The sequence below is a fragment of the Streptomyces sp. S.PNR 29 genome, assembly GCF_030386795.1.
GTDB lineage: Bacteria > Actinomycetota > Actinomycetes > Streptomycetales > Streptomycetaceae > Streptomyces.
In genome coordinates this window covers 60,272-521,644 of record NZ_JANUQM010000006.1, presented here as the reverse complement: position 1 = coordinate 521,644, position 461,373 = coordinate 60,272, and the positions used below count along the sequence as shown (strand labels likewise).

Here is a 461,373-nt window from a genome sequence, read left to right as displayed (position 1 = left end):
TGCTGCAAGGCGCTCGCCTGACGGCGTACGAGGCGGCCCGCAGCGGTATGGCGTACACCTTGCTCACGGACAACGCGTCGGGTTCGTTGTTCGCGGCGGGGGAGGTGGACGCGGTGCTGATCGGGGCGGACCGCATCGCGGCCGATGGTTCGGTGGCGAACAAGGTGGGGAGCTATCCGCTCGCGGTGCTGGCGCGGTACCACCATGTGCCGTTCATCGTGGTGGCGCCGGTGACGACGGTGGACCTGGACACGCCCGACGCGGCGTCCATCGAGGTCGAACAGCGCCCCGGGCACGAAGTGACCGAGGTCACAGCGCCCCAGGTGCAGGTGACGGGAGCGGGAGGCGGGATTCCGGTGGCACCGCTGGGAACCCAGGCGTACAACCCGGCGTTCGACGTGACACCGCCCGAGCTGGTGACGGCGATCGTCACCGAGGAAGGCGTCGTCTCGCCCGTCAGGGCCGATGCTCTTGCCGAGATGTGTGCCAGGTCACGCCGGGTGGCGACGAGCTGAGACGTGGCCGTCCCGCCGCCCGTCACGGCCTCAAGACCTTCGGGCGAGGGCAGACAGTAGCGACCCCGTACGACTATCGTCACTGGTCAGTGAGCTTCCCCACCAGCGCGCCTATCACTGTTATGAGAATGGGATGATGTCGTTTATGAAGGGACGAGTCCTTGTCGTCGACGACGACAGCGCACTGGCCGAGATGCTCGGCATCGTGCTGCGTGGTGAGGGTTTTGAGCCGTCTTTCGTAGCCGACGGCGACAAGGCGCTGGCCGCTTTCCGGGAGACCAAGCCTGATCTGGTGCTGCTCGATCTGATGCTGCCCGGGCGGGACGGTATCGAGGTGTGCCGCCTGATCAGGGCGGAGTCCGGGGTGCCGATCGTGATGCTCACGGCCAAGAGCGACACCGTGGATGTGGTGGTCGGCCTGGAGTCCGGGGCTGATGACTACATCGTGAAGCCGTTCAAGCCGAAGGAGCTCGTGGCCCGGATCCGGGCGCGGCTCAGGAGGTCGGAGGAGCCGGCGCCGGAGCAGTTGGCCATCGGTGACCTCGTCATCGATGTGGCCGGTCACTCCGTGAAGCGGGACGGGCAGTCGATCGCGCTGACACCGCTGGAGTTCGATCTGCTGGTCGCGCTCGCGCGCAAGCCGTGGCAGGTGTTCACGCGTGAGGTTCTGCTGGAGCAGGTGTGGGGTTACCGGCACGCGGCGGACACCCGTCTGGTCAACGTGCATGTGCAGCGGCTGCGGTCCAAGGTCGAGAAGGACCCGGAGAAGCCGGAGATCGTGGTGACCGTCCGTGGTGTCGGATACAAGGCAGGGCCCAGCTGACATGTCCGGTGACAGTGCCGCTTCGGCGCCCGGCCGGTCCCGGGCCCGCGCGGAGCGGCCTGTCGGCCGGAAGAACGCGGGCTCCCGCTGGGGGCGTCTTCTGGAGAGCGGGTTGCTGCAGGGGGGCGTCCAGGGCAGCCCGGTGATCCGCCTGACCATGCGCTGGGTGCGTCGCCCGCTGCTGCCGGTGATGCGGCTGTGGCGGCGCAACATCCAGCTCAAGGTCGTCGTCACGACCCTGCTGATGTCGCTCGGCGTCGTCCTGCTGCTGGGCTTCGTCGTCATCGGGCAGGTGCGCAACGGCCTGCTGGACGCCAAGGTGAAGGCGTCGCAGAGCCAGGCCACCGGCGGGTTCGCCGTGGCCAAGCAGAAGGCCGACGAGGCGGCCAGCGTGACCGGCGACGACGACGCCTCCGTAGACGGTCGCTCCTCGCAGAACGTCATCCAGTGGATGAGCGACCTGGTGGAATCGCTCTCCAGCGGTGGCCAGGGCGCCTTCGAGGTGGTCACGCTTCCCGCGGGCGACGACAGCGGCGTCGGACGCGGTCCGCGCGCCTCCCCCTACGTCGGCCCGACGGCGAGCGTGCCCGAGGCCCTGCGTGAGCGGGTCGGCGACAGCACGGCGGCGGCCCAGAGTTACACCCGGATCATCTACACCGACGGCAGGGAGTCCCAGCCGGCCCTGGTCATCGGCAAGCAGATCAACGACCCGAACGGCGACCCGTACCAGCTGTACTACCTCTTCCCGCTGACGCAGGAGGAGAAGTCGCTGAGCCTGGTCAAGGGCACGCTCGCGACGGCCGGCCTCTTCGTCGTCGTCCTCCTCGGGGCGATCGCCTGGCTCGTGGTGCGGCAGGTCGTCACCCCGGTGCGGATGGCGGCGAGCATCGCCGAGCGGCTGTCCGCCGGGCGGCTGCAGGAACGTATGAAGGTCACCGGCGAGGACGACATCGCGCGGCTCGGCGAAGCCTTCAACAAGATGGCGCAGAACCTGCAGGTGAAGATCAACCAGCTGGAGGACCTGTCGCGGATGCAGCGGCGGTTCGTGTCCGACGTGTCGCACGAGCTGCGTACGCCGCTGACGACCGTGCGGATGGCCGCCGACGTCATCCACGAGGCGCGGGAGGACTTCGACCCGGTGACCGCGCGGTCCGCGGAGCTGCTCGCCGACCAGCTGGACCGGTTCGAGTCGCTGCTCGCCGACCTGCTGGAGATCAGCCGCTTCGACGCCGGCGCGGCGGCGCTGGAGGCGGAACCGATAGACCTCAGGGATGTCGTACGGCGGGTCGTCGAGGGGGCCGAGCCGCTCGCCGAGCGCAAGGGCACGCAGGTGAAGATCGTCGGTGATCAGCAGCCCGTCGTCGCCGAGGCCGACGCCCGTCGGGTGGAGCGCATCCTGCGCAACCTCGTGGTCAACGCCGTGGAGCACGGTGAGGGCCGGGACGTCGTCGTCAAGCTCGCCGCGGCCGGCGGCGCGGTGGCGGTCGCGGTGCGCGACTACGGTGTCGGGCTGAAGCCCGGCGAGGCGACCCGCGTCTTCAGCCGCTTCTGGCGGGCCGACCCGGCACGCGCGCGTACCACCGGTGGTACGGGCCTGGGGCTGTCGATCGCCCTGGAGGACGCGCGGCTGCACGGCGGCTGGCTGCAGGCGTGGGGGGAGCCGGGGGGCGGCTCGCAGTTCCGGCTGACGTTGCCGCGTACCGCGGACGAGCCGCTGCGGGGCTCCCCGATACCGCTGGAGCCCAAGGACTCGCGGCGCAATCGTGGACTGGACGACGCCGGTCTGCCGAGCGGAGGGGACAAGGCCGTCACCGTGCCGGCGCAGCAGTCGGCCGCTCAGGCGGTGCTGCGGCCGGCCCGGGACCCGATCACGCCACGGATGGCCGCCGTGCCCCCGACGGCCGATCCGACGGCACTGCCCGGCAACGGCGCACGCGTGGTGCCCCGGCCCGCCTCGCCCGCGCGGCGGCAGGAGGACACGGAGGCGGCGAGCCGCACGGAAACGGGGTCGCAGGACTCGGACAGGCAAGGGGAGGCATTTCGTGGGCGCTGACCGCGAGGGGGGCGGCCGGCGGAAGGCGCTGCGCGCGGCGGTGTATGCCGCCTGTGGTGTCGTGGTGCTGGCCGGGTGCGCTTCCATGCCCGACAGCGGGGATCTGCGGGGCGTGGAGTCCACGCCCCGGCAGGACACGCAGGTGCGGGTGTTCGCGATGCCGCCGCCTGAGAACGCCTCGGCGCCGGACATCGTGCAGGGCTTCCTGGAGGCGCTGACCAGCGACGATCCGAACTATGAGACGGCGCGGAAGTATCTGACTCCGGAGGCCGCCAAGACGTGGCGGCCGGAGTCGTCCACCACGGTGCTCGCAGGCGGCCCCGGGACCACGTCCGAGCACTCGGGAAACCGGGAGGACGCCAATGACTACTCGGTCACCCTGACCGGCGCCAAGGTCGCCACGGTGAACGCGCAGCAGTCGTACACGCCCGCCGACGGGCCGTACAGCCAGCCAGTGCACCTCACTCGGGACGGGAAGAGCGGGCAGTGGCGCATCGACGTGCCGCCGCCGGGCGTCGTCATGGGCAAGTCGGACTTCCAGCGCAACTACATGTCGGTCAACAAGTACTACTTCGCGTCGAACGTCGCATCGAACGACGAGGCCGATCCGAACGCGCAGCCGGCGGTCGTCGCCGATCCCATCTACCTGCGCGAGCGCGTGGACTCCATGACCCAGGTCGTGCGCTCCGTCCTCAGCGGGCCCACGAGCCTGCTCCGGCACGTCGTCAGGTCGAGCTTCCCCACCGGTACGGCGCTGGAGAAGGGCGCCGCCCCGCTGACACCCGACGATCGCAACAAGCTGACGGTGCCGCTGAACGACAGGGCCGCCCGGGTGGGCCAGGACACGTGCGACGAGATGGCGGCCCAGCTGCTGTTCACGCTGCAGAACCTCACCCCCGCGGTGGACGAGGTGGAGTTGCGGGCGGGGAATGCGCCGCTGTGCTCGCTCTCCGAGGACCGGCTCCAGACCGTCGCGACGCACGGTTCGGCGCAGAGCCCCACCTACCTGTACTTCATCGACGGCAAGCACCGGCTGGTACGGATACCGGCGGGCAGAAGCGACACCACGCCGGAACCGGCGCCGGGGGCGCTGGGCGAGGGTGACACGGCGATGCGGTCGGTGGCGGTCTCGCGCGACGAGCACACCGCGGCGGGCGTGAGCCTCGACGGCAAGGCGCTGTACGTCGGGTCGCTGGTGTCGGGCGGCTCGCTCGGGGATCCCGTGCTGGTCAGCCACGGGCGGACGGAGGACGACCGGCTCACGCCGCCCAGCTGGGACGCGCGGGGTGATCTGTGGGTCGCCGACCGGGATGCCGCCGACCCCCGGCTGCTCCTGCTGCAGAAGGGCGCCGGTGACCCGGTCGAAGTGAAGGTTCCGGGGCTGGACGGGCGTATCCGGGCCGTACGGGTGGCTGCCGACGGGGTGCGGATCGCGCTCGTGGTGGAGAAGGACGGCAAGGGGTCCCTGCTCATCGGGCGGATCGAACGGGACGAGCGGTCGGGCGAGCGGCCCGCCGTCACCGTGCTGGAACTGCGGTCGGCGACTCCGGAGCTGGAGGAGGTCACGGCCATGTCCTGGGCCGGTGACAGCCGGCTCGTGGTGGTCGGGCGCGAGCACGGGGGCGTCCAGCAGATGCGGTACGTCCAGGTCGACGGCTCCACTCCGGAGGCACCGGCGCCGGCTGCCCTGACGGGTGTGAAGGAGATCGCCGCGTCCGAGGACGAACGGCTGCCGCTGGTGGCCTACTCGGAGGACGGGATCGTGCGGCTGCCGTCCGGGGCGCAGTGGCAGAAGGTGACGGAGGGGACGGCGCCGGTCTATCCGGGGTGAGGTGCTGACGCACCAGCGGTGAGGCGCTGAAAGGAGGCGGCCGCTTCGGCCGGGAGATTCCTGTCCGGGACCCCTGGAGGGAGCGGCCGCTTCTGTTGTGTGAAGGCCTGGTGAGTTGCCCACAGGGAGTTATCCACAGGGGTGGTGGGGCGGCTCGGGCGTTGGCACAGTGGTGGGCATGCGGGGGTGGTGGCAGGACCTCACCGACCTGGTGCTGCCGGCCGAGTGCGGAGGCTGTGGACGGCCTCGCACGGTGCTCTGCCAGGAGTGCCGTGCCGCCCTGAGCGGGGCCGCACCGCGCCGGGTGCGACCGGTGCCGGAGCCACCCGGACTGCCGGTGGTGCACGCGGCGGCCCGGTACGCGGACGAGGTGCGGGCCGTGCTGCTGGCCCACAAGGAGCGCGGCGCGCTGGCGCTCGCGGGGCCGCTCGGTGCGGCTTTGGCGGGGGCGGTGCGGGCCGGGCTCGACGAGATTCGGGTACGGGCCGGGCTCGACGAGGGTCGGGTTCGGGCCGAGGGTGGATGGTTCGGGGGTGGAGCCGCCCCTGTGCTGCTGGTGCCGGTTCCGTCCGCTCGTGGGGCGGTGCGGGCGCGGGGGCATGATCCGGCGCGGCGGATCGCGCTCGCGGCGGCGGGTGAACTGCGGCGGACCGGTACGGCCGCTCGCGTGGTGTCCGTGCTGCGGCAGCGGCGTTTCGTGGCCGACCAGTCGGGGCTCGACTTCCGGCAGCGGCTGGAGAACCTCGCGGACGCGCTGGCCGTAACCCCGGGTGGGGCACGGCTGCTGGTCGATGGCCCGGTGGTGCTCGTCGACGACCTGATGACGACGGGGGCCTCCCTGGCGGAGGCGGCACGTGCCGTGCGGGCGGCGGTGCAGAAGAGGCGGGCCGCGGGTGAGCAGACCGCGTGGCCGGTCTCGTACAGGACGGCAAGAGCGGCCGTGTACACGGGAGCAGGGTGGGAATGCAGAGGGGAACAGAGAGCTGGAACGACCGAAGAACAGCCAGGCCGGGGGCCTGCCGGGCCGGGAATGGCGGGCACCGGCTGCGTCGGTGAAGTGATCGGCGCAGCTGTGGTCGCAGCTTCACCGGATTCTTTTGAAAACAACTGGAACTGACTGAGATCTTGCGTCGTTGCAGGTAACGAGAGGGTCAATTCACCTGAACGGAGGTACGCCGGAGTAGAGGGTGACGACATCCGTCCGGGCGAGATATGTTCGGTTGTGAGGGAAAGCCGCAGGCCACACCTCTCAAACCCGAATGCCGTGCCGCGGGTTTTCCGCAATCACCTGCGCTGGTGGAGTGGAGATCCTTTCCGCGGGGGAGGAGGTGGACGTCACCGAGTCCGAGGTTCCGGGGATGACCGGAACCTGGTGCAAAAGGGAGATGCTCCGCCACCGATGCGGAGCGATCCGGGAACGGAGTTCTGCGTGGACATCGTCGTCAAGGGCCGCAAGACCGAGGTGCCCGAGCGGTTCCGGAAGCACGTGGCCGAGAAGCTGAAGCTGGAGAAGATCCAGAAGCTCGATACCAAGGTGATCAGCCTCGACGTCGAGGTGTCCAAGGAGCCCAACCCCCGGCAGGCCGACCGCAGTGACCGAGTGGAGATCACGCTTCACTCCCGCGGCCCGGTGATCAGGGCGGAGGCAGCGGCGAGCGATCCGTACGCGGCGCTCGACCTGGCGGCGGAAAAGCTGGAGGCCAGGCTGCGCAGGCAGCACGACAAGCGTTTCTCGCGTCGAGGCTCCCGCCGGATCTCGGCCGCCGAGGTCCCCGACCACGTCCCGGGCGCGGCGACGCTCAACGGCAACGGCCACAGCGTCCGCGAGGAAGAGCCGGACGTGGTGCCGACCAGGAAGATCGGCTCGCTGGAAGTGCAGGGTGAGGGACCCCTCGTCGTCCGCGAGAAGACCCACGTCGCAGCCCCGATGACCCTCGACCAGGCGCTCTACGAGATGGAGCTGGTCGGGCATGACTTCTATCTGTTCGTCGACTCCGAGACCAAGGAACCGGCCGTCGTCTACCGGCGGCACGCATACGACTACGGCGTGATTCACCTCAGGACGGACACGATGGTCACCCAGACGCACTCTCCCGAGGCGGGCGGCGCGCTCGGCGGTTGACCGTGCGGGGTGACAGCTGATCAGGTGCCCCTGGAGCGCGTGTGCGCCCCCAGGGGCACCGGTGTGCGCCCACTGAGCGCCCCGCGCGGTCACCCCGGTGCCGTCCGGGCATGAAATCATGGCCGCAACGGCTCAACCGGTGGGTCGTTGCCTTGGTTTGGCGATGGCTCAGGACCACAGCCACAGCCTTCAGGGGGAGGAACGATGGCGGACAGCTTCGGACCGCTACAGGGCGAGGATGCCGATGGCGGCGTCGCCGGCACGGGCCCGGATGCGGGCTCTCCACGCAAGGAGCCGATCAGAGTCCTTGTGGTGGACGATCACGCGCTGTTCCGCCGTGGCCTGGAGATCGTCCTCGCGGCCGAGGAGGACATCCAGGTCGTCGGTGAGGCGGGCGACGGTGCCGAGGCCGTGGAGAAGGCCGCCGACCTGCTGCCGGACATCGTGCTGATGGACGTGCGCATGCCCAAGCGGGGCGGGATCGAAGCGTGCACCTCCATCAAGGAGGTGGCCCCCAGCGCCAAGATCATCATGCTGACGATCAGCGACGAGGAAGCCGACCTCTACGAGGCGATCAAGGCGGGCGCGACCGGTTATCTCCTCAAGGAGATCTCCACGGACGAGGTGGCCACCGCCATTCGAGCGGTGGCCGACGGACAGTCGCAGATCAGCCCGTCCATGGCGTCGAAGCTGCTCACCGAGTTCAAGTCGATGATCCAGCGGACCGACGAACGCCGTCTCGTGCCGGCGCCGCGGCTCACGGATCGCGAGCTTGAGGTGCTCAAGCTCGTCGCCACGGGGATGAACAACCGGGACATCGCCAAGGAGTTGTTCATTTCCGAGAACACCGTGAAGAACCATGTGCGCAACATCCTGGAGAAGCTGCAGCTGCACTCCAGGATGGAGGCGGTGGTGTACGCGATGCGGGAGAAGATCCTGGAGATCCGCTGAGGCGGTCCAGGGGCGTCGGCTGACGCTCAGGCGGATATGCGGGTGAGCTCCTTTGTGAGGGGCTCGCGCAGGTCCGGGGCGTCGACGCGTTCCACGCGCACGTCCGTGCAGTCGACCCAGCTCGCGGCCTCGACCAGGGCCTGGGCGACCGCCGGGACCGCCTTCGGGCCGTCCAGCGTGACCTGCTTGGCGACCAGGGTGCGGCCCTCGCGGGCCGGGTCCACGCGGCCGACGAGGTGGCCGCCCGCCAGGACCGGCATCGCGAAGTAGCCGTGCACCCGCTTGGGCTTGGGGACGTAGGCCTCCAGGCGGTGGGTGAAGCCGAAGATGCGCTCGGTGCGGGCCCGTTCCCAGATGAGGGAGTCGAAGGGGGACAGCAGGGTGGTGCGGTGGCGGCCGCGCGGGGGTGTCTCCAGGGCCGCGGGGTCGGCCCAGGCCGGCTTGCCCCAGCCCTCCACCGTGACCGGGACCAGGCCCGAGTCCGCGATCACCGCGTCGACCTGCTCGCCCTTGAGGCGGTGGTAGTCGGCGATGTCCGCGCGGGTGCCGACGCCCAGTGCCTGGCCGGCCAGGCGGACCAGGCGGCGCAGGCATTCGGTGTCGTCCAGCTCGTCGTGCAGCAGGGTGTCCGGGATGGCGCGTTCCGCCAGGTCGTACACCCGCTTCCAGCCGCGGCGTTCGACGCACACGACCTCGCCGTACATCAGGGCGCGTTCGACGGCGACCTTCGTGCCCGACCAGTCCCACCACTCGCTGGTCTTCTTGGCGCCGCCCAGTTCGGTTGCCGTCAGGGGGCCTTCGGTGCGGAGCTGCTTGATGACCTGGTCGTAGGTGCCGTCCGGGAGTTCGTGGTTCCAGTGGGGGCGGTTGCGGTAGGCGCGGCGGCGGAAGGCGAAGTGGGGCCACTCCTCCACGGGGAGGATGCAGGCGGCGTGGGACCAGTACTCGAAGGCGTGCGTGTCCCTCCAGTAGGCCTGTTCGACTGTTGTGCGGCCTACGGCGCCGAGGCGGGCGTACGGGACGAGTTCGTGGGAGCGGGCGAGGACCGAGATGGTGTCGAGTTGCACCGCGCCGAGGTGGCGGAGTATGCCGCGGACGCCCGCCTTGCGGTTGGGGGTGCCGAGGAGGCCCTGGGCGCGGAGGGTGATCCGGCGGGCTTCGTCTGCGGAGAGGTCGGTGGTGGGGCGCGGGGTCGTCATGCCTCCGCACGATAGGGGGTGGGACTGACAGTGGGGGTGGGTGTCGGGTCGCTGGTGAGGGGTCGGCGCTGGGTTGCCGTCGAAGGGGTTCGCCCCCGCCGCCCTTACCCGTTCCCATCCCCAGGGGCTCCGCCCCTTCGGCCCCGCCGGGGGCTGCGCCCCCTGGGGCCCAGGGGCTTTGCCTATTCGGTCTCGCAGGGTGGTTGCTCGTGGGGTGCCCGCCGCCGACCCCAAAGGGTCTTCGGTCCCGTCGGGCGGTTGCGCCCTCCTGGGCTCCCGGGGGGGGGTGCCCGTTCGGCCCCGCCGGTGGGCTGTGTCCCCCGGGCCCACCGGGGGCACGCCCCCTGGTCCCCAGGGTGCGTGCCCCCTAGCCCCCGCCGGGGACTGCGCCCCCTGGACCCCAAGGGCTACGCGCCCGCCCCCCTGCGTGTCTGTTCCGCCCAGCCGGAGGCTGTGTCGTGTGGGCTCGTCCCGCAGGGGCTGCGTCCAGGCCAGGAGTCGCGCCTCTGTGCACCTACCGGAGCCGGCGCCTTCCAGCGTGTCGCCTCTTGAGGTCCCCCGAGGTGTACCGCTACGCGGTGTCCCCGGGCGTGCTGGAGCGGCTTGGGGCGGGGAGGTAGGGGGTCGTTGACGGTAGGCCCAGGTCTGAGGGGAGGAGGGAGCCCAGCCAGCAGTCTCGGCGTACGCCCTTGTTGTCGAGGGCGGCGCGGAGGGTGCCCTCGATGGTGAAGCCCGCGCGTTCGGCTACCGCGCGGGAGGCGGTGTTGCCCACCTCGGCGCGCCATTCGACGCGGTCGACGGACAGGTGGGTGAACGCCCAGCGGGAGGCGGTGACGGTGGCCTTGGTGACGTAGCCGTTGCCGCGGTGCTCCTTGGTCGCCCAGAAACCGATCTCGGCGGCGCCGAGGGAGCGCATGGTGAGGCCGAGCATGCCGGTCAGGTCCCCGGAGGGGAGGAAGAGGCCGAAGGTGTACACGGTGTCGTTGGCCCAGCCGTCCGGGGCCGCCTGTTCCGTGAAGGCGCGCGCGTGCTCGTGCAGGTAGGGCGAAGGGAACTGGGGGATCCAGCGCTGGATGTCGGGGTCCTGGGCGGCGGCGTACACGGCGTCGGTGTCCTGCGGGCCGACCGCGCGGAGGAGGAGGCGGTCGGTGGTGAGCGTGACGGGGTCCATCGGCTGATTCTGCTCGCGGGCCCGGCAAGGTGCCATGCTTTTTCGCTGTGCGTGAGCGGGTGGGCACGAATCGCGTAATCGTCGGTGCTGCGCGGCACCATCCGCGGGCCCCGGACGTTGACCCCTTGGAAGCAAGACGTGAAACACCGGACAGTCGCCGCCACGGCAGGCCTCCCGGCGTGGTGGGGTCCTCGCATACGATGGCCGTTGCTCAGTCAAGTCACATGGAAACCGACCGTCCCAGGCCCGACCGGCAAGGAGACCAACCCCCGTGTCCGTCCTCTCCAAGATCATGCGTGCAGGCGAAGGCAAGATCCTGCGCAAGCTGCACCGCATCGCGGACCAGGTCAACTCCATCGAAGAGGACTTCGTCGACCTCTCCGACGCCGAGCTGCGGGCCCTCACCGATGAGTACAAACAGCGCTACGCCGACGGTGAGAGCCTGGACGACCTGCTGCCCGAGGCGTTCGCCACCGTGCGGGAAGCCGCCAAGCGCGTGCTGGGCCAGCGGCACTACGACGTGCAGATGATGGGCGGCGCCGCCCTGCACATGGGCTACGTGGCCGAGATGAAGACCGGTGAGGGCAAGACCCTCGTCGGCACGCTGCCCGCGTATCTGAACGCCCTCTCCGGCGAAGGCGTGCACATCATCACGGTCAACGACTACCTGGCCGAGCGCGACTCCGAGATGATGGGCCGCGTCCACCGGTTCCTCGGCCTGAGCGTCGGCTGCATCCTCGCCAACATGACGCCGGCCCAGCGCCGTGAGCAGTACGCCTGCGACATCACCTACGGCACCAACAACGAGTTCGGCTTCGACTACCTGCGCGACAACATGGCGTGGTCCAAGGACGAGCTCGTCCAGCGCGGCCACAACTACGCCATCGTCGACGAGGTCGACTCCATCCTCATCGACGAGGCCCGTACGCCGCTGATCATCTCCGGCCCGGCCGACCAGGCCACCAAGTGGTACGGCGACTTCGCCAAGCTGGTCAAGCGGCTGAAGAGGGGCGAGCCCGGCAACCCCCTGAAGGGCGTCGAGGAGACCGGCGACTATGACGTCGACGAGAAGAAGCGCACCGTCGCCATCCACGAGTCCGGCGTCAGCAAGGTCGAGGACTGGCTCGGCATCGACAACCTCTACGAGTCGGTGAACACCCCGCTGGTGGGCTACCTGAACAACGCCATCAAGGCCAAGGAGCTCTTCAAGCGGGACAAGGACTACGTGATCATCGACGACGAGGTCATGATCGTCGACGAGCACACCGGCCGTATCCTCGCCGGCCGCCGTTACAACGAAGGCATGCACCAGGCGATCGAGGCGAAGGAAGGGGTGCCGATCAAGGACGAGAACCAGACGCTCGCCACGATCACCCTCCAGAACTTCTTCCGCCTCTACAAGCGCCACGACCACAACGGCAAGGAGATGCCGGGCCTGGCCGGCATGACCGGTACGGCGATGACCGAGGCCGCCGAGTTCCACCAGATCTACAAGCTCGGCGTGGTCCCGATCCCGACCAACCGGCCGATGGTCCGCAAGGACCAGTCCGACCTGATCTACCGCACCGAGGTGGCGAAGTTCGAGGCGGTCGTCGACGACATCGCCGAGAAGCACGAGAAGGGCCAGCCGATCCTCGTCGGTACGACGTCGGTCGAGAAGTCCGAGTACCTGTCCCAGCAGCTCAGCAAGCGCGGCATCCAGCACGAGGTGCTGAACGCCAAGCAGCACGACCGTGAGGCCCAGATCGTCGCCCAGGCCGGCCGCAAGGGCGCCGTGACGGTGGCCACGAACATGGCCGGCCGTGGTACGGACATCAAGCTCGGCGGCAACCCCGAGGACCTCGCCGAGGCGGAGCTGCGCCAGCGTGGCCTCGACCCCGAGGAGCACATCGAGGAGTGGGCCCACGCCCTGCCGGAGGCGCTCAAGCGCGCCGAGGAGGCGGTCAAGGCCGAGAAGGAAGAGGTCGAGAAGCTCGGCGGCCTCTACGTGCTGGGCACCGAGCGGCACGAGTCGCGTCGTATCGACAACCAGCTGCGCGGTCGTTCCGGCCGTCAGGGCGACCCGGGCGAGTCCCGCTTCTACCTGTCGCTGGGCGACGACCTGATGCGCCTGTTCAAGGCCCAGATGGTCGAGCGCGTGATGTCGATGGCGAACGTCCCGGACGACGTGCCGATCGAGAACAAGATGGTCACGCGCGCGATCGCGTCCGCCCAGTCGCAGGTCGAGCAGCAGAACTTCGAGACCCGTAAGAACGTCCTGAAGTACGACGAGGTCCTGAACCGGCAGCGCGAGGTCATCTACGGCGAGCGGCGCCGCGTCCTGGAGGGCGAGGACCTGCACGAGCAGGTCCAGCACTTCATGGACGACACGATCGACGCGTACGTCCAGGCCGAGACCGCCGAGGGCTTCCCCGAGGACTGGGACCTCGACCGGCTGTGGGGCGCCTTCAAGCAGCTCTACCCGGTGAAGGTCACCATCGAGGAGCTGGAGGAAGCGGCCGGCGACCGTGCCGGGCTGACCGCCGAGTTCATCGCCGAGTCCATCAAGGACGACATCCGCGAGCAGTACGAGGCCCGTGAGGCGCAGCTCGGCTCCGAGATCATGCGTGAGCTGGAGCGCAGGGTCGTGCTGTCGGTCCTGGACCGCAAGTGGCGCGAGCACCTCTACGAGATGGACTACCTCCAGGAGGGCATCGGCCTGCGCGCGATGGCCCAGAAGGACCCGCTGGTCGAGTACCAGCGCGAGGGCTTCGACATGTTCCAGGCCATGATGGAGGGCATCAAGGAGGAGTCCGTCGGCTACCTCTTCAACCTGGAGGTCCAGGTCGAGCAGCAGGTCGAGGAGGTCCCGGTCGAGGACGCCAAGCCGGAGCTGCAGAAGCAGGACGCGGTACCGGCGCAGGCGAACGGGCGTCCGGAGATCCGCGCCAAGGGCCTCGACGCCCCGCAGCGGCGGAACCTGCACTTCTCCGCGCCCACGGTGGACGGTGAGGGCGGCACCATCGAGGGCGACTTCACCGAGGACGGAGAGCCGGTGCGCTCCGAGGCCGACGGCCTCACGCGCGCCGAGCGCCGCAAGCAGGCCAAGGCCGGGCGGCGCCGCAAGAAGTAAGAAGTGACGGTGCCTGCGGCGCCGTAGCGGCTTGGAGGGCCGGGTCACCCGAGGGGTGCCCGGCCCTTCGGCATCCGGGCCGGAGGCCTCAGTCGTCGTCCGGGCGAGGCCTGCGGGGGCCGCCCAGTTCCACCGCCGTGCAGCGCCAGCGGAGGTCCCGGCCGCGCTCCAGGCGGAAGGCCATGGCGCGGAGCTGGTCACCGGCGCCGATGCGGGCGAAGGCCTCCACCGCGCCGGCGCGCGGGACGTAGTAGCCGATGTCGCGGACCACGGGGTGGACGCCGCGGGTGCGCAGGGGGCCGCGTTCGGCCAGCCAGGCCAGTTCGTCGTACGCGCGGCCCGCGGTGTGCCGGAGCATCGAGTGGACGGGGCGCCGGCCGCTGAGCACGGCGAGGAGGAGTTCGGCGAAGACGTCGGTGGGGCGGGGCGGTGGGGCGGCCGGCCTGCGCGGGGCGGCCGGAGGGCGGGTGTCCGTGGGACTCGTACGGGACCGGACGAGGGGGCCCGGGGAGCCGGGTGGGCGGCCGTCGGGCGTCGTCGTGCGGGGCCTGCCGCCGCTGGGGGTGCGGGGCGGGGTGCCGCCGGGGCGGCGGGGGTCGCGGCGGCTCGGCGGGCGGGTGCCGGGGTGGAGCTGGGCCCTGGTCATGACCTTGTTCATGGAGTCCCCGTTCAGTGGGCCCGGGGGATACCGGGCAGTAACTTCGTGGTTGGGGATCTTGTACGGGGCCGTGCAGGGCGGCGGCAAGGAAGCGGGCCCGGGGCCGAGAGCGCCCAAATGTTCACCTATCCGGGTGGTTCGGGAGGCGTGGAGCCCAGAACCGCGGGGGTTCGCCGGGTGACGTTCGGGGCACGGGGTGGACGCCTCCGGCGTCACGGGCAGGAACCCGAAAGGGGACCCCGCACGTATCCTGAAGAGCCTCCGGAGCCTCCGGCCACTAGATAAACGACCACGAAAGCGGCCAGCCATGCGTGTCTACGTCCCCCTGACCCTCTCCGGTCTCGCCGAGGCCTACAAGATGGGTGAGCTGGGGGCCGGTCCGCTCGTCGCGTACGCCGTCACGCCCGCGTTGCGCGAGTGGTACCTGTCCGACGACATCGAGGAACTGGAGTACGCGGCGCTGAGCAGGGCCGCGCTGGCCTCGCTGCGGCTGCTGGCGGCGGAACCGGGGGCGGCCAGGCGCCGGGTCGTGGTCGCCGTCGACGTGCCGGACCGTGCGGCGACCGCGGACCCCGACCGGGGGCTCGATCCGGCCGCGCTCGGCGAGGTGCGGGTCGCCGGGGCCGTGCCGCTGGCCAAGGCGGCCTCGGTGCATGTCGACTCCGGCGACGCGGAGGCGGACGTGGCGGCTGCCGCGGAGGCGCTTGCGGCCGCGGACGGTGGGGACGACGACGCGCAGTTCGTCGTGGACGGGGCCGAGGACCACGAACTGCTGTGGTACGCGACGCAGGAGATCCCGAATCTGGTGGGGCTCGGGGACTGAGGCCGGGCGTTCACCCTCGGTGCCGCGTCGACCTGCCGTTCTCTTGATTGTCAGTGGTGGCGGGTACGTTCTTGGGCATGGGGACGGGCATGAGGAAGCGGGCAGGGGTGCACATCGTCTGGGACTGGAACGGCACGCTGTTCCACGACAATGACGCGATCATCGGGGCGACGAACGCGGCGTTCGCCGAGCTGGGGCTCGAACCGATCACGCTGGAGCAGTACCGGGAGCTGTACTGCGTGCCGGTGCCGAAGTTCTACGAGCGGCTGTTGGGCCGTCTGCCGACGGATGCCGAGTGGGAGGTCATGGACGTGACCTTCCATCGGTACTACGCCGAGCACCGGGTGCGGTGCGGGCTGACCGAGGGTGTGGCGGAGCTGTTGGTGCAGTGGGGGGCGGCGGGGCGTAGTCAGTCGCTGCTGAGTATGTACGGCCATGAGGAACTCGTCCCGTTGGTGCGGGGGTTCGGGATCGAGACGCACTTCCTACGGGTCGACGGGCGGACCGGGCCGTCCGGTGGCAGCAAGGCCGAGCACATGGTGCGTCACCTCTCGGCGCTCGCCGGGGTGGACCCCGCTCGTACGGTGGTGATCGGGGACGCCGCCGATGACGCGGTGGCGGCGCGGTATGTGGGGGCGCGGGCTGTGCTGTACACCGGGGGGTCGCACAGTCGGGCGAGTTTGGAGGCGGCTGGGGTTCCGGTGGTGGATACGTTGGGGGAGGCGGTGGCTGAGGCGGAGCGGTTGGCTGTGTAGGGCTGGGCTGGGGGTTGGTTCGAGTGGGGTTGGCTGTGAGGGGCCCGGCGTCGGGGGCGGCCCACCGCGGCTGCCCCCACCCCGCGCCGCCCCGACTGCCCGCGCCCCCGACGCCCCGACTGCCACACCCCCCCGCCGCCCGCCTCCCCCCCCGCCTGCGTCGCCTGCCCCCAGCTGCGCAGCTCAGCCGCAGCCTCAGCTCACCGGCGCCTTGGCACGCAGTACCCGCAAGAACTCCCGCATCCAGCCCGGGTGGTCCGGCCATGCGCGCGACGAGACCAGGGTGCCGTCGACCACCGTTTCGGTGTCCTTGAAGACGGCGCCGGCGGACTGCATGTCGGGTTCCAGGGCGGGGTACGCGGTGACGCGGCGGCCACGGAGGCCGTCGACCGCCGCGGTGAGGAGCGGGCCGTGGCAGATCTGGGCGACCGGTTTGTCCGCGTCGAAGAAGGACTTGAGGATCTTGCGTAGTTCGGGATCGTTGCGGAGGTACTCGGGGGCCCGGCCGCCGGGGATGACGAGGGCGGCGTACTGGCCGGGATCGACCTCGGAGAAGGCCAGGTCGGCGGGCCAGGTGTAGCCGGGCTTCTCGGTGTAGGTGTCGAAGCCCGGCTCGAAGTCATGGACCACGAACTGGAGCTTCTTGCGGGTGGGGGCCGCGATATGCACGTCGTAGCCCTCTTCACGGAGGCGCTGGTAGGGGTACAGGACTTCCAGGGACTCCGCTGCGTCGCCGGTGACGATGAGGATTTTTGCGGTCATGTCGGCAACGTGCCTCTCCGCGGGCCGATTGCCAAGAGGGCCCGCCGGTTTCCGGGCACTCCGCACGCGCCTGCGCCCACTACGACGGCTTCCTCCCCTTCGTCCCTGTGCAGAACGTCAAACTTCCACCCCCGGATTTGTACACATACGGCTCATGACGGGCCCCCTGTAAGGAGCGATAGCCTTAGTGGCGTGATCAGCGCGATAGCTCGCGGGGGCATCGGCGCCCCTGCCCCGCGCCCGGAGAGCACGGACGACATCCGTGACCGGGTGACGGCCGCTGGTCTTCGTGGGCGGGACGGGGCATCGAGACTCCCGGGGACGCCGGGCACTCCTGGGGACAAGGCGCGGCGGAGAGCAGCGTCACACCCGCGGGACAGCTCAAAAGTGGCTCATATTTCCCCGCTCATCTCACCTTGCGGCATAGCGTCGAAACAGACCGGACACCCCGCGTCACGACGGTACGTCGGAAGGCCGGAGACCGTACTTCCTTCAACGTCACGCAACGGCGCGCGACAGGAGCCAGAGGACAATGCAGACCAAGCTGGACGAAGCCAAGGCCGAGCTGCTCGAACGGGCCGCCCGGGTAGCTGAGAACAGCCCGGTCGGGGGGCACCTACCGACTGGGACGACGAGCGAGGGCACCCCGGACACCCCGGACAGCGAATCCGTGCTCGCGTTCCTCCAGCGCTACTACCTGCACACCGCCCCGGAGGACCTCGCCGGCCGTGACCCGGTCGATGTCTTCGGCGCCGCGGTCTCGCACTACCGGCTGGCCGAGAACCGCCCCCAGGGCACGGCCAGCGTGCGGGTCCACACCCCGACCGTGGAGGAGAACGGCTGGACCTGCAGCCACACGGTCGTCGAGGTGGTCACCGACGACATGCCCTTCCTCGTCGACTCCGTGACCAACGAGCTGACCCGGCAGGGGCGCGGTATCCACGTCGTGATCCACCCGCAGTTCCTGGTGCGGCGCGACGTCACCGGCAAGCTCGTCGAACTGCTCACCACCCGGCCCGACGGAGCCCTCCCGCACGACGCGCACGTGGAGTCCTGGATCCACGTCGAGATCGACCGCGAGACCGACCGTGCCGACCTGAAGCAGATCACCGCCGACCTGATGCGCGTCCTGTCCGACGTCCGCGAGGCCGTCGAGGACTGGACCAAGATGCGGGAGGCGGCCGTACGCCTCGCCGACGTGCTCCCTGAGGAGCCCGCCCCCGCCGACCTGCGGCCACCGGAGGTCGAGGAGGCCCGTGAGCTGCTGCGCTGGCTGGCCGACGACCACTTCACCTTCCTCGGCTACCGGGAGTACCAGCTGCACGGCGACGACTCCCTCGCCGCCGTCCCCGGCACCGGCCTCGGCATCCTGCGTTCCGACCCGCACCACGCGGACGAGGAGAGTCACCCCGTCAGCCCGTCCTTCGAGCGGCTGCCCGCCGACGCCCGTGCCAAGGCCCGTGAGCACAAGCTGCTCGTCCTGACCAAGGCCAACAGCCGCGCGACCGTGCACCGGCCGTCGTACCTGGACTACATCGGCGTCAAGAAGTTCGACGCGGACGGCAATGTCGTCGGTGAGCGGCGCTTCCTCGGTCTGTTCTCCTCCGCCGCGTACACCGAGTCCGTGCGCCGGGTCCCCGTCATCCGGCGCAAGGTGGAGGAGGTCCTGGAGAGCGCCGGGTTCTCGCCCAACAGCCACGACGGGCGGGACCTGCTGCAGATCCTGGAGACGTACCCGCGCGACGAGCTGTTCCAGACCCCCGCCGACGAGCTGCGGTCCATCGTCACCTCCGTCCTCTACCTCCAGGAACGGCGCAGGCTCCGCCTCTACCTGCGCCAGGACGAGTACGGGCGCTACTACTCCGCCCTCGTCTACCTGCCCCGCGACCGCTACACCACCGGCGTCCGTCTGCGGATCATCGACATCCTGAAGGAAGAACTCGGCGGCATCAGCGTCGACTTCACCGCCTGGAACACCGAGTCGATCCTCTCCCGGCTGCACTTCGTGGTCCGCGTCCCGCCGGGCACCGAGCTGCCGCAGCTGTCCGACGCCGACAAGGAGCGCATCGAGGCCCGTCTCGTCGAGGCCGCCCGCTCCTGGGCCGACGGATTCGCCGAGGCGCTGAACGCCGAGTTCGGCGAGGAGCGCTCCGCCGAACTGCTGCGCCGGTACGGCAACGCCTTCCCCGAGGGGTACAAGGCGGACCACAGCCCGCGCTCCGCGGTCGCCGACCTCGTCCACCTCGAAGAGCTCAGCGATGAGGACGGCAAGGACTTCGCGCTCAGCCTCTACGAACCGGTGGGCGCCGCGCCGGAGGAGCGCCGCTTCAAGATCTACCGCAAGGGCGACTCCGTCTCCCTGTCCGCCGTGCTGCCGGTCCTCAACCGGCTCGGCGTCGAGGTCGTGGACGAGCGGCCGTACGAGCTGCGCTGCTCGGACCGCCGTATCGCCTGGATCTACGACTTCGGGCTGCGCATGCCCAGGTCGCAGAACGGCAGCGGGGACTACTTCGGCGACGACGCCCGCGAGCGCTTCCAGGACGCCTTCGCCGCCACCTGGACCGGCAAGGCGGAGAACGACGGCTTCAACGCCCTGGTGCTGAGCGCCGGGCTGCACTGGCGGCAGGCGATGGTGCTGCGCGCGTACGCCAAGTACCTGCGCCAGGCCGGGTCCACCTTCAGCCAGGACTACATGGAGGACACCCTCCGCAACAACGTCCACACCACCCGGCTGCTCATCTCCCTGTTCGAGGCGCGGATGTCGCCGGACCGGCAGCGCGCCGGCCTGGAGATCGTCGACGCCCTGCTGGAGGAGCTCGACGCGGCCCTCGACCAGGTGGCGAGCCTCGACGAGGACCGGATCCTGCGGTCCTTCCTCACCGTCATCAAGGCGACCCTGCGCACCAACTTCTTCCAGGAAGCGGCCGGCGGCAAGCGGCACGACTACGTCGCCATGAAGTTCGACCCGCAGGCCATCCCCGATCTGCCGGCACCGCGTCCGGCGTTCGAGATCTGGGTGTACTCGCCGCGCGTCGAGGGCGTGCACCTCAGGTTCGGCAAGGTCGCGCGCGGTGGTCTGCGCTGGTCCGACCGGCGTGAGGACTTCCGGACCGAGATCCTCGGCCTGGTCAAGGCGCAGATGGTGAAGAACACCGTCATCGTGCCGGTCGGCGCGAAGGGCGGCTTCGTCGCCAAGCAGCTGCCGGACCCGAGCGTCGACCGCGACGCGTGGATGGCCGAGGGCATCGCCAGCTACCGGACCTTCATCTCGGCGCTGCTCGACATCACCGACAACATGGTGGCCGGCGAGGTCGTGCCCCCGCCGGACGTCGTCCGGCACGACGAGGACGACACCTACCTCGTCGTCGCCGCCGACAAGGGCACCGCGACCTTCTCGGACATCGCCAACGAGGTCGCCGAGAAGTACAACTTCTGGCTCGGTGACGCCTTCGCCTCCGGTGGCTCGGCCGGTTACGACCACAAGGGCATGGGCATCACCGCCCGCGGCGCCTGGGAGTCCGTCAAGCGGCACTTCCGGGAGCTGGGCGTGAACACGCAGGCCGAGGACTTCACGGTCGTCGGCATCGGCGACATGTCCGGTGACGTGTTCGGCAACGGCATGCTGCTGAGCGAGCACATCCGCCTGGTCGCCGCCTTCGACCACCGGCACATCTTCATCGACCCGCACCCCGACGCGGCCACGTCCTACGCGGAGCGCCGCCGCCTGTTCGAGCTCCCGCGCTCCAGCTGGGCCGACTACAACACCGAGCTGCTGTCGGCCGGCGGCGGGGTGTTCCCCCGTACGGCCAAGGCGATCCCCGTCAACGCGCACATCCGCGAGGCCCTGGGCATCGAGGGCAAGGTCACCAAGATGACCCCGGCGGACCTGATGAAGGCGATCCTGAAGGCACCGGTGGACCTGCTGTGGAACGGCGGCATCGGTACGTACGTCAAGTCCTCCGTCGAGTCCAACGCGGACGTCGGCGACAAGGCCAACGACGCCATCCGCGTCGACGGCAAGGACCTGCGCGTCAAGGTCGTCGGTGAGGGCGGCAACCTGGGCCTGACCCAGCTCGGCCGGATCGAGTTCGCGCGGCACGGCGGCAAGATCAACACGGACGCCATCGACAACAGCGCGGGTGTGGACACCTCCGACCACGAGGTGAACATCAAGATCCTGCTCAACGGCCTGGTCCAGGACGGCGACATGACCGTCAAGCAGCGCAACAAGCTGCTCGCCGAGATGACCGACGAGGTCGGCAGCCTGGTCCTGCGCAACAACTACGCGCAGAACACCGCGATCGCCAACGCGCTCGCCCAGTCCAAGGACATGCTCCACGCCCAGCAGCGCTTCATGCGCCACCTGGTCCGCGAGGGGCACCTGGACCGGGCCCTGGAGTTCCTGCCCACCGACCGCCAGATCCGCGAGCGCCTCAGCCAGGGGCAGGGCCTGACCGGTCCGGAGACGGCCGTGCTGCTGGCGTACACGAAGATCACGGTCGCCGAGGAGCTGCTGCACACCTCGCTGCCCGACGACCCGTACCTGCGCGGCCTGCTGCACTGCTACTTCCCGACCGCGCTGCGCGAGCAGTTCCCCGAGCGTATCGACGGCCACCCGCTGCGCCGCGAGATCACCACGACCGTCCTGGTGAACGACACGGTCAACACGGGCGGTACGACGTACCTGCACCGTCTGCGCGAGGAGACCGGCGCGTCGCTGGAGGAGATCGTCCGGGCGCAGACCGCGGCCCGCGCGATCTTCCGCTCCGCCGAGGTGTGGGACGGGGTCGAGGCGCTCGACAACAAGGTCGAGGCCGCCGTGCAGACCCGTATCCGGCTGCACTCGCGCCGCCTGGTCGAGCGCGGCACGCGCTGGCTGCTCAACAACCGGCCGCAGCCGCTCCGGCTCGCCGAGACCGTCGACTTCTTCGCCGAACGTGTCGAGCAGGTCTGGTCGCAGCTGCCGAAACTGCTGCGCGGCGCGGACCTGGAGTGGTACCAGAAGATCCACGACGAGCTGACCGGCGCCGGCGTCCCCGACGAGCTCGCCACCCGTGTCGCCGGGTTCTCCTCGGCCTTCCCGACGCTCGACATCGTCTCGGTGGCCGACCGCATGGGCAAGGAGCCGCTGGACGTCGCCGAGGTCTACTACGACCTCGCCGACCGGCTGCGCATCACCCAGCTCATGGACCGCATCATCGAACTGCCCCGCGCCGACCGCTGGCAGTCCATGGCCCGCGCGGCGATCCGCGAGGACCTGTACGCGGCGCACGCGGCGCTCACGGCCGATGTCCTGGCGGTGGGCAACGGATCGTCGACGCCCGAGCAGCGCTTCACGCTGTGGCAGCAGAAGAACGCGGCGATCCTGGGCCGGGCCCGCACCACCCTGGAGGAGATCCAGAGCTCGGAAACCTTCGACCTCGCCAACCTGTCGGTGGCGATGCGGACGATGCGGACGCTGCTGCGGACGCATTCGTAGCCGTACGCCGGCGCGTACGACACGCCGTACGACACCTGAGGGCGCCCCGGGCCGCAAGGCTCGGGGCGTTTCTTCATGGCGTGCCCTAGGGGGAATCGAGGGAAGGACTTACTGTCTGCGGATATGGCTTGAGATGTGACAGTGAACCTCTCCGAGGAGCGAGTGGCCGCTCCCGCCCCGCCGGTGAAGCGACCGCTGAAGCGCGTGGTCCTCGAACTGGTGACGTTCGCGATCGTCGGCGGAAGCGGCGTCGCGGTGAACTTCCTGGTCTTCAACGTGCTTCTGCACAGCCTGCACCGGTCGGCCATGGTCGCGACGGTGCCGGCCAGCCTCGTCGCCATGGGCACCAACTACCTCGGCTTCCGGTATGTCACCTACCGGGACAGGGCGTCCCGCACACGGCGCCAGGTGGCGCTCTTCTTCGTCTTCAGCGGAATCGGCGTCGCCATGGAAAGCGGCCTGTTCTACCTCGGGTACCACGGCCTGGGACTGCACGGGCCGATCGAGTCGAACGCCGTGAAGGCGTCGTCGATCGTCCTCGCCTCCGCCTTCCGGTTCCTGGTCTACCGCACCTGGGTCTTCCAGCACGCCGAGCCCTGAGCCGCGCCCCCTGCCTGAGCGGCCCCTACCTGAGGACGCTCGCCACCAGTCGCGCCGCTCTCTTCACCCTCGGCCGCGCCACCCTCCGGGCCACCGGCCGTATCACCCTCGCCGTCACGCCCACGGGCTGCCACCGCACCTGGAGGCGGCCCGGACCGTGGCCCTCCGGTTCGACGGTGACCTGGTGGGGGGCCGCGCCGGCGTGGTACTCGACGCGGGCCGTGAGCGAGGGGAAGACCAGGGGGGCCAGGAGGAGGCCCGTGTGGGCCAGGCCCTGGTGTTCGAGGCGGAGGACGGGGTGGCGTACGCCGTCGAAGCCGTGGAGGGGGAGGAGTGCCGCCGCCAGGTCCAGGCGGACGTGGCCCTCGAAGACGCCGGGGCGGACGGGGCAGAGACGGAAGGGGACCCTCAGGCGGCGTCGGCCGGGGGTCAGGAGGAGGGTCGCCCGGTGCGGGCCGACCGGGAGGCGCAGGGCCGGGTCGTACGTCCGGACGGTCAGGTCAACGGAGGCTCCCGGGCCCCGCGCGATCCGCGTGATCTCATGGCGGAACCGGGCGTCGGGGAAGGGGCGGGTGTCCAGGTCGAGGTCGGTGATGTCCAGTTCGCGGCGCGCCTCGTCCGAGGACGGGACTCGGTCCCCCCAGTACGTCCGCCCCTGAGCGTCCGTCGTCACCGCCCTCGGCGCCACGCCGTGGCCCAGGCCCCGGGCCGCCAGACGCGCGTCGGAGAAGCGGCGGTCGCGGATCAGCCGCAGGACGACGCGTTCCGCGCGCGGGAGGCGGGCGTACGCGCCGGGGGCGAGCGTCGCGAGGTACGGGTTCACGAGGTCCGCGAAGGACGCCAGCCACTCGTCGTCCCGGTACGGCAGGTCCCCGGCGTACATCCGGAAGTCGTGCTTGAGGAACTTGTGGTCCTTGTCCTCGCGCAGCCACTCGTGCCCGCTCTCGACGAGGAAGGCGTCGATGAGGTGCTGGACGCGTATCCGGTCGCGGACGTTGGTGAGTTTGTGCCGCTGGTTGGATATCGAGGCGGTGTCCAGGGCCGCGTACGGCGCCACGTACCAGCGGTAGACCGGCTCCGGGACGATCGTGAACGCCTTCGCCAGGCAGTACGCCTGCGCCGAGAACAGCTGGTCCTCGTAGTGGATGCCCTCCGGAAAGCGCAGACCGTGGCGGTCGAGGAACGCGCGGGCGTACATCTTGCTGGTCGCCAGGTGTTCGAAGAGCAGTCGCGGGTCGGCCGCGATGCCCTCGACGGTGCGGCGCTCGGCCACCAGGTGCGGCATCCAGACGGAGCGGCGGCCGTTGTCCTCCCGTACCCGCTGCACCGCGCCCATCGCGAAGTCGATCTCGCGTTCGCGGTGCGCGGCGAGCAGCGACTCGACGGCCCGTTCGGGAAGTTCGTCGTCGCTGTCGAGGAACATCAGGTACGGCGCCCGGGCGATCTCCACGGCCCGGTTGCGCGGGACACCGCAGCCGCCGCTGTTCTCCGCCAGGCGGAGGTGCACGATGCGGGGGTCCTCGGCCGCCAGCGCCCGTGCCACCGCCGGTGTCCCGTCCGTCGAGTGGTCGTCGCTGATGATGATCTCTATGTTCTCGTGGGTCTGGCGCCGGACGGACGCGACGGCCCGGGGAAGGCGTTCGGCGTCGTTGTAGACGATGACCGTCACGGTGACGTCCGGGCGCGGGTCGGGGGTCATACGGCCTCCTGGGGGCTCGGGGCCGGCGTGCGCGCATCGAGCGGGAGCACCGGCGGCAGCGACTCCTCGTCCTGGCCGAGGAAGACCCGGCGTACGACACGTTCGGCGGCGCGTCCGTCGTCGTACTCGCAGAACCGGCGGCGGAAGGCGGCCCGCGCCTTTGCCGCGCCTTCGTCACGCCAGGCGTCCGTGGTGAGGATCTCCGCCAGTTCCTCCTGGGCCCGGGCCACCGGGCCCGGCGCCTCGGCCATGAGGTCGAAGTAGACGCCGCGGGTGGTGCGGTACGTCTCCCAGTCGTCGGCGTGGATCACGATCGGGCGGTCGAGATTGGCGTAGTCGAACATGATGGACGAGTAGTCGGTGACCAGGACGTCCGCCGCCAGGCACAGCTCCTCGACCGGGTCGTAGGACGAGACGTCGAGGATGCGGCCCGTGCGGCGCAGGCCGGTCAGGGGGGAGGCGGCGCCGGCGTAGAAGTAGTGGCCGCGGACGAGCAGGACGGTGTCCTCGCCCAGGCGGTCGGCCAGGGCGGCGAGGTCGAGGCGCGGGGTCCAGCCGGCCTCGTAGTCGCGGTGCGTGGGGGCGTAGAGGACGGCCCTGCGGCCGGGCGCGATGCCGAGCCGTTCGCGGATCGCGCGGATGTCCTGGGCGCCGGCCGTGTAGTAGACGTCGTTGCGCGGATAGCCGTAGTCCAGGGAGACGTAGCGCGCGGGGTAGGCGCGCTCCCACATGCGGGTGGTGTGGCTGTTGGCGGAGACGCTGTAGTCCCACTTGTCGACGCGTTCCAGCAGGGCCCGGAAGTCCATGCCCTGGGCGGCGGCCGGGAACTGCATCTGGTCCAGGCCCATGCGCTTGAGCGGGGTGCCGTGGTGGGTCTGGACGTGGACGGCGTCCGGGCGTTTGACCACCGCGCCCGGGAAGTTGACGTTGTTGACGAGGTACTTCGCCCTGGCCAGCACCTCCCAGTAGCGGCGGGTGCCGGGGACGACGTGATCCGTGCCGGGCGGGAGCAGTACCGCGTTCTTCGCGGTCACCACCCACACCGGGTGGATCCGCGGGGCCAGTTCGGCGAGTTTGGCGGCGATGGCTGCCGGGTTGCAGGCCACTCCGCGGTCCCAGTAGGCGGAGAAGACGGCCAGGTCCGGGTCGACCGGGCGGCTCAGCGCCTGGCGGTACTGGTGGTCGCGGACCTTGACGCCGGCCTGGCGTCTTCGGGTCCGCACGGCCGATCTGACGGCGCGGCGCGTGCGGTTGGCGACCTGGAAGGCGCGGTACCTGGTGTAGGCGCCCTCTTCGAGGAGTGAGCGGCGGATGCCTTCGAGGCCGGCGGGGCGCTGGTAGCCGTCGGGGCGCCGGCGCAGTGCCGCCAGTGACGCCCGGCGGAAGAACTCCCGCGCCACCGGGTCCGGCATGCCGCCGCGGGCGAAGGTGCGCAGGCAGTCGCGGACCATGACGGTGTACAGGACGGCGTGGGTGGCCGGGCGGCCCCTGGCGAGGTCGAGGAGGGTCTCGTAGCGGTCGACGAGGGCGTAGTACTCCCGCGCGGTGAGCGGCGGGAGGCTCTCGGGCCGCAGCCGGCGGTCCTCGTAGGCGGGGTGGGGCAGGCAGGCGACGCGGTCGGCGAGGAGGAGGGCCGCGTACGCGGCGAACGGCTCGTCGTCCGTGGTGAGCAGCCGCTCGTGTGTCCGCCAGAACCCCGCACGGACGACCCGGGTGCCGAGCAGCGGGGTCAGGCGCAGCAGGGACGCGCGCTCGTCGAGGGTGAGGTCGGCGCGGCCGGCGCGGGCGAGGAGGGGGCCGTCCCGGGAGGGCAGGGCGGACGCCTGCCAGGTGCTGCGGACGTGGTCCAGGAGCAGGACGTCCACCGCCTCGGGGAGTTCGGCGAGGCGCTCGGTGACCGTGTGCGGGGCGCCGGCGGGCAGTCCGTCCTTGGCGTGCACGAAGTGCAGCCAGCGGCCGGAAGCCCGCGCCGCCCCCGCCGCCCGGGCCTCGGCGTCGCTCGTCCCGTCCGGCAGGGGCACCACCTGGAACGCGGGCGTGTGCCGCTCGGCCGTCTCCCGGGCCCAGGCGCCGACCGCGGCCACGATCACCTCGGTGTCGGGCAGGGGGTGGGCGTCCAGGGAGTCGAGAAGTCCGGTCAGGTGGTCCTGGGTGTTGGGGCCGTGGACGATGACGCTGAGGACGGGGGTCTCGGGCATCGCGGGGGCTCCTTCACCTTCGTCGCGCCTTCGGCACTGCGGGCACGCTTATTCGGTCATAGTGGCACCAATGCGATGAAAGGGTTAAGTGCGGCTGCGCCTCACGAGGGAAGGGCGACCTTGGCCTTCGGCTTGGGCTTCGGCTTGGCCGCAGCCGCCTTGTCCGCTCCGCCGGTGAACGCCTCGTAGGCCTCCAGGACCTCCTCCGTCGGCCCGTCCATGCGCAGCTCCCCGCGCTCCAGCCACAGCACGCGGTCGCAGGTGTCGCGGATCGACTTGTTGTTGTGGCTGACCAGGAACACCGTGCCCGCGCTCTTGCGCAGTTCGCGGATGCGCTCCTCCGACCGCTTCTGGAAGGAACGGTCGCCGGTGGCGAGGGCCTCGTCGATGAGGAGGACGTCGTGGTCCTTGGCGGCGGCGATGGAGAAGCGCAGGCGGGCGGCCATGCCGGAGGAGTAGGTGCGCATCGGCAGGGTGATGAAGTCGCCCTTGTCGTTGATCCCGGAGAAGTCGACGATCTCCTGGTAGCGCTCCCTGATCTGCTCGCGGGACATGCCCATGGCCAGGCCGCCGAGGTGGACGTTGCGCTCGCCGGTGAGGTCGTTCATCAGGGCGGCGTTCACGCCGAGCAGGGAGGGCTGGCCGTTGGTGTGGATGCGGCCGTTCTCGACGGGCAGGAGCCCGGCCACGGCCTTCAGCAGGGTGGACTTGCCGGAGCCGTTGGTGCCGATCAGGCCGATCGCCTCGCCCTTGTACGCGACGAAGGACACGTTCTTCACCGCGTGCACCCGGCGGACGCCCGCCGCCTTCTCGGCCTGCTTGCGGCGCAGGATGCGGTTGAGGGCGGCGGTCGCGGAGCCGCGTCCGGCGCCGGTGCCGTTGACGCGGTAGACGATGTCGACGCCGTCGGCGATGACGGTGGGGATCTTCTCGGTGGTGTGCTCAGCCACGGCCGTACGTCTCCTCAGCCTTCCAGAAGTAGATGAAGCCGCCGACGCCGGCGAGGACCGCCCAGCCGACCGCCGCCGCCCACACGTGCGGGGGGAGCTGGCTGGAGCGGAAGCTGTCGATCAGCGCGAAGCGCATGAGGTCGATGTAGACGGCGGCCGGGTTGGTCTCCAGCAGGACCGTCACCACGCGCGGCAGGTGGTCGCGCTGGGTCAGCCTGTCGATGCTCCACATGACGCCCGAGACGTACATCCAGGTGCGCAGCACGAACGGCATCAGCTGGGCGATGTCCGGCGTCTTCGCGCCCATCCGGGCCATGATCATCGAGACGCCCGCGTTGAACGTGAACTGCAGCACCAGCGCCGGGAGCGCCAGCACCCAGGACGCGGCGACCGGCACGCCGAAGCAGAGCAGGATCACGATCAGGGCGGCCATCGAGAACAGCAGCTGCTGCAACTGCTGCAGGCAGAAGGAGAGCGGCAGCGCGGCGCGCGGGAAGTGCAGGGCCCGCACGAGGCCGAGGTTGCCGGAGATCGCCCGGGTGCCCGCCATGATCGAGCTCTGCGTGAACGTCCAGATGAACACGCCCGTGACCAGGAACGGGACGTAGTCCGGAACGCCGTGCTTGGTGCCCAGCAGCACGCCGAAGATGAAGTAGTACACGGCCGCGTTCAGCAGGGGCGTCATCACCTGCCAGACCTGGCCCAGCTTCGCCTGGCTGTACTGGGCGGTGAGCTTGGCCGTCGCGAAGGCGGTGATGAAGTGGCGGCGCGCCCACAGCTGGCGGACGTACTCCGGCAGGGAGGGGCGGGCGCCGCTGACCGAGAGGCCGTGGCGGGCGGCGAGCGCCGCGAGGTCGTGGTCGGCCGGGACCGGGGTCACCGGTACCGGGGGCGGTGTGTGGAGGGCCTGGCTCACATCCGCTGCTTTCGCTCGGGGGGTGTCGGGGGTGTTGGAGTGTGCCGCCGACGTCTTCTTACGTGACTCTTCACGTTCTCTTACGTCGGGACGGGACCGTATCGTCGCAACGCGAGCGTAGGACGATGGAGCGTCGGAACGCAACCGTTTCGTCGTAACGCTCTATGCTGGTCCGCATGACGACGAACGCCGACGAGCCCCAGCCGCGTCCGCGCCGCCGGGCACCCGCGGGGGCGGCCGTACTGCGGGAGGACGTGACGGAAGCCATCCGGGCGGCCGTCTTCGAGGAACTCGCGGCCGTCGGCTACGCGCGGATGTCCATCGAGGGGATCGCGCGCCGGGCGGGCGTCGGCAAGACGGCGGTGTACCGGCGCTGGCGCTCCAAGCTGCACCTGGTGCTCGACCTGGTCTCGGCGATCGCGGTGCAGGGGCTGCCCGCGCCGGACACCGGGACCCTGGAGGGCGACCTGCGCCTGCTGTACGAGGTCACGTCCCGCGCCCTGCGCCACCCCGTCGCCTCGCAGATCATCCCCGACCTCCAGGCCGAGGCGGCCCGCAACCCGGACATCGCGGAGGCCCTGCAGAAGGCCCTCCGCGAGGGGCAGGAGGGTGTGGCCAGCGGCATCGTGGCGGCGGCGGAGCGACGCGGGGAGGTCCGCCCGGGCATCGACGAGGAACTGGCCCTCGACCTGATCTCCGGCCCGCTCTACTGGCGCTCGGTCGTGATCCGCAGCCCCAAGCTGCCGAAGGGATACCTGGCAGCACTGGCCAGGGCGACCACGGAGGCGCTGAAGGCGTTGTGAGCCCGGCCGCCGGGGTGTCGGGGGCGGGGTGCTGTGAGCCGGGTGCCGGGGCGCCAGGGGACGGGCGCTCAGGCGCTCAGCCGCCCGGTCAGCCGGGCGAGGTCCGCCGTGCGCGGCACCCGTCCGCCGAACCCCGGAAGCGGGACGCGCAGGGGCTCGGTCCAGCGCTCGGGCACGGCGCCGATGCCGTGCACCGCCCCCGCGAGCCCGCCGGTCACCGCCGCGACGGTGTCGGTGTCGCCGCCGAGGTCGATCGCGGCGCGCACGGCTCCCTCATGGGAGGAGGTCGTCCGCGGTGCCCAGACGGCGGAGCCGAGGGCACGCCGCATGCGGGGGGAATCGGTGGCACGGGCCACTTGCGTGACCGGCGCGGTCAGTCCCGTGCCGCCTCCGGATGCAGTCGTACCCAGCCCTGCCACGCCGATGTGATCATGTCCTGGACGTCGTGTTTCGCCTTCCAGGCCAGTTCGGTGGCGGCGCGGTCGGCGGAGGCGACCACGCGGGCGGGATCGCCGGGGCGGCGGGGAGCGACGGTCGGGGGGCGGTCGTAGCCGGTGAGGGCGTTGATGCGGTCGATCATTTCGCGGACGGAGACGCCCTCACCGCGGCCGATGTTCAGGGTGAGGTCACGGCCGGGGGAGGACACCAGCGCGCGGGCCGCCGCCACGTGGGCCTCCGCCAGGTCCACGACGTGGATGTAGTCGCGGACGCAGGTGCCGTCGGGGGTCGGGTAGTCGTCGCCGAAGATGCGTGGGGGTGCGTTCTCCGTGAGCTTCTCGAAGACCATCGGGATGAGGTTGTGGACGCCGACGTCCGCCAGCTCGGGGCGCGCCGCGCCCGCCACGTTGAAGTAGCGCAGCGATGCCGTGGACAGGCCCGTGGCCCGGTTCGTCGCCCGTACCAGCCACTCGCCGGCCAGCTTCGTCTCGCCGTACGGGCTCATCGGCGCGCAGGGCGTCTCCTCCGTGACCAGGTGGACGTCCGGCATGCCGTACACCGCCGCGGAGGACGAGAACACGAAGGACGCGACCCCGGCCGCCGTCACCGCCTCCAGCAGGACGCGCAGGCCCTCGACGTTCTCCCGGTAGTAGTGCAGGGGCAGGTGCACCGACTCACCCACCTGCTTCTTGGCCGCGAGGTGGACGACACCGGTGACGCCGTGCTCCGCGAGGGTGCGCGCGAGGCGGTCGCCGTCGAGGGTGGAGCCCGTCACCAGGGGCACCCCGTCCGGCACGCGCTCGGCGATCCCGGTGGAGAGGTCGTCGTACACCACCGCCTTCTCGCCCGCCTCGGTCATCGCCCGTACCACGTGCGCGCCGATGTAGCCGGCGCCGCCGGTGATCAGCCAGGTCATGTGCGGTCGTCCCCTCGTCGGTTGCCCGTCGGGTATCAGTGAAGCAGGCCGCGGAGCCTGGATGGCCCTACGGGCGTCCCGACGCCTCCGACAGCGCGGCCGCGTCCAGCGCGGTGGTGAGTTCGTCGAGGCGGGTGCGCAGATCGCGGATCTCGTCGATGTCGAAGCCGGTCGCGGCGGTGATCCGGCGCGGCACCTCAAGCGCCCGTTCGCGCAGCGCGGCGCCCTCCCCGGTCAGGCGGACCTCGACCGACCGTTCGTCGCGGGTGCTGCGTTCACGGCGCACCAGCCCGGCCGCCTCCAGCCGCTTGAGCAGCGGAGAGAGCGTGCCGGAGTCGAGGCGCAGGTGTTCGCCGAGCTTCTTCACGGGCAGGTCGCCGTGCTCCCACAGCACGAGCATCACCAGGTACTGCGGGTAGGTCAGCCCGAGGTCCTTCAGGAGCACGCGGTAGACGCCGTTGAAGGCGCGCGAGGCCGCGTGCAGGGAGAAGCAGATCTGCTGGTCGAGGCTGAGCCAGTCCCCGGCCGGCGGGACGGTGGCGGTGGTGGGTGTCCGGGGCTCGTTCATGGCTCCAGGATAGCCCGTGTCCGCAATTCGATTGCGTGCAATTGAATTGTGTGCTCTACTCTCTGGTGTCAGGCGGCCGGAACGGGCCGCCGGAACGTGACGTGAGAGGGAAGGGTTTTCCATGGACGCGCTCTACACCGCTGTCGCCACCGCCACCCACGGCCGCGAGGGACGCGCCGTCAGCTCCGACGGCACGCTGGACCTCGCGCTCGGCATGCCCGTGGAGCTGGGCGGCAACGGCCAGGGCACCAACCCGGAGCAGCTGTTCGCCGCCGGTTACGCCGCCTGCTTCGGCAGCGCCCTCGGTCTCGTCGGCCGCCAGGCGAAGGTCGACGTCAGCGACGCCGCGGTGACCGCCGAGGTCGGCATAGGCAAGCAGGGCGAGGGCTTCGCGCTCGCCGTCACCCTCCGCGTCGAGCTGCCCGACACCGTGGACGAGGCGACCGGCCGCAAGCTGGTCGAGCAGGCCCACCAGGTCTGCCCCTACTCCAACGCCACCCGCGGCAACATCCCCGTCGAACTCGTCATCGAGTAGACACGAGCAGATCGAGCAATCCCCACGGGTCACCCCCCGACCCGCGCCAGCACCTCCCCCGTCCGCGTGCTGAACGCCACCACCACGGCCTCCTCGGGCACCGGGTGCCGGCGCGTCAGCAGCAGCCAGCGCACGTGGTAGCGGCGGACGACGGCGGCACGCTCGGCGCGGGTCGAGCCGGGGGCGAGAAAGGCGCGGACGTCGGCGGCCCGCCGCTTCCGCTCCCGCTCGTCCAGCGCGGGGTCGGGCCAGAGGGGCGCGGCGAGGTTCGGCCCGTACCCGGCGAGGGCGTGGCCGGCGAAGTACCCGTCGGTGATCACCACCTCGCCCCGCCCGATGTACCGCGCCGCCCACTCGTAGGTCGGCCAGCGCGCCGGCCGCGTGAACCCGACCGGGTCCACCGAGCGCGGCACGACCACCCCGGCGTGCACGGTGAGGAACCCGACGCAGGCCCCGACGGCCACCGCCCCGCCCAGTACCCTCCTCGCCCGCCCCCACGGCCGCGGCGCGGCCAGTTCCACGGCCAGGGCGAACTGCAGGGGTACCAGCGCCGCCCACAGGGCCCTGCCGTACGTGTAGTGCCCGCTGACCCAGCCGTAGGCCACCACCAGGCCTTCCAGTACGAACATCAGCACCAGCGGGTCACGCGCCGAGCGGCGGCCGCGTACCCACAGCGCGGGCGCGCCGAGCAGCGCCAGCCAGCTGTTCAGCGCCATCTCCTCGTACAGCCGGCGGTGCATCGCGTCCACGGCGGTGTCGCCCACCAGCGTCAGGACGTCGTAGTACGGCCACAGGAGGGCGACCGCCCCGCAGGCCGCCGCCGCGAGGGCCCAGCGGGCCACGACCGGCCGGCGCCAGGCACGCTGTCGCGCCGCCACGATCGCCACCGCGCCGGTCCCCGCCGAGACGGCCGTGACCGGGTGGGTGAGCAGGATCAGGCCGTACAGGGCGCCGATCCCGGCGTACCCCCACCACCCGCCGAACCCGCTGGGACCGACGAACCTGACGGCCGACCCGCGCTCACCGGCACGCCGGTACGTCAGTGCCCACGCCCAGAAGGTCAGCCCGATGGCGAACGTCGACGGATAGCCGAGGTTCGCCGCCATCGACAGCAGCCCCAGGTAACCGCTCCACCGGAGCCGCGAGGTGCCCCACAGCAGCGTCGTGAACAGCAGGGCGAGGACCGGCGCCCACGGGCGGGAGGTGAGGCCCCGCACGAAACGGCCGATCCCCGTCAGCAGGACGACCAGATGCACCGGCCCCGCGAGCCGTACGACCTCCCAGCCGGACAGCCCCGTCAGCCGCGCGAGGACACCCTGGGTGACCGCGTACGGCCCGTAGTACGGACTGCCCGCGCCCGGCAGGTCCGCCATCGGGTGGGCCGGGTGGAGCAGGTCGTCCTTGAGGCGCTCGACGACCGCCGCGTGCTGCCCGGCGTCGCAGCACAGCGGGAACCGCCAGTAGGCCAGCGTCATCACCAGCCAGAACAGGCCGCCGAAGACCAGGTAGGGGCTGGGGTGCCACACACGGCCGCCACGCAGCGCCGTCGCGCCGCCCGTCGCCCGCCGGATCACGGGTCCGGCGCTCATCGGGCTGTCGGTTGAGAGGGTGGCTGGGGCATTTGCCCTATCTTCCCGCTGTGGTCAACGGAATGACCTCGGCTCACCTCATCGAGTGATGCCCTGCGTGCTCTCGACGTGCCTGTGGAGGAGGGCCCTGCGGTCTTACAAGATCAATTCATGCGTTGGTACCTCTGTGTCGCCCGTTCCCGGACTGCGGTGGTTCTGGTGCCGGGTGCCGTCATGCTGACGCTCGGCCTGTGGGGACTTGAGCGGGGCAGCGTATGGCGTGACGAGGCGGCCACCTTGCAGGTGGCCACCCGCACACTGCCGGAGATCTGGCGCCTTGTGCACACCGTCGACGCGGTGCACGGCCTCTACTACCTGCTGATGCACTTCGTCCTCGCCGTGGACGCGGGTGAGTTCGCGCTGCGTCTGCCGTCTGTGCTGGCCGCCACCGTCACGGCGTGCCTGGTCGCCCTGCTGGGCGGCTGTCTCGCCGGGCCGCGGGTCGGATTGCTGGCCGGGTCGCTGTACGGGGTTTCCCCCTTCGCGGCGTACTACGCGCAGGAAGGCCGCTCCTACGCACTCGTCGCGGCCGCCGCCACCGCCGCGACACTGGCGTTGGTCCGAGCGGTGGAACGCCCGTCCGCGGGAGCCTGGGCGGCGTACGGCGCGCTGGTGACCGGCGCGGCCTGGCTGCACGAGCTGGCGGTACTGCTGCTGCTCGCGCATGCGGTGACGCTGTCCGCCGCACGGGTCGGCCGGGCCGTGTGGCGGGGGTGGGCCGGCGCGGCGGGTGCTGCCGTGCTGCTCGTCCTGCCGCTCGTGGCGGTGGCGGCGGCGCAGAGTGCGCAGGTCGCCTGGCTGCGACGGCCCGGCCTTGCCGAAGCCGAGTGGTTGCTGCGTACGGCCACCGGCCGCCACGGGCCGTTGTCCGTTCTGACGCTCCTGCTCATCGGACTCGCCGTGGTGCGCCCGCCGGCCCGTCGGGGACCGGGCACCTGCGGCCTGGTCGCCGTCGCACTGCCGCTCGCCGTGGTGCCCACCGTGGTGCTGTTCGCCGTGTCGCAGGCGCACCCGCTGTACCTGCCGCGCTATGTGTTCTTCGCGTTCGCCGGAGTGCCGCTGCTCACCGCCGCCGGCGTCGACACCGTGCTCGGCAGGATGCGCGTCGGCAGGTGGCGGGACGGCCGGGTCCCGGCCCTGGCCGGTGCCTGCCTGATCGTCGCGAGCTTCTGTGTGCAGCTCCCCCTCCACGAGGAACAGCGCACTCCCCTGGCCCGGAGGGACGACTTCGCGGCGGTCGCCCGCGTGATGGCCCATGAACTGAGACCGGGGGACGCGTTGCTGTACGTGCCCATGGTCGGGCGCCGTCTCGCGGAGGTGTATCCCGAGTCCGTCAGGGGGGTCCGGGACGTGTCGCTCCGGGCGACCGGCCGCAGCTCCGGAACCCTGTTCGGGCAGGACGTCGACAAGCGGCGCCTCGGGGCCCGGATGGCGTGCTTGCGTCAGGTGTGGGTCCTGTTCTACACGGATGCGGCACGCCCCGGCTGGTCACCCCGGAACACCACCGAGCAGGCCAAACTCGCCCTGCTGCGACGCGACTTCACGCCGGTGGCAGAGAGGCGTCTGCGCAGCGGGGTGCTGCGCCGGTACACCCGGAAGGCGCAGCTCCCCGCGGCCTGTGGATCACAGGACGCTCCTTGACCGGGGAATCCGGTCCTCGCGGGTCACGGGTTCCGCGGGCCGGCTGTGCCGGCCGCCCTCATCCCGGGACGCAGGGGACCGCTGCAGCCGGTGAGTTTCCGCTCGTAGGCCCTGGGCACCGCGCGGGCCGCCCAGGCCCGCAGTTCCTTGAGGCGCTCGGGGTGCTTCACGGCATCGGCGCGTACCCAGTCGCCGCCCCCTTCGGAGGTGCGGTACAGGGGCACGTATCCCTCCGCGGTCAGCCGTGGTGCGAGCATCCCGGTCTTGCGGGCCCAGACGGCGACCGCGTGGACGAAGGTGGGACGCAGTTCGTCGAACACGTACCGCTGCAGCCCCGGGATGTCGTCGGCGGCGAGCGCGTCGGCGATACGGGGCTCCGTCAGGCCGGCCAGGTCGTACACCTTGAGGTCGCTGGTGAGCAGGGTTCCGCCGAGGCTGGGCAGCAGGACCGAGCCGTGTGCCAGGTCGAGCCGGTCCGCGTACTCGTTGAAGATGACACCGTCGCGCTGGACGATCAGGCACATCGGAAGCGTGGGCTTGGCGCGGAACTCCGCTTCGGGCTCGCGTTGGCCGGCCCCGGACAAGATCAACGCGCAGCCCACGGTCAGGCCCAGGACCGCGCGCCGGTGTCCGCGCAGCCGCTCGGCGACCGCGACGAGGGTCAGGCTCATCGCCATGATGCCCAGAGCCCACACCGGAGTCGCGAAGCGGTACAGGCCCATCCAGTCCCGTTTGAGAGCACCGAACGCACACAGCGTCAGACCGAGGGGAACCAGCACGGCGGGAAGCGACCTCTGCAGGGCCCCGCCCCGGGTGAGGGCCACGGCGAACAGGGCGGTGGCCGCGAGTACGGCGGGCCAGCCCGCGTACGTGAGCAGTTCTCCCGTGGTGGTGGCGAACTCCCCGGCCGACGGAACCCCCTGCGCCTTCGCCACAGCCGTGTTGGGCACCAGCCTGCCGAACACGCTGTGGCGCCAGGCCAGGAAGAGACCGTACGGCAGGAGGAAGACGGCGACACTCAGCCCGGCCGCCCGCAGCCGCCGCCCGAGGTCCGCGCCCCGCCAGGTCACCGCGAGGAGCAGTGGACAGGCGGCGGCGAGCACCGCGCCGTCCGGTCGGGTGAGCGCCGCGGCCAGTGCCAGCAGACCCGAGCCCACGACCGGGAGCCGGCCGAGGAGCGTGCCCCTCGCGGCCGCGCAGGCCAGAACGGAGGCGAGGACGGTGGACAGCAGGGCGTACAGCGGATTCTCCAGACCCGCGAACATCCATGCCACGAACGAGAGATTGCTTGCCAGCAGCACCCCGGCGAGACCGGTCACCGCCCACGACAGGCGAACGATCCGCCGGGCCGTGCAGGCCACGGCCAGCAGGATGCCGAACGCGCACGCCAGGCCGAGCATCTTGGGATAGAGCACCAGGTCGGGAACGCCGAGGACGGCACGGTGATCGAAAAGCCCCAGTGCGCGGCCGACGACGAGGAGGGCGAGCCAGGTGGGGTTGGAGTAGCCCTCCACCGCGGGCGACCCGGCCTGCTGGACGAACCCGAGGCCTTCGTCGACGCTGCGCGCGTAGGCGAACGTGATGGCCGCGTCGTCCACCACCCAGGCTCCGAGCCGCGCCCCCTGCCACCCGATGAGGGCGGTGCCCGCCGTCATCGCGAGGCCGTCGGCCCACGGGCGTGAGCCCGTGGTGGAGCCACGGTCCGGGGCGGAGCGCGGCACCGCGCGACCGGGACCGCTCTGATCGGGCAGTCGCGCCGCGCCCCTCTGGCCGACCCCGGTCATCGCTCGTACCTGCCGGGCAGCGAGACCTCGTCCAGGCGACTGCCGTGCTGCTCCGGAATGCTGGGCGGGAACGACTCCTGCCCGAGCATGACCAGGCTGACCACACGGGCTGCCGAGTGGCCGTCGTCGTACGTGCAGTACCGTGCGCGGAATTCCCGGCGCAGTGCCGCCGAGCGCTCGTCCCGCCAGGACCCGTCCGTGAAGACCTGGATCAGTTGGGCGGTGCTGGTGGTGACGTGCCCGGGTGGTTCGGCGAGCAGGTCGAAGTAGGTGCCCCGGGCCGCCTCGTACACCTTCCAGTCGTCGGCGTGGACGACGATGGGACGGTCGAGGTGGGTGTAGTCGAACATGAGGGACGAGTAGTCGGTCACCAGGGCGTCGGAGGCCAGCATCAGGTCCTCCACCGAGGGTTCGTCGGTGACATCGAGCAGGAGGCCGCGCTGCTGCAGGTCGCGCAGTTCCAGGTCCCTGAAGGCGGCGTTCGCCTGGTGCCAGTGCAGCCGGACGAGCAGGGTGACGCCGGGGCCGAGGCGGCGCGTCAGAGCCGCGAAGTCGAGCCGCGGCACGTACCACTTCTGGTGGTCGCGGGGAGTCGGCGCGTAGAGGATCACCGTGTGGTCGCGGGGGATGCCCAACCGGGCGCGCACCGCCGTCCCGCGCAGTGCGTCACCGCGCACCAGCACGTCGTTGCGGGGCGCGCCGGTCGGCAGCGAGGTGAAGCGGCACGGATAGGCGCGGTCCCACACGCGCTCGGCATGGGGGCTGGAGACCAGGCTGTAGTCCCAGAGGTCCGCGCGCCGCAACTGGGCACGCACATTGACGTGGTAGGTCGCGGCCCGGCGATCGAGCAGGTCCACCCCCATGCGCTTGAGCGGGGTGCCGACATGGGTGTGGACATGGACCTGCCCCGGACGTTTCACCACGTCGGCACCCCAGGTGACGTTGTTGACGAAGTACGTGGCGCGGCTCATCACCTGGTGGTAGCGCGGCGTGCCGGGCGTGACGTGGTCGATGCCCTCCGGCAGCTGCCGGACGGCTTCCGGCCGCACCACCCACACCGAGCGGATGTGGGGCGCCAGCACGCCGGCCGCTTGGTGGATGGCCGCCGGATCGCCGAGTGCACCGCGGTGGCCGAAGGCCGAGTAGACGGCGAGGTTCCGGTCCAGCGGGCGTCGGCGCTGCGTCCCGGCGATGGCCTGCTTGACCTTCTGGCCGGTCGCCCTGTGGAGCTCGCGCTTCTTGCGGAGCGACGCGTCCCGCAGAGCCTTCGCCAGGACGCAGGCCCGGAACACGAGGTAGGGGCTGGCCGGGAGCAGCCGCCACTGGGTGCGGTAGGCGTCGTCCGGCGGGACGAAACCGTCCGGCTTGTAACGGCGGTAGAACTCCACCGTCCTGCGGTAGAAGGCACCGCGGTCGTCGGGCAGCACCCGCTCGGAGCGCCAGATCGTCACCAGGAAGTGGTTGATCATCCGCTCGAAGAGGAGCGGTCTGGCCTCGTCCAGCTCCGGGTGCTGGTCGAGGAAGGCGAACAGCCCGGCGTACTGCGTGAAGATGTCGAAGTGCCTGCGTCCCGGGGTCCTGGTGATGGCGCCCTGTCTGCGCTGGCGGTATTCGACGCATACGCGGTCCAGGCAGGCGATGTGCCGGGCCGAGACCAGAACCTGGTACGTCACGGGCGCGTCCTCGTAGAGCCCCCGCTGGTACGCGAAGCCGTGTTCGGTGAAGAAGTCCCGGCGGTACGCCTTGTTCCAGGCGACGAGGAACAGATGCAGATACTGCGGGCTGCTCAGGATGTCGAAGGTGTCCGTGCCCGCCGAGGCCAGCAGATCGGCGGTCATGCTTCGGCCGCCCCGGCCCCACCAGTGGCTGCGCACGTGGTCGAAGACGAGCACCTCGGGGTCGCCCGTGGCCCGGAGCCGGTCGTCGATCGCCCCCAGGGCGCCCGGCGTGTAACTGTCGTCGCTGTCGAGGAACAGCAGGTAGTCGCCGGTGGCATGGCCGACTCCGGCATTGCGGGCGCGGCCGAGCCCGACGTTCTCCGGCAGGTGCAGGACCCGCACGCGCGCGTCGCGCTCCGCGTACTCGTCGAGGATGGCACCGCTGTTGTCGGGAGAGCGGTCGTCGACGGCGATGACCTCGATGTCCGTGAACGACTGCGTGAGGACCGAGTCGAGGCACTCGCGCAGATAGCCCTGCACCTTGAAGACGGGGACGATGACGCTGAAGCGGGGCACGGCTGGGTCAGCTCCTTACGAGGGGCGCTGCGGCGGGGGCCGGGGTGCGCTCGGCGAGCGGGATCACGGGCGGGAGCGCCTGAGGTGGTTCGCCGAGCAGGACCCGGCGTACGACGCGTTCGGCGGCGTGGCCGTCGTCGAACTGGCAGAAGCGCTCGCGGAAGCGGGCGCGCAGCGCCGCCGACTCGGTGCCCGCGTACGAGCCGTCGCGGAAGACGCGCACCAGGTCCTCCTGGGTACGGGTCACCGGGCCCGGTGGTGTCGCCGGCAGGTCGAAGTAGACGCCCCGCGTCTCCTTGTAGATCTCCCAGTCGTCGGCGTGGATGACGATCGGACGGTCGAGGTTGGCGTAGTCGAACATGATCGAGGAGTAGTCCGTGATCAGGGCGTCCGCGGCGAGACACACCTCTTCGGGGAGGCGGTGCTCCGTCAGGTTGATCAGCTTTCCGGCGCGCAGCGTCTTTTCCAGCGAGGCGGCTTCCGCGTCGTGGAAGTGGTGCGCCCGCAACAGCACCACGAACTCGTCGCCGAGCGAGTCGCACAACGCGGCCAGGTCGAGTTGCGGGGTGAAGCCGGTGCGGTAGTCGCGATGCGTGGGGGCGTAGAGGACGGCGACGCGGTCCTCCGGGATGCCGAACCGCGCCCGGATCGCCGCCACGTCCTGGGCCGTGGAGCGGTAGAAGGCGTCGTTGCGCGGATACCCCACGTCGAGACTCTCGTACGTGCCCGGGTAGGCGCGCTCCCACACTTCGGTGGAGTGCGTGTTCGAGGAGATGTTGAAGTCCCAGCGGTCGACCCGCTGCAGCAACTTGCCGAAGCTTCCGGCGGCGGACGCGGCGGCCGGGAAGGCGATCTGGTCGATGCCCATCCGTTTGAGCGGGGTCCCGTGCTGGGTCTGCACGTGAAGGGTGCCGGGGCGCTTCCTGACGGACATCTCGAAGTTGACGTTGTTGAAGGTGTACTTGGCCGTGGCCATCACCTCCCAGTAGCGCCGACTGCCGATCACGACGCATTCCACGTCGTCGGGCATCTGCGGGGTGCCGGGCTCGGACACCAGGAACACGGACCTGATGTGCGGGGCCAGGCGGCGTGCCGCGGCGTGGATGGCAGCGGGGTTGCAGGTGTAGCCGCGCCCCCAGTAGGACGAGTAGACGGCGAGGTTCTCGTCGATCGGTCGCTTCAGGTAGCGCCGATACGGGTGGTTCACCCGCCGGTACGTCCGGCCGGCGAGCGCGCGCGCACGGACTGCGATGTGCGACAGGCGGCGCTTGGCCCCCCGCAGCACACAGAACCCGGTGTAGGCCCCGTGCGCCAGGAGCCTGTGCTGGAGGCCCAGACTGCCGCCCGGAGGACGGAATCCGGCGGGCCGGTGCAGACGATAGAGGCGGGAGGCGCGGCGGAAGAAGCGTCTGCGGGCCCGGGCGCTCGGCAGCCGCCACGGAGACGATGCCGTCTTCAGCAGGGCGTGCGACAGCCTCAGGAACGTCCGTGAGACCAGCTCGTGGGGGAGTCCGAGCGCCGCGGTCCGCCGCATCGTCACGTCGAACTGGTCCAGCAGGTCCAGGTGATGGACGCCCGCGACCCGGTTCCTGGCACCCTGGCGACGCTGCAGGTGGCGGACGCAGACCCGGTCGAGCAGTGCGATCCGGTCGGCGTGCAGGACCGTCAGGACGCTCCACGGAACATCCGTGAACATGCCGGCCGTGAAGGTCAGTCCGTGGTCCCGCAGGAATGCGCGGCGGTACGCGCCGGAGAAGGCCGGCACCAGGGGGTCGGGCAACGCGGCGTGATCGTGCGCGGAGAAGGACCGTGAGGGGGCGTTCTCCGTCAGACGCCGCAGCACAGGCCCCTGGCTGCCGTGGAACCAGTGAACCCGTTCGTGGTCGAAGAGCAGCAGATCGGGATCGCCGTTCCGCGCCAGGCACGCGTCCACGGCGCTCAGCGTGCCCGGCACGAGGGTGTCGTCGCCGTCGAGGAACATCAGATAGTCACCGTTCGCCCTGGCCATTCCCGCGTTCCGGGCGCCCGGCAGGCCGCTGTCCCGTGGTGACGACGCGATGCGCACCCGGGAGTCGCGGCGCGCGTGGTCGGTCACCATGGCGGTGCACAACTCCTCGGACTCGTCGATGACGGCGATCAGTTCGAAGTCCGTGAAGGGCTCCCCGAGCACAGAGGACAGGCAGTCGGACAGGCGCCCTGGCACGTCGTGCGTGGGAACGATGATGCTGAAGCGGGGCATTCTGCTCTCTCCGTGGGTCTTGTGCTGGTGCGCTCAGAGGGAGAGCGCCGCGGCCGCCGACGGCGCCGGGTGCCGTTCGTCCAGCGGCACGACCGGCGGGGCGTGGGCCTCCCCGAGGACGACATGGCGTACGACCCGCTCGGCGGCGTGTCCGTCGTCGTACGGGCAGAACCGCTCGCGGAACGCCCTGCGCAGCTGGGCGGAGCGTGCGCCGTGCCAGTGGCCGGTGACGAAGATGTCGATCAGCTCGTCCTCGCTGCGCGCGACCGCGCCCGGCGGGAAGGACCGCACGTCGAAGTAGGTGCCGCGGGCCGCCTCGTACGCCTCCCAGTCGTCGGCGTGGAGCACGATCGGCCGGTCCAGGTTGGCGTAGTCGAACATGATCGACGAGTAGTCGGTGACCAGGGCGTCCGAGGCCAGGCACAACTGCTCGACACCCGGGTGGTCGGTGACATCGATGACCCGGCCCGACGTGCGGGCGAGCGGGCCGCCGCACCGGAAGTGGGCGCGGGCCAGCACGGCGAAGCGGGGGCCGAGGCGGCGCAGGACCTGCTCCAGGTCGAGGCCGGGGCGCTGGGTGCGGCGGTAGTCGCGGTAGGTGGGCGCGTACAGGATCGCGACCGTGCCCTCGGGGATGCCGAGGGACTCGCGCAGCCGGGTCACGTCCTCGGCCGTGGCCCGCTGGAGGACGTCGTTGCGGGGACAGCCGTACTCCAGGGTGGTGTACGTGCCCGGATAGGCGCGCTCCCAGGTCAGGGTGGTGTGGCGGTTGGCGGACAGGACGTAGTCCCATCGGTCGACGTCCCGCAGGAGCTCCGCGAAGTCGGTGTCGCGGGCGGCCGCCGGGTACTCCTGCAGATCCAGGCCCATGTGCTTGAGCGGGGTGCCGTGCTGGGTCTGGACGAGGACCTGGCCGCGGCGCTTGACCAGGCGGCGGTCGAAGCCGACGTTGCTGATCACGTACTTGGAGCGGGCCAGCGCCGTCCAGTACGCGGCCGTCCCGGGGCGCACCCGGCGAGGACCGGGGGGGACCGTGTGGTGGTGCTCGGGGTGGGCGATCCATGCCGTGCGGATGTGCGGGGCGACGGTGCGGAACGCCTCCTCCAGCGCGCCCGGGCTGCAGCCGTGACCGCGGCCGTCGTAGGCGGAGAAGACGGCACGGTCGGCGTGCAGGGGGAGGCAGAGCTGGATCTTGTAGTGCAGCCGGAGGGCGGCGCGGTGCAGGGCGCGCGCGAGTTTCCTCGCGCACGTGTCGGTCCTGCGGTGCAGGGCCGTCGCCAGCCGCAGCGCCCGGTAGGTGCGGTGCAGGCCGAGGCGGATCAGGGTGTGGCGCAGGCGGGCGCGGAGGGTGGCGGGGGTGCCGGGGACGCGGTAGCGGCGGTAGTGGGCGCGGGCCCGGCGCAGGAACTCGGCGTGCGTGCCGCGCGGCAGCCGGTCGTCCCGGGCGAACACCGCCGCCAGGTGGTCGACCATGCGGCGGAACAGCATCGGCCGCCACCGGGCCAGCTCGGGGCGCTCGTCCAGGTACGCGAAGACCCGGTCGTACTGGTCGAAGACGTCGAAGTGCCGCTCGCCGGCCGTGCCGAGGATGTTGCCCCGCCGGCGCTGCCGGTAGTGCACGCAGACCCGGTCGAGGGTGGCGATCGACCCCGCCGTCATCAGCACCGGGTACGTCCACGGCGTGTCCTCGTAGTAGCCGGGCGGGAAGGCGAAGCCCTCGCGGACGAGGAACTCCCGCCGGTAGGCCTTGTTCCAGGCGACCGCCAGCAGGCGCAGCAGCCCCGGGCGGTCCTTCAGGCGGAACGGGGCCGGGCCCCGCTCGGTGAGCCGGGCGGCGCCCTGGTTGCGGACGGCCTCCCCCGTCCAGTAGGTGCGCGCGTAGTCGTAGACCAGGACGTCCGGCTCGCCGGTCTCCTTCAGCCGGTCGGCGATCGCCCGCAGCGCGCCGGGGGTGAGGGTGTCGTCGCTGTCCAGGAAGATCAGGTAGTCGCCGGTGGCCCGTTCCATCCCGGCGTTGCGGGCGGGGCCGAGGCCGCTGTTCTCAGGCAGGTGGACGGGCCGTACGCGCGGGTCACGCGCCGCGAACTCCTCGATGATCGCGCCGCAGGCGTCCGGCGAGCAGTCGTCGACCGCGATCAGCTCCAGGTCGGGACAGGACTGGGAGAGCACCGATTCCAGGCACTCGTGGAGGTAGGCCTGAACCTTGTACACGGGGACGACGACACTGAACCTGGGCACGGCACATCCATGGGTCGGCACGGGCTTCGGCCCGGGAACGCCCGGTGGGGTGACTTGGTTACGAACGTCTACGGCATACGGGTGAGCACACGGTGAGGGGGCGGACCGGTGCCGGTCCGCCCCCTCAACCGGGCTTTCTCCCGGGTTACTTGACCGCGCCCGCCATGACGCCGGACACGAACTGCCGCTGGAACGCGAAGAACACGACCAGCGGGATCACCATGGAGATGAAGGCTCCCGGTGCCAGGACGTCGATGTTGTTGCCGAACTGCCGTACCTGCGTCTGCAGCGCGACCGTGATCGGCTGGCTGCCCGAGTCGGTGAACACCAGCGCGATCAGCATGTCGTTCCACACCCACAGGAACTGGAAGATGCCCAGGCTCGCGATCGCCGGGCCACCCAGCGGCATCACGACCCGGGCGAACAGGCGCAGTTCGCCCGCCCCGTCGAGCCGGGCCGCCTCCAGCAGCTCCCTGGGGATCTCCGCGAAGAAGTTCCTGAGCAGGAACACCGCGAAGGGCAGGCCGAAGCCGGTGTGGAAGAGGACCACGCCGAGCACCGAGCCGAACAGGCCGATCGAGCCGAACAGTTCGGCGATCGGGATCAGCGCGACCTGCACGGGGACGACCAGCAGGCCGACCACTGCCAGGAACCACCAGTCACGGCCCGGGAACTCCATCCACGCGAACGCGTAGCCGGCGAGGGCGCCGATGACGACGACCAGGACCGTCGCCGGGACGGTGATCAGAACCGTGTTGACGAGGGAATCGGTGATGTCGCCGTTCTGCAGGAGCTTGTCGTAGCTCTCGAAGGTGAGTTGCGAGGGCTTGCCGAAGACCTTCCACCAGCCGCTGCCCGCCATGTCCTGCGGGGCGCGCAGCGAGGAGATGAGCAGGCCGATCGTCGGGACCAGCCAGAACAGTCCGACGACGATCAGGAACACGCGCATCAGACCGCCGCTGACGCCTTCGGCGAGGCGGGCCCCCAAGGACGGCCTGACCTTGACCGGCTCGGCGGGGGCCACCTTCGGCAGAGTCCCGGCCTGGGTCGTCATCGCCGCACCTCCCGCCTGAGCCTACGGATGTTGAACCACATCACCGGAATGACGAGCAGCAGCAGGAACACCGAGATGGCGCTGGCGATGCCCGGCTGGTCCTCGGAGAAGCCCTTGCGGTACAGCTCCAGGGCGAGGACGTTCGCGTCGTCCTGGGAGGAGCCGGGGGCGATGATGAAGACCAGGTCGAACACCTTCAGCACGTTGATCATCAGCGTGACGGTGACGACCGCGAGGACCGGCGCCAGCAGCGGGACGGTGACCCTTCTGAACACCTGCCACTCGTTCGCGCCGTCCACCCGGGCCGCTTCGAGGAGCTCCCGCGGGACCCCGGCGAGCCCGGCCGCGATCAGCACCATCGCGAAACCGGCCCACATCCACACGTACGCCCCGATGATCGCCGGCGTGACGAGCGACGGGCCGAGCCAGTCCAGGCCGTTGTACGGCTCCTCGAAGTTGCCGGCCGGGAGCCGGAGCCGGGCGCCGTCGGCCTTCGACGACAGGGTGAAGGTGCCGTCGGCGGCGGCCTTCGTCGACTCGACCACCCTGCCGTCCTTGACGGCCTCGATCTTCATGCCGGCGTAGCCCAGCTCGGACGCGTCGACGCCGCCGAGCTTGCCGACGCCCTTGCCACGGGTGAAGTCCTGCCAGGTCGTGCCGGTGATCTTCCCCGGCTCGGCCTTCGGCGCCACGGCGTTCTTCGCGTCGTCGGGCATCTGGTCGGGGGCGACACCGAGCAGGGGGAGCGTGACGGCCTGGCCGGTCCGGACCGGGTCCTTGGTGACGAAGCCGCCGTCCTGTGCCGTGAGGGGCGACTCACGGCCCGGGTGCGCCTTCGGGAACGCCGACGACTGAGCGAAGGTGTCGTGGACGCCCACCCACACCGCGTTCGCCACGCCCTTGTCCGGGTCCTGGTCGTACACCAGGCGGAAGATGATGCCCGCCGCCAGCATCGAGATCGCCATCGGCATGAAGACGACCAGCTTGAACGCCGTCCCCCAGCGCACCCGTTCGGTCAGCACCGCGAAGATCAGACCGAGCGCGGTGGAGACCGTCGGCGCGAACACCACCCAGATGACGTTGTTCTTCAGGGCGGTGCGGATGCCCTCGTCACTGAACAGGGCCTGGTAGTTGTCGAATCCGGCGAAACCGTCGCCGGACTGGTCGTAGAAACTGCGGACGACCGAGTACCCGATCGGGTAGACCACGAGCGCGCCGAGCAGCACCAGGGCGGGCAGCAGGAACAGCGCTGCCACGGTCCTGCGCGTGCCGGTCACGTTCTTGCGCGACTTGGGTGCGGCAGGGGCCGGCGGGACCCCTGCCGCGGTGGCCGACGTCATGGCGTCAGCCCCCGTAGGCGGCGGCCGCGTCGGCCTCCAGCTTCCGCTGCGTGCCCGCGATGTCCTTCGGGTTCTTCAGGAAGTCCTGCAGCGCCTTCCACTCGCCCTTGCCGGGCGTGCCGCCGAAGGCCTGCGGGGCCTGGTCGGACATGTCGAAGCGGAAGTCGTCGCCCGAGTCGATCAGGGCTTTGGCGATCTTCTGCTGCACCGCGTTCGGGTACGCCGAGTTCGGCACGCTCTTGTTCGGCGAGAGGTAGCCGCCCAGCTTCGCCTGGATCGTCGCCGCGTCCGGGGAGGCCAGGAAGGTGGCCAGGGCCTGCGCCGCCTTGGAGTCCTTCAGGATCACGGCCGCGTCGCCGCCGGAGACCACGGGCGCCGTGTCACCGACCGCCGGGAACGGGAACACCTTCGCGTCCGTGCCGACCTTCGACTTCGTCTGGGTGATGTTGACCTGGGCGAAGTCGCCCTCGTAGACCATGCCCGCCTTGGGCTGGTCGCCCCCGGTGAAGGTCTGCGTCACCGACTCCGGGAAGTCCGTCTGCAGCGCTCCCTTCGCGCCGCCCGCGACATAGTCCTTCTTGCCCCAGACCTGGGCGAGGGTGGTGAGGGCCTCCTTCACGGAGGGGTCCGTCCACTTGATCTTGTGCTGGGCGAGCTGGTCGTACTTCTCCGGGCCCGCCTGGGAGAGGTAGATGTTCTCGAACCAGTCGGTCAGGGTCCAGCCCTCGGCGCCGCCGACGGAGAACGGGGTGACACCGGAGTCGTACACCGCCTGGGCGGTGGTGAGGAGTTCGTCCCAGGTCTTGGGCTCCGAGGCGCCCGCGTTCTCGAAGACCTTGGTGTTGTACCAGATCAGCGACTTGTTGGCGGCCTTGTAGTAGACGCCGTACTGCTTGCCGTCGACCTTCCCGATGTCCTGCCAGCCCTGCGAGTAGTTCTCGCCCAGCTCCTTCTGCGCCTCGGCGCCCAGCGGCTTGGCCCAGCCCTTGTCGACGGCCTGCTTGATGGCGCCCGGCTGCGGGAGCAGCGCCACGTCCGGGGGCTTGCCACCCGCGATCTTGGAGCCGAGGAAGTTGATGATGGGGTCCTGGGCGGGTACGAAGTTGACCTTCGCGCCCGTGCGCTTCTCGAACTCGGCCAGCACTTTCTTGAAGTTGGCCTGCTCCGCGCCGGTCCACACGGCGGCGACCTCCAGGGTCTCGCCGTTCAGCTTGGGGAGGGTGACGGTGGCGGCGGTCTCGTCGTCGCCGCCTCCCGTCTTGTCCTTGTCATCGTCGTCGCCTCCGCAGGCGGTCAGCGAGAACGCGAGCGCTCCCGCGAGAACGGCGGCTGCGGCTCTGGCGGTCCTGCGTGGGGTGTGGGGTGCCGTTGGGTGACTGGGAGACCTGCGTGTCCGGATGGTGCTGCTGATGCGCATCACTGCCCCGTTCTTCGTTCCTCGTCGAACGTTCGGCGCTGTCCCGTGCGGTCTGGTGTACGCCGTGGGGGTTGCGGGCGGCAAGAGCGCGTCCGCTGTCAACGGGGGTTTCGTGACCGCGTCGTGACTAGTCGGGCACTCGGCGTTGCCGCCGACGTCCTGGGGGTGCCGCCCCAGATCCCCAATTCGGCCTGGACGGCCTCGTCCTCAAGCGCCGGACGGGCCGAGAGCCACTCCCCGCTACAGAAGTGACGGCACCTCAGCCGCCGAAACCTCCCGCGCCGCCCGCTCCAACGCGCTGGCCAGCAGCGCCAGATCCGTCGGCCCGTTCCCCAACTCCTTCACGGGGCGCCGGGTCGGCGGGTCGCCCATGCGGGGCCACTCCAGGGGGACGACCGTCGGGCGCAGGGTCGCCGTCCGGGGGATGCGGCCCGTGACCCGGCCGGCCTGGAAGGGGGTCGTCCTTCCGTCGGCCGACGCCAGGCGGCCACGCCCCGGCGCCGGTTCGTCCGGCCCCGGCACCGGCGCTTCGAGGGTGACGCGCAGGGTGGCCCGGCGGGCCGGTTCCGTCTCCGCCGTACGCCCTCCGGGACCGGCGGCCGCCACGAGGTGCACGCCGAGCCGCTCACCCTCCCGCGCCACGGCCTCCAGTGCCCGCATCACCGACCCGGCGGCGGGCCGTCCGGGCGAACCGAGCGCGGGGGAGACCAGGGCGTCCAGGTCGTCCACGACCACGACGAGCCGGGGCAACGGCGGCGCCGACTCCGTGCGCTGCCGGCCCGCCCCCGGGCGCAGCCGCAGGGTCGAGCTGGGCGGCGAGTCGAGGTCCCCGGCCCCCGCTGCCGACGTGGCGCGCGTCGCCGGTGTGCGCTGGGCGACCATGCGGCCGGAGACCTGGCGCCCGGTGTGCCACTCGGCGAAGCCGGACCGCCCGAGCAGCTCGGCACGCCGTTTCAGCTCGGCACTCAGGGACTGGGCGAACTCCCGCATGCGGACGGGGTCGTTGGCGGTGAGGTGGGTGGTGACATGCGGCACGTCCGTACAGACCCGCAGGCCCTCGCCGTGCCCGCCGGCCGCGCCCACGCTGTCCCGGCCGTCCATCAGCACGATGCCCAGTCGGTCCGGCCGCTCGGCCGAGGCCAGCGACGCGACGACCGCCCGCAGCAGCTCCGTACGGCCGCTGCCCGCCGGTCCCTCGATCAGCAGGTGCGGGCCCTCGGCCGCGAGGTCCACGCAGACCGGCCCGCGCGGGCCCGCTCCCAGCACCGCCTGTGCCCGGCCGCCGAGCGCCTCCGCGTCGTCGGCCGCGTCCGCCCACCGGGCCATCAGCGATGCCGGGGTGGCCCGGGCCAGGCCCAGTTCGTCCAGGAGCCTCGCCGCCTGGGGCAGCGGGGCGGACACGCGCGGGTGCCGCCCGGCGACGGCACCGTCCGTGCGCAGCGGTGCCAGCGCCCGCGCGAACCGCTCGGCCCACGGGAGGGAGACGGCGTCCACGGTGGCCACGGCGCCGTGACCGACGGGGCCGGTCCGGTCCGCTCCGGCCGGGGACGCCGCGGTCCCGGCCCGGGCGACCCGCAGCAGGCGCAGGGCTGTCGCCACGTCACCGCTGAGCAGCGCGACGGCACCGCACTCGCGGAACGCCGGCGACACCGCACAGGCCGCCTCGTACGTCTCCGTCACCGGGGACGCCGGGGAGGCGGGGGCCGTCTCGGCCAGGCACACGACATGAATCCCGGCCCGCGGCCCCTCCAGCGCCAGCCGGGCCACGGCCTCGCGGACGTCGGCACCACCGGGGTCCCCGTCCACGACGACCACGGTGTACGGCCCCGCGAAGTAATCCGTCTCGTCGGTCCCGTCGTCCCTCGCCCAGGAGGGGCGCCGGGCGGCGGGCGCCTTGGCCCTCTCCTCCTGCACCGGCCCCGAGGGCGTCGCCTGCCCCGGCGCGGCGGACGGTGGTCGGCCCGGCCCCGGGGACACCGGTCGGCCCGGCTCCGAGGAGGTCGGCCGGCCCGCCCCGGAAACGGTGAGCCGCCCCTGCCCGGACGAGGTGGGCTGTCCTGGCGCGGTGGCGACGGGCTGCCTCGGCATCGACGCGACGGGCTGCCCCGCGCCCGACGTGGTCGATGGGTCCGGCCGGCCCGGCCCGGACGCGGTCGGCTGTGATGCCCCGGGCACGGTCGGCTGACCCGGGACGGAGGCGAACGGCGTCGCCGTCGCCCCGGGGCCGGTGGGCCGTCCCGTATCCGCCAGGTGGTCCTCCAGGCGCCGCAGGAGCTCCTGTGTGCGGGCCGTCGCCTGTTCGCGGTCGTAGGCGAGCAGGAGGCGGCAGTCCTGGCCGTGTCCCGGGCGCAGATGGGGCAGCCAGCCCAGCCAGGACCACTCGGCGGTGCGCTCCTCCAGGGAGCGGGAGCGGTCCGCGCTGAGCAGGACGATCTCCAGGGTGTCGGGGGAGTGCAGCGCCGCCAGCTGGGCCAGCACCGCGCGGGTCAGCCCGGCGAGCCGCGCGCGCGGGCCCGCCAGCCCGAGCGCCCCGGCCTCGCGCAGACCGGCGGTCACCGGCACCGCGGGCAGCAGCCCCGAACCGTCGGGCGCCGCCCGGTCGGCCGTACCGAGCCGCACGGTGAGCGCCTCCGGATGGCCCGGACCGCGTTCCCACAGCCGCGGCCCCGGACCCAGCGCCGTCAGCAGCAGCGCGGCCGGGTCCGGCCAGGTCTCCCGCACCGGGGACCGCGGGGCCGGCGTCTCCGGCTCGGCACCGGCCGTCTGCTCGTCGTACCCCCCGTGCTCGCTCGCCCCCTGCTCACCGCGCCCGCCGGCCAGCCGCCGCGCCCACGCCGCTATGCCCCCGCGTTTGCGCACGCCCTGGGGAGCGTCGGTTCCCCGGAGCGGGGTGCCCTTGCGTCCGCTGCCGAGGGGAGGAGTGTCCTGAGCGGGAGCGGCGTGGCCGGCGTGGGCTCCGTCGAGCGGGCCCAGGACGGACCCTGCGCCATGCGTGTCCCCGTCGCGGGGGCCCTTCGCCGGTGTGCCCGCGCGGGAAGCCGTACGCGGGACCGCCGGCGTCGAGCCCGTGCCCTGGCTCTCGATCCGGGGCGCCGTGCCCTGCTCCGGCACGGGAGGCGGCTCGACGGCACCCCCGGCCGCGCCCCAGCCCGGGGTGCCGTAGGCGTGATACGTCCGCTCGGCCGTGCCGGCCGTGTCGCCGGAAGCCGGCTCACCTCCGGGGGACAGCCGCACATGCCCCTCCCCGTCCGGAGCCGTCTCCAGCCGCGCACCCGGCCCGCCGCCCGGAGCCAGCCGCAGGGCCGACTCGCCTATCCGCAGCAGGGCCCCCGGCGCGAGGGGGACCGGGCGGGCGCCCACACGGGTGCCGTCCAGCACGGTGCCGTTGGTGGAGCCGAGATCGGCGACCGAGACCCGGCCGTCGGGGGCGACGGTCACCGCGCAGTGCAGCCGGGAGACGTCCGGGTCGTCGAGGGGGACGTCGGCGTCGGCGGAGCGGCCGATGCGGATCTCGCCGCCGTGCAGCAGATGGACGCCGCCCGCGTCGGGGCCGGCGACGACATGGAGCTGGGTGGGGGCGTCGTCGAGCTCCGGGTGCGGCTCCGGCACGCCCGGGGCGCCCAGGGACAGCACGGCGCCGTCGATCAGCGGGGGCTCGCCGAGGGTGCAGCGCTGGGGGTCGAGCCGCTGTTCACCGGCGTAGAGCACCACCGTGCCCGTGCCGTCGCCGCCGAGGACCGCGGAGGCCAGCGCCGAGGCGACCGCGGCCAGGGCCGTGCCGGCCGGCGCCGTGACCAGCACGTCGCAGCTCGCGGCCCGGCTCCGCGCCGGAGCGGGCCCGGACGGGCCCAGCGGGTCTACGACGGTCAGCCGGATCTGCATCGCCGTCAGCGGTCCCTTCTGGAGCACGTCGCCAGTACTGCAGGGCATCCTCGCACCTGCCACTGACAGCGCGCCCGCCACTCGGTGACATGTGATCTTGAATGGTCGGCTCTGCCCGCAAAAGTGCCTGCCAGATGCCGCTCGGGCGACCGCTTGAGATCGGTCACGTTCACCATGAGCAACCAGGAGACCGAGGTGAGCGTCTTTCCTTCGAACGTGTGCGACGACACGGACGTAAGACCTACAGAAAGCCGACACCCGGTGCTTTTGCGCCGCGGCACTACAGTGGGTCGGAAACGCAGGCAAGCAGCAGGGAGCGCATGACGTGCGGCCGGTAGGCAGCAAGTACTTCCTCGAGGAGCCGCTCGGTCGCGGCGCCACGGGGACCGTCTGGCGAGCCCGCCAGCGAGAGACCGCGGGCGCCGAGGCGGCCGTGCCCGGACAGCCCGGCGAGACCGTCGCGATCAAGGTCCTCAAGGAGGAGCTCGCGAGCGACCCGGACATCGTGATGCGGTTCCTCAGGGAGCGCTCCGTCCTGCTCCGGCTGACCCACCCGAACATCGTCCGCGTCCGCGACCTGGTCGTCGAGGGCGATCTGCTCGCGCTGGTCATGGACCTCGTCGACGGCCCCGACCTGCACCGCTACCTGCGCGAGAACGGCCCCCTCAGCCCCGTGGGCGCCGCCCTGCTCACCGCGCAGATCGCCGACGCGCTCGCCGCCAGCCACGCCGACGGCGTGGTCCACCGCGACCTGAAGCCGGCGAACGTCCTGCTCGCGCAGAACGGCGGCGAGATGCACCCGATGCTGACCGACTTCGGCATCGCGCGCCTCGCCGACTCGCCCGGCCTCACCCGCACCCAGGAGTTCGTCGGCACGCCCGCGTACGTCGCGCCCGAGTCGGCGGAAGGGCAGCCGCAGACCTCGGCGGTCGACATCTACGGCGCCGGCATCCTGCTGTACGAGCTGGTCACCGGCCGTCCGCCGTTCTCCGGCGGCTCGGCCCTGGAGGTCCTGCACCAGCATCTGAGCGCCGAACCGCGCCGTCCCTCCACCGTCCCCGACCCGCTGTGGACGATCATCGAGCGCTGCCTGCGCAAGAACCCGAACGAGCGCCCCAGCGCCGAGAACCTCGCGCGCGGCCTGCGCGTCGTCGCCGAGGGCATCGGCGTGCACGCGAACTCCGCGCAGATCGCCGCCGCCGAGAACGTCGGCGCACTCCTCGCCCCCGACCCGGCACCCGCGCCCGTGCCGGGCACGCCGGGCGCGCCCGGTTCCGCCGACCCGACGCAGGTGCTGCCGCACGGCGCGGGCGCCTACGACCCGAACGCCGCGACCAGCGTCCTTCCGCACACCGGCGGACCGGTCGGCGCCGCCGACCCCACCGCCGTCCTGCCGAACCGTGGCGCGGCCGACCCGACGGCCGTCATGCCGCCGGTGCCGCCGGGGCAGCAGCCCGGGCAGCCGGGGCAGCCCGGTCAGCCCCAGGACCCGCACCCCTGGCAGAACCAGCTGCGTGCCGCCCGCGACCGCAACGAGCAGACGCAGGTCCAGTACCTGGACCCCAACGAGGACCCGCTGCGCCGCCGCCCCCAGCGGCAGGTCGCCCGGCCGCAGCAGCAGCCGCGCCCCCAGCAGCAGCCGCGCCCTCAGCAGCGGCGCCCCCAGCAGCCGCAGCAGTACGCGCCGCCGCCCCAGCAGCAGCCGCAGCGGTACGCCCCGCCCGCGCCCCCGCCGCCCCAGCAGCCCGCGCGTGAGCCCCGGCAGCCGCGGCAGCGCAGCGCCAACCCGATGCGGATCCCCGGGCTCGGCTGCCTGAAGGGGTGCCTGTTCACGATCGTCATCCTGTTCGTCGCCGGGTGGCTGATCTGGGAGCTGAGCCCGCTGCAGGACTGGATCGGCACGGGCAAGAGCTACTGGTCACAGCTCAGCAGCTGGTTCAACGACGTGACCGGGTGGATCGAGAACCTGGGCGGAAGCGGGAGTGGCGGCTCGGGCGGCAACTGAGTTTGGAGATTTGTCGACATCTGCCGGGTGATTTCCGCCTCCGCGGTGAAGGTTGGCTCTTCGGACGCGTACTTTTGACGGCAACACGCGTCTGTAGGAGCAGCCTTGGCACGGAAGATCGGCAGCCGGTACACCGCCCACCAGATCCTGGGGCGGGGCAGCGCCGGCACGGTGTGGCTGGGTGAGGGGCCGGACGGACCCGTCGCCATCAAGCTGCTGCGCGAGGACCTCGCGTCCGACGAGGAACTCGTGGGCCGCTTCGTGCAGGAGCGCACGGCGCTGCTGGGGCTCGAACACCCGAACGTCGTGTCCGTGCGCGACCTGGTCGTCGACGGCAACGACCTCGCGCTCGTCATGGACCTGGTCCGCGGTACGGACCTGCGCACCCGGCTCGACCGGGAACGGCGGCTCGCGCCCGAGGCCGCGGTGGCGATCGTGGCCGACGTCGCGGACGGGCTGGCGGCCGCGCATGCCGCGGGGGTCGTGCACCGGGACGTGAAGCCGGAGAACGTCCTGCTGGACATGCAGGGCCCGCTGGGGCCCGGCGGCTCGCACCGCGCGCTGTTGACGGACTTCGGTGTGGCGAAGCTCATCGACACTCCGCGCCGCACCCGCGCGACGAAGATCATCGGTACGCCGGACTACCTGGCGCCGGAGATCGTCGAGGGCCTGCCGCCACGGGCGTCCGTGGACATCTACGCCCTCGCCACCGTCCTGTACGAGCTGCTCGCGGGCTTCACGCCGTTCGGCGGCGGCCACCCGGGCGCGGTGCTCCGGCGCCACGTGACGGAGACGGTCGTCCCCCTGCCGGGCATCCCCGAGGAACTGTGGCAGCTTCTCGTCCAGTGCCTGGCCAAGGCGCCGGCCTCGCGGCTGCGGGCCTCGGAGCTCGGCGCCCGGCTGCGAGAGCTGCTGCCCCTGCTGGCCGGGATGCCGCCGCTGGACGTGGACGAGCCGGACGCCGAGTCGGCCGACGGGGCCGAGGAGGAGGCCCCCGCCCGGCCGGCGCCGGCCGTGGAGCGGGTACGGCGGCGGGGCGCGGTTCCGCTGGTGCCGGGGGCGAAGCCGGCCGACTCCAACCGGGACACGCATACGTCGATGCGGGTGCCGGGACCTGACGAACTGGCCGGCGGCGCCCGGGGCACCGCCCGCGCCCCCCGCGCGACGGGCGCCCCCCGCCCCGGCTCCGCCCGCAACCGCGCGGCGGCCCGGCGCCGCAGAGCCGCCCTCGGCGCGGCCGCGCTGGCGCTGCTGGCGGCGATCGGCGTCGGCACCTGGCTGGCCACGAGCGACGACGACGCGGGGGCGACCCCCCAGGACACCCGGACCTCAGCCCCGGCGTCCCCCTGATACCCGGCACCAGTGCGGGACCGGCCGGTCCGCCGCCCTCACCTGCCGGGCTGCTCCCAGGCCGCGCTGGCATGCCTGCCTTTGTGGGGGCTGGGCCGAAAGCGGGGGCCCGGTGGCGCAGCCCCCGGTCGGCGGGAGCGGGATCGCACGGCCGAGGTCGGTTGCCACAGCCGTTACGCTGGAGGGCGTGGCAGTCGTCGATGTATCCGAAGAGCTCAAGTCCCTCTCCTCGACCATGGAGTCGATCGAGGCCGTTCTGGACCTCGACAGGATGAGGGCAGACATCGCCGTGCTCGAGGAGCAGGCGGCCGCGCCGTCCCTGTGGGACAACCCGGACGAGGCGCAGAAGATCACCAGCAGGCTCTCCCACCTCCAGGCCGAGGTCAGGAAGGCGGAGGCCCTGCGCGGCCGGATCGACGATCTCGCCGTGCTGTTCGAGATGGCCGAGGAGGAGGACGACCCGGACACCCGCGCCGAGGCCGAGTCCGAGCTCGCCGCCGTCCGCAAGGCACTGGACGAGATGGAGGTCCGCACGCTGCTCAGCGGTGAGTACGACGCCCGTGAGGCGCTCGTCAACATCCGCGCCGAGGCCGGTGGCGTCGACGCCGCCGACTTCGCCGAGCGGCTGCAGCGCATGTACCTGCGCTGGGCCGAGCAGAAGGGCTACAAGACCGAGGTCTACGAGACGTCGTACGCGGAAGAGGCCGGCATCAAGTCGACCACCTTCGCCGTGCAGGCGCCGTACGCCTACGGCACCCTCTCCGTCGAACAGGGCACCCACCGCCTGGTGCGTATCTCGCCCTTCGACAACCAGGGGCGCCGGCAGACCTCCTTCGCGGGCGTCGAGGTCCTGCCCGTCGTCGAGCAGTCCGACCACGTCGACATCGACGAGTCCGACCTGCGGATCGACGTCTACCGGTCCTCCGGCCCGGGTGGTCAGGGCGTGAACACCACCGACTCCGCGGTCCGTATCACGCACATCCCCACCGGCATCGTGGTCTCCTGCCAGAACGAGCGGTCGCAGATCCAGAACAAGGCCACCGCGATGAACGTCCTCCAGGCCAAGCTGCTGGAGCGCCGCCGCCAGGAGGAGCAGGCCAAGATGGACGCCCTCAAGGGCGACGGCGGCAACTCCTGGGGCAACCAGATGCGTTCCTATGTGCTGCACCCGTACCAGATGGTCAAGGACCTGCGGACCGAGCACGAAGTCGGCAACCCCGAAGCCGTGTTCAACGGCGAGATCGACGGATTCCTTGAAGCCGGTATTCGCTGGCGCAAGCAGCAAGAGAAGTAACTTTGTCGACATGACAACTGCCGCCCCTCGGGCGGCAGTTGTGTTTTGTCTGGGTTTTACATCACACTCACACGCTGCAACTCCTGGCAATCGGCCCACCCATGGACAATGCACACGCAACGGCCTTGACGTTGCTTTGAAAAATGGGAAGGGTGAAGCGCGGCATGCGTATCTCAGGGGCGCATGTGAACCGGGGGGCTTCACCGCAGCTACCTCCGTCGATCACGGCCCCGAGCGCCGCCTCACTGACGATTCAGCTACTGGGGGTAGCAACCAGATGACCAAGAAGACGCGGATCCGCGTCGCGCGCATCGCGGCCGGTGCCGTGATCGCGGCCGGCGCCTCGCTGACCGCCGCGGGCGCCGCCTCGGCCCTCGACATAGGCGTGAATGTCGGCGTCGGCGACAGCAACGTCGGTGTCGGTGTGAGTGTCGACGGCGACGACCCGACCGCCCCGCCCACGGACATCCCCACCGACCCGCCCACGGACATCCCCACCGACCCGCCCACGACGGAAGAGCCCACCGACGAGCCGACCGAGCCCACGGAGGAGCCCACCGAGCCCACCGAGGAGCCGTCGGACAACCCGACCACCCAGCCGACCGACCCGGGCGACGGCAACAACGGCGGCGGCAACAACGGTGGCGGCAACAACAGCGGCGGCAACGACAACGGCGGCGGCAACAACACCGACCCCGACGGCGGCTCCGGCACCTCCGCCCAGGAGGAGGGCTCCTCGGCCCTCACCGACACCGGCACGGACACCTCCGGCTCCGACACCTCGGCCCAGGGCAACGGTCAGGAGCTCGCCGAGACCGGTGCCGCGCAGACCACGTTCCTGCTGGTCGGCGCCGCCACGATGATCGCCGGTGGCATCGGCTTCCGCATCCTGCCGCGCCTCGTGGGCGGCCGCGGCGGCGCTGCCGCCTGACGGTAGCCGCGCGCGTACGCACCGTACGCATGCCCTGACGGCAAGGGGCCCGGAGCGCACATCGCTCCGGGCCCCTTGTACGTTGTCGCAGGCCGCGTCCTTACGCGGTCTGGTGGGCCAGCAGCGCCAGCGCCGCGATCAGCACCACCAGCAGCGCGATCAGCGCCATGGGGTTCAGCCCCGCGAAGAAGTTCTCCTGCTGCAGCCGCTCGCGGTTCGCACGGCACACGGGGCACCGGCCCTCGCTCACGGGCGCCGCGCAGTTAGCGCACACCAGCCGGTCGTACGTCATGCGCTCGCCCTCCTTGCACCGGTTCCACGTATGTAACGCTCGCCGTGGCGCGAACGTTCCCCCTCCCACTGTGCCAGGTTCCTCCGGAGGGTGCGCGGGTCGCTCCCAGAGCGGCGGGGGAGGGGGTGTCAGCGGCATGCCCTCACCGGCACAAATATGCACAAGCCTCACACAACCCCAACCGGTGACTGCGGTCTCCTACCCGCTTCGCGTATGGTCACGCTCATCTACCCCCGGCGACCCGTGGTGCATCCGTGATCCGATTCGACAATGTCTCCAAGGTCTACCCCAAGCAGACCCGCCCCGCCCTCAGGGATGTGTCCCTGGAAGTGGAGAAGGGCGAGTTCGTGTTCCTCGTGGGGTCCTCCGGCTCCGGAAAGTCCACCTTCCTGCGGCTGATCCTCCGCGAGGAGCGGTGCAGCCACGGACAGGTGCACGTCCTGGGCAAGGATCTCGCGCGTCTGTCCAACTGGAAGGTTCCGCAGATGCGGCGCCAGTTGGGGACGGTTTTCCAGGACTTCCGTCTCCTGCCGAACAAGACGGTGGCGGAGAACGTCGCCTTCGCGCAGGAGGTCATCGGCAAGTCGCGCGGTGAGATCCGCAAGTCCGTGCCGCAGGTGCTCGACCTCGTCGGGCTCGCCGGCAAGGAGGACCGGATGCCGGGCGAGCTGTCCGGCGGTGAGCAGCAGCGCGTGGCCATTGCGCGCGCCTTCGTCAACCGGCCCAAGCTGCTCATCGCCGACGAGCCCACCGGCAACCTCGACCCGCAGACCTCCGTCGGCATCATGAAGCTGCTCGACCGGATCAACAGAACCGGCACGACCGTCGTGATGGCGACGCACGACCAGAACATCGTGGACCAGATGCGCAAGCGCGTCATCGAGCTGGAGAAGGGCCGCCTCGTCCGCGACCAGGCACGCGGCGTCTACGGCTACCAGCACTGACGGTCCACGGAAAGGCTTAACCAGACGCCATGCGCGCCCAGTTCGTACTCTCCGAGATCGGTGTCGGTCTCCGCCGCAACCTGACGATGACCTTCGCGGTCATCGTCTCCGTCGCCCTGTCCCTGGCCCTGTTCGGCGGTTCGCTGTTGATGAGCGACCAGGTCAGCACCATGAAGGGCTACTGGTACGACAAGGTCAACGTCTCGATCTTCCTGTGCAACAAGAGCGACGCGGAGTCGGACCCCCACTGCGCCAAGGGCGCGGTGACCGAGGACCAGAAGAACCAGATCCTCGCCGACCTGAAGAAGATGGACGTCGTCGAGAAGGTCTCCTACGAGTCGCAGGACCAGGCGTACAAGCACTACAAGGAGCAGTTCGGCGACTCCCCGCTGGCCAGCTCCCTCACGCCGGACCAGATGCAGGAGTCGTACCGGATCAAGCTGAAGGACCCGGAGAAGTACCAGGTCATCGCGACCGCCTTCGACGGGCGGGACGGCGTGCAGTCCGTGCAGGACCAGAAGGGCATTCTCGACAACCTCTTCGGGCTGCTCAACGGAATGAACTGGGCGGCCCGGGCGGTGATGGCGCTGATGCTGGTCGTGGCGCTGATGCTGATCGTCAACACCGTGCGCGTCTCGGCGTTCAGCCGGCGGCGTGAGACCGGGATCATGCGCCTGGTCGGCGCCTCGGGCTTCTACATCCAGGCGCCGTTCATCATGGAGGCCGCCGTCGCCGGGCTCATCGGAGGCACGCTCGCGTGCGCCTTCCTGCTGATCGCCCGGTACTTCATCATCGACCACGGACTGGCCCTGTCCGAGAAGCTCAACCTGATCAACTTCATCGGCTGGGAGGCCGTTCTCACCAAGCTCCCGCTGATCCTCGCGACCAGCCTGCTGATGCCCGCTCTGGCCGCGTTCTTCGCGCTGCGCAAGTATCTGAAGGTGTGACGCACGCCAAGAGGGCCGTGCGGTCAACCGGCCGTACGGCCCTTTCGCGTTGTCCTAGACTCACCGGCATGTCAGGTCGTGACCCGTTCTGTCAGCCCCGCCGCATCGGCCGCGGGGTCGCCCTGACCTTGGTGTTCGCGAGCGTCCTCGTCACCGGCGCGGCCACGGGCTCCCTCCCCGGCCCGGACCGGAAGACCGCACAGGACACGGCCGGTTCGGCCATGCCCGCCGGTCACCATGAGGACGTCACCAGGGCCGCCGCCGAGGCGATGGCCGACGGCAAGTCCCCCGTGGAGGCGGCCGAACGCGCGGTCAGCCGCAGCGGGGACCGCTGGGGAGCCGTCTACTCCCAGGGCGAGTACGAGGAGTTCGAGGAGGCCCTCGACGGCCGGTACACCGGCGTCGGCCTGTGGGCGCGGCGCGAGCGCGACGGCCGTATCGAGGTGACGAAGGTGCGGTCCGGGTCGCCCGCGGCCGCCGCCGGGATCCGCGAGGGCGACCGGCTGCGCAGCGTCGACGGGCGCAGGGTCGACGGACGGCCGGTCACCGAGGTCGTCTCGGCACTGCGCGGGGACGCCGGCAAGGAGCCCGCCGGCACCCCGGTCACCCTCGGCCTGGAGCGCGGCACGCGCGCGTGGAGCCTCACACTGCGCCGCGCCCGTCTGTCCACCGAGTCGGTCACGGTCCGAGAACTCGCCGACGGCGCCACCGTCATCAAGATCGACGCCTTCACCAAGGGGTCCGGTGACGAGGTCCGCACCGCCGTACGGCAGGCCCCGCCCGGTGCCGGGATCGTCCTCGACCTGCGCGGCAACTCCGGCGGCCTGGTCACCGAGGCCGTCACCGCCGCCTCCGCCTTCCTCGACGGCGGCCTCGTCGCCACGTACGACGTGGACGGCGAGCAGCGGGCTCTGCACGCCGAACCGGGCGGCGACACCACCAGACCCCTGGTCGCGCTCGTCGACGGCGGCACGATGAGCGCGGCCGAGCTGCTCACCGGCGCATTGCAGGACCGCGGCCGCGCGGTCGTGGTGGGCTCCCGCACCTTCGGCAAGGGCTCGGTCCAGATGCCGAGCCGGCTACCCGACGGCTCCGTCGCCGAGCTGACCGTCGGGCACTACCGCACCCCCTCCGGCCGGGGCGTCGACGGCCACGGCATCACGCCCGACCTGGAGGCCGACGAGGGTGCCCTGGAGCGGGCGGAGACGGTCCTGAGCGGCCTCGGGGACCCCTCCTGATCACCCTCGTAATCGACTTTCCGCCCACCCCCTCCGTAGTGCGAAAATGGCCAGCACTATGGCTAAGGAAAAAGGGCGCAAGCTGATCGCGCAGAACAAGAAGGCGCGGCACGACTACCTCATCCTCGACACCTACGAGGCCGGTCTGGTGCTCATGGGGACCGAGGTGAAGTCGCTGCGCCAGGGACGGGCGTCGCTGGTGGACGGCTTCGTGCAGCTGGACGGGCACGAGGCGTGGCTGCACAACGTGCACGTGCCGGAGTACAGCCAGGGCACCTGGACCAACCACAGCGCCCGCCGCAAGCGGAAGCTGCTGCTGCACCGCGAGGAGATCGACAAGCTGGAGGCCAAGTCCCAGGAGACGGGTCACACGATCGTGCCCCTCGCCCTGTACTTCAAGGACGGCCGCGCCAAGATCGAGATCGCGCTGGCGAAGGGCAAGAAGGAGTATGACAAGCGGCAGACGCTCCGCGAGAAGCAGGACCGGCGCGAGGCCGAGCGGGCGATGTCGGCGGTGCGCAGGAAGGCGCGCGCCTAGCGCCGGGAATACGGTGGCATCGTCCGGCGTTGGTCACGTACGATGGCACCTGCACCTCACAGCGGGTGCGAGCCCCTCTCAGCGGGGGCGAGGATTGAACTGTTGTTAATTAAATACAGCAACATGGGGATGATCGGTTTCGACAGCGGCTGTCGAAGCAGGGGAAGCGTGTCGAGGAAGCGGCCATGATCTCGTAAACCACAGGCCGAAAAAAATAATCGCCAACACCAAGCGCGATTCCTCCCAGCAGGCCTTCGCCCTCGCTGCCTGATCTCAGGTAGCAGAGCGAGCCTCCTACTAAGGGAGTGTCAGCCCGGGGCTGTTCCCGACCCGGATCCTGGCATCAGCTAGGGAACTAAACCTCTAGGCCCGGTCACGGGGTGTAGAGGGAAACCAAACAGTGACTGAGCCCGTCGGAGACTTGTCCGCGTGATCTCCGGGGCCGAGAAAAGCGAAGCGGACTGCACACGGAGAAGCCCTGGTTCCGCACCGTTGGACGCGGGTTCGATTCCCGCCATCTCCACGAGTGGAGTACCTCTCCGCACCCCATGTGGGCAAAGGCCCCGTCGCTTTCAGCGGCGGGGCCTTTGTCGTGCCGGTCACAGCGGCTGCCCCTCCCTGAGGTAGACGACCGTTCCCGACACGGCGGCGGCGTACAGCGCGGTGAGCGTGGGCAGAGGGGCGGCCAGGGGCGTGGTCCGCAGGTCGTCCAGGCCGAGCAGGGCGTGCCGGTCGTGTTCGGGGCTCAGCCGGACGGGGGCGCCTTCGGGGAGGGTTCCGCCGTCGAAGAAGCAGTCGAGCACCGGGCCCGTGCCCAGGACGTCCGCGCGGTGGTCGACGCCGATCAGCCTGGGCACCGGGGCGAGCTCGATGCCGGTCTCCTCCCGCATCTCCCGCCGCGCCGCCGCCCACGGGTCCTCCCCGTGGTCGACCATCCCGCCCGGCACCCACCACGTCCCGGCGCTCGGCTGGCCGGGGCCGTAGCGCAGCATCAGCAGGCGGCCCTCGGCGTCCCGCATCAGGACGCAGGCGGCGATGAGGGCCTGGGGCTGGGTCTTCACCCACTCCTCGCGGGGCAGCCAGGCGGTGGACGTCTCGGGTGGGGTGGGCAGGGTCATACGGCTCCTTCGGCTCCTCGGCGGGCAGGCCTGTCTCTTTCTGCAACCCTGGCCGATCCTTGGCCCGGTCGCATTCGAAACGGAATCCACCGTCCGGGTGAACCGGACGTGCCAAAAGGGGCGTTGGGGAGCGATAGCCTTGAGCCGTGACGCCCCCCAGATGGGCTGTCACGAGGAGCAGAAACCGACTGTCGTCATGCGGCTGATCCGACTCCTTCCGGAGCGGGCGGCGAGGCATGCGAGGAGGTGGCTGCTCTGGTGGCTCAGCAGGTAACCGGATATCCCCAAAGGGTCTGGGGACATCCGGCGGGCTCCTGTTGAGCCGGGGCCCCGTTCGGAGTTACCGCTCCGGGCGGGGCCCACCTTCTCTGGTGGCTCAGCAGGTAACCGGATGTCCCCACAGGGCCTGGGGACATCCGACAGGCTGCTGCTGAGCTGGGCCACCGTCCGGTTACACGGTCCGAGCGGGGCCCTCCCGCGTCCAAGTACAGCACACCAGCCCCCCACCCGGCATGACAGTCAACGACAGTTCACGCCACCGCCCGCCGCGCCGTACTGGCCCTCTCCGTCATCCTCGGCGCCAGCAACGTCGCCTCCGGTACGGCCTGACCGCCCAGCTTCTCCATCAGCAGTTCCACCGCCCGCGCCCCGACCTCCGCGGACGGTACGGCGACCGAGGTGACGGGGACGCGGACCGACTCGGCCACCTCGTCAGGGCAGATGGCGGTGACGGACAAGTCCCCGGGCACGCGCAGCCCCAGCTGCTCGAAGGCGTCGATCAGCGGCTCCAGTAACGGCTCGTTGTGGACGACGACCCCCGTCAGCGCGGGCTGTTCGCGCAGCAGCCGCTCGGCGACCTCCCGGGCGGCGCCCGCCCCGCAGGGGTGCACGGACGAGGAGAGCCCGGCCCGGTCGGCGGCGGCCGTGAAGCCCTGCACCACCCGCTGGGCGAACCCGGTCTGCCGTACGTACACCTCCGGCGGCGAACCCACCAGCGCCACGACCCGGTGCCCGAGCCCCGCCAGATGCTCCACACACGCCTCGCCGGCCGCCCCGAAGTCCAGGTCGATACAGGTCAGTCCGGCCGGATCGGCAGGGAAACCGATCATCACCGACGGCCGGTCCAGAGTCCGCAGCAACGGCAGCCGCGGATCGTCCAGCTGAACGTCCATCACGATCAGCGCGTCCACCAGCCCGGTGTCCGCGACCCGCCGCAGCCCCTCCTCGCCCTCCTCCTGCGTCAGCAGCAGCACATCATGGTCGTACTCCCGGGCCGCCGTCACCACCGACACCGCGAACTGCATCACCACCGGCACATGGATCCCGGCGCGCAGCGGCATCACGAGTGCCAGCACGTTCGACTTGCTGCCGGCCAGTGCCCGTGCCCCGGCGTGCGGCCGGTAGCCCAGTTCGCGGACGGCCGCCTCGACGCGCCGCCGGGTCTCCTCGGAGATCGGGCGCTTGCCGCTGAGGGCGTAACTGACGGTGCTGGGGGAGACCCCGGCGCGCCGCGCCACATCGGTGATCTTGACCATCAGCCGAGCTCCAGCGTCAGGAACCCGGTGCCCGCCTGCGCCCGCACCGCACGCTCACCGGCGGCCAGCCCCCAGGGCGCGGCCGGGGCGCTGCAGGACGCCCGCAGCGTGTCCCCCTCGCGTACGACGGTGAAGGTGACGTCCCCGACCGGCACCGTCACCTGCTCGCCCCGCCGCAGCCCGTACGCCCGCAGGGTCACCCCGTCGGCGTGGTCGTAGTCGGGCCGGGTGTCCACCGCGCCGACCGGGATCACCGCGCCCGGCCGGACCAGCAGCGGCACGCTCAGGAAGCCGTGCCGCTCCCGCACCCAGCGCGGCCCGGTCACCGTCTCCCCGGTCAGGAAGTGGGTCCACGTGCCCTCGGGGACGTAGTACGTCACGTCCCCCTCGTCGGAGAAGACCGGAGCCACCAGCAGATCCGGCCCGAGCATGTACTGCCGCTCCAGATGCGCGCAGCCGGGATCGTCCGGGAACTCCAGCACCATGGCCCGCATCATCGGCACGCCCTCGGCGTGGGCGGTGCGCGCGGCGCCGTAGAGGTAGGGCATCAACCGCAGCTTGAGCCCGGTGAAGTGCCGCAGCACGTCCACCGACTCCTCGTCGAACAGCCACGGGACCCGGTAGGAGGAGCTGCCGTGCAGGCGGCTGTGCGAGGAGAGCAGCCCGAAGGCGATCCACCGCTTGAACAGCGCGGGCGTCGGTGTCCCCTCGAAGCCGCCGATGTCGTGGCTCCAGTACCCGAAGCCGGACAGCCCGAGGGACAGCCCGCCCCGCAGCGACTCGGCCATCGACTCGTACGTCGCCTCGCAGTCGCCGCCCCAGTGCACCGGGAACTGCTGACTCCCGGTCGTCGCCGACCGCGCGAAGACCATGGCCTCCGCCTCACCGCGGTGCTTGCGCAGCACGTCGAAGACGGTCCGGTTGTACAGGTACGTGTAGTAGTTGTGCATCCGCTCCGGGTCGGAGCCGTCGGCCCACGCCACGTCGACCGGCACCCGCTCGCCGAAGTCGGTCTTGAAGCAGTCCACGCCCTGGGCGAGCAGCGCCTCCAGCTTGGCGGCGTACCAGTCGCGGGCGGCGGCGGAGGTGAAGTCGACGAGCGCCATGCCCGGTTGCCACAGGTCCCACTGCCAGACACTGCCGTCGGGCCGTTTCAGCAGGTGCCCGAGTGCCTTGCCCTCCGCGAACAGGGGCGAGCGCTGGGCGATGTACGGGTTGATCCACACGCAGACGCGCAGCCCCCGCGCCTTCAGCCGGGACAACATGCCCTCCGGGTCCGGGAAGACCCGCGGGTCCCACTGGAAGTCGCACCAGTTGAACTCCCGCATCCAGAAGCAGTCGAAGTGGAAGACCGACAGCGGCAGTCGCCGCTCCCTCATGCCCTCGATGAAGGACGTGACCGTCTCCTCGTCGTACGACGTCGTGAAGGACGTGGACAGCCACAGGCCGAAGGACCAGGCGGGCGGGAGGGCCGGGCGGCCGGTGAGGGCGGTGTACTTGCGCAGGATGTCCTTCGGAGTCGGTCCGTAGATGACGTAGTACGTCAACCGCTGTGTCTCCGCGCTGAACTGCACCCGGGACACCACCTCCGAGGCGACCTCGAAGGAGACCTTCCCGGGGTGGTCGACGAAGACGCCGTAGCCCGCGTCCGTCAGACAGAAGGGGACGTTCTTGTAGGCCTGCTCGCTGCACGTGCCGCCGTCGGCCTGCCAGATGTCGACGACCTGCCCGTTCTTCACCAGCGGGCCGAACCGCTCGCCGAGGCCGTAGACGGACGTCCCCACCCCGAGGTTCAGCTGCTCGCGGAGGTAGTGCGCCCCCGCCGCGTCCCGCATGATGCCCATGCTCTTGTGGCCGCTGTGGGTGAGGGTGCGGCCGTGCGCGAGGAACTCCACGTGCCAGGGGCCGGTGCGGGCGATCCTCAGGGACAGGGCGCCGGAGGTCAGGGTCGTGTGCTCGTCGTCGTACTCGATCTGCGGGGCGGGCTCGGCCTCGGTGAGGCCGAACTCGGGCCCGCGGGGCTGCTCGCCCGCGAAGTGGGTCAGCGTGAGGCCGATGACGTCGGGCATCGGGGTGTGCGCGTTGATCGTCATGACCGGTCCCGTCATCAGGTCGCCGCGTGAGCGGATGGGCCGGGTCGGCGCGTGGATCTCCAGCGCGCCGTCCGACTCGGTGACGTCGAGGACCTCGGCCGGATAGGCCGCGGTGACGCCCTCGCGCAGCAACCAGTAGCCGTCGGTGAACTTCATGTGGGGGTCCTTACTTCACGGCGCCCACGGCGATGCCGCGGGTCAGCGTCCGCTGGAAGACGAGGAAGAAGACGAGGGCCGGCAGGACGCCGAGCAGGGCGGCCGCGTTGGTCATGGTGGCGTCCATCAGGCGCTGGCCCTGGAGGACACCGAGGGCGACCGACACGGTCTGGTTGTCGTTGGAGATCAGCATGACCAGCGGCAGCAGGAACTCGTTCCAGGTCCAGACGAAGAAGAAGACCAGGAGCACGCCGAGCGTCGGCCGGCTGACCGGGACGACGATCCGCCACAGCACCTGCCACTTGGTCGCGCCGTCGATCCGGGCGGCCTCGATGATCTCGCGGGGGAACCGGCCGAGGACGGAGGAGAGGAGATACGTGCCGAAGGCCGCCTGGATCACCGTGAACACGATGATCACGCTGAGCCGGGTGTCGTACAGACCCGCCTCCTTGCTCAGGTAGTACACCGGATAGACCAGCGCCTCCTGCGGCAGCATGGTGGCGAGGACGAAGAACGCCAGCACCCAGGTGCGGCCCTTGATCCGGCCGATGCCGATCGCGTACGCGTTGAGGATCGACAGGCCCGTGGCGAGCACGGCCACCGCGCCGCTGATCAGCACCGAGTTGACGAGCTTCCGGCCGTAGTCGACGCGCTCCCAGAAGTCCTTCAGGCCGTCCAGGTAGAGGCCGTCGGGCACGCTGAGCGGGCCGCTCCGGGAGTACTCGGCCGGGGACTTGACCGCGTTCACGGCGACGATCAGGAACGGCACGACCATGAACAGGGCCGCGACGCACAGGGCGACGAGCACGGGGTAGCGGCGCAGGGCGTTCCTCGTGGCCGTCATGCGCGGGCCCCTTCCTCCGCGTCCTCCGCCCGGGTCTGCAGCTTCAGCCCGATCAGCGAGAGGACGAGGATGATCACGGTGAGGATCGTGGAGATGGCGGCGCCGTAGCCGACCTGGGTCTTCTCGAAGAACGTGGTGAAGGAGAAGTAGGACGGCACGTCGGTGGCGCCGCCCGGGCCGCCCTTCGTCAGCACGTACACCGCGCCGAACACCTTGAGCGCGGCGATGGTGCACCAGGTCAGGACGACGTACGTCTCGGGCCGGATCTGCGGCAGCGTGATGTGCCGGAAGCGGCGCCACCAGCCGGCGCCGTCCAGCTCGGCCGCCTCGTACAGCTGCGGGTCGACGCGTTGCAGCCCCGCCATGAACACCACCAGCGGGAAGCCGATCTGCACCCACACCATCACGCCCATCACGCTGTACAGCGCGAGGTCGGGGTCGCCCAGCCAGTCCTGCTGCCAGGAGCCGAGGCCGACGGCTTTCAGCAGCTCGTTCAGGGAGCCGTTGTCAGGGGCGAGGATCCAGCTCCAGACGATGCCGGCGACCGCGATGGGCAGTACCTGCGGGAGGTAGAAGCAGGCGCGGAGTACGGCGGCCGTGCGGAACCCGAAGTGCTTGCCGACGTAGTCGAACAGCGCGGCGGCCAGGACCAGCCCGATCGCCGTCGGTACGACCGCCATGGCGACGACCATGAACAGGCTGTGCCGGAAGGACGCCCAGAAGTCGGAGTCGTCCATCAGCTCGCGGTAGTTGGCGAGCCCGGACCACGTCGGGCTGCCCACGCCCTGCCAGTCGGTGAAGCTCACGCCCGTGTTCATCAGGAACGGCACGACGATGACGGCGAGGAAGGCGAGTACGCCGGGGAGGAGGAACAGGGCGTAGGAGTCGCGGGAGCGGCGGGGAGCCTGCTGGCCGGTCACCGTCATTGCTTCGGGGCGCCCTTGTCGTAGGCCTCCTGCAGGGCGGTGAGGTAGTCGTCCGGTGGCGTGCTGCCCGTGATCAGCTTCTGGGTCTCGGAGACGAGGACGTCGTAGAAGCCGGGGACCGGCCAGTCGGGGTAGAAGGCCAGGCCGTCCCGCCGGGAGAGGGTGTTGAAGTTCGCGATCAGGTCCTTGGCCTGCGGGTCGGTGATGGCGCTCGGGTCGGCCGCGACCGGGACGCCGCCCTTGTTGCCGAGCAGGTTCTGGATCTTCTTCGACAGGGTGATGTCGATGAAGTCGTAGGCGAGGTCCTTGTTCTTCGCGCCCTTGGGGACCACCCAGAGGTTTCCGCCGGAGCCGAGGGTGAGGTTCGTGTCCGGCCAGAGGAAGGTCCCCCAGTCGAACGTGTTCTCCGCCTTGAAACGGCCGTACCACCAGCTGCCGGAGAACAGGATCGGTGCCTTGCCCCGGATGAAGGAGACGCCCGCGTCCTCGGCCTTCATACTGCTGGACTGCTTGCCGATGTAGCCCTTCTTCACCCAGTCGGCGAAGGTCTCGGCGCCGTACGTCCACGCCGCGTCGTGGAAGTCGGTCTTGCCCCGGTACAGCTCGTACGCGTCCACCCAGGAGCGGTCCGCCTCGGTGAGGGCCAGCTGATACAGGTACTGCTGGGCCATGTACTCGGCGCCGGCGTTGGCGAGCGGGGTGACGCCCGCCTCGACGAACTCGTCCATGGCGGCGGTCAGGTCGTCGAACGTCTTCGGCTCGGCGACCCCGTACTTCTTGAACAGGTCCTTGTTGTAGAAGACCATCGTGTACTCGGCGTAGTTGGGCACGCCGTACCACTTGCCGGAGCCCATGACGCCGTCGGCGTCGTACCTGCTGGTCGTGCGCACACCGGCACTGATCTTCTGGTCCCAGCCGCGCTGGGTGGCCTCGGCGGTCAGGTCGGTGAGCAGGCCCTGCTTGGAGAGCAGACCCGCCGTCGCGTTGCCCTTGTTGTACTCCATGACGTCCGGCGCGTCGGAGGAGTTGAGCACCATCGGGGCGGTCTTCTGGATCTGCTCGAAGCCCTTCTCCTCGAACGTCACCCGCACGCCCGGATGGGTCCGCTCGAACTCCTTGACGGCCTCGTTCCAGGCCACGCCCATCGCGCTGTCGGGGCCTTCGTAGTGCCAGAGCCTGAGGGTCTTGCCGTCGGCGGATCCGCCGTCCGAGCCACCGCAGGAGGTCAGCAGCAGCGATCCGCCGAGGATCACCGCTGTCGCCACCACACGCCTTCGTGCCGTCAACATCCACTGCCTCCAGAGGAGTCGGATGGGCAGGTCGTGACGTCACGCAGAGTCGATCGAACTGATGCGAGCATGACGTCGAAGCGCTTCGACGAAGGAACGTATGTGGGGCATGTGAGACCGTCAATGGGGCGTGCGGGAATTGGCGAAGCGATTCGACGGATCGAACAGGGCGAGAGAGATCACCAGGGCCGAGGCCGCCGCGATGAGGGGCACCCCGTAACCCGCCGTGACCGACGCGTGCTCCACCACCCAACCGCCTGCCGCGCTGCCGCCCGCGATGCCGCCCAGGAGGCCGGTCACCGCGAGGGTCATGCCCTCGTTCAGGCGGCCCTCGGGGGTGCGCCGCTGGACCAGCGTCATGGTGGTGATCATCGTCGGGGCGGTCGCCATGCCGGCGATCAGCAGCGCGCCCGCGAGGAGCGGGAGTGAGCCGGTGCCGGCCAGCAGGAGGGGCAGGGTGAGCAGGGCGGTCATCGCCGCGACGCACCACGGGAGGCGGGACTCGGCGGGACCGCTCGGTTCGAGGGCCCCGTACAGCAGGCCCGCCGCGCAGGAACCGGCCGCCTGGAGCGCGAGCACCACACCCGCCGCCGAGCGGTGCCCCTGCGCGTCCGCCAACGCGATCGTCACGACCTCCGTCGCCCCGAATACCCCGCCCATCGCGAGACAGACGGCGAGCAGCGAGCCGAGGCGGGCCCTGCCCGGTGCGGAGGACCGCTCCCGCACCGGTGGCTCCGTCGAGCGCTGGGCGGAGAAGAGCAGGACGCCCGTCAGCAGCAGCGCCGTGGCGACGAGGGTGCCCGCCTCCGGGAAGAGGGCGGTGCACAGGAAGGCCGCCAGGATCGGGCCGAGCATGAAGCACAGCTCGTCCGCGGCCTGTTCGAAACAGTTGGCGGTGTGGAGGGCGGCCGGGTCGTCCCTGAGCAGATGAGCCCAGCGGGCGCGGGACATGCCGCCCGTGTTGGGGGTGGTGGCGGTGGCGGCGTACGCGGCGAACAGCGCCCAGCCGGGGGCGTGGTGCCGCACGCACAGCAGCAGCGCGAGGGAGCCGAGGGCGGCGATCGCCGTGGCGGGGACGGCCACGCGGGCCTGCCCGTACCGGTCGACGAGCCGCGCGGTCCACGGGGCGACCAGCGCGGTCGCCGCCAGCCCGGTCGCGGTGACGGCACCGGCGAGAGCGTACGAGTCACGGGTGCCGGCGATCATCACGATCGCGCTCACGCTGAACATGCCCATGGGGAGACGGGCCAGGAGGTTCCCGACGGTGAAGGCTCGGGTGCCGGGGAGGGCGAAGAGACGGCGGTACGGGCCGGGCGGGCGGCTCCGGGTACGGGAGCCGGAGGTGCGGGGCGTGAAGTCGACGGCGACGAGGGTGTCGGCGGTGACGGTGAGCAACAGGGCGTTGCGGGAGGGCTGTTGCGGCATGGGTCCACCGTCGCCCGGGGCCGGTCACGGGGTCCAACACCTTCTTCCCGCCCATTCACACACTCCCGTTGTGAATGCGCCGGCCTGCTGTAGGTTCACCGGATGCCCGCACCGAGCCACCTCGACCCCCGCCTCCTGCGCGCCTTCGCCACCGTCGCCGAGGAGCTGCACTTCACGCGGGCCGCGGCCCGCCTGTACGTCGCCCAGCAGGCGCTCAGCCGGGACGTACGGAGGCTGGAGCGGGAACTGGGCGCCGAGCTGTTCGTCCGGACGACCCGGCAGGTGGTGCTGACCGCCGACGGCGAGCGGCTGCTGCCGTACGCGCGCCGCGTCCTTGAGGCGCAGGACGACCTCCTCGCCGCCTTCGGTCAGGCGCGGCCCCTGCTGGTGGACCTCAACTCCCCGGGCCTGGTCACGGGGCGCCGGGTCCTGCACCGGGCCCGGGAACTCGCCCCCGAGCAGGAGTTGATGGCCCGCTACGAGAGCGGGCTGACCGGAGCCGCGGGCGAGCTGCTCGCGGGGCGCCTCGACGCGTCGTTCGGGCGGTTCGCGGGCCTGCCCCCGGCGCTGCGGGCGGGCCTCGAACACCAGCCCGTACGGTACGAGCCGATGGCGGTCGTGCTGCCCGAGGACCACCCGCTGGCCTCGCTGGAGGCGGTGCCGCTCGCCGCGCTGGCGGGCGAGTCGGTGTACGCCGGTGCCGGAAATCCGCGGACGCCGGAGTGGACGGACCTCGCCCGTCTGCTGTTCGAGGGGCGTGGCATCGCGGTCGCGCCCGCCCTTCCCCTGGCGGTCGGCGACGAGGAGTTCGAACGGATCATGGCCAAGACGCGTCACCCGGTTCTCGCCGTGGTGGACTTTCCGGCCATGCCGGACACGGTGCTGCGGCCCCTGGTCGACCCCGTCCCGCTGTCGCCCGTGTCACTCGTGTGGAGAAGGGGTCTGGCGCATCCCGCACTGGACGCGCTGCGGCGGGCCGCAATCGAGGTCGCGGCCGGGGAGGGGTGGCTTGAGCGGCCTGTCGGGGGGTGGATTCCGGCCATCGATGCGGATGTGATGGCACTGTGATGCGGCTCTTACGGAGCTCTGACGGAGCTCTGACGCGCCGTGATGTCGCGCTGATCCCGTTCTGCTCCTGTCTCACAACTGACACGTGGACACCACAGAACCTCCGCATGCGCTACATTCATGACCCGAGCACGGTGTGGTAAGGGGGCGCTCGAACCAGGTGGGGGCCTGGTTCGACCGACGTGTGCTCGGCGTCGTACGCGCACCCGGAACTGTCCCGTGGGGGGAAGTGCGTGCGCGTGGAAAACTGGCGGGAAGACGCCCAACCTGAGTGGCCCGATCCGGCATCGGCGACCCGGGAGTCCCCGGTGACGAGGGGAGGGGGCAGAACCACCCAGGCGTTCCCGGAGACCGGCAGAACCGACGTCCGCAGGGCCCGCTCCGGCGCTGCCGAGACGGAGCTCCTGCGGGGCCGCGCGCGGTGGTTTTCCGACGCGGCCGAAACGCAGGTCCTGCCGTCGACGGGCGGGCCCCAGGGCTTGCCGCAGGCGGGGCGCGGTGCTGCCGAGACGGAGATGCTGCCGGGGGCCCATGGGGCCCGCAGAACCCGGGGTGCCGCGCGGTCCGCGGCCGAGACGGAGATCCTTTCCGCGACCCGCAGCGCCCGGCGTTCCGCACAGGCCGCCGCCGACACGGAGGTCCTTCCCGCGGTCGACGCGACCCGGGCCCTCCCGGAGTCCGGTGCCGGTGGGGCCGCCGCCCCGCGCGATCCCTGGCAGGACGGTGACGAGTCGGCCGGGCACACCCACGACCCGCACGAGGTGACCGTCCAGCTCGACGCCGTACAGCTCGGAGAGGGAATCCTGCGGCGCGCCGCGGGAGGGGCGGACACCGGGCGGGAGAGTTCCGACGGGCCGGTGTTCGTCGACGAGTCGGGCCGCCGCAGCCGTACGTTCCGCCGGATCGGCATAGCCGTCGGGGCCGCCTGCGCGATCTACGCCGTCGTCATCGTCGCCACGCTGCTGTCCGGCAACTCCAAGGCGCCCTGGCTGCCCGTACCGGGCCCGGAGGGCCGCCAGGCAGGCCAGGTCGACAGCCCGCCGCTCCCCGCGGAGTCGGCACCGCCCTCCGGCACCGGCGGTACGGCCCCGGGCAGCACCCCGTCGCCCACCGGCGGCACGTCACCGACGCCCGGCGTCAGCGCCCCCGCGTCCGGTGCCTCCACCGCCCCCGACGCCCCGGGCACGGTCGCCGACCCGCGGCCGCCGACCCCGGCCCGGTCCCCTCGGACCTCGGGCACCGGCGTCACCGTCCCCGACCCGACGGAGCCCACCGACTCGCCGGCCCCCGACGAGCCGACGGCGACCCCGACCTCCGACGAGCCGGCCGTCGGCCCCACCGAGACCACGGGCACCGCCGACAGCGCGGGCACCGACCCGGCCGTCGCGGCGGGCCCCGCCTAGAAGCCGGCCCCGTCCCTCGCGGCGGGCCCCGCCAGGAGCTCGCCCACCCGGGAGCCGGCCTCTCCGGAAGCCGGGCACCGCTCGCCCCTCCATGAGCCGGGCACCGCTCGCCCGTCCGGGAGCCGGGCACCGCTCGCCCGTCCGGGAGCCGGACTCCCTTCAGCACCACCACCCTCACCCTGTTCGGAGCACGTCCCCTGATGGCATCCCATAGCCGCCGTCCCGGCCCGCCCCCGACGCGAGCCCGCGACGGCTCCCGCCGCCGCCTGCCCCTGCGCCTGCTGCTGCCGGTGCTCGTCCTCGTCGCACTGATGGCGATGCTCATGCTGCGCGGGTACGTGCACAGCGAGATCCTCGCCGACCACCGCGTCCGGCCGCCCGCCGCCACCGACCAGGTGCCGGAGAAGATCCTTGACGGCGGCCCGGTCATCGACACCCGCAGCGGCCGCACCGAGAGCCTCAGCCTGCCCGACCACCGCCTGGTCCTCACCTTCGACGACGGCCCGGACCCGACCTGGACCCCGAAGGTCCTGGACGTGCTGAAGAAGCACAACGCCCACGCGGTCTTCTTCGTCACCGGCACCATGACCTCCCGCCACCCGGACCTGGTCCGGCGCATGGTCGAGGAGGGCCACGAGGTCGGCCTGCACACCTTCAACCACCCCGATCTGTCCTACCAGTCGAAGAAGCGCATCGACTGGGAGCTGTCCCAGAACCAGCTCGCGATATCGGGCGCGGCCGGCATCCGCACCTCCCTCTTCCGCCCGCCGTACTCCTCCTTCGCCGACGCCATGGACAACCGGTCCTGGCCGGTCACCGAGTACATCGGCGCCAACGGCTACATCACCGTCGTCAACAACACCGACAGCGAGGACTGGCAGAAGCCCGGCGTCGACGAGATCATCCGCCGTGCCACGCCCAAGGGCGGCAAGGGCGCGATCGTGCTGATGCACGACTCCGGCGGCGACCGTCACCAGACGGTGCAGGCGCTGGACAGGATGCTGCCTGACCTGCAGAAGCAGGGCTACGAGTTCGACAACCTCACCGAGGCCCTCGACGCGCCCAGCGCCCACACCCGGGTGACCGGGATCGACGCGTGGAAGGGCAAGGCGTGGGTCTTCCTGGTCCAGGCCTCGGACAGCATCACCGGCGGTCTGGTGGTCGGCCTCGCCGTCATCGGCTTCCTGGTCATCGCCCGCTTCGTCCTGATGCTCCTGCTGTCCGGCCTGCACGCCCGCCGCGTCCGCCGCCGCGACTTCCGCTGGGGGCCGCCGGTCACCGAACCGGTGTCGGTGCTGGTCCCGGCGTACAACGAGGCCAAGTGCATCGAGAACACCGTCCGTTCCCTGATGGCCAGTGACCACCCGATCGAGGTCATCGTCATAGACGACGGCTCCAGCGACGGCACGGCGCGGATCGTGGAGGGGATGGGACTGCCCAACGTCCGGGTGGTCCGTCAGCTCAACGCGGGCAAACCGGCCGCGCTGAACCGGGGCGTGGCCAACGCTCGTCACGACCTGATCGTGATGATGGACGGCGACACGGTCTTCGAACCGTCCACGGTCCGCGAACTCGTACAGCCCTTCGGCGACCGGCGCGTGGGCGCGGTCGCGGGCAACGCGAAGGTCGGCAACCGGGACTCGCTGATCGGTGCCTGGCAGCACATCGAGTACGTGATGGGCTTCAACCTCGACCGCCGCATGTACGACATCCTGCGCTGCATGCCGACCATCCCGGGCGCGGTGGGCGCCTTCCGGCGCTCGGCACTGCAAAGGGTCGGCGGCATGAGCGAGGACACGCTCGCCGAGGACACCGACATCACCATGGCACTGCACCGCGACGGCTGGCGCGTGGTGTACGCGGAGAACGCCCGCGCGTGGACCGAGGCCCCGGAGACCGTCCAGCAGCTGTGGTCCCAGCGCTACCGCTGGTCCTACGGCACCATGCAGGCGATCTGGAAGCACCGCCGCGCCCTCGTCGAGAAGGGTCCCTCGGGCCGCTTCGGCCGGGTGGGCCTTCCCCTCGTCTCCCTGTTCATGGTCGTGGCGCCGCTGCTGGCCCCGCTGATCGACATCTTCCTTCTGTACGGGATCATCTTCGGCCCGACCCAGAAGACGATCGTGGCATGGCTGGGCGTCCTGGCGATCCAGGCGGTCTGCGCGGCGTACGCCTTCCGGCTGGACCGCGAGCGCATGACGCACCTCATCTCGCTGCCCCTGCAGCAGATCCTCTACCGCCAGCTCATGTACGTCGTGCTGCTCCAGTCCTGGATCACCGCGCTCACCGGCGGCCGGCTGCGCTGGCAGAAGCTGCGGCGCACCGGCGTCGTGGAGGCGCCCGGCGGCCCGGTGCCGCGCCAGCGCACGGGCAGCAGCAGTGAACGGAGGCCTGTGGCATGACCAGCGGAAACACGACGTCGTACGGCATTCCGCAGCAGCGCACGACGGAGCCGGCACCCGCCGCTCCCACCGCCCCCACCCCTGAGGTGGGCCGGAAACCGGGACGCGACCGCTACCTGGACCTGCTGCGCTCGATCGCCCTGGTCCGCGTCGTCGTCTACCACCTGTTCGGCTGGGCGTGGCTGACGGTGCTGTTCCCGTCGATGGGCGTGATGTTCGCGCTGGCGGGTTCACTGATGGCGCGGTCGCTGAACCGCCCGGCGCTGGGCGTGATCAGAAGCAGGGTCAGGAGGTTGCTGCCTCCCCTCTGGGCGTTCAGCGCGGTGGCGCTGGCGCTGATGTTCGCGGGCGGCTGGAACCCGGTGAAGGACCCCGACCACGGCGGCACGTGGGGCCTGGTCGACCTGGTCAACTACGTCATCCCGATCGGCGCCCCGCCCTTCCCCTGGCACATCGGCTCCAAGTCGGGCCTGCTGGAGGACACATGGGCGGTGCAGGCGGCGGGCCCGCTGTGGTACCTGCGCGCGTACCTGTGGTTCGTGGTCGCGTCGCCCCTGCTGCTGTGGGCGTTCCGCCGGGCACCCTGGCCGACGTTGCTGGCCCCCCTGGGCCTGACCGCGATCGTCGGCACCGGCCTGGTCACGATCCCCGGCGAGACGGGCAACGCCGTCACCGACTTCGCGGTCTACGGCGGCTGCTGGGTCCTGGGCTTCGCCCACCACGAGGGCCTGCTGACAAAGATCCCTCGTTACGCCGCCGTCTCCGGCTGCTTCCTGCTGATGGCCTTCGGCCTGTGGTGGGCGTCGGGCCACCTCGGCCCCGACGGCTGGGACCTCAACGACATCCCGCTGGCCCAGGCGACATGGTCGTTCGGCTTCGTGGTGATCCTGCTGCTGTACTCGCCGTCCTGGCAGGAACTCCCGGGCCGCCTGGCGAAGTGGGACAAGCTGGTGACCCTCTCCAACAACCGGGCGGTCACCATCTACCTGTGGCACAACTTCCTGATCATGGCCACGGTCCCGATCCTCGACCTGCTCTACGAGCTCCCGTTCATGCAGGGCGACAGCGCGGTGGCCGCCCTCGACGCCACGTACACGATCTGGATGTTCTGCCTCGTCTGGCCGCTGATCGGCCTGGTGATCCTGGCGGTCGGCTGGATCGAGGACCTGGCGGCGAAGCGCGGGCCGCGGCTGTGGCCGAACGGGGCGCGGAAGCGGGGGACGCGGGCGCGGTGAGCGGGAACGCGGACTGCCCCAGGCGCGCACGCCTGGGGCACCAGCGGCCCGTTGCTCACTGGATCGGCGAGTCCGGCGGGGGGAGCCGGTAGGTGGTCTCCCGGTCGACGGAGTCGACGCCGTCGACCGCCTCCAGGGCCGGGATCCGGTCCTCGGCGATGGTGCCGGAGAGCGTGCCGAGTTCCGGTTGCTCGCCGGTGACCGTCAGTCCGGCCTGCCGCAGGGCTTCGACGACTTCCGTGAACCGGTCGGGGTCGACCGCGAGGATGACCCCGACCGGTGCGGAGTTGGACGACTCGCTCACGGGGCCTGGAGCAGGCCCGCGCCGACGTCCCTGACGGGCTGCTGGAGCGGGAAGGCACCGGATTTCAGCATGGCCACGAGCTTGTCCGCGGTGGCGCTGGGGTTGGCCTGGGCGAGCAGGGCGATCACACCCGCGACGTGCGGGGTGGCCATGCTGGTACCGCTCATGTTCTGGTACCCGCCGCCGGGCATGGCCGAGCGCACCTGCCAGCCGGGCGCGGCGACGTCGATCTCGCCGCCCTGGCCGTTGATGCCGCCGTTGGAGAAGAACGTCGGCGCGATCGCCTTGTCCAGCGCGGCCACGGCGAGGATGGAGGGGCAGTTGGCGGGCCGGGCGACGGGGTTGATGATCGGGGGCCGGCGGCTCTCGTTGCCCGCGGCGGCGACGATCACGCAGCCGCGCTCCATGATGCGCTTGGCCAGGATCTCGTAGGTCTGCGGGAACATCTCACCGGGCCGGACCGGAGCGCCGAGTGACATGGAGATCACCTTCGCGCCCTGGGAGACGGCCCAGGCCATGCCGGCCAGGATCTGGCCGTCGGTGCCGCTGCCGCGGTTGCTGAGCACCTTCACCGCGAGGATCCGGGCCTCGGGAGCCACGCCGTAGCGGGGGCCCTGCCGGGGGGTGGCCGGACCGGCGGCGGTGCCGATGCAGTGGGTGCCGTGGCCGTGGCCGTCCTTGACGCTCTCGCCGGGCACGAAGGAGACCATCCCGTCGATGCGTCCGGCGAAGTCCGGGTGCTCGGGGTCCACACCGGTGTCGAGGACGGCGATCTTGATGCCGCGTCCGGTGAGGTGGGTCAGGTTGGCCCGGATCGCCTGCTGACCCCAGGTGTACTTGTCCTCGATCCAGGCCGGTCCCTGGCCTGCGGCCATCTCGGCGAGAGTGTGCCGGGTGACGACCTCCTCATCGCTGCGGAAGGCCGGGAAGAACTCGGTCGGTGCCTGCTGCGGGGCGGTGATGGGCAGGGCGTAGACCATGCGCTCGGGCTCGGCCGCGATGATCGAGGACTCCGACTCGGCTGTGGTCACCAGGGCGTGGCGCTGCTCGGGCCGGACCTCGACGACGGCGGCGCTGAGGTCCTCGAAGAGCACGGAGACGTCGGGGCGTTCGAGGAGTTCGGCGACGTTCTCGGCCTCGGCTCCTCGGACGCGTTCCACGGTTGCGATGTCGGCGGAGGAACGCAGTGCGTTGATCGCGTTCTCCTGGTTGCTCGGGTCGAGCAGGACCACGTATCGACCGGTGTACTCCGTGCCCTGGGCCCCGAAGCCGTTGGGCTGGTGGGGCTGTTCGCCGAAGGTGCGCCTGTCCATGGGTCCGTTCGCCATTGAATTTCCCGCTTTCTGTGCGTTCCCCCGGTTTGGTGGACACGCGCCGGTGCACGGACTGCCGGACGCCGAGGATGGGGGCGTGGTTCAACCGTGTACGACGCGTACTGCCGTGACCTGCAGGACTGTCCCTTCTCAGGCCGTCGGCACCGCCCCCTCGAACACGGTCGCACCGGCCGGGGAGGCTCGCAACACAAGGCCGCCACCCGGTGATTCCAGGAGGTCAGAGGCGGGGGAGAGGAGCGCGGCACACGACCGCCCCGACGGTCGGCGCACCGAGCCGTACCCGGTGCGCCGTACCACCCGCAACGGCTCCCCGACGAACTGCTCCAGCACTACCGGCAGATGGCTGCGCGTGAAGGAGCCCACCACGAGCTGACGTTCACGGCCGACCGCACCAGCCGGCCAGGCGTACCTTCACGGCCACCACCGCCGACGACAACTTGCCGCCGCCCCGTCAGGCCGGGGCGGCGGCACCGTCTCGTCTCACTGGATCGGGGAGTCCGGCGGGGGGAGCCGGTAGGTGGTCTCCCGGTCGAGGGAGTCGACGCCGTCGACCGCCTCCAGGGCCGGGATCCGGTTCTCGGCGATGGTGCCGGAGAGCGTGCCGAGTTCCGGTTGCTCGCCGGTGACCGTCAGTCCGGCCTGCCGCAGGGCTTCGACGACTTCCGTGAACCGGTCGGGGTCGACCGCGAGGATGACCCCGACCGGTGCGGAGTTGGACGACTCGCTCACGGGGCCTGGAGCAGGCCCGCGCCGACGTCCCTGACGGGCTGCTGGAGCGGGAAGGCACCGGATTTCAGCATGGCCACGAGCTTGTCCGCGGTGGCGCTGGGGTTGGCCTGGGCGAGCAGGGCGATCACACCCGCGACGTGCGGGGTGGCCATGCTGGTGCCGCTCATGTTCTGGTACCCGCCGCCGGGCATGGCCGAGCGCACCTGCCAGCCGGGCGCGGCGATGTCGATCTCGCCGCCCTGGCCGTTGATGCCGCCGTTGGAGGAGAACGTCGGCGCGATCGCCTTGTGGAGTGAGGCCACGGCGAGGATGGAGGGGCAGTTGGCGGGCCGGGCGACGGGCTGGATGATGGGAGGCCGGCGGCTCTCGTTGCCCGCGGCGGCGACGATCACGCAGCCGCGCTCCATTGCCCGCTTGGCCAGGATCTCGTAGGTCTGCGGGAAGAGCTCACCGGGCCGGACCGCTGCCCCGAGTGACATGGAGATCACCTTCGCGCCCTGGGAGACGGCCCAGGCCATGCCGGCCAGGATCTGGCCGTCGGTGCCGTTGCCTCTGTTGCTGAGCACCTTCACCGCGAGGATCCGGGCCTCGGGAGCCACGCCGTAGCGGGGGCCCTGCCGGGGGGTGGCCGGGCCGGCGGCGGTGCCGATGCAGTGGGTGCCGTGGCCGTGGCCGTCGTTCACGGACTCGCCGGGCACGAAGGAGACCGCCCCGTCGATACGGCCGGCGAAGTCCGGGTGCTCGGGGTCCACACCGGTGTCGAGGACGGCGATCTTGATGCCGCGTCCGGTCAGATGGGTCAGGTTGGCCCGGATCGCCTGCAGGCCCCACGTCCATTTCTCCTCGATCCAGGCCGGTCCCTGGCCTGCGGCCATCTCGGCGAGAGTGTGCCGGGTGACGACCTCCTCATCGCTGCGGAAGGCCGGGAAGAACTCGGTCGGTGCCTGCTGCGGGGCGGTGATGGGCAGGGCGTAGACCATGCGCTCGGGCTCGGCCGCGATGATCGAGGACTCCGACTCGCACGTGGTCACCAGCGCGTGGCGCTGCTCGGGCCGGACCTCGACGACGGCGGCGCTGAGGTCCTCGAAGAGCACGGAGACGTCGGGGCGCTCCAGGAGTTCGGCGACGTTCTCGGCCTCGGCTCCTCGGACGCGTTCCACGGTCGCGATGTCGGCGGAGGAACGCAGTGCGTTGATCGCGTTCTCCTGGTTGCTCGGGTCGAGCAGGACCACGTATCGACCGGTGTACTCCGTGCCCTCGCCCCCGAAGCCGTCGGGCTGGTGGGGCTGTTCGCCGAAGGTGCGCCTGTCCATGGGTCCGTTCGCCATTGAATTTCCCGCTTTCTGCGTGTTTCCTCCGGTTTGGTGGACGCACGCCGATGCACGGCCGGACGCCGAGGATGGGGGCGTGGTTCAACCGTGCACCAGCACGCCTGCCGCGACCTGCAGCGTTGCCCCGCTTCCAGGCCGTCGGCACCGCCCCCTCGAACACGGTCGCACCGGCCGGGGAGGCTCGCAACACCATGCCGCCGCCCGGTGATTCCGGGAGGTCAGAGGCGGGGCGAGGCACACTCCGGTGTGCTGATGGCGTGGTCGATCGCGGCGGCGACGTCGGCGGCGACATGGGTGGGCCGGCAGGAGTCCCGCGTCCAGGGCCGACCGTCCGTCACCCATACGCTGCGCAGGCCGAGTGCGTGGGCGCCCGCGATGTCGGCGTGCGGCGAATCGCCGATGACCCAGGCGCCGGCGAGGGAGGCTCCGACCATGGCCGCTGCCGCCTGGAACACCTCCGGTTCCGGCTTCTTGTGGCCGATGTCCTGCGAGACGACCCAGCCGTCCACGAGCCGGTCGAGGCCGGTGTTACGGATCTTCGCCTCCTGCTGGGCCGTGCGGCCATTGGTGACGATCACGCTCGTCCAGCCGTGCGCCCGCGCCCTGCCCAGTGCCTCACGGGCCGGGGGTGCCAGGACGACGCGGTCGGCGGCGCCGCGGTCGAGCAGTGCGCGGACGGCGGGGGCCGCCGGTACGAGGCTCCCGTAACGGTCGGTCAGAGCGGCGGCGACCTCATGACGGGGGGTGTAGCCACTGGCGTCGACGGACATCACCCACGCGAGGTCGGTGTCGGGCAGGCCGTGCTCGGCCAGGAAGGCGGCGACAGCGTGCCGGAAGGCCGCATCGCGGTCGACCAGGGTGTTGTCGAGGTCCAGCAGCAGCAGCGGCATGGCAGGAGTACATCACGGTCCCGGACGTACGGCCCTGTCCGAGCGTCAAGGCCCGGTCAAGCAGGGACGGCTGCGGTACCGCGCTGTCACACCGGCGTGCGAGACTGCCCCGCGGTTGCGGAAGTGAACAGGGTGCCCGTGGGGAGAGCAGGCGACGATGAGCAAGCGGCAAGTGCGGAAGATGCTGCAGTTGATGGCGAGCGGGGAGCCTGTCCAGCTCACCAGTCCCATGGCGTCCGTGAAGAAGCTCGCCCGGCTCGCCTTCATAGCCCAGCAGTTCGGGTACGAGTACGCCGACGTACGGCAGAGCAGTGGCCGTAACGGCGCGCTCACCATGCTGATCGTGCCCGACCCCAGCCCGCAGGCCCGCGCCCGTGCCGCGCAGAACTGGGCGCAGTACCCGAACGCCGCGGACGGGGTCTCCGTGCCGCCCCTCGTGCCGGACGCGTTCGAATTGCTCAAGGCGCGGATCCAGTTCGACCTCACCGGCAAGAACGCCGAGAAGCGGATGGGGTACGCGGCCCTGGGACTCACCGTCGGGTGCGTGGTGCTCGCCTTCCGGCTGGGCGGCGATTCCGCGGCCTACATCGCCGCGTTCATCACCTGGCTGGTGTTCATGGGCGTCTTCGGCATCGGGTTCGTCGTCACGCGCAAACGCAACGCCAAGTTCGCGGTCCGGCTGCAGGCCGCCGGGTTCACGCCGGTGACGGACGAGACCGGGCGGGTGCGGTATCTGCCGGCCGGTGCGCAGCCTCCGGGGCACGGGAATCCGTTCGCAGCCGCCCCCGGCCCGTACGGCGCACCCGGTCACCAGCAGATGCCCGGCCACCAGCCCTACCCGCCCCAGCAGGCCCCGGCCGCGTACCCCGCCCAGCCCGCCACAGGCCCGTACGCCGCCCAGCCGGCCCCCGGCCCGTACGCCCCGCCGGCCCCCGGCCCGTACGCCCAGCCGGCCCCCGGCCCGTACGCCTCCCAGCCCTACCCCCAGCAGCCCCCACAGCCCCAGCAGCCCCAGCCATACGCGCAGCCGCACCCGCCCCAGCCCCACCTCCAGCAGAACCCCCACTGGCAGCCCCCGCAGCACTGACGCCTCCCTCACCTCCACCCAAAGGGCGAGAACCTCTCATCCCGCCCCGACCGGAGGTGAGAGCAAAGTTCCCTTCCGGTCACTCGATGCCACAGGCAGGAAACGCGGCCTCCCTACCGTCGGGACTCAGCCACTCGTAGTACGACCTGAGCCCGGAGCACCGTGGAGGCGTCATGACAGCCCCTAGCACATCCCCCGCGTCCAGCAGGGGAGGCCGCTGGATCAAGCACTGGGATCCCGAGGACGAGACGTTCTGGCAGGAGACCGGCGAGAAGGTCGCCCGCCGGAACCTGTTCTTCTCCGTCCTGTCCGAGCACATCGGGTTCTCGATCTGGACCCTGTGGTCCGTGCTGGTGCTCTTCATGGGCCCGGAGTACGGCCTCACCCCGGCCGACAAGTTCCTGCTGACCTCGATGGTGACGCTGGTCGGAGCCGTCGTCCGAGTCCCCTACACCTTCGCTGTCGCGATCTTCGGCGGGCGGAACTGGACGATCATCTCCGCCGGCCTCCTGCTCGTCCCGTCCGTCGCCGCCTTCATGGTGATGGAGCCCGGCACCTCCTTCTCCACCTTCCTGCTGGTCGGCCTGCTGGCCGGCGTCGGCGGCGGAAACTTCGCCTCCTCCATGACCAACATCAACGCCTTCTTCCCGCTCAGGAAGAAGGGGTGGGCGCTCGGCCTCAACGCCGGCGGCGGCAACATCGGTGTGCCCGTCATCCAGCTGGCCGCGCTCGCCATCATCGGCGCCAGCGGCGGACCGCGCGTGCTGCTCGGCATCTACATCCCGCTGATCGTCGTGGCCGCCGTCCTCGCCGCGCTCTTCATGGACAACCTGGAGAACGTGAAGAACGACACCGGTGCCGCCAAGGACGCCGCGAAGGACGCGCACACCTGGATCATGTCCTTCCTCTACATCGGCACCTTCGGCTCGTTCATCGGCTACAGCTTCGCCTTCGGGCAGGTGCTGACCAACCAGTTCGGCCGTACGCCGCTGCAGGCCGCGTACGTCACCTTCCTCGGTCCGCTGCTCGGCTCCCTGATCCGCCCGCTCGGCGGCTGGCTCGCCGACCGGTACGGCGGCGCGAAGATCAGCCTGTGGAACTACGTCGGCATGGGCCTCGCCACCGCGGTCCTGATCGGCGCCTCCATGGAGAAGTCGCTGGCCCTGTTCACCGTCGCCTTCGTGGTGCTGTTCGTGCTCAGCGGTCTCGGCAACGGCTCGACGTTCAAGATGATCCCCGGCATCTTCCAGACCAAGGCCCTCGCCAAGGGGCTTCGGGGCGAGGAGGCGGCCGCGTACGGACGGCGCCTGTCCGGGGCCTCCATGGGGCTCATCGGTGCCGTCGGAGCCCTCGGCGGTGTCGGGATCAACCTGGCCTTCCGGCAGTCCTTCCTCTCCTACGGATCCGGCACCGGCGCCTTCGTCGCCTTCCTCGCCTTCTACGCCGTCTGCTTCGCGGTGACGTGGGCCGTATACCTTCGCCGCCCGCTCGGCGGATCGAAGATCACCGCCGCCTCGGAGGCGAAGCCGCAGCTCAGCTACGCCGAGGTGTGACGTAACACCAGCGACATCTACCCGAACCGAGCCTGTCACGAGCCGTTGACAGGCTCGGTCGGCATGCAGGTGTAAGCCGCCCCTCATGTGTAACGCACCTCTGAGAGGTGCCAGGACTGGAGTGCGGGACAAGAGTGATGTACGACGAACAGCAGCGAACGGAACACGGCCCCCTCGCGGGCTTCACCGTGGGTGTGACAGCCGCGCGCCGGGCCGACGAACTGGGGGCCCTCCTCCAGCGGCGCGGCGCCGCCGTCCTGCACGCCCCCGCTCTGCGGATCGTGCCCCTCTCCGACGACAGCGAACTGCTCGCCGCGACCAAGGAGATCATCCATCAGGTGCCGGACGTCGTGGTCGCCACGACCGCGATCGGCTTCCGGGGATGGATCGAGGCCGCCGAGGGCTGGGGGCTCGGCGCGGACCTGCTCGACCGGCTGCGCGGGGTGGAACTGCTCGCGCGCGGGCCCAAGGTCAAGGGAGCCGTACGGGCGGCCGGGTTGACCGAGGAATGGTCGCCGTCGTCCGAGTCCATGGCCGAGGTACTGGACCGGCTCCTGGAAGAGGGCGTCGACGGCCGCCGTATCGCCGTACAGCTGCACGGCGAGCCGCTGCCCGGGTTCGTGGAGGCGCTGCGGGCCGGGGGAGCGGAGGTCCTGGGCGTTCCCGTCTACCGGTGGATGCCGCCGGAGGACATCGGGCCGATGGACCGGCTGCTCGACGCCACCGTCTCCCGCGGCCTGGACGCGCTCACCTTCACCAGCGCGCCCGCCGCCGCCTCACTCCTCTCCCGTGCCGAGGAGCGTGGGCTGCTGCCCGAGTTCCTCGCCGCACTCAACCACGACGTGCTGCCGGCCTGTGTCGGCCCGGTCACCGCGCTGCCGTTGCAGGCCAAGGGCATCGACACCGTCCAGCCCGAGCGCTTCCGGCTCGGCCCCCTCGTACAACTGCTGTGCCAGGAACTGCCCGCCCGGGCGCGGTCGCTGCCCATCGCCGGGCACCGGGTGGAGATCCGCGGGCACGCGGTGCTGGTCGACGGGGAGCTCAAGCCCGTGCCGCCCGCCGGAATGTCCCTGCTGCGGGCCCTGTCCCGGCAGCCCGGCTGGGTGGTCGCCCGCGCCGAACTGCTGCGCGCGCTGCCGGGTGCGGGACGTGACGAGCACGCGGTGGAGACGGCGATGGCCCGGCTGCGTACGGCCCTCGGCACGCCGAAGCTGATCCAGACGGTCGTCAAGCGGGGCTACCGGCTCGCCCTGGACCCGGCGGCCGACGCCAAGTACGCCGACGCCTGAGGGGCGCCTCCCGCCGGCACGAGGGGTTCCGGGCCGGGGAGCGGGCAGGCACTGTAGGAGGGAACGGTTCCCCCTGCCCCCTTTCTCCTTCCCGACCGGGAAGCCCCTAGGCGGTGACAGGCACATGGCACTGGGTACGGCCACGGCCCCGCACGAGCTGCGGTTCGACGCCGGGCGGATCTGCCTCGACCTCCTCGCCACCACCCATCCCGTGGAACGGCTCGACTCCCTTGAGGTGCTGCGCGCCTGGATCACCGGCTCCGGGCTCGTACCCCGCGGCACCCCGCTGGTGCGGGCCGACGCCTCCTGGCTGGTGGCGTTCCGGGAACTGCGCGGCCACACCGCCCGGTTGGTGCACGGCAGGCAGGCGCCGGACGGGCGGCCGTACGACCTGGCGCTCGCCCGCGTCAACGAGCTGGCCCGCGCCGCGCCCCCGGCACCGCGCGCGGTCCCCGGCGAGGACGGGGCGCTGGTGCGGGAGTTGTCCGCTCCGCCCGGGTGCGCGGAACTGCTCGGCGCGGTCGCCCGGGACGCCGTGGACCTGCTCACCGATCCCGTGGCCCGGGCGAGCCTGCGTCAGTGCGAGGGCGACAACTGCCCGATCGTGTACCTCGACACCTCCCGCGGGCACCGGAGGCGTTGGTGTTCCAGCGAGGTCTGCGGAAACCGCGAGCGGGTCGCCCGGCACCGCCGCCGCGCCGCTCTCACCCGCCCATAAAGGACTTGTCAGTTGATTCTGAATGGCCTTCAAAAACGCCTTTCTCTGACGGCCCCCCACCTGAGGGCCCGTTATGTTCCTTCTGTGACACGACTGTCGAAGTGATTTCGATTACACCCCGTTTACCTACGCCCCCGTAGGGAAAACCCCAGTGACCTTGCCTGGCGTGTCGGAAATGTAAAGATCGCGCGGGGAGAATGTGTCTCCTTGTCCGTCACGTCATGTCAGCCCACAGAAAACTGTCACCTCGCGTTGAACGCCCAACACGCCTTCTGCGTACCTGTGGTGGAGCGACCGACTGGGGGAACCCCCGGACATCGGAGGTGGGCGTGCGCAAGGATTCCGTCGTGGCCAATGAACGTGGAACGAGGGCCCGACATCGCATGTCCCAGCCCTCGGAACCTGACGAGGAGCTGATGCGTGCTCTGTACAGAGAGCATGCCGGACCCCTGCTTGCGTATGTCTTGAGGCTGGTCGCCGGAGATCGGCAGCGTGCCGAGGACGTCGTGCAGGAGACGCTCATCCGTGCCTGGAAGAATGCCGGTCAGCTCAATCGGGCGACCGGCTCGGTACGCCCCTGGCTGGTGACGGTCGCTCGCCGCATCGTCATCGACGGCCACCGCAGCCGGCAGGCCCGGCCGCAGGAGGTCGACCCGTCGCCGCTGGAGGTCATCCCCGCGGAGGACGAGATCGACAAGGCGCTGTGGCTCATGACGCTGTCGGACGCGCTCGACGACCTGACCCCGGCCCACCGGGAGGTCCTCGTCGAGACGTATTTCAAGGGGCGTACCGTCAATGAGGCGGCCGAGACCCTGGGCATACCCAGCGGCACCGTCCGCTCGCGGGTCTTCTATGCCCTGCGGTCGATGAAGCTGGCCCTGGAGGAGCGGGGTGTGACGGCGTGATGAGCGTTTACGGGGGTAATCAGGGATTCGGTACAGGTGGCGCGGGTATGTCTGGTCCCATGCAGGGATCACCGGTGCCGAACGAACACGAGACCGTCGGCGCCTACGCCCTCGGCATCCTCGACGATGCCGAAGCGACCGCCTTCGAGGCCCATCTCGCCACCTGTGAATGGTGCGCCCAGCAGCTCGACGAGCTCGCCGGGATGGAACCGATGCTGGCCGCGCTCGCGGACCTGCCCGGCTCCGGCACACCCGCGATCGGCGAGTCGCTCTCCGCGAAGCCCAGCCCGCGGGTGGTCGAGAAGCTCGTCGACGAGGTCGCCGAGCGCCGCGCCCAGAAGCGGCGCCGCAGCTTCTACATGGTGGCGGCCGCGGCCGCGCTGATCGTCGGCGGCCCGTTCGTGGCCGTGGCGACGAGCGGCGGTGGCGGCGACGGCGGCAGCGGCGGCAACCAGACACTCCAGGCCAGCCCCGCCAAGCAGGCCTTCCAGCAGATGTCCGACAAGCTCACCGCCACCGACCCGAGCACCAAGGTCACCGCGACCGTGGCCATGGAGGAGAAGCTCTGGGGCGCGGAAGTCGGCGTGGAGCTCAAGAACGTCAAGGGCCCGGAGAAGTGCTCGCTCATCGCCGTCGGCAAGAACGGCGAGCGGGAGACGATCAGCTCCTGGTCCGTGGGCAAGTGGGGCTACGGCCTCCCGGACGCCAAGACCGAGCAGGCCAAGCAGCCCCTGTACGTGCTCGGTGGCGCCGCCTTCCAGCCGAACGAGATCGATCACTTCGAGGTCATGACCTTCGACGGGAAGAAGCTGGTCCAGATCGACGCGTAGCTTCTTCCCGCACGGGGCCCCCTTCGCGTACGGTTGACGGCTGCCCAGCACGTCAGAAGGGGGCCCGGTGGCCGCTCAGGCTCAACAGGAAACCGCGGTCGACTCGGTTCGCGACCGGGAGATCAGCGTCGAACAGGAACACCTGGACCGGGTGTACCGGCGCCTTGAGGAGAAGATCCACGAGGCCGAGTTCCTCATGAACGACGCTGCCCAGCGCGGTCAGATCGGCACGCCCGGGGCGCTCGCCGAGCGGGACGCCCAGGTCTTCCGCGCGGGCATCCACCTCAGCCGCCTCAACAACGAGTTCGAGGACTTCCTCTTCGGCCGGATCGACCTGCTGCGGGGCAAGGACGGCAAGAAGGGTCCCGACGGCGCCTACACGGCGGTCGAGCCCGCCGAGGGAGCCGTGCGCTCCGACAACACCGCCGACATCGCCGAGACCCTGCACATCGGCCGCATCGGCGTCCTCGACGAGGACTACGCCCCGCTGGTCATCGACTGGCGGGCCCCCGCCGCCGCCCCCTTCTACCGCTCCACCCCCGTCGACCCCGGCCGGGTCGTGCGCCGGCGCGTCATCCGCTCCAAGGGGCGCAGAGTGCTGGGCGTCGAGGACGACCTGATGCGTCCCGAGCTGAAGGCCTTCCTCGACGGTGACGAGCTGCCCGTCATCGGCGACGGCGCCCTGATGGCCGCGCTCGGGCAGGCGCGCAGCCACACCATGCGGGACATCGTCGCCTCCATCCAGGCAGAGCAGGATCTTGTGATCCGCGCCCCCGCCGCCTCCGTGACGTATGTCGAGGGCGGCCCCGGCACCGGCAAGACCGCCGTCGCCCTGCACCGGGCGGCCTACCTCCTCTACCAGGACCGGCGCCGGTACGCGGGCGGCATCCTGATCGTCTCGCCCACCCCGCTGCTGGTGGCGTACACCGAGGGCGTGCTGCCCTCCCTCGGCGAAGAGGGCCAGGTCGCCATCCGCGCGATCGGCTCCCTGGTCGACGGCGCCGAGGCCACGCTGTACGACTCCCCGTCCGCGGCCCGCGCCAAGGGCTCCTCCCGCATGCTCAAGGTGCTGCGCAAGGCCGCGCGCGGAGCCCTGGAGCTGAACGATTCACCGGACCGGCTGCGGGTGGTCGCCTTCGGCCGCCGGCTGGAGCTGGAGGCCGGCGAACTGGAGGGCATCCGCCGAGCCGCCCTCGGCGGCACCGCGCCCGTGAACCTGCTGCGCCCCCGCGCCCGCAAGCTGCTGCTGGACGCCCTGTGGGAGAAGTCCGGCGCCGCCGCCCGGCACACCGACCCCGAGCTGGCGGCCGAGCTGCGCTCCTCCTTCGACGAGGACGTGTCCGCCGAGGACGGCTTCATCGCGTTCCTCGACGCCTGGTGGCCCGAGCTGACCCCGGGAGCCGTGCTGACGGCCATGTCCGACGAGCGGCGGCTGGGCCGCTGGGCGCGACGGATCCTCAACCCGGGCGAGGTCCGCAGGGTCGCCCGCTCCCTGAAGCGGGACGGCCACTCCGTGCACGACGTGGCGATGCTCGACGAGCTCCAGGCCATCCTCGGCAGTCCGGCCCGCCCCCGGAGGAAGCGCGAGCTGGACCCGCTGGAGCAGCTCACCGGGCTGGAGGAGCTGATGCCGGTCCGCGAGGAGACCCAGCGCGAGCGCGCCGAGCGGCTGGCGCAGGAGCGCACCGAGTACGCGCACGTCATCGTCGACGAGGCCCAGGACCTCACGCCGATGCAGTGGCGGATGGTCGGCCGGCGCGGCCGGCACGCCACCTGGACGGTCGTCGGCGACCCGGCCCAGTCCTCCTGGTCCGACCCCGACGAGGCGGCGGCCGCCCGCGACGAGGCCCTCGGCACCCGCCCGCGCCGCCGCTTCGAGCTCACCGTGAACTACCGCAACCCCGCGGAGATCGCCGAGCTGGCGTCCAAGGTGCTGGCCCTCGCCATGCCGGGCTCGCGGTCGCCGAGGGCCGTGCGCTCCACCGGCGTGCAACCGCGCTTCGAGGTCGTACGGGAATCGCCGGCCCAGACGGTCCGCGAGGAGGCCGCGCGGCTGCTGGACCGGGTCGACGGCACGGTCGGCGTCGTCGTCGCGATGAACCGCCGCGAGGAGGCCAGGCGCTGGCTCGCCGGGCTCGGCGACCGGGTCGTGGCGCTCGGCAGCCTGGAGGCCAAGGGCCTGGAGTACGACGCGACGGTCGTCTTCTCCCCGGCGGAGATCGCGGACGAGTCCCCGGCGGGCCTTCGTGTCCTGTACGTCGCCCTGACCCGCGCCACCCAGCAGCTGACGGTCGTCTCGGGCGACCGGGACGAGCCGGACGCGGCCGGGGTGCCGGACCTGCTGCGCGATTAGCGGTCTTCGGGCCCGGCCGCCCGGTGGCGTCTGCGAGCATGGCGTCATGGACGAGGAAGTCATCCCGATCCTGCGCGTGGCCGACGCCGCCGCGGCCGTCCGCTGGTACGGCCGACTGGGCTTCGCCCAGCAGTGGGAACACCGCTTCGAGCCGGGCCTGCCGGCCTTCGTGGAGGTCGCGCGCGGCCGGGTACGGCTGTTCCTGTCGGAGCACCCCGGGGACGCGCGGCCGGACACCCTGGTCTACCTGCGGGTGGCCGATGTCGACGAGGTCGCCGCCGAGTTCGGGCTACGAGTCGAGGCGGCTCCCTGGGCGCGGGAGATCGAGCTGCGCGACCCCGACGGCAACCGCCTGCGCATCGGCACGCCCGCCGGGTGACCGGAACCGCTCGAAGACGAACTCCGGTGCGGGAATGGCCGTACGGGATCTGTTTGTTAGCCTTGATGTGGCACCGGCCCGATCCAAGCCCCCGGGCCCAACCTTAGTCGCTTCGAGCGACCACTTGCCGCGAGGCGAGCATGGCGGGTCGGTGTCACTGAACGTCGAAGAGGTCCACGTCACGATGTGACGTGGACCTCTTTTGCTTGGCATGTGCTTGAGAACAAAACGTTCGCAACCTCACGCGGCTACCAGCTACCCGACGGTAGGTGCGACGATCGGACGGCACATCTTCGCGACATCGTGAAAGCAGAGGAAGTCGGCCATGGCAACGGCGCCCAGCGTCTCCTACTCGATGACGGTCCGGCTGGAGGTGCCCGCGAGCGGAACCGCCGTCTCGCAGCTCACCACCGCCGTGGAGTCCTCCGGAGGCTCGGTGACCGGCCTCGACGTCACCGCGTCCGGTCACGAGAAGCTCCGCATCGACGTCACGATCGCGGCCACCTCGACCGCACACGCCGACGAGATCGTGGAGAAGCTCCGCGGCATCGAGGGCGTCACGCTGGGCAAGGTCTCGGACCGTACGTTCCTCATGCACCTCGGCGGCAAGATCGAGATGGCGTCGAAGCACCCCATCCGCAACCGTGACGACCTGTCCATGGTCTACACGCCGGGTGTGGCCCGCGTCTGCATGGCGATCGCCGAGAACCCCGAGGACGCCCGCCGCCTCACCATCAAGCGCAACTCCGTTGCGGTCGTGACGGACGGCTCGGCGGTGCTGGGCCTCGGCAACATCGGCCCCAAGGCCGCGCTGCCCGTCATGGAGGGCAAGGCGGCCCTCTTCAAGCGGTTCGCCGGCATCGACGCCTGGCCGATCTGCCTCGACACCCAGGACACCGACGCGATCGTCGAGATCGTCAAGGCGATCGCCCCGGGCTTCGCCGGCATCAACCTCGAGGACATCTCCGCGCCCCGCTGCTTCGAGATCGAGGCGCGGCTGCGCGAGGCCCTCGACATCCCCGTCTTCCACGACGACCAGCACGGCACGGCGATCGTCGTCCTCGCCGCCCTCACCAACGCACTGCGCGTGGTGGGCAAGGCCATCGAGAACGTGCGCGTGGTCATGTCCGGCGCCGGCGCGGCCGGTACGGCCATCCTGAAACTGCTGCTCGCCGCGGGCGTGAAGAACGCCGTCGTCGCCGACATCCACGGCGTCGTGCACGCCGGCCGCGAGGACCTGGTCGACGCCGCGCCCGGCTCGGCGCTGCGCTGGATCGCCGACAACACCAACCCCGAGAACCTGACGGGCACGCTGAAGGAGGCCGTGCGCGACGCGGACGTCTTCATCGGCGTCTCCGCTCCGAACGTCCTCGACGGCGACGACGTGGCCGCCATGGCCGACGGCGCCATCGTGTTCGCGCTCGCGAACCCGGACCCCGAGGTGGATCCGGCAATCGCCCGCCAGACGGCCGCAGTTGTGGCCACGGGCCGCTCGGACTTCCCGAACCAGATCAACAACGTGCTGGTCTTCCCGGGCGTCTTCCGCGGCCTGCTGGACGCCCAGTCCCGCACGGTCAACACCGAGATGATGCTGGCCGCCGCCACCGCCCTCGCGGACGTGGTGACCGAGGACGAGCTGAACCCTAACTACATCATCCCGAGCGTCTTCAACGACAAGGTCGCGGGCGCCGTGGCCGGGGCCGTGCGGGAGGCCGCCAAGGCGGTCGGGGCGGCGGCAGCGGTGGCCCCCGCACTGTGAGGATCCCCACGGGCCGACCTTGAAACCGGCGCGTCGCAGGACCCGTCCTCGGCGGCGGAGCCTATGGTGTCGGCCGTGCTCAGCCTCTTTTCGTGTGACTCCCAAGAGTGTTCTCACGACTCCTGCGGGTGCCGGATTGGCTTTCCCGCCGCAGGTAGAGGCAGGATGCGTCACTGGGCGCGAGGGTCTGACGGTCGGACCCGGGCCCGGGGACTCACCGGGGACCCTGGCAGCATCGGCTTCGCAGCGCCTGACATGCGGCTCCGCCGCGTGGCACGCCTCAACGGCAAGAAGAACACGGGAGTAACAACATGAACCGCAGTGAGCTGGTGGCCGCGCTGGCCGAGCGCGCCGAGGTGACCCGCAAGGACGCCGACGCCGTGCTGGCCGCGTTCGCCGACGTCGTCGGCGATGTCGTCTCCAAGGGGGACGAGAAGGTCACCATCCCGGGCTTCCTCACCTTCGAGCGCACCAAGCGTGCCGCTCGCACCGCGCGGAACCCGCAGACCGGCGAGCCGATCCAGATCCCGGAGGGCTTCAGCGTCAAGGTCTCCGCGGGCAGCAAGCTGAAGGAAGCCGCCAAGGGCAAGTGACCTTGCCGTCCGTACGCCACGGGACGGCGTACGAGAGCCCCTGAGGCTCAGCAACGCCACATGGGGCGGCCCCCTCACCGGGGGCCGCCCCATCGTCGTACCCGGGCAGGGGCGGTGCTGTCATCGGCCGGGGGTGCGGGCGAAGAGCCCGGCTCGGCGGCTGCACTTTGGCCGTGAGCGGGGTACGCGGGTGGCTTCTGCTGTGCCGGCCGGAGGGGCCCCAGGACCCCGGGGGGGGGGCGGTGCTCACCGGCCGGGGGTGGACGAAGAGTCCCGGGCAGGGGCGGTGCTCACTGGCCGGGGGTGGACGAAGAGCGCTGCTCGGCGGCTGCACTCTGGCCGTGAGCGGGGTACGCGGGTTGCTCCTGCTGTGCCGGCCCGAGGGGCATCCTCGGGGCCCCGGGCAGGGCTGGTGCCGCGTTGGGCCGGGGTGGTGGAGGTGGGGCGGCCGAAGACTCCTCTCCGGCGGCCGTGCCTGCGCCGCGAGCGGCCTTGCTCCCTGCTGTGGAGCGGGCGGCGGCAGCCGAAGAGCCCTGTCCGGCGGCTGTGCCTTCGCCGTGCGCGGTCTGCGCGGGTCGCGCGGGTCGCTCTGTTGTGCCGGCCCGGCGGGCAGCCCAGGACCCCGGCCAGGGGTGGTGCTGTCGCCGGCCGGGGTGGTGGAGGTGGGTCAGCCGAGGGCCTTGCCCGGCAGTTCCACCTTCGCGCCGAGTTCCACGAGCTTCTCCATGAAGTTCTCGTAGCCGCGGTTGATGAGGTCGATGCCGTGGACGCGGGACGTGCCCTGGGCGGCCAGGGCGGCGATGAGGTAGGAGAAGCCGCCGCGGAGGTCGGGGATGACCAGGTCGGCGCCCTGGAGCTTGGTCGGGCCCGACACGACGGCCGAGTGGAGGAAGTTGCGCTGGCCGAAGCGGCAGTCGGAGCTGCCGAGGCACTCGCGGTAGAGCTGGATGTGGGCGCCCATCTGGTTCAGCGCCGAGGTGAAGCCCAGGCGGGACTCGTAGACCGTCTCGTGGATGATGGACAGGCCGGTGGCCTGGGTGAGGGCCACGACCAGCGGCTGCTGCCAGTCCGTCTGGAAGCCGGGGTGCACGTCCGTCTCCAGGGCGATGGACTTCAACTGCCCGCCGGGGTGCCAGAAGCGGATGCCCTCGTCGTCGATCTCGAAGGCCCCGCCCACCTTCCGATACGTGTTCAGGAACGTCATCATCGACCGCTGCTGGGCACCGCGGACGTAGATGTTGCCCTCGGTCGCCAGCGCCGCCGACGCCCAGGAGGCCGCCTCCAGGCGGTCCGGAAGGGCGCGGTGGGTGTAGCCGCCGAGCCTGTCCACACCGGTGATGCGGATCGTACGGTCGGTGTCCATCGCGATGATCGCGCCCATTTTCTGCAGGACGCAGATCAGGTCCTCGATCTCCGGCTCGACGGCCGCGTTGGACAACTCCGTGACACCCTCGGCGAGGACGGCCGTCAGCAGCACCTGCTCGGTCGCGCCCACCGACGGGTACGGCAGCCGGATCTTCGTGCCCCGCAGCCGCTGCGGAGCCTCCAGGTACTGCCCGTCCGCACGCTTCTCGATCCGCGCACCGAACTGCCGCAGCACGTCGAAGTGGAAGTCGATGGGCCGGCCGCCGATGTCACAGCCGCCGAGCCCCGGGATGAAGGCGTGGCCGAGACGGTGCAGCAGCGGTCCGCAGAAGAGGATCGGGATACGGCTGGAACCCGCGTGGGCGTCGATGTCGGCGACGTTCGCGCTCTCCACATGGGTCGGGTCCATCACCAGTTCGCCCGGCTCGTCACCCGGACGGACGGACACCCCGTGCAGTTGCAGCAGGCCCCGTACGACCCGCACGTCGCGGATGTCCGGAACATTGCGCAGTCTGCTCGGGGCACTGCCCAGCAGGGCTGCGACCATGGCCTTAGGCACGAGGTTCTTCGCACCGCGGACCCGGATCTCGCCCTCCAGCGGGGTTCCGCCGTGGACAAGCAGGACATCGTCGTTGACGGTCATGTATCTCGCGTTCCGTGGAGTGGGGCAGGGGCCAGAGGGGAAAGGGTAATCGCCCCTCACCCCCCTTCCGTAAGCCCGAGGACGATCCAGCCACGTCATAGCTGTGTCACAACACGAACCGTTCCCCGGCGGGTACGTCGCGTCACGGCGCCCCCCGTGCGCGCGGCGCGCACCGGTGCGCCCTGACCTGCCTTCACTCCCGTCCCCGGATTGCCTCCCCACAGTGAGGGAAGATGCGGGATCATGTCTGGCATGACCGAGGTGTCCTCGCTCACAGGGCGGTTGCTCGTGGCAACGCCCGCCCTGGCGGACCCGAACTTCGACCGTGCGGTGGTGCTCCTTCTCGACCACGACGAGGAGGGCTCCCTCGGTGTCGTCCTCAACCGTCCGACACCGGTCGGCGTGGGCGACATCCTGGAGGGCTGGGCGGACCTCGCCGGCGAGCCCGGCGTCGTCTTCCAGGGCGGCCCGGTCTCCCTCGACTCGGCCCTCGGGGTGGCCGTCGTCCCCGGTGGCACCTCCGGTGAGAGCGCCCCGCTGGGCTGGCGCCGGGTGCACGGTGCGATCGGTCTGGTCGACCTGGAGGCCCCGCCGGAGCTGCTGGCCTCCGCCGTGGGCTCCCTGCGGATCTTCGCCGGATACGCCGGCTGGGGCCCGGGCCAGCTGGAGGACGAGCTGGTGGAGGGCGCCTGGTATGTCGTCGAGTCCGAGCCCGGCGACGTCTCCTCCCCGTCGCCGGAGAGACTCTGGCGCGAGGTGCTGCGCCGCCAGCGCAACGAGCTGGCGATGGTGGCCACGTATCCGGACGACCCGTCGCTCAACTGATGCGTGTGAGCTTCAGTACCCTTGGCGCTATGAGCACTCTTGAGCCCGAGCGCGGGACTGGTACGGGGACCCTCGTAGAGCCGACGCCACAGGTGTCCCACGGCGACGGCGACCACGAGCGCTTCGCCCACTACGTCCAGAAGGACAAGATCATGGCGAGCGCCCTCGACGGTACCCCCGTCGTGGCGCTGTGCGGCAAGGTCTGGGTGCCGGGCCGCGACCCCAAGAAGTACCCGGTGTGCCCCATGTGCAAGGAGATCTACGAGTCCATGGGCGCCGGCGGTGACGAGGGCAAGGGCGGCGACAAGTAACGGCTTCTCCCGCCTGAGGCCGTAAGGCCCCCAGGGCGCGCGTTCCTGTGCGTCCTGGGGGCTTTTGCGCCTTTTGCTGCTTTTATCGTTGCGTGGAGTGTGTCTGCCGGTCACAGAGTGGTTGAGACCTCTTGTGGGCGTGTTCGGGGAGTCCCTAGCCTCCGGAGTGTCGGAACTGTGAATCCCGTCGCTTTCCCGCTGCACTCGATGGCGACAGCAGGAATTCGGCCGTTACTTCTCAACAGCCGTGCCGTCGCGGGCAGTGAAACGTGTTCACCCCGGCGCTGATCGCGTTTCTCGCGGCGACCGCCGTCACACGGTTCCGCTTCCGCTTCCGGACCACCCACGACGACTCGTCTCCCGCCTCGGCGGAGCGGTGAAGGACTGACGTGACCTCTCGGACGGATCTGATCCCCGCGCCCCGCACCGTCGAGGGGCACATGAGCCGCGCTGTCCTGCTGGGCGCGGACACCACCCTGTGGGCCGCGCCCGGCACCGGCACCACGGAACGCTGGCTGCGCTGCACACTCGGCCCGGCCCTGGGCCTGCCGCTGCCGCCCGGGCCCGAGGACGCCCGCGACGGCGTGCGGCTGCGCCTCGACGACACCCTGGAGCCCGAGGCGTACCGCCTCCGCGTGGTGACCGACCGGGGCGTCGACATCACGGGCGGCAGCGCGGCCGGCGTGTTCTGGGGTGCCCAGACGCTGCGTCAGCTTCTCGGGCCGGACGCCTTCCGTAAGGCCCCCGTCCGTCCGGGCTTCACCCTCGCGATCCAGCCTCAGATCATCGAGGACGCCCCCCGCTTCGGCTGGCGCGGGCTGATGCTGGACGTCGCCCGGCACTTCATGCCCAAGGAAGGCGTCCTGCGCTACCTGGATCTGATGGCCGCGCACAAACTGAACGTGTTCCACTTCCATCTGACGGACGACCAGGGCTGGCGCGTCGAGATCAAGCGGTACCCCAGGCTGACGGAGATCGGCTCCTGGCGGTCCCGTACCAAATTCGGCCACCGGGCCTCACCCTTGTGGGAGGAGAAGCCGCACGGCGGCTACTACACCCAGGACGACATCAGGGAGATCGTCGCCTACGCCGCCGAGCGGCATATCACCGTCGTCCCCGAAATCGACGTACCCGGACACTCGCAGGCCGCCATCGCCGCGTACCCGGAACTCGGCAACACCGATGCCATCGACACAACCTCCCTTACCGTCTGGGACAACTGGGGGATCTCTCCGAACGTACTCGCCCCCACTGACAACACCCTGCGCTTCTACGAGGGGGTGTTCGAGGAAGTCCTGGAGCTGTTCCCCTCGGAGTTCGTGCATGTCGGGGGTGACGAATGCCGCAAGGACCAGTGGAGGCAGTCGGCCGCCGCGCAGCGGCGCATCGAGCGACTCGGGCTGAAGGACGAGGACGGACTCCAGGCGTGGTTCATCGCCCACTTCGACGCGTGGCTCTCCGCGCGCGGGCGCAGGCTCATCGGGTGGGACGAGATCCTGGAGGGCGGACTCGCGGCCGGTGCGGCCGTGTCCTCGTGGCGCGGCTACGCGGGCGGGATCGCCGCCGCGCGGGCCGGGCACGACGTCGTCATGTGCCCCGAGCAGCAGGTGTACCTGGACCACCGCCAGGACGCCGGCCCGGACGAGCCGGTGCCCATCGGGTACGTGCGCACCCTGGAGGACGTCTACCGGTTCGAGCCGGTTCCACCGGAGTTGACGGCCGAGGAGGCCCGGCACGTGCTCGGCACGCAGGCCAATGTGTGGACCGAGGTGATGGAGGACCACGCGCGCGTGGACTACCAGGCCTTCCCGAGGCTCGCGGCCTTCGCCGAGGTGGCCTGGAGCGCCCTGCCCGCCCCCGCGGAGCGGGACTTCGCCGACTTCGAACGGCGGATGGCCGTCCACTACCGGCGACTTGACGCCCTGGGCGTCGCCTACCGGCCGCCCACCGGGCCGCGGCCCTGGCAGAAGCGCCCCGGAGTGCTCGGCCGCCCGATCGACGGCCCGCCGCCGAATCGCTGACGGCCAGGCCCCGCAGGTCTCGGGAAAAACGCGCAAGGGTCACCGAAGAGTGACAATTCGAGCGCACCGGTGATGCCGTGCGAAAACGGACCATCTCCCTGGTGAGGTGGGCGAATGCCTCCTAGTGAACCCCTGTCCTCGGGTCCTGCGAAGATGTGCCAGAGTTGCCACGTCCGCCCTGTCAGCACGTACGGTACGGCAACACAGGCGGGACCAGTGGGGCAGCGGGAAGGGGCAGCCGGTTTGACCATGCACGCACCGCAGGCGGCGCAGGCCGTGACGCTGCCCGCGACGCTGGACGAGGCCGTGGCGGCGCTCACCGCCATGCCCGCCGCCGTGCCCGTGGCGGGCGGCACCGACCTGATGACCGCCGTCAACTCCGGACAGCTCAGGCCCGCCGCGCTGGTCGGCCTCGGCCGGATCAGCGAGATCCGCGGCTGGCAGTACCAGGACGGTCACGCGCTGCTCGGCGCGGGCCTCACGCACGCGCGTATGGGCCGCCCCGACTTCGCCGCCCTGATCCCGGCGCTCGCGGCCGCCGCGCGCGCCGCCGGCCCGCCGCACATCCGCAACGCGGGCACCCTCGGCGGCAACATCGCCTCGGCCCAGCCCACCGGGGACGCGCTGCCCGTGCTGGCCGCCCTGGAGGCGACGCTGATCATCGCGGGCCCGGGCGGAGCCCGCCGGGAGATCCCGGTGTCGCACCTGCTGGCCGGCATGGAGATGCTGCGGGCCGGCGAACTCATCGGCTACGTGCGCGTGCCGCTGCTGCACGCGCCGCAGGTCTTCCTGAAGGCGACCGGCCGCACCGGACCGGGGCGTGCCGTCGCCTCCGTGGCGCTCGTCCTCGACCCCGCCCGGCGCGGGGTCAGGTGCGCCGTCGGGGCCATAGCGCCGATGGCGCTCAGGCCGCTGGAGGCCGAGCAGTGGGTCGCCCAGCTCATCGACTGGGACAACAACCGCGCGATCGTGCCGGAGGCGCTGACCGCCTTCGGTGAGTACGTCGCCGCGGCCTGCATCCCCGACGCGCCTCCGGCCGAGGACGGCTCCGTGCAGCCGCTTCCGCCCGCCGTACTGCATCTGCGGCGCACCGTCGCCGCGCTGGCCCGACGAGCACTGGGGAGGGCGCTGTCGTGACCGACGACCAGCACGGAGAGGGCATGCCTCAGGGCGGCGGACGCTGGGATCCGCTGCCCCAGGGCGACTACGACGACGGCGCCACCGCCTTCGTCAAGCTCCCCGAGGGGGGCATCGACGCCCTGCTGGCCTCCGCCGACAGTCCGCTCGCCGCGCCCGGCCACGGCTATGTGCCGCCGCCGATAACGGCCGACCCCGCCACGGCCGACGGGACCGGCCCCGCGGCCGCCGGCGGCTGGGCGGCGCCGGCCGCGCCGGTCGACGGCGCCCAGTGGCACGACCCCAACGCCGGGCACCAGCAGCACGACCCGCACGGTGGGGCCGGGCAGCACGGGCAGCACGGGCAGCAGGCCGGGCAACACGCCGGGGACGACCGGTTCACGTACAACCCCGCCGCCACGGGGCAGTGGCACTTCGACCAGGCCACGGCTGCCGAGGCCGCTCCCGCGTCGGGCCAGGACGTAACCGGGCAGTGGTCGATCCCCGTCGCCGGAGGCGACCTTCCGGACGAATCGGGCGAGTTCACCACGTCGTCCCTGGTCGAGCAGTGGGGCAGCACCCCACCGGCCACCCTGCCGGGCGGCGCGCCCGCTCCCTGGGCGCCCCAGGCGGTGGGACAGCCCTGGGGGCAGGAGACGGCGGAGACCACCGGGGCCGGACACGGCCACGACCAGCCGGCCGGGACCGGGTACGACCAGCCGGCCGGGACCGGGTACGAGCAGCCCGCGCCGCACACCGGTGAGCGGTCCGCCGGACACGGGCCCGAGCAGCCGATGCCGGCCGGACAGGACCCGGAGCAGCACCCGCCTGCCGAGCCCGGGCCGGACACGCGCGCTCCGGAGCCGGAAACGGCCGGGCACGCGGGGGAGCAGCCCGACGCGCCCGCACCGGAGCACGCCCCCTCCCACGCGGAGGAGTCCGGGGACCCCCACGTCGAAACCTCACAGCACACTCCTGGTGCCGGTGAGGCGGCCGAGGACACCCAGGCTCCCGACGCGGCCGCTGAGAGCCCCGCTGAGTCCCCTGCGGACCCCGCACCGGCCCCGGACGCGGAACCGGCGCCGGAGGCCGCCGAGGAGCCCGTGACGGCCACCGGCCCCGAGACCCCGGCCGAGTCCGGGCCGGCCGCCCCGCAGGAGCCGGCGCCCACCGGATCGCACGACGAACACCCCCTCGCCTCGTACGTCCTGAGCGTCAACGGCACCGAGCGGCCCGTCACCGACGCGTGGATCGGCGAGTCGCTGCTGTACGTCCTGCGGGAGCGGCTCGGGCTCGCGGGCGCCAAGGACGGCTGCTCGCAGGGCGAGTGCGGGGCCTGCAACGTCCAGGTCGACGGGCGGCTCGTCGCCTCCTGCCTGGTCCCGGCCGTGACCGCCGCCGGCAGCGAGGTCCGTACGGTCGAGGGCCTGGCCGCCGACGGGCAGCCGTCGGACGTGCAGCGGGCGCTCGCCCGGTGCGGCGCGGTGCAGTGCGGTTTCTGCGTGCCGGGCATGGCGATGACCCTGCACGACCTCCTGGAGGGCAACCCGGCGCCGACCGAACTGGAGGCCCGCCAGGCGCTGTGCGGCAACCTGTGCCGCTGCTCCGGCTACCGGGGCGTCCTGGAGGCCGTCAAGGAGGTCGTCGCCGAACGTGAGGCGCACTCCGCGCCCGACGAACCTGAGTCCGACGCCGACGAGCCCCGTATTCCTCACCAGGCGGGCCCGGGAGCCGGTGGCGTCCATCCCTCGGCTTTCGAGTCCCCCGGACCGCATGACCAGCCCTACGGCCAGGACGGAGGCCACGCGTGAGCAACGAAGCAGCCACCGCGCAGGCCGCGCAGCCCGCGGAGGCCGCCCCCGCCCCCGAACCGATTCCGCACGGCATCGGCGCCTCCCTGCCGCCCGCCGACGCCCGCGCGAAGACGGAGGGCACCTTCCCGTACGCCGCCGACCTGTGGGCCGAGGGCCTGCTGTGGGCGGCCGTGCTGCGCTCACCGCACCCGCACGCGCGCATCCTGTCCATCGACACCTCCCACGCGCGCGAGATGCCCGGCGTACGCGCCGTCGTCACCCACGAGGACGTGCCCGGCAGCCCGTTGTACGGCCGTGGCACGGCCGACCGCCCGGTCTTCGCCTCGGAGGTCGTACGCCACCACGGCGAGCCCATCGCCGCCGTCGCCGCCGACCACCCGGACACGGCCCGTATGGCCGCGGCCGCCATCATCGTCGAGTACGAAACGCTCGACCCGGTGACCGACCCGGAGCAGGCCTTCGAGGCCGAGCCCCTGCACCCCGACGGCAACCTGATCCGGCACATCCCGCTGCGGCACGGTGACCCGGCGGCGGTCGGCGAGGTCGTCGTGGAGGGCCTGTACCGCATCGGCCGCCAGGACCCGGCCCCCATCGGCGCCGAGGCGGGACTCGCGGTGCCCCGCCCCGACGGCGGGGTCGAGCTCTACCTGGCCTCCACCGACCCGCACACCGACCGCGACACGGCCGCCGCCTGCTACGGCCTGGAACCCGAACGGGTGAAGATCGTCGTCACCGGCGTCCCCGGGGCGACCGCGGACCGCGAGGACCAGGGCTTCCAGCTCCCGCTCGGCCTGCTGGCGCTGAAGACCGGCTGCCCGGTGAAACTGACCGCCACGCGCGAGGAGTCCTTCCTCGGCCACACGCACCGGCACCCCACCCTCCTGAGATACCGCCACCACGCGGACGCCGAGGGCAAGCTGGTGAAGGTCGAGGCGCAGATCCTGCTGGACGCGGGCCCGTACGCCGACACCTCATCGGACGCCCTGGCCGCCGCCGTCGCCTTCGCCTGCGGTCCGTACGTCGTCCCGAACGCCTTCATCGAGGGCTGGGTCGTACGCACCAACAACCCGCCCTCCGGTCATGTGCGCGGCGAGGGCGCCCTGCAGGTGTGCGCCGCGTACGAGGCGCAGATGGACAAGCTGGCGAAGAAGCTCGGCGTCGACCCGGCGGAGCTGCGTCTGCGGAACGTGTTGGCCACGGGCGACGTCCTCCCGACGGGCCAGACGGTGACCTGCCCGGCACCGGTCGCGGAACTCCTGCAGGCCGTACGGGACTTCCCCCTCCCAGCCCTTCCCAAGGACACCCCCGAGGAGGACTGGCTGCTGCCCGGCGGCCCCGAGGGCGCGGGCGACCCGAGTGCGGTCCGCCGCGGCGTGGGCTACGGCCTGGGCATGGTGCACATGCTCGGCGCGGAGGGCGCCGACGAGGTCTCGACGGCCACGGTGAAGGTCCACGACGGCGTGGCCACGGTCCTGTGCGCGGCCGTGGAGACGGGCCAGGGCTTCACCACGCTGGCCCGGCAGATCGTCCAGGAGACCCTCGGCATCGAAGAGGTCCACGTGGCGCCGGTCGACACCGACCAGCCCCCGGCGGGCGCGGGCTGCCGCGGCCGCCACACCTGGGTGTCGGGCGGCGCGGTGGAGCGCGCGGCGAAGATGGTCCGCACCCAGCTGCTCCAGCCCCTCGCACACAAGTTCGGCATGTCCACGGAGCTTCTCCAGATCACCGACGGCAAGATCACGTCGTACGACGGAGTCCTGTCGACCACGGTGACGGAGGCGATGGACGGCAAGGAGCTGTGGGCCACGGCGCAGTGCCGCCCGCACCCCACCGAACCGCTGGACGAGTCCGGCCAGGGCGACGCCTTCGTGGGCATGGCCTTCTGCGCGATCCGCGCGGTGGTGGACGTCGACATCGAGATCGGGTCGGTACGGGTCGTGGAGCTGGCCGTCGCCCAGGACGTGGGCCGGGTGCTGAACCCGGCCCAGCTGGCCTCCCGTATCGAGGGCGGCGTCACCCAGGGCCTGGGCATCGCGCTGACGGAGAACCTCCGCACGCCACGCGGCCTGATCCGCCACCCGGACCTCACCGGCTACGCCCTTCCGACGGCCCTGGACGCGCCCGACATCCGCATCGTCAAGCTCGTCGAGGAGCGGGACGTGGTCGCCCCCTTCGGCGCGAAGGCGGTCAGCGCGGTACCGGTGGTGACCTCCCCGGCGGCCATCGCCTCCGCGGTACGCGCCGCCACGGGCCGCCCGGTGAACCGCCTGCCGATCCGCCCGCAGGCGGCGGTGGTGACGGACCGGTCCTGATGGACGGGGTCGTCCTCGTCACGGGGCTGATGGCGGCCGGGAAGTCGACGGTGGCGCAGGCGCTGGCCGAGAGGTTGCCGCGAGCGGCGCACATCCGCGGTGATGTCTTCCGGCGGATGATCGTGTCCGGGCGTGAGGAGTACGTCCCCGGCGCCGACGACGAGGCCGAGGCCCAACTCCGCCTGCGGTACCGGCTGTCGGCGGCGACGGCGGACGCGTACGCGGAGGCGGGGTTCACGGCGGTGGTGCAGGACGTGGTGCTGGGGGAGGACCTCGCGGCGTACGTACGGCTGGTCCGCCACCGTCCGCTGCACGTGGTCGTCCTGGCGCCGACCCCGGAGGCGGTGGCGGCGCGGGAGGCGGGGCGGGCGAAGACGGGCTACGGGGCGTGGACGGTCGAGGCTCTGGACGCTGCTCTGCGGGAGTCGACCCCGCGGCTCGGTCTGTGGCTGGACACCTCGACGATGGCGGTGGGCGAAACGGTGGACGCGATCTTGGCGGGGAGGGAACGCGCGAGGGTTGCCTGAGCGTCTTCTCATGCGGGGGCGTTGTCAGTGGTGGCGCGTAGGGTTCTGACCAGTGGGGGACGGCTGCCGGGCCCGGAGGACGGGCGGGCGTGGCCTGTCCGGACGACGAACAGGCGCGCAGGCACGGGGGAGCACCATGTACGGGGGAACGACGACCATGGCACCGATGACGGCGGCACCGATGACGGCGGCACCGATGACGGCGGCACCGATGACGCCGGCACTGACGGATGCGGCCCTGTTCGTGTCGCCGCCGCCTTCGCCGTTGCCGTCGCTGCTGACGCTGGCGCGGTTCGCGACGGCGGCGGGCGAACCGCCCGGCGGAGGGGACCGGTGTGGTGACGTGCCGTCGTTCCGCACCACGACGGAACTGGTCCGCTTCCTGGCGCTCGTGGCGGGGAGGCGTACGACGTCGGGGCTGGCGCTGGACCTTCCGCCCCGCCTGCTGGACCACGAGTTCGGCCGGGGCAGGGTGGCCCGCTTCGAGGACGTCGACTTCCCCCCGGCCCTCACGCACGAGCCGACCCGCCGCTTCCTGCGCGAAACGGGCCTGCCCGAGGCCGACTCCCCCTTCCACCTGGACATGGACGCGCCCCTGCGGACGCTGGGGGAGTACTACACGGACGAATGGCCGGGTGGCCGCCTGGAGGACCCGGAGGACCGACTCCCCGAAGGGGCCACCCCCTTGATACGCCTGGGGGAGCTGGCGGAGGGCGAGACCCTGGTCGCCGAAGGGACGACGGGCGCCATTCTGACCTGGGACGAGGCCGAGGCCGCCCTGACCCCGCTGACCACGGACGTCTCCACCCTCGCCTTCACCCTCTGGCTGCTCCACCGCGGGCACGCAGCCGACCGCCGAGCCCTCCTGGAAGCCGTGGCGGGGATCGACCGTTCCTGCGGACGGTGACCAGCGCCCGCGGGCGATCGCCCGGACCACTACAACCTCCGGGGCCTCTCAGGTGTCCAGGACATGACCTGGCGGCAAACGGCCTGGTCGCTGTCCTGTCTGTCCCCCCACGAGGAGACCAACCGTGCGTGAGCGCATCCGCCCCGCCGCAGCCGTAGTGGCCGCTGCCGCGATCGCCGCCGCGCTTCCGGCCGTCGCCGCTCCCGCGGCGTATGCCGAGGAGGCCGGACCCGACCTGGTGATCTCGACTCTCCCGAGCGCCGCTCCCAAGCCCGGCGATGTGTACGACAAGTCGGTCACCATCACCAACCGGGGCACGCAGGCCGCGGACGGCGTCACCTTCCGGATGCGGCTGACCCGTGGGCTCGACTTCCCGGAGCCCGTCGAAGGCTGCACCTATTCGACCATCGCCGGCCAGGTCAGGCAGGCGCTGTGCGAACTCGACACGGTCATCGAACCCGGCGCCTCCGTCACCACGCCCGTACGGTTCAAGGCGCTGCCCAAGGCACTGATGGAGGCCGTCGAGTACGGCACCGGGCGCACCGGCGAGGCCCCGGACGAGGGGTTCACCGACAGCTACAAGCGGCTGACCCTGACCGCGGACAGCTCGGCCGACCTCGTCGCGATGGGCGAGGAACCCGAGGGGCTCCCCGGCAGCGGGCAGTCGTTCACGGCAAGGCTGCGCAACGACGGCCCGGGCTGGATCCAGAACCAGGAGAGCGACGACCACCCGGCACTCCTGGTGCGCATCCCGACCGGCACGACCGCCGCCCAAGTACCCGAGGACTGTGCGCCCTTCGGGATCGACGGACCGAGCGGGCCGAAGGGGACACCGGGCAAGCCTCAGTACGTCTGCTGGCCCGCCGACCACACCATCGAGGTCGGCCAGACGCTCGAGTACACCTTCTTCGTGAAGATCGACAAGACCACGGAGGACCCCGTGGGCGAGGTGAAGGCGACCTCCGTCTACGGCATTCACCCGGTATACGACAAGAACCCCGACAACGACACGGCCCGGATCAGGATCGACCTGCCGAGCGACAACGAACCCGTCCCGAGCCCGAGCCCCTCGGAAGGCTCCGCCACCGGCGGCGGTTCGGCAGACGGCGGCTCCGGCTCGGGCGACGACGGCAACGACCCGCAGGGCCAGGCCGCCGGCGGCTCGGGCACGACGGGCTCCACGACGGCGGGTACCTCGACCGGCGGCTCCTCCAGCAGCTCCACCGGCGGCAGCCTGGCCGGCACGGGCTCCGACGGCACCCCGCTCCTCGCCGGCGCGGCAGCCGCCGCGGCAGCACTCGGCGGCCTGCTCGTCTTCGCCGTACGCCGTCGGTCAGCAGCAGGGTGAGCGTGGGGATGAAGGCGCCGTCTACAACGCCCTCGCCGCCGGAGCCGACGGGTTTCTTCTGACCCTGCTGGCCCGAGGCGACAGCAACGCGGACATCGCCACCCGCCTCACCATGCGCGAAAGCACCGTCAAAACCCACGTCAGCCGCATCCTGGCCGCCCTGGAGGTAACCAACCGAGTCCAGGCCGCCCTCCTGGCCCGCGACGCGGGCCTCACCACGTGACGGCAACGGTCGCCCGCTCGGGGCGTCAGGGGCCGTGGCGGGAATCGACCCCGAACGACTCGGGCGCACGGTCGGCTTGGCAGCCGACCGGCGCCCTTTTTGAGGCCGTGGCGGGAATCGAACCCACGTAACTCGCTTTGCAGGCGAGTCCCTAAACCACTCGGGCACACGGCCATCACCGAAGTTCGTCCGCTCGAACTCGGTGAAACGACCGTAGGCCGCCGGCCGACCAGGGCTCAAGGAAACCGCCGGCGCCGCAACGCGACTGCCATACCCCGTTCATGAACGGGGGTCGTAGGACCAAGGTCCCGGCCCGGAGGCATCTCTCGACAGGGGTCAAAGTGGTCCGTGGCCCTTACCCTGACGACCATGACCACCCCCGAGACCTCCGACCTGCCCTCGGCCGATGAGCGCGACGACGAGTACGCCGAGCGCGCCGGCACCGTACTCAGCCGCCCCTACCGCTCCCTGAGCATCGGCATCGTCTCCGTCGTCCTGCTCATCGCCTTCGAGGCGACAGCCGTCGGTACGGCGATGCCGGTGGCGGCGCGGGAGTTGGACGGGGTGTCGCTGTACGCGTTCGCGTTCTCGGGGTTCTTCACCACCAGCCTGTTCGGGATGGTGCTGGCGGGGCAGTGGTCGGACCGGCGTGGGCCGCTCGGTGCGCTCACCACGGGGATCGCCGCCTTCGCGGCCGGGCTGCTGCTGGCGGGGACGGCGACGGCGATGTGGCTGTTCATCGCGGGGCGGGCCGTGCAGGGGCTCGGCGGCGGACTGGTGATCGTCGCGCTGTACGTCCTCGTCGGCCGCGCCTACCCGGAGCGGCTGCGCCCGGCCATCATGGCGGCGTTCGCGGCGAGCTGGGTCGTCCCGTCGATCGTCGGCCCGCTGGCCTCGGGCGCGGTGACCGAACACCTCGGGTGGAGGTGGGTGTTCGTCGGGATCCCGGTCCTGGTCGTCTTCCCGCTGGCGCTCGCCCTGCCGCAGATACGGCGCCGTGCCTCCGGCCCGGTGGAGAAGGCACCGGCCGCGGACGGGACCGGACCCGCCGCCTCCTTCGACCGCCGCCGTATCCGCCTCGCCCTCGGCATCTCCCTCGGCGCCGGACTGCTGCAGTACGCCGCCCAGGACCTGCGGTGGGTCTCGCTCGTCCCCGGCGTGGCAGGGGCGTTACTGCTCGTCCCGGCCGTCCTCGGGCTGCTCCCGCGCGGCACCTACCGGGCGGCCCGGGGCCTGCCCTCCGTCGTGCTGCTGCGCGGTATCGCCGCCGGTTCGTTCGTCTCCGCCGAGTCCTTCGTCCCGCTGATGCTGGTCACCCAGCGGGGGCTGTCCCCGACGCTCGCCGGCTTCTCGCTCGCCGCGGGCGGTGCGACGTGGGCGCTCGGCTCGTGGATGCAGTCCCGGCAGCGGGCGGAACCGTACCGGGAACGGCTGATGACGCTGGGGATGGTGCTGGTGGCGGCGGCCATCGCCACGGCACCGAGCGTGCTGATCGACGCCGTGCCCGTCTGGATCGTGGCCGTCGCCTCGGCCTTCGGCTGCTTCGGCATGGGCCTGGTCATCTCCTCCACCAGCGTGCTCCTGCTCCACCTCTCCGCCCCCGAGGAGGCCGGCACCAACTCCGCCGCCCTCCAGATCTCCGACGGCCTCACCAACGTCGTCCTCCTCGCCGCGACCGGCGCCGCCTTCGCCGCCCTCGGCGGCGGCACCGTCAGCCACACGGCCACCCACGCCTCGGCCGGCCACCCCGCCGCGTTCGCCGCGGTGTTCCTGCCGATGGCGGTCGTGGCGCTGGTGGGGGCTTGGGTGACGACGCGACTGCGTGCCGCGCCCTGAGTGGTACCTCCGTCGACGACCAGAGGGTTGTCGTGCGCGACGTGGGCTTGCTGGAACGAGCGCACGGCGTGGGTGTCCTGCGTCGTCTTCCTCGCCATGAAAGGCGTGCAGCTGAGGCCGGACATCGACGGTGCCGAGCGTCTCGTCATCGCAGTCGCCACGGGCAGCATGGACGAAGCCAAGGCGATCGCCGAGGTGTTGCGGGAGCTGGCCGAGCAGGGGGTGTGACGTCGGTCCCACCCTCGGGCGAGGCGGCCTGGTCCGCGCGTTGACAGCGCCGGGCCGCCGGTAGGGTGGCCCGGTTGTCATACCCAGCCGAGTCGCTCGACCCATCTCGACCCATACGGAGACCGTGACTACCACCGCCAGCTCCAGCTCCTCGCACCACCTGTCCCCGGCCTTCCCCGGCCGCGCCCCCTGGGGCACCGCCAGCAAGCTGCGTGCCTGGCAGCAGGGGGCGATGGAGAAGTACATCCAGGAGCAGCCGCGTGACTTCCTGGCGGTCGCCACCCCCGGCGCCGGCAAGACCACCTTCGCGCTCACGCTGGCCTCCTGGCTGCTGCACCACCACGTCGTGCAGCAGGTGACCGTGGTCGCGCCCACCGAGCACCTCAAGAAGCAGTGGGCGGAGGCGGCCGCGCGCATAGGCATCAAGCTGGACCCCGAGTACAGCGCCGGGCCGCTCGGCAAGGAGTACCACGGGGTCGCCGTCACCTACGCCGGCGTCGGCGTGCGGCCCATGCTGCACCGCAACCGCGTCGAGCAGCGCAAGACCCTCGTCATCCTGGACGAGATCCACCACGCCGGTGACAGCAAGTCCTGGGGCGAGGCCTGTCTGGAGGCCTTCGAGCCCGCCACCCGCCGCCTCGCCCTGACCGGTACGCCGTTCCGGTCCGACACCAACCCCATCCCCTTCGTCACGTACGAGGAAGGCAACGACGGGATCCGGCGGTCCGCCGCCGACTACACGTACGGGTACGGATCGGCCCTCGCCGACGGGGTCGTCCGCCCGGTCATCTTCCTCTCCTACAGCGGCAACATGCGCTGGCGCACCAAGGCCGGCGACGAGGTCGCGGCACGGCTCGGCGAGCCCATGACCAAGGACGCCATCAGCCAGGCGTGGCGTACGGCGCTGGATCCGCGCGGCGAGTGGATGCCGGCCGTGCTGCGCGCCGCCGACCAGCGGCTGACCGAGGTCAGGAAGGCCATCCCCGACGCGGGCGCGCTCGTCATCGCCTCCGACCAGGACTCCGCGCGCGCGTACGCCAAGCTGATCCGTGAGATCACCGGCAGCAAGGCGACCCTCGTGCTGTCCGACGACGCCGGCGCGTCCTCGCGGATCGACGAGTTCAGCGGCAACACCGACCGCTGGATGGTCGCCGTCCGCATGGTGTCCGAGGGCGTCGACGTGCCCCGGCTCGCGGTCGGGGTGTATGCGACGACCATCTCGACGCCGCTGTTCTTCGCGCAGGCCGTCGGCCGTTTCGTACGGTCCCGGCGGCGCGGCGAGACCGCCTCCGTGTTCCTGCCGACCGTGCCGGACCTGCTCTCCTTCGCCCATGAGATGGAGCGCGAGCGCGACCACGTCCTCGACAAGCCCAAGAAGGGCGGCGAGGAGGAGGACCCGTACGCCGAGTCCGAGAAGGAGATGGAGGAGGCGAACAAGCAGCAGGACGAGGACACCGGCGAGCAGGACATGCTGCCCTTCGAGGCGCTGGAGTCCGACGCCGTCTTCGACCGGGTCATGTACAACGGCGCCGAGTTCGGCATGCAGGCCCACCCGGGGAGCGAGGAGGAGCAGGACTACCTCGGCATCCCGGGCCTGCTGGAGCCCGACCAGGTGCAGCTGCTGCTGCAGAAGCGGCAGGCCCGGCAGATCGCGCACAGCCGCAAGAAGCCGGACGAGGAGGCCGACCTGCTCGAACTGCCCGCCGAGCGGCGGCCGGTGGTCTCGCACAAGGAGATGATGGAGCTGCGCCGCCAGCTCAACACGATGGTCGGGGCGTACGTCCACCAGAGCGGCAAGCCGCACGGCGTCATCCACACCGAGCTGCGCCGGGTGTGCGGCGGCCCGCCGGCCGCCGAGGCCACGGCGGGGCAGCTGCGGCAGCGGATCGCCAAGGTGCAGGAGTGGGCGACCCGGATGCGGTGACGACGCCGGCCTGATCCACACAACAGGGCTCAGCCCTGACGGGCGTATGACGTGCGGGTTTGTGGGGCGCGGGTCCTGGTGACGGGGCGCGCGCCCCTCGTCGTGCGCGCTCGGTGGTGCGCGCCGTATGCAGGGATTGCGTATGGCACAAGCTGGGCCCTGTACGTATCCGGACAAAGGCAGGTACTTCATCCCGGCCAATGCCCGGATTCTGGACGGAGCCTTCCGCTCAGCGAACCCGCTTCGCTACTGTCCCGCTACGCACACGCCCCGTGGCAGCGCCGCCGCGGAGCGCAGCCGTGAAGCGACGCGGTCCGGACAGGCCGGGCCGCCGGCCGATCGGCGGCCTCTGACGCGCGTCGCCGACGGGACTCGGTGACGCATCGCCGCGAGGGGGCCGCCGACCTCACCACTAAGGAGTGGGCGTCGTGACCGCGGAGACCTCCCAGACGCTCGACAGAGGACTGCGCGTCCTCAAGCTGCTGGCCGACACGGATCACGGGCTGACCGTGACCGAGCTTTCCCACAGACTCGGAGTGAACCGGACTGTCGTGTACCGGTTGCTCGCCACGCTGGAACAGCACGCGCTGGTACGCCGTGATCTGGGCGGGCGGGCCCGGGTGGGGCTCGGGGTGCTGCGGCTGGGCCGCCAGGTGCATCCGCTGGTGCGGGAGGCGGCGATGCCGGCGCTCAGGTCGCTGGCGGAGGACATCGGGGCGACGGCTCATCTGACGTTGGTGGACGGGACGGACGCGCTGGCCGTGGCGGTGGTCGAGCCGACGTGGACGGACTACCACGTGGCGTACAGGGCGGGGTTCCGGCATCCGCTGGACCGGGGCGCGGCCGGCAGGGCGATCCTCGCGGCCCGGCAGCAGCCGATGGCCGAGCCCGGGTACACGCTGACGCACGGGGAGCTGGAGACGGGGGCGTGCGGGGCGGCCGCGCCGCTGGTCGGGGTGACGGGCGTCGAGGGCAGTGTGGGAGTGGTGATGCTGGCGGACGTGGTGCCGGAGAGGGTGGGGCCGCGTGTCGTGGACGCGGCGAAGGAGGTTGCCGAGGCCCTGCGCTGATCCGTCGCCCACCGGCCGATGGCCGGAAATCGTCGTCCCGTAGATTGATGACGTGCTCTCTCGTTTCACCCGACCCCGGGCCGTCGCCGTCTGCGCCCTCCCCGTCGTGGCTCTGCTCGCCACGGCGGCGTTCGCGCCGCTGCCGTTCTCCGTGGCGCAGCCCGGTCTGACGGCGAATGTCCTCGGCGCGAACAAGGGCGTCCCGGTGATCACGATCTCGGGTGCGAAGACCCGGGACACGAGCGGGCAGCTGCGGATGACGGCCATCGTGGCGACCGGCCCGGACGCGCACATCTCGCTGACCGACCTGATCGACGGCTGGTTCCGCACCGACCGCGCGGTCATGCCCCGCGACGCGGTCTACCCGAGCGGCGACAACGTCGAGGAGATCGAACAGCACAACGCGGAGCAGATGAAGGAGTCCCAGGACGACGCCACCCGGGCCGCGCTGAACTACCTCGACCTCAGCGACAAGAACGTCAAGGTCACGCTGAAGCTCGCCGACGTCGGCGGCCCCAGCGCCGGCCTGCTCTTCTCCCTCGGGATCATCGACAAGCTGAAGGGCGACGGCAGCGGCGGCGACCTCACGGGCGGTCGCACCATCGCCGGTACGGGCACGATCAGCGCCGACGGCACGGTCGGCGCCGTCGGCGGCGTGTCCCTCAAGACGCAGGCCGCCCGGCGGGACGGGGCGACCGTCTTCCTGGTGCCGAAGGCGGAGTGCGGTGAGGCGGAGGCGGAACTGCCGAAGGGGCTGCGGCTGATTCCGGTGACCACGCTGAAGAGCGCGGTGAACTCTCTGGTGGCGCTGGAGAGCGGGAAGGGTTCCGTGCCTAGCTGCTAGGGGCGAGGGCCGGCTTCGGGGTGGCGAGGCGGAGCCCTAATTCCACGAGGGTCCAGCCGAGGCGGATCCGGAGGTCATGGGGACGCCTGGCTTCAGCGGCGAGGCGGTGGGCCTCGGCCTGGGCGTGGAGTTCGGCGGCGCGGGTGTGGTGCAGGGCGAGGTGGATGTCGGGCTGCATCGGGTTGTCGCCTTTCACAGAGTGCGGGAGCTGGGGAACACGTGCGTGTGGATGCGTACCGTCCGCGCGCCGGGGGTGTCCTCGGGGAGAGGGCGGTAGCTCTCGATGAGCTCGTGCATCTTCTGGATGAGTTCACGGGCCATCTCGGGCGTGAGCCGCCCGCTGAAGTCGCTCAGATCGCTCGCGCTGTCCCATTCCTCGGGCAACTCGTGCTGGGTGCCGAGCCACGTGGCGATCTCCTGCGTGTGGACGTTGGCGACTTCGTAGCGGAACACGGCGGCGGCTCCGCGCACCTCAGGGTCGGGATCCCTGAGCAGGGTCTCGTCGAACATCAGGCCCTGATCGACCGCCTGCCACCACCGCTCCCGCCCCTTGCCGTGCTCCGGCGCGTCCTCGATGAAGCCGTGCGCGGCGAGCTGGCGCAGGTGGTAGCTGGTCGCACCGCTCGACTCGCCCAGCTTCTGCGCGAGTTGGGACGCGGTGGCGGGTCCTTCGCGCCGTAGGGCGACGAGCAGCTGCATACGCAGGGGGTGGGCGAGGCCGCGCAGTGAGCGGGCGTCGAGCAGTCGGGGGCGCAGCTCTTCGGGCATGCGGACAAAGTAATGTTGCAAAGACTCCTTTGCAACAGGTTTTTTGCATCGCCTTCTTCGCATCGCCCTCTTCGCGTCGATGTCTTCGCGTCGATGTCTTCGCGTCGACGTCTTCGCGTCCTGCCCCCGAAGCCCCTACTCCACGAACCCCTCCTCCCTCATCCACTCCAACGCCACCCGATGCGGGTCCTCCCCCTCCACATCCACCTTCGCGTTCAGCCTCCGCGCCACCGAGTTGTTCAGCCTCTCGGTGATCGGGGCCAGGACGTCGGCGATCGCCGGCCACTTCTTCAGGGTGCCGGAGTTGATCTCGGGTGCCGCGTTGTAGTTGGGGAAGAACTTCCGGTCGTCCTCCATCACCACCAGGTCCATCGACCGGATGCGCCCGTCGGTGGTGAACACCTCCCCGTAGGTGCAACTCCCCTTGGCCACCTGCGTGTAGACGATCCCGGTGTCCATCTGCGTGATGTTTCCCGCCGGCACACGCATCCCGTACGCCTTCCGCATCCCCGGCAGCCCGTCCGCGCGGTTGGCGAACTCGCCCTCCACGCACAGGGTCACGGCGCCGGGGTCGGACTGCGCGAGCCTGGCCACGTCCGACAGGGTCCTGGTGCCGTACTTCTCGAAGGCGGCCCGGTTCATGGCCAGCGCGTAGGTGTTGTTCAGCGACGCCGGCGGCAGCCAGGTCAGCCCGTTGCGCAGGTCGGCGTCGCGCACCGCCCGCCACTGCTGCTGCGGGTCGGTGAGGGGCTCGCCGTTGCCCAGGTAGGTGATCCAGGCGGTGCCCGTGTAGTCGTACAGGGCGTCGACGTCACCGCTCGCGACCGCCTCGCGGACACCGATGGAGCCCTGGATGCCGGTGCGGTCCAGGACGTCGGCGCCGGCCGCCTGGAAGGCGATGCCCATGATGGCGCCGAGGACGAGGTTCTCGGTGAACGCCTTCGCCGTCACCGTCAGTTCCGCGCCCTTGAGCGGCTCCCCCCGCCCGACCGAGCCCGGCCGGACCGCGTCGACCATGGGGGAGCCGCTGCTCAGACCGCAGCCGGACGCCGCCACCAGCACCCCGGCGAGCAGCAGACACGTACGCCGTCTCATGTCGCCGCCTCCAACCCCCTTGGTCTGAGGAGCAGTTCGGCCAGCGAGGCCAGCCAGTCGACCAGCAGGGCGAGGACGACCGTGAGGACCGAGCCCAGCACCAGCACCGGCATCCGCTGGTTGGTGATGCCGGTGGTGATCAGCACGCCCAGGCCACCGCCCCCGCCGAAGGCCGCCAGGGTGGCCGTACCGACGTTCAGGACGAGGGCGGTGCGGACGCCCGCGAGGACCAGCGGGACGGCCAGCGGGAGTTCGACGCGCGTCAGTACTCCGAGCGGGCTCATGCCGATGCCCCGGGCCGCCTCCAGCAGGGTGGGGTCGTTGGACTTCAGGCCCGCGACGGTGTTCGACAGCACCGGCAGGACGGCGTAGGCGACGATGCCGATCAGGGCCGCCTTCCGGCCGATGCCGAGCCAGATCACCAGCAGCGCGAGCAGGCCGATCGCCGGCGTCGCCTGGCCGACGTCGGCGAGTGCCGTCGCGAACGGCGCCGCCTTCCGCAGCGCCCGCCGCGTCAGCAGGACGCCCAGCGGGATCGCGATGACCAGCACCAAGAAGGTGGACACGGCGGTGAGCTGGATGTGCTGCCACAGGGCCTGGGAGACCTGGCCCTTGGACAGCGCGTTGGCGGAGACCGCGTCCAGGCCGGCCCGCCGGAACCAGAGCCAGGTCGCCAGCAGCACCGCCACCAGGAACGCCGGCAGGAAGGTCAGCTTCTGCCAGGTGACCCGCCCGGCCGCGTGAGCCGGCGACGGGACCCCGGTCGCCGTACCCACCCCCGTTGCCGCATCCACCTCGGCAGCCGTCCCCACCTCGGCGGCGGTCACGCTCTCACCTCCGCGTCCGCCAGGTCCTGCTGTTGATCCAGCGCGTCGAGGCGGTCGGCCTCCAGCAGCGCGCGTACGGAGTTCATCAGCGTCTCCATGTCGACGACGCCCGTGTACTCGCCGTGCCGCCCGGTGACGGCGACCCGTCCCGCGTGGTCGGTGAGGACCGCCTCCAGCGCGTCCCGAAGCGTCGCGTCCCGGGTGACCGTGTCGTGCACGAGCGTGCCCGCCCGCGCCAGCGAGCCCCTGGCCCGCATCAGGTCACCGCGCCTGAGCCACTTGTAGGGGCGGCCTCGCCTGTCCAGCAGCAGCACCTCGTTGGTGCCGCTGGAACGGAGCCGGCCCAGGACGGTCTGCAGCGGGTCGTCCACGGTCACCGTCGGACAGTCGGTGATCCTCATGTCCCGCACGCGCGTCAGGTTGAGCCTCTTCAGCGCCCCGCCCGCGCCCACGAACCCGGACACGAAGGCGTCCGCCGGGGCGGCCAGGATCGCCTCCGGGGTGTCGAACTGGGCGATCCCCGACCGCTCCCGCAGCACCGCGATCCGGTCGCCGAGCTTGATCGCCTCGTCGAAGTCGTGCGTGACGAACACGATCGTCTTGCGCAGTTCGTGCTGCAGCCGGATCAGCTCGTCCTGGAGGTGCGCCCGGGTGATCGGATCGACGGCACCGAACGGCTCGTCCATCAGCAGCACCGGCGGATCGGCGGCCAGGGCCCTCGCCACACCGACCCGCTGCTGCTGTCCGCCGGAGAGCCGGCGCGGATAGCGGTCGCGGAACTCGCCGGGGTCGAGTCCGACGAGGTCGAGCAGCTCCTCCACCCGGGCCCGGACCCGCGCCTTCGGCCAGCCGATCATCCTGGGCACCAGCGCGATGTTCTGCGCGACCGTCATGTGCGGGAAGAGACCGGAGGACTGGATCGCGTACCCCACCTGCCGGCGCAGCCTGACCGGATCCATGCCGCTGACGTCCTCGCCGTTGATCCGGATGCGGCCGCTGGACGGCTCGATCAACCTGTTGATCATCTTGAGCGTCGTCGACTTCCCGCACCCCGACGGGCCGACCAGGACGACCGTCTCGCCCGCCTTGATCTCCATGCTCACGCCGTCCACGGAGGGGTGCGGGCTGCCGGGATACCGCTTGGACAGGTTCTCCAGCTCGATCGTCGCGCCCATGGTGCCGAAGTCAGACACGGATCCCCCTCGGAATGGTCAGCCGCCCGACCAGCACGTACGCGGCGTCGAACAGCAGCGCCAGGACGATGATCCCGAGCGTGCCCGCGAGTACCTGGTTGAGCGCGTTCTCGCTGCCCAGCGAGCCGATGCCGCGGAAGATCTCGTTGCCGAGGCCGGGGCCGGAGGCGTACGCCGCGATCGCCGCGATGCCCATCAGCATCTGCGTCGAGACCCGCACCCCGGCCAGGATCGGCGGCCAGGCCAGCGGCAGCTCCACCCGCAGCAGCCGGGCCGCGCGGGACATCCCGATACCGCGGGCCGCGTCCACCAGCGCCGGGTCGACACCGCGCAGCCCGACGACCGCGTTGCGCACGACCGGCAGCAGCCCGTACAGCGTCAGCGCGGTCACCGTCGGCGGCACGCCCAGGCCCAGGAGCGGGATCAGCAGGCCGATCATGGCGAGCGACGGGATGGTCAGCAGGGCCGAGGCCGCCGCGGTCGCCAGGGTGCCGGCCCACTCGCTGCGGTAGGTGACGACGCCGATCAGCACCCCGAGCACGGTCGCCACGGCCATGCACTGGAAGACGGCGCTCGCGTGCTGGCAGGCGTCCACGAGCAACTGCTGGTGGCGACTGCTCAGGTACTCCCAGAAGTTCACATCCGCTCACCCCGGGTCGGTAGGGCCTGTGAAAGGCCCCTGGGTCTTCCTCCGGTCCTCGGCCGCCTGCTCCACCAGCGGGATGATCCGCAGCGGAACGGGGTTCTCCATGACGATCGCCGTGGAGGCCCGGACGATGCCATCAAAACCGACAACCCGGTCGATCACCCGCTGGAGATCGGCGTTCGAGCGAGCCACCAGCCGGCACAGCATGTCCCCGGTGCCGGTGGTCGTGTGCAGCTCCAGCACCTCCGGCACCGTCGCCAAGTGCGCCCGTACGTCCGCCCCTTGCCCCTGCCGGATCTGCAGCGTCGCGAACGCGGTGACCGGGTAGCCGAGCGCCGCGGGATCCACCTGGGGCCCGAACCCGCGGATGACTCCGTTCGACTGAAGCCGGTCCAGGCGCGCCTGCACGGTCCCCCGGGCCACCCCCAGCCGCCGGGACATCTCCAGCACGCCGATGCGCGGTTCACGTGCCAGCAGCACGATGATCCGCCCGTCCAGATGATCGATCGCCACTAGGGCCCTCCCTGGCTGGTCATCATGTACAGAACGTCCGCAGAAACGGACCAGGCACTGGTCAGATTGCCCACTGAACGGGCGAACTATTGCGCACCTTGCCGATGGGGGAGACCCTGCGGCTATGACGCAGACCACACACCACACTCCCGACACCGTCCGGCAGGCCGACCCCTTCCCGGTCAAGGGAATGGACGCGGTCGTGTTCGCCGTGGGCAACGCCAAGCAGGCGGCGCACTACTACTCCACCGCTTTCGGCATGCGGCTGGTGGCCTACTCCGGACCGGAGAACGGCAGCCGCGAGACCGCCAGTTACGTTCTGGAGAACGGCTCCGCCCGCTTCGTGTTCACCTCGGTCATCAAGCCCGACACCGACTGGGGCCACTTCCTCACCCGGCATGTGGCCGAGCACGGCGACGGCGTCGTCGACCTCGCCATCGAGGTCCCGGACGCCCGCCGCGCCTACGCCTACGCGCTGGAGCACGGCGCCCGCTCGGTGGCCGAACCCTACGAGCTGAAGGACGAGCACGGCACGGTCGTCCTCGCCGCGATCGCCACCTACGGCGAGACCCGCCACACCCTGGTCGACCGCTCCGGCTACGACGGCCCGTACCTCCCCGGCTACGTCGCCGCGGCGCCCCTCGTGGAGCCCCCCGCCCACCGCACCTTCCAGGCCATCGACCACTGCGTCGGCAATGTCGAGCTCGGCCGGATGAACGAGTGGGTCGGCTTCTACAACCGGGTCATGGGCTTCACCAACATGAAGGAGTTCGTGGGCGACGACATCGCCACCGAGTACAGCGCGCTGATGTCGAAGGTCGTCGCCGACGGCACCCTGAAGGTGAAGTTCCCGATCAACGAGCCCGCCGTGGCGAAGAAGAAGTCGCAGATCGACGAGTACCTGGAGTTCTACGGCGGCGCGGGCGTCCAGCACATCGCGCTCAACACCAACGACATCGTGCAGACGGTACGGACGATGCGCGCGGCCGGGGTCCAGTTCCTCGACACCCCCGACTCCTACTACGACACCCTCGGCGAGTGGGTCGGCGACACCCGCGTCCCCGTGGAGACCCTGCGCGAGCTGAAGATCCTCGCCGACCGCGACGAGGACGGCTACCTGCTGCAGATCTTCACCAAGCCCGTCCAGGACCGCCCGACCGTTTTCTTCGAACTCATCGAGCGGCACGGTTCGATGGGCTTCGGCAAGGGCAATTTCAAAGCGCTGTTCGAAGCGATCGAGCGGGAGCAGGCGAGGCGGGGCAACCTGTAACAGGACCGACCTGGGACAGGACAGGTTCCCCGCGGGACATCGGGGGGACCGTGGACGAGCGCATCGACCTGACGGCGCCGGCCGTCCGCCGGCTGTGGAAGAAGGCACTGCGGGAGCCCACGGTCCTGCAGTCCTTCGCCTTCGACGAGGCGCACCAGCACCTGTACGTCGTCCAGGTCCGCCGGGGCGGCGCCGCCGCCGGGAACCTGTGCCTGAACAAGCTCGACCTGGAAGGCAACCGGCTCGGCCACATGTACCTGCACGGCTTCGGGCACGGCGTCAGCACGGGCGTGCAGAACGCCGCCGACGGCACCGTCTGGATCTGGACCGAGGCCGACGCCGAGGGCGGCTACGGCCAGGGCGTCACCCGCTTCCGCTTCTTCCACGGCGCCGTCCGCACCGGCGCGGACGTCAAGATCCGTCACTCGATACCGGGATCCACCAACAACCAGCCGTCGGTGTGCATGGCCTCGGGCCGCATCGCCGTCCGCTACCGCACCGGCGGCACACCCCGCTACCGCGTCTGGGACCTCGACGCGTTCGTCGCCCGCGACTACGGCCGGCCCCTCGCCGACCTCCCGCAGACCGGCGCCCACCCCGACCCGGCCGTCCCCTTCCAGGGCTACGCCCTGCACGGCGACCACATCTACCAGCTGGCCGGAACGGCCTACGACGACGCCACCAACCCGCCCGCCGAGCACGGCAACACGTACCTCTCCTGCCTCGACATCCGCACCGGCGACCTGGTGCAACGCCAGCGCACCGAGGCCGGCCACTCGCTCGACTTCCGCGAACCGGAGGGCCTCGCCGTCCGCCACAAGCCCCACCCCCGGCTGTACATCGGCCTCGCCTCCGGCGCGCTGGGAGCCCGCCGCTTCTCCCTCTACTCCAAGCCGTGAGCTACTCCGGCACGTCCCCGGCCGGCGGCTCGCCCAGCTCCTCCAGCGCCGCCCGCGCCTCGGACACATGGACCGGCGAGAAGTACGGGTTGATCCGCAGCGCCTCCTGAAGATGCCGCCGGGCGGGCCCGAACAGCCCCAGCTCCCGCTCGATCATCCCCCGGTGATAGGCGTACGGCGCACTGCGCACCCCACCCCCGTGCGCCTTGTCCGTCGCGATGCGCGCGAACCGCAGCGCCTCGTCGCTCTGCCCGGCGCGGTGCAGCGCCCAGCCCAGCGCGTCGGCCACCGCGATCCCCGGCTGCCGCCGCCACTCGTCCCGCAGCCGCCGCACCGCGGCCGGCGCCTCCCCGTGGTCCGCCTCGAACTGCCCGAGCACCAGCTCCTCGTCGGCCCCGCCCTCGGCGGCCTTGTACACCAGCGACCGCAGCAGGTCGTACTGCACCCGGGCCGCCTGCTCCAGCCCCAGCGACTCGTACAACTCGCCCAGCTCCAGGGCGTACTGCGGACACGGCTGCTTGGACAGCGCCACCTGGTACGCGGTCAGCGCCTCCGAGGTCCGCCCCAGCGCCGCCAGCGCACGAGCCTGCCCGGCCTGCGCGGCCCGCTGGTCGGGGTCGATCCGCACCGCCTCCTGGAAGTGCCGCAGCGCGGCCTCCCGGTCCCCGCGCTCCCAGGCCAGCTGCCCGGCCCGCTCCAGATACGCCGCCCGCTCCGCCGGAGCCCGGGCCCCCGCCGCCGCGTCGGCGAGCTGGGCCGCCGCGTCCTCCCGCCAGCCCCGGTCCCGGTACACGGCCGCGGCCCGCGCCATGACGGCCGGGCCGGAGTGCAGCTCCATGAGCCGGTCCAGCGTCCGCCGCGCGGCCTTGTAGTCGCCGAGCCCGGTGTACGCCTCGATCAGCAGCGCCCGCGTCGTCCACCGCTTCGGCGCTACCTTCCGCGCGGCCTCCCCCCACTTCCTGGCCGCGGGGAAGTCCCGCCGCACGACCGCCAGCGCCGCCAGCCCGTCCAGCGCCTCCACGTTCCGCCGCCCCCGCACCTTCAGCGACTCACGCAGCGCCTCCTCGGCCTTCGGGTAGTACGCGGGGTCCGCCGTCCGCCGCCCCTGCTCCACATAGGCCGCCCCGAGCACGGCCCAGGACCGCGCGCTCTCCGGATGCCGCCGCACCCGCACCCGCTGCTCGCCGATCAGCGCCGCGAGGTCGGGCAGCGCGGCCGGCACCCCGGTGGTGACCGCGCTGCGCGTCTGCGCCGCCGTCCCCTTCGCGGCCGACGGCGCCTGCGTCCGCTCCCAGGGCAGCAGCACCAGCACCCCACCGAGCGCGACACATCCGGCGACCGAGGCGGCCACGGCGATCAGCACCCGCCGGGCACGGCGTGGCGGCGGCTCCTGTTCCTTCTCCATGGCGCTTACTGTGCGTCAGTACGACGAGCACATCCCGGCATACGGCGGTCGGCGCAGACGGGGTTCACACCGATGGCCCCGGGTGCGACGCTGTGATCATGAGCCGCATCGAAGCGCCCCGCCCCGAAGGCACGGCCATGACCGGCACCCTCCTCGACCGTCTGCTGAGCGGCCTGCCGGCCGAGGCGGTCCTCACCGACCCCGACGTCACCGCCTCCTACGCAAACGACATGGCGAGCTTCTGCCCGGCCGGCACCCCCGCCGTGGTGGTCCTGCCGCGCACCGCCGAACAGGTGCAGCACGTCATGCGCACCGCCACCGAGCTGCGCGTCCCGGTCGTCCCGCAGGGCGCCCGCACCGGTCTGTCCGGCGCGGCCAACGCCACCGACGGCTGCATCGTGCTGTCCCTGACCCGGATGGACCGGATCCTTGAGATCGACCCGGTCGACCGCATCGCCGTCGTCGAGCCCGGCGTCATCAACGCCACCCTCTCCCGCGCGGTGAACGAACACGGTCTGTACTACCCGCCGGACCCCTCCAGCTGGGAGATGTGCACCATCGGCGGCAACATCGGCACCGCCTCCGGCGGCCTGTGCTGCGTCAAGTACGGGGTGACGGCCGAGTACGTCCTCGGTCTGGACGTCGTCCTCGCCGACGGACGCCTGATGTCCACCGGCCGCCGCACCGCGAAGGGCGTCGCCGGGTACGACCTGACCCGCCTGTTCGTCGGCTCCGAGGGCTCGCTCGGCATCGTCGTCCGGGCCGTCCTGGCGCTGAAACCGCAGCCGCCCCAGCAGCTGGTGCTCGCCGCGGAGTTCCCCTCGGCGTCCGCCGCCTGCGACGCCGTCTGCGGGATCATGGCGGGAGGGCACGTCCCCTCACTCCTCGAACTCATGGACCGTACGACGGTCAAGGCGGTCAACGACCTGACCCACATGGGCCTGCCCGAGACCACCGAGGCCCTGCTCCTCGCCGCCTTCGACACCCCTGACCCGGCCGCCGACCTCGCCGCCGTCGGTGCGCTGTGCGAGGCCGCCGGCGCGAGCCAGGTCGTGCCCGCCGACGACGCCGCCGAGTCCGAACTCCTCCTCCAGGCACGGCGGTCCTCGCTCGTCGCGCTGGAAGCCGTCCGGGGCACGACGATGATCGACGACGTGTGCGTGCCCCGTTCCCGGCTCGGCGACCTGATCGACGGCGTCGAGGCGATCGCCGAGAAGCACCGGCTCACCATCGGTGTCGTCGCCCACGCGGGTGACGGCAACACCCACCCGACGGTCTGCTTCGACGCCCAGGACCCCGACGAGTGCCGGCGCGCCCGCGAGTCCTTCGACGAGATCATGGCCCTCGGCCTGGAACTCGGCGGCACCATCACCGGCGAGCACGGCGTGGGCGTGCTGAAGAAGGAGTGGCTGGCGCGGGAGATCGGCCCGGTCGGCGTGGAGATGCAGCGGGCGATCAAGCAGGTCTTCGACCCGCTCGGCCTCCTCAACCCGGGCAAGCTGTTCTGAGGCACGGGTAGGCGGAAGTTTTTTCGGGCCTTGTCCTCCAAGAGTGAAGGACCTGTACGAGGTTGCCCGGAAAAGAGCGGGTCCGGCGGGACTGGCGGTGGGGGTTGCGCTCGTCTGATAGATGTGGAGCCCCCCATCCCACCTTCGAGCAGATACCGGACGACGGACATGAGCGCCCCAACCCCGGCCCCCGGTGACGACAGGCCCCGCGAAGGGTATTACCCGGACCCGTCCATCCCTGGATACGTCCGGTACTGGAACGGTGCCGCCTGGGTGCCGGGCACCAGCCGTCCGGCGCCCAAGGACGGCGAACCGCTCGCCCCACCGCCCGGCGTGCGCCCGGCGCAGCCCGCCGTCGAGGAGACCGGGCCGCACTTCTTCGACGAGGACCCGGTCGACGGGGCCTCTCCGCCCGAGTCCCAGCACGGCAGCCGTCCCGAACCGGCGTCCGCCTGGGGCGCCGACCGCTCCCGCCAGTCCGGCTTCGGCGGCGACCAGGACCGCCGCGTCTCCTGGGGCTCCCCGCAGAGCGCCGACCCGAGGGTGCCGCACCCGTCCCGCCCCGCCGACGACGGGCCCGACGAGGCCCGGCCGGCCGACGCCCCCGCCCAGCAGCCGGACGGCCTGTCCGCCCGCACGGACGGCACGGCGACGATCCCGCCGGCCGCGTCGGACCGGGACGCGGGCAGCACGTTCGTGTTCCGCCGGCCGACGGCCACACCCGGGGGAGCGGGGGCCTCCGGCGGCGGGGCTTCCGGACCCGGTGCCGGTACTCCCGGCGTCCCTGGTCCCGGCGGCCCCGCCTCCGACGAGGGCACGATGACCTTCCGCGCCGTCTCACCGCGCACGGGACAGCCCGGCGGCGGAGCGGCCGGGAGCACGGGCGCGCCACACCACGGTTCCGGCGCCCCCGGCTTCGGTGCCGGCAAGGCCGCCGCCGCTCGCGCGGCCGCCGCGCAGGCAGCCGCCGGGGCCCAGGCCCCCACGGCCGACCCGGCGGCTCCGTCCGGTCCGCAGTCCGTCCCCGCCACCCCGCAGCACCCAGCCCCCGCTCCCGGACCCACCCCGCTGACGTCCGGACCCGGCGGCGGTCAGTCCTCCTGGGCCCAGCAGGTGCACCGCCTCGCGGGGACCCCCGGCGACGAGCAGCCCGTCGCGCCCTGGAAGCCGCCGGTCGAGGACGTCTTCCAGGCGGCCGCCCGGCGGCAGGCGGCGGCCCGGCCCGCGCCGATCGGCAAGCGCCTGGCCGCGCGGCTGCTGGACACCGTCGTCCTCGCGGGCGTCACCGCCGTGGCCGCCGTCCCGCTGGGCACCAGAGCGATCGACCACGTCAACGACAAGATCGACGCGGCCAGGCTCTCCGGCGAGACCGTCACCGTCTGGCTGCTCGACGGCACGACGTCCCTGTACCTCGGCATCGTCCTCGCCGTCCTGCTGCTCTTCGGCGTCGTCTACGAGGCGCTGCCCACCGCCAAGTGGGGCCGCACCCTCGGCAAGAAGCTGCTGGGTCTTGAGGTGCGGGACATCGAGGGCCACGAGGCCCCGGACTTCGGCGCCGCCCTGCGCCGCTGGCTGGTCTACAGCGTCCCCGGCCTCCTCGTCGTCGGGATCGTCGGTGTCGTGTGGTGCCTGTTCGACCGGCCGTGGCACCAGTGCTGGCACGACAAGGCCGCGCACACGTTCGTCGCGGGCTAGGGGGCCTCTGACGCCCCCTCGGCCCCCTCCCCCGAGGGAGACCTGAGGCGGTACCCCGGACGGCCGCCCGCCGGATGCGGAGCCGGAGGGTTCGCGGTCGACTCGGGCCATGAGCAGCGAACCGCCCCCCGGCTCCGGCATGCCGCCAGAAGACGACCCGTTCAGGAAGCAGCCCCCTCCCGGGGAACCCGGTGGCCCCGAGGGCCCCGCAGGGCCGGGCGGTCCCGGAGCTCCCGGGGCGGGCGCGGGCTCGCCGTACGACACCCCGCCCGGCGGCCAGCCCCCGCCCTACGGAGGCGGCCCCTACGGCGGCGGTGACCAGCCCACCGATCCGCTCGCCGGCATGCCCCCGCTCGCCGACAGCGGCAGGCGCACGCTCGCCCGGCTCATCGACATGGTGCTCGTGGGGATCGTCGTCTGGCTGCTCAGCTGGGGCTTCGGTGTCACCGAGTACACCGTGGACGGCGACGAGATCGAGGTCGGCAAGTCGTTCGGGCAGTCGATCATCGCCGCCGTGCTCTACATCGCCTACGACACCGTCCTGATCTCCAGGACCGGACAGACCCTCGGCAAGAGGTGGCTGGGCATGCGCGTGGCCGACCTCGACAACGGGGCCACGCCCTCCGTGCAGACCTCGCTGACGCGCGCGGCGGTGCTGTGGCTGCCCTTCGCCTTCTGCTGCGCCTGCGTCTGGACCATCATCGCGGGCGGCTGGAGCTTCTTCGACAGGCCCTACAAGCAGGGACTGCACGACAAGGCGGCCAGGACGGTGGTGGTCAGCACCCGTTGACGCGGCCCTGAAGGCCGGTCGGTCAGGAGGCCGCCCGCTCGCGCACCGGCTCGGACCTGACCGGGGTGAGGGAGACGGGGGCGGCCGCCCGCACGGTGTCCTTGGTGGCGGGACGTTCCTGCGCGGCCGTACGGGACCTGGGCTGCCGTACCGTCAGGGCGACCAGCAGTCCGAGGGCGAGCGCCGCGACCGCGATCACGGCGATCCCCGCACCCGAACTCGTCTGCGACAGCAGCAGCATGGCGAGTGTCGAGAAGATCACGGTGCACGAGCCGTAGGCGAGTTGGGCGGCAGACGGACGGGGCATGGCAATCGTGTCCTCGGAAGTGGGGGCGGGGGTCGCGGACAGGCCTCTAATCGCCTGCATGCCCGAGTGGAGCGAACGGTAAGCGTGACCTAACCAACAGTGCCGGTGCACGGGGGGCGCACGGAGTCATGCCGTCCGGTACGTGGACGGTCCTGCGCGCCTACTGGACGGCGCATCCGGTGTCCGTAAAGCGAACGCCGGCTCCGCATAGTGCAATTGACTTGTTCAAGTCAAGGTCTGTCTTTTCTCGTTAACCTCTAGTCAAATGTCGTCACTTGACTACACGCGTTGACCACGCGCGCGCGGACACCTCCACCACAGGACTCCTTCCTCCGCGCGCACGAACGCGGGGGAGGAACTCAAGTGACCAGCAGACCCTGGACCTTCAGAACGGCCGCGATAGGCGTCACGCTCGCCACGGCCGCGGCGACGCTCTCCACCTTCGCGGTGGCGCGGGCCGACGAAGGCCCCTCGGCGGCGTCCGTACAGCGGACCGACCCGGCCGACCGCGCCCACTCCGACCAGGAGCACGATCTGGAAGGCCCGCTGAGCAAGACTCAGGCCGCCCAGCGAGAAGAAGCCCTGAAGCAGGTCATATCGGGCGATGCCACGGTCAAGAACCGTGACGGCTCGAAGGTCGTGCAGCTGAAGAGCAAGAAGGGCAAGAGCAAGTACGTCGAGCTCGGCCGCGAGAAGACCGACAAGATCTTCACGATCCTGGTCGAGTTCGGCGACCAGGTCGACAGCCGCTACGGTGGCACCCCCGGCCCGCTGCACAACCAGATCGCCGAGCCGGACCGCAAGCAGGACAACTCCACGGCCTGGCAGGCGGACTACGACCGCGAGCACTTCCAGGACCTGTACTTCGGCGACGGCACCGCCTCGATGAAGACGTACTACGAGAAGCAGTCCTCGGGCCGCTACTCGATCGAGGGCGAGGTCTCGGACTGGGTCAAGGTCCCCTACAACGAGGCTCGTTACGGCTCCAACAAGTGCGACCCCGACAACTGCGCCTGGTACGCGGTCGCCGACGGCGTGAGCGCCTGGGTCTCCCAGCAGAAGGCGGCCGGGAAGACCGACGCCGAGATCAAGGCCAAGCTCGCCCAGTACGACCAGTGGGACCGCTACGACTTCGACGGCGACGGCAACTTCAACGAGCGCGACGGCTACATCGACCACTTCCAGGTCGTCCACGCCGGCGAGGACGAGTCCGCGGGCGGCGGCGCGCAGGGCGACGACGCCATCTGGGCCCACCGCTGGTACGCGTTCGGCACCGACGCCGGCGCCACCGGCCCCGAGTTCAACAAGCTCGGCGGCACCCAGATCGGCGACACCGGCCTCTGGGTCGGCGACTACACCATCCAGCCGGAGAACGGCGGACTCGGCGTCTTCGCCCACGAGTACGGCCACGACCTCGGTCTGCCGGACCACTACGACACCACCAACACGGGCGACAACTCCACCGGCTTCTGGACCCTGATGTCCTCCGGCTCCTGGCTCGGCACCGGCAAGGACACCATCGGCGACCTGCCCGGCGACATGACCGCCTGGGACAAGCTGCAGCTCGGCTGGCTCAATTACGACACCGCCAAGGCCGCGACGAAGTCCAAGCACAAGCTGGGCGTCGCCGAGTACAACACGAAGAACAAGCAGGCCCTCGTGGTCGAGCTGCCCAAGAAGCAGGTGACCACCGAGATCGTGGCGCCCGCACAGGGCGCGAACCAGTGGTGGAGCGGCAACGGCAACAACCTCGCCAACACCCTGACCCGCTCCGTCGACCTCACCGGCAAGTCCTCGGCCACCCTCACGCTCGACGGCTGGTACGACATCGAGGCCGACTTCGACTACCTCTACACCGAGGTCTCCACCGACGGCGGCGCCACCTGGACGGCGGTCGACGGCACGGTCGACGGCACGGCGATCCCGCGCGACGCCAGCGGCAAGCCGGCGCTGACCGGCTCCTCCGCCGAGCACCGGAAGCTGGCGTACCCGCTGGACGCGTACGCGGGCAAGAAGATCGACCTGCGCTTCCGCTACCAGACCGACGGCGGCGTGGCCCCGAAGGGCTTCACGGCCGACGAGATCACCGTCACCGCCGACGGCAGCGCCCTCTTCTCCGACAACGCGGAGAGCGCGGACGCGGCCTGGACGGCGAAGGGCTTCTCCCGCATCGGCGCGTCCATCTCGGACGACTACGACCAGTACTACATCGCCGAGAACCGCCAGTACGTGTCGTACGACAAGACCCTCAAGGTCGGCCCGTACAACTTCGGCTTCCAGAACACGCGTCCGTCCTGGGTGGAGCACTACCCGTACCAGAACGGCCTGCTGATCTGGAAGTGGGACACCTCCCAGAAGGACAACAACACCACTCAGCACCCGGGCAAGGGTCTGATCCTGCCCATCGACTCGCACCCGGCCGCGCTGAAGTTCTCCGACGGCACGCTGATGCGCAACCGCGTCCAGTCCTACGACTCGCCGTTCAGCCTCTACCGGACGGACGGCATCACGCTGCACAACGCGGGCGTCGCGACCCGGATCCCCTCCTCCAAGGGTGTTCCGCTCTTCAACGACCACACCGGCACGTACTACGACAAGTCCAACCCCACCGGTGGCGTCGAGATCACTGACACCAACACCACGATCAAGATCGTCAAGGAGGCCAAGGACGGCTCCACGATCTCGCTCCAGGTCGGACGCGCAGTGAAGTAGGCGACGTTTTCGCAGGTCAGAAGGTGATCGGCGGTGACCCCCTGGCGGGTTGCCGCCGATCCGTGTTTAGGTGCGTGCTGTGGTTCCCTTATTGACACCGGCTGACACGGGGGTGTGACCGCATGGCCGCAGGAGGATTCTGCAAGCTGCCGAACGGCACGGTGGTGGTGGCGCTCAACCTGCCCACCCCCGCCGCCGCCGGACCTGGTGGGGGTCCCCCCTCCGGGGGCGTGCGCGTGCTCGTGCACGCCGTGAACCGGGCGCGCGCCCTGACCAGGCTGCGCAACCTGGGCATGGGCGCGGTCTACCTGCGGGGCAACGCCGCCCCGCCGACCCCGGACGAGATCACGGCGGTCCTGCACCACCCGGACGGCCTGATATGGCGCACGTCCCCCACGGGCGGCGTCACGACCGGCCCGGAACTCGTCCAGGAGCTGTGGCACCCGATCCGGTCCCTGCTGAGACGCCCGACGCCGCAGGCGTAGGCCGCCGCCCTGTCCAGGCCGTGCACGTCCTACACGACGGGCTTGCCCGACAGCTCGACCCCCGCCTCGCGCAGCTCCTCCAGCGCCCGCTGCGTGGTCTCCTCGGACACCCCGGCGGTCAGGTCGAGCAGGACCTGGGTGCGAAAGCCCTCCCGTACGGCGTCCAGCGCGGTGGCCTTCACGCAGTGGTCCGTCGCTATGCCCACGACGTCCACCTCGTCGATCTCCCGCGCGCGCAGCCAGTCGGCCAGCGTCACGCCGTTCTCGTCGGTGCCCTCGAAGCCGCTGTAGGCCGCCGCGTACGCCCCCTTGTCGAAGACGGCGTCGATCGAGCCGGAGGCGACGGCCGGGGCGAAGTTCGGGTGGAAGCCGACCCCTTCCGTGCCGGCGACGCAGTGCGCGGGCCAGGAGCGGACGTAGTCGGGGTTGTCGGCGAAGTGGCCACCGGGTGCGATGTGGTGGTCGCGGGTGGCCACGACATGGCGGTAGCCGGCCGGTGCCTGCCCGATCAGCTCGGTGATGGCGGCGGCCACGTCGGCGCCCCCGGCCACCGCAAGGCTGCCCCCCTCGCAGAAGTCGTTCTGCACGTCTACGACGATCAAGGCGCGGCGCATGGTCGGTGTCCTTCGACTATGGAGACTGTGGGGTCGGGGGGAATCTGCGGAGCAAGCGATGCGGCCCGGCCGGTGAACTTCCGAGCCTATTGAGTTCGGTGGCGGATCGGGAGGGGCTCTGCGGGGCGTACGCGGGGCACCCGCTTTAGCTACCCGAGAGCCCCTGGACGTACTCCGTCGGAATGACGGGTTCCCCGCGCGAGAGCTGCGTGGCGGAGAGCGGCAGGTTCGCGCGTGCGCCTGCGTGCCGCTCACGTGCGACGTCCAGCGGCTCGCGTGCGACCACTTCGCCCCCCTTGACCAGCTCGACCAGCAGCTGCCGGTCGGCGAGTTCGTCCGGCACGGGTCCGGTGCCGATCACCTCGGCTTCGGCGACCCCGTACGCGTCGAACCGTCGCGCGGCCCACTTGCGGCCGCCGAGGGACGTCTTGCCGCCGGTGGACTTCTTGGCCACCGGCATCAGCGGCGCGTCCGCGCCGGTGGACTCGGCGCGGGCGACCAGCTTGTAGACCATCGAGCTCGTCGGGTGGCCGGAGCCGGTCACCAGCTGGGTGCCGACGCCGTACGCGTCCACGGGCGCCGCCGCCAGCGAGGCGATCGCGTACTCGTCCAGGTCGGAGGTCACGATGATCTTCGTGTCCTTCGCGCCCAGCGCGTCCAGCTGTTGCCGCACCCGGTGCGCGACCAGCAGCAGGTCGCCGGAGTCGATGCGCACCGCGCCCAGTTCGGGCCCGGCGATCTCGACGGCCGTACGGACGGCCTCGGCGACGTCGTAGGTGTCCACCAGCAGCGTCGTGCCCCGGCCGAGCGTGTTCACCTGGGCCTGGAAGGCGTCCCGCTCGGTGTCGTGCAGCAGGGTGAAGGCGTGGGCGGAGGTGCCGACGGTGGGGATGTTGTAGCGGAAGCCCGCGGCCAGGTCGGAGGTGGAGGCGAAGCCGCCGACGTACGCGGCCCGGGACGCGGCCACCGCGGCCAGCTCGTGGGTGCGCCGGGCGCCCATCTCGATCAGCGGGCGGTCACCGGCGGCCGACGACATGCGGGAGGCGGCCGCGGCGATCGCGGAGTCGTGGTTGAGGATCGACAGGATCACCGTCTCCAGCAGCACGCACTCGGCGAAGGTGCCCTCGACCCGCAGGATCGGCGAGCCCGGGAAGTACACCTCCCCCTCGGGATAGCCCCAGATGTCGCCGCTGAAGCGGTAGTCGGCGAGCCACGTCAGGGTCTCCTCGTCGACGATGCCCTGCCTGCGCAGGAAGCCGAGGACGCCCGCGTCGAAGCGGAAGTTCTCGACCGCGTCCAGTACCCGGCCGGTGCCCGCCACGACGCCGTAGCGGCGCCCGTTCGGCAGCCGCCGGGTGAAGACCTCGAACACGCTCCGCCGCCCGGCCGTGCCCGCCTTCAGCGCGGCCTGCAGCATGGTCAGCTCGTACTGGTCCGTGAAGAGCGCCGTCGAGGGAACGTCCACCGGCAGCCCAAGGTCCGCTGTGTTCATGGCAGTGGATCGTACTCCAGATTTCGTCAGTTTGACGATTTCGGTTCGGATGCTGGTCGGAGGGGGCACGCGGGGGCCCGTTTGTGCGACTACCCCCCTCCAGTGGCAGCATGGGTGATGTGACGTCACCCGCTCCCCTAGAGATCGAACGTACCGAGTCGGCGGAGGAGGTCTTCGCCGTCCCCGAGCCCGACGTCCCCTGGGTCACGATCGTCCACAACGACCCGGTCAACCTCATGAGCTATGTGACGTACGTCTTCCAGACGTACTTCGGCTACTCCAAGGACAAGGCCACCAAGCTCATGCTCGACGTCCACCACAAGGGCCGGGCGGTCGTCTCCAGCGGCACTCGCGAGGAGATGGAACGCGACGTGCAGGCGATGCACGGCTACGGTCTGTGGGCCACCCTCCAGCAGGACCGGAAGTAGCGATAACCCCTGATGCCAGGAACCTTCGAACCGCTCCCCGGCGGCGGCGCGGCCGTCGCCCTCGACGACGTCGAGATCTCCATCATCCGGTCGCTGGCCGTGCAGCTGTTGGAGCTCATCGGTCCCGGCCCCGCCGAGGACGCCCCCGACGACCCGCTCGCCGACCTGTTCGCCGAGGGGCCGAGCGAGCCGCCCGCCGATCCGGTGCTCAGGCGCCTCTTCCCGGACGCCTACAGCGACCCTGAGGAGGTGCCGGCGTCCCCGCAGGAGGCGGAGGAGCGACGGGCGTACTCCGCGGAGTTCCGCCGCTTCACCGAGAACGACCTCAGGGCCGGCAAGCGCGACAACGCCCTCGCGGTGATCCGCTCGCTGGACGAGCTGGCGTCGGCGGGCGAGGGCGGGGCGGTGCTCAAGCTGTCGGCCGAGGAGTCCCAGCGGTGGCTCGGCGCCCTCAACGACCTGCGCCTGGCGATCGGCTCCCGGCTGGAGATCACCGACGAGGACGAGACCGACCTCCTCTACCGCCTGCCGGACGAGGACCCGCGCAAGCCGATGGTGATGGCGTACCTGTGGCTCGGTGGGCTCCAGGAGACTCTTGTCTCGACACTTATGCGCGATCTGTGACGTTCTGGTGTTCGCTCAGCGGACGCTCAAATCCGGATAACGATCACGTCACCGCACCCGTGTCGTGTGTCCTGTTTACGCCCGCTTTGTCCTCTTCTTCTTGTGTCGTGCGCCACATGTCGCGCGGGTGATCACTGTTGCGGCCGTGATAAATCTTCACGACCGCCCGGCGAACACCACCCGAATGTTCGGCCGGGTGCGCCACCGAGCCGACGACCGTCGGCCAGGCACGAGCGGGCTCCCAGAGTCGCTCAACTCCATCAATCCGGGGGGATCGAGACCCGATCCGAGGCCGACGAGAGGCCCGGGTCGGCAAATGGAGAAAGGCGCACGACACATGACCTCAGAGCAGGTCGCCGGTGAGCACACCCCTGAAGAGGGGTACGAGCGCGGGCTCGGCAGCCGTCAGGTCCAGATGATCGCGATCGGCGGCGCCATCGGCGTCGGCCTCTTCCTGGGAGCCGGCGCCAACATCGCCAAGGCCGGCCCCAGCCTCATCCTCATGTACGCCCTCGCCGGCGTGATCATCTTCTTCATCATGCGGGCCCTCGGCGAGCTCCTGCTCTACCGCCCGGTCTCGGGCTCCTTCGCCGAGTACTCGCGCGAGTTCCTCGGCCCCTTCTTCGGCTACTTCACCGGCTGGACGTACTGGCTGATGTGGGTCGTCACCGGCATGGCCGAGCTCACGGCCGCCGCGATCTACGTCAACTACTGGTTCCCGTCGATCCCGCAATGGGTCACGGCCCTGGTCTTCCTGGTCGTCCTGTTCGCGGCCAACCTCATCTCGGTGAAGCTGTTCGGCGAGATCGAGTTCTGGTTCTCGATGGTCAAGGTCACCGCCCTCATCGGCATGATCGTGATCGGCCTCGGTGTCCTCACCTTCGGCTTCAGCGCGGCCGGCGACACCGCCGCCGTCTCCAACCTGTGGGCCTTCGACGGCTTCTTCCCCAAGGGCATCGGCTCGTCCCTGATGACCCTGCAGGGCGTCATGTTCGCCTACCTCGCCGTCGAACTCGTCGGCGTCACCGCGGGCGAGTCCGAGAACCCCGAGAAGACCCTCCCCAAGGCGATCAACACCCTGCCCTGGCGCATCGCCCTGTTCTACGTCGGCGCCCTCACCGTCATCCTCTGCGTGGTGAAGTGGACCGAGTTCGCGGAGGGCGTCAGCCCCTTCGTGAAGGCCTTCGCGATGATCGGCATCCCGGCCGGCGCCGGCATCGTCAACTTCGTCGTGCTGACCGCGGCCCTGTCGTCCTGCAACTCCGGCATGTACTCCACGGGCCGCATGCTGCGCACCCTCGCGGACAACGGCGAGGCCCCGAAGGTCTTCACCCGGCTGTCGGCCACCAAGACCCCGGCGTTCGGCATCACCGTCTCGGTGCTGTTCATGGGCATCGGCGTGGTCCTGAACTACGTCGTCCCGGAGAAGGCCTTCGCCTACGTCACCTCCGTCGCCACCGCGGCCGGCATCTGGACCTGGCTGATGATCCTGGTCAGCCACGTCCTCTACCGCCGTGCGGTGGTCGCGGGCCGGCTGCCCGCCTCCTCCTTCCCGGCGCCGGGCGGCGCGGTGTGCTCCTACATCGCCATCGCGTTCCTGCTCTTCGTCACCGGCCTGATCGCCTACGACGCCGACTCGCGTATCTGCCTGTACGTCATGGCCGGCTGGGCCGCCGCCCTGGCCCTCGGCTGGGCGATCCTCAAGAGCCGCAACCCGGCGGTCGCCGAGCGCCGCGACCCGGAGTTCGAGAAGGTCGGCTGACCAGCGCGTTCCGGCGCACCACGGACGTCCGTCCGCCGGGGATGCTCGTGGCACCCCCGGGCGGCAGCCGCTCAGGATGTCCGGCATGCGGGCACCTCCGTACCACCCATCGGTACGGAGGTGCCCCTCTGCTTATCCTGACCGTCATGCTGACCATCACCCAGGCCCTGTACGACCAGATCGTCGCCCACGCGCGCGAGGACCACCCCGACGAGGCGTGCGGCGTCGTCGCGGGCCCCGTGGGGGAGGGCCGCCCCGAGCGCTTCATCCCGATGCTGAACGCCGCCCGCTCGCCCACCTTCTACGAGTTCGACTCGCAGGACCTCCTCAAGCTCTACCGCGAGATGGACGACCGCGACGAGGAGCCGGTGATCATCTACCACTCCCACACGGCGACCGAGGCATACCCGTCCCGCACCGACATCTCCTACGCGAACGAGCCGGGCGCCCACTACGTCCTGGTCTCCACCGCCGACACCGACGGGGTCGGCGAGTTCCAGTTCCGCTCGTACCGGATCGTGGAAGGCGAGGTCACGGAGGAGGAGGTCAAGGTCGTGGAGTCCTACTGATCTCGCAGTGCGGATGAATTCCGTCCGAACAGTGAGATCACACTCCGGGGCCCCGGCCGGGAATCGATACGATGAGCCCATGGTTTTCCACGACGTGAGCGACAAGACGCCGGGCATGCTGCTCGTGGCGCGGCTGCACGTCGACCTGTGCAGGCTCGCCAGCGCCATCTGTTGACGCCGGACCCTGCCGCCGTACGGCCGTGAGCCGCGGCGATCCGTCTCACCTGCGTACGACCACGCAAGCCCGCGCCGCCGCGCGCCACCGACCCGACGAAACCTTCCGACAGGAGCCCGCAACCATGGCCATCGAGGTCCGCATCCCGACCATCCTCCGCCAGTACACCAACGGTCAGAAGGCGGTGGAGGGCACCGGGGACACCCTCGCCGAACTCTTCGCCGACCTCGAGACCAGGCACGCGGGCATCCAGGCCCGCATCGTCGACGGCGACCAGCTGCGCCGCTTCGTCAACGTGTACCTGAACGACGAGGACGTGCGCTTCCTCGACGGCATCAACACCAAGCTGTCCGACGGCGACAACGTCACGATCCTGCCGGCCGTGGCCGGCGGCATGGCCTGATCGAGATGCGTTACGACTCCCCGCTGGCCGCGGTGGGCAACACCCCTCTGGTGCACCTGCCGCGGCTGTCGCCGTCCGCCGACGTCCGCGTCTGGGCGAAGCTGGAGGACCGCAACCCGACCGGCTCGGTCAAGGACCGCCCGGCCCTGCACATGATCGAGCAGGCGGAGAAGGACGGCCGCCTGACCCCCGGCTGCACGATCCTGGAGCCGACCAGCGGCAACACCGGCATCTCGCTGGCCATGGCGGCCAAGCTCAAGGGCTACCGCATGGTGTGCGTGATGCCCGAGAACACCTCCCAGGAACGCCGGGACCTGCTCGGCATGTGGGGCGCGGAGATCATCTCGTCGCCCGCCGCGGGCGGCTCCAACACCGCCGTGCGCGTCGCCAAGGAACTGGCCGCCGAGCACCCGGACTGGGTGATGCTCTACCAGTACGGCAACCCGGACAACGCGGGCGCCCACTACGCCACCACCGGCCCGGAGATCCTCACCGACCTGCCGTCCATCACCCACTTCGTGGCCGGCCTCGGGACGACGGGGACGCTCATGGGCGTCGGCCGCTACCTGCGCGAGCACAAGCCCGACGTCAGGATCGTCGCCGCCGAACCGCGCTACGACGACCTGGTGTACGGCCTGCGCAACCTCGACGAGGGCTTCGTCCCCGAGCTCTACGACGCCTCCGTCCTCACCACCCGCTTCTCCGTCGGCTCCGCCGACGCGGTCACCCGCACCCGCGAACTCCTCCAGCAGGAGGGCATCTTCGCGGGCGTCTCCACCGGCGCCGCCCTGCACGCCGCCATCGGCGTCGGCAAGAAGGCGCTGAAGGCCGGCGAGAGCGCGGACATCGTGTTCATCGTGGCCGACGGCGGCTGGAAGTACCTCTCGACGGGCGTCTACACCGCCGCCACGACCGAGGAAGCCATCGACAGGCTCCAGGGCCAGCTCTGGGCGTAGGTCCTCACCCGGCGAGATGACGGACCTGGTCCCACAGGACCGGGTCCACCACTCCCACCCGCCGCCGGAAGTCGCCCACCGGTACGTCCCGCAGCTCGTCCGTCTCCAGGAAGCTCGTCCGCCCCTCGGCGTCCCCGACCGAGCCCGGCGGCAGCGGGATCACCCCGGACCGCTCGTCGCGGAACCGACTGGTGATCTTCGCGACCCTCGCCCGCCTGCGCCGCACGGCCAGCACCAGACAGGGCCGGTCCTTGGCTCCCGGCCCGTCCTCGTACGGCACGCTCGCCCACCAGATCTCCGCCGGCCGCGGCCGCTCCCCGTGCCCCGGCCCTCTCCGGCCCTCCGGCCGCCGCCCCGGGCCCCAGCCGTCGACCAGCGTGGCAACAAGCGCGAGCAGTATCACCGCCGCGAGCACAAGCCACCACCAGGACGTGTCCATACGGACGACGTTACCGGCGTACGCCACCACCGCGCGCCCCTGTCCGCTTTCGCGAGGGAGGGTCCTTTGCTGGTGCCACTGAGGTGTGAGAGGCATGTGCGGTGACGGTGCCGGTAGGTTGAGCCCCAACGGGAGCGTGTTCACCACGTAAGCAAACGGGGAGGTGTTCATGGGGGAGCACGACCGCCTGATAGTCGACTACACACTTCTGGAGTCCTCGAAGACAAATCTGAAGGACATCAAGAAAGCCCTCAAAGGCATCGACAAGCACCGTGCCGACATTCATGACATCTGGGGCCATGGCAGCATCGCCGGCAAGATGGACGAATTCGTCAGCAACTGGGACAACTATCGGCGCGAACTCCTCGAGAACGTCGAGGACTTGGGCAAGCAAGTAGAGACCGCGCTCAAGAGCTTCGAGAAGCTGGACCTCGATCTCAAGAACGCGAACGAGAAGAAGCACGGCAAAAACGGGGGAAATTAACCGATGGGTACGGGTAAGGGCAGGCGCCGGCCGGTCGACTGGCACCCGCTGGCGGAGAAGGACCCGATCCCCGGCGATCCGGAGGACATCCGCGACGAGGTCACCAGAATGAAGAACCTCGCCTCGACCCTCCGCGACCAGGCTGCCATCCTGCGCAAGGCCGCCGGCGGCGACGCGCTGCAGGGCAAGTACGCCGACAAGATCCGCGAGAAGTCCGGCGACCTCGAGAAGCACTTCCGCGAGACGGCGGCCCGCTACGAACGTGTGGTCGGTGACCTCGGCAAATGGGCCAACGAACTGGAGGGCTTCCAGGAACGGGCCGACGGCGTACTCCGAGCCGCGAAGCAGGCCGACGAGGAACACGCTGCCGAGGTGAAGAAGAAGGAAGCCGAGGCCAAGAAGGACGGCAAGGACGGCGACAAGAAGGCGTCCGAGGAGTCCGACCCCGACAGCCACCTGGCGCCGTACCACAAGCAGCTCAACCAGGTCATCTCCGAACGCGACTCCCGCGCCCAGTATTACGCCGAGAACATCGGCCGCGACATCTCCGACATCATCAAGGACAGCAGATGGGAGAACTTCAAGGACTGGGTGCACGAGCATGCCGATACGATCAAAAAAGTCGTCGAAGTCCTGAGTTGGGCAGCGACCATCATCGGGGTGATCGCCCTCCTCTTCACACCGGTCGGCTGGCTGGCGACCCTCATCACAGTGACCACCCTCAGCCTCACGGCGCTCGTCGGCGTCGGCCACACGCTGCTGGCCCTCTCCGGTGACGGAAACTGGGCGGACGTCGCTATGGACGTCTTCGCGCTGGCGACGCTGGGATTCGGCAGCGTCGCGATGAAGGGCGTGAAGGCCGCAGCGACAACACTCAAGGCCGCCAGCAGGGCGGGACGGTTCCAGCGGTACGCGAATCTGCGCAAACTGCTCGACAAGAACATCATGCGATACGGCACCGACTCGGCCCGCGGTGCGAAAGCAGTGCGGGCGAAGGATGCGCTGCGCCAGATCGGGGCGAGGGAAACACGGCCCGGGACGACCCGACTGGACCGCCTGCTGAGCGGCGAAGCGGAGGTCGCCAGCGCATCCAAGTTCGCCAAGGCGATGCGGGCCGAATTCGGGGGAAATCCCGAGGTGGTGAGGGCGGCTGACGCAATGGAAAAGGCTGCTCTGAAGTTTAAGTTGAACTACGGCGCTGCCACCACGGTGGACGTGGGCGACAAACTCGGAGAAAAGGGACCCTACGCGAACCAGTACGGTGACGTCAAGGATGTCTTGACGCGCGAAGTAGGGAGCCGCTGGTGACCACTCCGGAGTAGAAATTGACCGGCATCAACCGGTCTGAGGAAGTTCAAAGCAGAAATTTGAGGGAGTGGAGACAGTGGCGACAATCCCAGCGAAAAGCCCACGGGAATCGCGGGCCATGAAGTTCCTTGCCGCGTACACGCTGGTGCCGATTCTCTGTTTCGCCGTCCAGGACCTTGGCAGCAAGTACGGCGGAATGGACTGGCTCACTTACGATTATGTGGCATGGCCGTTGATGATTGCGCCTGTACTGATGCTGGTCCTGTTTCTCAGGAACCGAGAACTCATCCGTAACCCGCGGATGGGTTCCAACTTCTCCCAGACGATCAAGATCGTTGCCGTCATGTACCTGTTCTGGAACATCATCGGAGCCATCGGCTACAGCTGGCTGGCCGTAATTTCGGTGCTCTGTTCCCTGACGATCCTGGTGGCCGACCGCCAGCTCAAGAAGCAGGCCCGCGCGTGAGCACGTCCGACCTGGAGCAACAGTCCCCCTCCGTCGAGGTGACCGCTCCCCGCCGCTATGAGCTCATCCTGCCACCCGGCTGGGTCCGCATCCCCCTGCGCGAGGGCACGAAGGAAGCACTCGAGAAGATCCTCTTCTCGCACATGGGGCAAGTACCGGAGGGCATCCCCCGGGACGACGCGATGCGCTTCCGACTGGACATGCGTCGCCAGTTGGAGAAGCACGCCCGTGCGGCCAGAAGAAACGGTGGCCTTGACCTCTACCTTCCCGTGCTCCCGCGCGGGGGAATCTTCCTCATGGCCTCTTTCATCGTCGCCGAGATGCCGATCGGCCAAGACCATGCGGTTCCTCCACAGGCAGTGATCGCTCAACTCGCCAACGAGGACGTCCCCGGCGGAACGGCGACAACGGTTGACGTGGCAGGGGCACCCGCACTCCGCCGCGCCTACCGCTCCACCCCTGACGAGCAGAAGCTGAGTTCCGCCCCCGAAGCCGTAGCGCAGGCCTCCCTGCCGACGCGGCGGGTCGACTATGTGATCCCCGTGCCGGATGATCCCGGTCGCTGGATCAGCATCAACTTCTCCACACCGGGTGACGGCGATATCGACGGTGAATTCACCGACGTGCTGGTCGAGTTGTTCGACGCGGTGGTCGGAACGTTCAGATGGAGTTATGAGTGAGCTGGCTCAACGTCAAGCACGCCATGGACCTGTCCCCATGGATCCGCATCCCACTCATGTGGCCGGAACCGGGACTTGAGGACGTCGAGGAGGCACAAACACCTGAGGCGTGGGCTCGCTACTTCGCCGAGGGTCTCTGGGAGGACTTCGCGTCGGAGAAATCAGAACCGGGTGAAGTCGACCTGCTGACCAACATCCTGTTGATGTATGCCATCAGGGCCCCCGCAGCCTTTCCGGACTTCGAGGTCTTCCTCCATCTCCCGCACCCTCGGGAGATCCCGCTCCCCGCGTACGTCGACCTGGTGGAGATCGAGGAGGACGAGGACCGGAAAACGGCACTGCGTGAGCTGACCCACGCCGACGCGAGCTACGCCGTCGAGCCACCCATCGTCGAGGACTTCGACTCCCCGCATCTGGGAACCGGCTTGCGGGTGCTGCGCTACTACCAGGACGAGGACAGCAACGAGGTGCACGTCGGCCTCCGCTATGCCTGGCGCTACGAGAAGGGCACGGAAGCGGCGGACGTCCTGATCATCCTGGCCGATCCTGACGCCGGCCGAATCCTCCGAGCTCTCGACGATATCGACGAATTCGCCCGTACCATCCGGATCAGCCCGGATGAGGAAGCAGATACCTGGAAGACTTCATGATCCTGGTCGCTGCAAGCAGTGTCCTGCGACGGTGAGGCGCGTCGGTGACTCTTCGACCTTGCCCTTGGCGTAGGACTCGCCGATCTGCCCGTCGTGGATCGCGCACTCGCCGGCAGCGGGGTGGGTGACCGCGTCGTCCGTGCCCGGCGCGATCTTCAGCGAGGCCGGCTCGGCGGGGATCGGCGCGCTGAGACCGGGCAGCGGGACGGAAGCCGTGACGAAAGAAGGCCGTAGCCGGGGCCGACCACGGCCGGGGCAAGCGGTGGCAACGCCGACCGTCGCGCGGCCGAGACAGGCGCCGACCTGCCCGGCGGGCGGTACGAACCGACCCCCTGGTGAGCTGTTCGGTCTCCAGGTCCGCCACGTCGACTTCCTGCGGCGCACGGTGGAGGTCGCGCACCCGTCTCCACGATCTTCGCCATATCCACGCCGGCCTTCTGATCAGGCACGGGAAAGGGCCCAGGACAGTGGCCGCGCGTCTCGGTGACACGGTTACGGTGGCTATAGAGACATATGGCCACCCGTTCCCTGAGGAGGACGAGGACACCGAGAGGCGGTCGAGGAGTTCCTGTCCGAGGCGGCGCGGTGCCCCGGCTGTGTGCTCGGATCATGACCGAACAGCTGAACACCAGGTAGCTCGGATGGCGGCGCCGCTCAGGTGAGTTCGCCCACAACAGCCCTTGCCGGAGGAGCGACCGGACGTTTTGCGCCTTACGCTCGACGCACCGCACGACCCCCGTCTTCACATCCCGCCAGCGGAGGTTTCTGCTTCATGAAGCTCACCGTCGTCGGCTGCTCGGGGTCGTTCCCGTCCGCGGAATCGGCCTGTTCGAGCTACCTCGTCGAGGCCGACGGCTTCCGGCTGCTCCTCGACATGGGCAACGGCGCCCTGGGCGAGCTGCAGCGCCACTGCGGTCTCTACGACCTGGACGCGATCTTCCTCAGCCATCTGCACGCCGACCACTGCATCGACATGTGCGCGTACTTCGTCGCGCGCTACTACCGCTACGACGGCGGCCGCTGCGACCCGCTCCCCGTCTACGGACCCGAGGGCACGGAACACCGGCTGACCACCGCCTACGCGGACACCCCCACCGCCTCGTCCATGAGCGAGGTCTTCGACTTCCACACGGTCAAGCCGTCCACCTTCGAGATCGGCCCGTTCACGGTGCACACCGAGCGCGTGGCCCACCCCGTGGAGGCCTACGGCATCCGCGTCGAGCACGGCGGGAAGTCGCTGACGTACTCCGGTGACTCGGGCGTCAGCGCGGCGCTCGACGAACTCGCCCAGGACGCCGACCTGTTCCTGTGCGAGGCCGCCTTCACGCACGGCAAGGAGAACATCCCCGACCTGCACCTCAACGGCCGCGAGGCCGGCGAGACGGCCGCCCGCGCGGGCGCCCGGCGCCTGGTGCTGACCCATATCCCCCCGTGGACCGACCCCCAGGTCAACCTGGCCGACGCACGCGCGGTCTTCGACGGTCCGGTGGAGCTGGCGGCGCCGGGGGCCACGTACGAGATCTGACGCGCACCCGCATGACCGAGGCCCCCGGAGCCGATCGGCTCCGGGGGCCTCGTCGCGTCGCGGCGGCACTCACGCCTTGGTGAGGTCCTCGACCTCCTCCTCGGGCTCCCGGCCCGGGGTCGGCAGATCGAACTTCGTGATGGCGAAGCGGAACAGCGTGTAGTAGATCGCCCCGAAGACCAGGCCTATCGGGATGATCAGCCAGGGCTTGGTGGCGAGGTTCCAGTTCAGGGCGTAGTCGATGAAGCCCGCGGAGAAGTTGAAGCCCGCGTGCACGCCCAGGCCCCAGGTGACGGCCATGGACACGGCGGTCAGGACCGCGTGGATCACGTAGAGCACAGGGGCGATGAACATGAACGAGAACTCGATCGGCTCGGTCACACCGGTGACGAACGAGGTCAGCGCGAGCGAGATCATCATCCCCGTCACGGCCTTGCGGCGCTCGGGACGGGCGCAGTGCGCGATGGCCAGGGCCGCCGCCGGGAGGCCGAACATCATGATCGGGAAGAAGCCGGACATGAACATTCCGGCGGTCGGGTCGCCGTGCAGGAAGCGGTTGTAGTCACCGGTGAAGACCTGGCCCGCGGCGTCCTTGAACTCACCGAGCTGGAACCACGCCACGGTGTTCACGAACTGGTGCATGCCGATGGGGATCAGCGCGCGGTTGACGAGGCCGAACAGGGCCGAGCCGGTCGCGCCGAGGCCGGTCATCCATTCGCCGAAGTCGGTGATGCCCTCGCCGATCGGCTTCCAGACCAGGACGAAGAAGACGCCCACGAGGGTGCCGACGAAGGCCATCAGGATCGGCACCAGACGGCGGCCGTTGAAGAAGCCGAGCCAGTCCACCAGCTTGGTGCGATGGAACCGCTGCCACATCACGGCCGAGAGCAGACCCATCACGATGCCGCCGAGGACACCGGGGTCGTTGTACGTCGCCTCGACGATCCTGCCCTTTTCGATGTGCTCTTCCACCAGCGGGAACGCCTGGAGCACCTTGCTGTAGACGAGGAAGCCGACCAGCGCGGCGAGGGCGGTGGAGCCGTCCGACTTCTTGGCGAAGCCGATGGCGACGCCGATGCAGAACAGGATCGGCAGGCTGCCGGTGATCGCACCCCCGGCGGCGTTGAAGACGGCCGCGACCTTGTCCCAGCCCAGGCCGTCCTTTCCGAAGATGTCGTCCTGGCCGAGCCGTACCATGATGCCCGCCGCCGGTAGCACGGCAATGGGAAGCTGCAGGCTTCGGCCGACCTTCTGCAGGCCCTGGAACAGGCCGGATCCCCGCTTCTTCGCGGGGGCCGCCGTTGCGGTGGCGGTGCTCATACGCCCTCCATCGGGTGGTGGTCTACACCACTCAGTGGTGTAGACCTGTTGTAGCACGATGAAGGCGGCATAAGGAACCCTCGATTCCGGGCACTGTCCGGACGAGGTTTGGCGACCGCCCGCAGGGTGGTGTAGACCAGTTGGTCACCGCGGCGCAGGCGTCGCATCGGGTCGGATCAGGGAGAGCGAACATGGCCAGCAAAGCTGAGAAGATCGTTGCCGGACTCGGCGGCATCGACAACATCGAAGAGGTCGAGGGCTGCATCACCCGCCTGCGGACCGAGGTCGTGGACCCCGGCAAGGTCGACGACGCCGCACTGAAGGCCGCCGGCGCACACGGAGTCGTCAAGATGGGCACGGCGATCCAGGTCGTCATCGGCACCGACGCCGACCCGATCGCGGCGGAGATCGAAGACATGATGTGAACCTCCCCGTTCACCACCCACCACCGTCGTAACAGGCCCCAGGGGTCCCTTCCCACCGCAGGAGGGGCCCCTTCCCCAGGTACGGCTAGGCTCAGCCGCATGTCACGAATCGACGGCCGCACCCCCCAGCAACTCCGCCCCGTCACCATCGAACGCGGCTGGAGCAAGCACGCCGAAGGCTCCGTCCTCGTCTCCTTCGGCGACACCAAGGTCCTCTGCACCGCCTCCGTCACCGAGGGCGTCCCCCGCTGGCGCAAGGGCAGCGGAGAGGGCTGGGTCACCGCGGAGTACGCCATGCTGCCCCGCGCCACCAACACCCGCGGCGACCGGGAGTCCGTCAAGGGCAAGATCGGCGGCCGCACACACGAGATCAGCCGCCTCATCGGCCGCTCCCTGAGGGCCGTCATCGACTACAAGGCGCTCGGCGAGAACACCGTCGTCCTCGACTGCGACGTCCTCCAGGCCGACGGCGGCACCCGCACCGCCGCCATCACCGGCGCGTACGTGGCCCTGGCCGACGCGGTCGGCTGGGCCCAGCGCAAGAAGCTGATCCGGGCGGGCCGCCAGCCGATCACGGGCACCGTGTCGGCGGTCTCGGTCGGCATCGTCGGCGGCGTCCCTCTCCTCGACCTCTGCTACGAGGAGGACGTGCGCGCCGAGACCGACATGAACGTCGTCTGCACCGGCGACGGCCGCTTCGTCGAGGTCCAGGGCACCGCGGAGGCCGAACCCTTCGCCCGCGACGAGCTCAACGCGCTCCTCGACCTGGCCGTCGCCGGCTGCACCGAGCTGGCGGCGCTGCAGCGCAAGGCGCTCGACACGGCCCTCGAACGGTAACGGCACAGCGGACGGCAGAGTAAAGGGCGCACCAAATCGGGCGGTCGGCGCGGGCAACCGCGCCGCTCCCCGGCGCGTCCCTAAAGATACGGGCGCACGGCTCAACCCTGTACGCCCGGCCAGCTGACAGGGCCGCCTGGCCCGCGCGCAAGGGAGGGACCGTTCCATGGCCGCGAGCCGCCGACGCCGCACCGCAGCCGTCGCCGCCACCGTGGTGGCCGCCGTGCTCACCGCCGGGCTGACCACCGGCTGCGACGCCGTCGACAAGGCGCTGGACTGCGTCCAGACCGCCGACGCCATAGCCGACAGCGTCACCGAACTCCAGCAGGCCGTGGAGAACGCGTCGAACGACCCGACCCAGCTCGACGAGTCCCTCGACTCCATCGACAAGAACCTCGACAAGATCGGCGACAAGACGGACAACACCGACGTCAACAAGGCCGTGGACGACCTGGCCAAGGCCGTCGACAACGTCCGTACGGCCGTCAAGAACGGCGACGAGACCCCCGACATCAGCCCGGTCACCGACGCGGCGGGCGAACTGACCAAGGTCTGCACGCCGTAATCAGCCGGTGCCGGCCCCCGCGATACTGGGGGCATGACCCGCCTGATCCTCGCCACCCGCAACGCCGGAAAGATCACCGAACTGAAGGCCATCCTCGCCGACGCCGGTCTGCCCCACGACCTCGTCGGCGTGGACGCCTACCCCGACATCCCCGACGTCAGGGAAACCGGCGTCACCTTCGCCGAGAACGCGTTGCTGAAGGCCCACGCCCTGGCCCGGGCGACGGGCCTGCCCGCCGTGGCCGACGACTCCGGCCTCTGCGTCGACGTCCTGAACGGCGCCCCCGGCATCTTCTCCGCCCGCTGGGCAGGCCGCCACGGCGACGACCGGGCCAACCTTGAGCTGCTGCTGGCCCAGCTCGCCGACATCGCCGACGAGCACCGGGGCGCCCACTTCGCCTGCGCGGCGGCGTTGGCGCTGCCCGACGGCACGGAACGGGTGGTCGAGGGCCGCTTGCGGGGCGTCCTGCGCCACGAGCCCGCCGGCACGGGCGGTTTCGGCTACGACCCGATCCTCCAGCCGGAGGGCGAGACACGGACGTGCGCGGAGCTGACGCCGGAGGAGAAGAACGCGATCAGCCATCGGGGGGAGGCGTTCCGGGGGTTGGTGCCGGTGGTGCGGGAGCTGCTCGGCTGAAGACTGGTGCGGCCGGAGGGACTCGAACCCTCACGGGAGTTACCCCACTGGGACCTAAACCCAGCGTGACTGCCAATTCCACCACGGCCGCCTGATGCTGCCCGGCCATGCTACTGGTCGGGCAGCGTCCTCAGATCCCCAGATCCTTGATGATCTTGGCCACGTGACCCGTCGCCTTCACGTTGTACAGGGCCCGCTCGACCTTCCCGTCCTCGTCGACGATCACCGTCGACCGGATGACGCCGACGACCGTCTTGCCGTACAGCTTCTTCTCGCCGAAGGCGCCGTAGGACTCCAGGACCTTCTTGTCCGGGTCGGCCAGCAGTGTGACCTTCAGGTCTTCCTTCTCGCGGAACTTGGCCAGCTTCTCGGGCTTGTCGGGGGAGATGCCGATGACGTCGTAGCCCGCGCCGGCCAGCAGTTCCAGGTTGTCGGTGAAGTCGCAGGCCTGCTTGGTGCAGCCGGGGGTGAGGGCGGCCGGGTAGAAGTAGACGATGACCTTGCGGCCCTTGTGGTCGGCCAGGGACACCTCGGTGCCGTCGGCGTCGGGCAGGGTGAAGGCGGGGGCCACGTCCCCCGGCTGGAGTCGCTCGCTCATCGGACCAGCGTAACCGGGGGTCCTGCCCGTACGGTGAGCCATGGAGCTGACAGACTGTGCGGCACAGGCTTCAACCGATTTCGGAGGCGACACGGTGGCGGACACGTCGGACACCAGAACCCCGGCGCAGATCGAGGCGGACATCAGGCGCCGTCGCGAGGTGCTGGCCGAGACGCTCGACGAGATCGGGGTGCGGGTGCACCCCAAGACGATCGTGGGGGATGCCAAGGCCAAGGTCGTGTCCCATATCGACCACACGCTCGGGCGGGCCTACGTCGGAGTCAATCGTGCGGTGAGTGATGTGAGGGCTCAGTTCGTGGACGAGGAGGGGGCGCCCCGGCTGGAGCGGGTCGTGCCCGTCGCGCTCGTCGTCGTCGGGGTCGTCGGGCTGCTCACCCTGGGCACGCGGCGCCGTAAGGGCTGACCCACCCGCGCACGGATGTGGAGAAGGCAGGTAGGTTCAAAGGCGTGAGCGCCAACAGAAACGAGCAGAGCACCCACCACGACAAGCTGCCCATCCGGATGCTGCACGACCGGGTACTCGTGCGGCAGGAGACCGGCGAGGGCGAGCGGCGTTCCGGCGGCGGCATCCTGATCCCCGCGACGGCGGCGGTCGGCCGTCGGCTGGCCTGGGCCGAGGTCGTCGCGGTGGGGCAGAACGTACGGACCGTGGAGCCGGGCGACCGGGTCCTGTTCGACCCGGAGGACCGTGCCGAGGTCGAGGTGCGGGGCATCGCGTACGTACTGATGCGCGAGCGCGACCTGCACGCCGTGGCCGCCGACCGCTTCGAGGGCGCAGAGGACTCGACCGGCCTCTACCTGTGAACCGACGGCCGCAACGGTGGAAGGGGCTGGTGACCATGGTCACCAGCCCCTTCTGACATCACCGGGCGGTCACTGTCTGCGGTTGGTGCTCAGCGTGCCCGCGGTGCCGCCGTTCGTCGTTCCCGTCGTGCCGCCCCCCGGGCCGCCCGTGGTGCCGTCCGTCGTCGTGCCGCCGGTGTCCGTGTCTCCGGTCGTGCCGCCGTCGGTGGTGCCGCCGTCGGTCGTGCCGCCGGTGGTGGGGGTCCCGCCGGTCGTCGTGTCGCCGGTGGTGCCGTCGGTCGTGGTCCCGCCGCCGGTGGCCGTGCCGTCGGTCTCGCTCGGCGTCTCGTCGGGCGTCTCGCCCGGCGTCTCCTCGCCGCCCGTCGCGGTGCCGTCGTCCGTCGGGTCGTCCGTGCCCGGGGTGGTGACGTCCGGCTGGGCGGGGGGAGCCTGGATGATGTCGGCGCCGGGCTGGAGCTGGAGGTCGAAGTCGGTGACCGGCTTGCCCTTCAGGGCGTCCTTGGTGAACTGCGCCCAGATGTCGGTCGGGGCGCCGCCGCCGTTGATGCGGTCCAGGCCCATCACGCCGTAGAGCGACTTGTGGGCGGCCGTGACCGGGTCCTGGCCCATGACGGAGACGACCGTGGCCAGGTCGGGCGTGTAGCCGGCGAACCAGGCCGCCGTGTCCTCCTCCGCCGTGCCGGTCTTGCCCGCCGCCGGGCGGCCGGCGGCCTGGGCGCCGGTGGCGGTGCCGGTCTCGACGACGCTCCGCAGGACGGAGGTGGTGGTGTCGGCGGCCTCACGGCTGACGGCCTGCCGGGTCCGCCGCTTGGGCAGCTGGATCTCCTGGTCCCCGTCCTTGGTGACGCTCTGGATCATCGTGTACGTGCCGTGCTTGCCGTGGTTGGCGAGCGTCGCGTACGCCTCCGCCATGTCCAGGACGCTGGCGGTGGCCACGCCGAGCGCGATGGACGGGGACGGGTTCAGCTCCGGGGTGGCTTCGGGCAGCCCCAGGTCGACCGCGGTCTGCATGACCTTGTCCGAGCCGACGTCGACGGCCATCTGCGCGTACACCGAGTTCACGGACTTGTCCGTGGCCTCGCGGACGGTGATGTCGCCGTACGAGCGCTGGTCCTCGTTCTCCGGGTCGTAGGTGCCGCCGCTCCAGCCCTGCACGGGGCGCTTGTTGGTGCCGTCGTAGATCGTGTTCGGGGTGATGGTGCGGCCGTCCTGCGTCCGGGAGCCGTTCTCGACGGCCGAGGTGAACACGAACGGCTTGAAGGTGGAGCCGACCTGGAAGTCCCGGCGGGTGGCGTTGGGGGTGTACTGCTTGACGTAGTCGATGCCGTTGTACATCGCCACGACCTTGCCGGTCCTGGGGTCGATGGAGGCGCCGCCCGCGCGGACGTAGCTGTCGACCTTGCGGTCCTTGTCCAGCTTCTTCATCAGCTGGTCGTCGACCGCCTTCACGAAGGCGTCCTGCTTGCTCTTCTGCAGGGTGGTGGTGATGCGGTAGCCGCCCGCGTCGAGCGAGGACTCGTCGACGATCTTGTTCTGGACCAGGTAGTCCTTGACGGTGCGGACGATGTAGCCGCGCTGCCCGGACATGCCGGTGGAGAGGGTGGTCTCCTTCGGCATCGGGAACTTCATGCCGGCCCGCTCCGACTCGCTGAGCCAGCCCTTGGTGACCATGCCGTCCAGCACGTAGTTCCAGCGGGCCTGGGCGGCCTTGCGGTTCTCCGGGTGGGCGACGACGTCGTACTGGCTGGGCGCGTTGACCAGCGCGGCGAGGTAGGCGGCGCGGCCCGCGTCGAGGTCCTTGGCGTCCATGCCGTAGTAGGCCTGGGCGGCGGCCTGGATGCCGTAGGCGTTGCGGCCGAAGAAGCTGGTGTTGAGGTAGCCCTCCAGGATCTTGTCCTTGCTCTGCTCGCGGTCCAGCTTGATCGCGATGAAGAACTCCTTCACCTTGCGGGTGACCGTCTGGTCCTGGCGCAGGTAGTAGTTCTTCACGTACTGCTGGGTGATCGTGGAGCCGGACTGCTTGCCCTTGCCGGTGGCGGTGTTCCAGGCGGCGCGGACCATGGCTCCCGGGTCGACGGCGGACTCGGTGTAGAAGTCGCGGTCCTCGGCGGCCAGGATCGCGTGCTGGGCGTCCTTGGACATCTGGGCGAGGGTGACGTTCTCCCGGTTGACCTCGCCGTCACGGGCGATCACGCTGCCGTCGGCGTACAGATAGACGTTGGCCTGCTGGGTGGCGAGCGCGTTGGCCGGCGGGATCTTCACCATCGAGTAGCCGAGGAAGAACCCGCCGATCAGCAGCAGCACGGCGACGACGAAGCCGCCGAGCACCATCCGCCAGGTCGGGATCAGCCGGCGCCAGCCGGTGCGCTGGGGCCGCTCCGGTTTCCCCGCACCCTGTTCCGCCCGTTCCGCCCGTTCCCCCTGTGCCGGCTGTTCCGGCTGTTCCGCCTGTTCCCCCGGTTCCTGAGCCGCCTCTGGCTCTCTCTGTGCCCAGCCCGGCTTCGGCTGTTGCGGCTGCGGCTCGTCGCTCATGTCGTGCACGGACTCCTGTATCGCGTCGTAACTGTGCGTCGTAACTGTCGCGTCGTAACTGTCGCCTCGTACGTTGCCGTACGTCGGCCTACGCCTGGTGCGCCCCCTGATGAAGACTCTCGCACCGGGCGTTCCGTTCCCGACGACCGGCACACCCGAAAATCCGTGGCACACCGGGTCATTGGCGCACTAGGCTCCTGCGCTTCGGTGCCGGGCGGGCGAGGAGGGCTGTGGTTGTGGGCTCGGGGCGGTTGTACGCGGCCGTCGCGGCGGGCGGCTTCAGACGGTACGCGACCTATCGGGCGGCCACGTTGGCCGGGGTGTTCACCAACACCGCCTTCGGCCTGATCCTGGTGTACACGTACCTGGCGCTGTGGGACGAGAAGCCGCACCTCGGAGGGTACGACCAGGCGCAGGCCGTCACCTATGTGTGGGTCGGGCAGGCGCTGTTCAAGACGCTGGGCATCGGCGGGGGCGGTTTCGAGGACGAGTTGATGGAGCGCATCCGTACGGGTGACGTCGCGGTCGACCTGTACCGGCCCGCCGACCTTCAGCTGTGGTGGATGGCGGCGGACGGGGGCCGGGCGCTGTTCGAGCTGTTCGGGCGCGGTGTGGTGCCGTTCGTGTTCGGCATGCTGTTCTTCCCGATGGCGCTGCCGGGGGACGTGACGACCTGGCTGGCGTTCCTGGTCGCGGTGCTGCTGGCCTGGGTGGTCGGCTTCGCCATCCGGTTCTTGGTGGCGCTGTCGGCGTTCTGGCTGATCGACGGGACCGGCGTGGTGCAGATGTCGTGGCTGCTGGGGTGGTTCTGCTCGGGGATGGTGCTGCCGCTGAACGTCTTCCCGGGCGCCTTCGGGGAGGTCGTACGGATGCTGCCCTGGTCGTCGGTCCTGCAGGCGCCCGCGGACGTCCTGCTGGGCGAGGCCGACCCGCTTGGCACGTACGTCTTCCAGGCCGCGTGGGCGGTGGCGCTGCTGGCGGCCGGGCGGCTGCTGCAGTCGGTGGCGACGCGGCGGGTGGTGGTCCAGGGTGGGTGAGACCAGCAGGCCGGCGGAGGGGTTGCGCGCGTACCGGCTGATCGCGGCGATGTGGCTGCGTTCCACGATGACCTACCGTGCCTCCTTCGCCATGACCACGTTCGGGAACTTCGCGACGACCGCGCTCGACTTCGTCGCGATCATGCTGATGTTCTCGCGGGTCGACGCGCTCGGCGGCTACTCCCTGCCCGAAGTCGCGTTCCTGTACGGCCTGTCCAGCGTCGCCTTCGGGGTGGCGGATCTGGCGATCGGTTCGATGGACCGGCTGGGGCGCCGGGTGCGCGACGGCACGCTGGACACGCTGCTGGTGCGTCCGGCGCCGGTGCTCGCCCAGGTCGCCGCCGACCGTTTCGCGCTGCGCCGCCTGGGCCGGGTGACGCAGGGGTCGCTGGTGCTGGGCTACGCGCTGGTCACGGTCGACATCGACTGGACGGCGGCGAAGCTGGTGCTGATGCCGGTGATGCTGCTCAGCGGGGCGTTGATCTTCTGCGCGGTGTTCGTGGCGGGTGCGGCCTTCCAGTTCGTGGCGCAGGACGCGTCCGAGGTGCAGAACGCGTTCACGTACGGCGGGACGACGCTGCTGCAGTATCCGCCGACGGTGTTCGGGCGGGAACTGGTGCGGGGAGTGACCTTCGTGCTGCCGCTGGCGTTCGTCAACTGGCTGCCGGCTTCGTATGTGCTCGGGCGGCCGTATCCGCTGGATCTGCCGGAGTGGGTGGCGTTCACGCCGCCGGTGGTGGCGGCCGTGTGCTGTGTGCTGGCGGGGGTGGCGTGGCGGGCGGGGCTTCGTTCCTATCGGAGTACAGGGAGTTAGCGCGAGGTGGATACCGTGGACACCGGATTCATCGAACTCGACGGGGTCGAGAAGGTCTTCGACGTCCGTAAGCGGACCGGCTTCCTGAAGCGGGAGCGGCATCAGGTGCGGGCGGTCGACTCGATCTCGTTCACCGTGGCGCGCGGTGAGATGGTCGGCTACATCGGGCCGAACGGCGCGGGCAAGTCGACGACGATCAAGATGCTCACCGGCATCCTGACGCCGAGCGGCGGCCGGCTGCGGGTGGCGGGCATCGACCCGTCCCGGGAGCGGACGCGTCTGGCGCACCGGATAGGGGTGGTGTTCGGGCAGCGTACGACGCTGTGGTGGGACCTGCCGCTGATCGACTCCTACCGGCTGATGCACCGTATGTACCGGATCCCTGACGGCCGTTACCGCGAGAACCTCGACCGCTGTGTGGAACTGCTGGAGCTGGGCGCGCTGTTGGACGTGCCGGTGCGGCAGCTGTCGCTGGGGCAGCGGATGCGCGGTGACATCGCGGCGGCCCTGCTGCACGACCCGGACGTGCTGTACCTCGACGAGCCGACGATCGGGCTGGACGTCATCTCCAAGGCCAAGGTGCGGGAGTTCCTGCGGGAGTTGAACACCGAGCGCGGCACGACGGTGCTGCTCACCACGCACGACCTGCAGGACATCGAGCAGTTGTGCTCCCGGGTGATGGTCATCGACCACGGGCGGCTGATGTACGACGGGCCGCTCACCGGGCTGCACGAGGCGGGGGAGAGCGAGCGGACGCTGGTGGTGGACCTGGAGCGGGAGCTGCCGCCGATCGAGGCGCCGGCGCCTGCGCGGGTGGTGCGGGTGGAGGGGCCGCGGCAGTGGCTGGCGTTCCCGGCGTCGGCGTCGGCGGCGGAGCTGGTGGCGCGGGTCGCGGCGGAGTATCCGCTGGTGGATCTGTCGGTGCGGGAGCCGGACATCGAGGCGGTGATCGCGAAGATGTACGCGGAGCGAGCGACCGCATAGTGCGGTGGGCCCGGAGCTCGTAGGCTGCTGCTATGACCGACGAGTCTGGCGAACTCCGCGCATCGGACGCCGATCGTGAACGTGTCGCCGAGGTTCTGCGGGACGCCCTCGCGGAGGGGCGGCTCGACATGGCGGAGTTCGAGGAGCGGCTGGACGCGACGTACAGGGCGCGGACGTACGGGGAGCTGGTGCCGATCACCAGGGACCTGCCGGCCGCGGCGTCGTCCGTGTCGCTGACGAAGGAGTCCGCCGAGAGCGGGCGGTGGGCGGGGCGGATCGTCGGCGGCGAGGGGTCGTCGACGTGGGCGGTCGCCGTGATGTCGGGCTTCCAGCGGCTGGGACGCTGGACGGTGCCCAGGCGGTTCAACTGCGTCGCCTTCTGCGGCGGCGGGGAGATCGATCTGCGGGACGCGAACTTCGCCGACCGTGAGGTCGTGATCAACTGCGTCGCGATCATGGGCGGGGTGACCGTCATCGTGCCGCCCGGCGTCGAGGTCGTCGTCCGCGGTATCGGGGTCATGGGCGGCTTCGACCACCGCGAGGAGGGCGTGCCGGGGGACCCGGGCGGCCCGCGCGTCGTGGTTACGGGCTTCGCCTTCTGGGGCGGCGTGGGTGTGGTGCGCAAGCTGCCACGCGCAGAGCGGCAACGCCTCAAGGCGGAGCGCAGGGCAGCGCGGGGCGATCTGCATTCCTCCCCGCACGACGCGCACCGGGAGCTGGGGCACGGGGGGCGGGAGCGGCGCGGGGACGCCGACTGACGCCGACCGGCACCTGGACCGGGCGTCCGCCGGGCCGACGAGGTGGCCGGCGGGGGGCTCGGGCGCACGACGCCCGCACCGGCGCTGCACGGTCGCCGTCGGGCGGTTCCGGCCCCGTACCGGCGAACCGGCTGCTGAGTGACCTCTGCGCAGGGCGCCCGTCCCGGACCGCTGCGCCGGCTTCAGCTCGACTCCGGCTGTCACCGCGGTCCGCCGCCGCGCCGGGGCGTCCGGCGAGCCGTCCATGGGACGCGACCGAGGCCGGACGGCGCCGCCGCCGGGCCGCCCGCCCTCGGCGTCGCCTCCCGGCAGGGCCGCTTGCACCGCCGCCCGAGTCGCCGCCGCCTCGTCCGTAACGCAGTGGCGTCGTGCCGCCGGTGCCGCCGTGGCGTCGTGCCGCCGCCCGTGCCGCCGCACCCCGCCCGTACCGCCGTGCCGTCGTACCGCGTACCGCCGCCCGTGCCGTCGTACCGCCCGCGGTGCCGTGCCGCCGGTCAGCTCACAGTTCCGCCGGTGCCGCACCCTTCAGGTCGGTCAGGTCGAAGACCTCCGCCATCCGCGCGTAGCCCTTGTCGCTGGGGTGGAGGTGGTCGCCGGAGTCGTAGTCGGCGCGCAGCTTGCGGGGGTCGTACGGGTCGCGTACGGCCTTGTCGAAGTCGACGACCGCGTCGAAGACCGACCCGGCCCGGATCGCGGCGTTGATCATCTGCCGTACGTTCTCGCGCTCCGGCGTGTAGCCGCGGTGGCCGCCGAACGGCATCAGGGTCGCGCCGACGACCTTCAGGCCGCGGGAGTGGGCCTGGCGGACCATGGTGCGCAGGCCGTCGAGGATGGCGTTCGGGTCGGCGAGCCGCGGGTTGCGCAGGATGTCGTTGACGCCGAGGTCGATGACGACGACCTTGACGTTCGTACGGTCGAGCACGTCCCGGGGGAAGCGGTTCAGGCCGCTGGGGTTGTCGGCCGGACGGCCGAGGCCGTCGGTGAGCACCCGGTTGCCGCTGATGCCCTGGTTGACGACGCTGTAGCGGGGCACGTCCTGCCCGGCCTCGACCGCCGCGCGCAGCCGCTCGGACAGCACGTCGGTCCAGCGGTGGTTGGCGCCCAGGGTGGAGGTGATGCCGTCGGTGAGCGAGTCACCGAGGACGACGACCGTGCCGTCGGACTCGTTGCTCAGCACATCCAGCGCGGTCAGGTAGCGCCAGTACGGCGTCTCCTCGGTGTACGCGGTGGAGACCACGTCCTCGGTGCGGTCGCCCTCGGCGATGTAGGAGATCTGGCGCGCGTGCGGGTGGTAGGTCACGGGGCCGGACGCGGTGGGGGAGTAGGTGGTGACCAGGATGTCGCTGCCGTAGGGGATGGTGACGCGGACGGCGTCGCTCATCACCTGCCCGCCCGCCGGGATGACGACCGTGGCGTTGCCCGCGAAGGTGAGCCGCCGCATGGTCTCCGCGACCGCGGCCGCGGTGTCGGCACCGGCGGCGACCGCGATGGACGCGTGCGTGATGGTCAGCGGGGACTGGCCGTAGAGATTGGAGAGCGTGATGCGGGCACTCGTACCCCCGACGCTCGCGTGGACCACGTTGCGGACCGAGCGGCCGGCCATCCCGGTCGTCTCGGTGCCCGGCTCGGCCCCGGCCGGGGAGGTGGACCAGGCGCCGACCCAGGTGCCGGTGGAGGCGGGGGCGGCGGGGTTGTGCGGGGCGCTGCCCTTCGCGAGAGCGTTGGTGGTGGTGCTCTCGTCGGAGGCGACTCCGACGTAGATAGCGGCTGACATGACCACGATCAGGGTGACGATCGCGGCGAGCAGGGCATAACCGTGACGCTTGGTCATGCGGTGCGCGACTCCTCAAGAAATGGAGCCCGAAGCTCCGAAGTTGATCACCTCATGATGCGTCATGAGGCGTGAGGAAGGTGAACGGGCCCCCCATTGGGCCGCGGGGATACCCCCCGGGTGTTCTCAGTGTGCTCCCCCCGCAAGACAGACGCCGGGAACCTTCGTTTCGTTCCAGGAGTCGGTCAGGAAGGGACAATGTGTACGGGAATCCTGAACGGGTGGAGCGTATGGATCGCACGAAACCGGACAAAAAGGGAGTGGGCGTAGGGCAGCATGCCCAGGCGGACGCCGCCGGTAACGCCGCCGCGCGTACCGTGCCCGCTTCGGCCGTACGCGCGATGACGACCTTCAGCCCGGCCGACGAGGAGAAGCGGCGCGGCGTGCGCCGGATGAAGCTCACCGCCACCGGCCTGCTGCTGTTCGTCGCCCTGGTGTACGTCCTCGCCAAGTGGGGGCAGAACTCCGGCGCCGGCCCCTGGGCGGGCTATGTCGCCGCGGCCGCCGAGGCCGGCATGGTCGGCGCGCTCGCCGACTGGTTCGCGGTCACCGCCCTCTTCCGCCACCCCCTCGGCCTGCCCATCCCGCACACCGCGATCATCCCCACCAAGAAGGACCAGCTCGGCGTCTCCCTGGGCGAGTTCGTCGGCGAGAACTTCCTCTCCGAGGACGTCGTACGCGTGCGGCTGCGCGCCGTCGGCATAGGCAGCCGGCTCGGCGCCTGGCTCGCCCGGCCGGAGCACGCCGACCGGGTGACGGCGGAACTGTCGGCCGCCCTCCGGGGCGCGTTGACCGTGCTGCGCGACTCCGACGTCCAGGCGGTGGTCGGCGAGGCCGTCACACGCCGCGCCGGCGCCCAGGAGATCGCGCCCGGCATCGGCAAGATGCTGGAGAAGGTCGTCGCCGACGGCGGCCACAAACGGGCCGTCGACCTGATCGTCGGCCGCGCCCACGACTGGCTGGTGCTGCACGGCGAGGAAGTGATGGACGCCGTGCAGGGCGGGGCGCCCGGCTGGACACCGAAGTTCGTCGACCGGAAGGTCGGCGAGCGGGTCTACAAGGAGCTGCTGCGCTTCACCACCGAGGTGCGGGACATGCCCGCCCACCCCGCGCGCGGCGCCCTGGACCGCTTCCTCACCGACTTCGCCTCCGATCTGCAGTCCGACACCGACACCCGCGCGCGGGTGGAGCGGCTGAAGACCGAGGTGCTGGGCCGCGGCGAGGTCCAGGACCTGATCGCCTCCGCCTGGACCGCCGTACGCTCCATGATCGTCTCCGCGGCGGAGGACGAGCGCAGCGAGCTGCGGCTGCGCGTGCGGGCCTCGCTGCTGTCGCTGGGCGCCCGTATGGCGGGCGAGGCGAAGATCCAGGGCAAGGTCGACAAGTGGGTGGAGGACGCGGCGGTCTACGTCGTGACCACCTACCGCCGGGAGATCACCTCCCTGATCACCGACACGGTGGCGAGCTGGGACGCCGAGCACACCACGCGGAAGATCGAGGCGAACATCGGCCGCGACCTGCAGTTCATCCGGATCAACGGCACCGTGGTGGGCTCGCTGGCGGGCCTGCTCATCTACACGGTGTCGCGGACGCTGGGGGCGTAGCGGCCCTGCCTCCCGGGCGTGAACCCGCCGACTCGGGGGACCCGGCTCGGGTTCGCTCGATGAGGAGGGAGCCCATGACAACCGCGCAGGCCGGGACCGGCCGTACCGTGACCACGAACATCCCCGCCCGCCTGGACCGCCTCCCGTGGTCGCGCTGGCACTGGACGATCGTCATCGGCCTCGGCACCGTGTGGATCCTCGACGGCCTCGAAGTCACGGTCGTCGGCAACATCGCCAGCCGCCTGTCGGAGCCCGGCAGCGGGCTTCCGATCTCCTCGGGCGAGGTCACCGGTCTCGCGGCCGCGCTGTACGTGGCCGGCGCCTGCTCGGGCGCCCTGTTCTGGGGCCGCCTGACCGACACATGGGGGCGCAAAAAACTCTTCATGATCACCCTCGCGGTCTACCTCGGGGCCACCGCCCTGACCGCGGTCTCCTTCGAGACCTGGTGGTTCTTCGCCTTCCGCTTCCTCACCGGCTTCGGCATCGGCGGCGAGTACGCGGCCATCAACTCCGCCATCGACGAGCTGATCCCGGCCCAGTACCGAGGCCGCGTCGACCTGATGATCAACGGCAGTTTCTGGCTGGGCGCGGTGGGCGGCTCGCTGCTGTCGATCGTCGCGCTGAACACCGAGCTCTTCGCGATGAACGTGGGCTGGCGGCTGACGTTCGCGCTCGGCGCGGTCCTCGCCCTGGTGATCCTGCTGGTGCGGCGGCATGTGCCGGAAAGCCCCCGCTGGCTGCTGATCCACGGCCGCGACGACGAGGCGGAACGGATCGTGTCCTCGATCGAGCAGCGGGTGCGGGCCGACAGGAGCGAGCCGCTGCCGCGCCCCGAGGGCGAGATCACCATCCACCAGCGCCGCAGCGTCACCTTCCTGGAGATCGGCCGCACGGTCTTCTCGAAGTACCGCCGCCGCGCGTTCCTCGGCTTCGCCCTCTTCATCGGCCAGGCGTTCCTCTACAACGCGATCACCTTCGGCTACGGCGCCATCCTGACCTCGTTCTTCAACGTCCCGAGCGGCAGCACCGGCTACTACTTCGCCGTCATCGCGGTCGGCAACTTCCTCGGCCCGCTGGTGCTCGGCAAGCTGTTCGACACGGTGGGCCGCCGGGTGATGATCTCCACGACGTACCTGCTCTCCGGCCTCCTGCTCTTCGGCACGGCCTGGCTCTTCGACCGGGGCGCGCTGGGCGCGGGCACGCTCACGGCGTGCTGGTGCGCGGTGCTGTTCTTCGCCTCGGCGGGCGCCTCCAGCGCGTACCTCACCGTCTCGGAGGTCTTCCCGATGGAGACCCGGGCGATGTCCATCGCCTTCTTCTACGCCCTCGGCACCGCCGCCGGCGGTATCAGCGGCCCTCTGCTGTTCGCCGACCTCACCGGCACCGGCAAGGTCGGCGACACGGTCCTCGCCTTCCAGATCGGCGCGACCCTCATGTGCCTGGCCGGCCTGGTGGCGGCGGCCCTCGCCGTACGGGCGGAACGCCGCTCGCTGGAGGACGTCGCCGAGCCGCTCACGGCGGCGGAGCCGACGGCGACGGAGCGGGCCGGGTCGCGGCGGCAGGGGTCGGGGTCGCGGACGGCCACCGCTTAGCCGGCCTGGGGCCTGCCCGGCACGCCGGACAGGCCCAGGTGTCAGTCGCCGCCCCCGCCGCCCCCGCAGGACGAGCCGCCCCCGCAGGACCAGCCGCCCCCACAGCCGCTTCCGGAGTCGCCGTCTCCCCAGGACCGTCGTCGCGACGGCTTCTCCTTCCCGGCTCGAATCAGCAGGAGCACCACGATGACAGCGATGGCCGCGATCACCAGGAATTCCATTTCTCCACCCCCGTTGTGCCGCGCACTGGTCCGTGCGCTCCGGTCTGTGCGGAGGGGATGCCCCGCGTGATCACCGCGCCAAGCGCGTTTTGAGGAAGTCCAGAGCTTGGGGTTCTGCGCGGCAGGCGAGGCGCATGCGGGCGGACGTGGCCGGAGGGGGCTTTGGGCGCGGGCCGGGCCCTGTGGCGTGGGATGGGTGGGGCCCGGCCCGCAGTCCGGGCCCGGGTCAGCGTGGGGGGAGCGGATCAGGCGAGGGGGGAAGCCCGGATCCGCGGCCCGGACCCGGGCCCGGAGCTCTACTGCGGCTCGCGGCGCGCCCGGTCGCGGCGCCGCAGCAGGAGCAGACCGCCGGCGACGGCGCTCACGCCGGCGGCGGCCGCCCAGCCGACGACGTCCTGCGAGCCGGTGGCGGCGAGGTCCCGCCCGGCGGCCGGTGAGGCGGAGGCCTGCGCCGTTCCCGCGCCCTGCGGCCGGGGACCCGAACCGGCGGCGCCGGACGCCGGGGCGGCCGTGTCCGTCGCCTTGTCCCGGGTGTACGCGAGCGTGCCGAAGCCGAGCTGGTCGTACCCGCCGCTGTTGGGCCCGTAGTCCCCGCCGCCGCCCTCGGGAGCGGACTGCGCGGCGATCCGGGTGAGGTACGTGGCCGGCAGCCCCCGGCGCTTGGTGTAGTGGTTGGCGATCATGGCCCAGATCGGCCGCTTCATCGCCGGGTCCGCGGAGGCGGCCTCGCTCACGGTCTCCGTACCCGACCAGCCGCCGATCGCCCCCTTCCTACGGGTGCTGGCCGTGAACGGCACGTCACCGCCCATGCTCCACCTGGCCACGTACTGGGCGCCCTTGAGGAAGCGGCTGTCGTCGTAGCCGTACAGGTCGATCCCCTGGTTCCAGGCCATCTCGCAGACGGTGCCCATCAGCCCGACCCCGAGCAGCGCGTGCCCCTGGTCACGCCCGGCCTCCAGCCACTCACCGAGCCCGTCGTCGTGCACCACCGGGATGGCGTGCTTGACGGACCCCAGTCCCTCCCCGCCCTTGAAGTACTCGACGACCTGCTCCACCTTCGCCCGGTCGTCGCAGAAGATGCCGGTGGCCAGGACGCACGCCATGGCCGTCAGGTCCCAGTTGGTCCAGTAGTTGGTGACGACGGCGTTGTTGTGGTCCGTCAGGAAGCTCTCGCTGAGCGGGCAGAAGACGTCGGTCAGCATCTTCTGGAACCGCTCGACCTCGAAGTCGTCGCGGTCCCGGACGAGTTCGGCGGCGTTGGCGATCTGGTAGCCGTACAGCCCCGCCGCGAGGAACCGGTCCGCGCTGCCGTCGATCGCCGTCAGCTTCCCGGACCAGGCGTTGAGGATCGCGACGGCGGTGTCGGCGTGGGCGCTGTCGCCGGAGACGTGCCAGCGCAGGGCGTTCTGGTAGGCGGCGTGGACGTCGTTGTAGAGGACCGCGTAGTTCTGCGGGGAGCCCGCTCCTCTGTACACGGTGGCCTGCGGATTGGCCGCCCAGCCGCTCTGCGCGTGCCGGTTGGCGGTCAGCTTGGCGAACCCGGCCGTGTAGGGCGCGGCGCCCGCCTTCACCTTGGCGGCCATACGGTCCAGGTCGGCGCGAGTGTGCAGCAGGCCGGGGTGCGCGAAGGAGGCGCCCGCCGCCGCTGCCGGGGGCGCGACCACGGCCGTACCGATACCGACTGCTCCGGCAGCCGCGCCGGCGGCCTTGAGCATGGTGCGGCGGCTGATGTGTGGTGTCACTGCGTCGTTCCTCTGCGTTCCGCGGTGGGGGACGGAGAGGAGACGGGACGATGGGGTGGCCGATAACAAAAACTGGATGACCAGGAGAGGCAGCCGATGACCATCCGCAGGAACGTCCCGAACATCCAGGTCGAGTCCGAGGAGGCCATGAGGACGAGCCGGGACTTCTACGGCCTGCTCGGCTTCGAGGAGGTCATGCACCTGGGCTGGGTGACGACACTGGCCTCACCCTCGAACCCCACCGCCCAGATCAGCTTCCTCACCGAGGACCGCGGCGCGCCCGTGGTCCCCGACCTGAGCGTGGAGGTCGAGGACGTCGACGCGGTGTACGCGCAGGTGGTGGCGTCGGGCGCCGAGGTCGTCCGGGAACTGCGGGACGAGGAGTGGGGCGTACGGCGCTTCTTCGTCCGGGACCCGAACGGGCGGGTGGTGAACGTGCTCGGTCACCGGGCCTAGGGGCCGTGGCGGTCCTGGCGGCCGTGAGGGTGGTGCGGTTCAGCGAGGGCGGTGCGTTCAGCCGAGCCGAGCGGGGTCCGGTGCGTGCGGCTGCGAGGCGGCGCGTGCCGGGCCCCGCGACACCGGGATGGTCCAGATGCCAGGGCCTGGTGGCCCTGGTGACCCTGGTGACCCTGGTGGCCCTGGCGGTCCTGGTGGCCCTGGCCGCCGTACGGGCGCTGCGTCAGCCCCGCCGGTCCGCGACCGCCCAGGACGCCAGGGCGACGGCGCCCGCGACGCCGAACACGGCGGGCCAGGCGCCCACCTTCTTGGCCAGCGGATGCGACCCGGCGAAGGCGGCGACATACGCGGCCGTGAGCGCCCCCGCGGCCTTCCCGCCGGCCTGCCGCCGCCACTGCTGCGCGGCCGCGGCCCCCGCGACGGCCAGCACGGCACCGCCCAGCTGCCGCTTCCCGCTCCAGCGGGCCACGCCGTACCCGCCGACGAGCCCGCTCGCCGCGACCACCGCGCCGGGAACCTTCGCCATGCCTGCCTCCTGCCGGTGCTGCCGACTGCTCGTGTGCCACTGAGGCTAACTCCCGCATCCGGACACGCCATGAACCTGAGCCGAGGCTTGTCAACTTTCCTCCCCCGCGCTATATAAGAAGGAGCTGGAGGGCATCGCACAGAGACGCGCCTGACGAGAGGAGTGAACTGTGATGCTCATGCGCACGGACCCCTTCCGTGAATTCGACCGCCTCGCCCAGCAGGTCTTCGGGGCCACCCGTCCGGCAGCGATGCCGATGGACGCCTACCGGTCCGGGGACGACTTCATCGTCCACTTCGACCTCCCCGGCATCGACCCCGAGACGATCGAGCTGGACGTCGAGCGCAACGTCCTGAACGTCCGCGCCGAGCGCAGGAGCCCCGCCCCCGAGGGAGCGGAGATGATCGTCGCCGAGCGCCCGACGGGCACCTTCACCCGCCAGCTCTTCCTCGGCGAGACCCTCGACACGGACCGCATCGACGCCTCGTACGAGGCCGGTGTCCTGACGCTGCGCATCCCCGTCGCCGAGCAGGCCAAGCCCCGCCGCATCCAGATCACCGGCGGCGAGGGCCGCAAGCAGCTGAGCAGCTGAGCAGCTGACGGTTCGGCGCCGGAGAACGCACCCGGACATCGCACCCCGAGTAGCGTCCCGCAGGCATGGATGACCGCACCCGGCCTGCGGGACGCGGTCACCATGCCTGGAGGAGCCCTTAGATGAGCATGACGGCGACCCCGACCACGACGGTGATGGCGCCCGAAGACAGACCGCGCTGGATGGACCTGGTCGAGAAGGTACGGGAGGCCGGCCAGTACCCGACCAGGACGGAAGCGGAACGCGTCACCCGCATCGTCCTGTCGGCCCTCGGCGGCCACGTCGTCGGCGACGAACGCGTCGACCTGGCCCGCGCCCTGCCCGAGGAGGCCGCCAGGGTGGTCGCCTCCCAGATCCCGGCCACCCGCCGGCTGACCGCCGCGGAGTTCGTCGACTCGATCGCGCCCCGTATAGAGGGAGCGACGCCCGCCACGGCCCGCTGGGACGTCAGCTCGGTTCTCGGCGTCCTGCCGGACCTCGTCGGCGACGACCTGGTCACCCGCATCCTGGCCCAGCTCCCCCCGGGCTACGCCCTGCTCTTCGGCCGCGCGGACCTGAGCCCGGCGCCGTAACCCTCGTACGTCTTTTCGCCCTTGCGTGTGCCGACGGCCGGCCACCGCCTGCCTGGAAACGGCCGGCGGTGGCCGTCGGCGTGGAGAGAATCCGAGAGGACAGGACACCGAACGTCAGAAGCCGAGGCCCAGTTGCACACCCCCGCACACCACCTGACCACATCGGACGGCACCCGCATCGCCCACCGCGACCACACCCCCGAGGCGGGCACGTCCGCCGACCCGGTCCTGCTCCTGCACGGCCTGGCAGGCCACCAGGGCGAATGGAACGACCTGGTGCCCCGCCTCCTGGCGGACGGCCACCGCGTGGTGACGTACGACGCCCGAGGCCACGGCGACAGCACCCGCCACCCCCGTACGACGACCAGAGCGGCCCACGTCCAGGACGCCGTAACCCTGATCGAGGACCTCTCCCTCGCCCCCGCGATCCTGATAGGCCAGTCCCTGGGCGGCCACACCGCCCTGCTCCTGGCGTCGGCCCACCCGGACCTGGTGAAGTCCCTGATCCTGATAGAGGCGGGCCCCGGCGGCCCGAACCCGAAACTCCCCGCCGAGATAGCGGGCTGGCTGGACAGCTGGCCGACCCCCTTCCCCTCCCGGGAGGCGGCCCAGCACTTCCTCGGCGGCCAGAAGGCATGGGCCGACGGCCTGGAAGAACGGGAGGACGGCTGGTACCCACGCTTCGACCGCGACACGATGATCGACTCGATCTCGGAACTGGCCACGACCGCCTACTGGACCGACTGGTCGCGGATCACCGCCCCCACACTCCTCGTCCGGGGCCAGAACGGCACGGTCCCGCCCCAGGAAGCCACCGACATGCTGACCCGCCGCCCGCAAACCCAGGACAGGCTCATCCCGGACGCGGGCCACGACGTACACCTGGACCAGCCGGACGCCCTCTACGAGGCGATCAGGTCCTTCCTCCTCGACCTCGGCCCAACCTGAGGATCTGCGTGCGGCCGATCACCACTCGCCGTCAAGAGCCGCGGTCAACCGGGAGACGGCGCTCAGATCCGGCAAGCTCGCCAGAGAAGCGACGACCTGATTGCTCGCGAACTCGCGCTGAGCGGCGGTCACGCCCGGATCGACGGCACACTCGGCCTGTACGTAGACGTAGTTCAGGTCCGTCGCGAAGAGCACCGAGAAGGAATCCAGTCCCTCGACGACACCACGGCCCCCGGCATCCCGGTACGCACGCACCAACCGCCGGGCGGAATCGGCCCGGAACCGGTTCCCGCCCGACCATACGTACACGGCACGTGCGAGTTCACGCCCCGCCGATATGGCCCCGGCGTTGTCCCAGTCGAGGAGAACCGGCCCGGCCGGACCGACCAGAACATTCTGTGGTCGCATGTCGAGATGAGACGTCACCACATCGCCGGGATCGGACGGACCGACGTACCGCGCGAGTTCCGCCGCGGTGGTGTCGACGAACCGCCCCAACGCGTCCGCCCACGGCACGCCGGCCCGGCGAACCCCCTTGTACAGCTCCGCCCAGTCGGCCTCCTGGGGGCACCGTTCGTACCAGGAGCTCGGTGTCTCGCTCGTTCCCTCCCCGGCCGTGTGCAGGATGGCCAGCGTCCGGCCGCACCAGCTCAGGATCTCCGGATCCGAGGCGTCCGCCCCGGTCCCGTCGACCCAGTCGTACAGCTTCACGTACGACCCGCCCAGCGAGGCGGGCAGCTGTGACACGTACGCACCGGTGCTGTTCGGCATGAACCGAGGCGCGGAGATGCCCAGCTTCTCCGCCGCGTCCCGCAGCGCGGCTTCCCTCGCCACCTGCCGCTCGTCACACCCGAAGAGCAGCTCTTTCACCGCCCACGACGACCCGTCCCCCGAGAGTTTCCAGATCTGGCCCAGGGCGCCACGGGTGACGGGCGTCATCGTCCACGCTCCGGTGCCGAGCGCATAGGTGTCGGCGATGAAGTCGCCCGTGTTCTGCATGCAGATGCCTCTCTGGCTGCTCACCAGCCGCTTCGCCCCGCTCCAAGATCTGCTGGGACAACCGTAGTTCACGCTCGACCGACGCCGGCAGAGTCCGCTTGGGAACCGGGTCAAACATCCAGCGCACAAGGGGACTGAACCGACTTCCTTCTCCACCCTGACCGTGCAGCAGCAACCCTGCTGTCGGACGGCCCGCGGCACCTACCGCCGGAACAGGTCCTCGACGGCCCGCTCGGCGACGGACGCCTTCTGCGCCGGAGAGCTCCTCTTGACCAGGCCGCTCAGCCGCTGAGCCTCCTCGACGGTCGGCAAGCACCCCACCAAAAGGAAAGGCAGCAACAGACGCCGTACGAGAAGCTCGTTCCCGGAGGTCATCCGAGGCCGACGCACCACGGAGACGTTGACCCGGACGGCATGTTCGTTACCGGCCGGGACACCGGGCCGGTCCGTCTCGATCGCCGCATAGCGAAACCCATGGGCCAGGTCGCACGCGGCACAGCCGACGGGACCGCGGCTCATCCGCTCACCGCAGTCGGAACAGCGGATCCTGTCGAGCGCCGCGTCCACCACCCGCCAGTCGTGACGGTCGGGTTCCTCCGCCACCATCTCGGCCAGGGCGACCTCCTGTTCCCGCCCGACGCCCCAGTGACGCGCAAAGGACCGCCACTCGTCCTCCACGATCCCGTCCACGAGATCACGGCAGGCAGCACAGGCGGGAGCCCCGCCGTACTCGTACCCCCGGCACTCCGCACAGCGGCTCACCACCGCCCCCACCGCAGGCCGCGACCGACTCTTCCCACCCCTGACCACTACCTGCGCTCCCGCCCGCGCCCCGAAAGGCCCCACAGGCGGCGCAGTCCCCGCCCCCGACGCCGGGGATACGGCCCGAGCGGTCGTCGCCGCCCCTCCACCGCATACGAACCGGCGGCCTCCCGACCCGGCCTCCACCCATCACCGGCCGAGGACAGCGGACTTCTGGCCTCTGCCTGCGCCTGAATCTCATAGTGCGAGTCATGAGCCGTCACACGGAACGCCTCCTCGTAGGACGCCATGGCGGCCCGCACCCCCGCACCCGCCCCACCCCGGCGCCGCACAACGGCCGCCAGCCAGGTGAAGAAGCCCATGACGGCGGCCAGGACACCGGCAACGATCAGGTACGGCAATAAGACGTCAGCGTCCATGGCACAACCCTACGACGCACCTCCGTCCCGCCGTCCAGGCCTTATCCGCACCACCCCGGCCTCAAGATCCACCTGAAACGGCGGCTCCTCCGCCGGTTTCACGTTCTTCCGCACGCGCTCCTGCTCCATGGCCCGCTTGACGGCCTGCGCACCCGGGTCGCCCCCCTGCACGAACTCCATTCCGATGGACGACAGGCCCTTCCGCTTACGCCAGTAGATCCAGCCCCGGCTCTCCAGCCACAACAGCAGACGGTCGGCGAGAAAGAGAACGAGCCCCAGCCCCAGCACGCCGACCGCGATCCGTAATGCCGCATGTTCCATGCCGGGCCAACGTGTCCGGGCCCCTCCACCGTTCCCACACACGTTCGGATTGCGACACCGGTTCCGGCTTGACGTGCGTGCACCGGCCACGGCCCCCAGTCAGGACGGGGCAACGCCCGCCAGCTCCGGACGCACCGCGCGACGCCGGCGGTGGTACGAGACGGTAACGGCGCCGAGCAGCGGCCCCCAGGCGACCAGCGGCAGGTAGAGGAATCCGACGAGGGTCTGGCCGAGCACGGTCATGTGAGGGTGGGGGAGGGCCCACCAGGCGAGGAACGGCGTCCAGAGGACGGTCAGTGCGAGGGCGGCGAGACCGGCCGGAACGACGGCGGCCATGGGGCGGACCCGGCGACCACCGAGCAGGGGGATCCAGCGGGGGAGCACCTCACCCCAGGGCCGGACGAGGCCGAGCGTGAGCAGGGCGAGTGCCTCGCCGGCCACACTGAGGCCGACCACATACACCGCGCCCCAGCCGGTGAAGCCCATGGCCCCGTAGCCCGCGTCGGTGTAACCGGCCGTGTGGCCGGTCGCCAGCAGGAGGCGCCAGATGCCGGTCGGCAGGGTGACAAGCGCGGCGGCATGGGCGGCCCGGACGGCCCAGCGGGGTGGGCCTGAAACGGCGGGATCGAGCGCAACGGCGGTCATGCGCACCATCGTGTCGGCGTGCCGCCCATCCGACGTCGGTTCCGGGGATGAGCTTCCGGACCGGCCCAGGACGGAGGTCCGAGCGGCCGCCTCACCCGGGAGGGGGAGGGCACTCGCCTGGGCGGATGAGCGGCAGCACCGACCGCATCAGGGCGATGAGTTCCGGGCGCGGGAGCGGTCCAAGCGGTGATCAGAAGTCGGCAAGGTTCATCCTGGAGTGCACCAGCCAGGAACGAGCCGAACATCGCCACCGCCTGCCGGACGCGCCCTTCGGCTTCGTCGAGGTAGCCGCTTCACTGAAGCACCTCGACTCAACCGACATCCGGCAGACGGCCGAGGAACGCTTCCTCGTCAGCTTGACGCTGCGCTCGCCGCGCGTTCTCCCATCGCACGGCGTCCAGCCACCGCCACAGCCCGACTTCTTCCAGAGTCAATCCCGGACATGCCAGCCGGTGCGGCACCCGGCATTCCGCTCCCGGCGTGGGCTCGTCTCGGCCGCTGTTCCAAGCTGTTCCGTCTGCGTCGACGTACCAGCGGTGCCAGGCCGGGACCATGTGCGCGGGAGCCGTCAGCCCGGGCTCTAGGAGGACATACGCCCCGTAGTAGGTAGGGTGCCGGTCGCTGACCAGTCTGCACTGTGGACAGATCGGTGGCGCGGGAGGATTGGGTGCATCGGCGCAGTCCATGGCAGCCTGGGCACGGTCGACCTTCTCCCATGGCTGGGGAGTACCGGGTGGTGACTGACGCTGCCCGTCTGGGCTGGAGAACGGGATGACGTGCTGTCCGTCCCCCTTCGGCTTGGACAACGCACGGGTGCTCGCCTCGTCTGCTTCCCCCATGCTTTGAGCGTCTGCGTACGGCATAGGCGTGGGTAGGGTGCGATCCGGGCGCAATGGTGGGGGAACGCGGGGCGTGCGGGTGCGTCGAGTGGCTCACGGGGCGCCTGACGGCCCGACGACCGCGAGAGGCACGGCTGGGACGAAGCGCCTGCTCAGCTCAAAGTATCTATGAAGACCCGCCAGGCCCAGCCTCTGACGACCACGACGGGACCGCCCACGTTCTTTGAGTCGCGCACCAAGATCCCGTCGTTCACGCGCGCGCACTCGACACACTCAGTGCCGCTACCGCCGCTGTAGGAGGACTTGAACCACTGGCGTGTAGAGGACGCTGTCATCAAAGCTCCTTGCTTGTGCGGTGGATGGTGTCCGCCGAGGACTCAAAGTCGAGTGCCTGTGCGCTGAGGTACTCGAACGCCAACCTATAGCGATCCAGTTCCTTCGGCTTCTCCATGAAGAGCCCACCGCCGAGCAGGTCGACGTACACCACGTCCAATTCGCGGGATGGACCGCGAAGCACAGCAAAGCTGCCAACGGCTGCCGCGTGCGCACCCTTTGAGAACGGCAGAATCTGCACAGTGACGTGCGGCCGCTCAGACATGGCAAGGAGGTGCCGGAGCTGCTCCCGCATGACGTCCTGGCCTCCCACCCGTCGGCGAAGCGCTGCCTCGTCGATGACACACCAGATGTGCGGTGGCTCCTCACGATCCAGCAGTTCTTGCCTCTTCATACGGATGTCGACCATGTGCCGCACTTCCCGCTCCGGGCACTGCACCTCAGAAGCCCGGTGGACAGCTTCCGCGTAGGCGCGGGTCTGAAGCAGTCCAGGAATGTACATGCAGGCGTAGTGGTCTTCGCGTACGACCTCGTCCTCCAGCGTGAGCATGAGGTTCATGGACTCAGGGATGGGGTCTGCGAGCGAACGCCACCATCCCTGGATCCTGGCGCCCTTTGCGAGTTCGACAAGCGCCAGGCGCTCCTCGTCTGAGGCGTCATACTCGCGACAAAGGGCGTCCACAGCCGGCCACTTGACGGTGCCTTCCTTGGTCTCGTACCGACTGAGCGTCGCCTTGGAGATACCGACCCGTGCACCCGCCTCTTCGAGGGTGAGCCCCTTGCGCTCCCGAAGACGCCGGAGGTCAGCACCGAGCTGACGCCTGCGGGTGGTTGGCCCAACTGCCATGTTCCTAGTCCTCCGTGTCGGTCCTTCAGATCGTCCTGGCTGCCCGAACAGGACGGCAAGGTGGTGTGCGCCGGGGCGTGCGGAGTCAGACCGCGCTTCCACCGAGGCCAGATGAGAGTTCCATTTTGAGAGTTTCAATGCAACTCTCGGTGTGGCAGCAGTCACGTACTGCAACTACACCTAGTGCTTGAGGAGTTGAACGATGGGGTGCATCGCGGGTCTGATGAGGAAGCCTTGGGAACTCTCTTTCGTCGCTCAGCCTGAAGAGGTAGCTGCGCTCCGTCGCGCCATGCGCGTGCACATGGGGCTCTGGGGCTTGCATGACGTCGTCGACGACGCCCAACTCTGTGTGAGTGAGCTCGTAGCCAACGTCATCACGCATGTTGGCGCAGGTACTCCGGCGAAGCTTGCCGTCTCTATGAGCGGCACCCGATTGAGGATCGAGGTCCATGATCCCGATACTCGTGCGTTGCCTACGCTCGTTGCCGCAGATGCGGGTTCTGAAGCCGGCCGTGGGATGGCCCTCATTGACGCGATCGCTATCCAATGGGGCGTCCAGCTCACCCCAGGTATGAAGGTCACCTGGTGTGAGCTGGCGACAGGGTTGCCTTCCGATCAGGGGCATTGCGGAGGGGCTCGCGTCAATCGGGTTGAGGCCGTGCTGAGCGAGTACCCAGCGGGTAGGTCGCGGCTGGTGCAGTCAGCGAGTGGCGGAGTGCTAGGCGTGGTTGCAGCTGAGCACGCAGTCGTCGACCTGATTGCGGATCTGCTCCATTGGCTCAGAGCTCATGGATGCGATGCTGACACGGCACTTGATCGCGCACAGACTCACTTCGAGGCGGAAATCTCGGAGGCTGAAGGCAGCGCGAAGTAGGGTTCGGGCCAGTCAACGGAGCCGTCTGCATCGGCTTGAGCCACGTGCTGCAACAGGAGAGCTGTGGGGTTCTGTATGTCTACCTCGGCGTCCTTGCCTATTAGGCGGGTCGTGATCGGTATCGAGGAGTAGTCGATGCCCAGAACTCTGCATATGTGCTCGAACTCATCGTTCTGGTTGCCGTTGCCGAGATTTGCCCGGAGATAGTCCCGGAGGCGTGAGGCGATATCGAGCATGGCGTTTCCGCTGTCCGTTACGTGATATATTCCGCCTTGTAGGCTCTCGCTGTCTAGGAAGCCGAGGATAAAGAGCCTTTCGATCTCGTATCGGAGGGGGTCTAGGCCTACGCTCAGCGCCTTGGATGCAGTTCTGTTGCTTCGGTAACCGTGTTCCTTGACATACGACAAGATGGCGATGGGGAGGCCTGGGCGCTTTGAAGAAGCGAAGCGAGTTACATCCTGAGGGGTGAGTCCTCCAAGAGCTACCTGAAGGAGGAGGTCCTTTGTTATCTCCTCCTTCAGGGAGTTATAGATCGACTCACAGGATTTCTCGTCGCGTGCGTCAAAGTCCGCTGGAACCCAGAAGACGCGTAGGCGCGACAGTCGGTTCCGCATCGGACCTTTTAGGTAAGACTGCGTCACTTCGGCGAACCGCGCGCGATGTCGACTTTCGTGGCGTGCGATGTACACGGCGGCATGTATGTCCTCCTCGTTGAGGAACGTTCTAATGTCCTTGTCTATGCCGTCCCCGCCGTGCTGCCACAAAGTCTGTCCCGCAACCACCTTTGACCAGTCTCTTTTGAGATCGCACGAGAAGTCAAAGAGCTTGCGCTGTCCTTCCGTGTAGCCGAATAGCCTGGATTTTGATGCGCTCTCCATGATGCGTAAAGCGGCGGATGACAGGAAGTCGTGTTCCCGTGATGATGCCATGACGACTCCAATGGGTGTGAAGGATTTTACTTTGCTGCGCACCTCGTGTACCCACTGCCGTCTTGGAAGACGACATCAATATGTTCCGTGTGGAGGAGATCTAGCAAGTCATCGTGCGGTCTCTCGGGGAGCAGTACCACCAATTTGGGGTTGTGTCGCTCTATGTGCCGCACGTAGTCCTTGAGTTGCCCGATTGCCGTGCGCACTTCCTCGCGGCTGCTATCGCCCCTTACTGAGTAGAGCTCGTGCGCGGTGGCGTCATAGAGGTCGGTCTTGAGTATGGTTGTCGTGTCCGCAATCGTGATTTGGTACGCGAAGACGTCGTGCTGTTTCTTTTTAAGCTCTTCAAGGTACTTTTCCCGCAGCTTTGACTGTCGGTGCTCGGCTATGAGGCTCGGTTGGGCGGCGCGCCTGCTCTCTGAGGCGTGCTTTCTCTTAGGCTCGCTCGTCCTCGGTTCGGGCATCCTGCTTACGGCTACATCCGCGGACACCTGATGAGCATTGGTTGTTTCCGCGCGCGTGATGACGTCCTCGGGGAGGCGTTCGTACTCGCCCTTGGGGCGGAGGCGGAAGACAATGATGCGACGCCGTTCCCCTGCCTCGTCGTTCGCCTCGCGCACGGTGTACGGCTGCTGCGCGTCCAATTCAAACTCGCCGATGTATCGCTGCCGCTTGGCAGCGGACTTTGAGCCGGGCACCCTGCCCGCTGCCTTGAAGACACGGAGAGACCGTCCCGCATCTGCGTGGTACAGGACGGCTGCGTTGCGGGAGCCATTCAACCCCAGAAACGTTTGCTCTCCGTGAGTACCTTGACCGGTGTACTCGAACACCGGTCCTCGGTCGTCCTCCTCCTCCAGCCAGCCGTCCTCGTAGCCGTACTTCTTGCCGCTGTCGTGATCCACATAGATGAGGATGTTTGGGGTGGTATCGGAGGGGATGATCCCTCCTTGCGTGCCTCCGCCGAACAGCTCCTTCATCTCTGCGCGAGTGGTCATCAGCCCGGGCTTGATCGAAGCTAAGTCCATACCCTGACGCTAGCTGATCACTCTGACACCGAACATGGGTAACTAGCTTGCGTTGATGGCTGCGTACGACCACACATCGGCTGGCAGCTCATGCTCCAAACGCCACGTGATCGCCATCGGCTTGCTGCCCGTGTGTCCTTCGTAGGTGGCGGGCCCGAGCAGCATCCACGGCTGGGACTTGCCGATGTCGGTGTTCTTGTAACGGCGCATGAAGAGCAGGACGTGGCTGCCCCGTTGCACGTGCTGGCGGTAGCGCAGGCCTGTAGGAGAGTTCTCGGCGGTCGAGTTCTGGGACTCCCAGTGGAAGAGCGTCGGGCTCAGTGCGTAGTCCCTGTACCGGACGGTGGGGGAGAAGTCCTTCTCGTTCTTCTCCAGGGTGACCAGGAGAGCATCCGTCTGGATGTCCTCCACCCACTGGACGCCCTGGGCGAAGGACCTGGGCATCTGGCCACCAAAGCGTGCCACTCCGAGTGCCGCCAGTATCTCCGAGCGGTTATACGAGCTGTGGATCTTGAGGGGGATGTGACTGTGGCTGCCCGTCAATGGGATCGGGAAGTGGTCCGCCTGCTCCATGACGTACGACAGGACCTGACGGAGCTCATCGCGGAAGACGGGTTGGTCGCGCAGTGAGTCGAGGCCCTGCTGGAAGCTCGTGAAACCGCCCGCGTTGTCCCAGAGGTTGAAGAAGAGCATGCGGGCGTAGGCCTGGTCGGTGGGATCTAGCTCTTCGTAGGACGGTGCATCGTCGGCGAGCAGGCTGAGGTAGGCGTGGGCACGGTCGGGGTCGTCGACGTGCAGGAAGGCGTGGACTCGCTTGAGGAGAGCCGATTCGCCGGAAGGGGCAGGGGTTTTCACCAGGGCTGCCCTACGCAGGACAGTCGTCCAGGAGTTGTCGCTCTTGTAGAGTTCCTTGATCTCTCTGCGGCTCTCACGCAGGTAGTCCGCTAGCTGCGGAGTCTCATACGCCTTGACCTCGCTGACCAAGGTCTTGACGTTAGCGCTGAGTTGCGTGCGGATGTTGTCGAGCACGAGGTCCTTGGCCTTGCCCTCCAAAATGATCTGGCATCCGGAGGGAAGGAGCGGGAAGTCGTGCTCGATGTGATCGACGAGTCGGTTTCTGGAGAGGTTCGTTAGGGCTCGGAACTGCTCCTCGAAGCGGAACTCCGCCCGATGCTGCCCGATGAAGTCGAGGACGGTGAGTACGGGCTTCGTCTCAGTACGCCGTAGCCCACGGCCCAGCTGCTGCAGGAACACCGTGGCGCTGTTGGTGGGACGCAGGAGGAGGAGTGTGTCGACGTCGGGGATGTCGAGACCTTCGTTGAACAGGTCTACGGAGAAGATGACTTGCAGCTTCCCGTCACGTAGGTCAGAGAGTGCCTGAGCCCGCACCGCGGCGGACGAATCGCTGTCGAGGGCGGTGGCTTGGAAGCCGGCCTGTCGGAAGAAGTCCGCCATGAAGTGGGCGTGAGCCTTGGTTACGCAGAAGCCCAGCGCACGCATGGCTCCGGGCTGGGAGATCTTGTCTCGGATCTGCTTGACCACGATACGGGCTCGCGCGTGGTTGCCCGTGTAGAGGTTGCCGAGCTCCTGGTCCGCGTATGTGCCCTTCTGCCAGCCGAGGTTCGTCAGGTCTGTGCCGTCCGGGATGCCGAAGTAATGGAAGGGGCACAGCAGGTCGTTTTCGAGGGCTTCCCAGAGACGCATCTCAGCTGCAATGCGCCCGTCGAAGAACTCGTCCTGCACGTTGAGCCCGTCCATCCGCTCAGGCGTTGCGGTCAGACCGAGTAGTTCCTTGGGCTTGAAGTGGTCGATGACTCGGCGGTAGGTGGTGGCCGTGGCGTGATGGAACTCGTCGATGACGATGATGTCGAAGTGCTCGGGTGCCAGTTGTTCGAGCCTCGGCAAGTTGAGTGACTGGACGCTGGCGAAGACGTGGTCCCAAGCCTGTGGGTCTTGACCGCCATACAGCAGCTCACCGAATGAGGCGTCGTCCAGTACCTCCTGGTACTTACGCAGAGATTGCTTGAGGATCTCTTTGCGGTGGGCGACGAAGAGCAACGTCGGCCGTCCGTTTCCGAGCTTCTTGCTCAGATTTCGGTAGTCCAGGGCTGCCATCACGGTCTTACCGGTACCGGTGGCCGCGACCAGGAGGTTGCGACTTCGTCCACGGATCTCACGCTCGACCCGGAGGCGCTCCAGCATGTCCTGCTGATACGGGAACGGGCGTACCTCTAGGCCGGAGAGGCTGATCTTCAGGTCGGTGGTGGAGGTAGTGCCGCTCGCTTGGGCAAGGGCCTGGTCGAGGCGCTCACTGTGCTGGTCGGGGTCGTACGTCTCGAAGGCCGAGTCGTTCCAGTACGCGTCGAAGGTCGCCTCGAACTTGTCCAGTACCGCCGGTGTGGCGACGGAGGACAGACGCACATTCCACTCCAGGCCGTCGAGGAGCGCAGCCTTCGAGAGGTTTGAGCTACCGACGTACGCAGTGTCAAAGCCCGTGTGGCGCCGGAAGAGCCAGGCCTTGGCGTGCAGTCGGGTGGATCGGATTTCGTAGTTGATCTTGACGGTGGCGCCGAAGTCGCGGACGAGGCGGTCAAGCGCGTGGCGGTCCGTGGCGCCGATGTACGTAGTCGTGATGACGCGGATCGGCACACCTCGTTCTTTCGCGGCGCGCAAGGAGTCTTCCAGGACGCGGATGCCGTACCACTTCACGAACGCGCAGAGCAGGTCGATGCGGTCCGCGGTGGCGAGCTCCGCCCTGATTTCGGCACCGAGACTGAGGTCATCCGGGGAATTTGTAATGAGTGACGTCTCGGATAGCGGCGTGAGGGGGCGCAGGGCGTAGACGCCCGGAGCCTCCTGCTGCGCGAGAGCCAGCAGTTGTCGAGGGCCTTCGATGATCGTGCTGGCGGCTTCGGCTTCGCTCGGATCGGGGGCACTGGTGGCCAGGGACTCAAGGATGCGGTTCGCGACCGTGACCCGGTCTTTGGGCGGAAGCTGGCTTAGCCTTTGGTTGACAGCTTCGCCGATATAGCGCGCCAGCACGTGAGGGGTGGATTCGGGAGAGACCTCGGCGTCGATGGCCTTCCAGCCCGCCGCCTCGAATCGCTCCAACTCGTCATGGAGGTCGCGAGTGATCAGCTTCTCGTAGACCCCGGCGATCGGCTCCGACTGGCCCCCTGGTTCTGCCACGATTGCTCCCCCTGATCCCTCGTAGTGCTCGGGCGTGATCCCCCGTGAAGGATCTGTTCTAACAGCAGTCACTGACATTCGAAGGGCCTGCACCCAAAAGTGATCGTTTTTGGGATGGCGTCCGGAGACGGCGCGCGGCAGGTTCTCGGCGCACGCCGGGTTGGTTCGGCGGCGAGCGGTTGGTGGGCGGCCGACGGGGCGGGAGTATGTGGGGCCGGTCAGGTCGTCAGAAGAACGTCGACACCCCCATCCCCACCCCAAGCAGCACAAACGAAACCCCCCAAACCACATGCGCCGCAGCCGAGTACGACACACGCCCCGGCCTCCCGTCCTCCTGCCGTACGACCACCACCCGCCTCGGATCCCCCGGGTCGTAGCGGAGGACGACAGGAACGCCGGCGTGCAGTGGATGCTGGTCGTGGTTGAGGGGGGCTCGGCGATAGGTCTGGGTGGGTGGGGCGTCGGGGTGGTCCACGGGTGGGGCCTTGTAGCGGACCTCGGGTGGGTGGACCGTAGGTCCTTCCCGGCGGGCGCCCCGGGCCACCTCGCCCCGTGTGCGGATGCCGTGGACGCCGAGGCGGGCCATGGCCCTGCGTTGGCGTTGGGCGATGCGGAGGTTCCAGATGCCGAAGGCTGTCATGCAGGATGCCGTCATGAGCGCGAGCGTGAGCCAGGACTGGTTCACGTGGCCTCCCCCCAGGAGCCGACGTCAGCTGCTCATGGAGACGGGAGCCGTCCTGTGGCAGTTCCGTGCAGGGCCGTGTTCGGTTATTCGGCGACCTCCGTCCGTTCCCACCACCGGTACACGGTCACCGAACCTTCCGCGGTCTCCTCATGGGTCGTCGTGACCTTGTAGTGCTCGTAGCCGCCGCGGTGCGGGATCTTGAGTTCTTGGCCGGGAGGGACGATGGGGACGATCTTGCCCGCCAGGTCGTCCGGTCCGCCGTCCAGGAGTGCTTTGGTGGTCATACGTCCAGTTTTGTCACGAGGGGGGCTCGCGCATCTCGGGGGCATGCCGAGCCCCGGTTCCCCGGCCCCGTCAGCCCGCGTCCCCGTGGCACTCCCCGTACGTCCGCCCCGACACGCACCAGCAGGCCGCGCCCCTCTGCGGTGGCCATGCCACGGCCCGGCCCCGCGCTGCCAAGATCGTCGCGTACTGGGGCAGCAGCGTCGGGTCCGACGGGGACGAACCCTCCGAGGCCGCGAACGCCTCGTACGACGGGACCGTCCCCGACACGATCCCCAGGTTCTGCGTGCCGGAAGCCGCCAGCTCCCGCAGGGATGTCTCTATCGTCGCCAGGTGCGCCTCATGGGAGGGGTACTCGGCGGCGAGGTCCGGATACGCGCCGACCAGCTCGGAGAGCTCGGACGCCGGCCAGTGCAGGACCGCGACGGGGAAAGGGCGCGACAGCGCCTCCCGGTACGCGCCCAGCTCGGCCCGCAGGCGCGAGATCTCCGCCTCCAGCTCCGCCGGGTTGTCCGAACCCAGGGACCAGATCCTCTTCGGGTCGTGGAGCTCGTCCAGGGACACCGGCAGTGAGTGGAGCGTGTCCGCCAGGGTGTCCCACTCGTCGTGCGCCACGCCCAGCATCCTCCGCACCCGGTGGCGGCCGAAGAGGAGGGGATGCGTCGAGTACGGCGGCTCCGGGGCGTCCGTCAGGAGCAGGTGGACGGCCTCCGTGAACGTCTCCTGTGCCGCCTCGAGCTCGTCGTGGGCTTCCAGTGCCTCCGCGACGATCACCCAGGGGGCCGGGTCCTTCGGGGACGCCGTGCGCACACCCTCGATGATCGCTCGGGCCTCCGCCTCGTGGCCGTACTCCCAGAGGTTGGACGCCTTGAGGGCGCGTACCAGGGCGGGGTTCTCCAGCGAGTCGCCGGAGGCGAGCAGGCGGTCGTAGAGGGCCGTGGCGGCGGGGCGGTCGCCGGACAGTTCCCGGTGGGCCGCGGCCCGTAGCAGCAGGGTCTCGGCGTCCTCGGGGTACAGGTCGGCGGTCCGCTCCAGGCGGGCCGCCTCCGTGGTGTGGTCGACGTTTTCGGCAGGCGTGTCGGGGCGCATGGACGACACCGTACTGCCGAGCGCGGACAAAGGTGAGAGGGGCACAGGCCGACGTCGGCCCATGCCCGCTCAGAGGTCGCTTCGAGGTCGCTTCGAGGTCGGTCCGAGGTCAACCGTCAAAGGGCGCGGGCGCCCTCGCCCTCCTCGCCGCCGGAGGTGTCGCCGGAGGGACGCCGGTCTCCCTCGCCGTCGGAGGTACGCCCCGCTCCCTCGCCGCCGGAGGCACGCCCGTCTCCCTCGCCGCCGGGGGCGCCCCGGCCGCCCGAGGTGTCCCCGCCGTCACGGTCGCCGGACGTGCGGCACCAGCGGTCCACCGAGCCGGCCGTACCGCCGAGCCCTGTGCTGCCGCGGGCCACCAGAGGCAGCAGAACCGGTTGCGGGCCGGCGCCCAGCGGCGTGCCCGCGGGGCAGTGGGTCCGCCCGCCCTCGGACCTGGTCACCTTCACGTGCTGCTCGTCGGTGCTCTGGGCCGCGGTGGTGCTCGCGCCGAAGGCCAGGAGGCCGCTGACGGCAGTCGCCAGGACACCGATCTTCATCATCAGGCTCATGCTGACGTTGTAGCCGCGCGGCCGCCGTCAGGACGGTGTGCCACAGCGCGGAGTCACCCGCCCGCAGGCTCACACCGCCCCGACGGTCCACCGGCCGCGCGCCCGAGCCGCCGTCCGGGGGATCGGGCGCGCGAGAAACACGATCGTCCGGCGGCGCCGCCCACGTCCGGCGCCGTCGTCTACGTCGTCACGCCATCGCCTACGTCATCCACGTCGTCTATATCGTCACGCCGTCGATCTGCAGCGTCTGCACCGCCTTCGCCGCGAACGGCACGCTCACCGACTTGCCGTTCAGGAACGTGTCCGAGCGTGCCGTGTACAGGTCGCCGCCGCCGGTCGTCACCGTGTTCCAGCGGGGGACCAGGCCGCCCGAGCCGCCGGTGACGGAGGAGAAGCGGGAGAGGTCGAAGGTCAGGGTCTGGGCCGACGTCGAGGTGTTCGCGGCGACGATCACCAGGCGCTTCGCCGAGGCGCTGTAGGCCGCCGCCGCGTAGCTGACGCCGGTGTCGAGGATCGTCATGCCGGGGCGGATGTGGCGGCTGAACTGGGCCATGACGTAGTACTTCGTCTGGATGGCGCCCGGCTGGAGCGTGTTCGGGTCGTACGCGATCATCGCCCAGCCCGCCGACGGGTCCATGACCTGCCAGTACACCCACGCCGTGGGGTGCAGCCAGCGGAAGTCGTAGAGCAGGTTGCTCGCCATCGTCATGCCCGAGCCGTCGCTGTCGCCCGTCTCCGAGTTCCACAGGGCCTTCTTCGCCGTGCTCACGACGTCCGTGTACAGCAGGTCCCTGCGGCCGCCCGAGCCCTGGTAGCCGTGCACGTTGACCCGGTTCACGTACCCCTTCGTCGTCGAGCTGAAGGAGTTCCAGGTGGTGCGGGCCAGGTCGTAGCTCGTCTCGTCGGATGCGGCGATCCTGGTGCCGGTGAGGCCTCGCTTGTCCAGCTCGCTGCGCATGTAGGGGAGTACGGCGGACTGGACCGACGCGTCCATGTGGCAGCCCTCCTGGGTGCCCGTGGCCGTCCACCAGCTGGAGCTCGGCTCGTTGAAGGGCTCGACCGTCGCGAAGTTCACGCCCCAGTTGTTCTTGGCGTACAGGGCCACGGCGGCCAGGTGCGAGGCGTGCTGGCGGTAATTCCAGGTCTGGAGGTTGTTGCCGCCGTCGGATGCGCCCGAGGGGTTGTGGTTGTTGCACATCCACCACATGGGAGAGTTCGCGAAGAGTTCGCTGATCGCTCCTCGCTGGGTGGCCTTCACCAGCATCGCGCGCTGGGTCGCGTCCGCCGACCACTTCCAGGCCGAGGACGTCGGGTCCTCGTTGTTCCAGTCCTGCCAGTAGCCTTCGATCTGCTTGAAGGCGGGGATGTTGGGCGACTCCACCATGGTCGCGCTGCCCACGCTGTTCCAGCTGCACGCGCCGAGGTTGTAGCGGGCGATGTTCAGGCCGAGGCCGGGGAGGGTGCGGCCGCCGTACGCGACCGACTTGGTGGTGAAGAAGAGGTCGGCGAAGTCGTCCCGGGCGCCGAAGACGTTCGCCCACCAGGCCAGCGAGGTGCCCCAGCCCTCCCATGTGCCGTACGCCGTGCCGGGGTTCACGGCGATCGTGGCGTCCGCGTGTGCGGTGCCGGTCGCCAGGGCGCTGCCGAGGAACGTTCCGCCTGCTGCGGCCAGCAGGGTTCTGCGTCGGATCATGGCGTCTCCGCTTCGCTCCATCACCGGTCCCTGAAACCGGCGTGTGGCCTGTGTGTGGCCTGTGTGTGGCTGTCGCGGCGGTCGCGGCAGTCGTGGCAGGAGGAAGCATCGGGGGTGGTGTGCGAGGTTGTCGAGGGTTGCGACAGCCCTTTCTCAAACCGCTGTACGAAGTCCGGGTCCTGGGCGGGCAGGCGATCCGATCCTGTATAACCGACAGCAGGCGAGTGCCCGTACGACGAACGGAAGGAGGAGCGGCCGATGATCATCCGCAGCTGGGCGAACCCGCGTCCCGCCGCCGTACTGCTGCTCCTGCTGCTCGACGTCGTGCTGCTCGACGCGGGCAGCGTCTCCGCCACCGTCGCGGTCGCCGCGACCGCCGCGGTCGGCTCCGCGTTCGCCGCCTGCTCCGTCATCGCCTCGCGCTGCGCGCCCGCCGTACCGCCCACCCGGGTCCGGACGGCCATCCGCGACCGGGCCCGGCGTACGGCCTTCCTGCCGCAATGCGATCCCGACGCCAAGGGGCGCACCCGTCCCCGGGCACCCGGACACGCCCTCCTGGCGACCGCCGCGTAGGGCACACCTCCCAGCTCCCAGCTGCAGGCCCCGCGCGGGTCGTCATGCCGCCATCTCTCCACGCCGGCACATCCGGCATCCCGGCACGACGAGACCCCCGGAGGGCTCACTCCCATGTCCGTTTTCGCCACGCTGGTCGAGCGCCTCGCCGACCTGCTCCAGCCGCTGTTCGGCGCCTCCGCAGCCGCCGCCGCGATCGTGCTGTTCACCGCGCTCGTACGACTCCTCGTCCACCCCCTGTCCCGGGCCGCCGCACGGGGGCAGAAGGCACAGGCCGAACTGCGGCCGAAGATCGCCGAGCTGCGGAAGAAACACGCGAAGGATCCGCAGCGGCTCCAGAAGGCCGTGCTGGAGCTGCACGCCGAGGAGAAGGTGTCGCCGCTGTCCGGCTGCCTGCCCAGTCTGTTCCAGCTGCCTGCCTTCTTCCTCCTCTACCACCTGTTCTCCAACACCACGATCGGCGGCCGTGCCAACGAGCTGCTCACCCACCAGCTGTTCGCCGCGCCCCTCGGCGGCCGGTTCGCGGACGCGCTGGGCGAGGGCGGGCTCTTCCAGGGCGCGGGGCTCGTCTACGTCGGGCTGTTCGCCCTCGTCGCCGCCGTCGCCGCGTTCAACTTCCGGCGCACCAAGCGGATGATGGCCGCCAACCCGGCGGTGCCGGTCACCGGTGACGGGGAGCGGGTGCCGGGGATGGGCGCGGTGAGCAAGGTCATGCCCTTCATGTCCTTCTTCACGCTCTTCACCGTGGCCGTGGTGCCGCTGGCCGCCGCCCTGTACCTGGTGACGAGTACGACGTGGACGGCCGTCGAGCGGGCGGCCCTCTACCGCTGAGGTCCAGTCCGTGAGCGGGGTATTGCGCGCTGAACGCCGAGCTTGGAGGATCGACCAGACCTCCGATGGCTGATCCGGCAGATGCGCCCACCGCACCGGGTCGCACGCATCGGACGGGCTGCCCGCGATCTAGGGAGATTGTGATCATGAAGCTGCTGCGAGTCGGTACGGCGGGGGCGGAGCGGCCCGCGCTGCTCGACGCCGGGGGGACCCTGCGGGACCTGTCCGGCATCGTGCCGGACATCGACGGGGCGCTGCTGACCGACGACGCGGCGCTCGGCCGGATCCGTGCCGCCGCCGACGCCGGGGAGCTGCCCGCCCTGGACGAGGTGGGCCTGCGGATCGGGCCGCCGCTGGCCCGGATCGGCAAGATCGTCTGCATCGGGCTCAACTATCACGACCACGCCCGCGAGACCGGGGCCGAACCGCCCGCCGAGCCCGTGATCTTCTTCAAGGCGGCGGACACCGTCGTCGGGCCGAACGACACGGTGCTCGTTCCGCGCGGGTCCACGAAGACCGACTGGGAGGTCGAGCTCGCGGTCGTCATCGGACGTACGGCCCGTTACGCGGAGTCCCGGGAGGAGGCGCTCGCGTGTGTCGCCGGGTACGCGGTGGCGCACGACGTGTCCGAGCGGGAGTTCCAGATCGAGCGCGGCGGGACCTGGGACAAGGGCAAGAACTGCGAGACGTTCAACCCGCTCGGGCCGTGGCTGGTGACGGCGGACGAGGTACCGGATCCGCAGAACCTCGCGCTCAGGCTGTGGGTGAACGGTGAGCTGAAGCAGAACGGGACGACGGCCGAGCAGATCTTCCCGGTGGCCGAGGTCGTGCGGTACGTCAGCCAGTTCATGACGCTGTACCCCGGGGACGTCATCAACACCGGTACGCCGGCGGGGGTGGCTCTCGGGGAGCCGGAGCCCAAGCCGTTCCTGCGGGCCGGGGACGTGGTGGAGCTGGAGATCGAGGGGCTGGGGCGGCAGCGGCAGGAGTTCAAGGACGCCTGAGAGCAGGAGTGTGCGCCTCCGTCCCCACCCGGGTTGGCCCGTCGTGCCCAGGGGCATCTATCGAGCACGCCGCGCGGTTCCGCTGCCGGATGCCGAAGGGGGACGGCCATGGTGTGGTTCGTGGCGCTCGCCGTGCTCTACCTGCTGACCGGGGTCGCCGCCGTGCGTTTCCGCCGGGCGTACCGGCGCTTCGCCGACGCACCGGTCACCCGGCGCCCGCAGCACGAGGAGCTGAGCCTCTACGAGGTGGCGTTCCTCCACGGTCAGGGACTGCGCGTCGCCTGGACGGCCCTGGCCGCGATGATGCTCGGCGGGCGGCTGACCGCGAACCGCGAGGTGGTGACCCTCACCGACCCCGTCCCACGCGACGCGGTCGAGGCCGATGTCATCGAGGTCATCGGCCTGGCACCGCGGCGCCAGGCGTGGGAATGCCTGCATCCGCTCAGTACGAGTCCGAGTGTCGACGCCATCGGCGACCGTCTGGCCGATCAGGGACTCGTCGGCAGCCCCACCCGCTGCCGCGCCGCCGCGTCAGCCCTCGGCTTCCTGCAGGGCATGCTCTTGTGCACCGTCACCTTCGCGCTGGTCGCCGGGGTACTGGCCGCCGTGGGGGATCGCGAGGCCCTGATCGCCCTCGCCGCCACCGTGCCCATGGCGACCGGCGGCTTTCTCGCCCACCGCCACCCCGAGAAGTGGGACCCGGGCGTGACCGAGGCAGGACGTCGGGCCAGTGTCCCGCGCCGGGACCGCTATGGGGAGCCCTTGGTGCCGCCCACGAACGACGACCTGTCCTCGTACGAGCTCTCACTGCTCAGAGAGGTCGTGTTCAAGGGCGTGTTGACCGGGCGTCTGAGCCCTCTCGCCGACGCCACGAGGCCGCCTCCCAGCGAGACGCTCGACGACCCGCCGGGTCTCGGCGGCCTGTAGAGACGCGGGCCCGGCGGTTCGGGCGCGGTCGGTCGCCTCACGCCAGCAGGGAAGCCAGCCGGCGCCATTCCTCCCGCGGCAGGGCATCGCGCGAGCCGCCGTTCACCACCTGGAGCGCCAAGTGGTCCGCGCCCGCCGCCTGGAAGGCGCGGATCCGTTCCCGTATCCGGTCCTCGTCGCCCCACGCGAACACCGCGTCGACCAGGCGGTCGCTGCCGCCGTCCGTGAAGTCGTCCTCGGTGAAGCCGTGCCGGAGGAAGTTGTTGGTGTAGTTCGGCAGGCCGAGATAGAGGGAGAGGAACTCGCGGGCCAGCTCGCGGGCGCGGACCGGGTCCGTTTCCAGGACGACCGTCACCTCGGGGGCGAGGAGCGGGGCGTCGCCGAGGAGTTCGCGGGCGTGTGCGGTGTGCTCAGGGGTGACCAGGTAGGGGATCGACCCGGCGGCCCGCTCGCGCGTCAGCTGCAGCGACTTCGGGCCGAGGGCGGCCAGGACCCGGCGGTGGGCGGGCGTGCCGGCGGCGTCCAGGCCGTCGAGGTACGCGACCAGGGCCGAGTAGGGGCGGCGGTACTGTTCCGCGAGCCGGGCGTGGCTGACGCCGAGGCCGAGCAGGAAGCGGCCGGGGTGGGCCGCCTCCAGCTCGGCGAACGCCGCCGCGCTGTCGGCGGGCTCGTGCTCCCAGATGCTCTGGATGCTGGTGCCGACGGTGAGCCGTGAGGTCGCCTCGATGAGCGGTGCGGCATGACGGGCGGAGCTGTTGCCGCCCAGCCAGACGGCGCCGTAACCGAGTTCCTCCAGTTCGGCGGCGGCCTCGGCGCGTTCGCCGCGCCGGGCGGGGTCCTCCGAGCGCAGGCCGACGCTCCAGATGCCGTACCGGCCAAGGGATTCCTTCACACTGCCCGTCGCGTCACTCATCGGTCTCCGGTCCCTCCGGTCACTCGCGCTACGTGTACGACCCGTGCAACCGGAGGCACTCCAGAGATCATTCCCGGCCGGCTACAGACCCAGGAACTGCTCCAGCGCCTCCACCACGAACCGGTGGTCCTGCAACTGCGGCAGCCCGGACACCGTCACCGCGCCGATCACGCCGACGCCTTCGACGTTGATGGGGAAGGAGCCGCCGTGCGCCGCGTACACGTCCGGGTCGAGGCGGGAGGACTCCTCGAACGTCGTGCCCTTGGCGCGGAAGCGGGCGCCGACCAGGTAGGAGGCGGAACCGTAGCGCTCGACCACCCGGCGCTTGCGGTCGATCCAGGCGTCGTTGTCGGGGGTGGAGCCGGGCAGTGCCGCGTGGAAGAGCTGCTGGCCGGCACGGTGGATGTCGATGGCGACGGGGGCCTGACGCTCCCGGGCCAGCTCGACGAGCAGCGAGCCCAGCGCCCACGCGTCGTCGTATGTGAACTGGCGGAAGACCAGGCGCCGTTCCTGGGCCTGAAGCTCCTCCAGGCTCGGCGTGAGCTCGGGGTGGAACTTGGGGGTCAGTTCCTGGTTGTGCGTCACAGCGTCACCGCCACTCCGTCTCGGGCCGAACGGCGGGCCGCCTCCAGTACGTCCAGGGCGGCGGCCGCCTCTCGGGCGCTCACCGGGTTCGGGCCGCCCTCCAGCAGGGCCTTCGCCACGGCCGCATAGTAGGCCGGGTAGTCACCCGGGAGGGTCGGTTCCGGGCGGCCGCCGCCGGTCAGGGGCGACTCCCCGGCCCCCACCCGGCCCCACATCGACTCCGGCTCGACGCCCCAGCCGGTGCCCGTGCCGGGCCGCTCGCCCTCGCGCAGGGCCGCCTCCTGCGGGTCGAGGCCGTACTTGACGTAGCCCGCCTGCGAGCCGAGCACCCGGAAGCGGGGGCCGAGCTGGGCCGCGGTCGCGGACACGTACAGGTGGGAGCGGACCCCGCCGGCGTGCGTGAGCGCGAGGAACGTGTCGTCGTCGGTCTCGGCGCCCGCCCGGCGGATGACCGACTCGGCGTACACGGACGTCACGGGGCCGAAGAGGACGAGGGCCTGGTCGACGACGTGGCTGCCGAGGTCGTACAGCAGACCTCCGATCTCTGCCGGGTCGCCCGACTCCCGCCAGCCGCCCTTCGGCTGCGGCCGCCAGCGCTCGAAGCGGGACTCGAACCGCCATACGTCGCCCAGGGCGCCCTCGGCCAGCAGCTTGCGCAGCGTCAGGAAGTCGTTGTCCCAGCGGCGGTTCTGGAAGACGGAGAGCAGGACCCCGCGCTCCTCGGCCAGGGCCGCCAGCTCACGCGCCTCGGCGGCCGTGCCCGCGACCGGCTTGTCGACCACGACCGGGAGCCCGGCCTTCAGGGCGGTACGGGTGAGCGGTACGTGCGTCTTGTTCGGGGACGCGATGACGACCAGATCGAGGTCGGCGGCGCGGTCGAACAGCTCGTCCGGGGTGGCGGCGACACGGACGTCCGGGAACTCGGCGCGGGCCTGCTGCTGCCGGTCGGGGCGGGAGGTGACCACGGTGTCGAGGGCGAGACCCCCGGTGGCGGCGATCAGCGGGGCGTGGAAGACGGAGCCCGCGAGGCCGTAGCCGACGAGGCCGACGCGGAGGGGAGTACCAGTCATGGGTCCACTTTGGCAACGCTGTTGCCAAAGTGCAAGGCGTGGCGACAATGGGGGCGTGAACAGGACGAACACCGGCGTCAATCTGCTTGCCCTGCGCAGTCACAACACCGCGCTGGTGCTCGATCTGCTGCGCGCGGCCGGGGCGGAGGGCATCAGCCGGCTGGAGCTCGCCGAGCGGACCGGGCTCACACCGCAGGCGGTCAGCAAGATCACGGCCCGGCTGCGGGAGGACGGCCTCGCGGCGGAGGCGGGGCGCCGGGCGTCGACCGGGGGCAAGCCGCGCACGGTGCTGCGGCTGGTGCCGGAGGCGGGGCACGCGGTCGGGGCGCACCTGGACCGGGACGAGCTGCGGGCGGTGCTGGTCGATCTCGACGGGACCGTGGTGGGGGAGCGGCTCAGGCCACTGGACCTGGGGGCGGGGGCGGAGGATGTGGTCGCGGTGGTGGCGCGGGAGGCGGAGGAGCTGGTGGCGGACGTGCTGTCGGCTGCGCCCCTGTCCGGTGCCGCCTCACTGCTCGGCCTCGGGGTGGCACTGCCCGGCCCGCTGGATCACGACCGGGGTGTACTGCACCGGGTCACCGGGTTTCCCGAGTGGGACGGGTTTCCGCTGCGGGACGCGCTGGCGCGGCGGCTGGGGGTGCCGGTCGTGGTCGACAAGGACACCAACGCGGCGGCGCTGAGGCTCGCGGTGGGTGGCGAAGGCGGGTCCTTCGCCTATCTCCACCTCGGTACGGGGCTCGGTGCCGGGCTCGTGATCGGAGGGCGCGTGCACCGGGGGGCGCGGACCGGGGCCGGGGAGTTCGGACACCAGGTCGTCCAGCTGGACGGGGTGCTGTGCGGTTGCGGTGACCGGGGGTGTGTCGAGGCGCTGTGTCTGAGGGCCGTGGCGCGGGGGGAGCTCGATGAGGCGGCGCGGGTGCTGGGGGTGGGCGCCGCGAATCTGGTCGGGCTGCTCGACATCGACCTGGTGCTGCTCGGGGGCCGGACGGTGGCAGCGGCGCCGGAGACCTTCGTACGGGGGGTTGCCGCGGTGCTGGACGCGCGGGCTCGGCGCGAGGGAGGGCGTGGGGGCGCGGTGCCGGTACGGGTCGCCTCCGGCGGGGGGTGGGGGGTGGCTGAGGGGGCGGCGCAGTTGGTGTTGGGGCCGGTGTTCGGGTGGGAGGGGTGACGGGGGCTTGCCTGTGCGGTGGGTGTGCTGTGTGGGGGGTGGGTGCTGCGTGCTCGGGGTTTGCTGCGTGGCCGGCGTTGCGGTGACCGGGGGTGGGGTGCGCGGCCCGGCGCGACGGAGCCGCTGTGTCGGCGCGGTGCCCGCTGCCCGCGTCGGAGTCGGCCCGTTGGGTCTGGGCGTGCCGCCGATCGGGCGGTGTTTCGCGGCCGTTGGAGGTCCTCGGGCGGAATGGCGCCGTCGGTGGGATCAGGGGTCCGGCATGGTCATGTGTTCATGCGACTGTGCACGGCGGTGTCCCTCAGCCTGGCGGCGGCAGCCGCCCTTCTCGTCGGCCCCGGTCCCGCGCACGCGGGGCCACCGGCTCGGGCTGCCTGCGCAGGATCCGACAGCCGTGCCTTTCCCGTCAGCACCCGCATCCACGGCGGGCCCGGCACCTATGAGGCCGGCGGCGGCTACGGCGTCTGGTACCTGGAACTGACCAACACCACCGACCGCGCCTGCACCGGTATCCACCCGGTCGTCGTGCTCGTCGACGACCAGCGCGCCCTGGAACCCTCCCAGCCCCGTCTGGAGTTCTACGACGGAGCCCGCCCGCACCCGGTCCGCTTCGAGGAGACCGATCAGGACGAGCTGATCGGAGTGTTCGCCGGCGGGACCGATGACGACCGGACCGACGGCTTCCCCGGCTTCAGCGTCGGCCCCGGCCGGACCCTCACCGTGAAGGTGCGGCTCGCCGTCACCTCGGACGCCGTGGCCAACGAGGTCACGGCCGTCGCCGCCGTCGTCCAGCGCCATGACGACGACGGCGACTGGGTCGGCCAGTCGAACGACTACCGCTTCCGCATCGAGTCCGACCGCGAACCGGCCCCCGAGCCCCAGCCGGACGTCTCCACTCCGGCCTCCGCCCCGCCCCCCGCCTCCGCCTGGGCGTCCGCATCCGCGTCCCCGCGCCCGTATGCCTCCACGAGCACCCGGACACCGACAGCCAGAACCACACCCGCACCCACCCCCACCCCCGCACCCACATCCCCGTCCTCCACCGCCCCGGAGGCTCCGCTGCCCCTCGCCGACGAACTCGCCGGCACCGGACGCGGCGCCGTGGGCATCCTCCTCCTGGCCGCCGCCCTGGTGCTCGCCGGAACCAGTGCGCTGCGCCTGGCGCGCAGACGTCGCTGAGAGCACCGGAACCCAGCCATTCCCTCAAGATCCGGCCAGTGTTTAGGCTAGGGGCTGCCCGAGCCCTTCCCGCCTGCCGCGCGCCGGGCGGACGACGGGAACCCCTCGGGCAGCCCCAGGGCCCACGCAGCACCGCGTACGGCAGGAGACCGAGGCACATGGCAGACCGCAAGCCCATAGAGTCGTGGCTCACCGACATGGACGGTGTGCTCATCCACGAGGGCGTCCCCATCCCCGGCGCCGACGCCTTCCTCAAGAAGCTGCGGGAGTCCGGCAAGCCGTTCCTGGTCCTCACCAACAACTCGATGTACACCCCGCGCGACCTGCACGCCCGCCTGCGCCGCATGGGCCTCGACGTGCCGATCGAGAACATCTGGACGTCGGCGCTGGCCACCGCCAAGTTCCTGGACGACCAGCGGCCCTGCGGCTCGGCGTACGTGATCGGCGAGGCGGGCCTGACCACCGCGCTGCACGACATCGGCTACATCCTCACCGACCACGAGCCGGACTACGTCGTCCTCGGCGAGACCCGCACGTACTCCTTCGAGGCCATGACGAAGGCGGTACGGCTCATCCTCGGCGGCGCCCGCTTCATCTGCACCAACCCCGACGAGACCGGCCCGTCGACGGAGGGCCCGCTGCCCGCGACCGGCGCCGTGGCCGCGCTGATCACCCAGGCGACCGGGAAGAAGCCGTACTTCGCGGGCAAGCCGAACCCGCTGATGATGCGCACCGGCCTCAACGCGATCGGCGCCCACTCCGAGAGCAGCGCGATGATCGGCGACCGCATGGACACCGACGTACTGGCCGGCATGGAGGCCGGTATGCAGACGTTCCTGGTGCTCACCGGCCTGACCCGGCCCGAGCAGGTCGAGGACTTCCCGTACCGGCCGTCGAAGGTCGTCGACTCCATCGCGGACCTCGTCGACCGGATCTGAAACCCGCCGTCACCCGTTCGGAGCAACCCCGCCCCTCGCGCGGATGCGGGGCGGGCTCCGGCGGGGGAGTCTCCAGATGTCTGGAGGTTTCACGATGGGTTTGCGAAGAGTCGCTCTCTGTACCGGCGTCCTGGCCGGCGTCGCCCTCGTCCCGGCGGCCCACGCGGCGCCCGTGGAGGAGCAGGCCGGCGTCTCGGTGGCCCCTTCGGCCCCCGCCCCCGGCACCGACGTCACGCTCAGAGTGGCCGACTGCACGGAGAAGACCGCCCTCGCCGCCTCGGACGCGTTCGTCGCGGACGCGCGGCTCGCGGCCGCGGACGGCGCCCTCGTCGGCTCGACCCGGGTCCGCTCCACGGCCAAGGCCGGGGCGTACCGGGTGAGGGTCACCTGCGGAGTCGTCGAGCGGACGGGCACGATCACCGTCGCCGGGCAGGCGGCCGGGCCGGAGCAGCCCCGCACCGCCGCCTCTCCCCTCGCTCCGCCCGTTTCCCCCGCACCGGCCACTCCACTCGCCCACGCGTCTGCCCCCGCCTCCCCCATCGCCCCCGTCGAGGCGGGCGGTGGCGGCGGCGCACACCTCGCCACCGTGCCCGCCGGTCAGGCCCGCGCGGCCGGCCCGGGTACGGCGCACACGGTGACCGGCCTGGTGCTCGCCGGGATCGCCGCGGTGGCCGTCGCCCTGCGCGGTGTTCGCCGGAGCCGCGGGACGGGACACGGAACGGGCTGACCATGTCCGACCACGAACGTTTCCCCGGCACCGGCCGCCTCGTGGCCGGCGTCGCCTGGACGGTGCTGCTGCTCGGGCTGTGGCTGTGGGGCCGCGAGGTGACGGACGTACAGCACGGCATAGCCGCGCCGGCCACCGGCGACATGGCGGCGGCCGGGCGGCCGCCCGACGTGGCGCTGCCGCCCGCGCACCGGCCGCTGGACGACGCGCTGCCGCGGCGCCTCGACATCCCCGGCCTCGGTGTGCGGGCACCGGTGGTGCCCCGCGGCCTGGACGGGCGGGGCGCGCTCGACCCGCCGCCCTTCGACCAGCCCGGAGCCGTCGGCTGGTACGCGGCCGGGGTGAAACCCGGGGCGGCCGGGACCGCGCTGATGGTGGGGCACGCCGACACCGAGACCCGGCCCGCCGTCTTCTTCCGGATCAGCGCCCTCAAGCCCGGCGAGAAGATCCGGGTGATCCGCGACGACGCCGAGGTCGCCGAGTTCACCGTCGACAAGGTCCAGGTCCTCAGCCGCGACCGCTTCGACGCCCACCAGGCCTACGGGCCGCGCACCTCGGGGCGGGCCGAGCTGCGGCTGATCACCTGCGGCGGCAGCTACGACCGGGCCAGCCGCAGCTACACGGCCAACGTGGTCGTCTCGGCGTACCTCACGGGCACCGGCGTCTGATGTAGTCACGACCTCCTGGGCCCGCGGGGCGTATGTCAGGATTGAGGCTCGGAACAGTGCACCCAAGGGGGAGTTGGATGTACGGCAAGTGGGGGGCCGGGGCACGCGTGTCCGCGGTGGTGCTGGGGGCGGCACTGCTGGCAGCGGGGTGTTCCTCCTCCGGGGGCGGAGGCGGGGGCGAGAAGGGCGAGGACGCGAGCGCCCGCATCACTCAACAGCCCAAGGAGAGCAACCCGTTCTGGGTCAACCCGAACGGCACGGCGGCGCGGCAGCTGGCCGCTGCGGCGAAGGCCGGCAGGACGGCGGAGGCCCAGCAGATCCGCAAGATCGCCCAGCAGCCGACCGGTGAGTGGATCGGCCCGGAGAACCCGGAGCAGGAGGCCCGCGGCTTCACCGAGGCCGCCGACAAGGCGGACCGCACCGCGCTGCTGGTCCTCTACAACATCCCGCACCGCGACTGCGGCCAGTACTCGCAGGGCGGCGCCGCCGACGGCAACGCCTACCGCGCCTGGATCGACGGCGTGGCCAAGGGCATCGGCGACCGGTCCGCGACCGTCATCCTGGAGCCGGACGCCGTACTGCACCTGGTGGACGGCTGCACGCCCGACGAGTACCACGAGGAGCGCTACGACCTCCTCAAGGGCGCCATCGCCAAGCTCACGGCCCTGAAGAACACAAAGGTCTACCTGGACGCGGGCAACGCCGGCTGGGGTCACCCCGACCAGATCTTCGAGCCCCTGAAGTGGGCGGGAATCGACCAGGCCGACGGCTTCTCGGTCAACGTCTCCAACTACTACTCCACCGAGGACTCCCTCGCCTACGGCAAGCAGCTGTCGGCCAAGGTGGACGGCAAGCACTTCGTCATCGACACCAGCCGCAACGGCAACGGCCCCTACACCGGGGGCAACCCCGACGAGCGCTGGTGCAACCCGCCGGGCCGGGCCCTGGGCGAGACCCCGACGACGAAGACGGCGGACCCGCTGGTCGACGCGTACCTGTGGGTGAAGCGCCCGGGCGAGTCGGACGGCGAGTGCAAGGGCGGCCCGAAGGCGGGCCAGTGGTGGGCGGACTACGCACTGAAGCTGGCCAAAGCGTCCCACTAGGCGCTGATACGCCGAAGGGGGCGCCCTCCGACGAGGAGGGCGCCCCCAGGTGCGCGGAGACTACGGCACCTTCACCCACTGCGCCTTGCTGGGCGTCCCGTCGGCGTCGGTCACGAACATCATGTACCAGCCCGACTGAACCAGGTTCCGGTTCTTCGGCACGGTCACCGCGATCCGGTCGCCGGACACCTGGAAGTCCAGCGCGATCGACCGCTGGTCCACGTCGGTGACATGCGTCGACGCGCTCGGCCGGATCAGCCGCACCTTCTTGATGGACGCGGCCTGCTTCGAGGTGAACGTCCCCGACTCACCCCGCGCGATGGTCTTCGGGCCGCCCGCCAGCGACGGCTGCCGGGTCCCGAACAGATAGGGCGGTGTGTAGATCTCGATGCGCTGCTCGAACTCGCCCGGCTTGGTGTTGGCCTCGTCGGCGAAGAGCGAGTCGGAGCCGAAGAACATCACCCGCCCGTCGGGCAGCAGGATCGACCCGGAGTGGTAGTTACGGCCCACCAGCGGATCGGCGACCCGCCTGAACTCGTTCTTCTCCGTGTCGTAGATCCGCGCCTGGAGGATGTTGGAGCCGCCGCGGCCCCGGTAGTCCTCCGAGCCACCGGAGACCAGCACGCTGTCGTCGGGCAGGATCGACGCCTGCGGGTAGCGCGTGCCCTTCTCCAGCGAAGGGCCGTCCACGAAGCGCGGGTTGTCCGCCTTCATGTCCACGATCCTGGTCTTCTTGCTGGACAGCTTGGACTCGCCGACCCCGCCGCCGCCGATCACCATGTACTTCTCGTCCTGCGCCGGCGGCAGCAGCACCGTGTTGGACGTCTCCATCAGCTTGGCGTCGCCCAGCCCGGGCACCTTCGTGAACTTGTTGGTGTCCACGTCCCAGACGCCCGGGTCACGGCCCACGTCGTCCGGGCCGTAGCCCGCGTTGGAACCCGAGTAGAAGACCTTGCCGTTCTGCATCGTGAACAGCGCCGGGTACGTCGGGAACTGGCGGAGCTTCTCCGTGTACGTCCACTTCTTGGTCTTCGGGTCGTAGATCTCGTTCTTGCCCGGGACCAGCTGGCCGATGTCGTCGAGGCCGGAGACGCTGAGGATCTTCCCGTCGCTCAGCGTGGTGAGCGTCGGGTACCAGCGGGCCTCGTTCATCGGGTCGACCTTGATGTACTTCTCGGCGACCGGGTCGAACTCGTAGGTGTCCCGGATCCCCTGGAAGTCCTTCTTGTCGAGGGCGAGCTTCTGCGCGATGCCGTAGGTGTTGCGCGCGTCGGCGCCGGAGAGGCCGTGGACGCGGTAGTTGTCCTGCGTACCGGTCTCGTACTTGGCGCCTTCCTTCTGCGCCTCGACGTAGATACGGCCGAGTCCGGGGGAGTTGCCCAGGAACGCGCCGGTGTTCTTGTCGAAGTTCTTCTTCGCGCGCGGCACGAGGACCGGGTCCTTCGACACGAAGGTCTTGCCGTTCTCCTTGCCGGTGAACTTGGTGCCCGCCGGCAGGGTGATCGGCTTGTCCGGGTTCTCGTTGTGGACGATCATCAGGCCGCCGGCCTTCTTCACGTCACCCTTGAGCTTCTCGTACCGCTTGGTGCCACCGGCGATCAGCAGGTTGCCGTTGGCCAGCTGGGTGTGGCCGGTGCAGAACAGGTCGTTCGGGGTCGGGACCTTCTTGATGGTGCCCTTGACCGGGTCCCAGATACGGGTGTCGTACTTCTTGGCGTCGAAGTTGTCCTGGTTGTTGCCCGACCCCGCGATCAGCAGCACCTTGCCGGTGTGCAGCAGTGCCGCGTGGATGGTGTTCTGGCGGTACTCCTCCGGGAACTCGACGATCTCCCACTTGCCGTTCGCGGCTTTGTACTCGGGCTTGTCGATTTGGTACTGGTGGTACTTCTCGGTTCCGAAGCGGTAGAGCCACGGCCCGTTCATCCCGGCCAGCGCGAGTACCACCGCCGTGCCGATCGCGAGCCGACGGGCGCGACGGCGGCCTGCACGGTCGTTCATTCCTTACGTCCCCCAAGTCCACCAAGGGCGATCTGCATGGTCTGGTCGGAGCCCCCGTGCGCTCCGGTGTTCGCGGCGGCCCAGCTCGGCTTCTGCTGGGGCGCGTGGGCCGCGTGCTGCTGCGGCAGGGGCAGCGGCCGCGTCTGGTGCGCCGGCGCCGCGTCCTCCGGCTGGGCCTGAGCGGCGGCGGCCGGCTTCTTCCGGGCCTGCCGCAGCTCGTGCCGCCAGGCGAAGATCGGGAACGCGGTGATGAGCATGGCGAACATGGCCCAGATGACCATCGCCGGGTGGGAGTGCCCGTAGACGAAGCCGGCGGCGATCGAGCCGCCGAAGATCAGGATGAAGTACCAGTGGTACCGGAAGGTCCCGAACCACCTGTCCGGGCTGGCCGAGTCGCCCTTGGGGGTGACCACGAACTTGCTCTTGCGGCGCAGCACGGAGTCGATCAGCGCCTTCGCGTAGAGCGGCGCCGACAGCGCGGACATGACCATGCCGGCCACGCCGCCGGAGCCCTCCGGCTCGTGCGGTGAGACGTTGTGGCGGCGGTTCCAGACGTAGAGGCCGATCTGCAGGGCGGAGGCGTTGCCGTAGAGCATCAGCCAGACGGCCGGGTCGATGTTCACACCCGAGGCGCCCAGACCCAGGAACAGCGCACAGCTCAGCGCCGCGAGGATCCAGTTGAGGGCCGACATCGGGTAGAAGATGATCATCATCGTGTAGTTGAAGAGCTTGCTCGGCGGCAGCGAGAACCAGCCCTTCCAGTACTGCTTGAGGATCGTCTCGTAGGTACCCCGCGACCAGCGCATCTGCTGGGTGAAGAAGTCCGTCCAGGCGCTGGGGCCCTCACCGACCGCCAGCACGTCCGGGGTGTACACCGAGCGCCACTTGTTGCCGGTGGCCGGGTTCTTGGCGCGGTGCATCTCGAAGCCGGTCGCCATGTCCTCGGTGATCGAGTCGTACAGGCCGCCGATCTGCTTGATGGCCTTGATGCGCACGGCGTTGGAGGTGCCCACGAACATCGGCGCGCCGTAGCGGTTGCCCGCGCGCTGGATCAGGGCGTGGAAGAGGAACTGCTGCGACTCGGCGGCCTTGGTGACGAAGTTGTCGTAGTTGCCGTAGACCTGCGGGCCGATGACGAAGCCGACGTCCGGGTCGCGGAAGAAGCCCAGCATCCGCTCCAGGTAGTTGGGCAGCGGCACGTGGTCGGTGTCGACGGAGGCGAAGAAGTCGTAGTCGTCGCCGTGGGCTTCGAGCCAGGCGTTGTAGTTGCCGTGCTTGGTCTTGGCGCGGTGCGGGCCCTTGGGCTGGTTCCACTTCGCGACGCCCTTGCGGGAGAAGTGGTGCACCCCGAGGCGCTCGCAGACCGCCTTCACCTCGGGGTCGTCGCCCTCGTCCAGCAGCCAGACGTGCAGGACGCCCCGGTGCCGGATCTTCACCGCGGCCTCCAGGGTCTTCGTCACCATCTCCAGCGGCTCCTTGCCGGGCACGAAGGAGGTGAGGAAGGCGACTCTGGTACCGCTCTCGGGCACCACCGGGATCGGATCGCGGGCGACCAGCGTGGCGTGCGCGTTCGACAGCACGTTCATGCAGCGGAAGAACTCGATCAGGCCGATCGAGACCAGCATCACGACGTCGAGCGCGGGCAGCCAGTCGAAGGCCGGGTAGTCACGCTCGGTCCAGTGCTCGGGCTGCAGCAGCCAGACCAGCAGCACCAGCGACAGCACCGGGGCCGCCGCCAGCATCAGGGCCACTCGTATGCGGTGCGGCTCCTGGGAGATCAGCGAGCGGTATCTGACCTTGTACGGCTTGTTCGGATCCGGCTGGGTGAGGGGGCCGGCCAGCCGGCTGTAGTGCTCGTAGTCGTATCTCGGCAGCGTCTTCTTTATCCGGCGGAACATCCCCGTGTTCCCGGTCCGGTGAGCAGGCACCCTGAGCTGGGTGGTCTGGGACGGGTCGAAGTTCTGCCGGGCGCCCGTCGGCGTCGACGTCATGAGTCATCCCCCCACACGCGTGAGCATCGCGTGTTCCGTCGCTTCCTTCGCCTGCTCGGGTCCCCCTCGACCTTCACAGGCGTATCAGTGGTGGGTCGCTGTCACCACGTCATCCACACTTTATAGACATGGAACGGCGACCTTCCGGTTGCATGATGCCCCCCTCGGCACCCGGTCAGGAAACGGGGCCCCACACCCCGATGACTCGAGCAACCGGCTCGTTGCCCCCCAACTGCCGCTTATCCGCAGCATCTTGAAAAAACCCGGAAACCAGGGTCTACGCCACCCATCATGATCGCAAGACGGGAAACATGGTGTTTACCGGTCAAACGCGTTCATTGTGGTATAGGTGAGCCCTCCTCCGTCCGCAGTGAGTCGCCGGGCCCCTGCGGCCCGCTGTTCCCTACGGGGCACGAGTGCGTCCAGTTCAACGAGGCCGACCCCACCAAGATCACGACGGGGCTGGCCGGGCCTACGAGGGAGGGGTGTGGGTGGCGCGCGCCCCCACCGCGCGCGGCGCGGCCGCGCGGATACGACGATGGCGAGGCCGGTTCGCGCTCTTTCGCGAACATGCCTCGCCATCGGCATCGTGCGCCGCCAGGGACTCGAACCCCGGACCCGCTGATTAAGAGTCAGCTGCTCTAACCAACTGAGCTAGCGGCGCCTGGTGACGTCGTCACTCTACCGGACGCCGGAGGGTGCTCCCGACCACCGGTGCCGGGGCGGCCACGGGGCCGGAGGGCCGCGTACATCATTCGGACCGTCAACATGCGCGCCCTCAAGACAGTTGCGAAACTGGCGCCTGAGCGTCGCCGCGGCCATTTTTCAGCTGGAATGTGAGGGGAATCGCATGCAGTCTCCGGTATTCGAGGAAATCGACCCTGCGAGAGACTGCGACTGCCCCGGATGCCGTCACTGGCGGCGCATCCTGCCGCATTCCCGTGCCGTTCGGGCCCTCGGTCACCCGGCAGCCCGCCGGGTGCTGATCGTGGCGGCCGCCGCGGCCTCCGCCGTCCTCGGCACCGGCTGTCCTGCAGCGCCTGCGGCCGCCGCCCACGCCCCCCACCGTCCGGGCGTTCCCGCAGGTGACGAGCGTGATACCCCTCAGGGGCACAAGGGTCCGCTGCGTGGCCCCAGTGGGTCGGCGGCGAGGCCCGGGGCCTCGACCAAGGTGCGCGAGACCACGCGCACGGAGATCATCAGCCGGGCGAAGAAATGGCTCGCCGCAGGGGTGCCCTACAGCATGTACGACTACTGGTCGGACGGATACCGGCAGGACTGCTCGGGCTATGTCTCCATGGCCTGGAACCTGCCCGGGAACGAATGGACCGGCAGCCTCGGGCAGTACGCCGTGCGGATTTCCAAGGAGGAACTCCAGCCCGGCGACATTCTGCTGTTCCACAATACGGCGAACCCCCACAAGGGGTCGCACGTGGTGATTTTCGGCGGCTGGGCGGACTCCGCGCACACCCGCTACATCGCCTATGAGCAGGCCCGCCCGCGCACCCGCCGCAAGTACACCCCGTACGCCTACTGGAGCAATTCGTCCCGGTACCTCCCCTACCGCTACACGGGGATCGTGGAGGAGACGGCGGGCGCCGAGCCGGACACCGCCACGCCGAGCACGCCGGCCTCCACGCCCTACCCGGGACGGGCGTACTTCGGCCCCGGCGCGGACAACCAGTACGTCGCCGAGCTTGCCCGCATGCTCATCGCCCGCGGCGCCGGGCGCTTCTACTCCTCCGATCCCGACTCGCGCTGGACGGAGGAGGACCGGCGGGCCACCCGGGCCTTCCAGCTGGCCCAGGGCTGGTCGGGCGCGGACGCGGACGGGTTGCCCGGACCGCGGACCTGGGACCTGCTGGTGACGGGGGCGGGCAAGGACATCGTGACCGGAGCGGCTGGAGCGGCCAGAGCGGCCGGGGGCCAGGTGCCCTCGTCGCATGGCGTGCCCGGCTATCCGGGGCGGGCGCTGTTCCGGCCCGGCGCGCACAACGAGTACGTCACCCGGCTGGGGAGGCAGCTGGTGCGGAAGGGGTTCGGCGCGTACTACACGGGTGAACCGGGGCCGGCCTGGGACGAGGAGGACCGGCGGGCCGTCCAGGCCTTCCAGCGTGCCCAGGGCTGGCGCGGCGGCGCGGCGGACGGTTATCCGGGGCCGGAGACCTGGCGGCGGCTCTTCTCGTGAGACCCCTGTCGTGACACCTGTTGGGACGCATCTGGCGCGGAGGCTGGAGGCACGCATGAGTTCGACCACGTCACAGACGCCCGAGTCCGAGGGCCGGGCCGGGGGCGGTGCCCGTCCCGCCCGGCTCATCCAGAACGAGGCGACCACCGAGATCCCCGTTCACCTGCTGTTCCGTGACGAGCCCCACCCGGCGCCGGTTCCACTGGAGCCGGCGGCCGCGGGCCGCCGGCAGGGCACGGGGGAGCAGCCGCGCTTCAGGCGTCCGGCGGTCGCGCACCGGCGGCCCGCGCCGCAGGCCGACCCGGATCTGGCGGAGCGTCCGGCCAGGGTGCTGCCCGGTGCGGCGGGCGTGCTCGCCGGGGCCTGCGGAGCGGCCGGATGCCTGGCCACGTCCTGGTGGTCGGGTGTCCTGCCGCCGCTCGCCACTCAGGCGCTGGGGCTGCCGGCGTACGTGGGGGCCGGGCTGGGGCCCGCGCAGTGGGCGGCGTACGTGGGGGCGGGCGCCCTCGGCCTCTTCGGGCTCGGTGGGCTGGCGCGGGGGCGGACCGGGCGGGCGTGGGTGCTCGGCCTGTTCGGCCGCTACCGGGGGACCGTGCGGCGCACCGGTCTGCTGTGGGTCAATCCGCTGCTGCTGCGCCGCCGGGTCGACGTACGGCTGCGGCACTGGCGCAGCGAGCCGATGACGGCGGCCGACGGCAGTGGGGTCGCGCTCAAGGTGGTGGTCCTGGTGGTGTGGCGGGTGCGGGACACCGCGCGGGCCACGCTGGGCGTCGAGGACCACGAGACGTACCTGCGTGAGTGCGTCGAGGCGGCGCTCGCCCGGGTGCCGGTAGGGCTGCCGGGCGGCACGCGGGGCTCCGCGGACGCGGCAGGCGAGGCGCTGACCCGGCTGGTCGCGGCGGACACGGCGCCGGTCGGCCTGGAGGTGTTCTCGGTCCAGCCGGTGCAGGCCGAGTACGCCCCCGAGATCGCCGCCGCGATGCACCGTCGCCGGATCGCGGCGCTGGACGCCCAGCACCGGGCGAGCGTGCTCACGTCGGTGGTCGACGCCCTGACGCAGGGCGGTCAGTCAGGGCCGTGAGTCAGGGCCGTGAGTCAGGGCCGGGAAACAGGTCCGCGATTGGTATGGACATGTTCAACTCGCGCCCATAACCTCAGACTTGGTCTAGACCTACTCTGCACAGCTCGCTGAACACCCCCACGTTCTCCAGGAGCGGCAGCATGCGCAAAAAGACCAAGTGGTACGCCGCCACGCTCGGGCTCGCCACGGCAGGAGCCTTGGTGCTCTCCGCCCAAGGCGCGAGCGGCCACGGCTACACCGACCTCCCCGTGAGCCGGCAGAAGCTCTGCCAGAACGGCACGGTCACGGGCTGCGGCGACATCCAGTGGGAGCCGCAGAGCGTCGAGGGCCCCAAGGGCTTCCCCGCCGCCGGGCCGGCCGACGGGCGGATCTGTTCCGGGAACAACACGCGGTTCGCCCAGCTCGACAGCCCGCGCACCCCCTCGGGCGGCGCCTGGCCCACCACGAGGGTGACGGGCGGCCAGAACTACACGTTCCGCTGGCAGTTCACCGCCATGCACGCGACGACCGACTTCAAGTACTACGTCACCAGGCAGGGCTGGAACCAGAACCACAACCTGGCCCGGTCCGACCTCAACCTCACCCCCTTCTTCACGGTGCCGTACAACGGGCAGCGTCCGCCGTCCACGCTCTCCCACAGCGGCAGGCTGCCGTCCGGGCTGAGCGGGCACCACGTCATCGTCGCGGTGTGGACGATCGCCGACACGGGCAACGCGTTCTACGCCTGCTCCGACGTCACCTTCTGACGATCTCTGAGGCTCCCTTGAGCCAACGGCCCGGCCGGCGTGGGTAGGTTCCCTCCACGCCGGCCGATCGTGGCCGCGGGGGATTCGGGGGATCTCATGGAACTGTTCGCGGCGTTCTTCTTCATCGTGCCGGCGCTCATCATCGCCGGCGCGGTCTTCGGCGTGGTCAAGGTCGTCGGCCGTGACCAGGAGGTGCGCCGGGCCTGGAACAGCGGTTTCACGGCCGAGGCCCGCTGTCTGAGGGCGTACACGACCACCAGCGGCGGCGGTGACAGCGGTGTGCGGACCACGCTGCACCACGTGTACGAGTTCGTCACGTACGACGGCCGGGTCGTCCGGTTCGACGAGCCGAACGGTCCGGGGACGACCGTCGAGGGCGACATCGTGACCGTGCACTACGCGCCGGACCGTCCCGAGCGGGCCACGGCCCATGCGCCGGCGCCCGGCAAGCTGGCGGCGGGCACGGGGTGTGTGCTGGTGTTCCTGGGGGTGGTCATCGCCTTCTGCCTCGGTTTCATGCTGCTCGCCTCCCTCTTCTTCGTGGCGGCGGACGACTTCTGGCCGTGACGGCCCTCCACATCTGACGGAACGTCAATTAACGTGCCCGCTCATGGAGTCCAGCAGGCGTACGGTCGCGGAACTCGTCGCCGGACGGTGGGGTGACCACCGGCCCGGGCTGTGGTGCGAGGATCTGGTGCTGACCCACCACGAGGTGGCGGCGGGGGCCGCCGCCCGGGCGGCGCTCCTCGCCGACCTGCTGCCACCCGGCGCCGAGCCGCACCTCGGCGTGCTGCTCGACAACACGCCCGAGTTCCCGCTGTGGCTGGCCGCTGCCGCCCTGGCCGGCGCGGCGGTCGCCGGGATCAACCCGACCCGGCGGGGTCCCGAACTGGCCCGCGACATCCTGCACACCGAGTGCCGGATCCTGGTCACCGAGCGCACCCACCTGCCCCTCCTCGCCGGCCTTGACCTCCCCGGCGTCCCCGTTCTGGTGACCGACACGGAGGAGTACGGCCACCTGCTCGCGCCCTACGCGGACGCGCGACCGGACGCCTCCCGCGCCACCGCGGACGACCGCCTCCTGCTGTACTTCACGTCCGGCTCGACCGGCGCCCCCAAGGCCGCGATCTGCACCCAGGGCCGTCTGGCCGCCGCCGGGCACTCCCTGGGCCGGCAGTTCGGGGTGCGGCCGGACGACGTGCACTACATCTGCATGCCGATGTTCCACGGCAACGCGGTGATCGCCGACTGGGCGCCCGCGCTGGCGGCCGGGGCGGGCGTGGCGCTGCGCCGGCGGTTCTCGGCGTCGCGGTTCCTGGCGGACGTGCGCGGCTACGGGGCGACGTACTTCACCTATGTCGGGCGGGCCGTCCAGTACATCCTCGCCACCGAGCCGCGTCCCGACGACCGGGACAATCCCCTCCGCCTGGGCTTCGGCACCGAGGCGGGCGCGGTGGACGCGGCGGCGTTCGAGCGGCGGTTCGGGGTGCGGCTGGTGGAGGGCTACGGCTCCTCGGAGGGCGGGGCGGCGATCCACTGGACGCCGGGCACACCGCCGGGTGCGGTGGGCAAGGCGGGGCGCGGCCTGGTCGTTCTCGACCAGGAGACGGGCGAGGAGTGCCCGCCGGCCGTCTTCGATGCCGCCGGGCGGCTGCTCAACGGCGACGAGGCGATCGGGGAACTGGTCAATCGCGGGCCCAACCCCTTCGAGGGCTACTGGCGCAACCCGGAGGCGGAGTCCGAGCGGCGCCGGAAGGGCTGGTACTGGACCGGCGACCTCTTCTACCGGGACACCGGCGGCCACCTCTACTTCGCCGGCCGCACCGACGACCGCCTGCGCGTCGACGGCGAGAACCTGGCCGCCGCGATGATCGAGAACATCCTCGCCCGGTACGAGGGTGCCGTGGCCGTCGCCGTGTACGCGGTGCCGGACCCGGTGACCGGGGACCAGGTGATGGCGACGATCGCCGGGACCTTCGACCCGGCCGGCTTCGCCGAGTTCCTGAGCGCCCAGCCGGACCTGGGGACGAAGATGCCGCCCCGGTTCGTACGGGTGGTGGAGCGGATGCCGGTGACCGCCACGAACAAGATCGACCGCGCGGGTCTCAGACGTGAGGGCCTCCGGTGCGGTGATCCGGTGTGGTGGAGGCCGGCCGGGGAGGACGCCTATCGGAGGCTGACCGAAACAGACGCGAAGGGCCTCTCGCATCCACGAGAGGCCCTTCACCGGTGCGCCGCCAGGGACTCGAACCCCGGACCCGCTGATTAAGAGTCAGCTGCTCTAACCAACTGAGCTAGCGGCGCATGACTCCCGCCGACCGCGTTCTTTCGTTCCGCGGGCGGCGACGAAGTAAATACTACCTGGTCCGCGGGGGTGCTTCCGACCACCCGTGCTCGATCTAGATCGCCAGCGACAGCAGCACCGGCGCCGCGTTCCGGTTGAGGGCGTCCGCGGCCCGGCGCAGCCGGTGCGCGTGCTCCACGGGGAGGGACAGCGCGAGGCAGCCCACGGTGGAGCCGGCCGTGATCGGGACGGCCGCACAGACCGTGCCGACGGCGTATTCCTGCAGGTCGAGGACGGGAACGGTGGGTGGCTGGGTCTCCAGGCGGGTGAGCAGCACCTTGTCGCTGGTGATGGTGCGCGAGGTGAGGCGGGCCATCTTGTGGCGGGCGAGGTGGTCGCGGCGGCCGGCGTGGTCGAGCTGGGTCAGCAGACTCTTGCCGATCGCCGTGGCGTGGGCCGAGGAGCGGAAGTCGACCCACTCGTTGACCTTGGGCGTGGCCGCGCTGTCGGCGTACTGGGTGATGCTGACCTCGCCGTCGACGTACCGGCTCATGTAGACGGCGGCGCCGACCGAGTCGCGCAGCCGGTCGAGGGTGCGCTGGATCTTGTCCCGCAGGGCCTCCTCACGGTGCTGGGCGGAGGTCAGACGGGTGAGGGCGACACCGGTCACGTAGCTGCCGTCGGCGGCCTGCTCGACGTAGCCCTCGCGGCGCAGCATCCTCAGGAGCGTGGTCAGTCGCTCCGGGCTGAGGCCGGTGTGGCGGGCGAGCTCGGTGTCGGTGACTCCGGCGGTGTACCGCGCCACTGTCTCCAGGACGCGGAGCGCTTCCTGGGCCGAGTGGTACGGGGCGGTCGGCTCGTGCTTCAGCGCCACGGTTTCCCCCTGCGCTCTCGCTTCTAGGGCCGCAATCCGGACAGCGAATCTCCTCCACGATAGCCGTCAAGGAGGCCATGGGGAGCGGGGCTTGACAAGATTTCGGCCCTCTCAGCAGGGGCACTGCCCGCAGGAACATGCCAGCGGCAAAGGTCGGCCCGGCCCTCCCATGCCGGGGTGATTCCCGGAGGGGAGGCCGGGCCGAGGGTCGTCGTCCGTCCCGGCTCGGGCCGTGTCACAGCACCGCGCTCAGGAACTCCCGCGTGCGTTCGTGGTCGGGGTCGCCGAAGAGCTTCTCCGGCGGGCCGGACTCGATGACACGGCCCGAGTCGAACATCAGCACCTGGTCCGAGATGTCCCGGGCGAAGTTCATCTCGTGGGTCACGCAGAGCATCGTGATGTCGGTGCTGCGGGCGATGTCCCGCAGCACGTCGAGGACCCCCGCGACGAGCTCCGGGTCGAGCGCCGACGTCACCTCGTCCAGCAGCAGCACCTGCGGCCGCATCGCCAGCGCCCGGGCGATCGCCACCCGCTGCTGCTGGCCGCCGGACAGCTGCGTCGGGTACTTGTCGATGTGCTCGGTCAGCCCCACCAGCTCCAGCAGCTCCCGGGCCCGCGCCTCGGCCTCGTCCTTGGACAGGCCGAGCACGGTGACCGGCGCTTCGGTGATGTTGCGCAGCACCTTCATGTTCGGGAACAGGTTGAACTGCTGGAAGACCATCCCGATCTTCTTGCGGACCTCCCGGACCTGCTTCTCCGGCGCCGGGAAGAGCCGCTCCCCGTCGACGGTGATCGTGCCCTCGTCGGGCTTGGTCAGGGTCATCAGCAGGCGCAGGATCGTCGTCTTGCCGGAGCCGGACGGGCCGATCAGCGTGACGTGCTTGCCGGTGTCGACGGAGAAGTCGAGGTGGTCGAGGACGGTGTTGTCGCCGAAGCGCTTGGTGACCTGCTCCAGGCGGATCAGCTCACGGCTGTCCACGGCGGTGGATGGGGTGGACGGTGTCGAGGGTTCGGTCTCAGCGGGCAAGGCGACGCTCCAGGGATCGCAGGAGGAGGGAGGCGGGGTAGGCGATGAGGATGAAGGCGATGCCGACGGCCACGATCGGTTCGTTCATGTGGAAGGTCTGCGAACCGTACTGACGGGCCTGGCCGAGCATCTCCAGCACGCCGATGGTCATCAGCATCGGCGAGTCCTTCAGCATCGCGATGACGTAGTTGCCCAGCGCGGGCACGACGCGGCGCAGCGCCTGGGGCAGGATCACCGCGGTCCAGGTGCGCGAGCGGGGCAGACTGAGCGCCGTCGCGGCCTCCCACTGGCCGGTGGGCACGCCCTCGATGCCGGCCCGGTACACCTCCGCGGTGTACGTCGAGTAGTGCAGGCCCAGGCCGATCACGCCGGTGGTCAGCGCGGACATGGTGATGCCCCACTCGGGCATGACGTAGAAGATGAAGAACAGCTGCACCAGCAGCGGGGTGTTGCGGATGAACTCCGTGACCGCCGTGACCGGCCAGCACACCACCTTCAGCTTCGAGCGCTGGGCGAGGGCCCAGACCAGCCCCAGGGCGAACGCGATCAGCGAGCCCAGCACCAGCGCCTGGAGCGTGACGAGTACGCCGTCCCAGAAGACCGGCATGAAGTCGCCGAGCGTGGACCAGTCCCAGTTCACGAGGCACCTCCGGCGACGAGATCCTTGCGCGCGGCGGAGCCGGCCTTCCCCGGCGCCGGTCCGGCCTTGGACGGCGCCCGCCCGACACTCGCCTTGGCCCTGCGCTCCACCAGGCGCATCACACGGGTGAGCAGGAAGGCGAGGACGAAGTACATGACGAGGATGACGGTGTAGACCGGGGCGCTCTGGCCGGTGGCGTTGCGCACCAGCTGGGCCGCGAAGGTGATGTCGCCCACGCCGAGGACGGACACCAGGGCGGTGCCCTTCAGCAGCTCGATCAGCAGGTTGTTGAAGGGCGGGACCATCTCGGGCCAGGCCTGCGGCACGACGATCTTCCGCAGCCGCTGCCCGGGGGTGAAGCCCAGCGCCACGCCGGCCTCGCGCTGGGCCGGCGGCACCGCGGCCACCGCGCCCCGCACGATCTCCGAGCCGTAGGCCCCGTAGGTGCAGCCCAGGGTGAGCACGGCGGCCCACATCGGGATGAGCTGCCAGCCGAGCGTCAGCGGCACCACGAAGAACACCCAGATCATCAGGACCAGGGCGGAGGTGCCGCGGAAGATCTCGAAGTACGCCCCCGACAGGAACCGCACGATCCACAGCCGGTGGGTACGGGCGAGACCCACGACGAAGGCGACGACGGCGCCCAGGGCGGCGCTGTACACGGTCAGCTGCACGGTGACCCAGACACCGTGCAGCAGGATGTCCCACAGACCTGCGCTGATGTCACTCATGAGCGGCACTTCTCCTTGGCCGTGAGCGTCGTCATCTGGTCCTTCGTGAAGCCGAAGGGCCGCATGATCTCCAGCAGTTCGCCGCTCCGCTTCATCTTGTGCAGCTCGCGGTTGAAGGCGTCGCGCAGGTTGCGCTCCGGCAGGCGGAACGCGAAGGCACCGGCGTCGATGACCGGTTTGCCGTCCATGATCGGCGTGACCTCGTCGGTGGCCTCCACCTTCGTGCTCCTGGTCTGCTCGACCACGTTGCGCACCGTGACGGCGGTGCCCGCGAAGACGTCGACCCGGCCCTGTTCGACGGCGAGGAGACCGGCCAGCTGGTCGGGCAGGGTGTCGATCTTCTTGACCCCCGCCTCCTTGGCGTAGTCGATCTCCGCGTAGCCGATGCCGGTCGCCATGCGGGCGCCGGTCCGGGCGATGTCCTCGTAGGTGCGCAGCTTCTTCGGGTTGCCCTTGGGAACGATGAAGGCGTCCTTCATCTGGTACTCGGGATCGGCGAAGAGCACCTGCTCACAGCGTTCCGGAGTGATGTACATACCGGCCGCCACCACGTCGAACTGGAGCGAGTTCAGCCCGAAGATCAGCGAGCCGAACTCGGTCGGGAACGGTTCGACCCGGTCGACGCCGAGCCGGCGGAAGATACGGGTCGCGATGGCCGGGGCCGAACCGGTGATCTTGCCGTCCTTGCCTATGTAGCCGTAGGGCTGCTCGCCGGCGATGCCGAGGCGCACGGTGCCCTTGGCCCGCAGCTGCTGCAGCAGGTGCCCGCCGTCCTCGGTGTCGGCGGTGGCCACCCGGCTGCATCCGCTGCTCGCGCCGACCGCACCCGCGGTGACCAGGGCGGCCGTACCCGTGAGCAGGGCGCGGCGGCGGATGCCGGGGCGTCTGCTGCGTCCTGAGTCGTTGTCGTCTGCCTGCACTGGAACCATGGGCGCGCCGCTACCCGGTTCGGCATCGGGTATGCCAGTTCCTTTCCGGACCTTCACGTATGTGTCCGGTGCCCGGCCGCGGCCAAGAGGCCGCCCTTGAAACGCGCGTGACGGGGCAGGCTGGCCCAGAACAGCTCCGAGGAAGCTCCGAGGGGGCGGAATGACAGAGCGTTACGTCGACGTCGTGCTCGACCGGCGAGGGGTCCACTGCACGGCACGGTTGCTCGACGACCGGGCACCGATCACGTGCGCGGCGGTGTGGGACGCACTGCCCCTGAGCGGCGACGTCTACCACGCGAAGTACGCCCGCAACGAGATCTACGCCCTCTTCCCTCCCTTCGCGCCCTCGGAACCACCACTGGAGAACCCGACCGTCACCCCCATCCCGGGAGACCTCTGCTACTTCTCCTTCGCCGGCGCGGAACTGGGCACCCAGGCCTACGGATACGACCGCGAGGTCCGTCCGGGCACCACGCTGGTGGACCTGGCCCTGTTCTACGAGCGCAACAACCTCCTCCTCAACGGCGACGTCGGCTGGGTGCCCGGCATCGTCTGGGGCCAGGTCGTGGAGGGCCTGGAGGAGATGGCCGCGGCGTGCAACGACCTGTGGCGGTCGGGGGCGCTGGGGGAGACCCTCAGCTTCCGCCGGAAGTGACCCCGGCCTCGTCCAGCGCGTGCGCCGCGCGCAGCACGAGGTCGTCCCGGTGGCGGGCGGCCACCAGTTGCAGTCCGATCGGCAGGCCGTCCGCGTCCGTCCCCACCGGCACGGAAGCAGCCGGCTGCTGGGTGAGGTTGAAGGGGTACGTGAACGGTGTCCAGCCCGTCCAGCGCCGGTGCCCCGAGCCCCTCGGGACCTCGGCGCCCGCTTCGAACGCGGTGATCGGCAGGGTCGGCGTGACCAGGAGGTCGTAGGACTCGTGGAAGCGGCCCATGCGGCGGCCGAGTTCCATGCGGACGTCCACCGCGGCCAGGTAGTCCAGCGCCGAGTAGCGGGCGCCGAGGTCGCAGATCTCGCGCAGGCCGGGGTCGAGCAGTTCCCGCTGGTGGGGGCCGAGGTGCTGGACGACGCGGGCCGCCCCGCTGAACCACAGGGTGTGGAAGGCCTCCACCGGCTCGGCGAAGTCGGGGTCGGCCTCCGTGACGTACGCGCCGAGGTCCGCGAGCCGCTCCACCGCGTGCCGCACCGCCGTCGCGACCGCCGGGCGCACCGCCACCTGCCCGCCGAGCGACGGTGAGTACGCCACCCGCAGCCCGCGCACGCCACCCCTCAGGCCCGCCACGAACGACTCCGGCGCCGGGCCGAGCGCCGACCAGTCGCGGGCGTCCGGGACGCCGATGACGTCCAGCAGCAGCGCCGCGTCCGCCGCGTCCCGGGTCATCGGACCCACGTGGGCGAGGGTGCCGAAGGCGCTCGCCGGGTAGAGCGGGACCCGGCCGTACGTCGGTTTCAGCGCGAAGATGCCGCAGAAGGCCGCCGGGATGCGCACGCTGCCGCCGCCGTCCGTGCCGAGGGCGAGCGGTCCCGCGCCGAGGGCGACGGCCGCCGCCGCGCCCCCGCTGGAGCCCCCTGCCGTACGCGTCGGGTCGTACGGGTTGCGGGTCACCCCGCTGAGCGGGGAGTCCGTGACGCCCTTCCAGCCGTACTCCGGTGTCGTGGTCTTGCCGAGGAAGACGGCGCCGTGTTCCCGCATACGGGCGACCGAGGGGGCGTCCTCGTCCCAGCGGCCCTGCTCGGAGATCGTCTTCGAGCCGCGCAGGGTCGGTGCGCCGCGCATCAGCAGGATGTCCTTGACCGTGGCCGGGACGCCGTCCAGCAGGCCGCGCGGCTCACCGCGCCGCCAGCGCTCCGCCGACTCGCGGGCCTGGCCGAGGGCCTGCTCCGGGGTGAGGCGGACGAACGCGTTCACCTCCGGCTGGATCCGCTCGGCCCGCTCCAGGGCCGCCCGGGTCGCCTCCACGGGGCTGAATTCGCCCTTGCGGTAACCATCGAGGAGTCGTACGGCGGTCAGCTCGGTGAGCTCGGTCATCCACCCTCCCAGGGACGTCAGTGTCCGGGTACGTACCCGCGCTTCTTGTCGACCACGTTCGGCAGGGGCCTGCCCGCCTCCCAGTGCTCGAACAACTCCACGAACTGCGCGGCCAGTTCGTCCCGCCAGCCGATCGTGTCGCCGCTCATGTGCGGGGAGACGATCAGGCCGGGGGCCTGCCACAGCGGGCTGTCGGGGGTGAGGGGTTCGTGCTCGAAGACGTCCAGGGCGGCGCCCGCGATCCAGTGCTTGGTCAGCGCCTCGGCGAGCGCCTCCTCGACGACCAGCTGACCCCGGCCGACGTTCACGAACCGGGCCGAGGGCTGCATCACGCCGAAGCGGCGGGCGTCGAACATGCCCCGCGTCTGCTCCGTGAGCGGCGCCGCCGCGATCACCCAGTCGGCGCGGGAGAGCAGGCGGTCCAGATCGTCGGGGCCGTGGACGCCGGGGCGCGGGGCCCGGCCGACCAGTGCCGGGACGACGCCGAGCGCCTCCAGGGTGCCGGCGATCGCCCGCCCGATCGGCCCGGAGCCGACCACGCACGCGCGCGTGCCCGCCACCCGCTGCGACTCGCGGTGCCGCCAGGTCCGCTCCCGCTGCAGCTCCAGGGTCCGGGGCAGGTCCTTCGCCATCGCCAGGACGAGGGCGGCCACGTACTCGGCGATGGGCTCGTCGAAGACGCCACGCGCGTTGGTGACCACCGTGTCCGACTCGGCGAGTTCCGGACACATCAGATGGTCCACGCCCGCACTCGCCGTGTGCACCCAGCGCGGCCGTGGGCCCCCGCCCGGCCAGGCCTGACGCACCGCGCGGGAGGTGAAGTCCCACACCAGCAGCACATCGGCGTGCGGCAGCCGCTCGGCGAGGGTCGCCTCGTCCGCGTGCTCGACGCGGACGCGACCGGTGAGGCGGCCGAGACGGGGGAGGGGATCGGCGTCCAGGACGAGGAGTGTGGGGGGTGTGGGTGGCGGCGTGGGAGGAGTCGATGCGGAGGAGGTCATTCAGGAGCCGTTTCTGAGGGTGGCGGCCGTCTGACATGCGAGGTTTGACCACGCTCGCACCCGAACCTACCTTCGTCAACACGGGCGTGCGTACGGTCCGTTGCTCACCCTTCTCCGAGTGTGAGGCCGGTGCCTGCCATGGACACCATGAACGTCTCCTTTCTCGGCGGGCCGAGTCCGCAGCGCGGTGTCGGTGTCGTCGCCCCCTTCGACTTCGCGCTGGACCGCGAACTGTGGCGCTGGGTGCCGGACGAGGTCTCACTGCACATGACACGGACGCCGTACGTGCCGGTCGAGGTCAGCCTGGACCTGGCCCGCCTGGTCAGCGAGCACGAGACGCTGAGCGAGGCGGTACGCACCCTCACCGCCATCGCGCCCGAGGTCGTCGCCTACGCCTGCACCTCGGGCAGCTTCGTCGGCGGCATCGCCGGTGAGCGCGCGATGTGCGAGGCGATGACCCGGGCGGGCGCGGTGCCGTCGGTGACGACGTCCGGTGCGCTGCTGGAGGCACTGGCCGAGCTGGGCGCGCGGCGGGTGGCGTTGGTGACTCCGTACACGGTGTCGGTGACGCGCTCCCTGGAGGAGTACGTGGCCGAGGCGGGCGTCCTGGTCACCGGGTGCGCGTTCATGGGCCTGACGCGGCACATCTGGAAGGTCAAGTACCGCGAGGTGGCGGACATGGCGCGCAGCGCCGTACGTCCCGGCACCGACGCGCTGTTCATCAGCTGCACCAACCTCCCCACGTACGACGTGATCCCCCAGCTGGAGGCCGAACTGCGCATACCGGTGATCTCGGCCAACCAGGTGACCATGTGGGCGGCGTTGCGCCGACTGGGTACCCGGGCGGTAGGGCCGTATCAGGCGCTGACCGATCCGGCGGCGCGCTGCGGTCCCGTACTGCCGGAAGTGCCAGACGAAGAGCAGCAGGAAGGCTGGACATGACAGCACTGGGATTCCTCTACCCGGGCCATTCCGCCGAGGACGACTATCCGCGCATCGAGCAGCTGCTGGGAAGCGACATCCGGGTGGACCTGGTGCACACCGACATCGGCGAGGACGCGCACCGGGTGGACGCGCTGCGTGAGATGGGCTCGCCCGAGCGGCTCGCGGCGGGCGTGGCGGAGCTGCGGCACGCGGGCGCCGAGGCGGTGGTGTGGGCCTGCACCAGCGGCAGCTTCGTGCACGGCTGGGAGGGCGCGCAGGAGCAGGTCCGCACCCTCGCGCAGACGGCCGGCATGCCGGCCTCGTCGACGTCCTTCGCCTTCGTGCACGCGGTACGGGAGCTGAGGGCGCGGCGGGTGGCGATCGGCGCGACCTATCCGGAGGACGTGGCCTCGCTGTTCGCCGACTTCCTGCGGGCCGGCGGCATCGAGGTGACCGGCGTCCACAGCTCGGGGATCATCACGGCGGCGGAGGTCGGCACGTGGGACGAGTCCGAGGTGCTGGCACTGGCCCGCGCCGCCGACCGCCCCGACGCGGAGGCGCTGCTGCTCCCCGACACGGCGCTGCACACGGCGGCCCACATCCCGACCCTGGAGAAGGAACTGGGCAAGCCGGTCCTCACCGCCAACCAGGTCACGGTCTGGGAGGCCCTCCGCCTGGCGGACCGCCGCGTGAACGCGCCGGAACTGGGGGCACTGTTCACCAAGGAGCCGATCGTGCAGGTGTGAGGGGCGCGGGGGGCCGGGGGCCCGCCCCCAAGCTCCACCAACCCGCCCGCAGGGCACAACCGGTCGGCACGGACCTGCCCCCTCCTGCCCACGCCCACCGGGAACGGCGCAATCGCGCCGATCTGCTCGCTGGGGGACTGCTGTCCAGCCCACCCGCCTGCAGCGGCATAAACCGGCAGGGGGAAGGGGGTGGGGTCTCCGGTCGGGATCCAGGGGTGAAGCGGCCCCGTGAGGGGTGCAGGGGACGGGGGGAGTGGGCCGTGAGGGGTGCGAGGGACGCAGTCCCCGGCCGGGATTCAGGGCCGGGGCGACCCCGCCAGAGGGACAGGGGGCGGAGCCCCGCGGGGACCCGGGGCCGGAGCAACCCCGCCAGGGGTGCAGGGGACTCAGTCCCCGCCGGGGTTTCAGGGGCGGAGCCCCTGGTGGGGTCGAAGGGGCGGAGCCCCTGGGGATGGGAACGGGTAGGGGCGGCGGGGGCGAAGACCTGGGTCGACGGAATAAGCGGGGACAGCCTCCTGTTAACGCCGGACGGACCGTGCACGGCGTACAACAGGAGGCAGCCACCGTGACCGCAGACGACGAGATCCGAGGCACAGCCCAGGGCACCGCCCCCGTCCCCCTCTCCGTCCTGGACCTCGTCACCGTCGGCGCCGGCCGCACCGCCACCGACGCGCTCCGCACCAGCGTCGGCCTGTCCCGCCTCGCAGAGCACCGCGGCTTCCACCGCTACTGGGTCGCCGAACACCACTCCATGCCCGGCGTCGCCTCGTCCTCCCCCGCGGTGATCCTCGCCCACCTCGCCGCCCACACCACCCGCATCCGCCTCGGCTCCGGCGGTGTGATGCTCCCCAACCACGCCCCCCTGGTCATCGCGGAGCAGTTCGGCACGCTCGAAGCCATGGCCCCCGGCCGCATCGACCTCGGCCTCGGCCGTGCCCCCGGCACCGACGGCGCCACCGCCGCCGCTCTCCGCCGCACCGACCGCCTGGGCGAAGGCGCCGACGACTTCCCCCAGCAGCTCGCGGAACTCACCCGCTTCCTGGACGACGACTTCCCCGACGGCCACCCCTACCGCCGCATCCACGCCGTCCCCGGCCCCGTCCAGGCCACCTCCCCGGGCGGCGTCCAGTCCCCGCACCGCCCGCCCATCTGGCTGCTGGGCTCCTCCGGCTTCAGCGCCCGCCTCGCCGGCGTCCTCGGACTGCCCTTCGCCTTCGCCCACCACTTCTCGGCGCAGAACACCATCCCGGCCCTGGACCTGTACCGGGAGTCCTTCCAGCCGTCCGCCGTCCTCGACGAGCCGTACGCCCTCATCGGCGTCTCCGCCCTCGCCACCGACGACGAGAAGGAGGCCCGCCGCCAGGTGAGGGCCGCCGCCCTGAACATGCTCCGGCTGCGCACCGGCCGCCCCGGCCTCGTCCCCACCCCGGAGGAGGCGGAGGCCTACGAGTTCAACACGCTGGAGCGCGAGTTCGTCGACTCCTGGAACGCCAACGTCATCCACGGCACGCCCGACGAGGTCCGCTCCGGCCTCGACGACCTCCACAAGCGCACCGGCGCCGACGAGTTGATGATCACCGGCAACGCCCACAGCGGCGACATACGCCTGCGCTCGTACGAACTCATCGCGGACGCCTACGGCTTCCCCAAGCCCTGACGCCCCTGGCTAGGACTGCCCGCAGGTCCGCGTCACCAGAAGCGTGGAGATACGATCCGGCGGCACCGGACGGGAGTAGAGCCACCCCTGCCCGGTGTCACAGCCGATGCGACGCAGCCGGGACGCCTGCGCCGAGGTCTCGACGCACTCCGCGGTGACGGTCAGCCCCAGGCGGTGCGCGAGCTGGATCATCGCCTCGACGATGACCTCGTCGGCCGGACTCGGCCGGACGGCGTCCCGGACGGCGTCCCGGTCGGCATCCCGGTCGTCGTACTGGAAGCCCCGCACGAAGGACCCGTCCAGTTTCAGCACCGACACCGGCAGCCGGCTCAGGTACGCGAGGTTCGAGTAGCCGGTGCCGAAGTCGTCGATGGCGATGCGCACGCCCATGTCGCTGAGCGCCCTGAGCGCCTGCAGCGGACGCCCCGCAGAGCCCATCACCGCCGACTCGGTGAGCTCCAGCTGGAGCAGGTGCGGCGCCAGCCCCGTCTCGGCCAGCGTCTCCGCGACGTCCGCCACCAGGTCCGAGTCCCAGACCTGACGTACCGCCACATTGACGCTCACGAAGATCGGCGGCTCGTCGGGGTGGTCCACCTGCCAGCGCCGGGCCTGACGACAGGCCGTACGCAACACCCAGCGGCCCAGCTGAACGATCGAACCGTCCTCCTCTGCCAATGTGATGAACCGATTCGGCGTCAGCACGCCGAACTGCGGATGATTCCAGCGCACCAACGCCTCGACCCCCCGCACCCGCCCGTCCTCCATACCCACGAGCGGCTGGTACTCAAGGGCGAACTCCCCGCGCTCGATGGCCGGGCGGAGCGTGGAGGCGAGGGCCTGACGGGTCATCCGGTGCGCGTTGCGCTCGGGGTCGAAGAGCGTCCAGCGCGCCTTGCCGTCGGCCTTGGCCCAGTACAGGGTCGTGTCGGCCGCCTGCATCAGGGCCGTGGGTGTGGTCCCGGCCGCGCGACGCTCCACGACACCGATCGACGCCGACACCGACAGCCGCTGCCCGGAGAGGTCGAACGGCTCCTGAAGGGCCGTCAGCACCGACTCGGCGAGGTCGGCGACCTGCTCGGTGCCCGTCGAGTCCTCGACGAGCAGCGCGAACTCGTCGCCGCCGAGCCGTGCCACCAGCGGCGTGCTCGTCCGGGCGTGGCCCGCCTCCTCGGCGCAGCGCGTGAGCCGCCCGGCCACGGCGGCCAGCAGCCGGTCTCCGACGCGGTGGCCGAGGGTGTCGTTGACGGCCTTGAAGCCGTCCAGGTCCAGATAGCACAGGCCGATCCGGCCGGTACCGCCGTGCTCGTACGACTCCGCCTCCAGCGCGGCCGACAGGCGTTCGAAGAACAGCGTGCGGTTGGGCAGCCGGGTCACGGGGTCGTGCATCTGCAAGTGCCGCAGTCGCGCCTGCAGTTCGCGGCGCTCGCTGATGTCGGCGACGGACAGCAGGACGCCGTGCTCCTCGACGGGCAGGGGAGCGACCGAGACCTGCACCCACAGGGAACGGCCGTCGGAGCACTTCAGCCGGCGGGTGCAGCGCAGCCTGGCCTGCCTACCGCGCAGCACCTCGCGATAGGCGTGCCAGGTACGGGCGTCGGAGGCCAGGTCCACCAGATCGGCGGCCAGGCGCCCGGCCAGCTCTTCCGGGGCGCTGCCGAGCAGTGCCCCGAGCGTGTCGTTGGCGCGGACGACCAGACCCTCGCGGTCGACGACGGCCATGGCGAGCGGGGCGGCCGTGAAGACCGAGCGGTAGTCCGGCGGCTCGGCCGGAGGGGACAGGGTTCCGGCACGAGGAGGCGTGCTGATGTCACTCTCTGTGACGGCGGACCGGTCGAGGTCTGCCGCGGGCGTCGACCCTTCGGACGTTCCGCTCACCGCTCGCTCCCGCAGTGCACTCGATCTCGGTCCGCGCAGGAAAGTGTGCCGATCATAGGCCCTGACCCGAAGGCCTTCCAGCCGCTGTGCAGTGTCCTGGAGCGCCCGGCCCTCCCAGCAGATCGTTTCTGCTCATACCTGGCGGGGTTCTTCAGGCCCCCGACCAGTTGTGACGTTCCGTGAGTGGTTCGGGGTGCCGGTCCCGGCGGAATTGTGGGGCCGCTCACCCGTCTGGTGCATGCGAACAGGGCGTAGTACTACAAACCGACACAAGCTGAGTGCGGTGTCCCGCCAACCCGCACTCGGAGGTTCCTGTGCCGCGTCGGCTCCGCCTGAGGCGACTGACCCGTGAGGCCCTGGACGGGCTCGCCCGGGCAGGGGTGCGGCCCCGACTGCGCAGCACGGCCGCCGTGTTCACCACCATGTCGGCTCTCGTCGCGACCTCCCTGGTGACCGCACCCTCGGCCGCCGACTCCTTCTCGCCGGCGCCGTGTGCCCTGGAACGCACCGACGCCCACCACTCGGAGGGGGTGGACACCTGGAACGCCGCCTATCCGCAGCCGACCCGCGCTCTGGACGCGGTGATGGTCTTCCTGTCCTTCCCGGACGCACAGCCCCTGACGACCCCCCAGGACCTGGCCGCCGACCACTTCCCCGCCACCGGCGACTTCTTCCAGCGGGCCTCCTACGGCCGGTTCACGCTCCGCCCGCACTCGCTGCGGCGCTGGCTCGCCATGCCGCAGCCGTCCACCGCGTACGCCATACAGCGCGACTGGAGTGCCGCGCACCGGGCCGCGTACCTGCGCGACGCGCTCGCCGTGGCCGACGCGCACGTCGACTTCTCCCGCTACGACGTCGTCTACTTCGTCGCCGACCCGGACGCACCCGGCGTCGACTCGGACGCGACGAAGGTCGTCAATCTGGACACGCCGCTGCGGGCCGACGGCACGGACATCCGGCGGGTCGTCACGATCTTCGAGAACCATCCGCCGGACCGGCTGGTCCTGGCCCATGAGACCGGGCACGTGTTCGACCTGCCGGACCTGTACCACCGGCCCGTGGACGGCAAGGGCGACTGGGACACGTTCGTCGGCGACTGGGACCTGATGGGCAGCCAGTTCGGACTCGCGCCCGATTTCTTCGGCTGGCACAAGTGGAAGCTGGGCTGGCTGGACCCGCGGCAGGTGGCGTGCGTCCGGGGCGCCGGTCCCGCGCGCCTGACCCTGGAGCCGCTGGGTGCGGGGCCGGGGGTGCAGGTGACGGGCGCCGCCGGGGCGCCGGCCTTCGGGCTCGGGCGGGGCACCAAGCTCGCGGTGGTGCGCACCGGGGACGACAGCGTCCTCGCCTTCGAGGCGCGCGGGCCGGTGGGCAATGACGCGTCCGCCTGCCGGGCGGGCGTGCTCGTGTACCGGGTGCACAGCCGGGCGGAGTCCGGGGGCGGACCGATCCAGGTGATCGACGCCCACCCGCACACCGACGCCTGCTGGGGGGACTCGGTCTACCCACCACTCGCGGACGCGCCCGTCGCGCTGGGCGAGAGCTTCACGGTGCCGGGGGAGGACGTACGGGTGGAGGTGGAGGGGCGTACGGGGTCGGGGGCGTGGACGGTGAAGATCACCACGGGGTGACCTCCGGCCGACGGTCACCGTGGCCCCCGGTAAGGGGGTGGGTGGCGGGGCTCCCACAGCGCGCGGTGCAGCCGCGCAGACACGACGATGGCGAGGCCGGTTCGCGCTCTTTCGCGAACATGCCTCGCCATCGACATCGTGCGCCGCCAGGGACTCGAACCCCGGACCCGCTGATTAAGAGTCAGCTGCTCTAACCAACTGAGCTAGCGGCGCCTGCTGACGTCGTAGACCTTAGCACCCTGGTCGGCGGGACGAGAAATCGATATGCGTACGGTCGCCCGGGCCGCCCGCACGGCCGCCCAGAGCAGGACCTCCGGGCCCGGCAACCAGGGATGACGGGTGTCCGGCGCGACGAGCCAGCGGGAGGCGGAGCGGACCGGGGAGCCGGCGCGGGTCAGGGCCGGGACGGTCACCGCGTCGCCGGTGCCGTGGCACAGCAGCGGCGGGATCGCGGCCGTACGGCCGTCCTGCCGGCCCCGCGCGCTCCACTCCTCCCACTCCAGCAGCGAAGGCAGCCGCTGGGCCGTGCCCGGCGTCGTGAACAGCAGCATCCGGCCGCGGAACTCCGCCACCGGCCCCGAGCCGGGGCCCTCGTCCCACAGCCGGTCCAGCATCCGCCGTCCGAAGATCGCGGGCGCGCTCACCACGTCGAAGGCGGAGCCGCAGGGCAGCACGACCGGGGCGTCCGGCCGCTCCTCCCAGAGCGCGAGGGTGCTACGGGGATACGTTCCTGCCGAGGCGAGCCAGACGGCACCGTCCGAGGTGACGTTCGAGGCGTGGCGTGTGCTGCTCATGACGTCCAGGTCTACCCGTCGTGAGCGCCTCGTTCCCCAGGGTTGCCGGAAAGCGGGACAGGGAGGGCTGGGAGGGGGTAACCTACCCGCCCGGCATATGCCAGGGCGGGGTTTACCGGCCGGCCGGCTCACACCGGGTCGACGTACTCCCGGCCGTTTTCGCCGCCCCGCATCAGATCCCGCCCGAACTCCACCATCTTCTTGGCGTAGTCCTCGGTCCACTCGGCCCGCTCGGCGATGTCCGCCGGCGTCAGCCGGTCGAAGCGCCGGGGGTCGGCGAGCTGTGCCGCCGCGATCGCCTGGAACTCCACCGCCCGGTCCGCCGCCGCACGGAACGCCTGTGTCAGCTCGGTCGCCCGGGCCAGCAGCGCCCGCGGGTCGTCGATCGACTCCAGGTCGAAGAAGTGCTCCGGATCGGAGGCCGCCTCCGCGGGCTCGAAGAGCAGGGGCGCGGGGCGTAGCCGCGGTTCGTTCCGGCGCGGCGTGGGCTCCGCCATGTCTTCTCCTCCTCGTACGTCGCGGACGGCCCTCCCCCGCAAGCGGGGGCACCCCCAGTGGAGTGGGCCACCGTCCATTGTCCCGCGCCCGCGCAAGGGGGCGTGCCGTCCATCCATCGGACGCCTCCGGCGGCGGGGTGTGTCAGCAGATGTGGGTCATGGTCGCCAGGTCACCCGGTGTTCCGCCAGGTGCGCCAGTACCGCGTGATTCGCCTCCCACCCGTCAGGGAACTTCACGACCGTCCCCAGCTGCACCGGCTCCGTCGACGGGTATGCGTCCAGCAGGTCGGTCACCCCCGCCCGGCACACCACGACGCAGGCGTGCCGGTGTCTGGAGGCGAGGACGCACAGGCGTCCGGTCTCCAGGTGGAACGCGGTGGCGTCGGGGCGGCCGGAGAGGGGATGGAGGACGACCGTCACGTCGTACTCCCGGCCCTGGAGCCGATTCGCCGTGTCGACGGTGACGTCCGCCACGTCCAGTTCCGCCAGCGCGGCACGCACGGCCGCCGCCTGGTCCCGGTGCGCGGTGCCGACGGCGATCCGGTCGGCGGTCAGCGGCGCCGGATCAGGTGACCGCTCCGACGTCGCCGCCCCGCCCCGGTCCAGCAGCCGCCGGACGACCGTCGCCACCGCCCGTACCGCCTCGGGGTCGGTGCGTGGCGTGTGCCGCGCGGGCAGCTCCAGGAGCCCCCAGCCCGACTCCGCCGCCTCGTCGATCACCCGGTCCGGACCGGAGCCGTCCGACGGGACGGAGAAGGCGAGGCTCCTGTCGCCGTGTCCCGTGCCGCTGCGGAACGGCGTGTACGGGTAGAAGGCGTCGGACACCAGGGGCGCCGCCGATGCCGGGAGGCGCCACGACACCGGCAGGCGATGCTGCGGCAGGTCGGGATTGTGGGCGAGGAGGGTGGTCACGGCGGAGGCCGACGGGTCGTACGACAGGCCCGCCCACTGCTCACTGCCCACGATCGCGAACGGGTCCAGCTGCCCCGGATCACCCACGAACAGCGCCCGCTCGAACAACCCGGCCACGGCGAGCAGGGAGTCCGAGCGCATCTGGTAGGCCTCGTCGACGATCGCGTGCCGCCACGGCTCGTCCACCTTGACGTGCGCCCACTTGGCGCCGGTGGAGATCACCACCGGCAGCCCCGTCAGGTCGCCCGCCTTCGCCGACTTCCGGACGTTCGGCAGGTCGTCGAGCGCCTTGTCGTACGGGTCCGCGTCACTGCTGTGCAGGCGGCCGACCGGCAGGTCGGGGTTCTTCTCGGCGAGCCTCAGCACCAGGTCGTCGACCTGCGCGTTGGTCTGCGCGACGACCATCAACGACCGTCCGGTGCCGGCGAGTTCCAGCGCCGCCCGCACCACGAGCGTGGACTTGCCGGCGCCGGGCGGGGAGTCGACGACGACTCCGCGCCGCGTGCCGTGCAGGGTGTCGTGGAGGATCGCGTCGGTGGCCTGCGCGGCGGCGGCCGAGGGGTCGAACACCGTCGTCACAGGAGATCCTCCTCGGTCACGGGGTCGGCGGCTTCCGGCACGGCGTCCTCACCGGGCGGCCCGCCGTGCGTCCAGGGCGTGTCCTCCGGGTCGGGCAGCTTCGCGCCGCCCCGCTGCTCGTGCTCGAACAGCGTGAAGCAGACCAGGTCGCCCTTCTCGGGCACGGACCCGGCCTCCGGCTCCTTGCCGCGGCCCATCTTGTCGACGATCCGCAGGACGAGCAGATCGTCACCGTCCCGCCCGACGAACTCGGCAGCCTGCGGCTTCCCGCCCAGCGAGCGGTAGACCTTGACCCGCTCCCCGAGATGCGGCCGGTCGTCCGTGCGGACCGTGACCAGCGGGCGCGGGCTCGGCCGCTTGCCCTCGCTGTACGCCATGACGACGTCCGTGACCTCACCCGCGAACGCCTCCCCGGCCAGCCGCCGCCCGGCCATCACCAGCGGATCGTCGAGGGCCTCCTGGGCGTCCAGCCGGGCCTGTTCCCGCTCGCGCGTGGCGAGCTTGTTCGCCGCGGTGACCGCGTCGTCGCGGCGCGGCTGCGGGGGCTCGCCCGCCAGGACCCGGTCGCGGTGGCCGGTGAACGACCAGCGGTCGCGGGTCCACCGCTCCTCGACGTGCGCCCCCTCCGGCAGCGCCCGCAGCAGGTCGAGGCCACGCCACACCGCGTCCCAGGTGGGCCGCGTCCGGCTCAGGACGAGGGCGCGGATCTCCCGCTCGGCGGCGGTGAGCGCACCGAGCCGCTCGTCGGCCTCCAGCCCGTCCTCGGCCGCGGCGAGCGCGGTGCGCGCGCGGTCGTAGCGCTCGATGGCGGGGGCGAGCAGCTTGTTGTCGAACGCCGGGTCGGTGGCGGGCCCGGCGGGCGGGCACCGCAGCTGGCCGTCGGCGTCCCGTCCGAGCTCGGCGTCGAGCGCGGCCTCGGCGCCGGACACGCCCTCCGGCGGGTCGATCCAGGCGAGCAGCGCCCCCAGATGCTGGTCCTCCAGCGTGGACTGCCCGGTCGCCCAGTGCCGGGACAGGACGTCCGTCATGGCCAGCAGCAGCGAGGAGCCGGGCACCCGGGCCCGCTCCCCGAAGTGGGTCAGCCACCGTCCGAGCAACGGCACCCGGGGCGGCGCCGGATGCGGTGCCTCCGGGTCCTGTTCCGCCGTGCGCCTGAAGCGCATGGAGCGCCCGAGCAGCCGTACGAAGTCGATGCCGGGGCGGCTCGGCACGATCAGCTGCGGGGCGTCCGCGCACAGGTCGACCTCGACCTTGACCCGCTTGCCGGTCTCCGGGTCGGTCTCGGTGCGCTCGGCGGCCTCGACGACGTCGGCGTACGCGTCGACGTAGGGCAGGACGACGTCGGCCAGTTCGGCGAGGAACGCGAACCTCAGGTCGCGGTCGCGGGGCTGCGGTACGACCAGCAGGTGCGGGGCGTCCCGGTCCGTGCCGACCAGCGCGCCGAGCGGGGCGCCCGCCTCACCGGCGGTGGTGAGCGGCACGAACACCAGCGGCCGCTCGGACAGATGCCGGTGCCGGACGGTGGCGGCGGGCTGGGCGCGGCCGGTGCTGACGGCTTCCAGGCGGGCGAGGGTGGAGATCAGCGACATGCCGCCTCCAGTGCCTCCGCACGCAGGGCAGCCGCCCTCCGCAGTGCCGCCACCGCCGGGTCTTCCGGGTCCCCGGCCTCCCCGCGCGCCGCGGCGAGCACGTCCTCGACGCTCGCCAGACCGCCGAGTTCGGCGCGCACCGGCCTGCCCAGGGTGGTCACCGCGCCGGCCTCCCGGGACCGGGCGCGGCAGTGGAAAGCCAGCTCACAGGCGGACAGGCACTCGGGTGCGTACGTCGCCGGGACCGACTCCACCGCGTCCGTGAGCTGCTCGGCGGGCAGGTCGGGGGAGAAGCAGGTGCCCTCCGGGAGGGTGTCGGCGATGTCCTGGATACGGGTGAGGCGGGCGAGCTGGCGGCTGGTCACCGCGCGCTGTTTGCGTACGTCGACGGCGGACGCGGTGGGCAGGTTGGAGAAGTCCTTCGGGCAGACCAGGAGGATTTGGTGCCGCACCTTCGGCGCGGGGTCCAGGCGGGCGGCCACCTCCTCAAGCGCCAGCACGTACACCGCCGCCTGCCGCGCGGCGGCACCCACCTTCGCCGGGTCCGCGGAACCGTCCAGCATCGGGAAGGACTTGATCTCCACGACCGTCCAGCTGCCGTCCGGGTGCACCACCACCGCGTCCGGCTCCAGGAAGGCGGGGGAGCCGGCGACGTCGAGGGCGAGCATCGGGTGGTCCAGCAGGGTCCAGCCGCCGGACCCGGTGGCCTCGCGCAGCGCCAGTGCCGTACGGGCCGCGCGGCCTTCGGGGCCGGTCGCCGACAGCTCGGGCACGCGCGCCTGGGCGGGTGGTTCGGCGCTCCGGTCCAGCTTCTCGTGCACCAGCCGCAGCAGCTCCGTGCCGCCGTCCGCCTTGACCCGGGCCTCGAAGGCGTTGCCCCGCATGAACGCGAACTGCGACTGCCCGTAGGCCGACGGCGAGCCCAGCGCGCTCGCCAGCGCCGCCTTGTTCACCCCGGCGCTGTCCAGGATCGCGCGCCGTCTGCACCCGGGGTTGGCGGCGAGGGCGGCCAGGGCGCGTGCGTCGAGCGCCTTGGCCGGTACGTCGGGACCGCGCAGCTCAGCGAGCCGGTGCCGGAGCGCCGTCCCCCGCGTCCGTGGGGGAGGCACTCGGCTCGGCTGCTGCTTCGAACCGCGCCTCGCGCTGCCGTGGAATTCGCTCACCCGCGGAAGTCTGGCATCCGTCACTGACAATCGAGGAAAGTGCGCCGGAAGAGTCCGCCGCGACCGGCGTGACCCGCGGCACGAGCCGTGCCTTCCCCCGGTCCGCGTACCGCATCACGGCCGGCGCCAGCAGCAGCCCCACGCCCATCACGGCCGCGCCCGCGACCGCGTCGAGGAAGTAGTGGTTCGCGGTGGCCATCACGACGATCGTGGTCACCAGCGGGTAGCCGACGGCCGCCACCTTCGCCGTGCGCGTCCTGCCGTGCCGCCACAGCATCACCCCGCACCACAGCGCCCAGCCCACGTGCAGGCTCGGCATGGCCGCGTACTGGTTCGTCATGCCGCCGAGGCCCCGCGGCGCGCTCGCCTCCCCGCCCCACCAGCCGTACGAGCTGTAGTGGGCCATGGTGTCCACGAAGCCGTAGCCGGCGTCCAGCAGGCGGGGTGGGCAGGTCGGCAGCAGGGTGAAGCCGATCAGGCCTATGAAGGTCGACGTCATCAGCCAGGTGCGGGCGGCCCGGTAGTGCACGGTGCGCGATCTGAACAGCCAGACCAGGATCGCCGGGGTGACCACGTAGTGCAGCGACGCGTACCAGAAGTCGGCCGGCACACCGAGCCAGGGCTCGCGAGTGAAGAGGCGGTTGAGCGGGTGCTCCGCGTTGAGGTAGAGCGCCTTCTCGATGCGCAGGATCGCCAGGCCGTTGTCGACGGCGCCGGAGACGTCCCCCCGGGCGAGGAGCCGGCCCGCCGTGTAGCACCCGTACACCAGCAGGATCAGCGGCAGCTCGGTCCACCAGCGCAGCCGAGTCTGCGGGGCCGCCTCGGTGCCCGGTGTCTCGGTGTGCGGCATCCGATCGCCCTCCCCCTTCGTTCTCGCGCGGCGCCCCCGTGGGCCAGGCGTGCCACTTTACGGCGTAGATCCCTCGGCGGGGCGCCCTCGGCCCTGATAGACGCGGAGATCGCCCGCCGGGTTGCCCGTACCCAGCGTGCGCGATGATGGAGGAGCACCGCCTGTGATTTCTCTCGAAAGGCCTCCCTCCCATGGCACCGCGCATCCTGCTGGCCCGGCACGGACAGACGGCGTGGTCGCTGTCCGGCAAGCACACCGGCAGGACCGACGTGCCCCTCCTGGAGGAGGGCCGACGCGGCGCCAAGCTGCTGGGCGAACGCCTGCACCGGGCGCCGTTCGGGGGCCTCCAGGGCGTCGAGGTCCGCACCAGCCCGCTCTCCCGCGCGCGTGAGACCTGCGAACTCGCCGGTTTCGGCGAGCGGGCGCGTCCCTGGGACACGCTGATGGAGTGGGACTACGGCGCGTACGAGGGCATGACACCGGAGGAGATCCAGGCCTTCCGCCCGGGCTGGCTGATCTGGCGGGACGGGGTGCCGGACGGGGAGACCCTGGCCGAGGTGACGGCCCGCGCGGACGAGGTGGTGTCCTGGGCACGCGCGGAGGACCGCGATGTGCTGGTGTTCGCGCACGGGCACATACTGCGGTCGATCGGGGCGCGGTGGCTGGGGCTGCCGCTGGACTTCGCGGCGCGGATCAGGCTGAATCCGACGTCGCTGTCGGTGCTGGGCTGGGCGTACGGGGAACCGGCCATCGAGAGCTGGAACGACTTGGGGCACCTGGCCGCGTGACGACCGTGCCCGCTGCCGCTCAGGCGGTACGCGGCACCGACGCATGCCGTTCCAGGAACGCCGACACCCCCGAGGCCCGCCGGTGCGGCAACAGCACCCGCGCCGTGCCCGCCAGCATCGTCTGCACGCGCGACGACTGGACCTCGCCCAGCAGATCCAGCACCCGCATCCCCGCGTCCGCGGCCTCGTCGGGTCGTCCGCCCCGGGCCAGGTCGTCCGCCAGTTCCGCCGTGTACAGCGCGATGTTCCGTGCGAAGTGGGGATCCTGAAGCTCCGCCGCCCGGCGCGCGTGCCGTGCCGCCCGCGGCCAGTCGCCCAGGGCCGACCAGCACTGGGCCTCCAGCCCCTCCAGCTCCGCCTCCCCGTAGAAGCTCATCCACTCGGGGTCGGCCTCCGCGCGGCCCCGCTCGTAGAGGGCGTGCGCCCGGGCCAGAGCCTGTTCGCAGCCGACGCGGTCGGCGAGCCCGGCCCAGCCGCCCGCCTCGCGCAGCGCCAGCAGTGACATCAGGCGGGGGGAGCCCAGGGGCCGGGCGGCGCGCTGCGCTGCCTGCGCCGCCCGTACCGCCTCCCGCGGCCGCCCCGCATCGCGCGCGAGGAACGCCGTGTTGCAGAAGGCGTGTGCCTCAAGTGCCGCGTCCCCGGCCATCCGGGCGGTGGCGAGCGCCTCGGCGTAGTGGGAGCGCGCGTCGTCGAACCGCCCCGAGTCGTGTGCCAGCCACCCCACGGAGATGGCCAGTTCCCCGGCGCCCGAGTACAGCCGGTCCGCCGTCGCCTGCCGGGTCGCCGCCGCGTCCAGCAGCGCGTACGCGGCGCGCAGCGGGGCGGCCGCACGCCGGTAGAGGCCGTCGGCACCGTGCCGGTCGTCGAGCAGCCGGATCCGGCGGACGGCTTCTTCGAGGGCGCCCGCGTCACTCGCCCCGGCCCGGCGCACGGGGCACTGTGCCGCCGCGGCGTCGAGGGCGAACCCCAGGGGGCCCAGCGAGGCGGCGGCCACCGTGGCGCCCCCGCCGGTCATGAATGCGCGACGCAGCACGTCGCTCTCCTCGTAGTTGTCGTGCGTCTCGTACGGGTCCTGCGTGTCATACGGCTCGCCGGCCCCGCGGGTCTCATTCCCGGCACCCGCCGGGCTCGTGATGCGCGAGGGCGGCGCGTCCCCGGCGGCGCGCGCCCGGCGTCCGCGTACGGACGAGCGGGGCGCGAACCCCAGGTCGGTGAGCGTGCGGCCGGGGAACATGTGCAGAAACACCCGTTCGTACGCGTAGTTGGGGCAGCGGATCTCGCCCGCCTCGACCCTGTGGACGTAGCGCGCGTCACAGCTGACCCGCTCGCCGATCTCGCGGGCGGCCCGGCGGACCGCAGCGGCGAACTCGGCCGGCGAGCGCTGTCCGCGTAACCGCCGGAAGGCGAGGTTCGGCTGCGGTGGCCGGTCGGGCTGGGGTGGGGTCACCGTTGACGACGCCATGGCCGGGTCCTCTCATGCGAACCGTCGAACCATGCCGGATTCAGGGCGGATTGTCCATGTGATGCCTTGTGCCCGGCGGGCAAGAACGTACCTTCTGTGACGGACTCGACACGCAGGGTTTGGCTACAAACCGGATATCTCATCCGTGATCTGCCATGAAGTGCCATCCTTTGCGGCGACCTTGCGCCGTAGCCGTTGACGATGCGGCGCGTTGAACCCCGTGGACCGGGAGGCCCCCGACTCCCGACCGCTCGTCCAAGCAGGGGTTCCGTGGTGGAGGCCGGATGGTGACGACCAGCCAGAGCAACGATCCGCGTACACCGCCGACGACGGCGGGACACGCACCGGTCCCGGAGTACGGCACACCACCCCCCGCGGTATCCGCCTGTGACGTCGTCACCGTGCCCGCGCGGCAGGGACTGGAGGCGGTCGACATTCTCCGACGGGGGACCGGTGAGGCGGTCGGGCCGGTGCTGCACCACGACGGCGGCGACACGCTGGGCTTCCTGGTGCCGCCGGGCACCGCCGCGGCATGGGACGTACCGGGCAGCACCTGTACGCGGACCGACGGCCGGGGGCTGACGCTGCTCCCCGAACCCCCGCTGGAGGGCTCGGACTGGCTGCTGCCGCCCGGGGACGCCGACCTGGCGACGGACCCGGCCGTGCTGCGGGCCGCGCTGGGCGAGGCGGCCCGGACGATCGAGGCGGCGGACAACTGCCGCTGACCCCGGCCCTCGCGCGGTCTCCTGGCGCCCCCCGATAATGACCCGGTGGGAAAGTCCAGGAACTCCCGGCGCAGGCCGGCCGCCGTCGAAGCCGTCGTCGAGAAGGTCGACGGCGGAATCGCCGAGCTGGTCCCCGACCGGGACCGGGGGCGGGCCTGGACGCTGCTGATCGACGGGGCTCCGCAGTCCCACGTCGACCTGGACGACCCGGCGTATCTGTCGTTCGAGTACCAGCGCCGCCTGGGGCACGTCATCGACCTCGTCGCCCCGCCGGGCAGGCCCATCCACGCCGTACACCTCGGCGGTGGCGCCCTCACCCTGGCGCGTTACGTCGCCGCCACCCGCCCCCGCTCCACCCAGCAGGTCGTGGAGCGGGACACGGCCCTGGTGCAACTGGTCCGGCGTGAACTGCCGTTGGACCCGAACGCCCGGATCAGGGTGCGGTCGGTGGACGCCCGTGCGGGGCTCGCCAAGGTGCCGGACGGCTGGGCCGACCTCGTCATAGCCGATGTGTTCAGCGGGGCCCGCACCCCCGCCCACCTGACCTCCACCGAGTTCCTCGACGAGGTCCGCAGGGCGCTCGCCCCCGGCGGTGTCCTGGCCGCCAACCACGCCGACGGGCCGCCGCTCGCCCACCTGCGCGGCCAGATCGCCACCGCCGCCGACCGCTTCACCGAACTCGCCCTGGTCGCCGACCCGGCCGTGCTGCGCGGCAAGCGCTTCGGCAACGCGGTCCTGGTCGCCTCCGACCACCGGCTGCCGGTCGCCGAACTGACCCGCCGCGCCGCCTCCGACCCGCACCCGGCCCGCGTCGAACACGGCAAGGCGCTCACCGACTTCACCGGAGGGGCCGTACCCGTACGGGACGCCTCGGCGGTCGCCTCACCGGCACCGCCGCCGTCCGTCTTCTCATGACGCCGCCGTCGGTGCCGTGGCTCCTGACCTGACCCGGCCGGAGGTACTGGGGGACGGGCTGGGGCTGCTCGCCCGCCTCCGCTTCGACGTGGTGATCCGCCCAGCCGTCCGCCGCCCTGCGCGTCGGCGGCCTGACGCACCCGCCGCGAGTTCGACCTCCTGGCCTTCCTGGCCCGCCGGCCCGGAGCCGTCGTCTCCTGCAAGGGACTGCTCGCCGAGGTGTGGCATCAGTCGTACGGGGACGACCAGACCATCGACTTCTCCGCCACCGAGGCGGGTGGGCACGTGTCGATTACGTTTCGACAAATGGACGCATCTGCTCTTGACGCATGAACGGACATACGGCTGTTATTGCGCCACCGTGTTCGGTCAAGTTGATTTCTGGTCGATTGAGATCAGTTTCAAGCCAGCCCTCCGTGGCCGAACCTTGCCTCCAGGAGCCGTTCATGCACGACCTCACCCCTGCCGGCCTCTCCACCGGTCCTTCCCGCCCCACTCCCAGCCGCCGCTCCCTGCTGCGCGGCATCGGCGGCGGTGCCGTCGCCCTCGGCGCCGGCATACCCCTGCTGAGCGCCTGCGGCGGCAGCGGCGCGGCGAGCGACCCCAAAACCGTCACGGTCGGGTCCAACGCCTCGGACGCGGTGCCGAAGAAGGCGTTCGCCGACATCTACGCGGCCTTCACCAAGGAGTCCGGGCTCAAGGTCGACATCAACACCAAGGACCACAACACGTTCCAGGAGCAGATCAACTCCTATCTGCAGGGCACGCCGGACGACGTGTTCCACTGGTTCGCCGGCTACCGCATGCAGTTCTTCGCGGCCAAGGGCCTCGCAACGCCGATCGACGACGTGTGGCAGAAGATCGGCGGCAACTTCCCCGACGCGATGAAGAAGCTCAGCAAGGGTGAGGACGGCAAGTACTACTTCGTGCCGCTGTACACGTATCCCTGGGCGCTCTTCTACCGCAAGAGCGTCTTCCAGGAGAAGGGCTACGAGGTCCCCACCACGTGGGACGCCTTCCTCGCCCTGTGCAAGCAGATGAAGAAGGACGGCCTGGTCCCGATCGCCTTCGGCGACAAGGACGCCTGGCCGGCGATGGGCACCTTCGACCAGATCAACTTCCGTGCGAACGGCTACGACTTCCACGTCGAGCTGATGGCGGGCAAGGCCTCCTGGACCGACGCCAAGGTGCGCAAGGTCTTCGACCTGTGGACCGAGATCCTCCCCTACCACCAGGAGGGCGCGGTCGGCCGCACCTGGCAGGACGCCGCCCAGACGCTGGTGTCGAAGAAGGCCGGCATGTACCTGCTGGGCACCTTCGTGGGGCAGCAGTTCACCAACGAGGCCGACCGCGAGGACCTCGACTTCTTCGCCTTCCCGGAGATCGACCCGGCGTACGGCCAGGACACGGTCGAGGCGCCCACCGACGGCTTCATGCTCTCCAAGGCGAAGAAGAACCACGACGGCGCGGTGAAGCTGCTGGAGTACCTGGGCACCCCGGCGGCCGAGGAGATCTACCTCAAGTCCGACCCGAACGTCGTGGCCGCCTCCACCAAGGCCGACACCTCCTCGTACAGCGCCCTGCAGAAGAAGGCGTACGAGATGATCAGCGGCGCCAAGAGCCTCACCCAGTTCATGGACCGCGACAGCCGCCCGGACTTCACCTCCACGGTGATGCAGCCCGCGCTGCAGAAGTACATCCGTGACCCCAAGCAGATCGACAGCATCCTCTCGTCGATCGAGCGCCAGAAGAAGACGATCTTCGCGTCCAGCTGATCGATGACTACCGACACCCCGACGCAGACCCCGGAGGCGGCCGACGTGCCGCCTTCGGGCGCGGCATCCGACACCAAGCGGGTGGCCACCGGCCACAAGCGCCTGCTCACCCGCCGCGACCGGCTCACGCTCGGCCTCATGGCCGGGCTGCCGACGATCCTGCACGTGACCCTCGTCTGGGTCACGGCGCTCGCCTCGATCCTGCTCGCCTTCACCACCTGGGACGGCATCGGCTTCGACGCCATCCGGTGGGTCGGGCTGGAGAACTTCAAGGAGCTGTTCACCAACAACCCGCAGTTCTGGCCGGCCGTCGAGCACAACGTCGTCTGGTTCGTCGTCCTGATCCTGATCCCGACGCCGCTCGGCCTCTTCCTCGCCGTACAGCTGGACAAGAAGATCCGGTTCAGCCGGGTCTACCAGACGGCGTTCTTCCTGCCGGTCGTGCTGTCGATGGCGGTCATCGGCTTCGTCTGGCAGCTCGTCTACAACCCCGACACAGGGCTGATCAACAGCCTCATCGGGGCGAACGAGCCCGGCAAGTACATCGACTGGATCGGCGACCCGGACCTCAACCTCTGGGCGATCCTGATCGCCGCGTCCTGGCGCCACACCGGCTACATGATGATCCTCTACCTGGCCGGCCTGAAGGGCGTCGATCCCGCCCTGCGGGAGGCGTCCGCCCTGGACGGCGCGAATGAGTGGCAGACGTTCAAGAACGTCATCTTCCCCACCCTGCGGCCCACCAACACCATCGTCCTGGTCGTCACCATCATCGAGGCCCTGCGCGCCTTCGACCTGGTGTTCGTCTTCAACAAGGGCGCCGAGGGCACCGAGCTGCTGTCGATCCTGGTCACCAACAACATCATCGGTGAGTCCAGCCGCATCGGATACGGCTCCGCGATCGCCGTCGTCCTGCTGCTGATCTCCCTCGCCGTGATCATCCCGTACCTGGTGGCCACCTTCCGGAAGGAGCGGCGCGCATGAGCACCGTGAGCGCGCTCGGCAAGCAGCGCACCCCCGTCCGCCCGGCCCGGGTCCTGCTGCACGTCTTCCTCGCCGGAACGGCGCTCGCCTGGCTGGGGCCGCTGCTCTGGGCGATCTACGCGGCACTGCGGCCGTACTCGGAAACCAGTGAGAAGGGCTATGTGTCCCTCCCGGACACCCTGAACCTCGACAACTTCATCAACGCGTTCACGCAGTCGGACATGTCCCACTACTTCATGAACACGCTGGTGATCGCGGTTCCGGCCGTGCTGCTGACGCTGTTCCTGTCGTCGATGGTCGCCTTCTACGTCGCCCGCTTCGACTTCCGCCTCAACCTGGCGTTGCTGCTGGTCTTCACGGCCGGCAACCTGCTACCGCAGCAGGTCATCATCACCCCGCTGTACCGGCTGTACCTGCTCGTCGACCTGCCCGGCATCACCATGAGCGGCAAGCTGTACGACTCCGCGCTCGGCCTGGTGCTGATCCACGTGGCGTTCCAGTCCGGCTTCTGCGCGTTCGTGCTGAGCAACTACATGAGGATGCTGCCGCACGAGCTGACCGAGGCGGCGCTGGTCGACGGCGCGTCCGTGTGGCGGCTGTACTGGCAGATCACCCTGCCGCTGTGCAAGCCGGCGATGGCGGCCCTCGCGACGTTGCTGTCCATCTGGATCTACAACGACTTCTTCTGGGCCCTCGTCCTCATCTCGACCGGCGAGAACATGCCCATCACATCCGCGCTCAACAACCTCTCCGGGCAGTACTTCACGGACCCCAACCTGATCGCCGCCGGCGCCCTGATCACCGCGGTCCCGGTACTGATCGTGTACTTCCTGCTCCAGCGCCAGTTCGTCAGCGGCCTCACGCTGGGCGCCAACAAGGGCTGAGACCGGCCCCCTCAGAAAGAGAACCTCCGTTGCACCACCCCTTCACCCCCGTCGCCTCCGCGCCCGTGGACCCGCGCAGGGCCCGCGTCCACGAGGAGGGCTGGCAGTCCTGGAGCCCCAGCGGCGCCTACGCCCTCGACGCGACGCCCCACCGCCCGGCGACCGACAACTGGGCGACCGTCTGCTACCGCCCCGGCGTCACCGTCCCCGCCGGCACCTTCCAGGGCGAGGGCCTGCTCGCCCTCGACCCCGGTGACGGCTCGCCGGTGCGGCTGTGGGCGGCGGCTGAACCGACCCGCGAGGTGCCGTCGATCCGGCTCGTCGTACGCGACGGCGTGGCCGTGGTCACTGCGGACGGGACCGTGAAGGAGTGGACGGGCACGGACATCCAGTCGGTGCTGGGGGAGTGGGCGGAGAGCCTCGCGCTGCCCGCCCCTCGCCCCGCCCCGACCGTCTGGTGCTCCTGGTACGAGTACTTCACCGCCGTCACCGAGGACGACATCCACGAGAACCTCAGGGCGATGGACACCCTCGACCTGCCCGTCGACGTCGTCCAGATCGACGACGGCTACCAGAAGGCCCTCGGCGACTGGCTCACCCTCTCCGGGCGTTTCCGCTCCCGCGCCGGCATCGCGAACGCCATCCGCGCCCGGGGCCGCCGGGCGGGCATCTGGACGGCCCCCTTCCTGGTGGACCCGGCGAGCGACCTGGCCGCCGAGCACCCGGACTGGCTGGTCCGCACCACCGACGGCGGCTTCGCGCACGCCGGCCGCAACTGGGGCCACGACCTGCGTGTCCTGGACACCACGCACCCGGACGCGGCGGCCTACCTCACCGAGGTCTTCACGACCCTGCGTGCCGAGGGCTACGACTACTTCAAGGTCGACTTCCTCTACGCGGGCGCCCTGGAGGGCGTACGGCACGCGTCCACCGACCCCGTCCAGGCGTACCGCGCCGGCATCGAGCTGATCCGCGAGGCGATCGGTCCCGAGTCCTACCTGCTGGGCTGCGGCGCCCCGATCCTGCCCTCCATCGGCCTGTTCGACGCCATGCGGGTCAGCCCGGACACCGCCCCGCACCGCCGCCCCGAGGCCGAGGACTACAGCCAGCCCGGCCAGGCCCCGGCCGAGTTCACCGGCGCCGCACGCCAGTGGCAGCACGGCCGCCTCTGGATCAACGACCCCGACTGCCTGATGGCCCGCCCGGCCGTGGAGACCCGCGAGCAGTGGGCGGCGCACGTCGAGGCCACCGGAGGCCTGATGGCGTCCAGCGACCGCCTGCTGTCCCTGGACGAGTGGGGTGTGGCGACGACCCGCCGCCTGCTGGAGGGGACCGCCCGATGAAGCGCTCCCTGTCCGTCCCCGGCATCGCCTACGGCGGCGACTACAACCCCGAGCAGTGGCCCGAGGACGTGTGGGCCGAGGACATGCGCCTGATGCGCGAGGCCGGGGTGACCATGGTCAGCGTCGGCATCTTCTCCTGGGCGCTCATGGAGCCCTCCGAGGGCGTGTACGACTTCTCGCGCATGGACCGGATCCTCGGCCTGCTCCACGACAACGGCATCGCCGCCGACCTGGCGACCCCGACGGCCGCCCCGCCGGCGTGGTTCTTCACGGCCCACCCGGAGGCGCTGCCGGTGGACGGCGACGGCCGCACCCTGTCGTACGGCAGCCGCCAGACCTTCTGCCCGAGCAGCCCGGCCTACCGCACGGCCGCCCTGCGCATCACCCGCGCGCTGGCCGAACGCTACGCCGACCACCCGGCGGTCGTGATGTGGCACGTCCACAACGAGTACGGCTGCCACAACGCCGCCTGCTACTGCGACACCAGCGCGGCCGCCTTCCGGAACTGGCTGAAGGGGAAGTACGGCAACGACCTCGACGCGCTCAACCACGCCTGGGGCACCACCTTCTGGAGCCAGTGGTACTACGACTGGGACGAGATCCTGCCCCCGCGCGCGACGGGCGCCGTCCCCAACCCCACGCACCAGCTGGACTGGCGCCGCTTCTGCAGCGACGAACTGCTGTCGCTGTACACGGCCGAACGGGACGTCCTCAGGGAGGCGGCACCGGCCACTCCCGCCACCACCAACTTCATGGTGATGCACAACTTCGACGCCCTCGACTACTGGCGCTGGGCCCCGGAGCTGGACCTCGTCTCCAACGACCACTACCTGCGGTCCACCGACCCCGAGTCGGAGATCGACCTCGCGCTGAGCGGTGACCTGGTGCGCTCGCTGGCGGGCGGGCCGTGGCTGCTGATGGAGCACTCGACGGGCGCGGTGAACTGGCAGCCCGTCAACCGGGCGAAGAACCCGGGTGAATTGCGGCGCAACGCCCTGGCCCACGTGGCGCGCGGCGCGGACGGCATCGCCTACTTCCAGTGGCGGGCGGCGAAGGCGGGCGCCGAGCAGTGGCACTCGGCGATGCTGCCGCACACGGGTACGGACAGCCGGATCTGGCGGGACGTCGTCCGCCTGGGCGCCGACCTCAGGGCGCTGGCGGAGGTACGCGGCAGCACCGGCACGGCCGAGGTGGCCATCGTCTGGGACTGGGACGCCCGCTGGGCGCTCGAACTGCCCTCCCAGCCGAGCGAGGAGGTCCGCTACGCCGACCTGGTCCGCTCCTGGTACGAGCCGCTGTGGCGGGCCGGCGTCGCGGTGGACTTCGTCCGCCCGGACCAGGACCTCTCGCCGTACCGCCTGGTCCTGGCCCCCACCCTGTACCTGGTCGACGAGGCGGGCGCGGCCAACCTCACCGGCTTCGCGGCACGCGGCGGCACGCTGGCGGTCGGCTTCCACAGCGGGATGGTCGACGAGAACTGCCACGTCCGGCTGGGCGGTTACCCGGGCGCCTTCCGGGAGGCCCTCGGCGTGCGGACGGACGAACTCTTCCCGCTGCTGCCGGGCGAGTCGGCCGGCCTGAGCGGGGGCGGCACGGCAGTGCTGTGGTCGGAGCGGCTGCGCCTGAGCGGCGCCGAGCCGATCGCCTCGTACACGACCGGCCCGCTGACCGGTGTCCCGGCGGTGACGCGCCACACCCACGGCGAGGGCACCGCCTGGTACCTGGCGACCTGCCCGGACCCGGACACGCTCGCGGCCCTGCTGGACCGCATCCGCACGGAGGCGGGCGTGCAGCCGGTCCGTGCGACTCCCGAGCGCGTGGAGGCCGCACTGCGGCGAGGCCCGGACGCCGACTACCTGTTCCTCATCAACCACGGCGACGAGGACGCCCAGGTGCCCGTGGCGACCGGGGCCACCGAGCTGCTGACGGGCAGGCCGGCCGAGGGCGGCACGGTCACCGTTGCCCGGGGGGACGTCGCGGTCGTACGAGAACCGCGCTGAACCCTTCGTACACACGCGCCCGAGTGCTGTCGTGGGCCCTTGTTGCGCTGACATGCCGGGGCGCGGCACCCCCCGTCGGGTACCGCGCCCCGTCCCCCATCCCCCCCGGGGTGGCGGCAGTGGTTACAAGATCGCCTCTGCCGGGGGCAGCGTCCCCGTCCGGGCCGCCTTGCTGTACCAGTGGGCGCTCGACTTGGGGGTGCGGGCCAGGGTGGCGTAGTCGACGTAGACCGCGCCGAAGCGCTTGCCGTAGCCGTAGGCCCACTCGAAGTTGTCCAGCAGGGACCACAGGAAGTAGCCGCGGACGTCCGCGCCGTCGGCGATGGCGCGGCGGACCTCCGACAGATGGCCGTGGAGGTAGGCGATGCGCTCCGGGTCGTGCACCCGGCCGTCGGAGTCGGGCTTGTCGTCGTAGGCCGCGCCGTTCTCGGTGATGTAGAGCGGCAGACCCGGTGCCTCCCGCGTGTAGCGCATGATCAGCTCGTGCAGGCCCGTCGGGTCGATCGACCAGCCCATCTCCGTGCGCTCACCGGGCTTCTGGTGGAAGGCGATGTCGTCCGCGCCCGGCCAGGGGGAGTGCGAGCTCGCGCCGTGGCCGTCGGCGCGCGGCCCCGTGGCCTGCGCGTCCGCCGCCGACACCAGCGTCGGCGTGTAGTAGTTCAGGCCCAGCGCGTCCAGCGGCTGGTTGATCGTCGTGAGGTCGCCGTCGAGGACGTACGACCAGTCCGTCACCGACTCCGTCGCCACGTACAGCGACTCCGGGTACGTGCCGTGCAGGATCGGGCCGTGGAAGACGCCGTTGGCCAGGTCGTCGATCTTGCGGACCGCCGCCTGGTCCGCCGGGTCCTGCGGGGACAGCGCCCTGACCACCGCGGAGTTGAGGCTGATCGCCACCGCGTTGCGGGCCGGCATCACCGAGCGCAGGGCCGACGTACCCAATCCGTGCGCCAGGTTCAGGTGGTGCGCCGCCCGCAGCGAGGCCGCCGCGTCGGTACGGCCCGGCGCGTGCACCCCGGAGGCGTAGCCCAGGAACGCGCTGCACCACGGCTCGTTGAGCGTGATCCAGTGCTCCACCCGGTCGCCGAGCGCCTCGCCGACGATCTGCGCGTACTCGGCGAACCGGTAGGCCGTGTCCCGCTCCGGCCAGCCGCCCGCGTCCTCCAGCTCCTGCGGCAGGTCCCAGTGGTACAGGGTGATCGCCGGCTTGATGCCCTTCGACAGCAGCTCGTCCACCAGACGGCGGTAGAAGTCCAGGCCCTTCTGAACGGCCGGGCCCCGGCCCGTCGGCTGCACCCGCGACCACGAGACGGAGAAGCGGTAGGCGCCCAGGCCCAGCTCCGCCATCAGCGCCACGTCGTCGCGGTAGCGGTGGTAGTGGTCGACAGCGATGTCACCGTGCTCGCCGCCGGCCGTCTTGCCCGGCGTATGGCTGAAGGTGTCCCAGATCGACGGGGTACGGCCGTCCTCCCGCACCGCCCCCTCGATCTGGTACGCGGACGTCGCGGCGCCCCAGAGGAAGGCGGGAGGAAAGGTCACCGGGGTCGCCGGAGTTTCGGACTCAGTCATGGAAGCGCTCCCATAGGAGGTCGAGGAGACCGACAGGTAGGAGGGGGTGGGGAGGAGAGGGAAGGGGCCGAGGCGGCGGTGACCCGGCCCCCGTGAGCGGGCGTCAGCCCTTGACGGCGCCCTGCATGATGCCGCCCACGATCTGCTTGCCGAAGATCGCGAAGACCAGCAGCAGCGGCAGCGTACCGAGCAGCGCGCCCGCCATGATCAGTGACTGGTCGGGGGTGTAGCCGCGGCCGAGGCCGGCGACGGCGACCTGCACGGTCGGGTTGCCGGTCTGGGTCAGGACGAGGAACGGCCACAGGAAGTCGTTCCAGGTCTGCACGAACATCAGCATGCCGAGCACGGCCATCGCGGGCCGGGCGGCGGGGAACACCACGTGCCACACCACGCGCCAGCTGCTCGCACCGTCGACCCGGGCGGCCTCGATGATCTCGTCGGGCAGCGCCTGGATCAGGTACTGCCGCATGAAGAACACGCCGAACGCGCTCACCAGCGACGGGAAGATGACCGCCTGCAACTGGTCGGTCCAGTCGAGCTTGGCGACCATCATGTACAGCGGGATCACGCTGAGCTGCGGCGGCACCATCATCGTGCCGATCACGATCAGCATCAGGGCGCCCCGGCCCCGGAACCTCAGCTTGGCGAAGGCGAATCCGGCGATCGTCGACAGGAAGACGATGGTCAGCGCCGAAATGCCCGCCACGATCGTGGTGTTGACGAAGGCCTCGCCCAGATTGGCGTCCGTCCAGGCCATCTCCAGCTTGTCGAACAGACCGGAGCCGAACCAGAACGGCGGCGGGGTCTGCGCGAGTCGCTGGTTGTCGCGAGAGGCGGCGATCGCCGTCCACACCAGCGGGAACAGCGAAACGATCGTGAACAGGATGAGGATCGCGTAGGCGATCGGGCCGCCGTGCAGCGTCCCGCCGGCCCGGGCGGCCTTCGGCAGGTGCGGGCGCTTGGACTTGGGGGCGGCGGGCTTCGCGTCGGGGGGCGTCACAGTCGTCGTCACGGCCGGAACTCCTTAACTACTGGCGCGCAGCCGGCGCGAGATGACGTAGTTGACGATGCCGATGACGATCAGGATCAGGAACATCGTCCAGGCGATCGCCGAGGCACGGCCCAGGTGCTGGGCGACCCAGCCCTGCTCGTACAGATACAGGCCGAGCGTCTGGAACTGGTGCTCGGCGCCGCCGGAGGCGCCCTTGTTGACGTCGAACAGCAGCGGCTCACCGAAGACCTGGCTCGCCCCGATCGTCGAGACGACACAGGTGAACAGGATCGTCGGGCGCAGCGCCGGCAGCGTCACATGGATGAACTGCTTCCAGCGGCTGGCCCCGTCCAGGGCCGCCGACTCGTACAGGTCCTGCGGGATCGCCTGCATCGCGGCCAGGTAGATCAGCGCGTTGTAGCCGGTCCAGCGCCAGATGATGATCGTCGAGACGGCGATCTGCGAGGGCCACTTGTCGTTCTGCCAGTCCACCGGGTTGATGCCGACCAGGTCGAGCGCCCAGTTGATCATGCCGTAGTCACGGCCGAAGAGCAGCACGAACACCAGCGAGGCGGCGGCGATCGACGTCGCGTACGGCGCGAGCATCGCGACCCGGAAGAAGGTCGAGGCGCGCAGCTTGTAGTTGAGGATGTGGGCGATGCCCATCGCCATCAGCAGCTGCGGGACGGTGGAGATGATGCCGATGGTGAGGGTGTTCCGCGCCGCGTTCCAGAAGAACTCGTCGTCGAAGATCCGGGTGTAGTTGCGCAGCCCCACCCAGTTCATGTCGGTCGGCGCCGTCAGCTCCACCTGGTGCAGCGAGGCCCAGCCCGTGTAGATCAGCGGGAACAGGCCGAACGCGACGAACAGCAGGAAGAACGGGGAGACGAACGCGTACGGGCTCCAGCGGATGTCCCGCTGCCAGCGGCGGGACAGCCGGGCCCGGCGTCGCTGCTCCTTCTCCACGGATACGGGGTCCGCCGGCGGGCGGCCCGGGGCCGCGCCCCCCTCGGCGGGGGGCGCGGCGGTGTCGTGACGGGTGGCCATACGGGTCACTGGTCCAGCTTGTTGTCGATGGTCTTCTGTGCCGACTCCCAGGCGTCTTCGCCCGACTTGCCCTTCGTCACCAGGAACACGCCGTTGTCCGTCAGGCCCTGCATGATGATCTGGTCCTTCGGGCCGATCACCTGCACCGGGGCGTCCTTGGCGGCCTCCGCGAAGACCGGGCCGATCGGCTGCTCACCGGTCATCTCGTTCTTCGCGCCGGTCACCTCGGGCATGGTGTAGGCGGCCGGGGTGCTCGGGAAGTTGCCCTGCACCTTGAACAGCTTGGCCTGCTGCTCCGGGGCGGTCAGCCAGGCCACGAGCTTCTGGGCCTCCTTCACGTGCTTGCCGCTCTTCGGCACGGTCAGGAAGGTGCCGCCCCAGTTGCCGCCCTTGGGCGCGGTGGCCACGGCCCACTTGCCGGCCGCGTCGGGCTGCGACTTGCCCTTGATCGTGCCGAGCATCCACGGCGGGCAGGAGATCGTGGCGAACAGGCCCTTGGAGATCGTGGTCTCCCAGGCCGGCTGGAACTGTGTCTGCGACTGGACCAGGCCCTTCTCGGCGGCCTCGGCGGTCAGGTCGAAGGCGGCCTTGACGGCCGGGTTCGTCTTGTAGATGACCTCGCCGGAGGCGTCGTAGAACTTCTCCTTCTCGCTGCCCAGGATCGCCTGGAGCAGACCGCCGGGGGAGTCCATGAAGTAGGTGCCCTTGGGCGCCTTCGCCTTGTACCGCTCGCCGACGGAGACCAGCTTGGCCCAGTCACCGGCCCACAGCTTGCCGACCTCCGCGGGGTCCGTGGGCAGCCCGGCCTTCTCGTACAGGTCCTTGCGGTAGCAGATCGCCATCGGGCCGACGTCCGTGCCGAGGCCGATCGTCCGGCCGTCCTTGGTCGTGGCCTGCTTCCACTTCCAGTCCAGCCAGTTGCCCGGCTTCACGCCCGAAACCTTGGACATGTCCTCCAGCTTGTCCGACTGGGTGGCCGTGACCTCGGCGATGTTGGCGACTTCGACGGCCTGGACGTCCAGCAGGCCGCTGTTGGTGGTGAGGTGGTTCAGCAGCGCCGGGTAGTAGTTCTCGTTCCGCTCGACGACGTTCTCGGAGATCTTGATGTTCGGGTTGAGCTTCTCGTACTCGGTGTAGAGGCCGGCCTCCTTGAAGCCCATGGTGCCGAAAAGGCCCAGCGTGATCGTGGTCTTGCCGCCACTGTCGCCGTCCGACGAGCCGGAGCTGCCGTCCTTGCCGTCGTCGGCACAGCCGGCCAGCAGCCCGGCGCCGAGCGTCGCCGCGGCTGCGAGGACCACCGCCTTGCGGGCGGTACGGGTACGTGCTCGCATTACGTCCTCCTGTTGCACTGATGTGCCGACCCCCCGGCCAACTGCTGTGCTGGGCCCGTTGGTTCTCGTTGCGGCTCGGGCGGGGAACGTGCGGGATGTGTATGTGTCAGGTACTGTGGGAGCGCTCCCACAAGTGATGTGTTGAAGGTTCGCCGGTCCGGCCGGGGGTGTCAAGGGAGTGGGAGCGGAGAGATGTGTTCAGTTATCGGGCTGTTAATCAATCGCACGGGCGGTGCGGATCCGGCCGGGGAACGGAGCCCCGGGGACGGTCAGCCCACCACAGGGGACTGTTAGATTCCAGGCCAGCGTGACAGTGACGCGTGACAACGACGGCGGGAAGGCGGAGCTCATGGCAAGCCACGCAGCGCGGGGCCGGAGCGGTGGCCGGCCCACCCTCGAAGAGGTGGCGGCGCGTGCCGGTGTCGGCCGCGGCACCGTCTCCCGGGTGATCAACGGCTCGCCCCGGGTCAGTGACGCGACGCGCGCCGCGGTCGAGGCGGCGGTCGCGGAGCTCGGTTATGTGCCCAACACGGCCGCCCGTGCCCTGGCCGCCAACCGCACGGACGCGATCGCGCTGGTGGTCCCCGAGCCGGAGACGCGGTTCTTCGCGGAGCCGTACTTCTCGGACATGCTGCGGGGCGTGGGAGCCGAGCTGTCGGACACGGAGATGCAGCTGCTGCTGATCTTCGCGGGCAGCGACCGGGAGCGGCAGCGCCTCGCCCAGTACCTGGCCGCCCACCGGGTGGACGGTGTCCTGCTGGTCTCGGTCCACGCCAACGACCCGCTGCCCGACCTGCTCGCCCAGCTGGAGATCCCCGCCGTGATCAGCGGCCCGAGGTCGGCCGGGGAGACGCTGCCCTCGGTGGACTCGGACAACTACGGCGGCGCCCGCTCGGCCGTGGAACACCTGCTGTCCCGCGGCCGTACCCGCATCGCCCACATCACCGGCCGCCTCGACGTGTACGGCGCCCAGCGGCGCATCGACGGTTACCGAGACGCGCTGCGCGACGCGGACCACCCGGTGGACGAGGACCTGATCGAGGCCGGCGACTTCTCCGAGGACGGCGGCCGCCGCGCGATGGCGGCACTGCTGCAGCGCTGCCCCGACCTCGACGCGGTCTTCGCCGCCTCCGACGTCACCGCGGCCGGCGCCCGCCAGGCCCTGCGCGAGGCCGGCCGCCGCATCCCCGAGGACGTCGCCCTGGTCGGCTACGACGACTCCGCCATCGCCCGCCACATGGAGCCGCCCCTCACCTCGGTCCGCCAGCCCATCGATGAGATGGGCCGCAGAATGATCGACCTCCTCCTCACGGAGATCGCCGACCGCCGCCCGGCCGTGTCCCGGGGGCTGGAGCGGCGGCAGGTGGTCCTGGCCACGGAGCTGGTGGAACGGGCGTCGTCGTAAGGCCACCCCGTGCCGCACCCCCTCCTGGAACGGGCGCCGACCGCCACCTGACCTCCCCGTCCTGCTCCTCCTCCGTCGGCGTCAGCCCCGCCGCCGCCGCGACCGCCGCCGAGGCCGTGTGCGCCGGGTGGATGTGGGCGACGACCGTGCGCACGGACTGCCGTCCCAGCCACGCGACGAGCCCCCGGGCCGCCTCCTTGGCGAGGCCGTGGCCCTGCCAGGGGGTGCCGACCACCCAGGCGATCTCCGCGGCATGCCGGCCGGTGACCGTTGCCTGGACGGTGCCCACGAGGCAGGACCCGGCGCGCAGCCGCAGCACCCAGTTGCACCAGGAGACGGACGGGTCGGGGGAGCCGGCGACGAGCCGCTCGTAGCGGGTGCGCAGGACGCCGGGGGAGTCGGGAGCGCCGCCGATGAAGGTGTGCAGGGCCGGGTCGGAGAGGGCGGCGGCCATCTCCTCGGCGTGTTCCACGCGCAGGGGGAGCAGGTCGAGGCGGGCGGTGGGGATGGGCTCGGCGGATACGCGGGACTCGGTCACCGCCGGAAGCCTACGGGTCCGGGCCGGCTCAACGCGCCGGATCGGCCACGGCCTTGCGCGGACGGTGCGGGACGGGGGAGGAACGGCGGGCCAGGGCGAACGGGCCGCCACACACCGGGTGCGGCATGATGCCCTTTCAGACCGACGTTCCAGGGGGGAACATGCAACTCCGGCACACCGCCGCAGCCGTCGCCATCACCGCACTGGCACTCGCACTCGCCGCCTGCTCCGGCAGCGACAGCGACGAGCAGTCCCACGCCCAGCCGAAGACCTCGGCGTCCGAGCGAGAGGCCCCGCAGCAGCAGAAGGACGATGCCGCCAAGAGCCCGGGCATCCCTCCCGAGCCGACCGGGGCCGACCGCGTCATGCTGCTCCGGGCCCTCGCCGCGGCCAACCCGGACGTCGTGAAGTACGAGGACAAGGCCATCGACGCCGCCCGCAACCAGTGCTCGGCGATCAACGGCGGTGCTCAGCGTCTCGACTGGTCGGCCTCGCAGCGCTTCACCTACGAGGACGTCACGACCACGGAGGCACAGGGCAAGCAGATCAACCAGGCCCTGAAGGGCCTCGGCTTCTGCGCGGCCTGAGCAACGCGGCCGGTACGGCACACGACTGAGGGCTGACCCGCTTTCACAGGTCAGCCCTCAGTCGTCAAGGGTGAGTGACGGGACTCGAACCCGCGGCATCCTGGACCACAACCAGGTGCTCTACCAGCTGAGCTACACCCACCATGACCGGAAGTCCGAGGAGTGTTCTCCCCGACCGGCCGAGAAAAAGTGTACAGGGTCCGAAGGGGTGCTCGCGCACGGCTTTCGCGGCGCCCCTTCGACGGGCCCCGTCACGCCTGCTGAGCAGGCAGGACGTGCTTCGCGGCGATGGTCTTCGCGGTGTCGGAGTCCGGGCCGGGCTGGGGCACGAAGATGGCCTCCCGGTAGTAGCGCAGCTCCGCGATGGACTCGCGGATGTCGGCGAGCGCGCGGTGGTTGCCGTTCTTCTCGGGGCTGTTGAAGTACGCCCTCGGGTACCAGCGGCGGGCCAGCTCCTTGATCGACGAGACATCGACGATCCGGTAGTGGAGGTAGTCCTCCAGCGTCGGCATGTCCCGCAGGAGGAAGCCGCGGTCCGTGCCGACCGAGTTGCCGCACAGCGGGGCCTTGCCGGGCTCCTTGACGTGCTCCTTCACGTACGCCAGGACCTGCGCCTCGGCGTCCGCGAGCGTCGTGCCGTTCGGGAGCTCGGCGAGCAGCCCGGACGCGGTGTGCATCTGACGCACCACTTCCGGCATCGTCTCCAGCGCCCGGTCCGGCGGACGGATGACGATGTCGACGCCCTCGCCGAGTACGTTCAGCTCGGAGTCGGTGACGAGGGCGGCCACCTCGATGAGCGCGTCGTCGGACAGCGAGAGGCCGGTCATCTCGCAGTCGATCCACACCATGCGATCGTTCATGCGACCACCCTACGGCTCCCCTCTCGGGGGCGAGCCGGGACCGCCTCGAACGATCTCGCCACGCGCCCGGGCGTCCCGGCGCCGCCCACCGGTGCCGGCGTCCGGGCATTCGGCTCCTCGAACACCGGTCGGGCCTGATCGCGCCCGACCGGTGTTCGAGGCCGCCGTTTCCCCGCTCACATACCGCTGCGCTGCCCCGGCAGGCTCGCCCGGCTCGCCAGGTAGGCCTCGCGACCGTTGTCCGACGGCGCTGACGCCGAGGGCGACAGCTGTGCCGACGAACCGACGGCGCTCGCGGCGGCCGTGCGGCGGGTCTGGAACGGGACCTCCGGGTGGAGCGCCGGGGACTGCTGCCCCGACGGGCCGGTGGGCCCGGTCACCCCGGACGTTCCCGGGGCGCCGTCGCTGTCCACCGGCTTCTCACCCTGCGGGCGGCGCGCACGGTACGCCGCCCGGTAGGCGGCCGGCGACGAGCCCAGCTGCCGGCGGAAGTGCCCGCGCAGCGCCACCGGTGAGCGGAAGCCGCAGCGGCCCGCGACCTCGTCCACGGAGTAGTCCGACGTCTCCAGCAGGCGCTGGGCCTGCAGGACGCGCTGCGTGATCAGCCACTGCAGCGGCGCGCTTCCCGTCAGGGAGCGGAACCGGCGGTCGAACGTACGACGGCTCATGTACGCGCGTGCCGCCAGTGTCTCCACGTCGAACTGTTCGTGGAGGTGTTCCAGCGCCCAGGCGACGACCTCCGCGAGCGGGTCGGCGCCGATCTCCTCTGGTAAAGAACGGTCGAGATAGCGCTCCTGGCCTCCGCTCCGGCGTGGCGGGACCACCAGACGGCGGGCCAGCGCACCGGCCGCCTCGTTGCCGTGGTCCGACCGCACGATGTGGAGGCACAGGTCGATCCCGGCCGCCGTCCCCGCCGACGTCAGCACGTCGCCGTCGTCGACGAACAGCTCCCGCGGATCCACATGCACCGACGGATAGCGCTTGGCCAGCGTCGGCGCGTACATCCAGTGCGTGGTCGCGGGGCGGCCGTCCAGCAGGCCCGCCGCCGCCAGCACGAAAGCGCCCGTGCACAGTCCGACGATGCGGGCACCCTCCTCGTGCGCCCGGCGCAGTGCGTCGAGCGCATCCTCCGGTGGCGGTGAGGTGATCGAGCGCCAGGCCGGTACGACGACCGTGCCGGCGCGTGAGATCGCCTCCAGGCCATGCGGTGCGGTGAGTTCCAGGCCCCCTGTGGTCCGCAGCGGGCCGTCCTCGCCGGCGCACACCAACAGGCGGTAGCGCGGCACTCCGGCGTCCTGGCGGTCAATCCCGAACACCGAAAGCGGTATGGAACTCTCGAAGATGGGGCCGCCGCTGAACAGCAGCACCGCGACGATCTCCTTGCGGCGTCGCCCGGACAGTTTCCGGGCCGCGGCTTCCGGCGCGGCAGTGGAGTCGTGGCTCATACTGCTAAGCCCCCCTCGGTGGTCGCGGCTCCTCGGTTGTGTCGCTCCTGCACGTTTCCCCTCGGTCCTGCACGAGTCCCCCGCCGTAGACAGTCAAGATCGAATCTACTGCGTCACGCCGTGCCGCCGTGGCCGGTTCGGTACCCGGCCCAATGTCGACATGGCAACTTGGCGTGAAGCATTCGATCACGAAGCGTTGCACTCGTGGGCCGTGCAGGGAAGTGCGCCTTGTCGCAGTGGCCAATCCACGTAGGGTGCGCAGGGCCCCGGAGGCCCTTTCCGTGCAGGTGGAACGGGGGTTGGGGGGCGGTTACGGCGGGGGATACGCGAGAACCAGAAGTTGGCTGAAAACCAACGTCTGTGTGCGCGGAAACCGGTCAGCCGACCGGTGTATTTCCTCCGCTGTGGCGCCTGCCCCGGTGTCCCCCCGTGCCGTTCCTGTGGTGGCGGCCGCGGTGCGGTGCGCGCTCCTCGGCACGCAGGCGGGCCGCGCCGCGCTCGGACTGGCGCAGCAGCAGCCGGCAGACGCCGGTGACGGCGGCGAGGCCGAGGGCGGTGCCGGTGGCGCCGGCGAGGGAGGTCCCGTACCAGAGGAGCACGACCGGGACGAGGACACAGCTGAACGCCGCCCAGCGGATCAGGTCGGTGACGGTGTCCTGGCGCTGCGAGGCCGCGGAGGGCGCCTCGGAGGCGCGGCGGGGTCCGGACAATGCGTGCTCCCTGGGGCGTGGCTCACGGGGTTCAACGCCCGTTCGAGCGGTCGGTCACTGCGCGATCTCGCCCCCGGGCAAGTGAATCCTGTGCAAACCACCTGTACAACGCAGCAACCATTGCGTTACGGGCGTCGCCTCGTGCATGCTCCCTGGAACCCCCACGCACCGTGGGCGGGATCTGGGCGAAGGAGGCGTGCCGCCGTACCCTTGGGGGTATGGGGTTGGGAAGATGATTCCCGGACACAGCTCCGCCGCACACTGTCGTCCCACCCATAAAGGATCACAACGCCGAGACAGTCATGGCCGGTCACGAATTCTTCGAACCCGCGGACCGCAAGCGGCCGGTCGCCGATCCGACGGCGGCCGATCCCCTGGCGGCGGAAGAGCCACGCACGTCGTGCGACCCCGCTTTCAAGCACGGCGTCGTCGTCGGCTTCGACGGCTCCACGTCCAGTGAGCGCGCCCTCGCGTACGCCATCGGCATGGCGCAGCGTTCCAGCTCGGGCCTGATCATCGTCCACGTCGCCAACCGGCTGCCCACCACCGTGTGGGCGGGCTGCGAGCCGCCGGTCTTCGTCGACGTCCCCGACCACCGGACCGAGGTCCTCGGGCTGGAGCTGGCCTGCGCGGACTACCTCGCCGAGGTGCCCTGGATCCTGGTCGAGCGCGGGGGCGACATCTGCCACGAACTCGAAGAGGTGGGCCGGGAGTACGAGGCGGACGCCATCGTCGTCGGCTCCACACAGGGCATCGTCGGGCGGATCTTCGGCTCTGTCGCCGGCCGGCTCGCCAAGCGGGCGCGGCGGCCGGTCGTGGTCATCCCGTAAGCGGAAACCCGGACCCCCCCTTGCGCGCAGCGTGAAGCTACTCACGCGTAGAGGTGTTTGTGCCTTTGTGAAGGGCATACACCGGTCACACGCGGCGCGCTGCGGGCCGGGGAGTGACGGCCACCGGTCGGCTGCGCGGGCCGGGGGTTGGGCGGCTCCCCGGCGATGAGAACGGCCCCCCGTGTCCGGTGACACATGTGGGGGGCCGTTCGGTTTGCTACTCCACCGTCACCGACTTCGCGAGGTTGCGCGGCTTGTCGATGTCCCTGCCCAGGGCCAGTGCCGTGTGGTACGCGAGGAGTTGCAGCGGGATGCCCATGAGGATGGGGTCCAGTTCGTCCTCGTTCTTGGGGACGACGATGGTCTGGTCGGCCTTCTCCTGCTCCTGGTGGGCGACGGCGAGGATCTTGCCGCTGCGGGCCTTGATCTCCTCCATGGCCGCGCGGTTCTTCTCCAGCAGGTCGTCGTCCGGGACGATCGCGACCGTCGGCAGGGCGGGCTCGATCAGGGCCAGCGGGCCGTGCTTGAGCTCGGAGGCCGGGTAGGCCTCGGCGTGGATGTAGGAGACCTCCTTGAGCTTCAGGGAGGCCTCGCGGGCCACCGGGTAGCCCCGGACGCGGCCGATGAAGAGCATCGAGCGGGCCTCGGCGAACTGCTGGGCCAGCTTCTCGATCTCCTCCTCCTGCTTCATGATCTCGGAGATCTGCTCCGGAAGCTTCCGCAGGCCCTCGATGATCCGCTTGCCGTCCCGGACGGACAGGTCGCGGGTGCGGCCCAGGTGCAGGGCGAGCAGTGCGAAGGCGACGGTGGTGTTGGTGAAGCACTTGGTCGAGACGACGCAGACCTCCGGGCCCGCGTGGACATAGATGCCGCCGTCGGCCTCGCGGGCGATCGCGGAGCCCACGACGTTCACCACGCCCAGCACCCGGGCGCCCTTGCGCTTCAGCTCCTGCACGGCCGCCAGCACGTCGTACGTCTCACCGGACTGCGAGACCGCGATGTACAGGGTGTCGGGGTCCACCACCGCGTTGCGGTACCGGAACTCCGAGGCCGGCTCGGCGTCGGCGGGGATACGGGCCAGCTCCTCGATCATCTGGGCGCCGATCATGCCCGCGTGGTACGAGGTGCCGCAGCCGAGGATCTTCACGCGGCGGATCTTGCGCGCCTCGCGGGCGTCCAGGTTCAGGCCGCCGAGGTGCACGGTGGAGAAACGGTCGTCGATGCGGCCGCGCAGCACGCGGTCCACGGCGTCGGCCTGCTCGTGGATCTCCTTGTGCATGTAGGTGTCGTGGCCGCCCATGTCGTAGGAGGCCGCCTCCCACTCCACGGTGGTCGGCTCGGCGGTCGTGCGCGTGCCCTCGGTGGTGTACGTACGGAAGTCGTCGGCCTTGAGGGTGGCCATCTCACCGTCGTCCAGCGTCACTATCTGCCGCGTGTGGGCGACCAGGGCGGCGATGTCCGAGGCGACGAACATCTCCTTCTCGCCGATGCCGAGGACGACCGGGGAGCCGTTGCGGGCGACGACGATGCGGTCCGGGAAGTCGGCGTGCAGGACGGCGATGCCGTACGTGCCCTCGATCAGCCGCAGCGTCTCGCGGACCTTGTCCTCCAGCTTCTCGGCCTGCGAGCGGGCGATCAGGTGGGTGAGGACCTCGGTGTCGGTCTCGGAGAGGAACTCGACGCCGTCCGCCTCCAGCTTGCGGCGCAGGTCGGCGGCGTTGTCGATGATGCCGTTGTGGACGACGGCGACCTTGCCCTCGGCGTCCAGGTGCGGGTGGGCGTTGACGTCGGAGGGGGCGCCGTGGGTGGCCCAGCGGGTGTGGGCGATGCCGGTGGTGCCCTTGAAGCGCGCCGGGACCTTGGCCTCCAGGTCACGCACCCGGCCCTTGGCCTTGACCATCTTCAGCCCGGCCGTCTTCGGGGACGTGACGACGATGCCCGCCGAGTCGTACCCGCGGTACTCCAGCCGCTGGAGGCCCTCCAGCAGCAGGGGCGCCACGTCGCGCTTCCCGATGTAACCGACAATTCCACACATACAGATGTGTCCCTCAGCCGTAGACGATGCGGCGCAGCTGGCGGAGCGTGAGCTCCGGAGGTGCCACGGCGCGGTATTTCAGGTCCGCCTCGATCCGCTCGAAGATCGTCGCGTTCACCAGGCCCTGGGCCTGCAGCTCGCGGTGGCGGCGACGGACGTAGTCCTCGGTCGTCTCGTCGAAAAAGGCGAGCACGTCCTGGATCACGCGCAGTGCCTCGCCCCGGCTCAGGGGCGTGGACCGCGTCAGATGATCAACGAGTTCGTCGTGCACCCGGTAGATCCTGAGGTACGGGAACGGGTTTCGCAAGGATCCTGCCCGATTTCGGGCAGCCTTCTGTGGAAAATTCTTAGGACAACATTGAAGCTCTTATGAGCCCCTGTTCGTGAGCCGTCCATCCGGCGTCCTGCGATTCGTTGCCCAGGGGGACGAGTTTCGGACGCCATGGACATTCCTCGCATGGGAGTACCCGAGAAGCTCGCCGAGCGCATGAGCATGGCCGAGCAACACGAGTACCTGCGCGCCAGATTCTCCCGGCGCACGATGATCAGGGGCGGCGCCGTCACACTGGGCGCCGTCGCGGGTGGCGCGTTCGTGCCGGGTGCCACCGCCCGGGCCGCCGTGCCGACCCGGTCGACCGCCCCGGCGACCGGGGCTGTCGACGGTGCCTTCGTCGCGCCCTTCGGGCGTCACCTCGCCTACGGCAACGACCCGCGCACGGAGATGACGATCTCCTGGCAGGTCCCGGTCGCCGTGCACAAGCCCTTCGTCCGCATCGGCGCCCACCCCTGGGACCTGTCCCGGAGGATCGACGCCGAGGTCCGCACCCTCTACACCCCGGCCGGCGTCGGCGCGAGCGGCGACCACACGCAGTACTACCTCCACGCCAGGCTCTCCGACCTGCGCCCGGGCCGGACCTACTACTACGGCGTCGGCCACGCCGGATTCGACCCCGCCGAGCCCCACCTGCTCGGCACCCTCGGCACCTTCACCACCGCCCCCGCCCACAAGGCGCCGTTCACCTTCACCGCCTTCGGCGACCAGGGCGTCAGCTACCACGGCCTCGCCAACGACGCCCTGATCCTCGGCCAGGAACCGGCCTTCCACCTGCACGCCGGCGACATCGCCTACGGCGACCCCACCGGCCAGGGCAAGACCTCCGACACCGGCTTCGACTCGCGCGTCTGGGACCAGTTCCTGGCGCAGACCGAAACCGTCGCCAAGTCGGTCCCGTGGATGGTCAGCTACGGCAACCACGACATGGAGGCCTGGTACTCGCCCAACGGCTACGGCGGCGAGGAGGCCCGCTTCACGCTCCCCGACAACGGGCCCGACAAAGCGAACCTGCCGGGCGTCTACTCCTTCGTCCACGGCAACACGGCGATCATCTCGCTGGACCCCAACGACGTGTCCTTCGAGATCCCGGCCAACCTCGGCATCTCCGGCGGCACCCAGACCAAGTGGTTCGAGGCGCAGCTGAAGAAGTACCGCGCCTCGAAGGACATCGACTTCATCGTCGTCTTCTTCCACCACTGCGCCTACTGCACCTCCACCGCCCACGCCTCCGAGGGCGGGGTGCGCCAGGAGTGGGTGCCGCTGTTCGAGAAGTACACCGTCGACCTGGTGATCAACGGCCACAACCACCAGTACGAGCGCACCGACGTCATCAAGGGCGACGCCGTGGCCAAGAAGCTGCCGATCGGCGGCACGGCGTACCCCGAGACCGAGGGCGTGGTGTACGTGACGGCGGGTGCGGCGGGCCGCAGCCTGTACGCGTTCAGCGCTCCCGACTCGTACGAGGGCCACGAGCACGAGGTGGACTCCGTGGCCTCGTTCGTCAACCTCAAGGACGGCAAGCAGAACGAGACGGTCGCCTGGTCCCGGGTGCGCTACCTCAACTACTCCTTCCTGCGCGTGGACGTCACCCCCGCGCCGAGGGGCCGCTACGCCACGCTGAAGGTCCAGGGCATCGCCGAGACGGGTGACCGGATCGACCACTTCACGGTGGCGCGCAGGGCGAAGTAGCTCCTCACGGGCGCTGCATCCGCTTGAGCGGTCGGTCTCAACACGACGGGCACCCCGGTGGACCGTACACCGGGGTGCCCGCCCGTCCGTGGGGCGTCTACAGCCCCGCGATGGGGTTCTGCAGGTTGCCGACCAGCTGCAGGGCGCCGGACGGGTCCGCGAGGTCCACCATCTGCTTGTTGTTGCGCAGCTGCAGCCGGTTGAGGCAGGACAGGGCGAACTCGGGGGCGAACATGTCGTACTGCTCGAACTTGTCGGCGAGTTCGGGCACCGACTCCTGGTACTCGCGGGTGACGTCCGCGACCGTACGCCAGAAGTCGTCCTCCTCCAGGACTCCCTCTCCGGCGAGGTTCGCGGCGAGGAAGCGGAAGAAGCAGTCGAAGACGTCCGTGAAGATCGACAGGAGCTTCTTGTCCTCCGGGACCTCGACGCGCAGCCGCTCGACCGTCGGCGGCAGTACCGCGTCCTGGTCCATGACGGCGATCTCCTCGGCGATGTCCTTGAAGATCGCGCGCTGCACGACGCCGTCCTTCAGTACGAGGATGACGTTCTCGCCGTGCGGCATGAAGACCAGGTCGTAGGCGTAGAAGCTGTGCAGCAGCGGGGTGAAGTACGCCCGCAGGTAGTGCCGCAGCCACTCCTTCGGCGTGAGGCCGGACTGCTCGATCAGCGCGCCCGCGAAGGAGGCGCCCTCGTGGTCCACGTGGACGAGGGAGGCCATGGTGGCCAGCGACTCGCCCTCCCGCAGCGACGGCACCGGGCTCTCCCGCCACAGCGCGGCGAGCATCTTGCGGTACGGCGAGTAGCGGTCGGTCGCCTGCTCGTACTCCAGATGCCGGTAGCCGACGGCGGCGCGCTCGCGGATGATCGTCAGGCCCGTCGACTTCAGCACCGGGTCGCCCTCGATCAGCTGGGCCAGCCAGTCGTTGATCGCCGGGGTGGCCTCCATGTAGGCGGCCGACAGCCCGCGCATGAAGCCCATGTTGAGGACGGACAGCGCCGTCTTCACATAGTGCTTCTCGGGGTGCGAGGTGTTGAAGAAGGTCCGGATGGACTGCTGGGCCAGGTACTCGTCGTCGCCCTCGCCCAGGCAGACCAGGTGCCCGCGGGCGACCTCGGCGGCGAAGGTGACGGTGAGCTTGTTCCACCACTGCCAGGGGTGGACGGGGATGAGGAGGTAGTCGGCCGGGTCGAGACCCTGGTCGGTCAGCTGCTTCTCGAACCGCTCGACCGTTTCCGCGCCCAGCTCCTGCCGTACGAAGGACTCGTACTCGATGCCGGCCCCGGCCGTGAACGCCGCCCGCGAGCGGTGCGCGGCCAGCCACACCAGCCGGACCGGACTCGCGGTCTCGGGGGCGTACGACAGGTACTCGTGGATGCCGAAGCCCAGCCGGCCGTTGTTCGCGACGAAGCAGGGGTGGCCCTCGGTCATGCCGGTCTCGATGGCCTGGAAGCCGCTCCTGGCGAGCTCGGCGACCGGGATCTGCGGCTTGGTGAGCTTGTAGCAGGTGCCGGAGAGGGTGGAGGAGATCTCCTCCAGATAGACGGGGAGGATCTCGTCGCTCAGGCCCAGGGACTGCTTCAGCTCGATGAAGAAGTCCAGCGCGGCGAGCGGGAGTTCCGCGCCGTCGCGGTGGCGGGTGATCGAGTCGGCGTCCACCTGCCAGTGGTCCAGGGCGCGGCGGGTGGCGGTGAAGCGGTAGCGGGTCAGGCCGTCGTCGCTGCGGACGACGTACCCGTCGTCGCCGTCCTTCTCCGGCGTGATCAGCCGCTCGTGCGCGAACTCGGCGAGGGCCTTGCGGATCAGCAGGCGGTTGGCCTTCTCCCAGCGCTCGGGGGAGAGGTGGGCCACGGCGTCGGACAGGGTCATATCGCCACTCCTCGAGCTGCCCGGCTGCGCTTTGCCAAGAATTGTTCACGCGTGCAGAAGCTCAGCAGCGCGCGCTTCTCCGGCTTGTCGATCTCACGCGCCGGCACGAAGCCGACGGCCTCGTTCAGCGCGTGCACGGCCTTGTTGTCCACGTCCGGCTCGACCACGACCCGCCGGGTGCGGGGGTCGGCGAACAGCTCGTCCATCACGGCGGTAATCACGGCCTTGGTGAAGCCGTGGACCGGCCGGTCGGTGGGAGCGACGAGGAAGTGCATGCCGACGTCACCGGGCTCCGGGTCGTACAGGCCGACCAGCTCGCGGTGGGCGGGGTCGTACTTCTCCATCAGGAAGGCGGGTTCGCCGTCGTGCAGGCCGAGGTAGGCGTGGTGGTGCTCGTCGGCCGCGATCTCCAGGTAGGCGCGCTCGACGTCCTCCAGTCTCGCGTCCTGCATCATCCAGAACGCGGCCTTGGGGTGGGTGACCCAGCCGTGCAGCAGCTCGGCGTCCTTCATCGGGTCGAGCGGGCGGACGGTGAAGGTGCCGATGGTCATACGGCGAACTCCTGGAAGGCGATGCTCTTCTCGACCGGGTAGTACTCGCTGCCGAGCAGCTCACGGATGATGTAGCTGTTGCGGTACGCGCCCATGCCCAGGTCGGGGCTGGTGATGCTGTGCGTGTGGACGCCGGCGTTCTGCAGGAACACGCCCCGGCCGGTGACGTCGATGGCGTAGTTGCGGGCGACGTCGAAGCGGCCCCGGCCGTCGAGGCGGAGGCGGTCGCGGATCGGGGCGAGGAAGGCCGGGGGCTCGTAGTGGTAGCCGGTGGCCAGCACCAGGCCCTCGGTGCGGATCCCGAAGTCCTTGTCCTGCTCGTCCTGGTGGAAGTCCAGCTCGTAGCTCCCGTTCTCGTAGCGCGCGCCGGTCAGCGTGGAGTTGGTGAGCAGGCGGGTGGGGACAGGGCGGCCGCCGCTGGTGACGTTCTTCTGGTACAGCAGGTCGAAGATGTCGTTGATGAGGTCCGAGTTGATGCCCTTGAACAGGCCCTTCTGCTGCTTCTCCAGCCGGTAGCGGGTCTCCTCGGGCAGCGCGCGGAAGTAGTCGATGTAGTCCGGGGACGTCATCTCCAGCGTCAGCTTGGTGTACTCAAGGGGGAAGAACCGCGGGGAGCGGGTGACCCAGTTGAGCTGGTAGCCGTGGACGTCGATCTCGGAGAGCAGCTCGTGGTAGATCTCCGCGGCGCTCTGCCCGCTGCCGACGATCGTGATCGACTTCTTGGCCTGCAGCTCCGCCTTGCGGTGCATGTACTGCGCGTTGTGGAAGAAGTCACCGCCCAGGCCCCGGCACGCTTCGGGGACGAAGGGGACCGTGCCGGTGCCGAGGACCAGGTGACGGGCGTGGTACGTCTCACCGGCCTCGGTCCGTACGACGTACAGCTCGTCCTCGTACGTCACCTCGGTCACCGTCGTGCCGAAGCGGATGCTGCTCAGCTTCCCGGCGGCCCAGCGGCAGTAGTCGTCGTACTCGACCCGCAGCGGGTAGAAGTTCTCCCTGATGTAGAACGAGTACAGGCGGCCCCGCTCCTTCAGGTAGTTGAGGAAGGAGTACGGGGACGTCGGGTCGGCGAGGGTGACCAGGTCCGACATGAACGGCGTCTGGAGGTGGGCGCCGTCGAGGAACATGCCCGCGTGCCACTCGAAGTCGGGCTTCGACTCCAGGAAGACGCCGTCGAGCTCGGCGATGGGCTCGGTCAGGCAGGCGAGGCCGAGGTTGAAGGGGCCCAGGCCGATCCCCACGAAGTCATGGACGTGGCTGGCTTCAGGAAGCGCGGTCAAGGGTCTCTCCCAGGTACTGCTCGGCGTGGCCGGCGATCAGGTCGAGGACGGCGGCGATGTCGGTCGCCTGCGTCTCGGGGTTGAGCAGGGTGAACTTCAGGTAGTGGCGGCCGGCGACCTTGGTGCCCGCGACGATCGCGTCGCCGGAGGCGAACAGGGCCTTGCGGGCGTACAGGTTGGCGCGGTCGATCTCGGCCGGGTCGGTGACGGTCGCCGGGATGTAGCGGAAGACCAGGGTGGAGAGCGTCGGCTGCACGACGACGTCGAAGCGCGGGTCGGCGGCGAGCAGTTTCCAGCCCTCCTGCGCCAGGTCGCACACCTCGTCGAAGAGCTGCCCGATGCCGTCGGCGCCCATGGTCCTGAGGGTCATCCACAGCTTGAGGGCGTCGAAGCGGCGGGTGGTCTGCAGGGACTTGTCGACCTGGTTGGGGATGCGTTCCTGCACCATGCGGCGCGGGTTGAGGTACTCGGCGTGGTAGGTGGCGTGGCGCAGGGTCGAGGCGTCCTTCACGAGCACGGCCGAGGAACTCACCGGCTGGAAGAAGGACTTGTGGTAGTCGACGGTCACCGAGTCGGCGCGCTCGATGCCGTTCAGACGGTCCCGGTACTTCAGCGAGGCGAGCAGGCCGCAGCCGTAGGCGGCGTCGACGTGCAGCCAGGTGTCGAACTGCTCGCACAGCTCGGCGATCTCCGGGAGCGGGTCGATGGAGCCGAAGTCGGTGGTGCCGGCGGTGGCGACGACGGCCATGGGGACGAGGCCGTCCTGCTTGCAGCGCTCCAGCTCATGGGCGAGCGCCAGGGTCTGCATGCGCTTGTCGTGGTCGACGGGGATGGAGACCACGGCCTCCTGGCCGAGGCCCAGCAGTTTCGCCGACTTCTTCACGCTGAAGTGGCTCACCTCGGAGGCGAAGATGCGCAGTTGGGCGAGAGAGTCGGACTTCGCTTCCTCGCGGGCCAGCAGCAGCGCCTGGAGGTTGGACTGCGTGCCGCCGGAGGTGAACACGCCGTCGGCGGCCGGTCCGAGGCCGATGCGCCGGGCCGTCCAGTCGATCAGTTTCCGCTCGATGAGAGTGCCGCCGGCCGACTGGTCCCAGGTGTCGAGGGAGGAGTTGACGGCGGACAGGACGGCCTCGCCGAGCACGGCCGGGATGACGACCGGGCAGTTGAGGTGGGCCAGGTAGCGGGGGTGGTGGAAGTAGACCGCGTCCCGGAGGTAGACGTCCTCCAGTTCGTCGAGGACGGCGGTGGTGTCGTGCAGCGGCTGGTCGAGGTCGATCGCGTCGATGCGGGGGGAGAGGGCGTCGACCGTGACGCCGGTGAACGGCCGATCGGTGGTGGCGAGTTTGGCGGCCACCCGCTCGACTCCTTCGGTCACGGAGCGGCGGTACTGCTCCGCGGTGGTGTCGTTGAGCAGGTGCGAGCGCATGTGGGGGTCCTCCGGTGGGGACGGTCCGGTGCGGGACGGAACGGGGCGGAGCCTCGGTTCAGCTTAGGTTAGCCTAACCTAAGCTCATTTTCCCGAAACCCCGCCCACCCGTGACTGTGGTCACGTCTGCGTCCACGGGTAACTCCCGTGGACGGATGCGCCGTTACTCCTGCGTGCGCAGCTGCTCCTCGGTCATCCCCTGCCGCCAGTAGCCCACGAAGGTCACCCGCCGGCGGTCGATCCCGCGCTCGCCCACGAAGTGCCGGCGCAGCGCCTTCACACAGCCGGACTCGCCGGCGATCCAGACGTACGGCCGCTCGGCGGGCGGGAGTTGCGCGCCGCGGAGGGCGCCGAGGGCCATGGGGGACCCCTCGGCGCTCTGCTCTCCGCCGTCCCGCACGAGCCAGGTGATCTCGGCGTCCGCCTCGGTGGTGAGGTCCTGGATGTCCCCGGCGTGCGGCACCTCCAGCCAGACCCGGGCGCGGGTGCCGGCCGGCAGCGACTCGACGATGGCCGAAGCGGCCGGTACGGCGGTCTCGTCGCCCCAGATCACCACCAGATCGGCGTCCGCGGGCGGCCGGAAGCGGATCGCGCGGTTGTCCGCGATCGCCGGACCGAGCAGCAGCACCCGGTCCCCGGCGGCGGCCCGTGCGGCCCACCGGGAGGCGGGGCCCGCCTGGGTGGCGCCTCCCGGCTCGACGCCGTGCAGCGCGAAGTCGATGTCGATCTCATCGGGATCACGCCGCAGCGCCCGGAGCGTGTACGACCGCATCACCGCCCGTACGTCGTCCGGCAGTTCCCGCCACCCCTGCCACCAGCCGTCCCCCAGCTCGATCGGCACGACCGGCTCCGGCTGACCCGGGTGCGGCAGGAACAGCGACAGCGACTGGTCCCGCCCGTCGGAGTGGAACGCGTGCAGGTCGGGCCCGGCAAAGGTGACGCGCACCAGAGACGGCCCGAGCCGCCTCGTCCGCACGACGTGGAGGGAGAAGAAGCGGAACGGGGCGGCTACGGCGGTTGTCATGGGGGGCTCCTGAGTTGACGTCAGGTATGGGATTGGGGGGATGGCGGCGGACTCAAGGCACCGCCCTCCCCGTGAAGCGCCTAACTGACCTTCTTGGCCTTCTCGATGGCCTTCGCCAGGTTCTCCACCATCGGCACACACTTGTCGTACGAGAGGATCGGCTCGGGCGAACGCCCGATGACCTGCCCCGCCTTCACCGCGGGCAGCTTCTTCCAGGTGCCCTCGGTGATGTCGGCAGGCTGGATCGCCGAGGACCGGTCGTCCATCATGATGATGTCGGCCGGGTACTTGTCGACGTTCTCCCAGCTCAGCGACTCGAACCAGCCGCCGCCCTTGGCCTTGGCCTTCTCCGGCGGCTCGACGAAGTTCACGCCGAGGGCCTTGAAGTACTCCAGGTCGACGGAGAGGTTGGTGCCGGAGACGTAGAACAGGTCCTGGCTGGCGGAACCGGCCATCACCTTGATGTCCGGCTTGGCCTTGGCGGCCGCGCGCAGCCGGGCGGAGGCGTCCTCGAACCGCTTCTTCGCCTCGGTGATCTTCGACGACGTCACGTCCGCGCCGAGTGACTTGGCGAGCTCCAGCATGCGCTGCAGCGGCTCGGTCAGCTGGCGGTCGTAGACGGAGATGCCGACGCTCGGGGCGCCCACGGCCTCGATCTTCTTCGTCGCCTCCTCCGGGACGTACCAGAGGGTGCCGACGTTGTCGAACATCGTGGTGATGAGGACGTCGGGGGCCAGGGCCGCGTACTTCTCGATGCTGAACTGGCCCCACTCGTTGCCGAGGATCGTCAGCTTGCTGATGTCCATGTCGCCGGCCTGGACATCGGCCTTGCCGTCCTTGGTCTCGGTCGGGCCGAAGACGCCCTTGGCCTGGATGCCGTAGTCGTACAGCGCGGCGGCGACGCCGACGAACGCGACGATGTTCGAGGGGACCTTGTCGGCCTTCGCGGTCCGGCCGCGGTCGTCCTTGAAGGACCAGGGGCCGGACTTCGCCGCCTCCTTGGCGTCCGATCCGCTGCTCTTCCGGTCGTCGTCACCGCAGGCGGCGAGGGCGGCACCGAGGCCGAGGGCGCCACCTGCGGCGAGGATGCCACGGCGGGACAGTCTTACAGGGCGGGCGTTGGACATGGGTGCCTTCTGCTTTCGTGCATGCGGGGACGCTGGCGGAACCGTGCTTAGGGTAGCCTAACCTCAGCACCTGTCCAGAGGTCAACCGCCCGTACGCTCCGGCCGTATGTCCCGCGCAGGCCCCGTCATACGCCCACCGCGTCAGCCCGCCAGCCCCAACTCCCGTGCGATCAGCATGCGTTGTACCTCGCTCGTCCCCTCGCCGATCTCCAGGATCTTGGAGTCGCGCCACATGCGGGCGACCGGATACTCGTTCATGAAGCCGTAGCCGCCGTGGATCTGGGTGGCGTCGCGGGCGTTGTCGACGGCGATGGTGGAGGAATAGAGCTTCGCGAGTGCCGCCTCCTTCTTGAAGGGTTCGCCCGCCACCAGGCGGCTCGCCGCGTCGCGCCAGGCCAGGCGGGACGTGTGGGCCTTCATCTCCATGTCGGCGATCTTGAACTGGATGGCCTGGTTGGCGCCGATGGGCCTGCCGAAGGCGTGGCGTTCCTTCGCGTACTTGACCGATTCGTCCACGCAGCCCTGGGCGAGGCCCGTCGCCAGGGCCGCGATGGCGATGCGGCCCTCGTCGAGGATGCGGAGGAACTGGGCGTAGCCGCGCCCCTCCTCGCCGAGCAGATTCGCTGCCGGGACGCGGACGTCGGAGAAGGACAGTTCGCGGGTGTCGGAGGCGTTCCAGCCGACCTTCGAGTAGGGGGCCGCCACCGTGAAGCCGGGGGTGCCGGACGGGACGATGAGGGACGAGATCCGCGGCTTGCCGTCCGGGCCCCGGCCCGTGACCGCCGTGACCGTGACCAGGCCCGTGATGTCCGTGCCCGAGTTGGTGATGAAGCACTTGGTGCCGTTGATCACCCATTCGCCGGACGACTCGTCGAGGCGGGCCGTCGTACGGGTCGCGCCCGCGTCCGAGCCGCCGTCCGGTTCCGTCAGACCGAAGGCGCCCAGCATCTCGCCCGAGCAGAGGCGGGGGAGCCACTCGCGCTTCTGCTCCTGAGTGCCGTAGCGGTAGATCGGCATCGCGCCCAGGGAGACCCCGGCTTCGAGCGTGATCGCGATCGAGGAGTCGACGCGGGCCAGTTCCTCCAGTGCGATGCCCAGGGCCAGATAGTCGCCGCCCATGCCGCCGTACTCCTCCGGGAACGGCAGGCCGAACAGGCCCATGCGGCCCATCTCCCGGACGATTTCGTACGGGAACTCATGGTGTTCGTAGTACTCGCCGATCTTCGGCGCCACGACATCGTGTGCGAACTCCTCGACCGTGCTGCGGAGTTCGTCCAGTTCGGGGGAGAGCTTGTGGTCCATGGTCGTTCACTGCTCCTTGTGGGAGGCGGTGTGGGAGAGGGCACGCACGGTGCGGGACGGGCTGGGTCGGCCCAGGTGGTCGGCCATCCACACGCTGGTGGCGACGAGACGGCCGAGGTCGACCCCGGTGTCGATGCCGAGGCCCTGCAGCATCCACACGAGGTCTTCGGTGGCGAGGTTTCCGGTGGCGCTCTTCGCGTACGGGCAGCCGCCCAGACCGCCGGCCGAGGCGTCGACGGTCGTCACGCCGTGGTGGAGGGCGGCGAGGGTGTTGGCGAGCGCCTGGCCGTAGGTGTCGTGGAAGTGCACGCCCAGCGCCTCGGTGGGGACGCCCTGTTCGTCGAGGGCGGTGAGGAGGGCGCGTACGTGGCCCGGCGTGGCCACGCCGATCGTGTCGCCCAGGCTCAGTTCGTCGCAGCCCATGTCGACGAGGGCCCGGCAGACGCGGACCACCTGGGGGACCGGGACCTGGCCCTCCCACGGGTCGCCGAAGCACATCGACAGGTAGCCGCGGACCTGGACGCCCTCCGCCTTCGCCCGCGCCACCACCGGCTCGAACATGGCCAGCGCCTCGTCCACCGTGCGGTTGAGGTTGGCCTTCGCGAAGGACTCGGTGGCGCTGGCGAAGACGGCGATCCGGCGGGCGCCGAGCTTCAGCGCGCGGTCCAGGCCGCGTTCGTTCGGCACCAGGACCGGGAGCGCCACCGGGAGGTCGCCGACCAGCGGGTAGAGCCGCTCCGCGTCCGCCAGTTGGGGCACCCACTCGGGGTGGACGAAGCTGGTCGCCTCGATGGTCGTCAGGCCCGCGTCGGCCAGGCGGCGGATGAACTCCGCCTTGACCTCGGTCTCCACGGTCACCTGCTCGTTCTGCAGGCCGTCGCGGGCGCCGACCTCGTGGATCCGGACGCGGGCGGGGAGGCCGGGGGACGGGACGGTCATGGGCAAGGTCATTTCTCCTCCTCCGCCGGGGCGATGACCGCCAGGACCTGGTCCATGGCGACGGTCGTGCCCGGCGTGACGTCCAGTTCGGTGACCGTGCCGGCGTGCGGGGCGGAGATGACGTGTTCCATCTTCATCGCCTCCACGACCAGCAGGCTCTGCCCGGCGGCCACCTCGTCGCCGACGGCGACCTTCACCACGGTCACCGTGCCGGGCATGGGCGCGGTGAGCGAGTCGGCGCCCGCGTGGGCCGCGCGGGTGAGGGACGCGGCGACCGGGTCGTGGTCGCGTACGTGCCAGGCGTCGCCGTCGCGGCCGAGCCAGTCGGCGGCGCGGTGGAAGGTGTGGCGGACGCCGTCCAGCGTCACCGAGACCTGGTCGCCGGTGACGGTGTGGGTGCCGCGCGGGGTGTGCTCCACGGGGTCGCCGAGTGCGCGCAGAGGGAACGTCACGGGCTTGGGCTCCCCGCCCAGCCGCCAGCCGCTCGGCACCGAGAACGGGTCCGTCCAGCCCTCGTCCCCCGGACGCAGGGCGTCCAGACGTACGGCCGCCGCCGCCTCGTACACCTCCTCCGGTACGTCCGTGGAGACGAGCCCGTCCACCTCCCGCTCCACCAGCCCGGTGTCCAACTCGCCCGCCACCACCGCCGGATGCGCCAGCAGCCGCCGCAGGAACCCGGCGTTCGTCTGCACGCCCAGCGTGACCGTCTCCGCGAGAGCCGCCCGGAGCTTGCGCAGGGCCGTGGCGCGGTCGGGGCCGTACGCGATCACCTTGGACAGCATCGGGTCGTACAGGCTGCCGACCTCGGTGCCCTCGCTGAGCCCGGAGTCGGTGCGGATGCCGTCGCCCTGCGGTTCGCGCAGCTTCAGGACCGTGCCGCCCGAGGGGAGGAAGCCCCGCGCCGGGTCTTCGGCGCAGATGCGGGCCTCGATCGCGTGTCCGGTGAGCCGGATGTCGTCCTGGGTGAAGGACAGCGGCTCGCCCGCCGCCACCCGCAGCTGCCACTCCACCAGGTCCAGGCCGGTGACCAGCTCGGTGACCGGGTGCTCGACCTGGAGGCGGGTGTTCATCTCCATGAAGTAGTACGACGTCGGATCCCCGCCGGGGACGATGAACTCCACCGTGCCCGCGCCCCGGTACCCGCAGGAGCGGGCCGCCTGGACCGCCGCCTCGCCCATCGCGGCACGCGTGCCGGAGTCGAGGAGCACGCTGGGCGCCTCCTCGATGATCTTCTGGTGGCGGCGCTGGAGGGAGCACTCGCGCTCGCCCAGGTGGACGACGGTGCCGTGGCCGTCGGCCAGGACCTGGATCTCGATGTGCCGGGGGCGGTCGATCCACCGCTCGACGAGGAGCGTGTCGTCGCCGAAGGAGGCCGCGGCCTCGCGCCGGGCCGCCGCGATCTCCTCGTCCAGCCGTGCCAGGTCCCGCACCAGGCGCATGCCCTTGCCGCCGCCGCCGGCCGAGGGCTTGAGCAGCACGGGTGCGCCCAGCTCCCGGGCCGCCTCGGCCAGCTCGGGGTCACGGCCACCGGGCACCACGGGCACGCCGGCCGCCTTCACCGTCTCCTTGGCGCGGATCTTGTCGCCCATGAGCGCGATGGCCTCGGCGGGCGGCCCGATGAAGACCAGTCCCGCCTCCTCGCAGGCGCGCGCGAAGTCGGCGTTCTCCGCGAGGAAGCCGTAGCCGGGATGGACCGCCTGGGCGCCGGTCCGGGCCGCCGCGTCGAGGAGCCGTTCCACCGAGAGATAGCTCTGTGCGGCCGGCGCCGGGCCGATCCGTACCGCCGTGTCGGCCTCCCGGACGTGCCGGGCGTCGGCGTCCGCGTCGGAGTGGACGGCCACCGAGCGCACGCCGAGCGCGCGCAGCGTACGGATGACGCGGACCGCGATCTCGCCCCGGTTGGCCACGAGCACTGTGTCGAACATGGGTCCCCTCCTCACATCCGGAAGACGCCGAACGCCGGCTCACCGAGCGGGGCGTTCGCGCACGCGGTCAGGGCCAGGCCCAGCACCTGGCGGGTCTCAAGCGGATCGATCACGCCGTCGTCCCACAGGCGGGCCGTCGCGTAGTAAGCGTTCCCCTGGCGTTCGTACTGCGCACGGATCGGCGCCTTGAAGGTCTCTTCCTCCTCCGCCGACCAGGGCTCCCCGCGCGCTTCCAGCTGGTCCCGCTTGACGGTCGCGAGGACGGAGGCGGCCTGTTCGCCGCCCATGACCGAGATCTTGGCGTTCGGCCACATCCACAGGAAGCGGGGTGAGTACGCCCGTCCGCACATGGAGTAGTTCCCGGCGCCGTACGACCCGCCGACCACGACGGTCAGTTTCGGTACGCGCGTGCAGGCCACGGCGGTCACCATCTTGGCGCCGTGCTTGGCGATGCCGCCCGCCTCGTAGTCCTTGCCGACCATGAAGCCGGAGATGTTCTGCAGGAACACCAGCGGGATGCCGCGCTGGTCGCAGAGCTCGATGAAGTGGGCGCCCTTCTGGGCGGACTCGGAGAACAGGATGCCGTTGTTGGCGACGATCCCGACCGGGTGGCCGTGGATCCGGGCGAAGCCGGTGACGAGGGTCTGCCCGAACTCGGCCTTGAACTCGGCGAAACGGGAGCCGTCGACGACCCGCGCGATGATCTCGCGTACGTCGTAGGGGGTGCGGGAGTCGACCGGGACGGCGCCGTACAGCCCGTACGGGTCGATCTTCGGCTCGACGGCGGGCCGGACCTCCCAGGGGAGGGGGCCGCGCGCGGGGAGGGTGGCGACGATGTTCCGTACGATCCGCAGGGCGTGCGCGTCGTTCTCCGCGAGGTGGTCGGTGACGCCCGACACACGTGCGTGCACCTCGCCGCCGCCCAGTTCCTCGGCGGTGACGACCTCGCCGGTGGCGGCCTTCACGAGCGGGGGGCCGCCCAGGAAGATGGTCCCCTGGTTCCGGACGATCACGGCCTCGTCGCTCATCGCCGGGACGTACGCCCCGCCGGCGGTGCAGGAGCCGAGCACGGCGGCGATCTGGGGGATCCCGGCGCCGGACATCCGGGCCTGGTTGTAGAAGATCCGGCCGAAGTGCTCGCGGTCCGGGAACACCTCGTCCTGCATGGGCAGGAAGGCGCCGCCGGAGTCGACGAGGTAGAGGCAGGGGAGGCGGTTCTCCAGGGCCACCTCCTGCGCCCGCAGATGCTTCTTGACGGTCATGGGGTAGTAGGTCCCGCCCTTGACCGTGGCGTCGTTGGCGACGATCACGCACTCGCGTCCGCTGACCCTGCCGATGCCGGCGATGACCCCGGCGGCCGGGGCCTGCCCGTCGTACATCCCGTCGGCGGCGAGGGGTGCCAGCTCCAGGAAGGGTGAGCCGGGGTCGAGGAGGCTGTCCACCCGGTCGCGCGGCAGCAGCTTTCCGCGCGCGGTGTGCCGCGCCCGGGCCTTCTCGCCGCCGCCGAGCCGGGCCTCGGCGAGCTTGGCGTGCAGCTCCTCCACCAGGGCGCGGTGCGCCTCCTCGTTGGCGTGCCAGGCCTCCGACGCGGGGTCTGCCGCGCTGTGGAGCTCCGGTGCCTCGTGCATCCTGCGGTCCCCTCACTTGTTAATGAGCGTTAACGCATTTCCTCCAGGTTAACGAGCGCTAACCCCGCTGTCTAGAATTGCCTCCATGGCCACCAGAACCGACGCCCCCACCCGTCGCGAGCAGATCCTCAAGGAGGCCGCCCGGCTGTTCGCCGAGCGCGGCTTCCATGGCGTCGGTGTCGACGAGATAGGAGCCGCGGTCGGCATCAGCGGGCCCGGTCTGTACCGGCACTTCGCCGGCAAGGACGCGATGCTCGCCGAGTTGCTGGTCGGCATCAGCGGTCAGCTGCTGACGGGCGCCAAGCGGCGCCTGACGGAGGCCGAGGGGGACGCCCGGGCTCCCGAGGCGGTCCTCGACTCGCTCATCGAGGGGCATATCGACTTCGCGCTCGACGACCGTCCCCTCATCACCCTGCACGACCGGGAGCTGGACCGCCTCCGGGACAGCGACCGCAAGCTGGTACGGCAGTTGCAGCGGCAGTACGTCGAGCTGTGGGTGCGGGTGCTGCGCGAGGTCTACCCGGAGCTGTCCGAGCCGGCCGCCCGCTCCGCGGTCCACTCGGTCTTCGGCCTGCTGAACTCGACGCCGCATCTGGCGAGGTCCGGCTCCCTGCCGGGGCGCGGCGCCACGGCGGCGCTGCTGCACCGGATGGCGCGGGGGGCGTTCGCGGCGGCCGGGGCGGAGTGACGCCGGTGCCGGTGGGTGCCTGCGGCGGCCTGTGCGGGTTCGGTGGGGGTTCGCGTTGCGCCTACGGATGCGGGTGTGAGTCGGGGCCGCGCCGGGGGGTGTCCGTCCTCGGTCCGGCGGAACCGTCTCCTGCGGAGGTGGGCGGTGATGGACGCCGGCCGCTGCGGGCGGACACCCCCCGACACGGCCCCTTGCCGCCGTGGGCGGGTGCGGGTGTGTGGGGGGTTGGCGTTCGCGCCCCCGGCACGTCCCTTTCTCGCTGTGGGTGGGTGCGGGTGGGGCGCGGCCCGGCGCTACCCGACCCGCTGCATCGCCTTCCACCGTCGTTCCGCCATCGTCGCTCCGGACTCGCGGCGGGCCATTCGGCGTAGGACGGGCGGGGCGAGGAGGAGGCCGGCGAGGGACCAGGCGGACAGTACGGCCGCTGTCTCCAGGTGGCGCCAGGACGCGCCGATCTCGACGGCGACCGCGCCGGCCGGCAGCAGGGCGGACCGGAGGCCGAGGCCGAGCCAGTACACGGGGAAGATCTGGCCGACGGTCTGCAGCCACTCGGGCAGCTTCGACAGGGGGAAGTAGATGCCGGAGACGACGACGAGTCCCATCACCGGAAGCATGAGCAGGCCGACGGTGCGCGGACTGCCGACCAGGGAGCCGATGACGGCGCCGATCGGCAGGGTGGCCAGGAGGCCGAGCGGCACCACCCACAGCAGGATCAGCCAGGCCGTGCCGCCCTGCTGGGCGACACCGTCGACCAGGAACACACCGGCGACGAGGGCGAGTGCCATGGAGACGACAGCCGTACCGGACACCAGGATGATCTTGCCTACCAGGTGACCGACCATGCCGTGCGGCACCGCCTTGGCCCGCAGCAGCGTGCCGTCCTCCCGCTCGGTCGCGAGGAGCTGCGCCGTGGTCGTCATCCCCGTGAACGCCAGCGTCATCCCGAGCAGGCTCGGCAGCATGAACGCGCCGGCGGATATACCCGCGCCCTTCAGCCGGTCGTCCCCGGCCAGCAGCACCGGCACGATCATCAGGACCGTCCAGAGCCCGTGCCCGAACAGGTCCTGGCCCGTGGTGAAGGTCTGCCGCAGTTCCGTCCAGCCCCGCCGCACCCCGGCCCGCGCCGCGTACCACACCGGACTCATCGCTGTCCCTCCCCAAGGGTGTGTGCCGCCTGTTCGCCGGGGCCGTTCCCCGCCTCCCACTCCCGCACCATCGTCAGGTAGGTGTCCTCCAGGCTCGCCCGGCGCACCTCCAGCCCGCCGATGGCGTCGCCGTGTTCCTCGAACAGCCGGCGGACGAACCGGGTGGGCTCGGCCGTCGCCTCTTCGAAGGGCTGCCCGTCCCGGGTCCAGCGCACGGTGGCCTCGGCCGATGCCTGCCGGGACAGCTCCTCGGCCGGGCCGTCGGCCACGATGCGGCCACCGGCCAGGATGAGGATCCGGTCGGCGAGCTTCTCCGCCTCCGCGAGGTCGTGCGTGGTCAGCAGAACGGTGGTGCGCTCGTCCGCGAGCCCGCGCACCAGGCCGTGGAACTCGTTCCTGGCCTCCGGGTCGAGACCGGCCGTCGGCTCGTCCAGGAACAGCAGCTCGGGCCTGCCCACGATGCCGACGGCCACGTCGAAGCGCCTGCGCTGCCCGCCGGACAGGGTCCCGACCCGCTTGTCCGCCTGCTCGGTCAGTCCCACGGCGGCGATGAGCTCGTCGACGTCCCGCGGCCGCTGCACGTAGGCGGTGGAGTAGGGGACGTAGTACGAGCCGAGATGGGCCAGCAGTTCCCGCACCCGCCACTTGCCGTGGTCGCGCCAGGACTGCAGCACGATGCCCAGCCGCGCACGCCACCGCTCGTCCCCACGCGCCGGATCGGTGCCGAGGACGGTGACGTCCCCGGCCGAGCGCATCCGGAAGCCTTCCAGGATCTCGATCGTGGTGGTCTTGCCCGCGCCGTTCGGGCCGAGCAGTACGACGACCTCGCCGCGCCGGGCCGTGAAGTCGACCCCCTTCAGGACGTCCTGGCTGCGGTAGCGCATCCGCAGATCACGTACGTCGATGACCGTGTCGCTCTCGGGCGGTGGGCTGCTCCCCGTCCCGGATAAGGCGTGCGCGGTCGTCATCGGTGTTCCCCCTCTGGTCTGCTGTCACGGGGGGCGACCCGCCTCCCCTTGACCAGCACTTTACTGATTGTCCTGGCCGGGCGAATCCCGGTGGGCGGGTGTCAATCGTGACGAGCGTTACTCCCGTCCCACCCTGGACGCCGTCCATTACCCGCCGGTACGCTGGGTGAGCAAGCGCTTAGCCAAGGGATCGCAACCTTCGGTCGGGGATTCCGGGCGGCGAGCAACCAGGTACGCGAGAGCGGCGCCGGTTCAGGCGCAAAGGAGGGCGGCGGCGTGCGCCGTACAGTGTTCAACGAGGACCACGAGGCGTTCCGGGAGACCCTTCGCGCCTTCATCGAGGCCGAGGTCGTCCCCGTCTACGACGAGTGGTTCGCCGCGGGCCAGGCGCCGCGCGACTTCTACTACAAGCTCGCCGAGCTCGGTGTCTTCGGCATCCGCGTCGACGAGGAGTACGGCGGCGCCGGCATCGACTCCTACAAGTTCGAGGCCATCATCTACGAGGAGACCGCCCGCGCGGGCGTCTCCTTCGGCGGCTCCGGCGTGCACGTGCTGCTCGGCCTGCCGTACATCAAGATGCTCGCCAACGACGAGCAGAAGAAGCGCTACCTGCCCAAGTTCGTCTCCGGCGAGGAGATGTGGGCGATCGCGATGACCGAGCCGGGCACCGGCTCCGACCTCGCGGGCATGAAGACCACCGCCAAGCTGAGCGAGGACGGCACCCACTACGTCCTCAACGGCGCCAAGACCTTCATCACCGGCGGTGTGCACGCCGACCGGATGATCGTCTGCGCCCGCACCGCCGCGCCCACCGCCGAGGACCGCCGGCACGGCATCTCCCTCTTCGTCGTGGACACCAAGGCCGAGGGCTACTCGGTCGGCCGCAAGCTGGACAAGCTCGGCCTGAAGACCTCCGACACCGCCGAGCTGGCGTTCGTCGACGTGAAGGTCCCGGTCGAGGACCTCCTTGGCGAGGAGAACAAGGGCTTCTACTACCTCGGCCACAACCTCGCCTCCGAGCGCTGGGGCATCGCCTACGGCGCCTACGCGCAGGCCAAGGCCGCCGTCCGGTTCGCCAAGGAGTACGTCCAGCAGCGCACCGTCTTCGGCAAGCCCGTCGCCGCCTTCCAGAACACCAAGTTCGAGCTGGCCGCCTGCCAGGCCGAGGTGGACGCCGCGGAGGCCGTCGCCGACCGTGCCCTGGAGGCCCTGGACGCGGGCGAGCTGACCCCCGCCGAGGCCGCCAGCGCCAAGCTGTTCTGCACCGAGGTCGCCCACCGCGTGATCGACCGCTGCCTCCAGCTGCACGGCGGCTACGGCTTCATGAACGAGTACCCGATCGCCCGCCTGTACGCGGACAACCGCGTCAACCGCATCTACGGCGGCACCAGCGAGATCATGAAGACGATCATCGCCAAGGACATGGGTCTGTAAGGTCCACGACATCACTGGCCGATACAACTGTCTGTCATGAGCCAGGCACTTCAGGATCTCCTCGATCTGCTCGACCTGGAGCAGATCGAGGAGAACATCTTCCGCGGCCAGTCCCGGTCCGCCGTCGTCCCGCGCGTCTTCGGCGGACAGGTCGCGGCCCAGGCGCTGGTCGCCGCCGGGCGTACGGTCCCCGAGGACCGGCACGCCCACTCCCTGCACGCGTACTTCCTGCGCATCGGCGACCCGGGCGCGCCCATCGTCTACAACGTCGAGCGCATCCGTGACGGCCGCTCCTTCACCACCCGCCGGGTGGTCGCGGTCCAGCACGGCAGACCGATCTTCTCCCTGTCGGCGTCCTTCCAGACGTACGAGGACGGCCTCGACCACCAGGCCCCGATGCCGCCCTCCCCGGACCCGGCCACGCTGCCCACCTCCCAGGAGCGGCTGCGCGGCTACGACCACCTCGACCCGGCGGTCGTCGAGAGGTTCCTGGAGGCACGCGAGGCGATCGACCTGCGCTATGTCGACGAGCCGCCCTACGGCCGCTTCGGCGAGCCGCGCGCACCGCACTCCCAGGTGTGGTTCCGCACCAACGGCAAACTCGGCGGCGCTGTCGACGAACCCCTGCTGCACGTCGTCCTCGCCACGTACGTCTCCGACATGACCCTCCTCGACTCGGTCCTGCTCGCGCACGGCCGCGGCGGCTGGGCTGTCGGTGATGTGGTCGGGGCCTCGCTGGACCACGCCATGTGGTTCCACCGGCCGTTCCGCGCCGACGAGTGGCTGCTGTACGACCAGGAGTCGCCGTCGGCGTACGGCGGCCGGGGCCTCGGGCAGGCCCGCATCTACACGCAGGACGGACGGCTCGCCATCTCGGTGATCCAGGAGGGCGTGGTCCGCGTGCCGCGGAAACAGGCACCGTGACCGTCGGCCGGGAGGCGTGGAGCCCGCGGGGCGGGGCCGTGCTGGTCGCGGCCCTCAACGAGTGCGCTGACCGGCGACCGGGCAAGGGTGGCCGGCGCGGGCACCAACCCGTTCCGGTTACTCCGTGACCGGGGACTCCGCGATGCAGCCGCCGGCGGTCACCATGCCACTTCCGCTCTGTTCCTCCAGCACCTTGCCCTTGTAGGTGATCTTGCACGCGACCTGGGCGCCTTCGGGGTCCGCGGCGACGGGCATGACCGCCGCGGGCATGATGCCGCGCAGTGTGACCGTCTTCCTCCAGGGCAGCTTGGGCTTCGACACCGAGTCGATCTTCGGTGCCGTGGCCTTGCCGCCGCCGCCGTGGAACTCGATCGAGTCGACGTTCTTTCCCGTGACCTCGTAGGTGACTTCGTACGTCTCGTCCACTGCCTTGTCGACCTGGTCGACCGCCTCGGAACAGGAGCTGAGGCCGAACGCGAGGCCGGCGACGGCGACGGAGCAGACGGCGGCGCGGATGGTGCGCTTCAAAGGGATCCCCCCGGATCGTGATGGTCGGATCCGCAGCCAAGCGCAAAGAGAAAGTCAAGTCAAACGGTTAGGGCATCCACCCTGGGACCGAGCGGCCGTTCATGCTGGGGGTGGAGGTTCGGTCCGCCGGGCGCTGAAAAGCTGTTGATCATGACAACCGCGTCCCCGGACCTCACCGCTCTCCCTTACCACCGCATGGCCCACTGCACCGGCCGTCACCGCTGGTGGCGGTCGCTGCTCGGCACCCTCCTGGTGCTCGGCGGCTGGCTCGTGCTCATCCTCTTACTCTTCGGCTACACCTACGTCCTGGGGAAGGTGGCCGACCACCCCGAACTGCCCGACGGCAGCATCGACTTCGGGCCGCTCGGAAACACCGCACTGGAGCTGACCTGCATAGCGATCGCCCTGCCGGTCGTCCTGCTGGCCGTGCGCCGGCCGGGCCGACGTCCGGCCGGCACGGTGTCGTCGGTCAGCGGGCGGTTACGTGTCGGCTGGCTGGCCCGGTGCCTGGGTGCCGCCGTGCCGTCCGTGGTCCTGCTGTCGGCGGTCGCGTTCCTCCTGCCGGAGGGCGATGACGGCTCCGGGGCGCCCGCCGTCTGGGTGGGCTGGCGGTCGTTCCTGGTCTCCCTGGCGGTGCTGGCCGTCTTCGTCCCGTTGCAGGCCGCGGCGGAGGAGTACGTCTTCCGGGGCTGGCTGATGCAGGCGGCCGGCGCCTTCGCCCGCTCGCCGTGGCTCGCGGTCCTGCCGCAGGCGGCGCTGTTCGCCGCCGCCCACGGCTGGGGCACGCCGTGGGGCTTCGCCAGTCTGCTGTTCTTCGGCCTGGTGGCGGGGTGGCTGACCATCCGCACGGGCGGCCTGGAGGCGGCCGTCGCCGTGCACGCCCTGAACAACCTGCTGGCCTTCGGCCTGTCCGCCGCGATCGTCGACGGCCTGTCCTCCGACGAGACCGCGACCGACTCGCCCTGGCAACTGGCCGTCACCGACATGGCGACCGTCGGCCTCTACGCCGCGACCGTGCTGTGGCTGACCCGGCGCCACCCTCCGCAGCGGACCGCCCCCGCGATCGTCCCCCCGGCCGTACCCCCCATGCCGTACGCACAGCCACCGGCCGCGCAGGCCCCGAACGCCTAACCGAGCCCCGCCTCCGACAGCAGGTACGCCGTCATCGGGTCGTAGTAGCGCGGGCTGACCACGTGGTCGTCGAGGGGGACCACGACCTGGAGGGTGCCCTCGGACTCGGCGAGGAAGAGGGCCGGGTCGTTGGAGTCGGCGTAGCCAACGGAGTCGACGCCGTGCCGGCCGGCGTAACCGGCCCAGCCGTGGTCGGCGACGACCAGGTCGGGCAGCGGGCGGCCCGCGCGCTCCAGGGCGGTGAGGATCGCCTTCATCGGCTCGCCCGAGTGGGTGTGCCAGAGGCTGGCGCCGTGTTCGAGGACCGCCACGTCCGCGAACTGCATGACATACCCCTCGTCCGTCGTCAGCCCGTCCGGGATCACGACGATCTCGCAGCCGGCGGTGCGCAGCGCGGCGGCCGTGGCGCGGTGCACGTCGAGCAGGCCGCCGGGGTGACCGGTGGCGAACAGCACCCGCTGCCCGCCGTCCGCCGCCTTGCGCAGCCGCCCGGCCAGGCGCTCCAGGGCGGCGACGGTCAGCTCGGGGTCGATGGTGTCCTGGCCGTACCTGTACTCGGGGTCGTCGTTGACGCCGACCCGCTCGGCCATCACCGCGAGCACGTCCTGCTCGTCGCTCCAGCGGTCGCCCAGTTCCAGGCCGAGCCAGTAGTGGCGGTCGCCGTTGGCCAGCTTCCGGTAGTGGGAGAGGTTGTTCTCGCGGGGCGTGGCGACGTCGCCCGCGATGCGCGTTCTGACGAGGTGCTCGACGAGTTCGGCGCGGCTGGGGGTCCCGGGTATCGGCATGGGTCCCATTGTGGGGCAGCCACCGGTGGCCGTCCCTGGGGTATCGCCCCCTGGGACGGGGGTCACGTACTCAGTTTCCGGACTGGGCGCTCGTACTCACAGGCGCCGCAGCGCGAACCACAGTTCCATCCGTACGTCCGGGTCGTCGAGGTCGGTGCCGAGCAGGGCCGCGCAGCGGGCGATGCGCTGCCGCACGGTGTTGCGGTGCACCGACAGGGCGACGGCCGTGCGGTCCCAGCTGCCGTGCAGGGACAGCCAGGTGCGCAGCGTCTCGGTGAGCGCGGGCGCCTGGGCGATGGGCGCGAGGAGCGTGCGGGCGTGCGCCTCGGCCTCGGCGTCGGGGACCAGGTCGGCGAGGGCGGGGCGGCTGCCGTGCCGGACCAGTGGGGTGCGGGTGGCGCGGGCCCGGGCCAGGGCACGGGCCGCCTGCGCATCGGCGGCCGGCGCCTCATCCGGGGTGACGGGAGCGCTGACCCCCAGGGTCCAGCCGGGCTGCGGGGCCGGTTCGCGGTCGGCCGGGACCAGCACCCGTACGGCGTCCCGTCCCGGATCGACGAGGGCGGACCCCAGTGCGGCGCCCAGCGCGGAGGCCGCCATGGCGTCGGGGGCGTGCGCGTCCGGGCGGCCGTGCACGACGAGCCACCGCTCGGCACCCAGCAACGGGGCCACCTCCTCGGGCGGGCCGCCCAGCAGCAGCCGGACGAGCGCGGAGGAGCGCGCCGCCCCCGTGCCGCTGCGCTGCTCGCCGGTGAGCAGGGAGAGCAGCACGGCGGCGACGGAGGCAATGGTGTGGTCGCCGGGATCGCGGTGCGGGGCGGCGACGCCGAGCACGAAACCGTGACCGGGCCCGAGGGCGTAGGCGGCGAGGTGGATGCCGGCGACGGTGTCCGTGGCGGTGGCGGAAGCCCGGCGGCCGACCACCTGCGCCAGCTCTCCCAGCGCCTCGCCCACGTCCGCCGCACAGGCCCGCCCCGCCGTCGCGAGCCGGGCCCCGTCCGGCCCGTACAGCACGGCCCACCCGCCCAGCCGCCGGGCCAGCTGCCGCAGCACGGACGGCACCGGGTCCGGGCGGGAGGCCGCGGCGGCGAGGCTCTGCTGGGCCTCAGAGACGCGGCGCAGCTCGGCCAGACGGGCCTGGGCCATCAGCTGCCAGACCGCGCGGGCCACTCCCGAGAACGTGGTCTCGGGCGGCACCTCCAGCAGCGGCAGGCCGTACGCGTCGCAGGCCGCGACCAGCGCCCGCGGCACCGTGTCGTGCACGGGGGCGAGCCCGAAGCCCAGGGCCGCGCCGCCCGCCGCCACGATCCGGGAGACGTAGTCGTCGAAGTACGTCCCCGAACCCGCCGCTTCCGGGATGTGCACGCCCGCCGTCAGCAGCAGCTCCCCGCCCAGCAGGTACGGGTAGGGGTCGGCCATCTCCGAGGTGTGCGCCCAGTGGATGACGATGCCGGGGTCGGCAGGCCCGGCGATCTGGTGCAGCGCCAGGTCCTCGCGGGCCAGGAGTGCCGTGAGGGGCACTGGTGGCGTGGGGGGAACAGCCGGATCCGGCATGGTGGACGTTCCCTCCGTCATCTGGCGCTCGAATGGATGAAACGTACACTTCGCAGTCGCTTTCCGGCCACCTAGGGTCATCCCTCGTCATCCCTCGTCCCCGCCACCGAGAGTGCGCGAAGGAGGCCTCCCCATGGCCGTCGACTACGTCGTGATCGTCGTCTATCTGACCGGCATGCTGGCCATGGGCTGGTGGGGCATGCGCCGCGCCCGCTCCAAGAGCGAGTTCCTCGTCGCCGGCCGCCGGCTCGGGCCCGCGATGTACTCCGGCACCATGGCGGCGATCGTCCTCGGCGGCGCGTCCACCATCGGCGGTGTCGGGCTGGGCTACCAGTACGGCCTCTCGGGTGCCTGGATGGTCGTCACCATCGGCCTCGGCCTGCTGGCGCTGAGCGTGTTCTTCTCCGCCCGCATCGCCCGCCTGAAGGTCTACACCGTCTCCGAGATGCTCGACCTGCGCTACGGCGGACGGGCGGGCGTCATCTCCGGCGTGGTCATGTGGGCGTACACCCTCATGCTGGCGGTCACATCGACCATCGCGTACGCCACGATCTTCGACGTCCTCTTCGACATGAACCGCACGGTCGCGATCGTCCTCGGCGGCTCGGTCGTCGTCGCCTACTCGACGCTCGGCGGCATGTGGTCGATCACGCTCACCGACATGGTGCAGTTCGTGGTGAAGACCGTCGGCGTGCTGCTCCTGCTCCTGCCCGTCGCGGTCGTCAAGGCGGGCGGGTTCAGTGCGATGAGGGCCGAGCTGCCGACGTCGTACTTCGACCCGCTGGGCATCGGCGGCGAGACCATCTTCACGTACGTGCTGATCTACACGTTCGGCATGCTCATCGGGCAGGACATCTGGCAGCGGGTCTTCACCGCGCGCAGCGACCGCACCGCCAGGTGGGGCGGCACGGTCGCCGGCACCTACTGTCTCGTCTACGCCCTCGCCGGAGCCGTCGTCGGTACGGCCGCCAAGGTGCTGTACCCGCAGCTCGGCAACGCCGACGACGCCTTCGCGACCGTAGTCAAGGACGAACTCCCGGTGGGCGTACGGGGGTTGGTGCTGGCGGCCGCTCTGGCCGCGGTGATGTCGACCTCCTCGGGCGCGCTCATCGCCTGCGCCACCGTCGCCAACAACGACATCTGGTCGCGGCTGCGGGGCATCGTGCAGCCCTCCGGCGAGGAGCACGACGAGGTCCGGGGCAACCGTGCCTTCATCCTTCTCATGGGCCTCGCGGTGATCGGCACGGCGATCTGGCTGAACAACGTCGTCGAGGCGCTGACCGTCGCCTACAACCTCCTCGTCGGCGGCCTCCTCGTCCCGATCCTCGGCGGACTGCTGTGGAAGCGCGGCACCGTGCAGGGCGCCCTCGCCTCCGTCGTCGTCGGCGGACTGGCCGTCATCGCCCTGATGGCGGGTTACGGCATCCTCGCCAACGAGCCCGTCTACTACGGCCTGCTGTCCTCCCTGGCCGCCTACGTCGCCGTCTCCCTGGCCACCCGGCCGACCGACGCGGCGGTGCTGGCGGCCTGGCGCGAACGGCTCGCCGGCCGCGCGCCCGAACCCCTGTCCGAGCCGGTCCCGGCTCCCCAGTAAAGTCGAGCCCAGTAGTACAAACGCGACGAAGCGTAGGAAAGAAGGCAGAACAGTATGAGCGGCAACGAGACGCCCCGCGGCCCCGTCGACTCCTCCCGCATCCCGCGGTACGCCGGCCCCGCGACCTTCGCCCGGCTGCCCCGCCTGGACGAGGTCGGCACCGCCGACGTCGCCGTGGTGGGCGTGCCCTTCGACTCGGGCGTCTCGTACCGGCCGGGCGCCCGCTTCGGCGGCAACGCCATCCGCGAGGCCTCCCGGCTGCTGCGCCCCTACAACCCGGCGCAGGACGCCTCCCCCTTCGCCCTCGCGCAGGTCGCGGACGGCGGGGACATCGCCGTGAACCCCTTCGACATCAACGAGGCCGTGGAGACCGTCGAGGCGGCGGCCGACGAACTCCTCGGCACCGGCGCCCGCCTGATGACCCTGGGCGGCGACCACACCATCGCGCTGCCGCTGCTGAGGTCGGTGGCGAAGAAGCACGGCCCGGTGGCGCTGCTGCACTTCGACGCGCACCTCGACACCTGGGACACGTACTTCGGCGCCGAGTACACGCACGGCACCCCGTTCCGCCGCGCGGTCGAGGAGGGCATCCTGGACACCTCCGCCCTCTCCCACGTCGGCACCCGCGGCCCGCTGTACGGCAAGCAGGACCTCACCGACGACGAGAAGATGGGCTTCGGCATCGTCACGTCGGCGGACGTCTACCGCCGGGGCGCCGACGAGGTGGCCGACCAGCTGCGGCAGCGCATCGGCGACCGTCCGCTGTACATCTCCATCGACATCGACTGCCTCGACCCGGCCCACGCCCCCGGCACCGGCACCCCCGAGGCCGGCGGCATGACGTCCCGTGAGCTCCTGGAGATCCTGCGCGGGCTGGCATCGTGCAACCTGGTGTCGGCGGACGTCGTCGAGGTGGCCCCCGCGTACGACCACGCGGAGATCACATCGGTGGCGGCCTCCCACACCGCGTACGAACTGACCACGATCATGACCCGCCGGATTGCCGAGGCCCGCGAGCAGTGACCCACGACCACGACCTGGTGCTCCGTCCCACGCCCGCCCAGACGGAGGCCGCGCTCAACCCTCCACCCGGCCGCAACGGCGGAGACCTGGTCGTGGAGACCCTGGCCGGACTCGGTGCGACGACCGTCTTCGGCCTGCCCGGCCAGCACGCGCTGGGCATGTTCGACGCCTTGCGCCGCTCGGACCTGCGCTACATCGGCCTGCGGGTGGAGAACAACGCCGGTTTCGCGGCGGACGCGTACGGCCGGATCACGGGCGAGGCGGCGCCGCTGCTGCTGTCCACGGGCCCGGGTGCGCTGATGTCGCTCGCCGCGCTCCAGGAGGCGGCCGCGGCGAGCGCCCCCGTCCTGGCGATCAGCAGCCAGGTCCCGACGGCCGGGCTGGGCGGGGGCCGCCACGGCTATCTGCACGAACTCCCGGACCAGGCGGCGTCGTTCCGGGGTGTGGTGAAGTCGGTGCACACGGTCCGGACGCAGTCGCAGATCCCGTCCGCGATCGAGGCGGCCTGGACGTCGGCCCTGACTGCCCCGCACGGCCCGGTGTGGGTGGAGATCCCGCAGGACGTGCTGCTCGCCGAGACGTCGATCCCGGTGGTGACGGGGGGCGACGCCTTCCCCGACGAGCTGCCTCCGCGTCCCGAACTGACGGCCGTGGCAGCCGACTTGCTCTCCCGCGCGTCCCGTCCGGCGATCATCGCGGGCGGGGGAGTGGTACGGGCCGACGCCTCGGGCAAGCTGAAGCGGCTGGCCGAGGCATTGCGGGCCCCGGTGGTCACCACGCCCGGCGGCAAGGGGGCGTTCCCGTGGAAGCACCCCCTCTCGCTCCAGTCCTGGCTGGAGGACCGCCACACCACGGACTTCCTGGAGGACGCCGACGTCCTTCTGGTGGTCGGCTCCGGCCTCGGCGAGCTCTCCTCCAACTACCACACGTTCAAGCCGCGCGGCCGGGTCATCCAGATCGAGGCGGACCTCGGCAAGCTGGAGTCCAACCACCCGGCGCTGGGCATCCACGCGGACGCCCGACTGGCGTTGCAGGCGCTGCTGGAGACGGTCTCCGAGCGGGAGGACCCGACGGCGCCGGAGCGCGTCCGCGCACTCCTCGCGAAGGTCGCCGAACGCATCGCCTCCCAGGAACTCACCCTGGAGCAGCAGGTGCTGGCCTCGGTGCGCAAGGCGCTGCCCGCCGACTCCCCGTCCTTCTGGGACATGACGATCCTCGCCTACTGGGCCTGGTCGGCGTTCGACCCGAAGGGCCCCAACCACATGCACTCCGCCCAGGGCGCCGGCGGCCTCGGCTACGCCTTCCCGGCGGCACTGGGCGCGGCCGTCGCCGACCCCACCCACCCGGTGCTGGCGGTGTCGGGCGACGGCGGCGCCCTGTACTCGATCGCCGAGCTGGCGACCGCCCGTCAGTACGACCTGAACGTCACCTGGCTGATCGTCGACGACGGCGGCTACGGCATCCTGCGCGAGTACATGACCGACGCCTTCGGGCAGGCGACGGCGACCGAGCTGACCCGGCCGGACTATGCGGCGCTGGCCGAGTCCTTCGGTGTCCCGGGGGTGCGGACGACCCCCGGGACGCTGGAAGCCGACCTGGCGGAGGCCCTGGCGTCACCGGGCCCTTCGGTGGTCGTCCTCCCGGCGGTGCTGCGCATGTTCGCGCCCACGCATCTGGGCTGAAGGGCGGCGGGTCAGCAGGCCCCCGGTCCCACGCCGTCGATACGTCCGCCGAAGTCGCCGCGGTAACGGGACCGCCAGTCGCCGTTGAAGACGTCCCGCTTCTCCACCGGCTGCCAGTTGATGAAGCAGGCGCGGGTGCTGGCCACGAAGGAGCCCACGCGGTCGTGGAGGCGGGGCGGCATGTCGCGGTAGCCGCTGCGGGCGGTCCACTCCCAGTAGTCGCCGCCGAAGCCCTCGCCGCTCCAGAAGCACACGGATCCGTCGGGGCAGGACGGCGGGGCGGCCGGCGCCGCGGACGCCCCGTGGGCCGGCAGGAGGAGCGCGGTCAGGGCGAGGGTGGCGGCGAGGGACCAGGAACGAAGCTTCACGGCACTCTCCCAAGGATTCCGGGACTGCGGACCGCCCCGGCTCACGTGCCGGGGCGATTGCCATGCTCCCGGCGGCGCGGGGCGGCCTGCCCGGGGCAGCCGCCCACACCACCTCTTGGAGCGAACCGGGGGCTCGGCGCCGCGATCCTCGTCGAGCGGCCGGCGCCGGCGCGCCGGGCGTACGGGCCCCGGGGCACCGGCGCCCGGTGCTACCAGATCGCCTCGACCCACTCCGGGTGGTCGATGAACGGGTTGCGGTTCTTCTGGTAGGTGTCGTAGATGACCTGGTTGCGGCGCTCCTCGAAGGCGTCCGGCGGGTCCGCCTCGTTCCACTGCTTCAGGACCGACAGACGGCCGTGGTAGGGAACGCTGCTGTTGCTGGTCGAGTCGTTGGGCTCCAGGTCGGGCCAGCTGTCGTCACCCTCGTACCGGACGGCCATGTAGAGGATCATGCGGGCCACGTCGCCCTTGACGGCGTCGCGGGGCTCGAAGGAGTTCGCGTCGGTGAGGCTGCCGCCGGAGTTGGTGAAGCTGCTGCCGCCGTTGTCGAAGTCCTTGTTGCCGCGGATGCTGTTGACCTGGACGTCCTCGGGACGCAGGTGGTGCAGGTCCGTGCCGGGGCCGGCCGAGGTGCCGAAGTCGCCGTGCGACTGGGCCCACACGTGCTCGCGGTTCCAGTCGCCGACGTCACCGCCGTTGAGCGACTTGCTGCGGGAGATGCCCGAGTACAGCAGCTTCACGTTGTTGCTGTTGTTCGGGTCCTGGTCGGTGACCTTCAGCGCCTCCCAGACCGCCGAGTACGACAGCTTCGTCTGGCTGCTGATGATCGTGTGCAGCGAGGACTTGAGGCTGGTGCCGGTCTTGCCGATCGCGTTCTTGTAGTACGTCGAGTCGTAGGCGGTCGTCGTCGCCGCGGCCGGGGCCGCGGTCAGCGCCGGAACGGTGAGGCCGACCAGAACGGCAGCGGTGGTCAACGCCACCGGCTTCCAGCGGTGGATGCGTGTCGCCGGCATGTGGGGGTCCCATCTACGCGGGTTGAACGGAGGCGGCACTCGGGAGCGTGACATGGACATGCGGCTCTGTAAAGGAAGCGGGCATGTCGGTTGGGTGACGGGAACCGGCAAACACGCCGAAACGGCCCCCGGCCGGTCGGGCGGGGGCCGTTGGGCGTCTCTGTCAGCTGATGTCCGAGGGGTCGAGGCGGTAGATCGTCGACTGGTTGCTCTGCGCGGAGTCGGTCGTCGTGCCGGAGCTGTCCTCAGTAGCAGAGGTCGCCCCCGCATCGTGCGAACCCCGGGTGAGTGAGCGCTGTGCCGTGGCTGGCGGCCGCCTGTGAAAATGCCAAGGAGAAGGTAACGGCCCGTGGCAGCCGTACAACCCTTCCCCCGGGTCCGTGAGTCAACAGGTGCATGACTCATGGGATATCCCGCCGGGCGAGAGTGCTGGCGGCAGGGGTGGGCGCCGGAGTGCTCGTACCGCTCGTCGCAGCCGCCACCCCGGCTGCCGCGGCCCCCGCGCCGACCGTCAGCTGCACGTCCGCCAAGGCGGGCCTCGCCGACAAGCTGCAGAAGGACATCACGGCAGCCCTCGCCAACCGCAAGGGCACGATCGCCGTCGGTCTCTACGACCGCAGCACCAAGACGACCTGCACGCTGCGGCCCTCCACCGCCTACGACTCCGCCAGCGTCGTGAAGGTCACCGTCCTCGCCACGCTGCTGTGGGACGCCAAGAAGCACAACCGGTACCTCACCGACCGGGAGACCTCCCTCGCCAAGGCCATGATCACCAAGTCGGACAACACGGCGACCTCCACCCTGTGGAGGCAGCTGGGCCTGACGAAGATCAAGGGCTTCCTGAGCGCGGCCGGGATGACGCAGACGAAACCCGGCACGAACGGCTACTGGGGCCTGACCCAGATCACGGTCACCGACGAGCAGAAGCTGCTCAAGCTGATCACCGCGAAGAACACGGTGCTCAGCGACAACTCCCGTGCCTACATCCTGAAGCTGATGGGCCAGGTCATCTCCTCCCAGCGCTGGGGCACGCCGTACGGAGCGCCGTCCGGTGTCGCCGTGCACGTCAAGAACGGCTGGCTGCAGCGCTCCACGCACGGGTGGCGGGTGCACAGCGTCGGCACGTTCAACGGCGGCGGGCACGACTACATGATCACGGTGCTCACGCACGGCAACAGCACCATGAACTACGGCATCACGACCATCCAGGGCGTCGCCAAGGCCATCCACAAGGACCTCGCCGCGAGCTGACGCTTCATGAGCCGGTCTACCGTCCGTCACCGACCCGTCCTACGGTGGCGCCCATGCGCCTGAGAACCGTACTCGCCACCGTCACCGCCGGCCTGGCGGCGGCCACCTGTCTCACCGCCGCCGGACCCGCGAACGCCCGGGCGGACAACGCCTGTTCGCCGTCCGTCTCCATCGACCGCTTCTCCGACGCGCTCGACAAGACGACGTACCGGGGCACCTACGTCGGCAACCTCTCCGCCCTCGCGGTCGACGGCGACGGTTCGCTCGCCGCCCTGTCCGACCGCTCCTCGCTGTTCACGCTGGACCGCACCACCCTCCGGCCGAAGGGCGTCGGCCGGCTCGCCGACGAGAGCGGCGCCGCGATCGACGCCGAGGGCCTGGTCGTCGACCGCGACCACACGCGGCTGGTGACCTCCGAGACCGAGCCGTCGGTACGCCGTTACTCCCCGGGCGGCCGCATCCTCGACCGCCTCCCCGTGCCGGACGCCCTCCGGGTCGCCCCGGCCGGGCGCGCCGCATCCAACGGCACCTTCGAGGGCCTGACCCTCCTGCCCGGCGGCCACACCCTGCTCGCGTCGATGGAGTACGCCCTCTCCGGCGACAGCACCGGCATCGTCCGCTTCCAGACCTGGGACAGGACGAAGGGCGGCCGCTTCGAACTCGCGGCCCAGTACGGCTACCCCGTCGACGACGGGCTCGGCGTCCCCGAGGTCCAGGCGACCCCCGACGGCCGCCTGCTCGTCCTGGAACGGGGCTACACCTCCGGTGTCGGCAACACGATCCGGCTCTACCTGGCCGACCCCCGCCGCGCCACCGACACCAGCGGCGTCGAGAAACTGACCGGCCAGAGCGGCGTACGGCTGATCGGGAAGACCCTTCTGGCCGACCTCGTGACCTGCCCGGCCCTGGGCGCCACCGCCAAGCAGCCCCAGCCGAACCCGCTGCTCGACAACATCGAGGGCATGACGGTCACGGGCCGGGCGAAGGGCCGCCTGAAGGTGCTGCTGGTGAGCGACGACAACCAGAGCGCGACGCAGACGACGCGGTTCTACTTCCTGCGGGTGCGGGTCTGAGGACACCCTGCCCGTGGTGACGGCGACCAGCCACGACGCCGGTATCCGGAGCTGCCGGACCTGTCGTCGTGGCTGATCGGCTCGCGTTACGGACGCAGCGCCGTTTCGCGCTCGACGTCCCGCTTGTCCAGTTTGGCGTCGAACTTGGCCAGCGGCTTCGCCGCCGACGGGTCCGCCTGGACGGCGGCCGGGGCGACACCGGCCCACTCAAGGACGCGGGCGGTGGCGAGCGCCTTCTCCTCGGGCACCAGGCCCGCGACATTGGCCCCGTGGTTCATGCCGGGCGCCGTGAAGACGTACGAGTCACGCGCCCCGCGGCCGAGGCGGAACGGTTCGGCGCCCCACGGGTCGTTCTGGCCGTACACGAAGAGCATGTGCCGCGCGTTGTGCCGCACCCATGTGTCGACGTCCCGCATCACCCAGGACTGGAACTTCATCGGGATCGACCGGGGCACGAAGTTCCGCGGCGGCTGGTAGCCGTAGCGGATGTACTGCTTCTCGATGGACGGGAAGTGGATCGTCGGCGCTCCCAGCTGGGTGCCCGCCTGGTAGTAGTACGGGTAGTAGGTCTCCAGGCCCTGGTCGGCGTAGGCCGAGAAGCCGGAGATCGTGTCGACGGAGTCCCAGATCTCGTCGTCGGTCGCGTTCTTCGCGTCCGCCGGGATCCGGTCGCAGTCCTTCAGCAGGCTGTACTGCCAGAAACCCCAGACGTAGTCCAGGACGACCGCCTCGTACGCCCGGTCCAGGCTGCCGATGGTGTCGAAGGTGAGGCCGTTCTCGGCCGCGTACGCCTCGTACTTCTTCTTCAGCGGCTCCCGGCGCACCAGCGCCTCCCGCTGCACGGCGTTCAGCCGGTCCCGGCACTCCTTGGTGCCGACCGTGGTGAAGAAGCGGTCGTAGGCCGAGTCCTCCTTGTTCACCACGTCGTTGGGCGCGACGTACGCGACGACGCCGTCCATGTCGCGCGGGTAGAACCGCTCGTAGTACGTGGCGGTCATGCCGCCCTTCGAACCGCCCGTGGAGATCCACTTCTTGGAGTAGACCGGCTTCAGCGCCTCGAAGATCCGGTGCTGGTCGCTGGCCGCCTGCCAGATGTCCAGCTTCGACCAGTCGGCCGGGGCGGGCCGGGACGGGGTGAAGAAGCGGTACTCCATGGACACCTGGTTGCCGTCCACGATCTGGGTCGGCTCGCGGCGGCCGGGCGTCGTCGAGACGTTGTAGCCACTGGTGTAGAAGACCGTCGGGCGGGAGACGTCCTTGTGCAGCACGGTGATCCGCTGCTGGAACGTTCCCTTGGACGGGTGCCGGTGGTCGACCGGCTGGGTGTAGTTCAGGACGAAGAAACGGTAGCCCGGGTACGGCTTCTCCTGGATCAGGCTCATGCCCGGTATCGCGAGCAGCCGGTCCTTGATGTCCGTGGCCTCCGGCTCGGCGGCGGTCGCCGCCCCCGCCGTGCTCAACGTGCCTATGAGCACCGTGAGCGCCAGCAGCCATCTGAGCGCCTTGCGCATGCACACTCCCCTGTGAGACAGATGTGCGCCGGAAGCTATCGGAGCAACTCCCTTACGCACCAGGGGACATGGGGAAAACCCTGTACGGTGCCTGTGTCCCGGGGAGATTCCGGTGTCCCGGGACGGGTCTCAGCAGAGGATCCAGCCCGAACTGACCGACCCCCGGCCCACCCTGCCCTTCACCCACACGCAGCGCTGCCCGGCGTGCACGGTCACCGGGCCTGCCCGGTACTTGTACTTGCCCTTGTCGACGACCGGCAGACTGCCGCGCGCCTGCACGCTGACCGACATCGTCCGCCTGGTGCCGGGACGCTTGGGGACGGTGACGGCGCAGACGAAGCCGTTGCGCTTGTAGACGAGCACGGAGCCGGTGGAGAACGGCAGCTCCCTCATCTTGCGTCCCGCGCAGTAGGCGGTCCCCGCGGCTGCCTGCGCCTCGGCCGGCGCCGCGACGGCGAACAGCCCGGACGCGGTCAGCACGGCCATACCGAGGGCCAGCCGCCGGCGTATCGCACCCCTGTCCACTGACGTCCCTCCCGTACTGCGACGATTGGCGTACGGGTGTACGGACGCGCGACATATGTCGGATGGTTGCGTGCCGTCACAGGGACACGGTCACCGATGGCAGGGGTGCCGGGGGCCCGCGATCAGCCGGACGCCTCGACCGCCACCGGGTACTCGTCCGGTCGGCCGATGAACGTCCGCCACAACTCCGCGTACCGCCCGCCCCGCGCCAGCAGTTCCTCGTGCGTGCCGTCCTCGGCGACCCGCCCGTGGTCCATCACCACGACCCGGTCCGCGCGGGCGGCCGTCGTCAGGCGGTGGGCGACGACAAGGGTCGTACGGCGGCCCGCGAGACGGTCCGTGGCCTGGTTGACCTGTGCCTCCGTCGCCAGGTCCAGGGCCGCCGTCGCCTCGTCGAGGAGCAGGATGTCCGGGTCGACCAGCTCGGCGCGGGCCAGCGCGATCAGCTGGCGCTGCCCGGCGGAGAGGTTGCGGCCGCGTTCGGCGACCTCGTGGAGGTAACCGCCCTCCAGGGTGGCGATCATCTCGTGCGCGCCGACCGCCCGGGCCGCCGCCTCCACCTCGGCGTCGGTGGCGTCGGGGCGGCCGTAGGCGATGGCGTCCCGGACGGTGCCCTGGAAGAGGTACGCCTCCTGCGGGACGACGCCCAGGCGGTGCCGGTACGAGGTGAGGTCCAGCGCCTTCAGGTCGGTGCCGTCGACCGTCACCCGGCCGTCCGTCGGGTCGTAGAAGCGGGCCACCAGCTTGACGAGGGTCGACTTGCCGGCGCCGGTCTCGCCGACGAAGGCGACGGTCTGCCCGGCGGGGATGTGCAGATCGATGCCGCCGAGGGCCGCGTCCGTCTCATCGGCGGCGCCGTACGCGAAGTGCACGTCCTCGAAGGTGATCTCGCCGCGCAGGGAGGAGACCTTGAGCGGTTCGTCGGAGCTGCGGGTGGAGGTGGGTTCGCGCAGCAGCTCCTGGATGCGGCCGAGGGAGACCGACGCCTGCTGGTAGCCGTCGAAGACCTGGGAGAGCTGCTGGACGGGCGCGAAGAACAGGTCGATGTAGAGCAGGTACGCCACCAGCGCACCGGTCGTCAGCGTCCCGTCGTCGACCCGGGTGCCGCCCACGATCAGCACGGCGGCCGCGGCGGCCGACGACAGGAACTGCACGAAGGGGAAGTAGACCGAGATGAGCCACTGGCCGCGGATGCGGGCGCGCCGGTAGCTGTCGCTGCGCCCGGCGAACCGGCGCCCGCCGTCCCGCTCGCGCCGGAAGGCCTGCACGATCCGCAGCCCGGACACGGACTCCTGCAGGTCGGCGTTGACCGTCGACACGCGTTCGCGGGCCAGTTCGTACGCCTTCACGCTGGCCCGGCGGAAGAAGAACGTGGCGATGATCAGCGGCGGCAGCGTCGTGAACACGACGAGCGCGAGCTGCACGTCGATCACCAGCAGGGCGACCATGATGCCGAAGAAGGTGACGACCGAGACGAAGGCCGTGACCAGGCCCGTCTGCAGGAAGGTGGAGAGGGCGTCGACGTCCGTCGTCATCCTCGTCATGATCCGGCCGGTCAGCTCCCGCTCGTAGTAGTCGAGGCCGAGCCGCTGGAGCTGGGCGAAGATCTTCAGACGGAGCGCGTACAGGACGCGTTCGCCGGTGCGGCCGGTCATGCGGGTCTCGCCGACCTGGGCCGCCCACTGGACGGTTACCACGAGCAGGGCCAGCAGCGAGGCCGCCCAGACCCCGCCGAGGGCGAACCGGGTGACGCCGTCGTCGATGCCGTTCCGGATCAGGATCGGCAGCAGCAGGCCCATGCCGGCGTCCACGGCGACCAGCGCCAGGCTGACGAGGAGGGGGAGACCGAAGCCGCGGAGCAGCCTGCGCAGGCCGTACGAGTCCTCCGGCTGGACCGCGCGGCCCTCGTCGATCCCCGGGGTGTCGGTCGCCGGGGGCAGCGCGTCGACCTGCGCGAGGAGTTCGGGCGTGGCCGGGGTGCCGTCCATCGCCGGGTCCCGGGGCGTCCGCTCGCCCGCCCAGAGCCGGGGCGTGATGCCGCGCTCGGCGTCGAACTCCGCGTCCAGCTCGTCCCGGACCGAGGTGTCCTCCCGGGGACAGGCGGGCACGGTGTGGCCGGGTGAGACGGCGCCGAGCTCGTCCGGGTCGGTGAGCAGGCGCCGGTACAGGGCGCAGCGTTCCTGCAGCTCCTCGTGGGTGCCGAGGTCGGCGAGGCGGCCGCCGTCGAGGACGGCGATGCGGTCGGCGAGGTTGAGGGTGGAGCGGCGGTGGGCGATCAGCAGGGTCGTCCGGCCCTCCATGACCTGCTTCAGCGCCTCGTGGATCTCGTGCTCGACGCGGGCGTCCACGGCGGAGGTGGCGTCGTCGAGGACCAGCAGCCGCGGATCGGCGAGGATCGCGCGGGCGAGTGCGACGCGCTGGCGCTGGCCGCCGGAGAGGGTGAGGCCGTGCTCGCCGACCTTGGTGTCGTAGCCCTCGGGCAGCTCCTTGATGAAACGGTCCGCCTGGGCGGCGCGGGCGGCGGCCTCGATCTCCTCCTGGGTCGCGTCGGGGCGGCCGTAGGCGATGTTGTCGCGCACGGTCTCGGAGAAGAGGAAGGAGTCCTCGGGGACCAGCCCGATCGCGGCCCGCAGCGAGTCGAGGGTCAGCTCGCGCACATCGTGCCCGCCGACCAGGACGGCGCCGCGCGTCACGTCGTAGAAGCGCGGCAGCAGCAGGGAGACCGTGGACTTGCCGGAGCCCGAGGAGCCGACGACGGCGAGGGTCTCGCCGGGACGGATCTCGAAGGAGAGGCCGTCGAGGACCGGGTGGCCGGGGTCGTAGCCGAAGGAGACGTCGTCGAACTCGACGGTCGCGGGGGCGTCGGCCGGGAGTTCCTTGGTGCCGTCGGTCAGGGACGGCTCGGTGTCGATCAGCTCCAGCACCCGCTCGGTGCCCGCCCGCGCCTGCTGCCCGACCGTGAGGACCATGGCGAGCATGCGGACCGGGCCGACGAGCTGGGCGAGGTAGGTGGAGAAGGCGACGAAGGTGCCGAGGGTGATGTGCCCGCGTACGGCCAGCCAGCCGCCCAGCGCCAGCATCGCGACCTGGCCGAGGGCGGGTACGGCCTGGAGGGCCGGGGTGTACCTGGCGTTCAGCCGGACGGTCCGCAGCCGCCCCGCGAACAGCCGGCGGCTGACCTCCCGGAGCTTGCCGGTCTCCTGCTCCTCCTGCCCGAACCCCTTCACCACGCGTACGCCGCTGACGGCACCGTCGACCACGCCCGCGACGGCGGCGGCCTGGGCCTGGGCGTACCAGGTGGCGGGGTGCAGCCTGGTCCGGCTGCGCTTGGCGATCCACCACAGGGCGGGGGCCACCGCGAGGGCGACCAGCGTGAGCGGCAGCGACAGCCAGGCCATGACGACCAGGGAGACCAGGAAGAGCGCGAAGTTCCCGATGGTCATCGGCAGCATGAACAGCAGGCCCTGGATCAGCTGCAGATCGCTGGTGGCCCGTCCGACGACCTGCCCCGTGGACAGCTCGTCCTGCCGCCGCCCGTCCAGCCGGGTGATCGTCGCGTACATCTCCGTGCGCAGGTCGTGCTGGACGTCGAGGGCGAGACGGCCGCCGTAGTAGCGGCGGACATAGGTGAGGACGTAGACGAGGAGCGCGGCGACGATGAGGGCGCCGGCCCAGGGGGCCATGGCGCGGCTGTGGTCGCCGATCACGTCATCGATGATCACCTTGGTGATCAACGGGACCAGCGCCATGAGCGCCATGCCGGCGAGCGAGGACCCCAGGGCGAGGACGACGTCCTTGGGATAGCGCCACGCGTACCCGGCCAGTCTCCGCGCCCACCCCTGCTGAGCCGCCACGTCGCCGCCTTCCAGTCGACCTTCTCTGCCGGAAGGAACCAACACGGACAGAAGCGGATTTCATCCCTCCGCAACATCCGGGTTCGGCGCGGGCGGAACGGGTTGCGCTGTTGGGGTGCTCGGTGATCCGCGGTGGGTGTGCTGGGGGCGGTGGAGGGCGGCGGGCCAGCAGAATTCCCGAAGGAGCGAAGGAGCGGGCCCGTGGTGGACAGTGTGCTGGACCGGTCGGAAGGCTTCGGTGAGCGGCTGCTGGGGCTGTTGCTGGACCAGGCGCACCTGGTGCCGCCGCAGTTGATCGCTCCGCTGATCGCGGAGCGGGTGGGCAGGATCGGTGGGCGTGATGTCTCGGTGTTGCTGCAGGACTACTCGCAGGAGCTGCTCGTGCCCCTGCCGGGCAGGAAACTGGTGATCGGTGAGCCGGAACCGATCGGTGAGTCGGCGGCCGGGCAGGCCTTCCTGCGGGTCGACGTCGTCGAGGTCCCGCAGAACGGCGCCGTGCGGATGTATCTGCCGTTGCTGGACGGCAGCGACCAGATCGGCGTACTGGCCCTGACCCTGGACGAGGTGGACGACAACGACCGGCGTCTGCTGCGCAGGCTCGCCAGTCTGGTCGCCGACATGATGGTCACCAAGCACTCCTACACCGACCTGTTCTTCCTGGCCCGGCGCAGGGAGCCGATGAGCGTGGCCGCGGAGATGCAGTGGACCCTGCTGCCGCCGCTGGCGATGTCCGTGCCGCAGGTCGAGGTGGCCGGGATCCTGGAGCCCGCCTACAACGTCGCCGGCGACAGCTTCGACTACGCCCTCAACCACGACATCCTGCACGTGGCCGTCATCGACGCGATGGGCCACGACCTGGACGCCGCCACCATGGCCACCGTCGCCATCGGCGCCTACCGCCACGCCCGGCGCGGCGACATCAGCCTCTCCGAGAAGTACACCTTCATGGACCAGGCCATCGCCCGGCAGTTCGGACCCGACCACTTCGTCACCGCGCAGATGCTGCACCTGAACGTCGTCACCGGCCACGTGGAGTGGGTCAACGCCGGCCACCCCGCCCCCCTGCTGATCCGCGACCACCGGGTCGTGCGGGCCCTGCACGGCCCGACCACCCTGCCGGTGGGCTTCGGCGGCGAACAGCCCCGCATGAGCGAAGTCCAGCTCCAGCGCGGTGACCGGCTGCTGTGCTACACCGACGGCGTGATCGAGGAGCACGAGGTCGGCGGCGAGCCGTTCGGGGAGGAACAGCTCATCGAGTGTGTCGACCTCATGGAGCAGGCCGGGGGAGGAGTGCGGGCGGCCGTGCGCCGGCTGTCCCACACGCTCAAGGAGAAACGGGGCGGACGCACGAGCGACGACGCCACCCTCTTCCTCATCGAGTGGCGCGGGGGCAGCGCCGATCACCTCACAGACCTGGACTGAGGTACCTCACAGCGGCCGCGCGCAGCCCACCGGGGTCTCGCCGCCGATCCGGACGTACAGGGCCGTCGACGCGGGGCACCGCGTCCGCTCGGCGACCGCCTTCGTGACCTTGTACTGCGGCTTCCTCTTCCCGGTGCCGTCGCACGCCGTCTCGCGGACCTGGCCGCCTCCCAAGCTGTAGACGCAGTCGCCGACGATGGTGCGGGGGCCGCCTCCGCCGCCGGGGTCGCCGGGGTGGGGCGGCTGGAGGTTGCGCATACAGGCGTAGCCCTGGGGCACCGCGCCGTCGCCGTCCTCGTCGAAGGACGGGCGCTGTTCGCTGATGTGCAGGACGAAGTCGGTGGTCGCCGGGCAGGGCGGCCCGTCGCCCGCCCTGCCGTCGTGCCGGGCCACGACCCGTGCCGCCGCCCGCTCACCGGCGCACGGCACCTCGGTGAAGCTGGTCGTCCCGAAGGAACTGCACTCGTCGACCGCGAGGAACACCGCCCCGTACCCGGCGGGCCCGGCCGCCGTCGCCGAGGTCTCTTCGCCGAGCCGGCCGTCGCGGGACCCACCCGTGGTCACCAACGGGCTCTGACACCCCGTCAACAGGACGGTGAGCAGCGCCGCCAGTGTGCCCACCGCCCCCACAGACCGTCTCTCCCGCATCGCCATCCCCCCGAGCACCCACTCCAGCGTGACCCGCCGCAGCGGGACACGCCAGACAAACGGGACCCTTTGCGCCTGTTGGGGGTGGTCCGCCGGGTGCGTGACGTACGCGGGCTACGTCCGACGGCGCGCCGGGTACGTCAGCCCGTGCCCGAGGGGAAACAGCACCCGCGCCGGATCGTCCGCCCGCGGCACCGGCACCGGCAGCTTCCCGCGCGGCACCACCCGCCCCGCGATCACCCGTGCCGCCGCCCGCAGTTCGACGTCGGTCCAGGAGTACGAGGCCAGGTACGCCTTCACCTCCGGCAGCTGGGCCACGTCGTAGGGGTTGCGGACGGCGACCGCCACCACCGGCCTCCCGGTCGCCAGCAGCTCCCGTACCAGCGTCTTCTGACTGCTGCCCGCCGTGACGTTGTACGTGCCGACCACCACGGCGTCCGCGTCCCGCGCGGCCGCGACCGCCCTGGCGATGGTGGCGGCGGACGGGGAGGTGCCGGTGGACAGGGCCGTCGCCGTGAAGCCCAGTGCGGTGAGCGCGGCGGCGAGCACTCCGGTCGGCGGGCCCGTCGTGCCCGAGGGTGAGGCGGGGTCGGCGCCGACGACGAGGATCCTCGCGTGCCTGCGCCGGGACAGCGGCAGCAGGCCGCCCTCGTTGACCAGCAGCGTGGTCGTCCGGTCGGCGATCCGGTCGGCCTCCTTCAGGTGCGCCCGGACGCCGACCGTGCGGTCGACGCCGTCCTGGCCGACGTACGGGGCCCTGAACAGCCCCAGCCTCGCCTTCAGCCGCAGGATGCGCAGGATCGACGCGTCGAGCCGGGCCTCGGTCAGCTCGCCGTCCCGTACCGCCGTGAGCACCGCCTTCCAGGCGAGGTCCAGGTTCGGCGGGTTGAGAAGCTGGTCCACGCCCGCCTTCAGCGCCAGCACCGGCACCCGGTCGTCGCCGTACTTCGTGCGGACGCCCTCCATGCCGAGGGAGTCGGTGACCACGACCCCGTCGTAGCCGAGCTGTTCCCGCAGGATGCCGGTGAGGATCGGGCGGGAGAGGGTGGCCGGGTCGCCGGAGTCGTCGAGCGCCGGGACCATGAGGTGGGCGGTCATGATCGAGTCGATGCCCGCCGCGATCGCCGCCCGGAACGGCACCGCGTCCAGCTTCTCCCACAGCTCCCGGCTGTGCGTGATGACCGGGAAGCCGGTGTGGCTGTCGACGGCGGTGTCGCCGTGGCCGGGGAAGTGCTTGGCGGTCGCCGCGACCCCCGAGCGCTCGTACCCGGCGACCTCGGCGGCCACCAGAGCGGCCACCGCCTTCGGGTCGGCGCCGAAGGACCGTACGCCGATCACCGGGTTGGCCGGGTTGACGTTCACGTCGGCCACGGGGGAGTAGTCCTGCCGGATGCCCATCGCGCGCAGCTCCCGGCCCGCGATCCGGCCGAGGGTGCGGGCGTCGGACCGCGAGCGGCCGGCACCGATCGCCATCGCCCCGGGGAACAGCGTCGCGGGCTTGCCCACCCGGGCCACGATCCCGTGCTCCTGGTCGGTGGAGATCAGCACCGGCAGTCCGCGCGGGAGGTCCAGGGACGCCTTCTGGATGCCGTTCGACAGGTCCGCGATCTGGTGCGGCTCACGGGTGTTGTGCGCCCAGGCGAAGTAGATGATGCCGCCCACCCGGTACCTGGCGACCAGCTCGGCGGCCGTCCGGACACCGATCTCCTTGAGGTTGGCGTCGATGTCGGCCTGGTCGGGGGCGGTGGCCGAGTGGCCGTAGACCCGCATGACGAAGAGCTGGCCGACCTTCTCCTCCAGCGTCATACGGGAGATGAGGGAACGGAGCCTGCCGTCGTCGGCGGTGTCCGCCGCGTACGAGTGTCCGGTGGCCGTCAGCGCGGCGGTGACGCCCGCCGTGGCGGCGAGGACGGTGCGTCTTGAGGGCTTCGCGGTGTTTCCCGTGCTGGTGTCGTGCACGTGCGCTCCTTCCGGAGGTGATCCGCTGGAGATCCGCTGAAGGAAACTTCCGAGGAGTCACCAATAACCGGGAAGTTTCTGCCAGTCAAGGGAACGCACACCGACCGGGGAGGGGCCGCCATCAGCGCGGTTGGAGGGGGGCGCGCCGATGGCGGCGTGCTGCCGGCCGCAGTACGGCGGAGAGGGTGGTCAGCGATCGCAGCCAGCAGCGAGAGCCGACACCGCACTGCGGAGACTCGTCCGGCAGCCTGCGGGTGGGACGGGCGAGGACGGTGGCGGGTTCCCGCATCCCGGCCGATTCGCGGAAGTCGGTACGGCTGTGCACGCTGGGGCCGGTGAGCCGTGTCAGCTCGCCTTCGCCGGCACCGAACTGTCGACGGCCACCGAGACGGCGAGCGCGCCGAGCACCGTTCCCATCAGGTAGCGCTGCGCCCTGAGCCAGGAGGGGCGGTGCGAGAGGAAGACGGCGATGGTCCCGGCCGCCAGGACGAGGGTGAGGTTCACCGCGACACTGACCGCGATCTGGACCGAACCGAGCACCAGGCCCTGCAGGAGGACATGGCCCTCGTCGAGATCGATGAACTGCGGGATGAGCGAGAGATACATGATGGCGATCTTCGGATTGAGGAGATTCGTCATCAGCCCCGTCATGAACAGCCTGCGCGGTGAGTCGTGCGGGACGTCCCGCGGGGCGAAGGCCGAGACGCCGCCCGGCTTCAGCGCGTTCCAGGCCAGGTGGGCGAGGTACGCCGCGCCCGCCAGCTTCACCGCCAGGTACAGCTCCGGTACGGCGATGAAGACGACCGACAGGCCCAGGTTCGCGGCCAGCAGGTACACCAGGAAACCGAGGGCCACACCACCGAGGGAGACGATCCCGGCGCGCCTGCCCTGGGTGATGCTGCGGGACACCAGGTAGATCATGTTCGGGCCCGGTGTGAGGACCATGCCGAGGGCCACCGCCACCACGCCGAGAACCCCGCTCGTTTCAACCATGCGTACCCCTTGATCGCTGTTCCGCCCCGCCGCCGTCGCAGGCCCGCCGGACCTCGGCGAGGCCGTGCGCGATGTCGTGGAGGAGGTGGCGGGTGAAGAATTCGACGGTGAGTCGTGGGTCGGCCAGGCCCGGATCGCCGCGGTTCCAGTCGTCGGCGCCGAGCCCGGCCAGGCGGCGGGCCAGTGCCTCGGCCGCCCGCCCCAGCTCTTCCGCCACGCGCGTCGGTATCTCGTCCCGATAGCGCTGTCCGGCGTCCCGCGCCGAGGTGCTCGGTGCGATTCCGAGCATTGCATCGAGCCTTAGGTGGAAGAGCAGGCACATGTCCCGTACGTGGCAGCCGTGTTCCAGCGGCGACCAGCGCGGCACCCCCACACGGCGCCGGTCGTGCCCCGGCCCGGTCAGGACGCGCTGCCAGCCCGACGCGTAATCCCGCAGCAGGTCGGCGATGTCGCCCTGTGGGAACAGGCTGGAGGTGAAGCCGCACCGATCGCAGTCGGGCAGCGGAAGCGGGGTCCTGCCGAGCGGAGACCGTGTGGTGTGCACTGCGCGCAGGGCTCCTTCCGGGCCCTCCTTCCGGGAGGCGCCCAAACAATGCCCCGAGCATATGGGCGGTACAAGCTCGATGCAATCGCGCTTATTGCACTCGGTGCAATTCTGTGGTTGGATGCGGCGATCCGGGGCGAGAGGAGAGCGCCGTGCAGGACTACCGGAGCGTCGCCGACGCGGTGGCCGAGGAGATCAGGACCGGCACCCTCAGGCCGGGCGACCGGCTGCCCCCGCAGCGCGAGTTCGCCCAGCGGTACGGCATCGCCAACTCCACCGCGACCCGCGTCTACCGGGAACTCGCCCGCCGGGGCCTCACCGTGGGCGAGGTGGGACGCGGCACCTTCGTCCGCGCGGCGTCCCCGCTCTCCGCTCCCGCCCTCACCGAACCCGCGGGCAGCCGGATCGACCTGGAGCTGAACTATCCCGTGCTGCCCGAGCAGGCGGCGCTGCTCGCCGACGGGCTCGACGGACTGCTCCGCCCCGACGTCCTGGAACACGCGCTCGGGCCCACCGGCGCGGCGGGCCCGCCGGCCGTACGGGAATCCGCCGCCGACCTGCTGGCCCGCGGCGGCTGGCGCCCCGACCCCGGGCGGGTGCTCTTCGCGGGCAACGGACGCCAGGCCATCTCGGCCGCCGTCACCGCCCTGGTGCCGCCCGGCGCCCGGCTCGGTGTCGAGGAGCTGACCTACCCCGTCATCAAGGCCATCGCCGGCCGGCTCGGCATCACCCTCGTACCCCTGGCCATGGACGCCGACGGACTGATCCCGCAAGCGGTGGAGGAGGCCCACCGCGACGGCCCGCTGAGCGCCGTCTACGTCCAGCCCACGCTGCACAACCCGCTGTCGCTCACCATGCCCCGCGAGCGGGCGGAGCGGCTCGCCGACGTGCTGCTGCGGCGGGAGATCCCGGCCATCGAGGACACCATCTGGGCCTTCCTGCACGACGAGCTGCCACCGCTCGCCGCGCTGGCCCCCGAGCGGACCGTCCTCGTCGACAGCCTGTCCAAGCGCATCGCCCCCGGCCTGACCCTCGGCTTCCTGGTGACGCCCGCAGCGGTGGCCGGCGACATCGCCGCGGCACTGCGCTCGGGCGGCTGCAGCCCCATGCGCTTCGCCCTGGAGGCGGCCTCGCGCTGGCAGCGGGACGGCATCGTGAAGCGGCTCGTGCAGGCCAAGCAGCGGGAGGCCGCCGTACGGCAGGAGATCGCGGCCCGGCAGCTCGGCGGCTTCACGGTGCGCAGCGACCCACGGTCGTACCACTGCTGGTGGCAGCTGCCGCGCCCCTGGCGCGCCGACACCTTCGTCGCCGCCGCCGCACGGCACGGCATCGGGGTGGCGCCCGCCGCCGCGTTCACCGTGGGCCGCAACCACGCCCCCAACGCCGTCCGGCTCGGTCTCGCCACACCCCGGGCCGACGTCCTCTCCCAGGCGCTGGCCACGCTCGCCGGCCTCGCCCGGTCCGGCCCGGACGACCTCGTCACCGACTGAGCCCCCGTGCCGTCGCTCCGTGCGACGCCGGGTATTTCGTTCGACGCCCCCGGCGGCGTGCGGAAGACTTCCCCGCGTGAGCTTCACACTGCAAGGGCCGGTCCTGGAGGGCGCGTTGGTGCGCCTGGAACCGCTGGAGCACCGGCACGCGGCCGATCTGGCGACAGCGGCGGAGGAGAACCGGGACACCTACGCGTTCACCTGGGTGCCGAGCGCCGACGAGGTGGGCGCCTACATCGACGCACAGCTCGCCCGCGCGGCGACGGGACGGCTGGCGCCGTACGCGCAGGTGTCGCGGGCCACCGGACGGGCGGTCGGCGCCACCTCGTTCTGGGAGCCGCGCTGCTGGCTGAGCGACGACCGGCTCGACGCCGTCGAGGTCGGCTTCACCTGGCTCGCCCGGTCCGCCCAGGGCACGGGCGTGAACGCGGAGGCCAAGCTGCTGCTGTTCCGCCACGCCTTCGAGAAGTGGGGCGTGTCCCGCGTCGACCTCAAGACGGACGCCCGCAACAGCCGCTCCCGCGCGGCCATCGAGAGCGTCGGCGCCCGCTTCGAGGGCGTCCTGCGCAACTGGTCGCGCTCCTGGGCACCGGGGGAGGACGGCCTGCTGCGTGACTCCGCGATCTACTCGATCACGGCGGTGGAGTGGCCGCGGTGCCGGGAGCGGCTGGAGGAACGGGTGGCGGGGTTCCTCAGACGGGCGTAGGGGGCGGTGCGGGCTGGTTCACGCCGGGGACGTCAGCCGGCCGTGAACCGGCCGCGGCCACCGAACAACCAGGTCCTCACGCCGACTCGTTGAGCAGCCGGGCGAGGTGCTCGCGTCCGGCGCCCAGCAGATCCGGCAGCGGAGCCGCCGCTTCGTACCAGCGCTTCTCGTACTCCCAGCACAGCCAGCCGTCCCAGCCGTGCCGGGAGAGCACCTCCACGCACTCGGTGAGCGGCAGAACACCGGTGCCGAGCGGCAGCGGGGTGGTGTCGTCGGCGGAGGCGATGTCCTTGACCTGGACGTAGCCGAGGAACGGGGACAGCGCCGCGTACGACTCCGAGGGCTGTTCGCCGCCCAGCCAGGTGTGCATCACGTCCCAGAGCGCGCCGACCTGGCGGTGCCCGACCAGGCCCAGGATCCTGATCGCGTCGGCGCCGGTGCGGTGCGAGTCGTGGGTCTCCAGCAGGATCCGTACGCCGAGGTCGGCGGCGTACTCGGCGGCCGTGCCCAGGCGCCGGGCGGCCGTCGCGTCGGCCTCCTCGGGGCTCTGGTCGGTGCCGCCGCCCGGGAAGACGCGGATGCAGGGGGCGCCCAGGTCGCGGGCCAGGTCGAGCAGGGCGCGGATCTCGGCGAGCACGGGCTCGTCGTCGCCGGGCGCGGCGACCCGCGGGTAGCCCGCGAGGCCGAGGAGCTCGATCCCGGCCGCCTTGAACTCGGCCGCCGCGTCGGCGCGTTCGGCGGCGGTGAGGCCGGGGTGCACCGGTTCCTCGGGGTGTGCGCGCAGTTCGACGCCGTGATAGCCGTGCTCGGCCGCGAGCCGCAGGACGTCGGCCAGGGGGAGGCCGGGGACGCCGAGGGTGGAGAACGCCAGCTTCATGGTCACGGACCCTACCTTTCCGTCCGGTGACTGACACCTACCCGTCCTGGGACGTCCTGTGCAGATCCAGCAGATCCAGTCGCCAGTCCTGGCCTTTGAGGTCCTTGCCGAAGGAGTGGTGGGGCTTTTCGGCGACGAGGACGAAGCCGTGGCGCTGGTAGACACGGCGGGCGGCGGTCAGGATGTCGTTGGTCCACAGGACGACGTCCCGGTAGCCCGCGGCGCGTGCGAAGTCGACGACGGCGGTGACGAGGCGGTCGCCGATGCCGAGGCCGCGTGCGTCGGGCTCCACGAGGAGGAGACGTAGGCGGGCGGTGGTGGGTGCGTCGTCCCGTACGCACATCACGCAGCCCACGGGGCGGCCGTCCAGCTCGGCGATCCATACGCGTTCGAGGCGGGGGTCGTGATCCTCCGCGAAGTCGGTGACGATCCTCGCCACCAGGGCCTCGTAGTCGGCGTCGAAGCCGTACTCGGCGGCGTACACCGCCGCGTTGCGCTGGATGATCCAGCCGAGGTCGCCGGGGGCGGGCTCGCGCAGTACGACGTCCTCGCGGCGGGGCGGGCGGCCTTGGGACAGGATCTCGCGGACGGTGTGCATCGCTTCCGCGAGCCGGGGGCGGTCGGCGGCCGGGACCGTCGACAGCAGGCGTCCGACGGATTCGTTCGTCCGCTCGTCGAGGAGGTCGGCGGTTTCCCGGCCGCGGGGGGTGAGGGTGATGCGGGTGCGCCGGGGATCGCGGCGTGAGGGGGCCCGCTCGACCAGGCCGTCCTGCTCGAACTTGTTCAGGATCCGGCTGAGGTATCCGGCGTCCAGGGAGAGTTCGGTGCGCAGGTCGGCGGCGTCGGTGCGGGGAGAGTGGGCGAGTTCGTACAGGACGCGGGACTCGGTGAGGGTGTAGGGGGCGTAGAGGTGGCGGCTGTAGTCGAGGGCGCCGATGACCTTGGTGTAGAAGCGGTTGAAGGTGCGGATGTCCTGGACGGTCATGGTGGGCGCCCCCGGTGGGTCGGACCGGCTCATCTCTGACTGAGTCAGAGGTGTGTGGTGCCAGCGTAGGACGGGGAGCGGTGTTCGTCCATGGCCCCTGCGGGGTGGGTGGGGGTGCGCGTCTGTGCCTGCGGCGGCCTGTGCGGGGTGGCGGGGGTGCGCCTTGCGCCTACGGGTGGATTGTGGGTCGGGGCCGCGCCGGGGGGTGTCCGTCCTCGGTCCGGCGGGGCTGTCGGCTGGAGGGTGGGCGGTGATGGACGCCGGCCGCTGCGGGCGGACACCCCCCGACACGGCCCCTACGCGCCGTGGGCGGGTGCGGGTGCGTGGGGGCCGCTTGCGTAGCTGCGGGCAGTCGTGCCGCTGGGGCGGCACGGGTGGGCGCAGCGGCACCCCGTCGCCCATCCCGTAGCGCAACGCCGGGCACGTCAGCAACGCCGGGCCCCGTGACCCGCCCCGAGTCGCAACGGCAACGGCGCTCTCAGCCCCGCGGCACTCCGGAGGAACCCCGCACCATCAATTCCCCCCGCACCGTGGCGATCCCCCCGGGCGGCGGCTCCTCGCGGTCCATCGCGATGCGGCCGGCCCGCGCCCCCGCCTCCGCCAGTGGCAGCCGCACCGTCGTCAGGGACGGCACCGCGTCGATGCTGAACGGCAGGTCGTCGAAGCCGGCGACCGACACGTCGTCCGGGATGCGGAGGCCGGAGTCCCGCAGTGCGGCGCACGCGCCCAGGGCGACGGAGTCGTTCGCGGCGACCACGGCCGTCAACGTCGGGTCACGGCGCAGGAGTTCGAGCGTGGCCTCGTAGCCGGACTGCCGGTCGTAGCGGCCGTGGACCGTCCAGCGCGGGTCCTCCTCGATGCCGTGCGCCTCCAGCGCGGCCCGGTGGCCTTCCAGGCGGTGCCGGGTGGTCGTGCGCTCCTCGGGGCCCGCGATGTAGCCGAGGCGCCGGTGGCCGAGTCCGATCAGGTGCTCGGTCAGTTCGCGTCCGCCCCCGCGGTTGTCGAAGGTCAGCGCGATCGCCCCGGTCTCCGGCGCCGGCGGCCGCCCGCACAGCACGATCCGCGTCCCGGCGTCCGCCAGCTTCCGCATCTTCGCCGCCATGGCCGCCTTGTGCGCCGCGTCCTCGATGGCACCGCCGGTCAGCACCACCGCCGCCGCCCGCTGCCGCTGCAGCAGCGTGAGGTAGGTCAGCTCGCGCTCCGGGGAGCCGCCGGTGTTGCAGACGACCGCGAGTCTCTCCCCGCCGGCCCGGCCGCCCGGCCCTCCGATCTCGGACTGGATCGCGCTCGCCATGATCCCGAAGAAGGGGTCCGCGATGTCGTTGACGAGGATCCCGACCAGGTCGGACGTCGCCGCCGCCAGCGCGCTCGCCGGCCCGTTGAGCACGTAGTCCAGCTCGTCGACCGCCTTCAGCACCCGCTCACGGGTCGAGGCCGCCACGGGGTAGTTCCCGTTCAGCACGCGCGACACCGTCGCGGGGGAGACCTGGGCGCGGGCCGCCACATCCGCCAGGGTCACCGTCATGTCCTCGTCCTCCGGTCGCGCATCTCGTCGTACGCCTGCGTACACACAGACCCAGTACGCCTGCGTACACACGCAGGCCCACAGCCATGGTTCCGAGCAGACCTTAAGGCCATCCGGCCGTGTTGTTCGCCCCCTCGAACAACTCATCCCCGCCTTGGTCTTGTCCAGACCGCAGTGCAGAGGCTAGCTTCTGAAGAGATAGAAAGCGCTTGCTGTATTGCTCACCAGTAACTTGCCGGTCCTCCGGCGGCGGGTGGGGCGTACGCGGCGCAGGGACCGCGTACGAAGGGAATGACGTGACACGCAAGACGGTGCGTATCGCCATGAACGGTGTCACCGGGCGCATGGGCTACCGCCAGCACCTGGTCCGCTCCATCCTGGCCATCCGTGAGCAGGGCGGCCTCGACCTCGGCGACGGCACCGTGCTGTGGCCGGAGCCGATCCTGGTCGGCCGCCGTGAGCATGCGCTCAAGGGGCTGGCCGAGCAGCACGGCCTGGAGCACGTCTCCACGGACGTGGACGCCGTGCTCGCCGACGAGACGGTCGACATCTACTTCGACGCCCAGGTGACGTCGGCCCGTGAGGAGGCGATCAAGAAGGCGATCGCCGCGGGCAAGCACATCTACACCGAGAAGCCGACCGCCACCGGCCTCGACGGCGCCCTGGAGCTCGCCCGCCTGGCCGCCGAGAAGGGCGTCAAGCACGGCGTCGTCCAGGACAAGCTGTTCCTGCCGGGTCTGCTGAAGCTCAAGCGCCTCATCGACGGCGGCTTCTTCGGCCGGATCCTGTCCGTCCGCGGCGAGTTCGGTTACTGGGTCTTCGAGGGCGACTGGCAGCCCGCCCAGCGCCCCTCCTGGAACTACCGCGCCGAGGACGGCGGCGGCATCGTCGTCGACATGTTCCCGCACTGGGAGTACGTCCTGCACGAGCTGTTCGGCCGCGTGAAGTCGGTCCAGGCCATCGCCACCACGCACATCCCGCAGCGCTGGGACGAGAACGGCAAGCCGTACGACGCCACCGCCGACGACGCCGCCTACGGCATCTTCGAGCTGGAGGGCGGCACGATCGCCCAGATCAACTCCTCCTGGGCCGTCCGCGTCAACCGCGACGAGCTGGTCGAGTTCCAGGTGGACGGCACGGAGGGCTCGGCCGTCGCGGGGCTCCGCAACTGCCGGGTGCAGCACCGGTCCGCCACCCCCAAGCCCGTCTGGAACCCGGACATCCCCGCCACCGAGGTCTTCCGCGACCAGTGGCAGGAGGTCCCGGACAACGGTGAGTTCGACAACGGCTTCAAGGCCCAGTGGGAGCTCTTCCTCAAGCACGTCTACGCCGACGCGCCCTACCACTGGGACCTGCTGGCCGGCGCCCGCGGTGTCCAGCTCGCCGAGCTGGGCCTGAAGTCCTCGGCCGAGGGCCGCCGCCTCGACGTACCGGAGATCTCGCTGTGACCATCCACCTGCCCGACGCGAGCGGCGCCCTGCGGGCCTACGAGCCCCGCACGGAACCCCTCGCCGTCACCCCGGGATCCCCCTTCACCTCCCGTACGGTCTTCTCGGCGGCGCATGTCGTCGCCGACCCGTACGCCGACGTCAGCCCCGACTCGCCGGCCGCCGTCGACTGGGACGCCACCCTCGCCTTCCGCCGCCACCTCTGGTCCCACGGGCTGGGCGTCGCCGAGGCCATGGACACCGCCCAGCGCGGCATGGGCCTGGACTGGGCGGGCGCGGCGGAGCTGATCCGCCGCAGCGCCGCCGAGGCGAAGGCGGAGGGCGGCCTGATCGCCTGCGGCGTCGGCACCGACCAGATCGCCTCCGGGACGCTGGAGGAGGTCCGCACGGCGTACGAGGAGCAGCTCGCGGTCGTGGAGGAGGCGGGCGCGCAGGCGATCCTCATGGCCTCCCGCGCGCTGGCCGCCGCGGCCAAGGGCCCCGAGGACTACCTGGAGGTCTACGGCCACCTGCTCCGCCAGGCCGCCGAGCCGGTCATCCTGCACTGGCTGGGCCCGATGTTCGACCCGGCGCTGGAGGGCTACTGGGGCTCGTCCGACCTGGACGCGGCCACGGACACCTTCCTGGAGGTCATCGCCGCCCACCCCGACAAGGTGGACGGCATCAAGGTGTCGTTGCTGGATGCCCAGCGCGAGATCGATCTCAGGCGCCGGCTCCCGCAGGGCGTCCGCTGCTACACCGGCGACGACTTCAACTACCCCGAGCTGATCGCGGGTGACGACAAGGGCTTCAGCCACGCCCTGCTCGGCATCTTCGACCCGCTGGGCCCGCTGGCGGCCGAGGCGGTACGGGTGCTGGACACGGGCGACGTCGCCGGGTTCCGCGGGCTGCTGGACCCCACGGTCGACCTGTCCCGCCACCTCTTCCAGGCCCCCACCCGCTTCTACAAGACGGGTGTGGTCTTCCTGGCCTGGCTGGCCGGCCACCAGTCGCACTTCACCATGGTGGGCGGCCTCCAGTCGGCCCGCTCCCTCCCGCACTTCGCCCGCGCCTACGAACTCGCCGACGGCCTGGGCCTGTTCCCCGATCCGAAGCTGGCCGAGGAGCGGATGCGGACCCTGCTGAGCCTGTACGGGGTGAACCGGTGAGCGATCAGCTGTCCCGCTTCTCCATCAACCAGATGACGGTGAAGCAGCTGTCGATGCCCGAACTGGCCGACGAGTGCGGCCGGCTGGGCATCCGGAACGTGGGTCTGTGGCGTGAGCCGGTGCAGTCGTACGGCCTGGAGGCCACGGCGAAGCTGGTCCGCGACGCGGGCCTGACGGTGACAACGTTGTGCCGCGGCGGTTTCTTCACCGCGATCGACCCGGAGGAGCGCGCGAAGGCCCTCGCCGACAACCGCCGGGCGATCGACGAGGCGGCGACGCTGGGTACGGACACCCTGGTCCTGGTCTCGGGAGGCCTCCCGGCCGGCTCCAAGGACCTGCACGGCGCCCGCGAGCGCATCGCGGACGCACTGGCGGAACTGGGCCCCTACGCCGAGCAGCACGGCGTACGGCTGGCCATCGAGCCGCTCCACCCCATGTACGCCTCCGACCGCTGCGTGGTCTCCACCCTCGCCCAGGCCCTGGACCTCGCCGAACGCTTCCCGGCGAACCAGGTCGGCGTCACCGTGGACACGTACCACATCTGGTGGGACGACACGGCCCCGGAGCAGATCGCGCGGGCGGGCGCGGGTGGCCGTATCCACACCTTCCAGCTCGCCGACTGGACCACCCCGCTGCCGGAGGGCGTCCTGACCGGCCGCGGCCAGATCGGCGACGGCTCGATCGACATGCGGGAGTGGAAGCGGTACGTGGAGGCTGCCGGGTACAGCGGTCCCATCGAGGTGGAGCTGTTCAACGACGGGCTGTGGGCCCGGGACGGGCGCGAGGTGCTCGCCGAGACCGCGGCGCGGTTCGTGGAGCACGCGCTGTGATGTGACACTGAGGTGATCCGGCTCGCTGTCCCGCCCGTCGACCGGGGCGGGACAGCGGCCGTTCACGGACGAAGGGCGGGCGGGGCGGAGTGCAGCGGCGAACGCGATGCCGTGTGGATGCGGCAGCGCGGGCGGTGACGGCCGCTTGCGCGACCGTCGCCCTCGCCGGTTGCTTGTCATCGACGAGCCATGAGGCGAGCGAACCCGGCCCCGCGGCGGTCGAAGTCACCGTGGTGCGCGGCGAGGAGACCTACCCCCTGACCGCCAGGGTCACGGAGTGGGAGCTGCGACCGCACCCTCAGGTGCCCGAGCGGGGCGACGCGGTGCACTTCACTTACCGCGCGGTCCAGGAAGGTCTGCTTCCGGAAGCCTCGGTGGAACTCGCGGCATGCGCGGTGGACTCGGCGGACGTCGTGCTGCTCTGCGACATCATTGCCGTGGAGCGTGCGGAACCCGGTGATGCGCGAGTGGCGGACGGCGACTCCTGGCTCGGCCCGGTTTCCGAATCGGACCTGTCCGACACGGCCCGCGTGCTCTTCCTCCCCGACCAGCTGAAGCCCGACCTGCACGCCGGCGATCCCAAGGACAGCGACGGCTACGTCCCGCCCGCCATCCCCGGCCCCGGCGACCGGCTGCGCACCAGCTGACGAGTGGGTCAGCCCCCGATACGGCCAGCCTTGACCGCGGTGACGAACGACGTCCAGCCGTCGGCCGAGAAGATCAGCGCCGGGCCGCTGACGGCCTTGCTGTCGCGGACGGGGACACCGGCGTGGCCGCGGGCGACTTCGAGGCAGTCGCCCTGATCGCCGCCGCTGTAGCTGGACTTGTGCCAACCGGTGAGCGTGGACGAGTCGGGGACGGTGTGCTCACTGCTGACCATGCGCGTGTTCCTCCGCTGCCGCCCTGACGAGGGCCAGTGACTCCTGCTGCGACAACGCGTCGCTCAGCGCAAGAGCGTAGGCGGTCTGGCTGGCGGCCACCAGCGCCGGGTCGTCCATCAAGTGACCGGTGAGGAACGCTTCGACGTAGGCCACGGGGGCGGAGTCCTCGAAGCTCATGAGGGTGAGGTAGCTCTGCAGCAGCGCGTGCGCCCCTACGCCGTACGGAAGCACGTGCAGCCGCAGCCGTCCTGCCTCGGCCAGTTCCGCGATTCTGCGCAGTTGCTCGGCCATGACCTGTGGGCCGCCGACGCGGCGCCGCAGCACGGCCTCGTCGAGCAGCGTCCAGACGACGGGCTGTCCAGGCCCGTCGAGGACGCGTCGGCGCTTTGTTCGGATGACAACGGCCTCGTCAAGTTCCTCGGCGGTGTGGTTCGGGCTGTACGCGCGGAAGACAGCACGCGCATAGTCGTCGGTCTGGAGCACACCGGGAACCAGCGAGAGCGCGAACTGCTGGATCAGCGTGGCCTGTTGTTCCAGCTCGGCCACAGCGGCGAAGTGATCGGCGTACTTCGACTCCAGGTCCTCCAGCCAGCGCTCGAAGAACCCGTCTGCCCCCACCGTCCGGTCGATCCGCCGGGCGTCGTCGGGTTTGGGAAGCCGCCTGCCGGACTCCCAGTGACTGATCAACGTAGGTGAGCACACGACCCGATCGGCCAGTTCCTCCTGCGTGAGCCCGGCTGCTGCTCGCCGTAGCCTCAGCTCCTCTCCGTACTTCTCACGTGCCGTCCGAGGCTTGCGGCCCTGCTGCATACGTGCCAACTCCCCACCTTGAAAAGTCCGCTGTCAAGTCCCAGGTACTGGCAGCGTAGCCAGCGACGACGTCACTCTGTGAGGGATTCGCCACAGAACGCAGTCACTCAGGAGGCTGATGTGTACGCCCTTGTCGCCCGGCTCATCGAGCCGTTCGTGCGTGTCCTCGTCCCGCCGGCCGGGCGGCACAGAGCATCGCCCGCGCCCGCATGCCCGTACGTCTGCGGCCCGACCGCCCACCGCACCGGAGAACGACCGCTGCGCGGCGAGGACAGTCCGCTGGTGCGGCCTTACCTGCTGGCGCATGAGCGGGCAACGGCACCCCGCCGGGTGCTGCGGCTCGCGCCGACGGGAGCGGACCTCCGGTCGCTGCTGCCCTGTCGTACGGAGGTGTACGCGTGAACAGCGGCCGGTACGAGCAGCCGGTCGGGCGCCTGCTGCCCTGGTCGAGCCCGGAGGGGAAGCCCTGCTACGTCGTGGGCAACGGAACGGGCTATGTCTCGCGTCTCGCCGACGAGGTCGAACGCGTGCAGCTGGGGATGGCCGACCACCTCCTCGGCCACGCCGCCGAACTCCTCGCCGAGCCCCGCGCGACCAGCGGAGAACTGCGCTACCTCGCCGGCCGGCTCAGGGAGTGCCTGGCGGACGTCAAGCGGGTGGCGGAGAGCCGAGGGGCACGGCTGACGCGGTGAGATCCGTTCAGGACGTCTCCGGAGCCGGGCACGTGGTCTTGTACGGCACCCCCGGTGCGTACCTCGCCCACTCCAACTGGCTGAGGCCTCCGCCCGCCAGCTTGCATGCCGTGCCGATGGGGTCGGCGCTGAGGGCGGGGAGGGACCGCAGGTCCCATATCTGGACCGTGCTGTCCTCGCGTTCGGTGACGGCCAGCCGGCCGTCGGGGCTGAAGGCGAGCATGGTCAGCTGCTCAGCGGGCGAGGACAGGGTGGTGGCCCGGTGGAGTTGGGAGAGATCTCCGATGTCGGTGAGACGGACGTCTCCGGAGTCGGTCGTGGTGGCGAGGAGATTGCCATCAGGGTGGAAGACCGGATGTTGGTAGGCCCCATCCTCCTTCGGTGCCTCCGTGACCTTGCGGGGTTTCTCCGGAGAGCTGACGTCAAGGAAGAGCAGGTCGTCGCCCAGTGAGCTGGCGAGCAGCTTGCCGTCGGGAGAAAAGGCGGCGGCGCCGTACGCGTCGGGAACGGGGATCGGTTCGGCCGATGGGGAGCCGTAGCGGAAGAGGTATGTATCGGTGCCCGAGGGGACGGACAGCAGTTCTCCGTCAGGGCTGAATTGGGCGGGATCGGTTGGGGACACGCCCGTGAACGAGCTCAGTTTCTTCGGGTGCGCGCCGTCCGTCACGTCCCACAGGGCGGCCCAGCCGCTGGTGAAGAGCTTGCCGCCGTTGGCGACCAGGGTCGCGCCGCGCGGAGAGAAGCCGAGGTGCATCTCATGGGGATCGTCCGGACGGCTGAGCGGCTTGATGACGGACAGCCTGCGAGGCCGGGACAGCGCGGTGATGTCCCAGAGGGTGATCCTGTTGGTGCGATCGGCGGCGGCCAGCGTGGTTCCGTCGGCACTGACGGCCAGATCCTCGACGGCCGCCCCCAGATCCGTGGATCCGAGACGCTTCGGGTGACCTGGGTCGGCCATGCTCCACAGCGTGACGGTCTCGCCCCAGCCGGCGAGGGCCAGGGTCTTCCCGTCCGGTGTGAAGACGGCTGCCCGGGTGCCGCCGCCCAAGTCGCCCAGAGTGGTCAGGACTTCGGGCCGTCCGGGAACACGGAGATTCCAGCGGATGACCGCCCGTTCGCTGACGGAGGTCAGGGTGCCGGTGTCCCGGCCGAAGGCCACGTCCTTCGGCGGCTCCTCGTGGCCCCGCAGGACCACCTCCCGCTTCGGCTTGTTGCTGTCCTCCAGGTTCCACACCACGATCGAGTCGTCGAGTGAGGTCGTGGCCAGACGCGCCCCCGAACGGTCGAACGCCAGGGCCTCGACGGTGCCCTTGTGGGCGGCCCACGCCACTCGTGCCTTCGCCTTAGCGGGATCGGTGACGTCCCAGAGCATGACGTCGTTGCCGTGGTGCGTGGCGAGCAGCCGGCCGTCGGGGCTGAAGGCCACGCTCTCATCGACCCGATCCAGACGGGCCAGCCGCCGCGGTCGTGCCGGGGTGGAGACGTCCCACAAGGTGGCGCCCGAGGTGTGGGTGATGGAGGTGTGGTCGACGGGCTCCTCCTTGGCGGTCACCACGCCCGTCGAACTCACCAGAGTCCGGCCGTCAGGGCTGAAGAGCACGGCACTGCTGTCGTAGACGTTGCGCTCGACGGCCACTTGGCGAGGCTCGTCTCCGGAGAGGCTCCACAACACCAGGGACCGGCGTGCAACGGACATGTCCTCGCCACCCCACCCGGCCGCGGCCAGCAGCTTCCCGTCCGGGCTGAACGCCACCCCCGACGGGTCCCCTTTCAGGCCGTCGACCGTCAGGACAGCCGTCCGGCGCGGATGTCTCCGATCGGCCAGCGACCACAGCACGACGGAGCCGTTGTCGCAGACGCCGGCCAGCGCGCGGCCGTCCGAGCTGAACGTCAGGCCGTCCACGTCCTCGCCGCAGCCCGGGACCATCGCCAGCTGCCTTCGCCGGGCGGCATCGGAAACGTCCCACAACACGATTCGGCCGCCCAGTCCGGCGGCCTCCATCCGTCCGTCCCGGCTGAGCACGGGGACGTCCACACTCTTCTCGTCCGTCGAGCTCCCGGCATACCGGCTCTGCGCCAGAGTGCTGAACACAGCGGCCCGTGACTCGGCCGAGGGCCGGATCCCGTGGGCGGCGAGCCCCAGCCGCAGGGACAGCTGGGGATCTTCCTGGCGCATGTTCTCCGCCTCGGCGACGAGCGCGCGAAGGGTGCCCAGCCGCCGTTGGTCCAGGGCGTCGTTCCGCTGCCGGTTGGCCTCGACGGTCTGCCAGACGGTGACACCGGCGGCGATCACCGCCACGCAGAGCAGAGACACGACAATGTGGAACCGTCTCCGGAGACCCTCCTGCTGCTTCCGCTCCGCCGCCAGGCTCGCGTGGACCAGTTCTTCCTCCGTACGGGGCAGCCGGCGATGGCGCAGCCTCTCCGCCCGGAGCAGATCCACGGCGGCACTCAGCCGGACACCGGTCAGCAGCAGGTCCTGATGACGGTCACCCGCCTCCCACTCCCTGGCGCTGTCCGCCAGCTTCTGCCGCTGGACGAGCAGTTCCCTGTCCTCCTCGATCCACTTGCTCAGCTGGGGCCAGACCCGCAGCAACGCCTCATGGGCGATCTGCGCATGGTCCTGGTCCACGGTGATCAGCCGCGCGGCGGCCAGACGCTCGCGAACCGCCCCGGTCGCCGCCCGCTGCGGGGCCGACAGGCCGTCCAGGAGGCCCTCGACCGGGACCCGGCGCCGTACGACCACCCCGTCGTCCGTGACCTGGACGAGGCGCAGCAGCAGTTCGCGCAGGGCCTCCCGCTCGGCCCCGTCGAGGTCCTCGTACAGCCGGTCCGTCGTCGTGGTGACCGCCCGCCAGATGCCGCCCGTCGCCTCGTACCCGGCGAGGGTGAGCGTGGCGCCGCTGCGGCGCAGCCAGGTCTCGCGCAGGGCGTGGGCCAGGAAGGGGAGGGCGGTGTCGCGGTCGTGGCCGCCGCCGTGGCGCAGGTCGTGCAGCAGGCGGTCGGTGAGGCCGGGTTCCAGGGTGAGGCCCGCGGCCTCGGCGGGGCGTTCCACGGCGGCGCGCAGGGCGTCGTCGTCCATCGGGCGTACGTTGAACAGACCGTGGTCCAGCGCGTGGGCGAGGCCGGGGTGCGTGAGGCAGTCGCCGTAGTGGTCGCCGCGCAGGCCGAGGACCACGCGCGGGGGGTCGGTGGTTGTCTCGGGGCGGGTCAGTACGTCGACGAAGCGGGTCCGTTCCTCCGCGTCCGTGCAGCGGGTGAAGATCTCCTCGAACTGGTCGACGACCAGGAGTCCGCAGCGCTCCCGTCCGGGCCGCGGCTGCGGTAACCGGCCCGCGGACAGGGCCTCGTGCACCTCCTGCGCGGGACGTCCGGTGGCCCGGCCCCACACCTCGGCCAGCGCCCGCAGCGGATGCGGTCCGGGCGCGGACAGCAGCACGGCCGGCCACGGCAGACCCAAGCGCCCGGCGGGTTCGGCGTGGCGCCGCTCCAGGCCGGCCAGGAGCCCGGCGGTGAGCAGCGACGTCTTGCCCACACCGGACTGGCCGACCAGCACCACGGGCGCGGTGCCGCCCGCCTGAGCCGCCCGTCGGTCGTCGCACACGACATCCAGCAGCCGCCGGGTGAGGTCCTCGCGGCCGAAGAAGTGCCGGGCCTGCGTGGTGCCGAAGGGTTCCATGCCGGGGTAGGGGCAGGGCACGTCGGCGGGCGGGTCGGCCTCGGGGTGCGGGTCGGCGTACGCGCGGTTGCGGGTGAGCCGCAGCGAGCCGAGCGTGCCCTCGCTCTGCCGCCAGGGGCGGATCGGGCCGCCCTGGAAGGAGCGGTCGACGGCCTCGTACAGCCCGTCCGGCGTGAGCCATGGGGAGCCCGCCGGGTCGCCCTGGGTGAGCAGTTCGACGAGCCGCCCGCCGAACAGGGTGTGTCTTCGTCCCTCCGGCGCGTACGACAGGTCGTACCAGGTGGCCGACGTGAGCAGGAAGCTGCCGTCGGGTCGTGTGACCGCGAACGGTGGCGGGCCCTGGGCCCCTCCGCCGCCGGGTGCCTTCGCCCGTCCCGAGTAGCAGCAGTCCAGGACGACGACACTGCCGCCGGGCGCCTCGGTGAGCAGGTTCCTGAGCGTGCCGTAGGGCACGGCGTCGGCGATCCGCTCGGGCGAGCGGCTGGCCCTGGTGGCGAGGTACAGCTCGTCGGCGGGGCCGAGGATGCCGTGGCCCACGTAGCACAGCAGGATCGGCCCGGTCGTCTCCCGGACCGTCCGTTCCACCGCCGCGACGACCTCGCCCTGCGTGGCGTCGGCGGGCACACGCTGCACGCGCAGCCCACAGGCGTCCCGCAGAGCCGCCTGGAGGTCGTCGAGGGTGGTGCTGACGGCGGGGAGGCCGGGCAGCTCGGAGCCGGGGACGTGGTCCGGTGTTCCGATGAGGATCGCGTGCGCTCCGAGTACCGCGAAGTCGCCGGCGCCGTCGAGGTCGGTGGCCGGCACTGCTACTCCGGTTCCGGGGCGCTCTCGTCCAGGGCGGCCGTGATCTCCCGGATGAACTCCGCACGCTCCTGGGCCGTGAGGTTCCTGACCCGGGTCGAGGTGACGGTGATCTGGGTCCCGTCCGGGCGGGTGACGGTCACCGTGCACTCGGTGCGCCGCGCCGCCAGCCAGGCGACCAGGCCCGCGGCGAACGTCGTGACGACTCCGCCCGGTTCCAGCAGCGCGAGCAGCGCCTCACCGGGGAAACCCATCGCGCCGGGCGGCAGCGGGGCCGAGCCGTCGAGGCGGATCCGGCCGCGCAGTTCGGGTTCGGTGGCCAGGCGCCGCCGCAGGTCGTGCAGGCCGGTGTCCGTGACCGTGCCGTGCCCACCGGCGCCCGTGGTCGTTCCGTCGACGCTGATCCCCACCCGTACTTCCGTCACGCCGGTAACTCTGCCCATTCGTACGGTCCTTCACCCGTCGAACGCGTCGGCGTGCGGTGCCGGTCACGTCGCCCGCGGTTCCGGCACCACACGCCGCTCCCCCCTGATCCCCGCCGTGCACAAGCCCCCCGCCGTGCACGAGGAACAGCATGACAAGACGGACGGCACTGATCCTTGGCCACGGGTGCACGGGTTTTGATGATTCCTGCACGCACGCACGCGCGCGTGCAGGGCGTCAGGTGTGGTGGCGGTAGTCCCTGGGCGTCATCCCGTACGCCCGCCGGAAGGCGCGGCTGAAGGTCGCCGGGTCGGGAAAGCCCCAACGGGCGGCCACGGACTGGATGGAGCGGTTTTGCAGGCGGGGGTCGGCGAGGTCGCGGCGGCAGCGCTCCAGGCGGCGGTGGCGGATCCAGGCGGCGGGTGTCTCGCCCTCCTCCGCGAACAGCTGGTGCAGATACCGGACGGAGATGCCGTGGGCCGCGGCCACGAGGGCGGGGGAGAGGGAGGGGTCGGTGAGGTGCTGGTCGATGAAGTCCCGGATGCGTGTGTGCAGGGCCCGGCGGCGGGACTCCGGGGCCAGCGTGTCCTCGGCCTCCAGGCAGCGGCCGAGCACGGACGCGAGGAGGTCGGTGGTCACGGAGGCCAGCGTCGGCACGTCGGCCTCGGTGAACTCGTCGGCGCGGGCGGCGACGTCGGTCAGCCAGCGGTACAGCACGCCGCCCATGCCGTGGCTCAGGGGGACGGGGGCGGCCAGCAGGCGCCGCACCGCGCGCGGCGGCAGCGGCAGCATCGCGCGCGGGAGGGTGACGACCACCGACGACACGGGGCCCGGCGACGGGATGTGCCGGGCTTCGTACGGCAGGGAGGTGTCGACCAGGACCAGGTCCCCGGCGTGGACCGCCGCCTCACGCCCGCTCTGCGCGGCACCGCACTCGCCTTCGAGCAGGCACTGGATCTGGTAGGCCTCGGGATCGAACCGCCGGATGGCGCGCTGTGTGCGCACGATCTCCAGGTGCGGGAAGGCCAGCAGGGAGATCTGAGCCTCGCCCAGCGGCAGTAAGCGCAACGTGGCGCGGAAGTCGTCCTCGTCGTCGCTGCGCAGCAGGTTGGGTACGTGGGTGCGGGACGTGACGTCCTGCCACAGGTCCCACCGTTCGGCGGTCGGGACCACCTCGGTCCGGAACTCCTGCACCAGCATGCAGACAGCGTAGGCAACCAGGCCGGAAAAAAATCCTTGAAAGATTTCTGGAAAGACGTGCAACCCTTCCCGCCCCACGCGGGTCGTACAAGGCATCAGGACGTCCCGGAGGGGGATCCGGGGGGATCGCGGGGGTTCTGAGGGAGGGGAAAACCCGAGGGGGCCCGGTCCGTGGACCGGGCCCCCTTGAAGCTGTCCGGGGCTCGCTGGAAGCTGTCCGGGACCCGCTGGAGCTAGAAGAACACCCCGCACCGCAGCAGCACGTTCGCGTAGGGCCGGGCCTCCCCGGTCCGCACCACCAGCCGCGCACCCGCCGACAATTCCTTCAGCCGCTCGTGCGGGACGAGGTCCAGCTCGGGGAAGTGACCGTCGAGCAGAGCCGACGCCTCCGCGTTCGCTCCCCGTACCTCCGTCGCCGCCGTGGCGCCCTCGACCACCAGCTCGGTCAGCAGCCCGTCCAGCACCTCCGCGAACGAGGGCACGCCGGCCCGGAAGGCGAGGTCCACCACCCGCGGACCGTCGGGTATCGGCATGCCGGCGTCGCACACCAGCACCCCGTCGCCGTGGCCCAGTTCGGCCAGTGCCCCGGAGAGATGACGGTTCAGGATTCCGGCCTTCTTCACAGCGCGTCGACCTCCCGCGCCGTCGGAAAGGACGCCTGCGCGCCCTCCTTGGTGACGGCCGCCGCCCCGACCCGTGCCGCGTACGCCGCCGCCTGAGCCAGGGACGCGCCCGCGCCCAGCCGCCAGGCCAGCGCCGCGGTGAACGCGTCGCCCGCGCCCGTGGTGTCCACGGCGTCCACCTTCACGGACGGGACCCGGGCGACGCCCTCCGAGGAGGCCACCAGCGCCCCCTCCGCGCCCAGCGTGACGACCACCGAATGCGGGCCCTTCGCGAGCAGGATCCGCGCCCAGTCCTCAGGGGTGTCCCCGACGGCGGAACCACCCAGGATGACCTTCGCCTCGTGCTCGTTGACGATCAACGGGTCGCAGGCCGCCAGCACCTCCTGAGGGAGGGGCCGCGGCGGTGACGGGTTGAGGACGAAACGGCTGTCCGGCGCCAGGTTCCGTACGACCTCCACGACCGTCTCCAGCGGGATCTCCAGCTGCGCCGACACCACGCGGGAGGCGTGGAAGAGGCTGCCCGCGGCGCGTACGTCCCCGGGCGTCAGCCGCCCGTTCGCGCCGGGGGACACCACGATGCTGTTGTCTCCGGACGGGTCCACCGTGATCAGCGCGACCCCCGTCGGGGCGTCGCCCACCAGGACGCCCACCGTGTCGACACCCGCCGCGTGCTGCGAGTCCAGCAGCAGCCGGCCATAGGCGTCGTCGCCCACCCGGGCCAGCAGGGCCGTGCGGGCCCCGAGCCGGGCGGCCGCGACCGCCTGGTTCGCGCCCTTGCCGCCCGGGTGGACGGCCAGGTCGGAGCCGAGCACGGTCTCCCCGGCACCCGGCCGCCGCTCGACACCGATCACCAGGTCGGCGTTGGCCGATCCCACGACCAGGAGGTCGTAGTCGAACATGGATTGTCTCCCCGAATCCCCGAATACCCGAATGGATGACGTGGGGCGGGCGGTGGTCAGGACCGCCCGCCCGCTTCCCGATCTCAGCCGCTGAAGGAGGCCACGTTCTCCTTCGTGACCACCTTCACCGGCACCTTCACCGTCTGCTCGACCTTCTTGCCCTGCAACGCCCGCAGCGCGTTGTCCACCGCGATCTTCCCGAGCTGGGTCGGCTGCTGCGCCACGGACGCGTACAGCGTGCCGCCTTCGACCGCCTTCAGGCCGTCCGGCGTGCCGTCGAAGCCGACCACGGACACCGACGTGCCGGCCTTGGAGCCCAGCGCCTTGATCGCGCCGAGTGCCATCTCGTCGTTGGCCGCGATGACGCCCTGGACGTCCGGGTGGGCCTGGAGCAGGTTCGACATCACGTCGAGGCCCTTGGCGCGGTCGAAGTCGGCGGGCTGCTGGGCGACGACCTGGATGCCAGGGTAGGCCTTCAGGCCCTTGGCGAAGCCCTCGGCGCGCTCGCGGGCGGCGGAGGTTCCGGCCTGGCCCTGCAGGATCACGATCTTGCCCTTGCCGCCCAGCTTCTCGGCGATGCTCTTGGCGGCCAGCTCACCGCCGGTGACGTTGTCGGAGGCCACCAGCGCGTCCGTCGTGGCCTTGTTGACGCCCCGGTCGACGGCGATGACCGGGATCTTCGCCTGGTCGGCGGCCCGCACCGAGGGGCCCGCCGCGTCGGAGTCCACCGGGTTGACGATGATGGCGCCGAGGCCCGAGCTGGTGAAGTTCTGCAGCTGGTTGGCCTGCTGGGAGGCGTCGTTCTGCGCGTCCGTGACGGTCAGGTCCACGCCCAGCTTCTTCGCCTCGGCCTCGGCGCCCGCCCGGATCTGCACGAAGAAGGGGTTGTTGAGGGTGGACAGGGACAGGCCGACCTTCGGAGTGCTCGCGGCGGAGGAGCCGCCGTGCAGGAAGGAGGTGGCGCCCACGATCGCGACGGTGACCACGGCCGCGAGCGCGTACGCCGCCGCCTGCCTGCCCTTGTCGCCACCCGTGCCGGCCGCCACCGGCGTCGCCCCGGCCTTGCGGCGCGCGGTGTCGAACAGCACCGCCAGCGCGATCACGACACCGATGACGACCTGCTGCCAGAACGCCGACACATTGAGCAGGTTCAGCCCGTTGCGCAGCACCGCCAGGATCAGCGCGCCGATCAGCGTGCCGGACGCCTTGCCCGTACCGCCCGCCAAGGACGCCCCACCGATGACGACCGCGGCGATCGCGTCCAGCTCGTAGCCGTCGGCGGCCTGCGGCTGCGCGGAGGACAGGCGGGCGGCGAGCACCACGCCCGCGACGGCGGCGAAGACGCCGGACAGGGCGTAGATGGCCAGCTTCTGCCGCTTCACGCGCAGGCCGGACAGCCGCGCGGCCTCCTCGTTGCCGCCGATCGCGTACATGGAGCGGCCGATGTAGGTCCGGCCGAGCACGAACGCGGCGATCAGCCCCATCACGACCATTACGAGCACCGGCACCGGCAGCCAGCCGCCGAGCGTGTCGCCGAGGTGCGAGACCGAGTCGGGGAAGGCGATCGGCGAGCCCCCGGAGATGACCAGGGACAGACCACGGCCCACCGACAGCATGGCCAGCGTCGCGATGAACGGCGGCAGCTTGCCGTACGCGATCAGGAAGCCGCTGACCAGGCCGCACGCGATGCCGGTCGCTATGGCCAGCAGGACGGCGACGAGAACCGGCACGCCCTCCTGCGTGGCGCTCCAGGCGAGGACGGTGGCCGACAGGGCGGCGACCGACCCGACCGACAGGTCGATGCCCGCCGAGACGATCACGAAGGTGACGCCGAAGGCGAGGACGGCGGTCACGGCCGCCTGGACGCCGACGTTCAGGAGGTTGTCGGTGGTCAGGAAGTCGCCGGAGAGCGCCGACATCGCGACGACCAGGACGATCAGCGCGGTCAGCGCGCCGTTGTCGAGCAGCAGCCGGCGCAGGCCGCCCGAGGCGCCACCCGCGCCCGCGGTGCTCTTGAGCGTGTCAGTGGCCACGGGGGGCCTCCACTTCGGTGGTCGGGGTGCTGAGGGCATCGGTGGTCGGGGTGCTGGGGGCTTCGGTGGCAGGGGCGCTGACGGCGAGTGCCATCACGGCGTCCTGCGTCGCCTCCGCGGCCGGGAGCTCGCCCGCGATCCGGCCCTGGGCCATCACCAGCACCCGGTCGCTCATGCCGAGCACCTCGGGCAGGTCGCTGGAGATCATCAGCACGGCGGCGCCCTGCGCGGTCAGTTCGTTGATGAGCTGGTAGATCTCGACCTTCGCGCCGACGTCGATGCCGCGCGTCGGCTCGTCGAGGATCAGCACCTTGGTGTTCGCCAGCAGCCACTTGCCGATGACGACCTTCTGCTGGTTGCCCCCGGACAGGGTGCGCACGTGCTGGCCGAGGCCCGCCATCCGCACACCGAGCTGCTCGGCGATCCGGGCGGCCGCCGTCCGCTGTCCCTTGAGGTCGACCAGGCCCGCGCGGGTCGCGGACCGCAGGGTGACCAGCCCGAGGTTCTCCTCGACGGAGGCGTCGAGGACCAGTCCCTGGCCCTTGCGGTCCTCGGGCACGAGCCCGACCCCGGCTTCCATGGCGGCGTTGACGTCGTGACGGGGGATACGGGCGCCCGCGACCTTCACGGCCCCCTTGTCGTACGGATCCGCCCCGAACACGGCGCGTACCACCTCCGTACGGCCGGCTCCGACCAGCCCGGCGATGCCGACGACCTCACCGGCGTGCACCTCGAAGCTGACGTCGTGGAACACCCCGTCCCGGGTCAGCCCCTCGACGTTGAGCAGCGCGGACCCGGCGTCGGCCCGCTGACGCGGGTACTGCTGCTCGATCGACCGTCCCACCATCAGGCGTACGAGCTCCTCCTCGGGCGTGGCGGCGGGCACCTGCCCGACGCTCTTTCCGTCCCTGAGGACGGTGACCCGGTCACCGAGGGCGGTGATCTCCTCCAGGTGGTGCGTGATGAAGACGATCCCGACGCCGTCCTCGCGCAGCCTGCGCACGATGGCGAAGAGCTTCTCGACCTCCTCGGAGGTGAGCACGGCGGTCGGCTCGTCCATGATCAGCACGCGTGCGTCCAGGCTGAGCGCCTTGGCGATCTCGACCATCTGCAGGCGGGCGATGCCGAGTTCCCGCACCCGCGCGCGCGGGGACACGTGCACACCGACCCGCTCCAGAAGGTCGGCCGCTTCGGCCTCCATCCGCTTGCGGTCGATCATCCCGAAGCGGCGCGGCTGCCGCCCCAGGAAGATGTTCTCGGCGACCGTCAGATCGGGAACGAGGTTGAACTCCTGGTAGATGGTGGCGATCCCGAGGCGCTCGGAGTCCTGCGCACCGCTGATGCGCACCTCCTCGCCGCCGACCAGGATCCGCCCGGCGTCGGGCGTGCAGGCGCCGGAGAGCATCTTGATGAGGGTGCTCTTGCCCGCGCCGTTCTCACCGAGCAGCACATGCACCTCGCCCCGGCGCAGGTCGAAGTCGACGCCGTCGAGCGCGACCACGCCGGGGAAGGTCTTGCGGATGCCCTCGATGCGCAGCAACTCGTCCGCGTTGCTCACGTCGTGCTCCTTTGCACTGGGGAGGGGGACTCGCCGGACTCGCCGGGCTCACCGCACGAGCGGCGTACGACGAGACGGGCGGGGAGGGTGACGGACTCCGGGGTCCGGCCCTCGATACGGTCGACCAGCGCGCGTACGGCGGCGCGCCCCAGCTCGCCCGTGGGCTGGGCGATGGCGGTGACCGGCGGATCGGTGTGCACGAACCAGGGGATGTCGTCGAACGCGGCCAGCGCGAGGTCGTCGGGGACCCGCAGCCCACGCGCGCGTACGGCGTCCAGTGCGCCCAGGGCCATCAGGTTGTCCGCGGCGAACACGACCTCGGGTGGTTCGGCCAGGTCGAGGAAGCCCTCGGTGACCCGCCGCCCGCTCTCCGCCTGGAAGTCGCCCTGGCCTGTGTAGGCGTCGGGGAGGTGGATCCCGTACTCCTGGAGGGCCTCCCTGAAGGCCTCCACGCGCTCCCGTCCGGTGGTGGTCGCCGCCGGGCCCGCGATGATCGCGAGCCGCCGGTGCCCGAGCCCGTGCAGGTGCGCGACGAGATCGCGTACGGCCGCCCGCCCGTCCGCCCGGACCACCGGCACCTGAACGCCCGGGATCCACCGGTCGACGAACACCATCGGCGTCCCTGCGCGCGCGGCGTCCAGCATCAGCGGTGAGCCGCCGTCGGTGGGGGAGACCAGCAGCCCGTCGATGCGGCGGTCCAGCAGGTTCCGTATGTGGTGGTCCTGCAGGTCGGGACGCTCGTCGGCGTTGCCGAAGATGACGCTGTAGCCGAGCGCGCGGGCCTCCTCCTCGACGGAGCGGGCCAGTTCGGTGAAGTAGGGGTTCAGCACGTCGCTGATGACCAGGCCGAGAGTGTGGGTCTGGTCGGTGCGCAGCGACCGGGCGACGGCGTTCGGGCGGTAGCCCAGCGTCTCGACGGCGGCCAGCACGCGCGTGCGTGCGTCCTCGCTCACCGACGGGTGGCCGTTCAGGACGCGCGAGACCGTGGCGACGGAGACCCCCGCCTCGGCGGCGACGTCCTTGATGCTCGCCATCGCCGTCCACCTCCTTGTGGAATCGATTACACCGATGTGTACGGAGGATTGGAATCGATTACACGGCGCTGAGGCAAGCCCCCGTGGTGGCCGAAACCGGATCGTGATGATGCGTGCTCGGATGAGCAGGGTCGCGTGCGCGGCCGAGGCGGTTCGGGCTTGCTGCATCCGCCTGCCGCAGGGCACGGACAGAGCGTTGTCGGTGCCGGGCGGTACCGTCGGATCATGGCTCAACCAGCGGGGAGCGGGGAACGGCATGTGGCCGTACTCGAAGGCGTCCTGGAACGCATCACGTACGCCAACGAGGAGAACGGCTACACGGTCGCCCGCGTCGACACCGGCAGAGGAGCCGGCGATCTCCTCACCGTCGTCGGCGCGCTGCTCGGCGCCCAGGTCGGCGAGTCGCTGCGCATGGAGGGCCGCTGGGGCTCCCATCCGCAGTACGGCAAGCAGTTCCACGTGGAGAACTACACGACGGTCCTGCCCGCCACCGTCCAGGGCATCCGCCGCTACCTCGGCTCGGGGCTGGTCAAGGGCATCGGTCCGGTCTTCGCCGACCGCATCACACAGCACTTCGGCCTGGACACGCTGAAGATCATCGAGGAGGAGCCCAAGCGCCTGATCGAGGTCCCCGGCCTCGGCCCGAAGCGGACGAAGAAGATCGCCGACGCCTGGGAGGAGCAGAAGGCGATCAAGGAGGTCATGCTCTTCCTCCAGACCGTCGAGGTCTCCACGTCGATCGCCGTGCGCATCTACAAGAAGTACGGCGACGCCTCGATCTCGGTGGTCAAGAACCAGCCGTACCGGCTGGCGGCCGACGTCTGGGGCATCGGCTTCCTCACGGCGGACAAGATCGCCCAGTCCGTCGGCATCCCGCACGACAGCCCGGAGCGCGTCAAGGCCGGCCTGCAGTACGCCCTGTCGCAGTCCGCCGACCAGGGGCACTGCTTCCTGCCCGAGGAACAGCTGATCGCCGACGCGGTGAAACTCCTCCAGGTCGACACCGGCCTCGTCATCGAGTGCCTCGCCGAGCTCGCCACGCCCCCCGAGGACGGCTCCGACCCGGGTGTCGTACGCGAGAAGGTGCCCGGCCCGGACGGCGGGCAGCCCGTCACCGCCGTCTACCTCGTCCCCTTCCACCGGGCCGAGCTCGCCCTCTCCGCCCAGCTGCTGCGCCTGCTGCGCACGGAGGAGGACCGGATGCCCGGCTTCCATGACGTGGCCTGGGACAAGGCGCTGGCCTGGCTGAAGACCCGCACCGGGGCCGACCTCGCCCCCGAGCAGGAGGCCGCGGTCAAGCTGGCGCTGACGAAGAAGGTCGCCGTCCTCACCGGCGGCCCCGGCTGCGGCAAGTCCTTCACGGTCCGCTCGATCGTGGAGCTGGCCCGCGCCAAGAAGGCGAGGGTCGTCCTGGCCGCCCCCACCGGCCGCGCCGCCAAGCGCCTGGCCGAGCTCACCGGCGCCGAGGCCTCCACCGTCCACCGCCTGCTGGAGCTCAAGCCCGGCGGCGACGCGGCCTACGACAGGGACCGCCCGCTCGACGCCGACCTGGTGGTCGTCGACGAGGCCTCCATGCTGGACCTCCTCCTCGCCAACAAGCTGGTCAAGGCCGTACCCCCGGGGGCGCATCTGCTCTTCGTCGGGGACGTCGACCAGCTCCCCAGCGTCGGCGCCGGCGAGGTCCTGCGCGACCTGCTCGCCGACGGCAGTCCCATCCCGGCCGTGCGCCTCACGCGCGTGTTCCGGCAGGCCCAGCAGTCGGGCGTCGTGACCAACGCCCACCGCATCAACGCGGGTCAGCACCCGGTCACCGACGGCATGAAGGACTTCTTCCTCTTCGTCGAGGACGACACCGAGGCGGCCGGCCGGCTCACCGTGGACGTCGCCGCCCGGCGGATCCCCGCCAAGTTCGGCCTCGACCCGCGCCGGGACGTCCAGGTGCTGGCGCCCATGCACCGGGGACCGGCCGGCGCGGGCACCCTGAACGGCCTCCTCCAGCAGGCCATCACCCCCGGCCGCCCCGACCTGCCCGAGAAGCGGTTCGGCGGCCGGGTCTTCCGCGTCGGCGACAAGGTCACCCAGATCCGCAACAATTACGAGAAGGGCAACAACGGTGTCTTCAACGGCACCGTGGGCGTGGTCACCTCGCTCGACCCGGTCGACCAGCGTCTGACGGTGCTGACGGACGAGGACGAGGAGGTTCCGTACGAATTCGATGAACTGGACGAGCTGGCCCACGCGTACGCGGTGACCATCCACCGCTCCCAGGGCAGCGAGTATCCGGCGGTGGTCATCCCGGTCACCACGGGCGCCTGGATGATGCTCCAGCGGAACCTGCTCTACACGGCGGTCACCCGCGCCAAGAAGCTGGTCGTCCTCGTCGGTTCGCGCAAAGCGATCGGACAGGCGGTGCGCACGATGTCGGCGGGCAGGCGCTGCACGGCACTCGACTTCCGGCTCTCACTCCGCCCCCTGGAAGGCTGAACACCCCCTCTGGAGACCTGAACACCCCCTGGCGACAGGTGTCACGGCCCGTTCGGGACTGACATCACAAAAAATGATCGATCACATCAGTCGCGAAGGTCACAGAGCACTTCCAGATGGGGAACACAGGGGGCAGGATGGGCAAGTTGGCGGCACTGAGTGCCGTCGATAGGCCCGATGGTCGACCCCGAGTGCACTCTCCTGAGCCGAGTGGGGGAAGGTAGAGACAGTCAGGGCACCTCGAAGATGAGGCACAACGTCGGTGAGGGAAGACGTGAGCGACAACTCTGTAGTACTGCGGTACGACGGCAACGAGTACACCTACCCGGTGATCGACAGCACCGTCGGCGACAAGGGCTTCGACATCGGAAAGCTCCGCGCCCAGACCGGTCTGGTGACGCTGGACAGCGGCTACGGCAACACCGCCGCCTACAAATCCGCGATCACCTACCTCGACGGCGAGCAGGGCATCCTGCGGTACCGCGGCTACCCGATCGAGCAGCTGGCCGAGCGCTCCACCTTCCTGGAGGTCGCCTACCTGCTGATCAACGGTGAGCTGCCGACCGTCGACCAGCTCACCGCGTTCCAGAACGACATCACGCAGCACACCCTGCTGCACGAGGACGTCAAGAACTTCTACCGGGGCTTCCCGCGCGACGCCCACCCGATGGCCATGCTGTCGTCGGTCGTGTCGGCGCTGTCGACGTTCTACCAGGACAGCCACAACCCGTTCGACGAGCGGCAGCGCAACCTCTCCACGATCCGGCTGCTCGCCAAGCTTCCGACCATCGCGTCCTACGCGTACAAGAAGTCGATCGGCCACCCGTTCGTCTACCCGCGCAACGATCTCGGTTACGTCGAGAACTTCCTCCGCATGACCTTCTCGGTCCCCGCGCAGGAGTACGAGCTCGACCCGACCGTGGTCTCCGCCCTGGACAAGCTGCTGATCCTGCACGCGGACCACGAGCAGAACTGTTCGACCTCCACGGTCCGACTGGTCGGCTCCTCGCAGGCGAACATGTTCGCCTCGATCTCCGCCGGCATCAACGCCCTGTGGGGCCCGCTGCACGGCGGCGCCAACCAGTCCGTGCTGGAGATGCTGGAGGGCATCCGCGACTCCGGCGGCGACGTCGACTCCTTCATCCGCAAGGTGAAGAACAAGGAGGACGGCGTCCGCCTGATGGGCTTCGGCCACCGGGTCTACAAGAACTTCGACCCGCGCGCCAAGATCATCAAGGCCGCCGCGCACGATGTGCTGTCCGCCCTCGGCAAGTCCGACGAGCTGCTGGACATCGCGCTGAAGCTGGAGGAGCACGCGCTCTCCGACGACTACTTCGTCTCGCGCAGCCTCTACCCGAACGTGGACTTCTACACGGGCCTGATCTACCGCGCCATGGGCTTCCCGACCGAGATGTTCACGGTCCTGTTCGCCCTCGGCCGGCTGCCGGGCTGGATCGCCCAGTGGCACGAGATGATCAAGGAGCCGGGCTCCCGCATCGGCCGCCCGCGCCAGATCTACACGGGCGTGGTCCAGCGCGACTTCGTTCCCGTCGAGGAGCGCTGAGGCGCAGCGAACCCCGAGGCCCCGTCCCCGCTCCAGTGAGCGGGAACGGGGCCTCGTGCACGTGCGGCGCAGGCTGTGGTCACCCCACGGCGGTCACTCCACGCCGGTTACTCCATGGCCTTCCTGCGGCGCATCCACCACACCAGCGAACCGCCTGCGACTGCCAGGGCCGCAGCGATCCCGGCGATCAGGCCGACGGGTGTGCCGGAGCCGGTGTCGGCGAGGTCGCCGTCCGGGTCCTTCGGCCGGGGGGTGGGGGCCGGGGTGGGCGCCGAGGTGCTCGGCGCCGGGCTCGGCGTGGCCGACGGGGAGGCCGGGTCGGTCGGCTTGCCCGTGCCGGTCGGGGTCGGCTGCGGCGTCGGGCCGGTCCCGCCACCGCCACCGTTGTCGGTCCGGCCCGAGCCGTTACCGCCCTGGTAGGAGGTCTCGGTGTCCCGGTAGGAGGTCTCCGCGCGGACGGAGGTCTTGGTGGTGCTGTCCAGACGCGGGTTCTCCAGGTCGAACTGGACCCTGCTGATGTTGCGCCTGGGTGCCTTGGAGAAGTCGACACCGCCCATGACGCAGGTCTTCTGCTGCCCGTCGATCTCGCACGGGTAGCTGTAGTCGCCCTTGGTGAAGGACTTCACGTAGGCGTCGTAGGTCTGGCGCGGGGTCCAGCCCTTGTTCGCGCCGCGCAGCGGCCACCGGCTGACGTCGTTGCTGTTGATGATCTTCCGGAAGTCGGTGGGGTGGTCCTGGTCCTGCTGGCGGATGTACTCCGCCGCCACCCGCGAGTTGTAGACACGGCGCAGGTCGGCGTAGCGCGGGTGCGTGTTCACCTTGCGCTCGACGTCCGGGATGACGTACTGGTTCACCAGCCGCTGGGAGGTCCTGACCTGGGCGTCGGTCAGCTCGCACCTGCCGTTCGGGCTGGGGGTGTCGATCTTCATCGGCTCGGACTTGACCTCCAGCGGGGCATCGAGGATGTAGATGCCGTTGTCGTCCACGCGGACCTTCGCGGTCTTGGGGACGATCCAGTTGCGGAGGCTGTGGCTGCACGGCACGCCCGCGGCGCGCATGGCGTCCCAGTACGACTTGCCGGGTTCCCGGCGGGGATCCATGTCCTTGGCGTAGTCGTGCTTCATCTCCAGGTCGGCCTCAAGAAGCACCCGGCCGGCGTCGGTGGTCCCGAACGTCTTGTCCATGACCTTGTCGGGCTGGTCCGGGTTGAGGTTGACCCAGAACTTGTCCGGGGGCAGCGCGAGCCAGGTGAACAGGGCGTCGGAGGCGAGCTGGAGCCTGGCCCTGCCGCCCCAGCCCGGGTTGGTGTCCTCGTCCTCGACGTAGTCGGCCTTGAAGGAGTAGTCGAGGCCCTTGCCCTTGACGGGGTTGCCGACGTACTGGAGTTCCAGGGTGGAGAAGTCCACGCCGCCCGGACCGCGGCCGAAGCCGCCGCGGGTGTTGGCCGCGTTGTACTGACGCTGCAGCTGACGCGCCTGCTCCGGGGTGTCGGCGGAACGCCAGGCCGCGTCGTTGATCGGGCCGCGGGAGCCGACCCGGCTGGGGTCGGGGTTCATCAGCTTGTCGTAGCGGGTGTACTGGTTCGGCTGGTACCGGGGCACGCCGGTGGAGCGCTGCTCACGGATGGTGACCTGGTTGGCCCTGCCCGTCTCCTGCTGGATCTGCCGGTTCAGGGCACCGAACTTCCTGATCGTGTTCCTGGTGGTCTTCTCACCGGTGATCAGACGGAGCTTGTGGTCCTTGTAGGCCGGGTCCCGCAGCACCATCGCGTCGTTGCGCAACTGACGCGGTATGTGCTTGCCGTTGGACTTGAACTCGACGAACTCCTTGGTCCGCGCGTTGTACGCGTCGTACCGGCGGAAGACCGGCTTGTTCGTCCTGGGGTCGATGAGCTGCTTGCCGGTCTTGGGGTCCCTGACCGGGACCTCCTTCTGGCAGATCCAGTCCGGTCCGACCAGCCTGAAGTCACGGACGACCTTGGCCTCGAACCCGTTGCCCCTGGTCCGGTTGGTCTCGTTGCCGATCAGCTTGATGTCGAGCCAGCGGGAGAAGTCGCGGACAGGAGTGCCGCCGGAGGAGAGCTGGAAGTTGTACCGGGCGTAGATCTCCAGGACCCGGTACTTGATGTTCCCGGTCCTCTCGTACTGCCTCTTCCACTTGTTGATGTCGGCTTCGGTCTTCCCGGCGAGCTTCTTCTGCTGCGCTGTGGGCGCCTTGAGCCCGTCGAAGGCCTTGGAGGGGTTGTCGTAGAAGTACTCGTCCCACTGGCTCTCGGGGCTGACACTGTAGGGCTGGTTCCTGCCCTGGATGCCGGAGCCCGCCACCGGGGCGTCGTACTTGCGGCCCAGCCACTTCTCGTCGCAGCGGTTGGGTGCGGGTGCCGCGTCGGCCTCACTCTGCAGGCCGGGCAGTGCGGAGAGGCTCATCGCGCAGGCGGCGGTGATCGCCACCGCCAGGCGACCGAACAGGTGCCGTGGGCGCGAAGGGGTGGTCAACTGACTCAAGATGTCGGTGTTCCCTCGTTGCGTGGGGGCATGAGGGGGTGAAGGTGCGGCGCATGAGGCCCCCGTGACTTGGGCGTCGCGCGGCACACAGTAATGCGTCAACCCCCCGGCACCACACGGGCTTCACAGAGTCACCCACGCAAATCCCAAGGCACGGTGGAGAGTTCACATCACTGCCCGCAGGCTGACCTACAGTGGCCCGCATGACGGAAACGGAACCGGCCCCCGACAGGCACCCTGAGCTGGTGGCGTGGCTGGAGACGCGGGCCGCGGGATTCGAGCGGTGGGCGCGGGACACCGGCGCGCCGGAGTACTGGAACTTCAGCCCCGAGTCGCTGGACGCGCTGGAGGAGCTCGTGCGGCGGACCTTCGCCGCCCAGGAGGAGATCGCCGCCGCACGCTCGGGGGAGTTCGTGCAGGGTGCCGTCTGGTACATCGGGGAAGTGATCCGCCGGTCCGCACCGGACGCGGTGTGGCGCTACGACCCGTTCACCTCCGACGACCGTATCCCTGAGCGGATGTTCGAACCGGGGGTTCAGGAGGTGGGTGACACCCCGCACCTGGGGCGGCCGCACTTCCAGGACGGCGACTACCTGTATCCGCTGGGCCTGCTGAACCAGCTCTTCTGGGAGACGGACGAACTCGGCGAACCGGTCGAGGTGCACCTGGCCGACGTACTTGAGGCGTTCGCGGACGACGCGGACTGAGACGCGACACGAGCGGACGGCGGAGGGGTAGCAGAAGGCGCCCCGGCGCCGGTCCCCCCACGGGCCGGCGACCAGGGCGCCTTCCCATGTCCCGGTGCGGATTCCCCCCACGGGATCCGGCCGGGCGTCTGTGAGGACAGCGCCTGAATCGCTGTGCGAGCAGAACGAGCAAAACTCGTCCCACTCGTGCTGTGTGCGGTCTGCCGGGACAGCGCACGCCCGGGAGGGCCGCTCAAAGCTTCCCGGTGTACGTGTCCCGGCAACGCATCTCTGAGGAAGTCCCCCAAGACATCCCCAGATGCCAGGAAGCGCCCCCCAAGACGCTGCCCGACATCGTCAACTTAGACCTTCGAACCCCTTCGATGGTTACGTTCACATCACTGTGATCTGCGTCTCTTGCATATGTCCGTTAGATACGCAAGAGCCCCGATACGGCTTACGGGACCCAAGCGTAAGGATGATGCGCGAGCCTTGTGAAGAGCTTATGTGAGTTTCGTACCCGACTCCAGAGGGCCTCTTACTTCGAGACCTCAGCGAAATGCCCGCAGCCGCAGGCTGTTCGTCACCACGAACACCGACGAGAACGCCATCGCGGCCCCCGCGATCATGGGGTTGAGCAGCCCCGCGGCGGCCAGCGGCAGCGCGGCCACGTTGTAGCCGAAGGCCCACACGAGGTTGCCCTTGATCGTCGCCAGGGTCTTCCGGGACAGCCGGATCGCGTCCGCGGCCACCCGCAGGTCGCCGCGCACCAGGGTCAGGTCGCCCGCCTCCATCGCCGCGTCCGTGCCCGTGCCCATCGCCAGACCCAGATCGGCGGTGGCGAGGGCGGCGGCGTCGTTGACGCCATCGCCGACCATGGCGACCGTACGGCCCTCGGCCTGCAGTCGCCTGACGGCGTTCACCTTGTCCTCGGGCAGCACCTCGGCGATCACCTCGTCGATGCCGACGGCCCGGGCGACGGACTCGGCGACCAGCCGGTTGTCGCCGGTCAGCAGGACGGGCCGCAGGCCCAGCCCGCGCAGTCGGGCCACCGCCTCGGCGCTGGTCTCCTTCACCGCGTCCGCGACGGCGACGACACCCCGCGCCGCCCCGTCCCAGCCGACCACGACGGCCGTACGACCGCCTCTCTCGGCCTCTTCCCTGGCGCGGGCCAACTCCTGAGGGAGTTCCTCGAAGAGGCGCCCCACGGCCACCTCATGGCCCTCCACGCGCGCGCGTACGCCCCTTCCGGGCAGGTTCTCGAAGTCCTCGGCGGCCGGCAGGGCGCCGACCTGCTCCTCGGCGCCCGCGGCGACCGCGCGGGCCACGGGGTGCTCGGAGGCGTGCTCGACGGCGCCCGCGAGGCGCAGCACCTGCTTCTCGTCGGTGTCCTCGGTGGCGTACACCTCCTGGAGGGTCATCCGGCCCGTGGTGACCGTGCCGGTCTTGTCCAGGACGACCGTGTCGACTCGGCGCGTCGACTCCAGTACCTCCGGGCCCTTGATGAGGATGCCGAGCTGGGCCCCGCGCCCCGTGCCGACCATGAGCGCGGTCGGCGTGGCCAGGCCCAGCGCGCACGGACAGGCGATGATCAGCACGGCGACGGCCGCGGTGAACGCGGCGGCCGTGTCGCCGGTGGCGCCGAGCCATCCGCCGAAGGTGGCGACCGCGATCAGCAGCACGACCGGCACGAAGATCCCGGAGATCCGGTCGGCGAGGCGCTGCACCTCGGCCTTGCCGTTCTGCGCGTCCTCCACCAGCCTCGCCATCCGGGCGAGCTGGGTGCCGGCGCCGACCCGGGTGGCCTCGACGACGAGCCGGCCGCCCGCGTTGACCGTGGCGCCGGTGACGGTGTCTCCGGCCGTCACGTCCACGGGCACCGACTCGCCGGTGAGCATGGAGGCGTCGACCGCGCTCGTGCCCTCGACCACGGTGCCATCGGTGGCGATCTTCTCGCCGGGCCGTACGACGAACCGGTCGCCGACGGCCAGCCGCGCCACCGGAATCCGCACCTCGCGCCCGTCGCGCAGTACGGCCACGTCCTTGGCGCCCAGCTCCATCAGTGCCCGCAGAGCGGCGCCCGCGCGGCGCTTGGAGCGGGCCTCCAGATAGCGGCCGAGCAGGAGGAAGGCGGTGACCCCGGCGGCGACCTCCAGGTAGATCGTCGAGGCGCCGTCCGCGCGGGCGACGGTGAGCTCGAAGCCGTGCCGCATGCCCGGCATGCCCGCGTCGCCGAGGAAGAGCGCCCACAGGGACCAGCCGAACGCGGCCAGCGTGCCGAGCGACACGAGCGTGTCCATCGTCGCCGCGCCGTGCCGGACGTTCGTCCAGGCGGCCCGGTGGAAGGGCAGACCGCCCCAGACGACGACGGGTGAGGCGAGGGTGAGCGAGAGCCACTGCCAGTTGTCGAACTGCAGGGACGGGACCATGGCGAGCAGCACCACGGGGGCGGCGAGGAGGGCGGAGACGGTGAGCCGCCGGCGCAGCGACGACAGCTCCGGGTCCTCCTCGGGCGCCTCGTCCTCGGTGGCCGGGGCCTGCGGCTCCTCGGCCGTGTAGCCGGTCTTGACCACGGTGGCGATCAGATCGGCGACCTCGGTGCCCGCGGGATAGGTGACCCGGGCCTTCTCGGTCGCGAAGTTCACCGTGGCGGTGACGCCGTCCATGCGGTTGAGCTTCTTCTCGACCCGGGCCGCGCAGGCCGCGCAGGTCATCCCGCCGATGAGCAGCTCGACCTCGGAGAGGTCCGGCGCGGTGTCCGTGGGGGTTCCTGCGATGGTGCTGGTCATGTCTTTCGGACTCCAGAAGCTCGACGCGCTGCCTGAGGGCGGTGTGCCCCTCAGACCTTGCCGGCCAGCTCGAAACCTGCCTCGTCGACCGCGGCACGCACGGCCTCCTCGTCCAGCGGCGCCGCGGAGACGACGGTGACCTCGCCGGTCGCGGCGACGGCCGTCACGGAGCTGACTCCGGGGATCTCGGAGATCTCGCCGGAGACGGCACCCTCGCAGTGTCCGCAGCTCATCCCGCTCACCTTGTAGACGGTGGTGACGGAGCCAGGGGTGTCGGTCTGTGCGGTCATGTCGTTACTCCCTCGTCGAGGCGGGTGGGACTGCGAGTGACCCCCGAGGGGGTCATCTGTTCCAGACTATACCCCTAGGGGGTACCCGACCAAAGGGGGTCCGTCCGCCCCTCCGATCGGTCGCCGACGAGTGGTGCGAGGTAGCGGAGGAGAACGTTCTTCAGTTCCCGTACGTACGCCTCCCGCTCGGCGCCCTGGTGTGCGAGGACCAGCTCCAGGCCTGCCTTGTAGATACCCAGGCAGACGTGCGCGGTGCGCGTGACCTCGGCGGCGGGCGCCTCGGGCAGGAGTGAGGCGAGCAGCGCCTCGACCCTCGCGATCAGGGTCGCGTACAGCGCGTCGTGCTCCTCGGCGATCCGGCCCGGGATGTCGGGGCCGTGCATCAGGGCGAAGAACACCGGGTGCCGGCAGTTGAAGTCGATGAAGCGGTCGACGGCGGCGCCTACGGCCTCCTCCAGCGGGGTCGCGGGGTCGACCGGCGCCAGCGCCTCCCCGTACGTCTCCCGCATCTCGTGCATGAGCCGGCTGCCCAGTTCGATCGCGATCGCTTCCTTGTTCGGGAAGAACTGGTACAGCGTGCCCGGTGAGACGCCCGCCTCGCGGGCGATGGCGTTGGTGCTCGCGGCCGTGTAGCCGGTCGTGCAGAAGACGGAGGCGGCCGCTTCGAGCAGCTGAGCGATCCGCCGTTCGCCGCGGGCCTGACGGCGACGGGGTCGCTCCTTCTCCTGGTTGTCGGTCACGCGGTTGTCCCCAGCTCTCCGAACGCGATTGACAAACGCGAGCAGTCGCTCGCATTCTGATGAAACGCGAGCGATCACTCGTGTTTGCCAGTCTATGGCAACGACGGCCCGTGCTGCCTGCCTGCGCTCAGCACGGATCAGGTGAAGGGGACACCGCACGATGACCGAAGTCAACAAGCCGCCGCCCGTCCGAGGCTGGACCCGCTTCGTCACTGCCCGGCCACGGCTGTCTCTGGTGGTCGCGCTGGTGCTCACCGCACTCGCGGTGGTGGCCGGCAGTGGTGTCGCCGACCGCCTGGGCGCCGGCGGCTGGGAGGACCCGAACGCGGAGTCCACCTACGCGACCAAGGCCCTGGAGCGCGCCTTCCCGGACTCCCAGCCCAACCTCCTGCTCCTCGTCGACGCGGGCCGCGCCTCGGTCGACGACCCGGCCGTCGCCGCCGAGGCCAGGCGGCTCGCCGCGCGCCTGGCCGGGGAGCGGGGCGTGACAGGCGTCGGCTCCTACTGGCAGTCCGGCGCCCCCGCGCTGCGCGCCGAGGACGGACACGAGGCGCTGATCTCCGCCCGCATCACCGGCGACGAGAAGGCCATGGGCGAGACCCTGGACCGCCTCGCACCCTCCTACCGGGGCGAGCACGGGGTGGTGGAGGTCCGCGTCGGCGGCCCGGTCGCCGTGCGGCACGAGATGCAGACGATCATCCAGGAGGATCTGACCCGGGCGGAGCTGATCGCCCTGCCGGTGACGCTGGTGCTGCTGGTGATGGTCTTCGGCAGCGCGATCGCGGCCCTGCTGCCGCTCGGCATCGGCATCGTCGCGATCCTCGGCACCAACGCGGTACTGCGCGGCCTCACCGAGCTCACCGACGTGTCGGTCTTCGCGCTGAACCTCACCACGGCCCTCGGCCTGGGCCTCGCCATCGACTACGCCCTGTTCATCGTCCGCCGCTTCCGCGAGGAACTCTCCACCGGCGCCGAGCCGTTGACCGCGGTGGGCACGACCCTGCGCACAGCCGGCCGCACGGTGCTCTTCTCCGCCCTCACGGTCGCGGTGTCCCTGGCGGCGATGCTGCTCTTCCCCCAGTACTTCCTGCGGTCCTTCGCCTACGCCGGGATCGCGGTGGTTCTGCTCGCCGCGGCGGCCGCGCTGATCCTGCTCCCGGCGGCCCTGGTGCTGCTCGGCCACCGGGTCGACTCCCTGGACCTGCGGCGCCCGTTCCGGCGGGGCCGGCAGCCGAAGCCCGCCGAGTCCGCCGAGGCCGCCGAGTCCGCCGAGTCCTCAGGGGTCTCCGGCTCCCGCGAGGAGGGCAGGGCCTGGGCGCGCACGGCGACGCTCGTCATGCGCCGCGCACCCTTCTTCGCCCTGGGCACCACGGCCGTTCTCGTCCTGCTCGGGCTGCCCTTCCTGGGCGTGAAGTTCGGTACGGCCGACGATCGTCAGCTGCCCTCGACCGCCGAGTCGCACACGGTGCAGCAGCACATCCGGGAGGGCTTCCCGGGCAGCCCCGGCGGCGGCCTCGAAGTCCTCGCCGAGGGCCGCGCGACCCAGGCGCAGTACGCCGCCTACAAGGAGCGGATCGCCGGCCTGCCCGAGGTGCTGCGGGTCGACGGGCCGCTGGTCAAGGGCGACTCGGCGTACTTCACGGTGCTGCCCGAGGGCGAGGCCGTCGACGAACCCGCCCAGCGCCTGGTCGGTGAGCTGCGCGATGTCCGGGCCCCGTTCGACACCAAGGTGACCGGCGCGGCGGCCGTCCTGGTCGACTCCAAGGACGCGATCGGCGAACGCCTGCCGACGGCGGTCGTCTTCATCACCATCGTCACCCTGCTCCTGGTCTTCCTCCTCACCGGCAGCGTCCTGATACCGCTCCAGGCGGTGGTGCTGAACGCGCTCAGCCTGACGGCGATGTTCGGCGCGGTCGTGTGGGTCTTCCAGGACGGCCATCTGTCCGGTCTGCTGGGCTTCACCAGCCCCGGTTCCATAGAGACGACACTCCCGGTCCTGATGTTCTGCGTGGCCTTCGGTCTGTCCATGGACTACGGCGTGTTCCTGCTCTCCCGGATCAAGGAGGAGTACGACCACAGCGGCGACCACGACCAGGCGGTGCGGCACGGGCTGCAGCGCACCGGCGGGCTGATCACGGCGGCGGCGGTGATCCTGGCGGTGGTGATGGTCGCCATAGGCACCTCCCGCGTGACCAACACCAAGATGCTCGGCCTGGGCATCGCGCTGGCGGTCCTGATGGACGCGATGATCGTCCGCAGTCTCCTGGTCCCCGCGGTCATGCGCCTCACGGGCCGCGCCACCTGGTGGGCCCCGGTCCCGCTGCGGCGCTTCCACGCACGGTTCGGCCTGAGCGAGGGGGAGCCGGCCGGGCCGGCCGTGGAGAAGGAGGGCAGCCGGGACAAGGTGGGGGCGCCCGGATAGCGTTCGGCCGGGAGCGCCGGGAGCGCCGGGAGCGCCGGGAGCGCCGGGAGCGCCGGGAGCGCCGGGAAGCGCTGGGCGGGAGAAGGAGGGGCCGAATGCGGGCGGTCGTGTGTGAGCGGTTCGGCGAGCCGGCCGAGGTGCGGGAGGTGGCGGACCCCCGGCCCGCGGAGCACGGCGTCGTGGTCCGTGTCGAGGCCACCGGCCTGTGCCGCAGCGACTGGCACGCGTGGCAGGGCCACGACCCGGACGTCTCACTGCCGCACGTTCCCGGCCATGAACTCGCCGGGGTCGTCGAGGAGGTGGGTGCCCGGGTGACCGGCTGGCGGCCCGGCGACCGGGTCACCGTGCCGTTCGTCTGCGCCTGCGGCAGCTGCGGTGCGTGTGCGGCGGGCGACCAGCAGGTGTGCGAACGGCAGACCCAGCCGGGCTTCACCCACTGGGGCTCCTTCGCCCAGTTCGTGGCGCTCGACCACGCCGACGTGAACCTCGTCGCCGTGCCCGGCGACATGTCGTTCCCGACGGCGGCCTCGCTCGGCTGCCGGTTCGCCACGGCGTTCCGGGCGGTGGTGCAGCAAGGCCGCGTGGCGGCGGGGGAGTGGGTCGCGGTGCACGGCTGCGGCGGAGTGGGCCTGTCGGCGGTGATGATCGCCGCGGCGTCGGGCGCCCGGGTCGTCGCCGTCGACATATCGCCACGCGCCCTGGAGCTGGCGCGGACCTTCGGGGCGACCGAGTGCGTGGACGCGTCGCGTACGCGGGACACGGCGGAGGCGGTGCGCGACCTCACCGGTGGCGGTGCCCATCTCTCCCTCGACGCCCTCGGCTCACCCGCCACCTGCGCCGCGTCCGTGGCCGGCCTGCGTCGCCGCGGCCGTCATGTCCAGGTCGGCCTGCTGCCCTCGCCGAGTGGCACCACGCCCGTCCCGATGGCCCGCGCGACAGCCCTGGAGCTCGAACTGCTGGGCAGTCACGGGATGGCCGCGCACACATATCCGCCGATGCTGGAGCTGGTCCGGGCGGGCGTGCTGCGCCCCGACCTCCTGGTGACGTCCACCATCGCGCTGGACGCGGTCCCGGCCGCGCTGGCCGCGATGGGGACGGCGCCGGGCGCGGGGGTCACGGTCGTCGAGCCGTGGAGCTGAGACGCCCCGCTCGAAGGGTGAGCCGCGGGGCACACGGAGGAGAATCACGGGGCGTCACCGGTCAGTCGTCCCGGCGGGGCCGGTTGCCCGGGCGGGACGCCACCCATGCCCGGATCGTGTCCGCGTACCAGTAGGGCTTGCCGCCCTCCACGAGGTCGGGCGGGGGCAACAGGCCGTGCTTGCGGTACGACCGCACGGTGTCCGGCTGCACCCGGATGTGCGCCGCGATGTCCTTGTAGGTCCAGAGCCTTTGGTCGGTCATGAGGTGTGCCTCCTTGCGTGCACCACGGCGGCGGCCGGGGGAAGGCCGTCCGGGGGAGCCGGGCGCTGCGCCGGCGATCAACAAGCCTGCGCCCGGTCAACGACATGCGGTCAGAGCAGGACAGGGCCCGTGCGCGGATGTGACGGAAGGTCCGCTTCCATGCGACATGTGTGACGAGACGGGGGCGTTTGTGACGCAAGTGCAGCAAAGCCACCCGCCGACTGGTGTGCGTGGCGCATTGACAGGCAGGTCTGGTCAGAATGTCCGGACAAAACATTGACAGGGCTGCGTGAGCGGGGCTACAAAGCCGGGAGGGCCGATGTGAAGGGGAGCCGATGGCGTACGACCTGATCACCATGGGGCGGATCGGAGTGGACCTCTATCCGCTGCAGACGGGCGTCCCGTTGTCCCAGGTCACGTCCTTCGGCAAGTTCCTCGGCGGTTCGGCGGCGAACGTGGCGGTCGCCGCCGCGCGGCTCGGGCGTCACACCGCGGTGATCACCCGCACCGGCGACGACCCCTTCGGCACCTACCTCCACGAGGCCCTGCGCGGCTTCGGCGTCGACGACCGCTGGGTCACCCCCGTCCCCGGCCTGCCCACCCCGGTCACCTTCTGCGAGGTGTTCCCCCCGGACGACTTCCCGCTGTACTTCTACCGGCGGCCCAAGGCCCCCGACCTGGAGATCGACGCCCATGAGCTCGACCTCGACGCCATCCGCGACGCCCGGATCTTCTGGGTCACCGGCACCGGCCTGAGCGAGGAGCCGAGCCGTACGGCGACCCTCGCGGCCCTCGCGCACCGCGCCAAGTCCGGCACCACGGTGTTCGACCTAGACTGGCGGCCCATGTTCTGGAGCGACCCGGACGCCGCCCGGCCCTTCTACGCCGAGGCCCTGAAGCACACCACCGTCGCCGTCGGCAACCTCGACGAGGTGGAGGTCGCCACCGGCGTCCGCGAACCGCACGCCGCCGCCCGCGCGCTCCTGGACGCCGGTGTGGACCTCGCCGTCGTCAAGCAGGGCCCCAAGGGCGTCCTCGCCGTCAGCGGCGAGGGCGAGTCGGCCGAGGTGCCCCCGCTCCCGGTGCACGTCCTCAACGGTCTCGGCGCCGGCGACGCCTTCGGCGGTTCCCTCTGCCACGGCCTCCTGGAAGGCTGGGACCTGGAGAGAACCATGAGGCACGCCAACGCCGCCGGCGCCATCGTCGCCTCCCGCCTGGAGTGCTCGTCCGCGATGCCCACCCCGGACGAGGTGGAAGCGGCGCTCACCGCGGGGGCCGTCCAATGACCGTCGACGTCTGCGAGCTCGTCCGCCTCCGCGCCCACCGTCCGGAGGCGATCGCCGAGGCCGCCGCCCGCCGCGTCCGCCGGCCGCTGCTGGGCGAGACCGGCCGCCTGATGATCGTCGCCGCCGACCATCCGGCCCGCGGTGCCCTCGGCGTCGGCCGCCGCGCCCTCGCCATGGCCGACCGCGCCGACCTGCTCGAACGTCTCTGCCTGGCGCTGTCCCGGCCCGGCGTCGACGGAGTCCTCGCCACCGCCGACATCCTCGACGACCTGCTCCTGCTCGGCGCCCTCGACGGCAAGGTCGTGATGGGCTCGATGAACCGGGGCGGCCTCCAGGGCGCCCGCTTCGAACTCGACGACCGCTTCACCGGCCACCGCCCGCAGGACATCGAGCGCCTCGGCTTCGACGCGGGCAAGCTGCTGCTGCGGATCGACTACGACGACCCGGGCTCCCTCAACACCCTTCACTCCGCGGCCCGCGCCATCGACGACATGGCCGCCCGCCGGCTCCCCGTCTTCGTCGAGCCGTTCATCAGCCGCCGCACGGACGAGGGCAAGCTCCGCAACGACCTCTCCGCCGACGCCGTCACCAGGTCCATCGCCATCGCCTCCGGTCTGGGCGGCAGTTCCGCCTACACCTGGCTGAAGGTCCCGGTCACCGACAACCCCGACGACATGGCCGAGGTCATGGCGGCCTCGACGCTGCCCGCCGTCCTCCTCGGCGGCGAGGTCGGTGACGACCAGGACGGGGCGTACGAGAAGTGGCGCGGCGCCCTGCAACTGCCCACCGTCCGCGGCCTGGTGGTCGGCCGTTCGCTGCTGTACCCGGCGGACGGTGACGTGGCGGCCGCCGTGGACACCGCCGTCGGACTGCTCTGAGGGCCGCCTCATGATCAGCGACACACACCAGTTCGCCACCGGCGGCAGCGAGTGGATCGTGCGCCCGCCGCATGGCGGAAGTACCGTGCACATAGCCGACACAACGGACCAAGGGGTCCAAATCCCAGGCCCGGAGAGCGTGTTCAGCGGGGTCACCGACGTCGCGTACGCGCCCCGTGACGCCCGGGCCCAGATCGCCTCCGGCGCGGGTGGCCGCTTTGCTTTGGCAGGAGCGAAGTGCGAGCGACGACTCCCCGCCCGCTACGGCCCCGCGCCGGAGGTCTCAGCAGGGAACGACATGGGCCGTCGAGTCGTACGGGGCGGCTGAGCCGTACGGGAATGGCGGATCTGCTTCCACCTGGACCACACGGAGGGTTACCGATGACGGTGCAGACCTCAACGACGAGGCTCACGGTCGCGCAGGCGCTCGTCCGCTTCCTGTCCGCCCAGTACACCGAGCGGGACGGCATACGGCAGCGGCTGATCGGCGCGACCTGGGGCATCTTCGGCCACGGCAACGTGGCCGGCATCGGCCAGGCGCTCGTCGAGTACGCCGACGTCATGCCGTACCACCAGGGCCGCAACGAACAGGCCATGGTCCACGCGGCCGTCGGCTACGCCCGCCAGTCGAACCGCCTGTCCACGCACGCCGTGACCACCTCCATCGGCCCGGGCGCCACGAACCTGGTCACGGGCGCCGCCCTCGCGACCATCAACCACCTCCCGGTCCTGCTCCTGCCCGGTGACGTCTTCGCCACCCGCCCCGCCGACCCGGTCCTCCAGCAGCTGGAAGTCCCGTACGCGGGCGATGTGTCGGTCAACGACTGCCTGCGCCCGGTGTCGAGGTACTTCGACCGCATCACCCGGCCCGAGGCCCTGATCCCGTCGGTCCTGAACGCCATGCGCGTGCTCACCGACCCGGTCGAGACCGGCGCGGTGACGCTCGCCCTCCCGCAGGACGTGCAGGCCGAGGCGTACGACTGGCCGGAGGAGTTCTTCGCCGAGCGCGTCTGGGCCGTACGCCGCCCGGGCGCCGACCCCACCGAACTCGCCGACGCGGTACGGACGATCCGTGCCTCGCGCCGGCCCCTGCTCATCGCGGGCGGCGGCGTCCACCACAGCCGCGCCGAGCAGGCCCTCGCCGAGTTCGCCGAGGCCACCCGCATCCCGGTCGCCTCCACCCAGGCCGGCAAGGGCTCGCTCCGCCACGACCACCCCCAGGACGTCGGCGGCATCGGCCACACCGGCACGGCGACGGCCGACGAACTCGCCCGCACCGCCGACCTGGTCATCGGCGTCGGCACCCGCTACACCGACTTCACCACCGCCTCCGGCACCCTGTTCACCGGCGAGGGCGTCCGCTTCCTCAACCTCAACATCGCCCCCTTCGACGGCCACAAGCTGGCCGGCCTGCCCCTCGTCGCGGACGCCCGCAGCGGCCTGCAGGAGCTGACCGACGCCCTGCGGCTGCACGCGTACGAGGTCGCCGACGCCTACGCCACCGAGTACACCGAGGACAAGGAGCGCTGGGAGCAGCGCGTCGACGCCTGCTACGAGGCCGACGAACCCGACATACGGCCGACCCAGCCGCAGGTGCTCGGCCTGCTGGACGCGCTGGTCGACGAGTCGGACATCCTCATCAACGCGGCCGGCTCCCTCCCCGGCGACCTGCACAAGCTGTGGCGGACACGGTCGGCCGACCAGTACCACCTGGAGTACGGCTACTCCTGCATGGGCTACGAGATCCCCGCCGCGATCGGCGTGAAGCTCGCGGCCCCCGACCGGCCCGTATGGGCGCTGGTCGGCGACGGCACGTATCTGATGATGCCGACGGAGATCGTGACGGCCGTGCAGGAGGGCGTCGCGATCAAGATCCTGATCGTCCAGAACCACGGCTACGCCTCCATCGGCGGCCTGTCCGAGACGGTGGGCGGCGAGCGGTTCGGCACCGCCTACCGCTTCCCGTCCGAGGACGGCACGTACACGGGGGCGCCGCTCCCGGTGGACCTCGCCGCCAACGCGGCCAGCCTCGGCATGCGGGTGCTGCGCGCGAAGACCGTACGGGACCTGCGCGAGGCGCTCGCTCAGGCCCGGGCCGCCGACACTCCCACATGTGTCTACGTGGAGACCCAAACGGCAGACACTGTGTCGGGCGCGCCTCCCGCACAGGCCTGGTGGGATGTACCCGTGGCCGAGACCGCGACCCGACCGTCCGCGGTCAAGGCCCGTGAGCTGTACGAACGGCATGTGTCCAGCCGGCGCCGCCATCTGTGAAGGAGTTCTCGGCCATGACGAAGATCGTCAATCACTGGATCGGCGGCAGGACCGCCGAAGGCGCCTCGGGTACGTACGGGCCGGTGACCAACCCGGCGACCGGCGAGATCACCACGAAGGTCGCCTTCGCGTCGGTGGAGGAGGTCGACGCGGCCGTCGCCGCCGCCAAGGAGGCCTTCCTGACGTGGGGCCAGTCCTCGCTGGCCCAGCGCACGTCCATCCTGTTCAGGTTCCGGGCCCTGCTGGACGCGCACCGCGACGAGATCGCGGAGCTGATCACCGCCGAGCACGGCAAGGTGCACTCCGACGCCCTCGGCGAGGTGGCGCGCGGCCTGGAGATCGTCGACCTCGCGTGCGGCATCAACGTGCAGCTGAAGGGCGAGCTGTCGACGCAGGTCGCCAGCCGCGTCGACGTGGCCGCGATCCGGCAGCCGCTGGGCGTGGTCGCGGGCATCACGCCGTTCAACTTCCCGGCGATGGTGCCGATGTGGATGTTCCCGCTGGCCATCGCGTGCGGCAACACCTTCGTGCTGAAGCCGAGCGAGAAGGACCCGTCGGCGTCCGTCCGCCTCGCCGAACTGCTGGCCGAGGCCGGTCTGCCGGACGGCGTCTTCAACGTCGTCCACGGCGACAAGCTCGCCGTGGACCGGCTGCTCGCTCACCCGGACGTCAAGGCCGTCTCCTTCGTCGGCTCGACCCCGATCGCCCGTTACATCCACACCACCGCCTCCGCGGCCGGCAAACGCGTCCAGGCCCTCGGCGGCGCCAAGAACCACATGCTGGTCCTCCCGGACGCCGACCTGGACGCGGCGGCGGACGCGGCCGTCTCGGCGGCCTACGGTTCGGCGGGCGAGCGTTGCATGGCCATCTCCGCGGTGGTGGCGGTCGGCGCGATCGGCGACGAGCTGGTGCAGAAGATCCGCGAGCGCGCCGAGAAGATCAAGATCGGCCCCGGCGACGACCCGGCCTCCGAGATGGGACCGCTGATCACCAAGGCACACCGTGACAAGGTGGCGTCGTACGTGACCGGCGCCGCGGCCGAGGGCGCCGAAGTGGTCCTCGACGGCACCGGCTGCACCGTGGACGGCTACGAGGACGGCCACTGGATCGGCATCTCCCTGCTCGACAAGGTGCCGACCACCGCGAAGGCGTACCAGGACGAGATCTTCGGCCCGGTGCTGTGCGTGCTGCGCGCCGAGACGTACGAGGACGGCGTGGCCCTCATCAACGCCTCCCCCTTCGGCAACGGCACCGCCATCTTCACCCGGGACGGCGGCGCCGCCCGCCGCTTCCAGCTGGAGATCGAGGCCGGCATGGTCGGCGTCAACGTCCCCATCCCGGTCCCCGTCGGCTACCACTCCTTCGGCGGCTGGAAGGACTCCCTCTTCGGCGACCACCACATCTACGGCAACGACGGCACGCACTTCTACACCCGCGGCAAGGTCGTCACCACCCGCTGGCCGGACCCGTCGGAGGCCCCGGCGGGGGTCGACCTGGGCTTCCCGCGCAACCACTGAGTACCGCGGACGCGGTACGCGGCAGCGGCCCCGTACGCCCGTGGGAGGGCCCGGAGTTCGGTCTCCGGTCGACACCTTCCCGACAGGTCGACCCCGTACCGTTGACGCATGGATCTTCGCTTGCCCGGACTGCGCGGGCTGCTTCGGCGGCCCCGGCGCCTGCTGGCCGCCGGGGCCGCCGTCGTCGTGCTCGCCGGTGCCGGTACCTGGATGGTGGGGTCGGCCGTCGCCTCCGGTGACGCGCCCCCGGTGCACCGCACCGACCGGGTCATGGCCGTGGGGGACGGGGTGCGCATCGACACCTCGTACTTCACCACCGCCTCCGGCGGCCGCCGCCCGGCCGTCCTGCTGGGGCACGGCTTCGGCGGCAGCAAGGACGACGTACGGCAGCAGGCGCAGAGCCTCGCGAGGGACGGGTACGCGGTGCTGACCTGGTCGGCGCGCGGCTTCGGCAGGTCCACCGGGAAGATCGGGCTGAACGATCCCAAGGGCGAGGTCGCCGACGTCTCGAAGCTGATCGACTGGCTGGCGAAACAGCCCCAGGTCGAACTCGACAAGGCCGGCGACCCGCGGGTGGGCGTGGCCGGCGCCTCGTACGGCGGAGCGATCGCGCTGCTGGCGGCCGGACACGACGACCGGGTCGACGCCATCGCCCCGGCGATCACGTACTGGAACCTGGCGGACGCCCTGTTCCCGAACGGCGTCTTCAAGAAGCTGTGGGCCGGCATCTTCGTCAACTCCGGTGGCGGCTGCGACAGGCTTGAGGCGCAGCTGTGCCGGATGTACGAGCGGATCGCCGAGTCCGGAACCCCGGACGCGCAGGCCCGCGCTCTGCTTCAGGAGCGCTCGCCGTCGGCCGTCGGCGACCGCATCAAGGTGCCCACGCTGCTCGTGCAGGGCCAGACCGACTCGCTCTTCCCCCTGAGCCAGGCCGACGCCGCGGCCAAGGCGATCCGTGCGGGCGGCGCCCCCGTGGACGTCGACTGGATCGCGGGCGGGCACGACGGCGGCGACCTGGAGACGAGCCGCGTCCAGGGCCGCGTCGAGGCGTGGTTCGACCGCTACCTGAAGGACGACAAGGGCGCCGACACCGGACCGGCCTTCCGCGTCACCCGCACCCTCGGCACCGGCACCGGAGACGGGGAGCCACGGCTGAGCGGCGTGAACGCGGACACGTACCCGGGCCTGGAGGGCGAGCCGCGCGCGATCCCCCTCACCGGGCGCGAGCAGCGCTTCGACAACCCGGCCGGCGCCAACCCGCCCGCCGTCTCCGCCCTGCCCGGCCTCGGCGGCGCCGAGGGCCTCTCCCAGCTGTCCTCGCTCGGTGTCGGGGTCTCCCTCGACTTCCCGGGCCAGTTCGCCGCCTTCGACTCGGCGCCCCTCCGGGACGACCTCCAGATCACCGGGTCGCCGACGGTGACCGTCCATGTGAAGTCGACGACCGACGACGCCGTGCTCTTCGCCAAGGTGTACGACGTCGGCCCGGGCCGCAGCGGGCAGGTGCTGCCCTCCCAGCTGGTCGAGCCGATCAGGGTGACCGGCGCGAAGGCCGGCAAGGACGTCAGGATCACGCTCCCGGCCGTCGACCACGAGGTGGACGACGGCCACCGTCTGCGGCTGGTGCTGTCCTCCACCGACCTCGGCTACGCCTCCCCGGCGCAACCGGCGACGTACACCGTCTCCCTCAAGGGCGACCTGAAGGTGCCGACGGCACTCGGCAGCGCGGACCAGGCGTCCCAGCTGCCCGCGTGGGTGTGGTGGCTGCCGCTCACCGGCGCCGCGATCGCCCTGGCCCTGGTGCTGACGGCCCGCCGCCGCACGGCGACGCCCGCCCCCGACCCCGCGCTGGCCGAAGTCCCCCTGCAGATCACCGACCTGACCAAGCGGTACGCGAAGTCGGCCGACCGTTACGCGGTCCGGGACCTGTCCTTCCGCGTGGAGCAGGGCCAGGTGCTGGGCCTGCTGGGTCCGAACGGTGCCGGGAAGACGACGACACTGCGCATGCTGATGGGCCTGATCAAGCCGGACGGCGGCGAGATCCGGGTCTTCGGCCACGCGATCGCGCCGGGCGCCCCGGTGCTCTCCCGCGTCGGCGCCTTCGTCGAGGGCGCGGGCTTCCTGCCGCACCTGTCCGGCCGGGAGAACCTGGAGCTGTACTGGCGGGCGACCGGCCGCCCGCCCGAGGACGCCCACCTGGACGAGGCCCTTGAGATCGCGGGCCTGGGCGACGCGCTCGCCCGCGCCGTGCGCACCTACTCCCAGGGCATGCGCCAGCGCCTCGCCATCGCCCAGGCCATGCTGGGCCTGCCCGACCTGCTCATCCTCGACGAGCCGACCAACGGCCTCGACCCGCCCCAGATCCGCGAGATGCGCGAGGTGATGATCCGCTACGCGGCGGCCGGCCGCACGGTGATCGTCTCCAGCCACCTGCTGGCGGAGGTCGAGCAGACCTGCACCCACCTGGTGGTGATGGACAAGGGGCGGCTCGTCCAGGCGGGCCCCGTCGCCGAGATCATCGGATCGGGCGACACGCTGCTGGTGGGCACGGCCGCCCCCGTGGACGAGCCCGTGGTCGAGAAGGTGGCCGCACTGCCCGGCGTCGCCTCGGCCGTACGGACCGACGAGGGCCTCCTGGTGCAGCTCGACGCCGACGGGACCGCACGCCGCCTGGTCGCCGAACTCGTACGGCTCGAAGTGCCCGTGGAATCGGTGGGCCCCCACCGCCGCCTGGAGGACGCCTTCCTCACCCTGATCGGAGCTGAAGCATGAGCACGCTCGCCGAGCGCGCCGAGGGCTACCGGGCCGGCCGCACGCTGCCCCTGAGGGTCGAGCTGGTCCGGCAGCTGAAGCGGCGGCGCACCCTGGTCATGGGCGGGATCCTGTTCGCCCTGCCGTTCATCCTGCTCATCGCCTTCCAGGTCGGCGGAGAACCGGGCGGCGGCAACAACCGCGTCAACCTGATGGACACGGCCACGGCGTCCGGGGCGAACTTCGCCGCCGTGAACCTCTTCGCCTCCGCGGGCTTCCTGCTCGTCATCCCCGTGGCACTGTTCTGCGGTGACACGGTCGCCTCGGAGGCCAGTTGGTCGTCCCTGCGCTATCTCCTCGCGGCGCCCGTGCCCCGCGCCCGTCTGCTGTGGTCCAAGCTCACCGTCGGGCTCACCCTCAGCCTGGGGGCACTCGTGCTGCTGCCCCTGGTCGCGCTCGCCGTCGGCATGGCGGCGTACGGCACCGGCCCGCTGGAGCTCCCCACCGGCGGCACACTGCCCTTCGGTACCGCCGCCCAGCGCCTGGCGGTCACCGTGGCCTACATCTTCGTGTCCCAACTGGTCACCGCGGCCCTGGCGTTCTGGCTGTCCACCAGGACCGACGCGCCGCTGGGCGCGGTCGGCGGCGCCGTCGGCCTGACCATCATCGGCAGCGTCCTCGACGAGGTGACGGCCCTCGGCGACTGGCGCGACTTCCTGCCCGCGCACTGGCAGTACGCCTGGCTGGACGCCGTCCGGCCCCAACTGGAATGGTCCGACATGATCCAGGGCACGTCCCTGTCGATCACCTACGCACTCGTGCTGTTCGCCCTGGCCTTCCGGGGGTTCGCCCGCAAGGACGTGGTGTCCTAGCCGGAGAAGTGACTGCCGTTCCCTTTTCAGCGCGGTCCAACCGGGTGAACCTGCGAAACCCAATTCTCAGGTGCCGGGTTGATGAAGCAGTACAGCATGCGACATCGGTCAATTTCATCATCGCGCTGAACCCGGCGATCGGCAGTGGCCGGCCTTGGACGTCGATCTCCGTTCCAGGGTCGGCTTTCCCATTTCTTCCAGCAGAAGGACAACCACATTGCGCCAGACCCTGAACAGGGGAGTGTTCGTGGCGGCCGCCGCCACGGGCCTTCTGTCCCTGTACGGCAGCCCCGCCCTCGCTGACACGGACGCGACAGCCGTCGCCAAGGACGCTCCCGGCCTGCTGTCCGGGAACACCGTGCAGGTGCCGATCGAGCTGCCGGTGAACCTGTGCGGCAACACCGTCACCACGATCGCGGGGCTCGGCCACGCGCTCGGCAGTTCCTGCATCAACGGCTCGTACGGCGACGACGACGGGGACGACGGCGGCCACGGCCACAGCGACGACGACGGCTACGGCGAGGAGGACGACACGCCTCCGCCGCCGCGTGCGCACCACACGCCTCCGGCCGTCGACAAGCACACGCCGCCTCCTCCGCGCGCCGGTGAGAAGCCGCGTCACACGCCTCCGGCCAAGCACAGGGACAACAAGCCGCCCAAGACCGGCGGTGAGCAGCCCGGCACGTCCAAGCCGCCGCAGCTGGCCGAGACCGGCAGTGAGGAACTGCTGGCGGCCTCGGCCGTCAGCGCCGCGATGATCGCGGGCGGGGTGATGCTGTACCGCCGCAGCCGCGTCGCCTCCCACCGGTAGCCACCGGCGCACGGCCGGGCCGCTGACGACTGACTCGCCGTCAGCGGCCCGGCCGTTCGTGTACACGTCAGCGGCGCACCGGCGAGGGCGGCGCGTTGCGGACGGCGCCTCCCGGTACGGGAACCGTCCCGCCCGTCGGGGTCGTCCTGAGCCGGCGACGTACCCCTCGGACGAGCGTCGACGCCGTGAAGGTCGCTCCGTGGACGAAGCGCATGGCCGGGCCGAAGCCGGAGGCGGTCACCAGTCCCGCGAGGAACAGGCCCGGGTGCGAGGACTCGAAGTCCCGCCCGACCACCGGGGAGCCGTCGGGCAGGGCCGCCAGCGATCCGCGCAGCTCCGCGGCGAGCAGCCCGAGCCGGTCGCAGCGCGCCCGGAACCCCGTGGCGGCGATGACGTGCTCGGTCTCCAGGGCGCGCAGGGCGCCCGCGCGGCTCACCGTGTCCAGCCGTACGCCGCCCGGCACCGCACTGGCCGCGGCGACCTCGTGACCCGGCAGCACCTCCACGACCCCCTCCACCCGGCTGCGCACCCACCACGCTCCGGCCGGCCCCAGTGCCGTGGTCGCGATACGCGCCCGGGTCGGCTCCGGCAGACGCCGGAAGAGGTTGGGGCGCTCGGAGTAGAACCAGTTCTTCCATCCGGGGCCGAGGCCGCTGTGCGGGGAGCGGACCGACTGCCACCAGGGGCGCTCCCAGGGCGGCGGCACATCGTTCCACACCAGCCGCTCCGCCCGCGCCAGCACCCGTACCCGCGTGCCCTGTTCGGCCAGCAGCGCCGCCGTCTCCAGAGCCGCCTGGCCGCCGCCGATGACGGTGACGTCCTTGCCGCGGAAGCGGTCGAGGTCGCTGTGGTGGCTGCTGTGCGTCACCAGCGCGGGGTGCAGTCCGCGCAGGGCCTGCGGCACCTCGACGAACGGCATCACACCGACCGCAAGCGCCACCGTCCGCGCGTGCAGCTCCTCCCCGTCCTCGGTGACCACCGAGAAACCGCCGGGCACGGGCGTCACACGGCTCACCGTGCGCTCGTCGACCTCCGGCACGGCATTGCGCGCGAACCACAGGCCGTACGACGCGAACGCCTCGACCGGAATGGGCTTGGCGTGCCGTGCCGTCAGGCCCTGCTCGGCGCAGTACGCGTCCAGGCGCCAACGCCCGGCCGGGTCCGAGAGGTTGGACGCCCACGGCTCCGATTTCAGGAACATGCCGCGAGGCATGTTGTCCCGCCAGGACGCCATGGGCCGGCCGAACACGCGCAGGTTCAGCCCGGCGGCCGCGGCGTGGGACGCGATCGACAGGCCGTACGGGCCTGCGCCCACCACCAGAAGGTCGTACATCATCAACTGCTCGCTTTCTCGTTGTCGGTAAGGGAGGGAGAGGCCGCTCGGGGAATCAGCCGTGGCGTCGGTGCAGCCGGCGGCGGGCCCAGCCGCTCACGCAGCCGCTGGGAGACATGACGGCACCACAGGGCCCACATCGCCCGTCCGGGGGCGCGGTCGTCCGGGGCGTGCCAGGCCAGTTCGCGCCCGCCCGGTGCCGCACGCAGCGCGGCGAGCGGCGCGTAGTTCTCCACCACGAACGCCCGCCCGATCGCCGGGGCCCCGTCCGGCAGCGGGCGGCCCGTCAGATCCAGGTGCAGAGCCCGTACGACGTCGAGCCCCGCGCCGTCGGTGAAGAGCCGGAACTGGGCGCCGGGGCGGGGGTTGAAGTCCAGCAGGTGATAGCGCCCCGTCGTGCCGCAGCGGCGGAAGTCGAGGTCGAAGATGCCGCGGTAGCCCAGTTCGCCGGTGAGCCGCTCCGCCAGTTCCTGCACCTGCGCGTTCAGCGTCCAGCAGCCCACCGCGGTCAGCCCCGCCGCGCGCGGCCAGGCCAGCTGCTTGCGGCCCGGGCCGCCCGCGCGCACGGTGCCCGAACGGTCGGCGTAGCCGTGGAAGAACCAGTCCCGGTCCCGTCCCGGCGGCAGATACGCCTGCAGCAGCAGCCGGCTGCCCGCCTCCTCACTCCGCAGATACAGCTCACAGGCCTGCTGCACCGAGTGGACCAGCACGGTGCTGCGCAGCCCGCTGCCGGTGGGCAACAGCCAGGGCCGGCTCCACTTCGCCACCAGCGGCAGCCCGAGCTGCCGCACATGGTCGGCGACCTGCGCCGCACTGTCCGGGACCAGCGTCTCCGGGTGCGGAACGCCCGCGGACGCGCACACGGCGGCCAGTTCCGCCTTGTCGGCGACGCGTTCGGCCAGCGCGCCCGGCATCTCCGGCAGCAGATAGGAGGGCGCGAGGTCGTCCCGCATGCGGCCCACGGCGATCGCGCTCGCGTCGTCCAGCGGAACCAGGACCGCGGGACGCGCGACCCGCTCCGCCACCCGGCGCAGCACACCGAGGACCTCCTCCGGGGACGCACCCGGAAGGGGCGGGGGATGCATCCGGCGTACGTAACGCGACGCGTGGACGGGACTCGGCGCCGCATCGGCGACGACATGAACCTCCACTCCCGCCCTGCCGAGCGAACGCACGGCACCCAGTGTTCCGTGGTGAAAGGGATTCCGGTCGGTCCGCAGCAGTACGGCGGGGACGCGGGTGTCGAGAAGCGACACGAATTCTCTCTTTCTTTGGGATCGGCTCACCCGCACGGGCGAGCGGGGCACTCGAAAGCCGCAACGGCTGTGGCGCCCATGGCTTTCTTGTGACTGACTTCAGGTGACTGCTCGTCAATAAAAAGGACGCAGAAGGCCGGACGAGAGCGAAGAATGGAGCAGAAATGCCCCCACAGCGCAAGCGGGCCCACATCCGCCGGCTGGCCATCGGCGCGGCGGTGGTCGTCGCCTCGGCCGCTCTGGCGTCCGGCCTCGCGGCGCGGACGACAGTGGTGCGACCCGATGACGCCCGGGCTCCGGCACCCACCCCGACGGCGCCCGCCCCCCTGGTGGAGCCCACGCCTCCGGGCGCCCCCGGCCCCACCACGACGCCGGCAGTGGGCCAGGGGGTACCGCCCTTCGGGGCCTTCCTCAGCTCCGACGCCCGTGGTGTGGCCCGCATGGCCCAGTTCAGCCGCTGGCTGGGCGGGACCGAGATCCGCGTCGGCCACACCTACCTGCCCGGTCACCGCTGGCACGACATCGAGGGTTCCGCCCACTTCCTTGAGGCGTGGGCGCACTGGCGCAACCAGAAGGCTGACCGGACGCTCGTCATCAATGTCCCCATGCTGGAGCGCAACGAGGAGGGCGTCCCCGATCACGAGGTCCGGCACCTGCTGCAACGGGGCGCGGCCGGGGAGTTCGACCATCACTTCCGCGCCCTGGCCGAGCGGCTGATGCAACTGAAGGTGCCGGACACGGTCCTCGTGCCCGGCTGGGAGATGAACGGCACCACGTACACCCACCGCTGCGGGCCGGACCCGGAGGCCTGGAAGAAGTACTGGAACCGGATCGTCACCACCATGCGTTCGGTGCCGGGCCAGAAGTTCCGGTTCGATTTCACGCCCAGCCGCGGCCGGGACGCCATTCCCTGGACGCAGTGCTACCCGGGGGACGACACGGTCGACATCATCGGCATGGACGCCTACGACCAGCCGGCCGGAATGTCGTTCGATGAACAGGTGAAAGAGCCCTACGGGCTGCAGGCGCATGTGGATTTCGCGAAGGCCCACGGCAAACCCATCTCGTACCCCGAATGGGGACTTTTCCGCAACGGAGACAATGCCGAGTACATGCGGCGCATGCTGGAGTGGATGGAAGAGCACCAGCCGGTCTACAACACGCTGACCGACTACTGCCCGCACGGTGTGTGGCAGTGCGAGGACAACCCCAGGTCGTCCCACATCTACCGGTCCACGCTCTTCGGCCGCACCGACGAGACGACTCCGAGCCCGGTCCCGACCCCGACTCCCACCCCCACGCCGCAGCCGGCCACGCCCACCACACCGCCCGAGGGCTGCACACCGCTGGACCTGGGCAGCTGGGCGGAGTACTGGCTCGGCGGGAGGCTCTGCCTCCGCCTGGACTGGTGGTAGCGCACCAGCCGACCCCGCCGGTGGCGGCTGACCCGCCTCGGGATCCGCCGCCACCGCCGGGCACCGCCGGTACGGACGCTCCCCGTCCCGGGCCGGCTCGGCGGGGGCACGCTCGCCGCGGATCGGTCCGGCCGGGCCCGTCATCGTCATCGTTTGCCCTGTACATCGGCGGCGGCGGCCGGGCCGGGCACCGAGGCGGCCGGAACAGGGTCGTCGTCCTGTCCGGTCCTCCTCGGCCGCGCCAGCAGGGTCAGGCCGCACAGCAGCCCGCCCGCACTCGCACCCACCAGGCCGGTCAGCGTCGGTGACGCCGATGTCGGCTCGGTCGGCGTGACCGCCCGGGAGAACTGCACGAGCCGGACCTGGGTGCTGCCGCTGGTGTCGTCCGCGTGCCGGGTCAGCGCACGGGAGACCGCGTTGGCCATGTCGACGGCGAGGCCGGGGCTTGTGGAGGTGGCCGAGACGGCGACCATCGGCGCGTCGGGCGAGGTCGCCGTGCGCACGCTGTGCTGCAGCGTCCGCAGGGACACCCCCGCCCACACCTGCGCGTCCCCGAGCACCGCGAGCTGCGTGGCGACCCGGCCGTACGCCTGCGCGAAACCGAGGGCGGACTCCGGGCCGGACTTCGCGGTCGGTACGGCGATGACGTAGCTGGTGGCCGTGTACGCCGGGGGTTTGACCAGGCCGTACGCGCCGCCGAGCAGCCCCCCGACGAGGGTGCCGGCCGCGAGCACGGACCAGGACGGCAGCCCCCTGGCCAGGGACTTCAGGCGCTGACGGGTCGAAGTGTCGGTCATGAGGAGCTGGCTCCCAGAGGTGAGAGGGACGTCGACGAACTGAAGACCGCTGCCGCGTACACGTCCATGAGGCGGGCTGCGCTGCGGGCGATGCTGTAGCGGTGTGCGGCCTCCGGGACCGTGCGCGGCAGGGGGCCCGCCGCGCGCACCTCGGCGATCGCGCGGGCGTAGGCGTCGGGGCCGCCGGGCACCCGCCGGGCACCCGCGGCGGCCTGCGGCGGCAGGTCCTCGATCGCCGGGCAGGAGGCGTAGAGCACGGGCAGGCCGGACGCCAGCGCCTCCACGGCCGCCAGCCCGAAAGCCTCCTCCGGGGACGGGGACGCGAACACGTCCATCGCGGAGGTGAGCGAGGGCAGGTCGGGGCCGGGGGAGCCGTCGGGGACGTAGGGACGTTCGCCGGTGAACAGGACGCGGTCGGCCACGCCGAGCTCATGGGCCGTGCGGCGCAGGACGTGCTCCTCGGGGCCGCCGCCGACCAGCAGCAGCCACTGGTCGTCCGGGAGCCGGGTGAGTGCCCGGACGAGGACGTCGAACCGCTTGCCCCGGGTGAGCCGGCCGATGCCGCCGACGACGTACGCGCCCTCGGGCAGGCCGAGGCGCCGGCGGGTGAGCCCGCGCCGCTCCTCGTCGAAGCGGAAACGCTCCAGGTCGATGCCGTTGGGGACGACCTCGATACGGGGCGCGGGCACGCCCCAGCGCCTGAGGCGGTCGGCCACCGTCGGGGAGACGGCGACCGTCGTCGAGCCCAGCCGCTCGCTGGCGAGGTACAGCGCGCGCACCCCTGCCGTCAGTCGGCGGCCCTCCATCTGCGAGTCGCCCAGGGAGTGTTCGGTGGCGACGACCGCGCGGACCCCGGCGACACGTGCGGCGAGCCGGCCGTAGACGCAGGCCCGGTACAGATGCGTGTGCACCAGGTCGTAGCCGCCGGCGCGGATCAGCCGGACCAGGCGCGGGAGCGCGGCCAGGTCGCGGTTGCCGCCCATGCCGAGGTGCGTGACGCGGACCCCGTCGGCGGCGAGTCCGTCGGCGACCGCACCGGGGTTGGTGAGCGTCACGACCTCGCAGTCGACGGGCAGATGACGCAGCAGCAGCCGCAGCTGCTGCTCGGCCCCGCCGACGCCGAGGCCGGTGATGATGTGCAGCGCCCTCATCTCACAGGCCCTCCACCGGGCGCCGGCGCAGCCGGTGCAGCCGGTACTTCAGGTGCAGACGCAGGGCCGTGTCGCTCTGGCCTACGTACACGCGTGGCAGGGCGTGCGGACCGGCGAGCGGGCCGGGGTCGATGGCGCAGGCGTAGGCGTATCCGGCTTCCCGTACGGCCGCGACGGCGCGGGCGTCGATCGTGCCGTACGGGTAGCAGAAGCCGTCGACCCGGGCGCCGGTCAGCTCCATCAGCTGTGCGCGGCTCTCGGCGACCTCGGTCTTGAGCGTGAGGTCGTCCGCCTTGGTGAGGTCGATGTGGGTCAGCCCGTGCGAGCCGATCTCCACACCCTCGGCGGCCGCGTGCCGGATGCCGTCCGCGGTCAGCAGCGGCTTGCGCGGGCCGAGCGGGTCCCAGGCGTTGTCGCCGCCGAGCCGTCCGGGGAGCACGAAGAGGGTGGCGCCGCAGTTCCAGCGGCGCAGCAGCGGCAGCGCGTCGGTGACGAAGTCGGCGTACCCGTCGTCGAAGGTGAGCCCGACCAGGCGCCGCCCCTCGCCCCGGGCGGCGAGCAGCTCGGCGACGGACACGCCCCGCAGTCCGCGCCGGCGCAGCCAGGCCAGCTGCCGGTCGAGCCGCTCGGGGGCGACCGTGATGTTGTACGGGTCGTCCGAGCAGTCGCCCACCGAGTGGTACATCGCCACCCACGGGATCGGACCCGGGCGCGGTACGGGAGGTCTGCGGGTGCCGACGGAATCAACGGAAGCGACCATGTGTGAGCCTTCGTGTGAGGGTGCGCACGGAGCGCAGTGCGGATGCGGAGCCCTGGGCGCCCAGGGCGCAGGCGAGGAGGACGAAGACGGCGGTCACGGTCAGGCAGCCGGCCGTGAGGCCCGCCACGGGGGAGTGGAGCCGGCTCGCGACGAACGCCCCGGCGACGGTGGCGACGAGCGCGGCGCACACCGGCCTGCTCAGCTCGGCCAGCACCTGCCGGACGCGGATCGAGACGCCGTGGGGGCTGTGGGGCCGGCTCGTGCGCAGGCCGACGAGCATCAGGGCGGCCGTGACGGTGATGCCGAAGGCGTTGGCGGCGGCGATCCCCGCGACGCCCCAGGCGTGCACGGTGGCGGCGCCGATCGCGGACGTCACGGCGATGCCCGCGGCCATCATGCCGACGGGGTACCAGCGGGGCCGGCCCGCCGAGAAGTAGGAGCGGACCAGGGCACCCACCAGGGTCTGTCCCAGCAGCCCGAGGGCGTACACACGCATGACCTCCGAGGTCGCCGCGGTGTCGCTCGCGGTGAACGCGCCCCGCTGGAAGAGCAGTTCGATCATCTGCGGGGCGCAGGCGATCACCGCGCACATGCCCAGCAGCACCAGGCAGGAGGCCAGCGCCAGATCCCGCTCCACACGTGTGCGCGCCCGCTCGGTGTCGCCGTCCGCGAGCGCCCGCGCCACCACCGGGAAGGTGACGGTGCACACCATCAGCGACAGCGTCATCGGGATCTGGGCGACCTTCTGCGCGTAGTTCAGGTGTGAGATGGCGCCGGAGGGCAGGGAGGAGGCGAGGAAGCGTTCGACGAGGACCTGCGACTGACGGCACAGGGCGAACAGGAGCACGGAGGCGACCAGGGCGAGTTGCATCGGCCGCGCCTCGGCGTCGGCCCCGGTTCCGCCGAGGGCCGGCGTGCGCGACGCCAGTTGCCGCCACAGCGACGGCAGTTGCACCGCCACCATCAGACAGCCGCCCGCCGCGACCCCGACCGCGGCGGAGCGCACCCCCCAGCTGTCGCCGAAGACGAACATCGCGGTGATGATGCCGGCGTTGTAGGCGACGTAGATCGCCGCGGGGGCGAGGAAGCTGCGGTGTGCCCGCAGGGCGGCGCTGCAGTACCCGGCGAGCCCGAAGGACAGTACGCAGGTCGCCGTGAGCCGGGTGCAGTCGGCGGCGAGGCCGGGGTCGGGCAGGCCGGGCGCGAGTGCCCGGACCAGGTAGGGAGCCGTGCCGGCGGCCAGCGCGGCCACGGCGGCGAGGGCCAGGCACAGGCGGGGCAGGGTGGCGGCGACCAGGGCGCGGACCGGGTCGCCCGCGGCGCCCCGGGCACGGCGGGCCAGCGCCATGCTGAACGCCGGGATCAGCGCGATCGCCAGCCCGTCCTCGATGAGCAGGGTGGCGGCGAACTCCGGCACGGTCCACGCGACGAGGAAGGCGTCCGTGTCGCTCCCGGCACCGAACAGCCGCGCCAGCGCCTGGTCGCGCACCAGGCCGAGCAGTGAGCCCGCGATGGACAGCGACGCCGTGATGAGCGCCGCCCTGGCGAGGAACTTCCGGGATGCCGAGGCCGCCGCGGCCGGGTCGGAGCCGTCCCCGGTGATGGTGGCGGCACGCGCCGCGGGTACGGTCGCCGCGCTGTCCGTTTCGGATCCGGGGGGTTGCGAGGGCACCACCGTCATCGCGCCAGGGCCTCCTCGACGCGCTGTCGCGTCCCGTTCCGCGGCACGGCGGCCCCCCGCTCGTCGCCGGCCAGCGCCCACCACGCCACGAGGCCCAGGGCCACGGCGGTCAGCACGGTCGAGGGGCCGCCGATGTCTCCGTACATGAAGTCGGTCAGCTGCCAGACCAGCAGCCCGCAGGCGACGAGCGCGCAGTCGAGCCCCGGCCCCCGGGTGCGGACGCGCAACAGCCGCCGCAGCCCGCACACCAGCAGCGCCAGCCAGCTCCCGGCGAGCCCGAGCAGCCCGACCAGACCCTGCTCGCTCAGCAGCAGCAGGTACATGTTGTGCGGCGACAGCAGCGGCTGCTTCTCGAAGGCCACCCCCGCGCCGTGGATGTCGCTGCCCGACGACAGCGCCAGCGTGGCGTGTCCGTCGCGGTACTCGGGGAAGGCCTTCAACCCGACGCCGGTCAGCGGGTGCCGGCTCCAGATGCCGATGGCGGACGCCCACAGGGCGTACCGGTCGACGACGGAGTGGTCGGGGGCGTCGGCGACCTGCGCGATGCTGTCGATCCGCTGCTGCAGCATCACCGTGCCGACGCCGAACCCGCCCACCAGGATCACGCCGACGGCGGCCACGGCGGCGGCCACCTTGAGCGCACGCCGCAGCCCGGCCAGCGCGAGCTGCACGGCGCACGTCACGGCGGTCGCGATCCAGGCGCCCCGGCTGAAGGAGACCGCCAGCGGCAGCAGCAGCACCAGGGCGCACCCGGCCGCGGCCGCCCGCTGCCGTACGGAGGCCCGGCCCAGCGCGATGCCGACCGCGCAGACCAGGCCGAGCGAGACCGCGGTCGCCATGCCCATCACGTCATGCGGCCCGAAGGTGCCGACCGCCCGGATGTTCTCGCCCTGGTAGGAGGCGCCGGTCCGGGTGACGTACTGGTGCACGCCGACGGCCCCCTGACACAGGCCGAGCCCCACGATCGACCAGGCCACGATCCGGAAGTCGGCCCGGTCGCGGAGCAGCAGCAGTACGGCCGCCGGGACGAACACGAAGAGCTGCAGATAGCGGCCCATGCCGCTGAGCCCCGCCTCCGGCGTGGCCTCCATGGCGGCGAACGCGAGCCCCACGACCGGCAGGCCCAGCACGACGACCGCGGCGGGCGACAGCGGTCGCCGCCGCTCGCGCAGGAGACGGCTCACGCAGTACACCACCGCCAGCCCTGAGACCACGTCGGCGGGCCCCGCGCCGTCCGGCGTCAGCGGCAGCGCCAGCAGGGCGGGCACGGCCACCACGGGAAGGATCGGCGTCAGATCGGCGGCCCGGCGCTGGAGCGATGTCAGGGCGTGGCTCACGGTCTCTCAGCTCCCCGTCGGACGCACCAGCAGGGTCGCGGTGCGCAGCAGGATGCAGATGTCCTGCCACAGCGACCAGTCGTCGATGTAGGCGTTGTCGAACCGGGCACGGTCCTCGATCGAGGTGTCGCCGCGCAGCCCGTGGACCTGGGCGAGGCCGGTGATGCCCGTCCGCATGCGGTGACGGGACCCGTAACCGGGGTAGGTCTGGCTGAACTGCGTGACGAAGTAGGGTCGTTCGGGCCGCGGCCCGACCAGGCTCATGTCGCCCCGGAGCACGTTCCACAGCTGGAGCAGCTCGTCGAGCGAGGTGCGCCGCAACATACGGCAGAACCAGCGCATCTCGTGCTCGTTCGCCACGCTCCACCGGGTCGCCGACTCGTGCTCGTCGACCGGGCGGTGCGTACGGAACTTCAGCAGCGTGAACGGCTTTCCGTTCCTGCCGATGCGCTCCTGCCGGAACACCACGCCCGGCCCGTCACTGAGCCGCAGCGCCACAGCGAACGCCAGGAGCAGCGGGCTGACCAGCAGCAACAGCGTCCCCGACACGAGGATGTCGAGCATCCGCTTGCCCACGCTGCCGCGGTGCGCCGGGAACAGCTCCAGCCGCCGGTACGGGAAACCGGCCAGCCGCTCCTTCGACGCGTACGACGGGGATTCGGCGTCGACCTCCCAGACCGTGCAGCCCGACTCGGCCAGCGCCCGCAGCAGCGGCGCCTGTTCGGCGCGTACGGAGGGATGAACGGTCAGCACGGCCCGCACCCCGTTCTGGATGACCGCACGCTCGACCTCCTCGCCGGTGGTCAGCACCGGCAGGCCCTCGGTGCCGTCCGGCTGCTCGGCGACGATCCCCACCGGCCGCACTCCGCACCGCGGGTGCCGCAGCACGGCGGAGGCCACCCGCTGCGCGGTCGCCACCGGGCCCACGACGAGCGCGGTGTGCGGGTGGCGCAGCAGTGCGGCGCGTCTTCGTCCGTGCACGGCTCCACGCAGCGCACACGCCACCGCCGCCTGCAGGGCGAGACCCGTCAGTACGGTGCCGGCGGACAACGCGTGCTCCGGCCGGTACGCCGCCAGCAGCGCCGCCAGCAGCAGCCAGGCCACCGCGATGCGGCCGCACACGGCGGGCACTTCCTCCAGCAGCCCCGGCACCGGTGGCCGCTTCTCGCGCGGGCGCAGCAGCAGCGAGGCGACGATCAGCAGGGTGACGAGCAGCGGATGGCGCTGGGGTTCGGCGAGCGCCAGCGCGCCCACCGGGGCGGCGACGCAGTCCGTGACGAGCAGCGGGACCGGTGAGGCCGGCCTGGCCGGGCGCCGGGGAACGGGGACACGGAAACCGGTGGCCGTGCCGCGCGGCGGCATGACGGAAACGGCTGAGGAACCGTGGTCCCGTGGCGTTACGCCGGGGGACGGGACGGTACGTTCGGCGGTCACGAGTGGATCGACTCCCTGTGCTCGGTGGGCTCGACGCGCTGTGTTGTCTGGTTCGCCTCGGCGCCAGGGCCTGTGTCGAGCGGCTGACCGTGCTCAGTGCCGCGGGCCGTGACGCACTCGATCGCTCGGGAGGGGCGCGCCCTGTCGGTGGCGGGCCGTCCGCCGAGCAGCTCGCGGTAGACGGCCGTGACCGCCTCGGCGGTGTGCCGGACGTCGTGGGTGGACAGCACGTGCCGGCGGCCGCGGTTGCCGAGCGACTCGCGCTCCATCGGGTCGAGCAGCAGCTCGGTGACGGCCGCGGCCAGCACCGCCGGGTCCTCCGGCGGGACCAGGCACCGGGCGGCGAACACGGGCGGCAGGCTCTCGCGGGCGCCGTCGACGTCCGTGACCACCACGGGCCGCCCACAGGCCATCGCCTCCAGCGGGGCCAGCGCCATGCCCTCCCAGCGGGACGGCAGGACGACCACATCGGCGGCCTGGTACCAGGGGGAGGCGTCGGTGACGGCTCCCGCGAACAGCACGGATTCCGGGGCCGCTGCGCGCAGTCGGTCGTGGTCCGGCCCGTCGCCGACCAGGACGAGGCGGGCGTCGGGTACCTTGCACACGATGTCCTCCCACGCCCGCAGCAGGACGTCCTGCCCCTTCTGCCGGCACAGCCGTCCCACGCAGACGGCGAGCAGCGTTGCCGGGGGGAGGCCGGCGAGCGGTGCGAGCCCGGCCCGCACGGTGCCGGCGGCGGCAGGGCGGAAGCGTTCGGGATCGATGCCGTTGGGGATGACGGACCATCGGCCGGTGATCCCGGCCCGCGCGCCGGTCGCGCGCTCCGCCTCGCTCACGCACACCACCCGCGTGGCCCAACGCGCGCCCCACCGCTCCCACTTGAGCGCCAGGGCCGCGGTGCTCCCGTCGACCGCCTCGAACGACCAGGCGTGCGGCTGGAAGACCGTCGGGATCCGCCCGCGCACAGCGAGGCGCCCGGCGAGCCCGGCCTTCGCGCTGTGCGCGTGCACCAGGTCGGGGCGTACCTCGTCGATCACCCGGGCCAGGTTCCGCACCTCCCGCAGGAGCGACGGACCCGGCGACCGCGTCGCGGCCCAGTGCCGTACGGTCGCGCCGCGCGCCCGCAGTTCCGCGGTGAGCGGGCTGTCGGGGCAGGCCACGGTGACGTCCATGCCGTCCGCCAGCTGAGCCCGGACCAGATCCGCGACGACGCGTGCGACTCCGCCTTCCACCGGTTGGGTGAGGTGCAGGATCCGCGGCCGAGGGGTGGTGGATGCCAGGTGCGTATGCACGGATTCCTCGCTTGGGAAAGCGTTCGGTACGGGGGGCAGCGGGCTCATCGCCGGGCGTCGACGGCGGCGAAGAGCACACCGGCCCACGCGGCGTCGTGCGGGGACTGCAACCGGAAGGTCAGCTGGTCGCCCGCGTGCTGCAGGCCTCTGCCGAGTTCGAACACGTCGGAGTCGTAGCCGAGGTTGTTGGCGTACGCGGGCACACGCGGCGCATCCGCTCCCGGCTCGGTGATGGTGGAGTTCAGGACGTCGTCCTCGGGATTGGCGTCGTTGTTGAGGGCGATGGAGGCCGGGCCGTTCGTCATGGTGAGCGAGTCGCCCCTGGTGCCGCGGTCGCCGTTGTACGCCACCAGCCCCGCGCGGCCCCCCGCGCCCGACGCGAAGTCCAGGCCCTGCAGCCGGATCTCCTGTCCGCCGGACTTCAGCGAGGTGAAGCCGTCCCAGAGCGCGAGGTGCCGCAGCGGCTCCGAAGGGTTCTCGTACGCCACCACCAGCGTCCAGCCGCCCCATGCCCCGGCTGCCGATCTGCCCATGGCCACGTTGACCTGCGCCACGGTGTACAGGCCCGGCCCGCCCTCCTGCACCAGCCGCGTCACGTCCGCCGAGGCCTGGAAGGCGTCCGCGCCCTCGGCCACGCGGTGTCCGACGACCGTGTCCGCGAAGAGCTCCTTGTACTCCCCACCGGGTTCGGCGACCAGGACCCGCTCGTTGTCCTCCGGCGGCTTCTGTTCGCCCACGCGCAGGTTGCCGCCCCAGTACAGGCGCGCGTACGTCACCCGCGAGCCGCCCGGCAGACGGACCTCCGCGCGGGAGGAGTTGTAGGTGTTCGGGTCGCGGTCGACGTCGATGTAGAACATGTCGAAGTCGCCGTTCGCCCCCTGCCCGCCCGCCTGTACGTCCGAGCACGAAGAGGCCGCGCTCGTGCAGCTGATGGAGGCGTTGGCCGCGCGCACGATGCCGCCGTGCTGGTGCGCGCGGTAGCGCTGGGAGAAGGCGAGGCTGCTCTCCTCCGGTGCGGCCGCCGCGGCCGGGGTGGAGGCAGGGGAGGCGGCGGGTGCCCACAGCGCGGCGAGGGCGAGAACGCCCACCGTCCCACGGCGGAACAGCGGACCCAGGGAATGGCGCATGACCGTCGGTGCCCTTTCGGAACAGGTGGCGGTGGAAGGCAACGGCACGAGCGCGATGCGTCCGCCCAGAGGGGTGCTCGGGAGGTTCGCAACTCTAGTCATCAACCGGACAAATTCGGTGATATTCGATGAAGTACGACAAGTGTGTCGGAATGGTGAAGCCGACCCCTCGTCACGAGCCTGGTCCGCCGGGCTGTGCCCTCCTCCCGGTTCCTCCGCGCAGGGCGGCCGGTGCCGCTCTCCCGACGGGGCCGGGACAACCGCCCTGGAGTACCGCCTCATCAGGCAGGACGAAGCAACGGAGTGAAATACGGAATACACGAAAAGCGCATGAGCGGTTGCGGGAAGTCATGGGCGCTTTCACGGTTGGCTCAAGATCCGACGCCCGTCGAAAGGAACCCCCCATGCGTGCTCTGCCCGCGCGGCGCATCGCGTCCAGCGCACTGTGCGCCGCCCTCCTGGTCGGGATCACCGGCCCCGCCGCGATGGCGGCCGACTCTGCCCGCGAGCGCGGCCATGCGGCGTCGCCCGATGCCCGGCGCGCCGGCGCGGACGCGCTCCTCGGTCAGGTCAGGACCATCTACGGCGGCGAGCTCGCTCCGGTCGCCGACCTGCTGAACGCCGTGCTCAAGGCGGACAACGGCCGACTGACCGCCGCCGAGGCCAGGAGACTGGGAGACGCCGCGAAGGCCGCCCTGGACAAGGCCGCGGCCGAGCAGGCCGCCAAGACTCCGGCGACGGGCGTGTTGCTGCTGGCTCCCCCCAGGCGCGACACCGACTCCACGGTCGACGCCGACACCGACCTCACGAGCGGCACGCTGGACGCCGTGGACGACTTGCTGGACACCGTGGAGGACGCCGTCGACGACCTGCTCGAAGCGCTCACCTCCAGTGACGACACCGAGGTGGCTCCGTCCGTCGACGACCTGCTGGCCGAGTTGGAGGACCTCATCGACGACCTGCTCGACGACGGCCTGCTCCTGCTGCCGACATCGGTGTCGACATCGACGCCGACGCCGACGCCCACAACGACGTCGTCATCATCGTCATCGATGTCGACGACGCAGGAGACTTCGGTGTCGGTCGGCACGCTTCCCGAGGCCACCCCGTCGGCGATGGTGCGGCTGTCGGACTGGTGAGCATCCGCACGGTACGGCTCCGGCCCGTCCAGCCGTGGTGCCCGCTCCAGGCGGCTGCACCACGGCTGTTGCGGTTCCCGCCTTTCTCCCGGCTTATCTCCGGCCTTTTCCCGTTCCAGGGGCCCGGCCTCTCCGGTTTCTCATATGAGGAATCGGCAATTTCAGCCCCTCTGGTTTCCGCCCCGGCCAGGGCTCGTTAGGCACGGCGACAGAATCCCCTCCGGCGACCTGCGTTGCCGAAGAAAGGAACACGATGAAGTCTCTGAAGGCTGCTGCGGTCATTGCCGGGTCCCTGATCGCCGCCGGTTCCGCCACGCCTGCGTTCGCTCACAACGCCCAGGGCTTGGCGCCCGCCGGCCAGAGCACCCCCGACCTGGCGCCGACCGGTACGAGTGCTCCGGCCGCGGCGCCTGCCGTTCAGAGTGCTCCGGCTCCGGTGTCCGCCGCTCAGAGTGCTCCGGCTCCGGTGCCTGCTGCTCAGAGTGCTCCGGCTTCGGCGCCTGCCGCGCAGAGCGCCCCGGCCCAGGCGCCTGCCGCGCAGAGCGCTCCGGCTTCGGCGCCTGCTGCCCAGAGTGCTCCGGCTTCGGTGTCTGCCGCGCAGAGTGCCCCGGCTTCGGCGCCTGCTGCGCAGAGTGCCCCGGCCCAGGCGCCTGCCGCTCAGAGTGCTCCGGCTTCGGCGCCTGCCGCGCAGAGCGCCCCGGCCCAGGCGCCTGCCGCGCAGAGCGCCCCCGACCTGGCGACCACCGACCTCAGCGGCGGCGTGAAGACCAAGGTCCCCCTGGAGGCGAGCGCCTCGGGCAACAAGTCGCTTCTCCCCACGCTGAAGGAGACCGCGGCCGCGCTGAACGACGCCAAGCCGCTGCGCGGCAATCTGTGGATGTAGGGCTGAGCCCCCAAACCGTACGGAGTCGGCCCTCGGTGGAGCTTGAGGGCCGACTTTCCCTGTGTACGGCCAGTGACGCCGGCCCGATTCTCGCCCCCATGTCACCGAAATGGCCTCCGGCGATCACTGTCCTGGCCGCGCGGCGGTGACCGCGCGGGGCGTTCGGCGGTTACCGCTACGGACAACCGAACCGGACGGGGAGTGAACCATGGTCGTCAGCGTCGGCGAAGTCCCGGGGGGTGCCGAGGACGGAGCACCTGGCCCGGAGCGGCCCGGACCGGCGGGCAGAACGCGGCGGGATCTGGTGCGCGGTCTACGGAATTGCGCGCTCACCGCGGTCCTGGCCTCGGCGTTCGCCGCCTTTCTGCCCCCGCGTCCCGGACCTGGGCGCGCCCCGGTCGGCACGGGCTTCGAGGCGACCTACCGCGGCCGCCGCATCCGAGGTGTGTGGATCCCCGGGCGCGGCACAGCCGAGGACGGCCAGTGGCAGGTCACCGTGGACGGCCGTCCTCTGCATCTGATGCGCCGCGCCGACGGCACCTGGCTGAGCATGGTCGACCACTACTGCTCCTACCGGACACCGCTCGAAGCGGCGCGCGCCGCCGTCGACGAACTCGGCCCCGGTCAGCGGCTGCGCGTTCCGGCCCCGGAACCGGCGGACGGTGGACACCTGCACATGGGGCACCGGCATGGCGTACGTGCGTAAGAACGCCGGCATGCTCACGGGAGCCGAGAAGCGCCGGTTCGTCAAGGCGCTGCTGGAGGTCAAACGGCGGGGTGAGTACGACGAACTCGTGCGGATGCACATCGCGTACTTCTCCTCCGACGGCGAGCACGGACTGCGCGCCGCGCACATGGCGCCCTCCTTCCTGCCCTGGCACCGCCGGTTCCTGCTCGAACTGGAGCGTGCGCTGCGCCGGGTGGACTCGTCGGTGACCGTGCCGTACTGGGACTGGACCCGCGACCGCACGACCACCTCCGTCCCCTGGACGGCGGACCTCCTCGGCGGCAACGGGCGCCGGTCCGATCACCAGGTGATGACCGGACCGTTCGCTTATCGGGAGGGCAACTGGGCCCTCAAGGTGGGCGTGACCGACGAGAAGTTCCTCACCCGGGACCTCGGTCGCCCCCGCAGCCCGATCGACCTGCCCACGAAGAGCGACCTGGAGTGGGCGCTGAAGGACCCCGCCTACGACATGGCGCCCTGGGACTCGACGGTCACGCGGGGTTTCCGCAACAAGCTGGAGGGCTGGGGCACCGGCGGGGGCCCCAGCTCCTGGCGCAACCACAACCGGGTGCACCGCTGGGTCGGCGGGGCCATGCTCGGCGGCGCCTCCGTCAACGACCCCGTCTTCTGGCTGCACCACGCCTTCGTCGACCTGCAGTGGTACCGCTGGCAGCGCCGGCACCACGGAGCCCGCTACCTTCCCGCGGCACCGCCGGGCCGCGACGACGAACAGCACGGCCGGATCGTGGCACGGCACCAGAAGCTGCCGCCGTGGGACGTGACACCGGATGAGCTGGAGGACGTCAGCCGGATCTACCGGTACGGGTGAGCTGCGCACGGCACGTGCGGAGAGCCCCGGCGTTCGTGGATGCCGGGGCTCTCGGACGAGGTCGACAGACGTCAGTGGCCGTAGCTGACGCGGGCCTTCTCGACGTGCTTCTCGGTGTGCTTCTTGTCGTACGTCTTGTCGTACGTCTTGTCGCTCTTTTTGTCACACGCCTTGTCGTACGTCGTGTACTGCTTCTTGTCGTGGGCCTTCTCCGACGCCTTGTCGTGCGCCTTGTGCTGCTTCTTGGCGTCCGCCTTGTCGTGCGCCTCGTGGTGCTTCTTGTCGTGGGCCTTCTCCGACGCCTTGTCGTGCGCCTTGTGCTGCTTCTTGGCGTCCGCCTTGTCGTATGCCTCGTGGTGCTTCTTGTCGTGCGTCTTCTTGTGCTTCTTGTCGTGCTTCTTGTCGTGCGTCTTCTGGTGCTTCTTGTCGTCGCCGTTCTTGCAGACGTTGCCGAGGGTCGGGTTGAGACCGCCGAGTCCGGTGACGGTGTTTCCGCACACGTTGATCGGCAGGTGGATCGGGACCTGGATCACATTGCCGGAGATGAAACCGGACGAGTCGACCGCCTTGGCCTTGGCGCCGGCGTCCGCCGCCGCGAGACCGGGCCCGCTGAGCACCACGGCTCCCGTACCGAGAGCGACAGCGCCGACTTTCGCGATGCGAGACATCAAACGTTCCCCTTAGTGAATCGGTGGGTGCGGGCGCAGAGCGCGCCGCACTGCCCCTTCAACGCGAAGCCTCCGGACCGGTAACGGTCCGCGACAGGCTCCCGCCTGACGTGACCACTCGGCTCCGCCATCCGAGGTATGCGCAGCAGTCCTCGTAGCAGCTTTGGGCGTTTCGTCATTAAAAATGACAAATGCCGCCTACAGTGATGACTGTTGGTGCTCAGTCCCTCACGGACTGTGTCGACACGAGAAACGGAGAGGTAATGCGCAAGTACCAGAGGGCCATGTTCATCATGGCCATGCTCGGCAGCACCGGCTTCCTGGGTGCCGGCGTCAGCCACGCCGGGGGCGACGGCTTCGGGTTCGGGCTCGAGAGCAGCCAGGTGCAGAGGTGCTCGGCGAACGAGGTCAACATCTCGGGCAGTGAGACGGGCGCCGTCTTCGCTCCGGTCAACACCGATGGCACCCAGCTCATCGACCAGAGCGATGTCAACGCGGCGAACTGCGCTCAGATCGTCGGATTCGGCAGGTGATCACCGACTAGGTGATGTGGGCAGGTCCCGGCGCTTGAGCCAGGGTCCGAGTGCCGGGTCTGCCGTCTGGATTGTGCTTTTTTCCAGAAACATTCACGCTTGGGCGTTTCGCGGTGTCGAAAGGTCGCAACATCCCCTACAGTTGGCAACTGTTAGTGACCAGACCGTAACGGACTGTGTCGACACGAGAAACGGAGAGGTAATGCGCAAGTACCAGAAGGCCGCGGTCGTCATGGCCATGCTCGGCAGCGTCAGCTTCCTGGGCGCCGGCGTCGGCCACGCCAACGAGGACGCGAAGATCAAGCTCGACAACAAGCAGAGCCAGGAGTGCTCGGCCGACGAGGTCAACATCACGGGCAGCGAGACGGGTGCTGTCTTCGCCCCGGTCAACACCGCCGGCATCCAGCTCGTCGACCAGAGCGAGCGTACGTCGGTGAACTGCGCTCAGCTCTTCACCATCGGCAAGTAATTGCCGATCGGGCGACTCAGGCGGGCCCTGGCGCTCGGACCGTGTGTCCGAGTACCGGGGCCCGTCGCCTGTCGTGGGGTTCCGGCTGCCCCGGTCGAGCTTTTTGGTGACTTGTTCGCCCGTTGCGCGCACAGTGGTGCGGAAATGCGCAATTTTTCCTGATAGAGACCCAATGGGCGTTTCTCGTGGAAAAAGGCAGAAAGATCGCCTACGTTGAAGGCTGTCGGTGACCAGACCGTAACGGGCTGTGTCGACACGAGAAACGGAGAGGCAATGCGCAACTACCAGAAGGCCGCAGTCGTCGTGGCCATGCTCGGCAGTGTCAGCTTCCTGGGTGCTGGCGTCGGCCACGCCGGCGGGGACGCGAAGGTCAAGCTCGACAACAAGCAGCACCAGTCGTGCTCGGCGGACGAGGTCAACATCACGGGCAGCGAGACGGTCGAAGGCTTCGCTCCGGTCAACACCGGCGGTCTGCAGCTCGTCGACCAGAGCCAGCGCACGTCGGTGGAATGCACTCAGGTTTTCGCCATCGGCAGGTGATCACCCGTCAGGGTGACTTAGGCAGGCCCCGGGACTCGAACCGTGTGTCCGAGCCCGGGGTCTGCTGTCTTGTGGCACTCGGTGTGTACAGCTACCTACCGGATTATGGGTCTTTTCCGGACATGCTCCTCTTGAGCGTTTCAGCCGCCAAAAGGCGCAAACCTCGCATACAGTTGGCAACTGCCCGTATTCAGCCCGTTACGAGCTGTGTCAACCTGAGAACGGAGTAGTAATGCGCAAGTACCGGAAGGCGGCAGTTGCCGTGGCCATGCTCGGCAGTGTCAGCCTGCTGGGCGCCGGCGTCGGCCACGCTGCCGGCGGAGACCCGAAGGCCAAGACCGACAACCCCCAGCAGAGCCAGAAGTGCTCTGCGGACGAGACGAACTGGTCGGTCATCACCGTCGGCGACGTCAACCTCGCAGTCAACGCCCTCGGTATTCAGGTCAACGACCAGAGCGAGCGCAAGTCGGTGCAGTGCACTCAGGTCATCCCCGCCGGCAGGTAATCACTCATCAGGTGCAGGCAGCCCTTGAGGCTCGACCAGGTGTCCGAGCCCCGGAGCTTGCCGTCTGGCTGTCCGGAACGACTCCGCGGTCCAGTCACGGGGCCGGGGGCCGACTGTAAAGGAAGAGGCAGATGTTCAACTCGAAGAAGATCGCAGCGGCAGTGGGTGTCCTGGGGAGCTTCGCTCTGATCGGTGCCGGCGCCGCCCAGGCCTTCGCCGGTGATGGCTCCAGCCGGTGTGTCGACAGCGGCAACGGCTACACGCGCTGCACGCAGGTGAGGGAGGCTCAGGTCACCACCGACAAGCGCGGAAACGTCACCATCGTCAACGACTCCACGCAGAGCTGCCCGGCGTCGAACGGCCAGATCAACTGCGTCAGCACCTTCGACGTCCCTGGCAAGAAGTCCTGACGTCCGACCAGACGGCCGAGGCGCCTTTTGCCGTCGGCGCCAGTGGCGCAGGTCCACCCGCGCATACGGAGAATGGCCGGGGGCCCGGTACCGGGCCCCCGGCCATTCTCCGTATGTCTCCGATGTGCGAAGCCGCTCACCGGCCGAGCGTCACCCGACTGCGGTAACACGGCGGGCGCACAGCGACTCGACGGGATTGCAGTACGGCAGGTGGTCGATGGGACGGTCGGTGCAGAACCGGCCGATCAGATCCGAGGTCTCCTCCTGGCGTTCGACAGTGACCAGGTGGTCGGCCTCCTTGATGGTGGTGAACAGAGCCGCGGGCATCACCGAGGCGACCTCCCGGCCCATCTGGGGGGTGCACAGGGTGTCGTACTCCCCGGTGAACACCAGGGACGGCACGTCGGGGACGGGCAGCGGCTCGTAGCAGCCGTGTGTCATCAGCCTTGTGTTGTGCTCGACCGCCTTGTCGACCTCGTCCTGCGTCTGGTTCATGAACTGCCGCTGGAGGAGGCGTGCCACGGCCGCGTGCTTGCGGACCTGGCCGGCACCGGGGTTCGACATGAACAGCTGCACCAGTCCGCTCGCGGCCTCAGCGATCTCGCCGCGGTCGAGCGCGTGGGCGAGACGCGGTACGGCGTCGGCGTAGATCTCGGGGATACGTTTCGCCGCGCCGCAGAAGACGATGCGGCTGACGAACTCGGGGTAGAGCTGCGCGAAGCGGAGACCGACGACCTCACCGAAGCAGCCGCCGAAGAGGTTCACTCGCAGCATGCCGATCTCCACCAGCATGTGCTTGAGCGCGGCGGCCAGGAAGTCGATGCCGTACCGGGCGGGCAGGAAGTCCGCGGCGCCGTAACCGGGAAGATCCACGGTGATCATCGTGCATAGCGGTGCCAGCCACTTTTCGTGCCCCTGCCATGAATATCTGTTCTGGGACGACCCTCCGAGCAGCACCAACGGCGCGGTCTGCGGGGCGCTTTGGTGGACGATGCGGCACTTGTACGCGAAGCCCTCGAAAGCGAGGCTTCGCTCCTCCACCTGCTCCGATGCCGGCGGAACGGGTGCGCGGCGACCTGCGTTGGGTGAGTCCTGGGCGGCGATGGTGACGGCAGTGCGCATGAACGGCTCCAGGGCAGACGGAACTAGTACGAACCGTTCCAGAGTTACCAAGAAATCTCACCATCTGGATGTAACCGAGCAATTGTGGGCGATCCTGATGAAATCGCTTAATGCGGATATGGTTTGTCATGACGGCGACCCGGGGGCGTGGGTTCGCTCTCGGGTGGGGCGGATCGTCACGGCATTGACACGGCGCTGGTCGCGGCGCTGGTTCCGGCAGCAAAAACGCCCTCCCGAGGGAGGGCGAGGCTGGGCGCCCCCGGCAGGACTCGAACCTGCGGCCAAGCGCTTAGAAGGCGCCTGCTCTATCCACTGAGCTACGGGGGCCTGGTGTGGTGGCCTCTGTCGAGGTGCCCGGGTGTGGGCGGATCTCTGACGTTGCCGGGGACAAGGATAGGGCTCCCGCGTCCTTGTCCCTGTTGCTTCGCCTCCGTGGCTCGATGTGGAGGTTCGGTGAAGCGGTCCTGATAATCGCAGGCAGGTACGAATCGTGCACCGCTTTTGGCGTCTCACGCATCGGGTGTTGTGCACTCGTTATGCCTGGACTGTACGCCTGTCCCACTAGTCCCTTCCGTCCCTTCTGTTCCGTCGGCGCGCAGGCATGCTCATATGCTTCAGAAATCCCCCGAAATTGGGCATTCTTCGCATGTGGTGACCTTGGACGTACGGCCTCAGCTGCTCGACGCACTCTCCGCCCTGCGCGACCGTGTCGCCGCCGCACGCTTCCCGCTGCCCCTGGCGGGGGCCCCACGCGCGCGTGCCAATCGCGACGAACTGCTCGCGCAGCTCGACGACTACTTGGTGCCCCGGTTGAAGGAGCCCCAAGCGCCGTTGCTGGCCGTCGTGGGGGGCTCCACCGGGGCCGGGAAGTCGACGCTGGTGAACTCGCTCGTGGGGCGGCGCGTCAGCGAGGCGGGGGTGCTGCGGCCGACCACCCGGACGCCGGTGCTGGTGTGCCATCCGGAGGACCATCACTGGTTCAGTGGGATGAGGGTCCTGCCCGATCTCACGCGCGTGTGGGTGCCCCAGCCGGGGCCGGCGGACGATCTGCTGCTCCCGGGGGAGGACCCCACCCGCGTACTGCGGATCGAGACCGTCGACACCCTCCCGCCCGGCCTGGCCCTGCTGGACGCGCCCGACATCGACTCCCTGGTCTCCGACAACCGCGTCCTCGCAGCCGAGCTGATCTGCGCGGCCGACATCTGGGTGATGGTCACCACAGCCGCCCGCTACGCCGACGCCGTGCCCTGGCACATGCTGCGCACCGCCAAGGAGTACGACGTCACCTTGATCACCGTGCTCGACCGCGTACCTCACCAGGTCGTGTCCGAGGTCTCGCGGCAGTACGGAGCACTGCTCACCAAGGCCGGGCTCGGTGACGTACCCCGGTTCACCGTGCCCGAGCTGCCCGAGTCCGCCTGGGGCGGCGGGCTGCTGCCGGCCACCGCCGTGGCGCCGCTGCGGACGTGGCTCGTCCATCATGCGCAGGACCCGGTGGCCCGGCAGCACGCGATGGCCCGTACGGCGTACGGGGTCCTCGACTCCCTCAAGTCCCGGATGCCCGAGCTGGCCAGTGCCGCCGCAGCCCAGTACGCGGCCGCACTGCGCCTCACCGCCGCCGTCGACGCGGCCTACGACAACGAGCACACGCGCGTGCGGGGCCGGCTGCAGTCCGGGGCCGTGCTCGCGGGGGACGCCCTGAAGCGCTGGCGTGCCTTCCCCCTGGACTGCACCGCGGGGGAGCTCCTCGATTCGCTGGTGGAGAGTCTGACCGCCCTCCTGCTGTGCGCCGTCACCGCCGCCGACGAGCGCGTCGACGAGGCCTGGCAGCGCGAACCGGCGGCGAAGGCTCCGGAGCTGGCGGTCCGGGATCCCTCGCTGGAGAGCGCCGAGCACCGCATCGGGATGGCCGTACGGCGGTGGCGGCGGGAGCTGGAGGAGTACGCCGAGGAGGAGGCGCGCGAGCTGGAGCGCGGTGTCGCGCCGGATCCCGAGGTGCTCGCCGCCCTCCTGGCCACCACCCTGCTGGGCGGGCGCCGGACATGGTCCACGGGGGAGCAGCTCGCCGAGCGGATGGGCGTCCACGGCGCGCTGCGGCTGCGGGAGCGGGGCGGGCGGCTGCTCCTCGACCTCGTGGACCGGGTCATGCACACCGAACGCGAACGCCGTCTCGCCCCGCTCGACGCGCTCGACGTCCATCCGGAACCCCAGGCCGAAATGATCGCCGCGCTGTCCGTACTGCTGAAGGAGAGGTGACCGGTGACCGCCGTCACTGACCAGGACCACACCGAGCACTCCGATCACACGGGGGACGCGGCCTCGAAGGACGCGGCCTCGGGGGAGGACCACGGGCACGCGGAGGGCGCCGAGGGAGCCGGGGACGCCGAGGACGTCGAGCGTGCCGGGGACACCGAGGGTGCAGAGGGCGCCGAGGGTGCCCCGCAGGACGTCCGGGACGAGGAGCAGCGGCCCGAGAAGCGCGCGAAGGGCCCCCACGCGCGCGTGTGGGACGCCATCGTGTCCCGTCGCCGTAAGGCAGCGGAGGTCTCCGGCCGTGCGGACCGCGCGGACCGCACCGACAGGGCGGAGCGTCCGGAGGGTGCGGACTCCGCTCGTGGGGACTCCGCTCGTGGGGACTCCGCGCGCGGGGCTGGTGGGGACTCCGCTCGTGCGGACTCCGAGCCCGTCTGGGACGACGGGCTGATCGCTCGGCGGGTGTCCGAGGCGGCTGCCGCGGAGCAGGCGGCGGCCGTGGAGAGCAGGGCGCCCAGCGCGCCGGCCGTGACCCCCCTGGTGTACGACGGGCCCCTCAGGTCGCGGCTCGACGCGCTGCGCGAGCTGGTGGGGCTCTCCCGCACCCGGCTGGACAGCAGGACGCTCGCCGAGGCGGGCCGGGTCCTGGACGAGGCCGCCGCGCGGCGCAGGCTCTCCGGGCAGCACACCGTCGTCGCCATCGCGGGCGCGACGGGCAGCGGCAAGTCGCAGCTGTTCAACGCGCTCGCGGGCGTGACGATCTCGGAGACCGGCGTCCGCCGGCCGACCACCGCCGCCCCCATCGCGTGCAGCTGGAGCGACGGCGCGTCGAGCCTCATCGAGCGGCTCGGTATCCCGCCCCGGCTGCGGCGGCGCCCGCTGCAGAACGCGGAAGCGGAAGCGCAGCTGCGCGGGCTCGTCCTGGTCGACCTGCCCGACCACGACTCGGCGGCCGTACAGCACCGCGAACAGGTGGACCGCATCCTGGCGCTCGTCGACGCGGTCATCTGGGTGGTCGATCCGGAGAAGTACGCCGACGCCATGCTCCACGAGCGCTATCTGCGGCCGATGGCGGGTCATGCCGAGGTCATGTTCGTGGTCCTCAACCAGATCGACCGGCTGCCCGGGGAGGCCGCCGAGCAGGTCCTCGACGACCTGCGGCGGCTGCTGGACGAGGACGGGATCGCCCTCGGGGAGTACGGCGAACCGGGCGCGACCGTGCTCGCGCTGTCCGCGCTCACCGGGGACGGCGTCGGGGAGCTGCGTGAGGCGCTCGGCCAGTTCCTGGCGGAGCGGGAGGCTCCGGCGCGTCGGATCTCGGCGGACGTGGACGCCGCGGCGTGGCGGCTGCGGCCCGTCTATGTCACCGGCCGCAGGGCAGGGCTCAGCGAGGAGGCCCGCAGGGAGTTCGCGGACCGGCTCGCGGACGCGGTCGGCGCCACCGCGGCGGGCGAGGCGGCGGAACGCGCGTGGCTGCGCAACGCCAACCGCGCGTGCGGGACGCCCTGGCTGCGGCTGTGGCGCTGGTTCCAGGACCGGTCCGAACCGCCCACGGGACGGCTCCCGCTGCGCACCCAGGCGGACGAGGAGGCCACGGCCCGCCAGCGCGTCGAGCACGCGGTGCGCACGGTGGCCGACCGTGCGTCGGCCGGGCTGCCCGCGCCGTGGGCGCAGGCGGTGCGCGAGGCGGCCGCCCGCGGCTCCCAGGGGCTGCCCGAGGCACTGGACCGCCTCGCGGCACGGGCGGGGGTGCCGGCGGGACGTCCGCCGCGTCCGGGCTGGTGGCCGATGGCCGTGCTGGTGCAGGCCTGCATGACGGTCCTCCAGTTCGTGGGCGGTCTGTGGCTGCTGGGCCAGATCCTGGGGGTCATGGCGCCGAACCTGGGCGTGCCGGTGCTGCTGATGATCATCGGCATCGTCGGCGGCCCCCTCGTCGAGTGGAGCTGTCGCGTGGCGGCACGCGGCCCGGCCCGGCGGTACGGGCTGGAGGCGGAACGGCGACTACGGGAGGCGGCCGCCGGGTGCGGCCGGGCCCGGGTGCTGGATCCGGTGGCGGCGGAGCTGCTGCGGTACCGGGAGGTGCGGGAGCAGTACGCGAAGGTCGTGGGGTCCGGGACGAGATGAGGTGAGAGACAGGCTCGGCGTTGTGGCCCAGGGCTCCCCTCACCCGTACGAGTGACGGAGTTCTCCACAGGCGGGCGGCGGTCCACAGGGCTCGGCGGGCCCGGCTCGGCGGAGGCAGTCTGGCTTCGCGGCGACCGTGACGGACGCGGTCGCCGCGGCAGCGCGGCGGTGTGCGAAGAGGCAGCGCCGTCGCGGCAGCGGCGGTGTGCGAACGGACAGCGCCGTCGCGGCAGACGCAACCGTGCGGGACGGGCCCGTACGCGTATCCGCCTGACGTGCGTGTGTCGGGTGAGGGAGGGATCCGGGATGAACGAGACGATCATCTGTGTGGTGGGCAACGTGGCGACCCAGCCGGTGTACCGGGAGCTCGCGAACGGACCGTCCGCACGGTTCCGGCTGGCGGTGACCTCCCGCTACCTGGACCGTGAGAAGAACGTGTGGACGGACGGCCACACCAACTTCTTCACGGTGTGGGCCAACCGGCAGCTCGCCACGAACGCGGCGGCGTCGCTGAACGTGGGCGAACCCGTCGTCGTGCAGGGCCGGCTCAAGGTGCGCACGGACGTGCGCGAGGGGCAGAGCTGGACCTCGGCGGACATCGACGCGATGGCGATCGGGCACGACCTCGCCCGGGGCACGTCGGCCTTCCGGCGCCCCAACAGGCAGGAGTCGGCGGCCTCTCCACCGCAGTCCGAGCCCAACTGGGAGACAACGGGGGAGTCGTCGGACACGGCCGCACAACAGGAGCCGGAGCCCGCTGTCATGACATGACGTCAGCCGACGTGTCGACTTTCGCGAGCTGACCGAACTGCGGCTTATCGGCGAGTGCGCACCGAACGCCCGGGGTGGATTTGTCGATAAGTCCTGCTCATCTGCGGTGCGGCGATAACGATTCCGAGTCGGATCGATGATCGGACCGTCTCACCGGGAAGCGCGGTGTGCCACGTCTTTAGGATGCCGGACATGCCCTCCGGGGCTGGTGATTCTGCTGGTGGGACCGTACCCCCCACGTCAACGGGTCCTGCTCGGAAGGGAATTTGGTGTTTTCTTCGTTCTCTGCGCTGTCCGCGCGCGGGCGAGGGGCGGCCCGCCTCGCCGCCGCGACCCTGGTGTCCGGGCTCGTCGCCGCGGGCGTGCTGGCCGGTGCCGGCACCGCTTCCGCCGACGACGGGACGGTGCAGAGCCAGGGCGGGGCGACCGCCACGATAGGCGGCCTGAAAACGTACGGAGCCGCCGTGATACACGACGTCTCCGGGGACCAGCAGGTGCCGGCCGGCCTGTTCGAGATGTCCGTGGACGGCGGCGGCATGCTGCAGACGTACTGCGTCGACATCCAGAACCCCACGCAGAAGGACGCCAAGTACCAGGAGACGCCCTGGAGCGGCACCTCACTCGGTGCCAACAAGGACGCGGGCCGGATCCGCTGGATCCTGCAGAACTCCTATCCGCAGGTGAACGACCTCGCGGCCCTGGCCAAGAAGGCGGGCGTCCGCGGCGCCCTCACCGAGCAGGACGCGGCGGCCGGCACGCAGGTGGCCATCTGGCGCTACTCCGACGGCGCGGACGTCGACGCCGCCGACCCGCAGGCCGAGCAACTCGCGGACTACCTGCACAAGAGCGCCCGGACCCTGGCCGAGCCCGAGGCGTCACTGACCCTCGACCCGCCCGCCGTCTCCGGTCACCCCGGTGAGCGGCTCGGCCCGGTGACCGTGCACACCAACGCCGACGGTGCGACGCTGACGCCGCCGGCGGACGCCGCCACCAGCGGAGTGCGGATCGTCGACAGGGACGGCAGGCAGGTCACGTCCGCGGCGAACGGCAGCCAGGTGTTCTTCGAGGTGCCCGACGACGCCCCGGACGGCACGGCCGAGTTGACCGTGCAGGCCTCGACCACCGTGCCGGTCGGCCGTGCCTTCACCTCCGAGAGCCGGAGCCAGACCCAGATCCTGGCCGGCTCCAGCGAGTCGACGGTCTCGGCGACGGCGAGCGCCATGTGGGCGACGAAGGGCGCGATACCCGCCCTGTCCGCGACGAAGAACTGTGCCAAGGGCGGCCTGGACATCACCGCGGCCAACGAGGGCGACGAGGCGTTCACCTTCGAGCTGATGGGCGTCGAGTACAGCATTCCGGCGGGTGAGTCCCGGACGGTGACGATCCCGCTGCGGGAGGACCAGCCCTACGACTTCACGATCAAGGGGCCGGGCGGCTTCGAGAAGCGGTTCGCCGGCGTGCTCGACTGCCGGACGCAGGGTGACGAGGGCGGCGAGTCCACACAGATCCTCAGCGAGCCGAGCCCGGCCACGGTGGGCGGCACGGCGACGGACACCAACCTCGCCGAAACCGGAGGCTCTGGCGTCACCCCCCTCATCGGCGGCATCGCCATCGCGCTGGTGCTGATCGGCGGGGCGGTGCTGATCGTGGTCCGCAGGAAGGACATGCCTACTCAGTAGGCAGCCGGTGTTCGACCGCGACCGGGACGGGCGGCAGTTGCCGCCCTCACCACATGGCGGCCGGCACGGCGAGCGTGTCCGCTCGGCAGGAACCTCCACCGGCCGTCTCAGTGACTCTCCGTTGTGCCCGCCGCCTTGTTCCCGCCGCCTCGCGCCGCCCGGCCTATCCTGACAGTGAGTGGCCGAGGTGGGCGGTCAGGGGGATTCTCGGACGAGCCAGGAGGTCCCCCTGTGAGGGCGCATCGGGGTCGTACGGCCATCGCCGCAGCCGCATTGGCGCTGGCCGCGCCCCTGGCCGCCTGCGGGGCGGGAGGGGAGTCCGCCGACTCGGGCGGGACCGCCTCCGGCAAGGGCGGGTTCACGGTCGGCCTGCTGTTCAGCCAGATCGTCCAGACTCGCTGGGAGACGTTCGACAAGCCCCTGATCGAAAAGAAGCTCAAGGAGCTGTGCGAGGACTGCGCGCTGGAGTACGCCAACGCCGAGGGGGACGTGGCCACCCAGCAACAACAGGTGGACACCCTGATCAACAAGGGCGTCAAGGTCCTCATCCTCTCCGCCGTGAACTTCAGATCCATGGCCCCCTCGGTCCAGAGGGCACACGACGCGGGCATCCCGGTCGTCGCCTACGACGGCCTCGTCGAGGGCCCGGTCTCGGGTTATGTCTCCTTCGACAACGAACGGGTGGGGAAGCTCCAGGGCGAGGCGCTCCTCAAGGCCCTGGGCGACAAGGCGGACGAGGGCCAGATCGTCATGATGAACGGCCCCCAGACCAGCCCGACCAACATTTCCTTCAAGAGGGGCGCGCTGTCCGTCCTCAAGGGCAAGGTCAAGATCGGCCAGACGTACGACATCCAGGGCTGGAGGCAGGAGACCGCCCACGCCGACATGGGCCGCGCCATCGCCGCCCTGGGCGCCGACAGCATCGACGGCGTCTACGCCGCCAACGACGGCCTGGCCGCCGGCGTCATCGCCGCCCTCAAGTCCGCCGGCATCGAGCCGCTGCCGCCCGTCACCGGCCAGGACGCCGACCTCGCGGCCGTGCGGCGCATCATCAGGGGCGAGCAGTACATGAGCGTCTACAAGCCCTTCAAGGCCGAGGCCGACGCGGCCGCGGACATGGCCGTCGCCCTGGGCCGCGGTGAAACGCTCGACAACATCGCCAGGACCACGGTCGATACCCTCACCACCGAGGACATCCCCGCCGTCCTGCTCGACCCCATCCCGGTGACCGTCGGCAACATCAAGGACACCGTGGTCAAGGACGACGTGTACACCATCGGCCAGATCTGCACTCCGCAGCTGGAGTCCGCCTGCAAGAAGGCCGGGCTCACCCACTGACAGCGGGATGCCGCGAGCCCGTGACAGACGATCCGAGGCAGTCCGCAGGGTCAAGCCCCGCTCGTCCCCCTGGCCTCCAGATCATGGGCGACGGCCGCGAACTCTTCCAGGGCGGCGGTGAGGTCGTCGACGATCTCACGGGCGATCACGTCGGGGGCAGGCAGGTTGTCGAGGTCCTCCAGAGACTCGTCGCGCAGCCAGATGATGTCCAGGTTGACCTTGTCACGGGCGATCAGCTCGTCGTAGGTGAACGACCTGAAACGCTCGGACTCGACACGTTCCTCAAGGGGCCGGCCGGGCCTGACGGACCGGACGAAGTCATCGAGGTCCTTACGGGTCAGCGGGTTCTTCTTGAGCGTGAAGTGCTTGTTGGTCCGCAGGTCGTACACCCACGTCCTGGTGGTCCACGGGGTCTCGCTGGCCGGTTTCTTGTCGAAGAACAGCACGTTCGCCTTCACACCCGGTGCGTAGAACACGCCGGTGGGCAGGCGCAGGATCGTGTGCAGGTCGAAGTCGTCCAGCAGCCTGCGGCGCAGGGTCTCTCCGGCACCGCCCTCGAACAGCACGTTGTCCGGCAGCACCACCGCAGCCCGGCCGTTGATGTCCAGGATCGTCATGATGTGCTGCAGGAAGTTGAGTTGCTTGTTGCTGGTGGTGACCACGAAGTCGTTGCGCTCGATCTCCCGGTCCTCGCGCGCCTCCCTCCCATCGGCCCCCACCATCGTGATCGAGGACTTCGTGCCGAAGGGCGGGTTGGCCAGCACCACCGACCAGCGCTCACCGGGGTCGGCCACCAGGGCGTCCTTGACCTCGATCAGCGACTCGCCCTTGGCGTCCCCCATGCCGTGCAGCAGCAGGTTCATGGCGGCCAGGCGCGCAGTGCCGTCCACGATCTCCACGCCGTGCACGAACGACGCCTTGAGGTGCCGGCGCTGCTCGGGGTTCATGCGCGCTGCGTTCTTGGACGCGTACTCGTGCGCCCCCAGCAGGAACCCGCCCGTGCCGCAGGCCGGGTCGATCACCGTGTCCTCCACGGTGGGCTGCACGACCTCCACCATCGCGGAGATGATCGAACGCGGGGTGAAGTACTGGCCCGCGCCCGAACCCTTGTCGCTGGCGCCCCTGGACAGCAGAGCCTCGTAGGCGTCGCCGTTGATGTCACCGCCGGCCGACCAGCTCTCCTTGTCGATCAGGTCGTGGACGAGCCGTTTGAGGATCGCCGGGTCCTGCACCCGGTTCTGTGCTTTGCGGAAGATCGTGCCGAGCATGCCGGGCTGACGGCCCAAGCCCTGCAGGATCAGCGTGTACTCCGTTTCGAGGGCTGCGCCGTCCGTGTCCAGCAGGCGCTGCCAGGAGTACTTCTCCGGGACGATCTGCTCAGGCTTGAGCGGCCGGTGGGCACGCTCGTGCGCCATCTTCAAGAACAGCAGGTAGGTCAGCTGCTCGGTGTACTCCAGCACGCCCACCCCGGCGTCCCGCAGCACGCCCGCGTACGACCACATCTTGTCGACCAGCCGGCGAGTGTCCGACACGTTGTTTCCTTTCCTGCCCAGGACCCACGCCCTGCGAGATCAGTATGTTCCGAGGCCGGTCAGCGAGTGCTGTCGGACTCCCAGGCTCCGTAGGTGACGCCGTCCTCGGTGAGCCAGGCGATCCGTCCGTTCAAGGACACCCGCCCAGCGATGACCGCCCCGGCGGCCGAAGGAGAACCGAACACGACATCACGAGTCAGGCGCGCGGTCCCGTCCGGGCCAACGGCGATCGACCCGTCCGCGACCAGGTCACGATGCTGGCCCTGACGAAGCTTGTACTGCTTGGCCGACGAAGCCTTGTAACCGGAGCGGTCCGGCATCTCAGCAGCCACCTGCGAGCCGGCCAGAACCGTGAACTCCCCGTCGATGACCTGCGCCTGAGCACCGGGCATCTGCGCCAGGTGAAACACCGGCGAGACCTCCGCCTCAGGCTCCGGCTCGGACTCGACGACCGGCACCGGGCCACCGGACCCGGTCGGCGCGGGCTGCGGGACGGCAGGAGTACCGGCGACCGGACGAGTGGCCCTGCCCCGCAGTACGTCCACGCCGAGAACCGGCAGGAGGATCTCCAACTGCCTGACGAACTCCTCCATGTCCGAAGCGTCCGCCTCGGGAAGGTCGGCGCCGCCGGTGGGCTCGTTGCCGTTCTCCAGCGGGACCCGGCCGATCGCCTTGGCCATGCCGATCAGCTTCGACTCCAGCCAGCGCACGTGCGCACTGGTCAGGTTGGAGTCCTTCGAGGTGATGACCACGACCTCCGACCAGAAGTCCTTGCTCTGGTCGTGCTGGCCCAGGCGCTTGGCGACGTTGTCGGACTGCCCGACGTACGCCTTGGTCTTCCCGGTCTCCTCGTCCTCACCCAGCAGGATGTAGACGCCGGTCTTCTGCGCCTCCCGACGGTCCCGGATGCGCCCCAGGTCCTTGCGGGCACCCTTGAGCAGTTGCCCGGTCCACGTCATGATCTCCGCGGTCGTCAGACCACCGACTTTGCCGTCCACCAGGAACAGGCGCACCTGCTTGCCTGCCATCAGAGCGGGATCCCCTCATCGGTCAGGTCCCCGGCAGCGTCGGCGGCGGCTTCCTCGGCCTGCTCGACCTCGGAGGCCACGCCGGTCAGCCGGCCGGAGAAAGCGGCTGCCAGGAGCGAACGGCGCAGGGATGCCGCTCGACGACGGGCAACGGCGATGTGCTGCGCTTGGAGGTCGAGCCGGGAGAGCCTGCTCTCGGTCACTGCGACGATTCGCTGCTGATCGGCGAACGGAGCAAGCGGAATCATGACCTGCTGCAGTTTCCTCACGCTGAGGGTGTGGAGTCCGCTTGAGGAACTTGAGACACGAGACAGGTGCTCCCGGATCTTCGGGGAGTTCCAGACCAAGCCGAGGTACCCCGGATCGATTTCGTCACCAGGGCGCACGCGGATCAGGTGGTTCTGGTGCACGGCGTCGGGAATGCTCCCGTCCCAGACAGCCGCACGGCCGATCTGGTCGGGACTGCCGTTTCCCTCGACAACCAGCAAGTCCCCCTTGCGTAGACGGTACTTGTCGATCTCACCCTCGAAGAGCTCGACCTCGTGCACCTCGGTCAGGTCGAGCCCCGTCGAGGTCACGTTCGCGACCCGCAGGAAAGGGAACTTGTTCAGCACAGGGTGGCGCTTGGCCTGCTTCTGGATACCACCCTGAATCGCCGCGACTTCGGGCAGAGCCACAGTCCGCCACCCTTCGGGGCCGCTCGCGGGAGCTGCGGTGGCAGCGTGCTCTGCTGTCCGGGCTGGGAAAAACGCGTCGTTGAGCAGAGCGCGGCGAAGTGACCCAAGACGCCGCTCCGCAGCGTCGAGGTAGTCGACGCCCGCGTCGAGGCGGGAGAGGTGGTCCTCCAGCACTTCGACGATGCGTGCTTCGGCGGCTTCACCGAAGCGCGGGACCTTGAATCCCTTGATGCTCTTGAGGGTCACATGGGGCAGCTGGGTGCCGGTGGCTGAACCCTTGAGATGCTGCCGGAACTCGGGACCGCTGAGCCAGTGATAAAGGTAAGCGCCGTCGACCGAGTGGGGGCGAATGCGGGCGACGCGCTGGACGAGCAGTGCGGGGAGGTCACCGGGACGAACCCGGGCGAGCTTGAGGCCCGCGGAGATGAGCGGGCGGTCCATCCCGAGGATGAGATCCCCCTCCTGGATCGCCAGGTGCTCATAACCCGCGAGCATCGACTCCGGCCAGGTCTTCGTGCGGTCCCATCGCAGTGCCCCGGGTGCGATGTTGTCGCCTCGGAGCAACCGGACTCCTTCGTCCGGTCCACCGAAGTGGGCGCTTTTGAAGGCGGGGCCGGAATCGACCGCCGCGACCTCGCCGACGGTCTGGAAGACAGGCGTCACGCGGTCAGCTCCTTGTTCAGGCTCGCCAGGAGGGTCCCGGCCTGGGCACCCAGGTCACGCAGAGCGCCGTCGATGCCGCCGCGCTCGTCGAACGGGGCGCCGTCGAGCTGGTCGACATCGATTCCGGCCGAGGACGCGATCACGTCGGCCATGTTGTCCAGCCACCACTTCTGCGTATCGGTGAAGACGACGCCGGCCTGCTCCTGCTGAAACAGCCAGCCCCGGTAGCGCTCGCGGACCTTTTCCGCGTACGGCACCAGCTCGTCGTCGGCTGCAAGGGTAAAGCGCAGCAGGGAGACCAGGTCCGTGACCTGGGCGTGTGCGTTCGGACGCACCCGTCCCTTCTCCACCTGCTCGTAGGCTTCCCACAGCCGCTGTGGGGTCCACCGGTGCGGCGGGCGGGCGATGCGGTCCGCCAGCTCCTTGATGTGGGCGAACGCGCCCCCGGGGGGCTTCGAACCGGATTCCTCCGCCTGCTGCAGGACCTGGATCGCGGAGATCTCCGCGCGGTGCTCGTCCAGGTAGGCGCGCCAGTCCGCGACGATCTCACGAGCCTTGTCCTCGGCACGTACGCCGTAGGCCTCAAGCAGGGTGTCGGGGTTCGTGTCGTCGATGATCAGGTCGTGCCGGCGGCGCAGTTCCATGATCCGCGTACGCAGCTCGGGATTGGCCGCCAGCGGGGTGATGGCCTTCTCGATCAGGTCCTCCACCACCTGGTCACGGTCCGCGCTCTCACCGGCGGCCTCGACGGCTTCAGCCTGGTTCTCGGGGTCGCACGCCTCGACCAGCTTCTTGACGATCCGCTTGAGGGGCTGACCGGCGACCTTGTCGAGCTCGGCCCGCTCAGCCGGGGTGACCTGGAGCTCCAGGGCTGCCAGGCGGGAGGCCAGGGTGGCCGTCTCGTCCTCGGTGATCGTCAGGTTCGCGGTCTTGTCCAGGAGTTTTTCCAGGCTGATGCCTTTCTTGCGCATCAGCGGCGGGTCCACGAAGCCGTGCTCGGTGACGCCGATGGCGTCGACGATGACGAACCTCGTCTTCTCCTGGGCAACCGGGCTCTGCTGGGAGTCAGGGGTGACGGCCTGGAAGTCGGGCTTGGGGATCGTGCGCGCACCCCGGCCCTTCATCTGCTCGAAGTACTGCGCGCTGCGCACGTCCCGCAGGAAGAACACGCACTCCAGCGGCTTGACGTCCGTGCCGGTGGCGATCATGTCCACCGTGACCGCGATCCGCAGACGCGCGGAGGTGCGGAAGGCCTGCAGGTGGCCTTCGGGGTCCTTGGCCTGGTAGGTGATTTTCGCGGCGAAGTCATTGCCCTTGCCGAATACCTGCCGCACCTGTGTGACGACTTCCTCGGCGTGGGTGTCGTCCTTGCAGAAGATCAGTGTCTTGGGGACCGCGGTGCGGCCGGGGAAGATTTCGGTGAAAAGCCGGTCGCGGAAGGTCTCCAGGACGGTGCGGATCTGGTTGGGGTTCTGCACCGCCCGGTCCAGTTGGCTCTTCTTGTATTCGACCTCTTCGTCGATGGCCTCGATGCGCTGCACGCGGGTGCGGCGGTCGACCTTGGGCACGAACGTGCCGGCCTCGATCTTCGAGCCGTTCTGCGAGACCTCCGTCTTGATGCGGTAGATGTCGAAGTCCACGTTCACGCCGTCGGCCACCGACTGGGTGTACGTGTACTGCGAGACGAGGTTCTGGCGGAAGAACGCGAACGTCTGCTTGCCCGGCGTGGCCGTGAGCCCCAGGATGTGGGCGTCGAAGTACTCCAGTACGCCCTTCCAAGCCCCGTAGATGGAGCGGTGGGCCTCGTCCACGATCACCAGGTCGAACGACTCCGGTGGCATGTCCGGGTTGTAGGCGACCTCCACCGGGGCATCCGGTACGAAGTTGTCCAACGCGGGGTCGTCGCCCTCGGGGACGTCCTTGCCGCGCAGCACGGAGTGGACGCGCTGGATCGTGGAGATCACCACGTTCGACGATTCCAGCATCCCCAGCCCGGTCAGACGCTGGACCGAATACAGCTCGGTGAACTTCCGGCCGTCGTCCGGAGTGTCGTAATTGCTGAACTCCGCAGCGGTCTGCTTGGCCAGGTTGTTGCGGTCGACCAGGAAAAGCACCCGCTTGAATCCCGCGTGCTTGAGCAGCCGGTAGGACAGAGTCACGGCGGCGTACGTCTTGCCCGCACCGGTGGCCATCTGGATCAGCGACCGGTCTGCGCGCTGGGCCGCCAGGGATGCCTCGGTCCCGGAAATCGCTTCGGTCTGCGCGGGCCGCAGCCGTTCCACGTTCAGCGGCGGCATGCGCCGCACCTTTGCTCGCCAGGTCGGAAAGGCGGGGTCGTCCTGTGCTTCCCGAATTATTCGTGCGAGGGTGGCCGGCTTGGGAAAGTTGAAGATCTTCCTGGCCCGCGGCTCAGGGTCGTAGCCGTTGCTGAAGTGAGTCTCCGACCCGGAGGCCTCGAACACGAACGGGATGCGATCAGCCACCGTGTGCGCACGCCTGCGATGCTCCGGCGGCAAGCCGGTGGCGTACATCGCCGACTGCCACTCCACGCCTGACAGGGTCGTGCCCTGAGGCTTCGCTTCGATGACCCCGACGACCTTCTTCTCCACGTACAGCAGGTAGTCGACCCGGCCGTGGCCCGGCGCCATCACGACCTCCCGCACCGCGACACCGTGCACGCCGGGTTCACCCGCGAACAGGTTCATCGCCTTGCGGTCCTGCACCGCCCAGCCCGCGGCAGTCAGCTGGTGGTCGATAAGGGCACGAGCGCGTGCCTCCGCCGGGAGACGGGAATCATGGTCATTGCTGTTCATCGCTTCCTCGGCGTGGGTGCGGGGCATGCTGCCAACTGAGTGCAGGGGGCGGGCGATCGCGCAGGCCGAGGCCCAAGGGCGCGGGTGGTGAGCGTAGTCCAGAGGGCAGGGGAAAGAAGCCACCTTCTCCACGTACGCGGTGAGCTCATATGAGGGCTGTCGGCAGGCAGGGACCGGGACAGCAGGCAGGCGACCGCCGAGGAGGCGTCCCTGCGGACCTCGTGGTGTCCACGGTGACCGGCAGTGACAGGCGAGCCGCAGCCGTCAGCGGAGAAGCCCCAGGTGGGAGGGCCTGGGCCATACGCGTTTCCACCCAGGGGTGGCGGTACGGCAAGATGGGTTGTATCTGCCCACTGCCAGATTTCAAGCTGCCGGACGGTTTCTCTTGGCTGAGTTCATTTACACCATGCGCAAGGCGCGCAAGGCGCACGGCGACAAGGTGATCCTCGACGACGTGACGACCAGCTTCTACCCGGGAGCGAAGATCGGCGTCGTCGGCCCGAACGGTGCCGGCAAGTCGACGATCCTCAAGATCATGGCCGGGATCGAGCAGCCGTCCAACGGTGACGCCTTCCTCACGCCCGGTTACAGCGTCGGCATCCTGCTGCAGGAGCCGCCGCTCAATGAGGAGAAGACGGTCCTGGGGAACGTCGAGGAGGGCGTCGGCGAGATCAAGGCCAAGCTCGACCGGTTCAACGAGATCGCCGAGCTGATGGCGACCGACTACTCGGACGCGCTGCTCGAAGAGATGGGCAAGCTCCAGGAGGAGCTGGACCACGCGAACGCCTGGGACCTCGACGCGCAGCTGGAGCAGGCCATGGACGCGCTGGGCTGCCCGCCCGGCGACTGGCCCGTGACCAACCTCTCCGGCGGTGAGCGCCGCCGCGTCGCGCTGTGCAAGCTGCTGCTGGAGCAGCCCGACCTGCTGCTGCTCGACGAGCCCACCAACCACCTGGACGCCGAGTCGGTGAACTGGCTCGAGCAGCACCTGGCCCAGTACAGCGGCACCGTCGTGGCGGTCACCCACGACCGGTACTTCCTCGACAACGTCGCCCAGTGGATCTGCGAGGTCGACCGCGGCCGCCTGTACCCGTACGAGGGCAACTACTCCAAGTACCTGGAGACCAAGGCCGCCCGTCTCAAGGTCGAGGGCCAGAAGGACGCCAAGCGGCAGAAGCGGCTCAAGGAAGAGCTCGAGTGGGTGCGGTCCAACGCCAAGGGGCGGCAGGCCAAGTCCAAGGCGCGTCTGGCTCGCTACGAGGAGATGGCCGCCGAGGCCGACAAGATGCGGAAGCTGGACTTCGAGGAGATCCAGATCCCGCCGGGGCCGCGGCTGGGCAACGTCGTCGTCGAGGTCAACAACCTCAGCAAGGGCTTCGGGGAGAAGGTTCTCATCGACGACCTCTCCTTCACGCTGCCCCGTAACGGGATCGTCGGTGTCATCGGGCCCAATGGTGCCGGTAAGACCACGCTCTTCAAGATGATCCAGGGGCTCGAACAGCCCGACTCCGGCACCATCAAGGTCGGCGACACCGTCAAGATCTCGTACGTCGACCAGAGCCGCGAGAACATCGACCCGAAGAAGACGCTGTGGGCCGTCGTCAGCGATGAGCTCGACTACATCAATGTGGGCCAGGTGGAGATGCCCTCGCGGGCGTACGTCTCCGCCTTCGGGTTCAAGGGGCCGGACCAGCAGAAGCCCGCGGGTGTGCTCTCCGGCGGTGAGCGCAACCGGCTGAACCTCGCCCTCACCCTCAAGCAGGGCGGCAACCTGCTGCTCCTCGACGAGCCCACCAACGACCTCGACGTCGAGACCCTCAGCAGCCTGGAGAACGCGCTGCTGGAGTTCCCCGGCTGCGCCGTCGTCGTCTCCCACGACCGGTGGTTCCTCGACCGTGTCGCCACGCACATCCTCGCCTACGAGGGTGACTCCAAGTGGTTCTGGTTCGAGGGCAACTTCGAGTCGTACGAGAAGAACAAGATCGAGCGGCTCGGCCCGGACGCCGCCCGTCCGCACCGTGCCACCTACAAGAAGCTGACCCGGGGCTGATCTTGCGGCACATCTACCGCTGCCCGCTGCGCTGGGCGGACATGGACGCGTACGGCCACGTCAACAACGTCGTCTTCCTCCGCTACCTGGAGGAGGCCCGTATCGACTTCCTGTTCCGCCCGGACAAGGACTTCCAGCAGGGGTCGGTGGTGGCGCGCCACGAGATCGACTACAAGCGGCAGCTCGTCCACCGGCACGCGCCGGTGGACATCGAGCTGTGGGTCACGGAGATCAGGGCGGCGTCCTTCACCCTCGCCTACGAGGTCAAGGACGGCGACCAGATCTACGTCCGCGCGTCGACGGTGATAGTGCCGTTCGACTTCGAGGCACAGCGGCCGCGCCGGATCACCGCGGAGGAGCGGGAGTTCCTCCGCGAGTACCAGGAGACCGAGGAGGAGGCCGTCGCCGCATGACGGTGCTCCACCTCGCCGACGAGGGGGAGGCGGCGGATCTCGCGGCCTTCCTCTCCCGGCTGCTCCACTACGACCGGTCGGCCGCGGTGCGCCTGCAGGCGGCCGGCACCGCGCTCGCCGTCTTCGGGCGGCCGCCGTCCTTCGAGGTGCTGGCGGTCCGCGCGGTACGGCTGGCGAAGCCGTACGAGAACGGGCTCGACGTCACGCTCGACGTCACCGTGTCCGCTGGTGAGCTGCTGGAGTCGGTCGACGAGCCGGGGGCCACGGCAGGTGTTCCCGGTGCGGTGACCGGGCCGCCCTGGGCGGGCGTGCTGCCGCCGCGCGGCGGCTGGCGGGCCGAGCCGGGGCTGCCGGCGCCGGACGCCCTGCGCGCCCTCGTCGCCGCCGCGGTCGCCGAGTTCCGGGCCCGTACGCGGGAACTGCCGCCCGAGGGGCGTACGCGGGCCGAGCTCGACCGGATCGGGAAGGAGATCTGGTCCCGGACGGTCGGGGAGACCCGGCTTCCGGTGCGGGCCGTGCACGCGGCGCAGTCGCTGGGATTCCTGCGTCCCGCGCGGGGCGCGCGCGAGGAAGACCTGGCGTTGCTCTCGTCGGGGGCCTGGCTGCGACTGCGCACGCCGTACGGCTCGATCGCCGTACGACGTGCGGGACTCGGGGCGCTGGACGTCAGCGTCCGCTGACCTCGGCGTGGCGGATCAGCCGTCGCCGGTGTCGTCCGGCCACACGGCGATGTGGTCCGGCTCCAGTTCCAGCGCCACGCGGTCGCGCATGCCGAGGGCCTCGGTGTACTCGGCGGGGAGCTGGAGGCGGCCCGCGCGGTCCAGCATGGCGTACTCGCGGGCCACCATCGTCTCGTGGCCGGTCGCCGCGTCCACCTCGCTGCGGCGCAGGACCTCCGTGGAGGTGCGGCCGTCACGGATGGCGACCGTGCGGCGGACCTCGCCGGCCACCGCCTGGTCGTGGGTGACGATCACGATGGTGGTGCCGAGCTGCTCGTTCGCGGTGCGGAAGGCGGCGAAGATCTGCTCCGCGGTGTGGGAGTCGAGTTCGCCGGTGGGTTCGTCGGCGAGCAGGACCGCCGGAGCGTTGGCGAGGGCCACGGCGATCGCCACACGTTGCTGCTGGCCGCCGGACATCTGGTGCGGGTGGCGGTCGCGGCAGTCGGCCACGTCCAGCAACTCCAGGAGTTCCAGGGCACGTTCGGCGCGGGCGCGGCGGCCTGTGCCCCGGGCGCCGGTCAGCTGCATCGGGAGGGCGACGTTCTGGGCGGCGGTGAGGTACGGGAGGAGGTTGCGGGAGGTCTGCTGCCAGACGAAGCCGACGACCTCGCGGCGGTAGGCGAGGCGGTCCTTGGCGGTCATCGTGAGCAGGTCGCGGCCGGCGACGCGGGCCGCTCCCGCGGTCGGCGTGTCCAGTCCGGCCAGGATGTTCATGAGCGTGGACTTCCCGCTGCCGGAGGCCCCCACGAGAGCCATGAGCTCGCCCTCACGGACGAGGAGGTCGAGGCCCTGGAGGGCCTGGACCTCCACGCCGTCCGTGGTGAAGATGCGGACCAGCCGGTCACAGGTGATCAGGGCGTCGTGGCCGTACGCGGGACGGTTGCGGGCGGCGGTGGCGCGGTCGGCCAGGTCGGTGAGCGTGGGGTTCGTCGTCATCTCGGTCTCCTGGACAGCGGGCCTGGGTGTGTGCCGGGGCGGTGCCTCATCTCGCGTCCCCCGCCCTCAGCTCGGCCACCGCTCCCCGCCGCCCCGCCCACCACGCCTGCGCCCCCGTGACCCCCACCGCCACCACCAGAACCGCCGCCGCGGGCACCCCCAGGGACAGGGGGTCCGTGTGCAGCTCGGAGCGGCCCGAAGGGGACGGGGTCGAGGCGAGGGCGATGGCGGTCAGGTCGATGCCGGGGGCGAGGAGGCGGATGGTGGCCCAGCCCGTGAGGGTGCCGCCGGCCGCGGCGAGGGCGGCCTGGGGGAGGGACTCCAGGACGAGGAGGCGGCGGCCCTGGGAGCGGGTGAGGCCCATGGTGCGGAGGCGGGCGAGCAGCGCGGTGCGTTCGGGGGCGGCGCGCAGCAGGGACAGCAGCAGGGCGAGGACGGCGTACCCCGCGCCGGCCGCCACCGCTGCCGCGTAGACGCGTTCGGCGCCGGACTGCAGGGGCGAGTCGACGTACCGGGCCCGCTCCTCGGCGCGCAGCTGCACGTCCGCCGTCTCGCCGGTCGCCTTGCGCAGCGCCCCCGCGTCCAGCCGGCCGCCCGTCAGGAGCAGCGCGGTCGGCCGGGCGGCGCGGGCGCTGAGGCCGGCGCGGTCCACGACCAGGAAGTCGTCGCCGACGACGGCCGGGGTCCGGTCCCGTACCAGGGTGATGCGGACGGTGACGGCGGTGCCGTCCTCCATGCGCACCGGGAAGGGCCGGGTGCCGTAGCGCCGGGCCACGGCGGGGGAGGCCAGGGCGGGGAGCGCACCGCTGTGCCGCGCGCTCAGCTCGCCCTTCCCGAACGTCCCCAGCCCCGTCCTCGCCGCCAGCGCCGCGTAACTGCCGGGCTCGACGCCCGCGACGGGGACCGACACCGGGCCGTCCTCGGGGTTGGCGTGGTAGGCGATGCTCACCGGGGCGACCGCGCGTACGCCGGGTGTCCGGCGTACCCGGTCGGTCAGGTCGGACGGCAGCGGATGGATCGCTTCTACGCGCGCGTCGGCGCCGACGGCGAGGAGTGCCGCCCGGTCGCGCGCCCCGTCCACGCCCGCCAGGACCGACCCGCCGAACGCGGCCGTGGTCAGCGCGGTCAGCAGGGCCAGCAACGGCAGCACCGCGGAGACGGACGTGCGGCCCGCGCGAGCCAGGGAGAGGTGGCCCACCGCCCCGCGCAGCCGCCCGGCCGGGCGCGCCAGCCGGCGCAGGGGGAGGGGGTACAGCCGGACCAGCAACAGGGCCGCGATCATCCCCACCAGCACCGGCGCCAGCGCGACCAGTTGGTCCCCCGCAGCGTCCGACCCGTCCGACGTGCCCCGTCTGCGCAGCGCCACCACCGCCCCCGCCGTCAGCACGAGCAGGGTGAGCTCGGCGACCGTACGGCGCCGCGACGGGCGCACGGCGACGACGTCCTGACGGGCACCGTGGACGCGTACGGCACGGTGCTCGGCGGCGGCGCGCAGCGGCAGCGCGGCGCAGGCCAGCAGGGTCACCGTCAGGGCGGCCGCCACGGCGTACCGGACGCGGCCCCCGGGCACGGCCAGCAGCGCCGCCGCGAGGCCCAGCGCGCCGGCGGGCAGCGCCACGACCGCCGTCTCGGCCAGCAGCCGCCCCGCCAGACCCGGCAGCGACGCCCCGCGTGCGCGCAGCAGGGCGAGTTCGGCGCGGCGGCGGTCGGCGGCGAGGCCGCTCGCCATCAGCAGCACCACGGCGGCGACCGTGCCGGTGCCGAACGCGGCGACGGCCACGAGCGGGCCGATGCCCCCACGCAGCCGGGAGTAGGAGGTGAGGACGTCGTCGAGCTCTGTCTCCACCTCCGTGGCCGGGTCGGTCACCGCGCGCACCGTGCGCAGGCCCGGCCCGGACTCCAGGGCGGCGACGGCGGACTTCAGCCGGTCGAGGTCGTGGGCGTGCAGCGCGCCGGCGTCGGGGGCCAGCTGCCAGTAGCGCAGGGGCTCTCCGGCCGTGCCCAGCATCACGGGGGCGGCCTCCGAGGGGAGCAGCAGCGCGCCGAGCCAGTACTTGAGCTGGTCCGGGCCCGAGGACCCCGGCAGCGGAACCAGGGACGGGGTGCGCAGCAGGGCCAGGGTCGCCCAGTAGGCGCCGCCCGGGTCGCGCGGGGTGACGATGCCGGTGACGTGGACGGCGAGCGGGGCGCGCTCGACACCGGGTACGTGGATCACCGAGCCCACCTTGATGTGCAGGCTCTCGGCGGTGGCCTCGGTGACGGCGGCCTCCACGCTCCGCGTCGCGGCGGTCACCGTGCCGGTCGCACGCGGCAGGCGGCCTGCTCGTAGCCGGGAGTGGTCCGCCAGGCCGTGCTGCGCGGCGAGGACCACCTGCGCGGGCAGCCCCCTCGGCCGGGGCAGCCAGGGGTCCGGCACCTCCATGCTGTGGAGGGTGCGCACCCCGTACGCCGACCGGTCCGGGTCGGCGACGAGCGGCCGCTCCACGGCGGCGAGGACCTTCGCGTACCGCTTGCCGACCGCGTCCGGGCGCAGCGCCTCCTCCCGTTGCTCCTGGGGCAGGGTGAGGTCGGGCTGGGGGGCGAACAGCTGCACGCTGGTCCGCTCGGGGCGGGCCCGCTCGACGGCCCGGTGCAGGCCGGCGTCGTCGTACCGGTCCAGCGCCCGCGGGAACGCGGCGGCCAGGCACGCGGTCAGCGCCACCAGCAGCGCCAGCGCGCACGCGGCTCCCGGGGCGGCGCGCAGCCGGGTGCGGACCCAGGGCGCGTCCACACGCCCCCGCACCGCCTCACTCATCTCCCTGCTCCCTCAGCGTCGTCGCCGGGTCGGCCTGGTGCAGTGCCGGCGTCGTGATGACCGGCGGCCGGGTGACTGCCGTTGCCGTGAGGAGCAGGGCGGCCTTGTGCGGTCGGTGGTTCGACGTGGGTTCCGGGTGCGGCCGGGCGCCCGGTACCGCCTCACTCATCTCCCTGCTCCCTCAGCGTCGTCGCCGGGTCGGCCCGGCGCAGTGCCAGGGCCGCGGTGACCAGCAGCGGCGCGAGTGCCACCGCTGCCAGGAGTACGGCGACCCGCGCGGCCGGCAGGTCGACGAGCACCTCGGGCACCGGGCGGGTGGCCCGTGAGGTCAGGACAATCAGCGGGATCACCGCCCGGGTCAGCACGGCTCCCAGGGCCACACCCACCAGCAGCGCCAGCGTCACCAGCACGCCCTGCTCCACGGCGATCATGCGGGCCAGCCGCCGGCGCGGGGCGCCCAGGGCACGCAGCACCGCGAACTCGGCGCCCCGCTCCCGCAGCGACCCCGCCGCACTCACCGCGAACCCGACCGCCGCCAGCGCCGCCGCCACCCCGGCCGACGCGGCGAACGCGGCCTCGGGACCCGCACCGAACGGATCGTCCCGCAACCGCTCGGCCAGCTCGTCCCGCACCACGACCTGCTCCGGATCCACGTCCGGGACGTCACGCAGCGCCGCCGCGACCCCGGCCGCCTCGCCCGGCGCCGTGCGCAGCCACCACTCGGTGGGCGTGACGCTCGTGCCGTACCGCGCCTGCAGCACCCGGTTCACGGACCGCAGATCGACCAGCAGGGCCCCGCCGTCGTTCACCGAGCCGTCCGCGACCTCCGTGGTGGGCAGCGCCCGTACCGAATCGGTGATCCGCACCGGCAGGATCTCGCCGCCGAACACCACGTCCACGCTCTGCCCGGTGCGCGCGCCCGCCGAGGCGAGGAACCGGTCGGTCGCGACCGCCGTGACGGCGGGCGGCGCGGGCTGCGCGACCCGCATCCGCACGGTCAGCGACGAGATGACCGAGGAGTAGTCGCGGGGGACGTACCCGGTGCCGTACGAGACGGCCGGCGATCCGGACGAATCGACGCGCGGCTTGGTCGGGTTGGAGCGCGCGTCCGGCGAGGACACGTCCCCGTCCGTCCGGGACACCGCCGTCCAGGAGGCGGGCAGCGGCAGCCGCCGTACCGACCCGTCGGCGGCCGTGGCGGTCAGTTCGTCGATGCCGAAGCGGTGCTGCTGGGCGCGGCCGTTCGGCTGGACCATGACCAGTTGCACGCCGGTGAGGGTGAGCGGGCCGCCGGAGGAGACGGCGACGTCGAGCGCGTGCCGGCGACCGTCCGCGGGGAGGGTCCCGGCCGGTAGCTGGTAGGGGGTGCCGTAGCGGTCCTCGACCGTGACGGTCACGTCCGCCGTCATGTCCGCGCCCGAGCTGCGCAGCGTCGCCGCCAGGCCCAGCCGGGCGGTTCCCGCGGGCACCTTCGCGCCCGCCGCCGAGCCCTTCGGGCCGAGCCCCGTGAGCAGCGGCCGTACCGGCTCGGAGGCCAGGTCCGGACGCATCAGCACCGCGTCCGCGGCATGCGCGGTGTCCAGCGCGAGCACGGTCGCCGTACGGTCACCGGACATCGGCAGCGCCGTCCGTACGGCGGGGGCGGCCGCCTGGACGTGCGGTACGGCCGCGTACGTCTCGGTGCGGCCCAGCCCGCCCTCACCGGCGGCCAGCACCCGCACCGGCACTCCGGCGCGGAAGTCGGCCTGGTCGTCCTGCGAGTGGTCCCAGGAAGCTCCCTGCCCGATCGCCAGCATGCCCAGCGCCAGGGCGAGGACCAGCAGCAGCACCGGGCCCGCCCCGCGCATCGGACGGCGGCTCAGCTGCCAGCCCGCCAGCGCCGCGGTCAGCCCGCGCCCGCCGGCCGCCCGGCGCTCGGCGAGCCGCGCCACCGGCGGCAGCAGCCGCAGCGTCAGCACGGTCCCGGCGAGCAGCGCCAGCGCGGGGGCCGAGACGAGCAGCGGATCGATGCCGAGGGCGCCGGTGCTGTCACCGGTCACGGTGCCGGTGGTCTGCCGGTCGAGCTGCCAGTACGCGACCCCGGCCACCACCAGCAGCCCGACGTCCGCGCCCGCGCGCAGCGGGGCGGGCAGCGCACGCGCCCGGCGCTCGGTGGTGAAGGAGGAGGCCAGCGCGGGCAGCGTCACCGCCAGCGCGCACCCCAGCGCCGCCCCGGCCGCCACCAGCCACACCCCGCCGCTCCCGCCGGACGGCACCTGAAGACTGAGCCCGATCCGGGCCAGCGCCCCCTGCCCGGCCAGCAGCCGGGTCAGCGGCCCCGCGAGCAGCGGCGCGCACACGACCGCGGGCACGGCCAGCAGCAGCGCCTCCAGCGCGGCCAGGCCCGCGATCCGGGCGCGAGACGCGCCGCGTGCCCTCAGCAGCCGCATCTCGCCCGCGCGTTCGGCGCTCAGCAGCCGGGCCACCAGCAGCAGCGCACAGCCCGCGAGCAGGGCCAGCTGGAGTGCGACGACAAGGAGGGTGGAACGGGAGACGAGCAGGGAGCGGTCGAGCCGGTCGAGGACGGCGGGCAGGGAGGTGGTGGCGGCGGTCGTGCCGCCGAGGGCAGGTTGCCTGCGCAGCGCCGCCGTCTCCTCGCGGACCGCCTCGCGCAGCGCGCCGATCCGCCCGGCCGTCAGCGCCGAGAAGTCGGCCGACGCCAGCCACGCGGACTGCCCCTCGCTCACCCGGCCGCCGCCCAGGACGCCGGGGGCGGCGAGCAGCGGCCCGTACGTCGTGAAGTCGACCTTCCGGATCCCGCGACCGCCCAGCTCGTCCAGCCGCCAGTACGGTGCCGTGGCCTCGACGGGCCGGTACAGGCCGGTGATCCGGACGCGTACCTCCGGGCCGCCGAGCCGGTCGGCGAGGGTGAGCCGGGCGCCGGGCCGCAGGCCGAGACGCCGGGCGGCGGTCTGCGGCAGCGCCACGTCGATCACCGGACCGCCCGCCGCCGACGGCATCCGCCCCTCGGTGATCCGCACCTGCGTGCGGTCCAGCGCGGCGAAGTGCGTGAGGTCCGGGTCCCCTGACCGCTCGGCCTTCGGCCGCAGCGAGCGCGGGAGCGCGTAGGGGCCCGACCGCACCAGGCCGCGCACCGTCACCGGCAGCCCGTCGAAGGCCTTCCGTGCCCCGTTGCGTACGGCGGTGCCGGCGGCCTCGCGCCGGTCGGCCGGCACGTCGGACTTCACGACCAGCGCGGCGTCGGCGGCGTTGCCCGGCTCGCGCAGGGCGTGGCGCAGGGCCGCGTCGCCGATCGCACCCGAGTACGCCGTGAGGGTCGCCAGCACCGCCGTGGTCAGCAGGACGGTGAGCAGGGCGGCGGCGAGCAGCAGGCGGTGCGCCCGCGCGCGTAAGAGGACGAACCCCGCCGACCCCCCGTACGTCGTCAACCCGGCCCCCCGCCGTCGCCCCCGCCGTTGTCCAGACCTCTCGGCGATGTTGTCAGAGGGGACCGGTGGCGGTAAGCGCTTGTGGGCAGGGCTTGACCGGATTGTGATCGAATTCCGGTGACGTATCACCGGAACCCGTGCGTCAGGTGAAGGCCCTCAGCCCGGCGCGTTGACCATCGAGGCCGCCGCGTACGTCAGGTAGTTCCACAGCGTCCGCTCGTGCTCCTCGGACAGGCCGAGTTCGTCGACCGCGACCCGCATGTGCTTCAGCCAGGCGTCGTGCGCCGCCCGGTCGACCGTGAACGGGGCGTGGCGCATCCGCAGGCGGGGATGGCCGCGGTTGTCGCTGTACGTCGTCGGGCCGCCCCAGTACTGCATCAGGAACAGCCGCAGCCGCTCCTCGGCAGGACCGAGGTCCTCCTCGGGGTACATGGGCCGCAGGATCGGGTCCTCGGCGACTCCCTCGTAGAAACGGTGGACGAGCCGGCGGAAGGTCTCCTCCCCGCCGACCTGCTCGTAGAAGGTCTGCTCCTGAAGCGTGCCGCGCCGAATCTCATTCACCCGTCCATGCTGCCAGACCGGGGGAACCAGGACTCAAGGCTTAGGACCGTCCCTTTCCGGGGGGCGTGGCACTCGCCTCCTGTCGCCTTCAGGCAGCACCCTGGAGCCATGGGTGGGAACTCTCCGGGCGAACGCGGCAAGCACGGCCAGGGTGCCGAAGATCTGGACCAGCTCGCCGCCTTGGCGCGGGCCGCGCTGGTGCGGGAGATCGAGCTGAGCGGGGCCTGGGCGGCCGACCCGGTCTGGCGGGAGTCCTTCGAGGCGGTGCCGCGCCATCTCTTCGTGCCGTACTACTACGTCGGCGTCATGGGCGGCTACGAACGCCGGTGGGGCGAACACCCCGACCCGGCGGCACGCGAACGCTGGGTGCGCGGCGCGTACACCGACACCCCGCTGGCCATCCGGCTGCGCGACGGCGAGCTGCTCTCCTCCAGCAGCCAGCCCTCGCTGATGGCGATGATGCTGGCCGAGCTCAAGGTGGAGGACGGCAACCGGGTCCTGGAGATCGGCGCCGGCAGCGGCTACAACGCGGCCCTGCTCGCCCACCGGCTCGGCGACGACGACCTGGTCACCACCATCGACCTGGACCCGGAGATCACCGAGTCGGCCCGCCGGCACCTGGCCGCCGCCGGCTACCACCCGGCCGTCGTCACCGGCGACGGCGCGCGCGGCGTGCCCGAACGCGCCCCCTTCGACCGGATCATCGCGACCTGCACGCTGCCCTCGATCCCGCGCGCCTGGCTCGCCCAGTGCCGCCCCGGCGGACGGATCCTCACCCCGCTCGCCACCGGACTGGTCGTGCTCACCGTGCGCGACGCGGAGCACGCCGAGGGGCGCTTCCTGTCCACGCCCGCCTACTTCGTGCCGCTGCGCGGCCAGGGCGGGGCCGCCGAGCCGACGCCGCTCGGCGGGGTGCCGCGCCGGGCCCGGGAGAACGAGCTGTTCCGCTTCCTGCTGGCCCTGACCCGCGGCAGCCTCGATCCGCAGGAGGCGTACGCGCTGTGGGAGCGCGAGGGCATGCCGCAGCGCGAGCGGTACGGCATCACCGTCAGCGGCGATCGGGAGTGGGCCTGGCTGGACGGCCCGGAGGGGCCGTACGCCTGGCCCCTCCCCTCCTGACGGGGGTCAGCCCCGGCGGATCGTGATCGTCGTCCAGGCGCCGACGTGCACCCGGTCCCCGTCCTGCAGCGGCACCGGCACGAACGGCTGGATCGGCTCCTCGCCACCGTTGACCGTCGTACCGTTCGTCGAGTTCTGGTCGACGATCGCCCAGCTGCCGTCCGGCTGCTGGACCAGCACCGCGTGCTGGTGCGAGACGCCCGGGTCCTCCGGCGGCACCGACAGGTCGATGTCGGGGGTGTCGCCGGTGGAGTGCCGGCGGCGGCCGATCGTGATCTGGTTACCGGTGAGCGTGCGCTGCTGCTCGGGCGAGTACGCGGGCAGGTTCAGGCCCGCGGCCTCCGGGCCGGAGCGCTGCATCATCGCCATGAAGTACTCGCGGTCCGGGCCGATGGTCGCCGTCCAGGTCGTCGGCTGCTGCGGCTGCTGGGGCGGCCCCGGCTGCTGCGGGAAGCCCTGGCCGGGCGGCGGGGGCGGGGCCTGGGTCGCGCCGGGCTGCGGATAGCCGTAGCCGCCGCCCGCCCCGTTCGGGCCACCCGGGCCGCCGGGTCCGCCGGGGCCGGTCGACGACGGAGGGGAGATCACCCAGTCGTCGTCACCGCCGCCGAAGGACGGACCGCCCGGCTGCGGCCGGTTCGTCTCCTGCGGGAACGCGGGCGGGGCCGGCGGTCCGGACTGCTGGAACGCCTGCGGAGCGCCACCGGGACCACCAGGTCCGCCGGGGCTACCGGGACCGCCGTGACCACCAGGACCGCCATGGCCCCCGGGGCCGCCGGGGCTCCCAGGACCACCAAGGCCGCCGGGGTTGCCAGGACCGCCGTGACCACCAGGTCCGCCGGGGTTGCCAGGACCGCCGGGGTTGCCAGGACCGCCGGGGTTGCCAGGTCCGCCGGGGTTGCCAGGACCGCCGTGACCGCCGGGACCGCCGGGGCTACCGGGGCCGCCGTGACCACCAGGGCCGCCGGGCGGTCCGGGCGGTGGGGGGACCGGCCGCGACGGGTCGGTGCCGAAGCCGGGCGGTCCGGGAGGGCTGGGCGGTCCGGGCGGGCCGGAGGGGCCCGAGGGCTCGCCCCCGAAGGGCGGGCCCGGCGGGATCGGCTCGGCGGGGCGGTTCACCTGCGACGGGCGGGAGCCCTGGTACTCGTACGAGTCGCCGCCGTACGACGGTCCGGGCGGCTGGAAGCGGACGCCCGGGCCCGGCGCCGGCGGGCGCGGGGCGGCCGGGGTGTACGAGGTCGCCGTGTTGGTCAGGAAGTTCCACCGGCACTCCTCGCAGAACGGCGCACCGCCCTCACGCGGCGTACGGCACTGCGGGCACAGCTCCGGCTGGGGGTCCGGCACGGCGGACAGGTGCGGAGGCCCACCGGGCCGGCCGCCGGGGCCACCCGGGCCGCCGGGACCGCCGGGCGGCGGCGGGAAGCCGTAACCCCCGCCCGGGGGCGGCGGCGGAGGGGGCGGAGGCACGGCACCGGCCATGCGGTGACCGCAGACCTCGCACCAGTCGTCGGAACCCGACTGGTGTCCGTTCGGGCAGGTCGGCATGTCGGCGCTTCCCCCTCTCCCTTTCCGGCCGCTTCGACCAGAGTCTCGTCTACGTCGCGAACTTCTTATGTCACTTCTTCACACGAACAGTCTTCGTCGACCGGGTTTCGAGAGTCATCTCGTCGGCCTCCTCGACCTTCGCCTTCAGTCGCACAGTACCTGTCGCGGCATCGACCACGTCCACCACCTTCGCAAGGAGTTTCGCAGTATCCGCGTTTCCGGAGGCGCTGGCGAGCTGAACCGCCCGGCCCAGTTTGGCCGTTGCTCCATCGAAGTCTCCCGCTTTGCGAAGATCGAGGCCTTGCTGGATGGCTTGTGCCAGTTCGGCCTGCCCGGTGTAGTGGGCGACTTGGGGGTTGATCGACGTGGAGGCGGCCATGTCGTCGGTCCACACGGCTCGGACGAGTCCCTGCGCGCCGAGGGACTGGGCGGTGCCGTCGGGCTGCGGAATGACCAGCGAGACACGGGCGGCGAGCATCTCCTGGCCGAGGTTGGCGGAGGGCACCTCGACGCAGACGTGGTAGTCACGGGACTCGTCACCCCAGGAGCCGGTGGGGTAGTCGCCGGCGCGGGGGCCCGCCTCGGTGCGGCGGCCGGTCAGCTCCTCCACCGTGGGCGCGACCTGCTTGACGAACTTCACAGTGGTGCCCACCGGGGTCCACAGCCGCAAGGAGACGTCCGCGACCTCCTTGCCCATGGCCGTCTCCATCATCCGCGTGAAGTCGGCGGCGAGACCGGCCGGGTCGGCGACGATGTCGGCGGTGCCGAGCAGGGCGGAGGCGATCCCTGTGACTTCTTTCACTTCCCAGTCGGTGCCCACGCCCCGGGCGTCGCAGGTGAAGCGCCCGGCGCAGGCGTCGAGGGAGGCCTTCAGGTCCTCGGCCGACTCGTGCTCGTTGCGGCCGTCGGTGAGCAGGATGCCGTGCCGGATGGCCACGTCCGCGGAGGACAGCAGCCGGTCGGCCAGCCGCAGCCAGGTGCCGATGGCCGTGCCGCCGCCCGCGCTGAGCCGGCGCAGCGCCTGCTTGGCCTGCTCGCGGGTGGTGGCGTCGGCGACCGCGAGGCGCCCACCGCCCGGATAGACCTCCTTGGCCACATGCGTGCCGCCGATGACCGCGAAGTGCACACCGTCGCGCAGGGTGTCGACCGCGGCGGCCGTCGCGTCACGGGCGTTGCGCATCTTGGTCGGCGGGTAGTCCATCGACCCCGAGCAGTCGACCATGACCGCCACCGCGGCGGACGGGCCCTGGCCGGGCGAGTAGAGGTGGGGTGCCGCGACCGCGCTCCCGATCGTGCCGCCGCCCGTCGCGGTCACCGTGACGATGGCGTTGACCTCGCGGCCGCCCTCAGGGAGGTACTCGTTCTGGTACACGTCGACCGAGAACTGCGGCACGTTCGACTTCGAGAAATTGGCCATGCCTGATCGAATCCCCCTCGACATCCTCACAATGTGAGGAAATGACTGTGTGGACGGCCCCCCAGGGCCGTCCCTTCCGAACCGTCCCCTCCGGTCCGTCGAGGCCTCCCCGAACGCGGCCTCAGGCCGATCCTGCCCCCTGCACCGCGGCCGGGAACGGCACCACGGCCACTGTTACGTTGTCGTGGCCCCCGCCGTCGAGGGCGTGGCCGACCAGGACCCGGGCACTGTGCAGCGGGCGCACGGCGGCGTCGAGGGGGACGACCTCCGCCATCTCCTCCGCGGCCTCCGCGTAGTTCCACAGCCCGTCCGTGCACACGACCACCACACCGGGCCGGTCGGGCTTGAAGGAAGCGGTGTGCGGCTCCAGTTCGTAGGCGTCCGCGCCGAGCCAGCCCGTGATCGCGTGGGCGCGCTCGTCGGCGTACGCCTCGGCCTCGCTCATCAGTCCCGCGGCGACCATCTGCGCCGCCCAGGAGTCGTCCTCGGTGAGCCGGGCCGGGGGTGAACTCCGGTCCACCGGCACCCAGTAGGCGCGGCTGTCGCCGACCCAGCCGACGACCAGCAGGCCGCTCGTCACCACCGCGCCGACCAGCGTGCAGGCCGGGGCGTTCTGGTGCGGGGCGTGCTCGCGGGCCGTCGCGGGCTCCTGCGCCAGGGCGTTGACGGCGTGCGAGGCGGCGACGATCGCGTCGTGCATGGCCTGCTGCGGGTGCGTGCCGTAGGGCAGGGCCGCCAGCAGTGACTCGCTCGCCGCCCGGGAGGCGGCGAGCGAGGCGTCGTCCGGGCGGGTCGCCGAGGACACGCCGTCGCACACGATCGCCACGGCGGCGGGGGAGCCGTCGGGCAGGGCGGTGTGGCCGACGGCGAACGCGTCCTCGTTGCGGTGGTGGCGCAGGCCCCGGTCGCTGACCGCGGCCACCGGGCCGGCCTCCTGCTCCATGTGGTCGCGTTCGCGGGGCTGGGCGTGCCCGCAGTTCTCGCAGTAGCCGTCGTCGTCGACGCGGCCCGCGCGGCAGGCCACGCACACCGTCTCGCCCGGTGCGGGCGCCGTCGGCTCGGCGGTCACACGCGGGTCCGGCGCCTGGAGCGGGTACTCGTCGGGCTCGGCGGGACGGTCGAAGCGGACGCCGGCTGCCGGGGCCTCCGGGAGCCCGGCGGGGTCCTGGGGAGCCGGGGACGGCTGCCGGGTGCCCGTCGGGGGCGGGGGCTGCGGCGCGTACGAGGGCGGCGGCGGTGTCCGCGGCGCCTCGGGCGGCATCGGCGGGGCCTGCGACGGCAGCCGTGGCCGGGGTGCCTCGGCGGGCAGCGGGGAGCCGACCGAGTCGGTGCCGTGGAGGTCCGTCGGCAGGTGCACCGGAGCCGGCCGGCCGGAGCCGTCCCGCTCCGGGGCGATGGGCCAGTCCACGCCGGCGGGTGGTGCCGCCGGGGGAGGCACCGAACCGTTCAGGGCGATCGTCGGGTTGTCCTGAGGCCGTGCGGGCACCGCGGACAGGTCGTATCCGCACGCTCCGCAGAAACGGTCACCCGACTCAAGCGGTTCCTCGCAGCTCGGGCAGGCGGACAACTGGTGCGTCTGCGACATCAATTACACCCACGTCCGGGGGCGGTAACGGTTGGCACGTTCCACCAGGTCGATCCTCTCCTCGCCGCCCCTCGCCAGCCGGGCCAGCGTGCGGTACGAACGCTCCAGGCCGAAACGCAGGCCCCGTTCGTCCAGGCCGCTGCCGAGCAGCGTCCGTCCCCCGGCGGCGGGAGGGGCGGAACCCTGGCCCCCGGAGAGTACCCAGTCCAGCGCGCAGCCCAGGACTTCGGCCGACAACTGCTCGCGCCGCGCCGGATCCAGACCGTACATGTCCAGCGCCTCGACCTGCCGGGCGGCGGCGGTCAGGTCGTCCAGGAAGGATACGTCGGCCGCGGCGGCGGTTCTCCGCCTCAGCCGTGCGCGAACGGCCGCCACACGGGCGGCCGTGTAGTGGATGGACGCCTCCGGCACCGACTCCAGCGTCCGTACGGCACCCGCGCGGTCGCCGGTCGCCAGCTGGACGCGGGCCAGGCCGAAGGCGGCGCTCACATGGCTCGGGTCGGTCGACCACACCAGCCGGTAGTACTCGGCGGCGTTGTCGAGCTGGCCGAGCACCTCCGCGCACAGGCCGAGCGCCAGCTTGGGCGCTATCTCGCCGGGGAAGGCGTCGTAGATCGCGTCGAAGGCGAGCGCGGCGCCCTCATGGTCGCCGGTCACCAGCGCGGCCACGCCCCGGTACCAGACGACCCGCCAGTCGTCGGGCCGCTCGTCCTCCAGTGCCCGCAGGGCGCTCAGCGCCGCCGCCGAGTCACCGTGCTCCAGCCAGGCCCTGATCTGCCTGAGCCGCGTCTCGACCGACGGCGCCGGCGCGGCGGCCAGCGCACCCAGCAGCTCACCCGGCGCGGACGCCATGAGACCCGCCAGGAAACCGGCGTTGGGGTCGGTCGGATCGACGCGGGGCACGGGCAGGACGAGCGCGGCGGCGGGGGTGTGGACGGGCTTGACGAGGCCGGCTCCCTGGCCGGTGGCCGGCGCAGGAGCGGACGGCGTGAGGGACTTCCTCCTGCTCTGCGGCGCCCTCGCCCCCAGCCGCGACACCTCGCCGTCCAGCTTCGGGAACAGCTCCGTGTCCGTCACCCGCACCTCGGGGCCGAACAGCGTGGACAGCGCGGGACGGGCGCGGCCCGTCTGCAGGGACACCACCTCGCGCAGCACGCCCGTCAGCTGCTCCGACATCTCCTGCGCGGAGGCGAACCGGCGGGCCGGATCCGGGTCGGTGGCACGGACCAGCAGCCGGTAGAACGACTCGTACTGGCGGAACACCTCGATGGAGTCCGGGTCGGGCAGCGAGTCCACGAAGACGTTCGTGTAGCCCTGGAAGTCGAAGGTCAGGACGGCGAGTGTGCGGCCGACCGTGTAGAGGTCGCTCGCCACCGAGGGGCCGACCTCCGCGACCTCCGGCGCCTGGTAGCCCACCGTGCCGTAGATGGCCGACTCCTCGTCGTCCATCCTGCGCACCGCGCCCATGTCGATCAGCTTGAGCTGGTCCTCGGTCTGGATCGCGTTGTCGACCTTGAAGTCGCAGTACAGCAGGTTGCGGCTGTGCAGATGGCCGAGCGCCTCCAGCGCCTCGATGCCGTACGCGCACGCCTGCTCCACCGGCAGCGGGTCCCGCTTGCCCCCCGGCGTACGACGGGCGTTGGCGATCTCCTTCAGCGACTTGCCGCCGACGTACTCCATGACGATGTAGCCGTCGAGGGAGCCGGTGCGCTGGTCGAGGTGCTCGACGAAGTTGTAGATCCGCACGATGTTGGCGTGCTCGATCTCCGCGAGGAAGCGGCGCTCGGAGATCGCCGCCGCCATCGCGTCCTGGTCGCCGGTGTCCAGCAGGCCCTTCAGCACCACCCACCGGTCCGACACCGCGCGGTCCACGGCCAGATAGATCCAGCCGAGGCCGCCGTGCGCGAGACAGCCCACGACCTCGTACTGGCCGTGCACCACGTCACCGGCCTTCAGCTTCGGTACGAACGAGTACGGGTGGCCGCACTTGGTGCAGAAACCCTCCGTGCGCCCCGCCCGTTCGGCGCGGGCGCGGCCGACCGGCGCCCCGCAGTCCGAACGGGAGCAGAACCGCTTCCGCTCGGGCACCTCCGGGTTCTCCAGCACCATCGAGCGCGGGTCGGGCCGCGGCACCTGCGGCACCTGCACCAGGCCGGCGCCGAGCCGCCCGCGGGAGGAGGAACCGCTGCTGGAGCCGGAGCTGCGCACCGACACCGAGCGGCTCGTGGACTTGCCCGACAGGGAGCGTGAGAGCCGTCCCGACACCGAGCGCCGGGACTTCGACGACTGCGACGACGTCCGCGAACTGCGGCTGCTGGTGCGCGAACTGCCGCTGCCCGCCGAGCCCGGGGAGCCGTTGCCGCCGCCCGCGACCCCGGTCGGCGTCGAACCGACCATGCCCTTGGCCGACACGACCGGGGCGAGACCGCAGGTGTCGCAGTACAGCTCGCCGCCGCCCACGTCCTCGTACGCCCCGCCGCAGTCGGGCCGCTGACAGGTCCCCTGCGCCTCACTCATGACCTTGCCTCCCCCATGTCGCTCACGCGCCGGCTCCCCTGCGGTCCTCGGGGCCGCCCTGCCCGGGCACCCGCGGGACGGCGCCGAGCAGTTCGGCGGCCGCCCGCTGGTAGCGCAGCACGGCCTGTTCGGCGACGCGCAGGTCGCAGGGCGCGCTCCACAGCATGCGGCGCGCCTTCTCGTACGTCTCGACCAGCTCGGGCTCCTCCGCGAGGCCGTGCCGGGCGACCTTCGCCTTGTACGCGTCGAGGCGGCCGCGCAGCTCGGCGCGGACCGCGAGGGGCGCGGTGACCGCGGTCAACGACTCGCGGGCGCGCAGCAGTTCGTCCTCCGCCTTCTCCTCCAGGGACTCAAGGAGCGGTGACAGGCGGTGCCACTGGGCCTGCCGCCGGTACTCGGCGGCCGTCGCCAGCTGCTCCTGCAGCGCGGTCGGCGGTCCACTGACGACCGGCACCTCCGTCGCGGCGATCTTCGCCAGTACCTCGCCGCGCGCGGTGCGTGCCTCGGCGAGCGTGCGGTCCGCGCGGCTGAGGATGTCCCGCAGCTTGACGATCCGCTTCTCAGCGTCCTGGCGGACCGTCAGTACGGCGTCGATCTCGCGGCGCACGTCCTCCAGGGCGCGCGCCTCACGGTCGTACACCGTCGTGTCCGGCCTGCCGCCGCCCGGTGCCGAACTGCCCTGGGCCGGGACCCAGAACGCCAGCGGATCGGACACCACCTGCTCGCGCAGCCTGGTCAGCGTGCGCGTGATGCGCTCCAGGTCGTCGCCTGCCGGGTGCTCGCCGGGGCGGACGCCGACGGAGTGCGCGAGGCGTCGGGTGCGCTGGAGTTCGGCGGCGAGTAAATCGATACGGGCCGGCAGCGCCGACCAGACCGCGTCGGCGGCGACCACCATGTCCAGCGAGTCGGCGTACAGCTCGTTCATGCGGTCGACGAGGGTGGTGAGCGAGAAGCGTTCGCTGAGCTTGCCGGGCGTGCCGTGCAGGGTCGGTGCGCTGGCGGTCGCGGTGGCGGAGCCGGCCACGGTGACGGATTCGCCGTTCAGGATCTCGGTCAGCTCCACCAGGTCCTCACGGCTGGACCAGCGGCGGCGGGAGCGGATCTCGCGGGCGGTGCGCAGCGCGTCCGTGTACGCGTCGAAGTACGTCCACAGCAGCGTGATCGACGCCTCCGTGGCCTGCCAGCGCTCCTTGGTGACGCCGGTCAGTTCGGCGCCCTCCAGGAGTCTGCGGCCCGCGTGGTCCTGCAGCGCGAGGAGCGAGGTCTCGATCGCCTCGTGCTCCGCGCCGAGCCGCGCCAGCGCACGGTCCACCTCGTCCCGGTCCATCACCGGCCCGGTGGATCCCGTGACGCCCATCGATCACCTCTCGGTCTCGGGTATGTCTGTGGTTCGGTTCAGTCGGTGGTTCTGTCCAGGTCGGTCACTTGTAGCGGGCCACGGGAGGGGTCGCCGACTTCGACCTCTTGTCGCCCTGGTCCATGGTCGGGTGCAGCCACTTCTCGTACGACGCCCGCCAGCCGTCCGGGCTCTTTATGTAGCTCTCCAGAGTCCGGTTGACCTGGCGGACCAGGTCGGTGGCCTTCTGGTTCATCGCCACACCGTAGTAATCGGTCGTGAACAGCCCGCCCTTGAGCTCCACCGTCGGGTCCTGCGCGGCCTGGCTCGCGGCGAGCGCGCCGTCCGTGACGACCGCGTCGACCTCGCCGAGCTGCAACTTCACCAGGCAGTCGAGCTGGTTGGGGACGGTGGTGGAGATGTCGGTGGAGGAGGGGAGGGCGCCGCTCTTGCGGTCCGCGTCCAGCCTGTCGTACGCCGTGGAGCCCGTCGCCGAGCAGACCTTCTTGCCGGCGAGGGACTTGTCGTAACCCGTGATCTTCGAGGTCTTCGCGGCCAGGACCTGTTGGCCGGTCACGAAGTACGGGGCGGAGAAGGCGACGTCGTCCAGGCGCGTACAGGTGATGGTCATCGTGCGGACCACCATGTCGACCTCGCCCTTCTGGACCGCCTCGATACGGCGGTTGGTGGGGATGGCCTTGAACTGGACCGCGTTCTCGTCGCCGAGGAGGTCCTTGGCGATCCGGTGGACGAGGTCGATGTCGAAGCCCTCCAGCGCGCCGGAGGTGTTGTTCGGGTCGAGGTAGCCCCAGCGGTAGCTGTTGGTGTCGACGCCGACCACCAGGCGCCGGTCCTTGCGGTTCTTGATGGCGTCGATGGTGGGCGTCCGCCCGTCGCCGCCTGCCGGGGACAGGCTCTGGTCCTGCGGGTCGGTGCAGTCCTCGGCCCTGGCCTGGCGGACCTCGGCGACGCCCCCGCCGCCGGCCCGCGTGGCGCCGTCAGATCCGCCGGCCGCCCGGGTCGACGGCAGCAGCAGCGCGAAGAGCACGGCCAGGGCGCAGACGACCGCCATCGCGCCCACGCCTCCCCAGCCTCGGAGGCTGGCCCGCAGTCGCCGCACGGAGGTACTGAGTGCGTGCATCGTCATGCCCCCTTTCACCGGTACTCCGAAAGCCTGCGTCCGATGCCGAGGACCGCGCCGGCCGCCCCCAGGACCGCGAGGACCGCGGCGCCGACCGGGAGGCCGGTCAGCGCGTCACGGCCGTCACTCGCGGCCTGCTTGAACTCGTTCTGCTCGTGGCTGAGCGCTGTCGCCAGGGCCTTGTCGACGCTGTCGAAGCACTCGCTCGTCGGTTCCTCGGCGGCGCCGATGACCTTGTCGCGGGCCTTCTGGTAGTCGCCGGAGTCGTTCTCCTCGCGGGCGACCTCGTGGCGCTCCTTCCAGACCTTCATATAGCCGTTGGCGTCCTGCACGGGCTTTCTGCCGGTGTCGTCGTCGGCGAGGGCGCCGGCCTGGGTCAGTGCCTCGCCGAGTGCGGCGATCTGCTCGTCGTAGCCCGCGTTGTACGCGTCCACGATCCTGCCGTCGGCGAGTTCCTTGGTGTCCGCTCCCCGGCGGACCAGGGCCAGGTTCTCGTCGCTGCGGGCCGTGAGGGACGCGATGCGGGCGTCGTGCAGCACGTTCAGTGAGCGGACGCCGTGGTCGTAGGAGTCGTTCAGGCCTGCGCGCGCGATGGTGTGGCCGGCGACCAGCCAGAGCAGGACGATGGTCGCGGTGGCCGTGGCGGCGACCAGGCCGTGGTTGAGGACGCGGTTGGTGCGCAGGTAGTTGCGGCGCTGGGCCCAGGCGAGGGCGGCGAGGGCGAGGACGCCGAGGGCCAGCGCGGGCCAGGGGAAGGACTTGGCGTCCGCGTAGTCGGAGCGCAGGCGCCGGTTTTCCGTCTGGTAGAGGTTCTCGGCCTTCGGCAGCATCTGCTGCTGCATCATCTCGTTGGCCGCCCGCAGGTACGCGCCGCCTACGGGGTAGCCCTGGCGGTTGTTGGCGCGGGCCGTCTCGACCAGGCCCTCGTACTCCGGCAGCAGTTTGTTGATCTGGGCGATCAGGTCCGCGGAGGGGGAGCCCGGTTCGGAGTTGGCGGCGGCGGTGACCAGTTTGTCGGCGGCGGTGTGGATGTCCTCGGCGTAGCGCCGGCGGTTGGTGGGCGTCTCCTGCTGGCCTGCGAGGTAGCCGCTGGTCGCCGCGGTGTTGGCGTCGGCGAGGGAGCGGTAGATGGCGGCGGCGTCGGAGCTGAGGGGCTGGCTGCTGTTGATGACGTCGTCGGCGGCTGCGGCGCGGTCGGTCATCTGCCAGGCGGTGACGGCGCCGAAGGCGACGACGAGGAGGGCGAGGAGGGCGCCGATGATGCGCAGGCGGCCGGGTTCGGTGGTGGCGGCCGCGCGGAGACGGTCGACGCCTTCGGCGAAGGCGGTGCGGCGGGCCTCCGGCGGTGAGAGGGGTGTGGGCGCAGTGCCGGGGGAGGTCGGCTGGGGTGGGACGGCCGGCAGTGTGGGCAGGCCGGAGTGCGGCGGTGGTGCCGTGCTGCTCTTCGGCGCTTGAGTCACTGCTGACCTCCCCCATGGTCATCTGTCGCCGCAAGTATCGCTGGCGGCACTGACATCCGCACCACCCCTGCCCATGAATACGCCGCCGGAATCGGTTCGGTTCCCGGTGGTGGGAGGGTGGGGTGTGGACGCCTGCGGCGGCCTGTGCGGGTTCGGTGGGGGATCGCGTTGCGCCTGCGGGGGGTTTGTGGGGCGGGGCCGTGGGCGAGTGCGGGTGGGTGGGGGTGCGCGCAGATCCTGCGGGCAACGCAGGACCAGGTGACCCACCCCCACCTGCAGCGCACCTCAGCCGACGTAACGCGCCCGCGCCCGCGCCTGTACCTCCGTCCCGGCTCCCACGTGGTCCAGCCCCAACAGCACTGCCCCGAGCACGGGACTCGCGGTCACCACCTGAGGCACCGCCTTGGGAGCGCGGTCCGCCAGTAGGTCCCGGATGCGGTCGTTGAGCTGAGGGTGCTGGGCGGCCAGGACGCTGCCGCCCAGCAGGACCGGCGTTTCTTCCTCCAGTAGGGACAGCCGCGTCAGCGCCACCATGGCCATGGTCACCACCTCCTCGGCCAGACGGTCGACGATCGCGCGGGCGACCGGATCGCCGTCCGCCGCCGTGGCGAAGAGGACCGGGGTCAGTTCGTGGCGCCGGGAGGACTCGATGTGCCCCAGGTGCAGGGCCTCGACGAGGGCGTACATGGTCGGGAGGCCGAAGTGGGCCGGGAGCGTGTGCGCCAGTTCCGTGGGGCCGCCCCGGCCGTCCTCCGCGCGGGCGGCGTGCCACAGGGCCTCCTCGGCCAGGCCCCAGCCGCCGCCCCAGTCGCCGGAGATGCGGCCGAGGGCCGGGAAGCGGGCGGTGCGGCCGTCGGGGCGCATGCCGACGCAGTTGATGCCGGCGCCGCAGACGACCGCGACCCCGCGGGGCTCCGTGAGGCCGGCGCGCAGAATCGCGAAGGTGTCGTTGCGGACCTCCACACTCGTGCCCCACGCGCGCGCGTGCAGCGCGGCCGCCAGCCGTTCCTCCTCGACGGGGAAGTCGGCGTTCGCCAGGCACGCCGAGACGTGGTCGGCCGACACCACCCCGGCGGCGGTGAAGGCGCGGGCCACCGGCTCGGCGAGGGCGTCCATCGCCTTCTCGACGCCCACCGCGGGCGGGCGGAAGCCGCCGCCACGGGCTGTGGCGAGGATCCCGCCGTCGGCTCCCACCACCGCCACGTCGGTCTTGCTGTTGCCCGCGTCGATGGCGAGGACACGTGCGGTCAGGCCCACGCGAGGTGCTCCCGGTTGTGTGCGATCAGCTGGTCGGTGAGGGTCTCGGCGTACGCGTACTGCCCGATCAGCGGGTGCGCGAGCAGCGCCCGGAAGACCCGCTCGCGGCCACCGCGCAGGGCGGCGTCCAGCGCCAGGTCCTCGTACGCCGTCACGTTCGCCATCAGCCCGGCGTACAGTGGGTCCACGGGCGTCACCGGCAGCGGGGCCGGGCCGCGCGGGCCGACCGCCGCCTGCACCTCGATCACCGCGTCGTCCGGCAGGAACGGCAGCGTTCCCCCGTTGTACGTGTTCACGACCTGGAAGGCACTGCCGGAGCCGCCCAGCAGTGCCGCCGCCAGGTCCACCGCGGCCTCCGAGTAGTAGGCCCCGCCCCGCTTGGCGAGCAGCTCCGGCTTCTCGTCCAGTGCCGGGTCGGCGTACAGCTCCAGCAGCCGCCGTTCCATCTCCGCGACTTCGGCGGCCCGCGACGGCTTCGTCCGCAGCTCCCGTACGACCTCGTCGTGCGCGTAGTAGTAGCGCAGGTAGTACGAGGGGACCACGCCGAGGCGGTCGATGACCGGGCGCGGCAGGCGCAGGTCGGCCGCGACCGTGTCGCCGTGCTCGGCGAGCAGCCCGGGCAGGATGTCCTCGCCCTCGGGGCCGCCGATCCGTACGCCTGTCTCCCAGGTGAGGTGGTTGAGGCCGACGTGGTCCAGGTGGACGTCGGTGGGTGTCACGCCGAGCAGCGCGGCGAACTTGCGCTGGAAGCCGATCGCCACGTTGCACAGGCCGACGGCCCTGTGGCCGGCCTGGAGCAGGGCGCGGGTCACGATGCCCACCGGGTTGGTGAAGTCGATGATCCAGGCGTCCGGGTTCGTACGGCGGATGCGTTCGGCGATGTCCAGGACCACGGGGACGGTGCGCAGGGCCTTGGCCAGGCCGCCCGCGCCCGTCGTCTCCTGGCCGACGCAGCCGCACTCCAGCGGCCATGTCTCGTCCTGCCGCCGGGCCGCCTGGCCGCCGACGCGGAGTTGGAGCAGGACGGCGTCGGCGCCGTCCACGGCCTTGTCCAGGTCGGTGGTGGTGAGGATGCGGCCGGTGTGGCCCTGGCGGGAGAAGATGCGTTCGGCCAGGCCGCCCACCAGCTCCAGGCGGTCCGTCGCCGGGTCCATCAGGACCAGTTCCTCGATGGGCAGGGTTTCCCTCAGCCGGGCGAACCCGTCGATGAGTTCGGGGGTGTAGGTCGATCCTCCGCCGACCACGGTGAGTTTCATATCCGGATCAACCCTTCACTCCGGTCAGGGTGACGCCCTCGACGAACGCTTTCTGGGCGAAGAAGAACACGAGGATCACGGGGGCCATGACCAGGACGGTGGCGGCCATGGTGAGGTTCCAGTCGGTGTGGTGCATGCCCTTGAACGACTCCAGGCCGTAGGACAGGGTCCAGGCGCCCGGGTTCTCGGACGCGTAGATCTGCGGCCCGAAGTAGTCGTTCCAGGCGTAGAAGAACTGGAAGAGGGCGACGGCGGCGATCCCGGGCCGCGCCATCGGCAGGACGACCTTCAGCAGCGTTGAGAGGTCGCCGCAGCCGTCCACCTTCGCCGCGTCCAGGTACTCGTTGGGGATCGTCATCAGGAACTGGCGGAGCAGGAAGATGGAGAACGCGTCACCGAAGGCCATCGGGACGATCAGCGGCCACAGGGTTCCGGAGAGGTCCAGCTGCTTCGCCCAGAACAGGTACATGGGGATGATGACCACCTGCGGCGGCAGCATCATCATCGAGATGACCAGCATCATCGCCAGGTTCCGGCCGCGGAAGCGGAACTTGGCGAGCGCGTACGCCACCGGCAGGGACGACACGACCGTGAGGACGGTGCCCAGGCCCGCGTAGAACAGGGTGTTCCTCCACCAGGTCAGGAAGCCCGGGGTGTCGAGCACGCTCCTGTAGTTGGCCCACTCCCAGGTGTGCGGGATCAGATCGCGGCTGAGCGCCTGGCTGTCGCTCATCAGCGAGGTCAGGAAGACGAACACGAAGGGCAGGACGAAGAAGAGCGCGGCGGCCACGCCGAGGGAGTGGATCGCGATCCATTCCAGCAGCGCCTTGCGCCGGGCGGTGCGCTCGGCGTCCTTGTCCGGTGTGCTCAAGTGCAGGGGTCTGTCCAGTACTTGGGTCATGAATCAGTCACCTGCCCGGATGATCCCGCCGCGGCGCCGCATCAGCAGTGCCGTGAACGCCATGGAGAGCGCGAACAGTACGAGCGCGACCACACAGGCGGAGCCGTAGTCGAAGCGCTGGAAGCCGAGGTTGTAGACGACCTGGGGGAGCGTCCAGGTCGAGTTCTCCGGGTAGCCCGGCTCGAAGTTGGTGCCGGCGCCCTGGATGACGCCCGAGGCGACCTTTCCGGCGATCAGCGGCTGCGCGTAGTACTGCATGGTCTGGATCACGCCGGTGACGACGGCGAACATCACGATCGGCGAGATGTTCGGGAGCGTGACGTACCGGAAGCGCTGCCAGGCCGAAGCGCCGTCCAGCGCCGCGGCCTCGTACTGCTCCTTGGGGACGTCGAGCAGCGCGGCCATGAAGATGACCATCAGGTCACCGACGCCCCACAGGGCGAGCAGGGTGAGCGCGGGCTTGGACCAGCTGGGATCGTTGAACCAGGCCGGCGCCGGGATGCCGATCTTCTCCAGGATCGAGTTGACCGGGCCCGTGCCGGGGTTGAGGAGGAAGGCGAAGGACATGGTGGCGGCGACGGGCGGGGCGAGGTAGGGCAGGTAGAAGAGGGTGCGGAAAACACCCGTACCCGTCTTCGTCTTGGTGATCAGCAGCCCGACACCGAGCCCGAACGCCACCCTGAGGCTCACCATGACGACGACCAGCCACAGGGTGTTGCGCATCGCGGGCCAGAAGTACGGGTAGTCCTCGAAGACGTAGAGCCAGTTCTTCGCCCCGCTGAACGCAGGCGGTCTGAACCCGTCGTAGTGCATGAACGAGAAGTAGACCGTCGAGATGAGTGGGTAGGCGAAGAAGACGGCGAAACCGATCAGCCAGGGCGACAGGAAGGCGGCGGTTTTCAGGCCCGCCTTCCGTCGCTTGGCGCGCAGTGTGTACGCGGTGGTGGCCATGTGACTACTTCGCCTGCGCGATGTCCGTGTCGATCTGCCGGGCCGCCTTCTGCAGGCCGGCCTTCAGGTCGGTGACCTTGCCGCTCTCGTAGTCGTATCCGAGCTTCTGGATCGTGACGAGATACACGCCGCCGTTGACGGACGCCGGGCTGGTCTGCGAGTTCGGGTTCGAGGCGATGTCCAGGAAGGTCTTGAAGCGCGGGTCGTACTTCAGCTTCGGCGACTTCAGGGCGGCGAGGGTGGAGGGCACGTTGTGGATGGCGTTGGAGAAGCTCACCACCGCGTCCGTGTTCGTGGTCATGTACTTCACCAGTTCCCAGGCCGCGTTCTGCTTCTTGCTGGTGGCGGGGATACCGGCGATGGTGCCGGTGATGTAGCCCTTGCCGTACTGGTCCACCTGGTCGTCGGGCACGGGCAGCGGTGCGACGCCGATCTCGAACTTCGGCCCCGCGTCCAGAGCCATTCCGAGCCGCCACTCGCCGTCCAGCTGCATCGCGACCTGGCCGGTGTGGAAGGGGTGCTTCGGGCCCCATTCGTCACCGAGTCCGGAGCGGTACCTCTCCAGCTTCCGGTAGCCGCCGAGTTCGTCGACGAGCTTCTTCTGGAACGTGAAACCCGCTGCGAACTTCGGGTCCTTCGCGAGGTTCGACCTGCCGCTGGAGTCGAAGTACGTCGGCGACCACTGGGCGAAGAGGTGCTCGGTCGTGAACTCCCAGCCGTGGTAATTCGGCATGACGCCGAGCTGTGAGAACGAGTCGCCCTTCTTGATGGTCAGCTTCTTGGCGTCGGCCTCGAACGCGGACCAGGTCTTCGGCGGGCTGGTGATGCCGGCCTTCTTGAACGCGGTCTTGTTGTAGTAGAGGCCGTACGCGTCGCCCAGCAGCGGCACCGTGCAGCGGTCGCCGTCGTACTGGGTGTACTCGTTCATCGCCTTCGGGAAGGTCTTGTCCGGGTCGATGCCCGACTTCTCGAAGAAGGGGTTCAGGTCGACGAACGCGCCGGACGAACAGAACGTGCCGACGTTGTTCGTGGTGAAGGACGAGACGACGTCGGGCGCCTTCTCGCCGCCGGCCCGCAGCGCCTGGTTGACCTTGTCGTCGGTCATGTTGCCCACGATGTTGACGTGGATGGCGGGGTGCGTCTTCTCGAAGCCGGCCACCAGGTCCTTCACGGCCTTCTGCTCGGCCGGAGCGGACCAGCCGTGCCAGAAGTTGATCGTCGTCTCCTTGGACGCGTCGTCGTCCGCGCCGGTGGCGGACTGGCCGGTGCAGGCGGTGGCGAGGAGGGCGAGGGAGGCGGAGGCGGCCAGCGCGATGGCCACCTTCCTGGACATTTCAGGCATGGCGAAGCTCCCAGGGGCAGGGACAGGGGAAGGGGAGGCGAGGGGGGTGGAGTACGGGGGTCAGCGCGAGGTGTCGAAGACCTCGTCGCGGGTGGTGGTGAGCGCGCTCTCCAGCGCGCCGCGCAGCACGGGGTGTTCGCGGACGTCGCCCACGACCAGGCGCGGCCTGGATGCGGCCAGCTCCTCCAGTTCGGCCTGCACGAGGGCGCGCAGGGGCTCGCCGCCGGAGGTCAGGCAGGCGCCGCTGAGGACGAGGAGTTCGGGGTCGAGGACGGAGACGAGAGCGGCGAGACCGGTGGCCAGCCGGGTCGCGTACGTCTGCAGCAGGCGGCGGTGAGGGCCGTCGTCCTCGGCGGCGGCGCGGGCGACGAGCGCGGCGGCCACCTCGTCGTACGGGCCCGAGGGGATCTCCTCGATGCCCAGCTCCCGGGCCAGTACGGGCAGGGCCTGTGAACCGGCCAGCTCCTGGTAACCACCGCTGTTGGCCTTGGTGACCTGGCGGACCAGGGGAGTGCCCGGCACCGGCAGGAAGCCGACCTCGCCGGCGCCGCCGGTCCAGCCGCGGTGCAGGCGTCCGCCGAGGACGAGGGCGGCGCCCAGGCCCTCCTGGTTCCACAGCAGGACGAAGTCCTCGTGGCCCCGGGCCGCGCCGAGGCGCTGTTCGGCCACGGCGGCGAGGTTGACGTCGTTCTCGTACTCGAACGGCATCGGCAGGGCGGCGGCGAGTTCGTCGAGGAGGGTGGGGGAGTGCCAGCCGGGGAGGTGGGAGGCGTAGCGCAGGCGGCCCGTGGTGGGGTCGAAGGCGCCGGGGGTGCCGATCACGAGGCGGTGGATGTCGCCCCGGTCCAGTCCCGCCGCCTTCACCGCGCCGTCGAGGGCGTCGGTGACCTGCTGGACGACCGGGGTGCCGGTGTGCCTGCCGGGGGTGGGCAGTTCGTACCGGCCGACCGTGCGGCCGGTGATGTCGGCCACGGCGGCGAGGATGCGCCCCGGGGTGACGTCGAGTCCGGCGGCGTACGCGGCGGCGGGGTTGACCTCGTACAGCTGTGCGCCCGGGCCGGGTCGCCCCTCGGTGGTACCGGTGGCGAGCACGAGCCCCGCGGCTTCCAGCCGGGCCAGCAGCTGTGACGCGGTGGGCTTGGACAGGCCGGTGAGCTTGCCGATCCGCGTACGGGACAGCGGCCCGTGCTCCAGCAGGAGGTCCAGGGCGGCGCGGTCGTTCATGGCGCGCAGGACGCGCGGGGTGCCCGGCGTACCGGCGGTTCCTGCCATGGGGTGTGCACCTGCCTTTCCGGCCGCCTAGCTTCTCAGGGGGCTGGAGTGAAGTCGATGGCGGTCCATCGGCTCACTGTTAGGAAACTTTCCTATCGATCGGGTGGAAGGTAAGCCTGCCGGGGAGGGGGTGTCAACGGAGACCGGCCGGGAGTTGGCCGAGTCGTTACCTGGCCCGGGCGGCCGAGTTCGGAGGTACTCCGGTCGGTTCCGCCTGAGTCCGCTGCTGCGCGAGGCGGACGGCGCTCTGAAGGACGGGAACGACGCAGGCCCGTCGATGCCGGTCCGGGAGGCCGCGCTGGTTCGTGTTCGTGGGCATGGGGGTCTGGCTGTACCGGGCGGTCGGCGGCACCGCAGGTATCGCCCACCGAGGCGAGCGGGACCTCGCTTGGCAGGTGCTGTCCGGCGTCTTCCGGCTCTGGGCCTTCGTGGCTTCCGCCGCCACCTGGGCTGCCGTCCGAGGCCGGCCCGCACGAGGCCGGCACGGGCATGGGCTTCCGTGCCACGCATGGCAGCGGTGGCACGAAGACCCTGGTCGAACGAGCGTGCTGAACCGTTCCCCTGATCCCGGCCCTACTTCGTCACACTCGGCGGCGGCACGAGCGGCGTAGCCCGTTCCGCCTGCGGCGACGACGTGTTGGCGTACGCCGACGGGGCCGCGACGGCGGCCGTCGGGTCCTCCGCGGCGGAGCCGTCCGCCGGGACCGTCGCGCCGCCCACGATGGGGATGTCCGCCGCGTCGAAGGCGCGCTTGATGCGCCAGCGCAGTTCGCGTTCGACGGAGAGGGACTTGCCGGGCATCGTCTTGGCCGAGACGCGGACCACCATGGAGTCCAGGAGGACGCTGTCCAGGCCGAGCACCTCGATCGGGCCCCACAGGAGCTCGTTCCAGGGCTCCTCCTTGCTCATCCTCTCGGCGACCGCGTCGATCGTGGCCTTGACCCGGTCCAGGTCCTCGTCCGCGCGGACGGTCACGTCCACCCCGGCGGTCGACCAGCCCTGGGAGAGGTTGCCTATCCGCTTGACCTCGCCGTTGCGGACGTACCAGATCTCGCCGTTCTCGCCGCGCAGCTTGGTCACCCGCAGCCCGACCTCGATGACCTCGCCGGAGGCCACGCCCGCGTCGACGGTGTCGCCGACGCCGTACTGGTCCTCCAGGATCATGAAGACGCCGGAGAGGAAGTCCGTCACCAGGTTGCGGGCGCCGAAGCCGATGGCGACACCGGCGACACCGGCGGACGCCAGCAGCGGGGCGAGGTTGATCTGGAACGTGGCCAGGACCATCAGCGCGGCCGTGCCCATGATCAGGAAGGACGCGACCGAACGCAGTACCGAGCCGATGGCCTGGGAACGCTGCCGACGGCGCTCGGCGTTCACCAGCAGACCGCCCAGGGCCGTGCCGTCCACCGCCTGCACGGTGCGGTTCATGCGGTCTATCAGCTTGGTGATGGCGCGCCGGACGACGACTCTCAGCACCGCCGCTATCACCAGGATCAGCAGGACCCTGAGGCCGATCGCGAGCCACGTGGACCAGTTCTGTTCGACCCAGCTGGCGGCGTTCGTCGCGCTCTCCTGGGCGTCCTGGAGCGTGGGGACCGCCGGGGCCGACTCCGAGGGAGTCGGGGACGGGGACGCTCCGGCGGCCAGTAGGACGGCGGACAAGGACACGGCAGGTACCTCCAGGTGCAGCGGACCGCCCTCCGGCACGGGTCACGACGTTCAAGGTCACGGAAAGGTCACCGAAGGGGCGGCTCCACCACACTAACGGGGCATCGTGTGTGAATCGGCGTGATGTTCGCGGGAGGAACCGTGCGCATCCCGAAACCAACAGGTGGGATGAACCGGCCGTGATCCGGGGGATGAATGAGGTGTGGTCGAAAACACTCCCAGCCCGTTACCGGGACATGGTGGCGCTTCCACCAGGCCTGAGGGGAGACTGACTACGGATCGTCCCGGCGCGAGCCACGTGCCGCCGACGTACAAGGAGGCATCTGTGCCGCATGTCCTGGTCCTCAACGCGTCGTACGAGCCCCTCGGCGTCGTACCGCTCCGCCGCGCGCTCGTCCTGGTCCTCGAGAACAAGGCCGTGTGTCTTGAGGAGTCCGGCGCCTTCATGCACAGCGCGACCGTCACAGTCCCCGCACCCAGCGTGGTCCGGCTCAAGCGATTCGTCCGGGTTCCCTATCGGGGGCCCGTTCCTCTGACCCGGCGGGCGCTCTTCGCCCGCGACGGGGGCCGGTGCATGTACTGCGGTGGCGTCGCAACCAGCGTCGACCACGTCATCCCGCGCAGCCGCGGGGGCAAACACGTCTGGGACAACGTGGTGGCGTCCTGCCGCCGCTGCAACCACGTGAAGGCCGACCGTCACCTGTTCGAACTGGGCTGGCGGCTGCGCCACAAACCCGCTCCGCCCACCGGTCTGGCCTGGCGCATCATCGGGACCGGCCATAGGGACCCGCGCTGGCTGCCGTACCTGCAGCCGTACGGCGCGGACGACGCTCTGGCCCGGATCGACGGCATCTCAGCCTGACGATCCGGGCCTTCGCATTGCCGTCCATGCTCGCGCAGCTCGCGCACGGCCTGCGAACCGGCCCCGGGGTCCCCCGTGCCCCGGGGCCGGCCGTCGGTCACGCGTAGCGCAGCTCCGCCGGACGTACCGAGCGGCGCAGCAGGGGCAGTGCCGTGGCCGCCGCCAGCAGGCAGGCCGCGTACACGGCGAGCGGGACCAGCAGGGCCGCCCACGGCACGGAGCTGACGCCCAGGAGCACGGCGTACGGCGTGCCGATCGCCATCCCACCGACCCCGGCCAGCAGCAGCGCCGGCGCGAGGGGCAGCGCGGTCTCCAGCAGCAGTGCCCGGCCCAGCACCGGCTGCGGCACGCCGGCGGCGGCCTGCGCGGCCAGGCCCCGGCGGCGGGTGGCCAGCGACTCGGCGGTGCCCACGGCCAGGCCGGAGAGGGTGATGGCGAGGGCGACGAGGATCGCGGCGGCGGTCAGGTTCAGGCCCGTGGTGTAGAAGGACATGTCCGCTGCGAGCTGGTCCTTGCCGTTCAGCTCGCCGAGCAGCCCCTGCCGGACGCCCACGAAGCCCGTGCCGGCCACCGTCACCACCAGCACGGCCGCGTGGGTGCGGGCCGGCGCCCACGGGTCGTCGCGCAGCCGCTCCGCCGCGATCAGCGTGGCCGCCGACCGGGCCCGGACCGCCAGCAGCCGCCCGGTGAGCCCCGCCGTGACCCCGGCGAGCCACACCGCTCCCGAGCCCACCGCGAGGACCAGGCCGAGCACGACCATCGGCGCCTGCCAGGGCCCGTCGGGCCGGTTCCGGTACGTGGAGGTCGTGACCACGGCGGCGAGCGCCACCACCGCCAAGAGCAGCACCGCCCCCAGGAACAGCAGCCCCGGCCCCCGTCCCGTACGCGGCCGCGCCCGGCGTACCCAGCCGAGCGGCGAGGCCACCACGCGGCGCAGCGCCAGCGCGCCCGCCGCCGCGCCCAGCACCGGCACCCCGAGGGCGACCACCGCGATGCCCGCCCAGGCGAGGGCGGTCGGCTCGCCCCACAGGCGCAGCAGGAGCGGCACCGCGAGGACGGTGGCGAGGGCCGAGCCCAGCAGACAGGTCAGGCCGGTCTCCAGCGCCGCGATCCGCCGCACCTGCCAGGGCGTCGCCCCGGCCAGCCGCAGCCCGGCCAGCCGCCGGTCGCGGTGCACGGCACCGATGCGGGCGCACTGGCCGAGGAAGCCGAGCACGGGGACCAGCAGGAGCAGCAGGGCGACGATCACCCCGGAGCGCGTACCGGGCTCGTCCAGCAGGCCGTGACCCACGGACACGTCGTAGCTGCCCCGCAGCGAGGTCAGCGCGACCGTCGCCAGCGCGAACCCGGTCGCGAGTGCCGCGCCGGTCGCCGTGAGCGCGATCCGCCACCACTCGCGGCGGTCGGAACCGCGGGTGAGCTCGAAGGCGAGACGGACGTCGGCTCTCACGCGGTCACCTCCAGGCCGGCCACGGTCCCGTCGCCGAGCCGCACCTCCCGGTCCGCGTAGGCCGCCACCTGGGCGTCGTGCGTGACCAGCAGCACCGCCGTGCCGGCCTCGCGGGCCGTGTGCGTCAGGGCCGTCATCACCTGCTCGCTCGCCAGCGAGTCCAGCGCGCCGGTCGGCTCGTCCGCGAAGACCACCTTCGGGCCGGTGACCAGGGCCCGGGCCAGCGCGGCCCGCTGCGCCTGGCCGCCGCTCAGCTCACCGGGCCGCAGCTCCTCCTGCCCCCGCACCCCGAACCGCTCCAGCCACTCACCGGCCTGCGCGCGGGCCCGGGCGCGGTCGGCGCCGGCCAGCATCAGCGGCAGCGCCACGTTGTCGAGGGCCGTCAGCTCGGGTATCAGCTGCCCGAACTGGAAGACCACGCCGAAGTCGGTGCGGCGCAGCTCGCTCAGCCGCTTCTCCGGCAGCCGGTCGAGCCGCTCCCCGGCGTACGTCACCGCCCCGGAGTCCGGCCGGACGATCCCGGACAGACAGTGCAGCAGCGTCGACTTGCCGCTGCCGCTGGCGCCGGTGACGGCGAGGATCTCGCCGGCGCGCAGCTCGGCCGAGGCGCCGCGCAGGGCCTCGGTCCTGCCGTACGCCTTGGTGAGATCACGGGCCGCCAGGAGCGGCGGTGCCTTGTCGTTGCTCATGCTGCGTCGACCTCCGCGGTCAGGGTGGTCAGCCGGGCCGCCGTCGTGGTCATCCAGCGGAGGTCGGCGTCGAGATGGTTGAGGGCGTAGTCCGCCGAGAGCATGGTCGCCAGGTCCGCGCCCCGCGCGGCCTTCACCGCCGTGAGTTCCCGCATCCGCTCCATGTGGGCGGCGCGCTGGGCGCGCAGATAGGCCTCCGGGTCGCCGCCGGAAAGGATCGAGACGACGACCTTGGCGAAGATCTCGTTCGTCACGAAGGGCGCCGGAGCGGCGACCTCGCCGGCCCATCTGGCCAGTTCCCGGCTCCCCTCGTCCGTCGAGCGGTACGTCGTCCGCTCCGGGCCGCCGTCCGAGTCGGTGCCCTCGATCTCCGCGAGGCCGTCGCGGACCAGGCGCTGCAGGGTCGTGTAGACCTGCCCGTAGGCGAGCGGGCGGGCCTGCGGGAATCGTTCGTCGTGGCGTCGCTTCAGGTCGTAGCCATGGCTCGGCCCCGAGGCGAGCAGCCCCAGCAGGATGTGGCGGGTGCTCATGCGGATCATTATGTACTGAGTACATGTACTGAGTGAATAGTGGCCCCCGACGAGATCCCGACGAGATACGGAAGGTCAGCTTCCGCCGGGAGGTCACTCCGCGACGGCGTACGCCTCCACCGACCACAGCGAGTACCCGTACGGCGTGGCCCGCTTCTGGCCCTGCACCCGCACGAACCGCACGTCCCGCTCGTCCATGCGCACGGTCTCCCGCCCGCCCCGGCCGTCCCGCACCGTGGCCGCCGTACGCCAGCGGCGGCCGTCCGCCGACACCTGGACGCGGTACGCGGACGGGTGGGCGTCCTGCCAGTGCAGCACGACCTGGCCGAGCCGGACCGGGTCGGCCAGCCGCACCTGCCACCACGCCCCGTCGTCGACGGGCGACGACCAGCGCGTCCGGGGATCGCCGTCGTTCGCCGCGGACGCCGGGAAGTCGGGCGTCTCGTCACCGGAGGAACGCGCCGTGCCGGTGCGGGCGAGGTCGGGCCCGGCGGTGCGCGGGAAGGCGCGGACCGTGAGCGTGCGCGTCGTCCCCCCGAAGGCGAGCCGGATCTCGTACGACCGTGACGGCGTCCCCGGCGCGACGGTCACCTCCACCGGGACCTCCACCGTCGTGCCGCGCGGCAGCGTCAGCGGGGCCGCCGGGACGCGCACCCGCACGCCCTCGGGAGCCTCGGCGGTGAGCCTGCCGCGCACGTCGGCCGGGCGCAGCGAGCCGAGCCGGGCCGTCAGCCGCTGAGTTCCGCCGATGTCGATGTCCGCCCGCGCGCGCGTCAGCTCCAGCGAGGCGTCGGTGGAGTCGGCGAACCAGGGGACCAGGTGACGTACCCGGGACGCGGCCGGGCCGGTGACGCGCAGGGCGTCGACGCGGAGGCCGGGGGTGAGCGGCGGGCGCGGCGCGACACCGGTGGCGCCGGATTCGGTGCTCCGGCGGGCGGTGACCTCGGTGGCGCCGCTCGCGTCCAGCGACCCGATGCGTTCCCAGCCCCTGCCGGGCACATGGACCTCCACGTCCCCGCTCGTGCCGGGCTCGGCGAGGACCGTCACGGAGGACAGGGCGCGGGTGTCCGGCAGGCGGACCATGCGGCCGTCCGACGCGTCGCCGAGGCTCACGGACGGCTCGTGGTCGAGGCCCGCCCAGGCCGCGTACGCCTTCTGCGCCCGGCTCAGGAACGGGTCCAGCACGCCCGTGCCGACCGTCACCCGCGCCTGCGCGAGCCGGTCCCGGAGGCGGCCGAGGTTCCGGTACGCCGTCCAGGCCCCCGCCGGGTCCCCGGCGCCCTGCGCGCGCAGCATGTCGAGCGCGGCCGTGCCGGCCTCGCCGTAGCGGGCCAGCTGCTCGGACCAGGGCGCGACTTCGGTGCCGAGCCGGCTGCGCCCGAGCCGCTCGGGCAGCTCCCGCATCACGGTGAACGCCTCGCGCAGCCGGCGTGCCGCTGTCTGGTCGGTGGAGCCACGGGTGTTCCAGAACGCCTCGATCAGCGGCCGCAGATACGCCGACTCGTCCCGGTCCAGGACCGAGGACGCGTCGTTCCCGGCGAGGGCCGTCAGGGCCTGTTCGCGGCGGGCGTCACCGGCCGCCAGGTCGTCGATTGCGGCCTGCCAGGACTCCTGGGGGCGGTAGGCGCGCGGGTTCCAGGCGTAGTCGGCGGCGGTGAACAGAGGGATGCGGGAGGCCTCCGCCTGTTCCATCGCGTTGGCCAGCAGCGCGGCCGAACCGGTCGCGACGGCCGGGTCGCGGCCCTGGTAGGGGCCGAGGAAGATGCGGCCGGGGGCGTAGTCGTTGACGGGGTAGTTGTCCATGGTGACCAGCGGATGTTCCCCGAACACCGACCTCGTCGCGGCCAGCTCGCGGCCCGTGATGGTCCGGGGGACGACACCGATCCCCGTCCACGCCACCTCGACGCGCTCGTCCAGGGCGTGCGTCAGCGCCCGCCGGTAGTCGGTCGGCCCGTCCTCGTAGTACTCGGTCGGCATCAGGGACAGCGCGGCGGAGCGGCGGTGACGTTCCGCCAGGTGCCGGGCCACCGCGTTCGCCACCCGCGCCTGGGCCCGCGCGGCCGCCTCGGGGCCGGAACCGAACCGTTCCGCGTCCGCGTCGCAGTGCCACTCGCTGTAGCTGACGTCCTGGAACTGCAGCTGGAAGGCCCGGAAGCCCAGCGCCCACATCGCGTCGAGCTTGCGCGTCAGCGCCCGCACGTCGGCGTCCGAGGCGAAGCACATCGCCTGTCCCGGCGTCACCGCCCAGGCGAGCGTGACGTGGTTGCGGCGGGCCCGCTCGGCCAGCTCGCGGAACCGGGCGCGCTGCCCGGCCGGGTACGGCTCACGCCAGCGGGCCTGCCGGTAGAGGTCGTCGCCGGGGGCGTACAGGTACCGGTTCTGCTTGGTGCGGCCCATGAAGTCGAGCTGCTCCAGCCGCTGCTCGTGCGTCCACGGGGTGCCGTAGAAGCCCTCGGTGGTGCCGCGCACGGCCGTGCCGGGCCAGTCGCGTACGGCGACGGCCGCGATGGTGCCGTCCTTGCGCACGAGGTGGCGCAGGGTCTGGACGGCGTGGAACAGGCCGTCCTCGCCGGCGCCGGAGAGGGTGACCCTGCCGTCACCGACGGTGAGCCGGTACCCCCCGGAAGGGAGGTCGTGGTTCACGTCACCCCGGGCCTGCTCCGTCTCCGCGCGGACCACCAGCGCCCCCGCGGGCGGCGTGTCACCCGTCGTGAGGACCGTGACCCGGCGCGCCCCCGCCTCCAGCAGCAGCGTGCGCAGCGCCTCGACGGCGTACCGGTCGGCCGTCGCGCCGGTGACCAGGGCGACCTCGTCGGTGACCGCGACCGGGGTGCCGTTCGGGCGCAGGGACTGCGGACGCGGCCAGACCGAGACGTCCGCGCCGGCCGAGTCGGGGGTCGTCGTGGCCGTGCCCGGGGTCGGCGGTGCCGCCAGGGCGGCGGGGGCGGCGCCCAGGGTTCCGGCGACGACGGCGAACGCGAGGGCGGCCGCCCTCTTCCCACGCCGTTGCTGCACAGGCCCCCCTCCTGGTCGGCCGGTATCCGTGTCCGGCTCTCTCGCAGAAGCATCGAGCCCACCATTCCTGCGGTGAACGTGTCAACGAGCGTGGCCGGTGTGACTGATTTACCCGAATCTGGAGACTGGGTCCGGCAGGAGTGTGTGAGCAGAACCACCATGTTCCTGTTTGGGCGTCTGCCGTCGCGCCCACTGGGTAGGGCTGCGGTAACCAGCCAAAGCCGTACTCGACAAGGAGGCTCCCATGGCTGCATCCGCATACCTCGTCCTGCCCGCCCCGTCCAAACCCGTGAACTCGAACAAACCGGTGGACCCTTCCAAACCCGTGGCGGACTCGTCCGCCCAGCCCGAAAGCCCCCACTTCTGCGTCTTCAGCGCCGAGGGCGCCTGCACCGAGGCCCCGCTGACCAGTGAGCCTCCCCACCCCGACGCCGAACCCCTGACCAGTGAACCGCCGCTCTCCGACGCCATGCCGCTGACCAGCGAGCCCTCGGTCGCCGTCCCGGACTATTCGAGGCCCTAGATGACCGCGCCGGCCGAGCCCCCCACCGAGGACCTGTCCCGGCTCGCCGAACTGCACGGCGTCGCCACCTCCTACAGCCCGTCCCCGGACCGTACGGTCGCGGCCTCGGCCACCGCCGTCACCCTTGCCCTGGCCGCCCTCGGTATCGACGCGAGCACCCCCGAGGCCGTGCGCGGCGCGCTCGCCGCCCGTGAACGGGAACTGCGCGAGCGGCTGCTGCCGCCGACGGTGGTGTGCTGGGGCGGGAGCACCTCTCCCGCCCTGGCCGCGTTGCCCGAGGGCACCGGGCTCCGCATCGAGACCGAACAGGGCGAGACGCGCGCCGCTGCCGAGCGGCTCCCGCCCGGCGTCCACCGCCTGACCGCCACCGCCCCCGACGGACGTACGGCCCGGTCCCACCTGGTCGTCGCCCCGGCCCGGCTGCCCACGCCCACGGGGCGCTCGTACGGACTCCTCGTCCAGCTGTACTCCCTCCTCTCCCGCCGCTCCTGGGGCATGGGCGACCTCGGCGACCTCGGCGAGCTGACCGCCTGGGCCGGACGGGCTCTCGGCGCCGGATTCGTGCAGGTCAACCCCCTGCACGCGGCCGTACCCGGCGCCCCCACCGACCCGTCCCCCTACCGGCCCTCCTCACGCCGCTTCCCCGACCCCGTCCACCTGCGGATCGAGGACGTGCCCGAGTTCGCGTACGTCACGGACCCCGAACGCGTCCGGTCCCTGCGGGAGCGGGCCGGGCGGCTGCGCGCGGCGGTCCTGGAGGAGGGCGCCCTGATCGACCGGGACGCGGTGTGGGAGCTGAAGCGGGAGGCGCTCGAACTGATCCGCGAGGTGCCCCTCGGGCCCGGCAGACGCGCCGCCTACTGCGACTTCCTCGCCGAGCACGGCCAGGCCCTGGAGGACCACGCCACCTGGTACGCGCTCGCCGAGGTGCACGGCCCCGACTGGCACCGCTGGCCCGCCGGTCTGCGGGACCCGCGCTCGCGCGAAACGGCCCGCGCCCGCTCGGAACTGATGGACCGGGTCGACTTCCACTGCCGTCTCGCCTGGCTCACCGACGCCCAGCTCACCGCGGCCCAGCGCACCGCGCGCGAGGCCGGGATGCCGGTCGGTGTCGTGCACGACCTGGCGGTCGGCGTGCACCCCCAGGGCGCCGACGCCTGGGCACAACAGGAGTACCTCGCGGCCGGGATGTCGGTGGGCGCGCCCCCGGACGCCTTCAACGCCCGCGGCCAGGACTGGGGCCTGCCCCCGTGGCGCCCGGACCGCCTGGCCGGCTCCGGCTACGCACCGTTCCGCCGCCTGCTGCGCGCCCTGTTCCGCTACGCGGGCGCCCTGCGCATCGACCACGTCATGGGCCTGTTCCGGCTCTGGTGGGTGCCGCAGGGGCATCCGCCGACGCAGGGCACCTACGTCCGCTACGACGCCGAGGCCATGCTCGCGATCCTCGTCCTGGAGGCCGCCCGGGCCGGAGCCGTGGTGATCGGCGAGGATCTGGGCACCGTGGAGCCCGGCGTGCGCGAGCGGCTGCGCGAGCGCGGGGTGCTCGGCACGTCGGTGCTGTGGTTCGAACGGGACTGGGAGGGCGACGGCCGCCCCCTGCCCCCCGACCGCTGGCGGGAGGACTGCCTGGCCACCGCCACCACCCACGACCTGCCGCCCACCGCCGCCCGCCTCACCGGCGAACACGTCGAACTCCGCCACGGCCTCGGCCTGCTCACCCGCCCGCTGGAGGAGGAGCGCGCCCAGGCGGCCGCGGACGCGGGGGAGTGGCTGGAACTGCTCGCCCGGCTCGGCCTGCTGCCGGGAACCGGCGGCGGCACCGACACCGCCTCCGAGGAGGCCGGGATCCAGGCCGTCCACCGCTTCCTCCTGCACACCCCCGCCCGCATGGTCGGCGTGTGGCTCCCGGACGGAGTCGGTGACCGCCGCCCCCAGAACCTGCCGGGAACCTGGGACCAGTACCCGAACTGGCGGCTGCCGATCGCCGACGCGGAGGGGAGACCGGTGACGCTGGAGGAACTGGCGGCTTCGCCGAGGGCGCGTGCGTTGTTCGACGTGCTGCGGCCGGGTGACGTGCCGCGGTCGGGTGACGTGCCGCGGTCGGGTGGCGGCCGGTGACCCGGCACACCTGCCCGTACGGCACCCCGGGCGCGCGCCGCCCACCGCCGTTCGCTACCTTTTGCACCGTGGACAAGAAGAACGCCCTGCGCGCCGGCGCCCTGGCCGCCGGTACGACGCTGATGATGCTGCTCATGTCGTCCCCCGCGCTCGCGCTCACCCGCGACGACGGTGACGACCCCGGCCCGGGTCTGAGCGTCATCGAGACGCTGGGCCTCTACGTCGCGGCTCCGATCGTGCTGTTCCTGGTCATCGCCGGTCTGGTCATGGTTCTGGACAAGTCCAAGCAGGAGCACCGGGTGACCACGAAGAACATCCGGACCAAGGCCGACGCCAAGGCCTGACGCAGGGCCGTCCCCCGGACGGCTCCGCCGCGCACTTCCCGGAGGGCGCCGTCTCCGGCGTACGTACACGCACACCGCCGTACGTACGCCGGAGACGGCGCCCTCCGCGTGTCCGGGTGACTGTGTGTGACTGTGTGTGCCGGGGTGCGTCCGGGTGCCTCCGGGTGCGTTCCCGGGGGCGGGCTGCTCAGGGGTGCGGTGCGGTGAGGTACCGCTGCAGTGTGGGCGCCAGCCACGCCACGATCTCCTCGCGGGTCAGCGCGACGGCCGGCGGGAACCTCAGCACGTACCGGGTGAGTGCCAGCCCGAGGACCTGCGTCGAGACGAGCCCGGCCCGTGCGGGCGCCTGCTCGGGGTCCGGGCACACCTGGCGGGCGACCGGCAGCAACTGGTCCCGGAAGATGCCCTGCATCCGCTCGGCCCCGGCCTGGTTGGTGGCGCCCGCCCGCAGCAGGGCCGTGAGCACCTCGTTCTCCTCCCATCTGTCGAGGAAGTGGGTGACTAGGGCGTGACCGGCCCGGTCCCGGGGCAGCGCGCGCAGGTCGGGCAGCCTCAGGTCGATGGCGACGGCCGCCGCGAAGAGGCCCTCCTTGTTGCCGTAATACCGCATGACCATCGACGGATCGATGTGCGCGTCCTTGGCGATGGCGCGGATGGTGGCCCGTTCGTAGCCGTCGGTGGCGAACCGCTCGCGGGCGGCTTCGAGGATCGCGGCTCGGGTGGTGTCGGAGCGGCGGGAGGGGGCGGTGGGCTTGCTGTCGGGCATGCCAACGAGCGTAGGCCAACACAAGTAGGCCAACAAGCGTTGACCAGTGCTGAGCCGAGGTCTAACTTGGGGTCAACGAGCGTTGGCAAACAGATGTAGGCAAACACACGTTGGCACTCAGGAAGGCCAAGATGAACGCCACCTCCGGCACCACCCCGGGCACCACTCCCGCCGTGATCATCGTCGGCGCCGGCCCCACCGGCCTCCTCCTCGCCGGCGATCTCGCCACCGCCGGCGTCCCCGTCACCGTCCTGGAGAAGCGCCCGCACAAGATCAGCAACCTGTCCCGCGCCTTCGTCCTGCACGCCCGCACCCTGGAGCAACTCGACGCCCGAGGGCTCGCCGACGACCTGGAGGCCGTCGGCCGGCGCCTCGACAGCCTCCGCCTCTTCGGCCACCTCTCCCTCGACCTCGGCGGCCTCCCCTCCCGCTTCAACCACCTCCTCGTCCTCCCGCAGTACGAGGTGGAAAAGGTGCTGGAACGGCGCGCGGTCGAAGCGGGAGCGGACTTCCGGTACGAGACCGAGGTGGCCGGGCTGACGCAGCACCCGGACGGCGTGACGGTGCAGGTCCGCGCCGTGGACGGCCGGACCGGGGAGCTGCGGGCCGCCTACGTCGTGGGCGCCGACGGTATGCGCAGCACCGTGCGCGACGCGATCGGCCTGCCCTTCCCCGGCCGCTCGGTGATCCGTTCCGTCGTGCTGGCGGACGTGCGGCTGGCGGAGCCGCCCGAGGACCTGCTCACCGCCAACGCCGTGGGCGACGCCTTGGCCTTCATCGCGCCCTTCGCCGACGGATACCACCGCGTCATCTGCTGGAACCGCGCCCGCGACGTCCCCGACGACACGCCCGTCGACATCGAGGAGGTCCGGGAGAACACCCGGCTCGCCCTCGGCCGTGACTTCGGTATGCACGACGCCCGCTGGACGTCCCGCTTCCACAGCGACGAACGCCAGGCGCCCGCGTACCGCGTCGGCCGGGTCTTCCTCGCCGGGGACGCCGCCCACGTCCACACCCCGGCCGGCGGTCAGGGCATGAACACCGGCCTGCAGGACGCGGCCAACCTCAGCTGGAAGCTGGCCCAGGTGATCAACGGCCACGCGACCGAGGAACTCCTCGACACCTACCAGTCCGAACGCCACCCCGTCGGCAGGGCGGTGCTCCTCAGCAGCGGCGGCATCGTGCGCCTCGCCATGGCCAAGCACCCCTGGACGGTGGCGCTGCGCGCCGCGCTCGCGGGCTTCCTCGGCTCCGTCGGCCCGGCCCGCCGCAGGGCCGTCGGCCAGGTCACCGGCATCGGCTACAGGTACGCCGCTCCCCGGGGTTCCCATCCCCTGACCGGTCGGCGCGTCCCGGATGTCGCCCTGGCCGGCGGCGGCCGCCTTCATGAGGCCCAGCGCGGCGGCCGGTTCGTGCTGATCACCCCGGAGCCGTACCAGGGCGGGAGTGCCCGCGCGGACCGGCTGGCCGTGGAGCGCTGGGCGAGCGACCGCCGTACCGCCGTGCTGGTGCGGCCCGACGGATACGTGGCCTGGGCGGCGGACGCGGCGGACCGGGCTGCCGTCGAGCGGGCGGTCGCCGCCCACGTCGGGTGACGGCCGTTCACGGCCGGGAGGGTGACTCCCGCGCCCTCGGTCCGGCTCGGAGGCCGGTCTCAGGCCCCCGTGCCCAGCACCAGTCTCCGCAACAGGTCGGCCAGTTGGCCGGCCTGTTCGTCGTCGAGGGCGGACAGGGCTTCCGTCTGGACGGCCAGTCCGGCGGCGACCGCCTCGTCGATGAGGTGCAGACCCTTCTCGGTGAGCGACACCTGCAGGGCGCGGCGGTCGTGAGGGTCGGGGGAGCGGCGCAGCAGCCCGGCCCGCTCCAGCTTGTCCAGGCGGCCGGTCATGCCGCCCGTGGTCAGCATGAGCGTCGCCGAGAGCTGGCGGGGCGAGAGTGTGTACGGCTCGCCGGAGCGACGCAGGGTCGCCAGCACATCGAACTCCCCACGGGAGATCCCATAGGGCGCGTACGCCTTCTCCATGCGGTCGCCGATGGCTCGGGAGAGGCGGTTGAGGCGCCCGAAGACCTCCATGGCCCGCGTGTCGAGGTCGGGCCGTACGGCAGCCCACTGGCCGATGATCGCGTCGACGGGGTCCCTGCGGGGCGGCTGTGGGTGTGCGGTCATGTGCCGAGTATCGGCCGCCGGACGGTCACCCGCAAGAAAGTAGCTTGACGATAAGTAGCTTAGAGCTAAGCTACTTCCTGCTGACCTACTTGAAGGGTGTCCCATGGCCGCCAACCGCGCCGCGCTCATCGCCGCCACCGCCCTCGCCCCCGTCTCCTGGGGCACCACCTACGCCGTCACCACGCAGTTCCTCCCGGCGGACCGCCCCCTGTTCACCGGCCTCATGCGCGCCCTGCCCGCGGGCCTGCTGGTGCTCGCGCTCGCCCGGGTGCTGCCGCGCGGCGCCTGGTGGTGGAAGGCGGCGGTGCTCGGCGCGCTCAACATCGGCGCCTTCTTCCCGCTGCTGTTCCTGTCCGCGTACCGGCTGCCGGGCGGCATGGCCGCCGTCGTCAGCTCGGTCGGTCCGCTCTTCGTCGCCGGGCTCGGGGCGGTGCTGCTGGGGGAGCGGCCCACCGTACGGACGCTGCTGACCGGGGTCGTGGCCGCGTTCGGCGTCAGCCTGGTCGTGCTGAAGGCGGCGGGGGCGCTGGACCCGCTGGGGGTGCTCGCGGCCCTCGCCTCCACCGCGTCCATGTCCGCCGGTACCGTCCTCACCAAGCGGTGGGGCCGCCCCGACGGCGTCGGCCCGCTGGCCCTGACCGGCTGGCAGCTGACCGCGGGAGGCCTGCTCATCGCGCCCGTCGCCTTCCTGGTCGAGGGCGTGCCGCCCGCGCTGGACGGCCGCGCGGCCGGCGGCTACCTCTACCTGGCGCTGGCGAACACGGCGGTCGCGTACTGGCTGTGGTTCCGGGGCATCGGCCGCCTCACCGCCACCCAGGTCACCTTCCTCGGCCCGCTGTCGCCGCTGACCGCCGCGACTGTCGGCTGGGCCGCGCTCGGGCAGGCGCTGACGCCGGTGCAGCTTGCGGGGATGGCGCTGGCGTTCGGGGCGACGGTGGCGGGCCAGCTCATGCCGCGCACGGCGCCGACCCCGGCCGGACCGCCCGGGCCGGGCCCCGTCACCGGCACCTTGGTCAAGGCCACCGGCGGGGTGTCCCCGCGCTGAACACGTCAGGGGCGCCCGGTGCGGCACCGGGCGCCCCTCACCGTCGTACGGGCGACTACTGGTGCCCGGCCGCGGCGTCCGCCGCCTGGGCCCTGAGGGCGCGTTCCACGCCCGCCCGGGACTCGGAGACGAGACGGCGCAGGGCCGCGTTCGGCTCGGCGGAGGACAGCCACGCGTCCGTCTTGTCCAGGGTCTCCTGCGAGACCTGGACCGACGGGTACAGGCCGACCGCGATCTGCTGGGCCATCTCGTGGGAGCGGGACTCCCAGATGTCCTTGACGGCCTCGAAGTACCGGTCGGTGTAAGGCGCCAGCACCTCGCGCTGGTCCGTCTGGACGAAGCCGGAGATCACCGCCTCCTGGACGGCGTTCGGCAGCTTGTCGGACTCCACGACCGAGGCCCAGGCCTCCGCCTTGGCCTCCGGGGTGGGCCGGGCGGCCCGGGCGGTGGCGGCGTGGCGCTCACCCGCGGCCGTCTTGTCCCGCTCGTACTCGCCGGCGATCTCCGCCTCGTCGAAGCGGCCCACCGCGGCGAGCCGCTGCACGAACGCCCAGCGCAGCTCCGTGTCGACGACCAGGCCCTCGATGGTCTGGGACCCTTCGAGCAGGGCGTCCAGCAGGTCCAGCTGCTCCGGCGTCCGCGCCGTCGCCGCGAACGCGCGGGCCCACGCCAGCTGGTGGTCGCTGCCGGGAGCGGCCGCGCGCAGGTGCGCCAGCGTGGCGTCCGTCCAGCGGGCGAGCAGCGCCTCACGGGCGGCCGGGGCGGCGTACAGGTCGATCGCCAGCTTCACCTGCCGCTGCAGCGACTGCACCAGGCCGATGTCGGACTCCTTGCCGATGCCCGACAGCACCAGGGAGAGGTAGTCGCGCGTCGCCAGCTCCGCGTCCCTCGTCATGTCCCAGGCCGACGCCCAGCACAGGGCCCGGGGGAGGGAGGACTCGAAGTCGCCCAGGTGCTGCGTCACGAACGCCAGCGACTGCTCGTCCAGGCGGACCTTCGCGTAGGACAGGTCGTCGTCGTTGAGCAGGACCACCGCCGGGCGGCGCCTGCCGACCAGCTGCTGTACGGCCGTCAGCTCCCCGTCGACATCCAGCTCGACCCGCTCGTCCCGCACCAGCTTGCCGGACGCGTCGTCGAGTTCGTACAGGCCGATCGCGATGCGGTGCGGCCGCAGCGTCGGCTCGCCCTTGGCGCCGGCCGGCAGCGCGGGGGCCTCCTGACGGATCGCGAAGGACGTGATCACACCGTCCGCGTCCGTCTCGATCTCCGGGCGCAGGATGTTGATGCCGGCCGTCTCCAGCCACTTCTTCGACCACGTCTTCAGATCACGGCCGGAGGTCTCCTCCAGCGCGCCGAGGAGGTCGCTCAGGCGGGTGTTGCCGTACGCGTGGGCCTTGAAGTAGGCCTGCACGCCCCGGAAGAACTCGTCCATGCCGACGTACGCGACCAGCTGCTTCAGCACGCTGGCGCCCTTGGCGTACGTGATGCCGTCGAAGTTGACCAGGACGTCGTCGAGGTCCCGGATCTCCGCCATGATCGGGTGCGTGGACGGGAGCTGGTCCTGGCGGTACGCCCACGTCTTCATCTGGTTGGCGAACGTCGTCCACGCGTGCGGCCAGCGGCTCCCGGGCGCGTGGGCCTGGCAGGCGATGGAGGTGTACGTGGCGAACGACTCGTTCAGCCACAGGTCGTTCCACCACTCCATGGTGACCAGGTCGCCGAACCACATGTGGGCCAGCTCGTGCAGGATGGTCTCCGCACGCACCTCGTACGCCGCGTCCGTCACCTTCGACCGGAACACGTACTGGTCGCGGATGGTGACCGCGCCCGCGTTCTCCATCGCGCCCGCGTTGAACTCCGGGACGAACAGCTGGTCGTACTTCTTGAACGGGTACGCGTAGTCGAACTTCTCCTGGAACCAGTCGAAGCCCTGCCGGGTCACCTCGAAGATCGCGTCCGAGTCGAGGTACTCGGCGAGCGAGGGACGGCAGTAGATGCCGAGGGGCACCGACTGGCCGTCCTTCTCGTACACGCTGTGGACCGAGTGGTACGGGCCGACGATCAGGGCCGTGATGTACGTCGAGATGCGCGGGGTCGGCTCGAAGACCCAGACGTTGTCCTTCGGCTCCGGCGTCGGCGAGTTGGAGATGACCGTCCAGCCCTCCGGAGCCTTCACGGTGAACTGGAAGGTCGCCTTCAGATCCGGCTGCTCGAAGTTCGCGAACACCCGGCGGGCGTCCGGCACCTCGAACTGGGTGTAGAGGTAGGCCTGGTTGTCGACGGGGTCGACGAACCGGTGCAGGCCCTCGCCGGTGTTGGTGTACGCGCAGTCGGCGACCACGCGGAGGATGTTCCGGCCCTGGAGAAGCGCCGGCAGGGCGATCCGGGAGTCCTTGAAGACCTCGGCGGGGTCCAGCTGGTCGCCGTTGAGGGCCACCTCGTGGACGGCCGGGGCCACCAGGTCGATGAAGGACTCCGCGCCGTTCTCGGCCACGTCGAAGCGCACCGTGGTCACGGACCGGTACGTACCGCCCTCCTGCGCGCCGGAGAGGTCGAGATCGATCTCGTACGAGTCAACGGTGAGCAGCTTCGCCCGCTGCTGCGCCTCTTCCCGAGTCAGGTTTGTGCCAGGCACGCGGTCATCTCCTCGATATGTGTCGGTTGCGCCATCCTTCCACGGGACCGGAGGCGAATGCGATGTCCGTTTCCCGCCGGTGAGCGGGACGGACACCCGCGAGCCTGGGCGCATGACGACACCCACGGCGACGCCGGCGACTGCGTACACCGCACGGCCGATTCCCCACGTGACCCTGAAGGAGCTGCGCTCTGCTGACGACGCGGGACGCGAGATGGTTCCCGTCACCGACGAGGAGGGCGGCGCCCCCCTCCGCTGCTGCCTGCGCCACAGCGAGCCGGGGGAGAGCATCGCCCTGGTCTCCTACGCCCCGCTGCGCCGCTGGGCGGCCGGGGCGGGCGTCGACCCGGGCGCGTACGACGAGCAGGGCCCGGTGTTCATCCACGCCGGGGAGTGCCCCGGCCCGCGCGGCGCCGGGCTGCCCTTCACAGGCGCCCACCGCACGGTCCGCCGCTACTCCGCCGACGGCCGCATCCTGGGCGGGCGCCTGGTGGAGCGGGCCGAGGATTTCGAACCGGCCTTCGACGAGGCATTCACCGACCCCGAGGTGGCACTCGTCCACGTCCGGGCCGTGGAGTACGGCTGCTTCCTGTACGAGGTGCGGCGCTCCTAGGCCTCGCCCGGCCCGACGCCGTCTGCGCCACCGCCCGCGCGAAGGCCCGCACCGTCTCCGTCTCCCCGTCCCGGTGCCACACCAGGCCGAGGGCCGAGTCGGGCAGGCCCTCGACGGGCACGAAGGTGACGTCCTCGCGGCGGTGGTGGGCGGCCGTCGGCCGGCACAGCAGCAGGGCGCCGCGACCGGCGGCGACCAGGGTGAGGCCCTCCTGGAGGGTGGTCACCTCCGGTCCGGGCGTGCCGCCGGGGGCGTGCGCGGCACGCCAGTACGCGGGCGCCGGGGACGCGGCGCCGACCAGGGGCACGTCGGCCAGGTCGGCGGCGGTGACCGAGGGGCGGGACGCGAAGGGGTGACGCACGGACACGGCCACCGTCTGCCGCTGCCGTGAGAAGACCGGGCCCAGCACCAGGTCCGGCTCCTCGACCGGCAGCAGGACCACGGACGCGTCCACGGCGCCCCGGCTCACCGCGCCGAAGGGGTCGGCGAACGGGATCTCCACGAGCTGCGTCACGCACCCCGGATGCGCGGCCTGGAACGCCGTGACCGCCTCGACCAGCCGGGCGTCCGCCGTCCCCTGGAAACCGAGCCGCAGCGTCCCCTCGACGCCACGTGCCGCCGCCCGCGCGTCCTCGACCGCCGCCCGCACCGCGTCGTACGCCGGTCGCAGCCGCGCCAGGAACCGCTCCCCGAGGGGGGTGAGCGCCACCCGGCGGCTGGTGCGGTGCACCAGACGGGCGCCGATCCGGTGCTCCAGGGAGTTCAGCAACTGGCTCACCCGGCTCTGCGAGACGTACAGCCGCTCCCCGGTCCGGCCGAAGTGCAGCTCCTCGGCGAGCACCAGGAAGCACTCCAGTTCCCGCGCCTCCAGTCCGGCCACGGCCCCCAGCCCTCCCTTGCCGATCGATGAGCCCTGCTCATAGAAGATCGATGAGCCCTGCTCATAGAAGGGTGAGCGCTTCGCCGTTGTTCCGCACCCGCCCGCGCAAAAGGCTGGGGGCATGTCCTCCACGACCCCGAACACCACCTCACCGGACCGACCGGACACATCCGTCACCCCCGCCCCCCGCCACTCCTGGGCCGCTGTGCTCGCCCTCGCCGCCGCCACCTTCACGGTCGTCACCACCGAGATGCTCCCCGTCGGCCTGCTCACCTCGCTCGGCGCGGGACTCGGCGTCTCGCCCGGCACCGCGGGCCTCGCCGTGACCCTGCCCGGGCTGCTCGCCGCCGTCAGCGCCCCGCTGCTGCCGGTCGCCGTCCGCCGCACCGGCCGGCGGACCATGCTGGGCGCACTGCTGCTCCTGCTCGCCGCCGCCAACCTGCTGTGCGCGCTCGCCACGGACTTCGCCGTCCTGCTTCTCGCCCGGGCCCTGGTCGGCGTGTGCATCGGCGGGGTGTGGGCGGTGGCCGCCGGGCTCGCCGTACGGCTCGTGCCGCCGGCCTCGGTCGGCCGGGCGACCTCGGTGATCTTCAGCGGGATCGCGGTGGCCTCGGTGCTCGGTGTGCCCGCGGGCACCTTCCTCGGCGCGCTCGCGGGCTGGCGCTGGTCCTTCGCCGCGCTGTCCGTGCTCGCCCTGACCGCGGCGGGCGTGCTGGCCAGGACCCTGCCGCCGCTGCCGGCGGAGCGGCCGGTCCGCCTCACCACCTTCGGCCGGCTGCTGCGGCTCCCGCAGGTCTCCCGCGGTCTGCTGGCGGTGGCGCTGCTGGTCACCGGCCACTTCGCCGCGTACACCTACGTCCGCCCCGTCCTGGAACGCGTGCCGGGCACCGGGGCGGGCCTGATCAGCACCCTGCTTCTGGGCTACGGCGTCGCGGGCGTCGCCGGCACCTTCGCGGTCGGCGCTCTCGCGGCCCGCGACCCGCGCCGCGCCCTGCTCGCCGTCTCGGCCGGACTCGGCACGGTGGTCGCACTGCTGGTACCCGCCGACGGCTCGCTCGCCGCCTCGACCGCCCTGCTCGTCGTCTGGGGCCTGCTGTACGGGGGTGTCTCCGTCTCCGCGCAGAACTGGCTGTCGGCCGCCGCCCCGCAGGCCCGGGAGGCGGCGTCGGGCCTGTTCGCCGGGGTGTTCAACACGGCGATCGCCCTCGGCGCCTTCACCGGCGGCCGGGTGGCGGATGCCGCGGGCCTGCCACAGGTGCTGTGCCTGGCCGCCGCACTGGCACTGCTCGCGCTGCCCGCGGTCGCCCTGGCCGGGCATGCGGAAGGGGCGGTCACCGTCCCGCGGTGACCGCCCCCCACGGCGTACGGACGCCTACTCGGCGGTGAGCTCCGCCGCCACCAGCTCCGCGATCTGCACCGCGTTCAGGGCCGCGCCCTTGCGCAGGTTGTCGTTGGAGACGAACAGGGCGAGGCCGTTGTCCACGGTCTCGTCCTTGCGGATGCGGCCGACGTACGACGGATCCTGGCCGGCGGCCTGAAGCGGGGTCGGCACCTCGGTGAGGACGACGCCGGGGGCGTCGGCCAGCAGCTCCTTGGCGCGCTCCACGCTCAGCGGGCGGGCGAAGCGGGCGTTGACCTGGAGGGAGTGGCCGGTGAAGACCGGGACGCGCACGCAGGTGCCGGAGACCTTCAGCTCGGGGATCTCCAGGATCTTGCGGGACTCGTTGCGGAGCTTCTGCTCCTCGTCGGTCTCGTCCAGGCCGTCGTCGACGATCGAGCCGGCCATCGGCAGGACGTTGTACGCGATCGGCGCGACGTACTTGTTCGGCTCGGGGAAGCTCGCCGCCGAGCCGTCGTGGGTGAGCTTGGGCGCGTCGTCGCCGACCTTCCTCACCTGCTCGAACAGCTCGTCGACGCCCGCGAGGCCGGAGCCGGACACGGCCTGGTAGGTGGCGACGACCAGCGCTTCGAGGCCCGCCTCCGCGTGCAGCGGCTTCAGTACCGGCATCGCGGCCATCGTCGTGCAGTTCGGATTGGCGATGATGCCCTTGGGACGGTCGGCGATCGCGTGCGGGTTCACCTCGGACACCACCAGCGGTACGTCCGGGTCCCGGCGCCAGGCCGAGGAGTTGTCGATCACGACCGCGCCCTGCGAGGCGACCTTCTCGGCCAGCGCCTTCGAGGTCGCGCCGCCCGCGGAGAACAGCACGATGTCCAGGCCGGTGTAGTCGGCGGTCGCCGCGTCCTCCACCGTCACGCCGTCCAGGACCGTCCCGGCCGAGCGGGCCGAGGCGAACAGGCGCAGCTCGTCGATCGGGAAGTTCCGCTCCGTGAGGATTCTGCGCATGACCGTGCCCACCTGACCGGTGGCTCCGACGATTCCGACCCTCACGGCGACTCCTTCTCGTAACGTTCGTGTGCCTGATGCACGGTCGAGCTTTTCCATCATGCGGCCCACCCCGGCCCGCCTGTCCAGTTCTTTACCCACGGCGCCCGGGGAATGGGACGCGGCATCGCGGCCACCGGTCGTGGACCTTCGGCCGCCACCCCGCTGAGCTGCAGGAAATCAGCCGCACCGGCCCCCGGACCGCAAGCTGTACTGCCCCGCACCTGCCCCGCCGCGCGCCGGCGCATACGACGGTGTGACGTACACCTCGATCCGGACTCCGCCACAAGAGGCCGAACGTTTCCGCCCTCACCGGCGTCATAGGGGAAACGCGGTGAGGAGAGGGGTGGCTGTGCTGCGCAGAAGGACCCGCCGCGGCCAGGGGGACGCGGTACGGGACGATCCCCTGGACGCGGACCAGGAGCGCCGGGTGCGGGCGGTGCTCGCGCTCGGCGGGGTGCCGCAGGCGGACCTGCCGGACGGGGTGCAGCAGGTACGCCTGCGGCTGCTGGAACGGGCCGCGAGCGGGCGCGAGGCGCCGCGGGACGTGTCGGCGTGGGCGGCGGTCGTCGCCTCCAACCTGGCGATGGACTGGCACCGCGCCAAGCGCCGCCAGGAGCGGCTCGGCGAGCGCCTGGCCGCGCTGCGGCAGTCGGCCCACCCCTCCGGCGAGGACACCAGCCTGCTCTCCCTCGCCGTCGCCCAGGGCCTGGACGAGCTGCCCGACACCCAGCGTCAGGTCCTGGTCCTGCGCTTCTACGCCGACCTGCCGGTGCGCGGCATCGCCGAGGAGCTGGGGATCCCCGAGGGCACGGTCAAGAGCAGGCTGCACACGGCGGTACGCGCCCTGCGCGCCCGCCTGCACGAGGACGAGGTGGTGTGACATGGCCGCCGAGCACGACGGGCCTTGTGGTGTGGACGCGCTGATGGCCGCGCTCACCGACGAGCCGCTGCCGCCCGAGGCACCCGAGAACGCCGCGTTCCTGGCGGAGCGCCGGTCGGCGGCGGCCGATGTCGCCCTGCTGCGGGAGCAGCTCGGGATCATCGGGCGGGCGCTGGGCGAAGCCCCCGAGGCCGACCTCACGCACACGCGGAAACCGGATGAACCGGCCCCCGTGCGAGCCCCCCGCCCACGCCGCCGCCCCTTCCTCGCCGTGGCCTTCGGTGCCCTCGCCGTGGCCTGTGCCGGCGCACTGGTGACCGGAACGGGCTGGCTGGTGGCCCGGTCCGGGGGCGGCTCGGACGACTCCGCGAGCAGCGCCAGCGCCCAGCAGGACAGCCGTGGCGGCGCCGGCCTCAGCGCCCCTGGCTATGTCGCCTGCGCCCGCCTCATCGCCGAGGGCGACGTGACCGGCGTCGAGCCGGTGCCCGGCACGGCGCAGGAGCGGATCACCCTGGAGGTGACGCGCTCCTACAAGCCCGCCGAGGGCAAGGACGAGGTCACCTTCGTCATGGGCCAGGACGTCGACCCGCGGCTGCGCACCGGCGACCACGTGCTCGTCGGCATCCCGCGCCACGGCGCCTCCCCCGACATGTGGACCGTCGGCGAGCGGGACATCGCCCGCGAACGCGCCTGGATCCTCAAGGCACTGCCCGAGTCGCGCTCCCTGAGCTGCGAATGAGAAAGGGCGGGCGCCCGAACCGGACGCCCGCCCCCGGTGCCGTACCGGACTTACGGCACGACCTTCTCGATCTTCACGCTGCCGACGCCCGCGGCCGTGCCGCGCGCGTTCACCAGCCGCACCTGACCGAAGAACTCCCGGCCCTCGGGCGCGGCGGCCAGCGCGGTGACGCTGCCGGAGACGGACGCCGACTCGCCCGTGCCGAGCTTCACCGCCGCCGCGTCGTCCACGGTGACGGTGCCGAGGGAGGCGGCGAAGAACACGTCCTTGTAGTCGTAGGCGGTGGAGCCGGCCGGCACCGAGTAGCCCACGACCCTGATGGTGTACGTACCGGCGGCGGGCGAGGCGACGGAGACCGCCTCCTCCGAGTCGCCGTCGGCGGAGCTGCCGACCTCCGTGCCGGCGGCGTCGTAGACGGCCAGGTCGAGGTCGGCCGCCGCGTCGGAGACGCCGCCGATGACGACGTCCAGCGACTTGGCGCCCTGCGGCACCTCGACCGTGGTGGTCTGCGTCTCGCCCTGCTTGATCGTCGGACGGGCCGACTTGGCCGAGCCGAGCGGGCCGCCGGCCAGCTTGCCGTCGATCGCGGCGAAGCCGTTGGTCACCTTCCAGGAGGCGGTGGCCGGGGTGCCGACCTTGGCCTCGGGCACGGTCACGGTCTCCGGGTCGAAGGCCGCGCCGAGGACGGAGACGTCCAGCTTGTACGGGTTGTCGAGCAGCGGCGAGGTGCGGCGCGACTCGACCTCGATCTCCCAGACGCCCGGCTGCGGGTCGGCGTAGGACCGCACGTCGGGCTTGCAGCCGTTGCCGTCGAGGTAGTTGTTGTAGCAGTACGGCGTGCCGGTGGTGTCGACCGCGGTGCCGTAGGGGTGGATGGCGATGAACCGGGTCTGGCTCTTGTCCTTCAGCCCGCCGATCGCGACCTCCAGCGACTTCGCGCCCTCGGGCACGGTCACGAAGTAGTGCTGCGTGCTGTTGCGCTGCACGGTGTTCGACGCGGAGAAGGTGTACTTCAGCGGCGCCGAGACCACGACCGTGTTCAGGACCTGCTTGTCGACGCCCTCGGTCCTCGGGTCGTCGACCTCCAGGATCGCGCTCTTGACACCCGCGGACTTCGGAGCGGCCTGGACCTTGACGGTCACCGGCTGGTTCAGCGGCAGCTTCACCTCGTCGGAGCCGACGATCCGGAACGTGCCGCCCGCGTTGTTCTCCAGGTCCAGCTCGTGCCGGATCGCCTTGTCCGCGCCGGACGTACGGGTGATGGTGACCTCGTACGTCTTCTTCTGGCCGGCCTTCAGGCCGCCCTCACGGTCGTAGAGGCCGGTGCCGTAGCCAGGAGTTTTCAGCTTGTCGTCCATCGCGGTGTCGACCGGCGCCTTCACGGTGTAGTCGTGCGCGGTGGCGCCGTCGAGGATCGCGTCCCAGGCGTCCTCGATGTCGATGAGGCCCGCGCCCTCCTCGTACGCCTGCACACCCTTGATGTGGTCGGCGGTGGAGGTGAGCGCCGTGCGCAGGGTGGCGGGCTTCAGGTCGATGCCCTTCCGCTTGGCGGCGGACAGCAGCAGCGCGGAGGCGCCCGCGGCCTGCGGGGACGCCATCGAGGTGCCCTGGAGCATCGAGTAGCCGGCCGGGAGGGAGTAGCCCGCCTCGGCGACCGGGCCGCCGGGCAGCCAGGTCTGCGTGGTGTTGATCGCGGCGCCCGGGGCGACCAGGGTGGGCGTGAAGCCGCCGTCCTCACGCGGGCCGCGCGAGGAGAACGGCATCATCGCGTACTTCTTCTCCACGACCGAGCCGTAGTTGGCCGCCCAGGTCGCCTTGGAGATGGACGCGCCGACCGAGATCACCTTGTCGGCGAGGGCCGGGTCGCCGATGGTGTTGACGCCGGGGCCGGAGTTGCCCGCGGAGATCACCAGCTGGACGCCGTAGGTGTCGATGAGCCGCGTGTACAGCTCGGCGCGCGCGTTGTTGCCGTCGTTCAGCGCCGGCAGGCCGCCGATGGACATGTTGACGATGTCGACGCCGCGGTTGACGACGAGGTCGATCATGCCCTCGGTGAGCGCGACGTTGGTGCAGCCGCCGGTCCAGGTGCAGGCACGGGAGGAGACGATCTTCGCGCCCGGAGCCGCGCCGTTCATCTTCCCGCCGAACAGGCCGTTGGCGGCGGTGATGCCGGCGACGTGCGTGCCGTGCTCGGACTCGATGACGCCGATGTTGACGAAGTCGGCCTTGGCGCCGGCCGAGTTGTAGACGACGTCCTTGCGGATCTCGACGACGAACGGCTGGCGCTCGGCGACGTCGGTCGCCGGGTTGTCGGTGCCGAACCAGCCGATCTGGAAGCCGTCCTTGTACGGCTTCATCGGCGTGTCGTCACCGAAGTCCTGGTTGTTGTTCAGGTCGACGCGGACGGTCCCGGCCGCCGCGTCGTACAGCACGCCCCAGGAGTCGGTGGTGTCGCCGTCGCGGTTGGCGTCGCCGGCCGCGTCACCGCCCGTGGTGTACGACTCCAGGAAGGTGCTGACCCGGTACGAGCCCGCCGGGGCCGTCCACGTCCTGCCGCCGTAGGTGAAGGTGGGCCCGGAGACGGAGGTCACCATCGGGCGCCAGGTCCTGTCCTGGTCGACGACGGGGTCGGTCGCCGTCACCCAGTCGACGATCTTCCGCTCGCCGGTGGTGGTCTTCTGCAGCGCCGGGTGGCCGAGGTCCACGCCCGAGTCGAGGATGCCGATGGTGATGCCGCGGCCGTCCGCCTTCGGGTGGTCCTCGACGAAGTCGACGGCACCCGTCTCGAAGGACGGGTTGTACGGGTTCTCGGCGGGCGTCTTCCTGCCGGGCGCCGGGTAGCCGGCCTTGGCCGCCGACTTGGCGGTGCCGACGCTCGGGTCGTCCAGCGGGATCTCCTCCCGCAGGTCGATGCCGTGCACCGAGGAGAGCTTCGCGGCGGCGGCGATGGCCGAGTCCGCCTTCGCGGTGGGGACGGTGGCGCGGACGTAACCGAGCTTGTCGTAGGTCCGCCCCACGACGCCGCCCTTGACCGCGTCCAGCTGTCCGGCGACCTGTTCGGTCTGCCCGGGCGCGGTGGCGACCATCAGCGTCACGTTCTTGTCGCCGTCGGCCTTGGCCTCGGCGAGCAGGGCCGCGTCGTCCGAGCCGAGCTTCTTCTGCGCGGACTTGACGCCGGGGTCGGCGCTGACGGGCTGTGTGTCGCCGGCGAAGGCCAGGGGTATCGGCCCCGCCGCGGAGAGCGCGGCCACGAGACCGGCGGCCACGGCTATGCGGGCCACGCGTCTCGCGCCCGGTATCGGATCGCTCTGGGGGGTGAGGGTCATCGGCATCCCTTGTAGGTAAAGGAACGTGCGGTGAGCGACCGGGATTGAACGGCCCTGGTCGCAACGGTCCGGAATGCGATCCCGGACGGCCGCTCAGCTTTACGCAAGGGGCGATTGTTTGGGGAGAGTTGACCGAATCGATATGCATGTATGGGGAAAACCCGCGATGCAGTTTACGGACATCAGCCCTGGAAGGTGACAAGTCGCCCAACGCCGCCCCATGCCGGGGTCGGTGGGTTAACGTCCCGTAATGCGCAGGAAGTTGAGGGTGGCGGCCTACGCCGTGTGCGTCCGCGACGGACAGGTGCTCCTCGCCCGCTCACCGGGCCCCGGCGGCACCCCCGAGTGGGTGCTGCCCGGCGGCGGGATGGAGCACGGTGAGGATCCCTACGACACCGTCGTGCGGGAGGTGGAGGAGGAGACCGGCTACCGCATCGAGCTCACCGGGCTGCTCGGCGTGGACTCGTCCCACCGCAGGTTCCCGGGCCGTTTCGGCCGCACCGTCGATCACCACGGCGTGCGGCTCGTCTACGAGGGCCGGGTCGTCGGCGGCGAACTGCGGTACGAGGTCGGCGGCTCCACCGACATGGCGGCCTGGCAGGACCTGGACGCCCTGCCCGGCCTGAACACCGTGCGGCTCGTTGACGTCGCGCTGCGGCTGTGGCGGGAGCGGCCGGCGGCGGGGAGGGCCGTGCTCGCCGAGGAATAGCCCTTCACCCTCCGGTACTCCGGAGGGGAAATGCCTCCGCTACCCCGGAAAGTGAACAGTGCGTGACCGCTCCCCGGCCGTTCGGGGAGCGGCCCGTGGCCGCGCAGGGTGGTCCAAGATCCACGTACGGTGATCGGCGCCACCCGTTGCCACCGCGTTTACGCGCAGGTCATTCCCGGTGCCAACGATCCAGTGAGAGCGGGAGGTTCGCGGCAGCGGCCCCCGTGACCACTGCCGACGCGTTCGCACTCGGGGAGAGAAAGCGCCATGTCGCGCACACGCTCTGTCGCCGGCTCCGCCCACGGGGTCCACCGCCGTTCCATCCTCGCCGCCACCTCCGCGGTGGCCCTCTCCGCGGGCGTCGGCTACGCCCTGCGGCCCAGCGACAGCCAGGCCGCCACCACCACCCACGGCACCTCCGAGGCGCCGCTCGCCGCCTCGCGCAAGGCACCGGCGGCGCCGCTCGCGCCGTACACCAAGGGCACCACCCTCGCCTCCGTCGCCACCCCGCGCGGCAGCTCCGGCTACCGCCGTCTCGGCGACGGGCCCGGCTGGCAGCGCGTCGTGCGCTCCGACCTGGCCGCCCCCAAGTCCGGGCGCACCGGACGCCGTACCGCGCTCGCCGCGTTCGTACAGCTCACCGACCTGCACATCATCGACGCCCAGCACCCGCTGCGCCTGGAGTACCTGCGCTCCGCCGACGTGCACGCCTGGCGGCCGCACGAGGCGCTGACCGTGCAGGGCGCCATCGCGCTCGTGGAGCGGATCAACGCGCTGCGGGGCGCCCCCGTCACCGGCGCACCGCTGCACTTCGCGATGACCACCGGCGACAACTGCGACAACAACTCCAAGACCGAGCTGGAGTGGTTCCTGACGGTCATGAGCGGCGGCCGCGTCACCCCCAACTCCGGCGACCCGCGCCGCTACGAGGGCGTCCAGAACAGCGGCCTCAAGCAGTACTGGCAGCCCGAGGCGGCCGTGCGCGACGCCGACAAGCAGCTCGGCTTCCCGCAGCTGGACGGCTTCCTCAAGGCCGCGATCCGCGAGGCGCGCAGCCCCGGCCTGAACCTGCCCTGGTACTCCACGGTCGGCAATCACGACTCCATGCCGCTGGGCTGCTACGCCTCACACGGCGACTCCTACCTCACCGAACTCGCCATCGGCGGGAAGAAGCTGATGAGCCTGCCCGCCGCCGAGGCGCAGAAGCTCCAGGCCGCCATCAAGAACGCCACCGACTGCCAGGGCGTGGGATACGCCGACTTCCTCAAGGCTCACGCCCGCGCCATGCGCTCGGTGACCCCGGACGAGAAGCGCGCCCCGTTCACCCCGGCCGACTACCTCAAGGCACACCTGAACCCGGCGTACCGGGGCCTGGGCCCGGTCGGTCACGGCTACTCCTCGGCGAACCTCGACGCGGGCACCCAGTACTACGCCTTCCGCATCGCCGACGACGTCATCGGCGTCAGCCTCGACACCACCGACCCCGGCGGTCACTACGAGGGCTCCATCGGCGCGGACCAGCTGCGCTGGCTGGAGCGCACCCTGCGCGAGAACAAGGACTCGTACGCCGTCGTCTTCTCCCACCACACCAGCAGGACGATGACGAACACCCGCCCCGACCCGGCCCGCCCGAACGAGCGCCGCTACGACGGTCAGCGCCTCCTGGCGGTCCTCGGCCGTCACCGCAATGTGCTCGCCTGGGTGAACGGCCACATCCACAAGAACGACATCACCCCGCACGCCTTCGCCGACGGCGGCTCCTTCTGGGAGATCTCCACCGCCTCCCACGTCGACTACCCGCAACTCGCCCGGGTCATCGAGCTGGTGGACAACAAGGACGGCACGCTCTCGCTGTTCACCACGCTCGTCGAGTCCTCGGCCCCGCACCGCACGGACTTCGGCGACCTGTCCCAGACGGGCCTGGCGGCGCTGTACCGCGAGCTGTCCTTCAACGCGCCGGGCGCGCGCACGTCCCTGTCGGGTGACGCGGTGGACCGCAACACGGAGCTGGTGCTCAAGAAGGGCTGAGAGGCGCTCAACCGTCCCGAAGGGCGTCAACCTCGGCCTGCGCGCCGGAGTCTGTCCCCCCGACCGATCATCACAAGGGGGAAGACATGACCGTACGCGTACGGACGGCACTGGTGGCGGCGACGGCCCTGGCCCTGTCGGCCGCCCTGGCCGCCCCGGCGATCGCGGCGCCGCCCGCGAGACCCGGCGGCCACGACGCGACCCGCAGGGCTGTGGAGGCCGCGGTCGAGGCCGGTGTGCCGGGGGTGACGGTGACGGCCCGGGACGGCCGCGGCAGCTGGTCGGCGACGGCGGGCCTCGGTGACATCGGGACGGGCGAGCCGCGTTCGCCGCGGGACCACTACCGCGTCGGCAGCGTCGCCAAGACGTTCGTCGCCACGGTGATGCTCCAGCTGGAGGCCGAGGGCCGGCTGTCGCTCGACGACACCGTGGAGCAGTGGCTGCCGGGTCTGGTCCACGGCGGCGGCCACGACGGCAGCCGGATCACCCTGCGCCAGCTCCTGAACCACACCAGCGGCATCTACAACTTCCTGTCCGACCCGGACTTCCGCGGGACACGCATGAGCCCGGAGGGCTTCTTCCAGCACCGCTACCACCCGCTGACACCCGAGGACCTGGTCGCGATCGCCATGCGGCACGAGCCCTACTTCACGCCGGGCACGGACTGGAAGTACTCCAACACCAACTACGTCCTGGCCTCGCGGGTGATCGAGAAGGCCACCGGCCGCCCGTACGGCACGGAGATCCGCCGCCGCATCATCGAGCCGCTGAAGCTGCGCAACACCTCCGTCCCGGTCACCCGGGTCACCGTCCCGAGCCCCAGCAGCCGTGCCTACGCCAAGCTCGCCCCGACGACGACCGGACCGACGTACGACGTCACGGAGTTCCACCCGTCGCTGGCCTACGGGGGCGGGGGAGTGATCTCCGACTCGGCCGACCTGAACCGCTTCTACCGGGCCCTGCTGCGCGGCAGGCTGCTTCCGCCGGAGCAGCTGAAGGCCATGAAGACCACGGTGACGGTCCCGGGCAGAACGAACGGCCGCTACGGCCTCGGCCTCATCGACCGGAAACTGTCCTGCGGCGTCCACGTCTGGGGCCACGGCGGCGACATCCTCGGCTCCCTCACCGAGGCCGTGACGACCGCCGACGGCCGCCACTCCCTGGCCTTCAACTTCAACGGGAACTGGACGGGGGACACCGACAAGGTCATCGAGGCGGAGTTCTGCGCCGAGTGACGGCGACGACGGTCAGGCCCGCCAAGCCGTACGCCAGGATGGTCCTAGCCGCGTGACTTCACGCCGTTCAACCCAACCGCCCCGCACTCCACGAGGAGGGGCCGCCGGCGATTCCGGCGGCCCCTCCTCTCCCCTCCTGACACGGCCCCGGCCCCTCACTGGCGGGGCAGCACCACGACATAGGCGGCCGGTTCCCGGTCCCCCGACGCCATCAGGGCCGTACGGACCACCGCCGCCTGCTGCTCCATGGCGTCACGGAGCTTCCTCGGCGTCAGGTACACCACCGTGATCCCCAGCCGTTCGAGGTGCTCGCGCTTGCCGGCGTACTCCGACCACAGCTCGTCGTCGTGCCGGTGGGTGCGGGTGTCCAGCTCCACCGCCACCGCCTGCTCCGGCCAGTAGGCGTCCACGCCGCCGAGGTGCGGGCCGCCCGGCAACCGCAGATCGACGTTCCACACCGGGTCCGGCAGGCCGTACTCGCCCACCATCCGGTACAGGCGGTCCTCGGCGATCGCCCGGCTCTCGGCCAGCAGGGAGTCCACCGCGTCCACCACCTGCGGGCGGCTCAGCAGCCGCGCCCGGTTCAACTCCCGTACCACCGCCGCCGGTTCGCAGTGGCCGCCGCGGACCGCCTCCGTCAGCAGCCGCCGTACGGCACCCGCGTCCGACAGCCCGGCCACCGCGTCGGCCAGGGCCCGCGGCACCGGCGCGACCGGAAGGCCCGTCACCTGCTGCGGGGTGGGCAGGGCGGCCGTGCGGATGATGTGCGCGCAGCCCGTCGAGCGCAGCCGGCGCAGCCGGGGGACCAGGACGTCGAAGGCCTCCAGGGACGGCAGCGGGGGAGCGGAGGCGAAGCCGTGCAGCGTCAGCGCGGCGAGGCCGGTGATCATCGCCTCGGGGTAGGCGGTGGGGGCCGCCTCCTGGGCGCCGGGCTGGGTCGGGACCCCGGTGGACGGCTCGCGTGCCGCGTACATCAGCACCGCGTGCAGCCGCTCCTCGCTGGTCGGCGGGCCGGGGTGGAGCAGGACGACACCCGGCAGGATCTGCTGCCAGGGGCCGCCGGGGCGGCACTGCCCGGTCGTCTCGGCGGCCGGGACTCCGTGCGCCCGGAGCTGAGCGACCGTCACGACGCGGCGGGGACCGCCGGACAGGTGCTGCAGGGGGCGGGGGGAGAGCGGGGTGTTGTGGTTCATGACCCGGAGGTTCCCGCGTACGGGCCCGCTCCGAACCGGTGTTACATGTCCGTCGACAAATACGGACAAGGGCGCCTTAAAGGACGCGTGTTCGGGTGCCGAAAACCCCTGGTCCGTTCGGGTGCGGGCCAGGGGTTACGGCTCCTCTTGCCTGAATTTCGTAACGATCACGGAACGCTCAAGCGTGGGCCAAAGATCGATCGCTCCTGACCGGTCGTCAGGGAGTCGCCGACGCCGCGTCCCGGGCCTGTCCCCGCAGCGCCCGCGCCAGGTCGTCCCGCGCCTCCAGCACCAGACGGCGCAGGGCGGGGGCGGCCTGCTCGTGCGAGGACAGCCATGCGTCCGTCGCGTCCAGCGTCGTCCGCGAGGCCTGCAGGGACGGGAACAGGCCCTGGACGACGTCCATCCCGATCTGGATCGACCGCTCGCTCCACACCCGCTCGATCGCCGCGAAGTACTTCTCCGCGTACGGCGCCAGCAGCTCCCGCTGCGAGGCCTGCGAGAAGCCCGCGATCGTCGCCTCGACCAGGGCGTTGGACAGCGCGTCCGACTCCACCACCTGCGCCCAGGCCTGCGCCTTCACCGCCGCCGACGGGCGGGCGGCGAGGCAGCGGACCTGGTGGCGCTTGCCGGACGCGGTGTCGTCCCGGGCCAGCTCCTGGGCCAGCACCGCCTCGTCCGCGACCCCGTGCGCCGCGAGCGGCTCCAGGAACGCCCACCGCAGCTCCTGGTCCACCTCCAGCCCGTCGATCTCCGCCGTGCCCTCCAGCAGGTCCCGCAGCAGCCGCAGATCCGTCTGCTCCGAGGCCACTGACGCGAAGAAGCGGGCCCACGCCAGCTGCTGCTCACTGCCCGGCCCGGCGGCCCGCAGCTCCCGCAGCGCGCCCTCGGCGAGCAGCCGCCCGCCCGTCCGGCGCCACTCGGGGGCCGCGTAGTGCACCAGCGCCGAGTTCGCCCAGGCGTGCAGCATCTGCAGCACCCCGATGTCGGACTCGCGGCCCGCGAACCGCAGCACCAGGTCCACGAAGTCCCGCGCCGGGAGCAGCGCGTCCCGGGTCATGTTCCACAGCGCCGACCAGCACAGGGCGCGCGCGAGCGGATCGGTGAGGTCACCCAGACCGGCCCGCAGCGTCTCCAGCGAGGTCTCGTCGAAGCGGATCTTGCAGTACGTCCAGTCGTCGTCGTTGACGAGTACCAGCTCCGGCGCCTGCGCTCCCGCCAGTTCCGCCGTCGTCGTCCGTGGCCCGTCGACGTCCACCTCGGCCCGCGCGTACCGCTCCAGCGCGCCCGAGTCGCCCCGCCGGTACAGGCCCACCGCCACCCGGTGCGGCCGCAGCTCGGGGTGGGACTCGGCGGCCTCCTGCACCACGGCCAGCTCGGCGACCCGGCCCTGCCGGTCCAGCAGCACCTGCGGCGTCAACGCGTTCACCCCGGCCGTCTGGAGCCAGGAGCGCGCCCACGCCCCCATGTCCCGTCCGCTGGTCTCCTCCAGCACCGCCAGCAGGTCACCGAGCCGGGTGTTGCCGTACGCGTGCCGCTTGAAGTAGCGCCGGGCGCCCTCCAGGAACGCGTCCTGACCGACGTACGCCACCAGCTGCTTCAGAACCGAAGCCCCCTTGGCGTACGTGATGCCGTCGAAGTTCAGCTTGGCGTCCTGCAGATCCCGGATGTCGGCGGTGATGGGGTGCGTGGACGGCAGCTGGTCGGCGCGGTACGCCCACGCCTTGCGGCGGTTGGCGAAGGTGATCCAGCCGTCCTTGAAGCGGGTCGCGCCGACCAGCGAGAACGCGCCCATGAAGTCGGCGAAGGACTCCTTCAGCCACAGGTCGTCCCACCACTCCATGGTGACCAGGTCGCCGAACCACATGTGCGCCATCTCGTGCAGGATCACATTGGCACGGCCCTCGTACGACGCCCGCGTCACCTTGCCGCGGAAGATGTACTCCTCCCGGAAGGTCACCAGGCCCGGGTTCTCCATCGCGCCGAGGTTGTACTCGGGCACGAACGCCTGGTCGTACTTCCCGAAGGGGTACGGGTAGTCGAAGTGGTCGTGGAAGAAGTCCAGGCCCTGCTTGGTCACCAGGAACACGTCGTCGGCGTCGAAGTGCTTGGCCAGTCCCTTGCGGCACAGGGCGCCGAGGGGGATCTCCAGCCGGGTGCCGTCCTCGAACACACGCTCATAGGAGTCCGTCACGTAGTGGTACGGCCCCGCCACCACGCAGGTGATGTACGTCGAGATCGGCCTGGTCTCCGCGAACCGCCACACCCCGTCGGCGCGTTCCCCGGCCCCGTTGCTCCACACCGTCCACCCCTCGGGCGCCCGCACCTCGAAGCGGAACGGGGCCTTGAGGTCGGGCTGCTCGAAGTTCGCGAAGACGCGGCGCGAGTCGGCCGGCTCGTACTGGGTGTACAGGTACACCTCGCCGTCCTCGGGGTCGACGAAGCGGTGCAGTCCCTCACCGGTGCGGGAGTAGGCGCACTGGGCGTCGACCACCAGCTCGTTGTCGGCGGCCAGGTCCTCCAGCAGGATCCGGGAGCCGTCGAAGACCTGGCCCGGGTCGAGATCCCGGCCGTTGAGGGTGACGGAGGTCACACTCGGCGCGACGAGGTCCGCGAAGCTGCTCGCGCCCGGCTCGGCACAGCGGAAGCGGATCGTGGTGACGGACCGGAAGGTGCGGGGCCCGGCCCCGTCGGCGTCCTGGTCACCGACCGCGGAACGCACGTCGAGGGACACCTCGTACCCGTCCACGGACAGCAGTGCGGCCCGCTCCCGGGCCTCGTCGCGGGTCAGATTCTCACCGGGCACCGGCGGTACTCCCTCTGGTCGTGTTCAGCATGCGGACAGCGACGATCCTGCCATGCGCCCTTGGTGCGGGCAGTCGGGAATGGCCGGGGTGAGCAGCGGTGTTCCATCGGGAAACGCTTGCCTCATGAGGAGAGACATGTCGGACAAGACCCCCGTCGACTTCTGGTTCGACCCGCTGTGCCCCTGGGCCTGGATGACCTCCCGCTGGGTGCTGGAGGTGGAGAAGGTCCGGGACATCGAGGTCCGCTGGCATGTGATGAGCCTCGCCGTGCTCAACGAGGACAAGCTCGACCAGCTCCCCGAGCAGTACCGCGAGATGCTCGCGACCAAGGCCTGGGGCCCGGTCCGGGTCGTCATAGCGGCCCAGGAGGAGCACGGCGCCGAGGTGCTCGGTGATCTCTACACCGCGCTCGGCACCCGCATCCACAACCAGGGCGAGGGCCCGGAGAAGGAAGCGGTCGCCGCCGCCCTGAAGGACGCCGGCCTGCCCGAGTCCCTCATGGACCACTGGGACTCCACGCCGTACGAGCCCCAGCTGCGCGCCTCCCACAAGGAGGGCATCGACAAGGTCGGCCAGGAGGTCGGCACCCCGGTCATCGCCGTCCCCGGCGCCGACGGCGAGCAGATCGCCTTCTTCGGCCCGGTCGTCACCCCCGCCCCGAAGGGCGAGGAGGCCGCCCGGCTCTGGGACGGCACCCTCGCCGTGGCCTCGGTCCCCGGCTTCTACGAGATCAAGCGCACCCGCACCAAGGGCCCGGACTTCAGCAATCTGTAACGGTCACTCGGGGGCGGCGGCCTCTTCCCGGAACCGCTCGGGGAGGACGTCGCCGCCTCGCGTGTGGAAGTACGGCTGGTACCACAGACAGCCCTCGGCGGAGCATCGCCAGAGGTCGTCCACGTAGTGGCGATCCCCCTTCGCCGCACGGACAGCGGCCTTCTCCTCGGCGTTGAGCTTCCGGAAGCCGTGCCAGGCACGGCAGGTGGGACACCACTTGTGGGTCATCAGCCTCTCCTCGCGATCACCGCCAGGTCCGGGAAGTCCGTCACCACCGCGTCGACTCCCAGGTCGTAGTACAGCGCGTACTCCGCGAAGGCGTCCCCGAAATCGGTCGATCCGGTGCCGCGCCGGAAGTCCACCGGCAAGAACTGGTTCTCCGACCGGAAGGTGTACGGACCCACCTTCAGGCCCGCCGCGTGGGCGTCGGACAGCAGAGCGGTCGGCGTACCGAGCCTGCCGTCCGCGCCCACCGGCACGACCGACGACCTGTCCGGTCCGATCCAGTCCGCGTACTCGGCGATCCGCGCGAGCCCCGCCGGGGTCATCATGTCCCTGTACGTCGTCGGGTCGCCGGCCGAGACCAGGTCGTACGGCCCTCCCGTCGTCCCCAGCGCCTGCCACAGCGGCACGCCCAGGCGCTCGGCGGCGATCCGCTTCAGGCTCGTCGGCTCGAAGGACTGCACCACGCACTCCCGGCGGCCCAGCCGGTTCCGGCGGATCGTCCGCGCGAGCTTCGGCTCCAGGGGCAGACCGATCGAGCGGAAGTACGTGGGGTGCTTGGTCTCGGGGAAGACGGCGATCGTCCGGCCGTAGGCCTTCGACAGCTTCCGCGCGAGGTCCACCACCTCCTGGAAGGTGAGCACCTCCTCCCGGCCGTCGAACACCGTGTTGCGGTTGCGGACCTGCGGCAGCCGCTCCACCGCCCGCAGCGTCTTCAGCTCCGCCAGCGTGAAGTCCTCGGTGAACCAGCCGGTCACCGACCGCCCGTCCACGGTCCTGGTGGTCCTCCGGTCCGCGAACTCCGGGTGCCGGGCCACGTCCGTCGTCTGGGATATCTCGTTCTCGTGCCGGACCACCAGCACATGGTCCTTCGTCGGCACCAGGTCCGGCTCGATCCAGTCGGCGCCCGTCTGCACGGCGTACGTGTACGAGGCCGCCGTGTGCTCGGGCCGCCAGCCCGCCGCGCCGCGGTGACCGATGACCACGGGGCGGTGCGTCCCCGTACGGCCGGCCGCCGCCGCGGCGGGCACGGCGGCGGCCGCCGGGGTGACGGCGGCCGCGAGCAGCAGGGATCGGCGTCTCAGATGCATACGACTCCCTTTCTCGGCAGGGTCGGCAAGATCGGCGAGGTCGTTCACGTACGTGCCCGGGAGCGCGCCTCCGCCAGCCGGGCCAGGTGCTCCTCGTACCCCTTCGCGTAGTGGGCCGCCCGCCCGGCGTCCGGCTCGACCACCGCGGTCGGCTTCGTCCACCCGGCCGCGTCCAGCGCGACCCCGTACCGCTCGGCCGCCGCCAGCACCGCGCCCCGCGCGCCCACCTCGCCCTCGACGACCCTGAGCGGCCTTCCGAGCACGTCGGCGAGCAGCCGCATCCAGGCGGGGCTGCGGGTGCCGCCGCCGCACACCGCGAGCGACCCCGTCAGACCGGCGGCCTGAAGGCAGTGGCGGGCCGCGTACCCGATGCCCTCGCAGGTGGCGCGGATCAGGTCGCCGCGGGTGGACTCCAGTGACACACCGGTGAGTTCGGCGCGCAGCCGCGGTTCGACGAACGGGGCCCGCTCGCCCGAGGGCGCGAAGTACGGCAGCACCCGCACCCCGTGCGCGCCCGGCGGGGTGTCGGCCAGCAGGCCGTCGACCTCCTCGTGGGGGACGCCCGTCGTCGACAGCACCCAGTCCAGGGCGGCCGTACCGACCATCGCGGGCATGGCGCGCAGCCAGTGCCCGGGCCGGTCGGTGGAGATGTGGAGGCCGGCCGGTTCGCCGGTCAGGTCCAGCTCGGTCGTCGCGACCAGGGCGGCCAGGCACGTGCCGACGATGAGCAGGCCGTCGCCGGGGGCGGTGACGCCGGCGCCGAGCGCGCAGGCCGGCAGGTCGTACGGGCCGTTCGCGATGCGGGTGCCGGGCGGCAGGCCCTCGCCCCGCGTCTCGGCCGTGGCGATCGGGTCGCTCACCGGAGCGAGCAGCCGCCGCCGGTGGGTCAGCCCCAGCAGCTCCACGACCCGGTTGTCGTACGAGCGGGTGCGCGGGTCGAGGAACGGCATCGACGCGTCCGACACATCCGTCGCCGCCCGCGCCCCCGTCAGCCGCCGGAAGACCATGTCCTTGCAGTACAGGGCGGTGGACGCCGCATCCAGGGCCTTCGGGTCGTGCCGGTCGAACCAGGCCAGCAGCGGGCCCGGGCAGCCGGGGAACATGGCGCTGCCCGTGCGCCGGAACACCGTCTCGAAGGTGCCGTCCGCCAGCCACTGGCCGACCAGCTCGTGCGCCCGCCCGTCCATCCAGGAGGCCGCCGGCCGCACCGGACGGCCCTCGCCGTCCACCAGCCACACCCCGTCGCCCTGCCCGGTGAGCCCGGCCAGCTCCACCGGCTCCGGCACCCGCGAGGTCAGCTCCTGGAGGACGGCGAGGACCGCCGTGTACACCTCCTCCATGTCCTGCTCGACGACCCCGCCGTGCAGTGCGAGGCCCACCGGGCGGGACGCGACGGCCAGTTGGGTGCCCGTGCCGTCGAACGCGGCCGCCTTCACCATGGACGTGCCCACGTCGATACCGACGTACATGCCAGCTCCTCCGGTCGTCATGTCAGGCAGTGCGCCAGCGGCTCCCCGCGCAGCCAGCGCCCGACCTCTTCCGCCGCGATCCGCGCCGCCTTCTCGGCCACCGCGCGCGAGGCACCGCCCAGGTGGGGGGTGAGCACCACCCGGTCGGCCAGGGCGTGCAGCCGTGACTCCTGGGGCAGCGGCTCCCGCGCGTATGTGTCGAGCGCCGCCGCCGACAGCCGCCCGCCCTCCAGCGCGTCGCACAGCGCGTCCTCGTCGAGGAGCGGGCCACGGGCCGCGTTCACCACCACCGCGCCGCGCGGCAGCAGCGCCAGCTCGCGGGCGCCGAGCAGCCCGCGGGTCTCGGAGGTGAGACGGGCGTGCAGGGTGACCACCCGGGAGCGGCGCAGCAGGTCGTCGAGCGAGGTGACCCTGAGGCCGTGGATCTCGCCGCGCACGTACGGGTCGTACACCATCACCTGCGCCCCGAACGCGCACAGCACCCGGGCGACCCGGCTGCCGACGGCCCCGTAGCCGATCAGCCCGACGGGCAGGTCCTCCAGCTCCAGACCGCTGTGCTCGTACGTGTAGTACGACGCCCCCGCCCAGCTCCGCTGCCCGGCCAGCAGGTCGTGGGCCTGGGGGATGCGGCGCAGGGCCGCCAGCATCAGGCCGACGGTGAACTCGGCGGTGGCGGCGGCGTTGCGGCCCGGCGCGAAGCAGACCCGTACGTCACGGGACTTGGCCGCGTCCAGGTTCACGTTCACCGGCCCGCCGCGGCAGACCACGACCAGCCTCAGGTCCGGGCAGGCGGCGAGGACCCGTTCGGTGACCGGGCCCATCTGCGTGACCAGGACCTCCGCCCCGGCCAGCGCCCCGATCAGCTCGTCCTCGGCATCGCTGGCCTCCTGCACCTCGGCGACCGGGCCGAACGGCTCCAGCGGCCACCCGAGTTTCAGTTCCGTCACCTGAGCCCGCTCCACCTCGTGCTCCACCGCCCGCGTGATCAGCGACGGCAGGACGAAGTGGTCGCCGGCGGCCACCACACGCACGGGTTCGGTCATCGCAGGGAATCTCCCGTCTCGGCGTCGAAGACATGGGTGAGTCCGGTCGCGACCCGGACCCGTTCGTCGTGGGCGAGCCGCACCTCGGGGCCGGTGAGGACGACGAGCGGCCGCTCGACACCCTCCAGGGCCAGGGTCGCGATGCCCGCCTCCAGGAGCGGTTCGTGGGCGACGACCCGAGCGGGCAGGCCGCCGTCCCCGGTGAGTTCCAGGTCCTCCGGGCGGATCCCGACCACCACCTCCCGGCCCGCCGCCACCGGCACCGGCAGCGCGATGCGCGCGGAGCCCGAGAGGCGGGCGTGGCCGTCGCCGTCCGCTATGCCGGGCAGCAGGTTGACCGCGGGTTCACCGACGAAGTCCGCGACGAAGAGGTTGGCCGGGTGGTCGTAGATCTCGTACGGGGTGCCGAGCTGCTGGATCACGCCGTCCTTCATCACGGCGATCCGGTCGGCGAGGGAGAGGGCCTCCTCCTGGTCGTGGGTGACCAGGATCGTCGTGTGGCCCAGGTCCTTCTGGATGCGCTTGAGTTCGCGGCGGGTGGTGTCGCGCTGGGCCGCGTCCAGGTGGGAGAGGGGCTCGTCGAGGAGCAGGACGTCGGGTTCGCGGATCAGCGCGCGGGCGAGGGCGACCCGCTGCTTCTGACCGCTGGACAGTCCGGCCGGGCGGGCGTCGAGCAGGTCGGTGAGGCCGACGCGCCCGGCGATGTCCTTCACCTTGCGGGCCACGTCCCCCCGCGCCGCCCGTTTGCGGGCCTTCAGGCCGAACGCCAGGTTCTCCGCCACCGTCAGCGGCGGGTACAGCGCGTAGTTCTCGAACGCGACCCCGACGTTGCGCTGCTGGGCGGGCTGCCGGACCACCGACGCACCGCCGACCCGGATGTCCCCGCCGGTCACCGTCTCCAGACCGGCGATCATCCGCAGGGTGGTGGACTTGCCGCACCCGGACGGGCCGAGCAGCCCCAGCAGCTCCCCGGACCGCAGCGCGAGGTCGAGGCCGCGCACCGCGTCCACCGCCGGGCGCCCCCGCGACCGGTAGGTCTTGCGCAGATCACGTAGCTCCAGCTCGGTCATGGCTGCCGCCCTTCGTCGCGCAAACCTCGTAACGGACCTTCTGCTCGTCCAGGTCCCGCAGCGCCTCGGCCGGCGCCCCGTCGTCGACCAGCACCAGGTCGAAGCGGGACAGCGGCACGACCCGGTGCAGGGCGACCCGGCCGAGCTTGGTGTGGTCGATGAGCAGGACGTTGCGGGCGGCCGAGTCGAGCATCGCCCGCTTCACCGACACGATGTGCTGCTCCTGGTGGTAGGCGTAACCCCCGTGCACGGCCGACGTGGACGCGAAGCAGACGTCCACGCGCAGCTGCTCGATCGCCTCGACGCAGGACACGCCGAGGAAGGAGGAGTGCAGGGGGTCGTAGTCGCCGCCGAGGGCCATCAGATGGATGCCCCGCTGGTCCGACAGCAGGTTGATCGCCTCCAGGAAGTTGGTGACGACCGTCAGCGGGGTGACCTCGCCGAGCCGCAGGCGGCGGGCTATCTCCAGGGTGGACGTGGAGTCGTCCAGCATGATCGCCATACCGGGCTCGATCAGCCTCAGCGCGTGCTCGGCGACGGCCGCCTTCTCCGCGCGCATGGTCTTCAGCCGGTACTGCACGTTCGACTCGAAGACCCCGGACGGCTGCGCGGTCACCCCGCCGCGGAACTTGCGTACGATGCCCTGCCGCTCCAGCTCGTCGAGGTCACGGTGGATGGTCATCAGGCTCACCCCGAACCGCTCGGCGAGCTCCGCCGCGGTCGCCGAGCCGTCCGCCAGCACCTGTTCGGCCATGGCGGCCTGGCGGGCCGCGGGTCCCTGCTGTGCGCTGCTGCTGCTCATCGCTTCTCTATCCGTCGTCCTGGGCGCTCCGGCCGGTCGGCCTCGAACAGCAGCAGGTTCTCAGGCCGCACCGACAGCCGTACGGGATCGTCGGGCCGCAGCCCCGCCGTGTCGGCGCGCGAGGCGACCAGCGACACGTGCTGCTCCCCTTCGCCGAGCCGGACGGTGACCTCGACGGACCGGCCGAGCACCTCGGTAACGTAAACGGTGCCGGTGAGTTCGTGGCCGTCGCCGTGCAGCGCGAGGTCGCGGGGGCGTACCCCGACCAGGACGTCGGTGCCCGGGGACGCCTCGGCGCGGACCGGCAGCTCGGTCCCGCCCTCCGCCCGCACGCCGCTCTCCGTCACCACCCCCGGCAGCAGGTTGATCCGGGGCCGCCCGAAGGCCCGCGCGACCTCGGTGTCGTACGGCCGGTACCAGATCTCCTCCCGCGTCCCCGTCTGCACGATCCGGCCCTCCCGGACGACCCCGATCCGGTCGCCCAGCGCCAGCGCCTCCACGGAGTCGTGGGTGACGTACAGCGTGGTCGTGTTCTGCACCGCCCCGATCGCCTTCAGCTCGGCCCGCATCTGCTGGCGCAGCTTGGCGTCGAGGTGGGAGAGCGGCTCGTCGAGGAGGAAGGCGCGGGCCGGGCGGACCAGCACCCGGCCGAGGGCGACCCGCTGCCGCTGGCCGTTGGACAGCCGGCCGACGGGACGGTCCAGCAGGCCCGTGATGCCGAGCAGTTCGGCGATCGCGCCGATCCGGTCGCGGGCCTCGGCGGCGGGCAGCCGGTGGCGGGGCGAGCGGAGCGGGGAGGCGAGGTTGTCGTAGGCGGAGCGGTGCGGGTAGAGGGCGTAGCTCTCGAAGCACATCGCCACGCCCCGGTCGTACGGCTCGACGCCCCGCATGTCGGTGCCGCCGATCTCGACGGTGCCGGAGTCGGGCTGTTCGAGCCCGGCGATGGTCTTGAGCGTGGTCGTCTTGCCCGCCCCCGACGGCCCGAGCAGGCAGAAGAACTCACCCTCCCGGACCTCCAGGTCGAGCCCGTCCAGGGCCGTGGTCCTCCCGTAGGTCTTCCGGATCCCCCGCAGCTCGATCATGACTTGACCGCCCCGAACGACAGCCCCCGCACCAGGTACCGCTGGATCGTCAGCGCCAGCAGCAGCGGAGGTACGACGGAGACCAGCGCCGCCGCGGCCGTGAGGTTGTACTTGGGCCGGTCCCCGCCGAGGAAGGACAGCGCGCCGACGGTCACCGTCTGGGCCTCGTTGGAGGTGAGGATCAGCGGGAAGACGAAGTTGTTCCAGGCGAAGATGAACGCGAGCAGCGACACGGCCGCGATCCCCGGCTTGACCAGGGGAAGGGCGACGCGGAAGAACGCCTGCTTGCGTGTGTAGCCGTCCAGCAGCGCCGCCTGTTCCAGCTCCGGCGTGAGGTCGGCGAAGTACGACCGCATGATCCACACGATCAGCGGCAGCGTGACCAGTTGCAGCACCCACACCATGCCGACGTAGGTGTCGAACAGCCCCAGCTTCTGGTACAGCACGAAAAGCGGGATGATCACCGTCAGTTCGGGCGCGAACCGGAACGACAGCAGCGTGAACATCAGGTTGTCCGCGCCCCGGAACCGCCACCGCGCCGAGGCGTACGCCGCCGGCAGCCCGACCACCAGCGACAGCACCACCGCGCCCACCGACACCACCAGACTGTTGACGAAGAAGCGCACGAACGGGATGCCCTCGCTGTCACCGAGCACGGTCCGGTAGCCGTCGAGGGTCGGGGTGAAGGAGAAGTAGGTGCTGAAGAGCTGGTTGGTGGGCTTCAGCGACAGGATCACCATCCAGGCGACGGGGAACAGCGCGAAGACGAAGTAGAGGACGAGGGCGGCGTCCGCCAGCCACCCCAGAAGGCGTTTCTTCACCGGGTCACCTCCGCGGCCCGTCGCTGGATCCGCCCCAGGCGCCGCACCAGCACCATCGCGGCGAGGTACACCACGGCCCACAGCACGATCGTGTAGCTGATCCCGAAGGAGTAGCGCTGGAAGCGGATGGCCTCCAGATACGCCCGGATCTGGAGCACCACCGTGGAGTCGCCGGGGCCGCCCTCGGTGAGGGCGTAGATGATGTCGAACACCTTCAGCGAGTCCATGAACCGGAAGATCACCGCGACCAGCACGTACGGCCACAGCATCGGCAGCGTCAGCCGCCGGAAGGTGTACCACCAGCCCGCGCCGTCCACGGCCGCCGCCTCGAACGGGGAGGCGGGCAGCGACCGCAGACCGGCGAGCGCCAGGATCGCCACGAACGGCGTGTACACCCACACGTCCACGGCGATGGACGACAGCAGGGCACCCGTCGGGGTGTCCGTCCACTGGACGCCCCCCAGCCCGAAGGGCTTCAGCAGGTGGTTGACGACTCCCACGGACGGCTGGAGCATCAGCTTCCATATGATCGCCGCGATCACCGGGGCGATCATCAGCGGCAGGATGAGGATCTTCTCCAGGATCCGGCCGACGATCGTCGACCGGTGCAGCAGCAGCGCGACGGCCACCCCGAGCACGGTCTCGACGGCGGCGGCACCGACCGCGTACAGCACCGTCACCCACGCCGAGTTCCAGAAGGCCTCCTGCGTGAAGACGGTCGCGTAGTTCTCGAACCGGACCATGTCCGGCTGCGGTTTGCTCGCCGAGAAGTCGAACAGCGTGTAGTACAGCCCGAGCCCGAAGGGGTAGAGGATCCCGCAGGTGAGCAGCAGGGCGGGGACGATCAGGAGGTACGGGCGCAGGGTGAGCCGCCACTCCATCCCTAACCCACCTTGTCGGCGAGGTCGTCCGCCAGCCTGTCGAGGACCGGCTGCGCGTCCTTGCCGCCGTAGATCTCCTGGAGCGCGGCGGCCCAGCTGGTGGTCGCGTCGAAGAACTGCGCCTGCGGAGTGAACTGGATCCTCGTGTGGTCCACGACCGTCTCGAAGGTCTCCAGGAAACCCGGGAGGTGCTTCATCTTGTCCTTGTAGGCGCCGTCCTGGCTGATGGACTTCCTGACCGGGTCGATGTGGTTGTGCGTGATCGCTCCCCTGCGCAGGTGTTCCTTCCCGGTCGCCCACTGCAGGAACAGCCAACTGGCGCTCTTCCGCTTGCTCTTGGCGTTCATGCCGAGCGACCAGATCCACATGTTGGTGGCGAGGGAGCCGTCGGGCCCCTTCGGCCCGGGGTGGAAGGCGATCTTCCCGGAGGCCGGGCTCGCGCCCCGCACCGCCTGGAAGTACGCGGCGGTGTCCGCGTCGAACAGCATCCCGGCCTTCTTCGCGCCCAGGTCGCTGGAGCACTGGTACCAGGTGTACGAGGTCCACGACGGCGGCCCGCCCCGCTTGACCATGCCGGCCCAGTCCTCGGTGAAGGCGACGGCATCGGAACTGTTCATGACGGGTGTGAGTTTCCCGCCGTCGACCGTGAAGTCCGTCAGCCCGTTGCGGGCGTACATCGTCATGAAGCCGGGGTGGATGGTGGCCCAGCTCCGGGACCCGCGTACGGCGATCCCGTACATGCCGTCGTAGCCGGCGCCCGGCGCCCTCTGCTTGATGGTGCCGGCGAGTTCGGCCAGCTCCTCGAAGGTCTCGGCCGGCTTCAGCCCCAGCTTTTGGAACACCTCGGTGTTGTAGGCGACGACGTTCGTCTCCCAGCCCCACGGCAGCGCGTACTGCCCACCCCTGCCGAGCGGGGCGCCGGCCTTCAGGGACCACTGGTCGGCCTGCAGCAGGTTGGGGAAGAAGTCGGCCTGGTCCCATTCGTCGCCGGTGGCCGAGGAGTTGCGCATCCAGGGACCGAGGTCCTCCAGCCAGCCCGGCGGCCCGTACTGCCAGACCATGTAGGCGCCGAGCATGAAGACGTCGTAGGAGGCACGCCCGCTGGAGAGGTCCACGGTGAGCTTGTCGAAGTAGTTGTCCTCGGGGAAGACGTCGTACTCGACCTCGATGCCGGTCTTCTCGGTGAAGGACTTCAGGTCGGCGACGAGCGCGTCCGTGTACGGGTGCTTGTTCAGCAGCGCCTTGACGGTGGTGCCCTTCTCCCGCTTCCAGTCGAAGGATCCGGTGATGTCGTCGGCGGCGGAGCCGTCGTTCTTCTGGTCGTCCCCGCCGAAACCGGCTCCGCAGGCGGTGAGGAGCGGCGCCGCGGCGGCCGCGGCGGTGAGCGCGAGGAAGCGGCGGCGGTCGTGCACGTGCCTGTCCATCCGTGACCTCCACGTGAGGGTTCGGTCCGGCCGGGTGCTGGGGTAACACGTCGAGTCGACTCGCTAACAGAGGGTGTAACGGCGGAAGTTGTGCGTCAATCCCTCGCGCATGGGGAATTCCCGAGTCAATATCGGTTGGGAGTGTGAAGTTCACAGGCCGGGGCATGATGCGGGAGGTCCGGATGGCGATGGAGGAGGGCGGCGGGGCGTGGCTGGGCATCGACCTGGGCACACAGAGCGTCCGCGTGCTGGTGGCCGGGGGTGACGGCACGGTCCTCGGCAGCGGTGCCGCTCCGCTGGCCGGGCGACGGGAGGGCGGACGGCACGAGCAGGATCCGCAGGAGTGGTGGGACGGGGTGTGCGCCGCGTCCCGTGCGGCCCTGGGCCCGCTTCCCGGCGTACGGATCGGGGGGCTCGCGGTGTGCGGGACGTCCGGGACGGTGCTGCTGACGGACGGGGCGGGGCGGCCGGTGAGCCCGGCGCTGATGTACGACGACGGGCGGGCGGCCGAGGAGGCGGCGCGGGCACGGCAGGCGGGGCTGGCGGTGCAGGACACCTGGGCGCTGCCGAAGGCGGTGTGGCTCACCGGGGCCCACGGTCGGGGCAGGGTCACCCATCAGCCCGACGTGATCACCGCACGGCTGGTCGGCCGGCCGGTGCCGACGGACTCCAGTCACGCCCTCAAGACGGCCTACGACGTGGAACGCGACGCCTGGCCGGACGGGCTGGAACTGCCCGCCGACGCGCTGCCCGACGTCGTACGCCCCGGCACCCGCCTCGGCGAGGTCTGCCCGGCGGCCGCCGACGCCACCGGCATCCCCGCCGGCACCCCGGTGATCGCCGGCATGACCGACGGCTGCGCGGCCCAGATCGCCTCCGGAGCCCTGCGGCCCGGCTCCTGGAACTCGGTGCTCGGCACCACGCTGGTGGTGAAGGGAGCCTCCCGGGCGCCGGTCCGGGACGCCACCGGCGTGGTCTACAACCACCGCGCGCCGGACGGGAGCTGGCTGCCGGGCGGGGCGTCGAGCGTGGGGGCCGGCGTCCTCACGGCCTGCTTCCCGGGTGCGGATGCCGCCGCCATGGACCGCGAGGCCGCCGCCTTCGAGCCGTCCGGCGCGGTCGCCTATCCGTTGGTGTCGCCGGGGGAGCGCTTCCCGTTCCTGGCGCCGAACGCCACCTCACTGGTGCTGGGCGAGCCGGCCGGGGACGCCGACCTGTGGGCCGCGCTGCTGCAGGGCGTCGCCTTCACCGAACGGCTGTGCCTGGACTATCTGCACCACCTGGGCGCTCCGCTCGACGGGCCGCTCACCTTCACCGGGGGCGCCGCCCGCAGCGCGTACTGGAACCAACTGCGCGCCGACATCCTCGGCCGCCCGGCCCGGATCCCGGAGCAGACCGAACCGGCCCTCGGCATGGCCGCGCTGGCCGCGTACGGCTCCGGAGGGGCGGCCTCCCTCGCCGACGCGGCCGACCGCATGGTCCGCATCCGTACGGTCCTCGAACCCCGGCCCGACCGCACCGCCCTGTTCGCGGAGCCGTACGTCCGCCTCGTCGGCGAGCTGGAGGCACGCGGCTGGCTGCCGAAACAGGTCGCGTCCCACGCACGCAGCCGCCTCGACCGGGATACTGGTGGCTGATGACCACAACCCTGTTGCTCGTCCGGCACGGACAGACCGTCTGGCATGCCGAGAACCGTTACGCGGGCGTGAGCGACGTGGCGCTGACCGACACCGGACGTGCCCAGGCGGAGGCCCTCGGCCGCTGGGTGGCGGCGCACCCCGTCGACGCGATCTGGACGTCCCCGCTCTCCCGCGCCGTCGCCACGGCCGAGCCCGCCTGCCGTGCCCTGGGGCTCACCCCGCACCGCGAACCGGCGCTGAGGGAGTGCGACTTCGGGGTGGTGGAGGGCCGTACGCTCGCCGAGTTCGCCGCCGAGGACCCCGAACGCGCGGCGGCCTACCGCGCCGACCCGGTGGCCCACCCCTTCCCCGGCGCCGAGGACCCGGCGGCCGCGGCCGTCCGCGGAGCCGGCGCCCTGCACCGCATCGCCGCCGCCCACCCCGGCGGACGCGTCCTGGTCGTCGCCCACAACACCCTGCTGCGGCTGGTCCTGTGCCGGCTGCTGTCGATCCCGGCCGGGGAGTACCGTCGCGTCCTGCCGCGGCTGCGCAACGCCGCGATCAGCGAACTGCGCATGGACGGCGACGGTTCCGCCGCTCTGCTCTCGCTCAATGTGCCGTGCGAGCCGGATGTGCCGTAGGACCGGTGTCAGCGCGCACGCCGCACATAGGCGTCCGCTCCCGGGCTGCGCGGGCCCGGAGCAAGGTTCTCGGCCCTGGAGGAGAAGGCCACCGTCCGTGCCCGGGCGTCAAGCGGCCGGTCCGCGGTGCCCGCCTGGACCGGCGCGCCGTCGGCGTCGGTGATCGCCACCCGGGTGCGGCCGCGCCGCAGGTCGCTCAGGTACCAGGTGCCCGGATCCGACGTGCCCGCGAACGCCCGGAAGAGCAGGTACCGGCCGTCTCGGCTGAGCGCACCGTCGGCGGTCGAGAGGGCCGGGTCGGGCGCCTCGACGATGCGCAGGGCGTCGGTGCGCAGGTCGCGGACGAAGACGTTGGAACCCGCGCCGTTGGTGTCCTCAGGACCGAGGTCGGTGGACGTCGAGGTGAAGGAGGCGTGGCGGCCGTTGCCGCTGATGCCGGCCTGGGACACCCTGCCGTTGCCACGGGTGCCGTCGGGCCGGGTGTGCAGCGACCGGCCGGTCCCGGTGAGCGGGTCCGCCACGAGGACGTCGGACGGCGGGTTGTCGTACGGGTAGTAGTTGTAGGTCGAGTACACCAGGACGCTGCCGTCGTCGCTGAGCAGCGGGGAGCGGGCCACGTGCCTGGTCGCCTGCTTCGTCAGCTCCCCGGTGCGCATGTCGCGCACGGCGATCTCCGCGCCCGGCTTGGGTACGGTGTCGGACGCGGCGAACGCGACGTACCGGCCGTCGGCGCTGACGGACGCCTTCACCGCCCACGTCACGCGTCCGCCGAGGTCGTTGCCGACGTACCTCAGCTCCCCGGTCCGCAGGTCGCGCCGGTAGACCGACTGGGTGTCGTGGGTCTCGCCCGGGATCAGGTCGGGCGATCGCGACAGGAAGACCACGTACCGGCCGCTCGCGCTGATGGCTCCCGCGGTGCCGCCGAGCCGGGACTGGCCTCCGGCGGCGTCGGTGCTGACGCGCTGGGTGCGGCCGGTCCTCAGGTCCCGCAGGAAGACGTCGGGGGCGCCGTTGGTGTCGCCGGGGACCAGGGTGGAGGCGGACGAGGTGAAGACCGCGTAGCGGCCGTCGGCGCTGAGCGACGGGGCCTCCGACGCCGCGTCGGCACCCTGGGTGAGGCGGACGGTGTGCCCGGCCCTCGGCTTCTTCCCGTGCTGCCCGTGGTGCGGGTCGTGCGGTGCCGCCTGTGCGGCGGGCGCCAGCAGCGCCGTGACGCACGTGCAGGCGGTGACGGCTGCGGCTGCGAGTCTGCTTCGCATGGATGTGGTTCCCCCCTTCGCCTGGATACAACTCCAACTCCCGCCCCGCGGCAATCCGATGATTGCTGTACAACCAGAGGGCGAGATCAGCGGTCCGAGGGCCGCGTGTCTCGCAGGGGCCCTTCCGGGAGGTGAGCAGGAGTCAGGTGCGGGCGCGCGCCTTCTGCCAGGCGTATCCCACGACCGCCAGGAACAGCGTCATCCCGCCCGTCGAGTACAACTGCACCCGGGTGTCCGGCTCCCGCGCCATCAGGACCAGCACCGTCGCCATGCCCGCCAGGGCGACCCAGGTGAGCCACGGGAACATCCACATCCGTACGACCAGCTTCTCCGGCGCCTCCCGCTGCAGGCGGCTGCGCAGCCGCAGCTGGGACACGGCGATGAAGATCCAGACGACGAGGATCACCGCGCCGATCATGTTCAGCAGCCAGGAGAACACGTCGTCCGGGCGCCAGTAGCTGAGCAGCACGCAGACGAAGCCGAACACCGAGGAGGCCAGGACGGCGATGCGCGGGACCCGGCCCGACACCCGGCCCAGCACCTTCGGGCCCTGGCCGCGCTCGACCAGCGAGTAGGCGATGCGGGAGGAGCCGTAGATGTTGGCGTTCATCGCCGACAGCAGCGCGACCAGCACCACGACGTTCATCAGCCGGCCGGCGCCCGGGATGCCGAGGGTGTCGAGGGTCGCGACGTACGGGCCCTTCTCGACGACCTCCTTCGAGTCCCACGGGACGAGGGTGACGATGACCGCCATCGAGCCGATGTAGAACAGCGCGATCCGCCACATCGCCGTACGGACGGCGCTCGCCACGCCCTTGACCGGATCCTCCGACTCGGCCGCGGCGATGGTGACGGTCTCCAGGCCGCCGTAGGCGAAGACGGAGGCGAGCAGGCCGATGACCAGGCCCTCGCCGCCGTTGGGGAAGAAGTCGGTGAGGTGGCTCGCCCCCGGGGAGTCGCTGCCGGGCAGGACCCCGGCGATCGCCAGCACACCGAGCACCAGGAACAGGGTGATCGCGCCGACCTTCAGGGCGGCGAACCAGAACTCGAACTCGCCGAAGTTCTTCACGGCGGCCAGGTTGGCGCCGCAGAACACCACCATGAACAGCGCCACCCACGCCCACTCGGGCGTCCCCGGCAGCCAGCCGCTCACGATCTTCGCGGCGCCGATGCCCTCCAGGCCGACGGCCGTGCAGAGCAGCACCCAGAAGGACCAGCCGGCGGTGAAGCCCGCCCAGGGGCCGATCGCCCGCTCGGCGTGCGCGGAGAAGGAGCCCGACGAGGGATACGCGGCCGACATCTCGCCGAGCATCCGCATCACCAGCATCACGAGAAGGCCGGAGAGCGTGTAGGCGAGGACGATCGACGGCCCGGCGGCGGCGATGCCCGCACCGGAGCCGACGAACAGGCCGGCGCCGATCACTCCGCCGAGGGCGATCATCGACAGGTGGCGCTGCTTGAGGCCGTGGGAGAGGGACACATCGTCCGCCTGCGGCGGTGTCCCGATGTTGCTGCTGGGCATGGGCGCGGCTCGTCCAGTGCGTAGGGGGTGAAAGCAGAGGGAAAAACCCCGACAGTCTGGGCGGCCCCTGCTCCCGCACGGAGAGATCGACCACTATGTGGACACTCGCGGCACGCCGTGTGATCGCCCGCTCACGCGGCAGCCGGCGTGCGCTGCGAGGCGCCGCCCTCGGCCGACTGCCGGGCGACGCGAACAGCAGGTCCGGCCCAGGGCGGAGGCGCTTTGGTGAAACCCTACAGACGGCCGCGCCCCCTCCCTTGTATCTCGAACCACGTCACCTCCGTGACCGGCATCACGCCCCACCAGGTGTAACCCGCATCCTTTGTGTGAAGCCCACCAAGCGCGCGTTCGAGCCTTTGTCGAGCGCTGACGGTGATCGACGCGAGGACCCCGGTATAGCGTCACCGTGTCCCAGCATGCCCACACCAACCCGCGGAGTCCCCATGAGTACGCTTGCCGCCGCCCCCGCCCGCACCGGCCAGGTCCTCGCCGACCTGCTCCCCGCCTCCCGCGTCCGGGACGTCGCTCTGGTGCTCGGCGGCGCCGCGCTCACCGGCCTCGCGGCCCAGATCTCGGTGCCCGTGCCCGGCTCCCCGGTGCCGGTGACCGGCCAGACCTTCGCGGCGCTGCTCGTCGGCACGACCCTCGGCGCGGGCCGTGGCTTCTCCGCGCTCGCCCTGTACGCGCTGGCGGGCGTCGCCGGTGTGCCGTGGTTCGCCGGCGGAGCCTCCGGTGTCGCCGTCTCCTTCGGCTACATCCTCGGCATGATGCTCGCCGCCACCGTCGTCGGTGCCCTGGCCCGCCGCGGCGCCGACCGCTCCGTGCTGCGCATGGCCGGCACCATGGTGCTGGGTGAGGCGATCATCTACGCCGTCGGCGTCCCGTACCTGGCCTACGCCGCCGAGCCCGACCTCTCGGCGTCCGCCGCCATCGCGGCCGGCCTCACCCCGTTCCTGATCGGTGACGCCCTGAAGGCGGCCCTGGCGATGGGCGCGCTGCCCACCGCCTGGAAGCTCGTCAAGCGCTGAGCCCACCGTTCCCGCGGAAGAGGTTCGCCGGGTCGTACAGCGACTTCAGCCCGGCGAGCCGCTTCCGCGTCTCCGCGTCGTACAGCCCCTCGGCCCGGTCACCCGCCCCGAACGCGAAGTTGAGGGCCCGTCCGATCGTGACCGGCGCGAGGGGCGTGAAGGCCGTGTCCAGCCGCCGTCGCGCCGCCGCACGCTCGCCCATGGTCAACAGCCGCAGCAGGAACCGCCCGTCGCGGTACGGCACCGAGTTCGGCGCGGGCTTCGCCAGCGCCCCGCCGAGGTGGTTGATCTGTACGACGCACAGGGCGCCCGCGTCCGGCCCGGTGCGGGACAGCAACTCCGCGGCCCCGGGACGGTCCAGCTCGCCGAGCACCGCACTGTCCCCGTAGTAGGCGTGCGGGAAGTCCGGGTCGCTGTGGATGGTGTGGCTGTCGGCGTACGGCATCTCGCGCAGCGAGTCGGACAGAGCCGGCCCGATCTCCCGCAGCGGAGCGACGAGTCGCTCCCCGTCGCCACCGGTGTGGGCGACGCGGACGGACACGACGTACCGCCCGCGCAGATGCGGCGGAAGCGCCGGCAGGTCCGGATACGGTACGGCGGCGAAGGACGAGGTCAGCGTGTCGGGCACGGTCCGCGTCCACTCCTCGTACGCCCGCAGCACGGTCGCCGGGTCGACCTCACGCCCGTCGAAGGCGATCGAGCCGCCGTAGAGCGTCCGTACGGGTACCAGCCCGATCTCCAGCTCCGTGACGACACCGAAGGCGCCCCCGCCGCCGAGCAGCGCCCAGTACAGGTCGGGCTCCGACTCCCGTGTCACGTGCCGCAGCCGTCCGTCCGCCGTGACGACGTCGAGGGCGCGCACATGGTCGGCCGCGTACCCGAACTCCCGGGCGAGGATGCCCAGTCCGCCGCCCAGCGTGTAGGACACGGCGCCCACGTTCGGCGCCGAACCGTTGAGCGGCGCCAGCCCGTACGGCTCGGCCGCCGCCACCACCTGACCCCAGCGCACGCCCGCCTGGACGCGGACGGTGCGGGCTGCCGGGTCGACGGACACCCGGTCCATCCGCTTCGTCGTGATGAGCACGCCGCCCTCCGACGGCCCGGGCAGCCCGTGCCCGGTCGCCTGGACGCCGACCGGCAGGTCCCGGGCCGCCGCGTACCGTACGGCCGCGGCCACGTCGTCGGCCGAGGCCGCGGCGACGACCAGGGCCGGACGCTGGACGAACCCGGTCTGGAAACCGGCGATCTCCTCCTCGTACCCGGTGTCACCGGGGCGGAGGGCGAGCAGGTCTGCGGTGTTGTGGTCCACGAAGGTCATGGCGCTCATCGTGGCGGCATAACAGGACATGTACCGTCAAGTTTTCCGGCTGTGCACGCGGGAAAGACGGGAGGGGCCTGCGGTACCCACCGCAAGGCCCCTCCCGCCTCCCGAAGCGACTAGGCGCCAACCGTCGGCTCGACCTCGGCCTCGGCCTCGGCCTCCGCCTCGGTCCTCGTCTTCCCCTTCACCTTGTCCTTGACGAAGGCGATGACGAGTACACCCGCCGCGACCAGCAGCGACAGCAGCACGGTCTCGCGCCCGTCGTGCTCGGTGTCGGTCAGCATGTACCCCAGCACGAAGATGATCAGAGCGGCCGTGGCCCAGGTCAGATACGGGTACAGCCACATCTTCACGACCAGCTTCTCCGGCGCCTCGGCCTGGATGATCCGCCGCATGCGCAGCTGAGAGAAGCAGATCACCAGCCACACGAACAGCGCCACCGCGCCACTGGAGTTGACGAGGAAGAGGAAGACGGAGTCCGGGAACTTGTAGTTGAAGAACACGGCGACGAACCCGAAGACCACCGAGGCGATGATGGCGGTCCGCGGCACACCTCGCGGCGTGGTGCGGGCGAAGGACTTCGGGGCGTCCCCGCGTCGGCCGAGCGAGAAGGCCATGCGGGAGGCCGTGTACAGCCCGGAGTTGAGACAGGACAACACGGACGTGAGCACGATGAAGTTCATGATCTGACCGGCGTGCGCGATCCCGAGGGAGTCGAGGGCGGCGACGTACGACCCCTTCTCGGTGATCGCCTTGCTGTCCCACGGCAGCAGGGAGACGACGACGAAGATCGAGCCGAGGTAGAAGACGGCGATCCGCCAGATGATGCTGTTGGTCGACTTGGTGACCGCCCGCTGCGGGTCCTCCGACTCGCCGGCCGCCAGAGTGGCGATCTCACTGCCCATGAAGGAGAAGACGACGAGCAGCACACCGGTGAGGATGGCGCCGGCCCCGTGGGGCAGGAAGCCACCGTGATCGGTCAGGTTGCCCAGCCCCGCCTGCTCACTGTCCACGCCGGGCAGCACCCCGAACACGGCCAGCCCGCCGATGACGATGAACGCACCGATCGCCACGACCTTGATCCCGGCGAACCAGAACTCGAACTCACCGTAGGAGCCGACGGAGGCGAGGTTGGTCGCGGTGAGCACCACCATCACGATCAGCGCCCAGGCCCACTGCGGTACGGCGGGCACCCACCCTTCGAGGATCACGGCCCCCGCGGTGGCCTCCACCGCCAGCACGACCACCCAGAAGAACCAGTACAGCCAGCCGATGGTGAACCCGGCCCAGGAGCCGAGCGCCCGGTCGGCGTGGGCGGAGAACGACCCGGACGTCGGGTTGGCGGCGGACATCTCGCCGAGCATCCGCATCACCAGCACCACGAGGGTGCCGACGAGGGCGTACGACAGCAGGATGCCGGGCCCGGCCGTGGCGATACCGGAGCTGGACCCGACGAAGAGCCCGGCGCCGATCACGCCGCCGATGGCGATCATCGACAAATGCCGGTTCTTGAGCCCGGCCTGAAGACCGGACTCCTGTTCTCCTGCTGTGTTCAAGGTCGGCTGCGAGGTCATGGAACGTTATTCCTTTGCGCCGGGGAGCTGATTCTCGTACGAGCGGGATAACAGCGGTGTACGAGTCGGTCCAGTGAATCGGAGGCGAACGAAATCCTGAACCTTTGAATCCAAATCGTTACTTGAGGTTTTCTTGAGGTTCCATAGCGCGCCTCCCTTTTATGCGAGCGACACCCGGCGCGCCTGCCCGGAAACAGCCGTGTCACACTCGTCCCATGCGCGTGTACCTCGGCTCGGACCATGCCGGCTACGAACTCAAGAACCACCTCGTCGAATGGCTCAAGGCGGCGGGTCACGACCCCGTCGACTGCGGCCCGCACATCTACGACGCCCAGGACGACTACCCGCCCTTCTGCCTCCGCGCCGCAGAGCGGACGGCCGCGGACCCCGACGCCCTCGGCGTCGTGATCGGCGGCTCCGGCAACGGCGAGCAGATCGCCGCGAACAAGGTGAAGGGCGTCCGTGCGGCCCTCGCCTGGAGCGAGGAGACGGCGGCGCTCGGCCGGCAGCACAACAACGCCAACGTGGTCGCGGTGGGCGCGCGCATGCACACGCTGGACGAGGCGACGAAGTTCGTCGAGACCTTCCTGGGTACGCCCTACTCGGGTGACGAGCGCCACACCCGCCGCATCAACATGCTCGCCACCTACGAAACCACCGGCGACCTCCCCCCGATCCCCCCTCACCACCCCCAGCAGTAACCCGCGGCCCCCGCACGCGACTACCGGCCGACCACCGACCCCACCCCCAGCCGGGCCCACCGGGCCGCGGAACTCCGCCCCGCCCCGAGTCGCGGGACGGATCCCCGCGTGGGCGCAGGGGGCGGAGCGCCGGCCGGGCTTGGGCGCTCCCCCAAGGGGCGAGGCGAGGCCGTGGGCTGACTGGGTCGGGTCGGTGGGCGCCGTCCAGAGGCGTGCTGGCGGTGTCTGGGCGCTGTCCCAAGGGGCGAGGCGAGCTCGTGGGCTGACTGGGCCGGGTCGGTGGACGGCCGTCCAGAGGTGTGGGGGACGAAGTCCCCGCCGGAGTCTGGGGCGGAGCCCCAGGTTCGAGTCAAGCCTCTTGAGTGACCGAGTCGGGTGGGTGGGTGGGCATACACCCCCCCACCACCCAGCCGGTCGGCAGACACACGCAGGAGTAGGGAGAGACACCGTGCCAGAGGGGCACACGATCCACCGCTTGGCCAAGGACTACGCCGCCGCCTTCGCCCCCGCCCCCGTCCACGTGACCAGCCCCCAGGGCAAGTTCACGGACGCCGCCGCCCTCCTCGACGGCACCACCCTCCACACCGCCGAAGCCCACGGCAAACACCTCTTCCTCGGCTTCAGGGACCCCACCCCCACCGACTGGATCCACATCCACCTCGGCCTCTTCGGCAAGGTCACCTTCGGCCCCGCCCCCGCACCCCCGCCCACGGACACCGTCCGCCTCCGCCTCGCCAACACCACCTCGTACGTCGACCTCCGCGGCCCCACCACCTGCGCCCTGATCACCGACCCCGAGAAGCAGGCGATACACGCCCGCCTCGGCCCCGACCCCCTGCGCCCCGACGCCGACCCGGACACCGCCTACCACCGCATCTCCCGCAGCCGGACGACGATCGCCGCCCTCCTCATGGACCAGAAGGTCATCGCAGGCGTCGGCAACGTCTACCGCGCGGAGGTCCTCTTCCGGCACACCATCGACCCGTACCGCCCGGGCAGGGACATCACCCGCACGGAGTGGAACGCCCTGTGGACCGACCTCGTCGAGCTGATGCACGAGGGCGTGAAGAACAACCGCATCGACACCGTCCGCCCCGAACACACCCCGGAGGCGATGGGCCGCCCGCCGCGCGTCGACGACCACGGCGGCGAGGTGTACGTCTACCGCAGGGCCAACCAGCCCTGCCACATCTGCGGCGACGAGATCCGCACCGCCGACCTCGCCGCCCGCAACCTCTTCTGGTGCCCGACCTGCCAGAAGAACTGAGAGGTCAGGCCCGCCCCACCCCTCAGCCCGGTACGACCCGGCCCGGCCTCAGAACCCGTGCGCCGTCCAGGGCGCCACGACCGACCCGAACCCCAACGACGCCTCCGTCAACGCCCCTTCCCGCACCTCCCGCACCCGCCCGGCCGCAGCCAGCGCCGCCAGGCTCACACCCCCGAGATACGCCGCCCCCAACTCCCGTACCCCCAGCACCAACTCCGCCGCGTCCTCCGTACGCTCGCAGGACGCCCCCTTCGCATTCCCGGTCAGCCGCCAACGCCCCGCGTTCCAGGGACAGAAGGCGTCCTCCACCTCCAGCACGACGTCCACCGGCGCCTGGTACGTCCGCGCCGCCAGCGCGGTTCCCACGTCGACGAGCCGTACGTGCAACTGGTCCCGCAGCCGAGGCCGGCACCGCCGGATGTCCGACACCATGTACTGCCACGCCTCGTCGACCGGCCGCCCCCGCGCGGTCAGAGTCGTCGTCAGATCGATGCCGAACAGGAACCGCCACAACGCGGCGTCCGTCGCCGGGTCGAGCGCGTCCAGGTCCTCCAGGACCACCGTGCCGTTGTGCCCGGTCGGCCCCCACCCCAGTCGCACCCGGAACCGCGCGTACCCCGTGACCTCGCCGTCCCGCGAGGCGACCACGCACTGCAGCGGCGACGCCCCGTCCCGCTCGCTCTCCGGATCCAGCAGCGACAGCCGCTCCCAGCCGGGCTGCCGGGCCAGCATCCCCGGCCGCCGCGGCACCAGTTGCGCGTACACCGCCTCGCACGCGTCGAGCACGTCCGCGGGCGCCGCGTACCGCAGCCGTACGTCATCGGTTCCGTCCGGCACCGACAACCGCACCTGGCTCGTGTCGATCTCGGCATTGATGTGGTAGGCCCCCACGGCGTACCCGAAACGCCCGTAGATCGCCGGCTCGGAGGCCCACAGTACGGCCAGCGGCTCTCCCCAGGACCGGACGTCGTCCAACTGCCGCCGCATCATCGAGGTCAGCACCCCGCGCCGCCGGTGCGTGGCGGCGACACCGACCATGGTGACGCCCGCCGCGGGCACCGAGGCCCCGCCGGGCACGGTCAGCCGGAAGCGGAACGCCCCCGCCGACCCCACGCAGTCGTCGCCGTCCCAAGCCCCGAGCGAACGGTCGAACTCGGTCAGGGAGTTCCAGAACTCCCGCTCCTCGGCCGACTCACCCACCCCACCGAAGGCGCGGAGGAGGTTGTCGTACCACTTGTCCCAGTCGTCCCGCCGCAGCACCCGCAGCTCGGGCCCGCCGCCGTCGGTCGTCCGGCCTGTCGCACCGTCAGTCGCCATGGAGCATGCCTATCAGGGCAATGGGGGACGAGCGAGGGAATTTCGCGTGGGCGGCGGCGCGGCGGCTTTCCGTGCAGTTCACTGTGAAGTTGAGCCTCGGACGGGGGACAAGTGGGACCTCCCGTGCCAAGGGCCTGGTCCGATGGATAGGGTCCCGAACTAATGGCAGCAGGACGAGAGCGGCGCGCGGCGGCCGAGACGTTCACGGCCCGGTTGAAGATGCAGTGGCACCGGGTCCGCGTCGGTGTGCGCAGAGCCGCCGTCGACTACTTCCGCGGCGACGGCTCGGACTGGGTCGCCCTGGCCGGCCTGATGCTGACGATCCCCCTGATCGCGGCGGCGACGCTGGCGAACTCGGTGTGGTTCTCGCCGGCCGCGCTGGTGCTGCCGGTCGTCGTCGGCGGCCTGCTGCTGCGCCCGGCGAGCCTGCTCGGCCTGTACGCGGCGGCGGCCACGGCTCTGATCGTGGAGTCGGTGCGACTGGGCCCGTACACCCAGGGCCCGTCCCGGGTGACCCCGGGTGTGGTGCTGGTGGTGGCCGCGTGCGGTTTCTTCGGGCTGCTGCTCGCGCAGTTCCGCAGCCGGGTCGGTGTGCCGTGGCGGCGCGGCGGCACGATGCTGTTCGACCTGCGGGAGCGCATCCGGGTGCAGAGCAAGCTGCCGAAGCTGCCGCACGGCTGGCACCGGGAGATGGCGCTGCGACCGGCCGGCGGCCAGTCCTTCTCGGGCGACTTCGTGGTCGCGGCCCGGACGAACGGCGGGCGCACCCTGGAGGTGGTCCTGACGGACGTCTCCGGCAAGGGCATGGACGCGGGCTCGCGCGCCCTGCTGCTGTCGGGCGCCTTCGGCGGCCTGCTGGGCAGCCTGCCCCCGCACGCGTTCCTGCCGGCCGCCAACGGCTACCTCCTCCGCCAGGACTGGGACGAGGGCTTCGCGACCTCCATCCACCTGGTCCTCGACCTGGACTCCGGCGACTACGAGCTGT

The 461,373-nt window shown here is 71.2% G+C and carries 385 protein-coding genes, 7 tRNA genes, 1 other RNA gene and 10 pseudogenes (2 of these 403 only partly in view); 194 read left to right on the top strand and 209 right to left on the bottom strand.

What is annotated here, in order from left to right; all coding sequences use genetic code 11:
• The 7 genes from mtnA to NW895_RS19565 all read left to right on the top strand — a co-directional run.
• Positions 1–515: the 3' end of an S-methyl-5-thioribose-1-phosphate isomerase gene (gene mtnA / locus NW895_RS19595; RefSeq protein ID WP_289937008.1), read on the top strand. The gene continues 628 nt to the left of window position 1, outside the view; the window shows 515 of its 1,143 coding nt (coding positions 629–1,143); its start codon lies beyond the left edge, outside the window; the stop codon is at positions 513–515.
• Between the two features lie 133 nt (positions 516–648).
• On the top strand, positions 649–1,338 hold the full coding sequence (gene mtrA, locus NW895_RS19590) for a two-component system response regulator MtrA (RefSeq protein WP_004987303.1): 690 nt from the start codon (positions 649–651) through the stop codon (positions 1,336–1,338).
• Position 1,339: 1 nt separating this feature from the next.
• On the top strand, positions 1,340–3,391 hold the full coding sequence (gene mtrB / locus NW895_RS19585) for an MtrAB system histidine kinase MtrB (protein WP_289937007.1): 2,052 nt from the start codon (positions 1,340–1,342) through the stop codon (positions 3,389–3,391).
• Entirely contained in the window at positions 3,381–5,222 is a 1,842-nt protein-coding gene (locus tag NW895_RS19580; protein WP_289937006.1) for an LpqB family beta-propeller domain-containing protein, read from the top strand. Before mtrB ends, NW895_RS19580 begins: the two co-directional genes overlap by 11 nt.
• A 178-nt stretch (positions 5,223–5,400) precedes the next feature.
• Positions 5,401–6,339 carry a ComF family protein gene (locus NW895_RS19575; RefSeq protein ID WP_289937005.1) on the top strand — a complete coding sequence of 313 codons (939 nt, stop codon included), beginning with the start codon at positions 5,401–5,403 and terminating at the stop codon, positions 6,337–6,339.
• Between the two features lie 282 nt (positions 6,340–6,621).
• On the top strand, positions 6,622–7,344 hold the full coding sequence (gene raiA / locus NW895_RS19570) for a ribosome-associated translation inhibitor RaiA (RefSeq protein WP_289937004.1): 723 nt from the start codon (positions 6,622–6,624) through the stop codon (positions 7,342–7,344).
• Between the two features lie 204 nt (positions 7,345–7,548).
• Positions 7,549–8,295: a response regulator transcription factor gene (locus NW895_RS19565; RefSeq protein WP_289937003.1), complete on the top strand. Its 747-nt coding sequence runs from the start codon at positions 7,549–7,551 to the stop codon at positions 8,293–8,295.
• 26 nt (positions 8,296–8,321) lie between these two features.
• Here NW895_RS19565 and NW895_RS19560 read toward each other — a convergent pair whose 3' ends face one another.
• Positions 8,322–9,494, bottom strand: coding sequence for a crosslink repair DNA glycosylase YcaQ family protein (locus NW895_RS19560; protein WP_289937002.1), 1,173 nt, complete (start codon positions 9,492–9,494; stop codon positions 8,322–8,324).
• A 571-nt stretch (positions 9,495–10,065) separates the two neighbouring features.
• Positions 10,066–10,665 carry a GNAT family N-acetyltransferase gene (locus NW895_RS19555; protein WP_289937001.1) on the bottom strand — a complete coding sequence of 200 codons (600 nt, stop codon included), beginning with the start codon at positions 10,663–10,665 and terminating at the stop codon, positions 10,066–10,068.
• Positions 10,666–10,936: 271 nt separating this feature from the next.
• On the opposite strand from NW895_RS19555, the gene secA reads away from it, so the two are divergent.
• Entirely contained in the window at positions 10,937–13,777 is a 2,841-nt protein-coding gene (gene secA / locus NW895_RS19550; RefSeq protein WP_289937000.1) for a preprotein translocase subunit SecA, read from the top strand.
• 88 nt (positions 13,778–13,865) lie between these two features.
• On the opposite strand, the gene NW895_RS19545 is transcribed toward secA, so the two are convergent.
• Positions 13,866–14,435, bottom strand: coding sequence for an Rv3235 family protein (locus NW895_RS19545; protein WP_289936999.1), 570 nt, complete (start codon positions 14,433–14,435; stop codon positions 13,866–13,868).
• A 307-nt stretch (positions 14,436–14,742) separates the two neighbouring features.
• Here NW895_RS19545 and NW895_RS19540 point away from each other — a divergent pair, with 307 nt between their 5' ends.
• Positions 14,743–15,258: a hypothetical protein gene (locus tag NW895_RS19540; protein WP_289936998.1), complete on the top strand. Its 516-nt coding sequence runs from the start codon at positions 14,743–14,745 to the stop codon at positions 15,256–15,258.
• A gap of 89 nt (positions 15,259–15,347) precedes the next feature.
• The gene (locus NW895_RS19535; RefSeq protein WP_289936997.1) at positions 15,348–16,013 is read left to right on the top strand and encodes an HAD hydrolase-like protein; all 666 of its coding nucleotides are present in this window, start codon (positions 15,348–15,350) and stop codon (positions 16,011–16,013) included.
• A gap of 195 nt (positions 16,014–16,208) precedes the next feature.
• Here NW895_RS19535 and NW895_RS19530 read toward each other — a convergent pair whose 3' ends face one another.
• The gene (locus NW895_RS19530) at positions 16,209–16,775 is read right to left on the bottom strand and encodes a DJ-1/PfpI family protein (protein WP_289936996.1); all 567 of its coding nucleotides are present in this window, start codon (positions 16,773–16,775) and stop codon (positions 16,209–16,211) included.
• 532 nt (positions 16,776–17,307) lie between these two features.
• Between NW895_RS19530 and NW895_RS19525 the strand changes: the two genes are divergently transcribed.
• Positions 17,308–22,254 carry an NAD-glutamate dehydrogenase gene (locus tag NW895_RS19525; protein ID WP_289936995.1) on the top strand — a complete coding sequence of 1,649 codons (4,947 nt, stop codon included), beginning with the start codon at positions 17,308–17,310 and terminating at the stop codon, positions 22,252–22,254.
• Positions 22,255–22,389: 135 nt separating this feature from the next.
• Entirely contained in the window at positions 22,390–22,854 is a 465-nt protein-coding gene (locus NW895_RS19520) for a GtrA family protein (RefSeq protein WP_289936994.1), read from the top strand.
• Positions 22,855–22,879: 25 nt separating this feature from the next.
• Here NW895_RS19520 and NW895_RS19515 read toward each other — a convergent pair whose 3' ends face one another.
• The 4 genes from NW895_RS19515 to NW895_RS19500 form a co-directional block, all read right to left on the bottom strand.
• Positions 22,880–24,553, bottom strand: coding sequence for a glycosyltransferase family 2 protein (locus NW895_RS19515; RefSeq protein ID WP_289936993.1), 1,674 nt, complete (start codon positions 24,551–24,553; stop codon positions 22,880–22,882).
• Positions 24,550–26,751, bottom strand: a complete 2,202-nt coding sequence (locus NW895_RS19510) for a CDP-glycerol glycerophosphotransferase family protein (RefSeq protein ID WP_289936992.1) — start codon at positions 26,749–26,751, stop codon at positions 24,550–24,552. The genes NW895_RS19515 and NW895_RS19510 overlap by 4 nt, the downstream gene beginning before the upstream one ends.
• A 101-nt stretch (positions 26,752–26,852) precedes the next feature.
• Positions 26,853–27,701, bottom strand: coding sequence for an ABC transporter ATP-binding protein (locus NW895_RS19505; RefSeq protein ID WP_289936991.1), 849 nt, complete (start codon positions 27,699–27,701; stop codon positions 26,853–26,855).
• Positions 27,694–28,617 (bottom strand): ABC transporter permease, encoded by a 924-nt coding sequence (locus tag NW895_RS19500; RefSeq protein WP_289936990.1) that lies wholly within the window; start codon positions 28,615–28,617, stop codon positions 27,694–27,696. The genes NW895_RS19505 and NW895_RS19500 overlap by 8 nt, the downstream gene beginning before the upstream one ends.
• Before the next feature lie 164 nt (positions 28,618–28,781).
• Here NW895_RS19500 and NW895_RS19495 point away from each other — a divergent pair, with 164 nt between their 5' ends.
• Positions 28,782–29,420 carry a TetR/AcrR family transcriptional regulator gene (locus NW895_RS19495; RefSeq protein ID WP_289936989.1) on the top strand — a complete coding sequence of 213 codons (639 nt, stop codon included), beginning with the start codon at positions 28,782–28,784 and terminating at the stop codon, positions 29,418–29,420.
• 68 nt (positions 29,421–29,488) lie between these two features.
• Here NW895_RS19495 and NW895_RS19490 read toward each other — a convergent pair.
• From NW895_RS19490 to NW895_RS19480, 3 genes and pseudogenes are all read right to left on the bottom strand, one after another.
• Positions 29,489–29,737, bottom strand: a pseudogene (locus NW895_RS19490) (ADP-ribosylglycohydrolase family protein); the annotation flags it as partial.
• A 56-nt stretch (positions 29,738–29,793) separates the two neighbouring features.
• Positions 29,794–30,774 (bottom strand): UDP-glucose 4-epimerase GalE, encoded by a 981-nt coding sequence (gene galE, locus NW895_RS19485; protein ID WP_289936988.1) that lies wholly within the window; start codon positions 30,772–30,774, stop codon positions 29,794–29,796.
• A 67-nt stretch (positions 30,775–30,841) separates the two neighbouring features.
• Positions 30,842–31,342 (bottom strand): MarR family transcriptional regulator, encoded by a 501-nt coding sequence (locus NW895_RS19480; RefSeq protein WP_289936987.1) that lies wholly within the window; start codon positions 31,340–31,342, stop codon positions 30,842–30,844.
• Positions 31,343–31,463: 121 nt separating this feature from the next.
• Between NW895_RS19480 and NW895_RS19475 the strand changes: the two genes are divergently transcribed.
• Complete coding sequence (locus NW895_RS19475) at positions 31,464–31,877, top strand: organic hydroperoxide resistance protein (RefSeq protein WP_289936986.1); 414 nt, start codon at positions 31,464–31,466, stop codon at positions 31,875–31,877.
• 29 nt (positions 31,878–31,906) lie between these two features.
• On the opposite strand, the gene NW895_RS19470 is transcribed toward NW895_RS19475, so the two are convergent.
• Positions 31,907–33,466, bottom strand: coding sequence for a hypothetical protein (locus NW895_RS19470; RefSeq protein ID WP_289936985.1), 1,560 nt, complete (start codon positions 33,464–33,466; stop codon positions 31,907–31,909).
• A gap of 150 nt (positions 33,467–33,616) precedes the next feature.
• Between NW895_RS19470 and NW895_RS19465 the strand changes: the two genes are divergently transcribed.
• A complete protein-coding gene (locus NW895_RS19465; protein ID WP_289936984.1) occupies positions 33,617–35,146 on the top strand; it encodes a glycosyltransferase family 39 protein in 1,530 nt (509 codons plus the stop codon).
• Positions 35,147–35,169: 23 nt separating this feature from the next.
• Here the strand turns inward: NW895_RS19465 and NW895_RS19460 are convergent, their stop codons facing one another.
• The 8 genes from NW895_RS19460 to NW895_RS19425 form a co-directional block, all read right to left on the bottom strand.
• Complete coding sequence (locus NW895_RS19460) at positions 35,170–36,867, bottom strand: hypothetical protein (protein WP_289936983.1); 1,698 nt, start codon at positions 36,865–36,867, stop codon at positions 35,170–35,172.
• Between the two features lie 59 nt (positions 36,868–36,926).
• Complete coding sequence (locus tag NW895_RS19455; protein ID WP_289936982.1) at positions 36,927–39,164, bottom strand: bifunctional glycosyltransferase family 2 protein/CDP-glycerol:glycerophosphate glycerophosphotransferase; 2,238 nt, start codon at positions 39,162–39,164, stop codon at positions 36,927–36,929.
• Between the two features lie 7 nt (positions 39,165–39,171).
• Entirely contained in the window at positions 39,172–41,403 is a 2,232-nt protein-coding gene (locus tag NW895_RS19450; protein WP_289936981.1) for a bifunctional glycosyltransferase family 2 protein/CDP-glycerol:glycerophosphate glycerophosphotransferase, read from the bottom strand.
• Between the two features lie 33 nt (positions 41,404–41,436).
• Positions 41,437–43,641 (bottom strand): bifunctional glycosyltransferase family 2 protein/CDP-glycerol:glycerophosphate glycerophosphotransferase, encoded by a 2,205-nt coding sequence (locus tag NW895_RS19445; protein ID WP_289936980.1) that lies wholly within the window; start codon positions 43,639–43,641, stop codon positions 41,437–41,439.
• Between the two features lie 145 nt (positions 43,642–43,786).
• Complete coding sequence (locus NW895_RS19440; protein WP_289936979.1) at positions 43,787–44,695, bottom strand: carbohydrate ABC transporter permease; 909 nt, start codon at positions 44,693–44,695, stop codon at positions 43,787–43,789.
• Complete coding sequence (locus NW895_RS19435; RefSeq protein WP_289936978.1) at positions 44,692–46,035, bottom strand: sugar ABC transporter permease; 1,344 nt, start codon at positions 46,033–46,035, stop codon at positions 44,692–44,694. The genes NW895_RS19440 and NW895_RS19435 overlap by 4 nt, the downstream gene beginning before the upstream one ends.
• 4 nt (positions 46,036–46,039) lie before the next feature.
• Positions 46,040–47,452 (bottom strand): extracellular solute-binding protein, encoded by a 1,413-nt coding sequence (locus NW895_RS19430; protein ID WP_289936977.1) that lies wholly within the window; start codon positions 47,450–47,452, stop codon positions 46,040–46,042.
• A gap of 240 nt (positions 47,453–47,692) precedes the next feature.
• On the bottom strand, positions 47,693–51,334 hold the full coding sequence (locus NW895_RS19425) for an FHA domain-containing protein (RefSeq protein WP_289937031.1): 3,642 nt from the start codon (positions 51,332–51,334) through the stop codon (positions 47,693–47,695).
• Between the two features lie 325 nt (positions 51,335–51,659).
• Between NW895_RS19425 and NW895_RS19420 the strand changes: the two genes are divergently transcribed.
• The 4 genes from NW895_RS19420 to NW895_RS19405 all read left to right on the top strand — a co-directional run bounded on the left by NW895_RS19420 (position 51,660) and on the right by NW895_RS19405 (position 56,914).
• Positions 51,660–53,339, top strand: a complete 1,680-nt coding sequence (locus tag NW895_RS19420; RefSeq protein WP_289936976.1) for a serine/threonine-protein kinase — start codon at positions 51,660–51,662, stop codon at positions 53,337–53,339.
• A 105-nt stretch (positions 53,340–53,444) separates the two neighbouring features.
• The gene (locus NW895_RS19415) at positions 53,445–54,689 is read left to right on the top strand and encodes a serine/threonine-protein kinase (protein ID WP_289936975.1); all 1,245 of its coding nucleotides are present in this window, start codon (positions 53,445–53,447) and stop codon (positions 54,687–54,689) included.
• Positions 54,690–54,876: 187 nt separating this feature from the next.
• Entirely contained in the window at positions 54,877–55,983 is a 1,107-nt protein-coding gene (gene prfB / locus NW895_RS19410; RefSeq protein ID WP_289936974.1) for a peptide chain release factor 2, read from the top strand.
• 277 nt (positions 55,984–56,260) lie between these two features.
• Positions 56,261–56,914 (top strand): hypothetical protein, encoded by a 654-nt coding sequence (locus NW895_RS19405; RefSeq protein WP_289936973.1) that lies wholly within the window; start codon positions 56,261–56,263, stop codon positions 56,912–56,914.
• Between the two features lie 100 nt (positions 56,915–57,014).
• Here NW895_RS19405 and NW895_RS19400 read toward each other — a convergent pair whose 3' ends face one another.
• The gene (locus NW895_RS19400) at positions 57,015–57,206 is read right to left on the bottom strand and encodes a hypothetical protein (RefSeq protein ID WP_289936972.1); all 192 of its coding nucleotides are present in this window, start codon (positions 57,204–57,206) and stop codon (positions 57,015–57,017) included.
• Between the two features lie 254 nt (positions 57,207–57,460).
• On the opposite strand from NW895_RS19400, the gene ftsE reads away from it, so the two are divergent.
• The 5 genes from ftsE (at position 57,461) to ssrA (ending at position 61,399) form a co-directional block, all read left to right on the top strand.
• Positions 57,461–58,150 carry a cell division ATP-binding protein FtsE gene (ftsE, locus tag NW895_RS19395; RefSeq protein WP_289936971.1) on the top strand — a complete coding sequence of 230 codons (690 nt, stop codon included), beginning with the start codon at positions 57,461–57,463 and terminating at the stop codon, positions 58,148–58,150.
• 29 nt (positions 58,151–58,179) lie between these two features.
• Positions 58,180–59,097, top strand: a complete 918-nt coding sequence (ftsX, locus tag NW895_RS19390; protein ID WP_289936970.1) for a permease-like cell division protein FtsX — start codon at positions 58,180–58,182, stop codon at positions 59,095–59,097.
• A 68-nt stretch (positions 59,098–59,165) separates the two neighbouring features.
• Positions 59,166–60,335 (top strand): S41 family peptidase, encoded by a 1,170-nt coding sequence (locus NW895_RS19385; protein WP_289936969.1) that lies wholly within the window; start codon positions 59,166–59,168, stop codon positions 60,333–60,335.
• Positions 60,336–60,393: 58 nt separating this feature from the next.
• On the top strand, positions 60,394–60,873 hold the full coding sequence (smpB, locus tag NW895_RS19380; protein ID WP_289936968.1) for an SsrA-binding protein SmpB: 480 nt from the start codon (positions 60,394–60,396) through the stop codon (positions 60,871–60,873).
• Positions 60,874–60,998: 125 nt separating this feature from the next.
• Positions 60,999–61,399, top strand: a transfer-messenger RNA (tmRNA) gene (ssrA, locus tag NW895_RS19375).
• Between the two features lie 73 nt (positions 61,400–61,472).
• Here ssrA and NW895_RS19370 read toward each other — a convergent pair.
• The 7 genes from NW895_RS19370 to NW895_RS19340 all read right to left on the bottom strand — a co-directional run bounded on the left by NW895_RS19370 (position 61,473) and on the right by NW895_RS19340 (position 70,259).
• The gene (locus NW895_RS19370) at positions 61,473–61,991 is read right to left on the bottom strand and encodes an NUDIX hydrolase (RefSeq protein ID WP_289936967.1); all 519 of its coding nucleotides are present in this window, start codon (positions 61,989–61,991) and stop codon (positions 61,473–61,475) included.
• Positions 61,992–62,521: 530 nt separating this feature from the next.
• Positions 62,522–63,526 carry a LacI family DNA-binding transcriptional regulator gene (locus NW895_RS19365; RefSeq protein WP_289936966.1) on the bottom strand — a complete coding sequence of 335 codons (1,005 nt, stop codon included), beginning with the start codon at positions 63,524–63,526 and terminating at the stop codon, positions 62,522–62,524.
• On the bottom strand, positions 63,526–65,775 hold the full coding sequence (gene yicI / locus NW895_RS19360) for an alpha-xylosidase (protein ID WP_289936965.1): 2,250 nt from the start codon (positions 65,773–65,775) through the stop codon (positions 63,526–63,528). The genes NW895_RS19365 and yicI overlap by 1 nt, the downstream gene beginning before the upstream one ends.
• A gap of 10 nt (positions 65,776–65,785) precedes the next feature.
• The gene (locus tag NW895_RS19355; RefSeq protein WP_289936964.1) at positions 65,786–66,619 is read right to left on the bottom strand and encodes a carbohydrate ABC transporter permease; all 834 of its coding nucleotides are present in this window, start codon (positions 66,617–66,619) and stop codon (positions 65,786–65,788) included.
• Positions 66,616–67,545 carry a sugar ABC transporter permease gene (locus tag NW895_RS19350; protein WP_289936963.1) on the bottom strand — a complete coding sequence of 310 codons (930 nt, stop codon included), beginning with the start codon at positions 67,543–67,545 and terminating at the stop codon, positions 66,616–66,618. The genes NW895_RS19355 and NW895_RS19350 overlap by 4 nt, the downstream gene beginning before the upstream one ends.
• Complete coding sequence (locus NW895_RS19345) at positions 67,542–68,834, bottom strand: extracellular solute-binding protein (RefSeq protein ID WP_289936962.1); 1,293 nt, start codon at positions 68,832–68,834, stop codon at positions 67,542–67,544. The genes NW895_RS19350 and NW895_RS19345 overlap by 4 nt, the downstream gene beginning before the upstream one ends.
• Before the next feature lie 120 nt (positions 68,835–68,954).
• Positions 68,955–70,259 (bottom strand): MFS transporter, encoded by a 1,305-nt coding sequence (locus tag NW895_RS19340; protein ID WP_289936961.1) that lies wholly within the window; start codon positions 70,257–70,259, stop codon positions 68,955–68,957.
• A 102-nt stretch (positions 70,260–70,361) separates the two neighbouring features.
• Between NW895_RS19340 and NW895_RS19335 the strand changes: the two genes are divergently transcribed.
• The 4 genes from NW895_RS19335 to NW895_RS19320 all read left to right on the top strand — a co-directional run bounded on the left by NW895_RS19335 (position 70,362) and on the right by NW895_RS19320 (position 76,364).
• The gene (locus tag NW895_RS19335; protein WP_289936960.1) at positions 70,362–71,327 is read left to right on the top strand and encodes a LysR family transcriptional regulator; all 966 of its coding nucleotides are present in this window, start codon (positions 70,362–70,364) and stop codon (positions 71,325–71,327) included.
• Between the two features lie 308 nt (positions 71,328–71,635).
• Positions 71,636–72,730 carry a hypothetical protein gene (locus NW895_RS19330; RefSeq protein ID WP_289936959.1) on the top strand — a complete coding sequence of 365 codons (1,095 nt, stop codon included), beginning with the start codon at positions 71,636–71,638 and terminating at the stop codon, positions 72,728–72,730.
• A gap of 200 nt (positions 72,731–72,930) precedes the next feature.
• A complete protein-coding gene (locus NW895_RS19325) occupies positions 72,931–75,129 on the top strand; it encodes a glycosyltransferase (RefSeq protein ID WP_289936958.1) in 2,199 nt (732 codons plus the stop codon).
• The gene (locus tag NW895_RS19320) at positions 75,126–76,364 is read left to right on the top strand and encodes an acyltransferase (RefSeq protein ID WP_289936957.1); all 1,239 of its coding nucleotides are present in this window, start codon (positions 75,126–75,128) and stop codon (positions 76,362–76,364) included. Before NW895_RS19325 ends, NW895_RS19320 begins: the two co-directional genes overlap by 4 nt.
• 55 nt (positions 76,365–76,419) lie before the next feature.
• On the opposite strand, the gene NW895_RS19315 is transcribed toward NW895_RS19320, so the two are convergent.
• The 5 genes from NW895_RS19315 to NW895_RS19295 form a co-directional block, all read right to left on the bottom strand.
• Entirely contained in the window at positions 76,420–76,668 is a 249-nt protein-coding gene (locus NW895_RS19315; RefSeq protein ID WP_289936956.1) for a hypothetical protein, read from the bottom strand.
• On the bottom strand, positions 76,665–77,996 hold the full coding sequence (locus tag NW895_RS19310) for a S8 family serine peptidase (RefSeq protein ID WP_289936955.1): 1,332 nt from the start codon (positions 77,994–77,996) through the stop codon (positions 76,665–76,667). The genes NW895_RS19315 and NW895_RS19310 overlap by 4 nt, the downstream gene beginning before the upstream one ends.
• A 486-nt stretch (positions 77,997–78,482) precedes the next feature.
• The gene (locus NW895_RS19305; RefSeq protein ID WP_289936954.1) at positions 78,483–78,731 is read right to left on the bottom strand and encodes a hypothetical protein; all 249 of its coding nucleotides are present in this window, start codon (positions 78,729–78,731) and stop codon (positions 78,483–78,485) included.
• Positions 78,728–80,059, bottom strand: coding sequence for a S8 family serine peptidase (locus NW895_RS19300; RefSeq protein WP_289936953.1), 1,332 nt, complete (start codon positions 80,057–80,059; stop codon positions 78,728–78,730). Before NW895_RS19300 ends, NW895_RS19305 begins: the two co-directional genes overlap by 4 nt.
• Before the next feature lie 221 nt (positions 80,060–80,280).
• Positions 80,281–80,952 (bottom strand): HAD family hydrolase, encoded by a 672-nt coding sequence (locus tag NW895_RS19295; RefSeq protein WP_289936952.1) that lies wholly within the window; start codon positions 80,950–80,952, stop codon positions 80,281–80,283.
• A 157-nt stretch (positions 80,953–81,109) separates the two neighbouring features.
• Here NW895_RS19295 and NW895_RS19290 point away from each other — a divergent pair, with 157 nt between their 5' ends.
• The 10 genes from NW895_RS19290 (at position 81,110) to NW895_RS19245 (ending at position 92,418) form a co-directional block, all read left to right on the top strand.
• A complete protein-coding gene (locus NW895_RS19290; protein ID WP_289936951.1) occupies positions 81,110–82,039 on the top strand; it encodes a hypothetical protein in 930 nt (309 codons plus the stop codon).
• Between the two features lie 173 nt (positions 82,040–82,212).
• Positions 82,213–83,592: a nitrate/nitrite transporter gene (locus tag NW895_RS19285; protein ID WP_289936950.1), complete on the top strand. Its 1,380-nt coding sequence runs from the start codon at positions 82,213–82,215 to the stop codon at positions 83,590–83,592.
• Between the two features lie 137 nt (positions 83,593–83,729).
• Positions 83,730–84,881 (top strand): uroporphyrinogen-III synthase, encoded by a 1,152-nt coding sequence (locus tag NW895_RS19280; RefSeq protein WP_289936949.1) that lies wholly within the window; start codon positions 83,730–83,732, stop codon positions 84,879–84,881.
• Between the two features lie 124 nt (positions 84,882–85,005).
• Positions 85,006–85,599, top strand: a complete 594-nt coding sequence (locus NW895_RS19275) for an ABATE domain-containing protein (RefSeq protein WP_289936948.1) — start codon at positions 85,006–85,008, stop codon at positions 85,597–85,599.
• A 383-nt stretch (positions 85,600–85,982) separates the two neighbouring features.
• Complete coding sequence (locus NW895_RS19270) at positions 85,983–86,504, top strand: sigma-70 family RNA polymerase sigma factor (protein WP_010039908.1); 522 nt, start codon at positions 85,983–85,985, stop codon at positions 86,502–86,504.
• Complete coding sequence (locus NW895_RS19265; protein WP_289936947.1) at positions 86,504–87,334, top strand: zf-HC2 domain-containing protein; 831 nt, start codon at positions 86,504–86,506, stop codon at positions 87,332–87,334. Before NW895_RS19270 ends, NW895_RS19265 begins: the two co-directional genes overlap by 1 nt.
• A gap of 67 nt (positions 87,335–87,401) precedes the next feature.
• Positions 87,402–89,687: a UvrD-helicase domain-containing protein gene (locus NW895_RS19260; RefSeq protein ID WP_289936946.1), complete on the top strand. Its 2,286-nt coding sequence runs from the start codon at positions 87,402–87,404 to the stop codon at positions 89,685–89,687.
• Between the two features lie 46 nt (positions 89,688–89,733).
• Positions 89,734–90,066 carry a glyoxalase superfamily protein gene (locus tag NW895_RS19255; protein WP_289936945.1) on the top strand — a complete coding sequence of 111 codons (333 nt, stop codon included), beginning with the start codon at positions 89,734–89,736 and terminating at the stop codon, positions 90,064–90,066.
• A 325-nt stretch (positions 90,067–90,391) separates the two neighbouring features.
• Positions 90,392–91,825 carry an NAD-dependent malic enzyme gene (locus tag NW895_RS19250; RefSeq protein WP_289936944.1) on the top strand — a complete coding sequence of 478 codons (1,434 nt, stop codon included), beginning with the start codon at positions 90,392–90,394 and terminating at the stop codon, positions 91,823–91,825.
• Positions 91,826–92,136: 311 nt separating this feature from the next.
• The gene (locus tag NW895_RS19245; RefSeq protein ID WP_289936943.1) at positions 92,137–92,418 is read left to right on the top strand and encodes an HU family DNA-binding protein; all 282 of its coding nucleotides are present in this window, start codon (positions 92,137–92,139) and stop codon (positions 92,416–92,418) included.
• Positions 92,419–93,085: 667 nt separating this feature from the next.
• Here the strand turns inward: NW895_RS19245 and murA are convergent.
• Complete coding sequence (gene murA, locus NW895_RS19240) at positions 93,086–94,426, bottom strand: UDP-N-acetylglucosamine 1-carboxyvinyltransferase (RefSeq protein WP_289936942.1); 1,341 nt, start codon at positions 94,424–94,426, stop codon at positions 93,086–93,088.
• Positions 94,427–94,678: 252 nt separating this feature from the next.
• Between murA and NW895_RS19235 the strand changes: the two genes are divergently transcribed.
• The 11 genes and pseudogenes from NW895_RS19235 to NW895_RS19185 form a co-directional block, all read left to right on the top strand.
• Positions 94,679–95,251, top strand: a complete 573-nt coding sequence (locus tag NW895_RS19235; RefSeq protein ID WP_289936941.1) for a YqgE/AlgH family protein — start codon at positions 94,679–94,681, stop codon at positions 95,249–95,251.
• 29 nt (positions 95,252–95,280) lie between these two features.
• Positions 95,281–95,562 carry a DUF3039 domain-containing protein gene (locus NW895_RS19230; protein ID WP_289936940.1) on the top strand — a complete coding sequence of 94 codons (282 nt, stop codon included), beginning with the start codon at positions 95,281–95,283 and terminating at the stop codon, positions 95,560–95,562.
• Positions 95,563–95,767: 205 nt separating this feature from the next.
• A pseudogene (locus tag NW895_RS19225) lies at positions 95,768–95,906 on the top strand (carbohydrate ABC transporter permease); the annotation flags it as partial.
• Positions 95,907–95,951: 45 nt separating this feature from the next.
• Complete coding sequence (locus NW895_RS19220) at positions 95,952–97,583, top strand: beta-N-acetylhexosaminidase (RefSeq protein ID WP_289936939.1); 1,632 nt, start codon at positions 95,952–95,954, stop codon at positions 97,581–97,583.
• A gap of 243 nt (positions 97,584–97,826) precedes the next feature.
• On the top strand, positions 97,827–98,720 hold the full coding sequence (locus NW895_RS19215; protein WP_289936938.1) for an FAD binding domain-containing protein: 894 nt from the start codon (positions 97,827–97,829) through the stop codon (positions 98,718–98,720).
• The gene (locus tag NW895_RS19210) at positions 98,717–100,510 is read left to right on the top strand and encodes a 2Fe-2S iron-sulfur cluster-binding protein (RefSeq protein ID WP_289936937.1); all 1,794 of its coding nucleotides are present in this window, start codon (positions 98,717–98,719) and stop codon (positions 100,508–100,510) included. Before NW895_RS19215 ends, NW895_RS19210 begins: the two co-directional genes overlap by 4 nt.
• Positions 100,507–102,825, top strand: coding sequence for a molybdopterin cofactor-binding domain-containing protein (locus NW895_RS19205; protein WP_289936936.1), 2,319 nt, complete (start codon positions 100,507–100,509; stop codon positions 102,823–102,825). Before NW895_RS19210 ends, NW895_RS19205 begins: the two co-directional genes overlap by 4 nt.
• Complete coding sequence (locus NW895_RS19200; protein WP_289936935.1) at positions 102,825–103,352, top strand: AAA family ATPase; 528 nt, start codon at positions 102,825–102,827, stop codon at positions 103,350–103,352. Before NW895_RS19205 ends, NW895_RS19200 begins: the two co-directional genes overlap by 1 nt.
• Positions 103,353–103,722: 370 nt before the next feature.
• Positions 103,723–104,205, top strand: a pseudogene (locus NW895_RS19195) (SUKH-4 family immunity protein); the annotation flags it as partial.
• A 178-nt stretch (positions 104,206–104,383) separates the two neighbouring features.
• The gene (locus tag NW895_RS19190; RefSeq protein ID WP_289936934.1) at positions 104,384–105,607 is read left to right on the top strand and encodes a hypothetical protein; all 1,224 of its coding nucleotides are present in this window, start codon (positions 104,384–104,386) and stop codon (positions 105,605–105,607) included.
• Positions 105,608–105,662: 55 nt separating this feature from the next.
• Positions 105,663–105,830, top strand: a pseudogene (locus NW895_RS19185) (LuxR C-terminal-related transcriptional regulator); the annotation flags it as partial.
• A gap of 102 nt (positions 105,831–105,932) precedes the next feature.
• Here NW895_RS19185 and NW895_RS19180 read toward each other — a convergent pair.
• Positions 105,933–106,004: transfer RNA gene (locus tag NW895_RS19180), tRNA-Cys, on the bottom strand.
• Between the two features lie 195 nt (positions 106,005–106,199).
• Between NW895_RS19180 and NW895_RS19175 the strand changes: the two genes are divergently transcribed.
• The 5 genes and pseudogenes from NW895_RS19175 (at position 106,200) to NW895_RS19155 (ending at position 111,732) form a co-directional block, all read left to right on the top strand.
• Positions 106,200–107,666 carry an MFS transporter gene (locus NW895_RS19175; protein WP_289936933.1) on the top strand — a complete coding sequence of 489 codons (1,467 nt, stop codon included), beginning with the start codon at positions 106,200–106,202 and terminating at the stop codon, positions 107,664–107,666.
• A pseudogene (locus NW895_RS19170) lies at positions 107,633–107,894 on the top strand (hypothetical protein). The gene NW895_RS19175 and the pseudogene NW895_RS19170 overlap by 34 nt, the downstream one beginning before the upstream one ends.
• A 124-nt stretch (positions 107,895–108,018) precedes the next feature.
• The gene (locus tag NW895_RS19165; protein ID WP_289936932.1) at positions 108,019–109,818 is read left to right on the top strand and encodes a DEAD/DEAH box helicase; all 1,800 of its coding nucleotides are present in this window, start codon (positions 108,019–108,021) and stop codon (positions 109,816–109,818) included.
• A 428-nt stretch (positions 109,819–110,246) separates the two neighbouring features.
• The gene (locus NW895_RS19160) at positions 110,247–110,888 is read left to right on the top strand and encodes a helix-turn-helix domain-containing protein (RefSeq protein ID WP_289936931.1); all 642 of its coding nucleotides are present in this window, start codon (positions 110,247–110,249) and stop codon (positions 110,886–110,888) included.
• A gap of 52 nt (positions 110,889–110,940) precedes the next feature.
• On the top strand, positions 110,941–111,732 hold the full coding sequence (locus NW895_RS19155; RefSeq protein ID WP_289936930.1) for a S16 family serine protease: 792 nt from the start codon (positions 110,941–110,943) through the stop codon (positions 111,730–111,732).
• Here NW895_RS19155 and NW895_RS19150 read toward each other — a convergent pair.
• From NW895_RS19150 to NW895_RS19120, 7 genes are all read right to left on the bottom strand, one after another.
• On the bottom strand, positions 111,722–111,910 hold the full coding sequence (locus tag NW895_RS19150; protein ID WP_289936929.1) for a hypothetical protein: 189 nt from the start codon (positions 111,908–111,910) through the stop codon (positions 111,722–111,724). The genes NW895_RS19155 and NW895_RS19150 overlap by 11 nt on opposite strands.
• A 14-nt stretch (positions 111,911–111,924) precedes the next feature.
• On the bottom strand, positions 111,925–112,500 hold the full coding sequence (locus NW895_RS19145) for a helix-turn-helix domain-containing protein (RefSeq protein WP_289936928.1): 576 nt from the start codon (positions 112,498–112,500) through the stop codon (positions 111,925–111,927).
• A gap of 135 nt (positions 112,501–112,635) precedes the next feature.
• Positions 112,636–113,595: a glycine betaine ABC transporter substrate-binding protein gene (locus NW895_RS19140; RefSeq protein WP_289936927.1), complete on the bottom strand. Its 960-nt coding sequence runs from the start codon at positions 113,593–113,595 to the stop codon at positions 112,636–112,638.
• On the bottom strand, positions 113,592–114,371 hold the full coding sequence (locus NW895_RS19135) for an ABC transporter permease (protein ID WP_289937030.1): 780 nt from the start codon (positions 114,369–114,371) through the stop codon (positions 113,592–113,594). Before NW895_RS19135 ends, NW895_RS19140 begins: the two co-directional genes overlap by 4 nt.
• A gap of 47 nt (positions 114,372–114,418) precedes the next feature.
• Positions 114,419–115,597 (bottom strand): betaine/proline/choline family ABC transporter ATP-binding protein, encoded by a 1,179-nt coding sequence (locus NW895_RS19130; protein WP_289937029.1) that lies wholly within the window; start codon positions 115,595–115,597, stop codon positions 114,419–114,421.
• 10 nt (positions 115,598–115,607) lie between these two features.
• Positions 115,608–116,255 carry an ABC transporter permease gene (locus NW895_RS19125; RefSeq protein WP_289936926.1) on the bottom strand — a complete coding sequence of 216 codons (648 nt, stop codon included), beginning with the start codon at positions 116,253–116,255 and terminating at the stop codon, positions 115,608–115,610.
• 6 nt (positions 116,256–116,261) lie between these two features.
• Positions 116,262–116,774, bottom strand: coding sequence for an Lrp/AsnC family transcriptional regulator (locus NW895_RS19120; RefSeq protein ID WP_289936925.1), 513 nt, complete (start codon positions 116,772–116,774; stop codon positions 116,262–116,264).
• A gap of 124 nt (positions 116,775–116,898) precedes the next feature.
• Between NW895_RS19120 and hppD the strand changes: the two genes are divergently transcribed.
• Complete coding sequence (hppD, locus tag NW895_RS19115) at positions 116,899–118,044, top strand: 4-hydroxyphenylpyruvate dioxygenase (protein ID WP_289936924.1); 1,146 nt, start codon at positions 116,899–116,901, stop codon at positions 118,042–118,044.
• A 50-nt stretch (positions 118,045–118,094) separates the two neighbouring features.
• On the top strand, positions 118,095–118,943 hold the full coding sequence (locus NW895_RS19110; protein WP_289936923.1) for a Teichoic acid biosynthesis protein C (Precursor): 849 nt from the start codon (positions 118,095–118,097) through the stop codon (positions 118,941–118,943).
• A 1-nt stretch (position 118,944) separates the two neighbouring features.
• Here the strand turns inward: NW895_RS19110 and NW895_RS19105 are convergent, their stop codons facing one another.
• A complete protein-coding gene (locus NW895_RS19105; RefSeq protein WP_289936922.1) occupies positions 118,945–120,348 on the bottom strand; it encodes a tetratricopeptide repeat protein in 1,404 nt (467 codons plus the stop codon).
• A 92-nt stretch (positions 120,349–120,440) separates the two neighbouring features.
• On the opposite strand from NW895_RS19105, the gene NW895_RS19100 reads away from it, so the two are divergent.
• The 3 genes from NW895_RS19100 to NW895_RS19090 all read left to right on the top strand — a co-directional run bounded on the left by NW895_RS19100 (position 120,441) and on the right by NW895_RS19090 (position 124,341).
• Entirely contained in the window at positions 120,441–121,856 is a 1,416-nt protein-coding gene (locus tag NW895_RS19100) for an FAD-linked oxidase C-terminal domain-containing protein (RefSeq protein ID WP_289936921.1), read from the top strand.
• Between the two features lie 168 nt (positions 121,857–122,024).
• Positions 122,025–123,551 (top strand): RDD family protein, encoded by a 1,527-nt coding sequence (locus NW895_RS19095; protein ID WP_289936920.1) that lies wholly within the window; start codon positions 122,025–122,027, stop codon positions 123,549–123,551.
• 109 nt (positions 123,552–123,660) lie between these two features.
• On the top strand, positions 123,661–124,341 hold the full coding sequence (locus NW895_RS19090) for an RDD family protein (protein WP_289936919.1): 681 nt from the start codon (positions 123,661–123,663) through the stop codon (positions 124,339–124,341).
• Between the two features lie 22 nt (positions 124,342–124,363).
• Here NW895_RS19090 and NW895_RS19085 read toward each other — a convergent pair whose 3' ends face one another.
• On the bottom strand, positions 124,364–124,648 hold the full coding sequence (locus NW895_RS19085) for a hypothetical protein (RefSeq protein WP_289936918.1): 285 nt from the start codon (positions 124,646–124,648) through the stop codon (positions 124,364–124,366).
• A gap of 363 nt (positions 124,649–125,011) precedes the next feature.
• Between NW895_RS19085 and NW895_RS19080 the strand changes: the two genes are divergently transcribed.
• Entirely contained in the window at positions 125,012–127,360 is a 2,349-nt protein-coding gene (locus tag NW895_RS19080) for an immune inhibitor A domain-containing protein (RefSeq protein WP_289936917.1), read from the top strand.
• Between the two features lie 122 nt (positions 127,361–127,482).
• Positions 127,483–127,845, top strand: a complete 363-nt coding sequence (locus NW895_RS19075; protein ID WP_289936916.1) for a hypothetical protein — start codon at positions 127,483–127,485, stop codon at positions 127,843–127,845.
• A 29-nt stretch (positions 127,846–127,874) separates the two neighbouring features.
• Here NW895_RS19075 and NW895_RS19070 read toward each other — a convergent pair whose 3' ends face one another.
• Together NW895_RS19070 and NW895_RS19065 are read right to left on the bottom strand one after the other, a co-directional pair.
• On the bottom strand, positions 127,875–128,459 hold the full coding sequence (locus tag NW895_RS19070; protein WP_289936915.1) for a nicotinamidase: 585 nt from the start codon (positions 128,457–128,459) through the stop codon (positions 127,875–127,877).
• 145 nt (positions 128,460–128,604) lie between these two features.
• The gene (locus NW895_RS19065; RefSeq protein WP_289936914.1) at positions 128,605–129,951 is read right to left on the bottom strand and encodes a nicotinate phosphoribosyltransferase; all 1,347 of its coding nucleotides are present in this window, start codon (positions 129,949–129,951) and stop codon (positions 128,605–128,607) included.
• Between the two features lie 110 nt (positions 129,952–130,061).
• On the opposite strand from NW895_RS19065, the gene clpS reads away from it, so the two are divergent.
• The 7 genes from clpS (at position 130,062) to NW895_RS19035 (ending at position 134,868) form a co-directional block, all read left to right on the top strand.
• Complete coding sequence (gene clpS, locus NW895_RS19060) at positions 130,062–130,379, top strand: ATP-dependent Clp protease adapter ClpS (RefSeq protein ID WP_289936913.1); 318 nt, start codon at positions 130,062–130,064, stop codon at positions 130,377–130,379.
• Positions 130,380–130,391: 12 nt separating this feature from the next.
• A complete protein-coding gene (locus NW895_RS19055) occupies positions 130,392–131,003 on the top strand; it encodes a DUF2017 domain-containing protein (RefSeq protein ID WP_289936912.1) in 612 nt (203 codons plus the stop codon).
• A gap of 337 nt (positions 131,004–131,340) precedes the next feature.
• Positions 131,341–132,765: an amino acid permease gene (locus NW895_RS19050; protein WP_289936911.1), complete on the top strand. Its 1,425-nt coding sequence runs from the start codon at positions 131,341–131,343 to the stop codon at positions 132,763–132,765.
• Positions 132,766–132,911: 146 nt separating this feature from the next.
• Positions 132,912–133,334 carry a M67 family metallopeptidase gene (locus tag NW895_RS19045; protein ID WP_289936910.1) on the top strand — a complete coding sequence of 141 codons (423 nt, stop codon included), beginning with the start codon at positions 132,912–132,914 and terminating at the stop codon, positions 133,332–133,334.
• Between the two features lie 79 nt (positions 133,335–133,413).
• On the top strand, positions 133,414–133,509 hold the full coding sequence (locus tag NW895_RS41220) for a putative leader peptide (protein ID WP_020270288.1): 96 nt from the start codon (positions 133,414–133,416) through the stop codon (positions 133,507–133,509).
• Between the two features lie 124 nt (positions 133,510–133,633).
• Positions 133,634–133,912 (top strand): MoaD/ThiS family protein, encoded by a 279-nt coding sequence (locus NW895_RS19040; protein ID WP_289936909.1) that lies wholly within the window; start codon positions 133,634–133,636, stop codon positions 133,910–133,912.
• A gap of 5 nt (positions 133,913–133,917) precedes the next feature.
• The gene (locus NW895_RS19035; RefSeq protein WP_289936908.1) at positions 133,918–134,868 is read left to right on the top strand and encodes a cysteine synthase; all 951 of its coding nucleotides are present in this window, start codon (positions 133,918–133,920) and stop codon (positions 134,866–134,868) included.
• Between the two features lie 4 nt (positions 134,869–134,872).
• On the opposite strand, the gene NW895_RS19030 is transcribed toward NW895_RS19035, so the two are convergent.
• Positions 134,873–135,307, bottom strand: a complete 435-nt coding sequence (locus NW895_RS19030) for a type II toxin-antitoxin system PemK/MazF family toxin (protein ID WP_289936907.1) — start codon at positions 135,305–135,307, stop codon at positions 134,873–134,875.
• Between the two features lie 169 nt (positions 135,308–135,476).
• On the opposite strand from NW895_RS19030, the gene NW895_RS19025 reads away from it, so the two are divergent.
• The 6 genes from NW895_RS19025 to NW895_RS19000 all read left to right on the top strand — a co-directional run bounded on the left by NW895_RS19025 (position 135,477) and on the right by NW895_RS19000 (position 140,420).
• Positions 135,477–135,791, top strand: a complete 315-nt coding sequence (locus tag NW895_RS19025; protein WP_289936906.1) for a hypothetical protein — start codon at positions 135,477–135,479, stop codon at positions 135,789–135,791.
• A gap of 3 nt (positions 135,792–135,794) precedes the next feature.
• On the top strand, positions 135,795–137,099 hold the full coding sequence (locus NW895_RS19020; RefSeq protein WP_289936905.1) for a putative T7SS-secreted protein: 1,305 nt from the start codon (positions 135,795–135,797) through the stop codon (positions 137,097–137,099).
• 118 nt (positions 137,100–137,217) lie between these two features.
• Positions 137,218–137,565 carry a hypothetical protein gene (locus tag NW895_RS19015; protein WP_289936904.1) on the top strand — a complete coding sequence of 116 codons (348 nt, stop codon included), beginning with the start codon at positions 137,218–137,220 and terminating at the stop codon, positions 137,563–137,565.
• Complete coding sequence (locus NW895_RS19010) at positions 137,562–138,245, top strand: hypothetical protein (protein ID WP_289936903.1); 684 nt, start codon at positions 137,562–137,564, stop codon at positions 138,243–138,245. Before NW895_RS19015 ends, NW895_RS19010 begins: the two co-directional genes overlap by 4 nt.
• Positions 138,242–138,895, top strand: a complete 654-nt coding sequence (locus NW895_RS19005; RefSeq protein WP_289936902.1) for a hypothetical protein — start codon at positions 138,242–138,244, stop codon at positions 138,893–138,895. The genes NW895_RS19010 and NW895_RS19005 overlap by 4 nt, the downstream gene beginning before the upstream one ends.
• Positions 138,896–139,667: 772 nt before the next feature.
• Entirely contained in the window at positions 139,668–140,420 is a 753-nt protein-coding gene (locus NW895_RS19000) for an MBL fold metallo-hydrolase (RefSeq protein WP_289936901.1), read from the top strand.
• Positions 140,421–140,489: 69 nt separating this feature from the next.
• Here the strand turns inward: NW895_RS19000 and NW895_RS18995 are convergent, their stop codons facing one another.
• The gene (locus NW895_RS18995) at positions 140,490–141,740 is read right to left on the bottom strand and encodes a PTS transporter subunit EIIC (RefSeq protein WP_289936900.1); all 1,251 of its coding nucleotides are present in this window, start codon (positions 141,738–141,740) and stop codon (positions 140,490–140,492) included.
• 191 nt (positions 141,741–141,931) lie between these two features.
• Between NW895_RS18995 and NW895_RS18990 the strand changes: the two genes are divergently transcribed.
• From NW895_RS18990 to rdgB, 4 genes are all read left to right on the top strand, one after another.
• Positions 141,932–142,165, top strand: a complete 234-nt coding sequence (locus tag NW895_RS18990) for a PTS glucose/sucrose transporter subunit IIB (RefSeq protein ID WP_289936899.1) — start codon at positions 141,932–141,934, stop codon at positions 142,163–142,165.
• 99 nt (positions 142,166–142,264) lie between these two features.
• Positions 142,265–143,002, top strand: coding sequence for a ribonuclease PH (gene rph, locus NW895_RS18985; protein ID WP_289936898.1), 738 nt, complete (start codon positions 142,265–142,267; stop codon positions 143,000–143,002).
• Positions 143,003–143,168: 166 nt separating this feature from the next.
• Positions 143,169–143,567 carry a hypothetical protein gene (locus NW895_RS18980; RefSeq protein ID WP_289936897.1) on the top strand — a complete coding sequence of 133 codons (399 nt, stop codon included), beginning with the start codon at positions 143,169–143,171 and terminating at the stop codon, positions 143,565–143,567.
• A gap of 33 nt (positions 143,568–143,600) precedes the next feature.
• Entirely contained in the window at positions 143,601–144,203 is a 603-nt protein-coding gene (gene rdgB / locus NW895_RS18975; protein WP_289936896.1) for an RdgB/HAM1 family non-canonical purine NTP pyrophosphatase, read from the top strand.
• 4 nt (positions 144,204–144,207) lie between these two features.
• On the opposite strand, the gene NW895_RS18970 is transcribed toward rdgB, so the two are convergent.
• Positions 144,208–144,294, bottom strand: a tRNA-Leu gene (locus tag NW895_RS18970).
• Positions 144,295–144,333: 39 nt separating this feature from the next.
• A complete protein-coding gene (gene bcp, locus NW895_RS18965) occupies positions 144,334–144,801 on the bottom strand; it encodes a thioredoxin-dependent thiol peroxidase (protein WP_289936895.1) in 468 nt (155 codons plus the stop codon).
• A gap of 94 nt (positions 144,802–144,895) precedes the next feature.
• Here bcp and NW895_RS18960 point away from each other — a divergent pair, with 94 nt between their 5' ends.
• Together NW895_RS18960 and NW895_RS18955 are read left to right on the top strand one after the other, a co-directional pair.
• Entirely contained in the window at positions 144,896–145,225 is a 330-nt protein-coding gene (locus tag NW895_RS18960; protein WP_289936894.1) for a DUF3618 domain-containing protein, read from the top strand.
• A gap of 44 nt (positions 145,226–145,269) precedes the next feature.
• Positions 145,270–145,626, top strand: coding sequence for a co-chaperone GroES (locus NW895_RS18955; RefSeq protein WP_289936893.1), 357 nt, complete (start codon positions 145,270–145,272; stop codon positions 145,624–145,626).
• 69 nt (positions 145,627–145,695) lie between these two features.
• Here the strand turns inward: NW895_RS18955 and NW895_RS18950 are convergent, their stop codons facing one another.
• Entirely contained in the window at positions 145,696–148,158 is a 2,463-nt protein-coding gene (locus tag NW895_RS18950) for a transglycosylase domain-containing protein (protein WP_289936892.1), read from the bottom strand.
• Between the two features lie 230 nt (positions 148,159–148,388).
• Between NW895_RS18950 and NW895_RS18945 the strand changes: the two genes are divergently transcribed.
• The 4 genes from NW895_RS18945 to NW895_RS18930 are packed head-to-tail and all read left to right on the top strand — an operon-like array spanning position 148,389 to position 151,751.
• Complete coding sequence (locus tag NW895_RS18945; protein ID WP_289936891.1) at positions 148,389–149,195, top strand: ABC-2 family transporter protein; 807 nt, start codon at positions 148,389–148,391, stop codon at positions 149,193–149,195.
• A gap of 49 nt (positions 149,196–149,244) precedes the next feature.
• Positions 149,245–150,009, top strand: a complete 765-nt coding sequence (locus NW895_RS18940) for an ABC transporter permease (protein ID WP_289937028.1) — start codon at positions 149,245–149,247, stop codon at positions 150,007–150,009.
• A 15-nt stretch (positions 150,010–150,024) separates the two neighbouring features.
• Positions 150,025–150,993 (top strand): ABC transporter ATP-binding protein, encoded by a 969-nt coding sequence (locus tag NW895_RS18935; RefSeq protein ID WP_289936890.1) that lies wholly within the window; start codon positions 150,025–150,027, stop codon positions 150,991–150,993.
• 32 nt (positions 150,994–151,025) lie between these two features.
• On the top strand, positions 151,026–151,751 hold the full coding sequence (locus NW895_RS18930; RefSeq protein WP_289936889.1) for a DUF1707 domain-containing protein: 726 nt from the start codon (positions 151,026–151,028) through the stop codon (positions 151,749–151,751).
• A 499-nt stretch (positions 151,752–152,250) separates the two neighbouring features.
• On the opposite strand, the gene NW895_RS18925 is transcribed toward NW895_RS18930, so the two are convergent.
• Entirely contained in the window at positions 152,251–153,582 is a 1,332-nt protein-coding gene (locus NW895_RS18925) for an SGNH/GDSL hydrolase family protein (RefSeq protein ID WP_289936888.1), read from the bottom strand.
• Between the two features lie 230 nt (positions 153,583–153,812).
• On the opposite strand from NW895_RS18925, the gene NW895_RS18920 reads away from it, so the two are divergent.
• Together NW895_RS18920 and NW895_RS18915 are read left to right on the top strand one after the other, a co-directional pair.
• Positions 153,813–155,186 carry a DUF445 domain-containing protein gene (locus NW895_RS18920; RefSeq protein WP_289936887.1) on the top strand — a complete coding sequence of 458 codons (1,374 nt, stop codon included), beginning with the start codon at positions 153,813–153,815 and terminating at the stop codon, positions 155,184–155,186.
• A 74-nt stretch (positions 155,187–155,260) separates the two neighbouring features.
• A complete protein-coding gene (locus NW895_RS18915; protein ID WP_289936886.1) occupies positions 155,261–156,778 on the top strand; it encodes an MFS transporter in 1,518 nt (505 codons plus the stop codon).
• A gap of 517 nt (positions 156,779–157,295) precedes the next feature.
• On the opposite strand, the gene NW895_RS18910 is transcribed toward NW895_RS18915, so the two are convergent.
• On the bottom strand, positions 157,296–158,714 hold the full coding sequence (locus tag NW895_RS18910) for an alginate lyase family protein (protein ID WP_289937027.1): 1,419 nt from the start codon (positions 158,712–158,714) through the stop codon (positions 157,296–157,298).
• Between the two features lie 123 nt (positions 158,715–158,837).
• Between NW895_RS18910 and NW895_RS18905 the strand changes: the two genes are divergently transcribed.
• Positions 158,838–159,197: a VOC family protein gene (locus NW895_RS18905; RefSeq protein WP_289936885.1), complete on the top strand. Its 360-nt coding sequence runs from the start codon at positions 158,838–158,840 to the stop codon at positions 159,195–159,197.
• Between the two features lie 223 nt (positions 159,198–159,420).
• Here NW895_RS18905 and NW895_RS18900 read toward each other — a convergent pair whose 3' ends face one another.
• Positions 159,421–159,723: a hypothetical protein gene (locus tag NW895_RS18900; protein WP_289936884.1), complete on the bottom strand. Its 303-nt coding sequence runs from the start codon at positions 159,721–159,723 to the stop codon at positions 159,421–159,423.
• Between the two features lie 172 nt (positions 159,724–159,895).
• Here NW895_RS18900 and NW895_RS18895 point away from each other — a divergent pair, with 172 nt between their 5' ends.
• From NW895_RS18895 to NW895_RS18885, 3 genes are all read left to right on the top strand, one after another.
• The gene (locus tag NW895_RS18895) at positions 159,896–160,315 is read left to right on the top strand and encodes an Hsp20/alpha crystallin family protein (protein ID WP_289936883.1); all 420 of its coding nucleotides are present in this window, start codon (positions 159,896–159,898) and stop codon (positions 160,313–160,315) included.
• A 128-nt stretch (positions 160,316–160,443) separates the two neighbouring features.
• Entirely contained in the window at positions 160,444–160,887 is a 444-nt protein-coding gene (locus NW895_RS18890) for a DUF2267 domain-containing protein (protein WP_289937026.1), read from the top strand.
• A gap of 132 nt (positions 160,888–161,019) precedes the next feature.
• A complete protein-coding gene (locus tag NW895_RS18885) occupies positions 161,020–161,835 on the top strand; it encodes an alpha/beta hydrolase (RefSeq protein WP_289936882.1) in 816 nt (271 codons plus the stop codon).
• An 18-nt stretch (positions 161,836–161,853) separates the two neighbouring features.
• On the opposite strand, the gene NW895_RS18880 is transcribed toward NW895_RS18885, so the two are convergent.
• The 8 genes from NW895_RS18880 to NW895_RS18845 form a co-directional block, all read right to left on the bottom strand.
• Positions 161,854–162,834 carry an aminoglycoside phosphotransferase family protein gene (locus NW895_RS18880; protein WP_289937025.1) on the bottom strand — a complete coding sequence of 327 codons (981 nt, stop codon included), beginning with the start codon at positions 162,832–162,834 and terminating at the stop codon, positions 161,854–161,856.
• A 201-nt stretch (positions 162,835–163,035) separates the two neighbouring features.
• Positions 163,036–163,524 (bottom strand): hypothetical protein, encoded by a 489-nt coding sequence (locus tag NW895_RS18875; RefSeq protein ID WP_289936881.1) that lies wholly within the window; start codon positions 163,522–163,524, stop codon positions 163,036–163,038.
• A 119-nt stretch (positions 163,525–163,643) separates the two neighbouring features.
• On the bottom strand, positions 163,644–164,015 hold the full coding sequence (locus NW895_RS18870) for a hypothetical protein (protein ID WP_289936880.1): 372 nt from the start codon (positions 164,013–164,015) through the stop codon (positions 163,644–163,646).
• A 9-nt stretch (positions 164,016–164,024) separates the two neighbouring features.
• Positions 164,025–164,336: a hypothetical protein gene (locus NW895_RS18865; RefSeq protein ID WP_289936879.1), complete on the bottom strand. Its 312-nt coding sequence runs from the start codon at positions 164,334–164,336 to the stop codon at positions 164,025–164,027.
• A gap of 99 nt (positions 164,337–164,435) precedes the next feature.
• Positions 164,436–164,981, bottom strand: coding sequence for a hypothetical protein (locus NW895_RS18860; RefSeq protein WP_289936878.1), 546 nt, complete (start codon positions 164,979–164,981; stop codon positions 164,436–164,438).
• A gap of 311 nt (positions 164,982–165,292) precedes the next feature.
• Positions 165,293–165,667 (bottom strand): DUF6083 domain-containing protein, encoded by a 375-nt coding sequence (locus tag NW895_RS18855; protein WP_289937024.1) that lies wholly within the window; start codon positions 165,665–165,667, stop codon positions 165,293–165,295.
• Positions 165,668–165,972: 305 nt separating this feature from the next.
• A complete protein-coding gene (locus tag NW895_RS18850) occupies positions 165,973–166,155 on the bottom strand; it encodes a DUF397 domain-containing protein (RefSeq protein ID WP_289936877.1) in 183 nt (60 codons plus the stop codon).
• A complete protein-coding gene (locus NW895_RS18845; protein ID WP_289936876.1) occupies positions 166,155–167,000 on the bottom strand; it encodes a helix-turn-helix transcriptional regulator in 846 nt (281 codons plus the stop codon). Before NW895_RS18845 ends, NW895_RS18850 begins: the two co-directional genes overlap by 1 nt.
• A gap of 202 nt (positions 167,001–167,202) precedes the next feature.
• Here NW895_RS18845 and NW895_RS18840 point away from each other — a divergent pair, with 202 nt between their 5' ends.
• On the top strand, positions 167,203–167,874 hold the full coding sequence (locus NW895_RS18840; protein ID WP_289936875.1) for an ATP-binding protein: 672 nt from the start codon (positions 167,203–167,205) through the stop codon (positions 167,872–167,874).
• On the opposite strand, the gene NW895_RS18835 is transcribed toward NW895_RS18840, so the two are convergent.
• From NW895_RS18835 to NW895_RS18800, 8 genes are all read right to left on the bottom strand, one after another.
• The gene (locus NW895_RS18835; RefSeq protein ID WP_289936874.1) at positions 167,829–168,803 is read right to left on the bottom strand and encodes a hypothetical protein; all 975 of its coding nucleotides are present in this window, start codon (positions 168,801–168,803) and stop codon (positions 167,829–167,831) included. The genes NW895_RS18840 and NW895_RS18835 overlap by 46 nt on opposite strands.
• 26 nt (positions 168,804–168,829) lie before the next feature.
• Positions 168,830–169,828: a hypothetical protein gene (locus NW895_RS18830; RefSeq protein WP_289936873.1), complete on the bottom strand. Its 999-nt coding sequence runs from the start codon at positions 169,826–169,828 to the stop codon at positions 168,830–168,832.
• A gap of 42 nt (positions 169,829–169,870) precedes the next feature.
• A complete protein-coding gene (locus tag NW895_RS18825) occupies positions 169,871–173,017 on the bottom strand; it encodes a DEAD/DEAH box helicase (RefSeq protein ID WP_289936872.1) in 3,147 nt (1,048 codons plus the stop codon).
• Between the two features lie 226 nt (positions 173,018–173,243).
• Positions 173,244–173,702, bottom strand: a complete 459-nt coding sequence (locus NW895_RS18820) for a DUF3592 domain-containing protein (RefSeq protein ID WP_289936871.1) — start codon at positions 173,700–173,702, stop codon at positions 173,244–173,246.
• A gap of 83 nt (positions 173,703–173,785) precedes the next feature.
• Complete coding sequence (locus tag NW895_RS18815; protein ID WP_289936870.1) at positions 173,786–173,986, bottom strand: DUF5988 family protein; 201 nt, start codon at positions 173,984–173,986, stop codon at positions 173,786–173,788.
• Between the two features lie 70 nt (positions 173,987–174,056).
• Positions 174,057–175,073 carry an SEC-C domain-containing protein gene (locus tag NW895_RS18810; protein ID WP_289936869.1) on the bottom strand — a complete coding sequence of 339 codons (1,017 nt, stop codon included), beginning with the start codon at positions 175,071–175,073 and terminating at the stop codon, positions 174,057–174,059.
• Between the two features lie 116 nt (positions 175,074–175,189).
• A complete protein-coding gene (locus NW895_RS18805) occupies positions 175,190–175,621 on the bottom strand; it encodes a hypothetical protein (RefSeq protein WP_289936868.1) in 432 nt (143 codons plus the stop codon).
• 217 nt (positions 175,622–175,838) lie between these two features.
• Positions 175,839–177,314: a beta-1,6-galactanase gene (locus NW895_RS18800; RefSeq protein ID WP_289936867.1), complete on the bottom strand. Its 1,476-nt coding sequence runs from the start codon at positions 177,312–177,314 to the stop codon at positions 175,839–175,841.
• Between the two features lie 261 nt (positions 177,315–177,575).
• Between NW895_RS18800 and NW895_RS18795 the strand changes: the two genes are divergently transcribed.
• The 4 genes from NW895_RS18795 (at position 177,576) to NW895_RS18780 (ending at position 180,649) form a co-directional block, all read left to right on the top strand.
• Positions 177,576–177,887 (top strand): DUF6412 domain-containing protein, encoded by a 312-nt coding sequence (locus NW895_RS18795; RefSeq protein WP_289937023.1) that lies wholly within the window; start codon positions 177,576–177,578, stop codon positions 177,885–177,887.
• A gap of 114 nt (positions 177,888–178,001) precedes the next feature.
• Positions 178,002–178,718, top strand: coding sequence for a YidC/Oxa1 family membrane protein insertase (locus NW895_RS18790; protein WP_289936866.1), 717 nt, complete (start codon positions 178,002–178,004; stop codon positions 178,716–178,718).
• 146 nt (positions 178,719–178,864) lie between these two features.
• A complete protein-coding gene (locus NW895_RS18785) occupies positions 178,865–179,722 on the top strand; it encodes a fumarylacetoacetate hydrolase family protein (RefSeq protein ID WP_289936865.1) in 858 nt (285 codons plus the stop codon).
• Between the two features lie 108 nt (positions 179,723–179,830).
• Complete coding sequence (locus NW895_RS18780; protein ID WP_289936864.1) at positions 179,831–180,649, top strand: TIGR04222 domain-containing membrane protein; 819 nt, start codon at positions 179,831–179,833, stop codon at positions 180,647–180,649.
• Positions 180,650–180,686: 37 nt separating this feature from the next.
• Here the strand turns inward: NW895_RS18780 and NW895_RS18775 are convergent, their stop codons facing one another.
• The 3 genes from NW895_RS18775 to NW895_RS18765 form a co-directional block, all read right to left on the bottom strand.
• Positions 180,687–181,562: an LLM class F420-dependent oxidoreductase gene (locus NW895_RS18775; RefSeq protein ID WP_289936863.1), complete on the bottom strand. Its 876-nt coding sequence runs from the start codon at positions 181,560–181,562 to the stop codon at positions 180,687–180,689.
• 81 nt (positions 181,563–181,643) lie between these two features.
• Positions 181,644–182,147, bottom strand: a complete 504-nt coding sequence (locus NW895_RS18770; protein WP_289936862.1) for a heme-degrading domain-containing protein — start codon at positions 182,145–182,147, stop codon at positions 181,644–181,646.
• Positions 182,144–183,217 (bottom strand): Gfo/Idh/MocA family oxidoreductase, encoded by a 1,074-nt coding sequence (locus NW895_RS18765; RefSeq protein WP_289936861.1) that lies wholly within the window; start codon positions 183,215–183,217, stop codon positions 182,144–182,146. Before NW895_RS18765 ends, NW895_RS18770 begins: the two co-directional genes overlap by 4 nt.
• Positions 183,218–183,272: 55 nt before the next feature.
• Here NW895_RS18765 and NW895_RS18760 point away from each other — a divergent pair, with 55 nt between their 5' ends.
• The 6 genes from NW895_RS18760 to NW895_RS18735 all read left to right on the top strand — a co-directional run bounded on the left by NW895_RS18760 (position 183,273) and on the right by NW895_RS18735 (position 188,997).
• The gene (locus NW895_RS18760; protein ID WP_289936860.1) at positions 183,273–184,385 is read left to right on the top strand and encodes an ROK family transcriptional regulator; all 1,113 of its coding nucleotides are present in this window, start codon (positions 183,273–183,275) and stop codon (positions 184,383–184,385) included.
• 273 nt (positions 184,386–184,658) lie between these two features.
• A complete protein-coding gene (locus NW895_RS18755) occupies positions 184,659–185,561 on the top strand; it encodes a hypothetical protein (protein ID WP_289936859.1) in 903 nt (300 codons plus the stop codon).
• 158 nt (positions 185,562–185,719) lie between these two features.
• A complete protein-coding gene (locus NW895_RS18750; protein WP_289936858.1) occupies positions 185,720–186,499 on the top strand; it encodes an HAD-IIA family hydrolase in 780 nt (259 codons plus the stop codon).
• A 94-nt stretch (positions 186,500–186,593) separates the two neighbouring features.
• Complete coding sequence (locus tag NW895_RS18745) at positions 186,594–187,226, top strand: hypothetical protein (RefSeq protein ID WP_289936857.1); 633 nt, start codon at positions 186,594–186,596, stop codon at positions 187,224–187,226.
• Between the two features lie 2 nt (positions 187,227–187,228).
• Positions 187,229–187,894: a class F sortase gene (locus NW895_RS18740; protein ID WP_289936856.1), complete on the top strand. Its 666-nt coding sequence runs from the start codon at positions 187,229–187,231 to the stop codon at positions 187,892–187,894.
• Positions 187,895–187,971: 77 nt separating this feature from the next.
• Entirely contained in the window at positions 187,972–188,997 is a 1,026-nt protein-coding gene (locus NW895_RS18735) for a glycoside hydrolase family 6 protein (RefSeq protein ID WP_289936855.1), read from the top strand.
• Between the two features lie 60 nt (positions 188,998–189,057).
• Here the strand turns inward: NW895_RS18735 and NW895_RS18730 are convergent, their stop codons facing one another.
• The 3 genes from NW895_RS18730 to NW895_RS18720 all read right to left on the bottom strand — a co-directional run bounded on the left by NW895_RS18730 (position 189,058) and on the right by NW895_RS18720 (position 193,650).
• Positions 189,058–190,995: a kelch motif-containing protein gene (locus NW895_RS18730; protein WP_289936854.1), complete on the bottom strand. Its 1,938-nt coding sequence runs from the start codon at positions 190,993–190,995 to the stop codon at positions 189,058–189,060.
• Positions 190,992–192,986 (bottom strand): cellulose synthase catalytic subunit, encoded by a 1,995-nt coding sequence (locus NW895_RS18725; RefSeq protein ID WP_289936853.1) that lies wholly within the window; start codon positions 192,984–192,986, stop codon positions 190,992–190,994. The genes NW895_RS18730 and NW895_RS18725 overlap by 4 nt, the downstream gene beginning before the upstream one ends.
• Before the next feature lie 590 nt (positions 192,987–193,576).
• Positions 193,577–193,650: transfer RNA gene (locus NW895_RS18720), tRNA-Lys, on the bottom strand.
• Positions 193,651–193,836: 186 nt separating this feature from the next.
• Here NW895_RS18720 and NW895_RS18715 point away from each other — a divergent pair.
• From NW895_RS18715 to NW895_RS18695, 5 genes and pseudogenes are all read left to right on the top strand, one after another.
• The gene (locus NW895_RS18715; protein WP_289936852.1) at positions 193,837–195,174 is read left to right on the top strand and encodes a peptidoglycan-binding protein; all 1,338 of its coding nucleotides are present in this window, start codon (positions 193,837–193,839) and stop codon (positions 195,172–195,174) included.
• 55 nt (positions 195,175–195,229) lie between these two features.
• Positions 195,230–196,255 (top strand): SPFH domain-containing protein, encoded by a 1,026-nt coding sequence (locus tag NW895_RS18710; RefSeq protein WP_289936851.1) that lies wholly within the window; start codon positions 195,230–195,232, stop codon positions 196,253–196,255.
• Positions 196,256–196,395: 140 nt separating this feature from the next.
• The gene (locus NW895_RS18705; RefSeq protein ID WP_289936850.1) at positions 196,396–197,001 is read left to right on the top strand and encodes a lytic polysaccharide monooxygenase; all 606 of its coding nucleotides are present in this window, start codon (positions 196,396–196,398) and stop codon (positions 196,999–197,001) included.
• 96 nt (positions 197,002–197,097) lie between these two features.
• Positions 197,098–197,568, top strand: a complete 471-nt coding sequence (locus tag NW895_RS18700; RefSeq protein WP_289936849.1) for a DUF3592 domain-containing protein — start codon at positions 197,098–197,100, stop codon at positions 197,566–197,568.
• A 43-nt stretch (positions 197,569–197,611) separates the two neighbouring features.
• Positions 197,612–199,266: pseudogene (locus tag NW895_RS18695) on the top strand (AMP-binding protein).
• On the opposite strand, the gene NW895_RS18690 reads toward NW895_RS18695, so the two are convergent.
• From NW895_RS18690 to ehuB, 6 genes are all read right to left on the bottom strand, one after another.
• Positions 199,232–199,305 (bottom strand) — tRNA-Lys (locus tag NW895_RS18690). The pseudogene NW895_RS18695 and the gene NW895_RS18690 sit on opposite strands and share 35 nt — an antisense overlap.
• Before the next feature lie 95 nt (positions 199,306–199,400).
• Positions 199,401–200,159: an IclR family transcriptional regulator C-terminal domain-containing protein gene (locus NW895_RS18685; RefSeq protein ID WP_289936848.1), complete on the bottom strand. Its 759-nt coding sequence runs from the start codon at positions 200,157–200,159 to the stop codon at positions 199,401–199,403.
• Between the two features lie 235 nt (positions 200,160–200,394).
• Positions 200,395–201,186: an ectoine/hydroxyectoine ABC transporter ATP-binding protein EhuA gene (ehuA, locus tag NW895_RS18680; RefSeq protein ID WP_289936847.1), complete on the bottom strand. Its 792-nt coding sequence runs from the start codon at positions 201,184–201,186 to the stop codon at positions 200,395–200,397.
• Entirely contained in the window at positions 201,176–201,826 is a 651-nt protein-coding gene (gene ehuD, locus NW895_RS18675) for an ectoine/hydroxyectoine ABC transporter permease subunit EhuD (RefSeq protein WP_289936846.1), read from the bottom strand. The genes ehuA and ehuD overlap by 11 nt, the downstream gene beginning before the upstream one ends.
• On the bottom strand, positions 201,823–202,557 hold the full coding sequence (ehuC, locus tag NW895_RS18670) for an ectoine/hydroxyectoine ABC transporter permease subunit EhuC (protein WP_289936845.1): 735 nt from the start codon (positions 202,555–202,557) through the stop codon (positions 201,823–201,825). The genes ehuD and ehuC overlap by 4 nt, the downstream gene beginning before the upstream one ends.
• Positions 202,554–203,486: an ectoine/hydroxyectoine ABC transporter substrate-binding protein EhuB gene (gene ehuB, locus NW895_RS18665; protein WP_289936844.1), complete on the bottom strand. Its 933-nt coding sequence runs from the start codon at positions 203,484–203,486 to the stop codon at positions 202,554–202,556. The genes ehuC and ehuB overlap by 4 nt, the downstream gene beginning before the upstream one ends.
• 160 nt (positions 203,487–203,646) lie before the next feature.
• On the opposite strand from ehuB, the gene NW895_RS18660 reads away from it, so the two are divergent.
• Positions 203,647–204,141 (top strand): DUF3830 family protein, encoded by a 495-nt coding sequence (locus NW895_RS18660; RefSeq protein WP_289936843.1) that lies wholly within the window; start codon positions 203,647–203,649, stop codon positions 204,139–204,141.
• Here the strand turns inward: NW895_RS18660 and NW895_RS18655 are convergent.
• Together NW895_RS18655 and NW895_RS18650 are read right to left on the bottom strand one after the other, a co-directional pair.
• A complete protein-coding gene (locus NW895_RS18655) occupies positions 204,122–205,513 on the bottom strand; it encodes an amidase (protein ID WP_289936842.1) in 1,392 nt (463 codons plus the stop codon). The genes NW895_RS18660 and NW895_RS18655 overlap by 20 nt on opposite strands.
• A 17-nt stretch (positions 205,514–205,530) precedes the next feature.
• Entirely contained in the window at positions 205,531–206,514 is a 984-nt protein-coding gene (locus NW895_RS18650) for a D-2-hydroxyacid dehydrogenase (RefSeq protein WP_289936841.1), read from the bottom strand.
• A 147-nt stretch (positions 206,515–206,661) separates the two neighbouring features.
• Between NW895_RS18650 and NW895_RS18645 the strand changes: the two genes are divergently transcribed.
• The 3 genes from NW895_RS18645 to NW895_RS18635 all read left to right on the top strand — a co-directional run bounded on the left by NW895_RS18645 (position 206,662) and on the right by NW895_RS18635 (position 209,841).
• Positions 206,662–207,456, top strand: coding sequence for an aspartate/glutamate racemase family protein (locus NW895_RS18645; RefSeq protein ID WP_289936840.1), 795 nt, complete (start codon positions 206,662–206,664; stop codon positions 207,454–207,456).
• On the top strand, positions 207,453–208,184 hold the full coding sequence (locus tag NW895_RS18640) for an aspartate/glutamate racemase family protein (RefSeq protein WP_289936839.1): 732 nt from the start codon (positions 207,453–207,455) through the stop codon (positions 208,182–208,184). Before NW895_RS18645 ends, NW895_RS18640 begins: the two co-directional genes overlap by 4 nt.
• A 565-nt stretch (positions 208,185–208,749) precedes the next feature.
• Positions 208,750–209,841, top strand: coding sequence for an LLM class flavin-dependent oxidoreductase (locus NW895_RS18635; protein WP_289936838.1), 1,092 nt, complete (start codon positions 208,750–208,752; stop codon positions 209,839–209,841).
• Positions 209,842–209,850: 9 nt separating this feature from the next.
• On the opposite strand, the gene NW895_RS18630 is transcribed toward NW895_RS18635, so the two are convergent.
• Positions 209,851–211,716 (bottom strand): EAL domain-containing protein, encoded by a 1,866-nt coding sequence (locus NW895_RS18630; RefSeq protein WP_289936837.1) that lies wholly within the window; start codon positions 211,714–211,716, stop codon positions 209,851–209,853.
• Between the two features lie 314 nt (positions 211,717–212,030).
• Here NW895_RS18630 and NW895_RS18625 point away from each other — a divergent pair, with 314 nt between their 5' ends.
• Positions 212,031–213,344, top strand: coding sequence for a M6 family metalloprotease domain-containing protein (locus NW895_RS18625; protein ID WP_289936836.1), 1,314 nt, complete (start codon positions 212,031–212,033; stop codon positions 213,342–213,344).
• A gap of 139 nt (positions 213,345–213,483) precedes the next feature.
• On the opposite strand, the gene NW895_RS18620 is transcribed toward NW895_RS18625, so the two are convergent.
• From NW895_RS18620 to NW895_RS18590, 7 genes are all read right to left on the bottom strand, one after another.
• A tRNA-Lys gene (locus tag NW895_RS18620) sits at positions 213,484–213,557 on the bottom strand.
• A complete protein-coding gene (locus NW895_RS18615) occupies positions 213,548–214,138 on the bottom strand; it encodes a bifunctional DNA primase/polymerase (protein WP_289936835.1) in 591 nt (196 codons plus the stop codon). The genes NW895_RS18620 and NW895_RS18615 overlap by 10 nt, the downstream gene beginning before the upstream one ends.
• A 128-nt stretch (positions 214,139–214,266) precedes the next feature.
• Positions 214,267–214,635, bottom strand: a complete 369-nt coding sequence (locus NW895_RS18610; RefSeq protein WP_289936834.1) for a hypothetical protein — start codon at positions 214,633–214,635, stop codon at positions 214,267–214,269.
• A 156-nt stretch (positions 214,636–214,791) separates the two neighbouring features.
• On the bottom strand, positions 214,792–216,126 hold the full coding sequence (locus tag NW895_RS18605; protein ID WP_289936833.1) for an AAA domain-containing protein: 1,335 nt from the start codon (positions 216,124–216,126) through the stop codon (positions 214,792–214,794).
• Positions 216,123–217,715, bottom strand: a complete 1,593-nt coding sequence (locus NW895_RS18600) for a hypothetical protein (protein WP_289936832.1) — start codon at positions 217,713–217,715, stop codon at positions 216,123–216,125. Before NW895_RS18600 ends, NW895_RS18605 begins: the two co-directional genes overlap by 4 nt.
• Positions 217,706–218,824: a hypothetical protein gene (locus NW895_RS18595; RefSeq protein WP_289936831.1), complete on the bottom strand. Its 1,119-nt coding sequence runs from the start codon at positions 218,822–218,824 to the stop codon at positions 217,706–217,708. Before NW895_RS18595 ends, NW895_RS18600 begins: the two co-directional genes overlap by 10 nt.
• The gene (locus NW895_RS18590; protein WP_289936830.1) at positions 218,775–219,728 is read right to left on the bottom strand and encodes a phosphatase PAP2 family protein; all 954 of its coding nucleotides are present in this window, start codon (positions 219,726–219,728) and stop codon (positions 218,775–218,777) included. The genes NW895_RS18595 and NW895_RS18590 overlap by 50 nt, the downstream gene beginning before the upstream one ends.
• A gap of 191 nt (positions 219,729–219,919) precedes the next feature.
• On the opposite strand from NW895_RS18590, the gene NW895_RS18585 reads away from it, so the two are divergent.
• On the top strand, positions 219,920–220,516 hold the full coding sequence (locus NW895_RS18585; RefSeq protein WP_289936829.1) for a histidine phosphatase family protein: 597 nt from the start codon (positions 219,920–219,922) through the stop codon (positions 220,514–220,516).
• A gap of 19 nt (positions 220,517–220,535) precedes the next feature.
• Here NW895_RS18585 and NW895_RS18580 read toward each other — a convergent pair whose 3' ends face one another.
• Entirely contained in the window at positions 220,536–221,978 is a 1,443-nt protein-coding gene (locus NW895_RS18580; protein ID WP_289936828.1) for a hypothetical protein, read from the bottom strand.
• A 287-nt stretch (positions 221,979–222,265) separates the two neighbouring features.
• Here NW895_RS18580 and NW895_RS18575 point away from each other — a divergent pair, with 287 nt between their 5' ends.
• The 8 genes and pseudogenes from NW895_RS18575 to NW895_RS18540 all read left to right on the top strand — a co-directional run bounded on the left by NW895_RS18575 (position 222,266) and on the right by NW895_RS18540 (position 230,604).
• Positions 222,266–222,703: a hypothetical protein gene (locus NW895_RS18575; RefSeq protein WP_289937022.1), complete on the top strand. Its 438-nt coding sequence runs from the start codon at positions 222,266–222,268 to the stop codon at positions 222,701–222,703.
• A 45-nt stretch (positions 222,704–222,748) separates the two neighbouring features.
• Positions 222,749–223,618, top strand: a complete 870-nt coding sequence (locus NW895_RS18570; protein WP_289936827.1) for a fused MFS/spermidine synthase — start codon at positions 222,749–222,751, stop codon at positions 223,616–223,618.
• A gap of 138 nt (positions 223,619–223,756) precedes the next feature.
• Positions 223,757–223,876, top strand: a pseudogene (locus NW895_RS18565) (helix-turn-helix domain-containing protein); the annotation flags it as partial.
• A 188-nt stretch (positions 223,877–224,064) separates the two neighbouring features.
• Positions 224,065–225,393 carry an ABC transporter substrate-binding protein gene (locus NW895_RS18560; RefSeq protein WP_289936826.1) on the top strand — a complete coding sequence of 443 codons (1,329 nt, stop codon included), beginning with the start codon at positions 224,065–224,067 and terminating at the stop codon, positions 225,391–225,393.
• A gap of 3 nt (positions 225,394–225,396) precedes the next feature.
• A complete protein-coding gene (locus NW895_RS18555) occupies positions 225,397–226,377 on the top strand; it encodes a sugar ABC transporter permease (RefSeq protein WP_289936825.1) in 981 nt (326 codons plus the stop codon).
• Complete coding sequence (locus NW895_RS18550) at positions 226,374–227,261, top strand: carbohydrate ABC transporter permease (protein ID WP_289936824.1); 888 nt, start codon at positions 226,374–226,376, stop codon at positions 227,259–227,261. Before NW895_RS18555 ends, NW895_RS18550 begins: the two co-directional genes overlap by 4 nt.
• A 29-nt stretch (positions 227,262–227,290) precedes the next feature.
• A complete protein-coding gene (locus tag NW895_RS18545) occupies positions 227,291–228,604 on the top strand; it encodes a glycoside hydrolase family 36 protein (RefSeq protein ID WP_289936823.1) in 1,314 nt (437 codons plus the stop codon).
• Positions 228,601–230,604 carry a beta-galactosidase gene (locus tag NW895_RS18540; protein ID WP_289936822.1) on the top strand — a complete coding sequence of 668 codons (2,004 nt, stop codon included), beginning with the start codon at positions 228,601–228,603 and terminating at the stop codon, positions 230,602–230,604. The genes NW895_RS18545 and NW895_RS18540 overlap by 4 nt, the downstream gene beginning before the upstream one ends.
• 123 nt (positions 230,605–230,727) lie before the next feature.
• Here the strand turns inward: NW895_RS18540 and NW895_RS18535 are convergent, their stop codons facing one another.
• The 4 genes from NW895_RS18535 to NW895_RS18520 form a co-directional block, all read right to left on the bottom strand.
• Positions 230,728–232,170, bottom strand: a complete 1,443-nt coding sequence (locus tag NW895_RS18535) for a GH1 family beta-glucosidase (protein ID WP_289936821.1) — start codon at positions 232,168–232,170, stop codon at positions 230,728–230,730.
• Positions 232,171–232,273: 103 nt separating this feature from the next.
• The gene (locus NW895_RS18530) at positions 232,274–233,182 is read right to left on the bottom strand and encodes a carbohydrate ABC transporter permease (protein WP_289936820.1); all 909 of its coding nucleotides are present in this window, start codon (positions 233,180–233,182) and stop codon (positions 232,274–232,276) included.
• 12 nt (positions 233,183–233,194) lie between these two features.
• Positions 233,195–234,208 carry a sugar ABC transporter permease gene (locus NW895_RS18525; protein ID WP_289936819.1) on the bottom strand — a complete coding sequence of 338 codons (1,014 nt, stop codon included), beginning with the start codon at positions 234,206–234,208 and terminating at the stop codon, positions 233,195–233,197.
• 5 nt (positions 234,209–234,213) lie between these two features.
• Entirely contained in the window at positions 234,214–235,539 is a 1,326-nt protein-coding gene (locus NW895_RS18520; RefSeq protein ID WP_289936818.1) for an extracellular solute-binding protein, read from the bottom strand.
• Between the two features lie 349 nt (positions 235,540–235,888).
• Here NW895_RS18520 and NW895_RS18515 point away from each other — a divergent pair, with 349 nt between their 5' ends.
• On the top strand, positions 235,889–236,944 hold the full coding sequence (locus tag NW895_RS18515) for a LacI family DNA-binding transcriptional regulator (protein ID WP_289936817.1): 1,056 nt from the start codon (positions 235,889–235,891) through the stop codon (positions 236,942–236,944).
• Positions 236,945–236,981: 37 nt separating this feature from the next.
• Here the strand turns inward: NW895_RS18515 and NW895_RS18510 are convergent.
• Positions 236,982–237,482, bottom strand: a pseudogene (locus NW895_RS18510) (GNAT family N-acetyltransferase); the annotation flags it as partial.
• A gap of 161 nt (positions 237,483–237,643) precedes the next feature.
• On the opposite strand from NW895_RS18510, the gene NW895_RS18505 reads away from it, so the two are divergent.
• Positions 237,644–238,069, top strand: a complete 426-nt coding sequence (locus NW895_RS18505) for a hypothetical protein (RefSeq protein ID WP_289936816.1) — start codon at positions 237,644–237,646, stop codon at positions 238,067–238,069.
• Between the two features lie 69 nt (positions 238,070–238,138).
• Here NW895_RS18505 and NW895_RS18500 read toward each other — a convergent pair.
• The 4 genes from NW895_RS18500 to NW895_RS18485 form a co-directional block, all read right to left on the bottom strand.
• A tRNA-His gene (locus NW895_RS18500) sits at positions 238,139–238,211 on the bottom strand.
• Positions 238,212–238,320: 109 nt separating this feature from the next.
• Positions 238,321–238,929 (bottom strand): oligoribonuclease, encoded by a 609-nt coding sequence (gene orn, locus NW895_RS18495; RefSeq protein ID WP_289936815.1) that lies wholly within the window; start codon positions 238,927–238,929, stop codon positions 238,321–238,323.
• 176 nt (positions 238,930–239,105) lie between these two features.
• Complete coding sequence (locus NW895_RS18490) at positions 239,106–240,374, bottom strand: helix-turn-helix domain-containing protein (RefSeq protein ID WP_289936814.1); 1,269 nt, start codon at positions 240,372–240,374, stop codon at positions 239,106–239,108.
• A 377-nt stretch (positions 240,375–240,751) separates the two neighbouring features.
• Positions 240,752–241,084: a hypothetical protein gene (locus NW895_RS18485; protein ID WP_289936813.1), complete on the bottom strand. Its 333-nt coding sequence runs from the start codon at positions 241,082–241,084 to the stop codon at positions 240,752–240,754.
• 302 nt (positions 241,085–241,386) lie between these two features.
• On the opposite strand from NW895_RS18485, the gene NW895_RS18480 reads away from it, so the two are divergent.
• Positions 241,387–241,914, top strand: a complete 528-nt coding sequence (locus tag NW895_RS18480) for a universal stress protein (protein WP_289936812.1) — start codon at positions 241,387–241,389, stop codon at positions 241,912–241,914.
• Between the two features lie 217 nt (positions 241,915–242,131).
• On the opposite strand, the gene glmS is transcribed toward NW895_RS18480, so the two are convergent.
• Positions 242,132–243,949, bottom strand: a complete 1,818-nt coding sequence (gene glmS / locus NW895_RS18475; protein WP_289936811.1) for a glutamine--fructose-6-phosphate transaminase (isomerizing) — start codon at positions 243,947–243,949, stop codon at positions 242,132–242,134.
• Between the two features lie 13 nt (positions 243,950–243,962).
• Complete coding sequence (locus tag NW895_RS18470) at positions 243,963–244,220, bottom strand: hypothetical protein (RefSeq protein ID WP_289937021.1); 258 nt, start codon at positions 244,218–244,220, stop codon at positions 243,963–243,965.
• Positions 244,221–244,406: 186 nt separating this feature from the next.
• Between NW895_RS18470 and NW895_RS18465 the strand changes: the two genes are divergently transcribed.
• Positions 244,407–245,972, top strand: coding sequence for a metallophosphoesterase family protein (locus NW895_RS18465; protein WP_289936810.1), 1,566 nt, complete (start codon positions 244,407–244,409; stop codon positions 245,970–245,972).
• A 97-nt stretch (positions 245,973–246,069) separates the two neighbouring features.
• Here the strand turns inward: NW895_RS18465 and NW895_RS18460 are convergent, their stop codons facing one another.
• From NW895_RS18460 to NW895_RS18415, 10 genes are all read right to left on the bottom strand, one after another.
• A complete protein-coding gene (locus NW895_RS18460; RefSeq protein WP_289936809.1) occupies positions 246,070–247,842 on the bottom strand; it encodes an IucA/IucC family siderophore biosynthesis protein in 1,773 nt (590 codons plus the stop codon).
• The gene (locus NW895_RS18455; protein ID WP_289936808.1) at positions 247,839–248,393 is read right to left on the bottom strand and encodes a GNAT family N-acetyltransferase; all 555 of its coding nucleotides are present in this window, start codon (positions 248,391–248,393) and stop codon (positions 247,839–247,841) included. The genes NW895_RS18460 and NW895_RS18455 overlap by 4 nt, the downstream gene beginning before the upstream one ends.
• Positions 248,390–249,673: a lysine N(6)-hydroxylase/L-ornithine N(5)-oxygenase family protein gene (locus NW895_RS18450; protein WP_289936807.1), complete on the bottom strand. Its 1,284-nt coding sequence runs from the start codon at positions 249,671–249,673 to the stop codon at positions 248,390–248,392. Before NW895_RS18450 ends, NW895_RS18455 begins: the two co-directional genes overlap by 4 nt.
• A complete protein-coding gene (desA, locus tag NW895_RS18445) occupies positions 249,657–251,099 on the bottom strand; it encodes a lysine decarboxylase DesA (RefSeq protein ID WP_289936806.1) in 1,443 nt (480 codons plus the stop codon). Before desA ends, NW895_RS18450 begins: the two co-directional genes overlap by 17 nt.
• Positions 251,100–251,262: 163 nt before the next feature.
• A complete protein-coding gene (locus NW895_RS18440) occupies positions 251,263–252,123 on the bottom strand; it encodes a siderophore-interacting protein (RefSeq protein ID WP_289936805.1) in 861 nt (286 codons plus the stop codon).
• An 80-nt stretch (positions 252,124–252,203) separates the two neighbouring features.
• Positions 252,204–253,250: an ABC transporter substrate-binding protein gene (locus tag NW895_RS18435; RefSeq protein ID WP_289936804.1), complete on the bottom strand. Its 1,047-nt coding sequence runs from the start codon at positions 253,248–253,250 to the stop codon at positions 252,204–252,206.
• Positions 253,251–253,391: 141 nt separating this feature from the next.
• Positions 253,392–254,552: an acyl-CoA dehydrogenase family protein gene (locus NW895_RS18430; RefSeq protein WP_289936803.1), complete on the bottom strand. Its 1,161-nt coding sequence runs from the start codon at positions 254,550–254,552 to the stop codon at positions 253,392–253,394.
• 6 nt (positions 254,553–254,558) lie between these two features.
• Complete coding sequence (locus NW895_RS18425) at positions 254,559–255,503, bottom strand: hydroxymethylglutaryl-CoA lyase (RefSeq protein ID WP_289936802.1); 945 nt, start codon at positions 255,501–255,503, stop codon at positions 254,559–254,561.
• Positions 255,500–257,416 carry an acetyl/propionyl/methylcrotonyl-CoA carboxylase subunit alpha gene (locus tag NW895_RS18420; RefSeq protein WP_289936801.1) on the bottom strand — a complete coding sequence of 639 codons (1,917 nt, stop codon included), beginning with the start codon at positions 257,414–257,416 and terminating at the stop codon, positions 255,500–255,502. The genes NW895_RS18425 and NW895_RS18420 overlap by 4 nt, the downstream gene beginning before the upstream one ends.
• Positions 257,417–257,427: 11 nt before the next feature.
• Entirely contained in the window at positions 257,428–259,044 is a 1,617-nt protein-coding gene (locus tag NW895_RS18415; RefSeq protein WP_289936800.1) for a carboxyl transferase domain-containing protein, read from the bottom strand.
• An 85-nt stretch (positions 259,045–259,129) separates the two neighbouring features.
• On the opposite strand from NW895_RS18415, the gene NW895_RS18410 reads away from it, so the two are divergent.
• Positions 259,130–259,732: a TetR/AcrR family transcriptional regulator gene (locus NW895_RS18410; protein ID WP_289936799.1), complete on the top strand. Its 603-nt coding sequence runs from the start codon at positions 259,130–259,132 to the stop codon at positions 259,730–259,732.
• A gap of 293 nt (positions 259,733–260,025) precedes the next feature.
• Here NW895_RS18410 and NW895_RS18405 read toward each other — a convergent pair whose 3' ends face one another.
• Positions 260,026–260,877 carry an ABC transporter permease gene (locus NW895_RS18405; RefSeq protein WP_289936798.1) on the bottom strand — a complete coding sequence of 284 codons (852 nt, stop codon included), beginning with the start codon at positions 260,875–260,877 and terminating at the stop codon, positions 260,026–260,028.
• The gene (locus NW895_RS18400; protein ID WP_289936797.1) at positions 260,874–261,845 is read right to left on the bottom strand and encodes an ABC transporter ATP-binding protein; all 972 of its coding nucleotides are present in this window, start codon (positions 261,843–261,845) and stop codon (positions 260,874–260,876) included. Before NW895_RS18400 ends, NW895_RS18405 begins: the two co-directional genes overlap by 4 nt.
• Before the next feature lie 276 nt (positions 261,846–262,121).
• On the opposite strand from NW895_RS18400, the gene NW895_RS18395 reads away from it, so the two are divergent.
• Together NW895_RS18395 and NW895_RS18390 are read left to right on the top strand one after the other, a co-directional pair.
• Positions 262,122–263,279: an acyl-CoA dehydrogenase family protein gene (locus NW895_RS18395; RefSeq protein ID WP_289936796.1), complete on the top strand. Its 1,158-nt coding sequence runs from the start codon at positions 262,122–262,124 to the stop codon at positions 263,277–263,279.
• Positions 263,280–263,315: 36 nt separating this feature from the next.
• The gene (locus NW895_RS18390) at positions 263,316–264,203 is read left to right on the top strand and encodes an acyl-CoA thioesterase II (protein WP_289936795.1); all 888 of its coding nucleotides are present in this window, start codon (positions 263,316–263,318) and stop codon (positions 264,201–264,203) included.
• Positions 264,204–264,320: 117 nt separating this feature from the next.
• Here NW895_RS18390 and NW895_RS18385 read toward each other — a convergent pair whose 3' ends face one another.
• Positions 264,321–264,731 carry an MmpS family transport accessory protein gene (locus NW895_RS18385; protein WP_289936794.1) on the bottom strand — a complete coding sequence of 137 codons (411 nt, stop codon included), beginning with the start codon at positions 264,729–264,731 and terminating at the stop codon, positions 264,321–264,323.
• Between the two features lie 150 nt (positions 264,732–264,881).
• Here NW895_RS18385 and NW895_RS18380 point away from each other — a divergent pair, with 150 nt between their 5' ends.
• The gene (locus NW895_RS18380) at positions 264,882–265,862 is read left to right on the top strand and encodes a CPBP family intramembrane glutamic endopeptidase (protein ID WP_289936793.1); all 981 of its coding nucleotides are present in this window, start codon (positions 264,882–264,884) and stop codon (positions 265,860–265,862) included.
• On the opposite strand, the gene NW895_RS18375 is transcribed toward NW895_RS18380, so the two are convergent.
• Both NW895_RS18375 and NW895_RS18370 read right to left on the bottom strand, forming a co-directional pair.
• On the bottom strand, positions 265,859–266,647 hold the full coding sequence (locus tag NW895_RS18375) for a phosphatase (protein ID WP_289936792.1): 789 nt from the start codon (positions 266,645–266,647) through the stop codon (positions 265,859–265,861). The genes NW895_RS18380 and NW895_RS18375 overlap by 4 nt on opposite strands.
• A 96-nt stretch (positions 266,648–266,743) precedes the next feature.
• Positions 266,744–268,198 (bottom strand): PucR family transcriptional regulator, encoded by a 1,455-nt coding sequence (locus NW895_RS18370; protein WP_289936791.1) that lies wholly within the window; start codon positions 268,196–268,198, stop codon positions 266,744–266,746.
• 133 nt (positions 268,199–268,331) lie between these two features.
• Here NW895_RS18370 and NW895_RS18365 point away from each other — a divergent pair, with 133 nt between their 5' ends.
• From NW895_RS18365 to NW895_RS18355, 3 genes are read left to right on the top strand one after another with little or no spacing between them, the layout of a single operon-like run.
• On the top strand, positions 268,332–269,792 hold the full coding sequence (locus NW895_RS18365) for a sodium:solute symporter (RefSeq protein WP_289936790.1): 1,461 nt from the start codon (positions 268,332–268,334) through the stop codon (positions 269,790–269,792).
• A gap of 54 nt (positions 269,793–269,846) precedes the next feature.
• Positions 269,847–270,815 carry an agmatinase gene (gene speB, locus NW895_RS18360; RefSeq protein ID WP_289936789.1) on the top strand — a complete coding sequence of 323 codons (969 nt, stop codon included), beginning with the start codon at positions 269,847–269,849 and terminating at the stop codon, positions 270,813–270,815.
• A complete protein-coding gene (locus NW895_RS18355) occupies positions 270,812–272,497 on the top strand; it encodes a thiamine pyrophosphate-binding protein (protein WP_289936788.1) in 1,686 nt (561 codons plus the stop codon). Before speB ends, NW895_RS18355 begins: the two co-directional genes overlap by 4 nt.
• 11 nt (positions 272,498–272,508) lie before the next feature.
• Here the strand turns inward: NW895_RS18355 and NW895_RS18350 are convergent, their stop codons facing one another.
• Together NW895_RS18350 and NW895_RS18345 are read right to left on the bottom strand one after the other, a co-directional pair.
• Complete coding sequence (locus NW895_RS18350) at positions 272,509–272,865, bottom strand: peptidase inhibitor family I36 protein (RefSeq protein ID WP_289936787.1); 357 nt, start codon at positions 272,863–272,865, stop codon at positions 272,509–272,511.
• Positions 272,866–273,074: 209 nt separating this feature from the next.
• A complete protein-coding gene (locus NW895_RS18345; protein WP_289936786.1) occupies positions 273,075–273,878 on the bottom strand; it encodes an endonuclease in 804 nt (267 codons plus the stop codon).
• Between the two features lie 396 nt (positions 273,879–274,274).
• On the opposite strand from NW895_RS18345, the gene NW895_RS18340 reads away from it, so the two are divergent.
• Together NW895_RS18340 and NW895_RS18335 are read left to right on the top strand one after the other, a co-directional pair.
• Complete coding sequence (locus NW895_RS18340; RefSeq protein WP_289936785.1) at positions 274,275–275,129, top strand: serine hydrolase; 855 nt, start codon at positions 274,275–274,277, stop codon at positions 275,127–275,129.
• Positions 275,130–275,182: 53 nt separating this feature from the next.
• Positions 275,183–276,202 carry an esterase-like activity of phytase family protein gene (locus tag NW895_RS18335; protein WP_289936784.1) on the top strand — a complete coding sequence of 340 codons (1,020 nt, stop codon included), beginning with the start codon at positions 275,183–275,185 and terminating at the stop codon, positions 276,200–276,202.
• A gap of 86 nt (positions 276,203–276,288) precedes the next feature.
• On the opposite strand, the gene NW895_RS18330 is transcribed toward NW895_RS18335, so the two are convergent.
• The 3 genes from NW895_RS18330 to NW895_RS18320 all read right to left on the bottom strand — a co-directional run bounded on the left by NW895_RS18330 (position 276,289) and on the right by NW895_RS18320 (position 282,092).
• A complete protein-coding gene (locus NW895_RS18330; RefSeq protein ID WP_289936783.1) occupies positions 276,289–277,713 on the bottom strand; it encodes a S28 family serine protease in 1,425 nt (474 codons plus the stop codon).
• 129 nt (positions 277,714–277,842) lie between these two features.
• Positions 277,843–278,238, bottom strand: a complete 396-nt coding sequence (locus NW895_RS18325; protein ID WP_289936782.1) for a hypothetical protein — start codon at positions 278,236–278,238, stop codon at positions 277,843–277,845.
• Between the two features lie 122 nt (positions 278,239–278,360).
• Positions 278,361–282,092: an ABC transporter ATP-binding protein gene (locus tag NW895_RS18320; protein WP_289936781.1), complete on the bottom strand. Its 3,732-nt coding sequence runs from the start codon at positions 282,090–282,092 to the stop codon at positions 278,361–278,363.
• Positions 282,093–282,293: 201 nt separating this feature from the next.
• On the opposite strand from NW895_RS18320, the gene NW895_RS18315 reads away from it, so the two are divergent.
• On the top strand, positions 282,294–283,514 hold the full coding sequence (locus NW895_RS18315) for a PP2C family protein-serine/threonine phosphatase (RefSeq protein ID WP_289936780.1): 1,221 nt from the start codon (positions 282,294–282,296) through the stop codon (positions 283,512–283,514).
• Between the two features lie 6 nt (positions 283,515–283,520).
• Here NW895_RS18315 and NW895_RS18310 read toward each other — a convergent pair whose 3' ends face one another.
• The 4 genes from NW895_RS18310 to NW895_RS18295 all read right to left on the bottom strand — a co-directional run bounded on the left by NW895_RS18310 (position 283,521) and on the right by NW895_RS18295 (position 287,658).
• Complete coding sequence (locus NW895_RS18310; protein WP_289936779.1) at positions 283,521–284,162, bottom strand: hypothetical protein; 642 nt, start codon at positions 284,160–284,162, stop codon at positions 283,521–283,523.
• Between the two features lie 114 nt (positions 284,163–284,276).
• Complete coding sequence (locus NW895_RS18305) at positions 284,277–286,121, bottom strand: glycoside hydrolase family 3 protein (protein WP_289936778.1); 1,845 nt, start codon at positions 286,119–286,121, stop codon at positions 284,277–284,279.
• Between the two features lie 345 nt (positions 286,122–286,466).
• Positions 286,467–287,114, bottom strand: coding sequence for a LysE family translocator (locus NW895_RS18300; protein WP_289936777.1), 648 nt, complete (start codon positions 287,112–287,114; stop codon positions 286,467–286,469).
• Complete coding sequence (locus NW895_RS18295; protein ID WP_289936776.1) at positions 287,107–287,658, bottom strand: hypothetical protein; 552 nt, start codon at positions 287,656–287,658, stop codon at positions 287,107–287,109. The genes NW895_RS18300 and NW895_RS18295 overlap by 8 nt, the downstream gene beginning before the upstream one ends.
• 152 nt (positions 287,659–287,810) lie before the next feature.
• Between NW895_RS18295 and NW895_RS18290 the strand changes: the two genes are divergently transcribed.
• On the top strand, positions 287,811–289,148 hold the full coding sequence (locus NW895_RS18290; protein ID WP_289936775.1) for a PLP-dependent aminotransferase family protein: 1,338 nt from the start codon (positions 287,811–287,813) through the stop codon (positions 289,146–289,148).
• 76 nt (positions 289,149–289,224) lie between these two features.
• Positions 289,225–289,854: a GNAT family protein gene (locus NW895_RS18285; RefSeq protein ID WP_289936774.1), complete on the top strand. Its 630-nt coding sequence runs from the start codon at positions 289,225–289,227 to the stop codon at positions 289,852–289,854.
• A 76-nt stretch (positions 289,855–289,930) separates the two neighbouring features.
• On the opposite strand, the gene NW895_RS18280 is transcribed toward NW895_RS18285, so the two are convergent.
• The 3 genes from NW895_RS18280 to NW895_RS18270 form a co-directional block, all read right to left on the bottom strand.
• Complete coding sequence (locus NW895_RS18280; protein ID WP_289937020.1) at positions 289,931–290,731, bottom strand: sugar phosphate isomerase/epimerase family protein; 801 nt, start codon at positions 290,729–290,731, stop codon at positions 289,931–289,933.
• A 37-nt stretch (positions 290,732–290,768) separates the two neighbouring features.
• Positions 290,769–291,716, bottom strand: coding sequence for a bifunctional helix-turn-helix transcriptional regulator/GNAT family N-acetyltransferase (locus NW895_RS18275; RefSeq protein ID WP_289936773.1), 948 nt, complete (start codon positions 291,714–291,716; stop codon positions 290,769–290,771).
• Between the two features lie 478 nt (positions 291,717–292,194).
• Entirely contained in the window at positions 292,195–293,241 is a 1,047-nt protein-coding gene (locus NW895_RS18270) for a LacI family DNA-binding transcriptional regulator (protein ID WP_289936772.1), read from the bottom strand.
• A gap of 296 nt (positions 293,242–293,537) precedes the next feature.
• Here NW895_RS18270 and NW895_RS18265 point away from each other — a divergent pair, with 296 nt between their 5' ends.
• From NW895_RS18265 to NW895_RS18250, 4 genes are all read left to right on the top strand, one after another.
• Complete coding sequence (locus tag NW895_RS18265; protein WP_289936771.1) at positions 293,538–294,689, top strand: Gfo/Idh/MocA family oxidoreductase; 1,152 nt, start codon at positions 293,538–293,540, stop codon at positions 294,687–294,689.
• On the top strand, positions 294,686–295,837 hold the full coding sequence (locus NW895_RS18260; protein ID WP_289936770.1) for a dihydrodipicolinate synthase family protein: 1,152 nt from the start codon (positions 294,686–294,688) through the stop codon (positions 295,835–295,837). The genes NW895_RS18265 and NW895_RS18260 overlap by 4 nt, the downstream gene beginning before the upstream one ends.
• 32 nt (positions 295,838–295,869) lie before the next feature.
• Positions 295,870–296,667 carry a sugar phosphate isomerase/epimerase family protein gene (locus NW895_RS18255; protein WP_289937019.1) on the top strand — a complete coding sequence of 266 codons (798 nt, stop codon included), beginning with the start codon at positions 295,870–295,872 and terminating at the stop codon, positions 296,665–296,667.
• A gap of 173 nt (positions 296,668–296,840) precedes the next feature.
• On the top strand, positions 296,841–297,314 hold the full coding sequence (locus NW895_RS18250; RefSeq protein ID WP_289936769.1) for a hypothetical protein: 474 nt from the start codon (positions 296,841–296,843) through the stop codon (positions 297,312–297,314).
• A gap of 8 nt (positions 297,315–297,322) precedes the next feature.
• On the opposite strand, the gene NW895_RS18245 is transcribed toward NW895_RS18250, so the two are convergent.
• Positions 297,323–297,547: a DUF397 domain-containing protein gene (locus tag NW895_RS18245; protein WP_289936768.1), complete on the bottom strand. Its 225-nt coding sequence runs from the start codon at positions 297,545–297,547 to the stop codon at positions 297,323–297,325.
• Positions 297,534–298,358, bottom strand: coding sequence for a helix-turn-helix transcriptional regulator (locus tag NW895_RS18240; protein ID WP_289937018.1), 825 nt, complete (start codon positions 298,356–298,358; stop codon positions 297,534–297,536). The genes NW895_RS18245 and NW895_RS18240 overlap by 14 nt, the downstream gene beginning before the upstream one ends.
• 120 nt (positions 298,359–298,478) lie before the next feature.
• Here NW895_RS18240 and NW895_RS18235 point away from each other — a divergent pair, with 120 nt between their 5' ends.
• Together NW895_RS18235 and NW895_RS18230 are read left to right on the top strand one after the other, a co-directional pair.
• The gene (locus NW895_RS18235) at positions 298,479–298,760 is read left to right on the top strand and encodes a hypothetical protein (RefSeq protein ID WP_289936767.1); all 282 of its coding nucleotides are present in this window, start codon (positions 298,479–298,481) and stop codon (positions 298,758–298,760) included.
• Complete coding sequence (locus NW895_RS18230; RefSeq protein WP_289936766.1) at positions 298,757–299,050, top strand: hypothetical protein; 294 nt, start codon at positions 298,757–298,759, stop codon at positions 299,048–299,050. The genes NW895_RS18235 and NW895_RS18230 overlap by 4 nt, the downstream gene beginning before the upstream one ends.
• A gap of 7 nt (positions 299,051–299,057) precedes the next feature.
• Here NW895_RS18230 and NW895_RS18225 read toward each other — a convergent pair whose 3' ends face one another.
• The 8 genes from NW895_RS18225 to NW895_RS18190 form a co-directional block, all read right to left on the bottom strand.
• On the bottom strand, positions 299,058–303,533 hold the full coding sequence (locus NW895_RS18225) for a WD40 repeat domain-containing protein (RefSeq protein WP_289936765.1): 4,476 nt from the start codon (positions 303,531–303,533) through the stop codon (positions 299,058–299,060).
• A 2-nt stretch (positions 303,534–303,535) separates the two neighbouring features.
• Positions 303,536–303,955, bottom strand: a complete 420-nt coding sequence (locus NW895_RS18220; RefSeq protein WP_289936764.1) for a hypothetical protein — start codon at positions 303,953–303,955, stop codon at positions 303,536–303,538.
• 235 nt (positions 303,956–304,190) lie between these two features.
• Positions 304,191–305,153 carry a helix-turn-helix domain-containing protein gene (locus NW895_RS18215; RefSeq protein WP_289936763.1) on the bottom strand — a complete coding sequence of 321 codons (963 nt, stop codon included), beginning with the start codon at positions 305,151–305,153 and terminating at the stop codon, positions 304,191–304,193.
• 233 nt (positions 305,154–305,386) lie between these two features.
• The gene (gene rbsD / locus NW895_RS18210; RefSeq protein WP_289936762.1) at positions 305,387–305,776 is read right to left on the bottom strand and encodes a D-ribose pyranase; all 390 of its coding nucleotides are present in this window, start codon (positions 305,774–305,776) and stop codon (positions 305,387–305,389) included.
• Positions 305,773–306,675 (bottom strand): ribokinase, encoded by a 903-nt coding sequence (locus NW895_RS18205; protein WP_289936761.1) that lies wholly within the window; start codon positions 306,673–306,675, stop codon positions 305,773–305,775. Before NW895_RS18205 ends, rbsD begins: the two co-directional genes overlap by 4 nt.
• 83 nt (positions 306,676–306,758) lie before the next feature.
• A complete protein-coding gene (locus tag NW895_RS18200) occupies positions 306,759–308,708 on the bottom strand; it encodes a substrate-binding domain-containing protein (protein WP_289936760.1) in 1,950 nt (649 codons plus the stop codon).
• Positions 308,698–310,266, bottom strand: a complete 1,569-nt coding sequence (locus tag NW895_RS18195) for a sugar ABC transporter ATP-binding protein (RefSeq protein ID WP_289936759.1) — start codon at positions 310,264–310,266, stop codon at positions 308,698–308,700. Before NW895_RS18195 ends, NW895_RS18200 begins: the two co-directional genes overlap by 11 nt.
• Positions 310,263–311,300, bottom strand: a complete 1,038-nt coding sequence (locus NW895_RS18190; protein WP_289936758.1) for a LacI family DNA-binding transcriptional regulator — start codon at positions 311,298–311,300, stop codon at positions 310,263–310,265. The genes NW895_RS18195 and NW895_RS18190 overlap by 4 nt, the downstream gene beginning before the upstream one ends.
• 225 nt (positions 311,301–311,525) lie before the next feature.
• On the opposite strand from NW895_RS18190, the gene NW895_RS18185 reads away from it, so the two are divergent.
• The gene (locus NW895_RS18185; protein WP_289936757.1) at positions 311,526–313,784 is read left to right on the top strand and encodes an ATP-dependent RecD-like DNA helicase; all 2,259 of its coding nucleotides are present in this window, start codon (positions 311,526–311,528) and stop codon (positions 313,782–313,784) included.
• A 274-nt stretch (positions 313,785–314,058) separates the two neighbouring features.
• On the top strand, positions 314,059–315,348 hold the full coding sequence (locus NW895_RS18180; RefSeq protein WP_289936756.1) for a citrate synthase: 1,290 nt from the start codon (positions 314,059–314,061) through the stop codon (positions 315,346–315,348).
• 107 nt (positions 315,349–315,455) lie between these two features.
• On the opposite strand, the gene NW895_RS18175 is transcribed toward NW895_RS18180, so the two are convergent.
• Positions 315,456–317,843: an LPXTG cell wall anchor domain-containing protein gene (locus NW895_RS18175; RefSeq protein WP_289936755.1), complete on the bottom strand. Its 2,388-nt coding sequence runs from the start codon at positions 317,841–317,843 to the stop codon at positions 315,456–315,458.
• 212 nt (positions 317,844–318,055) lie between these two features.
• On the opposite strand from NW895_RS18175, the gene NW895_RS18170 reads away from it, so the two are divergent.
• A complete protein-coding gene (locus tag NW895_RS18170) occupies positions 318,056–318,559 on the top strand; it encodes a hypothetical protein (protein ID WP_289936754.1) in 504 nt (167 codons plus the stop codon).
• Positions 318,560–319,089: 530 nt separating this feature from the next.
• Here the strand turns inward: NW895_RS18170 and NW895_RS18165 are convergent.
• The 3 genes from NW895_RS18165 to NW895_RS18155 form a co-directional block, all read right to left on the bottom strand.
• Positions 319,090–321,327 (bottom strand): heavy metal translocating P-type ATPase, encoded by a 2,238-nt coding sequence (locus tag NW895_RS18165; protein ID WP_289936753.1) that lies wholly within the window; start codon positions 321,325–321,327, stop codon positions 319,090–319,092.
• 50 nt (positions 321,328–321,377) lie between these two features.
• Positions 321,378–321,617, bottom strand: a complete 240-nt coding sequence (locus NW895_RS18160; protein ID WP_289936752.1) for a heavy-metal-associated domain-containing protein — start codon at positions 321,615–321,617, stop codon at positions 321,378–321,380.
• A 74-nt stretch (positions 321,618–321,691) separates the two neighbouring features.
• Positions 321,692–322,357, bottom strand: coding sequence for a TetR family transcriptional regulator (locus tag NW895_RS18155; RefSeq protein WP_289936751.1), 666 nt, complete (start codon positions 322,355–322,357; stop codon positions 321,692–321,694).
• Positions 322,358–322,517: 160 nt separating this feature from the next.
• On the opposite strand from NW895_RS18155, the gene NW895_RS18150 reads away from it, so the two are divergent.
• Both NW895_RS18150 and NW895_RS18145 read left to right on the top strand, forming a co-directional pair.
• A complete protein-coding gene (locus NW895_RS18150; RefSeq protein WP_289936750.1) occupies positions 322,518–324,779 on the top strand; it encodes an MMPL family transporter in 2,262 nt (753 codons plus the stop codon).
• Positions 324,780–324,874: 95 nt separating this feature from the next.
• A complete protein-coding gene (locus tag NW895_RS18145; protein WP_289936749.1) occupies positions 324,875–325,918 on the top strand; it encodes a zinc-dependent alcohol dehydrogenase family protein in 1,044 nt (347 codons plus the stop codon).
• 61 nt (positions 325,919–325,979) lie between these two features.
• Here NW895_RS18145 and NW895_RS18140 read toward each other — a convergent pair whose 3' ends face one another.
• Positions 325,980–326,180, bottom strand: coding sequence for a MerR family transcriptional regulator (locus NW895_RS18140; RefSeq protein WP_289936748.1), 201 nt, complete (start codon positions 326,178–326,180; stop codon positions 325,980–325,982).
• Positions 326,181–326,515: 335 nt separating this feature from the next.
• On the opposite strand from NW895_RS18140, the gene iolC reads away from it, so the two are divergent.
• The 8 genes and pseudogenes from iolC to NW895_RS18100 all read left to right on the top strand — a co-directional run bounded on the left by iolC (position 326,516) and on the right by NW895_RS18100 (position 336,566).
• On the top strand, positions 326,516–327,466 hold the full coding sequence (iolC, locus tag NW895_RS18135; protein ID WP_289936747.1) for a 5-dehydro-2-deoxygluconokinase: 951 nt from the start codon (positions 326,516–326,518) through the stop codon (positions 327,464–327,466).
• Positions 327,463–328,344 (top strand): deoxyribose-phosphate aldolase, encoded by an 882-nt coding sequence (locus tag NW895_RS18130; protein ID WP_289936746.1) that lies wholly within the window; start codon positions 327,463–327,465, stop codon positions 328,342–328,344. The genes iolC and NW895_RS18130 overlap by 4 nt, the downstream gene beginning before the upstream one ends.
• Positions 328,345–328,354: 10 nt before the next feature.
• Positions 328,355–328,627, top strand: a pseudogene (locus tag NW895_RS18125) (5-deoxy-glucuronate isomerase); the annotation flags it as partial.
• A 98-nt stretch (positions 328,628–328,725) separates the two neighbouring features.
• Positions 328,726–330,618: a 3D-(3,5/4)-trihydroxycyclohexane-1,2-dione acylhydrolase (decyclizing) gene (gene iolD, locus NW895_RS18120; protein WP_289936745.1), complete on the top strand. Its 1,893-nt coding sequence runs from the start codon at positions 328,726–328,728 to the stop codon at positions 330,616–330,618.
• A gap of 14 nt (positions 330,619–330,632) precedes the next feature.
• Positions 330,633–332,135, top strand: coding sequence for a CoA-acylating methylmalonate-semialdehyde dehydrogenase (gene mmsA, locus NW895_RS18115; protein WP_289936744.1), 1,503 nt, complete (start codon positions 330,633–330,635; stop codon positions 332,133–332,135).
• A 108-nt stretch (positions 332,136–332,243) separates the two neighbouring features.
• Positions 332,244–334,904: a CocE/NonD family hydrolase gene (locus NW895_RS18110; protein WP_289936743.1), complete on the top strand. Its 2,661-nt coding sequence runs from the start codon at positions 332,244–332,246 to the stop codon at positions 334,902–334,904.
• The gene (locus NW895_RS18105) at positions 334,901–335,755 is read left to right on the top strand and encodes an ABC transporter permease (RefSeq protein WP_289936742.1); all 855 of its coding nucleotides are present in this window, start codon (positions 334,901–334,903) and stop codon (positions 335,753–335,755) included. The genes NW895_RS18110 and NW895_RS18105 overlap by 4 nt, the downstream gene beginning before the upstream one ends.
• Before the next feature lie 217 nt (positions 335,756–335,972).
• Positions 335,973–336,566 (top strand): chaplin, encoded by a 594-nt coding sequence (locus tag NW895_RS18100; protein WP_289936741.1) that lies wholly within the window; start codon positions 335,973–335,975, stop codon positions 336,564–336,566.
• A gap of 67 nt (positions 336,567–336,633) precedes the next feature.
• Here the strand turns inward: NW895_RS18100 and NW895_RS18095 are convergent, their stop codons facing one another.
• On the bottom strand, positions 336,634–337,899 hold the full coding sequence (locus NW895_RS18095) for an NAD(P)-binding domain-containing protein (RefSeq protein ID WP_289937017.1): 1,266 nt from the start codon (positions 337,897–337,899) through the stop codon (positions 336,634–336,636).
• A 2-nt stretch (positions 337,900–337,901) separates the two neighbouring features.
• Complete coding sequence (locus NW895_RS18090) at positions 337,902–339,155, bottom strand: ATP-grasp domain-containing protein (protein ID WP_289936740.1); 1,254 nt, start codon at positions 339,153–339,155, stop codon at positions 337,902–337,904.
• 164 nt (positions 339,156–339,319) lie between these two features.
• Between NW895_RS18090 and NW895_RS18085 the strand changes: the two genes are divergently transcribed.
• Positions 339,320–340,570: a glycosyl hydrolase gene (locus NW895_RS18085; protein WP_289936739.1), complete on the top strand. Its 1,251-nt coding sequence runs from the start codon at positions 339,320–339,322 to the stop codon at positions 340,568–340,570.
• 146 nt (positions 340,571–340,716) lie between these two features.
• On the opposite strand, the gene NW895_RS18080 is transcribed toward NW895_RS18085, so the two are convergent.
• From NW895_RS18080 to NW895_RS18045, 8 genes are read right to left on the bottom strand one after another with little or no spacing between them, the layout of a single operon-like run.
• Positions 340,717–341,367 carry a lipopolysaccharide biosynthesis protein gene (locus NW895_RS18080; protein ID WP_289936738.1) on the bottom strand — a complete coding sequence of 217 codons (651 nt, stop codon included), beginning with the start codon at positions 341,365–341,367 and terminating at the stop codon, positions 340,717–340,719.
• The gene (locus NW895_RS18075) at positions 341,364–342,518 is read right to left on the bottom strand and encodes a glycosyltransferase (RefSeq protein ID WP_289936737.1); all 1,155 of its coding nucleotides are present in this window, start codon (positions 342,516–342,518) and stop codon (positions 341,364–341,366) included. The genes NW895_RS18080 and NW895_RS18075 overlap by 4 nt, the downstream gene beginning before the upstream one ends.
• A gap of 1 nt (position 342,519) precedes the next feature.
• Positions 342,520–343,278 (bottom strand): polysaccharide deacetylase family protein, encoded by a 759-nt coding sequence (locus NW895_RS18070; RefSeq protein ID WP_289936736.1) that lies wholly within the window; start codon positions 343,276–343,278, stop codon positions 342,520–342,522.
• A complete protein-coding gene (locus NW895_RS18065) occupies positions 343,262–344,959 on the bottom strand; it encodes a lipid II flippase MurJ (protein WP_289936735.1) in 1,698 nt (565 codons plus the stop codon). Before NW895_RS18065 ends, NW895_RS18070 begins: the two co-directional genes overlap by 17 nt.
• Complete coding sequence (locus tag NW895_RS18060; protein ID WP_289936734.1) at positions 344,956–346,296, bottom strand: O-antigen ligase family protein; 1,341 nt, start codon at positions 346,294–346,296, stop codon at positions 344,956–344,958. Before NW895_RS18060 ends, NW895_RS18065 begins: the two co-directional genes overlap by 4 nt.
• Positions 346,297–346,302: 6 nt before the next feature.
• Positions 346,303–347,730 carry an exopolysaccharide biosynthesis polyprenyl glycosylphosphotransferase gene (locus NW895_RS18055; protein WP_289936733.1) on the bottom strand — a complete coding sequence of 476 codons (1,428 nt, stop codon included), beginning with the start codon at positions 347,728–347,730 and terminating at the stop codon, positions 346,303–346,305.
• Positions 347,727–349,022: a glycosyltransferase family 4 protein gene (locus tag NW895_RS18050; RefSeq protein ID WP_289936732.1), complete on the bottom strand. Its 1,296-nt coding sequence runs from the start codon at positions 349,020–349,022 to the stop codon at positions 347,727–347,729. Before NW895_RS18050 ends, NW895_RS18055 begins: the two co-directional genes overlap by 4 nt.
• A 44-nt stretch (positions 349,023–349,066) precedes the next feature.
• Positions 349,067–350,149, bottom strand: a complete 1,083-nt coding sequence (locus NW895_RS18045) for a DUF3344 domain-containing protein (protein ID WP_289936731.1) — start codon at positions 350,147–350,149, stop codon at positions 349,067–349,069.
• 404 nt (positions 350,150–350,553) lie between these two features.
• On the opposite strand from NW895_RS18045, the gene NW895_RS18040 reads away from it, so the two are divergent.
• The 4 genes from NW895_RS18040 to NW895_RS18025 all read left to right on the top strand — a co-directional run bounded on the left by NW895_RS18040 (position 350,554) and on the right by NW895_RS18025 (position 353,727).
• Positions 350,554–351,288 (top strand): hypothetical protein, encoded by a 735-nt coding sequence (locus tag NW895_RS18040; protein ID WP_289936730.1) that lies wholly within the window; start codon positions 350,554–350,556, stop codon positions 351,286–351,288.
• A gap of 760 nt (positions 351,289–352,048) precedes the next feature.
• Positions 352,049–352,171 carry a hypothetical protein gene (locus NW895_RS18035; RefSeq protein ID WP_289936729.1) on the top strand — a complete coding sequence of 41 codons (123 nt, stop codon included), beginning with the start codon at positions 352,049–352,051 and terminating at the stop codon, positions 352,169–352,171.
• A 208-nt stretch (positions 352,172–352,379) separates the two neighbouring features.
• The gene (locus NW895_RS18030; protein WP_289936728.1) at positions 352,380–352,877 is read left to right on the top strand and encodes a tyrosinase family oxidase copper chaperone; all 498 of its coding nucleotides are present in this window, start codon (positions 352,380–352,382) and stop codon (positions 352,875–352,877) included.
• Entirely contained in the window at positions 352,861–353,727 is an 867-nt protein-coding gene (locus NW895_RS18025) for a tyrosinase family protein (RefSeq protein WP_289936727.1), read from the top strand. Before NW895_RS18030 ends, NW895_RS18025 begins: the two co-directional genes overlap by 17 nt.
• 422 nt (positions 353,728–354,149) lie before the next feature.
• Here NW895_RS18025 and NW895_RS18020 read toward each other — a convergent pair.
• Positions 354,150–354,395: pseudogene (locus tag NW895_RS18020) on the bottom strand (chaplin); the annotation flags it as partial.
• A gap of 263 nt (positions 354,396–354,658) precedes the next feature.
• Between NW895_RS18020 and NW895_RS18015 the strand changes: the two are divergent.
• The 5 genes from NW895_RS18015 to NW895_RS17995 all read left to right on the top strand — a co-directional run bounded on the left by NW895_RS18015 (position 354,659) and on the right by NW895_RS17995 (position 356,852).
• Complete coding sequence (locus NW895_RS18015; protein ID WP_289936726.1) at positions 354,659–354,928, top strand: hypothetical protein; 270 nt, start codon at positions 354,659–354,661, stop codon at positions 354,926–354,928.
• A gap of 202 nt (positions 354,929–355,130) precedes the next feature.
• Positions 355,131–355,397, top strand: a complete 267-nt coding sequence (locus tag NW895_RS18010; RefSeq protein ID WP_289936725.1) for a hypothetical protein — start codon at positions 355,131–355,133, stop codon at positions 355,395–355,397.
• 273 nt (positions 355,398–355,670) lie between these two features.
• Entirely contained in the window at positions 355,671–355,937 is a 267-nt protein-coding gene (locus tag NW895_RS18005) for a hypothetical protein (RefSeq protein ID WP_289936724.1), read from the top strand.
• Positions 355,938–356,169: 232 nt separating this feature from the next.
• Positions 356,170–356,442 carry a hypothetical protein gene (locus NW895_RS18000; RefSeq protein ID WP_289936723.1) on the top strand — a complete coding sequence of 91 codons (273 nt, stop codon included), beginning with the start codon at positions 356,170–356,172 and terminating at the stop codon, positions 356,440–356,442.
• Positions 356,443–356,573: 131 nt separating this feature from the next.
• The gene (locus tag NW895_RS17995; protein WP_289936722.1) at positions 356,574–356,852 is read left to right on the top strand and encodes a hypothetical protein; all 279 of its coding nucleotides are present in this window, start codon (positions 356,574–356,576) and stop codon (positions 356,850–356,852) included.
• Positions 356,853–357,002: 150 nt separating this feature from the next.
• Here NW895_RS17995 and NW895_RS17990 read toward each other — a convergent pair whose 3' ends face one another.
• Both NW895_RS17990 and NW895_RS17985 read right to left on the bottom strand, forming a co-directional pair.
• Positions 357,003–357,974 carry an alpha/beta hydrolase gene (locus tag NW895_RS17990; RefSeq protein ID WP_289936721.1) on the bottom strand — a complete coding sequence of 324 codons (972 nt, stop codon included), beginning with the start codon at positions 357,972–357,974 and terminating at the stop codon, positions 357,003–357,005.
• A 254-nt stretch (positions 357,975–358,228) separates the two neighbouring features.
• A tRNA-Arg gene (locus tag NW895_RS17985) sits at positions 358,229–358,301 on the bottom strand.
• Between the two features lie 321 nt (positions 358,302–358,622).
• Here NW895_RS17985 and NW895_RS17980 point away from each other — a divergent pair.
• The 5 genes from NW895_RS17980 (at position 358,623) to NW895_RS17960 (ending at position 366,139) form a co-directional block, all read left to right on the top strand.
• Positions 358,623–360,230, top strand: coding sequence for a dynamin family protein (locus tag NW895_RS17980; RefSeq protein WP_289936720.1), 1,608 nt, complete (start codon positions 358,623–358,625; stop codon positions 360,228–360,230).
• Positions 360,231–360,233: 3 nt separating this feature from the next.
• Positions 360,234–362,351: a GTP-binding protein gene (locus tag NW895_RS17975; RefSeq protein ID WP_289936719.1), complete on the top strand. Its 2,118-nt coding sequence runs from the start codon at positions 360,234–360,236 to the stop codon at positions 362,349–362,351.
• Between the two features lie 306 nt (positions 362,352–362,657).
• A complete protein-coding gene (locus tag NW895_RS17970; RefSeq protein WP_289936718.1) occupies positions 362,658–363,122 on the top strand; it encodes a single-stranded DNA-binding protein in 465 nt (154 codons plus the stop codon).
• 269 nt (positions 363,123–363,391) lie between these two features.
• The gene (locus NW895_RS17965) at positions 363,392–364,801 is read left to right on the top strand and encodes a TQXA domain-containing protein (RefSeq protein WP_289936717.1); all 1,410 of its coding nucleotides are present in this window, start codon (positions 363,392–363,394) and stop codon (positions 364,799–364,801) included.
• A gap of 231 nt (positions 364,802–365,032) precedes the next feature.
• Positions 365,033–366,139 (top strand): substrate-binding domain-containing protein, encoded by a 1,107-nt coding sequence (locus tag NW895_RS17960; protein ID WP_289936716.1) that lies wholly within the window; start codon positions 365,033–365,035, stop codon positions 366,137–366,139.
• Positions 366,140–366,189: 50 nt separating this feature from the next.
• On the opposite strand, the gene NW895_RS17955 is transcribed toward NW895_RS17960, so the two are convergent.
• From NW895_RS17955 to NW895_RS17940, 4 genes are read right to left on the bottom strand one after another with little or no spacing between them, the layout of a single operon-like run.
• Positions 366,190–367,671 (bottom strand): class I SAM-dependent DNA methyltransferase, encoded by a 1,482-nt coding sequence (locus NW895_RS17955; protein WP_289936715.1) that lies wholly within the window; start codon positions 367,669–367,671, stop codon positions 366,190–366,192.
• Between the two features lie 59 nt (positions 367,672–367,730).
• Positions 367,731–368,699 (bottom strand): DUF4357 domain-containing protein, encoded by a 969-nt coding sequence (locus tag NW895_RS17950; RefSeq protein ID WP_289936714.1) that lies wholly within the window; start codon positions 368,697–368,699, stop codon positions 367,731–367,733.
• Positions 368,699–370,039, bottom strand: coding sequence for a restriction endonuclease subunit S (locus NW895_RS17945; protein WP_289936713.1), 1,341 nt, complete (start codon positions 370,037–370,039; stop codon positions 368,699–368,701). The genes NW895_RS17950 and NW895_RS17945 overlap by 1 nt, the downstream gene beginning before the upstream one ends.
• Positions 370,036–372,879, bottom strand: a complete 2,844-nt coding sequence (locus NW895_RS17940) for a DEAD/DEAH box helicase family protein (protein ID WP_289936712.1) — start codon at positions 372,877–372,879, stop codon at positions 370,036–370,038. Before NW895_RS17940 ends, NW895_RS17945 begins: the two co-directional genes overlap by 4 nt.
• Positions 372,880–373,237: 358 nt before the next feature.
• Between NW895_RS17940 and ettA the strand changes: the two genes are divergently transcribed.
• Genes ettA through NW895_RS17925 form a run of 3 tightly spaced genes read left to right on the top strand, consistent with a single transcriptional unit; the run spans position 373,238 to position 375,995 of the window.
• Positions 373,238–374,902, top strand: a complete 1,665-nt coding sequence (gene ettA / locus NW895_RS17935; RefSeq protein ID WP_289936711.1) for an energy-dependent translational throttle protein EttA — start codon at positions 373,238–373,240, stop codon at positions 374,900–374,902.
• A 2-nt stretch (positions 374,903–374,904) separates the two neighbouring features.
• A complete protein-coding gene (locus tag NW895_RS17930) occupies positions 374,905–375,315 on the top strand; it encodes a thioesterase family protein (protein ID WP_289936710.1) in 411 nt (136 codons plus the stop codon).
• A complete protein-coding gene (locus NW895_RS17925; RefSeq protein WP_289936709.1) occupies positions 375,312–375,995 on the top strand; it encodes a hypothetical protein in 684 nt (227 codons plus the stop codon). Before NW895_RS17930 ends, NW895_RS17925 begins: the two co-directional genes overlap by 4 nt.
• A 15-nt stretch (positions 375,996–376,010) precedes the next feature.
• On the opposite strand, the gene NW895_RS17920 is transcribed toward NW895_RS17925, so the two are convergent.
• The 5 genes from NW895_RS17920 to NW895_RS17900 form a co-directional block, all read right to left on the bottom strand.
• The gene (locus NW895_RS17920; RefSeq protein ID WP_289936708.1) at positions 376,011–376,970 is read right to left on the bottom strand and encodes an ABC transporter ATP-binding protein; all 960 of its coding nucleotides are present in this window, start codon (positions 376,968–376,970) and stop codon (positions 376,011–376,013) included.
• Between the two features lie 46 nt (positions 376,971–377,016).
• Positions 377,017–379,764 (bottom strand): FtsX-like permease family protein, encoded by a 2,748-nt coding sequence (locus tag NW895_RS17915; RefSeq protein WP_289936707.1) that lies wholly within the window; start codon positions 379,762–379,764, stop codon positions 377,017–377,019.
• Positions 379,757–379,933 (bottom strand): hypothetical protein, encoded by a 177-nt coding sequence (locus NW895_RS17910; protein ID WP_289936706.1) that lies wholly within the window; start codon positions 379,931–379,933, stop codon positions 379,757–379,759. Before NW895_RS17910 ends, NW895_RS17915 begins: the two co-directional genes overlap by 8 nt.
• Positions 379,926–383,192 (bottom strand): ABC transporter permease, encoded by a 3,267-nt coding sequence (locus NW895_RS17905; protein ID WP_289936705.1) that lies wholly within the window; start codon positions 383,190–383,192, stop codon positions 379,926–379,928. Before NW895_RS17905 ends, NW895_RS17910 begins: the two co-directional genes overlap by 8 nt.
• 156 nt (positions 383,193–383,348) lie before the next feature.
• Positions 383,349–383,753: a globin gene (locus tag NW895_RS17900; protein ID WP_289936704.1), complete on the bottom strand. Its 405-nt coding sequence runs from the start codon at positions 383,751–383,753 to the stop codon at positions 383,349–383,351.
• Between the two features lie 108 nt (positions 383,754–383,861).
• Here NW895_RS17900 and NW895_RS17895 point away from each other — a divergent pair, with 108 nt between their 5' ends.
• The gene (locus NW895_RS17895) at positions 383,862–384,872 is read left to right on the top strand and encodes a methyltransferase domain-containing protein (protein ID WP_289936703.1); all 1,011 of its coding nucleotides are present in this window, start codon (positions 383,862–383,864) and stop codon (positions 384,870–384,872) included.
• A 6-nt stretch (positions 384,873–384,878) separates the two neighbouring features.
• On the opposite strand, the gene NW895_RS17890 is transcribed toward NW895_RS17895, so the two are convergent.
• The 14 genes from NW895_RS17890 to NW895_RS17825 all read right to left on the bottom strand — a co-directional run bounded on the left by NW895_RS17890 (position 384,879) and on the right by NW895_RS17825 (position 404,517).
• Positions 384,879–386,414 carry an FHA domain-containing protein gene (locus NW895_RS17890; RefSeq protein ID WP_289936702.1) on the bottom strand — a complete coding sequence of 512 codons (1,536 nt, stop codon included), beginning with the start codon at positions 386,412–386,414 and terminating at the stop codon, positions 384,879–384,881.
• 70 nt (positions 386,415–386,484) lie between these two features.
• Positions 386,485–387,831 carry a VWA domain-containing protein gene (locus tag NW895_RS17885; RefSeq protein WP_289936701.1) on the bottom strand — a complete coding sequence of 449 codons (1,347 nt, stop codon included), beginning with the start codon at positions 387,829–387,831 and terminating at the stop codon, positions 386,485–386,487.
• Positions 387,832–387,952: 121 nt separating this feature from the next.
• A complete protein-coding gene (locus tag NW895_RS17880; protein ID WP_289936700.1) occupies positions 387,953–389,416 on the bottom strand; it encodes a PP2C family serine/threonine-protein phosphatase in 1,464 nt (487 codons plus the stop codon).
• Between the two features lie 3 nt (positions 389,417–389,419).
• On the bottom strand, positions 389,420–391,933 hold the full coding sequence (locus tag NW895_RS17875) for a serine/threonine-protein kinase (RefSeq protein ID WP_289936699.1): 2,514 nt from the start codon (positions 391,931–391,933) through the stop codon (positions 389,420–389,422).
• A 22-nt stretch (positions 391,934–391,955) separates the two neighbouring features.
• Complete coding sequence (locus tag NW895_RS17870; protein ID WP_289936698.1) at positions 391,956–393,290, bottom strand: hypothetical protein; 1,335 nt, start codon at positions 393,288–393,290, stop codon at positions 391,956–391,958.
• 64 nt (positions 393,291–393,354) lie between these two features.
• The gene (locus NW895_RS17865) at positions 393,355–394,416 is read right to left on the bottom strand and encodes a glutamate ABC transporter substrate-binding protein (protein WP_289936697.1); all 1,062 of its coding nucleotides are present in this window, start codon (positions 394,414–394,416) and stop codon (positions 393,355–393,357) included.
• A gap of 8 nt (positions 394,417–394,424) precedes the next feature.
• On the bottom strand, positions 394,425–395,870 hold the full coding sequence (locus NW895_RS17860; RefSeq protein WP_289936696.1) for a hypothetical protein: 1,446 nt from the start codon (positions 395,868–395,870) through the stop codon (positions 394,425–394,427).
• 285 nt (positions 395,871–396,155) lie between these two features.
• Positions 396,156–397,127, bottom strand: coding sequence for a BadF/BadG/BcrA/BcrD ATPase family protein (locus NW895_RS17855; RefSeq protein WP_289936695.1), 972 nt, complete (start codon positions 397,125–397,127; stop codon positions 396,156–396,158).
• Positions 397,118–398,383 (bottom strand): 6-phospho-beta-glucosidase, encoded by a 1,266-nt coding sequence (locus NW895_RS17850; protein ID WP_289936694.1) that lies wholly within the window; start codon positions 398,381–398,383, stop codon positions 397,118–397,120. Before NW895_RS17850 ends, NW895_RS17855 begins: the two co-directional genes overlap by 10 nt.
• 7 nt (positions 398,384–398,390) lie before the next feature.
• A complete protein-coding gene (locus NW895_RS17845; RefSeq protein ID WP_289936693.1) occupies positions 398,391–399,284 on the bottom strand; it encodes a carbohydrate ABC transporter permease in 894 nt (297 codons plus the stop codon).
• 3 nt (positions 399,285–399,287) lie between these two features.
• Positions 399,288–400,235, bottom strand: a complete 948-nt coding sequence (locus NW895_RS17840; RefSeq protein WP_289936692.1) for a sugar ABC transporter permease — start codon at positions 400,233–400,235, stop codon at positions 399,288–399,290.
• 4 nt (positions 400,236–400,239) lie between these two features.
• Positions 400,240–401,577 carry an ABC transporter substrate-binding protein gene (locus tag NW895_RS17835; RefSeq protein WP_289936691.1) on the bottom strand — a complete coding sequence of 446 codons (1,338 nt, stop codon included), beginning with the start codon at positions 401,575–401,577 and terminating at the stop codon, positions 400,240–400,242.
• A 60-nt stretch (positions 401,578–401,637) separates the two neighbouring features.
• Entirely contained in the window at positions 401,638–402,849 is a 1,212-nt protein-coding gene (locus NW895_RS17830) for an ROK family transcriptional regulator (protein ID WP_289936690.1), read from the bottom strand.
• Between the two features lie 573 nt (positions 402,850–403,422).
• Positions 403,423–404,517 carry a mechanosensitive ion channel family protein gene (locus NW895_RS17825; protein ID WP_289936689.1) on the bottom strand — a complete coding sequence of 365 codons (1,095 nt, stop codon included), beginning with the start codon at positions 404,515–404,517 and terminating at the stop codon, positions 403,423–403,425.
• A 325-nt stretch (positions 404,518–404,842) separates the two neighbouring features.
• Between NW895_RS17825 and NW895_RS17820 the strand changes: the two genes are divergently transcribed.
• Positions 404,843–405,379: an HNH endonuclease gene (locus NW895_RS17820; RefSeq protein WP_289936688.1), complete on the top strand. Its 537-nt coding sequence runs from the start codon at positions 404,843–404,845 to the stop codon at positions 405,377–405,379.
• Between the two features lie 97 nt (positions 405,380–405,476).
• Here the strand turns inward: NW895_RS17820 and NW895_RS17815 are convergent, their stop codons facing one another.
• The 4 genes from NW895_RS17815 to NW895_RS17800 form a co-directional block, all read right to left on the bottom strand.
• Positions 405,477–406,829 carry an FtsX-like permease family protein gene (locus NW895_RS17815; protein WP_289936687.1) on the bottom strand — a complete coding sequence of 451 codons (1,353 nt, stop codon included), beginning with the start codon at positions 406,827–406,829 and terminating at the stop codon, positions 405,477–405,479.
• Entirely contained in the window at positions 406,826–407,518 is a 693-nt protein-coding gene (locus NW895_RS17810; RefSeq protein ID WP_289936686.1) for an ATP-binding cassette domain-containing protein, read from the bottom strand. Before NW895_RS17810 ends, NW895_RS17815 begins: the two co-directional genes overlap by 4 nt.
• Entirely contained in the window at positions 407,515–408,048 is a 534-nt protein-coding gene (locus NW895_RS17805) for a PadR family transcriptional regulator (protein ID WP_289936684.1), read from the bottom strand. Before NW895_RS17805 ends, NW895_RS17810 begins: the two co-directional genes overlap by 4 nt.
• A gap of 93 nt (positions 408,049–408,141) precedes the next feature.
• Entirely contained in the window at positions 408,142–411,063 is a 2,922-nt protein-coding gene (locus NW895_RS17800) for a beta-N-acetylglucosaminidase domain-containing protein (RefSeq protein WP_289936683.1), read from the bottom strand.
• Positions 411,064–411,307: 244 nt separating this feature from the next.
• On the opposite strand from NW895_RS17800, the gene NW895_RS17795 reads away from it, so the two are divergent.
• From NW895_RS17795 to NW895_RS17785, 3 genes are all read left to right on the top strand, one after another.
• Positions 411,308–411,586 carry a hypothetical protein gene (locus tag NW895_RS17795; protein WP_289936682.1) on the top strand — a complete coding sequence of 93 codons (279 nt, stop codon included), beginning with the start codon at positions 411,308–411,310 and terminating at the stop codon, positions 411,584–411,586.
• Complete coding sequence (gene malQ / locus NW895_RS17790; protein ID WP_289936681.1) at positions 411,587–413,704, top strand: 4-alpha-glucanotransferase; 2,118 nt, start codon at positions 411,587–411,589, stop codon at positions 413,702–413,704.
• Positions 413,705–413,772: 68 nt separating this feature from the next.
• The gene (locus NW895_RS17785; protein ID WP_289936680.1) at positions 413,773–414,048 is read left to right on the top strand and encodes a hypothetical protein; all 276 of its coding nucleotides are present in this window, start codon (positions 413,773–413,775) and stop codon (positions 414,046–414,048) included.
• 187 nt (positions 414,049–414,235) lie between these two features.
• On the opposite strand, the gene NW895_RS17780 is transcribed toward NW895_RS17785, so the two are convergent.
• A complete protein-coding gene (locus NW895_RS17780; protein ID WP_289936679.1) occupies positions 414,236–414,814 on the bottom strand; it encodes a TetR family transcriptional regulator in 579 nt (192 codons plus the stop codon).
• A gap of 131 nt (positions 414,815–414,945) precedes the next feature.
• Here NW895_RS17780 and NW895_RS17775 point away from each other — a divergent pair, with 131 nt between their 5' ends.
• Positions 414,946–416,409, top strand: a complete 1,464-nt coding sequence (locus NW895_RS17775; protein ID WP_289936678.1) for an FAD-dependent monooxygenase — start codon at positions 414,946–414,948, stop codon at positions 416,407–416,409.
• A gap of 59 nt (positions 416,410–416,468) precedes the next feature.
• Here NW895_RS17775 and NW895_RS17770 read toward each other — a convergent pair whose 3' ends face one another.
• A complete protein-coding gene (locus NW895_RS17770) occupies positions 416,469–416,981 on the bottom strand; it encodes a MarR family transcriptional regulator (RefSeq protein WP_289936677.1) in 513 nt (170 codons plus the stop codon).
• A 103-nt stretch (positions 416,982–417,084) separates the two neighbouring features.
• On the opposite strand from NW895_RS17770, the gene NW895_RS17765 reads away from it, so the two are divergent.
• Positions 417,085–418,026 (top strand): EamA family transporter, encoded by a 942-nt coding sequence (locus tag NW895_RS17765; protein ID WP_289936676.1) that lies wholly within the window; start codon positions 417,085–417,087, stop codon positions 418,024–418,026.
• 55 nt (positions 418,027–418,081) lie between these two features.
• Here NW895_RS17765 and pepN (NW895_RS17760) read toward each other — a convergent pair whose 3' ends face one another.
• The gene (pepN, locus tag NW895_RS17760) at positions 418,082–420,661 is read right to left on the bottom strand and encodes an aminopeptidase N (protein ID WP_289936675.1); all 2,580 of its coding nucleotides are present in this window, start codon (positions 420,659–420,661) and stop codon (positions 418,082–418,084) included.
• A 112-nt stretch (positions 420,662–420,773) separates the two neighbouring features.
• Between pepN (NW895_RS17760) and NW895_RS17755 the strand changes: the two genes are divergently transcribed.
• The gene (locus tag NW895_RS17755) at positions 420,774–421,274 is read left to right on the top strand and encodes a DUF1203 domain-containing protein (protein ID WP_289936674.1); all 501 of its coding nucleotides are present in this window, start codon (positions 420,774–420,776) and stop codon (positions 421,272–421,274) included.
• Here the strand turns inward: NW895_RS17755 and NW895_RS17750 are convergent.
• Positions 421,195–422,154: a LysR family transcriptional regulator gene (locus tag NW895_RS17750; RefSeq protein ID WP_289936673.1), complete on the bottom strand. Its 960-nt coding sequence runs from the start codon at positions 422,152–422,154 to the stop codon at positions 421,195–421,197. The two genes, NW895_RS17755 and NW895_RS17750, sit on opposite strands and share 80 nt — an antisense overlap.
• 121 nt (positions 422,155–422,275) lie before the next feature.
• Between NW895_RS17750 and NW895_RS17745 the strand changes: the two genes are divergently transcribed.
• On the top strand, positions 422,276–423,502 hold the full coding sequence (locus NW895_RS17745; RefSeq protein ID WP_289936672.1) for an MFS transporter: 1,227 nt from the start codon (positions 422,276–422,278) through the stop codon (positions 423,500–423,502).
• Between the two features lie 24 nt (positions 423,503–423,526).
• Here the strand turns inward: NW895_RS17745 and NW895_RS17740 are convergent, their stop codons facing one another.
• Positions 423,527–424,546 (bottom strand): aspartate-semialdehyde dehydrogenase, encoded by a 1,020-nt coding sequence (locus NW895_RS17740; RefSeq protein WP_289936671.1) that lies wholly within the window; start codon positions 424,544–424,546, stop codon positions 423,527–423,529.
• Positions 424,547–424,892: 346 nt separating this feature from the next.
• Here NW895_RS17740 and NW895_RS17735 point away from each other — a divergent pair, with 346 nt between their 5' ends.
• Both NW895_RS17735 and NW895_RS17730 read left to right on the top strand, forming a co-directional pair.
• Positions 424,893–425,423, top strand: coding sequence for a sigma-70 family RNA polymerase sigma factor (locus tag NW895_RS17735; RefSeq protein ID WP_289936670.1), 531 nt, complete (start codon positions 424,893–424,895; stop codon positions 425,421–425,423).
• 1 nt (position 425,424) lies between these two features.
• Positions 425,425–426,162, top strand: coding sequence for a hypothetical protein (locus NW895_RS17730; protein WP_289936669.1), 738 nt, complete (start codon positions 425,425–425,427; stop codon positions 426,160–426,162).
• A gap of 50 nt (positions 426,163–426,212) precedes the next feature.
• Here the strand turns inward: NW895_RS17730 and NW895_RS17725 are convergent, their stop codons facing one another.
• On the bottom strand, positions 426,213–429,488 hold the full coding sequence (locus NW895_RS17725; RefSeq protein WP_289936668.1) for a S8 family serine peptidase: 3,276 nt from the start codon (positions 429,486–429,488) through the stop codon (positions 426,213–426,215).
• Between the two features lie 250 nt (positions 429,489–429,738).
• Between NW895_RS17725 and NW895_RS17720 the strand changes: the two genes are divergently transcribed.
• From NW895_RS17720 to NW895_RS17710, 3 genes are all read left to right on the top strand, one after another.
• Positions 429,739–430,197, top strand: a complete 459-nt coding sequence (locus NW895_RS17720) for an NUDIX hydrolase (protein WP_289936667.1) — start codon at positions 429,739–429,741, stop codon at positions 430,195–430,197.
• A 267-nt stretch (positions 430,198–430,464) separates the two neighbouring features.
• Positions 430,465–432,225: a TIGR03767 family metallophosphoesterase gene (locus NW895_RS17715; protein ID WP_289936666.1), complete on the top strand. Its 1,761-nt coding sequence runs from the start codon at positions 430,465–430,467 to the stop codon at positions 432,223–432,225.
• A gap of 86 nt (positions 432,226–432,311) precedes the next feature.
• Positions 432,312–433,460 carry a serine hydrolase domain-containing protein gene (locus tag NW895_RS17710; protein WP_289936665.1) on the top strand — a complete coding sequence of 383 codons (1,149 nt, stop codon included), beginning with the start codon at positions 432,312–432,314 and terminating at the stop codon, positions 433,458–433,460.
• A 155-nt stretch (positions 433,461–433,615) separates the two neighbouring features.
• Here the strand turns inward: NW895_RS17710 and NW895_RS17705 are convergent, their stop codons facing one another.
• Both NW895_RS17705 and pepN (NW895_RS17700) read right to left on the bottom strand, forming a co-directional pair.
• Complete coding sequence (locus NW895_RS17705) at positions 433,616–434,653, bottom strand: hypothetical protein (RefSeq protein ID WP_289936663.1); 1,038 nt, start codon at positions 434,651–434,653, stop codon at positions 433,616–433,618.
• A 217-nt stretch (positions 434,654–434,870) separates the two neighbouring features.
• Positions 434,871–437,459: an aminopeptidase N gene (gene pepN, locus NW895_RS17700; RefSeq protein ID WP_289936661.1), complete on the bottom strand. Its 2,589-nt coding sequence runs from the start codon at positions 437,457–437,459 to the stop codon at positions 434,871–434,873.
• Positions 437,460–437,595: 136 nt separating this feature from the next.
• On the opposite strand from pepN (NW895_RS17700), the gene NW895_RS17695 reads away from it, so the two are divergent.
• The gene (locus tag NW895_RS17695) at positions 437,596–438,234 is read left to right on the top strand and encodes a DsbA family protein (protein ID WP_289936658.1); all 639 of its coding nucleotides are present in this window, start codon (positions 437,596–437,598) and stop codon (positions 438,232–438,234) included.
• 3 nt (positions 438,235–438,237) lie between these two features.
• On the opposite strand, the gene NW895_RS17690 is transcribed toward NW895_RS17695, so the two are convergent.
• Genes NW895_RS17690 through NW895_RS17645 form a run of 10 tightly spaced genes read right to left on the bottom strand, consistent with a single transcriptional unit; the run spans position 438,238 to position 448,139 of the window.
• On the bottom strand, positions 438,238–438,462 hold the full coding sequence (locus NW895_RS17690) for a hypothetical protein (RefSeq protein ID WP_289936657.1): 225 nt from the start codon (positions 438,460–438,462) through the stop codon (positions 438,238–438,240).
• Positions 438,462–439,547: a glycerophosphodiester phosphodiesterase gene (locus NW895_RS17685; RefSeq protein WP_289936654.1), complete on the bottom strand. Its 1,086-nt coding sequence runs from the start codon at positions 439,545–439,547 to the stop codon at positions 438,462–438,464. Before NW895_RS17685 ends, NW895_RS17690 begins: the two co-directional genes overlap by 1 nt.
• 44 nt (positions 439,548–439,591) lie before the next feature.
• Positions 439,592–441,016 (bottom strand): FGGY-family carbohydrate kinase, encoded by a 1,425-nt coding sequence (locus tag NW895_RS17680; RefSeq protein ID WP_289936653.1) that lies wholly within the window; start codon positions 441,014–441,016, stop codon positions 439,592–439,594.
• A 17-nt stretch (positions 441,017–441,033) separates the two neighbouring features.
• Complete coding sequence (locus NW895_RS17675; protein ID WP_289936651.1) at positions 441,034–442,059, bottom strand: 2-hydroxyacid dehydrogenase; 1,026 nt, start codon at positions 442,057–442,059, stop codon at positions 441,034–441,036.
• Positions 442,056–443,129, bottom strand: coding sequence for an ABC transporter ATP-binding protein (locus tag NW895_RS17670; protein WP_289936649.1), 1,074 nt, complete (start codon positions 443,127–443,129; stop codon positions 442,056–442,058). The genes NW895_RS17675 and NW895_RS17670 overlap by 4 nt, the downstream gene beginning before the upstream one ends.
• The gene (locus NW895_RS17665; RefSeq protein ID WP_289936648.1) at positions 443,107–443,931 is read right to left on the bottom strand and encodes a DeoR/GlpR family DNA-binding transcription regulator; all 825 of its coding nucleotides are present in this window, start codon (positions 443,929–443,931) and stop codon (positions 443,107–443,109) included. The genes NW895_RS17670 and NW895_RS17665 overlap by 23 nt, the downstream gene beginning before the upstream one ends.
• A complete protein-coding gene (locus NW895_RS17660) occupies positions 443,928–445,013 on the bottom strand; it encodes an ABC transporter ATP-binding protein (RefSeq protein WP_289936647.1) in 1,086 nt (361 codons plus the stop codon). The genes NW895_RS17665 and NW895_RS17660 overlap by 4 nt, the downstream gene beginning before the upstream one ends.
• On the bottom strand, positions 445,010–445,834 hold the full coding sequence (locus tag NW895_RS17655; protein WP_289936646.1) for a carbohydrate ABC transporter permease: 825 nt from the start codon (positions 445,832–445,834) through the stop codon (positions 445,010–445,012). The genes NW895_RS17660 and NW895_RS17655 overlap by 4 nt, the downstream gene beginning before the upstream one ends.
• Entirely contained in the window at positions 445,831–446,715 is an 885-nt protein-coding gene (locus NW895_RS17650; RefSeq protein ID WP_289936644.1) for a sugar ABC transporter permease, read from the bottom strand. The genes NW895_RS17655 and NW895_RS17650 overlap by 4 nt, the downstream gene beginning before the upstream one ends.
• Before the next feature lie 2 nt (positions 446,716–446,717).
• Positions 446,718–448,139 carry a sugar ABC transporter substrate-binding protein gene (locus tag NW895_RS17645; RefSeq protein WP_289936641.1) on the bottom strand — a complete coding sequence of 474 codons (1,422 nt, stop codon included), beginning with the start codon at positions 448,137–448,139 and terminating at the stop codon, positions 446,718–446,720.
• A gap of 188 nt (positions 448,140–448,327) precedes the next feature.
• Here NW895_RS17645 and NW895_RS17640 point away from each other — a divergent pair, with 188 nt between their 5' ends.
• Both NW895_RS17640 and NW895_RS17635 read left to right on the top strand, forming a co-directional pair.
• Positions 448,328–449,776 carry an FGGY-family carbohydrate kinase gene (locus NW895_RS17640; RefSeq protein WP_289937016.1) on the top strand — a complete coding sequence of 483 codons (1,449 nt, stop codon included), beginning with the start codon at positions 448,328–448,330 and terminating at the stop codon, positions 449,774–449,776.
• A complete protein-coding gene (locus NW895_RS17635) occupies positions 449,776–450,399 on the top strand; it encodes a histidine phosphatase family protein (RefSeq protein WP_289936639.1) in 624 nt (207 codons plus the stop codon). The genes NW895_RS17640 and NW895_RS17635 overlap by 1 nt, the downstream gene beginning before the upstream one ends.
• A gap of 8 nt (positions 450,400–450,407) precedes the next feature.
• Here NW895_RS17635 and NW895_RS17630 read toward each other — a convergent pair whose 3' ends face one another.
• The gene (locus tag NW895_RS17630) at positions 450,408–451,658 is read right to left on the bottom strand and encodes a hypothetical protein (protein ID WP_289936637.1); all 1,251 of its coding nucleotides are present in this window, start codon (positions 451,656–451,658) and stop codon (positions 450,408–450,410) included.
• 142 nt (positions 451,659–451,800) lie between these two features.
• Positions 451,801–453,180: an amino acid permease gene (locus NW895_RS17625; RefSeq protein WP_289936635.1), complete on the bottom strand. Its 1,380-nt coding sequence runs from the start codon at positions 453,178–453,180 to the stop codon at positions 451,801–451,803.
• A gap of 443 nt (positions 453,181–453,623) precedes the next feature.
• On the opposite strand from NW895_RS17625, the gene NW895_RS17620 reads away from it, so the two are divergent.
• Positions 453,624–454,208: a biotin transporter BioY gene (locus NW895_RS17620; protein WP_289936634.1), complete on the top strand. Its 585-nt coding sequence runs from the start codon at positions 453,624–453,626 to the stop codon at positions 454,206–454,208.
• On the opposite strand, the gene NW895_RS17615 is transcribed toward NW895_RS17620, so the two are convergent.
• Both NW895_RS17615 and NW895_RS17610 read right to left on the bottom strand, forming a co-directional pair.
• Positions 454,198–455,526 (bottom strand): FAD-binding protein, encoded by a 1,329-nt coding sequence (locus tag NW895_RS17615; RefSeq protein WP_289937015.1) that lies wholly within the window; start codon positions 455,524–455,526, stop codon positions 454,198–454,200. The two genes, NW895_RS17620 and NW895_RS17615, sit on opposite strands and share 11 nt — an antisense overlap.
• A gap of 119 nt (positions 455,527–455,645) precedes the next feature.
• Positions 455,646–457,103, bottom strand: coding sequence for an amino acid permease (locus NW895_RS17610; protein WP_289936632.1), 1,458 nt, complete (start codon positions 457,101–457,103; stop codon positions 455,646–455,648).
• Positions 457,104–457,318: 215 nt separating this feature from the next.
• Here NW895_RS17610 and NW895_RS17605 point away from each other — a divergent pair, with 215 nt between their 5' ends.
• Positions 457,319–457,804, top strand: a complete 486-nt coding sequence (locus NW895_RS17605; RefSeq protein WP_289936631.1) for a ribose-5-phosphate isomerase — start codon at positions 457,319–457,321, stop codon at positions 457,802–457,804.
• A gap of 448 nt (positions 457,805–458,252) precedes the next feature.
• The gene (locus tag NW895_RS17600) at positions 458,253–459,071 is read left to right on the top strand and encodes a DNA-formamidopyrimidine glycosylase family protein (RefSeq protein ID WP_289936629.1); all 819 of its coding nucleotides are present in this window, start codon (positions 458,253–458,255) and stop codon (positions 459,069–459,071) included.
• 48 nt (positions 459,072–459,119) lie between these two features.
• On the opposite strand, the gene NW895_RS17595 is transcribed toward NW895_RS17600, so the two are convergent.
• Positions 459,120–460,388 carry a GNAT family N-acetyltransferase gene (locus tag NW895_RS17595; protein WP_289936628.1) on the bottom strand — a complete coding sequence of 423 codons (1,269 nt, stop codon included), beginning with the start codon at positions 460,386–460,388 and terminating at the stop codon, positions 459,120–459,122.
• 162 nt (positions 460,389–460,550) lie between these two features.
• Here NW895_RS17595 and NW895_RS17590 point away from each other — a divergent pair, with 162 nt between their 5' ends.
• Positions 460,551–461,373: the 5' portion of a PP2C family protein-serine/threonine phosphatase gene (locus tag NW895_RS17590; protein WP_289936625.1), read on the top strand. It continues 362 nt past the right edge of the window; the window shows 823 of its 1,185 coding nt (coding positions 1–823); it begins with the start codon at positions 460,551–460,553; its stop codon lies off the right edge, out of view.

Excerpts from the sequence above, each read along its gene's own strand:
- mtrA (WP_004987303.1), top strand. The coding sequence starts at position 649 with ATGATGTCGTTTATGAAGGGACGAGTCCTTGTCGTCGACGACGACAGC.
- mtrB (WP_289937007.1), top strand. The coding sequence starts at position 1,340 with ATGTCCGGTGACAGTGCCGCTTCGGCGCCCGGCCGGTCCCGGGCCCGC.
- NW895_RS19575 (WP_289937005.1), top strand. The coding sequence starts at position 5,401 with ATGCGGGGGTGGTGGCAGGACCTCACCGACCTGGTGCTGCCGGCCGAG.
- raiA (WP_289937004.1), top strand. The coding sequence starts at position 6,622 with ATGCGGAGCGATCCGGGAACGGAGTTCTGCGTGGACATCGTCGTCAAG.
- NW895_RS19565 (WP_289937003.1), top strand. The coding sequence starts at position 7,549 with ATGGCGGACAGCTTCGGACCGCTACAGGGCGAGGATGCCGATGGCGGC.
- NW895_RS19560 (WP_289937002.1), bottom strand. The coding sequence starts at position 9,494 with ATGACGACCCCGCGCCCCACCACCGACCTCTCCGCAGACGAAGCCCGC.
- NW895_RS19555 (WP_289937001.1), bottom strand. The coding sequence starts at position 10,665 with ATGGACCCCGTCACGCTCACCACCGACCGCCTCCTCCTCCGCGCGGTC.
- NW895_RS19545 (WP_289936999.1), bottom strand. The coding sequence starts at position 14,435 with ATGAACAAGGTCATGACCAGGGCCCAGCTCCACCCCGGCACCCGCCCG.
- NW895_RS19540 (WP_289936998.1), top strand. The coding sequence starts at position 14,743 with ATGCGTGTCTACGTCCCCCTGACCCTCTCCGGTCTCGCCGAGGCCTAC.
- NW895_RS19535 (WP_289936997.1), top strand. The coding sequence starts at position 15,348 with ATGAGGAAGCGGGCAGGGGTGCACATCGTCTGGGACTGGAACGGCACG.
- NW895_RS19530 (WP_289936996.1), bottom strand. The coding sequence starts at position 16,775 with ATGACCGCAAAAATCCTCATCGTCACCGGCGACGCAGCGGAGTCCCTG.
- NW895_RS19525 (WP_289936995.1), top strand. The coding sequence starts at position 17,308 with ATGCAGACCAAGCTGGACGAAGCCAAGGCCGAGCTGCTCGAACGGGCC.
- NW895_RS19515 (WP_289936993.1), bottom strand. The coding sequence starts at position 24,553 with ATGACCCCCGACCCGCGCCCGGACGTCACCGTGACGGTCATCGTCTAC.
- NW895_RS19510 (WP_289936992.1), bottom strand. The coding sequence starts at position 26,751 with ATGCCCGAGACCCCCGTCCTCAGCGTCATCGTCCACGGCCCCAACACC.
- NW895_RS19495 (WP_289936989.1), top strand. The coding sequence starts at position 28,782 with ATGCTGGTCCGCATGACGACGAACGCCGACGAGCCCCAGCCGCGTCCG.
- galE (WP_289936988.1), bottom strand. The coding sequence starts at position 30,774 with ATGACCTGGCTGATCACCGGCGGCGCCGGCTACATCGGCGCGCACGTG.
- NW895_RS19480 (WP_289936987.1), bottom strand. The coding sequence starts at position 31,342 with ATGAACGAGCCCCGGACACCCACCACCGCCACCGTCCCGCCGGCCGGG.
- NW895_RS19475 (WP_289936986.1), top strand. The coding sequence starts at position 31,464 with ATGGACGCGCTCTACACCGCTGTCGCCACCGCCACCCACGGCCGCGAG.
- NW895_RS19470 (WP_289936985.1), bottom strand. The coding sequence starts at position 33,466 with ATGAGCGCCGGACCCGTGATCCGGCGGGCGACGGGCGGCGCGACGGCG.
- NW895_RS19465 (WP_289936984.1), top strand. The coding sequence starts at position 33,617 with ATGCGTTGGTACCTCTGTGTCGCCCGTTCCCGGACTGCGGTGGTTCTG.
- NW895_RS19450 (WP_289936981.1), bottom strand. The coding sequence starts at position 41,403 with ATGCCCCGCTTCAGCATCATCGTTCCCACGCACGACGTGCCAGGGCGC.
- NW895_RS19440 (WP_289936979.1), bottom strand. The coding sequence starts at position 44,695 with ATGACGACCCAGGCCGGGACTCTGCCGAAGGTGGCCCCCGCCGAGCCG.
- NW895_RS19435 (WP_289936978.1), bottom strand. The coding sequence starts at position 46,035 with ATGACGTCGGCCACCGCGGCAGGGGTCCCGCCGGCCCCTGCCGCACCC.
- NW895_RS19430 (WP_289936977.1), bottom strand. The coding sequence starts at position 47,452 with ATGCGCATCAGCAGCACCATCCGGACACGCAGGTCTCCCAGTCACCCA.
- NW895_RS19425 (WP_289937031.1), bottom strand. The coding sequence starts at position 51,334 with ATGCAGATCCGGCTGACCGTCGTAGACCCGCTGGGCCCGTCCGGGCCC.
- NW895_RS19405 (WP_289936973.1), top strand. The coding sequence starts at position 56,261 with ATGACCAAGAAGACGCGGATCCGCGTCGCGCGCATCGCGGCCGGTGCC.
- NW895_RS19400 (WP_289936972.1), bottom strand. The coding sequence starts at position 57,206 with ATGACGTACGACCGGCTGGTGTGCGCTAACTGCGCGGCGCCCGTGAGC.
- ftsX (WP_289936970.1), top strand. The coding sequence starts at position 58,180 with ATGCGCGCCCAGTTCGTACTCTCCGAGATCGGTGTCGGTCTCCGCCGC.
- NW895_RS19385 (WP_289936969.1), top strand. The coding sequence starts at position 59,166 with ATGTCAGGTCGTGACCCGTTCTGTCAGCCCCGCCGCATCGGCCGCGGG.
- smpB (WP_289936968.1), top strand. The coding sequence starts at position 60,394 with ATGGCTAAGGAAAAAGGGCGCAAGCTGATCGCGCAGAACAAGAAGGCG.
- NW895_RS19370 (WP_289936967.1), bottom strand. The coding sequence starts at position 61,991 with ATGACCCTGCCCACCCCACCCGAGACGTCCACCGCCTGGCTGCCCCGC.
- NW895_RS19365 (WP_289936966.1), bottom strand. The coding sequence starts at position 63,526 with ATGGTCAAGATCACCGATGTGGCGCGGCGCGCCGGGGTCTCCCCCAGC.
- yicI (WP_289936965.1), bottom strand. The coding sequence starts at position 65,775 with ATGAAGTTCACCGACGGCTACTGGTTGCTGCGCGAGGGCGTCACCGCG.
- NW895_RS19355 (WP_289936964.1), bottom strand. The coding sequence starts at position 66,619 with ATGACGGCCACGAGGAACGCCCTGCGCCGCTACCCCGTGCTCGTCGCC.
- NW895_RS19350 (WP_289936963.1), bottom strand. The coding sequence starts at position 67,545 with ATGACGGTGACCGGCCAGCAGGCTCCCCGCCGCTCCCGCGACTCCTAC.
- NW895_RS19345 (WP_289936962.1), bottom strand. The coding sequence starts at position 68,834 with ATGTTGACGGCACGAAGGCGTGTGGTGGCGACAGCGGTGATCCTCGGC.
- NW895_RS19340 (WP_289936961.1), bottom strand. The coding sequence starts at position 70,259 with ATGCCGCAACAGCCCTCCCGCAACGCCCTGTTGCTCACCGTCACCGCC.
- NW895_RS19335 (WP_289936960.1), top strand. The coding sequence starts at position 70,362 with ATGCCCGCACCGAGCCACCTCGACCCCCGCCTCCTGCGCGCCTTCGCC.
- NW895_RS19325 (WP_289936958.1), top strand. The coding sequence starts at position 72,931 with ATGGCATCCCATAGCCGCCGTCCCGGCCCGCCCCCGACGCGAGCCCGC.
- NW895_RS19320 (WP_289936957.1), top strand. The coding sequence starts at position 75,126 with ATGACCAGCGGAAACACGACGTCGTACGGCATTCCGCAGCAGCGCACG.
- NW895_RS19310 (WP_289936955.1), bottom strand. The coding sequence starts at position 77,996 with ATGGCGAACGGACCCATGGACAGGCGCACCTTCGGCGAACAGCCCCAC.
- NW895_RS19300 (WP_289936953.1), bottom strand. The coding sequence starts at position 80,059 with ATGGCGAACGGACCCATGGACAGGCGCACCTTCGGCGAACAGCCCCAC.
- NW895_RS19295 (WP_289936952.1), bottom strand. The coding sequence starts at position 80,952 with ATGCCGCTGCTGCTGCTGGACCTCGACAACACCCTGGTCGACCGCGAT.
- NW895_RS19290 (WP_289936951.1), top strand. The coding sequence starts at position 81,110 with ATGAGCAAGCGGCAAGTGCGGAAGATGCTGCAGTTGATGGCGAGCGGG.
- NW895_RS19285 (WP_289936950.1), top strand. The coding sequence starts at position 82,213 with ATGACAGCCCCTAGCACATCCCCCGCGTCCAGCAGGGGAGGCCGCTGG.
- NW895_RS19280 (WP_289936949.1), top strand. The coding sequence starts at position 83,730 with ATGTACGACGAACAGCAGCGAACGGAACACGGCCCCCTCGCGGGCTTC.
- NW895_RS19275 (WP_289936948.1), top strand. The coding sequence starts at position 85,006 with ATGGCACTGGGTACGGCCACGGCCCCGCACGAGCTGCGGTTCGACGCC.
- NW895_RS19270 (WP_010039908.1), top strand. The coding sequence starts at position 85,983 with ATGTCCCAGCCCTCGGAACCTGACGAGGAGCTGATGCGTGCTCTGTAC.
- NW895_RS19265 (WP_289936947.1), top strand. The coding sequence starts at position 86,504 with ATGAGCGTTTACGGGGGTAATCAGGGATTCGGTACAGGTGGCGCGGGT.
- NW895_RS19255 (WP_289936945.1), top strand. The coding sequence starts at position 89,734 with ATGGACGAGGAAGTCATCCCGATCCTGCGCGTGGCCGACGCCGCCGCG.
- NW895_RS19250 (WP_289936944.1), top strand. The coding sequence starts at position 90,392 with ATGGCAACGGCGCCCAGCGTCTCCTACTCGATGACGGTCCGGCTGGAG.
- NW895_RS19245 (WP_289936943.1), top strand. The coding sequence starts at position 92,137 with ATGAACCGCAGTGAGCTGGTGGCCGCGCTGGCCGAGCGCGCCGAGGTG.
- murA (WP_289936942.1), bottom strand. The coding sequence starts at position 94,426 with ATGACCGTCAACGACGATGTCCTGCTTGTCCACGGCGGAACCCCGCTG.
- NW895_RS19235 (WP_289936941.1), top strand. The coding sequence starts at position 94,679 with ATGACCGAGGTGTCCTCGCTCACAGGGCGGTTGCTCGTGGCAACGCCC.
- NW895_RS19230 (WP_289936940.1), top strand. The coding sequence starts at position 95,281 with ATGAGCACTCTTGAGCCCGAGCGCGGGACTGGTACGGGGACCCTCGTA.
- NW895_RS19200 (WP_289936935.1), top strand. The coding sequence starts at position 102,825 with ATGGACGGGGTCGTCCTCGTCACGGGGCTGATGGCGGCCGGGAAGTCG.
- NW895_RS19175 (WP_289936933.1), top strand. The coding sequence starts at position 106,200 with ATGACCACCCCCGAGACCTCCGACCTGCCCTCGGCCGATGAGCGCGAC.
- NW895_RS19150 (WP_289936929.1), bottom strand. The coding sequence starts at position 111,910 with ATGCAGCCCGACATCCACCTCGCCCTGCACCACACCCGCGCCGCCGAA.
- NW895_RS19145 (WP_289936928.1), bottom strand. The coding sequence starts at position 112,500 with ATGCCCGAAGAGCTGCGCCCCCGACTGCTCGACGCCCGCTCACTGCGC.
- NW895_RS19140 (WP_289936927.1), bottom strand. The coding sequence starts at position 113,595 with ATGAGACGGCGTACGTGTCTGCTGCTCGCCGGGGTGCTGGTGGCGGCG.
- NW895_RS19130 (WP_289937029.1), bottom strand. The coding sequence starts at position 115,597 with ATGGGCGCGACGATCGAGCTGGAGAACCTGTCCAAGCGGTATCCCGGC.
- hppD (WP_289936924.1), top strand. The coding sequence starts at position 116,899 with ATGACGCAGACCACACACCACACTCCCGACACCGTCCGGCAGGCCGAC.
- NW895_RS19105 (WP_289936922.1), bottom strand. The coding sequence starts at position 120,348 with ATGGAGAAGGAACAGGAGCCGCCGCCACGCCGTGCCCGGCGGGTGCTG.
- NW895_RS19095 (WP_289936920.1), top strand. The coding sequence starts at position 122,025 with ATGAGCGCCCCAACCCCGGCCCCCGGTGACGACAGGCCCCGCGAAGGG.
- NW895_RS19090 (WP_289936919.1), top strand. The coding sequence starts at position 123,661 with ATGAGCAGCGAACCGCCCCCCGGCTCCGGCATGCCGCCAGAAGACGAC.
- NW895_RS19085 (WP_289936918.1), bottom strand. The coding sequence starts at position 124,648 with ATGCCCCGTCCGTCTGCCGCCCAACTCGCCTACGGCTCGTGCACCGTG.
- NW895_RS19075 (WP_289936916.1), top strand. The coding sequence starts at position 127,483 with ATGGCCGCAGGAGGATTCTGCAAGCTGCCGAACGGCACGGTGGTGGTG.
- NW895_RS19070 (WP_289936915.1), bottom strand. The coding sequence starts at position 128,459 with ATGCGCCGCGCCTTGATCGTCGTAGACGTGCAGAACGACTTCTGCGAG.
- NW895_RS19065 (WP_289936914.1), bottom strand. The coding sequence starts at position 129,951 with ATGAACACAGCGGACCTTGGGCTGCCGGTGGACGTTCCCTCGACGGCG.
- clpS (WP_289936913.1), top strand. The coding sequence starts at position 130,062 with ATGGGTGATGTGACGTCACCCGCTCCCCTAGAGATCGAACGTACCGAG.
- NW895_RS19055 (WP_289936912.1), top strand. The coding sequence starts at position 130,392 with ATGCCAGGAACCTTCGAACCGCTCCCCGGCGGCGGCGCGGCCGTCGCC.
- NW895_RS19050 (WP_289936911.1), top strand. The coding sequence starts at position 131,341 with ATGACCTCAGAGCAGGTCGCCGGTGAGCACACCCCTGAAGAGGGGTAC.
- NW895_RS19045 (WP_289936910.1), top strand. The coding sequence starts at position 132,912 with ATGCTGACCATCACCCAGGCCCTGTACGACCAGATCGTCGCCCACGCG.
- NW895_RS41220 (WP_020270288.1), top strand. The coding sequence starts at position 133,414 with ATGGTTTTCCACGACGTGAGCGACAAGACGCCGGGCATGCTGCTCGTG.
- NW895_RS19040 (WP_289936909.1), top strand. The coding sequence starts at position 133,634 with ATGGCCATCGAGGTCCGCATCCCGACCATCCTCCGCCAGTACACCAAC.
- NW895_RS19035 (WP_289936908.1), top strand. The coding sequence starts at position 133,918 with ATGCGTTACGACTCCCCGCTGGCCGCGGTGGGCAACACCCCTCTGGTG.
- NW895_RS19030 (WP_289936907.1), bottom strand. The coding sequence starts at position 135,307 with ATGGACACGTCCTGGTGGTGGCTTGTGCTCGCGGCGGTGATACTGCTC.
- NW895_RS19025 (WP_289936906.1), top strand. The coding sequence starts at position 135,477 with ATGGGGGAGCACGACCGCCTGATAGTCGACTACACACTTCTGGAGTCC.
- NW895_RS19020 (WP_289936905.1), top strand. The coding sequence starts at position 135,795 with ATGGGTACGGGTAAGGGCAGGCGCCGGCCGGTCGACTGGCACCCGCTG.
- NW895_RS19015 (WP_289936904.1), top strand. The coding sequence starts at position 137,218 with ATGAAGTTCCTTGCCGCGTACACGCTGGTGCCGATTCTCTGTTTCGCC.
- NW895_RS19000 (WP_289936901.1), top strand. The coding sequence starts at position 139,668 with ATGAAGCTCACCGTCGTCGGCTGCTCGGGGTCGTTCCCGTCCGCGGAA.
- NW895_RS18995 (WP_289936900.1), bottom strand. The coding sequence starts at position 141,740 with ATGAGCACCGCCACCGCAACGGCGGCCCCCGCGAAGAAGCGGGGATCC.
- NW895_RS18990 (WP_289936899.1), top strand. The coding sequence starts at position 141,932 with ATGGCCAGCAAAGCTGAGAAGATCGTTGCCGGACTCGGCGGCATCGAC.
- rph (WP_289936898.1), top strand. The coding sequence starts at position 142,265 with ATGTCACGAATCGACGGCCGCACCCCCCAGCAACTCCGCCCCGTCACC.
- NW895_RS18980 (WP_289936897.1), top strand. The coding sequence starts at position 143,169 with ATGGCCGCGAGCCGCCGACGCCGCACCGCAGCCGTCGCCGCCACCGTG.
- rdgB (WP_289936896.1), top strand. The coding sequence starts at position 143,601 with ATGACCCGCCTGATCCTCGCCACCCGCAACGCCGGAAAGATCACCGAA.
- bcp (WP_289936895.1), bottom strand. The coding sequence starts at position 144,801 with ATGAGCGAGCGACTCCAGCCGGGGGACGTGGCCCCCGCCTTCACCCTG.
- NW895_RS18950 (WP_289936892.1), bottom strand. The coding sequence starts at position 148,158 with ATGAGCGACGAGCCGCAGCCGCAACAGCCGAAGCCGGGCTGGGCACAG.
- NW895_RS18940 (WP_289937028.1), top strand. The coding sequence starts at position 149,245 with ATGTGGCTGCGTTCCACGATGACCTACCGTGCCTCCTTCGCCATGACC.
- NW895_RS18930 (WP_289936889.1), top strand. The coding sequence starts at position 151,026 with ATGACCGACGAGTCTGGCGAACTCCGCGCATCGGACGCCGATCGTGAA.
- NW895_RS18925 (WP_289936888.1), bottom strand. The coding sequence starts at position 153,582 with ATGACCAAGCGTCACGGTTATGCCCTGCTCGCCGCGATCGTCACCCTG.
- NW895_RS18920 (WP_289936887.1), top strand. The coding sequence starts at position 153,813 with ATGGATCGCACGAAACCGGACAAAAAGGGAGTGGGCGTAGGGCAGCAT.
- NW895_RS18915 (WP_289936886.1), top strand. The coding sequence starts at position 155,261 with ATGACAACCGCGCAGGCCGGGACCGGCCGTACCGTGACCACGAACATC.
- NW895_RS18910 (WP_289937027.1), bottom strand. The coding sequence starts at position 158,714 with ATGCTCAAGGCCGCCGGCGCGGCTGCCGGAGCAGTCGGTATCGGTACG.
- NW895_RS18905 (WP_289936885.1), top strand. The coding sequence starts at position 158,838 with ATGACCATCCGCAGGAACGTCCCGAACATCCAGGTCGAGTCCGAGGAG.
- NW895_RS18900 (WP_289936884.1), bottom strand. The coding sequence starts at position 159,723 with ATGGCGAAGGTTCCCGGCGCGGTGGTCGCGGCGAGCGGGCTCGTCGGC.
- NW895_RS18895 (WP_289936883.1), top strand. The coding sequence starts at position 159,896 with ATGCTCATGCGCACGGACCCCTTCCGTGAATTCGACCGCCTCGCCCAG.
- NW895_RS18890 (WP_289937026.1), top strand. The coding sequence starts at position 160,444 with ATGACGGCGACCCCGACCACGACGGTGATGGCGCCCGAAGACAGACCG.
- NW895_RS18880 (WP_289937025.1), bottom strand. The coding sequence starts at position 162,834 with ATGCAGAACACGGGCGACTTCATCGCCGACACCTATGCGCTCGGCACC.
- NW895_RS18870 (WP_289936880.1), bottom strand. The coding sequence starts at position 164,015 with ATGGACGCTGACGTCTTATTGCCGTACCTGATCGTTGCCGGTGTCCTG.
- NW895_RS18865 (WP_289936879.1), bottom strand. The coding sequence starts at position 164,336 with ATGGAACATGCGGCATTACGGATCGCGGTCGGCGTGCTGGGGCTGGGG.
- NW895_RS18860 (WP_289936878.1), bottom strand. The coding sequence starts at position 164,981 with ATGACCGCCGTTGCGCTCGATCCCGCCGTTTCAGGCCCACCCCGCTGG.
- NW895_RS18855 (WP_289937024.1), bottom strand. The coding sequence starts at position 165,667 with ATGGACTGCGCCGATGCACCCAATCCTCCCGCGCCACCGATCTGTCCA.
- NW895_RS18850 (WP_289936877.1), bottom strand. The coding sequence starts at position 166,155 with ATGACAGCGTCCTCTACACGCCAGTGGTTCAAGTCCTCCTACAGCGGC.
- NW895_RS18845 (WP_289936876.1), bottom strand. The coding sequence starts at position 167,000 with ATGGCAGTTGGGCCAACCACCCGCAGGCGTCAGCTCGGTGCTGACCTC.
- NW895_RS18840 (WP_289936875.1), top strand. The coding sequence starts at position 167,203 with ATGGGGTGCATCGCGGGTCTGATGAGGAAGCCTTGGGAACTCTCTTTC.
- NW895_RS18835 (WP_289936874.1), bottom strand. The coding sequence starts at position 168,803 with ATGGCATCATCACGGGAACACGACTTCCTGTCATCCGCCGCTTTACGC.
- NW895_RS18830 (WP_289936873.1), bottom strand. The coding sequence starts at position 169,828 with ATGGACTTAGCTTCGATCAAGCCCGGGCTGATGACCACTCGCGCAGAG.
- NW895_RS18815 (WP_289936870.1), bottom strand. The coding sequence starts at position 173,986 with ATGACCACCAAAGCACTCCTGGACGGCGGACCGGACGACCTGGCGGGC.
- NW895_RS18810 (WP_289936869.1), bottom strand. The coding sequence starts at position 175,073 with ATGCGCCCCGACACGCCTGCCGAAAACGTCGACCACACCACGGAGGCG.
- NW895_RS18805 (WP_289936868.1), bottom strand. The coding sequence starts at position 175,621 with ATGAGCCTGATGATGAAGATCGGTGTCCTGGCGACTGCCGTCAGCGGC.
- NW895_RS18800 (WP_289936867.1), bottom strand. The coding sequence starts at position 177,314 with ATGATCCGACGCAGAACCCTGCTGGCCGCAGCAGGCGGAACGTTCCTC.
- NW895_RS18790 (WP_289936866.1), top strand. The coding sequence starts at position 178,002 with ATGTCCGTTTTCGCCACGCTGGTCGAGCGCCTCGCCGACCTGCTCCAG.
- NW895_RS18785 (WP_289936865.1), top strand. The coding sequence starts at position 178,865 with ATGAAGCTGCTGCGAGTCGGTACGGCGGGGGCGGAGCGGCCCGCGCTG.
- NW895_RS18780 (WP_289936864.1), top strand. The coding sequence starts at position 179,831 with ATGGTGTGGTTCGTGGCGCTCGCCGTGCTCTACCTGCTGACCGGGGTC.
- NW895_RS18775 (WP_289936863.1), bottom strand. The coding sequence starts at position 181,562 with ATGAGTGACGCGACGGGCAGTGTGAAGGAATCCCTTGGCCGGTACGGC.
- NW895_RS18765 (WP_289936861.1), bottom strand. The coding sequence starts at position 183,217 with ATGACTGGTACTCCCCTCCGCGTCGGCCTCGTCGGCTACGGCCTCGCG.
- NW895_RS18755 (WP_289936859.1), top strand. The coding sequence starts at position 184,659 with ATGCGACTGTGCACGGCGGTGTCCCTCAGCCTGGCGGCGGCAGCCGCC.
- NW895_RS18750 (WP_289936858.1), top strand. The coding sequence starts at position 185,720 with ATGGCAGACCGCAAGCCCATAGAGTCGTGGCTCACCGACATGGACGGT.
- NW895_RS18745 (WP_289936857.1), top strand. The coding sequence starts at position 186,594 with ATGGGTTTGCGAAGAGTCGCTCTCTGTACCGGCGTCCTGGCCGGCGTC.
- NW895_RS18740 (WP_289936856.1), top strand. The coding sequence starts at position 187,229 with ATGTCCGACCACGAACGTTTCCCCGGCACCGGCCGCCTCGTGGCCGGC.
- NW895_RS18735 (WP_289936855.1), top strand. The coding sequence starts at position 187,972 with ATGTACGGCAAGTGGGGGGCCGGGGCACGCGTGTCCGCGGTGGTGCTG.
- NW895_RS18730 (WP_289936854.1), bottom strand. The coding sequence starts at position 190,995 with ATGAACGACCGTGCAGGCCGCCGTCGCGCCCGTCGGCTCGCGATCGGC.
- NW895_RS18725 (WP_289936853.1), bottom strand. The coding sequence starts at position 192,986 with ATGACGTCGACGCCGACGGGCGCCCGGCAGAACTTCGACCCGTCCCAG.
- NW895_RS18715 (WP_289936852.1), top strand. The coding sequence starts at position 193,837 with ATGCAGTCTCCGGTATTCGAGGAAATCGACCCTGCGAGAGACTGCGAC.
- NW895_RS18710 (WP_289936851.1), top strand. The coding sequence starts at position 195,230 with ATGAGTTCGACCACGTCACAGACGCCCGAGTCCGAGGGCCGGGCCGGG.
- NW895_RS18705 (WP_289936850.1), top strand. The coding sequence starts at position 196,396 with ATGCGCAAAAAGACCAAGTGGTACGCCGCCACGCTCGGGCTCGCCACG.
- NW895_RS18700 (WP_289936849.1), top strand. The coding sequence starts at position 197,098 with ATGGAACTGTTCGCGGCGTTCTTCTTCATCGTGCCGGCGCTCATCATC.
- ehuC (WP_289936845.1), bottom strand. The coding sequence starts at position 202,557 with ATGAGTGACATCAGCGCAGGTCTGTGGGACATCCTGCTGCACGGTGTC.
- ehuB (WP_289936844.1), bottom strand. The coding sequence starts at position 203,486 with ATGGTTCCAGTGCAGGCAGACGACAACGACTCAGGACGCAGCAGACGC.
- NW895_RS18660 (WP_289936843.1), top strand. The coding sequence starts at position 203,647 with ATGACAGAGCGTTACGTCGACGTCGTGCTCGACCGGCGAGGGGTCCAC.
- NW895_RS18655 (WP_289936842.1), bottom strand. The coding sequence starts at position 205,513 with ATGACCGAGCTCACCGAGCTGACCGCCGTACGACTCCTCGATGGTTAC.
- NW895_RS18650 (WP_289936841.1), bottom strand. The coding sequence starts at position 206,514 with ATGACCTCCTCCGCATCGACTCCTCCCACGCCGCCACCCACACCCCCC.
- NW895_RS18645 (WP_289936840.1), top strand. The coding sequence starts at position 206,662 with ATGAACGTCTCCTTTCTCGGCGGGCCGAGTCCGCAGCGCGGTGTCGGT.
- NW895_RS18640 (WP_289936839.1), top strand. The coding sequence starts at position 207,453 with ATGACAGCACTGGGATTCCTCTACCCGGGCCATTCCGCCGAGGACGAC.
- NW895_RS18615 (WP_289936835.1), bottom strand. The coding sequence starts at position 214,138 with ATGAGCAGCACACGCCACGCCTCGAACGTCACCTCGGACGGTGCCGTC.
- NW895_RS18610 (WP_289936834.1), bottom strand. The coding sequence starts at position 214,635 with ATGGCGGAGCCCACGCCGCGCCGGAACGAACCGCGGCTACGCCCCGCG.
- NW895_RS18600 (WP_289936832.1), bottom strand. The coding sequence starts at position 217,715 with ATGTCGCTGATCTCCACCCTCGCCCGCCTGGAAGCCGTCAGCACCGGC.
- NW895_RS18590 (WP_289936830.1), bottom strand. The coding sequence starts at position 219,728 with ATGCCGCACACCGAGACACCGGGCACCGAGGCGGCCCCGCAGACTCGG.
- NW895_RS18585 (WP_289936829.1), top strand. The coding sequence starts at position 219,920 with ATGGCACCGCGCATCCTGCTGGCCCGGCACGGACAGACGGCGTGGTCG.
- NW895_RS18580 (WP_289936828.1), bottom strand. The coding sequence starts at position 221,978 with ATGGCGTCGTCAACGGTGACCCCACCCCAGCCCGACCGGCCACCGCAG.
- NW895_RS18560 (WP_289936826.1), top strand. The coding sequence starts at position 224,065 with ATGCACGACCTCACCCCTGCCGGCCTCTCCACCGGTCCTTCCCGCCCC.
- NW895_RS18555 (WP_289936825.1), top strand. The coding sequence starts at position 225,397 with ATGACTACCGACACCCCGACGCAGACCCCGGAGGCGGCCGACGTGCCG.
- NW895_RS18550 (WP_289936824.1), top strand. The coding sequence starts at position 226,374 with ATGAGCACCGTGAGCGCGCTCGGCAAGCAGCGCACCCCCGTCCGCCCG.
- NW895_RS18540 (WP_289936822.1), top strand. The coding sequence starts at position 228,601 with ATGAAGCGCTCCCTGTCCGTCCCCGGCATCGCCTACGGCGGCGACTAC.
- NW895_RS18535 (WP_289936821.1), bottom strand. The coding sequence starts at position 232,170 with ATGACTGAGTCCGAAACTCCGGCGACCCCGGTGACCTTTCCTCCCGCC.
- NW895_RS18525 (WP_289936819.1), bottom strand. The coding sequence starts at position 234,208 with ATGGCCACCCGTCACGACACCGCCGCGCCCCCCGCCGAGGGGGGCGCG.
- NW895_RS18520 (WP_289936818.1), bottom strand. The coding sequence starts at position 235,539 with ATGCGAGCACGTACCCGTACCGCCCGCAAGGCGGTGGTCCTCGCAGCC.
- NW895_RS18515 (WP_289936817.1), top strand. The coding sequence starts at position 235,889 with ATGGCAAGCCACGCAGCGCGGGGCCGGAGCGGTGGCCGGCCCACCCTC.
- NW895_RS18505 (WP_289936816.1), top strand. The coding sequence starts at position 237,644 with ATGCAACTCCGGCACACCGCCGCAGCCGTCGCCATCACCGCACTGGCA.
- orn (WP_289936815.1), bottom strand. The coding sequence starts at position 238,929 with ATGAACGATCGCATGGTGTGGATCGACTGCGAGATGACCGGCCTCTCG.
- NW895_RS18490 (WP_289936814.1), bottom strand. The coding sequence starts at position 240,374 with ATGAGCCACGACTCCACTGCCGCGCCGGAAGCCGCGGCCCGGAAACTG.
- NW895_RS18480 (WP_289936812.1), top strand. The coding sequence starts at position 241,387 with ATGGCCGGTCACGAATTCTTCGAACCCGCGGACCGCAAGCGGCCGGTC.
- glmS (WP_289936811.1), bottom strand. The coding sequence starts at position 243,949 with ATGTGTGGAATTGTCGGTTACATCGGGAAGCGCGACGTGGCGCCCCTG.
- NW895_RS18465 (WP_289936810.1), top strand. The coding sequence starts at position 244,407 with ATGGGAGTACCCGAGAAGCTCGCCGAGCGCATGAGCATGGCCGAGCAA.
- NW895_RS18460 (WP_289936809.1), bottom strand. The coding sequence starts at position 247,842 with ATGACCCTGTCCGACGCCGTGGCCCACCTCTCCCCCGAGCGCTGGGAG.
- NW895_RS18455 (WP_289936808.1), bottom strand. The coding sequence starts at position 248,393 with ATGACCATCGGCACCTTCACCGTCCGCCCGCTCGACCCGATGAAGGAC.
- desA (WP_289936806.1), bottom strand. The coding sequence starts at position 251,099 with ATGCGCTCGCACCTGCTCAACGACACCACCGCGGAGCAGTACCGCCGC.
- NW895_RS18440 (WP_289936805.1), bottom strand. The coding sequence starts at position 252,123 with ATGACAACCGCCGTAGCCGCCCCGTTCCGCTTCTTCTCCCTCCACGTC.
- NW895_RS18435 (WP_289936804.1), bottom strand. The coding sequence starts at position 253,250 with ATGTCCAACGCCCGCCCTGTAAGACTGTCCCGCCGTGGCATCCTCGCC.
- NW895_RS18430 (WP_289936803.1), bottom strand. The coding sequence starts at position 254,552 with ATGGACCACAAGCTCTCCCCCGAACTGGACGAACTCCGCAGCACGGTC.
- NW895_RS18425 (WP_289936802.1), bottom strand. The coding sequence starts at position 255,503 with ATGACCTTGCCCATGACCGTCCCGTCCCCCGGCCTCCCCGCCCGCGTC.
- NW895_RS18420 (WP_289936801.1), bottom strand. The coding sequence starts at position 257,416 with ATGTTCGACACAGTGCTCGTGGCCAACCGGGGCGAGATCGCGGTCCGC.
- NW895_RS18415 (WP_289936800.1), bottom strand. The coding sequence starts at position 259,044 with ATGCACGAGGCACCGGAGCTCCACAGCGCGGCAGACCCCGCGTCGGAG.
- NW895_RS18410 (WP_289936799.1), top strand. The coding sequence starts at position 259,130 with ATGGCCACCAGAACCGACGCCCCCACCCGTCGCGAGCAGATCCTCAAG.
- NW895_RS18405 (WP_289936798.1), bottom strand. The coding sequence starts at position 260,877 with ATGAGTCCGGTGTGGTACGCGGCGCGGGCCGGGGTGCGGCGGGGCTGG.
- NW895_RS18400 (WP_289936797.1), bottom strand. The coding sequence starts at position 261,845 with ATGACGACCGCGCACGCCTTATCCGGGACGGGGAGCAGCCCACCGCCC.
- NW895_RS18390 (WP_289936795.1), top strand. The coding sequence starts at position 263,316 with ATGAGCCAGGCACTTCAGGATCTCCTCGATCTGCTCGACCTGGAGCAG.
- NW895_RS18380 (WP_289936793.1), top strand. The coding sequence starts at position 264,882 with ATGACAACCGCGTCCCCGGACCTCACCGCTCTCCCTTACCACCGCATG.
- NW895_RS18375 (WP_289936792.1), bottom strand. The coding sequence starts at position 266,647 with ATGCCGATACCCGGGACCCCCAGCCGCGCCGAACTCGTCGAGCACCTC.
- NW895_RS18370 (WP_289936791.1), bottom strand. The coding sequence starts at position 268,198 with ATGCCGGATCCGGCTGTTCCCCCCACGCCACCAGTGCCCCTCACGGCA.
- NW895_RS18365 (WP_289936790.1), top strand. The coding sequence starts at position 268,332 with ATGGCCGTCGACTACGTCGTGATCGTCGTCTATCTGACCGGCATGCTG.
- speB (WP_289936789.1), top strand. The coding sequence starts at position 269,847 with ATGAGCGGCAACGAGACGCCCCGCGGCCCCGTCGACTCCTCCCGCATC.
- NW895_RS18345 (WP_289936786.1), bottom strand. The coding sequence starts at position 273,878 with ATGCCGGCGACACGCATCCACCGCTGGAAGCCGGTGGCGTTGACCACC.
- NW895_RS18340 (WP_289936785.1), top strand. The coding sequence starts at position 274,275 with ATGACTCATGGGATATCCCGCCGGGCGAGAGTGCTGGCGGCAGGGGTG.
- NW895_RS18335 (WP_289936784.1), top strand. The coding sequence starts at position 275,183 with ATGCGCCTGAGAACCGTACTCGCCACCGTCACCGCCGGCCTGGCGGCG.
- NW895_RS18330 (WP_289936783.1), bottom strand. The coding sequence starts at position 277,713 with ATGCGCAAGGCGCTCAGATGGCTGCTGGCGCTCACGGTGCTCATAGGC.
- NW895_RS18310 (WP_289936779.1), bottom strand. The coding sequence starts at position 284,162 with ATGCGGGAGAGACGGTCTGTGGGGGCGGTGGGCACACTGGCGGCGCTG.
- NW895_RS18300 (WP_289936777.1), bottom strand. The coding sequence starts at position 287,114 with ATGGTTGAAACGAGCGGGGTTCTCGGCGTGGTGGCGGTGGCCCTCGGC.
- NW895_RS18280 (WP_289937020.1), bottom strand. The coding sequence starts at position 290,731 with ATGAAGCTGGCGTTCTCCACCCTCGGCGTCCCCGGCCTCCCCCTGGCC.
- NW895_RS18275 (WP_289936773.1), bottom strand. The coding sequence starts at position 291,716 with ATGACCGTCCAGGACATCCGCACCTTCAACCGCTTCTACACCAAGGTC.
- NW895_RS18270 (WP_289936772.1), bottom strand. The coding sequence starts at position 293,241 with ATGACGGTGACCCTGGCGGATGTGGCGGCCCGCGCCCAGGTCTCCCCC.
- NW895_RS18255 (WP_289937019.1), top strand. The coding sequence starts at position 295,870 with ATGACGGTGAAGCAGCTGTCGATGCCCGAACTGGCCGACGAGTGCGGC.
- NW895_RS18245 (WP_289936768.1), bottom strand. The coding sequence starts at position 297,547 with ATGGTCAGCAGTGAGCACACCGTCCCCGACTCGTCCACGCTCACCGGT.
- NW895_RS18240 (WP_289937018.1), bottom strand. The coding sequence starts at position 298,358 with ATGCAGCAGGGCCGCAAGCCTCGGACGGCACGTGAGAAGTACGGAGAG.
- NW895_RS18215 (WP_289936763.1), bottom strand. The coding sequence starts at position 305,153 with ATGCTGGTGCAGGAGTTCCGGACCGAGGTGGTCCCGACCGCCGAACGG.
- NW895_RS18205 (WP_289936761.1), bottom strand. The coding sequence starts at position 306,675 with ATGTTCGACTACGACCTCCTGGTCGTGGGATCGGCCAACGCCGACCTG.
- NW895_RS18190 (WP_289936758.1), bottom strand. The coding sequence starts at position 311,300 with ATGGCGAGCATCAAGGACGTCGCCGCCGAGGCGGGGGTCTCCGTCGCC.
- NW895_RS18185 (WP_289936757.1), top strand. The coding sequence starts at position 311,526 with ATGGCTCAACCAGCGGGGAGCGGGGAACGGCATGTGGCCGTACTCGAA.
- NW895_RS18170 (WP_289936754.1), top strand. The coding sequence starts at position 318,056 with ATGACGGAAACGGAACCGGCCCCCGACAGGCACCCTGAGCTGGTGGCG.
- NW895_RS18165 (WP_289936753.1), bottom strand. The coding sequence starts at position 321,327 with ATGACCAGCACCATCGCAGGAACCCCCACGGACACCGCGCCGGACCTC.
- NW895_RS18160 (WP_289936752.1), bottom strand. The coding sequence starts at position 321,617 with ATGACCGCACAGACCGACACCCCTGGCTCCGTCACCACCGTCTACAAG.
- NW895_RS18150 (WP_289936750.1), top strand. The coding sequence starts at position 322,518 with ATGACCGAAGTCAACAAGCCGCCGCCCGTCCGAGGCTGGACCCGCTTC.
- NW895_RS18145 (WP_289936749.1), top strand. The coding sequence starts at position 324,875 with ATGCGGGCGGTCGTGTGTGAGCGGTTCGGCGAGCCGGCCGAGGTGCGG.
- NW895_RS18140 (WP_289936748.1), bottom strand. The coding sequence starts at position 326,180 with ATGACCGACCAAAGGCTCTGGACCTACAAGGACATCGCGGCGCACATC.
- iolC (WP_289936747.1), top strand. The coding sequence starts at position 326,516 with ATGGCGTACGACCTGATCACCATGGGGCGGATCGGAGTGGACCTCTAT.
- NW895_RS18130 (WP_289936746.1), top strand. The coding sequence starts at position 327,463 with ATGACCGTCGACGTCTGCGAGCTCGTCCGCCTCCGCGCCCACCGTCCG.
- iolD (WP_289936745.1), top strand. The coding sequence starts at position 328,726 with ATGACGGTGCAGACCTCAACGACGAGGCTCACGGTCGCGCAGGCGCTC.
- mmsA (WP_289936744.1), top strand. The coding sequence starts at position 330,633 with ATGACGAAGATCGTCAATCACTGGATCGGCGGCAGGACCGCCGAAGGC.
- NW895_RS18110 (WP_289936743.1), top strand. The coding sequence starts at position 332,244 with ATGGATCTTCGCTTGCCCGGACTGCGCGGGCTGCTTCGGCGGCCCCGG.
- NW895_RS18105 (WP_289936742.1), top strand. The coding sequence starts at position 334,901 with ATGAGCACGCTCGCCGAGCGCGCCGAGGGCTACCGGGCCGGCCGCACG.
- NW895_RS18095 (WP_289937017.1), bottom strand. The coding sequence starts at position 337,899 with ATGTACGACCTTCTGGTGGTGGGCGCAGGCCCGTACGGCCTGTCGATC.
- NW895_RS18085 (WP_289936739.1), top strand. The coding sequence starts at position 339,320 with ATGCCCCCACAGCGCAAGCGGGCCCACATCCGCCGGCTGGCCATCGGC.
- NW895_RS18080 (WP_289936738.1), bottom strand. The coding sequence starts at position 341,367 with ATGACCGACACTTCGACCCGTCAGCGCCTGAAGTCCCTGGCCAGGGGG.
- NW895_RS18075 (WP_289936737.1), bottom strand. The coding sequence starts at position 342,518 with ATGAGGGCGCTGCACATCATCACCGGCCTCGGCGTCGGCGGGGCCGAG.
- NW895_RS18070 (WP_289936736.1), bottom strand. The coding sequence starts at position 343,278 with ATGGTCGCTTCCGTTGATTCCGTCGGCACCCGCAGACCTCCCGTACCG.
- NW895_RS18065 (WP_289936735.1), bottom strand. The coding sequence starts at position 344,959 with ATGACGGTGGTGCCCTCGCAACCCCCCGGATCCGAAACGGACAGCGCG.
- NW895_RS18045 (WP_289936731.1), bottom strand. The coding sequence starts at position 350,149 with ATGCGCCATTCCCTGGGTCCGCTGTTCCGCCGTGGGACGGTGGGCGTT.
- NW895_RS18040 (WP_289936730.1), top strand. The coding sequence starts at position 350,554 with ATGCGTGCTCTGCCCGCGCGGCGCATCGCGTCCAGCGCACTGTGCGCC.
- NW895_RS18030 (WP_289936728.1), top strand. The coding sequence starts at position 352,380 with ATGGTCGTCAGCGTCGGCGAAGTCCCGGGGGGTGCCGAGGACGGAGCA.
- NW895_RS18025 (WP_289936727.1), top strand. The coding sequence starts at position 352,861 with ATGGCGTACGTGCGTAAGAACGCCGGCATGCTCACGGGAGCCGAGAAG.
- NW895_RS18015 (WP_289936726.1), top strand. The coding sequence starts at position 354,659 with ATGCGCAAGTACCAGAGGGCCATGTTCATCATGGCCATGCTCGGCAGC.
- NW895_RS18010 (WP_289936725.1), top strand. The coding sequence starts at position 355,131 with ATGCGCAAGTACCAGAAGGCCGCGGTCGTCATGGCCATGCTCGGCAGC.
- NW895_RS18005 (WP_289936724.1), top strand. The coding sequence starts at position 355,671 with ATGCGCAACTACCAGAAGGCCGCAGTCGTCGTGGCCATGCTCGGCAGT.
- NW895_RS18000 (WP_289936723.1), top strand. The coding sequence starts at position 356,170 with ATGCGCAAGTACCGGAAGGCGGCAGTTGCCGTGGCCATGCTCGGCAGT.
- NW895_RS17995 (WP_289936722.1), top strand. The coding sequence starts at position 356,574 with ATGTTCAACTCGAAGAAGATCGCAGCGGCAGTGGGTGTCCTGGGGAGC.
- NW895_RS17990 (WP_289936721.1), bottom strand. The coding sequence starts at position 357,974 with ATGCGCACTGCCGTCACCATCGCCGCCCAGGACTCACCCAACGCAGGT.
- NW895_RS17970 (WP_289936718.1), top strand. The coding sequence starts at position 362,658 with ATGAACGAGACGATCATCTGTGTGGTGGGCAACGTGGCGACCCAGCCG.
- NW895_RS17950 (WP_289936714.1), bottom strand. The coding sequence starts at position 368,699 with ATGGCAGGCAAGCAGGTGCGCCTGTTCCTGGTGGACGGCAAAGTCGGT.
- NW895_RS17940 (WP_289936712.1), bottom strand. The coding sequence starts at position 372,879 with ATGCCCCGCACCCACGCCGAGGAAGCGATGAACAGCAATGACCATGAT.
- NW895_RS17925 (WP_289936709.1), top strand. The coding sequence starts at position 375,312 with ATGACGGTGCTCCACCTCGCCGACGAGGGGGAGGCGGCGGATCTCGCG.
- NW895_RS17920 (WP_289936708.1), bottom strand. The coding sequence starts at position 376,970 with ATGACGACGAACCCCACGCTCACCGACCTGGCCGACCGCGCCACCGCC.
- NW895_RS17915 (WP_289936707.1), bottom strand. The coding sequence starts at position 379,764 with ATGAGTGAGGCGGTGCGGGGGCGTGTGGACGCGCCCTGGGTCCGCACC.
- NW895_RS17910 (WP_289936706.1), bottom strand. The coding sequence starts at position 379,933 with ATGAGTGAGGCGGTACCGGGCGCCCGGCCGCACCCGGAACCCACGTCG.
- NW895_RS17895 (WP_289936703.1), top strand. The coding sequence starts at position 383,862 with ATGGGTGGGAACTCTCCGGGCGAACGCGGCAAGCACGGCCAGGGTGCC.
- NW895_RS17890 (WP_289936702.1), bottom strand. The coding sequence starts at position 386,414 with ATGCCGACCTGCCCGAACGGACACCAGTCGGGTTCCGACGACTGGTGC.
- NW895_RS17885 (WP_289936701.1), bottom strand. The coding sequence starts at position 387,831 with ATGGCCAATTTCTCGAAGTCGAACGTGCCGCAGTTCTCGGTCGACGTG.
- NW895_RS17880 (WP_289936700.1), bottom strand. The coding sequence starts at position 389,416 with ATGTCGCAGACGCACCAGTTGTCCGCCTGCCCGAGCTGCGAGGAACCG.
- NW895_RS17875 (WP_289936699.1), bottom strand. The coding sequence starts at position 391,933 with ATGAGTGAGGCGCAGGGGACCTGTCAGCGGCCCGACTGCGGCGGGGCG.
- NW895_RS17870 (WP_289936698.1), bottom strand. The coding sequence starts at position 393,290 with ATGGGCGTCACGGGATCCACCGGGCCGGTGATGGACCGGGACGAGGTG.
- NW895_RS17865 (WP_289936697.1), bottom strand. The coding sequence starts at position 394,416 with ATGACGATGCACGCACTCAGTACCTCCGTGCGGCGACTGCGGGCCAGC.
- NW895_RS17850 (WP_289936694.1), bottom strand. The coding sequence starts at position 398,383 with ATGAAACTCACCGTGGTCGGCGGAGGATCGACCTACACCCCCGAACTC.
- NW895_RS17845 (WP_289936693.1), bottom strand. The coding sequence starts at position 399,284 with ATGACCCAAGTACTGGACAGACCCCTGCACTTGAGCACACCGGACAAG.
- NW895_RS17840 (WP_289936692.1), bottom strand. The coding sequence starts at position 400,235 with ATGGCCACCACCGCGTACACACTGCGCGCCAAGCGACGGAAGGCGGGC.
- NW895_RS17835 (WP_289936691.1), bottom strand. The coding sequence starts at position 401,577 with ATGCCTGAAATGTCCAGGAAGGTGGCCATCGCGCTGGCCGCCTCCGCC.
- NW895_RS17830 (WP_289936690.1), bottom strand. The coding sequence starts at position 402,849 with ATGGCAGGAACCGCCGGTACGCCGGGCACCCCGCGCGTCCTGCGCGCC.
- NW895_RS17810 (WP_289936686.1), bottom strand. The coding sequence starts at position 407,518 with ATGAGCAACGACAAGGCACCGCCGCTCCTGGCGGCCCGTGATCTCACC.
- NW895_RS17805 (WP_289936684.1), bottom strand. The coding sequence starts at position 408,048 with ATGAGCACCCGCCACATCCTGCTGGGGCTGCTCGCCTCGGGGCCGAGC.
- NW895_RS17795 (WP_289936682.1), top strand. The coding sequence starts at position 411,308 with ATGGCTGCATCCGCATACCTCGTCCTGCCCGCCCCGTCCAAACCCGTG.
- malQ (WP_289936681.1), top strand. The coding sequence starts at position 411,587 with ATGACCGCGCCGGCCGAGCCCCCCACCGAGGACCTGTCCCGGCTCGCC.
- NW895_RS17780 (WP_289936679.1), bottom strand. The coding sequence starts at position 414,814 with ATGCCCGACAGCAAGCCCACCGCCCCCTCCCGCCGCTCCGACACCACC.
- NW895_RS17775 (WP_289936678.1), top strand. The coding sequence starts at position 414,946 with ATGAACGCCACCTCCGGCACCACCCCGGGCACCACTCCCGCCGTGATC.
- NW895_RS17770 (WP_289936677.1), bottom strand. The coding sequence starts at position 416,981 with ATGACCGCACACCCACAGCCGCCCCGCAGGGACCCCGTCGACGCGATC.
- NW895_RS17765 (WP_289936676.1), top strand. The coding sequence starts at position 417,085 with ATGGCCGCCAACCGCGCCGCGCTCATCGCCGCCACCGCCCTCGCCCCC.
- NW895_RS17755 (WP_289936674.1), top strand. The coding sequence starts at position 420,774 with ATGACGACACCCACGGCGACGCCGGCGACTGCGTACACCGCACGGCCG.
- NW895_RS17745 (WP_289936672.1), top strand. The coding sequence starts at position 422,276 with ATGTCCTCCACGACCCCGAACACCACCTCACCGGACCGACCGGACACA.
- NW895_RS17730 (WP_289936669.1), top strand. The coding sequence starts at position 425,425 with ATGGCCGCCGAGCACGACGGGCCTTGTGGTGTGGACGCGCTGATGGCC.
- NW895_RS17725 (WP_289936668.1), bottom strand. The coding sequence starts at position 429,488 with ATGACCCTCACCCCCCAGAGCGATCCGATACCGGGCGCGAGACGCGTG.
- NW895_RS17720 (WP_289936667.1), top strand. The coding sequence starts at position 429,739 with ATGCGCAGGAAGTTGAGGGTGGCGGCCTACGCCGTGTGCGTCCGCGAC.
- NW895_RS17715 (WP_289936666.1), top strand. The coding sequence starts at position 430,465 with ATGTCGCGCACACGCTCTGTCGCCGGCTCCGCCCACGGGGTCCACCGC.
- NW895_RS17710 (WP_289936665.1), top strand. The coding sequence starts at position 432,312 with ATGACCGTACGCGTACGGACGGCACTGGTGGCGGCGACGGCCCTGGCC.
- NW895_RS17705 (WP_289936663.1), bottom strand. The coding sequence starts at position 434,653 with ATGAACCACAACACCCCGCTCTCCCCCCGCCCCCTGCAGCACCTGTCC.
- NW895_RS17695 (WP_289936658.1), top strand. The coding sequence starts at position 437,596 with ATGTCGGACAAGACCCCCGTCGACTTCTGGTTCGACCCGCTGTGCCCC.
- NW895_RS17690 (WP_289936657.1), bottom strand. The coding sequence starts at position 438,462 with ATGACCCACAAGTGGTGTCCCACCTGCCGTGCCTGGCACGGCTTCCGG.
- NW895_RS17685 (WP_289936654.1), bottom strand. The coding sequence starts at position 439,547 with ATGCATCTGAGACGCCGATCCCTGCTGCTCGCGGCCGCCGTCACCCCG.
- NW895_RS17680 (WP_289936653.1), bottom strand. The coding sequence starts at position 441,016 with ATGTACGTCGGTATCGACGTGGGCACGTCCATGGTGAAGGCGGCCGCG.
- NW895_RS17675 (WP_289936651.1), bottom strand. The coding sequence starts at position 442,059 with ATGACCGAACCCGTGCGTGTGGTGGCCGCCGGCGACCACTTCGTCCTG.
- NW895_RS17670 (WP_289936649.1), bottom strand. The coding sequence starts at position 443,129 with ATGACCGAGCTGGAGCTACGTGATCTGCGCAAGACCTACCGGTCGCGG.
- NW895_RS17665 (WP_289936648.1), bottom strand. The coding sequence starts at position 443,931 with ATGAGCAGCAGCAGCGCACAGCAGGGACCCGCGGCCCGCCAGGCCGCC.
- NW895_RS17660 (WP_289936647.1), bottom strand. The coding sequence starts at position 445,013 with ATGATCGAGCTGCGGGGGATCCGGAAGACCTACGGGAGGACCACGGCC.
- NW895_RS17650 (WP_289936644.1), bottom strand. The coding sequence starts at position 446,715 with ATGGAGTGGCGGCTCACCCTGCGCCCGTACCTCCTGATCGTCCCCGCC.
- NW895_RS17645 (WP_289936641.1), bottom strand. The coding sequence starts at position 448,139 with ATGGACAGGCACGTGCACGACCGCCGCCGCTTCCTCGCGCTCACCGCC.
- NW895_RS17640 (WP_289937016.1), top strand. The coding sequence starts at position 448,328 with ATGGAGGAGGGCGGCGGGGCGTGGCTGGGCATCGACCTGGGCACACAG.
- NW895_RS17635 (WP_289936639.1), top strand. The coding sequence starts at position 449,776 with ATGACCACAACCCTGTTGCTCGTCCGGCACGGACAGACCGTCTGGCAT.
- NW895_RS17630 (WP_289936637.1), bottom strand. The coding sequence starts at position 451,658 with ATGCGAAGCAGACTCGCAGCCGCAGCCGTCACCGCCTGCACGTGCGTC.
- NW895_RS17625 (WP_289936635.1), bottom strand. The coding sequence starts at position 453,180 with ATGCCCAGCAGCAACATCGGGACACCGCCGCAGGCGGACGATGTGTCC.
- NW895_RS17620 (WP_289936634.1), top strand. The coding sequence starts at position 453,624 with ATGAGTACGCTTGCCGCCGCCCCCGCCCGCACCGGCCAGGTCCTCGCC.
- NW895_RS17615 (WP_289937015.1), bottom strand. The coding sequence starts at position 455,526 with ATGACCTTCGTGGACCACAACACCGCAGACCTGCTCGCCCTCCGCCCC.
- NW895_RS17610 (WP_289936632.1), bottom strand. The coding sequence starts at position 457,103 with ATGACCTCGCAGCCGACCTTGAACACAGCAGGAGAACAGGAGTCCGGT.
- NW895_RS17605 (WP_289936631.1), top strand. The coding sequence starts at position 457,319 with ATGCGCGTGTACCTCGGCTCGGACCATGCCGGCTACGAACTCAAGAAC.
- NW895_RS17595 (WP_289936628.1), bottom strand. The coding sequence starts at position 460,388 with ATGGCGACTGACGGTGCGACAGGCCGGACGACCGACGGCGGCGGGCCC.